The 461373-nt window shown below is 42.2% G+C and carries 431 protein-coding genes, 3 tRNA genes, 1 pseudogene and 1 riboswitch (2 of these 436 cut by a window edge); of the genes and pseudogenes, 235 read left to right on the top strand and 200 right to left on the bottom strand.

Annotated features, from left to right (window positions below):
* Nucleotides 1-1227, top strand: partial view of a TonB-dependent receptor gene (locus CLV57_RS17675; protein WP_100342705.1) — the 3' portion only. It extends 936 nt beyond the left edge of the window; 1227 of the gene's 2163 nt are visible here — the last part of the coding sequence; the start codon falls outside the window, past its left edge; the stop codon is at nucleotides 1225-1227.
* 4 nt (nucleotides 1228-1231) lie between these two features.
* Here CLV57_RS17675 and nth read toward each other — a convergent pair whose 3' ends face one another.
* The 3 genes from nth to CLV57_RS17660 form a co-directional block, all read right to left on the bottom strand.
* The gene (gene nth / locus CLV57_RS17670; protein WP_100342704.1) at nucleotides 1232-1987 is read right to left on the bottom strand and encodes an endonuclease III; all 756 of its coding nucleotides are present in this window, start codon (nucleotides 1985-1987) and stop codon (nucleotides 1232-1234) included.
* An 87-nt stretch (nucleotides 1988-2074) separates the two neighbouring features.
* Nucleotides 2075-2269, bottom strand: a complete 195-nt coding sequence (locus CLV57_RS17665) for a hypothetical protein (protein WP_100342703.1) — start codon at nucleotides 2267-2269, stop codon at nucleotides 2075-2077.
* 242 nt (nucleotides 2270-2511) lie between these two features.
* The gene (locus CLV57_RS17660; RefSeq protein ID WP_100342702.1) at nucleotides 2512-3096 is read right to left on the bottom strand and encodes an RNA polymerase sigma factor; all 585 of its coding nucleotides are present in this window, start codon (nucleotides 3094-3096) and stop codon (nucleotides 2512-2514) included.
* A 302-nt stretch (nucleotides 3097-3398) separates the two neighbouring features.
* On the opposite strand from CLV57_RS17660, the gene uvrA reads away from it, so the two are divergent.
* Nucleotides 3399-6218 carry an excinuclease ABC subunit UvrA gene (gene uvrA, locus CLV57_RS17655; protein ID WP_100342701.1) on the top strand — a complete coding sequence of 940 codons (2820 nt, stop codon included), beginning with the start codon at nucleotides 3399-3401 and terminating at the stop codon, nucleotides 6216-6218.
* 468 nt (nucleotides 6219-6686) lie between these two features.
* Nucleotides 6687-7358 carry a hypothetical protein gene (locus CLV57_RS17650; protein ID WP_100342700.1) on the top strand — a complete coding sequence of 224 codons (672 nt, stop codon included), beginning with the start codon at nucleotides 6687-6689 and terminating at the stop codon, nucleotides 7356-7358.
* Between the two features lie 49 nt (nucleotides 7359-7407).
* Here the strand turns inward: CLV57_RS17650 and CLV57_RS17645 are convergent, their stop codons facing one another.
* Nucleotides 7408-7827, bottom strand: coding sequence for a PH domain-containing protein (locus tag CLV57_RS17645; RefSeq protein WP_100342699.1), 420 nt, complete (start codon nucleotides 7825-7827; stop codon nucleotides 7408-7410).
* 95 nt (nucleotides 7828-7922) lie between these two features.
* On the bottom strand, nucleotides 7923-9167 hold the full coding sequence (locus CLV57_RS17640; protein ID WP_100342698.1) for a sensor histidine kinase: 1245 nt from the start codon (nucleotides 9165-9167) through the stop codon (nucleotides 7923-7925).
* A 273-nt stretch (nucleotides 9168-9440) separates the two neighbouring features.
* Between CLV57_RS17640 and CLV57_RS17635 the strand changes: the two genes are divergently transcribed.
* Nucleotides 9441-11000, top strand: a complete 1560-nt coding sequence (locus CLV57_RS17635; RefSeq protein ID WP_100342697.1) for a carboxylesterase/lipase family protein — start codon at nucleotides 9441-9443, stop codon at nucleotides 10998-11000.
* 132 nt (nucleotides 11001-11132) lie between these two features.
* Nucleotides 11133-12770: an ABC transporter substrate-binding protein gene (locus tag CLV57_RS17630; protein WP_100342696.1), complete on the top strand. Its 1638-nt coding sequence runs from the start codon at nucleotides 11133-11135 to the stop codon at nucleotides 12768-12770.
* 4 nt (nucleotides 12771-12774) lie between these two features.
* On the opposite strand, the gene CLV57_RS17625 is transcribed toward CLV57_RS17630, so the two are convergent.
* On the bottom strand, nucleotides 12775-14130 hold the full coding sequence (locus CLV57_RS17625; RefSeq protein WP_100342695.1) for a HAMP domain-containing sensor histidine kinase: 1356 nt from the start codon (nucleotides 14128-14130) through the stop codon (nucleotides 12775-12777).
* A 149-nt stretch (nucleotides 14131-14279) separates the two neighbouring features.
* Nucleotides 14280-15524 (bottom strand): glycoside hydrolase, encoded by a 1245-nt coding sequence (locus CLV57_RS17620; RefSeq protein ID WP_100342694.1) that lies wholly within the window; start codon nucleotides 15522-15524, stop codon nucleotides 14280-14282.
* 321 nt (nucleotides 15525-15845) lie between these two features.
* On the opposite strand from CLV57_RS17620, the gene CLV57_RS17615 reads away from it, so the two are divergent.
* Nucleotides 15846-17270 carry a Gfo/Idh/MocA family protein gene (locus CLV57_RS17615; protein WP_100342693.1) on the top strand — a complete coding sequence of 475 codons (1425 nt, stop codon included), beginning with the start codon at nucleotides 15846-15848 and terminating at the stop codon, nucleotides 17268-17270.
* Between the two features lie 75 nt (nucleotides 17271-17345).
* Here CLV57_RS17615 and CLV57_RS17610 read toward each other — a convergent pair whose 3' ends face one another.
* The 6 genes from CLV57_RS17610 to uvrB form a co-directional block, all read right to left on the bottom strand.
* Nucleotides 17346-18716 carry a putative oxidoreductase C-terminal domain-containing protein gene (locus tag CLV57_RS17610; protein WP_100342692.1) on the bottom strand — a complete coding sequence of 457 codons (1371 nt, stop codon included), beginning with the start codon at nucleotides 18714-18716 and terminating at the stop codon, nucleotides 17346-17348.
* Nucleotides 18717-18870: 154 nt separating this feature from the next.
* The gene (locus CLV57_RS17605; RefSeq protein WP_100342691.1) at nucleotides 18871-21351 is read right to left on the bottom strand and encodes a YfhO family protein; all 2481 of its coding nucleotides are present in this window, start codon (nucleotides 21349-21351) and stop codon (nucleotides 18871-18873) included.
* Nucleotides 21352-21438: 87 nt separating this feature from the next.
* The gene (locus tag CLV57_RS17600; protein ID WP_100342690.1) at nucleotides 21439-21714 is read right to left on the bottom strand and encodes a hypothetical protein; all 276 of its coding nucleotides are present in this window, start codon (nucleotides 21712-21714) and stop codon (nucleotides 21439-21441) included.
* The gene (locus CLV57_RS17595) at nucleotides 21714-21974 is read right to left on the bottom strand and encodes a DUF4834 family protein (RefSeq protein WP_100342689.1); all 261 of its coding nucleotides are present in this window, start codon (nucleotides 21972-21974) and stop codon (nucleotides 21714-21716) included. The genes CLV57_RS17600 and CLV57_RS17595 overlap by 1 nt, the downstream gene beginning before the upstream one ends.
* A 138-nt stretch (nucleotides 21975-22112) precedes the next feature.
* Nucleotides 22113-22979 carry a hypothetical protein gene (locus tag CLV57_RS17590; protein ID WP_100342688.1) on the bottom strand — a complete coding sequence of 289 codons (867 nt, stop codon included), beginning with the start codon at nucleotides 22977-22979 and terminating at the stop codon, nucleotides 22113-22115.
* Nucleotides 22980-23034: 55 nt separating this feature from the next.
* Entirely contained in the window at nucleotides 23035-25062 is a 2028-nt protein-coding gene (gene uvrB, locus CLV57_RS17585) for an excinuclease ABC subunit UvrB (RefSeq protein WP_100342687.1), read from the bottom strand.
* A gap of 164 nt (nucleotides 25063-25226) precedes the next feature.
* Between uvrB and CLV57_RS17580 the strand changes: the two genes are divergently transcribed.
* Entirely contained in the window at nucleotides 25227-25829 is a 603-nt protein-coding gene (locus CLV57_RS17580; protein WP_100342686.1) for a Crp/Fnr family transcriptional regulator, read from the top strand.
* A 9-nt stretch (nucleotides 25830-25838) separates the two neighbouring features.
* Here the strand turns inward: CLV57_RS17580 and CLV57_RS17575 are convergent, their stop codons facing one another.
* Nucleotides 25839-26117: a hypothetical protein gene (locus CLV57_RS17575; protein ID WP_100342685.1), complete on the bottom strand. Its 279-nt coding sequence runs from the start codon at nucleotides 26115-26117 to the stop codon at nucleotides 25839-25841.
* A gap of 265 nt (nucleotides 26118-26382) precedes the next feature.
* On the opposite strand from CLV57_RS17575, the gene CLV57_RS17570 reads away from it, so the two are divergent.
* Nucleotides 26383-26904, top strand: a complete 522-nt coding sequence (locus CLV57_RS17570) for a hypothetical protein (protein WP_100342684.1) — start codon at nucleotides 26383-26385, stop codon at nucleotides 26902-26904.
* 134 nt (nucleotides 26905-27038) lie between these two features.
* Nucleotides 27039-27440, top strand: a complete 402-nt coding sequence (locus tag CLV57_RS17565) for a hypothetical protein (RefSeq protein WP_100342683.1) — start codon at nucleotides 27039-27041, stop codon at nucleotides 27438-27440.
* 24 nt (nucleotides 27441-27464) lie between these two features.
* Here CLV57_RS17565 and CLV57_RS17560 read toward each other — a convergent pair whose 3' ends face one another.
* The gene (locus CLV57_RS17560) at nucleotides 27465-28370 is read right to left on the bottom strand and encodes an EamA family transporter (RefSeq protein WP_100342682.1); all 906 of its coding nucleotides are present in this window, start codon (nucleotides 28368-28370) and stop codon (nucleotides 27465-27467) included.
* 360 nt (nucleotides 28371-28730) lie between these two features.
* Between CLV57_RS17560 and rplC the strand changes: the two genes are divergently transcribed.
* The 31 genes from rplC (at nucleotide 28731) to CLV57_RS17405 (ending at nucleotide 46457) form a co-directional block, all read left to right on the top strand.
* The gene (gene rplC / locus CLV57_RS17555) at nucleotides 28731-29348 is read left to right on the top strand and encodes a 50S ribosomal protein L3 (protein ID WP_100342880.1); all 618 of its coding nucleotides are present in this window, start codon (nucleotides 28731-28733) and stop codon (nucleotides 29346-29348) included.
* Nucleotide 29349: 1 nt separating this feature from the next.
* Nucleotides 29350-29979: a 50S ribosomal protein L4 gene (gene rplD / locus CLV57_RS17550; protein ID WP_100342681.1), complete on the top strand. Its 630-nt coding sequence runs from the start codon at nucleotides 29350-29352 to the stop codon at nucleotides 29977-29979.
* 1 nt (nucleotide 29980) lies between these two features.
* Nucleotides 29981-30271 carry a 50S ribosomal protein L23 gene (rplW, locus tag CLV57_RS17545; RefSeq protein ID WP_100342680.1) on the top strand — a complete coding sequence of 97 codons (291 nt, stop codon included), beginning with the start codon at nucleotides 29981-29983 and terminating at the stop codon, nucleotides 30269-30271.
* An 8-nt stretch (nucleotides 30272-30279) separates the two neighbouring features.
* A complete protein-coding gene (gene rplB, locus CLV57_RS17540) occupies nucleotides 30280-31107 on the top strand; it encodes a 50S ribosomal protein L2 (RefSeq protein WP_100342679.1) in 828 nt (275 codons plus the stop codon).
* A 2-nt stretch (nucleotides 31108-31109) separates the two neighbouring features.
* Entirely contained in the window at nucleotides 31110-31376 is a 267-nt protein-coding gene (gene rpsS, locus CLV57_RS17535; protein WP_100342678.1) for a 30S ribosomal protein S19, read from the top strand.
* A gap of 6 nt (nucleotides 31377-31382) precedes the next feature.
* The gene (gene rplV / locus CLV57_RS17530; protein WP_100342677.1) at nucleotides 31383-31805 is read left to right on the top strand and encodes a 50S ribosomal protein L22; all 423 of its coding nucleotides are present in this window, start codon (nucleotides 31383-31385) and stop codon (nucleotides 31803-31805) included.
* 7 nt (nucleotides 31806-31812) lie between these two features.
* Complete coding sequence (gene rpsC / locus CLV57_RS17525; protein WP_100342676.1) at nucleotides 31813-32670, top strand: 30S ribosomal protein S3; 858 nt, start codon at nucleotides 31813-31815, stop codon at nucleotides 32668-32670.
* A gap of 47 nt (nucleotides 32671-32717) precedes the next feature.
* A complete protein-coding gene (gene rplP, locus CLV57_RS17520) occupies nucleotides 32718-33140 on the top strand; it encodes a 50S ribosomal protein L16 (protein WP_100342675.1) in 423 nt (140 codons plus the stop codon).
* Nucleotides 33141-33226: 86 nt separating this feature from the next.
* Nucleotides 33227-33436: a 50S ribosomal protein L29 gene (gene rpmC, locus CLV57_RS17515; RefSeq protein WP_100342674.1), complete on the top strand. Its 210-nt coding sequence runs from the start codon at nucleotides 33227-33229 to the stop codon at nucleotides 33434-33436.
* Nucleotides 33437-33455: 19 nt separating this feature from the next.
* Nucleotides 33456-33710, top strand: coding sequence for a 30S ribosomal protein S17 (gene rpsQ / locus CLV57_RS17510; RefSeq protein WP_100342673.1), 255 nt, complete (start codon nucleotides 33456-33458; stop codon nucleotides 33708-33710).
* 1 nt (nucleotide 33711) lies between these two features.
* Entirely contained in the window at nucleotides 33712-34080 is a 369-nt protein-coding gene (gene rplN / locus CLV57_RS17505; RefSeq protein WP_100342672.1) for a 50S ribosomal protein L14, read from the top strand.
* 1 nt (nucleotide 34081) lies between these two features.
* Complete coding sequence (gene rplX, locus CLV57_RS17500) at nucleotides 34082-34411, top strand: 50S ribosomal protein L24 (protein ID WP_100342671.1); 330 nt, start codon at nucleotides 34082-34084, stop codon at nucleotides 34409-34411.
* On the top strand, nucleotides 34411-34980 hold the full coding sequence (rplE, locus tag CLV57_RS17495; RefSeq protein ID WP_100342670.1) for a 50S ribosomal protein L5: 570 nt from the start codon (nucleotides 34411-34413) through the stop codon (nucleotides 34978-34980). The genes rplX and rplE overlap by 1 nt, the downstream gene beginning before the upstream one ends.
* Nucleotides 34973-35242: a 30S ribosomal protein S14 gene (gene rpsN, locus CLV57_RS17490; protein ID WP_100342669.1), complete on the top strand. Its 270-nt coding sequence runs from the start codon at nucleotides 34973-34975 to the stop codon at nucleotides 35240-35242. The genes rplE and rpsN overlap by 8 nt, the downstream gene beginning before the upstream one ends.
* A 146-nt stretch (nucleotides 35243-35388) precedes the next feature.
* Nucleotides 35389-35787, top strand: a complete 399-nt coding sequence (gene rpsH / locus CLV57_RS17485) for a 30S ribosomal protein S8 (RefSeq protein ID WP_100342668.1) — start codon at nucleotides 35389-35391, stop codon at nucleotides 35785-35787.
* Between the two features lie 16 nt (nucleotides 35788-35803).
* Nucleotides 35804-36361: a 50S ribosomal protein L6 gene (rplF, locus tag CLV57_RS17480; protein ID WP_100342667.1), complete on the top strand. Its 558-nt coding sequence runs from the start codon at nucleotides 35804-35806 to the stop codon at nucleotides 36359-36361.
* A gap of 5 nt (nucleotides 36362-36366) precedes the next feature.
* Nucleotides 36367-36723: a 50S ribosomal protein L18 gene (gene rplR / locus CLV57_RS17475; RefSeq protein WP_100342666.1), complete on the top strand. Its 357-nt coding sequence runs from the start codon at nucleotides 36367-36369 to the stop codon at nucleotides 36721-36723.
* Between the two features lie 16 nt (nucleotides 36724-36739).
* Entirely contained in the window at nucleotides 36740-37258 is a 519-nt protein-coding gene (gene rpsE, locus CLV57_RS17470) for a 30S ribosomal protein S5 (RefSeq protein WP_100342665.1), read from the top strand.
* A 7-nt stretch (nucleotides 37259-37265) separates the two neighbouring features.
* The gene (gene rpmD, locus CLV57_RS17465; RefSeq protein WP_100342664.1) at nucleotides 37266-37445 is read left to right on the top strand and encodes a 50S ribosomal protein L30; all 180 of its coding nucleotides are present in this window, start codon (nucleotides 37266-37268) and stop codon (nucleotides 37443-37445) included.
* A gap of 5 nt (nucleotides 37446-37450) precedes the next feature.
* Nucleotides 37451-37897, top strand: coding sequence for a 50S ribosomal protein L15 (gene rplO, locus CLV57_RS17460; protein ID WP_100342663.1), 447 nt, complete (start codon nucleotides 37451-37453; stop codon nucleotides 37895-37897).
* A gap of 7 nt (nucleotides 37898-37904) precedes the next feature.
* Nucleotides 37905-39245 carry a preprotein translocase subunit SecY gene (secY, locus tag CLV57_RS17455; protein WP_100342662.1) on the top strand — a complete coding sequence of 447 codons (1341 nt, stop codon included), beginning with the start codon at nucleotides 37905-37907 and terminating at the stop codon, nucleotides 39243-39245.
* A 6-nt stretch (nucleotides 39246-39251) separates the two neighbouring features.
* Complete coding sequence (gene map, locus CLV57_RS17450; protein ID WP_100342661.1) at nucleotides 39252-40043, top strand: type I methionyl aminopeptidase; 792 nt, start codon at nucleotides 39252-39254, stop codon at nucleotides 40041-40043.
* A 63-nt stretch (nucleotides 40044-40106) separates the two neighbouring features.
* Nucleotides 40107-40325: a translation initiation factor IF-1 gene (gene infA, locus CLV57_RS17445; protein WP_100342660.1), complete on the top strand. Its 219-nt coding sequence runs from the start codon at nucleotides 40107-40109 to the stop codon at nucleotides 40323-40325.
* Between the two features lie 9 nt (nucleotides 40326-40334).
* Nucleotides 40335-40451 (top strand): type B 50S ribosomal protein L36, encoded by a 117-nt coding sequence (ykgO, locus tag CLV57_RS17440; RefSeq protein WP_022833269.1) that lies wholly within the window; start codon nucleotides 40335-40337, stop codon nucleotides 40449-40451.
* Between the two features lie 69 nt (nucleotides 40452-40520).
* A complete protein-coding gene (rpsM, locus tag CLV57_RS17435) occupies nucleotides 40521-40898 on the top strand; it encodes a 30S ribosomal protein S13 (RefSeq protein WP_100342659.1) in 378 nt (125 codons plus the stop codon).
* A gap of 140 nt (nucleotides 40899-41038) precedes the next feature.
* Complete coding sequence (gene rpsK, locus CLV57_RS17430; protein ID WP_100342658.1) at nucleotides 41039-41428, top strand: 30S ribosomal protein S11; 390 nt, start codon at nucleotides 41039-41041, stop codon at nucleotides 41426-41428.
* Nucleotides 41429-41495: 67 nt separating this feature from the next.
* On the top strand, nucleotides 41496-42104 hold the full coding sequence (rpsD, locus tag CLV57_RS17425) for a 30S ribosomal protein S4 (protein ID WP_100342657.1): 609 nt from the start codon (nucleotides 41496-41498) through the stop codon (nucleotides 42102-42104).
* Between the two features lie 168 nt (nucleotides 42105-42272).
* Nucleotides 42273-43265: a DNA-directed RNA polymerase subunit alpha gene (locus tag CLV57_RS17420; protein WP_100342656.1), complete on the top strand. Its 993-nt coding sequence runs from the start codon at nucleotides 42273-42275 to the stop codon at nucleotides 43263-43265.
* Nucleotides 43266-43462: 197 nt separating this feature from the next.
* The gene (rplQ, locus tag CLV57_RS17415; protein ID WP_100342655.1) at nucleotides 43463-44044 is read left to right on the top strand and encodes a 50S ribosomal protein L17; all 582 of its coding nucleotides are present in this window, start codon (nucleotides 43463-43465) and stop codon (nucleotides 44042-44044) included.
* A 103-nt stretch (nucleotides 44045-44147) separates the two neighbouring features.
* Nucleotides 44148-45293: a helix-turn-helix domain-containing protein gene (locus CLV57_RS17410; protein WP_100342654.1), complete on the top strand. Its 1146-nt coding sequence runs from the start codon at nucleotides 44148-44150 to the stop codon at nucleotides 45291-45293.
* A gap of 87 nt (nucleotides 45294-45380) precedes the next feature.
* Nucleotides 45381-46457, top strand: a complete 1077-nt coding sequence (locus CLV57_RS17405) for a hypothetical protein (RefSeq protein WP_100342653.1) — start codon at nucleotides 45381-45383, stop codon at nucleotides 46455-46457.
* A 69-nt stretch (nucleotides 46458-46526) separates the two neighbouring features.
* On the opposite strand, the gene can (CLV57_RS17400) is transcribed toward CLV57_RS17405, so the two are convergent.
* The 3 genes from can (CLV57_RS17400) to CLV57_RS17390 form a co-directional block, all read right to left on the bottom strand.
* On the bottom strand, nucleotides 46527-47219 hold the full coding sequence (gene can, locus CLV57_RS17400; protein ID WP_100342652.1) for a carbonate dehydratase: 693 nt from the start codon (nucleotides 47217-47219) through the stop codon (nucleotides 46527-46529).
* A gap of 9 nt (nucleotides 47220-47228) precedes the next feature.
* A complete protein-coding gene (locus CLV57_RS17395) occupies nucleotides 47229-48830 on the bottom strand; it encodes a SulP family inorganic anion transporter (RefSeq protein ID WP_100342651.1) in 1602 nt (533 codons plus the stop codon).
* A gap of 71 nt (nucleotides 48831-48901) precedes the next feature.
* Nucleotides 48902-49234, bottom strand: coding sequence for a hypothetical protein (locus CLV57_RS17390; RefSeq protein WP_157799211.1), 333 nt, complete (start codon nucleotides 49232-49234; stop codon nucleotides 48902-48904).
* 274 nt (nucleotides 49235-49508) lie between these two features.
* Here CLV57_RS17390 and CLV57_RS17385 point away from each other — a divergent pair, with 274 nt between their 5' ends.
* The 5 genes from CLV57_RS17385 (at nucleotide 49509) to CLV57_RS17365 (ending at nucleotide 54419) form a co-directional block, all read left to right on the top strand.
* Entirely contained in the window at nucleotides 49509-51101 is a 1593-nt protein-coding gene (locus CLV57_RS17385; protein ID WP_100342649.1) for a S8 family serine peptidase, read from the top strand.
* Complete coding sequence (locus CLV57_RS17380) at nucleotides 51101-51517, top strand: GNAT family N-acetyltransferase (RefSeq protein ID WP_100342648.1); 417 nt, start codon at nucleotides 51101-51103, stop codon at nucleotides 51515-51517. The genes CLV57_RS17385 and CLV57_RS17380 overlap by 1 nt, the downstream gene beginning before the upstream one ends.
* Nucleotides 51518-51589: 72 nt before the next feature.
* The gene (locus CLV57_RS17375; RefSeq protein ID WP_100342647.1) at nucleotides 51590-52195 is read left to right on the top strand and encodes a hypothetical protein; all 606 of its coding nucleotides are present in this window, start codon (nucleotides 51590-51592) and stop codon (nucleotides 52193-52195) included.
* Nucleotides 52196-52313: 118 nt separating this feature from the next.
* Nucleotides 52314-53432 (top strand): M42 family metallopeptidase, encoded by a 1119-nt coding sequence (locus CLV57_RS17370; protein ID WP_100342646.1) that lies wholly within the window; start codon nucleotides 52314-52316, stop codon nucleotides 53430-53432.
* A gap of 87 nt (nucleotides 53433-53519) precedes the next feature.
* Nucleotides 53520-54419 carry a nucleotidyltransferase family protein gene (locus CLV57_RS17365; protein ID WP_100342645.1) on the top strand — a complete coding sequence of 300 codons (900 nt, stop codon included), beginning with the start codon at nucleotides 53520-53522 and terminating at the stop codon, nucleotides 54417-54419.
* 72 nt (nucleotides 54420-54491) lie between these two features.
* On the opposite strand, the gene CLV57_RS18450 is transcribed toward CLV57_RS17365, so the two are convergent.
* Nucleotides 54492-54671 carry a hypothetical protein gene (locus CLV57_RS18450; RefSeq protein WP_157799210.1) on the bottom strand — a complete coding sequence of 60 codons (180 nt, stop codon included), beginning with the start codon at nucleotides 54669-54671 and terminating at the stop codon, nucleotides 54492-54494.
* Nucleotides 54672-54726: 55 nt separating this feature from the next.
* Complete coding sequence (locus CLV57_RS17360; protein ID WP_100342644.1) at nucleotides 54727-55062, bottom strand: hypothetical protein; 336 nt, start codon at nucleotides 55060-55062, stop codon at nucleotides 54727-54729.
* An 89-nt stretch (nucleotides 55063-55151) separates the two neighbouring features.
* Here CLV57_RS17360 and CLV57_RS17355 point away from each other — a divergent pair, with 89 nt between their 5' ends.
* Entirely contained in the window at nucleotides 55152-57410 is a 2259-nt protein-coding gene (locus CLV57_RS17355; protein ID WP_100342643.1) for a glycoside hydrolase family 31 protein, read from the top strand.
* 212 nt (nucleotides 57411-57622) lie between these two features.
* Here the strand turns inward: CLV57_RS17355 and dnaK are convergent, their stop codons facing one another.
* Complete coding sequence (dnaK, locus tag CLV57_RS17350) at nucleotides 57623-59536, bottom strand: molecular chaperone DnaK (protein ID WP_100342642.1); 1914 nt, start codon at nucleotides 59534-59536, stop codon at nucleotides 57623-57625.
* A 183-nt stretch (nucleotides 59537-59719) separates the two neighbouring features.
* On the opposite strand from dnaK, the gene CLV57_RS17345 reads away from it, so the two are divergent.
* Both CLV57_RS17345 and can (CLV57_RS17340) read left to right on the top strand, forming a co-directional pair.
* Entirely contained in the window at nucleotides 59720-60214 is a 495-nt protein-coding gene (locus tag CLV57_RS17345; RefSeq protein ID WP_157799209.1) for a hypothetical protein, read from the top strand.
* A 69-nt stretch (nucleotides 60215-60283) separates the two neighbouring features.
* Nucleotides 60284-60940, top strand: a complete 657-nt coding sequence (gene can, locus CLV57_RS17340; RefSeq protein WP_100342640.1) for a carbonate dehydratase — start codon at nucleotides 60284-60286, stop codon at nucleotides 60938-60940.
* A 69-nt stretch (nucleotides 60941-61009) separates the two neighbouring features.
* Here can (CLV57_RS17340) and pruA read toward each other — a convergent pair whose 3' ends face one another.
* From pruA to CLV57_RS17310, 6 genes are all read right to left on the bottom strand, one after another.
* A complete protein-coding gene (pruA, locus tag CLV57_RS17335) occupies nucleotides 61010-62638 on the bottom strand; it encodes an L-glutamate gamma-semialdehyde dehydrogenase (protein WP_100342639.1) in 1629 nt (542 codons plus the stop codon).
* Nucleotides 62639-63454: 816 nt separating this feature from the next.
* Nucleotides 63455-65278 carry a site-specific DNA-methyltransferase gene (locus CLV57_RS17330; protein WP_211290091.1) on the bottom strand — a complete coding sequence of 608 codons (1824 nt, stop codon included), beginning with the start codon at nucleotides 65276-65278 and terminating at the stop codon, nucleotides 63455-63457.
* An 80-nt stretch (nucleotides 65279-65358) separates the two neighbouring features.
* Nucleotides 65359-68262: a restriction endonuclease gene (locus tag CLV57_RS17325; RefSeq protein ID WP_211290090.1), complete on the bottom strand. Its 2904-nt coding sequence runs from the start codon at nucleotides 68260-68262 to the stop codon at nucleotides 65359-65361.
* Between the two features lie 242 nt (nucleotides 68263-68504).
* Nucleotides 68505-69332 carry a formyltetrahydrofolate deformylase gene (gene purU / locus CLV57_RS17320; protein ID WP_211290089.1) on the bottom strand — a complete coding sequence of 276 codons (828 nt, stop codon included), beginning with the start codon at nucleotides 69330-69332 and terminating at the stop codon, nucleotides 68505-68507.
* A gap of 90 nt (nucleotides 69333-69422) precedes the next feature.
* A complete protein-coding gene (locus CLV57_RS17315; protein ID WP_100342635.1) occupies nucleotides 69423-70904 on the bottom strand; it encodes a hypothetical protein in 1482 nt (493 codons plus the stop codon).
* A gap of 88 nt (nucleotides 70905-70992) precedes the next feature.
* Nucleotides 70993-72282 (bottom strand): serine aminopeptidase domain-containing protein, encoded by a 1290-nt coding sequence (locus tag CLV57_RS17310; RefSeq protein WP_100342634.1) that lies wholly within the window; start codon nucleotides 72280-72282, stop codon nucleotides 70993-70995.
* A gap of 166 nt (nucleotides 72283-72448) precedes the next feature.
* On the opposite strand from CLV57_RS17310, the gene CLV57_RS17305 reads away from it, so the two are divergent.
* The 17 genes from CLV57_RS17305 (at nucleotide 72449) to CLV57_RS17225 (ending at nucleotide 95004) form a co-directional block, all read left to right on the top strand.
* On the top strand, nucleotides 72449-74935 hold the full coding sequence (locus CLV57_RS17305) for an outer membrane beta-barrel family protein (protein WP_100342633.1): 2487 nt from the start codon (nucleotides 72449-72451) through the stop codon (nucleotides 74933-74935).
* Nucleotides 74936-75046: 111 nt separating this feature from the next.
* Nucleotides 75047-76885 carry a UbiD family decarboxylase gene (locus CLV57_RS17300; protein WP_100342632.1) on the top strand — a complete coding sequence of 613 codons (1839 nt, stop codon included), beginning with the start codon at nucleotides 75047-75049 and terminating at the stop codon, nucleotides 76883-76885.
* 413 nt (nucleotides 76886-77298) lie between these two features.
* The gene (mraZ, locus tag CLV57_RS17295; protein WP_100342631.1) at nucleotides 77299-77772 is read left to right on the top strand and encodes a division/cell wall cluster transcriptional repressor MraZ; all 474 of its coding nucleotides are present in this window, start codon (nucleotides 77299-77301) and stop codon (nucleotides 77770-77772) included.
* The gene (gene rsmH, locus CLV57_RS17290) at nucleotides 77765-78667 is read left to right on the top strand and encodes a 16S rRNA (cytosine(1402)-N(4))-methyltransferase RsmH (protein WP_100342630.1); all 903 of its coding nucleotides are present in this window, start codon (nucleotides 77765-77767) and stop codon (nucleotides 78665-78667) included. Before mraZ ends, rsmH begins: the two co-directional genes overlap by 8 nt.
* Nucleotides 78664-79062 carry an FtsL-like putative cell division protein gene (locus CLV57_RS17285; RefSeq protein WP_100342629.1) on the top strand — a complete coding sequence of 133 codons (399 nt, stop codon included), beginning with the start codon at nucleotides 78664-78666 and terminating at the stop codon, nucleotides 79060-79062. The genes rsmH and CLV57_RS17285 overlap by 4 nt, the downstream gene beginning before the upstream one ends.
* Nucleotides 79059-81185, top strand: a complete 2127-nt coding sequence (locus CLV57_RS17280) for a penicillin-binding protein (RefSeq protein WP_100342628.1) — start codon at nucleotides 79059-79061, stop codon at nucleotides 81183-81185. The genes CLV57_RS17285 and CLV57_RS17280 overlap by 4 nt, the downstream gene beginning before the upstream one ends.
* Nucleotides 81182-82639, top strand: coding sequence for a UDP-N-acetylmuramoyl-L-alanyl-D-glutamate--2,6-diaminopimelate ligase (locus CLV57_RS17275; protein WP_100342627.1), 1458 nt, complete (start codon nucleotides 81182-81184; stop codon nucleotides 82637-82639). The genes CLV57_RS17280 and CLV57_RS17275 overlap by 4 nt, the downstream gene beginning before the upstream one ends.
* A gap of 71 nt (nucleotides 82640-82710) precedes the next feature.
* Nucleotides 82711-83952 carry a phospho-N-acetylmuramoyl-pentapeptide-transferase gene (mraY, locus tag CLV57_RS17270; RefSeq protein WP_100342626.1) on the top strand — a complete coding sequence of 414 codons (1242 nt, stop codon included), beginning with the start codon at nucleotides 82711-82713 and terminating at the stop codon, nucleotides 83950-83952.
* A gap of 94 nt (nucleotides 83953-84046) precedes the next feature.
* The gene (gene murD / locus CLV57_RS17265; protein WP_100342625.1) at nucleotides 84047-85390 is read left to right on the top strand and encodes a UDP-N-acetylmuramoyl-L-alanine--D-glutamate ligase; all 1344 of its coding nucleotides are present in this window, start codon (nucleotides 84047-84049) and stop codon (nucleotides 85388-85390) included.
* An 88-nt stretch (nucleotides 85391-85478) separates the two neighbouring features.
* On the top strand, nucleotides 85479-86651 hold the full coding sequence (locus tag CLV57_RS17260; protein WP_100342624.1) for an FtsW/RodA/SpoVE family cell cycle protein: 1173 nt from the start codon (nucleotides 85479-85481) through the stop codon (nucleotides 86649-86651).
* A gap of 48 nt (nucleotides 86652-86699) precedes the next feature.
* Entirely contained in the window at nucleotides 86700-87854 is a 1155-nt protein-coding gene (gene murG / locus CLV57_RS17255) for an undecaprenyldiphospho-muramoylpentapeptide beta-N-acetylglucosaminyltransferase (protein ID WP_100342623.1), read from the top strand.
* 43 nt (nucleotides 87855-87897) lie between these two features.
* Nucleotides 87898-89253, top strand: coding sequence for a UDP-N-acetylmuramate--L-alanine ligase (gene murC, locus CLV57_RS17250; RefSeq protein ID WP_100342622.1), 1356 nt, complete (start codon nucleotides 87898-87900; stop codon nucleotides 89251-89253).
* A complete protein-coding gene (locus tag CLV57_RS17245; protein WP_100342621.1) occupies nucleotides 89246-90106 on the top strand; it encodes a cell division protein FtsQ/DivIB in 861 nt (286 codons plus the stop codon). Before murC ends, CLV57_RS17245 begins: the two co-directional genes overlap by 8 nt.
* A gap of 1 nt (nucleotide 90107) precedes the next feature.
* Nucleotides 90108-91451: a cell division protein FtsA gene (gene ftsA / locus CLV57_RS17240; RefSeq protein ID WP_211290088.1), complete on the top strand. Its 1344-nt coding sequence runs from the start codon at nucleotides 90108-90110 to the stop codon at nucleotides 91449-91451.
* 135 nt (nucleotides 91452-91586) lie between these two features.
* Nucleotides 91587-93215: a cell division protein FtsZ gene (gene ftsZ / locus CLV57_RS17235; RefSeq protein ID WP_100342619.1), complete on the top strand. Its 1629-nt coding sequence runs from the start codon at nucleotides 91587-91589 to the stop codon at nucleotides 93213-93215.
* Nucleotides 93216-93359: 144 nt separating this feature from the next.
* A complete protein-coding gene (locus CLV57_RS17230) occupies nucleotides 93360-94604 on the top strand; it encodes an aminotransferase class I/II-fold pyridoxal phosphate-dependent enzyme (protein WP_100342618.1) in 1245 nt (414 codons plus the stop codon).
* A gap of 223 nt (nucleotides 94605-94827) precedes the next feature.
* Nucleotides 94828-95004, top strand: coding sequence for a histone H1 (locus CLV57_RS17225; RefSeq protein ID WP_100342617.1), 177 nt, complete (start codon nucleotides 94828-94830; stop codon nucleotides 95002-95004).
* A 64-nt stretch (nucleotides 95005-95068) separates the two neighbouring features.
* Here the strand turns inward: CLV57_RS17225 and dapA are convergent, their stop codons facing one another.
* The 3 genes from dapA to CLV57_RS17210 form a co-directional block, all read right to left on the bottom strand.
* Complete coding sequence (gene dapA / locus CLV57_RS17220; protein WP_100342616.1) at nucleotides 95069-95950, bottom strand: 4-hydroxy-tetrahydrodipicolinate synthase; 882 nt, start codon at nucleotides 95948-95950, stop codon at nucleotides 95069-95071.
* An 88-nt stretch (nucleotides 95951-96038) separates the two neighbouring features.
* Nucleotides 96039-98489, bottom strand: a complete 2451-nt coding sequence (locus CLV57_RS17215) for a DUF5686 and carboxypeptidase regulatory-like domain-containing protein (protein WP_100342615.1) — start codon at nucleotides 98487-98489, stop codon at nucleotides 96039-96041.
* A 196-nt stretch (nucleotides 98490-98685) separates the two neighbouring features.
* Nucleotides 98686-99177, bottom strand: a complete 492-nt coding sequence (locus tag CLV57_RS17210) for an Lrp/AsnC ligand binding domain-containing protein (protein ID WP_100342614.1) — start codon at nucleotides 99175-99177, stop codon at nucleotides 98686-98688.
* 153 nt (nucleotides 99178-99330) lie between these two features.
* Here CLV57_RS17210 and CLV57_RS18445 point away from each other — a divergent pair.
* Nucleotides 99331-99442 (top strand) — tRNA-Asp (locus CLV57_RS18445).
* 378 nt (nucleotides 99443-99820) lie between these two features.
* On the opposite strand, the gene CLV57_RS17205 is transcribed toward CLV57_RS18445, so the two are convergent.
* Entirely contained in the window at nucleotides 99821-100402 is a 582-nt protein-coding gene (locus CLV57_RS17205) for a porin family protein (protein WP_100342613.1), read from the bottom strand.
* 128 nt (nucleotides 100403-100530) lie between these two features.
* On the opposite strand from CLV57_RS17205, the gene CLV57_RS17200 reads away from it, so the two are divergent.
* The 3 genes from CLV57_RS17200 (at nucleotide 100531) to CLV57_RS17190 (ending at nucleotide 103169) form a co-directional block, all read left to right on the top strand.
* The gene (locus tag CLV57_RS17200) at nucleotides 100531-100746 is read left to right on the top strand and encodes a hypothetical protein (protein ID WP_100342612.1); all 216 of its coding nucleotides are present in this window, start codon (nucleotides 100531-100533) and stop codon (nucleotides 100744-100746) included.
* A 68-nt stretch (nucleotides 100747-100814) separates the two neighbouring features.
* Entirely contained in the window at nucleotides 100815-102557 is a 1743-nt protein-coding gene (locus CLV57_RS17195; protein ID WP_100342611.1) for a S41 family peptidase, read from the top strand.
* A gap of 111 nt (nucleotides 102558-102668) precedes the next feature.
* Nucleotides 102669-103169, top strand: coding sequence for a hypothetical protein (locus CLV57_RS17190; RefSeq protein ID WP_100342610.1), 501 nt, complete (start codon nucleotides 102669-102671; stop codon nucleotides 103167-103169).
* An 80-nt stretch (nucleotides 103170-103249) separates the two neighbouring features.
* On the opposite strand, the gene CLV57_RS17185 is transcribed toward CLV57_RS17190, so the two are convergent.
* The 8 genes from CLV57_RS17185 to CLV57_RS17150 form a co-directional block, all read right to left on the bottom strand.
* Nucleotides 103250-103975 (bottom strand): DUF6515 family protein, encoded by a 726-nt coding sequence (locus CLV57_RS17185; protein ID WP_100342609.1) that lies wholly within the window; start codon nucleotides 103973-103975, stop codon nucleotides 103250-103252.
* 69 nt (nucleotides 103976-104044) lie between these two features.
* Entirely contained in the window at nucleotides 104045-105379 is a 1335-nt protein-coding gene (locus CLV57_RS17180) for a sensor histidine kinase (RefSeq protein WP_100342608.1), read from the bottom strand.
* A gap of 4 nt (nucleotides 105380-105383) precedes the next feature.
* Complete coding sequence (locus CLV57_RS17175; RefSeq protein WP_100342607.1) at nucleotides 105384-106067, bottom strand: response regulator transcription factor; 684 nt, start codon at nucleotides 106065-106067, stop codon at nucleotides 105384-105386.
* Between the two features lie 6 nt (nucleotides 106068-106073).
* Nucleotides 106074-106946 carry a hypothetical protein gene (locus CLV57_RS17170; protein ID WP_100342606.1) on the bottom strand — a complete coding sequence of 291 codons (873 nt, stop codon included), beginning with the start codon at nucleotides 106944-106946 and terminating at the stop codon, nucleotides 106074-106076.
* Between the two features lie 24 nt (nucleotides 106947-106970).
* Entirely contained in the window at nucleotides 106971-107288 is a 318-nt protein-coding gene (locus CLV57_RS17165; protein ID WP_100342605.1) for a hypothetical protein, read from the bottom strand.
* A 126-nt stretch (nucleotides 107289-107414) separates the two neighbouring features.
* On the bottom strand, nucleotides 107415-108332 hold the full coding sequence (locus CLV57_RS17160; protein WP_100342604.1) for an FAD:protein FMN transferase: 918 nt from the start codon (nucleotides 108330-108332) through the stop codon (nucleotides 107415-107417).
* Nucleotides 108333-108576: 244 nt separating this feature from the next.
* Nucleotides 108577-109650 (bottom strand): peptide chain release factor 1, encoded by a 1074-nt coding sequence (gene prfA / locus CLV57_RS17155; RefSeq protein ID WP_100342603.1) that lies wholly within the window; start codon nucleotides 109648-109650, stop codon nucleotides 108577-108579.
* Between the two features lie 109 nt (nucleotides 109651-109759).
* On the bottom strand, nucleotides 109760-110530 hold the full coding sequence (locus CLV57_RS17150) for a UDP-2,3-diacylglucosamine diphosphatase (protein WP_100342602.1): 771 nt from the start codon (nucleotides 110528-110530) through the stop codon (nucleotides 109760-109762).
* 262 nt (nucleotides 110531-110792) lie between these two features.
* Here CLV57_RS17150 and ku point away from each other — a divergent pair, with 262 nt between their 5' ends.
* The 7 genes from ku (at nucleotide 110793) to CLV57_RS17115 (ending at nucleotide 117202) form a co-directional block, all read left to right on the top strand.
* Entirely contained in the window at nucleotides 110793-111560 is a 768-nt protein-coding gene (gene ku / locus CLV57_RS17145; RefSeq protein ID WP_100342601.1) for a non-homologous end joining protein Ku, read from the top strand.
* 3 nt (nucleotides 111561-111563) lie between these two features.
* Entirely contained in the window at nucleotides 111564-112496 is a 933-nt protein-coding gene (locus tag CLV57_RS17140) for a DNA polymerase ligase N-terminal domain-containing protein (RefSeq protein ID WP_100342600.1), read from the top strand.
* A gap of 82 nt (nucleotides 112497-112578) precedes the next feature.
* Nucleotides 112579-113016 carry a cytochrome B gene (locus tag CLV57_RS17135; RefSeq protein ID WP_100342599.1) on the top strand — a complete coding sequence of 146 codons (438 nt, stop codon included), beginning with the start codon at nucleotides 112579-112581 and terminating at the stop codon, nucleotides 113014-113016.
* Nucleotides 113017-113231: 215 nt separating this feature from the next.
* Entirely contained in the window at nucleotides 113232-114641 is a 1410-nt protein-coding gene (locus CLV57_RS17130; RefSeq protein ID WP_100342598.1) for an anthranilate synthase component I family protein, read from the top strand.
* Between the two features lie 54 nt (nucleotides 114642-114695).
* Nucleotides 114696-115337 (top strand): anthranilate synthase component II, encoded by a 642-nt coding sequence (locus tag CLV57_RS17125; protein WP_100342597.1) that lies wholly within the window; start codon nucleotides 114696-114698, stop codon nucleotides 115335-115337.
* A gap of 164 nt (nucleotides 115338-115501) precedes the next feature.
* Nucleotides 115502-116314, top strand: a complete 813-nt coding sequence (gene trpC, locus CLV57_RS17120) for an indole-3-glycerol phosphate synthase TrpC (protein ID WP_100342596.1) — start codon at nucleotides 115502-115504, stop codon at nucleotides 116312-116314.
* A 324-nt stretch (nucleotides 116315-116638) separates the two neighbouring features.
* A complete protein-coding gene (locus CLV57_RS17115) occupies nucleotides 116639-117202 on the top strand; it encodes a DUF922 domain-containing protein (protein ID WP_157799208.1) in 564 nt (187 codons plus the stop codon).
* Between the two features lie 83 nt (nucleotides 117203-117285).
* Here CLV57_RS17115 and CLV57_RS17110 read toward each other — a convergent pair whose 3' ends face one another.
* The gene (locus tag CLV57_RS17110; RefSeq protein WP_100342594.1) at nucleotides 117286-119808 is read right to left on the bottom strand and encodes a ligase-associated DNA damage response DEXH box helicase; all 2523 of its coding nucleotides are present in this window, start codon (nucleotides 119806-119808) and stop codon (nucleotides 117286-117288) included.
* A 42-nt stretch (nucleotides 119809-119850) separates the two neighbouring features.
* Here CLV57_RS17110 and CLV57_RS17105 point away from each other — a divergent pair, with 42 nt between their 5' ends.
* Entirely contained in the window at nucleotides 119851-120432 is a 582-nt protein-coding gene (locus CLV57_RS17105; protein WP_100342593.1) for a hypothetical protein, read from the top strand.
* Nucleotides 120433-120479: 47 nt separating this feature from the next.
* Here CLV57_RS17105 and CLV57_RS17100 read toward each other — a convergent pair whose 3' ends face one another.
* From CLV57_RS17100 to CLV57_RS17090, 3 genes are all read right to left on the bottom strand, one after another.
* Nucleotides 120480-123362 carry a M16 family metallopeptidase gene (locus CLV57_RS17100; RefSeq protein WP_100342592.1) on the bottom strand — a complete coding sequence of 961 codons (2883 nt, stop codon included), beginning with the start codon at nucleotides 123360-123362 and terminating at the stop codon, nucleotides 120480-120482.
* A 92-nt stretch (nucleotides 123363-123454) separates the two neighbouring features.
* A complete protein-coding gene (locus CLV57_RS17095) occupies nucleotides 123455-124558 on the bottom strand; it encodes an acyltransferase family protein (protein WP_100342591.1) in 1104 nt (367 codons plus the stop codon).
* A gap of 114 nt (nucleotides 124559-124672) precedes the next feature.
* Complete coding sequence (locus tag CLV57_RS17090; protein ID WP_100342590.1) at nucleotides 124673-126076, bottom strand: MBL fold metallo-hydrolase RNA specificity domain-containing protein; 1404 nt, start codon at nucleotides 126074-126076, stop codon at nucleotides 124673-124675.
* A 131-nt stretch (nucleotides 126077-126207) separates the two neighbouring features.
* Here CLV57_RS17090 and CLV57_RS17085 point away from each other — a divergent pair, with 131 nt between their 5' ends.
* The 3 genes from CLV57_RS17085 (at nucleotide 126208) to CLV57_RS17075 (ending at nucleotide 128993) form a co-directional block, all read left to right on the top strand.
* Nucleotides 126208-126645 carry an energy transducer TonB gene (locus CLV57_RS17085; protein ID WP_100342589.1) on the top strand — a complete coding sequence of 146 codons (438 nt, stop codon included), beginning with the start codon at nucleotides 126208-126210 and terminating at the stop codon, nucleotides 126643-126645.
* Between the two features lie 138 nt (nucleotides 126646-126783).
* On the top strand, nucleotides 126784-127155 hold the full coding sequence (locus CLV57_RS17080; protein ID WP_100342588.1) for a BlaI/MecI/CopY family transcriptional regulator: 372 nt from the start codon (nucleotides 126784-126786) through the stop codon (nucleotides 127153-127155).
* A 5-nt stretch (nucleotides 127156-127160) separates the two neighbouring features.
* A complete protein-coding gene (locus tag CLV57_RS17075; RefSeq protein ID WP_100342587.1) occupies nucleotides 127161-128993 on the top strand; it encodes a M56 family metallopeptidase in 1833 nt (610 codons plus the stop codon).
* A gap of 86 nt (nucleotides 128994-129079) precedes the next feature.
* Here CLV57_RS17075 and CLV57_RS17070 read toward each other — a convergent pair whose 3' ends face one another.
* Together CLV57_RS17070 and CLV57_RS17065 are read right to left on the bottom strand one after the other, a co-directional pair.
* Nucleotides 129080-129271 (bottom strand): hypothetical protein, encoded by a 192-nt coding sequence (locus CLV57_RS17070; RefSeq protein ID WP_100342586.1) that lies wholly within the window; start codon nucleotides 129269-129271, stop codon nucleotides 129080-129082.
* Nucleotides 129272-129402: 131 nt separating this feature from the next.
* Entirely contained in the window at nucleotides 129403-129774 is a 372-nt protein-coding gene (locus CLV57_RS17065) for a hypothetical protein (RefSeq protein ID WP_100342585.1), read from the bottom strand.
* Nucleotides 129775-129910: 136 nt separating this feature from the next.
* On the opposite strand from CLV57_RS17065, the gene CLV57_RS17060 reads away from it, so the two are divergent.
* The 6 genes from CLV57_RS17060 (at nucleotide 129911) to CLV57_RS17030 (ending at nucleotide 140032) form a co-directional block, all read left to right on the top strand.
* Nucleotides 129911-131671, top strand: coding sequence for a tannase/feruloyl esterase family alpha/beta hydrolase (locus tag CLV57_RS17060; protein ID WP_100342584.1), 1761 nt, complete (start codon nucleotides 129911-129913; stop codon nucleotides 131669-131671).
* Between the two features lie 228 nt (nucleotides 131672-131899).
* Nucleotides 131900-132949 (top strand): acyltransferase family protein, encoded by a 1050-nt coding sequence (locus CLV57_RS17055; RefSeq protein WP_100342583.1) that lies wholly within the window; start codon nucleotides 131900-131902, stop codon nucleotides 132947-132949.
* A gap of 426 nt (nucleotides 132950-133375) precedes the next feature.
* Nucleotides 133376-134932: a sensor histidine kinase gene (locus CLV57_RS17050; protein ID WP_169927096.1), complete on the top strand. Its 1557-nt coding sequence runs from the start codon at nucleotides 133376-133378 to the stop codon at nucleotides 134930-134932.
* Nucleotides 134929-135561, top strand: coding sequence for a response regulator (locus tag CLV57_RS17045; RefSeq protein ID WP_100342581.1), 633 nt, complete (start codon nucleotides 134929-134931; stop codon nucleotides 135559-135561). The genes CLV57_RS17050 and CLV57_RS17045 overlap by 4 nt, the downstream gene beginning before the upstream one ends.
* Nucleotides 135562-135645: 84 nt before the next feature.
* Nucleotides 135646-135993 (top strand): hypothetical protein, encoded by a 348-nt coding sequence (locus tag CLV57_RS17040; protein ID WP_157799206.1) that lies wholly within the window; start codon nucleotides 135646-135648, stop codon nucleotides 135991-135993.
* 1090 nt (nucleotides 135994-137083) lie between these two features.
* A complete protein-coding gene (locus CLV57_RS17030; RefSeq protein ID WP_100342578.1) occupies nucleotides 137084-140032 on the top strand; it encodes an MBG domain-containing protein in 2949 nt (982 codons plus the stop codon).
* Between the two features lie 429 nt (nucleotides 140033-140461).
* On the opposite strand, the gene CLV57_RS18440 is transcribed toward CLV57_RS17030, so the two are convergent.
* The 9 genes from CLV57_RS18440 to CLV57_RS16985 form a co-directional block, all read right to left on the bottom strand.
* Entirely contained in the window at nucleotides 140462-140731 is a 270-nt protein-coding gene (locus CLV57_RS18440) for a hypothetical protein (RefSeq protein WP_157799205.1), read from the bottom strand.
* 173 nt (nucleotides 140732-140904) lie between these two features.
* The gene (locus CLV57_RS17020; protein WP_100342576.1) at nucleotides 140905-142224 is read right to left on the bottom strand and encodes an RHS repeat domain-containing protein; all 1320 of its coding nucleotides are present in this window, start codon (nucleotides 142222-142224) and stop codon (nucleotides 140905-140907) included.
* 102 nt (nucleotides 142225-142326) lie between these two features.
* Nucleotides 142327-142788: a hypothetical protein gene (locus tag CLV57_RS17015; RefSeq protein WP_100342575.1), complete on the bottom strand. Its 462-nt coding sequence runs from the start codon at nucleotides 142786-142788 to the stop codon at nucleotides 142327-142329.
* A 5-nt stretch (nucleotides 142789-142793) separates the two neighbouring features.
* Nucleotides 142794-143282, bottom strand: a complete 489-nt coding sequence (locus CLV57_RS17010; RefSeq protein WP_100342574.1) for an Imm26 family immunity protein — start codon at nucleotides 143280-143282, stop codon at nucleotides 142794-142796.
* A 15-nt stretch (nucleotides 143283-143297) separates the two neighbouring features.
* Entirely contained in the window at nucleotides 143298-149669 is a 6372-nt protein-coding gene (locus CLV57_RS17005; RefSeq protein ID WP_100342573.1) for an RHS repeat-associated core domain-containing protein, read from the bottom strand.
* Between the two features lie 13 nt (nucleotides 149670-149682).
* Nucleotides 149683-150162: a T9SS type A sorting domain-containing protein gene (locus CLV57_RS17000; RefSeq protein ID WP_100342572.1), complete on the bottom strand. Its 480-nt coding sequence runs from the start codon at nucleotides 150160-150162 to the stop codon at nucleotides 149683-149685.
* A 16-nt stretch (nucleotides 150163-150178) separates the two neighbouring features.
* Nucleotides 150179-151321 carry a hypothetical protein gene (locus CLV57_RS16995; protein ID WP_100342571.1) on the bottom strand — a complete coding sequence of 381 codons (1143 nt, stop codon included), beginning with the start codon at nucleotides 151319-151321 and terminating at the stop codon, nucleotides 150179-150181.
* A gap of 261 nt (nucleotides 151322-151582) precedes the next feature.
* Nucleotides 151583-152341 carry an N-6 DNA methylase gene (locus CLV57_RS16990; protein ID WP_100342570.1) on the bottom strand — a complete coding sequence of 253 codons (759 nt, stop codon included), beginning with the start codon at nucleotides 152339-152341 and terminating at the stop codon, nucleotides 151583-151585.
* Nucleotides 152342-152507: 166 nt separating this feature from the next.
* Nucleotides 152508-152584, bottom strand: a tRNA-Met gene (locus CLV57_RS16985).
* A 143-nt stretch (nucleotides 152585-152727) separates the two neighbouring features.
* Between CLV57_RS16985 and era the strand changes: the two genes are divergently transcribed.
* The 3 genes from era (at nucleotide 152728) to CLV57_RS16970 (ending at nucleotide 155309) form a co-directional block, all read left to right on the top strand.
* Nucleotides 152728-153606, top strand: coding sequence for a GTPase Era (gene era / locus CLV57_RS16980; RefSeq protein WP_100342569.1), 879 nt, complete (start codon nucleotides 152728-152730; stop codon nucleotides 153604-153606).
* Between the two features lie 83 nt (nucleotides 153607-153689).
* A complete protein-coding gene (der, locus tag CLV57_RS16975; protein WP_100342568.1) occupies nucleotides 153690-154991 on the top strand; it encodes a ribosome biogenesis GTPase Der in 1302 nt (433 codons plus the stop codon).
* An 84-nt stretch (nucleotides 154992-155075) separates the two neighbouring features.
* The gene (locus CLV57_RS16970) at nucleotides 155076-155309 is read left to right on the top strand and encodes a MafI family immunity protein (RefSeq protein ID WP_157799204.1); all 234 of its coding nucleotides are present in this window, start codon (nucleotides 155076-155078) and stop codon (nucleotides 155307-155309) included.
* A gap of 46 nt (nucleotides 155310-155355) precedes the next feature.
* Here CLV57_RS16970 and CLV57_RS16965 read toward each other — a convergent pair whose 3' ends face one another.
* A complete protein-coding gene (locus CLV57_RS16965; RefSeq protein WP_100342566.1) occupies nucleotides 155356-156951 on the bottom strand; it encodes a S41 family peptidase in 1596 nt (531 codons plus the stop codon).
* Nucleotides 156952-157237: 286 nt separating this feature from the next.
* On the opposite strand from CLV57_RS16965, the gene murQ reads away from it, so the two are divergent.
* The 6 genes from murQ (at nucleotide 157238) to metF (ending at nucleotide 165264) form a co-directional block, all read left to right on the top strand.
* Nucleotides 157238-158059, top strand: coding sequence for an N-acetylmuramic acid 6-phosphate etherase (gene murQ / locus CLV57_RS16960; RefSeq protein WP_100342565.1), 822 nt, complete (start codon nucleotides 157238-157240; stop codon nucleotides 158057-158059).
* Complete coding sequence (locus CLV57_RS16955; RefSeq protein ID WP_100342564.1) at nucleotides 158056-158706, top strand: DUF4240 domain-containing protein; 651 nt, start codon at nucleotides 158056-158058, stop codon at nucleotides 158704-158706. Before murQ ends, CLV57_RS16955 begins: the two co-directional genes overlap by 4 nt.
* An 11-nt stretch (nucleotides 158707-158717) precedes the next feature.
* On the top strand, nucleotides 158718-159284 hold the full coding sequence (locus CLV57_RS16950; protein WP_100342563.1) for a hypothetical protein: 567 nt from the start codon (nucleotides 158718-158720) through the stop codon (nucleotides 159282-159284).
* Nucleotides 159285-159408: 124 nt separating this feature from the next.
* Complete coding sequence (locus CLV57_RS16945) at nucleotides 159409-160134, top strand: Bax inhibitor-1/YccA family protein (RefSeq protein WP_100342562.1); 726 nt, start codon at nucleotides 159409-159411, stop codon at nucleotides 160132-160134.
* 128 nt (nucleotides 160135-160262) lie between these two features.
* Nucleotides 160263-160376, top strand: a riboswitch (SAM riboswitch).
* Between the two features lie 173 nt (nucleotides 160377-160549).
* Nucleotides 160550-164218, top strand: coding sequence for a methionine synthase (metH, locus tag CLV57_RS16940; protein ID WP_100342561.1), 3669 nt, complete (start codon nucleotides 160550-160552; stop codon nucleotides 164216-164218).
* Between the two features lie 92 nt (nucleotides 164219-164310).
* On the top strand, nucleotides 164311-165264 hold the full coding sequence (metF, locus tag CLV57_RS16935) for a methylenetetrahydrofolate reductase [NAD(P)H] (RefSeq protein WP_100342560.1): 954 nt from the start codon (nucleotides 164311-164313) through the stop codon (nucleotides 165262-165264).
* Between the two features lie 23 nt (nucleotides 165265-165287).
* Here metF and CLV57_RS16930 read toward each other — a convergent pair whose 3' ends face one another.
* The 3 genes from CLV57_RS16930 to CLV57_RS16920 are packed head-to-tail and all read right to left on the bottom strand — an operon-like array spanning nucleotide 165288 to nucleotide 167649.
* Nucleotides 165288-165890, bottom strand: coding sequence for a hypothetical protein (locus tag CLV57_RS16930; protein ID WP_100342559.1), 603 nt, complete (start codon nucleotides 165888-165890; stop codon nucleotides 165288-165290).
* Nucleotides 165891-165899: 9 nt separating this feature from the next.
* Nucleotides 165900-166634, bottom strand: a complete 735-nt coding sequence (locus tag CLV57_RS16925) for a LytR/AlgR family response regulator transcription factor (protein ID WP_100342558.1) — start codon at nucleotides 166632-166634, stop codon at nucleotides 165900-165902.
* Nucleotide 166635: 1 nt separating this feature from the next.
* A complete protein-coding gene (locus CLV57_RS16920; RefSeq protein WP_100342557.1) occupies nucleotides 166636-167649 on the bottom strand; it encodes a sensor histidine kinase in 1014 nt (337 codons plus the stop codon).
* 200 nt (nucleotides 167650-167849) lie between these two features.
* Here CLV57_RS16920 and CLV57_RS16915 point away from each other — a divergent pair, with 200 nt between their 5' ends.
* The 3 genes from CLV57_RS16915 to CLV57_RS16905 are packed head-to-tail and all read left to right on the top strand — an operon-like array spanning nucleotide 167850 to nucleotide 169755.
* On the top strand, nucleotides 167850-168059 hold the full coding sequence (locus tag CLV57_RS16915; protein WP_100342556.1) for a hypothetical protein: 210 nt from the start codon (nucleotides 167850-167852) through the stop codon (nucleotides 168057-168059).
* Complete coding sequence (locus CLV57_RS16910) at nucleotides 168053-168958, top strand: ABC transporter ATP-binding protein (RefSeq protein WP_100342555.1); 906 nt, start codon at nucleotides 168053-168055, stop codon at nucleotides 168956-168958. The genes CLV57_RS16915 and CLV57_RS16910 overlap by 7 nt, the downstream gene beginning before the upstream one ends.
* Entirely contained in the window at nucleotides 168955-169755 is an 801-nt protein-coding gene (locus CLV57_RS16905; RefSeq protein ID WP_100342554.1) for an ABC transporter permease, read from the top strand. The genes CLV57_RS16910 and CLV57_RS16905 overlap by 4 nt, the downstream gene beginning before the upstream one ends.
* 169 nt (nucleotides 169756-169924) lie before the next feature.
* Here CLV57_RS16905 and CLV57_RS16900 read toward each other — a convergent pair.
* The 3 genes and pseudogenes from CLV57_RS16900 to CLV57_RS16890 form a co-directional block, all read right to left on the bottom strand.
* Nucleotides 169925-170755, bottom strand: a pseudogene (locus CLV57_RS16900) (DUF5700 domain-containing putative Zn-dependent protease); the annotation flags it as partial.
* Nucleotides 170743-171021 (bottom strand): hypothetical protein, encoded by a 279-nt coding sequence (locus tag CLV57_RS16895; RefSeq protein ID WP_100342552.1) that lies wholly within the window; start codon nucleotides 171019-171021, stop codon nucleotides 170743-170745. The gene CLV57_RS16895 and the pseudogene CLV57_RS16900, both read right to left, overlap by 13 nt.
* Before the next feature lie 101 nt (nucleotides 171022-171122).
* Nucleotides 171123-172466 (bottom strand): M20/M25/M40 family metallo-hydrolase, encoded by a 1344-nt coding sequence (locus CLV57_RS16890; RefSeq protein ID WP_100342551.1) that lies wholly within the window; start codon nucleotides 172464-172466, stop codon nucleotides 171123-171125.
* A gap of 94 nt (nucleotides 172467-172560) precedes the next feature.
* On the opposite strand from CLV57_RS16890, the gene CLV57_RS16885 reads away from it, so the two are divergent.
* Nucleotides 172561-173859 (top strand): MFS transporter, encoded by a 1299-nt coding sequence (locus CLV57_RS16885; RefSeq protein ID WP_100342550.1) that lies wholly within the window; start codon nucleotides 172561-172563, stop codon nucleotides 173857-173859.
* Between the two features lie 45 nt (nucleotides 173860-173904).
* Here the strand turns inward: CLV57_RS16885 and CLV57_RS16880 are convergent, their stop codons facing one another.
* The 9 genes from CLV57_RS16880 to CLV57_RS16840 form a co-directional block, all read right to left on the bottom strand.
* Nucleotides 173905-175668, bottom strand: coding sequence for an ABC transporter ATP-binding protein (locus CLV57_RS16880; protein ID WP_100342549.1), 1764 nt, complete (start codon nucleotides 175666-175668; stop codon nucleotides 173905-173907).
* Between the two features lie 73 nt (nucleotides 175669-175741).
* The gene (gene frr / locus CLV57_RS16875) at nucleotides 175742-176305 is read right to left on the bottom strand and encodes a ribosome recycling factor (RefSeq protein WP_100342548.1); all 564 of its coding nucleotides are present in this window, start codon (nucleotides 176303-176305) and stop codon (nucleotides 175742-175744) included.
* A gap of 114 nt (nucleotides 176306-176419) precedes the next feature.
* A complete protein-coding gene (gene pyrH, locus CLV57_RS16870; RefSeq protein ID WP_100342547.1) occupies nucleotides 176420-177124 on the bottom strand; it encodes a UMP kinase in 705 nt (234 codons plus the stop codon).
* Between the two features lie 204 nt (nucleotides 177125-177328).
* Entirely contained in the window at nucleotides 177329-178180 is an 852-nt protein-coding gene (gene tsf, locus CLV57_RS16865; RefSeq protein ID WP_100342546.1) for a translation elongation factor Ts, read from the bottom strand.
* 94 nt (nucleotides 178181-178274) lie between these two features.
* Entirely contained in the window at nucleotides 178275-179120 is an 846-nt protein-coding gene (gene rpsB / locus CLV57_RS16860; protein WP_100342545.1) for a 30S ribosomal protein S2, read from the bottom strand.
* Between the two features lie 21 nt (nucleotides 179121-179141).
* Complete coding sequence (rpsI, locus tag CLV57_RS16855) at nucleotides 179142-179528, bottom strand: 30S ribosomal protein S9 (RefSeq protein ID WP_100342544.1); 387 nt, start codon at nucleotides 179526-179528, stop codon at nucleotides 179142-179144.
* Nucleotides 179529-179551: 23 nt separating this feature from the next.
* A complete protein-coding gene (rplM, locus tag CLV57_RS16850) occupies nucleotides 179552-179989 on the bottom strand; it encodes a 50S ribosomal protein L13 (RefSeq protein ID WP_100342543.1) in 438 nt (145 codons plus the stop codon).
* A 190-nt stretch (nucleotides 179990-180179) separates the two neighbouring features.
* Nucleotides 180180-181142 carry an AAA family ATPase gene (locus CLV57_RS16845; RefSeq protein ID WP_100342542.1) on the bottom strand — a complete coding sequence of 321 codons (963 nt, stop codon included), beginning with the start codon at nucleotides 181140-181142 and terminating at the stop codon, nucleotides 180180-180182.
* Between the two features lie 17 nt (nucleotides 181143-181159).
* Nucleotides 181160-182536: a peptidylprolyl isomerase gene (locus CLV57_RS16840; protein WP_100342541.1), complete on the bottom strand. Its 1377-nt coding sequence runs from the start codon at nucleotides 182534-182536 to the stop codon at nucleotides 181160-181162.
* A gap of 165 nt (nucleotides 182537-182701) precedes the next feature.
* On the opposite strand from CLV57_RS16840, the gene CLV57_RS16835 reads away from it, so the two are divergent.
* Nucleotides 182702-183196 carry a hypothetical protein gene (locus CLV57_RS16835; protein WP_100342540.1) on the top strand — a complete coding sequence of 165 codons (495 nt, stop codon included), beginning with the start codon at nucleotides 182702-182704 and terminating at the stop codon, nucleotides 183194-183196.
* 2 nt (nucleotides 183197-183198) lie between these two features.
* Nucleotides 183199-183780, top strand: coding sequence for a non-canonical purine NTP diphosphatase (locus tag CLV57_RS16830; RefSeq protein WP_100342539.1), 582 nt, complete (start codon nucleotides 183199-183201; stop codon nucleotides 183778-183780).
* 143 nt (nucleotides 183781-183923) lie between these two features.
* On the opposite strand, the gene CLV57_RS16825 is transcribed toward CLV57_RS16830, so the two are convergent.
* Nucleotides 183924-184256 (bottom strand): hypothetical protein, encoded by a 333-nt coding sequence (locus CLV57_RS16825; RefSeq protein WP_100342538.1) that lies wholly within the window; start codon nucleotides 184254-184256, stop codon nucleotides 183924-183926.
* Nucleotides 184257-184301: 45 nt separating this feature from the next.
* Nucleotides 184302-184595 (bottom strand): winged helix-turn-helix transcriptional regulator, encoded by a 294-nt coding sequence (locus CLV57_RS16820; protein ID WP_245857100.1) that lies wholly within the window; start codon nucleotides 184593-184595, stop codon nucleotides 184302-184304.
* Between the two features lie 224 nt (nucleotides 184596-184819).
* Between CLV57_RS16820 and CLV57_RS16815 the strand changes: the two genes are divergently transcribed.
* From CLV57_RS16815 to CLV57_RS16800, 4 genes are all read left to right on the top strand, one after another.
* The gene (locus CLV57_RS16815; RefSeq protein WP_211290087.1) at nucleotides 184820-185614 is read left to right on the top strand and encodes an SDR family oxidoreductase; all 795 of its coding nucleotides are present in this window, start codon (nucleotides 184820-184822) and stop codon (nucleotides 185612-185614) included.
* A 20-nt stretch (nucleotides 185615-185634) separates the two neighbouring features.
* A complete protein-coding gene (locus CLV57_RS16810; RefSeq protein ID WP_100342537.1) occupies nucleotides 185635-185958 on the top strand; it encodes a nuclear transport factor 2 family protein in 324 nt (107 codons plus the stop codon).
* A gap of 143 nt (nucleotides 185959-186101) precedes the next feature.
* Nucleotides 186102-187745: a sensor histidine kinase gene (locus CLV57_RS16805; RefSeq protein WP_100342536.1), complete on the top strand. Its 1644-nt coding sequence runs from the start codon at nucleotides 186102-186104 to the stop codon at nucleotides 187743-187745.
* Nucleotides 187746-187749: 4 nt separating this feature from the next.
* Complete coding sequence (locus CLV57_RS16800) at nucleotides 187750-188502, top strand: LytR/AlgR family response regulator transcription factor (RefSeq protein WP_100342535.1); 753 nt, start codon at nucleotides 187750-187752, stop codon at nucleotides 188500-188502.
* Between the two features lie 320 nt (nucleotides 188503-188822).
* On the opposite strand, the gene CLV57_RS16795 is transcribed toward CLV57_RS16800, so the two are convergent.
* Nucleotides 188823-191258, bottom strand: coding sequence for an OstA-like protein (locus CLV57_RS16795; RefSeq protein WP_157799203.1), 2436 nt, complete (start codon nucleotides 191256-191258; stop codon nucleotides 188823-188825).
* 52 nt (nucleotides 191259-191310) lie between these two features.
* On the opposite strand from CLV57_RS16795, the gene tilS reads away from it, so the two are divergent.
* Genes tilS through recO form a run of 3 tightly spaced genes read left to right on the top strand, consistent with a single transcriptional unit; the run spans nucleotide 191311 to nucleotide 193931 of the window.
* A complete protein-coding gene (gene tilS / locus CLV57_RS16790; protein WP_100342533.1) occupies nucleotides 191311-192651 on the top strand; it encodes a tRNA lysidine(34) synthetase TilS in 1341 nt (446 codons plus the stop codon).
* A gap of 29 nt (nucleotides 192652-192680) precedes the next feature.
* Nucleotides 192681-193160 (top strand): hypothetical protein, encoded by a 480-nt coding sequence (locus CLV57_RS16785; protein WP_100342532.1) that lies wholly within the window; start codon nucleotides 192681-192683, stop codon nucleotides 193158-193160.
* A 45-nt stretch (nucleotides 193161-193205) separates the two neighbouring features.
* Nucleotides 193206-193931, top strand: coding sequence for a DNA repair protein RecO (gene recO, locus CLV57_RS16780; RefSeq protein ID WP_100342531.1), 726 nt, complete (start codon nucleotides 193206-193208; stop codon nucleotides 193929-193931).
* On the opposite strand, the gene CLV57_RS16775 is transcribed toward recO, so the two are convergent.
* From CLV57_RS16775 to CLV57_RS16750, 6 genes are all read right to left on the bottom strand, one after another.
* Complete coding sequence (locus CLV57_RS16775; protein WP_157799202.1) at nucleotides 193928-194176, bottom strand: hypothetical protein; 249 nt, start codon at nucleotides 194174-194176, stop codon at nucleotides 193928-193930. The two genes, recO and CLV57_RS16775, sit on opposite strands and share 4 nt — an antisense overlap.
* A 267-nt stretch (nucleotides 194177-194443) precedes the next feature.
* Nucleotides 194444-195058: a hypothetical protein gene (locus CLV57_RS16770; RefSeq protein ID WP_100342529.1), complete on the bottom strand. Its 615-nt coding sequence runs from the start codon at nucleotides 195056-195058 to the stop codon at nucleotides 194444-194446.
* Between the two features lie 114 nt (nucleotides 195059-195172).
* Complete coding sequence (locus tag CLV57_RS16765; protein WP_100342528.1) at nucleotides 195173-198925, bottom strand: sensor histidine kinase; 3753 nt, start codon at nucleotides 198923-198925, stop codon at nucleotides 195173-195175.
* 78 nt (nucleotides 198926-199003) lie between these two features.
* Nucleotides 199004-199891 carry an ACP S-malonyltransferase gene (gene fabD, locus CLV57_RS16760; RefSeq protein WP_100342527.1) on the bottom strand — a complete coding sequence of 296 codons (888 nt, stop codon included), beginning with the start codon at nucleotides 199889-199891 and terminating at the stop codon, nucleotides 199004-199006.
* Between the two features lie 96 nt (nucleotides 199892-199987).
* A complete protein-coding gene (gene folE / locus CLV57_RS16755; RefSeq protein WP_100342526.1) occupies nucleotides 199988-200626 on the bottom strand; it encodes a GTP cyclohydrolase I FolE in 639 nt (212 codons plus the stop codon).
* A 9-nt stretch (nucleotides 200627-200635) separates the two neighbouring features.
* Nucleotides 200636-201052: a 6-pyruvoyl trahydropterin synthase family protein gene (locus tag CLV57_RS16750; protein ID WP_100342878.1), complete on the bottom strand. Its 417-nt coding sequence runs from the start codon at nucleotides 201050-201052 to the stop codon at nucleotides 200636-200638.
* A 169-nt stretch (nucleotides 201053-201221) separates the two neighbouring features.
* Between CLV57_RS16750 and mqnB the strand changes: the two genes are divergently transcribed.
* A complete protein-coding gene (mqnB, locus tag CLV57_RS16745) occupies nucleotides 201222-201884 on the top strand; it encodes a futalosine hydrolase (protein ID WP_100342525.1) in 663 nt (220 codons plus the stop codon).
* A 73-nt stretch (nucleotides 201885-201957) separates the two neighbouring features.
* Entirely contained in the window at nucleotides 201958-202860 is a 903-nt protein-coding gene (locus CLV57_RS16740; RefSeq protein WP_100342524.1) for a menaquinone biosynthesis family protein, read from the top strand.
* Between the two features lie 48 nt (nucleotides 202861-202908).
* Here CLV57_RS16740 and hemA read toward each other — a convergent pair whose 3' ends face one another.
* Nucleotides 202909-204135 (bottom strand): glutamyl-tRNA reductase, encoded by a 1227-nt coding sequence (hemA, locus tag CLV57_RS16735; RefSeq protein ID WP_100342523.1) that lies wholly within the window; start codon nucleotides 204133-204135, stop codon nucleotides 202909-202911.
* Between the two features lie 378 nt (nucleotides 204136-204513).
* Between hemA and CLV57_RS16730 the strand changes: the two genes are divergently transcribed.
* The 3 genes from CLV57_RS16730 (at nucleotide 204514) to CLV57_RS16720 (ending at nucleotide 206930) form a co-directional block, all read left to right on the top strand.
* Complete coding sequence (locus CLV57_RS16730) at nucleotides 204514-205347, top strand: alpha/beta hydrolase family protein (protein WP_100342522.1); 834 nt, start codon at nucleotides 204514-204516, stop codon at nucleotides 205345-205347.
* A 45-nt stretch (nucleotides 205348-205392) separates the two neighbouring features.
* A complete protein-coding gene (locus CLV57_RS16725) occupies nucleotides 205393-206388 on the top strand; it encodes an MBL fold metallo-hydrolase (protein ID WP_100342877.1) in 996 nt (331 codons plus the stop codon).
* Nucleotides 206389-206471: 83 nt separating this feature from the next.
* Nucleotides 206472-206930, top strand: a complete 459-nt coding sequence (locus CLV57_RS16720) for a hypothetical protein (protein ID WP_157799201.1) — start codon at nucleotides 206472-206474, stop codon at nucleotides 206928-206930.
* Between the two features lie 69 nt (nucleotides 206931-206999).
* On the opposite strand, the gene CLV57_RS16715 is transcribed toward CLV57_RS16720, so the two are convergent.
* The 5 genes from CLV57_RS16715 to CLV57_RS16695 all read right to left on the bottom strand — a co-directional run bounded on the left by CLV57_RS16715 (nucleotide 207000) and on the right by CLV57_RS16695 (nucleotide 210281).
* On the bottom strand, nucleotides 207000-207524 hold the full coding sequence (locus CLV57_RS16715) for a YceI family protein (RefSeq protein WP_100342520.1): 525 nt from the start codon (nucleotides 207522-207524) through the stop codon (nucleotides 207000-207002).
* A gap of 50 nt (nucleotides 207525-207574) precedes the next feature.
* Complete coding sequence (locus tag CLV57_RS16710) at nucleotides 207575-208228, bottom strand: HD domain-containing protein (RefSeq protein WP_100342519.1); 654 nt, start codon at nucleotides 208226-208228, stop codon at nucleotides 207575-207577.
* Nucleotides 208229-208285: 57 nt separating this feature from the next.
* Complete coding sequence (locus tag CLV57_RS16705; RefSeq protein WP_100342518.1) at nucleotides 208286-208510, bottom strand: helix-turn-helix domain-containing protein; 225 nt, start codon at nucleotides 208508-208510, stop codon at nucleotides 208286-208288.
* 82 nt (nucleotides 208511-208592) lie between these two features.
* The gene (locus tag CLV57_RS16700) at nucleotides 208593-209087 is read right to left on the bottom strand and encodes a hypothetical protein (protein ID WP_100342517.1); all 495 of its coding nucleotides are present in this window, start codon (nucleotides 209085-209087) and stop codon (nucleotides 208593-208595) included.
* A 21-nt stretch (nucleotides 209088-209108) separates the two neighbouring features.
* Complete coding sequence (locus CLV57_RS16695; RefSeq protein WP_100342876.1) at nucleotides 209109-210281, bottom strand: THUMP domain-containing class I SAM-dependent RNA methyltransferase; 1173 nt, start codon at nucleotides 210279-210281, stop codon at nucleotides 209109-209111.
* An 82-nt stretch (nucleotides 210282-210363) separates the two neighbouring features.
* Between CLV57_RS16695 and CLV57_RS16690 the strand changes: the two genes are divergently transcribed.
* The 3 genes from CLV57_RS16690 (at nucleotide 210364) to CLV57_RS16680 (ending at nucleotide 213458) form a co-directional block, all read left to right on the top strand.
* Nucleotides 210364-210726: a DUF3127 domain-containing protein gene (locus tag CLV57_RS16690; RefSeq protein ID WP_100342516.1), complete on the top strand. Its 363-nt coding sequence runs from the start codon at nucleotides 210364-210366 to the stop codon at nucleotides 210724-210726.
* A 182-nt stretch (nucleotides 210727-210908) separates the two neighbouring features.
* Nucleotides 210909-212672 (top strand): sensor histidine kinase, encoded by a 1764-nt coding sequence (locus tag CLV57_RS16685; protein WP_157799200.1) that lies wholly within the window; start codon nucleotides 210909-210911, stop codon nucleotides 212670-212672.
* Between the two features lie 90 nt (nucleotides 212673-212762).
* Complete coding sequence (locus tag CLV57_RS16680) at nucleotides 212763-213458, top strand: response regulator transcription factor (RefSeq protein WP_211290086.1); 696 nt, start codon at nucleotides 212763-212765, stop codon at nucleotides 213456-213458.
* A 6-nt stretch (nucleotides 213459-213464) separates the two neighbouring features.
* Here CLV57_RS16680 and CLV57_RS16675 read toward each other — a convergent pair whose 3' ends face one another.
* Together CLV57_RS16675 and CLV57_RS16670 are read right to left on the bottom strand one after the other, a co-directional pair.
* Nucleotides 213465-214601, bottom strand: a complete 1137-nt coding sequence (locus CLV57_RS16675) for a CapA family protein (protein ID WP_100342513.1) — start codon at nucleotides 214599-214601, stop codon at nucleotides 213465-213467.
* A gap of 59 nt (nucleotides 214602-214660) precedes the next feature.
* Nucleotides 214661-215230: a C40 family peptidase gene (locus CLV57_RS16670; protein WP_100342512.1), complete on the bottom strand. Its 570-nt coding sequence runs from the start codon at nucleotides 215228-215230 to the stop codon at nucleotides 214661-214663.
* Nucleotides 215231-215605: 375 nt separating this feature from the next.
* Here CLV57_RS16670 and pdhA point away from each other — a divergent pair, with 375 nt between their 5' ends.
* The 5 genes from pdhA to CLV57_RS16645 all read left to right on the top strand — a co-directional run bounded on the left by pdhA (nucleotide 215606) and on the right by CLV57_RS16645 (nucleotide 220990).
* Nucleotides 215606-216601, top strand: coding sequence for a pyruvate dehydrogenase (acetyl-transferring) E1 component subunit alpha (gene pdhA / locus CLV57_RS16665; RefSeq protein ID WP_100342511.1), 996 nt, complete (start codon nucleotides 215606-215608; stop codon nucleotides 216599-216601).
* A 136-nt stretch (nucleotides 216602-216737) separates the two neighbouring features.
* Complete coding sequence (locus CLV57_RS16660) at nucleotides 216738-218405, top strand: dihydrolipoamide acetyltransferase family protein (RefSeq protein WP_100342510.1); 1668 nt, start codon at nucleotides 216738-216740, stop codon at nucleotides 218403-218405.
* A 78-nt stretch (nucleotides 218406-218483) separates the two neighbouring features.
* A complete protein-coding gene (locus tag CLV57_RS16655; RefSeq protein WP_100342509.1) occupies nucleotides 218484-219050 on the top strand; it encodes a pentapeptide repeat-containing protein in 567 nt (188 codons plus the stop codon).
* A gap of 139 nt (nucleotides 219051-219189) precedes the next feature.
* Complete coding sequence (locus CLV57_RS16650; RefSeq protein WP_100342508.1) at nucleotides 219190-219762, top strand: RNA polymerase sigma factor; 573 nt, start codon at nucleotides 219190-219192, stop codon at nucleotides 219760-219762.
* Complete coding sequence (locus CLV57_RS16645; RefSeq protein ID WP_100342507.1) at nucleotides 219752-220990, top strand: carboxypeptidase-like regulatory domain-containing protein; 1239 nt, start codon at nucleotides 219752-219754, stop codon at nucleotides 220988-220990. Before CLV57_RS16650 ends, CLV57_RS16645 begins: the two co-directional genes overlap by 11 nt.
* Here CLV57_RS16645 and CLV57_RS16640 read toward each other — a convergent pair.
* From CLV57_RS16640 to CLV57_RS16600, 9 genes are all read right to left on the bottom strand, one after another.
* Nucleotides 220987-221730 carry a DUF4197 domain-containing protein gene (locus CLV57_RS16640; RefSeq protein WP_100342506.1) on the bottom strand — a complete coding sequence of 248 codons (744 nt, stop codon included), beginning with the start codon at nucleotides 221728-221730 and terminating at the stop codon, nucleotides 220987-220989. The genes CLV57_RS16645 and CLV57_RS16640 overlap by 4 nt on opposite strands.
* A gap of 31 nt (nucleotides 221731-221761) precedes the next feature.
* A complete protein-coding gene (locus CLV57_RS16635) occupies nucleotides 221762-222775 on the bottom strand; it encodes an inorganic phosphate transporter (protein ID WP_100342505.1) in 1014 nt (337 codons plus the stop codon).
* A 15-nt stretch (nucleotides 222776-222790) separates the two neighbouring features.
* Nucleotides 222791-223441, bottom strand: a complete 651-nt coding sequence (locus tag CLV57_RS16630) for a DUF47 domain-containing protein (RefSeq protein ID WP_100342504.1) — start codon at nucleotides 223439-223441, stop codon at nucleotides 222791-222793.
* Nucleotides 223442-223488: 47 nt separating this feature from the next.
* Complete coding sequence (locus tag CLV57_RS16625) at nucleotides 223489-224553, bottom strand: sensor histidine kinase (protein WP_100342503.1); 1065 nt, start codon at nucleotides 224551-224553, stop codon at nucleotides 223489-223491.
* Between the two features lie 84 nt (nucleotides 224554-224637).
* Nucleotides 224638-225171, bottom strand: a complete 534-nt coding sequence (locus CLV57_RS16620) for a dihydrofolate reductase family protein (RefSeq protein WP_100342502.1) — start codon at nucleotides 225169-225171, stop codon at nucleotides 224638-224640.
* A gap of 44 nt (nucleotides 225172-225215) precedes the next feature.
* Nucleotides 225216-227252 (bottom strand): (E)-4-hydroxy-3-methylbut-2-enyl-diphosphate synthase, encoded by a 2037-nt coding sequence (gene ispG / locus CLV57_RS16615; protein WP_100342501.1) that lies wholly within the window; start codon nucleotides 227250-227252, stop codon nucleotides 225216-225218.
* An 8-nt stretch (nucleotides 227253-227260) separates the two neighbouring features.
* Nucleotides 227261-227530 (bottom strand): Txe/YoeB family addiction module toxin, encoded by a 270-nt coding sequence (locus CLV57_RS16610; RefSeq protein ID WP_100342500.1) that lies wholly within the window; start codon nucleotides 227528-227530, stop codon nucleotides 227261-227263.
* Nucleotides 227508-227705, bottom strand: coding sequence for a DUF2683 family protein (locus CLV57_RS16605; RefSeq protein ID WP_100342499.1), 198 nt, complete (start codon nucleotides 227703-227705; stop codon nucleotides 227508-227510). Before CLV57_RS16605 ends, CLV57_RS16610 begins: the two co-directional genes overlap by 23 nt.
* 175 nt (nucleotides 227706-227880) lie before the next feature.
* A complete protein-coding gene (locus CLV57_RS16600; protein ID WP_100342498.1) occupies nucleotides 227881-228069 on the bottom strand; it encodes a hypothetical protein in 189 nt (62 codons plus the stop codon).
* 85 nt (nucleotides 228070-228154) lie between these two features.
* Here CLV57_RS16600 and CLV57_RS16595 point away from each other — a divergent pair, with 85 nt between their 5' ends.
* On the top strand, nucleotides 228155-229096 hold the full coding sequence (locus CLV57_RS16595; RefSeq protein ID WP_100342497.1) for an SPFH domain-containing protein: 942 nt from the start codon (nucleotides 228155-228157) through the stop codon (nucleotides 229094-229096).
* A 112-nt stretch (nucleotides 229097-229208) separates the two neighbouring features.
* Here the strand turns inward: CLV57_RS16595 and CLV57_RS16590 are convergent, their stop codons facing one another.
* A complete protein-coding gene (locus CLV57_RS16590; protein WP_100342496.1) occupies nucleotides 229209-229574 on the bottom strand; it encodes a hypothetical protein in 366 nt (121 codons plus the stop codon).
* Nucleotides 229575-229901: 327 nt separating this feature from the next.
* Here CLV57_RS16590 and hflX point away from each other — a divergent pair, with 327 nt between their 5' ends.
* The 12 genes from hflX to CLV57_RS16530 all read left to right on the top strand — a co-directional run bounded on the left by hflX (nucleotide 229902) and on the right by CLV57_RS16530 (nucleotide 241467).
* On the top strand, nucleotides 229902-231086 hold the full coding sequence (hflX, locus tag CLV57_RS16585) for a GTPase HflX (RefSeq protein WP_100342495.1): 1185 nt from the start codon (nucleotides 229902-229904) through the stop codon (nucleotides 231084-231086).
* Between the two features lie 217 nt (nucleotides 231087-231303).
* On the top strand, nucleotides 231304-232905 hold the full coding sequence (hemC, locus tag CLV57_RS16580) for a hydroxymethylbilane synthase (protein ID WP_100342875.1): 1602 nt from the start codon (nucleotides 231304-231306) through the stop codon (nucleotides 232903-232905).
* Between the two features lie 65 nt (nucleotides 232906-232970).
* On the top strand, nucleotides 232971-233942 hold the full coding sequence (gene hemB, locus CLV57_RS16575) for a porphobilinogen synthase (RefSeq protein WP_100342494.1): 972 nt from the start codon (nucleotides 232971-232973) through the stop codon (nucleotides 233940-233942).
* 90 nt (nucleotides 233943-234032) lie between these two features.
* Nucleotides 234033-235400, top strand: a complete 1368-nt coding sequence (gene hemL / locus CLV57_RS16570; protein WP_100342493.1) for a glutamate-1-semialdehyde 2,1-aminomutase — start codon at nucleotides 234033-234035, stop codon at nucleotides 235398-235400.
* A gap of 26 nt (nucleotides 235401-235426) precedes the next feature.
* Entirely contained in the window at nucleotides 235427-236296 is an 870-nt protein-coding gene (locus CLV57_RS16565; RefSeq protein ID WP_100342492.1) for a sensor histidine kinase, read from the top strand.
* 198 nt (nucleotides 236297-236494) lie between these two features.
* Nucleotides 236495-237199: a response regulator transcription factor gene (locus CLV57_RS16560; RefSeq protein ID WP_100342491.1), complete on the top strand. Its 705-nt coding sequence runs from the start codon at nucleotides 236495-236497 to the stop codon at nucleotides 237197-237199.
* The gene (locus CLV57_RS16555; RefSeq protein ID WP_100342490.1) at nucleotides 237199-237720 is read left to right on the top strand and encodes a tetratricopeptide repeat protein; all 522 of its coding nucleotides are present in this window, start codon (nucleotides 237199-237201) and stop codon (nucleotides 237718-237720) included. The genes CLV57_RS16560 and CLV57_RS16555 overlap by 1 nt, the downstream gene beginning before the upstream one ends.
* 140 nt (nucleotides 237721-237860) lie before the next feature.
* A complete protein-coding gene (gene hemE / locus CLV57_RS16550) occupies nucleotides 237861-238886 on the top strand; it encodes a uroporphyrinogen decarboxylase (protein WP_100342489.1) in 1026 nt (341 codons plus the stop codon).
* 107 nt (nucleotides 238887-238993) lie between these two features.
* A complete protein-coding gene (locus CLV57_RS16545) occupies nucleotides 238994-239527 on the top strand; it encodes a CopD family protein (RefSeq protein ID WP_100342488.1) in 534 nt (177 codons plus the stop codon).
* Nucleotides 239528-239586: 59 nt separating this feature from the next.
* Entirely contained in the window at nucleotides 239587-239862 is a 276-nt protein-coding gene (locus CLV57_RS16540; protein ID WP_100342487.1) for a hypothetical protein, read from the top strand.
* Nucleotides 239863-239938: 76 nt separating this feature from the next.
* Nucleotides 239939-240601 (top strand): DUF2461 domain-containing protein, encoded by a 663-nt coding sequence (locus CLV57_RS16535; RefSeq protein ID WP_100342486.1) that lies wholly within the window; start codon nucleotides 239939-239941, stop codon nucleotides 240599-240601.
* Nucleotides 240602-240618: 17 nt separating this feature from the next.
* Nucleotides 240619-241467: an OmpA family protein gene (locus tag CLV57_RS16530; RefSeq protein WP_100342485.1), complete on the top strand. Its 849-nt coding sequence runs from the start codon at nucleotides 240619-240621 to the stop codon at nucleotides 241465-241467.
* A gap of 245 nt (nucleotides 241468-241712) precedes the next feature.
* Here the strand turns inward: CLV57_RS16530 and rfbC are convergent, their stop codons facing one another.
* The 3 genes from rfbC to CLV57_RS16515 are packed head-to-tail and all read right to left on the bottom strand — an operon-like array spanning nucleotide 241713 to nucleotide 244391.
* Entirely contained in the window at nucleotides 241713-242261 is a 549-nt protein-coding gene (gene rfbC / locus CLV57_RS16525) for a dTDP-4-dehydrorhamnose 3,5-epimerase (RefSeq protein WP_100342484.1), read from the bottom strand.
* Between the two features lie 4 nt (nucleotides 242262-242265).
* The gene (locus CLV57_RS16520) at nucleotides 242266-242565 is read right to left on the bottom strand and encodes a DUF4286 family protein (protein ID WP_100342483.1); all 300 of its coding nucleotides are present in this window, start codon (nucleotides 242563-242565) and stop codon (nucleotides 242266-242268) included.
* A gap of 17 nt (nucleotides 242566-242582) precedes the next feature.
* Complete coding sequence (locus CLV57_RS16515) at nucleotides 242583-244391, bottom strand: tetratricopeptide repeat protein (RefSeq protein ID WP_100342482.1); 1809 nt, start codon at nucleotides 244389-244391, stop codon at nucleotides 242583-242585.
* 179 nt (nucleotides 244392-244570) lie between these two features.
* Between CLV57_RS16515 and CLV57_RS16510 the strand changes: the two genes are divergently transcribed.
* The 5 genes from CLV57_RS16510 to CLV57_RS16490 all read left to right on the top strand — a co-directional run bounded on the left by CLV57_RS16510 (nucleotide 244571) and on the right by CLV57_RS16490 (nucleotide 252287).
* Nucleotides 244571-246430 carry a S9 family peptidase gene (locus CLV57_RS16510; RefSeq protein ID WP_157799199.1) on the top strand — a complete coding sequence of 620 codons (1860 nt, stop codon included), beginning with the start codon at nucleotides 244571-244573 and terminating at the stop codon, nucleotides 246428-246430.
* A 9-nt stretch (nucleotides 246431-246439) separates the two neighbouring features.
* Nucleotides 246440-248086: a sensor histidine kinase gene (locus CLV57_RS16505; protein ID WP_100342480.1), complete on the top strand. Its 1647-nt coding sequence runs from the start codon at nucleotides 246440-246442 to the stop codon at nucleotides 248084-248086.
* Nucleotides 248087-248089: 3 nt separating this feature from the next.
* The gene (locus CLV57_RS16500; RefSeq protein WP_100342479.1) at nucleotides 248090-248782 is read left to right on the top strand and encodes a response regulator transcription factor; all 693 of its coding nucleotides are present in this window, start codon (nucleotides 248090-248092) and stop codon (nucleotides 248780-248782) included.
* A gap of 69 nt (nucleotides 248783-248851) precedes the next feature.
* On the top strand, nucleotides 248852-249895 hold the full coding sequence (locus tag CLV57_RS16495; RefSeq protein ID WP_100342478.1) for a hypothetical protein: 1044 nt from the start codon (nucleotides 248852-248854) through the stop codon (nucleotides 249893-249895).
* Nucleotides 249831-252287, top strand: coding sequence for a tetratricopeptide repeat protein (locus tag CLV57_RS16490; protein WP_100342477.1), 2457 nt, complete (start codon nucleotides 249831-249833; stop codon nucleotides 252285-252287). Before CLV57_RS16495 ends, CLV57_RS16490 begins: the two co-directional genes overlap by 65 nt.
* Before the next feature lie 5 nt (nucleotides 252288-252292).
* Here the strand turns inward: CLV57_RS16490 and CLV57_RS16485 are convergent, their stop codons facing one another.
* On the bottom strand, nucleotides 252293-253324 hold the full coding sequence (locus CLV57_RS16485) for a ligand-gated ion channel (protein ID WP_169927095.1): 1032 nt from the start codon (nucleotides 253322-253324) through the stop codon (nucleotides 252293-252295).
* A 128-nt stretch (nucleotides 253325-253452) separates the two neighbouring features.
* Between CLV57_RS16485 and CLV57_RS16480 the strand changes: the two genes are divergently transcribed.
* From CLV57_RS16480 to CLV57_RS16455, 6 genes are all read left to right on the top strand, one after another.
* Entirely contained in the window at nucleotides 253453-254940 is a 1488-nt protein-coding gene (locus tag CLV57_RS16480) for a cryptochrome/photolyase family protein (protein ID WP_100342475.1), read from the top strand.
* An 82-nt stretch (nucleotides 254941-255022) separates the two neighbouring features.
* Nucleotides 255023-255508 carry a molybdopterin-dependent oxidoreductase gene (locus tag CLV57_RS16475; protein ID WP_100342474.1) on the top strand — a complete coding sequence of 162 codons (486 nt, stop codon included), beginning with the start codon at nucleotides 255023-255025 and terminating at the stop codon, nucleotides 255506-255508.
* 18 nt (nucleotides 255509-255526) lie between these two features.
* The gene (locus tag CLV57_RS16470) at nucleotides 255527-256165 is read left to right on the top strand and encodes a DUF6624 domain-containing protein (RefSeq protein WP_100342473.1); all 639 of its coding nucleotides are present in this window, start codon (nucleotides 255527-255529) and stop codon (nucleotides 256163-256165) included.
* Nucleotides 256166-256446: 281 nt separating this feature from the next.
* Nucleotides 256447-257697: a zinc dependent phospholipase C family protein gene (locus CLV57_RS16465; RefSeq protein ID WP_100342472.1), complete on the top strand. Its 1251-nt coding sequence runs from the start codon at nucleotides 256447-256449 to the stop codon at nucleotides 257695-257697.
* A gap of 270 nt (nucleotides 257698-257967) precedes the next feature.
* Nucleotides 257968-258330, top strand: coding sequence for a hypothetical protein (locus tag CLV57_RS16460; RefSeq protein ID WP_100342471.1), 363 nt, complete (start codon nucleotides 257968-257970; stop codon nucleotides 258328-258330).
* 1 nt (nucleotide 258331) lies between these two features.
* A complete protein-coding gene (locus tag CLV57_RS16455; RefSeq protein ID WP_100342470.1) occupies nucleotides 258332-259663 on the top strand; it encodes a hypothetical protein in 1332 nt (443 codons plus the stop codon).
* Nucleotides 259664-260019: 356 nt separating this feature from the next.
* Here the strand turns inward: CLV57_RS16455 and nagB are convergent, their stop codons facing one another.
* Nucleotides 260020-261939 (bottom strand): glucosamine-6-phosphate deaminase, encoded by a 1920-nt coding sequence (gene nagB, locus CLV57_RS16450; RefSeq protein WP_100342469.1) that lies wholly within the window; start codon nucleotides 261937-261939, stop codon nucleotides 260020-260022.
* 145 nt (nucleotides 261940-262084) lie between these two features.
* On the opposite strand from nagB, the gene CLV57_RS16445 reads away from it, so the two are divergent.
* Nucleotides 262085-263275, top strand: coding sequence for an anhydro-N-acetylmuramic acid kinase (locus tag CLV57_RS16445; protein WP_100342468.1), 1191 nt, complete (start codon nucleotides 262085-262087; stop codon nucleotides 263273-263275).
* Between the two features lie 103 nt (nucleotides 263276-263378).
* Nucleotides 263379-263933, top strand: a complete 555-nt coding sequence (locus CLV57_RS16440) for a YciE/YciF ferroxidase family protein (RefSeq protein ID WP_100342467.1) — start codon at nucleotides 263379-263381, stop codon at nucleotides 263931-263933.
* Between the two features lie 208 nt (nucleotides 263934-264141).
* On the opposite strand, the gene radC is transcribed toward CLV57_RS16440, so the two are convergent.
* Nucleotides 264142-264840 (bottom strand): RadC family protein, encoded by a 699-nt coding sequence (gene radC / locus CLV57_RS16435; protein ID WP_100342466.1) that lies wholly within the window; start codon nucleotides 264838-264840, stop codon nucleotides 264142-264144.
* A gap of 200 nt (nucleotides 264841-265040) precedes the next feature.
* On the bottom strand, nucleotides 265041-265295 hold the full coding sequence (rpsT, locus tag CLV57_RS16430; protein ID WP_100342465.1) for a 30S ribosomal protein S20: 255 nt from the start codon (nucleotides 265293-265295) through the stop codon (nucleotides 265041-265043).
* A gap of 471 nt (nucleotides 265296-265766) precedes the next feature.
* On the opposite strand from rpsT, the gene CLV57_RS16425 reads away from it, so the two are divergent.
* Complete coding sequence (locus tag CLV57_RS16425; protein ID WP_100342464.1) at nucleotides 265767-266684, top strand: zinc dependent phospholipase C family protein; 918 nt, start codon at nucleotides 265767-265769, stop codon at nucleotides 266682-266684.
* 3 nt (nucleotides 266685-266687) lie between these two features.
* Here the strand turns inward: CLV57_RS16425 and CLV57_RS16420 are convergent, their stop codons facing one another.
* From CLV57_RS16420 to CLV57_RS16360, 13 genes are all read right to left on the bottom strand, one after another.
* Nucleotides 266688-267338 (bottom strand): DedA family protein, encoded by a 651-nt coding sequence (locus CLV57_RS16420; RefSeq protein WP_100342463.1) that lies wholly within the window; start codon nucleotides 267336-267338, stop codon nucleotides 266688-266690.
* A 45-nt stretch (nucleotides 267339-267383) separates the two neighbouring features.
* Entirely contained in the window at nucleotides 267384-268106 is a 723-nt protein-coding gene (locus CLV57_RS16415) for a DUF4397 domain-containing protein (protein WP_100342462.1), read from the bottom strand.
* Nucleotides 268107-268110: 4 nt separating this feature from the next.
* A complete protein-coding gene (locus tag CLV57_RS16410; RefSeq protein WP_157799195.1) occupies nucleotides 268111-268773 on the bottom strand; it encodes a DUF4397 domain-containing protein in 663 nt (220 codons plus the stop codon).
* 113 nt (nucleotides 268774-268886) lie between these two features.
* Complete coding sequence (gene dnaN, locus CLV57_RS16405) at nucleotides 268887-270011, bottom strand: DNA polymerase III subunit beta (protein WP_100342460.1); 1125 nt, start codon at nucleotides 270009-270011, stop codon at nucleotides 268887-268889.
* A 37-nt stretch (nucleotides 270012-270048) separates the two neighbouring features.
* Complete coding sequence (gene gldG, locus CLV57_RS16400) at nucleotides 270049-272445, bottom strand: gliding motility-associated ABC transporter substrate-binding protein GldG (protein ID WP_100342459.1); 2397 nt, start codon at nucleotides 272443-272445, stop codon at nucleotides 270049-270051.
* Nucleotides 272446-272552: 107 nt separating this feature from the next.
* Complete coding sequence (locus CLV57_RS16395) at nucleotides 272553-273071, bottom strand: outer membrane beta-barrel protein (protein ID WP_100342458.1); 519 nt, start codon at nucleotides 273069-273071, stop codon at nucleotides 272553-272555.
* 292 nt (nucleotides 273072-273363) lie between these two features.
* A complete protein-coding gene (locus CLV57_RS16390; RefSeq protein WP_100342457.1) occupies nucleotides 273364-273861 on the bottom strand; it encodes a hypothetical protein in 498 nt (165 codons plus the stop codon).
* Nucleotides 273862-273884: 23 nt separating this feature from the next.
* Nucleotides 273885-274598: an ATP-binding cassette domain-containing protein gene (locus tag CLV57_RS16385; RefSeq protein WP_100342456.1), complete on the bottom strand. Its 714-nt coding sequence runs from the start codon at nucleotides 274596-274598 to the stop codon at nucleotides 273885-273887.
* Between the two features lie 25 nt (nucleotides 274599-274623).
* The gene (locus CLV57_RS16380; protein ID WP_100342455.1) at nucleotides 274624-275478 is read right to left on the bottom strand and encodes an N-acetylglucosamine kinase; all 855 of its coding nucleotides are present in this window, start codon (nucleotides 275476-275478) and stop codon (nucleotides 274624-274626) included.
* Complete coding sequence (locus CLV57_RS16375; protein WP_100342454.1) at nucleotides 275475-275849, bottom strand: response regulator; 375 nt, start codon at nucleotides 275847-275849, stop codon at nucleotides 275475-275477. The genes CLV57_RS16380 and CLV57_RS16375 overlap by 4 nt, the downstream gene beginning before the upstream one ends.
* A gap of 34 nt (nucleotides 275850-275883) precedes the next feature.
* Nucleotides 275884-277200: a TolC family protein gene (locus tag CLV57_RS16370; protein ID WP_100342453.1), complete on the bottom strand. Its 1317-nt coding sequence runs from the start codon at nucleotides 277198-277200 to the stop codon at nucleotides 275884-275886.
* A 12-nt stretch (nucleotides 277201-277212) separates the two neighbouring features.
* On the bottom strand, nucleotides 277213-280341 hold the full coding sequence (locus tag CLV57_RS16365; RefSeq protein WP_100342452.1) for an efflux RND transporter permease subunit: 3129 nt from the start codon (nucleotides 280339-280341) through the stop codon (nucleotides 277213-277215).
* A gap of 11 nt (nucleotides 280342-280352) precedes the next feature.
* Nucleotides 280353-281519 carry an efflux RND transporter periplasmic adaptor subunit gene (locus CLV57_RS16360; RefSeq protein WP_100342451.1) on the bottom strand — a complete coding sequence of 389 codons (1167 nt, stop codon included), beginning with the start codon at nucleotides 281517-281519 and terminating at the stop codon, nucleotides 280353-280355.
* A 330-nt stretch (nucleotides 281520-281849) separates the two neighbouring features.
* On the opposite strand from CLV57_RS16360, the gene CLV57_RS16355 reads away from it, so the two are divergent.
* From CLV57_RS16355 to CLV57_RS16295, 15 genes are all read left to right on the top strand, one after another.
* A complete protein-coding gene (locus tag CLV57_RS16355; RefSeq protein ID WP_100342450.1) occupies nucleotides 281850-283649 on the top strand; it encodes a M61 family metallopeptidase in 1800 nt (599 codons plus the stop codon).
* A 497-nt stretch (nucleotides 283650-284146) separates the two neighbouring features.
* Nucleotides 284147-284302, top strand: coding sequence for a lmo0937 family membrane protein (locus CLV57_RS18435; RefSeq protein ID WP_157799194.1), 156 nt, complete (start codon nucleotides 284147-284149; stop codon nucleotides 284300-284302).
* 119 nt (nucleotides 284303-284421) lie between these two features.
* Complete coding sequence (locus CLV57_RS16350) at nucleotides 284422-284706, top strand: ArsR/SmtB family transcription factor (protein ID WP_100342449.1); 285 nt, start codon at nucleotides 284422-284424, stop codon at nucleotides 284704-284706.
* Between the two features lie 120 nt (nucleotides 284707-284826).
* Entirely contained in the window at nucleotides 284827-285576 is a 750-nt protein-coding gene (locus CLV57_RS16345; protein WP_100342448.1) for an SDR family oxidoreductase, read from the top strand.
* Between the two features lie 260 nt (nucleotides 285577-285836).
* Nucleotides 285837-286268 carry a hypothetical protein gene (locus CLV57_RS16340; protein WP_100342447.1) on the top strand — a complete coding sequence of 144 codons (432 nt, stop codon included), beginning with the start codon at nucleotides 285837-285839 and terminating at the stop codon, nucleotides 286266-286268.
* A gap of 210 nt (nucleotides 286269-286478) precedes the next feature.
* Nucleotides 286479-287084, top strand: coding sequence for a GNAT family N-acetyltransferase (locus tag CLV57_RS16335; RefSeq protein ID WP_100342446.1), 606 nt, complete (start codon nucleotides 286479-286481; stop codon nucleotides 287082-287084).
* A 48-nt stretch (nucleotides 287085-287132) separates the two neighbouring features.
* The gene (locus tag CLV57_RS16330; protein ID WP_100342445.1) at nucleotides 287133-287537 is read left to right on the top strand and encodes a hypothetical protein; all 405 of its coding nucleotides are present in this window, start codon (nucleotides 287133-287135) and stop codon (nucleotides 287535-287537) included.
* A gap of 405 nt (nucleotides 287538-287942) precedes the next feature.
* Nucleotides 287943-288158, top strand: coding sequence for a hypothetical protein (locus CLV57_RS16325; RefSeq protein ID WP_100342444.1), 216 nt, complete (start codon nucleotides 287943-287945; stop codon nucleotides 288156-288158).
* Between the two features lie 247 nt (nucleotides 288159-288405).
* Entirely contained in the window at nucleotides 288406-290805 is a 2400-nt protein-coding gene (pheT, locus tag CLV57_RS16320; RefSeq protein WP_100342443.1) for a phenylalanine--tRNA ligase subunit beta, read from the top strand.
* A gap of 122 nt (nucleotides 290806-290927) precedes the next feature.
* A complete protein-coding gene (locus CLV57_RS18780) occupies nucleotides 290928-291074 on the top strand; it encodes a four helix bundle protein (protein ID WP_394339446.1) in 147 nt (48 codons plus the stop codon).
* Nucleotides 291043-291189 (top strand): four helix bundle protein, encoded by a 147-nt coding sequence (locus CLV57_RS18425; RefSeq protein ID WP_157799193.1) that lies wholly within the window; start codon nucleotides 291043-291045, stop codon nucleotides 291187-291189. Before CLV57_RS18780 ends, CLV57_RS18425 begins: the two co-directional genes overlap by 32 nt.
* Nucleotides 291190-291265: 76 nt before the next feature.
* The gene (locus CLV57_RS16310) at nucleotides 291266-291553 is read left to right on the top strand and encodes a hypothetical protein (protein ID WP_100342442.1); all 288 of its coding nucleotides are present in this window, start codon (nucleotides 291266-291268) and stop codon (nucleotides 291551-291553) included.
* A gap of 22 nt (nucleotides 291554-291575) precedes the next feature.
* Nucleotides 291576-291869 (top strand): cell division protein ZapA, encoded by a 294-nt coding sequence (locus CLV57_RS16305; protein WP_100342441.1) that lies wholly within the window; start codon nucleotides 291576-291578, stop codon nucleotides 291867-291869.
* A gap of 299 nt (nucleotides 291870-292168) precedes the next feature.
* A complete protein-coding gene (rny, locus tag CLV57_RS16300; RefSeq protein ID WP_100342440.1) occupies nucleotides 292169-293731 on the top strand; it encodes a ribonuclease Y in 1563 nt (520 codons plus the stop codon).
* Nucleotides 293732-293831: 100 nt separating this feature from the next.
* A complete protein-coding gene (locus CLV57_RS16295; RefSeq protein WP_157799192.1) occupies nucleotides 293832-294344 on the top strand; it encodes an Mpo1 family 2-hydroxy fatty acid dioxygenase in 513 nt (170 codons plus the stop codon).
* Between the two features lie 8 nt (nucleotides 294345-294352).
* Here the strand turns inward: CLV57_RS16295 and recG are convergent, their stop codons facing one another.
* From recG to CLV57_RS16280, 4 genes are all read right to left on the bottom strand, one after another.
* Nucleotides 294353-296461 (bottom strand): ATP-dependent DNA helicase RecG, encoded by a 2109-nt coding sequence (gene recG, locus CLV57_RS16290; RefSeq protein WP_100342438.1) that lies wholly within the window; start codon nucleotides 296459-296461, stop codon nucleotides 294353-294355.
* Between the two features lie 15 nt (nucleotides 296462-296476).
* Nucleotides 296477-296857 carry a RidA family protein gene (locus CLV57_RS16285; protein ID WP_100342437.1) on the bottom strand — a complete coding sequence of 127 codons (381 nt, stop codon included), beginning with the start codon at nucleotides 296855-296857 and terminating at the stop codon, nucleotides 296477-296479.
* Nucleotides 296858-296884: 27 nt separating this feature from the next.
* Entirely contained in the window at nucleotides 296885-297028 is a 144-nt protein-coding gene (locus CLV57_RS18730) for a DUF6728 family protein (protein ID WP_317044592.1), read from the bottom strand.
* A gap of 98 nt (nucleotides 297029-297126) precedes the next feature.
* Complete coding sequence (locus CLV57_RS16280; protein ID WP_100342436.1) at nucleotides 297127-298467, bottom strand: OmpA family protein; 1341 nt, start codon at nucleotides 298465-298467, stop codon at nucleotides 297127-297129.
* 152 nt (nucleotides 298468-298619) lie between these two features.
* Here CLV57_RS16280 and CLV57_RS16275 point away from each other — a divergent pair, with 152 nt between their 5' ends.
* Complete coding sequence (locus CLV57_RS16275) at nucleotides 298620-299909, top strand: aminopeptidase P N-terminal domain-containing protein (protein WP_100342435.1); 1290 nt, start codon at nucleotides 298620-298622, stop codon at nucleotides 299907-299909.
* A 92-nt stretch (nucleotides 299910-300001) separates the two neighbouring features.
* Entirely contained in the window at nucleotides 300002-300889 is an 888-nt protein-coding gene (locus CLV57_RS16270; RefSeq protein ID WP_100342434.1) for a glycosyltransferase family protein, read from the top strand.
* 141 nt (nucleotides 300890-301030) lie between these two features.
* On the opposite strand, the gene CLV57_RS16265 is transcribed toward CLV57_RS16270, so the two are convergent.
* Complete coding sequence (locus CLV57_RS16265; RefSeq protein WP_100342433.1) at nucleotides 301031-301744, bottom strand: glycosyltransferase family 2 protein; 714 nt, start codon at nucleotides 301742-301744, stop codon at nucleotides 301031-301033.
* 141 nt (nucleotides 301745-301885) lie between these two features.
* Between CLV57_RS16265 and CLV57_RS16260 the strand changes: the two genes are divergently transcribed.
* Nucleotides 301886-302959, top strand: coding sequence for an acyltransferase family protein (locus tag CLV57_RS16260; protein ID WP_100342432.1), 1074 nt, complete (start codon nucleotides 301886-301888; stop codon nucleotides 302957-302959).
* Here CLV57_RS16260 and CLV57_RS16255 read toward each other — a convergent pair.
* The gene (locus tag CLV57_RS16255) at nucleotides 302956-303870 is read right to left on the bottom strand and encodes a hypothetical protein (RefSeq protein ID WP_100342431.1); all 915 of its coding nucleotides are present in this window, start codon (nucleotides 303868-303870) and stop codon (nucleotides 302956-302958) included. The two genes, CLV57_RS16260 and CLV57_RS16255, sit on opposite strands and share 4 nt — an antisense overlap.
* Nucleotides 303871-303931: 61 nt before the next feature.
* Between CLV57_RS16255 and CLV57_RS16250 the strand changes: the two genes are divergently transcribed.
* Nucleotides 303932-304747: a class I SAM-dependent methyltransferase gene (locus tag CLV57_RS16250; protein ID WP_100342430.1), complete on the top strand. Its 816-nt coding sequence runs from the start codon at nucleotides 303932-303934 to the stop codon at nucleotides 304745-304747.
* Here the strand turns inward: CLV57_RS16250 and CLV57_RS16245 are convergent, their stop codons facing one another.
* On the bottom strand, nucleotides 304748-305209 hold the full coding sequence (locus tag CLV57_RS16245; RefSeq protein ID WP_100342429.1) for a nuclear transport factor 2 family protein: 462 nt from the start codon (nucleotides 305207-305209) through the stop codon (nucleotides 304748-304750).
* Between the two features lie 93 nt (nucleotides 305210-305302).
* Between CLV57_RS16245 and CLV57_RS16240 the strand changes: the two genes are divergently transcribed.
* Nucleotides 305303-305920: an RDD family protein gene (locus CLV57_RS16240; protein WP_100342428.1), complete on the top strand. Its 618-nt coding sequence runs from the start codon at nucleotides 305303-305305 to the stop codon at nucleotides 305918-305920.
* 10 nt (nucleotides 305921-305930) lie between these two features.
* On the opposite strand, the gene CLV57_RS16235 is transcribed toward CLV57_RS16240, so the two are convergent.
* From CLV57_RS16235 to CLV57_RS16225, 3 genes are read right to left on the bottom strand one after another with little or no spacing between them, the layout of a single operon-like run.
* The gene (locus tag CLV57_RS16235; protein WP_100342427.1) at nucleotides 305931-306335 is read right to left on the bottom strand and encodes a hypothetical protein; all 405 of its coding nucleotides are present in this window, start codon (nucleotides 306333-306335) and stop codon (nucleotides 305931-305933) included.
* Nucleotides 306336-306364: 29 nt separating this feature from the next.
* Nucleotides 306365-306823, bottom strand: a complete 459-nt coding sequence (locus tag CLV57_RS16230) for a nuclear transport factor 2 family protein (protein WP_211290084.1) — start codon at nucleotides 306821-306823, stop codon at nucleotides 306365-306367.
* A 44-nt stretch (nucleotides 306824-306867) separates the two neighbouring features.
* Nucleotides 306868-307032 carry a hypothetical protein gene (locus CLV57_RS16225; protein WP_157799191.1) on the bottom strand — a complete coding sequence of 55 codons (165 nt, stop codon included), beginning with the start codon at nucleotides 307030-307032 and terminating at the stop codon, nucleotides 306868-306870.
* Between the two features lie 202 nt (nucleotides 307033-307234).
* Here CLV57_RS16225 and CLV57_RS16220 point away from each other — a divergent pair, with 202 nt between their 5' ends.
* From CLV57_RS16220 to CLV57_RS16205, 4 genes are all read left to right on the top strand, one after another.
* The gene (locus CLV57_RS16220) at nucleotides 307235-309124 is read left to right on the top strand and encodes an SPFH domain-containing protein (RefSeq protein ID WP_100342425.1); all 1890 of its coding nucleotides are present in this window, start codon (nucleotides 307235-307237) and stop codon (nucleotides 309122-309124) included.
* A gap of 243 nt (nucleotides 309125-309367) precedes the next feature.
* Nucleotides 309368-309703, top strand: coding sequence for an ArsR/SmtB family transcription factor (locus CLV57_RS16215; protein ID WP_100342424.1), 336 nt, complete (start codon nucleotides 309368-309370; stop codon nucleotides 309701-309703).
* Nucleotides 309693-310148, top strand: coding sequence for an SRPBCC domain-containing protein (locus CLV57_RS16210; protein ID WP_100342423.1), 456 nt, complete (start codon nucleotides 309693-309695; stop codon nucleotides 310146-310148). Before CLV57_RS16215 ends, CLV57_RS16210 begins: the two co-directional genes overlap by 11 nt.
* A gap of 71 nt (nucleotides 310149-310219) precedes the next feature.
* The gene (locus CLV57_RS16205; protein WP_100342422.1) at nucleotides 310220-311002 is read left to right on the top strand and encodes an alpha/beta fold hydrolase; all 783 of its coding nucleotides are present in this window, start codon (nucleotides 310220-310222) and stop codon (nucleotides 311000-311002) included.
* A 43-nt stretch (nucleotides 311003-311045) separates the two neighbouring features.
* On the opposite strand, the gene CLV57_RS16200 is transcribed toward CLV57_RS16205, so the two are convergent.
* From CLV57_RS16200 to CLV57_RS16180, 5 genes are all read right to left on the bottom strand, one after another.
* Nucleotides 311046-311384 carry a hypothetical protein gene (locus CLV57_RS16200; protein WP_100342421.1) on the bottom strand — a complete coding sequence of 113 codons (339 nt, stop codon included), beginning with the start codon at nucleotides 311382-311384 and terminating at the stop codon, nucleotides 311046-311048.
* A gap of 85 nt (nucleotides 311385-311469) precedes the next feature.
* Nucleotides 311470-312120: a response regulator gene (locus CLV57_RS16195; RefSeq protein WP_100342420.1), complete on the bottom strand. Its 651-nt coding sequence runs from the start codon at nucleotides 312118-312120 to the stop codon at nucleotides 311470-311472.
* On the bottom strand, nucleotides 312117-313883 hold the full coding sequence (locus tag CLV57_RS16190) for an ATP-binding protein (protein ID WP_100342419.1): 1767 nt from the start codon (nucleotides 313881-313883) through the stop codon (nucleotides 312117-312119). The genes CLV57_RS16195 and CLV57_RS16190 overlap by 4 nt, the downstream gene beginning before the upstream one ends.
* 139 nt (nucleotides 313884-314022) lie before the next feature.
* A complete protein-coding gene (locus CLV57_RS16185; RefSeq protein WP_100342418.1) occupies nucleotides 314023-314553 on the bottom strand; it encodes a hypothetical protein in 531 nt (176 codons plus the stop codon).
* A gap of 100 nt (nucleotides 314554-314653) precedes the next feature.
* A complete protein-coding gene (locus CLV57_RS16180; RefSeq protein WP_169927094.1) occupies nucleotides 314654-316243 on the bottom strand; it encodes an IPT/TIG domain-containing protein in 1590 nt (529 codons plus the stop codon).
* 272 nt (nucleotides 316244-316515) lie between these two features.
* On the opposite strand from CLV57_RS16180, the gene CLV57_RS16175 reads away from it, so the two are divergent.
* On the top strand, nucleotides 316516-316719 hold the full coding sequence (locus CLV57_RS16175; RefSeq protein WP_157799190.1) for a hypothetical protein: 204 nt from the start codon (nucleotides 316516-316518) through the stop codon (nucleotides 316717-316719).
* Nucleotides 316720-316776: 57 nt separating this feature from the next.
* Here CLV57_RS16175 and CLV57_RS16170 read toward each other — a convergent pair whose 3' ends face one another.
* The 7 genes from CLV57_RS16170 to CLV57_RS16145 all read right to left on the bottom strand — a co-directional run bounded on the left by CLV57_RS16170 (nucleotide 316777) and on the right by CLV57_RS16145 (nucleotide 320377).
* Complete coding sequence (locus tag CLV57_RS16170; RefSeq protein ID WP_100342415.1) at nucleotides 316777-317277, bottom strand: 2'-5' RNA ligase family protein; 501 nt, start codon at nucleotides 317275-317277, stop codon at nucleotides 316777-316779.
* Nucleotides 317253-317396, bottom strand: coding sequence for a DUF2256 domain-containing protein (locus CLV57_RS16165; RefSeq protein ID WP_100342414.1), 144 nt, complete (start codon nucleotides 317394-317396; stop codon nucleotides 317253-317255). Before CLV57_RS16165 ends, CLV57_RS16170 begins: the two co-directional genes overlap by 25 nt.
* Nucleotides 317383-317868, bottom strand: coding sequence for a DUF4385 domain-containing protein (locus CLV57_RS16160; RefSeq protein ID WP_100342413.1), 486 nt, complete (start codon nucleotides 317866-317868; stop codon nucleotides 317383-317385). Before CLV57_RS16160 ends, CLV57_RS16165 begins: the two co-directional genes overlap by 14 nt.
* Nucleotides 317869-317912: 44 nt before the next feature.
* On the bottom strand, nucleotides 317913-318992 hold the full coding sequence (namA, locus tag CLV57_RS16155; RefSeq protein WP_100342412.1) for an NADPH dehydrogenase NamA: 1080 nt from the start codon (nucleotides 318990-318992) through the stop codon (nucleotides 317913-317915).
* Nucleotides 318993-319346: 354 nt separating this feature from the next.
* Entirely contained in the window at nucleotides 319347-319610 is a 264-nt protein-coding gene (locus tag CLV57_RS18575) for a hypothetical protein (RefSeq protein ID WP_211290108.1), read from the bottom strand.
* Between the two features lie 38 nt (nucleotides 319611-319648).
* A complete protein-coding gene (locus CLV57_RS18570) occupies nucleotides 319649-319867 on the bottom strand; it encodes a hypothetical protein (protein ID WP_211290083.1) in 219 nt (72 codons plus the stop codon).
* A 144-nt stretch (nucleotides 319868-320011) separates the two neighbouring features.
* Complete coding sequence (locus tag CLV57_RS16145) at nucleotides 320012-320377, bottom strand: hypothetical protein (protein ID WP_100342411.1); 366 nt, start codon at nucleotides 320375-320377, stop codon at nucleotides 320012-320014.
* A 142-nt stretch (nucleotides 320378-320519) separates the two neighbouring features.
* Between CLV57_RS16145 and CLV57_RS16140 the strand changes: the two genes are divergently transcribed.
* Entirely contained in the window at nucleotides 320520-320861 is a 342-nt protein-coding gene (locus CLV57_RS16140) for a single-stranded DNA-binding protein (protein ID WP_245857099.1), read from the top strand.
* Between the two features lie 197 nt (nucleotides 320862-321058).
* The gene (locus CLV57_RS16135) at nucleotides 321059-321334 is read left to right on the top strand and encodes a hypothetical protein (RefSeq protein WP_100342410.1); all 276 of its coding nucleotides are present in this window, start codon (nucleotides 321059-321061) and stop codon (nucleotides 321332-321334) included.
* A 288-nt stretch (nucleotides 321335-321622) separates the two neighbouring features.
* On the opposite strand, the gene CLV57_RS16130 is transcribed toward CLV57_RS16135, so the two are convergent.
* Together CLV57_RS16130 and CLV57_RS16125 are read right to left on the bottom strand one after the other, a co-directional pair.
* The gene (locus CLV57_RS16130) at nucleotides 321623-322327 is read right to left on the bottom strand and encodes an SDR family NAD(P)-dependent oxidoreductase (protein ID WP_100342409.1); all 705 of its coding nucleotides are present in this window, start codon (nucleotides 322325-322327) and stop codon (nucleotides 321623-321625) included.
* Between the two features lie 13 nt (nucleotides 322328-322340).
* Nucleotides 322341-323300, bottom strand: coding sequence for a lysylphosphatidylglycerol synthase transmembrane domain-containing protein (locus CLV57_RS16125; protein ID WP_100342408.1), 960 nt, complete (start codon nucleotides 323298-323300; stop codon nucleotides 322341-322343).
* A gap of 193 nt (nucleotides 323301-323493) precedes the next feature.
* Between CLV57_RS16125 and CLV57_RS16120 the strand changes: the two genes are divergently transcribed.
* The 7 genes from CLV57_RS16120 (at nucleotide 323494) to CLV57_RS16090 (ending at nucleotide 332198) form a co-directional block, all read left to right on the top strand.
* Nucleotides 323494-324360, top strand: a complete 867-nt coding sequence (locus tag CLV57_RS16120; protein ID WP_100342407.1) for a carbon-nitrogen hydrolase — start codon at nucleotides 323494-323496, stop codon at nucleotides 324358-324360.
* Nucleotides 324361-324414: 54 nt separating this feature from the next.
* Nucleotides 324415-325500, top strand: a complete 1086-nt coding sequence (locus CLV57_RS16115) for an agmatine deiminase family protein (RefSeq protein ID WP_100342406.1) — start codon at nucleotides 324415-324417, stop codon at nucleotides 325498-325500.
* Between the two features lie 118 nt (nucleotides 325501-325618).
* Entirely contained in the window at nucleotides 325619-326461 is an 843-nt protein-coding gene (locus CLV57_RS16110; RefSeq protein WP_100342405.1) for a LiaF transmembrane domain-containing protein, read from the top strand.
* Nucleotides 326462-326505: 44 nt separating this feature from the next.
* Nucleotides 326506-327546: a sensor histidine kinase gene (locus CLV57_RS16105; protein ID WP_245857098.1), complete on the top strand. Its 1041-nt coding sequence runs from the start codon at nucleotides 326506-326508 to the stop codon at nucleotides 327544-327546.
* Nucleotides 327543-328289 carry a LytR/AlgR family response regulator transcription factor gene (locus CLV57_RS16100; RefSeq protein ID WP_100342404.1) on the top strand — a complete coding sequence of 249 codons (747 nt, stop codon included), beginning with the start codon at nucleotides 327543-327545 and terminating at the stop codon, nucleotides 328287-328289. Before CLV57_RS16105 ends, CLV57_RS16100 begins: the two co-directional genes overlap by 4 nt.
* Nucleotides 328290-328465: 176 nt before the next feature.
* Nucleotides 328466-330613 carry a tetratricopeptide repeat-containing sensor histidine kinase gene (locus tag CLV57_RS16095; RefSeq protein ID WP_100342403.1) on the top strand — a complete coding sequence of 716 codons (2148 nt, stop codon included), beginning with the start codon at nucleotides 328466-328468 and terminating at the stop codon, nucleotides 330611-330613.
* Nucleotides 330614-330713: 100 nt separating this feature from the next.
* Nucleotides 330714-332198, top strand: a complete 1485-nt coding sequence (locus CLV57_RS16090; protein WP_100342402.1) for a tetratricopeptide repeat protein — start codon at nucleotides 330714-330716, stop codon at nucleotides 332196-332198.
* Here the strand turns inward: CLV57_RS16090 and CLV57_RS16085 are convergent.
* The 3 genes from CLV57_RS16085 to CLV57_RS16075 form a co-directional block, all read right to left on the bottom strand.
* Nucleotides 332195-332863, bottom strand: coding sequence for a lysophospholipid acyltransferase family protein (locus tag CLV57_RS16085; RefSeq protein WP_100342401.1), 669 nt, complete (start codon nucleotides 332861-332863; stop codon nucleotides 332195-332197). The genes CLV57_RS16090 and CLV57_RS16085 overlap by 4 nt on opposite strands.
* Nucleotides 332864-332972: 109 nt before the next feature.
* Nucleotides 332973-333362: an OsmC family protein gene (locus CLV57_RS16080; protein ID WP_100342400.1), complete on the bottom strand. Its 390-nt coding sequence runs from the start codon at nucleotides 333360-333362 to the stop codon at nucleotides 332973-332975.
* 1 nt (nucleotide 333363) lies between these two features.
* A complete protein-coding gene (locus tag CLV57_RS16075; protein ID WP_100342399.1) occupies nucleotides 333364-334248 on the bottom strand; it encodes a pirin family protein in 885 nt (294 codons plus the stop codon).
* A gap of 171 nt (nucleotides 334249-334419) precedes the next feature.
* Between CLV57_RS16075 and CLV57_RS16070 the strand changes: the two genes are divergently transcribed.
* Nucleotides 334420-334800 carry a hypothetical protein gene (locus CLV57_RS16070; RefSeq protein ID WP_100342398.1) on the top strand — a complete coding sequence of 127 codons (381 nt, stop codon included), beginning with the start codon at nucleotides 334420-334422 and terminating at the stop codon, nucleotides 334798-334800.
* 7 nt (nucleotides 334801-334807) lie between these two features.
* Here the strand turns inward: CLV57_RS16070 and CLV57_RS16065 are convergent, their stop codons facing one another.
* From CLV57_RS16065 to CLV57_RS16050, 4 genes are all read right to left on the bottom strand, one after another.
* Nucleotides 334808-335962: an MFS transporter gene (locus CLV57_RS16065; protein ID WP_100342397.1), complete on the bottom strand. Its 1155-nt coding sequence runs from the start codon at nucleotides 335960-335962 to the stop codon at nucleotides 334808-334810.
* Nucleotides 335963-335972: 10 nt separating this feature from the next.
* The gene (locus CLV57_RS16060; protein WP_100342396.1) at nucleotides 335973-336644 is read right to left on the bottom strand and encodes an SDR family NAD(P)-dependent oxidoreductase; all 672 of its coding nucleotides are present in this window, start codon (nucleotides 336642-336644) and stop codon (nucleotides 335973-335975) included.
* Nucleotides 336645-336989: 345 nt separating this feature from the next.
* On the bottom strand, nucleotides 336990-337691 hold the full coding sequence (locus CLV57_RS16055) for an SIMPL domain-containing protein (protein WP_100342871.1): 702 nt from the start codon (nucleotides 337689-337691) through the stop codon (nucleotides 336990-336992).
* Nucleotides 337692-337905: 214 nt separating this feature from the next.
* Complete coding sequence (locus CLV57_RS16050) at nucleotides 337906-338610, bottom strand: SIMPL domain-containing protein (protein ID WP_100342870.1); 705 nt, start codon at nucleotides 338608-338610, stop codon at nucleotides 337906-337908.
* A gap of 112 nt (nucleotides 338611-338722) precedes the next feature.
* On the opposite strand from CLV57_RS16050, the gene CLV57_RS16045 reads away from it, so the two are divergent.
* The gene (locus CLV57_RS16045; RefSeq protein ID WP_100342395.1) at nucleotides 338723-339058 is read left to right on the top strand and encodes a tRNA-binding protein; all 336 of its coding nucleotides are present in this window, start codon (nucleotides 338723-338725) and stop codon (nucleotides 339056-339058) included.
* Between the two features lie 47 nt (nucleotides 339059-339105).
* A complete protein-coding gene (locus CLV57_RS16040; RefSeq protein ID WP_100342394.1) occupies nucleotides 339106-339573 on the top strand; it encodes a nucleoside deaminase in 468 nt (155 codons plus the stop codon).
* Nucleotides 339574-339723: 150 nt separating this feature from the next.
* Here CLV57_RS16040 and CLV57_RS16035 read toward each other — a convergent pair whose 3' ends face one another.
* Nucleotides 339724-340449, bottom strand: a complete 726-nt coding sequence (locus tag CLV57_RS16035) for a sulfite exporter TauE/SafE family protein (protein WP_100342393.1) — start codon at nucleotides 340447-340449, stop codon at nucleotides 339724-339726.
* A 254-nt stretch (nucleotides 340450-340703) separates the two neighbouring features.
* Between CLV57_RS16035 and CLV57_RS16030 the strand changes: the two genes are divergently transcribed.
* Complete coding sequence (locus CLV57_RS16030) at nucleotides 340704-342182, top strand: glycine--tRNA ligase (protein WP_100342392.1); 1479 nt, start codon at nucleotides 340704-340706, stop codon at nucleotides 342180-342182.
* Nucleotides 342183-342304: 122 nt separating this feature from the next.
* On the opposite strand, the gene CLV57_RS16025 is transcribed toward CLV57_RS16030, so the two are convergent.
* The gene (locus CLV57_RS16025; protein ID WP_100342391.1) at nucleotides 342305-343012 is read right to left on the bottom strand and encodes a M15 family metallopeptidase; all 708 of its coding nucleotides are present in this window, start codon (nucleotides 343010-343012) and stop codon (nucleotides 342305-342307) included.
* A 161-nt stretch (nucleotides 343013-343173) separates the two neighbouring features.
* On the opposite strand from CLV57_RS16025, the gene CLV57_RS16020 reads away from it, so the two are divergent.
* A complete protein-coding gene (locus CLV57_RS16020) occupies nucleotides 343174-343782 on the top strand; it encodes a sugar O-acetyltransferase (protein ID WP_100342390.1) in 609 nt (202 codons plus the stop codon).
* Between the two features lie 146 nt (nucleotides 343783-343928).
* Here the strand turns inward: CLV57_RS16020 and CLV57_RS16015 are convergent, their stop codons facing one another.
* Complete coding sequence (locus CLV57_RS16015) at nucleotides 343929-344312, bottom strand: hypothetical protein (protein WP_100342389.1); 384 nt, start codon at nucleotides 344310-344312, stop codon at nucleotides 343929-343931.
* Nucleotides 344313-344457: 145 nt separating this feature from the next.
* On the opposite strand from CLV57_RS16015, the gene CLV57_RS16010 reads away from it, so the two are divergent.
* From CLV57_RS16010 to CLV57_RS15965, 10 genes are all read left to right on the top strand, one after another.
* Nucleotides 344458-345450 (top strand): EamA family transporter, encoded by a 993-nt coding sequence (locus tag CLV57_RS16010; protein ID WP_245857096.1) that lies wholly within the window; start codon nucleotides 344458-344460, stop codon nucleotides 345448-345450.
* Between the two features lie 73 nt (nucleotides 345451-345523).
* Nucleotides 345524-346015: a cupin domain-containing protein gene (locus CLV57_RS16005; RefSeq protein WP_100342388.1), complete on the top strand. Its 492-nt coding sequence runs from the start codon at nucleotides 345524-345526 to the stop codon at nucleotides 346013-346015.
* Nucleotides 346016-346123: 108 nt separating this feature from the next.
* The gene (locus CLV57_RS16000) at nucleotides 346124-347233 is read left to right on the top strand and encodes an NHL repeat-containing protein (protein ID WP_100342387.1); all 1110 of its coding nucleotides are present in this window, start codon (nucleotides 346124-346126) and stop codon (nucleotides 347231-347233) included.
* 13 nt (nucleotides 347234-347246) lie between these two features.
* Complete coding sequence (locus tag CLV57_RS15995) at nucleotides 347247-348317, top strand: Ig-like domain-containing protein (protein ID WP_157799189.1); 1071 nt, start codon at nucleotides 347247-347249, stop codon at nucleotides 348315-348317.
* 48 nt (nucleotides 348318-348365) lie between these two features.
* Nucleotides 348366-348746, top strand: coding sequence for a hypothetical protein (locus tag CLV57_RS15990; RefSeq protein WP_100342385.1), 381 nt, complete (start codon nucleotides 348366-348368; stop codon nucleotides 348744-348746).
* A gap of 137 nt (nucleotides 348747-348883) precedes the next feature.
* Nucleotides 348884-349738, top strand: a complete 855-nt coding sequence (locus tag CLV57_RS15985; RefSeq protein WP_100342384.1) for a fumarylacetoacetate hydrolase family protein — start codon at nucleotides 348884-348886, stop codon at nucleotides 349736-349738.
* Between the two features lie 24 nt (nucleotides 349739-349762).
* Nucleotides 349763-350590, top strand: a complete 828-nt coding sequence (locus tag CLV57_RS15980) for an alpha/beta hydrolase (RefSeq protein ID WP_100342383.1) — start codon at nucleotides 349763-349765, stop codon at nucleotides 350588-350590.
* Nucleotides 350591-350605: 15 nt separating this feature from the next.
* On the top strand, nucleotides 350606-352999 hold the full coding sequence (locus tag CLV57_RS15975) for an alpha-L-fucosidase (protein WP_100342382.1): 2394 nt from the start codon (nucleotides 350606-350608) through the stop codon (nucleotides 352997-352999).
* The gene (gene mgrA / locus CLV57_RS15970) at nucleotides 352996-353988 is read left to right on the top strand and encodes an L-glyceraldehyde 3-phosphate reductase (protein ID WP_100342381.1); all 993 of its coding nucleotides are present in this window, start codon (nucleotides 352996-352998) and stop codon (nucleotides 353986-353988) included. The genes CLV57_RS15975 and mgrA overlap by 4 nt, the downstream gene beginning before the upstream one ends.
* A gap of 92 nt (nucleotides 353989-354080) precedes the next feature.
* Nucleotides 354081-356474 carry an ATP-binding protein gene (locus tag CLV57_RS15965; protein ID WP_245857095.1) on the top strand — a complete coding sequence of 798 codons (2394 nt, stop codon included), beginning with the start codon at nucleotides 354081-354083 and terminating at the stop codon, nucleotides 356472-356474.
* Here CLV57_RS15965 and CLV57_RS15960 read toward each other — a convergent pair.
* Both CLV57_RS15960 and CLV57_RS15955 read right to left on the bottom strand, forming a co-directional pair.
* Nucleotides 356459-357127 (bottom strand): Crp/Fnr family transcriptional regulator, encoded by a 669-nt coding sequence (locus tag CLV57_RS15960; RefSeq protein WP_100342380.1) that lies wholly within the window; start codon nucleotides 357125-357127, stop codon nucleotides 356459-356461. The two genes, CLV57_RS15965 and CLV57_RS15960, sit on opposite strands and share 16 nt — an antisense overlap.
* 82 nt (nucleotides 357128-357209) lie before the next feature.
* A complete protein-coding gene (locus CLV57_RS15955) occupies nucleotides 357210-357611 on the bottom strand; it encodes a DUF983 domain-containing protein (protein ID WP_100342379.1) in 402 nt (133 codons plus the stop codon).
* A gap of 149 nt (nucleotides 357612-357760) precedes the next feature.
* Here CLV57_RS15955 and CLV57_RS15950 point away from each other — a divergent pair, with 149 nt between their 5' ends.
* Complete coding sequence (locus tag CLV57_RS15950) at nucleotides 357761-358348, top strand: TlpA family protein disulfide reductase (protein WP_157799188.1); 588 nt, start codon at nucleotides 357761-357763, stop codon at nucleotides 358346-358348.
* 3 nt (nucleotides 358349-358351) lie between these two features.
* On the opposite strand, the gene CLV57_RS15945 is transcribed toward CLV57_RS15950, so the two are convergent.
* The 5 genes from CLV57_RS15945 to CLV57_RS15925 form a co-directional block, all read right to left on the bottom strand.
* Complete coding sequence (locus CLV57_RS15945) at nucleotides 358352-358765, bottom strand: DUF6691 family protein (RefSeq protein WP_100342377.1); 414 nt, start codon at nucleotides 358763-358765, stop codon at nucleotides 358352-358354.
* Nucleotides 358766-358767: 2 nt separating this feature from the next.
* Entirely contained in the window at nucleotides 358768-359322 is a 555-nt protein-coding gene (locus tag CLV57_RS15940; protein WP_100342376.1) for a YeeE/YedE family protein, read from the bottom strand.
* Between the two features lie 7 nt (nucleotides 359323-359329).
* Nucleotides 359330-360751, bottom strand: coding sequence for an MBL fold metallo-hydrolase (locus tag CLV57_RS15935; protein ID WP_100342375.1), 1422 nt, complete (start codon nucleotides 360749-360751; stop codon nucleotides 359330-359332).
* A 60-nt stretch (nucleotides 360752-360811) separates the two neighbouring features.
* Nucleotides 360812-361621, bottom strand: coding sequence for a sulfite exporter TauE/SafE family protein (locus CLV57_RS15930; RefSeq protein ID WP_100342374.1), 810 nt, complete (start codon nucleotides 361619-361621; stop codon nucleotides 360812-360814).
* Between the two features lie 118 nt (nucleotides 361622-361739).
* Nucleotides 361740-363377, bottom strand: a complete 1638-nt coding sequence (locus CLV57_RS15925) for a PAS domain S-box protein (protein ID WP_100342373.1) — start codon at nucleotides 363375-363377, stop codon at nucleotides 361740-361742.
* Nucleotides 363378-363591: 214 nt separating this feature from the next.
* Between CLV57_RS15925 and CLV57_RS15920 the strand changes: the two genes are divergently transcribed.
* The 6 genes from CLV57_RS15920 (at nucleotide 363592) to CLV57_RS15895 (ending at nucleotide 367544) form a co-directional block, all read left to right on the top strand.
* Nucleotides 363592-364122 (top strand): RNA polymerase sigma factor, encoded by a 531-nt coding sequence (locus tag CLV57_RS15920; protein ID WP_100342372.1) that lies wholly within the window; start codon nucleotides 363592-363594, stop codon nucleotides 364120-364122.
* Nucleotides 364103-364375, top strand: a complete 273-nt coding sequence (locus CLV57_RS15915) for a hypothetical protein (RefSeq protein ID WP_100342371.1) — start codon at nucleotides 364103-364105, stop codon at nucleotides 364373-364375. The genes CLV57_RS15920 and CLV57_RS15915 overlap by 20 nt, the downstream gene beginning before the upstream one ends.
* Nucleotides 364376-364377: 2 nt before the next feature.
* The gene (locus CLV57_RS15910) at nucleotides 364378-365064 is read left to right on the top strand and encodes a ClpP family protease (protein ID WP_100342370.1); all 687 of its coding nucleotides are present in this window, start codon (nucleotides 364378-364380) and stop codon (nucleotides 365062-365064) included.
* Nucleotides 365065-365159: 95 nt separating this feature from the next.
* Nucleotides 365160-365747: an SGNH/GDSL hydrolase family protein gene (locus CLV57_RS15905; RefSeq protein ID WP_100342369.1), complete on the top strand. Its 588-nt coding sequence runs from the start codon at nucleotides 365160-365162 to the stop codon at nucleotides 365745-365747.
* A gap of 63 nt (nucleotides 365748-365810) precedes the next feature.
* Nucleotides 365811-366539, top strand: a complete 729-nt coding sequence (locus tag CLV57_RS15900) for an esterase family protein (RefSeq protein WP_100342368.1) — start codon at nucleotides 365811-365813, stop codon at nucleotides 366537-366539.
* An 84-nt stretch (nucleotides 366540-366623) separates the two neighbouring features.
* Nucleotides 366624-367544, top strand: a complete 921-nt coding sequence (locus CLV57_RS15895) for a PfkB family carbohydrate kinase (RefSeq protein WP_100342367.1) — start codon at nucleotides 366624-366626, stop codon at nucleotides 367542-367544.
* Nucleotides 367545-367717: 173 nt separating this feature from the next.
* On the opposite strand, the gene CLV57_RS15890 is transcribed toward CLV57_RS15895, so the two are convergent.
* From CLV57_RS15890 to CLV57_RS15875, 4 genes are all read right to left on the bottom strand, one after another.
* Nucleotides 367718-367957 carry a cytochrome b5 domain-containing protein gene (locus tag CLV57_RS15890; RefSeq protein WP_100342366.1) on the bottom strand — a complete coding sequence of 80 codons (240 nt, stop codon included), beginning with the start codon at nucleotides 367955-367957 and terminating at the stop codon, nucleotides 367718-367720.
* Entirely contained in the window at nucleotides 367954-368520 is a 567-nt protein-coding gene (locus CLV57_RS15885; protein ID WP_100342365.1) for an L-threonylcarbamoyladenylate synthase, read from the bottom strand. Before CLV57_RS15885 ends, CLV57_RS15890 begins: the two co-directional genes overlap by 4 nt.
* Nucleotides 368513-369496, bottom strand: coding sequence for a glycosyltransferase family 9 protein (locus tag CLV57_RS15880; RefSeq protein ID WP_100342364.1), 984 nt, complete (start codon nucleotides 369494-369496; stop codon nucleotides 368513-368515). The genes CLV57_RS15885 and CLV57_RS15880 overlap by 8 nt, the downstream gene beginning before the upstream one ends.
* A gap of 75 nt (nucleotides 369497-369571) precedes the next feature.
* Complete coding sequence (locus tag CLV57_RS15875; protein WP_100342363.1) at nucleotides 369572-370387, bottom strand: 2,3,4,5-tetrahydropyridine-2,6-dicarboxylate N-succinyltransferase; 816 nt, start codon at nucleotides 370385-370387, stop codon at nucleotides 369572-369574.
* 334 nt (nucleotides 370388-370721) lie between these two features.
* Between CLV57_RS15875 and CLV57_RS15870 the strand changes: the two genes are divergently transcribed.
* Entirely contained in the window at nucleotides 370722-371141 is a 420-nt protein-coding gene (locus CLV57_RS15870) for a DoxX family protein (protein WP_100342362.1), read from the top strand.
* A 13-nt stretch (nucleotides 371142-371154) separates the two neighbouring features.
* Here CLV57_RS15870 and CLV57_RS18775 read toward each other — a convergent pair whose 3' ends face one another.
* Nucleotides 371155-371274, bottom strand: a complete 120-nt coding sequence (locus CLV57_RS18775) for a DUF3368 domain-containing protein (protein WP_394339448.1) — start codon at nucleotides 371272-371274, stop codon at nucleotides 371155-371157.
* 122 nt (nucleotides 371275-371396) lie between these two features.
* Nucleotides 371397-371624 (bottom strand): UPF0175 family protein, encoded by a 228-nt coding sequence (locus tag CLV57_RS15860; RefSeq protein ID WP_100342360.1) that lies wholly within the window; start codon nucleotides 371622-371624, stop codon nucleotides 371397-371399.
* A 133-nt stretch (nucleotides 371625-371757) separates the two neighbouring features.
* On the opposite strand from CLV57_RS15860, the gene CLV57_RS15855 reads away from it, so the two are divergent.
* Nucleotides 371758-372171, top strand: coding sequence for an RNA-binding S4 domain-containing protein (locus CLV57_RS15855; RefSeq protein WP_100342359.1), 414 nt, complete (start codon nucleotides 371758-371760; stop codon nucleotides 372169-372171).
* An 87-nt stretch (nucleotides 372172-372258) separates the two neighbouring features.
* Here CLV57_RS15855 and CLV57_RS15850 read toward each other — a convergent pair whose 3' ends face one another.
* Together CLV57_RS15850 and CLV57_RS15845 are read right to left on the bottom strand one after the other, a co-directional pair.
* Nucleotides 372259-372729 (bottom strand): nucleoside deaminase, encoded by a 471-nt coding sequence (locus CLV57_RS15850; RefSeq protein WP_211290082.1) that lies wholly within the window; start codon nucleotides 372727-372729, stop codon nucleotides 372259-372261.
* Nucleotides 372730-372877: 148 nt separating this feature from the next.
* Complete coding sequence (locus CLV57_RS15845; RefSeq protein WP_100342357.1) at nucleotides 372878-373474, bottom strand: OmpH family outer membrane protein; 597 nt, start codon at nucleotides 373472-373474, stop codon at nucleotides 372878-372880.
* Between the two features lie 198 nt (nucleotides 373475-373672).
* Between CLV57_RS15845 and gyrB the strand changes: the two genes are divergently transcribed.
* Entirely contained in the window at nucleotides 373673-375631 is a 1959-nt protein-coding gene (gyrB, locus tag CLV57_RS15840; RefSeq protein ID WP_100342356.1) for a DNA topoisomerase (ATP-hydrolyzing) subunit B, read from the top strand.
* Between the two features lie 65 nt (nucleotides 375632-375696).
* Here gyrB and CLV57_RS15835 read toward each other — a convergent pair whose 3' ends face one another.
* The 12 genes from CLV57_RS15835 to CLV57_RS15780 form a co-directional block, all read right to left on the bottom strand.
* Entirely contained in the window at nucleotides 375697-376380 is a 684-nt protein-coding gene (locus CLV57_RS15835) for a helix-turn-helix transcriptional regulator (protein WP_100342355.1), read from the bottom strand.
* A gap of 125 nt (nucleotides 376381-376505) precedes the next feature.
* Nucleotides 376506-377753: a PQQ-dependent sugar dehydrogenase gene (locus CLV57_RS15830; protein WP_100342354.1), complete on the bottom strand. Its 1248-nt coding sequence runs from the start codon at nucleotides 377751-377753 to the stop codon at nucleotides 376506-376508.
* A gap of 371 nt (nucleotides 377754-378124) precedes the next feature.
* On the bottom strand, nucleotides 378125-378523 hold the full coding sequence (locus CLV57_RS15825; RefSeq protein ID WP_100342353.1) for a holo-ACP synthase: 399 nt from the start codon (nucleotides 378521-378523) through the stop codon (nucleotides 378125-378127).
* On the bottom strand, nucleotides 378504-379325 hold the full coding sequence (locus CLV57_RS15820; protein ID WP_100342352.1) for an enoyl-ACP reductase FabI: 822 nt from the start codon (nucleotides 379323-379325) through the stop codon (nucleotides 378504-378506). Before CLV57_RS15820 ends, CLV57_RS15825 begins: the two co-directional genes overlap by 20 nt.
* 1 nt (nucleotide 379326) lies before the next feature.
* Nucleotides 379327-380676, bottom strand: coding sequence for a beta-ketoacyl-[acyl-carrier-protein] synthase family protein (locus tag CLV57_RS15815; RefSeq protein ID WP_100342351.1), 1350 nt, complete (start codon nucleotides 380674-380676; stop codon nucleotides 379327-379329).
* A gap of 2 nt (nucleotides 380677-380678) precedes the next feature.
* Nucleotides 380679-380957 carry an acyl carrier protein gene (locus CLV57_RS15810; protein WP_100342350.1) on the bottom strand — a complete coding sequence of 93 codons (279 nt, stop codon included), beginning with the start codon at nucleotides 380955-380957 and terminating at the stop codon, nucleotides 380679-380681.
* Between the two features lie 6 nt (nucleotides 380958-380963).
* Nucleotides 380964-381539, bottom strand: coding sequence for a hypothetical protein (locus CLV57_RS15805; protein WP_100342349.1), 576 nt, complete (start codon nucleotides 381537-381539; stop codon nucleotides 380964-380966).
* Between the two features lie 5 nt (nucleotides 381540-381544).
* Nucleotides 381545-382264, bottom strand: a complete 720-nt coding sequence (locus CLV57_RS15800; RefSeq protein WP_100342348.1) for an SDR family oxidoreductase — start codon at nucleotides 382262-382264, stop codon at nucleotides 381545-381547.
* Between the two features lie 214 nt (nucleotides 382265-382478).
* Nucleotides 382479-383669, bottom strand: a complete 1191-nt coding sequence (gene uxuA / locus CLV57_RS15795) for a mannonate dehydratase (RefSeq protein ID WP_100342347.1) — start codon at nucleotides 383667-383669, stop codon at nucleotides 382479-382481.
* A 32-nt stretch (nucleotides 383670-383701) separates the two neighbouring features.
* Entirely contained in the window at nucleotides 383702-384454 is a 753-nt protein-coding gene (locus tag CLV57_RS15790) for an SDR family NAD(P)-dependent oxidoreductase (RefSeq protein ID WP_100342346.1), read from the bottom strand.
* Between the two features lie 316 nt (nucleotides 384455-384770).
* Complete coding sequence (locus CLV57_RS15785; RefSeq protein WP_100342345.1) at nucleotides 384771-385130, bottom strand: GIY-YIG nuclease family protein; 360 nt, start codon at nucleotides 385128-385130, stop codon at nucleotides 384771-384773.
* Nucleotides 385131-385357: 227 nt separating this feature from the next.
* On the bottom strand, nucleotides 385358-386167 hold the full coding sequence (locus tag CLV57_RS15780) for a polysaccharide deacetylase family protein (RefSeq protein WP_100342344.1): 810 nt from the start codon (nucleotides 386165-386167) through the stop codon (nucleotides 385358-385360).
* Between the two features lie 220 nt (nucleotides 386168-386387).
* Here CLV57_RS15780 and CLV57_RS15775 point away from each other — a divergent pair, with 220 nt between their 5' ends.
* Nucleotides 386388-387473 (top strand): glycoside hydrolase family 43 protein, encoded by a 1086-nt coding sequence (locus CLV57_RS15775; protein WP_245857092.1) that lies wholly within the window; start codon nucleotides 386388-386390, stop codon nucleotides 387471-387473.
* Nucleotides 387474-387527: 54 nt separating this feature from the next.
* Here CLV57_RS15775 and CLV57_RS15770 read toward each other — a convergent pair whose 3' ends face one another.
* From CLV57_RS15770 to CLV57_RS15755, 4 genes are all read right to left on the bottom strand, one after another.
* Nucleotides 387528-388607, bottom strand: a complete 1080-nt coding sequence (locus CLV57_RS15770) for a serine hydrolase domain-containing protein (RefSeq protein WP_100342343.1) — start codon at nucleotides 388605-388607, stop codon at nucleotides 387528-387530.
* A 7-nt stretch (nucleotides 388608-388614) separates the two neighbouring features.
* A complete protein-coding gene (locus tag CLV57_RS15765) occupies nucleotides 388615-388992 on the bottom strand; it encodes a hypothetical protein (protein WP_100342342.1) in 378 nt (125 codons plus the stop codon).
* A 140-nt stretch (nucleotides 388993-389132) separates the two neighbouring features.
* Nucleotides 389133-390377 (bottom strand): carboxypeptidase-like regulatory domain-containing protein, encoded by a 1245-nt coding sequence (locus tag CLV57_RS15760; RefSeq protein WP_100342341.1) that lies wholly within the window; start codon nucleotides 390375-390377, stop codon nucleotides 389133-389135.
* 165 nt (nucleotides 390378-390542) lie between these two features.
* The gene (locus CLV57_RS15755; protein ID WP_100342340.1) at nucleotides 390543-391430 is read right to left on the bottom strand and encodes a dienelactone hydrolase family protein; all 888 of its coding nucleotides are present in this window, start codon (nucleotides 391428-391430) and stop codon (nucleotides 390543-390545) included.
* A gap of 135 nt (nucleotides 391431-391565) precedes the next feature.
* Between CLV57_RS15755 and CLV57_RS15750 the strand changes: the two genes are divergently transcribed.
* Nucleotides 391566-392972 carry a tetratricopeptide repeat protein gene (locus CLV57_RS15750; protein ID WP_100342339.1) on the top strand — a complete coding sequence of 469 codons (1407 nt, stop codon included), beginning with the start codon at nucleotides 391566-391568 and terminating at the stop codon, nucleotides 392970-392972.
* Between the two features lie 9 nt (nucleotides 392973-392981).
* Complete coding sequence (locus tag CLV57_RS15745; protein WP_100342338.1) at nucleotides 392982-393650, top strand: DNA alkylation repair protein; 669 nt, start codon at nucleotides 392982-392984, stop codon at nucleotides 393648-393650.
* 22 nt (nucleotides 393651-393672) lie between these two features.
* Here CLV57_RS15745 and CLV57_RS15740 read toward each other — a convergent pair whose 3' ends face one another.
* Nucleotides 393673-393939, bottom strand: a complete 267-nt coding sequence (locus CLV57_RS15740) for a SemiSWEET family sugar transporter (RefSeq protein WP_100342337.1) — start codon at nucleotides 393937-393939, stop codon at nucleotides 393673-393675.
* Nucleotides 393940-394135: 196 nt separating this feature from the next.
* Between CLV57_RS15740 and CLV57_RS15735 the strand changes: the two genes are divergently transcribed.
* Together CLV57_RS15735 and CLV57_RS15730 are read left to right on the top strand one after the other, a co-directional pair.
* Nucleotides 394136-394525 (top strand): hypothetical protein, encoded by a 390-nt coding sequence (locus tag CLV57_RS15735; RefSeq protein ID WP_100342336.1) that lies wholly within the window; start codon nucleotides 394136-394138, stop codon nucleotides 394523-394525.
* A 1-nt stretch (nucleotide 394526) separates the two neighbouring features.
* Nucleotides 394527-397106, top strand: a complete 2580-nt coding sequence (locus CLV57_RS15730; protein ID WP_100342335.1) for a DUF4132 domain-containing protein — start codon at nucleotides 394527-394529, stop codon at nucleotides 397104-397106.
* Between the two features lie 15 nt (nucleotides 397107-397121).
* On the opposite strand, the gene CLV57_RS15725 is transcribed toward CLV57_RS15730, so the two are convergent.
* The 3 genes from CLV57_RS15725 to CLV57_RS15715 all read right to left on the bottom strand — a co-directional run bounded on the left by CLV57_RS15725 (nucleotide 397122) and on the right by CLV57_RS15715 (nucleotide 403021).
* The gene (locus CLV57_RS15725) at nucleotides 397122-399128 is read right to left on the bottom strand and encodes an ATP-binding protein (protein ID WP_157799185.1); all 2007 of its coding nucleotides are present in this window, start codon (nucleotides 399126-399128) and stop codon (nucleotides 397122-397124) included.
* 113 nt (nucleotides 399129-399241) lie between these two features.
* Nucleotides 399242-402598: a PAS domain S-box protein gene (locus CLV57_RS15720; protein ID WP_100342333.1), complete on the bottom strand. Its 3357-nt coding sequence runs from the start codon at nucleotides 402596-402598 to the stop codon at nucleotides 399242-399244.
* Between the two features lie 99 nt (nucleotides 402599-402697).
* Nucleotides 402698-403021, bottom strand: a complete 324-nt coding sequence (locus tag CLV57_RS15715) for a hypothetical protein (RefSeq protein ID WP_100342332.1) — start codon at nucleotides 403019-403021, stop codon at nucleotides 402698-402700.
* Between the two features lie 216 nt (nucleotides 403022-403237).
* On the opposite strand from CLV57_RS15715, the gene CLV57_RS15710 reads away from it, so the two are divergent.
* On the top strand, nucleotides 403238-403522 hold the full coding sequence (locus CLV57_RS15710) for a hypothetical protein (protein WP_100342331.1): 285 nt from the start codon (nucleotides 403238-403240) through the stop codon (nucleotides 403520-403522).
* A gap of 43 nt (nucleotides 403523-403565) precedes the next feature.
* Here the strand turns inward: CLV57_RS15710 and CLV57_RS15705 are convergent, their stop codons facing one another.
* From CLV57_RS15705 to CLV57_RS15695, 3 genes are read right to left on the bottom strand one after another with little or no spacing between them, the layout of a single operon-like run.
* The gene (locus tag CLV57_RS15705) at nucleotides 403566-403907 is read right to left on the bottom strand and encodes a HopJ type III effector protein (RefSeq protein WP_100342330.1); all 342 of its coding nucleotides are present in this window, start codon (nucleotides 403905-403907) and stop codon (nucleotides 403566-403568) included.
* Between the two features lie 25 nt (nucleotides 403908-403932).
* Nucleotides 403933-404907 (bottom strand): SDR family oxidoreductase, encoded by a 975-nt coding sequence (locus CLV57_RS15700; protein ID WP_245857091.1) that lies wholly within the window; start codon nucleotides 404905-404907, stop codon nucleotides 403933-403935.
* Between the two features lie 41 nt (nucleotides 404908-404948).
* The gene (locus CLV57_RS15695; protein WP_100342328.1) at nucleotides 404949-406484 is read right to left on the bottom strand and encodes an FAD-dependent oxidoreductase; all 1536 of its coding nucleotides are present in this window, start codon (nucleotides 406482-406484) and stop codon (nucleotides 404949-404951) included.
* 278 nt (nucleotides 406485-406762) lie between these two features.
* Here CLV57_RS15695 and CLV57_RS15690 point away from each other — a divergent pair.
* Nucleotides 406763-406836 (top strand) — tRNA-Asn (locus tag CLV57_RS15690).
* A gap of 705 nt (nucleotides 406837-407541) precedes the next feature.
* Here the strand turns inward: CLV57_RS15690 and CLV57_RS15685 are convergent.
* Nucleotides 407542-411651: a hybrid sensor histidine kinase/response regulator transcription factor gene (locus tag CLV57_RS15685; RefSeq protein WP_169927093.1), complete on the bottom strand. Its 4110-nt coding sequence runs from the start codon at nucleotides 411649-411651 to the stop codon at nucleotides 407542-407544.
* Between the two features lie 470 nt (nucleotides 411652-412121).
* Here CLV57_RS15685 and CLV57_RS15680 point away from each other — a divergent pair, with 470 nt between their 5' ends.
* The 8 genes from CLV57_RS15680 to CLV57_RS15645 all read left to right on the top strand — a co-directional run bounded on the left by CLV57_RS15680 (nucleotide 412122) and on the right by CLV57_RS15645 (nucleotide 427688).
* Nucleotides 412122-412352: a hypothetical protein gene (locus CLV57_RS15680; protein WP_100342326.1), complete on the top strand. Its 231-nt coding sequence runs from the start codon at nucleotides 412122-412124 to the stop codon at nucleotides 412350-412352.
* 510 nt (nucleotides 412353-412862) lie between these two features.
* On the top strand, nucleotides 412863-416018 hold the full coding sequence (locus CLV57_RS15675) for a SusC/RagA family TonB-linked outer membrane protein (RefSeq protein WP_211290081.1): 3156 nt from the start codon (nucleotides 412863-412865) through the stop codon (nucleotides 416016-416018).
* 11 nt (nucleotides 416019-416029) lie between these two features.
* On the top strand, nucleotides 416030-417964 hold the full coding sequence (locus tag CLV57_RS15670; protein WP_100342324.1) for a RagB/SusD family nutrient uptake outer membrane protein: 1935 nt from the start codon (nucleotides 416030-416032) through the stop codon (nucleotides 417962-417964).
* A gap of 21 nt (nucleotides 417965-417985) precedes the next feature.
* The gene (locus CLV57_RS15665) at nucleotides 417986-420865 is read left to right on the top strand and encodes a SusC/RagA family TonB-linked outer membrane protein (protein WP_100342323.1); all 2880 of its coding nucleotides are present in this window, start codon (nucleotides 417986-417988) and stop codon (nucleotides 420863-420865) included.
* A gap of 18 nt (nucleotides 420866-420883) precedes the next feature.
* Nucleotides 420884-422647, top strand: coding sequence for a RagB/SusD family nutrient uptake outer membrane protein (locus CLV57_RS15660; RefSeq protein WP_100342322.1), 1764 nt, complete (start codon nucleotides 420884-420886; stop codon nucleotides 422645-422647).
* Nucleotides 422648-422674: 27 nt separating this feature from the next.
* Complete coding sequence (locus CLV57_RS15655) at nucleotides 422675-423685, top strand: DUF5627 domain-containing protein (protein WP_100342321.1); 1011 nt, start codon at nucleotides 422675-422677, stop codon at nucleotides 423683-423685.
* A gap of 154 nt (nucleotides 423686-423839) precedes the next feature.
* The gene (locus tag CLV57_RS15650; protein WP_100342320.1) at nucleotides 423840-426845 is read left to right on the top strand and encodes a glycosyl hydrolase 115 family protein; all 3006 of its coding nucleotides are present in this window, start codon (nucleotides 423840-423842) and stop codon (nucleotides 426843-426845) included.
* A gap of 450 nt (nucleotides 426846-427295) precedes the next feature.
* Nucleotides 427296-427688, top strand: a complete 393-nt coding sequence (locus tag CLV57_RS15645) for a TraR/DksA family transcriptional regulator (RefSeq protein ID WP_100342319.1) — start codon at nucleotides 427296-427298, stop codon at nucleotides 427686-427688.
* A 248-nt stretch (nucleotides 427689-427936) separates the two neighbouring features.
* Here the strand turns inward: CLV57_RS15645 and CLV57_RS15640 are convergent, their stop codons facing one another.
* On the bottom strand, nucleotides 427937-429973 hold the full coding sequence (locus CLV57_RS15640; protein ID WP_100342318.1) for a histidine kinase: 2037 nt from the start codon (nucleotides 429971-429973) through the stop codon (nucleotides 427937-427939).
* A gap of 161 nt (nucleotides 429974-430134) precedes the next feature.
* On the opposite strand from CLV57_RS15640, the gene CLV57_RS15635 reads away from it, so the two are divergent.
* Nucleotides 430135-430830 (top strand): LytR/AlgR family response regulator transcription factor, encoded by a 696-nt coding sequence (locus CLV57_RS15635; RefSeq protein WP_100342866.1) that lies wholly within the window; start codon nucleotides 430135-430137, stop codon nucleotides 430828-430830.
* A 55-nt stretch (nucleotides 430831-430885) separates the two neighbouring features.
* On the opposite strand, the gene CLV57_RS15630 is transcribed toward CLV57_RS15635, so the two are convergent.
* Both CLV57_RS15630 and CLV57_RS15625 read right to left on the bottom strand, forming a co-directional pair.
* Nucleotides 430886-431482: a collagen-like triple helix repeat-containing protein gene (locus CLV57_RS15630; RefSeq protein WP_100342317.1), complete on the bottom strand. Its 597-nt coding sequence runs from the start codon at nucleotides 431480-431482 to the stop codon at nucleotides 430886-430888.
* A gap of 94 nt (nucleotides 431483-431576) precedes the next feature.
* Nucleotides 431577-432065, bottom strand: a complete 489-nt coding sequence (locus CLV57_RS15625; RefSeq protein WP_100342316.1) for a hypothetical protein — start codon at nucleotides 432063-432065, stop codon at nucleotides 431577-431579.
* A gap of 193 nt (nucleotides 432066-432258) precedes the next feature.
* Here CLV57_RS15625 and CLV57_RS18565 point away from each other — a divergent pair, with 193 nt between their 5' ends.
* Nucleotides 432259-432480, top strand: coding sequence for a hypothetical protein (locus CLV57_RS18565; RefSeq protein WP_211290080.1), 222 nt, complete (start codon nucleotides 432259-432261; stop codon nucleotides 432478-432480).
* A gap of 300 nt (nucleotides 432481-432780) precedes the next feature.
* On the opposite strand, the gene CLV57_RS15615 is transcribed toward CLV57_RS18565, so the two are convergent.
* Together CLV57_RS15615 and CLV57_RS15610 are read right to left on the bottom strand one after the other, a co-directional pair.
* Nucleotides 432781-433536 carry a hypothetical protein gene (locus CLV57_RS15615; RefSeq protein ID WP_100342315.1) on the bottom strand — a complete coding sequence of 252 codons (756 nt, stop codon included), beginning with the start codon at nucleotides 433534-433536 and terminating at the stop codon, nucleotides 432781-432783.
* Between the two features lie 276 nt (nucleotides 433537-433812).
* Nucleotides 433813-434364, bottom strand: coding sequence for a hypothetical protein (locus tag CLV57_RS15610; protein ID WP_100342314.1), 552 nt, complete (start codon nucleotides 434362-434364; stop codon nucleotides 433813-433815).
* 108 nt (nucleotides 434365-434472) lie between these two features.
* On the opposite strand from CLV57_RS15610, the gene CLV57_RS15605 reads away from it, so the two are divergent.
* From CLV57_RS15605 to CLV57_RS15595, 3 genes are all read left to right on the top strand, one after another.
* Nucleotides 434473-435360 carry a LysR substrate-binding domain-containing protein gene (locus tag CLV57_RS15605; RefSeq protein WP_100342313.1) on the top strand — a complete coding sequence of 296 codons (888 nt, stop codon included), beginning with the start codon at nucleotides 434473-434475 and terminating at the stop codon, nucleotides 435358-435360.
* 528 nt (nucleotides 435361-435888) lie between these two features.
* Complete coding sequence (locus tag CLV57_RS15600) at nucleotides 435889-436122, top strand: hypothetical protein (protein WP_100342312.1); 234 nt, start codon at nucleotides 435889-435891, stop codon at nucleotides 436120-436122.
* Between the two features lie 166 nt (nucleotides 436123-436288).
* Nucleotides 436289-436540 carry a VF530 family protein gene (locus tag CLV57_RS15595; RefSeq protein ID WP_100342311.1) on the top strand — a complete coding sequence of 84 codons (252 nt, stop codon included), beginning with the start codon at nucleotides 436289-436291 and terminating at the stop codon, nucleotides 436538-436540.
* Here CLV57_RS15595 and CLV57_RS15590 read toward each other — a convergent pair.
* On the bottom strand, nucleotides 436512-437813 hold the full coding sequence (locus CLV57_RS15590) for a DEAD/DEAH box helicase (RefSeq protein WP_100342310.1): 1302 nt from the start codon (nucleotides 437811-437813) through the stop codon (nucleotides 436512-436514). The genes CLV57_RS15595 and CLV57_RS15590 overlap by 29 nt on opposite strands.
* Nucleotides 437814-438170: 357 nt before the next feature.
* Between CLV57_RS15590 and CLV57_RS15585 the strand changes: the two genes are divergently transcribed.
* A complete protein-coding gene (locus CLV57_RS15585; RefSeq protein ID WP_157799183.1) occupies nucleotides 438171-440072 on the top strand; it encodes a right-handed parallel beta-helix repeat-containing protein in 1902 nt (633 codons plus the stop codon).
* A 72-nt stretch (nucleotides 440073-440144) separates the two neighbouring features.
* Nucleotides 440145-440648 (top strand): protease, encoded by a 504-nt coding sequence (locus CLV57_RS15580; RefSeq protein WP_100342308.1) that lies wholly within the window; start codon nucleotides 440145-440147, stop codon nucleotides 440646-440648.
* Nucleotides 440649-440726: 78 nt separating this feature from the next.
* On the opposite strand, the gene CLV57_RS15575 is transcribed toward CLV57_RS15580, so the two are convergent.
* From CLV57_RS15575 to CLV57_RS15560, 4 genes are all read right to left on the bottom strand, one after another.
* The gene (locus CLV57_RS15575) at nucleotides 440727-442142 is read right to left on the bottom strand and encodes an efflux transporter outer membrane subunit (protein ID WP_100342307.1); all 1416 of its coding nucleotides are present in this window, start codon (nucleotides 442140-442142) and stop codon (nucleotides 440727-440729) included.
* Nucleotides 442143-442168: 26 nt separating this feature from the next.
* The gene (locus tag CLV57_RS15570) at nucleotides 442169-445375 is read right to left on the bottom strand and encodes an efflux RND transporter permease subunit (protein ID WP_100342306.1); all 3207 of its coding nucleotides are present in this window, start codon (nucleotides 445373-445375) and stop codon (nucleotides 442169-442171) included.
* Nucleotides 445376-445491: 116 nt separating this feature from the next.
* The gene (locus CLV57_RS15565; RefSeq protein ID WP_100342865.1) at nucleotides 445492-446625 is read right to left on the bottom strand and encodes an efflux RND transporter periplasmic adaptor subunit; all 1134 of its coding nucleotides are present in this window, start codon (nucleotides 446623-446625) and stop codon (nucleotides 445492-445494) included.
* A 255-nt stretch (nucleotides 446626-446880) separates the two neighbouring features.
* Entirely contained in the window at nucleotides 446881-447480 is a 600-nt protein-coding gene (locus CLV57_RS15560; protein ID WP_100342305.1) for a TetR/AcrR family transcriptional regulator, read from the bottom strand.
* A 454-nt stretch (nucleotides 447481-447934) separates the two neighbouring features.
* Between CLV57_RS15560 and CLV57_RS15555 the strand changes: the two genes are divergently transcribed.
* The 6 genes from CLV57_RS15555 to CLV57_RS15530 form a co-directional block, all read left to right on the top strand.
* Entirely contained in the window at nucleotides 447935-451066 is a 3132-nt protein-coding gene (locus CLV57_RS15555; protein WP_211290079.1) for a SusC/RagA family TonB-linked outer membrane protein, read from the top strand.
* Between the two features lie 11 nt (nucleotides 451067-451077).
* On the top strand, nucleotides 451078-452934 hold the full coding sequence (locus tag CLV57_RS15550; protein WP_100342303.1) for a RagB/SusD family nutrient uptake outer membrane protein: 1857 nt from the start codon (nucleotides 451078-451080) through the stop codon (nucleotides 452932-452934).
* 19 nt (nucleotides 452935-452953) lie between these two features.
* Complete coding sequence (locus CLV57_RS15545) at nucleotides 452954-453685, top strand: DUF3823 domain-containing protein (RefSeq protein WP_100342302.1); 732 nt, start codon at nucleotides 452954-452956, stop codon at nucleotides 453683-453685.
* 207 nt (nucleotides 453686-453892) lie between these two features.
* On the top strand, nucleotides 453893-457846 hold the full coding sequence (locus CLV57_RS15540) for an ATP-binding protein (protein WP_100342301.1): 3954 nt from the start codon (nucleotides 453893-453895) through the stop codon (nucleotides 457844-457846).
* 135 nt (nucleotides 457847-457981) lie between these two features.
* Nucleotides 457982-460384, top strand: a complete 2403-nt coding sequence (locus CLV57_RS15535) for a glycoside hydrolase family 31 protein (protein ID WP_100342300.1) — start codon at nucleotides 457982-457984, stop codon at nucleotides 460382-460384.
* Nucleotides 460385-460468: 84 nt separating this feature from the next.
* Nucleotides 460469-461373, top strand: partial view of a family 16 glycoside hydrolase gene (locus CLV57_RS15530; RefSeq protein WP_100342299.1) — the 5' portion only. The gene runs 508 nt beyond the window's last position; 905 of the gene's 1413 nt are visible here — the first part of the coding sequence; its start codon is at nucleotides 460469-460471; the stop codon falls past the right edge of the window.

Raw genomic sequence — 461373 nt, 5'->3', positions numbered from 1 at the left:
GGTTATAGCGGCGCTTTTGACGACCGCATAGGCGGCGATATGCAGGTATTAAAAAAGCAGCCGGATGCAACCCATCAATACTTTGAAGGCAACAAAACGCAAAGGCATACCGGCGAATACTTATTTGAACAATTTTTTAGTAGTGATGTCAAGCTTACAATCAAAGGCATTGTAAGTAATTTCACGCGTGATAACACTACCAATAAATATTTTGTCAGCAGCAGCCAGTTAAGTTACTACAACGAGGCATCTGTTTATCTGCCTTTCGGGAAAAACAACCTGGTAGCCGGGATCAATCTTACGGGCCAGGATTATAATACACGGCTGCCGGATAATGCTTCACTCAAAAATCAGGCAGGTCATACTTTAGGCGCATTCGCACAATATGATCAGCGGCTTGGCGACGCTACCACTCTTGAAGGCGGAATGCGCATTGATCACCATAACCAGTACGGATATTTTGCTTTGCCGCGTATAGCGCTTTTCCACCGGTTTAATGAGCATTGGGCAAGCCGCGCTGGTTTCGGCATGGGTTACAAAACACCTAACCCGCTGGTTGAACAGAATATAGATTACAGTGTACTTGATCTGCTTCCGGTAAATGCTAATATAAAAGCCGAGAAATCATACGGGTACAACGCGGAGTTTAATTATAAAAAAGAGTGGGATAAGCACGTTACTTTATTTATCAATCAGGCATTCTTTTATACTACCATTAGCAGCCCTGTAATATTTACAGCTAACGGTAGCGGTAAAATTGAGCTAATGAATGCAGGGTCGTCAACAACAAGTAAAGGGCTTGACACCTATATAAAACTGGATGTGCATGACTGGGAACTTTACGCGGGCTATACTTTAACAGATGCGCGTAACACCTACCTTACCGGAAATAACTTTATCCCGCTAACCCCTAAACACAGGTTTGCATTTGTGGTTGCTAACGATATTTCTGAGGAGCTAACCGCCGGATTGGAGGGTTCATACACCGGCAGCCAGTTCAGGTATGATGGCAGCAGCACGACATCGTACTTTTTTATGGCAGCAATGGTTAAGTATGCTATTGATAAACATGCAACGCTTGTGCTTAATTGCGAAAACCTGCTTGACTACCGGATGAATAAAGTGGAGCGCGTTTACACAGGAACGATAACCGATCCGGTTTTTAAACCGCTTTGGGCGCCAATAGATGGACGCGCGGTTAACCTGTCGGTAAGATGGAAACTATAAAGATTTATTCTTTTACGCTTCGTTTAATGAGTTCCTTCTCCATTATCTTGAGCGCCTTTTTCTTTTTGGCCATTTCGGCTTTCTTAAATTTGGCGGCTTCGGCTTTTAGCAGGGCTTTTTCGGTATGTGTGCGCTCATAGTAGCGGCAAAACCACGTAAGCGGACAAATTTCACACTTAGGGCTGCGTGCCACGCAAATGTATCTGCCATGTAATATCAGCCAATGATGCGCAATAGCCAATGTGTTTTCGGGCAGATGCTTTACCAGTTGTTTTTCAACCGCCAAAGGGGTACGGGCGTTGGTGGTAAGGCCAATACGGTCAGCTACCCTGAATACGTGCGTATCAACAGCTATAGCAGGAGCGTTGTATACTACCGATGCAATAACATTAGCCGTTTTACGGCCCACGCCAGGCATTTTTTGCAGGTTATCAATATCTGAAGGTACTTGTCCGTTAAACTCGTTCACTAAAACGTTAGCCATACCCAGCAGATGCTTGGCCTTATTGTTAGGATAGCTAACACTACGTATGTAGCCGAATATCTCTTCCACACTTGATGCAGCTAAGCTTTCGGGCGTTGGAAAACGCTCAAACAGGGCAGGGGTGATCTGGTTAATGCGCTTATCGGTACATTGCGCCGATAGTATTACCGCTATCAGCAGTTCAAACGGGTTGCCGTAATGCAGCTCTGTTTCGGCGTTGGGCTTATTTTTGGAGAAATATTCAATAAAATGACGGTAACGTTCTGAGCGTAACATGTGTGGTATAACGAGGCGCTAAAATAAAAAAAGTCCGGACATGAATTCAACCACATCTCCGGACCCATGCTATCTTCTTTGATCTGATTACCTAAGGCTTCTTGAATAGTCAAGCAGGTAATGGATGGTTTGCAGTTTGGGCTTTTTAGCTAAAGTTTCCAGGTCTGCACGAAGCGAATGATAAAACAGTACATCATCTGCACTTAAATTTTCTGTTGTTTTCATCTTATCTCCCTCGTTTTGATTATCGACAGCTTTTAAAAAAGTAAAGGTTTCACCCATAAGCATTTTGTTGATTAATTATTATACGATGTATAACGCCGGCGTGTTTTAATTATTTTATAAAAAGATGAAATTTTAATGAAATTTTTTCATGTTTTAAAAAGGCTGTTTAAAACATGAAAACCCCGGTTACGCCGGGGTTTTTGCTGCAGTAGTTTTAATTAAAGGCATGAACTTGTAAACGAGCGGAGCAATCCCGGAAAACGGGATTGCTTATACTCGCAAATCACAACATATTAATCTTAATTCTTAAGGCTCAATTCTTTGGTAAGCATCATTTTGCGCAGGTTATTAAGGGCATAACGCATACGGCCTAAGGCGGTGTTAATGCTTACATCAGTAATGTCGGCTATCTCTTTAAAGCTCATATCGCCAAAGTGGCGCATAATTAAAACTTCTTTCTGCTCTGATGGCAGCAGTTGTATTAATGATTTAAGGTCTTTATGCGTTTGCTGGCGCACCATTCGGTCCTCCATACTTTCATCATAATTACCCAATACTTCAAAAATATCAAAGTCATCGCCATTGCTCACCATAGGCGCACGCTTTTCGCGGCGGAAATGGTCAATAACCAGGTTATGCGCAATACGGGTTACCCAAGGTAAAAACTTACCTTCTTCGTTGTATTTACCCGCTTTAAGCGTATTTATAACTTTGATGAAAGTATCCTGAAAAATATCTTCGGCCAGAAAGTCGTCTTTTACAAGAAGATATATAGAAGTATAAATTTTGGTTTGATAACGGCGGATAAGCTCAACCAATCCTCCCTCTTCGCCGTTTACGTACAGATGGATTAAATCCTGATCACTTTGCAATTGAAAATCCATAGATATCACTACTACTTTAAATTAATTAGCTTAAATTTTTTAGTATAGCTTTATTCTATAGACTTTTCTCCTCTCAGTTTGTTTAATTACTTACTTCAAATAAAATAAATTTAGTTTGAAAAAGCAAATAATTTTTTTTCGTCATAATAAATTTTGACTTATGCTGTTATTTGGTTTCTGCTAAATATTTTAGGATTTTTGCGTTTTGAAATCAGACCATGGTCCATAGACCATAGACCATGGCACAGTAGTTGGTTGAGTGCCATCGACTATGGACAATGGTCTATCGACTGAATAAACACATGACGGAAGCAGATAAAGATCCTAAACAACACATCATAATAAAGGGTACCCGCGTACACAACCTTAAAAACATTGATGTTGCCATCCCTAAAAACAAACTGGTGGTGGTAACAGGCATGTCGGGCTCGGGCAAGTCTTCGCTGGCGTTTGATACGCTTTACGCCGAGGGCCAGCGCCGCTATGTGGAGAGCCTTTCGGCTTATGCACGCCAGTTTATGGGCCGCATGAACAAACCCGATGTTGACTACATCCGCGGTATTGCACCTGCTATAGCCATTGAGCAAAAAGTTATTACATCCAACCCACGCTCAACCGTTGGTACTTCTACCGAGATATATGATTACCTGAAGCTGCTTTTCTCCCGCATTGGCCAAACCTTTTCGCCGGTATCGGGCGGGATAGTGAAAAGAGATACGGTTACCGATGTGATCAACTTTATAATGGCGCTGCCCAATGATACGCAGGTAACTATACTTTGCCCATTGCATCCGCATAACAACCGCAGTATAAAAGAAGAGCTGGCTGTTTTGATGCAGAAAGGCTTTGTACGTGTTGAACTGGATGGTAGTATTCAGCGGATTGAGGCACTTTTAGAAGATACATCTATGGACCATGGACCATTGACCATAGACCATAGCCTGCGTATTGTAATTGACCGTGTTACCAAAGACGAAACCGATGAAACCATAAGTCGTTTAGGCGATTCAATACAAACTGCTTTTTTTGAAGGGAAGGGCGATTGCTATGTTCGTTCGAAACAGGATGAAACACCTGAAACAGAACACTTCTTCTGCGACCGTTTTGAACTGGATGGTATCCGCTTTGAAGAGCCTTCGCCTAACTTTTTCAGCTTTAACAACCCTTATGGTGCCTGCAAACGCTGCGAGGGCTATGGTAAGGTGATAGGCATTGACGAAGACCTGGTTATCCCCGACAAAAGTAAAACGGTTTACGAGGGTGCTATTGCTCCGTGGAGAGGTGAGAAGATGCGCGAGTGGAACGATCAACTGATCAAGCATGCGCTAAAGTTTGATTTCCCTATCCATCGCCAATATAACCAGCTAACCGAGGCGCAGCAACGCCTGTTATGGACAGGTAACAAGTACTTCCGCGGACTGGATGATTTCTTCCGCGAAATGGAGACACAGACCTATAAGATACAGTACCGGGTAATGCTGTCGCGCTATCGTGGCAAAACTACTTGCCCGGATTGTAAGGGTAGCCGTCTGCGCATCGATGCCAGCTATGTAAAAATTGCTGATAAGTCTATCACCGATATTGTGCTGATGCCTTTGGATAAAGCGCATGAGTTTTTTAGCTCGCTTGAACTTAACGAAACGCAGGCCAAAATTGCTAAGCGTCTGCTGGTAGAAATAACCAACCGTTTAGGCTTTTTAAATGATGTGGGATTGAGCTACCTCACCCTTAACCGTTTATCAAATACACTGTCGGGGGGTGAATCGCAGCGTATTAACCTGGCAACCTCGTTAGGTAGTAGTTTGGTAGGTTCGGTTTATGTGCTGGATGAGCCAAGCATTGGCTTGCACCCCCGTGATACCCAGCGACTGATAACTGTTTTGAAATCGCTTCGTGACGTGGGTAACACCGTTTTGGTGGTAGAGCACGAAGAAGAGATAATGAAAGCCGCCGATCATATTATTGATATTGGCCCGGAAGCCGGCAGCCATGGCGGTGAGCTAATCTTTACAGGTACTTACAACCAAATTATAGCCGATGATAAAAGCCTTACCGGAAAATACCTCAGCGGAAAAGAAGAAATAGCCATACCTGCCAAACGCCGTAAATGGAATGATTTTATTGAGATTAAAGGCGCGCGCGAAAATAACCTGCAACATGTAACGGCTAAATTTCCGTTAGGTGTATTTACGGCGGTTACAGGCGTTTCAGGGTCTGGTAAAACCAGTTTGGTTAAGCGCATTTTTGCCCCTGCGCTGCAAAAGGTAATGGGCAATTATACCGGCGAGCAAACCGGAGCGTATGATAGTATAGAAGGCGATTACAACAAAATTGAGCAGGTAGAGCTGGTTGATCAAAACCCTATTGGCCGTTCATCGCGCTCTAATCCGGTTACCTATGTTAAGGCATGGGACGATATCCGTAACCTGTTTGCCGCCCAGCCTGCGGCTAAAGCTGCCGGACTAAAACCTTCGGCTTTTTCCTTTAACGTAGAGGGTGGCCGTTGCGATGTTTGCCAGGGCGAAGGCGAGGTGAAAATAGAGATGCAGTTTATGGCTGATATTTTCCTGACCTGCGAAACCTGCGGCGGCAAACGCTTTAAACAACACATTCTTGACATTACTTACAACGAAAAGAATGTAAGTGATGTGCTGGACATGACCATTGAGGATGCGTTAGAGTTCTTCGCCAAAGAGAATAAGATACTGGCAAAAATACGCCCGCTGTATGATGTTGGTTTAGGCTATGTGCAATTAGGGCAATCATCCAACACGCTATCGGGTGGTGAGGCGCAACGTATCAAGCTGGCTTCGTTTTTGGTGAAGGGCAACAACACGCAAAAAACACTTTTTATTTTTGACGAACCTACCACAGGCTTGCACTTTGCCGATATCAAAAAACTCCTAAAATCATTCGATGCCCTGCTGGAACAAGGTAACACCATTATTGTGATTGAACACAATATGGACGTTATTAAATGCGCCGATTGGGTGATAGACATCGGTCCGGAAGGTGGCGACAGAGGCGGTAAGGTGGTGTTTGAAGGACTGCCAGAAGATCTGATAAAAGTGGAGGGTAGCTATACAGGTCAGTTTTTAAAGGAGAGATTTGGTGTTAGTTGATTAGTGATTGGAGATCGGTGATTAGTTAAGGATGTTCGTTTGTTTCATCTCCGCGACACTTCAACCAACCAACACTTTATAGAGATCGGTTTGGTATAGGTGTTCGTTCGTTTCATTATCCGAACACTTTGAAACAAACGAACACTGAATATTATCTTCAATTAAAGATAATCCTTTGTAAATCAATAATTTTCTGTATATTTGTATTGGGCATAACCCTCATCATAGCTTTACAGCATCATTTTAAGGTGTTCGGTTGTTTCAAACTGTTTCACTTCTCTACCGAACGAACACCCCTACGCAAACATAAAACACACAGTTGCACTTTATCCACGCAATGGCTGCCATTTACCCTGTAGGTGTGCTGGTAGGAGGGGTATTTAAAAAAATTTAATTTTTTTAACTGATATGTATTAGCAGTTATTAAGTATAACTATAAATAAGTATATTGGCATAAACCTATACATTATGCCTAAAAACTGCTTGCATTACATAGTTATACTTTTCGCTTTGATTTTGGTGAATGCATGCCAATTCTCCGAAGATAAAGTTAACTACCTGCCTACAAAGCACATTGATACTAATGTTTATAATAAGTTATATAAGCAATTCAATGTTGGACATATTTTTAAAGCACATAACTATCTTGGTAATTTAAAACCAAATTATCCGGTTGCATTTACTTCCCAACTGCTTTTTGACCCAAAGGGCAAACCGGTAAGCAGAGATACAGATTGGGTACAGGGTGGGTTTTTTCCATCGGCAAGAAAAGTTATAGTTAAAACAGACACCGGATATGTGATGCTTAACAACAGGCAGGAAGTTAAAAAATTCTATGCACCTATATCATCGCAAGAAGAAGCCTTGGCGTATGCCACGCTTTATAACCTGGCATTTGCTGCGTTTGAGGATTTTTTCAATGCGAAAAGCTTCAGGTATGTAGGTGAAAAACCTAAAGCGTCTTACGCAAAAGAAAAGAATGGCGCTTATGAAGTTCATTTGTTTTCCTACAAGGCTTTTGGATGTGATCATCCTTATTTTTCTGAAATATATGAGGTTAGGCAGGATGGATCAGTTAGGTTGGTTAGCAGGCAACGGTCATTCACCAACCCTAAGGATGATGGGTTGTGTGTAGATTAATTGCTGTTCGTTTGTTTCAGGAGCGAAACACTTTGAAACAAACGAACACTTAATTTTTATACTTCACTTCCGCATTAGGATTAATGGCCAAAATATCAGCTATAAAACCGGCTTTATTTTCGGGTGAGATAATAACCGAATCAAATTTGTTGTAGATAATCTCCAGGCGGTCTAACGAGGTAGCAGGCGAGCTGATGACGTTATTGGTCTCTTCAATTTTTCTTATCGCCATAATATCTACGGCCAAATTAACCACAAAACCACTCTTCACCGTTAATATTTCGCCTGCAATGGTATAGTAAGTGTTCAAAAACATATGGATAATGAATGCAGTTAGTGGTACCATGAAGAACATGGTCATCCAGTCGCCGGTAAAGAAAGGAAGAGCCATCAGCGGCAAAAAAATTGCAGCTAATAGCACCACAAGCCAGGTATCAATTTTTGATGGGTAGGTTTTGGTTATGTTCATAATGCAAGATAATGATTTGGGGTGTTCGTTTGTTTCATCCCTGCAACACTTTGAAACAAACGAACACCCTGTTCAGGCATTACAACTGCCATTAGCTAACTAAGGCGTGGTAAAATAAACCAAAAGGTTGAGCCTTTGCCCAGTTCACTTTCTACACCCATTTGGCCGCCGTGTCTTTTAATGATCTCCGAAGAAATAAATAGCCCGAGGCCAAGTCCCGAAAAGTTCTGCGATGTGTGCTCTATTCTGAAAAACCTGTCAAACACGTTTTGTATCTGATCTTCGGGTATGCCAATGCCATAATCAGCTATCGCCAACCTTAAGCCGCCATCAGGCAAGGCTTCAAACCGTATATCTATGCGGTTAGCATCCGGAGAGTATTTAATGGCATTGGTAAGCAGGTTACACAAAACCTGGTCAAGGCGGTTACGGTCGGCAAAAACCGTTAACTGCGCATCGCCGCTTACGGTTATTTCATGTTTGCTTTCGGTAGGTTGGCACTGTTCAATATTCTCGGCAATCAAATCTGCCAGAACAAATTCTGAACGAAACAGTTCAAGTTTGCCTTCCTGTATGCGGGTAACGTCTAACAGGTCTTTAACAATGCCGGTTAGCTTATCAACCTGCCTTGACGCCCTTTTAACCAAAGGCTCAACACTTTGCAATTTTTCTTCGAGGGCCACCATGCGCTCAATGAGCTGTAAAGATGCTTTAACACTGGTAATGGGTGTTTTCAATTCATGGCTGGCTACACTCATAAATTCTTCTTTCCGGAGGGCAAGCTCCTGTGCGCTTTCCTTTTGTATCTGGTGCTGACGTGCCTCCGCTTCGGCTTTTTTACGTTCCTCAATTTCGGCTTCTAATTGTGTAAGCGTTCTCAGGTTATTGATCATGGGCCAGGTTCTGTGAAGAATAAAAACCGTGCTTATAGATACAATGCCTGTTACAAAACGTATTAGCGCACTAAGGCGGTAAGCGGGCCACCAAAATATAATGGCATCTAGCAGATGGGTTGAGCCGCAAAGCAAAATGAAAGCAATAAATAGCCAAAACAGCTTTAAAAATGGGAGGTCCTTGCGTTTTGATACAATGCGATATAATAGAATAGGAATGGCAAAGTAAGCCGCCCATATCATTAGGTCAGACACAATATATAGCCAGCCATGAAAATCTGTCCAGCTGCCGCAATGCCAGCGCGGTGGCCAATTGGCGGTGTCAAACAAGCCGGTAAAAAACTCTTTTACCTGTGTGGTCAATGTTTCGTGTGGCGGTGCAGCTGGTTTATGGCATGCCGTACCGCAGGCTACTGTGTGGTTGTGAGGGGTATTTGGATTCGGCATAAAATATCCATATAAAAGAATATACAGGCAATGTACAAGCAAACTTGTACGGGAACAACGTTAATATGTTTATGTTTTTTATACCCAAAATATAATATGCTTTCCGCGTTAAATACGCTGCTTTTGGCAAGGGGTGTTCGGTTGTTTCAAAGTGTTTGGAAGGGAAAACGAACGAACACCTGCAGTAAAAAGGCCTTATAACTAAATGCGCTAACTTATTAAATAGCTGCTATCAAATTACTACTTTTGGATAAACCAATACATAACCACCACATGAAACGTTTTGCCACTTTATTTACGCTGATATTATCTGCCACGTTCACCTATGCGCAGCTAACCACTGTAAAAGTTGCCGAAGGAACACTGCAAGGCACCGCCGAAGCCGGATTGACCATATTTAAAGGCGTGCCATTTGCTGCACCACCTGTAGGCGACCTGCGTTGGAAAGCCCCGCAACCTGCTGCTAAGTGGACAGGCGTAAAAGTGGCCGACAAGTTTGCTCCCGGCCCCATACAAGGGGGCAACATCCCATCGGGCAAAAGCGAAGATTGCTTATACCTGAACGTATGGACACCTGCCAAAGCGCCTAATGAAAAAGTGCCTGTTTTGGTATGGATATATGGCGGAGGCTTTAATGCAGGTGCCACATCAGAAACGAATTACAATGGTGAGAAGCTGGCTAAAAAAGGAGTGGTGCTGGTAACAATAGCCTACCGTGTAGGCCAATTGGGCTTTTTAGCGCACCCCGAGCTGAGTGCCGAAAGCCCGGATAAGGTATCAGGCAACTACGGTTTGCTGGATATGATTGCCGGCCTGCAATGGGTAAAGAAAAACATAGCGGCCTTTGGCGGCGACCCTAATAAGGTAACCATCTTCGGCGAATCAGCAGGGGGTATAGCGGTTAGTCAGCTGTGCGCCTCACCGTTGGCTAAAGGCTTGTTTCAGGGAGCTATATCAGAGAGTGGCGGTTCTTTCGGGCCGTCAAGGGTAGTAACTTTCCCTGGCGAGAATATGCGCAAACTAAAAGATGCCGAGGCATCAGGCGATGCATACGTTAAGGGAGCCGGCTACAACTCAATAGCCGACTTACGCAAGCTGCCTGCTGATAAACTGCCTGCGGTGCGTGGTTTGGCATGGCCTATTGTTGATGGTAAAGTAATTCCGGATGATCAGCATAAACTGTATGAGGCCGGTAAATACAACGAAACACCTATACTGGTGGGTTATAATTCAGACGAGGGCCTGAGCTTTTCGCCACCAAAAACACCCGAAGACTATATTGCAGGCGTAAAGGGCCGCTACGGTAAGTTTGCCGATGAGCTGATAAAAGCCTATCCGGCAGGTAACGGTAAAGTTGAAAAAACCGCGCGCGATCTGGCCCGCGATGCAGCTTTTGGCTGGCAAACATGGGCATGGGCTAATTTGGTAGCTAACCGGGGCAAATCAAAAGTGTTTTATTATTATTTTGATCAGCACCCTCAATATCCTGCCGGTTCACCACGCGAAGGGCAAGGCTCACCACACGGGCAGGAAGTGGCTTATGTTTTCGGCACGCTCAACCCTAACAGTGCGCAGGCCACGCCTACAGATGCAACCATATCTGATGCTATGGGTACCTATTGGACCAACTTTGCTAAATACGGCGACCCTAACGGTGCCGGTATGCCTAAATGGCCCGTGTATGATCCGAAAGGCGGTAACACCGTAATGTACTTCGCGCAAACACTAAAAGCAGGCCCGGTACCAAGTGCTGATGCATTGAAAGTACTTGACGGTTACTTTAAGTGGAGACGCACACCTGAGGGAGAGACCTGGGCTAATAGCCAGAAGTAACAAGGATATTTTAACAGGTGTTCGGTTGTTTCAAAAGTGTTCGGCAGGAAAACGAACGAACACCTGTTAAGCTATTGTCATTAATTATGCCTTAGCCAGTCGCGGGTAACTATTTTAGCTATATTAGCTTTAATGAACAGGCTTACCGGTTTTCTATGCGCGTTGGTGTTGGTAATGTTGCTATCTGCATGTGGGCCATCGGGTAAAAAGGATAACAAAACGGTATTCAAGCTCAACCTCGACGAGGGTCTAACCTCGCTTGACCCTGCCTTTTGCCGTAACCGTAACACCATCTGGATGGATAACCAGTTGTATAACGGACTGGTGCAGATTGATGATAGCCTGCAAACCATCCCGGCAATAGCTAAAAAATGGGAAATATCCCCCGATGGTAAAACGTATATCTTCCACCTGCGCAATGATGTTTTTTTTCATGACGATGAACACTTCAAAAACGGTATAGGCCGTAAAGTAACCGCTGCCGATTTTGCTTACAGTTTTTCCCGCCTGATAGACCCAAAGGTGGCATCATCCGGCTCATGGATATTTAGTGACAAGGTAACCTGTAAAGAAGCCTTCCAGGCTGTTGATGATACTACTTTTCGTATACAGCTGCGCCAGCCGTTCGCGCCTTTTATAAGCATGCTTACAGCGCAATACTGCTCGGTTGTGCCGCATGAAGTAGTTGATTTTTATGGCAAAGATTTTAGGAGCCATCCGGTAGGTACCGGTCCGTTTAAGTTTAAGTATTGGAAAGAGGGAGAGACCTTGGTGCTGCTCAAAAACGAAAAATATTTTGAGCATGATGCCAAAGGCAATCAACTACCTTATCTGGATGCTGTGCAGGCAGGCTTTATTGATGATAAGCAAACCTCGTTTCTGGAGTTCATGAAAGGCAATCTTGATTTTCTGAATGATATTGACGGTAGCTATCGCGATGATATCCTTACCAAAGCTGGGCATATCACCACAAAATATAAGGGTAAATTCCAATTGAGTACCGGTCCGTTTTTAAATACCGCGTATTTGGGTATGCTGGTTGATACCAATCTGGCTATTGTAAAAAACTCGCCCTTGCGCAAATTGAAGGTGAGGCAGGCCATTAATTATGCTATTGATAAACGTAACCTGATAAAATACCTGCGTAACGGCTTAGCCACCCCCGGCGAGGAGGGGTTTATACCCAAAGGTATGCCCGGTTTTGATGCCGATAAAACTAACGGCTACAGTTATGATCCTGCAAAGTGCCAGAAACTGCTGGCCGAGGCTGGCTATCCTAATGGCAGAAATATGCCGGTTATTCAACTCAATAGCACAGTGGCCTACCATAACCTGATAGAGTTTGTGCAAGGCGAGTTAGAGCGAGCTGGTATAAAAACCAATGTGGAGGTAATGCACGGCGCCAGCTTGCGCGAAATGATAGCCAAAAACGGTATTAACTTTTTCTACGGAAGCTGGATAGCAGATTACCCGGATGGCGAAAATTACCTTTCGGTTTTCTATTCCAAAAACAAAATACCGTTTGGCCCCAATTACACTGGTTTCAACAATAAGGCATTTGATAAATTATATGACGCATCCTATCATGTAAAAGATGATGCGCAGCGCCATGCCATTTACCAGCAAATGGATAATTTGATATTGGAAAAAGCTCCGGTGGTGGTTTTGTATTATGATAAGCGCGTAAACCTGTATCAAAATAAAATATCAGGCTATAGTACCAACGCGCAAAATCAGCTTACGTTAAAAAGGGTTAAAAAAGCGGAGTGATGCGCTAAGCCATCGGCATAAAAACAAAAAAGCGAGAGCCTTTATCGGTGCTGCTCTCAAAACTAATTCGTCCACCTTGCCGTTCAGTAAACTCTTTACAAAGCAACAGGCCCAAACCTGCCCCCCGTTCGTTATTGGTGCCAAAAGTGGGTTGCGCATTAAGCGTAAATATGGAGCTCATCTTATCTGCAGGTATGCCTTTGCCGGTGTCGCTAACCGTTATGCGGCAATCGTTTAATTGTTGTTGGGCCTCAATTGTAATGCTTCCTCCCGCAGGTGTAAACTTAATGGCATTATTGGTCAAGTTACGTACCACTAATTGCAACATATCAGCATCGGCTATTATAGTTATATTGGGTGGAATGTTGTATTGAAATGTTAAGCCTTTAGCTTTAGCCATCATTTTTTCCAGATCAAAGGTGCTTTGCAGGGTTTGACTAAGGTTAATGTTTTTCAGGCTAACAACAGTGCCATCCATTTGCGTTTTTGACCATTGCAATACGTTAGATAGCATATTCATGGTAGTACGCGTTGCACTTAGCAGATCCTTCTCAAACTTGGAACGTTGCAAAGGTTCTATGTCTTCATTATTTAATAGCTCCAGATAGGTTTGTATGTTTACCAGCGGCGCACGCAAATCATGCGATATAATGGACATGAGCTTACTCTTTTCGGCATTAGCCAGCTCCAGTTGTGCGGTTTGCTGTAATATCTGTTGGTTGCGCACTTCAATAGCCGCTGCTTTTTCATTTACCTGATGCCGCTCTTTATCATAACTGCGCCTGATAAATTTTATAGTGATGTAAATAGCAATAGCCGGAATTGGAAAAGCCGTTACCCTGTCAATGAACTGTCCGTTGCCGGGTGCAAAAGGATAGTGTACCCATTGAGGGTAACGGTATTCTAAAACGTGTAAAATAAAAAAGCAAGCTATGTATACCGTAAGCCAAAATGTTTGTTGCCGGTAAGGCGCAACAGCGAAAACCAACAGTAAATACGCGGGCCATATCAGATCTGTTGAGCCGTTGATGCCTGCATTGCTAAAGTAATTAACTGAAAAAATGATGATTCCTGTGAGCGCAAATATTATGCTGCTGTGCTGCCTGCCTTTAATTCTTGAAGCATATAATTGCCACGAAAACACCAGCACAAACACTACGCCTGACAGTGAAGCAATGCGCAGGCCTGCAAAAAAATTATAAGGTACATAAATTGCGGCCAGTATAACTATACCGATAGCTATTGAATGAAATATGCGGCTTTCTAAAGAGAAATGGTCCGGGCTACCTATTAAGTCATGCCAGAGTGCATTTAATTTCTTAAAGGCAAATAAACCGTGCGAAACTTTTGATACTGGCATAAACACACTCCCGGCAAAGGGCCAATAATTTGAACAGGCAAATACAATAAGCTAAATAGCATATTTTACTTAAATTTACAAAATATTGCCTATATAATATTATTGCATGGCCGCTGCTTGTTTATAACAGACAGCCATGTATAAAATCATTACATAGAAACCAAAGTTGTTACACTAAGCGGAGCCAGGTTTATAATGAAATTATTTCCGGGAATAGTAAAATTACTGGCTTTCAAATTATTGTTAGCATCGGTATAATAACGATTAAAGCCTGTTGCCGAAATCCCGGTCAAGCCAATGGGTTGCGCCACCATGCTGCTGTTAAAATTGATAATTACCAGCACCAGTTTTGAGCCGCTTTTGTAGGCGCTCAGAAATACGTTAGACTGTGGTGTGGCCGTTGAAGCAATTTTACGGAACCCCGGACGTATCCATTTGCTGAATTGTGCCATGGCGTATCCCCGTTTGGTTGGCGTGTCGCTTGTTTCGCTCATTAACCCGTAGTAACGGCACATGTACCACCAAACGTACATGCTATAGCCGGCTGTCATACAATCATGAATTTCTTTACCTACGCTTAAAGCACCAACCCAATCATTACCATCGTTGTTATTGGTATAATGCTCTGTCATCCAAATTTCTTTACCCGGTGTAAATGCGGTAGGAGGAGTGCCGTAAATGTGCCCTGCTATATAAGCTGTTTTTGCGTTGGCAGCAGCATTAGCTAAATAAGTACCAATATAAGTTTGGCTCATATTAAAGGGTTCGGGTGCCATAACAGGGGCGCCAACGTTTTCGCCTTGTGCGGCTACAAAATCAGCTACCTCTTCAGCTGTCATCGACATTGATTCGTAATCCACGCCGTAATTGGGCTCATTAGTAGGACTTATTGCTGTTACTCCACCCACAGCAGTAACATAGCTTTTTAAAAAGGCCGCGTAATCTGCATATGAGCTTGTTTTTAGCTTGCCACCAACAATGTTATTGTTGGTTTTCATAGATGCGGGTGCCGACCATGCAGTGGCTATAACATTAGCCCCAAATGATTTTGCAGCATCAATTGTTGGCTTTTCGGCAGCAAAATCAGCGGCGGAATTGGGTATACGTACCCGCAAAGCACTAAAACCTAAACCATCAACGGGTGAAAAAAGCTTTTGCCTTTGCGCAGCTGTAAGATCCCCGCGCCACTGCAATATACTTGCCCCGCCAAAACCACTGATGTTTTGTTGTGATGTATTGGCATCTACATTAGCCATTCCGGTTACACCCGCGGTAGCACTTATTGCACCACCTAAGCTGATTTCGGCTGTAGAAGGAGGCTCAGCAGTTTTTGATTTTTTACATCCAAAAAGAAAGGCAGCGGCAATGAGTACGAAAACAGAAAATTTGTTCATTTATGAGTTGTTTAAAATTGGTTTTGTTTTAGGTGGATGGTTGGTCCAGCAGTAAATATATATACAAAAAAAACTTTGTAAAAAAAAAGATACGAATGCGATTTCGTAAGATTTTTTGCTATGAAAATATGCTTTTCAAAATGTAAATGGATCCTTTAAAAAACTATAATTTATATTAGAGCAACCAATTAGCGCTAAGGCGCAAATTTTAATAACCTGATTTTATAACCAAGGCCGATAATGCGTTAGGTGTATAGATGCCTGACTATTTTTCTAAAGTGCTTTTACCAGAGGTTTACCCAATTTAACTAAATATATAATATGGAAAATGATGAAAATAAGGAGGCGGGAGCGTTTTCGCGCCGCGAATTTTTAGCGTCGACAGGTAAGCTTGCCGCAGGGAGTTTATTGTTGAGTGGTTTCCCAACTATTGTTCCCTCAACGGTATTCGGCAAAACCGCGCCCAGCAACAAAATTAATGTGGCGCAAATTGGTTGCGGCCGTATAGCGAGGGTGCATGATCTCCCATCAACCTTAAAAATAGCCGATGCCCGTATTATGGCTATATGCGATCTGGATACTAAACGGATTGACAGTACCAAAAAGTTTATAGAAGAGGAGTATGCCAAAAGCACCAACAAGGATAACTACATGGACGTTAAAACCTATGTAAATTATCGCGACCTGTTGGCTAATAAAGATATTGATGCCGTGATGATCAGCACGCCCGATCATTGGCACGCGCAGTTGGCGGTTGAGGCGGCTTTAGCCGGTAAACATATTTACTGTCAAAAACCTACTTCGCTTACTATTGAGGAAGGTAGGCAGATGAGCGATTTTATCAGCAAAACAGGTGTGGTGTTTCAATTAGGAAGTCAACAACGTTCCATTGACCCCTGGCCGCAGTTTAAACGGGCGTGTGAGTTAGTGCGTAATGGCTACATAGGAAAGTTGCACACTATTAAAGTGGGCCTGCCCGGTGATCCTGCAGGTGGTATAGCAACTGAAATGCCAATACCCGCCAACTTTAATTATGATATGTGGCTGGGTTCAACGCCTTATGTTTATTATACGCAAGACAGAGCGCATCCGCAAAATTCTGTTACGGCGAGGCCGGGCTGGCTGCGTTGCGAGCAATTCGGTGCAGGCATGATAACCGGGTGGGGGGTGCATCATTTAGATATTGCACATTGGGCAATGGACACCGAATATTCAGGGCCATTGTCTGCAGAGGCTACTGCCGAGTTCCCAACTAAAGGTTTCTGGAATGTACACGGAGATTTTGAAGTAACCATGCAGTACAGAAATGATGTGAAAGTAATTGTGAGCGATAAGTTTCCTAACGGATTGCGTTTTGAAGGTACAGAAGGCTGGGTGTTCGTATCACGCGGAGATTCGCAGGTAAGCGCCTCTGATCCTGCATCGGCAAAAGTGCCTGCCTTTGAGGCCAGTAGCGCGGCCATTGCTAACGCGGTAATAAAACCCAATCAGATCAAATTATATGAGAGTGCTGAGCAGCACAGCAACTGGATAGAAAGCATCCAAACCAAAAAGCCTAATATTAGTCCGGTTGAAGTGGCTCACCGATCGTGCAGCGCCTGTTTGGTTGCACACGCGGCTATGAAGTTGCCTGGGAAATTAGTTTTTGATCCTAAAAAAGAAATGTTTGTTAATAATGCCGAAGCTAACAAGTTACTGTCTCGTCCGCAGCGATATCCGTATGGCACAAGTTACATTAAGGCTTAATATAATTTAGTGAATAACAAAAAAGCGCCGCAATTATAGTTGCGGCGCTTTTTTGTTATCAATTTGCTATGTTGCTTATTTACTCTTCTTCGCCAGTTCTAAAGCGGCGGTAGTAGTGTAATACTTAGCTAACATGTTTGGCACTTCCCATGCAGGCATGTTCTTGTTTTTAAAATACTCCAAAAACTTTTCCATAACACGGGCAAAGTGCGCCTCGTGGCCTTCTTTAAAGTTATCAGGAATGGTAACCCACCAGCCATTTTTAACTTTCTTTAACGCTATGCCCGGGTATTTAGCTTGTAGTTTCTCAATCTGCTGCTGTAATACCTGCTCGTTTAAAGGAGCTTGGCCGGTAGCTTGTTCAATGTAAAGCTCGGGTTTGTATTGCTGTTCAGCTCCCTGTTTTATAGAAAGATTTGCTTTGGTGCCGCGCATAGTAGAGAAATGCGTGTCGCCAGTACCTTCAGGCGCCTTATAATTCCATGTTACAGACACCTTAGCATGTACACCTTTAATGGTGTAATTGATCTCTCCATTTGAGTATATTTTTAAAACGCTGTCCTGTACAATATCCTTTTTAAGAAAATCAGGAAATTGATTAACGCCGGTTATAGTTTTAAACTGACTCAAGGTCATATCTGTTTGCCATCTTTTAGCACTCTGCAGCCTAATATCTTTTTTATAATCTATAGCTTTTTCAGGAAAGCACTCCCATTGTACCAGATCTACCAGGTGGGTTGTTACATCAACAATGCCTTCACCCTGTTGTGCTGCATCCATAAACCAAGTTGGGCGCACCAATACATTTCCCGAAACATATTTGTAAAAATGGTGAACGCTTTCTTTGGTTACTGCCGGATTTTCCGGTGTTCCCTGTTCCAGGGTGCCAAAAACCTCCGGCAACATAGAAAGTTCGCGTTGCAATACTGTAGTAATTTCATACCGCTCAGTCATAATGTCGTACAACAATACATCATTTTTCTTAGCGCTTTCAAATGCACTCTTTAGTGTTTCAAACCCCGTTGCATCAATAGCCATGGGCTTGTCAGAAAGTACATTTAATCCGGCGTCAACAGAGCGCTTTATATAATCGGTTTTCTTTTGATTGTTACCTGCCAACACTACAACATTTCCTTTTTTCTGCTCTAACATCTCATCGAAAAAATGCGTGCCTACGTGTATTTTTTCCTTCCATTCTGTTGGGTTTTCTTCGCGCGTGTTGTAGGCATGTATTCTATCCATGTGTTGTTGCAGGTCGTCTCCTTCCGGTGCGTAAACATGTACAACGGTATCTACTTCAGGATACATGCTTTTTTGAACCAGCGCAGCGTGGAAATGTCCCGGATCAACAGTGATCAGGTGAACAGAAAAAGCCGACTTATCATCTTTTTTAGGCGAGCAGGCCGCAAACAAAGCGGTCATCATTAAAACAGATCTTAACTTCATTATTGTATCAGGTGTAATTGGAATTATTTTTTGGCTAACAAAGTTCGTTGCCAGGGTTTAAGCAAATGTACATTTTTATAGGTATCAACGTAACCCAGCTAAACAAAAAAGCCGCTTCAAAAATTGAAGCGGCTTTTTTTATAAACTTTTTTATTTAAGCTTTTTTAATGCCCTTATTTTTAGTTTCGATATATCCTGCTGCACCAATGGCTAATACTAATAAAACAGAGCCGGCAAGCGAAATACCTTCACCTGTATAGTAAGACGCAGGGTGGAAGATAAACTCAATTTTATGGTTACCCACCGGTATTTGCGCGGCACGCAATAAGTAGTTGGCACGGAAGTATGGTGATTCTTTACCATCAATCAGCATGGTCCAGCCTTTATCATAAAATATCTCAGAGAAAACGGCTATTTGAGGAGCCGTTGTACCACTTTGATAAACCAAATGATCGGGATTATAGCTTGTAAGCTTAATTGTTGACCCATCTGCAAAAGTGGTTTTGTCACCTATTAAAGTTTTGTATTGTTCATCAACAATAGCTTCCAATTTAGGGTCAAAACTGCTGATGGCTTTCATTTCTTCATCAGCATTTTTAGCATATTTAACGCTTTTTACAAACCATGCATTACCACAGGTAGTACTGTTGGCTTGCATGCTTAACGCCTGCGTTTGCTGGTTGCCGGTAATAATGTATTTAACGTTCAGCATGTCTAACACATCCTGATTTACGCTACGGCTAAATTGATTATCTAACAGTTCCTCAAAACGTTTTAAACGCGCGGCAGAATATCCACTGAATGATTTATGAAAGAAAGGATTCATAAAGTCAACCTTAGGATTAACCGTCGCATCAAACACCCTGAAGTTGGGATCAGGGTCACGCGCTATAAACGTGTCAACTTCACGGGGCTCAGGTTTGTTGGATAGTTGCTTTTCTGCAAAATTCTCGTTCTTCAAATAACGTTTATCAACTTGCCATAAATCCACCAATACCAAAGCCAGAACAGCAACAGAAAGTATAGTTACGTTAATTTTTTGTTTGATGTAAGCGAATACAATACCAAACGCCAGTGCCACAAATATCAATGACCTGATAGCGTCGGCACGTGCCAGGCTGATACGATCTTGCACAATTCCGTTTGATACCGCTGAGGCAAGGTTGTTATCACCTTGTAAAGCCTGTGCCAATGCTGTAGTTCCTTCAGCCTGGTCATGAGCGCGGAAATTCAGTATAACATCCGGCAATATTACAAATAGTAAAGCAAGGCCACCAGTAATGTAAAGTGATAATAATGCACTTTTCTGCAGCGCTTTTTTATCTGTATTTTCCGTTAATTCTTTTATTGCCAATATCGACAATATAGGGAAGCACAACATGGTAACAGCCAATATTGACTCAACCGCACGGAATTTATTGTACAGCGGGAAATAGTTAAAGAAAAGGTCGGAAATATAAGGGAAGTTACGACCGAAAGACAAGAACATGGTCAATATTACTGTTGCCAGTATCCACCATTTGAGGCGGTCTTTAACAATGATCAAGCCTAAAACAAACAGGAAGCAAATGGCCGCACCAAAATACCACGGACCGCTGGTAAAGGTTTTATTACCCCAATACGTGCTGAAGCCAGGAAACTGGTTACTGATCTGCGTAGCGTATTTCACGGCTTCCTCTTCGGGAATTTGCTTGGCTGTAAAAGCTTTTGTAATGTTGGAGTTCTGATCAATAGTTTCAGTGCCCGAACCACCGCCATAAGCGTTAGGTATTAGAAATGTAAAGCATTCCGCTACGCCCTGGCTGTATTCATAAGCGTAATCTTTAGCTAAACCATTGTTAGGTTCCTTAGTGGTTGAAGTTAAGTTTGATTTACCACGGATGGTTTCTTTAGCATATTCAGCGTTGCTCCATAACATAGATGCGTTAACTGCAACTGCAATGCACAAGCCAGCTACTAAAAAGCCTGTTGATTTTAGCAGCGCAGGTAAGATTTTGTTTCTTGCCGCGTATACAACCTCAACTATTACCAGTATAAACACGGCCAGCATCAGGTAATAAGTCATTTGCAGGTGATTGGCGCGTATCTCCATCGCCAGAAAGAAAGCTGTTAAGGCCCCGCCTAAAACATGCTTGCCGCGCAGCGTTAAAATTATGCTGGCCAGTATAGGCGCAAAAAATGCTATGGCAAACGTTTGGTTGGAGTGACCGGCTACTATATATATTATATTGTATGACGAGAAGGTAAACGCTACTGCGCCGGCAGCTGCCAGCCATGGGTTAAGGCGTAAAACAATAAACAGGAAGTAAGCGCCTGCCAACAATATCATAACCGTATCAATAGGGTTAGGGAACACCGTTTTAAGCGCAGTTATTACGTGGCTGGTGATGTTGTTGGTGTATGGAACCCATATCTGGAAAACGGGCATGCCGCCAAATATTTGGTTAGTCCATAATATAGTTTCGCCTTTTTCTTTATAGGCATTAATTTCTGTTTGGGTAGATTGCGCGCCGGTTACGTCGCTTTGGCCTAACACTTTACCCTGAAACGCAGGCGTAAAGTAAACAAAGCACATTATAAAAAATATGCCGATAATGGCAAAGTGAATGCCATTGCGCTTGAACCAGTTATTCATTTACTTGCTTAAATTGGAATTAATTGTAACGCCCAAAAATAGAAATTTACAGCATAATTGGAACTGTAACAACAAAAAGGATTTGTTTTACATTTTTCGGGTAAGGAAGAAAAGCAGCACAATACCGGCCCAGCCTACTATATAAGCAATAATATTTACGCGGGTGTACTCTTCTAGATTACGGCGGATAGTGAAATAATTGTATACAGCTAAACCGGCTAAAACCACATAAAAAAACCAGCTGGTAGCATTGATTGAGGTAAAAAGTATAGTAGTAACAATGTAGTTGGTAATGATCAAAACCATAGAAGCCGGCGTGTTATCATGCCTGCGCCTGCGCTTGTATAGTTCTTCAGGTATCATTACTTTTCTTTAATTTCTACGTAATCAACAAAATCGCCTTCAGTATCGGGTACTTTGCTTTTTGTGGCTTCTTCGGGTATATAATCTATTTTGATACGACCGGTCGGGTTATTATTCGCCTGGTTGGGGCGACCATAGTTTTGCTGACCCTGCTGCGCTTTGTTAACCAAACTTTGAAAAAGTATAGGTGCCAAATAGCGGAACAATAGCCTTACAACATATAATAAAAGTATGCAAATTATCAGAAAACGTAAAAACATGCTTTATGCGGTTTAAACAACAAATATAACACTATAACGTGTAAAATGGTTCATTATGATTTTACACAGTTGTTTGATGTTGGGTAAAAGGGGATTGTTACATCAGCGAAATGTAACTTTAAATAATCTGGCATTTCGTTATCTGCTATATCTGTTTATTTTTTTAATTACCCACTTTTCAAACAATTGCACACTTTTCTGTTGAGGATCTGACTTTTCAGTTTTGCGTACATATCTCTTTAAGGCTATCAGTTTAAGCTGAGAACTCGTGCTGTCGCCTTCAATGATAATATCAGCGTGAGTTGTTCTTAATCGAATAGTGTCTTTTTCGTTGATGAGCTTATAATCTAAAATTCGCGCAATGGTGTCTAAATTGTCATTGTATTTTGAGGAGTAATAAAATGTGTTGTTTTTGCTGTTGAAAATTAAACCCTCATTTTGAAAATGGAGGTATTTATCCATATCACGTACATATTCTAACTGAAGCGCGTTTATCCTTGAAACCAATTCGCGTTTTGAAAATGGAAAGGCATACGTTTTATTAATAGCACCCCATTGCGTGTATTTACCCGGCGGCATGCTGGTGGCTCCAAAAGTTAACAAGGCAATACAAGCCAGTAAATTTAACAGCAATGGTTTTAAAAAATGGCTGCCGGCCTTGCTAAAAGTATAGTAGGATAGCGGCAAAACAATCAGTGCCAAATAATCTGTATAATCAACAACCCGGTGCACAGGTAAACCAAGATTATTAAGTACTAATATGAGTGGTTGAACAAAGGGGGTTTTCCAAAACAGAAAACCAACAAGCGTAAGCAGGTAAGCAGTCTTTGTAAATCTTGTAAATAGCGCAGCAAAGAAAAACGGAAAAGCGAACAAACCGGTTACGTCTGACAGTTTTCCAGTTAAGCTATTCCCAAAAGTTTGTTTAAGAAGCCAATCATTAAGCAACAATAAAAATACGGCCAGTATAAAAGCAGGGTGCGCTAACTTCTGTTTATTTACCATGTTGTCTAACTACGGCGTTGTCTAACTACGGCTAATATACTCAAAAGCAGTAAGCTTACCCAAACTTCTCTTCCATCATTTTCTCTAATGCAAACATTTCGTCGCGCAGTTTGGCGGCACGTAAAAAGTCCATGTCTTTGGCGGCGGCCAGCATGTCTTTTTTGGTGTTGTCGATAGATTTTTTCAGATCAGCTTTGCTCATGTACTGAACAATAGGATCCGCAGCAAGCGTAAGCACATCTTCTTCCACGTAAGCTTTCTGCACACCTCCCTGAAAATCAACTACCGATGTTTGCTCAATAATTTCAGATTTTGATTTGCCTACCGTTTTCGGCACAATGCCGTGCTCCTCGTTGTAAGCTATTTGTTTTTCACGGCGACGACTCGTCTCGTCAATAGTGATCTGCATCGAGTCGGTGATCTTATCGGCATACATTATAACCCGGCCACGATCATTACGGGCTGCACGGCCAATGGTTTGTATCAACGAACGCTCCGAACGCAAAAAGCCTTCCTTATCCGCATCTAAAATGGCTACTAATGATACCTCTGGTAAATCCAGACCCTCCCGCAAAAGGTTAATACCTATCAATACATCAAACACACCCAGGCGCAGATCTCGCAGTATCTCCACCCTCTGCAGTGTTTTAACTTCCGAGTGAATGTAGCGGCACTTTATGCCCAAACGATCCATATACTTGGCCAATTCTTCCGCCATTCGTTTGGTTAGAGTGGTAACCAGTACGCGGTCGCCTTGCTTGATGGTTTTATCTACCTCGTCAAGCAAATCATCTACCTGGTTGATAACCGGGCGCACATCAATTAAAGGGTCAAGCAAGCCGGTTGGGCGTATTACCTGCTCAACCACCACACCACCAGATTTTTCCAACTCAAAATCGGCAGGCGTTGCGCTTACATAAATGGTTTGCGGCGCCAAACGCTCAAACTCCTGAAAGTTGAGCGGGCGATTATCCATAGCAGCAGGCAAACGGAAACCATAATCAACCAATGATATTTTACGCGACCTGTCGCCGCCATACATGGCCCGTATCTGTGGTACGGTAACGTGGCTCTCGTCAATCACCATCAGGTAATCATCCGGGAAGTAGTCTAACAAACAGAACGGCCTTGCACCTGGTTCGCGCCCATCAAAAAAGCGGGAGTAGTTCTCAATACCCGAGCAGTAACCCAGCTCACGTATCATCTCGAGATCGTAGTTAACCCGTTCTTCCAGGCGTTTTGCCTCTAAAAACCTGCCATCACCAATAAATTGTTTTTTGCGGGTTTCCAGTTCTTCCTGTATGGCCCAGATAGATTGCTTGAACCTGTCGCGCGGTGCCACGTAAAGGTTAGCCGGATAAACCACCATGTGGGTCATCTTTTCAATGGTTTTGCCCGTGCCAATATCAAATGCGCTTAGCTCTTCAATATCATCTCCAAAAAACGAAATGCGATAGGCGTGATCCATATACGGCGGGAAAATATCTACCGTATCGCCTTTTACCCGGAAAGTTCCGCGCTTAAAATCGGCAGTGGTGCGGGCGTATAGTATCTCAACTAAACGGTGTAAAAAAGCATTCCTGCTTATGCGTGTACCCACCGCAAATTTAAATACCGACGCTGCGAAGTCTTCCGGATTACCCATACCATAAATGCAGGAAATAGACGATACCACAATCACGTCCCTTCTGCCACTCATTAAAGCTGAGGTTGTACGTAAACGCAGCTTTTCAATCTCCTCGTTTATTTGAAGGTCTTTTTCAATATAGGTGTTGGTAGTAGGAATGAACGCCTCGGGCTGGTAATAATCATAGTAGGATACAAAGTAATTCACCGCGTTTTCGGGGAAAAACTGTTTAAACTCGCCATACAACTGCGCGGCCAAAGTTTTGTTATGGCTCAAAATGAGCGTAGGCTTTTGTGTTTGCGCAATAACATTGGCCACGGTAAAAGTTTTACCGGAACCGGTTACCCCTAACAGGGTTTGATAGTTTTCGCCGCTGTTAACGCCTTCTACCAGTTGTTTGATGGCTCCGGGCTGATCTCCGGTGGGTTTATATTGCGAGGTGAGTTTAAAATCCATGCTAATTACAAAAATAGCGATTAGTGATTAGTTAATCATTGACCGCCGATTAGTTACAACACATTTTGACGGTGTAATGTTCAAAGAAACAGTAGGGGAGTGACAAGGGTATGTCAGGAAGGATCTAAACATTTACTATTTTTAGCCCAAATCCATTTTATTTTATGACGGAGGCTAAGTTGTACCAGCCACTTTTTGATTACATCATTAATAGATCAGCTTTGCAATTAAACGATGCAGAGCGCGCGTTAATAACAGACGCTTTTAAACCCCGGTCGTTTAAAAAGAGAGAATACCTATTGCGTGTTAATGAAGTTTGCAAGTATATGTCGTTCATAACAGCGGGCGCAGGGCGAATGTATAGCATCAACGCAGACGGGCAGGAAAATATTGTGAGGTTTGCCATTGAGCAGTGGTGGCTTGGTGATTACGAGAGCTATAACTTACAGCAGCCATCCATTTACAACATAGACGTATTAGAAGATACCGAAGCTTTAACAGTAACGCACGCTGCTATGCAGACACTTATGCAAAAAGTGCCGGCCGTTGAAGCAATGGTTAAAGAAATTGACCGTAAATCGGCAATTGCTACGCAAAAGCGTATTCATAGCGCTATCAGTTTAAATGCGGCCCAACGCTATCAAACGCTTATGGAAACTTACCCTGAGTTTTTACAGCGCTTCCCGCAGGCTATGATCGCTTCTTACCTTGGGCTTTCGCCCGAGACCTTAAGCCGGGTACGCAAACAAGTACTCAGGAATAAATAGTTTGCTGCCTCAATTGGCCGGAGCATCCATTAACAAATACAAACCCTTTATTTTGTTGTCGGCTATCATGGCCACATCCATTCCGGTTGCGACCGCAGGCTGACCGGGCACACCTAAGCGCCATGAAATTTGCTGAATATCATGATTTGATCTGCCGGGTTCCGCCAATTCAAATTTAAAGTCGAGTGGCCATTGAGCCTGTAGTTTGTTGATCAGGTTGTTAATGGCTTCGTGTCCAATGATGGCTTCCCCATCATTCGATTCATAAAAAAGCGATATCTGCTGCATATACGTGGGCTATCTCTTGTAGTCTGATAGCTTCGTCGCGCTCGTTCCATATTTTTAATAAGCTGCCTTCCAGTAATTGTGCTAAGTTTTTCATTGCTTTCTTTTTTATCAAAGGTCGTGGTGTTGGCGTTGGGAAGTGTTGACATTTGTCAAGAAAGTGGGGTGTGGAAAATAAAGATGCCGAATTGTGATGCCCTTAAATAAAAGTCACTGGTTAACTTACACGTGGAAAACTTTTGTTAAATTAGTTGCATAGTACTACACCATGAACCGCGCATTTCTTTTTCCCTTTGTTATTTTATTTTTTGCAATTGATGCGATAGCGCAAAAAAACGATAAGCACGATTTTCGCTTAGATGTCAAAATTCCATCCACATGGATTGAGAAGGTGAGGAGATACAATTATAAACAAAACAATGCTTCCATATTAAAGGAACTTGAGGCCATAATTAAACCTCGGGTAATCTATATTCCAGCCCATGAGGAAAATCTGGACAAGAATAAACCTGGCTTGTTGAACCCAATTTTTACTGATTTAGATGGAGAGCCGGGAGAGGAAATGATTTGCACGCTGGGTTGGGACGAAAACTATCCATCAATGGCGGTTTTCAAAAAAAAGGCTGACAGTTGGCATTTGATCTACATGGAAGATTATTATATGTTTTATAGTCAGCCTGACATGTATATAGTCAACAACTTCTCAAAAAACAAGACATTTTATTTCCGGCGGGTGCATGAACGTGGGTCGGGCATATATATGCTGATGGTTATAGTTTTTTTAAGCTGATAAATGGAAAAGTTTACCATTGCCTGGAACTACTTAATCAAACGCATATATACGGATGGGGACTGTCATTAAATCAGGAGGTCAAAAGCAATATTAAATTCGACGGCTCAGGGCAAGAGAGCGAATCGATATGGGTGAGTTATAGCTATAATTTCTTTCCGGGAGCAATCGAAGATAGTGATTGCCCCTGGTGCGCTAACAACGATAATCCATTAATAAAAGGTGATGATGCCGTAAGCTATAATTGGGATAAAAAAACTAACACATACAAGTTAGATATACCCACTTATAAAGAATATGAGGGGTTGACTGCTGCACAGATAGCCTGTTTTTACGGCTTCGGTAACGACGAAGCTTTTATAGCAGCTTATCGAACTCATATTGATAAAACGCTAAAGAAAGGTACGGAACAGCAAAAGCAGGTTTTAAAAAAGTATCTTGGTGTGGTCAACAGCAATAAAAAGCGCACACCGAACCAGTTGGAGAAAAAGGCGTCTGCTGGCGGTACAACTTTCTACGGGCCTAAAAATCCGTGATAGCAAATACGAAGTTAACGCTTATTATTTAGCGGTCACCTTCTTCTTTGCGCCAGTCCACATCATCCTCACATTAAACACCACCACAGCAATCAAAATCAATGAGTAAGCAACAATTTGCATGGCGCTGATCTGCTCTTTGTAAACTAATGCGGCCAATGTAAAGCCGATGATAGGATTAATATTAAGCAACATGCCCAGGGTTGATGATGGCAAAGCTCTCAACGCATACAGGTTTAAAAACAGCGGCATAATGGTGAAGAATACCGCTATGGTTTCTATGTAGACGTAAAATTTAATTTCGGTAGGGAACGGCCCGCCAAAGGCGGGGTAAAACGGCAATAGCATAATTGCCGATAGCACAATGTGAAAGGTAAGCGTTAAAAATTTATCAAAGCCTACATTTCTACGCTGGCTCACCAGGTAGCCGGCGTAGCTCAGTCCTACTAATATGCTGTAAAACATGTCTGTTATATTAGCGTAGGAAAGAAGCAAGCAACTTAATAAGCTTAGGGCTACAGCACCCCATTGTAATCTGCTTAGTTTTTCATTCAAAAGGAAGAACGCAAGTACGGTTGTCAATACCGGGCAAACCAAATAAGCCAGCGATGCAGCCTTTACACTTACATGGTTCATTACATAAATAAAGCTGAACCAGTTAAAGCTAAGCAATAAGCTGCCGCCAATGTTTAGCATTAATACCTTGCGACGCCTTTTTGGGGATAGTATTTTATAAACGTTAATAGCATCTGTAACCGCCTTGCGTTTAAATAATACAACAATAAGCAACATCAGTAATGCGCAGCTAAAAACGCGATAAAACAGCAGATCTATAGAAGGATAAGCGGCCAGCGGCTTCAGCACCAGACTAAAAAAGCCCCAGGTAGCATAAGCAACAATAGCTGCCAGATAATATTTAGAGTTATTCAAAGCAGATGTATTATGGCGCAAATATGAAAAAATACCTGGGGCGTTTTAACATGTAATTGTTAAAATATTAAGTCGCAAAGCCGTTTTTACGCGCCGAATATGCCGAACAGACTGCCTGGTTGCATTACAGGCGAACATGACGCGCCTTTACTAAATCTCGTTTTAATCAAAGTATCGCTAATCAGTTCAGGAATTTATCATTGCTGAAACCTGAGAAATTCTCAGTCAAATAAATATTTAAAAATAACTCACTAAGTATTTGACATTTAATACAAAATATCTATCTTTGCCGTCCCTTTCGGGGGATAACATGTCTTGAACGAAGCCCTACTGCTTCGATGGACGCAAAAAAAATTTAAAATGTCAGGAATAATTGGTAAAAAGGTAGGTATGACCAGCATATTCGATGGCACAGGGAAAAACATCCCTTGTACCGTTATCGAAGCTGGCCCTTGCGTGGTAACACAAATCAAGTCTGTTGAAACAGACGGGTATTCTTCCGTACAGTTAGCTTACGGCGAGAAAAAAGAAAAAAACACCTCAGCTCCTTTAAAAGGACACTTCCAAAAAGCCGGAACAACCCCAAAACGTAAATTAGTTGAATTCAAATCTTTTGAAGACCAAAAGTCTTTAGGCGACACCGTTACTGTCGAGATTTTTGCTGAAGGCGACTTTGTTGATGTGGTTGGTACCTCAAAAGGTAAAGGTTTTCAGGGTGTGGTAAAGCGTCATGGTTTTGGTGGTGTGGGTATGCAAACTCACGGTCAGCACAATCGTTTACGTGCGCCGGGTTCACTGGGTGCTTCATCATGGCCTTCACGCGTATTTAAAGGTATGCGCATGGCGGGTCAAATGGGTAATGAGCGCGTTAAAGTTCAAAACTTAGAGGTTGTGAAAGTTTACGCAGAGCAAAACCTGTTAGTTGTTAAAGGTTCCATACCAGGAGCTAAAGGTTCAATGGTAATAGTGGATAAATAAGATGGAAGTTAAAGTATTAAATGTATCAGGTCAAGAAACAGGTGCCAAGGTGCAGCTTCCTGAAGCTATTTTCGGTATTGAGCCTAATGATCATGCTATTTACTTAGATGTTAAGCAATTTTTAGCTAACCAGCGTCAAGGTACTCATAAAGCTAAACAGCGTAATGAGATTGCAGGTTCAACCCGTAAATTATACAAACAAAAAGGTACAGGCGGTGCACGTGCCGGTAGCGTAAAATCTCCATTGTTCAATGGTGGTGGTCGCGTATTCGGTCCGCAGCCACGCGATTACAGCTTTAAGCTAAACAAAAAGCTTAAAACGCTTGCTCGCTACTCAGCCTTATCATACAAAGCAAAAGACAGCAATGTTATAGTTTTAGAAGATTTCAACTTTGAATCTATCAAAACTAAAAACTACATCAAGCTGGTTGCAGACTTAAATGCTACTAATGAGAAAACATTATTGGTATTACCGGCTGCAAATAACAATGTTTATTTATCAAGCAGAAACTTGAAGAAAGCTAAAGTAATTACTGCCGACCAGTTAAACACTTATGACGTGTTAAACGCAGGTAAGCTTTTGTTAACTACGGGTACTGTTAAAGTTTTGGAGGAAGCATTAGCTAAGTAATATGGAAATTTTAAGAAAACCCTTACTTACTGAAAAAGTTACTCAGTTAACTGATAAGCTTAACCGTTACGCTTTCCTGGTTAACCCGAAAGCTAACAAAATTCAGATCAAGGCAGCTATTGAAGCCATGTATGGCGTTAATATTACAGCTGTAAACACCATGAGATACGTTGGAAAACTTAAAACCCGCAACACTAAAGCCGGACCGGTATCGGGTCGTGCTGCTACAGTGAAAAAAGCGGTTGTTACGTTGAAAGACGGTGAAGTAATTGATTTTTATAGCAATATATAAATAAGGAGATGGCAGTAAAAAGATTTAAACCGGTTACGCCGGGTACCCGTTTCAGGGTAGGTGCTGATAACTCTGACATTACTACAAACGTTCCTGAAAAATCGTTAGTAGTATCTGTAAACAAGAGATCAGGCGGTCGTAACAACAGCGGTAAAATGACCATGCGCTACATTGGCGGTGGCCACAAAAAGTCATACAGGTTAATTGACTTTAAACGCAACAAATTTGACATCCCTGCAACTGTTGCTACAATTGAATATGATCCAAACCGTACAGCACGTATAGCTCTGCTACACTTTGCTGATGGCGAGAAAAGATACATGATAGCTCCGGAAGGTTTAACAGTTGGTCAAACTGTTATTTCTGGCGAGAACGTAGCTCCTGAGGTTGGTAATACTTTACCATTAAAAACTATCCCTCTGGGTTCAATCATTCACAACATTGAATTGAATCCTGGTCAGGGTGGCTCAATTGCCCGTTCAGCAGGTACCTACGCGCAGCTTGCTGCCCGTGATGGTAAATACGCTGTTATTAAATTACCTTCTGGCGAAACCCGCATGATCCTGGCTACTTGTTTAGCAACTATCGGTACCGTATCAAACGGCGATATGCAAAACGAAGTATTAGGTAAAGCAGGTAGAAAACGTTGGTTAGGTCGCAGACCACGCGTTCGTGGTGTAGCTATGAACCCGGTAGATCACCCTATGGGTGGTGGCGAGGGCCGTGCGTCAGGTGGTCACCCACGTTCACGCAAAGGCTTGTTAGCTAAAGGTTACAAAACCCGCGACAAGAAAAAAGGATCTGATCGTTATATCATTGAAAGAAGGAAGAAATAATAATGGCACGTTCAATTAAAAAAGGACCTTATATTGATCATAACCTGGACAGAAAAGTTCTGACCTTGAATGAATCAAATAAAAAATCAGTAGTAAAGACATGGTCTCGTCGTTCCATGATTTCTCCGGATTTCGTTGGTCATACATTCGCAGTACACAACGGTAATAAATTTATACCGGTGTACGTAACAGAAAACATGGTTGGTCACAAGTTGGGAGAATTTGCACCAACCCGCACATTCCGCGGTCACGCAGAAAAGAAAAAATAACAGGCAATGGAAGCAACAACAAAAATTAAAAAGTCTGTATTGATCAGGCAACAAAAAGAAGCTGCGAAAGCCGAAGTTGGTGGCGCATCTGTTGCAAAATTACAGAACTGCCCAACTTCACCACGCAAAATGCGTTTGGTGGTTGATTTGATCCGTGGCGAAAATGTATTTAAAGCTTTAAGTATATTAAAGTTCACTAATAAAGAAGCAGCTATCCGCGTTGAGAAATTGCTTTTATCAGCAATTAACAACTGGCAAGCTAAAAACGAAGGTAAAAGCGCCGATGATCTTGTTGTGAAACAAGTATCAGTAGGTGGTGGTCGTCAGGCTAAACGTTTACGCCCTGCACCACAAGGTCGCGGTTACCGTATACGCAAGCGTTCAAACCACGTAACGCTTATTGTTGATAGTAAAAATGAAAACAACTAATTAGGAAATGGGACAAAAAGCACATCCAATAGGTAACAGATTAGGAATCATCAGAGGTTGGGATTCTAACTGGTTCGGTGGCAACAACTACTCCGATAAATTAGTTGAGGACGAAAGGATCCGCAAATACTTATCAGCGCGTATTAACAAAGGTGGCGTAGCTAAAGTTGTTATTGAGCGTACATTAAAACGTATCACTGTAACCATTCACACTGCCCGTCCGGGTATTGTAATTGGTAAAGGTGGTGCCGAAGTTGACAAGATTAAAGAAGAGTTGAAAAAACTTACCAAAAAGGAAGTTCAGATCAACATTTTCGAGATAAAACGCCCTGAGCTTGATGCACAATTAGTTGCAGAAGGCGTGGCCAAACAGCTGGAAGCGCGTATCTCTTTCCGTAGAGCAATGAAAACTACTATCGCTGCAACCATGAGAATGGGTGCGGAGGGTATCAAGATCATGACATCTGGCCGTTTAGGCGGAGCGGAAATGGCGCGTAGTGAGCAATATAAAGAGGGAAGGATTCCGTTACATACCTTCCGTGCTGATATTGATTACGCATTAGCCGAGGCTTTAACTACTTATGGTAAAATAGGTGTTAAAGTGTGGATTTGCAAAGGTGAGGTTTACGGCAAGCGCGACCTGTCTCCAAACATTGGTGGCACCAGCAGCGCAAGCGGTAAAGGCGGACGCCCTGAAGGCGGCGGTGATTTCAGAAATGAACGCGGCGGCGACAGAGGCGAAAGAAGAGGCGGTGGTGACCGCAGGGGTGGTAACAACAACGATCGCAGAGGCGGTGGCAATAACCGTGGCGGTGGTCAAAACCGTGGCGGCCAAAACCGTCAGGGCGGCGCACCCAGAAGATAACAATTAATGTAGAATAAATATCGTAACAGATATTAAAGCTTAATAAAATGCTACAGCCAAAAAGAACGAAGTTCAGAAAGATGCAAAAAGGCAGAATGAAAGGTTTAGCCACCCGTGGCGCAGAACTTTCATTCGGATCTTTCGGTGTTAAATCACTGGAAGCGGCCTGGATCACCAGCCGTCAGATAGAATCTGCCCGTATTGCTGTAACACGTTACATGAAACGTGAAGGACAGGTATGGATCAGAATTTTCCCTGACAAACCTGTAACCAAGAAACCAGCAGAGGTACGTATGGGTAAGGGTAAAGGTGCTCCTGAATACTGGGTAGCGGTAGTACGCCCCGGTAGGATCATTTTTGAAGCAGAAGGTGTACCAATGGAAGTTGCTAAAGAGGCTTTACGCCTTGCAGCCCAGAAGTTGCCGGTACAAACAAAATTTGTAGTACGTAAAGATTACGTAGAAGCATAAACAATTAGTTGGCGGTTTTGAGTTTGCAGTTATCAGTTAGGATAAAGTCGGCTTAGAACTAATAACTCAAAAAACTAACAAGAGAAATGAAAAACTCAGAAATTTTAGAGCTCGCAACTGAAGAGTTGGTAGCAAAGATCAGCGAAGAAAGGGCAAACCTTACTAAACTGAAATTTGCGCACGCGGTTTCGGCTATCGAAAATCCAAGCCGTATCACTAAGGTACGTAAGGAGATCGCTCGCTTAAATACTGAATTAACAAAGCGTAAAGCGGCATCAGCTTCTGAACAAAATTAATTTTTACGCGTCGAGAAAAATGGAAAGAAATTTAAGAAAAACACGTACCGGCCTGGTAGTTAGCAATAAGATGGAGAAATCTATTGTTGTGGCTGTTGAGCGTAAGGTGAAACACCCTATTTACGGCAAATTCGTGAAGAAAACTACCAAGTTCATGGCACACGACGAAGCTAATACCTGCGGTATTGGCGATACCGTATTGATTATGGAAACTCGTCCGCTGAGCAAGAACAAAAACTGGAGATTAGTTCAAATTTTAGAAAGGGCTAAATAAGATGGTACAACAGGAATCAAGATTAAATGTAGCTGACAACAGCGGCGCTAAAGAAGTTTTAGTGATCCGTGTGTTAGGCGGTACCGGTAAAAGATATGCCTCAATTGGCGACAAGATAGTAGTTACCGTTAAAAGCGCGCTGCCATCAGGTAACGTAAAAAAAGGTACTGTATCAAAAGCCGTAGTGGTTAGAACCAAAAAAGAGATCCGCAGAAGAGACGGTTCATACATCCGTTTTGACGATAACGCGGCTGTTTTATTGAACAACCAGGATGAGCCGAGAGGCACACGTATATTTGGCCCTGTTGCAAGAGAATTGCGTGAGAAACAATTTATGAAAATCGTTTCATTAGCACCGGAGGTATTGTAACATGGAAAAGAAAACAAAATTAAAGATCAAAAAAGGCGATCTGGTTAAAGTTATAGCCGGCGATTCAAAAGGATCACAAGGTAAAGTGGTTGAGGTATTGGTTGACAAAAACCGTGCTGTTGTTGAAGGTGCCAACATGGTATCAAAACACACTAAACCAAATGCAGCTAACCCTAATGGCGGTATTGTTAAGCAGGAAGCTGCTATACACATTTCAAACCTGGCGTTAATTGATCCTAAAACAGGAGCAACTACCCGTGTTGGCCGCCAAAAAAATGCTGACGGTAAATTAGTTAGAGTAGCAAAAAAATCAGGGGAGGAAATTAAGTAATGGCTGAAGCAACTTATACACCAAGATTAAAATCAAAGTACAAGGAAGAGATACGTACTGCACTGAAAGATAAATTTCAGTACAAAAGCGTAATGCAGGTTCCTAAATTAGAGAAAATTGCTATCAACCAGGGTGTTGGTGGTGCTACTACCGACAAGAAATTGATCGAGAACACTATCACTGAGTTAACTACCATTACCGGTCAGCAGGCAGTATCTTCTAAATCAAAGAAAGATATCTCTAACTTTAAATTGCGTAAAAATATGCCGGTAGGTGTACGTGTTACTTTACGTGACAACACCATGTATGAGTTCCTGGATCGTTTGATCTCTGTAGCTCTGCCACGTATCCGCGATTTTAAAGGTATCAATGATAAAGGTTTTGACGGAAAAGGTAATTATACATTAGGTATTACCGAGCAAATTATCTTCCCTGAAATCAATATTGATAAAATTAATAAAATACAAGGTATGGATATTACCTTTGTAACCTCAGCAACTAATGATGTTGAAGCATTAGAGTTACTGAAACAATTTGGTTTACCATTCAAAAATCAAAATAATGGCTAAAGAAGGCGTAAAAGCACGCGAAATTAAACGTGCTAAATTAGTAGCTAAATATGCTGAAAAACGTGCAGCGTTGAAAGAAGCAGGTGATTGGGTAGCGTTAGACGCATTGCCAAAAGCATCTTCTCCGGTAAAACTGCACAACCGTTGCAAATTAACCGGCCGTCCGCGTGGTTACATGCGTCAGTTTGGTATTTCGCGTGTTACTTTCCGTGAAATGGCTCTTGAGGGCAAGATCCCGGGAGTTAAAAAAGCAAGCTGGTAATATATTAGTTGATTAGTGATTGGAAATTAGTGACTATTTAAGAGTACACTAATCTCCAATCACTAATCTTCTATTTAACTAAGATTAACCGATGAAAGGTCGCCCGGGTGGTCCGGGAAGGAAACCGTCATCACAAACAACAAATAATGAATACAGATCCAATCGCAGATTATCTTACACGAGTAAGGAATGCTATTAAAGCCAACCATAGGGTTGTTGAAATTCCTGCATCGAACCTTAAAAAAGAGATCACTAAAGTTCTTTTTGATAAAGGTTACATTGCAAATTACAAGTTTGAGGATAACGGACCGCAAGGCACAATTAAAGTTGCTTTAAAGTACCATCCAATAACTAAGATCCCGGCTATCCGTTCAATCGAGCGTATCAGCCGTCCGGGTTTACGTAGGTATGCCGGCATGGACACTATGCCACGCGTATTAAATGGTTTAGGTATCGCCATCCTGTCAACTTCAAAAGGTGTTATGACCGATAAAGAAGCTAAACAGTTAAATGTTGGTGGTGAGGTTTTATGCTACGTTTATTAATAGGAGGAATTAAGCAATGTCAAGAGTAGGAAAATCACCAATTGCATTACCTGCAGGCGTTACTGTTACCGTATCAGCTGATAACGTAGTAACTGTAAAAGGCCCTAAAGGTGAATTGCATCAAGCGGTTGACACCGATATTAAAGTGGTACAGGAAGGCGCAGAGCTTTTAGTTCAACGCCCTACAGACCAAAAACGCCACAAAGCTTTACATGGTTTATACCGTGCTTTGTTAAACAACATGGTTGTTGGAGTAACAGAAGGTTACAAAGTTGTGCAAGAGTTAGTAGGTGTGGGTTACCGCGCAACTAACCAAGGTAACACGTTAGACCTTGTATTAGGTTACTCTCACCACTATGTGTTTGAGTTACCTCAGGAAATTAAAGTTTCAACTACTGCTGATAAGGGTAAAAACCCAACCATCATTCTGGAATCAACTGATAAGCAACTGATAGGCCAGGTAGCGGCTAAAATACGTTCGTTACGTGCTCCTGAACCATATAAAGGTAAAGGTATCAAGTTTGCGGGCGAAGTATTAAGAAGAAAAGCAGGTAAATCAGCATCTAAAAAATAATCGTCATGGCAGCTAAAGCGAAATTATCAAGAAGAGACAGAATTAAAATGGGTATACGTAAGCGCCTTTCAGGCTCTACAGCCCGTCCGCGTTTGTCAGTGTACAGAAGTAATAAAGGTATTTATGCCCAGATCATTGACGATGTTAACGGTAAAACCCTTGTATCAGCATCATCTTTATCAAAAGAGTTTTCTGCTGATGGTACCAAGTCAGATCAATCAGTAGCCGTAGGCAAATTAGTAGCTCAAAAAGCTATTGCAGCCGGTATCAAAGATGTGGTTTTTGACAGGAACGGATACCTTTACCATGGCCGTGTTAAATCATTGGCTGAAGGTGCACGTGAAGGTGGTTTAAACTTTTAATCAGTAGGAAAAGAAAATGTCAACAATTAACATAAAAAGAGTAAAAACCAGCGAGATCGAATTAAAGGATCGTTTGGTTAGTATACAACGTGTTGCCAAAGTAACCAAAGGTGGCCGTACATTCAGCTTTTCAGCTATCGTAGTGGTAGGTGATGAGCAAGGTGTTGTAGGTTACGGTTTAGGTAAAGCTAAAGAGGTTACTGAAGCAATTGCAAAAGGTATTGATGATGCTAAAAAGAACTTGGTTAAAGTTCCTATTATCAATGGTACAGTACCTCACGAACAAATTGGAAAATTCTCTGGAGGTTTTGTATTTATAAAACCTGCTGCTAATGGTACCGGTGTAATAGCAGGTGGTGCAATGCGTGCAGTATTAGAGAGCGCCGGTGTACACAACGTATTGGCAAAATCAAAAGGTTCGTCAAACCCGCACAACGTGGTAAAAGCAACCGTATCGGCTTTAGCGCAATTGCGTGATGCAAATACTGTAGCTCAACAACGCGGCATCAGTTTAGGAAAAGTATTTAACGGATAATCAGAACATGGCAAAGATCAAGATAACCCAGATCAAAAGCGTGATCGATAGGACCGAGCGCCAGAAAAAGACAGTGGAAGCACTGGGCTTAAAGAAAATAAACCACAGCGTGGAAGTTGAAGCTACTGCGGCTATTATTGGTATGGTTAAGAAAGTTAACCACCTTGTAGCGGTAGAAAATATTTAATAATCATGAACTTAAGTAATTTAAAACCTGCAGAAGGTTCTACCAAAAATAGAAAAAGAATTGGTCGTGGTACAGGTTCAGGCCGTGGTGGTACATCAACCCGCGGTCATAAAGGTGCCGGTTCACGTTCAGGCACAAGCACTAAAATAGGCTTTGAAGGTGGACAGATGCCATTACAGCGCCGCTTACCTAAGGTTGGCTTTAAAAACCCTAATCGTGTAGAGTACGTTGGTGTTAACCTGGATGTATTACAAGGCTTAACTGAAAAATATTCACTTTCAACAATTGATCTGGAAACTTTGAAGGATCATGGTTTGGCGTCTAAAAACGACAAGGTGAAAATTTTAGGTCGTGGCGAACTTACAGCCAAAGTTGAAGTTACAGCACATGCATTTACCGCTACCGCGCAAAAAGCAATTGAAGCAGCAGGTGGTTCAATAGTTAAGCTATAATATTTGTATGAAGAAATTCTTCACCACATTATCCAATATCTGGAAAATTGAAGACTTAAGAGTGCGTATAATTAACACACTCTTATTTCTTTTAATATACCGCGTAGGTGCATTTGTGCGTTTACCGGGCGTAGATGCCTCACAAACAGATGCTAAGCAAGCCGAGGGCTTGGTTGGTTTATTAAATATGTTTGCTGGTGGCTCTTTTTCGCGTATATCCATTTTCGCATTAGGCGTTATGCCTTACATTTCTGCATCTATTGTGATGCAGTTGTTGGGTATAGCTGTTCCGTATTTTGCTAAAATGCAAAAAGAAGGCGAGAGCGGTCGTAACAAGATCAATCAATGGACCCGCTATCTAACAATCGTTATCACTGCAGTGCAGGCGGTAGCTTACCTTAATTCACAGGTAACTGCTAACGAGATATTGATAGCAAACCCAATGTTTACCATCATGAACACAATGGTGTTAACAGCAGGTACGTTATTTGTAATGTGGTTAGGTGAGAAGATTACAGATAAAGGTATAGGTAACGGTATATCATTGATCATCATGGTGGGTATTATTGCCACCTTGCCAAGCGCTTTCTTAGCAGAGTTCCAAAACCGTACAACCGGTACTGGCGGCTTAATTGCTTTCATTGTTGAGTTAATTGCTCTGATAGGTGTGGTAATGTTTACCATCCTTATAGTACAGGGAACACGCAAGATAGCTGTGCAGTACGCAAAACGTATTGTTGGTAATAAACAGTATGGCGGTGTTCGTCAGTACATTCCGTTAAAAGTGAATGCTGCCGGTGTAATGCCTATCATTTTTGCTCAAGCATTAATGTTCATACCTGCCACTATCGCTTCGTTCTTCCCTAAGGCTGCTACAAATAGCATTATTATAGCTTTAGGAGATTATAACTCATGGTTGCATAACATCCTGTTTGCTTTATTGATCATTGTATTTACGTATTTCTATACTGCAATTACAGTAAATCCGAAGCAAATGTCTGACGACATGAAGAAAAACGGTGGTTTCATTCCGGGTGTTAAACCAGGTTTGCCAACCGAAAGCTTCATTGACGGTGTGATCTCAAAGATAACCTTACCGGGTTCAATATTCCTGGCCATCATTGCTATCATACCTTCGTTAGCTAATTTGGTAGGTGTTAATAACCTGTTTGCACGTTTTTTTGGGGGTACTTCATTGATCATTTTGGTTGGTGTTGTATTAGATACCTTACAACAAATTGAAAGTCACTTGCTGATGCGTCATTACGATGGTTTGATGAAAACCGGAAGAGTAAAAGGACGTTCGGCTGTGCCTGCAGCTGCCGGAACAACACCGACAGCAATATAGTAAAGCATGTCAAAGATCGTTTATAAGTCTGCCGAGGAGGTAGAACTCATAAGATTGAGCGCACAGCTGGTTGCAAGAACACATGGCGAAATAGCCAAAGTTATTGGACCAGGTGTGCGCACTATTGATCTTGATAAACTTGCTGAAACCTACATCCGCGACAATGGCGGTATCCCTGCTTTTTTAAACTACGGAGGTTTTCCTTATTCGCTTTGTATATCCCTGAATAATCAGGTTGTACATGGCTTCCCGGGAAAATACGAACTGAAAGACGGAGATATCGTATCTGTTGATTGCGGCGCAATCCTTAATAAATACTATGGTGACTCTGCCTTTACTTTTGCTATTGGCGAAATAGGTGAGGAAGCCAAAACACTTTTACGCGTTACCCGCGAATGCCTTGACAAAGGAATTGAAAAGGCTGTAGTTGGTATGCGTATAGGCGATATCGCTTACGCAGTGCAGGAGCATGCAGAGAAACATGGCTTTGGTGTTGTAAGAGAGTTAGTGGGCCACGGTGTTGGTACCAAATTGCACGAAAAGCCTGAAGTACCTAACTATGGAAAACGCGGATCTGGTGTGAAGCTGGAGGAGGGAATGGTGATAGCTATTGAACCGATGATCAACGCAGGCCGTGCAGGTGTTAAGTTTTGGGATGATGGCTGGACCGTATCAACAATTGACGGAAAACCATCTGCACATTTTGAGCATACGGTAGCTGTTAAGCGGGGTAAAGCAGACGTATTGTCAACATTTAGTTATGTTGATGATGTTTTAAAAGAAAAAATAAATAATTAAAATATTTTTATTAATTTTGCGTCCCGCTTTTGGGGCGGATAATTAAGTAATAATCAGTAAAATATGGCAAAACAATCATCGATCGAACAAGACGGTACAATTCGGGAGGCGTTATCAAACGCAATGTTCAGAGTTGAGCTGGAGAACGGTCATGAGATTATTGCACACATATCAGGTAAAATGCGTATGCACTACATCAAAATTTTACCTGGTGATAAAGTTAAATTGGAGATGAGTCCTTACGATTTAACTAAAGGACGTATTACATACAGATATAAATAATTAAGCGAGATGAAAGTTAGAGCATCCATTAAAAAGCGTAGCGCTGATTGCAAGATCATTCGTCGTAACGGCAAGCTTTACGTAATTAACAAAAAGAACCCTAAGTTCAAACAACGTCAGGGATAATTAAAAAACTTGCATCAATTCGTACAACGGTAGCCGCCGTTCGGTTGACGCTAAAACAAAACAACAAATATGGCAAGGATTTCAGGTATTGATTTACCAAAGAACAAAAGAGGCGAGATTGGCCTTACTTACATTTACGGCATTGGCCGTTCAACTGCTAAAGAAATTTTGGCTAAAGCAGGTATAGATGTAAACACCAAAGTGCAGGATTGGAATGATGATCAGTTAACAGCTATCCGTACTATCATCAATGACGAGATTAAAGTTGAAGGCGCACTGCGTTCTGAAGTTCAGCTTAACATCAAACGCTTAATGGATATTGGTTGCTACCGTGGTACCCGTCACCGTAAAGGTTTACCTCTGCGTGGTCAGCGTACTAAGAACAACTCACGTACCCGTAAAGGAAAACGTAAAACAGTTGCTAACAAAAAGAAAGCTACTAAATAGTGATTAATGAATGAAGATTATTGATTGGTTTAACTGTCAGTAATCTTCATTCATTAGGAATAAAACAAATTATAAGCGATTAATGGGTCCGAGTTATTTAATAATTCAGTAATTCATTCAATCAATAATTAAACAAGAAAATGGCTAAAGCTAAAAAAGTAACCAAAAAGCGTATTGTTGTTGTTGAGCCAGTTGGCGAAGCACACATCAACGCCACATTCAACAACATTATCATTACCTTAACCAATAAAACCGGTCAGGCTATATCATGGTCTTCTGCAGGTAAAATGGGCTTCAAAGGTTCAAAAAAGAACACACCTTACGCTGCCGGTCAGGCTGCTGCCGATTGCGGGAAAGCTGCTTATGATTTAGGCTTACGTAAAGTTGAAGTATTTGTAAAAGGCCCGGGTTCTGGTCGTGAGTCAGCTATCCGTACTTTACAAACTACAGGTATTGAGGTTACTATCATAAAGGACATCACTCCGCTTCCGCACAACGGTTGCCGTCCATCAAAAAGAAGAAGAGTTTAATTAATCAATTTTTTAAAGCTAAGATTCAGCGGCTGCGGGCCGCATGATACTTTAAAAGCAACAAACAATGGCAAGATATACAGGCCCCAAATCAAAAATTGCACGTCGTTTCCGCGAGCCGATCTTCGGTCCGGATAAAGCGTTAGAAAGAAAAAACTACGGCCCTGGTATGCACGGCGCTTCAAAAAGAAGAGGCAAGCAATCAGAGTACGCTGTACAGTTAATGGAGAAACAAAAAGTTAAATACACTTATGGTGTATTAGAGCGTCAGTTCGAGAACTTGTTTCACCGTGCTTCAGCTAAAGAAGGCATCACCGGCGAAAACTTATTAAAGTTTTTAGAAGCTCGTTTAGATAACGTAGTATTCCGTTTAGGTATTGCTCCAACCCGTTCTGGTGCACGTCAATTGGTTGGCCACAAACATATCACTGTTAACGGTGAGGTAGTGAACATTGCTTCATACCAGGTTAAAGCCGGAGACGTTATAGCGGTTCGCGAAAAATCAAAATCTTTAGAGGCTATCAGTAACTCAGTAGCGGGCAGAAAGATCAATAAATATAGCTGGTTTGAGTGGGATGCTGCCAATTTAACAGGTAAGTTCCTTAACTATCCAAACCGCGATGAGATTCCGGAGAACATCAAAGAGAATCTGATCGTCGAGTTATACTCTAAATAGTAAGATATGAGATTTGAGACATGAGATTTGAGATAAAATTCAAATCTCATTTTTCAGTTTCATAACTAAACATTGACATATTGTGATTTAGGTATAAGGATTGGGTCTCATATCTCACATCTCATATCTCAAATCTATTAGCAAACAAACAATAAATAAAGGATATAAATGGCAATTTTAGCATTTCAAAAACCAGATAAGGTTATCATGCAGAAATCAACTGATTTTGATGGCACGTTTGAGTTTCGTCCATTAGAACCAGGCTTCGGTGTAACCATTGGTAATGCTCTGCGTCGTATCTTACTTTCATCGCTTGAAGGTTATGCTATCACTTCAGTACGTTTCTCAGGTGTTACGCATGAGTTTTCAACCATAAAAGGAGTTGTTGAAGACGTTACCGAGATCATATTAAACTTAAAACAAGTTAGGTTTAAAAAGACAGGTGAGTCTGGCGACACTGAAAAAGTATTCGTGATCATTAACGGTCAGGACGCTTTTAAAGCCGGAGATATTACTAAGTTCTCTAACAACTTTACTGTTTTAAATCCTGAGCTGGTTATCTGCAACATGGATTCATCAGTAACGCTTGAAGTTGAATTCACTATCAACAAAGGTCGTGGTTACGTTCCAAGCGAAGAGAACAAAAACCCTGATGCGAACGTAGGCGTAATTGCTATCGATTCTATCTACACTCCGATAAAGAACGTTAAATATACTATCGAGAACTATCGTGTTGAGCAAAAAACCGACTATGAAAAATTAGTATTGGATATTGCTACAGACGGTTCAATCCATCCCGAGGATGCACTTAAAGAAGCTGCAAAAATTTTGATTCAGCACTTTATGTTGTTCAGCGATGAGAACATGATGTTAGAGGCTCAGGCTAAAGAAGAAACTAAAGAGGTTGACGAGGAAATTTTACACATGCGTAAGATCCTTAAAACTGAGTTAGTTGACCTTGATCTTTCAGTGCGTGCATTAAATTGCTTAAAAGCAGCTGATATCCGCAGCCTGGCTGATCTGGTATCATACGACGTTGCTGATATGTTAAAGTTCAGAAACTTCGGTAAAAAATCATTAACTGAGATTCAGGACCTGGTTAAATCAAAAGGCTTGTCTTTTGGTATGAACCTGGCTAAATTTAAGTTAGACGAAGAATAGTTTAGTGATTGGTGATTAGAGAATAGAGATCAGGTCTCATCTTTAATCACCAATTTCTTTTATAAATCAGATTTGAGATGATGAAGTGACTAATCTCTGATCACTAATTAACCAGTCACTAGTACCGCGTAATTCCGAGGGCTTGACGATAAAACGCCGCCCAACGGTATGCACGTGCCACAAAACAAAAAATAACAATGAGACACGGTAAAAAAGTAAACCACCTGGGCCGTACCAACAGCCACCGCAAAGCAATGTTAGCTAACATGGCAACATCGCTTATCCTGCACAAACGCATCACTACCACTTTAGCAAAAGCAAAGGCATTGCGTGGTTATGCAGAGCCTCTTTTAACAAAAGCAAAAAACGATACTACTCACTCTCGTCGTACTGTGTTTAGCTATTTGCAAGATAAAGACGCTGTATCTATCCTTTTCCGCGACATCGCAGCTAAAATTGCTAACCGTCCGGGAGGTTATACTCGTATCATCAAATTAGAAAACCGTTTAGGTGACAACGCTGAGATGGCGATCATTGAGCTGGTTGATTACAACACAGTTTACACCAAAGGTGATGCTCCGGTTGCTAAAAAATCAACCCGTCGTCGTGGTGGTAAAGGTGGTGCTGTAGCTGCTGCTCCTGCTGCACAAACAGAAGAAGTTGCTGTTGCAGAAGAAGTAACTGAAGCTCCTGTAGCTGAAGAAACTGCAGCTCCGGCTGAAGAAGCTGCTCCAGAAGCACCTGCTGCAAACGAAGAAAATGCAGAAAAAGGCGAATAATAACTCGCTTTTGAAATGATAAAATGCCCTGCTGAATAAGCAGGGCATTTTTTTTTAACTAATATTTTCGGAGTGAATAATTCTATTGTAACTTACAGTTGATATGGCCATGCACCTGATTATATTAAATGCTGCTTGTGTAAGTTTGTTTATGCTGGCATTCATAGCATTTATCAATCCACTTAAGGTAAATGTTATTGCTAACAAGTGGTTTGGTGTGTTTTTGTTCTCGGCGGGGTCGGCCGTGTTAGATGTGCTTATCAACCAAACAGGACATTCAGACAATTACAGGCAACTCATCATATTCAATGAACTATCAAGGTATGCCATTGCGCCGGCATTGTATCTAAGCGTTTTACATTACACAGCCGTGAGTAAGCAAGTTCGGCCGCGCGAATATCTTCATTTTATCCCTGTCCTGATATTTGCTGTGTTTACAGGGTTGTTAGTTTTTGCGCCGGGTATGCCGAATTTAGGTAATTCAGCTTTTGCATCGGGACTTAAAATTGTTTTGCCAATTTTGGTCAAACTATCTATACCTATTCAATTGGTGGTTTATTGGCTGCTATCTTACCGCATGCTGAGAAGGCACCTCAGTAATGTGAATCAAATTGTTTCAGATAACACGCCTGTAAGTCTTCAATGGTTGCGGCAGTTACTGTGGGGTATTCTATTTATGATAGTGCTTTCAGTAACCAATAATATTCCATCGGAGGTGCTGCGAAATTTTATTCCTTTAGGTTATCTGGCAGGTACCGTGTTTATAACTTACTACCTTTTGGTGCAGAAAGAAGTGTATCCATACGAGGAAGTACAACTGCAATCGCTTGAGTTAATATTAAACCCTGTTGAGGAGAAACCTAAGGCTCGGCTGTCAGCTGAATTGATGGATGAGTTAAAAGCAAGGTTGATCTCCCTGATGGAAACCGAGCGGATGTTTCTAAACAGTGAACTAAATTTGCCCGAGCTTTCAGAAAAGATGGGCGTATCGCCACATGATGTATCGTATGTGTTGAACGAAGGCATGCATTCCAACTTCTATCAGTTTATAAACGCCTACAGGGTTGCCGAAGCTAAACAACTTATGCAATCAGGAAAGTATTCCCATCTCAATATATTAGGCATTGCCTACAACGCCGGTTTCAATTCTAAAACAACCTTTAATACAGCATTTAAACGCGAGACCGGCCTGTCGCCGAGCCAGTTTATGAAACAAACTGCTGATAGTCAGCAGACCGTGATCGCTTAAGAGTTTTTGTAATAGATGTTCGTTTGGATGGAAGCGAACGACGCTAATACTAATTGTGCATAAAATTGCGAACTAAACGCAATCATTATGATAACAAAACCTTTTTCTAAAATCGCATTACCTTACTTTCTTACAGGCCTTATCAGCGCCATAATGCTGCAACGCATTGGGCTACGGTATTTTTATCCTTTAATACCGCCACCAATAATGAATAACATAAGCATCGTGTTTTTTATTGGCGTGTTGCTAGATATGCTTTTCTTGCTTCCAAAAAATTTCAAAAATCATCCTGACCCATACTCCATGCTGGCCTTTTGGCAGGACGCTTTGAGATACCTCATTGCACTTGACATGTGCATATTTGGTGTTTGCAAATTCTTTGGCTTACAGTTTAACACACCGCTCGCACTGTTGGATAACCCTTTCAATACCATTTCAGACAGCGAGCTAATGTGGGCTTTTTTCGGACATTCGCGCATTTATACATTATTGATCGGCGGTATTGAGATAGCAGGTGGTTTATTAGTAATATTTAGAAAAACGAGGTTACTTGGCGTATTTGTGTTGTTGCCCGTGACCTTAAATATCTTCTTTTTAGATGTGTTTTATAACGGAATAGTTACTTCGGTATATATTGGTATTGAGATAGCCGGTTTAGTTTATTTATTGTGGATAGAGTATCCTCGCCTTGTTAAAATATTTTTTACAGACGATGATTTAAAACGATACTTTTTTAAAAGCAAAGTTATCCGCAATCTGGTAAAACTTTCTGTGATTGTAATACCGTTCATACTGATGGCAATTGTTGAATACCCACAGTATTATCCTGAAATAAATGGTAAGTACGTGGTAAAGCAATTGAAAGTGAATGGAAAGGATATTGCAGTTCCAAGTGTTGATAGCGTTTTAACCAAAGTTTATATCGACAAAAACGATATTGTATTGGAGTACAACAAGCCATGGAAGCGATTGATCGGCAATTATAAATATAATGAGGATAATAGGCAACTCACAGCAACATGGCGTTTCCCGCAATCTGCGCGAGATACTTTAAAAGCACAAATAACACCTGCGACGGTGGGAGGTAAAGCTACCTTAACAGGTAAAATGGGAAAGGAAAGTTTGAATATAGAGATAGAGCGTATTAACAACGGTACCAGGTAACAGCGCGGCTATTGCGAAAATCCCGACCGTTCAAAACGTGCCGGGATTTTCAATCAATATTTGTACCGACTAAACAGCGGCAGGCGCTACCTCATAAACATATCCAAGTTTGTGTGAGTCATTAGCGCTAACGCCAAGGTCTTTCACCAGGCCCGTCGAAATATCAACTATCCAGCCGTGTACATACAAGTCATCCCGCTCTTTCCATGCATTTTGTATTATGGTGGTTTTGCAAAGGTTATAAGCCTGCTCTATCACGTTCAGTTCCACCAGGCGGTTAACTTTTTGTTCCTGATTGGTAATACGGTCCAGCTCGTGGCTGTGCAAACGGTAAACATCTTTAATGTGACGCAGCCAGTTGTCAATCAAACCAAATTGTTTGTTGGTTAAAGCCGCTGCTACACCGCCACAGCCGTAATGTCCGGTTACAATAACATGTTTTACTTTTAACACATTAACGGCATAGTCTAATACGCTGAGCATGTTCATGTCTGTATGGTTACATACGTTGGCAATGTTACGGTGAACAAACACTTCACCGGGTAAGGTGCCGGTAACTTCGTTGGCAGGTACACGGCTATCAGCGCAGCCAATCCATAACACTTCCGGACTTTGGCCTTTAGCCAAAGTCTTAAAAAACTCCGGATCTTTTTCAAGTGTTTGGTCAACCCAGGCACGGTTACCTGCTATTAGTTTGGTGTAGCTTTCTGTTTGGGCCAACTGCAGTTTCAGCTTTTCGCCATTTTTATTATCGTTTTTCATGTTCTTTTATTATTTAAGTTCTTTACTCAGGTCTTTATTTTTAAGCAGGTCATACCGCTCTTTAATGTTTTCAAGTTTCACTATAATGCCTTTGGTATAGGCGTTGTGTTTGAAATTGTGAATGATCTCCAAAACGTCGGGATCAATATATCGTGATGCGGTGCCATCCAAAATTACCTCTGTTTCTTTAGGCAGATTGGATAATGTTACCTGTATGGCGGCTTTATTTAAAAAGGATACTTCTTCGGCCAGTCGTAAGCGGATAACCTTTTTACGACCGTTGCTTTCTATCTGATAGAAATAGGAATTATTCATGTTGGTACGCAACAGGTAGAATATACCAACCGCCATACCTATGCCTACGCCTATTAGCAGATCTGTAAACACTACTGCCACTATGGTTACAACAAACGGAATAAACTGCGACAGGCCTTTATGCCACATATGCTTGAATAAGGCTATACGCGCCAATTTATAACCGGTCATTAATAATATAGCTGCGAGGCATGACAGGGGAATTAAATTGATAACCGTGGGTATGGTTAACAGTGAGATCAATAGAAAAAAACCGTGTGCTATAGCGCTAACTTTGGTACGTGCCCCCGCGTTCACGTTGGCAGATGAACGCACAATTACAGCCGTCATAGGTAAGCCGCCCAGCAAGCCACTTATCATATTACCGGTGCCTTGTGCTAATAACTCACGATTGGTGGGTGTTACGCGTTTAATAGGATCTATTTTATCAACGGCCTCCACACTAAGCAAAGTTTCCAAACTGGCTACAATAGCAAGAGTGCCGGCGGTTATCCAAACCTGTTTATTGGTGATGGCTGCAAAGTTGGGCGATTTAAACAGTCCGAAAAACTCACTGGTGCTACCAACAATGGGAATGCTCACAAATTGCTTGTCTCTTAACGCCATATCTGTTCCATTAAAAGCCAATCCTAATATTATGCCTGCAACCACAACCAGCAAGGGGGCCGGCACAATAGCCAGCTTTTTTACTTTTGGCCAGTATAATAAAAGTGCTATAGAGATGGCGCTTATAATAACCGCTCCGTAGTTTATTTTAGAGAAGGCTATCATGATCTCAGAAAAGGTATTGTGCTGATCGGTTTGTACAAATCCTTCATCACCTTCAAAATCAGCATCATATCCAACAGCATGCGGAAACTGCTTCATGATCAATATGATACCTATAGCGGCCAACATCCCTTCAATCACAGCGGATGGGAAATAATTGCCAATGGTTCCCGCTTTAATAACCCCCAGAATAATTTGGATGACACCGGCTAAAAACACAGCTAACAAAAAGGTGTCGTATGATCCTAACCCGTTAATGGCATTAAGTACAATTACTGTTAAACCCGCAGCCGGACCGGCCACACTCAATTGCGAGCCGCTGAGCATACCGGTTACAAGGCCACCAATAATGCCGGTTAATAAACCTGCAAATAGTGGTGCTCCTGACGCCAGCGCAATACCCAAACAGAGGGGTAACGCCACAAGGAAAACCACAACACTTGCCGGGAGATCCTTTTTTAAATTCTGAGGACTTAAATACTGTTTAAAATCGAAGAAGCCCGTAGCCCCTCCTTGCTTTGATTGCATAATAATTGGTTCTAATAAATTTTTAATAAATAGGCGCACAAGGCCGGGAGTTTGCCCGGCCTCAAAATGAGTTATGCGTTGGGAGGCGGCGTTGGTACAGCATTATGGTAAGGCTGCACTGGTAACGACAATATAAAGTGATGTAAGTGTTTGGTTTGCACTAACACAGGGGTGTAATCAAAACAAGTATAAGTATGCTCGTCGAAATCCTTTTTTTCTTTGAGCGCGTCTTTATCTGTGGTATCCTTTTCTGCCTTCGTTTCCTGCTCCAATTGCAAAATTACTGATGCTGCAACTTTGGCATCCAACAGATAAAATACAGGCATAACCGATATGATCATCTTAATAGAAAAGACGAGCATAAAAAGCAAACTGGCAAAAGTTCTCTTATTTCGGTTATTCATTCCTAACAAATATATAAATATACTTCATTCAAATTTTTCAGATGCTCTGCATTTATACTTTTTGTTAAAATTAAGTAGTAACACCTGATAACAAAATACAATAAAGCGTTTTCAAGCTGATGTAACACCTAATTAAATATTGTGACGGTCATAATTTAAACGATAGGGTGTAAAACGCGTCGAAAAGCAGTACTCAATTTATGTGCTTTAACATTTGGTTATAAATGAAGCATATTATTAATTTACACACTTAACTGATATACTAATTATAATAATGAACAACTTTAAAAGAACACTACTTGCCATAAGTTTAGCTATACCGCTGTTGGCATCTGCCCAGGATGTGAAAAAAGCGCCATCCGGATGGCAAAACCTCGACCTTAAAACTGATTCGTACTTTGGAATAAGTACTGAAAAAGCATACACTGAGTTATTGAAAGGAAAGAAACACAGCACCGTAGTAGTGGCCGTTATTGACGGCGGTGTTGATACAGCGCATGAAGATTTGCGGGATGTATTGTGGATAAATCCTAAAGAGAAAGCCGGCGATAAAATTGACAACGATAGAAACGGCTATGCAGATGATGTGCATGGCTGGAATTTTATAGGATCGGCTAAAGGCAATGTGCAGTATGATGCATTAGAGGTTACCCGTTTAGTACGCGACTACAAAAGCAAATTTGCCGCTTTAGATACCAATAACCTGAAAGGCGCAGACATTGCAGCCTTTGCCGAGTACAAAAAGATGCGCGCTGAGGTGAGCGAGTCGGCGGCTAAAGCTCAAAAGACCTTTACAGGTGTGAATAATTTCAAGGTGATATTAGACAATATTTTGGCGGCCATAGGTAAAAAAGATCCTAATGCTGAGGAATTGGTAAAATATCAGCCTAAAACAAGTGGCGAAACCTACGTTCAGAAAACGGTATTAGGCGCTTTGCCTCAATATAAAACTGTAAGCGCTTTTGCCGAGGCGGAGATAATGCCGGCCTGGAATCATTACAAAGAACAAGCTGAGTACAATTATAATGTTGACTACGACCCGCGCAGCATAGTAGGCGATGACTATAAAAATGCCAATCAACGCAACTATGGCAATACCGATGTTACCGGCCCCAATGCCGATCATGGCTCGCACGTTGCGGGTATTATTGGCGCGGTTAGAACAAATGGTATTGGCATTCAGGGGGTGGCTGATGATGTACGTATAATGGCGGTGCGGACAGTACCCACCGGCGACGAACGCGACAAAGACGTGGCCAATGCTATTCGTTATGCTGCAGCAAACGGAGCCCGTGTAATTAATATGAGCTTCGGTAAAGCATACTCTTACAACAAAAAAGCGGTAGATGATGCCGTTAAGTTTGCCATAAGTAAAGACGTATTGCTGATACACGCGGCAGGTAACGATAATAAGAATACAGAGAACGAAAATAACTTCCCTAACCGCAAGTATGAAGATGGCAGTGGCATTGCGCAGGCTTGGATAGAGGTTGGTGCATCGGGCCCTGTTGATGATGCATCCTTAAAAGCATCGTTCTCTAACTATGGTAAAACCAGTGTTGATGTTTTTGCGCCGGGTGTTGATATTAACTCAACCACTCCGGGCTCAAAGTACGCCTTGCATAATGGTACCAGTATGGCGGCACCTGCTGTTGCCGGTCTGGCAGCGCTAATACGTTCATACTACCCAAAGTTAACGGCTATGCAGGTTAAGGATATCATTTTGAGATCAGTAGTTAAAATTGAGCATAAAGTAAAAGTACAGGATGGCGAAAATACCAGAGAAGTCAATTTTGATGAGCTTTGCGCAACAGGCGGTATTGTAAACGCGTACAATGCCTTAAAACTGGCGGCTACTTACAAATAATGCTTTATATAGAACAAATACGCCCCGAACTGACCTGGCGCCTGAGGCGCGATGTGTTGTATCCGCAAGAACCATTATTTAAGATGGAAATGGATGAGGATAATAACGGGTATCATTTCGGGGCGTTTCAGGATAATAAGTTGCTGGCGGTCGTTTCTCTCTTTTGGGAGGGAAACGACTTTCAGTTTAGGAAGTTTGCCGTTTCGCCAGAAGCGCAGAGTAAGGGAATAGGTAAGGCGCTGCTCGAACACATTACCAACTTTGCTATTAATGAAAATGGCCACCGTATCTGGTGCAATGCACGTGTAACGGCCACAGGCTTTTATGCTAAGTATGGTTTTAGGCAAACCGGTAAAACTTTCAGCAGAGGCGGGTTTGATTATGAGATAATGGAGAAGATGCTGACAGATAAGTAGTTTTGGTAATTAACTCTTTACTTCAATGTGTTCAAATTAGTTCTAACTTTAAAAGAACAACTGAGCCTCATCATGCCAAAATCCCTTGTATATTTTTTGTTTGTCTTTTCATTGATATTAAGCAGTTCATCAATAGCTGCCACTACTTACCAGCAATCTTTAATTGATACCACTATCAGTTTGATAATTAAAGGCCGTATAGAAATTAACCCTAAACCGGCGTTTATTGAAATACAGGAGAATAACGGACAATTGAACATTGCATATACAGTTGTAAGCAATATTAACTTCGCTGATATGCTGGCCGACTCCGCCTACCAAAATTCGTACAGGAAATATAAGCAGGGTAAAGCTAATATTTGGCCGAGTAAAAGCTTTTATAAGAAATACGGGAATTTCGCGACAGATGTTCTTTCAACAAAGGACAAAGGCTTGACCGATTTGCTGGCTCAGCTTCACGCTTCAAATGTTCAGGAAATTGAGCGCAATAATGAGAACGCGCAAAGGCACTTGCTGGATGGGGCCAACTTTTATCTGATAGAGACGACACCAACAGGGACCAGGCAAATTCAGGCAGAATCTCCAGATGAAAAGAGTCATCCGCTTTTATATAAAATATTGGCGAAGTGCAGGGAGATCTATAGATCGGCACATCCGGATAACACGGGCTTTTGGTAAAGCCAAACCTTCATAAATTTCTAATCAGCGCCTAAAAATTAGAAACATTTTGTGCACCGCTTTGTTATATTTGCTTTCGGCCTGTTAAACAAGGTCCTGCAAAAAAGCCGAACACAATATGTCAAAAAAAAAATCAGAAGATAAGCAGCCTCACGTTGCTGTAGTAACAGATAATTCCCTTTCGTTTCTTGAAAAATATATTAACAACGCTTCGCCTACCGGTTTTGAGTGGAAAGGGCAGGAGTTGTGGTTAGATTATATTAAGCCTTACATTGACGACCATTATGTTGATAACTACGGTACCGCTGTAGGTATTATAAATCCGGAAGCCGAATATAAAGTAGTTATTGAGGCACATGCCGATGAGATATCATGGTTTGTTAACTATATTACTAATGATGGTTTGATATACGTTATCCGCAACGGTGGTTCTGATCATCAGATAGCGCCATCAAAACGCGTAAACATTCACACCGAAAATGGCGTGGTAAAAGCAGTATTTGGCTGGCCGGCTATACACACCCGTTTGGGAGGTGAAAAAGAAGAATCTCCATCACTAAAAAACATATTCCTTGACTGCGGATGTACCTCAAAAGATGAGGTAGAGAAGTTAGGCATACACGTAGGTTGTGTAATTACCTATGAAGACGAGTTTATGGTATTGAACAACCGCTACTATGTTGGTCGTGCGTTAGACAACCGTGTTGGTGGCTTCATGATTGCTGAAGTGGCCCGTTTGTTGAAAGAAAACAATATTCAACTGCCTTTCGGCTTATACATAATTAACGCCGTTCAGGAAGAAATTGGTCTTCGTGGCGCTGAAATGATAGCTCATCGCATAAAGCCTAACGTTGCCATAGTGACAGACGTTACGCATGACACACAAACGCCAATGATCAGCAAAATAACACAGGGCGATCTGGCTTGTGGCCGCGGTCCGGTTGTATCATACGCGCCCGCTGTACAAAACAATGTAAATAAAGTGTTGATAGACACAGCGCAAAAAGCAGGTATTCCGTTCCAGCGTCAGGCATCATCGCGCTCAACCGGTACTGATACAGATGCGTTTGCTTACTCAAATGACGGCGTGCCGTCAGCGTTAATTTCACTTTGTCTGCGTTACATGCACACCACTGTTGAGATGGTACATAAGGAAGACGTAGATAACGTTATTCGTCTTATTTATGAGTCTTTACTGCAAATTAAATCAGGTCAGGACTTCAGGTATATTAAATAATATATCTATATTTACAACAAAATCGAATATTTATTGACGATTTTATAAAATTATTAATTAAATATTACTAAATTATCACCAATAACAATGAAACCTACTCTACTTATTTTAGCTGCAGGCATGGCCAGCCGTTACGGAAGCATGAAACAAACGGATGGCTTTGGCCCAAACGGCGAAACCATAATTGACTATTCAATTTATGATGCCATTAAGGCCGGTTTTGGTAAAGTTAGTTTTATCATCCGTGAGGAATTTGCTGACAAATTCAAGTCTATATTTGAACCTAAGCTAAACGGTAAAGTAGAGACCGATTATATTTTCCAAAGTTTTGATCTGAAACCTTTTGGTATTGATAAAGAGGTGGAGCGTGCTAAGCCATGGGGTACTGCACACGCGGTGCTTGCTGCACGCAACCAGGTAAAAGAGCCTTTCTGCGTTATCAATGCGGATGATTATTACGGTTATGATGCTTTTGAGAAAATGGTTAAGTTTTTAACTACAGAGGCTACTGATTCTCAGTACTCATTGATGGGTTATCAAATTGATAAAACCTTGTCGGAGAATGGATCAGTATCTCGTGGTGTTTGTGAAGTAGATGATAAAGGTAACATGACAGGCGTTAACGAGCGTACCGAAGTTTACTTTAAAGAAGACGGCAGCGTAGCTTATAAAGACGCTACAGGCGAGCATCCGCTACCTAATGATAAACCGGTATCAATGAACTTTTGGGGTTTCACACCGGCTGTATTTGAGCAGAGCCTGCCAATGTTTCAAAAATTTGTTGAAGCTAATGCCGAAAATCCTAAAGCGGAGTTCTTTATACCGTTGGTTGCTGACGAATTGATAAAAAGCGGCACCGCTGCATTTAAAGTTATCCCAACACCATCAAAATGGTTTGGTGTAACTTATAAAGAAGATAAAGAAATTGTACAGGCATCTATCTCGGCCTTGGTTGAGAATGGTACCTACCCTGCTAATTTGTGGTAGAACTATAATATTCTTATACAAGAAAGCCGCCTTCAAATGAGGGCGGCTTTCCTGTTATATAGCTAAGCTATTTTATTTGCAAACACAAGCGGAAGTCGCGTTGCTGCAGGTGGCTTTGCTTGAGCACTTAGCTTTGCTGCAAGCTGTGCAGGTTGCTTTTTTTACAGCTTTTTTTGCCGGAACTTTGCCATCGGCTAATACAGTTGTGAAAGCGAATAGTGCCATAGCAGCACCTAATATTAATTTTTTCATCGTGTTTATTTATTAAAGTTTTTAAATGTTAATTCTTGTGTTTTTTGAATAAACATTAAACTTTTGGCGGTTTCCAATCCGCTGGCAAATAAACGGTGGAGTTGCCGCTTTTATATATAGGGACTGGGTTTTCAATAAAAATAGCTGCGGACGCTTTGACCTCAACCGGCTCCACCGCTAAAAAGCCGCAAATGCTGCAGGTCAATAGCATGTTGCAACCTTGTTTTTCGCAATCTTCGGTTACAGGTTTTTGCTCCTTTTTTTCGCAATGATGTTTATCGCCTTTTGCGCAGCATTCATGCGCAGTTGCAACAATTACAGGCTTTACTCTTCCGCCGAAGGCAGATAGCATAAAGATGCAGTAAATAAGCAGTGAAGCGATGAATTTCATTATTCAAATTTAACGCATAATTAATCGGTAACCTAATGATGGTTATCACTTTTTGCAAACTAAAAGCACAGCTAAGCCGTTGATTTAATATGCAAGTTGAAATACTGGGAAATATAGAAGGCATTGAAATACAAAACGGTGCTTTATTCATAAAAACGGCTGTTGCGGATGCGAGGGTAACTGTTTACAACGACACGATTATCAGGGTTTGCATAACACGACGTGATAAGCAACCCGATCAATCATTGGCTGTTATTCAGGGTCCTTCAGGCGAGTTGAACTACCATGATCTGAGTGATACCATTGAGGTAAACACCTCAGCAATGAAACTGGTGGTCAACAAAAATCCTTTACGCTTTAATTTTTTTACCGCGGATGGAAAGCCGTTAACGGCAGAGGATACCCGCTTTGGTACCACGCTGGACGGCGACAAGGTGATGAATTATCGCCAACTGCATCATGACGAAATGTATTTAGGGCTGGGCGAAAAGACAGGTAACCTTAACAAGCGGGGCATGAGTTATGTAAACTGGAACACCGATGCTGCCGTGCATACCACTAAGGATGACCCGCTTTATAAAACTATCCCGTTTTATATTGGCTTGCACAGCGGCGTTTGCTACGGATTGTTTTTTGATAACCATCACCGCAGCTACTTTGATTTTGGTGCTAGTACCGATGAACAGTTTACCTGGTTTGGCGCTGATGGTGGCGATATGGATTATTATGTGTTTGGCGCGCAAAATGTAGCAGATATTATAAAAGACTACACCTGGTTAACCGGGCGAATGGAAATGCCGCCGCTATGGAGTTTGGGTTACCAGCAATGCCGCTGGAGTTACATGAGTGCTGATGAAGTGCTGGGCATTGCCCGTAAATTCAGGGAACATCAAATACCCGCCGATGCTATTTATTGTGACATCGACTACATGGATGATTTCAAGATATTCACCTGGAATAAGCAAAGTTTCCCTGATCCGAAAGGAATGGTTGATCAACTGAAGGCCATCAATTTTAAATTGGTAACCATTGTTGACCCTGGAATAAAGATAGAAGAAGGTTACAAAGAGTATGATGAAGGAGTAGCTAAAGGTTACTTCGCTACTTACCCCAACGGTGAGTTGTACACCGGCAGCGTTTGGGCTGGCCGCAGCCACTTCCCGGATTTTTTCAGTGAAGACGTCCGCGAATGGTGGGGTAACGCATTTAGAAGCTTGACAGATGTTGGTGTAGAAGGTTTTTGGAACGATATGAACGAGCCTGCTGCATGGGGGCAAAACATCCCGCCAATAGTAAAATTTGGAGAACGCTACATGCCGGAGGTGAGGAACGCTTACGGCATGCAAATGTCTCGTGCTACGCAGGCCGGTACCAAAAAGATATTAGAGAACCAGCGTCCTTTCATACTTACCCGTGCTGCCTATGCCGGTACGCAACGTTACTCAGCCATCTGGACCGGTGACAACTCTGCCAGTGATGAGCACATGTTATTTGGTCAGCGTTTGGTGAATAGCTTGGGCTTAGGCGGTTTTTCTTTCATAGGTGTTGATATTGGAGGCTTTATGGGCAATCCATCGCCTCAATTAATGGTGCGCTGGAACTCACTTGGTGTTTATACCCCGATGTTCCGCAACCATGCCGCGCAGGGTATGAACATGCGGGAGCCGTGGGAGTGGGGAGAAGAGAACGAGAACATCATCCGTAAGGATATAGAACAACGATACAAACTGTTGCCTTACATTTATTCGGGCTTTTACCAATCTACCCAAACCGGCTTGCCGCTTAGCCGTACGCTGGCCATCGACTATACATGGGATGAAAACGTTTATAAAGAGCGCTTTCAAAATCAAACCCTGTTTGGCGACGCGTTATTGGTGGCTCCTGTAATTAGTACTGAACAAGCGGCAGACGTTTATCTGCCCGAAGGTGAGTGGTATCGCTTTAGTACTGATGAGCATTTTGAGGGCAATCAGACTGTCAATGTACCTTCACCTTTAAATGACTTGCCAGTATTTGTTAAAGGCGGAAGCATAATACCGATGCAAAGTTTGGTGCAAAGTACTTCTGATGAATGCGATGGTATATTGCAAATCCACGTTTGGAACGGTGCTGTAGCTAATGAATATGTTTATTATGAAGATGATGGCATCAGCTACAATTATGAGAAAGGGGAATATTATAAGCGTGTTATCTTATTTAGTCCGGAGGAGAGAAGTATATCATTCAGTGCTGTAGAAGGGAGTTATACATCGAGGTTCAATAAATTGCAGATTGTATTGCATGGTTTTGATGGGTTAGAGGTGATTGAGCGCGAGAGTAGTAATGAAGCGCTAACCGTAAACTTTTAAAAGCGTCATTGCGAGGTACGAAGCAATCCCGAGCGACAAGCCGCTGATAGATTGACCGCCATTGCAAAATTGATTATCTGTCGATTCGGATTACACAGTTCGGGATTGCTTCGTGCCTCGCAATGACGCGGTGATGAGTTTGTAGTTAAAAAATAAAGCCCTCCGGATACACTCCGGAGGGCCTTGATATATATTGAGTTAATTATTGTAGCTTATTTCACTTCTTCGAAGTCAACATCAGTTACATCATCAGCTGCGCCTTGTGCGCTACCAGCGTTACCGCCTGCCTGACCTGCATCGGCACCTGGTTGCTGACCGGCCTCTGCTGAAGCTTTGTACATGTCCTCAGAAGCTGCGGTCCATGCAGTGTTCAACTCGTTTTGAGCTACCTCAATGTCAGCTAAGTTTTTAGATGCGTAAGCAGCTTTCAATTTAGTTAAACCTTCCTCAATAGGCGCTTTTTTGTCAGCAGGTATTTTGTCACCGTACTCTTTCAGTTGTTTTTCTGTAGAGAAGATCAAAGCATCGGCACCATTCAGTTTTTCAACTTCTTCTTTTGCCTTTCTGTCAGCATCAGCGTTAGCTTCAGCCTCATCTTTCATCTTTTTGATCTCTGCATCAGTCAAACCTGAAGAAGCTTCAATACGTATTTTTTGCTCTTTACCGGTAGCTTTATCTTTAGCAGATACGTGTAATATACCGTTGGCATCAATATCAAACGTCACTTCAATTTGAGGCACGCCACGAGGTGCTGGTGGAATACCATCCAGGTGGAAACGGCCTATGGTGCGGTTTTGTGCTGCCATTGGGCGTTCACCTTGTAAAATGTGGATCTCAACAGATGGCTGACTGTCTGACGCGGTTGAGAACACTTCCGATTTTTTGGTCGGGATAGTAGTGTTTGATTCGATCAGTTTGGTCATTACACCGCCCATAGTTTCAATACCTAATGAAAGCGGAGTAACGTCTAACAATAACACGTCTTTCACTTCACCGGTTAATACACCACCTTGAATAGCTGCACCAATAGCAACCACCTCATCAGGGTTAACACCTTTTGAAGGCGCTTTTCCAAAGAATTTTTGAACAGCATCCTGAATAGCAGGGATACGGGTTGAACCACCCACTAAAATAACTTCGTCAATATCGCTGGTGCTGTAACCTGCATTTTTTAAAGCGGTTTTGCAAGGCTCAATGGTGCGTTTAATTAGGCTGTCAGCCAGTTGCTCAAATTTAGCACGGGTTAAAGTTTTAACCAGGTGTTTTGGCACGCCATCGCCGGCACTGATGTATGGCAGGTTAATTTCTGTTTGGGTTGAGCTTGATAACTCAATTTTAGCTTTCTCAGCAGCTTCTTTCAAGCGCTGTAAAGCCATTGGGTCTTTGCGCAGGTCAATGCCTTCGTCGCTTTTAAACTCATCAGCCATCCAGTCAATAATCACCTGGTCAAAGTCGTCACCACCTAAGTGTGTATCACCATCAGTTGATTTTACTTCGAAAACGCCATCACCTAACTCCAGTACAGATACGTCATGCGTACCACCACCGCAGTCAAATACAGCAATTTTCATGTCTTTGTGCGCTTTATCCAAGCCATAAGCTAAAGCAGCAGCAGTAGGTTCGTTAATGATACGGCGAACTTTTAAGCCTGCAATTTCGCCGGCCTCTTTAGTAGCCTGACGCTGCGCATCGTTAAAGTAAGCAGGTACGGTAATAACCGCTTCTGTAACTTCGGTACCTAAAAAGTCCTCAGCAGTTTTTTTCATTTTCTGCAAAATCATGGCAGAAATTTCCTGCGGAGTATATTTACGGTCGCCAATTTCAACGCGAGGTGTGTTATTGTCGCCTTTTACAACGCTGTAAGGCACACGCTCAGCTTCTTTAGTAACCTCGTTGTATTGGTTACCCATGAAGCGTTTGATAGATGAAATGGTTTTGGTTGGATTGGTAATAGCCTGACGTTTTGCAGGATCACCTACCTTACGCTCGCCATTGTCGATAAAAGCTACTACTGACGGCGTAGTACGTTTACCCTCGCTGTTAGCAATAACTACGGGCTCGTTACCCTCCATTACGGCCACGCAAGAGTTTGTTGTTCCTAAGTCGATTCCGATTATTTTAGACATATTGATTATATTTCTTGTTTTATGATTATAAACCTAACATGGCAGTATTAACAAGGGCTGTGCCAATCTGGGTTTGTCATAATTTTTGAGGTGAAAGGTGAAAGGTGAAAGGTGAAAGGTATAATTTAGGCAGGATTTGGTTGGAAAATGGTGACAGGTTGGCAGAAATTAATATATTTAGATATGCTCAAGACGGTGTTGTTCTCAATATTATTTACGTTTGTTATCTTAATTGTTAGAGCACAATCGTTGCCAACAAAAAAAGAACAAAACGATTTTTTAAAATGGTATGTTCAAACCAGAAATCTGGTTCCATTAGATTCAATCAAATATAATTCACCCTTCCATGTTGATTTAACAAATATTCCCTTACTTACACAATTTACCAAAAATGAAAGGAGTTTTTTACTCAAGCAAACAATAAATGGCAGGCAACTTTTGGTGGATTCCACTACTTTAAAGACACGACTTTTTGTAGATACCAAAAAGCAACAAGTAGAGAACTATATTAATTTCTTGTCAATGCCTGCATTTACATCCGATAGAAAAATGGTTTTTATAAGTTGGAGCATCTGGTGCGGAGAGGCTTGCGGCGAAGAGAGTATTGACATTTTTATTAAAACGGCTAAAGGTAAATGGCGTAAGTTGAAAACTGTTGTGCCAGTGATTATGTTTTGAAAACAATACCTTTACTCCCAACAAAACCCCATAAAAACTGTTAAAAGCAAACATTAATAAACAACATTTATGTCTGAGCATATACACGACACCAGTCACATTACTTACGAGAGCCTTTTAGCCGGTAACGAAAAGTTTATTGCAAAGGCCCTGGAGCAAGATCCGGAATACTTTGAAAAACTGGCCAACGGACAAAAGCCGCCGGTTTTATGGATAGGTTGCGCTGATAGCCGTGTTCCGGCTAACCAGATCACCAATACCCAGCCGGGTGAGATATTTGTTCACCGTAACATAGCCAACATGGTTATTCATACAGATATGAACATGCTGAGTGTATTAGACTATGCCGTTAACGTATTAAAGGTAAGACACGTAATTGTGACCGGACATTATGGTTGTGGTGGTGTTATAGCAGCAATGACTAACAAGGAGTTCGGCTTGATTGACAACTGGCTGCGCCACATTAAAGATGTTTACCGCCTGCACCATGATCAATTAGAGCGCATTGAAGACGAAACCGACCGCACCAATCGCCTGGTTGAGTTGAACGTTATTGAGAACGTATATAATCTTTGTAAAACAACCATCGTTCAAAACGCATGGGCCTCAGGTCAGGACTTATCTGTACATGGCTGGGTTTACAGCATTGAAACCGGTAAGATTAAAGATATGGGCGTAAGCACCCGCAATAATCAGAATCTGGACGAGGTGTTCCGGTTTCAATAGAGTTCATAGTTGATAGATCATAGTTCATAGTAAATTAATACTATGAACTATGATCCATGAACCATCAATCTATCCCAGGAAAGGATACCTGTAATCCTTTGGCGGATCAAAAGTTTCCTTAATTGTTCTTGGCGATACCCAGCGCAGCAGGTTGATCATGCTGCCTGCTTTGTCATTAGTCCCGGAGCCGCGGGCGCCGCCGAACGGCTGCTGCCCAACAACTGCCCCGGTTGGTTTGTCGTTTATGTAAAAGTTGCCGGCCGCATTGCGTAACGCGTAGGTAGCCTTATCAATAGCATACCTGTCTTGCGAAATAATACTTCCGGTTAGTGCATAAACAGAGGTTTTGTCTACCACCTCTAATGTCTCGTCAAATTTGTCGTCTTCGTAAACGTAAACTGTTAGTACCGGCCCGAATAGTTCGGTACACATGGTTACGTAATATGGGTCGGTTACTTTTAACACGGTTGGCTCAATAAACCAGCCCTTGGTTTTGTCGTAACCGCCACCTGCTACTATTTCTACACCGCTGTCGGCTTTGGCATTGTCAATGTATTTTGCCAGTTTGTCAAATGAAGCTTCGGTGATAACGGCATTCACAAAATTGCCAAAGTCTTCCACCGGACCCATTTTGATGGTAGCCAGATCGCGCTGCATCAATTCTTTAACCTGTGGCCAAAGCGACGCAGGGATATAAGCCCGCGATGCAGCAGAACATTTTTGTCCCTGGTACTCAAACGCGCCACGAACCAAAGCAGTACTCACTACTTCGGCATTGGCGCTGGCGTGGGCCAGTACAAAGTCTTTACCACCGGTTTCGCCTACTATGCGCGGGTAGCTTTTGTATTTGTGGATGTTGTTACCAATGGTTTGCCAGATGGTTTGAAACACAGGGGTAGATCCCGTAAAGTGTATACCTGCAAATTCCGGGTGACTGAATATTACATCACCGGCTACGGGGCCATCTACATAAATGAGGTTAATAACACCCGGCGGCAAGCCTGCTTCCAGAAACACCTGCATCAGTACGTTAGCGGCATAGATCTGCGTGTAAGCCGGTTTCCAAACCACTACGTTTCCCATCATGGCGGCTGATGTTGGCAGGTTACCCGCAATAGCCGTAAAGTTGAATGGCGTAAGCGCGAAAACAAAGCCCTCTAACGGACGCTGTTCCACGCGGTTCCAGATGCCTTTTGGGGATATTGGCGGTTGCTGCTGGTAGATCTCCGTCATGTAATGCACGTTGAAGCGCAAAAAGTCTATGATCTCACAAGCAGAGTCTATCTCGGCCTGGTAAGCGTTTTTTGACTGCCCCAGCATGGTGGCAGCGTTTATTTTCATGCGGTACGGACCGGCCAGCAATTCGGCGGCTTTCAGGAAGATGGCTGCGCGATGCTCCCATGGTAGGCGTTCCCAGTCGGCCTTGGCAGCTAAAGCGGTATCAATGGCAGCGGTAACTGTTGAGGCATCGCCTTCAGAAAAAGTTGCTAAAACGTGTTGATGGTCGTGTGGAGGGCGAATCTCTAATTTAGTACCTGTGCGTACTTGTTGATCGCCAATATACATAGGGATATCGATCAGCGTCGAGCGAGCCTCGGTAAGCGCCGATTGTAGTAAAGCGCGTTCCCTGCTGCCGGCAGCATAGTTCAATACCTCCTCGTTGTGCGGTGTGGGCACATTGAAAAAGCCTTTGAGCATAATATACAGTTAATGGAAATCAAATGTAACAAAAATGTGTTAGATATTCTGCAAGTTGGGAGAGGCAGAAAAGTCGGGGAGATGTAATTTTTGTTGAGGATGGTTGAGCCGTGTTTTGTTACACAGAAATAGATGTAATAGCTGAAACGCCTGTAACAGGTTTAGGTGTTAAGTCGTTGTTTTTTAGTGATTTAATAAATCTGTCTGTAACAATGTGCAACAACTTTTACGTCAGGGTTTTTGAGTTGATATATTGATTAAGTTGCTGATATTTAAGTTATTGAAAAATGGGGTGGTTGAACTTTTTTGTGTAACAAGATTTGATCATTGTCATTGCGAGCGATAGCGTGGCAATCTCTGGTCCGCTGACAGGGTAGGGTACCGGAACACCATTGAAAACGGAAATGTGCAACTCCAAAAGTGGGTAAGGCCTGCCGAAAAACCGGGCCATGCGTAAAGGACTTGTGCGGGGAAGGATTTTTTCGGCTTGATTTTTTGGTTACTTTTTCATCAAGGAAAAAGTGACTAGGCCGCCGCGGCTATGAGCGGTAATGAAGCGACAAATAGTCCGCCCTTGCAACAACGTTATCTTACTTTTCTCTTGATAGAAAAGTAACAAAAGATCAAGTCGGTAGCAAGGCTTCTCTGCCGCACAGTGCCTTTACCCTGCAAACAAATGCGCCACGGCTACGTCCCGCCGCGGCGGACTAAACTTTGCAGCGGCCTAACCTGCAACCGCGACGTTACTGATGCCTTCCTACCGCACTATCCCACCTGCGCATTTGTTTTTCGCCCGAAGCTTTGCTGCTAACTGAGTTAAAAAACAATTTTTACGTCTTCTTTATAGTTCTGTAAAGTGCCGTTGAGGCTGGCTGTCCAGCCGTCAATAAATACCTTGCCGTTTTTAATAGCTGATGCAAAATCATCCGTACTGATTTTTTCGCTGTTGGTAATGTAATAATGGGTGCCAATTTTGTAGATGTGATCTTCTACTACAACTTCGGGCACTTGTGTAGGCTCGTCTAAACCAAGCGTGAAAATCATGTTGTAAATACGGCTTAACGCATCAATACCATTTAAATTGATTGAAATTTGTGCATTATCGTCAATTTTAAGTTGCGGCGCGTCTATACTATCAAACACCTTAAAGCCGATATCGGGTATTTGTTTTTTGTCTTCATCAAATATGCCACTCTTAGTATTTTCAACTTCAATGTCTTGTGCAATCTTCTCACCCGCTCGTTTTAAACGTTCTACGGTAATGCTTGATATTACTGGTGGCAAATTATTTTCGACACAAAACTTGTAAGCTGATTTATCTGCTTTTATGGGTTCATCAATTTGGCAGAGTATGAATTTTCTATTACCACCATCTTTGTTCAAATCCATGACGGCGTGCCCGGTTGTACCGCTACCTGCAAAGAAGTCGAGTATTATTTCTTCGTCTTTCACGAGAAAATTAACTAAATACTTTATTAGTGATATCGGTTTGGAAAAATCAAACACTTTACTGCCGAATAGTTCTTCAAGTTGACTTGATGCAGTTTCATTAGTATCAACGTTCCCATTTTCTTTATCCAATTGTGGACTAGTTATTCTATCTCTTAAGAAGTTAGTAGGTGTTTTATAACTCTCGTCTTCGAATCTTTGAAATCTAATTGAGAATTTTTTGGATTTTACAATGAATGTTGTTCCCTTAACTACCTCATTATTAAGAAAAGTTTGCTGCCACTTGAATCTACCTTGTACCGAAATATCTTTGTTAGGTATCCCTTTTTCAATTTTTATCGGCTCTAATAATTGAATTCTGTGATATGTTCCTGCCTCATAAATACCATCCGCCCAATTGAATTTAATTTTTTCTTTAGGAATAACCAACTTGCCGATACCGTTCCCGTCATTCAATAAAGGTTGATCGCCACCGTCGAGTTCCTCGCCAAAATATTTATAATTGTTTTTGTTTTTTTCATAACATAGTATGTACTCGTTGGTTTTTCTTGATTTATTTGATAGGCCCGGCGGAGTTGCTGTCTTAGTCCATGAAAATATTTCGACAAAATTTTCCTCCCCAAAAACATCGTCACAAAGTAGTTTCAAATTCGCTTGTTCATTGTCATCAATGCTTATAAATATCGCGCCGTCAGGGCTCAATAAGTCTCTTGCTAACAACAGACGTGGATATAGAAATGCTAACCAACCATTATGGCTTTTTTTAGTTTTAAAGCTAAAATCCATCCGGTCAAAATCGTTTTCACTCAAAGTAGTCAAACCCAGTACTTCCGCTTCTTCCTTGTCAAATTTGTCGGGGTAGACAAACTCGTCTTTTGTAGTATTATATGGCGGGTCTATGTAAATGCACTTAATTTGTCCGCTGTAGTAATTCTTTAAAATTTTTAGGCTATCTAAATTGTCGCCTTTAAGCACGAGGTTTTGGGTGGTGTCTATATGCTTGCTTAACGCGGTATTCAGGCGTAGTTCTTTTTCTGTTTTTTTTGCATATTTGGCCCTTGCAAAGTTTCTTCCCACAAAGTTCAAACCGTATCCGTTTACTTTTTCGTCAACGGGCAATCCTAAAACAGCCTTTAGTTCCTCAAGGTTTATTTCGGTATCGCGTATTACATTAGGGTAATTCTCTTTCAAAAAGCTTAATAGTTTGTTCTCGCTGTTTTCTGTTCCAACAACGTTAAAGCCTGCCTGTATAAATTCCTGTGATGCCATTTTTACGCCTTGTTTATCAATGTCGCTAATTGTGTTCTATTGATACGTTCTTTGTATGATATTTTAATATTTTGATCTTTGTAATGCTCACTAAGCGCATCAAAGTATTTTTTAGCAAAATCAATTTTTCCTTTCTCATTAGGAGGTATATCTGTTGATGTTTTGTATCCTTTAGCCTCTACCACTAAAAATACTTTATTACCTTCAGCTCCTTTAATGGCATAGCAGAAGTCGGGATTGTAGTCGCCCAAAGGGGTTTTAATTTTTAGGCGAGGCAGCTTACCGAAAATTTCAATACTGTCCATGTCGGGGTCTTGCTCTACAATTTCTAATTCAAAGTCGCTGTCGTACTCAATCACATCTTCAAAAACCCACTTTGTTTTTAACGAAAAATCGTTTACAATATCCTTTTGAAATTTACCAACGCTTCCGGTATCTAAGTACGTTTTTCCGCTTTCGGTTTTGAATACATTAGGTAATGCTGTCGCGTTAATGCCATCATACCTAATGTTAGCCTTGAGCATTTTGAGTAAGTTGTTATTAATTATTTGAGAAATTTCCCGCTGGGCTTGCTCCGGATTGTTTAGAAGCATTTTGCTTTTAAAATCAGTGCTCAAAGCATTAAACACATTAACTATAAATGACAGCGGTGTTTTAGTATTGTTAGCCAAGGTGCGCACTAATGCCAGATAATCAACTTTATTTTTGTAGGTAGCCGTGTCAATCAGTTTCTCTGTTATAGCACCTTGTTGGCCAATTTTATCTGCGCTTAACTCAGCACGTACCGTTTGTAATAAAATTTCTTCAATATTTAACGCCTCAATATCTGTTTTTATGTTTTTAATGAGTTGTTTTTCACTCTCATCATTTAAACTGTCCAGAATATAAAAAGCATTTTTGTTAATGGTATTCCAAAGGTTTTGAAACTCTTGCAAATGCGTAGCCTTGATAAAAATCTTCTTTTTATCTTTCTTTTTCTCGCCTTTTTGAACGTAGGTATTAGCGTCGGTTGCAAACAGGCCCTCCAGTGGTTTGACTTGTTCAGGGGGTAAGTTTTGTTGTTTAAGTATGGCAGCAAAGTCGGGAGATTTTTCGTAAATCCGTTGTCCGTCAACTATTGCTTTCCTAATAATCATTTTATTTTCTTTCAGTACATCATCAACCAGCATAACCGCTGTGTCATCATCAAAGCCCCATTTTTCCTGTAGCGCTTTAACCAGTTCCTGCTCTGTAAATGTATTGGCAACCAAAAAGGAGTTACTTAAAATCTCATTTTGAATAGCTTCTACAAAGCCCTGCTCTTTACTTGAAACCAGAACATCCAGGTTGTTTATTTTCCAAAACTTTTCCTGATCATCATTCAGGTTTTTTAGTGTGTTACGTTGTAATTGTTGATTTACACTAATGCGTAGGCCGCGGCCTATTTGCTGCAACTTAGAAATTTCGCTGCCTTGATTTGATAACTTGCAAATGGTGAATACATTAGGATTATCCCATCCCTCCTGTAATGCCCATATAGAGAAAATGAAACGGGTAGGACTATCAAATGAAAGCAGTTTCTTTTTATCTTTCAGAATTTCGTCAACACCCTCTTTTATTTTTTCGTCGGCATTTCCTTTGTCACCTGAGAAGTAGCCTTTATGAACCTGCAACTCGTTATCGCTGTTAAAGTCTTTCAGTAGATACCTATAATAATCAGTCGTTTGGTCAAGTTCACTTAAAACCCCATTGTATTGTTTTAAATACTCTTCTTCAAATATTGTTTTTACTTTAGGATTGTCTCCGCGAAACAAACTTGTGTCGCTTTCCATAAAAAACAAAGTGAGGGCTTTTATCCCTTGCTCATACAAGGTTTGTTCTTTTTCAAAGTGTATTTTAATAGTTTCTTTGATCATTGCCCCCAATGATTGGTCAGACAATGAGTAGTCTACTTTTTCAATTGTGTCGTCGGCTAAAACAATGGTATCCTTATTTATTTTTTTTATGCTTTTATTGTTAAATTTTTCGCCAACGCCTAAAATCCGTTTTACTACAATTCCATTTATAAGTGTGCTTACAATTGCTTTTTTATTATCAATAGCTATTAATGTATCTGTACTTTCAACAACATCTTGAGTATATACAACAATTTTCTTTACCAGACTTTGCCTGAAAGAGGAAATGCTGTCCATTACATAGGCTACGTTTGATAAAGGTAAGCTGTCCTTTTTCTTAGGGAAAGTAGCACCGAAACGTAAGTAGTAATTGTTAAATCCATCAAAATAGGTTTTAAAAGCATTACCTTCAAAACGGTGAGGCTCGTCCATTATCACAATCGGGTTTAAGCGCTTTAAGCATTCCAGATAGGATTTTGGTGGGTCCTGATTATTTACATATAGTTCAGGCTGATTTATATCGTTTCCTAACGGGCGATTTAGTATGTTGTCCTTGCTGTTAAACGAGCTGGGCGTCATCACTAAAACCGACAAATGAGCCGTGGAAATAAATTGCTTTATAGCTGAAACGTTTCCTCCTTCATAAACAAAGGTTTCAATTTCCTTTTCTTTCTCGTTGGCGTAGTAACTTTTAAAGTAGCTTTTAGTGTCCTCTAAATTTGTGCGGGTTCCCTCTCGGATAGGAACTGTTGGGATAAGAATGATGAATTTTTTATATCCAAAGGTCTTACTTAGCTCAAAAATGGTTTTTATGAACGTGAACGTTTTGCCCGTTCCGGTCTCCATCATTATATCAATATTATTAGTTTCCTTAACAGGAAAGCTATAATTGTTCTTTTTATGGTGCGCGGTGAATACCTCGGAAAATTTGGCTTTTTGGTGAAGACTTTCAAAAAGGTTAACAATATTATTTACACATTCCTCTTGATAGGCCTGTATCTCATATTGAAACTGCTTTTTTTCTGCTCTCATAATTATTTACACATACCCTATAATGAAGGATTAATGTTAGTGAATTTTACTAGGATATTGAAATCACTTTTTTATTTTGGTGATTCTTAATTCAAAAAAACCGTCTCACCCGTTTCAAAATCGTTTCACTCAAAAAGTGTATGGTAATGAAATTCAGATGATTGCAGAGAAAGTCGTTTCACATCGTCTCGCATCTGCAAATGAGACGGTACGCTAAGCCAACAGTCAACTAATAAAGCTAACTATTCAAACACCACCGTTTTGTTATTATAAACAAACACGCGGTCTTCAAAAACCAGCTTTAGGGCTTTAGCCAGTACGGAGGTTTCAATTTCCTTTCCGGCGTTCACCATATCGGTAACGGTAAAGGAGTGGTTAACCGGGATGATCTGTTGGGCAATGATGGGGCCCTCGTCCAATTCGTTAGATACAAAGTGGGCGGTAGCGCCAATTAGCTTAACACCACGCTCGTAAGCCTTGCGGTAGGGGTTGGCACCAATAAAAGCGGGCAAAAACGAGTGGTGTATGTTGATAACCCGCATAGGGTATTGAGCCACAAAAGCAGGCGAGAGGATGCGCATAAATTTGGCCAGCACCAGGTAGTCGGGGTTATGCGGCTGGATGAGGCCCATTATCTGGCGTTCAAAGTCGTCCTTGCTTTTCTCCTCGTGCGATACATGGTAAAACGGAATGCCGAAGCGTTCGCAAACATCGCGCAGATGGTCGTAATTGCCAATAACGCATTGCACGGTAGCGCCAAGGGTGTTAAAGTAGTTGCGTATCAGTATATCGGCCAGGCAGTGGTACTCTTTGGTAACCAACACCACTATTTTTTTTTGAGGCGTGGGGTTAATGTGTATGGTAACATCTGCAGGTAACACAGCTCTTAATTGCGTTTCAAGCGCTTCGGTATTGCTTATTTCCTCTACCTCCAGCCGCATAAAAAACAAGTTGGCGGCCTGGTCAACATACTCCCGCATAGAAACTATGTTGAGCTGCTGTTTTGAAACTACCGAAGAAATAGCGGCCACCAATCCAACCTGGTCGGCACACTGAATTACAATGATCATGGCAAATGTTATAAATACACAGCGCTAAGGTATAAACTACGCCTGTTATTTTATAAATAAGCTTGGTAAACCTTATTAAGAGGGCTATGGTTAGTCGAGGTAAAAGTTTGATTGCAGGTCAATGTTGTTTTTTACATAACTATATGTTACCAGACTAAAATACGGAACAACAAACCTATCGGCATACCACAATGCCGACGAGCCTCTTGAATAAGCAAAGGCTGGAATTTTTTTCTTTGACAGCTTATACATTTTTACCCACTTACCTGTATTGAGGTCAAGCGCCGCATAGGCACAAGCATTTGATGCCATGCCGTTTTTGGTGTTGGCGAGTACATCTAACTCATTTTTCCTAACATGAAAGGCTACAGTAAGAACGTCTGACACATGAAAACCGGTAGTTGGTAAAACTTGCTGGAATTTGAGATTTAAGTTTTGGTCATAGCTGTTAATTATAACAGAGCTGGTTATATGAACTGTAATACCCCTGCTGCTTGTTTGAAACCAATTAGCAGCAACCGCCGCAACAATATTTCCATTTACCTCTTCTATATGCTGAATAGTCATCGCTTCAGGAAGACCAAAATCAACATTGTCAAGGTCTTTGTTTACAGGCTGAAAGCTTTTCTTAAATGCATTTAAAGTTGCTTTGTCAAAAACTTGCGTAACAAATTTTTTCTGATTGTTAGAGAAGTCCATTCTACCAATACCCAATTGAGGGAAACCTTTTTCATTGTTATAAAGCAACGCCAAATTAATGATGTTTTTATTTTCTGATGGTCTTAAGAATAAGGTGTTAGCTACTATACTATTCTGTCCGGATTTAAAGTCTACGGGTACTGCCATAAAATTAGAAGGTTTGGTTTGGCCGGCATCGTATTTATAAATTTCCATACTTGGCCCGTTAAACCAACCTATAAACACATCCTGATTTTTATTTACGGTAAGCGATAGAAATAGTCCGTTAGTTGTTACGGGCTTTAAAGTGTTTATAGTATCCAGTTTTTCATTATATGAAATGATCCTCAAGTCGGCGGTCTGGTTCCACTCTTTGGCAATTTTACCACCAGACTTGAACATGTCCGCCCACACGCCGGTATTTTCTTTGCGTGTTGTGGTTCGTACGGCAAGCTTAAAAAAATCACCGTTTCCTGTAAATATCTGAGGTTGCTGTACAAATTCATTGGTTGCATGATAAACTACCTTGTTGCCGGCTATCTTACCGGTAGCCGGATCAATCATGTATGCCGTGTAGGTTACGTCACCTACCGCTTTAGACTTGTTGGTTAGCGATGCAAGCACCAATACCTTGCTTTTGAATTTCTTTATCCACAAGGTATTAGCATCTAAAGCTATCTTCCACAAAGATTGCATGTTTTCGTCAACACCAACAACATCATATTTATCATCGTCTGTTTGTAAGCCTATAACATTTAAATGTTCATCAAAGACCATAGCCTCCGAGTTGGTGATTCTTTTAGCGAAATTTTCAACTACGGGTGGATTTTTTTGTTGCGCATTGGCTGAATAAAATACAATTAAAAAGGCTAAAAACAGAAAGGGGAGTTTCATGATAAGGGTTGATTTCTTAATATATCTGCAAAAATAAAAAAAGCCGTAAGAGAACATCTTACAGCTTTAAATTATTTTAATAACAGTGCTACTTCAGCCCCTTGATAAAGCTCACCACGCTGGTTACGAACTCAGGTTTAAGCGGCAGATCGGGTTTGGTGTAGGTGGCCAGGTTTTGTTGCCTGTCTTCGGGCGCTTCTTTTAAAATATGGTTCATGCCGGGTATAACGGCTAAATTAGCTTTTGATGCACCTTTTTTCAATTTCTCAGCATTGCTTACGTTTACCTGCAAATCGGTAGTACCTTGTACGATCAATATGGGGATCTTCAGTTTTTTAATTTCCTTTTGCGGATCAAAACGGCACCAGCTCATCAAAAACATTTGTATGCTTGGACGCGCAATGGCATAAAGTTGCGGGTCAACCTTTTTATCTATCCTTCCGCGACGCAGCGAATCCAGCACTTTGTTAAGCCCTGCTGCCAGGTACGATGGCTGCGATTTCATCTGTTCCTGCAATATTTTTTCCGCAGGTTCACCTGCTCCGGCAGCGGAGATAAAACCGGCTACGCTTTCTTCAACAGCGCCGCTGGCCAATATGCCAACTAACGAGCCCTCGCTATGGCCCAGTACCACCACTTTTGAAAACCGCTGATCGGCTTTTAACAGGTTAATAAAGGCTATGGCATCATCGGTATAATCATCAAGAACCAAGTTCTCCTCTTTTTGCGTGCTAACGCTTTGACCAACCATGCGTTTGTCATAACGTAAAGATGCTATGCCCTGCTTGCTCAGCGCTTCGGCTATTTCCTTATAAGTATTGGTTTGTAAGCCCTGGTTGTTATTGCCGTTCCTGTCTGTAGCACCCGATCCGGCAATGATCAACACAACCGGCACTTTGCCCGCTGCATTAGCAGGAATAGCCAATGTACCGGATAACGTACCGGTAAGTGTTTTCAGCAACACCGGCGATTCGGCTATTGAGGGATCAGTAATTGCCGCGGTGGCTGCCGTTTCCTGATAAGGTCTGAGCAGCAAGCCTATAAATTCATTATTAGCGTTAAGTGATATATTTAACAGGAAAGTGCCGTTTTTGAATGTAGCTTTATACACAGTAAGCGGATCGGCGTATGATACAAAATCAGCCTTTACCAGATCGCCTAACTGAGCTTTTAGCTGCGTTGTGGTCTCTCTGAACTGCGCTGCAGGCAGCTGCGCTTTCATTTGAGCGCTAAAACGGGCCGAAATACTATCAGGCTGATTGCGGTTATAAAATTTTTCAAACAAGCCTAAAGCAGCTTTGTAATTTGCCGGTTCTGGCTGGGCAAACAGCACTGCCGGAAAAAGAATACTTATTATTATAATATTAAATCTTTTCATTAATATGGGGTGGTTTTGATACCGCGGTTTCAATGGGAAAATTAGTAAAAAACAGCTTACTATTTAAATTGGTTGCGCATTTTAACCAAAGCATGCCATGAAAGGTTACTTTATCTATCTTAAATAGTAAACATTTGCTTTAAAAAGTGCGTAATAAAGGCAATTAATGATCGGTAAAATCTACTTACATTATAATTCGTACAAAAAACCAATTACAGCTTTGATCAAATTGGCGGTTATTGGTTTAATATTATTTGCCGCTACAAATGCCAGTGCCCAAGTAAAAACGCAATTCTTACGGGGTAAAGTATTTATTGAAAACAAGGCGCCCGCCGAGTTATCTACAGTTATTCTCTTAGCGGCTGATTCATCCATTTTAAGCTCAACCGCCTGTGATGTCAACGGCCAATTTGCCTTTACAGTTAAACAGGGGGCCTATCTTTTAATTGCGTCGCGCATAGGTTATGATCAATCCTTATCTGGTCCGTATTTTATCGGGAGCGAAGACGTGGTAGCGCCAGATATTACCCTTAATAAATCTGTTCCCGAATTGAAAGAAGTGTCTGTGAGTGCGCGGAGAGCTTACGTTGAGGTAAAACCAGGGCGGGTGGTGCTTAATGTGCAAAGCAGTATTGTTGCCGAGGGCAACTCGGTTTACGAAGTGTTGCGGCAGGCACCAGGAGTACAGATCGGCAGTCACGGGTCTATAAGCATTATTGGCCGGCAAAGTGCCATGATATTAATAGATGGCAAGCCAACCAATTTAACAGGCGAGAATTTAACTGCCATTTTGCAGGGTATGCAGAGTAGCAACGTGCAGCAAATAGAATTGATATCAAATCCATCGGCTAAATATGATGCTGGTGGAGTAGGTGTTATCAATATCATTTTAAAAAAGGGAGCTAATGCCGGCACTAACGGCACCTTTAATTTAGGTGTTGGCTACGGCAAATTTTACAAAGCTACCGGTGGCGTAACCTTCAATAACCGTATGGGCAAGGTTAATATTTTCGGTAACTATAACTACTCAGCAAATAAATCATTCCGCACATTTACTACCGATAGAAATATTACCTATCAATCGCTGGTGAGCGATTATAACTCGCGCTATTACACCACCCGCGAGAGTTTTAATCACACTTTCAGACTGGGTTCTGATTTCTTCTTGTCGCCTAAACACACTTTAGGTGTGTTGGTGAATGGAACCATTAACAACAGTACCTATCAAAAAGATAATTTCCTGAGCATTTCTAACAATGGAAGGTTTGATTCAACAATAGTTACCATGGCTAACCTGAAGCGTAACCTATCTAACTTAAATTACGATGTAAATTATAGTGGAAAGTTAGATACGCTCGGACAAACGCTTTCGGCCGATTTGAGCTTCAATCATTTTGACCGTAAATCTGACGAGTACATAGGCAATTACTTCAATAAGGCATCTGGAGAGGTGTACAGGCCAACGCTATTCCAGCAAAATCTGTCGCCATCCGCAATAAATATCTGGGCCGCAAAAGTCGATTACACTAAACCGCTGTCAAAGAACTCACAACTGGAAACAGGATTAAAATACAGCCATGTAGAGAGTGACAACGACTTGATATTTGGCCCCCAGGTGAATGGCGCATACACGGTTGATCCGCGGTTTAGCAGTAGTTTTGCTTATAGCGAAAACATAAATGCGGCTTATGCACTGTTCAATACATCGGTAACTAAATGGAAGTTTACTGCAGGCTTACGTGTTGAACAAACCATAGCAACGGGTACTTCTGTAAATATCAAAAATAACTTTAAAAAAAATTATACCGATCTGTTTCCGCAGGCATCAATAAAGTACACGCAAAACGAAAAAAACACGTTTACACTTAGTTTCAACAGGAGTATATTCAGACCCTTGTATGAGGATATTAATCCTTTTTTATACTACGTAGATTTGTATGATTACCGTTCGGGCAACCCCCAATTGTTGCCTTCCTATACTAACAAGCTGGAGCTGGCGCATTTGTATAAAAACAGAATCAGCACAAGCTTGTATGCCTCAGTCACCGATAATTTTTACGATTTCAATGCCTACAATCAGGATAATGAAAGTAAGGTGAACGTTACCACGCGCGAAAATTTTGGCCGCTGGGCCGTTTATGGCATCAGGTTTTTTGCCCCGCTTGAATTTACTAAATGGTGGAACGCAACATTTGCAATAGATGCATCCTACCAGCGCATTAAAGCTTATGCTGAAAACGGAAACTTAGATAAGGGAATACAGGATGTGCTTTTCAATTCTATACAGAGTTTTACTATAGGCGCGGGTTTTTCTGCAGAAGTGATCGTGAAATACGAATCGCCAACCTTTTACGGGGTGAGCAGGTTTAAGTCCAACTACAGGTTTGATGCTGGGATAAGTAAGTCGGTATTTAATAAAATGGGCACATTCAGACTGGCCGCTGTTGACCTTTTCAGAACTGAGCGCGACCGTTCGTTCACCAACTACCAGAATTTAAATCTGGCTATAGTTAACCGCGAAGAAGGCCGCGTTGTAAGGTTTGGCTTTAGTTATCGTTTTGGAAACAGGCAGCTTAAAAATGCCGGTTCGCACAGGGTAAGTAACGAAGAGGAACAACGCCGCACGGGTAACGTAGCCGGATCCGGCAATTAATGTTTAGATCAGGTCTGTATTATAATTTGAAGGTCAACGTTAACAACTACCCAATTATATATTTGATAAACGCCTTACCCAATTTGTACTTTTGCCGCACAAATAATTGATATGGGGTATCCAAGTTTACAGGCATGTATAGCCGATCTGGAAAAGAACGGTCATTTAATCCGCATTAAGCAGGAGGTTGATCCGCATTTGCAAATGGCTGCCATACACATGAGGGTATTTGAGGCAAATGGCCCTGCCATATTATTTGAAAAAGTAAAGGGTAGTAAATTCCCGGCAGTGTCTAACTTGTTTGGTACACTGGAACGTTCAAAATTCATCTTCCGCGATTCGTTGGATAAGATAAAGCGATTGGTTGAGCTCAAGAATGACCCCTTGTCAGCTATAAAGAACCCGATACAAAATGCCGGTGTTGCGCTTACTGCATTTTCGGCTTTGCCAAAAAAATTAAGTAAAAGTTACCTCAAAAATTTTGAACGCTGCCAGATAAGCGATATCCCGCAAATAGTTAACTGGCCAAAAGATGGTGGTCCGTTTGTTACCATGCCTCAGGTTTATACCGAAGATACGGACAAGCCAGGCATCATGAACGCCAACCTGGGTATGTACCGCATACAACTGGCCGGTAATGACTATATATTAAATGAGGAAATAGGTTTACATTATCAACTGCATCGTGGTATTGGTGTGCATCAAACCAAAGCCAATGCAAAAGGGCAGCCGCTTAAGGTAAGCATATTTGTGGGTGGTCCGCCATCGCATCCGGTAGCTGCGGTTATGCCGCTGCCCGAGGGGCTATCAGAAATGACATTTGCAGGCGCTCTGGGTAACAGGAGGTTCAGGTATTTGTATGACGATGAAGGTTTTTGTATTTCTGCTGATGCTGATTTTGTAATAACCGGAACTGTAATGCCGCATGAAAATAAACCTGAGGGCCCTTTTGGAGATCACTTGGGTTATTACAGCTTAACGCACCCTTTTCCGTTAATGAAAGTGCACAATGTGTACCATCGTAAGGATGCGGTATGGTCGTTCACGGTAGTTGGCCGACCTCCGCAGGAAGATACCAGTTTTGGCGCTTTGATACATGAGATAGCAGGTTCGGCACTGCCAAAAGAAATTCCCGGCCTGAAAGAGGTTAATGCTGTCGACGCTGCAGGAGTTCACCCGCTTTTGTTTGCAATAGGCAGCGAGCGTTACACGCCTTATTTGAAAGAACGTCGTCCGCAGGAAATATTGACCATAGCTAATCATATTTTAGGTAAGAACCAGTTAAGCCTGGCTAAATACCTATTTATTGCTGCGCATGAGGATTATCCAACGCTCAATATTCATGATCTCAGCGGTTTTCTAACCCACATATTAAAACGTATTGATTTAACCCGTGATTTGCACTTTTATACCAAAACAACCATTGATACACTTGATTATAGTGGCAGCGGACTAAACTCTGGCAGTAAAGTGGCCATAACCGTAGCCGGCGATGTAAAACGCGAGCTTTGGCCTCAAATGCCCGGCGGATTTACCTTGCCGCGCCCATTTGTTAATTGGCAAATGGTAATACCGGGTGTGTTGGCTATTGAGGTGCCTGCCAACATCCGCACCAGCGATATGCCTTTAATGCTGGAAATATTGCAGGAGCATTTGAGCGAGATGGACCTTAGCGGATTACCGCTGATGGTATTATGTGATGATGCTGCGTTTACTGCAGCTAACATCGATAACTTTGTTTGGGTAACCTTTACCCGCAGTAATCCGTCGCATGATATTTATGGCATCAATGAATTTACCGAGCACAAGCATTGGGGTTGCCATGGCCCCTTAATGATTGATGCACGCATAAAGCCGCACCATGCGCCTGTTTTAGAGCGTGTGCGTGAAATTGAGCAACTGGTTGACCTGATGGGGCAGCCGGGAGGTGAGTTGTACGGGGTGATTTAAGAACCTCAAATTATATATCTCTGCTATTGCTTTGCGCCTTTAATATTTATGAGTGCTGATTGCCAATTCCTTTATAAACCTTATGCTGCCTATTAGCCGCTTAGTGTTTTGACTATTGTATTATTTGTTATAACCAATAGTTAAAGCAATAATAGCGTTTGTCGCCATATCTCGCTCAACACACGTTTTTTGCGACTTTAAACGCCGTTTTTCTCCCACCTGAAATTCATTTCCATAATTGCTTGTTAACTAAATAAATAAGCAATCACCATTGTGTTTTAATCACCTTAAATATACTCGAAGTGGGATAAAATGGAGGTAAATGAATGTTGAAAACTTTTTGGTGGTAAAAAGTGTTTAAAAGTGGGAAAAGTGATTTACTTTTACGTTACAATAATTGCCGAAGTGTAACTATGCCAAATTTTTTGGGTGAATTTGATTGTAAACTGGATGCCAAAGGACGCATGATGATCCCTGTTGGCCTCAAAAAACAGCTACCAGAAGCTGTTGCTGAGGGCCTTGTGATCAACCGCGGCTTTGAAAAGCATTTGGTGATCTACACCCGGAAAGAATGGGATACAACTGTGGCTGAGTTGAACGAACTTAATCAATACGAGAAAAAAACACGCGAGTTCATTAGATATTTTATGCGTGGCGCGTCTGAATTGACGTTGGATGCAGCCGGCAGGGTGCTTTTGCCAAAGTCGTTGCTTGAATACGCAGGCATTGATGTAAACGGCGATGTAGTGCTTTCCTGCCAGTTAAATAAAATAGAGGTTTGGGCTAAATCGGCATATGATGCTGAGTTGGATGATGAGCCTGAAAATTTTGCCCGTTTGGCCGAAGAGGTAAAGGGTGGTGCAAAAGTAAGGAGGATAGATGAGTAGTTATCATACCCCCGTTATGCTGCACGAGTGTATTGAGGCGCTCAATATTCGTCCTGATGGAACCTATGTTGATGTAACCTTTGGTGGTGGCGGTCATTCGCGCGAGATCATGAAGCATTTAGGAGAGAACGGTCGCTTGCTGGCCTTTGACCAGGATGCTGACGCGCAGCAAAATGCTATTGCTGACGACCGCTTTGCGCTGGTTGATCAGAATTTTCGTTTTTTGAAGAATTTTTGCCGTTTGCACGGCGCCATGCCGGTTGATGGTATTCTGGCAGATCTGGGTGTTTCATCCTATCAGTTTGACCAGGCCGAACGGGGGTTCTCCATCCGTTTTGATGCGGAACTGGATATGCGTATGAACCAGGCATCTGCATTAAGTGCTAAAGAGGTGGTTAATACTTATGCGGAGGCTGATCTGCATCGCATATTCGGTATTTACGGTGAGATCCAAAATGCCAAATCATTGGCAAAAACAATTGTTACGGCGCGTTTAAATACGCCATTGAATACAGTTGCCGATTTAAAAAATGCCATCGTGGGTTTAATTCCGCGCGGTAAAGAAAATAAATACCTGGCGCAGGTTTTTCAGGCTTTGCGTATTGAGGTTAACAAGGAACTGGAAGCGTTGAAGGATTTTTTAATGCAAAGTGCAGAAGTTTTGGCGCCCGGCGGGAGATTGGTGGTAATGTCATACCATTCGCTGGAAGACAGGTTGGTAAAGAACTTCATCGCTAAAGGAAAATTCAGCGGTGAGGTAGAGAAAGACCTTTATGGTAATGATCAAAAACCATTTGATGCTGTAAGTAGGGGGGCTATAACGGCATCAGAAGAAGAAATAAAAAATAATAACAGGGCACGGAGCGCTAAATTAAGAATAGCGGTAAAGAAATGACCAATCGTTTACGTACCGAGATCGAAGAAGAAAAAGAAGTAACTCCCGTTGCTGAGGCAACAAAAAAGGAGATACCGGATAACTTCTGGATGAAATTTTTCACTAACGGTTTTATTACTACCGAGGAGGCTACCCGTGCCTTGCCTTTTGTATTGTACGTGGCTTTTTTAGGCATGATCTACATAGGCAACAGGCACCTGGCCGAAAAGAACATTCGCAAAATTGATAAACTTAACAAAGAGGTTAAAGAACTTAATTGGGGTTACAAGGTAGCTAAAGCAGATATGGCTTTTAAAAGCACCCTCAATGAGGTTGCCCAGCGTACAGATACCCTTGGTATAAAAGAATCATTAGCGCCACCACAAAAAATTGTAATAAAGGAGGCCGTGCAATGAGTATCAGAACCAACATACTGTTTAGGGTATACATAGCTTTCGGCTTGATCTTGCTGTTGTCGTTGGCTGTAATTATGCAGCTGTACAATTTGCAACATATTCAGGGTGAGAAATGGCGCAACATGGCCAGTAAATCTTCAACCAAATATGAAACCATTGAGGCTGTAAGAGGAAACATTTATTCTGTTGATGGCAGCTTGCTGGCTACGTCAGTGCCGGAGTATGAGCTGCACATGGATATGCTGGCGGGCAAAATTGCTGATGACCAGGTTTTTTTTAGCAAAGTTGATTCATTAGCGGCCGAGCTTTCAAAATTATATCCTGATAAATCTCAGCGCGATTATTCCCGCTTATTGCGTGAAGCACGTAAAGAGAAGCTGCGTTATCAACTCATCCGCAGAAGGGTAACTTTTAACGAGCTGAAAAAGATCCGCAATTTTCCAATTTTCAACCTGGGTAAATATGGCGGTGGTTTAATAGTTGAACAAAAAAACAAACGTATACTTCCATTCAAATCATTAGCTGCACGTACCATTGGTTATAAAAACGAGAACGTTGCTAATGGAGTTGGTTTAGAGGGTGCTTACGCCAAGCATATAAGTGGTGAGGATGGCAAGCGTTTGATGCAGCGTATTGCGGGTGGCGTTTATGTACCTGTTAATGATGAAGACGACGAAGAACAGGCAAAAAATGGTGCTGACATTATATCAACTATTGATGTAAACTACCAGGACCTTGCGCAAAAGGCATTAAAAAAACAACTGGATAGCATTCAGGCTGATTTTGGTACTGTGGTTTTAATGGAGGTGGCAACCGGAGAGATCCGTGCTATTGCCAATTTTACCCGCACGCCGGAAGGTGAGTACAAAGAGCAAATGAACTATGCGATAGCTGCTTCGGCCGAGCCGGGTTCTACCTTCAAGCTGGCATCATACCTGGCTATGCTGGATGATAAAAAAATAGATACCAGTAGTACGGTTGATGCTGCACATGGCACGTTTCAGGTGATTAACCCACGTAACGGCCGCGTGGCTTTAAAGATAAGAGATACCGAAGATCATGGCGGGTTGATATCAGCTAAAAGAGCTTTGGAAGAATCATCTAACATAGCGGTAGCGCGTTTTGTAAACAGGGCATATGCCGATAATCCGCAGGCGTTTATCGACAAGCTGTATAGCTTTCATCTGCATGAACGCAATCAGTTGCAAATACCCGGCGAAGGCAAACCTCGTATAAAAAACACAAAGAGCGAAGACTGGAATAAAATTCAGTCACTTTGGCAAATAGCATACGGGTATGAATCTAAACTAACGCCTTTGCAAATGCTTACGTTTTACAATGCTGTAGCTAATAATGGTAAGATGATATCGCCAATGTTTGTGCGCGAGATACGCCGCATGGGTAACACCGTTGAGCGTTTCCAGGCCAGGGTGATCAATCCTAAAATAGCATCAGACGAAGCATTGGCTAAAGCACGCGGTATGTTAGAAGGTGTGGTGTTAGAAGGGACAGGCAAGCTGATCATCAAAAACAAGCTGTATAGTGTAGCCGGTAAAACGGGTACTGCTCAGATAGCTGATGGCGCACGTGGTTATGGTAGCAAAACCAGCCACCAGGCATCTTTCTGCGGATATTTCCCTGCTGATAAGCCAAAGTACTCTATGATAGTGGTGATCAGTAACCCGCGTGTGGGTTCACACCTGGCAGCATGGGTGGCTGGTCCGGTGTTCCGTAAAATAGCCGATAGGGTTTATGCTAACGATATGGGTATTAACCAACAGCCTGCCCCGGTTCATTTTGTAGGCAACACCACTTTGCCAAAGGTTAAGCATGGAAATGTTAAGGCCTTAAAACTGGTGCACGAAAAGTTAGGCGTTAAGCCATTGTATGCTTCGGCTAATACAGGCATTGATACCAGTGCGGGTATTGCTTTTGAAGATATCAAGTATAAGCAGGGTACTGTGCCGCCTGTTACGGGCATGAGTTTAAGCGATGCATTATTCACGTTAGGTAATGCGGGTTATAAAGCTGTAGCGCGTGGTAGCGGAGCCGTTGCCAGCCAATCGGTACCGGCGGGGAATGCATTACGTAAAGGATCAAAAATAATTATAGAGCTGCGATGAGGTACCTGAGCGACATATTAAAAGGAGTTCCGTTTACCGAACTGCAGGGCAGCGCTGATGTGGAGATCAGCGCTGTAGTGTTTGATTCGCGCAAGGTGGTGCCGGGCTGTTTATTTGTAGCGGTTCAAGGCACGGTAGTTGACGGACACGATTATATTGAACAAGCGGTTAAGCAAGGCGCCGTTGCTATAATATGTGAGGAATTGCCAGCGCATGTTACGGGAGAAATTGACTTTTTAATGGTTGCTAACTCTGCCAAAATATTGGGTAGGGTAGCAGCTAACTTTTATGATAATCCGTCGGATAAATTAAAGCTGGTTGGCGTAACCGGAACTAATGGTAAAACCACCGTTGCTACCTTGCTTTACCAGTTGTTCAGGGAGTTGGGTTATAAATGTGGTTTGCTATCAACCGTGGAAAATCAGATCAACGGAAAAATTATCCCATCAACACATACCACGCCGGATCCGGTAGCGCTAAATAGCTTGCTGAATGATATGGTGGAGCAAGGCTGCGATTACGCTTTTATGGAAGTGAGCTCGCATGCGGTTGCGCAGCACAGGATAGAGGGTTTGAATTTTGCAGGAGGGATTTTTACCAACCTTACCCACGATCACCTCGACTATCATAAAACATTTGATAATTACCGTGACGCCAAAAAGGCTTTTTTTGATGGTTTGCCAAAAAGTGCCTTCGCGTTAACCAATGTTGACGACAGGAACGGCAACGTTATGTTACAAAATACCAAGGCTCATAAAAAAAGCTATGCGTTAAAAAACATGGCCGACTACAAAGCCAAGATATTGGAAAATCAGTTTGGCGGTCTGTTACTGATGATTGATGGCGAGGAGGTATGGTTCAGGATGGTAGGTAGTTTTAACGCTTACAACCTTTTGGCGGTTTACACTGCGGGTATGCTGTTGGAGCAGGACAAGTCAAAAGTGTTAACTGCATTGAGCAAACTAAGTGGTGCCGAAGGCAGGTTTGATTATGTAGTTGGTCCTGACAGAATAATAGGCATAGTTGATTATGCCCACACGCCCGATGCTGTGCAGAATGTATTAAGTACAATTCATGACATACGTAAGGGCAATGAAAAAGTAATTACTGTGATAGGGTGCGGTGGCGATCGCGATAAAACCAAGCGCCCTATTATGGCTAAAGTGGCTTGCGAGTGGAGCGATAAGGTTATATTGACTTCAGACAACCCCCGCACCGAAGACCCAATTGCTATCATAAAAGACATGGAAGAAGGGGTTGACGCGGCGTTTAAACGCTCCACGGTAAGTATAGTTAACAGGCGCGAAGCTATAAAAACTGCCTGTATGCTGGCCCAGCCGGGAGACATTATTCTGTTAGCCGGAAAAGGCCATGAAAAATACCAGGAAATAAACGGAGTGAAAAATCACTTTGATGATAAGGAAGAACTATTAAATCAATTTAAAGTGATGTGATAACATCACAAAAAAGTTAAAAAATATCTGCAAATCTGCACATATGCAAATCTGCAAATCAATAACAGCCGATGCTATACTATTTATTTACATACCTGTATGATAATTACCGCATTCCGGGAGCAGGGGTGTTTCAGTACATCACCTTCCGTATGGCAATGGCTGTTATTACCTCGTTGCTAATCACTACGGTTTTTGGGCGCAGGTTAATTGACTATTTACGCTTTAAGCAAGTAGGTGAAACGGTAAGGAACCTGGGTTTAGAAGGCCAGATGCAAAAACAAGGCACACCTACCATGGGTGGTCTTATCATCATAGCCGGTATATTGATCCCAACGTTGTTGTTTGCCAGGCTAACCAACGTATACGTTATCCTGATGCTGGTTACAACAGTGTGGTTGGGCGCGATTGGCTTCTTGGATGATTACATTAAAGTATTTAAAAAGAACAAAGAGGGTTTAGCCGGAAGATTTAAGATAACCGGTCAGGTTGGTTTGGCGCTTATTGTGGGCTTTACCATGTATACCAACCAGCACATTGTATCAAGGCAGGAAGTTAAGTTACCTGTGAAATATGATGCGCCTGTTGCATTCCATATGAAGAACGGAAAACCGGTTTATACGCAAGACATTAAATCAGTTAAAACTACTTTGCCATTCATCAAGAACAATGAGTTTGACTACGGCAAAGTTGTGGAGTTTTTAGGCGGAGATTATGAGCGTTATACGCTGGTTATTTTCATGCTGGCGGTGATCATCATTATAACTGCCATATCCAACGGGGCTAACATAACTGATGGTATTGACGGTTTAGCGACGGGTACATCGGCTATAATGGGTTTTACATTGGCCATATTGGCCTACGTTTCAGGTAACCAGATCATATCTGATTATCTCAACATTATGTACATACCGTACACCGCCGAGATGGTAATTTTTGCGGGAGCGTTTGTTGGGGCCTGCGTAGGCTTTTTATGGTACAACGCTTACCCGGCGCAGGTATTTATGGGCGATACCGGCAGCTTAACCATTGGTGGTATTATAGCTGTTTTCGCCATACTGATACGTAAGGAATTGATGTTGCCTATCCTGGCAGGCATATTCCTGGTTGAAAATGCATCGGTAATGATACAGGTAGGCTGGTTTAAATACACCAAGAAAAAATACGGCGAAGGCAGAAGGGTTTTCCTGATGTCGCCGCTGCATCACCACTATCAAAAACGGGGGTTCCACGAATCAAAGATTGTTACCCGCTTTTGGATAGTAGGGATATTGCTGGCAATAATAACGGTAATAACATTGAAGCTTCGTTAACGCGAGTCATGGATCATAGATCATGGTTCATGGATAATAAATAGGAAAGTAAAAAGGACCATGATCTATTAACCATGATCCATGAACTAAAAAAATGAACGAGAACAAAAACATAGTCATTCTTGGTGCCGGCGAAAGCGGCGTGGGTGCTGCATACCTTGCGCAACAGCAGGGCTATGATGTTTTTGTATCAGATTTTGGCGCCATTGCCGATAAATATAAACAGCAACTAAAGGATTGGGATATCCGCTTCGAAGAAAAACAACACACCGAAGCTGAGATACTCAAAGCTGTTGAGGTGATAAAAAGCCCGGGTATACCTGAGAAAGCGCCGATAGTTAAAAAGCTTAGAGAAAAAGGCATTCCTGTAATATCAGAGATTGAATTTGCCGGTAGATATACCAATGCCAAAATAATAGGTATTACAGGTTCAAACGGTAAAACCACTACCACCAGCCTTACTTACTTCATCCTGAAAAATGCAGGGTTAAATGTGGGTTTGGCTGGTAATATAGGCAACAGCTTTGCCTACCAGGTTGCTACCGAAAAGTTTGACACCTATGTGCTGGAGCTAAGTAGCTTTATGCTGGATGATATGTACAAGTTTAAGGTTGATATAGCGGTGTTGTTGAACATTACGCCCGACCATTTAGACAGGTACGAATACAAAATGGAGAACTATGCGGCATCAAAGTTCCGCATAACGCGGAATCAAACTGCAAATGATGTTTTTATTTACTGTGCCGATGATGAGGAGTCTCTAAAAGGCATGGAAGGTAAAAGCTTCAACGCGCAACTGCTGCCTTTTTCAATACAAAAAGAAATTACGCCGGGCGCATATCTGCAAGGCGAAAAACTAATTATACAAACCAATCAACAACCTTTTGAGATGAACATCAAAGAACTGGCCCTGCAGGGTAAGCACAACATTTATAACTCAATGGCCTCAGGTATTGTGGCCCGCGTGCTTGATCTGCGCAACGAGACTATACGCGAGAGTATGGCTCAGTTTAAAAACATTGAGCATAGGTTGGAGTTTGTTGCCAAAATATCGGGCATCAGTTTTATAAACGACTCAAAAGCTACTAACGTTAACTCAACCTGGTATGCTCTGGAAAGCATGACATCAGAAGTGGTGTTGATTTTAGGTGGTGTTGATAAAGGGAATGATTACAATATGCTACGCGATCTGGTGAAGCGAAAAGTAAAAGCCATTGTTTGTCTCGGAAAAGACAACAAGCGCATTCATGAAGCATTTGAGGATGATGTGGAAGTTATTGTGAATACTGCATCGGCTCAGGAAGCCGCTACTGTGGCATATCATCTGGCAGCGAAAGGGGATACCGTATTGCTATCACCCGCTTGCGCCAGTTTCGATCTGTTTAAAAATTACGAAGACAGAGGCCGGCAGTTTAAAGACGCGGTGAAGGAATTGTAAGCCCCCTAACCCCCTGAAGGGGGAACATTAGCGGGCAAATAAAATAAAGATTAACAATTAACTCCCCCTTTAGGGGGTTGGGGGGCAAATGAACCAAATAATAAATAACTTAAAAGGAGACCGTTGGATATGGCTGGTAGTCATACTCCTGTCGCTTGTTTCATTGTTATCGGTGTATAGCGCCATTGGTTCATTGGCGTATAAACGCGGTGTTGGCGCCGAGTCAATATTGATGAAGCACCTGGCAATCATTATTGGTGGTTTGCTGTTGATGTACATCTCGCATAAGCTGGATTACCGGTACTATGCAGGCATCAGCAAGCTGTTAATGATCATTACCATACCGTTGCTGTTATATACGTTGGTATTTGGTGCAAGGTTAAATGAGGCCAGCCGTTGGATAGCGATACCGGGAACCGGTTTAAGCTTTCAAACGTCAGATATGGCAAAGCTGGCGTTGATAACCTATCTGGCGCGTATGTTGTCACGCAAGCAGGAAAACATTAAAGATGTAAAAAACTCCTTCATTCCAATAATGGGTTCGGTTTGCCTTGTGTTCATTTTAATTGCGCTGGCTAACCTTTCAACAGCTTTGATGCTGTTTGGGGTAAGTATTCTATTGTTGATCATTGGTCGTATCAGTATAAAGCAGATCGCCATAGTATGTATGGGCGGTGCAGTTTTACTGGCTGGTGTGGTGTTGTTAGGTCCGCGCAGGCATACTTACATGTCGCGTATAAAAACATACATGCATCCTGAACTGGCAGATCCTGACAAATCATTTCAGGCAGATCACGCCAAAATAGCTATCGCCAGCGGCGGATTCTTTGGTAAAGGGCCGGGAAAAAGTACCGAAGTAAACTATCTGCCGGAAGCTTATTCGGATGAGATATACGCCATAATAGTTGAAGAGTATGGCATGTTTGGCGGTATAGTATTGGTGGGTATTTACCTGTTTTTATTATACCGATGTATTAAAATAGTAAACCGGGCGCCCAAGGCCTTTGGGGCTTTGCTGGCAGCCGGCTTAAGCTTTAGCTTAACCATACAGGCCTTTGCCAACATGGCAGTAGCAGTAGGGTTAGGGCCGGTAACAGGTGTGCCATTGCCATTTGTAAGCATGGGCGGTACATCCATGTTGTTTACCAGTATCGCGTTTGGTATCATCCTGTCGGTAAGCAGGGACATTGATGAGCCAAAAGGTGCAGAACAAAAAGAAGTAAGTTCTGGAAATAAGGTAATAGTAGGGGAAATAGCTTAAGCCCCCTAACCCCCCTAAAGGGGGAATAAATATTTAAGTTAATAAAAGATGAACGAGCAAAGCACCATACCCAATCAAAAGTTCCCCCTTCAGGGGGCTGGGGGGCTACGTGTCATCATTAGCGGTGGCGGTACAGGGGGACACATTTTCCCGGCTGTGGCTATTGCCAACGCTTTGAAAAAGCTCGATCCTAAAACCGAAATATTGTTTGTTGGTGCCAGTGGCCGCATGGAAATGGAAAAGGTGCCGGCGGCGGGTTATAAAATTATCGGACTGGAAATACAGGGTATACAGCGAGGTTCAATTATCAAGAACCTGATGTTCCCGGTAAAGCTGATAGGCAGTGTGCGCAAGGCCCTGCAAATTATTAAAGATTTTAAGCCTAATGCCTGCGTTGGTGTAGGTGGTTACGCTTCCGGTCCGTTGCTGTATGCTGCCGGATTGAAAGGCGTGCCGTACCTCATTCAGGAGCAAAACTCTTATGCAGGTATCACCAATAAATGGTTAGGTAAAAAAGCTAAGAAAATATGTGTGGCTTTTGATGGCATGGACAGGTTCTTCCCGGGAGCGGATATTATTAAAACAGGTAACCCCATTAGACGGGAGTCGGTTGATATAGCAGGGAAACAACGGGAGGCTTTGGAGAACTATAGTCTGTCGGCTTCAAAAAAAACCATATTGGTTACAGGTGGCAGCTTAGGCGCGCGTACTTTGAATAACAGTATTAAAACAAGCTTAGCTAAGCTGATTGCTGCCGATGTGCAGGTGATATGGCAAACCGGCAAATTTTATTACAAAGACATTATTGCCGAGTTAGGCGAAAACTATCATCCTAACATCCGCATAATGGAGTTTGTAAACCGGATGGACCTGGCGTATGCCGCGGCAGATATCATCATCTCGCGCGCTGGTGCAGGCACTATTGCCGAATTATGCGTAATTAAAAAGCCGGTTATACTTGTGCCTTCGCCAAACGTGGCCGAAGACCATCAAACCAAGAACGCGCTGGCATTGGTGCAGGAGCGGGCAGCAATTTTTGTAGCCGACAGGGATGCAGAAGCCGGCTTGGTAGATAGAGCAATTGAACTTTTAAATAATAAAAACGAACAGAAAATATTAAGCGATAACATTGGCAAACTGGCTATGCCCAACGCTGATGAAGTTATTGCGAAAGAGGTTATCCAAATAACAAATAACAATTAAATCTAAGCGCTCCTCTGTAACAGGAGGAGTGCTTTTTAAAACTATGGAATTACAAAACATACAAAGGGTGTATCTGGTAGGCATAGGCGGCATCGGCATGAGCGGTCTGGCGCGCTACTTCCATAAGTTAGGTTGTGTTGTTTGCGGATACGATAAAACAGCAACTGATCTTACAGATCAGTTACACAACGAAGGCATACAGGCCACTTTTGATGACAACAGCGAGTGTATCCCAAAAAGCTTTAGAGATTTTGATGAGGGTACGCTAATTATTTATACGCCTGCTATACCAAAGGACTCAGAGATACTTAACTTTTTTAAAGAAAAAGGTTTCGAACTGTATAAACGGTCGCAGGTATTAGGGCTCATCAGCAAAGGTAAATACACCATTGCAGTAGCGGGTACGCATGGCAAAACCACTACGTCAAGCATGGTAGCGCATATCCTGAAAGATTCGGGTACAGATTGCTCTGCGTTTTTGGGTGGCATATCATCCAACTACCAAAGCAATGTGCTGTTTGGCAATAACGATATTGTTGTAGTAGAGGCCGACGAGTACGACAGATCGTTTTTGACCCTGTACCCTGATATAGCTATTGTTACGTCTATGGACGCCGATCATCTGGATATCTATGGTGATCATAGTCAACTTACCCAATCGTTCCAATTATTTGCTTCGCAGATAAAACAAGGTGGTACGCTTATACATTATAAGGGTTTACCATTAAACGGTGGTATAACTTATAGCATAGACGGCGCTGCCGATGCTTTTGCTGAAAACATACGTGTTGAAGGCGGCAACTTTTATTTTGATTTTAACAACAATAACATCAGCATAAAAAATATACAATTAGGTATAGCCGGCTTGCATAACATAGCTAATGCAACTGCTGCAATACAGGCTGCATTGCTGGTTGGTGTGGCTGCTGACGATATTAAAAAAGCGCTTGAAAGTTTCCGCGGTGTTAAACGCAGGTTTGAATACATTTTGAAAGATACTGAACACATTTTTATTGATGATTATGCGCACCATCCCGAAGAGCTGCGGGCGGCCATTTCATCAGTGAAACGTTTGTATCCGGACAAAAAACTCACAACAATTTTTCAACCTCATTTATACACCCGTACGCGTGATTTTGCCGACGGCTTTGCCGAAGCTTTAGACCTGAGCGATGAGTTGCTGATGTTGGATATATATCCTGCGCGTGAGCTACCTATTGAAGGCGTAAACGCCGACATGATTTTACAGCGCATGCAAAGTGCTAACAAGCAAAAATACAGCATGCAGGATGCTATTGAAAAGGTAAGAATGGAACAACCGGGTTTATTGTTGACAGTAGGTGCCGGTGATATTGACACCATAGTACACCCATTAAAACTGGCTTTGCAAAATGGCTGATAAAAAACGCATATGGCGCAATGTATTTATAGGTTTTTCCTGGCTTTTAAGCCTGGGCGGCCTTATTGTGCTGATGAGTTTTATTGGGGTTAAAAGATCGGCCGTGGTTTGTAAGGCTGTAAAAGTGTATATACCGGGTAGCCAGTTTTTTATTGACAAACAAGAGGTTGATCATATTTTACAATTGGGTAATTACTCGCTGGTGGGCCGGCGCATGGATAAAATTAACATGCATGGCTTAGAGAATACATTAAAGGCTAACCCATTTATTGAGTACGCCAAAGTGTATGCAGATATGGACGGCACGTTGATGATAGAGATAAGCCAGCGCACACCTATTTTACGCATGTTGAACCGTTTTGACCAGGATTTTTATATAGATAGGCACGGTTTAAAATTGCCTTTATCGCCCAACTTTACAGCACGTGTTTTGGCTGTGAGCGGTTTTATTGATGAGCCTTTTAGCGGCAGGGTTGATACGTTAAGAACGCAACTGGCCAAAGATGTATTTAAAACAGCTGACTATATACAAAAAGACGAACTGTGGAACGCGCAGATAGCGCAGGTGTATGTTAACGCCGATAGAGAAATTGAATTGGTGCCAAGGGTTGGCAATCAGAAGATACTAATAGGTAACGCCGACTCTTTGGATGTGAAGTTTAATAACCTGCTGGGTTTTTACAAACAAGCCTTGCCTAAAGTTGGATGGGGCGCTTACAAAACAATCAATATTAAATACACTAATCAGGTAATTGGAATAAAAAACACAAAGGCCGATTCGCTCAAAGCGGTTGCACCGCAAAAAACGGATTCGACTACATTAAAGAAAGATACATCTCAAATAATGCATTAATATGGATAAAAGTTCAACTCAGGAAAAAAGTTCGCCCATTGTAGTGGGGTTAGACATCGGGACTACCAAAATATGCGCAATTGTTGGTCGCCGAAGCAAGAACGGGAAAATAGAAGTGTTGGGAGTGGGCAAAGCCGAGTCTGCGGGTGTAACCCGTGGTGTGGTCTCCAACATTGATAAAACAGTTCAGGGCATTGGGCAGGCAGTTGACGTAGCCGGCACCCAATCAAACGTTGAGATACGTGTGGTGAATGTGGGTATAGCCGGGCAGCACATAAAAAGCTTACAACACAGGGGATTGATAACCCGTCGTGATCTGCAATCAGAGATCGGCAGAAAGGATATTGATAAACTAATAGAAGATATGTACAACCTGGTAATGCCGCCGGGAGAAGAGATAATCCATGTATTGCCGCAGGAGTTTACTGTTGACGGGGAAAATGGTATCAAAGATCCTATTGGTATGGCAGGGGTGCGTTTGGAGGCCAACTTCCATATCATTTCGGGCCAGGTCACAGCAATAAAAAACATAGTTAAATGCGTTAACAAAGCACATCTGGAAAGCCAGGAGCTTATTTTGGAGCCTTTAGCTTCATCAGAAGCTGTATTAAGCGATGAAGAAAAAGAAGCTGGTGTGGTATTGGTAGATATTGGTGGTGGTACTACCGATGTGGCTATCTTCCACGAAGGTATTATCCGCCACACTGCTGTTATACCTTTTGGTGGTAACAGTATTACTGAAGATATACGTGAGGGTTGTTCGGTTATGCGCAATATAGCTGAGCAGTTAAAGGTTCGTTTCGGTTCTGCATTAGCCGAAGAGAACCGGGAAAATGAGATCGTATGTGTTCCGGGTTTGCGTGGTCGTGAACCCAAAGAGATCTCAGTAAAAAATTTGGCCTTTGTTATCCAAGCCCGCATGGAAGAGATCATTGAGCATGTATACTATGAGATAAAATCATCAGGTTACGAAAAGAAACTTATAGCGGGTATTGTAATAACTGGTGGTGGCGCGCAATTAAAACATTTGTCGCAATTGGTTGAATTTGTAACCGGTTTAGATTGCCGTGTAGGTTATCCAAATGAGCATCTGGCAAAAAATGAGATGTTGCCTAAAAATGTATACGAGGAAATGCAGAGCCCAACCTTTGCAACAGGTATTGGCTTACTGATAAAAGGTATACAAAAAATGGAGTACGACGGGCTAACGCTGCCACAGGTAGAAACCCGTACCGAAAAGCAAAAATTTGCCGACGATAAGAAATTTGGCCTTTTAGGTAAAATATTTGAGAGCGGAAAGAAGTTTATTAAAGACGATATTAAAGACGAAGACTTTTTGAAATAAAACGATTTTTCAACAGCGATTAAACTTTTCCACATTATATACAATTGTGGAAAACTGTTGTTGAAAAAGTTATAATATTACAATGGTTTAATCTACTTATAGGTCATATATCCATATAGCTGAAAAACAAGGACTATGCAATTTGAGATGTTAAAAGAAAAGTCGTCAATCATCAAAGTAATTGGTGTTGGCGGTGGTGGTGGTAATGCGGTAAACCACATGTACAAGCAAGGAATTACAGGTGTTGACTTCATAATCTGTAATACCGATGCACAGGCGCTTGAATTAAGCCCTATCCCCAACAAGGTACAACTGGGCGCCAGCCTTACCGAAGGAATGGGCGCAGGTTCTATACCCGAAGTTGGAAAGAATTCGGCTATTGAAAATATTGAAGACATTAAACAGATGCTGGGCACCAATACCCGCATGTTGTTTATTACCGCAGGTATGGGCGGTGGTACCGGTACAGGTGCCAGTCCGATAATTGCTAAAGCTGCCCGCGAACTGGATATTTTAACCGTAGGAATTATAACTACACCATTCTCTTTTGAAGGTAAACGCCGCCGCATGCAGGCCGAAGAAGGGATGGAAGAGTTTAAAAAATATGTTGACTCTTACCTGGTGATCTCAAACGATAGGCTTCGCCAGATATTTGGTAATCTTACATTAGGTTCAGCCTTTGCACAGGCCGATAACATTTTGACCACAGCTGCCAAAGGCATTGCAGAGATCATTACCTTACCCGGCTATATAAACGTTGACTTTAAAGACGTACGCACTGTAATGAAAGACAGTGGCGTATCAATAATGGGTAGCTGCTCGGCAGAAGGTGAAAACCGCGCGCTTAAAGCAGTTGAAGGTGCATTAGCATCACCATTATTGAAAGATAACGAAATTGAAGGTGCACGTTACATCTTGTTAAACATCAGCTCAGGCGAGAAAGAGGTGACCATGGATGAGGTGAGCATCATCACTGATTACATTCAGGAAGAAGCAGGCTTATCTGCCGACCTGATATGGGGTAACTGCCGTGATGAGAATTTAGGAGATAAATTATCGGTAACCATTATAGCTACAGGTTTCCAAACTAAAGATGAACGCGAGAAAGAGCATAACAGCAAGAAAATTGTGTCAATGCTTGTACCTGATGCGCCTTTGGTACGCCCTGTTAACGAGTTTATCACTCCGGTGAATGAAGCACCTGCTACAGCAAGCACGCCTTACTTAAAACATCAAAAAGAGGAGCAACAGGCCCAAGCCGGTTTGTTTGACCTTTTTGCTAAGCCGGAAGTTAACCAGAGAGAAGAACCTGTTGTAAGGTACAACTTGCAGGAAGAGGAGCCGGTAGCGCCAGCTTCTGAGCCGGATATGCCTGAGTTTACTTTTAAATTGGCAGAGCCATCTGTGATTACTGATAACACGCCAATTGATGAGTTAGAGGAGATTGAAGAAGAACCGATAAAAGCGGCTGCCCCTGTTGAGGTTAAAGGCGCCGATGATCATAAAACTGACGAGTCAATTGAGGAGCAACTGCGTAAATCTCGTGAGCGTATTATGCGCCTTAAAGATCTGAGTATGAAGCTGCGCAGTGGCAACATTCAGGAGATGGAAAATGTGCCTGCTTACAAGCGTAAAGAAATTGCTTTACAGGAGCCGCCAGCATCAAATGAATCTCAGGTATCAAGGTTTTCATTATTACCTGATGAAGAAGGCAGAACCGGCATCCGCAACAATAACTCGTTTCTGCATGATAATGTAGATTAGGTAATGGTTAATAAATCATAGTTCATAGTATTTTAAGGGAGAGGCTGAAAAGCGTCTCCTTTTTTCTTGGCGCTAAAAGTGCTATGAACCATGAACTATCATCTATGAACAAAAACGTATATTTGCAATTTAATACACAGTACATTGGATTTATTTGATAAGATTACAAAGAGTATGGGCGGCCCAATCGGGCAGCATCAAAAGTGGTCGCATGGATATTTTTCTTATCCAAAGTTAGAGGGCGAAATAGGTCCGCATATGATGTTCAACGGTAAAGAGCATCTGGTTTGGAGTTTAAATAACTACTTAGGTCTCGCTAATCACCCCGAAGTTAGGGAAGCCGACGCACAGGCTGCTGCCGATTATGGCATGGCCTACCCAATGGGGGCCCGAATGATGTCGGGTAACTCTATTCATCACGAAGAACTGGAAACAAACCTGGCTAAGTTTGTAGGTAAGGAAGATGCTTATCTGCTTAATTATGGCTACCAGGGTATGTTATCTATCATTGATACTTTGGTTGACCGTAATGATGTTATTGTATATGATGCTGAATCGCATGCCTGTATAATTGACGGCTTGCGTATGCACATGGGCAAACGCTACGTTTATCAGCATAATGATATTGCCAGTTGCGAAAAGCAGTTACAGCGCGCAACGCGTTTAGCTGAGCAAACCGGCGGGGGTATTTTATTGATCACCGAAGGCGTATTCGGCATGTCGGGAGCACAAGGCAAGCTGAAAGAAATAGCCGACCTGAAAAAGAAATTCAACTTCCGCATGCTGGTTGATGATGCGCACGGCTTCGGTACAATGGGCGCAACAGGTGCAGGTACGCACGAGGCTCAGGATTGTATTGACGAGGTGGATGTTTACTTTGGTACGTTTGCAAAATCAATGGCTGGTATTGGTGGTTTTGTTGCTGCCGATAAACAAATAGTTGATTATTTACGCTATAACATGCGTTCGCAAATATTTGCCAAAGCATTGCCTATGCCAATGGTAATAGGCTTGAAAAAACGTTTTGAGTTGCTGGTATCTCAACCACAGCTACGCGAGAAACTTTGGGAAGTATCAAATGCCTTACAAAAAGGCTTGCGTGAGCGGGGCTTTGACCTGGGTGTTACCAATACCATGGTTACACCTGTATTTTTAAAAGGCGACCTTTACGAAGCGACCGCGCTTACCCGTGATCTGCGTGAACAGTGGGGAATATTCTGTTCTATTGTAGTGTATCCGGTAATTCCAAAAGGGTTGATCATATTGAGATTGATACCGACTGCTGCTCACTCCATGGAAGATGTGCAACTTACACTTGACGCGTATACCGAGATGGGGGAAAAACTTAAAGCGGGATACTATAAAAGTGATAAAGTTGACGCTGTTTAACAACTTTGTTGTTTAACTAAAATAAAAGTGTTGAATTAATAAGAACAGCATTAGCTCATTGTGGCCTAAATTGTTCATAATTATTAAATTAGGGTGAAAAAACGGTAATTTTTTAAAAATCCACCTTACTTAATAGGTAAAATTTTTTTTTTCGATAAAACGTATTAGATTAGCTTAACAAAAACAAAAAACCTCAATAATCTTTTAAAAAGGAGTAACTTAAATGGAAAAATTTACTGAAGTAAAAAACTTAATTGCGTCACTGGAAGCAGATGCAGACAAGTTTTACAACAAAGGCAACAGTGCTGCCGGAACCCGCGTGCGTAAAGGTATGCAAGATTTAAAAAACCTGGCTCAGGCAATTCGTTTGGAAATTCAGGATACTAAAAACCAAGGTTAATTAGCTTTTGCTGATCATAGGGAAAAGAAATAAAAAACCCCCGTTAGTTTTAACGGGGGCTTTTTTATGCGGTTATTTTTTCAATCTCCTGTTTAAACCGGCTCGCGGTTTCACTACTTACCTGTACTAAAGGTAAACGTACGGTATCGTCACAAACGCCTAATATTTTAAGGGCTGTTTTAACACCCGCCGGACTACCTTCTACAAAGCAAAGGCGGGTAAAATCAACTAAGCTAAAGTGTAGTTTTTGCGCAGTTGCATAATTGCCGGCTAAGCAGGCGCGCACCATATCAGATGTTTGGCGTGGTAACGCATTGCCAATAACAGTAATAGCGCCTACGGCACCTAAAGCTATCATGGGTAAAGTAACCGGGTCATCGCCTGATATTAACAGGAAACCCTCAGGTTTATCACGCATGATCTGGTTAAACTGGTCAAAGTTGCCAGATGCTTCTTTGATGCCAATAATGTTTTTAAACTCTTTGGCTAAGCGTATAGTTGTTTCGGCGCTTACATTGCTACCGGTACGGCCCGGTACGTTATATAATATAACAGGCAACGGCGATGCCTCTGCAATAGCTTTATAATGCTGATAAATACCTTCCTGCGTTGGTTTGTTGTAAGCCGGGCTTGCTGATAGTATTGCAGAATAGCCTTTTGTATCAAAAGATTTAATTTGCTCAATCACCTCAGCCGTGTTGTTACTGGCTATTCCGGCTACTAAATCAATACGGCCATTTACCACTTCGGCAGTAAATGCAAACACGGCCTTTCGCTCATCTGCGCTCAACACTACATTCTCACCGGTGGTACCTAATGATACAATGTACTCCACACCACCCTCAATTAAATATTCAATGAGGTTTCTCAGCGCATCAAAATCTATCGCTCCGTTTGCTTGAAAAGGCGTTATAATAGCAACACCCGTTCCGTAAAATTTATTCATTATCCGAATTAAAAGGTCGCTAAGATAATAAATTTCATTGTGGATATAAGGCTCCGCGCAATTAAATCTACTGTTTTTGTAGACAATGTTAAAAGCTTGCTGAAAACCTGAAAGCTGAAGTAGCGTTAATGCCCGAATTATAAGAGCGCCCATACATCACCCTGAAATTAAGGTATTGCAAACCAACGCCAACTTCATAGTAGTTTTTAAGCTCAGGGGTTGACAGATAGTTTATATTGATAATCTCCTCCAGTTTAAGCTTACGTATTAAAGGCAATTTATTAGTTATAAAACCCGAAAAGTTGTGCTGAAGATGTCCTTCTAAATATTGGCTGGCGGTGCTGTACTGGTAATAGTTTAAAAGCAAGTAACTGTTAATAGCAGGTGTATAATACGATACCTGGTTGCCATTAAAATGATGATAATCGGTAAAGTACAAATTACTCTTGCTGATGAACTTGCCGGCAGATAGATAGAAAGAAGTTTTACCGTAAACACCCATGCTGATATTGGATTGCGATACATCAGCAGACAGCTGCGTGTAATTAACATCCGAGCCCAGTACATTATTAAATGCCTTAGTTAAGCTTAAGCCAATAGTAGGATATTTTGATGGCAGATAACGGCGGCCTGCCGGATAGGTTTCGTATTTGTTGCTGAAGTTGTAGGTGGTACGCAAACCAATTTTAAAAGATTGATTATCAGGAAAAAGAGGCACATCTACACCAGGCACAAGCGGGTTGTTAGATGTAAAGGTACGCTCCTTTCTGAAAAAACTGTAATTAGAGTTATTGGCCAGCCAGTGTCTGTTGGCCCATTCGGTAGCTATACTGGCTTGCCATGCCCCTGTTATCCTGCCTGATAGGGAAGCCGACGCGAATGTTTTTTGGTAAAGTTTTTGAAAATTCTGCCGCTCAAATAAGGTGTAATAGGAGTTGATCAGGTTACTCATCGGGCGGTTATTGTTCATGTCTGCAACGTCCGAGCCACCGTTTAACCCCAGCATAAATTTGCCGGCAGGCATTGTAACGCTCGCATTGGCATTGAACAACCTGTTAGCAAAACCATAACGCAGATTGGTGCGCACACTAAAATTGCGGTTGTTCAATGTATCAATCCTCTTAGTAAAGCTTGCCCCGTAATTTATAGCCAGCCCTTCAACCGTATTGAACAGCAACGACGTTGGGATAGGGTCGAAATGATAGTATTCTCTTTTATAACGGTTACGGATATTAATACCACCTGCAATAAAATTGCCCAGCTTTACTTTGTTGTTGGCTTTATCTAATGAATCAAGGTAGGGTTTTGATTCGCGCTTAAGGGCCAATGCTTCTTTTTTCCGGTAATCATTCTTTTCTTCGTCTGTTAACGGGATAGGCCTTTGCTCCAGCCAGTATAAACTATCTTTTTTGTTTACATCGCGGGTTATGCGTAGCAACTCATTAAAATCCTTTTTGCCAAAGGTTGGGTTAACGTCATAGTTGCTGTATACGCATATAAAGTAACCGCCTACTTTAAAGCCAAGTAAGCCGGCTGTAAAATCAAACCGAACAGTTGATGGTAGCCATGCGTTGGCTTTTACCGGCAAAAACTGCTGATTAACCCTTAGGGTATCAACAAAACGTATGTTAGCTTTTTTGGTGATGAACAGGTCTGCAGCGGTTATGCGCCAGCTGTCATCCTGAATGTAAATAAAACCTTCAAAACAAGGATCGTGCTCACGGCGTGGAGTAACTTGTATTTTATTTACTTGCTGCCCATCCTGTGTAGCCTGACCAATGTATTTATACCGGTAATAAAACAGCGCGTTATCTGCAATAGGAGAGATAAGTGGTCGCAGGCTTATTTCGCCCCAATCCTGGTAGTTTTCATAAAAATCAACTTTGAGGTCGGATGCCCGGTTAAAGCTAAACGCCCGGTTGTTGCCGGATACTTTTGAAGAGATCATTTCTTCGTGTACCTGATCGGGGTAACTAAAACTCAGTTTGGATTGAGATTCAGACAAATAAATTATTCCACGGCGATTGGAGTCTAAACCCATACTTTGAGTTGCTGCACTAATGTCACGCCCCATAAAACGTTTAGGCGCATCCAGCATTTTTTGTAAACCTTTTATGTAAACATCGGCAGTGAAGTTTTTAACCTCTTTTAAATGAAACTTGCGTTTTTTAATAGCTTCCCTTATTATAGCATAAGACGGATCTTCGCCTTTTGCACTAATTGATACGGTTTGTAGCTGGTAAACCTCGGTTTTCAGGATTACATCCTTTACTTCGTTTTTTTGCAGGTCTATATTAATAATTTCCTGCTTATAACCAACAGCCCGGTAAACTATGGTACGCTGTCCCTTATTTAAAGTTAAAGTGTATTCACCCTCGTTGTTGGCAGACGTACCGTTGGTGCTATTCTGAATATACACGGTTGCAAACGGGATTGAATGGCCGTTATCATCGCTTATTTTCCCGCGTAAAGTGTATTGCTGCGCAAACATTTGCAACGAAGCTAACGCCATAGCAATTGTTAAAAGTAAAGGTTTCATGTTAAAGTGCCGTAAGTAGCCGCTAAGATGCAGTTATTTGAGTAAAACAATAAAACGTGAGGTTGTTAATTAATGTTAAATAAGCGCATAAAAAAACCTGCTTTGTTAAAAAGCAGGTTTTAGTTTTTAAGAGTTTGCCGGCAGGGGCTTCCGGTTATAATTTTATGTCAGAAAAAAAGCACATTAGCAGGTGGTTTTAATGACCATCATGCTGTTCAAGCGTTATTTGTCTTCTTATGGTCTCTTCCAATGAAATAAATGTCTCGGTACGTTGAATACCTTTTACATTTTGTATGTGCTCATTCAAAACCTCACGCAGGTGGTTAGTATCATGGCAAATTATTTTGGCAAAAATACTGTATAAGCCGGTAGTGTAATGCAGCTCCACAATCTCTTTAATCGCTTTTAATTGTTTAACCGCTTCGGTGTATTGCGACCCTTTTTCAAGGAATATACCCAGGAAGGCAGTAATGTCATAACCCAGCTTTTGGGGGTCAACTTCAAGGCTTGCACCTTTAATTACGCCCATCTCCTCCAGCTTTTTCATACGCACGTGTATGGTACCACCGGACACGATCAATTCCTTGGCGATCTCGGTGTAGGGGGTGGTTGCATTTTTCATCAATATTGACAAAATCTGTATATCCAGATTATCAATTTCTAAATTTTGCGCTTTTCTGTGGGACATAAATTTGAATTTCAATATTTAAATACAAGTTTAATTAAAATTTGTATAAAAATAAAATAAATTTGTTGAAATATTTGCAAGAAAGGTGCAGCTGTATTACTTTTGTATCAAGCAATCGGAAAAACCTAATCGACGCTCTTTAAAATATTATAATGTTGGGTGGTGAAATTTTTGGCAGACACACCTCCTTGTCCCGGTGGCGGAGATCATGGGAAACCCGAAGCGGGCTAACCACTCTGTGGAGGTTCGAATCCTTCCCCAACAGCAATTCACTGGCGTGAATTAAATACTGTGGGATGGTGAAATTTTTGGCAGACACACCTCCTCGTCGCGGTGGCGGAGATAATGGGAAACGCTTAGTAATAAGCATAACCACTCTGTGAAGGTTCGACTCCTTCTCCTACAGCTCTTCTCATAATTTAGGTTTATAATTGGTTAGTAAAGGCCCCTGCCCATCAGGGGCTTTACTTTTTTAAAACCTTTTGTACCAAAAAATAGGCACTCTAAGTATTGAACACCAAGCTTCGAAATGAGTATAAAACTACTTCATAACTCTATATTCTTCATTCAGCGTTCAATATAAAAAAGCCTCCCGACTAAATCAGAAGGCTTTTTATAGGAAATCTTTCAATCACAGGTCAGACTAAAATATTTTAAATCCAATACTCAACGCCCAAAGGTTTTGACGCTGACCATAATTTTCATTCAGTTTAGTTAAGCCGCCCTCATAACGCAAGTCTGCAGTAATTGAGCCAATATCAACACCTGCACCTACCTGAAATCCTAAAGTGCTTTTGTTGTAATTGCCAAAATCTGCATAAGCTCCACCAAAGTTAGCAGAGAAGTTTTTACTCTGATCCATAATGTATGAGTAGATAGGGCCACCCATTATGCGAAAGTTCAGGTCGTCATCTCCAATTGCGGTACCCACTAATAATGGAACGTTCAGCGTAGTGAATTTAACATCGCCACTGTAGTTGGTGCCGTTGTTATTTGAATTGAACTTACCGCCTTTGCTGCTCAAATAAAGCTCCGGTTGAACGTAAACGCCTGTGCCTATACGGCCAAACAAACCTGCCTGATAGCCTGCAACTGTTGATTCGTTTAAATTATCAGTAGTTATCTTTGAAAAATTTACGCCACCTTTTACTCCTAAGCTAAATTGTGCGTGGGCGCTTATGCTCACAGCTATAAGCAGTGCTGCACTTAATAAATACTTTTTCATAACAGAATTATAAGGTTGTTAAAAATAGGGCTAATAAACCCATTAATTTATGATATTAGCAATTGCTGTACCAATTTTTTGGGTAATGCAAATCAGGTTATTTTTATATTTGTGCAAAATAATTAAACATGGCAGAGGTAAGCATCAGTAATAAAGACTGGGAACGCGTAAAAATTAAAATACAAAGAAAGTATAACCATCTTTCTGATGAGCAATTGAATTACACCGAAGGTCAGGAAGAAGCTCTAATAAATAACTTAATGCACCTGGTGAACCGTAAACGTGAGTATGTGGTGTTCACGCTAAAAAAAGCTTTGGTTAATATAGACAATAACAGACTGTAAAAACTCTGTTAAGTGTCTTATTAATACAGATCTATTTTTTGTATTTTTATAATTCTAACTTTTACTAAATGCAGGTGGGTGTGATTAAAAAATACAGAAAGATCGTTTTGTCGGCGGGTTTGCTGGCATTTGCAATAGGCACATGGAGTTTTAAAGACGACCTTTTCCAGATATCTAAAAATTTGGAGGTATTTGCTTCTTTATATAAAGAGGTAAACGTTAACTACGTTGACGACATTAACTCGGCCGAGATGCTCAAAACCGGTGCCGATGCCATGCTCAATGGCCTTGATCCTTACACAGAATTTGTTCCCGAATCAGAAATAGAAGATTACAAATTACACTACGTAAGTACGCAGTACGGTGGTATTGGCGCAAGCATATTTATCAGAGACAATAAAGTTTTTGTATCAAGTGTGTTTGAAGCTTACCCTGCACAAAAAGCAGATGTTAGGGCTGGTGATCAGATCATCTCCATTAATGACGTGCCACTGCAAGGCAAAAATAACGATCAGGTTAGCACCTTGCTTAAAGGTTCAAATGGTACTGCAGTTAAGCTGGTGGTTAAACGTGATGGTGAAGCGAACACTTTAACAAAAAGTGTTGTACGCGATGAGATCAAGCAGCCTAATGTATCTTACTACGGCATGGTTGATGGCAATATGGGGTATATTAAACTGGATAAGTTTTTAGAAAATTCAGGAGATGAGGTAGCAAGCGCGCTTATCGCTTTAAAAAAGAATAACCCTACAGGCATCATACTTGACCTCCGCTCAAATGGTGGTGGTATTTTGCAGGAGGCTGTAAAGATACTTAACTTGTTTATACCGCAAGGCACCGAGGTGGTTGTACAAAAAGGTAAGCTTAAAGAGAAAAGCTTTAATTATAAAACCATGTCGCCGGCAGTAGCGCCTGATATGCCTTTGGTAGTATTGATCAACAACCGCTCAGCTTCAGCATCAGAAATTGTAGCAGGAGCTGTGCAGGATCTGGATAGGGGGGTAGTGATTGGTCAGCGTAGCTACGGTAAGGGATTGGTTCAGCAAACGTTCCCTTTGCCATATAACAGCTTGGTTAAAATTACTATCGCTAAATATTATGTACCATCAGGCCGTTGTATCCAAGAGTTGGATTATGCGCACCGTAAAGACGATGGCAGCGTTTTAAAATTTGCCGATTCGCTTATACATGAGTTCAAAACAAAAGGTGGTCGCTCTGTTTATGATGGTAGTGGAATTTATCCCGACCTGTCTATAAAGCAAGAACGCTATGCCAGCGTTACGCAAGTGCTTATAGGTAAATTGTTTTTATTTGACTATGCTACTAAATACCGCGATTCGCATCCTAAAATAGGCGATCCAAAAGGATTTAGTCTGAGCGATGCTGAGTACAACGACTTTGTTAAGTATCTGGCAGATAAGAATTATACTTATAACACTATCTCTGAGCGAACTTTAGATGCTCTGAAAGCTGATGCAACTAAAGAGAAGCAGTTTGACCAGATCCAGACTGAATATGAATCTCTTAAAGCGAAGTTAATGAACAGTAAAAAGAATGATCTTCAACTTCATAAATCCGAAATTAAACAAGCTTTAGAGGATGAGATCGTGTCTCGTTACTACTACGAAAAAGGCAGATTTGAAGCAGGCTTTAAATATGATAAAGAATTAGCCCAGGCTGTAAAAACTTTGCAGGATAAAAACTTGATAACTTCAATTTTGCGCGGCGATGGTAACTATAAAGTTATTGGCAAACCGGTTTTAGCTATGGCTGATAAGAAAGCAGCTGCGGATAATAAGGATGAAAAATAAGCATTACTCCGTAATGGAATAAGAAAAAGCGGTGCCCTGCAAGCACCGCTTTTTTTGCGAGTAAACTTTTTGCTTTTAAACTTGTCATAAGCTTTATTAAATGCAATAGCTATGAAAAAAATTAGTTTAATTTCCGCTCTGTTGTTAAGTACTTTGCTTTTTAAAACTGCCGACGCGCAGATCAGCTTAAATGTTAACATTGGGGCGCAGCCAGCCTGGGGACCGGTTGGCTATGATTATGTTGAGAATTATTACCTGCCGGATATTGACGTTTACTATGATGTACCCGCTCATCAGTATGTTTATTTAAACAATAACGTTTGGGTACGCTCGCGTGCATTGCCCGCACGATATTCAAATTACAATATTTATAACGGCTATAAAGTGGTTGTAAACGAACCACGACCATGGTTAAGGGCAGACGTAATACGCGCTAAATATGTGGGTTACAAAGGCCGTCATGATCAGGTGATCATTCGTAACAGTAAAGATGTAAAGTATGTTAACCATTGGAAACCCGGCAAAGGACCTAAAGGTCCGGGAAGAGGCCCTGCAGGAGGTCCTCCGGGACATGGTCCGGGTAGAGGACATGGAAAAGGACCCAAACACTAAATTTTATTGATATTAATATAAATTACAATGCCCGCGTAAGCGGGCATTGTTTGTTTTAACGTATTTGAGTTAAATTTTTTCTATTCAGATAGCACACTCGATACCTTGTACAAGGTTTTGCCATCTTTAATAATTGGCTCATAATAAACGCCATCAGGATCAACATAATAATCAACCCCTTTTAAGGTAACTTTCTGGCTATCTTTTGGTAGTTTATTAATTGTGGTTCCGATCTTTGGTAAAACCATGTTGCCATCAGGGGTATTTAAAACGCCATTCTCGCCGGTAACCATATATACTTTTTCGCCTTTTGTGTTAGTTTTAAGGGTATAATAAACACCACGATATTCATAATATTGTGCGCCATTAATTAAAACGGAATGTACATTTTTACCCAAAGTTGGCACCGCTGCACCAACAGGCGGGTTGGTTACGGTATATCCACCGGTATCATTAGCGCGATAATAAGCACCGTTGGTATAGTAATATAAATCAGCGCCAACGTAGAATGGATAAAAGCCAAGCGGCATTGCTCCTAATTGAAAACCTTCATTAGGATACCCCAGATCATTATAACCACGACCTGTGTAAGGTTTTTGATAGGCACCCGGATAAAAACCCATGCCCCAACCCGACCCCCACCATGGCCAGTAACCAAAGCCTCCCCAGCCAAAGCCGTAGCCCATACCCATATAAGGCCCGGTTCCCCAAAAAGCGCCGCGCCACTGTGCCTCGGCGTTTGAAGAACTGAAACAAAGCCAGGCTACCAGTAAAAATCCGGCAACACTTTTTGACAGCTTACTCATCTTAAAATTTGTTTGTATTCCGTTAGACTAATTTAGCTTGAATTGGTTTAAAACGGATAGGATGTAAATTTATTTTTCTAACAGCTCTGCCGGGAAAGTTAATTTAAAAGTGCTACCCTCATTAACCTCAGACTGAACCGATATTTCAATACCATGAAAGTTAGCTATTGATTTAACAATTGGCAGCCCCAGTCCAAAACTATCCTGTTGTAAAGATTGCCTGAATTTTTTAAACCGGTTAAATATAAAGGGCAATGCTTCAGCGCTAATGCCTATACCGGTATCAATAATACTGATCACCAATTTTTCATTTTCCATTGAAGTTACTACCATTATCTCGCCGTTAGGCCGGTTGTATTTAATAGCGTTGTTTATGAGGTTGAAAAATAAATTGAACAACAAAAAACGGTTGATGTTGACCAACGTTTTATCATCGGGAATAATAAGTGTGCAGGTAATATCTTGCTCAACAAATCTTACAGATATTTCATCATGCACTTCCTGCAGTAATTCTCTTATGCTGGCTTTATCCTCTTTCAAAAACTGTTCGTTCTCAATTTGAGATATAAGCAGTAATGTTTTGGTAATACTTTTAAGTCTGTTAAGTATCTTCTGCATTTCCAGCATACGCAGTTTAAGGTCTTCTGCTATATCCTCCCGCTCAAACATGTTCTCAATTTTTGATTGCAGAATGGATATAGGCGTCATTAACTCATGCGACGCATTTGAAATAAACTCCCGTTCTTTTTGAAAAGCAGCCTCAATAGCCTCTATCATTTTATGAATACTTTGATCCAGGTATTGAAAGTCGGTAGTGTTGGTTTTTATTTCTTTATACGACCCGAAGTTGGGGAACTTTCGGTTCAATAGCTTGGTTTTAATGATCAAGCCTAATGGCCTTAGCAGGTAGTTGGTGTACAGCTGATCGGCCAGCACAGTAAGTAGTATCATGCCCACCAACAGCATAAATGCTATGTTTTGCAGCGGTGCACTGGTATCATTAAGCGTAGCAGTACTTTTGCCTATCTCAAGCAGGTATTTTTGGTTATTGAGCTTAAACGCGTGGCTTAATATGCGGTATTCAATAGTATCGCGCCCAACCAAGCGCTTTTCATTTTTAATGGTATCAATAATATCGTTAGCAACGGTATCCACCTCTATGGTAAGATATTCGTCTTTAAGTGGCAGGTAATAACTGCCATAGGTTTCACCGTAGGGTATATAGTCTTCAATGCCTTGTTGTTCAACAATTTGCAAAAATTTGCTCTTTTGCCTTATCAGCTTATTATCAACGTAATTGCGGCTAATATTAGCAATGAGTACCGGCACCAGTAACACAAACAGCACGGCTATTACCAATTTTGAAATGGCATTGAACAGCGTGAGTTTGGTGTTTAGTTTCAATATTTTAGTTGAGTAAAGTAATTTTATAACCCAGTCCCCTTACGGTTTCAAGCCAATCGGGCGGCGCGTAGGCGTTTAACTTTTTGCGTATGTTTTTAATGTGCGCATCTATATAGTTTGAATCATAATCATCATTAATAATGCTGCCCCAAATATGCTCGCTTAGCTGTGTGCGTGTAAGCGTGCGGTTTTTATGCAAAATTAAATAAGCTATTAAATCAAATTCCTTTTTAGTGATGGTGTTAATAACGCTGCCATTATAGGTTATAGTACGGTCGGTTAAGTTAATGGCAAAATCTCCCAGTTGAACAATGCTTTGCTTCAAGCCAAACTTTCGGCGCAGTATGGCCTGCATTCTACTCTGCAACTCTAAAAGCGAGAATGGTTTGGCTAAATAATCATCAGCGCCCTGATCAAGACCCTGCACCCGATCATAAACTTCTGCCCGGGCAGTTAAAATAATACAAACCGCATCGGGGTTATGTTGCTTGGCTTCTGTAAGCAGGTCCATGCCATCGTAATCAGGCAGACCAAGGTCAATCAAAATAAAATCGTATAAATTAATAGCTACCTTTTCCGAGCCTTGTTTACCGGTGTGGCATACTTCGCAAATATAATTATGGTTGGTTAAAAATATTTCAACCTCTTTGGCAAGTGCAACCTCATCCTCTATGATCAAAACATTCATGGCGTATCAATAAAAAAGATAGAAAAAAGTAAGGTTATAGAATGATTCGCGCTTGTTTCTTAATGAGCCCTGAACGTTTACCGGTATGGAGTATTTGTAGGCAAACTCAAATGTGTAATGCGGACGATTATATGCAATAGGAAGTTTAAAACTATAATTCAGCGCATTGAATCGACCGTTATTGTACTGATAGGCAGAGTTATCCAACTTAATTACGTTTGGATTTAATATACCCTCCTGATGATCGAGCGAATAGGTGTGGACAAAATTTTGCGTACCCAATATCATGCTCACAGTAGGGTTAAACGTTAAATAATCGTTATTGCTGAACAAGCGCCAGTCGGGCTCGAAGTATTTAGATTGACTAAGCGTAATAAAAAAGTCGTTTGAGCGGCCAAACAGATAGTCCATCACTACAGTTGATTTAAAAGGCCCCCAGTCATACGCATTCTTAAAATTAATATCATTATTAGTGGCCGATTCAATTATGCGCTGTTCTTTATTGAAAATGAAGCGGGTGTAACTAATAGAACCCGAAAATTTCTTGGATGGGCGATATAAGTAACCACCGCCAATATCTATTTCGTCAATAGAAGTACGGTAGCCAATGAGGCGCAGTACAGAGCCATATGCAAAAAAGCCTTGCTTGGTATTATAGATAACATCTGCCGAGTAAAAAGGATAACGTATAGGGCCCGTGCGACCAAAGAACATGGCATCGCTGCCGAAATTTAAACCTACAGATATTGATCTTTTACGAATGATGGTATCAGTATCGGCATAAAAAGTTGTAGCGCCTTTGGGCAAAAGCAATTTTCCTGCTGATGCTTCAAGGCTGGCGGCTATTATCAATAAGAATAATATGCGTATAAACTTCATTTATAGTTTACTAATTATTCAGGGTTAGTTATTATTTCTTCTTGGTATTTCCGGCGGACGCTCCATACCTTCCGGACGACGCTCGCGCTGACGTTTAGGCGGTTGCGCATCGTCAATCTTTTCCGGCTTAGCCTGGCGTTTAGCTTTCTGTACCTCTTTTATTCTTTTCTCATCCTCCTCCGGAGGCTGTTTTTTTATTATGGTATCTGTAAAGGGTAAGCTGTAGCGATCAGTATAATGGATTTTTGCAAATGGCACCTGCTCAACCACGCGTATGGGTGTTGACCACAACAAGGTTGGTGCAAAAAGCAAAAGTATCACAATATACACAAACCACCTCATCACTAAACGATAGAAAAATGTAAAAAAATGTTAAAATAAGGATAACAATGCCTGCGGTTATTCAATACCGGCAGATTTTTGGAGCTAAATTTACCCTTATAGTTTAACAAAGCAAAGCAGAAAGCTTTAGGCTGTTTTGATGCCTTTTGAAGTATAAACACGGTTTTGATCGTCGGTAATAACGCAGCTAACCTGGTTCAACTTATTCATTAAATATAAACCGGCATTAATGCCCATGGCCATTAACGGCGACGTTAAAGCGCTTGAAAACTCGGCTGAAGGACTTAATACATAAATGTTTTCTATAGCACTAACCATAAAGCCGCCACCGTTATTTACCTTGGCGGGCTTTTGTTTATTTACAGCGGTAGCCAGCGCCATGTTACTAATATCCAAATTTGCCAGTTGCTGATTGTTAAAGCCTGAAAGGGCTGTTGCCGCGGTCCATGGTTCCAGATCAGGCTGTATACCCCAGGTTAATATGTCACCATCAAAAGTAATAACACCCGAACTTACACCTTCCATTTGCAGCAGGTATTTAGCCCTGTCGGCAGCGTAGCCTTTAGCAATAGCAGCCAGACTGATACGCATACCCTTTTCTTTTAAAAATACAGTACATGCATATGGGTCAACAACCACAGCCTGATAATTAGTTTTAGTAACAGAGTAGGGGATGGTTGCTAACGGAGCAGAGTTATTACTGTCAATAAATATTTTATCAGCCGAGTAGTAGGTAATATCAAAAGTGCCGTAGGTAAGTTCGGCTATTTTAAGGGAGCGTTCTATTAACCTAAATATTTCACCGCTAACTTTAACAGGTTGCATCCCGGCGTTACGGTTAATAAGGTTTATTTCACTGTCCTCGCCGAAAGTAGTTAACAGCTTTTCAACGCGATTTATCTCAGCAATAGCACTGTTAATGCGCTGGTTTGCCACGGCATGGTTTTCGCCAACAACACTTATCTCAAAATTGCTACCCATTAAACGGGTTTCATGCCCGAAAACCGTTAAATTATTTGCCGATGTATTTTTTAGAGCCAGCATAATACGCCTGTTAAAAGTTATTAACTAACCGGCGTTCCTGAGAAAATAGACCATGCAGAACACAGGTATAATAAATTAACAGCTAAAGTAAAACGGCTTTATGAAAATAACATGAAAAGGGGATGCGGATGTGCAGATGTGCAAATTTGTAAATGAGCGGATGTGCGAAAATGGAGAGGGGCGAATACAGATGTGAAACGATAATCATCTTGCATATCTGCATATCCACTCATTTGCAAATCTATTAAGCTACCGTTCCCTCTTTCAGTTTCTCTGCATTTTCAGCAAACTGAAGTGCTTCCATTACTTCCAATATATCGCCATTCATTACGCCTGACAGGTTATAAATGGTTAAGCCAATGCGGTGCTCGGTTAAGCGGCCCTGCGGGAAGTTATAGGTACGTACCTTAGCCGACCTGTCGCCGGTAGCCACCATGGTTTTGCGTTTTTTTGATGCTTCTTCCAGGTGTTTTTGTAATTCCAACTCGTATACGCGTGAGCGAAGTACCTGTAAAGCTTTATCAAAGTTTTTTAACTGCGATTTCTGATCCTGGCATTGCGCTACTAAACCGGTAGGTAAGTGAGTTAAACGCACAGCAGAATAAGTAGTGTTAACTGATTGTCCGCCCGGGCCCGATGCGCAGAACAGATCTTTACGTATATCGGCAGGGTTTAATACAATATCAAATTCATCCACCTCAGGCAATACCACAACTGATGCTGCTGATGTGTGCACACGGCCCTGTGTTTCCGTATCAGGTACACGTTGTACACGGTGAACGCCCGATTCATATTTCAGCGTACCATAAGCGTCCTCTGCAATTACGTTGAACACGATCTCTTTGTAACCACCCGCGGTGCCTTCGGTATAGTCAACCAATTCAGTTTTCCAGCCGCGTTTCTCGCAGAAACGCATATACATACGGTAAAGGTCGCCGGCAAAAAGTGCTGCCTCGTCGCCACCTGTACCACCACGAATCTCAACAATAGCGTTTTTAGAATCTTCCGGATCTTTAGGGATCAGCATCAAACGGATCTTTTCTTCCATCTCCTCCTGTTGAGTCAATAGTTCGTCAAGTTCCATTTTCGCCATCTCTCTAAACTCTTCATCCTTCTCGGTAGCCAGAATTTTTTTGTTGGTGTCGATGTTGCTCATAATGTTGCGGTATATATTATACTCATCAACAATTTTGGCCAGATCTTTATATTCTTTATTTAGTTGGGCAAAACGCTTCATATCAGCCATGGCATCAGGGCTGCTCAGTTCAGCTTCTACATCTTTCCAGCGTTGGTTTATCGCCTCTAATTTATCTAACATAATATATTATTGTAAGAGGCAAAGCCTCCTGTAAAAAAAGTGCACAAAGTTACAGAATTTTAAGGGAGTGTAAAAGGTTAAAGCTTAAAGGTGAAAGGTTTTGACATTTTCAAGATACCTGTTGTTGCTCTTGTTGCTCAAACCTTTCCAATTTAAGCTCTACACCATCAAAAACGGCGTAGGAGTTATAGTTGATCCATTCACCCAGATTTATGTAGCGGCTATCCGCGCTCAATTGTATATCCAGCGGGAAGTGACGGTGGCCAAATATCAGGTAATTGTAGGGCGTGGTTTTGATCACATCGTGGCTATACTCTACCAGCCATTTTTGTTCTTCTATTTTACGCTGCTCATTAGCCAACCCGGCTTCACGGCTTTTACCCGACCAATAATTGGCTATACCCACACCTAAATTAGGATGCAGCCGTTCAAACAACCATTGGCAAACCTTGCTGCGGAATATCTTTTTTAGAATTTTATAAGCGCCATCGCCCGGACCAAGCCCATCGCCGTGGTGAAGAAAGAATTTTTTGCCGCCGCGCTCCATTACCATTTCATTGGTGATGATTGTAGCGTTCAGTTCCTTTTCAAAATAACCAAACATCCACATATCGTGGTTGCCTTTAAACAAATAGATCTTTATTCCGGAGTCGGCTAACTCGGCCAGTTTGCCAATAAAGCGTACATAACCCTTAGGTATAACTGTATTGTATTCAAACCAAAAGTCGAATACATCACCCATTAAAAACAGCTCGGCAGCATCGGCCTTAATGCTATCCAGCCAGCGTACTAAACGCGCCTCACGTGTGCGGCTATTCTCGTAACTGCCCGCGCCTAAATGAAAATCAGATGCAAAGTAAAGTTTGTTGCCTGTTGCCATCGGGCCAAAAATACATTTTAAGCGCAATATATTGCTGAAATGATTGGGTTTATGGCAAACTGTTTGTTGTGTTTAATAGTTGTGTAACATGGGCAACCGACACATTTACTCACCCGGTCTGCGCTGCGCTGGACCACCCTCGCTAACCTTCGGTTAAAGAGGGTATAGGTAATAAATTTCCTCCCCTCTTTGAGAAGCAGAGAGGGGTGACAAGCGAAGCAAAGTCGGGGTGAGTTGATAAAGGAGCATTAAAAGAAGCACTATGAGATCTATCTGGAAAGGTTCAATTGGATTTGGACTGGTTAACATACCTGTAAAACTGTTTTCGGCGGTGCAAACCAGTAGTTTGGATTTTGACATGCTGGATAGCCGCGACCACTCACGAATTCGCTTTCAGCGGGTCAATGAGCAAACGCATAAGGAAGTTCCGTATGATAAAATTGTAAAAGGCTATAAGCTGGACGATGATTATGTAATTATGGACGATAGCGATTTTGAAGATGCCGCGCCGGAGAAGAGCCGCATCATCACCATTGAAAGCTTTGTTGACATCGCTGATGTTAACCCCATGTTCTACGAAACATCCTATTATACCGAACCGGATACGAAAAATAACAAGGCGTATGCTTTGCTGCTGCAGGCTTTGGCAAAATCAAAAAAGGCAGGCTTGGCACGTTTTGTACTGCGAAGCACCGAAAGCCTTTGTATAGTGCACCCGGTTGATAACGTATTGGTGGTAACCCGCATAAGATTCGGACAGCAGATTCGCAGCACCGAAGATTTGAAGGTTGGCGATAAGGTAACCATCAGCAAAAAAGAGTTGGATATGGGTTTAACGCTGATTGAACAATACGCCGAAAAGTTTGATGTATCTAAATTTAAAGATGACTATACTGAATCATTACTTAATATAATAAAAGCAAAGGCCAAAGGCAAACGTGCCAAGGTTAAAAAGCTTACGCCTAAGAAAACAGGCAGCGATGACCTGTACGATCAATTAATGGCCAGTTTAACAAAGAAAGGAGCGTAACTTATGGGCCTGGAAACCTATGTAAAAAAGCGCGATTTTAAACAAACCAGCGAACCCAAGGGTGGTAAAAGCGATAGTAAAAATTTAAGTTTTGTGATACAGCGTCACCATGCTTCGCGGCTTCATTATGATTTCAGATTGGAACTGGATGGTACGCTGAAAAGCTGGGCAGTGCCCAAGGGCCCGTCGCTTAACCCTAATGATAAACGTCTTGCCATGATGGTGGAAGACCACCCTATAGACTACCAGCATTTTGAAGGTATTATCCCGAATGGTAATTATGGTGCGGGGGTAGTTATTATATGGGATAAAGGAACGTACACGTCGCTGGCCGACGATAGGAAGGATGATATAACGCAATTACGGGCGGGTTTAAAATCGGGCAATTTAAAGTTCAGGCTGGATGGCGATATTTTAAAAGGCGAGTTCGCTTTAGTGAAGATCAAAAATCCTAAAGATGATAACGCCTGGCTGCTTATTAAGCACCGCGACGAATTTGCCGTTGATGATTTTGACAGTGAGAATTTAGTGCCTGATGCTGTTAAGAAGATGAAGAATAACAAGGAGGGTAAGGCAAAGGCTTTACCCAAACAGCATAAGGTAAAAGAATTTGATAACAGCGAAACCGCTGAAGAAGAGGAAGATCAGTACTTTACTGCATACACCGGTAAAGAAGTTATGCTGGTTAACGGCGATAAAAACGATGCAAGCAAAACCTACAAAAAACTCATATCCGAACTAAAAGCCGTAAAGCGCGAAGCGGTTTTTGAAGGCGAAATAGTGAAAGAGGGTCGCACCAACAAATTTAAAATTACCGACCTGATAAGTTTAGATGAACACGACCTGAGCGGCTTGGAACCGAAAAAACGGAGCAAGTTATTGGAGGCTTTTGTGGAGCAACTGGGAAGTAACCTAATAGTGTTAAGTGACGAATAACTACTACTATCTGCATTTTGTAGCAATATAAATTATTAACAGTTTTAACTACCGCTTCGTATATTGCACAAAATTTTCAGTTATGTACAATTTCTTATTACATCTGCATTCCGGTTTCAGGTATGTAGTAATGGTGATGCTGGTGGCAGCCATATTGGTTGCATTTGCAGGGTGGTTAGGTAAACGCGAATACAGCGAGGGTAACCGTAAGCTAAACTTGTTTGCCATGATATCTGCCCATACTCAGTTTTTGATAGGCTTGATACTGTACTTTGTTAGTCCGTATGTTCAATTTACCAGTGTTACTATGAAAGATACTACCTTGCGCTATTGGACAATGGAACACTTAGTAATGATGCTTTTTGCTATTGTACTGATTACTGTTGGCCATAGCCGCGCTAAAAAAACGGTGTTGCATGATGGTAAATTTCGTGCGATAGCTATTTATTACTCGTTAGCACTTTTAGTGATCGTAGCTGCCATATTGCAAAGTGGCCGTGGTTTGTTTGGTACCAACTAAAAAAAACGAATAAATATTTTGCTATATTAAAATTCTTTATATTTTTGTGACCACAATGATCAAAAACAACAATAGAAACTTCTGGTGGCACTCATTAAATTGGGCAGCCGGAGTCTCGTTTGATCAGCAAGACTAATCAATTGTAAACCTATACAAAAACCCGGCGAGTCCTCCTCTGCCGGGTTTTTTGTTTTACACAATATTGAAAATACTAAATGAAAAAGTTTAAAATTACCACCACTTACAAAAAGCTACTTGCCGATACTACTACGCCTGTTAGCATATACCTCCGCCTGCGCGATGTTTTCCCCAATTCGCTGCTGTTAGAGAGTTCTGATTACCACAGCAGGGAGAACAGCCTGAGCTTTGTTTGCTGCCAGCCCTTTGCAGGTTTGCAATTAAATGATGGCACGCTTAGCAAAAGCTACCCGGATGGCGTTAAAGAAGAACTGAAAGAGGGCAGTTTTGAGTTAATAGACCAGATAAGCAACTTTTTGGGCAGCTTTGAAACAACAACGCTTCCGCTTAAAATAACATCAAATGGTTTGTTTGGTTACTTTACGCATGAGGCCGTTGAGCATTTTGAAACCATTAAACTAAAAAAGAGCGACGATACCACCCGCAAAATACCGGTAATGCAATACCATCTTTACCGTTACATCATTGCGATAGATCACTTTAAAAATGAGTTATATATTTTCCTGAACTCAACGGAAGGCGACACGCAGGATGTTGGTATAAGCCGTATTGAAGATCTCATTAAAAATAAAAACTTCCCTGAATACAGTTTCAGGAGCGATGGCGAAGAAAAATCTAACCTGAGCGACCAGGGCTTTATAGCTATAGTGGAGAAAATGAAGCAGCACATTTATCGCGGCGATGTTTTTCAGATCGTACCGTCGCGTGCTTTTTCCAAGAAATTTATCGGCGATGAGTTCAATGTTTACCGTGCGTTACGTTCTATCAACCCATCGCCTTATTTGTTCTATTTTGACTTTGGCGATTTTAGAATATTCGGCTCATCTCCCGAGGCGCAGATCACCATTAAAGAGCGCCGCGCAACTATTTACCCTATAGCCGGTACATTTAAACGCAGTGGCGACGATATAAAGGATGCCGAAATAGCCATGAATTTGAAGAATGATGCAAAGGAATCAGCAGAACACGTAATGTTGGTTGACCTTGCACGTAACGACCTGAGTCGCCATTGCGACCATGTGGAAGTGAAGGCTTTTAAAGAGGTTCAGTACTACTCGCATTTAATTCACCTGGTATCAATGGTGAGCGGCCAGTTACAGCCTGATGTGCCAACCTTTAAAGTGGTTGCAGATACGTTCCCGGCGGGCACGCTAAGCGGCGCGCCAAAATACCGCGCTATGGAAATTATTGACGAGAACGAGAACATAAAGCGCAGTTTTTATAGCGGCGCTATTGGTTACCTGGGTTTCAACGGAGATTTTAACCATGCCATCATGATCCGCTCTTTTCTAAGTAAAAACAATACGCTGCATTATCAGGCAGGTGCGGGTATAGTAGCAGGATCAGTAGCAGAAAGCGAATTAAACGAAGTAAACAATAAAATAGCGGCCTTGCGCAAAGCAATTGAACTGGCAGAAGAGCTATAACCACTAATCCCTGAAGGGAACAAACAAATTGATTAAAACGTACAAGATATTATTATGAGTGAACAAGGACAGACACAGGCTTCTAACCCTGTTAAGGCATCGGCGGGCAAGATTTTAATTATAGATAATTACGATTCGTTTACCTACAACCTGGTGCATTTGGTTAACGAAATTGGTATGCAGTGCGAGGTATGGAGAAATGATAAATTTAAACTGGAGGATGTTGATGCTTTTGATAAGATCATACTTTCACCAGGTCCGGGCATTCCATCAGAAGCTGGTTTATTGCTGGATGTGATAAAAATATATGCAGCTACCAAAAGCATTTTTGGCGTGTGCTTAGGTCAGCAGGCCATTGCAGAGGCATTTGGAGGTAGTTTGTACAATCTGAAACAGCCTATGCATGGTATTGCTACGCCGATAAAGGTTACTGATGAGCATGAGCAACTTTTCCAAGGTTTGCCACATGAATTTAAGGTAGGCCGTTACCACTCGTGGGTAGTTGATGAAAATAACCTGCCCGATGTACTGACCATTACCGCTGTTGATGAGCGCGATAACTCAGCTATGGCACTGCGCCATAAATTTTATGATGTACGCGGCGTGCAGTTTCACCCTGAGTCAATTCTTACAGAGTATGGTAAAGAGATGATGCAGAATTGGTTAGCATTGCGTGGGGAGTTGGTAACGAAGTAACGCCCCATAGTTTTAAAAGCAACCCCTCCCCCGGGAGGGTAGGGAGGGGTTTGTCCGCCGGGCTAAACCCTTCCCGCCACTTCACTGGCAGCCGCACCCTTCCCCAAGGAAGGATGTTTTGATTGATACTTAATTACAAGGCAAAGCACTATCTTTGATCTCAAATGAGCATTCCAACATACCCTGTTCAAGGGCAAACCATATTAGATAAAATTGTTGTTCGTAAACGCGAGGAAATAGCAGAAGCTAAAGCAAAGATCAGCGTTCAGGAACTGGAGAACTCGCCGTTGTTTGGCAGGGAAACCTATTCTTTTAAGCAGTTTTTGCTTGACCCAACCCGCACAGGTATAATAGCAGAGTTCAAGCGCAGATCTCCATCAAAAGGAATTATAAACGACAGGGTAAGTGTTGAAGAGGTAACAACCGGCTACGCAGCTGCGGGAGCTTCGGCATTGTCGGTGCTGACCGATACCGATTTTTTTATGGGCACGCAGATAGACATTTTGAATGCACGTGCTGTTAATCATATACCGATCCTTCGTAAAGATTTTATGATAGATGAGTATCAGTTATTGGAAGCTAAGGCATGGGGAGCAGATATTGTTTTATTAATTGCCGCCATACTTACACCGGTAGAAATTGATACACTGGCAACCCTGGCAAAAAGTTTAGGCTTAAATGTATTGCTGGAAGTGCATAACATGGAAGAGTTACAACGTAGTATTCATCCTAAATTGGATGCAATAGGTGTGAACAACCGTAACCTGGCCGATTTTACCGTATCAGTTGATACATCATTCCAATTAGCCGACCATATCCCGGCTGAGTTCATGAAAATATCCGAAAGTGCCATCAGCAACACAAAAGTTATCAGAGAACTTAAGCAGGCTGGCTTTAACGGTTTTTTAATTGGCGAAAACTTTATGAAACAGGAAAACCCGGGCGCGGCAATGGCTGAGTTTGTGAAGGGGCTGTAATTAAGGTAAAAGGTTTAAGGCGAAAGTAAAGTGCTTGATTTGTAGAATCGGGCCTTTGCTATTTTGCTTGTTATTGTGTTATTGGGCAATTGTGGAATATGCATAACGGCAAACTATCAACGTGAGATTGCTTCGTTCCTCGCAATGACGCGTAATTTGACAACTTAACTACCCCACCGTCTTTGCGAGGAACGAAGCAATCCCGAACTTGACAGGCCGCGTTGTAAGTGTTAGTGATGAATCATAAAATTAACAACTAATTCCATTAAACCCACACCATCACTTCCAGTCAAAACCACATAGTTTAAAGAATTTTAGTTTTTGATGAGAGGTGGTATAGTGAGGATGGCCCTGGCCATCGCCTTAATGATTATAGTGGGTAACAAGGCGAAGGCCCAGGGGTTCCATCAATTAACTCCTTCAGATTTTCAGGGCGTCCCCCGTCCGCGTATGATGGGCCATGTAGCCTACACCAATTGCACCATTGATTTTAGCTACCGTGCTTATCCAGACAGAGGTGGTTATTATAGTTTATATGCAACGGTAAATCTGTTAATTAACCGCGACCGCTGCTGGCTGGACACCCGAAACATTATATCAAAAGCCATGATGGATGAAGTGTTGAACCATGAGCAGGGGCATTACCTGATTGCCTACCTGGAACAACAGGAGCTACTACGGCAAATTAACCGTACCCGTTTTACAGCTAACTACAAAGCTGAGGCCATGCGTTTGTTTGATACTATTGATGCCAAGTACAAACAACTGAATACAGAATACGAAACCGGAACACAACACATGCAAAACCGCGCGCAGCAACGCAGTTGGGACGACTACTTTAAAAAACGTTTAGACAACCCTCCGCCGCTGGCACAAAATAATTATTGATGAAAGTGCCCAAGGTGGCTCACCCTGGCCAAGGTGGCTCACCTTGGCTCTTGGTGGCTCACCCCGGTTCTGAGCCGCCCTGTTTACAACCCTCGTTTTCTGGTAACACCGGGTTTTCTCGCTCTTTTGGTATCTGCTGATCCAAAACCTTCGGCGCCATATTGCCGGGCCATTTTGGCAATGCGGTCTTCCAGGCTCTCGGTGGTTAGGCGTTCACGACCAAGGCTGTCAACCATTATTGGGAACGCGAAAGGTGTAGGGCGTTCAATGTGTTTTAAAATGATGTTTTGATTGGCAATACGTTGCAACGCCGCCCGCAATCTGAACTCCTCCAACTGAAAAGCCAATGCTTCGTTATAGGCCTGACGTACCAATAAATTATCTGGCTCATATTCACTGAATACTTCAAAAAGTAAGGACGATGAAGCCTGTAAATGCCGGTTACGCACCTGCTGGCCCGGGTAGCCGGTGAATAATAACCCGCCAATGTGGGCTATATCCCTGAAGCGGCGACGCGCCATTTCATTGGCATTTAAACTTTGCAAAATATCGTCTAACAAACCGTCGATAGAAAAAAAGGAAGTGTCTTCCAGTATTTCCTCAATTGGTATATCTTCATCTGTAAGTAATTCAAAACCATAGTCATTCATAGCAATTGAGAAACTGGATGGCCTGATGCGCGATATACGGTAAGCCAGTAGAGAGGCCATGCCTTCATGTACTAATCTTCCTTCAAACGGATAAAATAATAAATGGTGTCCTTCCCGTGATTTAAACGATTCGATCAAAAACTCATGACTTTGCGGCAAATGAGATAACTCCTGTTGTAAAGCAAACAATGGCGTTAAAGCCTTTACCTCTTCGTCCTGTTCTATACCATGCGCTACCTCGTCAAGTTTATCTCTAAAAACTGCCGATAGTTGAGAAGACAGCGGCATACGACCACCATTCCAACTCGGTATCATGCCTTTTTGCGCGGTTGACTTTTTAACATAAGCCGACATATCTTTCAATCGCACAAATTCCAAACTCCTGCCCGCAAACCAAAACGTGTCACCTGGTTTTAACTTTGATACGAAAGACTCTTCAACCGTGCCTAAGCTGCCCCCGCTTAACCATTTTACACGCACGCTCATGTCGCTGGTAATGGTACCAATACTCAGGCGGTGTCGCATGGCAACCCTGCGGCTGTTTACTTTGTATAAACCGTTTTCAAATTCAACCTTTAAAAACTCGTCGTACTGGGCAAGGGTTTTGCCGCCGTTCACAATAAAATCTAAAAGCTGGTTGAACTCGCTCCGTTTAAGGTCGGCAAAGGCGTAGGTGGTTTTAACCTCGTTAAACAGTTCATCGGCCCTGAATCCTTCAGAAACAGCCAGTGTAACCATATACTGTAGCAACACATCCATAGTGAGCAGCATCGGATCGCGGCTTTCAAAAATTTTGCGTTTCAGCGCCTCTTTAATTGCAGCGCCCTCAAGTAGTTCTAAAGAATGTGTAGGCACAAAATAAGCTTTTGATATAGCTCCAGGGTGGTGGCCGCTACGCCCGGCCCTTTGCATAAAACGTGCTACACCTTTGGGGCTGCCAACCTGTATTACCGTATCAACTGGCCTAAAATCAACCCCAAGATCTAAACTTGATGTACATACCACTACCTTAAGCGCTTCCGCATGGAGCGCCTGCTCTACCCAGTTTCGTAATTCATTGTCTAACGAACCATGGTGCATAGCCATTACGCCGGCGTATTCAGGGTAATTGTCCAGTATTGCATGGTACCATATTTCGGCCTGTGAACGGGTATTGGTGAATATCAGCGTGGTTTTGCTTTTGGCTACCAGCTCCATCACCTGCGCAATAAGCTTAACGCCAATATGCCCCGCCCACGAATAGTTCTGTATATTCTCAGGAATGACAGATTTGATCACCAGCTTTTTGTCAACATCCGCCCTTATCATTTTAACGTTCTCACGGGGGAAGTCTGTGCCTAACAACACATCTGCGGCTTGTTCCAAATTCCCTATGGTGGCGCTTATGCCCCAAATTCTTAAAGATGTAGAAAGGTGTTTCAGCTTTGATAACCCCAACTCTACCTGAACACCTCTTTTAGTGCCTAATAACTCATGCCACTCGTCTGTAACTAAAACCTGTAGGCTTTTGAAAATAGTTGGATAATCTTTTTGGGCGAGCATCAAATGCAAACTTTCGGGAGTAGTAAGTAGTACTTCGGGGAGTTTGCGTTTTAGTGCTGCTTTTTCTGCTGCGGAGGTATCGCCTGTGCGGGTTGCAATATTCCATGGCAACTCCAGATCATCGCAAACTTCCTGCATGGCTTTACGGATATCATTGGTAAGCGCGCGTAGTGGGGTTATCCAAAGCATTTGCAATCCGTTATTCTTTCGAGTCTTATAATCCGGATGTTTGTTGATAAAGTCTGCCAGAAAAGGGAGAAACAAGGCAAAAGTTTTTCCGCTGCCTGTAGGCGCGTTCAGCAAACCCGAATAACCTTCAAGGTAGGCTGCTTCCATGTCTTTTTGAAACTGGAATTGTCGCCACTTTTTTTGGCGGTACCATTGTTGAATAACTTTTTGGCCGGGCGTTGTCATTTTGATTGCTAACAAAATAACTAAAGTATTTGTTATGCGTAAATGAAGAAGTATTGTTTAATAATATTGGCATTTGCAGGCTTGGTTGCCTGCTCACCTCCCGATAAGCCGGAAAGTGCAAAAACAGAAGCCGTTGTAAATGAAGTTAATGATAGTTTGATGATAGTACCCGGTAAACGCATAGGTGATATGAAACTGGGTGAAGATATGCAAACCCTAAGTAAGCTCTCAGGAGATCCTGATGAAAGCGATGCTGCCATGGGTGGAGCAGCTTATACATGGTTTGCAAAGCATGATGCTGCCGGCTACCGTACAAGTGTTTACGGACACCGCAATATGGGTATGGCAGATGAAAATATTTTGCACATCAAAAAAGTATTAATAACAGATCCTAATTACAAAACAGCCGACGGCATCAATACCGGATTGCTGGCCGACAGCATTAGAAAAAAGTATTCGCTGGGGGACAGCAGCGTTTATAATGTTGAGCGCAAACCCAGAAGCTTTTATGCTGATTTAGCTAAAGGAATAGCTTTTGAAGTTGACCCGCTTACCAGGCGATGCACAGCCATCAGCATATTTGCGCCAAACGACACAGCTTCTGCACGTATTAATATGTATTAACTAACAAAGCCACCTTTTGGGTGGCCTTGTTGTTAAATTACGTTTACTTATTTCTTTTCGGGCAGCAGCGTTACTTTTATCAAATTAGCCGGATTAAGGAATTTGCTGGCAGCCTCTTTGGTACGGGCTATGGTTAATTGCTGCAGCATTTGCGCACGTAGCAACACCTTGTGCGGATTATCTCCGTTTTGCGCGGTAACGTTCATTGCGCTGCTCCAAAAGGCATTTTGGCGCATTTGCGATTGCGTAGATTTAGCCTCTTCCAGTATGAATGTGTTAAGTTCTTTCTGCAAAGCACCGGTCTGTTTGAACTTGTTTATTTCGTCCATTACAACGTTGGTTACTTTGTCAAGGTCTGCAACCGGGCATTCAATATCAATTGTAACCTTGTATCTGCTACTGGGTATCTTGCTGTAATTTGACCTTACACTTACCTGGCTGTTACCGGTTGTATCATTTAATCGTTGCGCAACTTTAAGATATAATACAGTTTCTATGGCATCCAGGTCAATATTGTTGGCATCATTATAATCATATGTTCCGCTAAATATCAACTGGCTTATGGCTTTATCATTTCTGCCCTTTGTGATAGTTTTGTTAACCACTCCTGATACCGGATGTACACCCAGATCTTTAAATGTCTCCGTTCCCGGTTTGGTTGGAAGCGAACCTAAATAGGTTTCAAGGAATGGCAAAATAGCTTCCACTGTAAACGAGCCGGTAAACGTAAATGTAAAGTTAGCCGCGTTAGAAAATCGGTCTTTATAAAACTGATATGCCCTATCTAAACTTGCTGTGTTAAGCTGTGGTATGATAGTGGTCATGCCGCGCTTGTTGTAGTTGCTTAATAGCGCAGCTACAGTATCCTGAAATATAGATATTTCGTCTGCGCCACGCAAAACCAAACTGCCCTTTGTTTGCGATATCAGCCTGTCCCACGCGGCTGCATCTTTGCGTGGCTGGGTAAAATACAGATGCATTAACTGTATCGCCTCGCCAAAGTCAGCTGCCGAAGAGAACCCGGCAAAGCCATGGGTAACATCGTTAATATATGGAGCAACATTCACGCCCTTATTTCGCAATATTCCTTCTAATTGGGTCTGGCTAAAACCTGCAACTCCGCTCATGCTTATCACCTTAGCAGCCAGATCTGCCGAAACATAATCCTGATCGGATGCAAGAGACGAACCACCAAAGGCAAAACCATTCAGAATGATCTGTCCTTGCTGAAACTGGGTTGGCTTCAGCAATACCTTAACGCCGTTTGATAAAACAACGTTAGTGACCATCAAAGTACTATCTGTAGTTATGCTGGTCACTTTTCCGGGAGTAGGAAGCTTTTCCATGAGCGGATTGCTCGCGTTATCTTCGTAAGCGGAGAGGTTGGCGCCTGCACCGGTAAACCATGAGCGTAAAGCCTGCTCGGTAGGTAATTGGGCTTTTTCAGCTTCAGGTGCCTGTATCAAAATAACCCTGTTCTGGTCAGTCAATAATTTAGCGGCAAGGGCATTCATTGCTGCCAAGTCTATTTTGCCAATGTTATCCAAATAAAAGTTGTACTTGAAGCTTGTGCCGGTTACTGCGTTACCAGATAAAAAATTGCGTTGATAATCAGTAGCAATATTTCCCGGTAAAATACGGTCGCGTTGCTCATACTCATAAGCAATTTGGGCAAGGCCGTTCTGCTTGGCACGTTCAAGTTCGGTTGCAACAAAGCCAAATTTGCGTATACGTTCAATCTCTTCGGCAAGTGTTTTTGTAGCTCGTTCAACACCCCGAGGGTCTGCAACAGCCATGGCAACAAATGCATCCTGTTTGCTGATGAAACTGCTGTAGCCAGCCTGAGCAAACATGAAAGGAGAATTGGATTGCTGTTTCAACTCTTCAAAACGCTGGGTCAGCATCTCGTTAAAAAGGTTGAGTTTTACATTCTCCATGTAGTTGGCTGTGGTTTTAACAACGGCCTGCGGATGTTTGATAATTACTTGTGTAACTACGTATGGAAGATCCTTATCGGTAGCAAATTGAACGGTAGTGCCGGCAACAGGTGCTATAGGGTACGCGATAATCGGCTTAGGGTTTGCCGGAGATTTAAGGTTGCCGAAAATAGTTTTGATCATGCCCTCAATCTTTTTCGCATCCACATCGCCAACTATTACAATGGCTTGAAGGTCTGGACGATACCAATCTGTATAAAAACTTTTTAATGCCGATGCATCAGCGGCGGCAATGGTAGCTTCTTCTCCTTTCGGATTGCGTTGCGCATACCTCGATTTGTTGAGCAAAACAGGTAATGCAGCATTGTCAAGCCGGGTTTTCATTAAAGATGAAGCAGCTTTTAGTTCGGCCAAGGCGGCATTTTTTACATCATTCACATCGGCAGCGTCAAAATTGACATTACCTGCCCAGCCGGCTAACAAATTCAAACTTTTATTTAAAACATCGGCAGTGTCGCCTGGTATGGTTAGGCGGTATACGGTTTCATCATAACCTGTCATTACGTTGGTATCAGGTTTGATGATGATCTTGTAATTTTTTGTAAAGGCAGAAAGGTCACTTTTACTGAAATTGGTTGTGCCCTTTAAAGCTAAATGACTTATCAGGTGAGCGTATCCGCGTTGCGCATCGGTTTCTTGTATGGAACCCGCTTTATTAATCAATAACAGATCTGCAACTTTTGGTACTGCTTTGGTGCTGCGTATGTAGTAGGTGAAACCGTTAGGTAGCGTGCCTTTAACTAATTGAGGATCTACAGGCAGTGTTTGGGCTGCTGACGTTGAAGCTGATGCTTGTGGCGCTATTTGCTGCGCGGGTGATACGGGCTTGCTTTTTGGCGAAGGTGTAGGTTTTTTCTTTACCTGGGCAAACGTTCCACTTGCGGAAACCAACAACACCGCTGCCGATAAAAAAAAGGTATGCTTGAAATTCATATCAAAGTTTAAAATAATTAGGGCTAAAGATGCAAAAACGAAAGGGTTAGGTAAAAATTATTTTTAACAGCGGCTTTTTTACAAATTGGCACTTAAACCTTTATCACAATTTTACGCCTGTACAAAATGTACATTAAACCCCATATAATAAACACCAATAACAGCCCGCTAAGCGCCGAGCCAACATACAACTGAAAGTAAGGTTCAAATAAAACTTTGTACAGGCTTTTACCACCAAAATAAGGCTTGTTAGTAATGTAGTGCGGAATGTAGCTTGACAGTACATAAGCAGTTATGGCATTTACCCCAAGTGGAACAAAAAATGTGGCAATATTTTTATGGCCGTGCACGTCTATCACCCAATAGCACAAAGCCAAAGTAACCGTAGCCCAACCGCCCGTATATAACACAAAGGAACTGGTCCATAAAGCTTTGTTAATAGGAAAGAACAAGCCCCACACTAAACCAACAATTATTGCTACTATACCATAAGTAAACAGCCAGCTTACTTTAACAGCATCGTCGCGGTCTTTGCGTTTTAACCAACTACCTACTCGTATACCAAACAAACAGGTAGCAATGGCAGGTAGCGTACCCAGTAAACCTTCCGGATCCCAGGTTTTTGATTCAGACCACAAGTGGTTGGTAGAGAACACCACCCGGTCAACCCAGGCGCCCATATTGGTTTCGGGGTCGAGGCTGGGTTTGCCGGTATCGGGTACTGGTATCCACACCATTACAATATAATAGCCTGTCAGCAAGACGGCAAAGAGCACATCCCGCGTTCTCTGGCTTGTTTTAATAAAGAGTACAGTGCCGATGAAATACACCACACCAATGCGTTGTAGTACTCCCGGAAAACGCAGATGCGCAAAACCCGGATGAAACAGCAATTGCGTTATCAGGCTTATGGCAATGAGTATCACCATACGCCTCAAGGCGCTCCACAGCATTTTTGAGTGATTGGTTTTTACCTCAGCTTTACTTTCCATGGCGTATACGACGGATACACCTACTATGAATAGGAAGAAAGGAAAGATCAGATCGGTAGGAGTGCAGCCGTTCCAGGCAGAGTGCTCCAACGGCTCATAAATGTGCCCCCAGTCGCCGGGATTGTTTACCAATATCATGGCAGCGACCGTTGCACCCCGAAATACATCGAGCGAGAGCAGGCGGGTTTTTGTAGCTACGGGCATTGTTTATTGGTTTAGGTAAAGCTACAATTTTATTTTAATGCCGATTACTGGTTTTAAGCGTTGTGCAGTGATGCACTTTTTAGCGAATCACTGCACAACGCAACGTTACTGATTTTACTCCAACACTACCTTTTGATGCTGATGTGGTATCTCTACGTGTGCAAAGCCGTTGGCTTTTAGCCTTTCAGCAAAATGCTGCTGTACCTCATATTCGCCATGTACTAAAAACAGTGTACGCACTTTAGTAGGGTCCTGGCATTTTAAAAAATGCAGCAAGTCCTCATAATCGCCATGGGCACTCATAGAGCGTATCTCCGCTACTTCAGCTTTTACATCATATTCATCACCAAAAATATGCACCACCTTTTCGCCACGCAGCAAACGCCCGCCTAACGAGTTGGGTTCGCAATAGCCTACCATTAAAATAGTGTTTTTAGGATTTTCAATAGCATATTTTATATGGTGCTTTATCCGGCCTGCCTCGGCCATGCCCGATGCTGAGATTACAACGCAGGGGCGGTCATCTTTATTTAAGGCGATGGATGCTTCGGTAGATGGCACAAAGCTTAATCCTTTAAAAGCAAACGGATCTGCGTCTATTTTCATCACTTCCTTAACGCCGTTATTATACACCTCCGGGTGACTTTTAATTACTTGCGTAGCTTTTTCTGATAGCGGACTATCCACATAATAAGGCACATCGGGCAATACGCCCTTCAGCTCCAGGCCGTTTAGAGCATATAGAAGCTCCTGCGTGCGGCCCACGCTAAACGCTGGAATAATGAGCTTGCCTTTTTTTACCAAACAGGTTTGCTTAATTATATCCAGCAAGGCATCTTCAATAGGGCCAATATCTTTATGTAATGAATCGCCGTAGGTAGACTCCATTAAAATGTAGTCGGCCTGCGGAAAACGCTGTGGATTTTTCAACAGCAGATCGCCATAACGGCCAACATCGCCACTAAAAGTAATACGCGTTTCCTTGCCATTTTCATTAATTACCAAATGCACAGCCGCGCTGCCTAAAATGTGTCCCGCATCAGTAAGATGAAATTTTATCTCGGGCGTAATGGCATAGTGCTCTCCATATTCAACTATTTTAAATAAACGGAGTGCCTCCATAGCTTGCTCATCCGTATACAAAGGTTCAAGCAGGGGCAGCCCTTTACGCTCGCGATGTTTGTTGCTGTACTCCACATCCTGCATTTGAATGTGTGCCGAATCCATTAATAGTATCCGTGCAAGGTCCATTGTAGCCGGTGTGCAAAATATGGTGCCTTTAAAGCCTTCGGCTACCAGGCGCGGTATCAAACCGCAGTGGTCAATGTGCGCATGCGACAGAATAAGGTAGTCTACCTTTAAAGGGTTAAAACCAAAATGTTCATTCAGGCCATCGGTATCTTCGCCTAATCCCTGAAACATACCGCAATCAAGCAGTATGGATGTGCCGTTATCAAGTTTTATTAAATGTTTGCTGCCGGTAACGTTGCGTGCAGCTCCGTGAAAAATTATCTCCATAAATAGGTATTGGATAGAAAGCGAAACTTAGGGCTAAATGTTTGCATTTTAAAATAACTAAAAAAATAGTTGTAAATTTCATTTCAAACTAATAAATTCGTTATAGATTTAACGAACTAAAAATTAACAATATGAGAAGATTAAAAAAAGCGGTTGCAATTGCGTTGGTATGTGCAACAGGACTCGCATTTAGCGCCAATGCGCAGTCAAAAAAGCCGGATGCACCTAAACCTCCGCAAAAAAAAGGAAATGTTTATACATCTGTAGATACTGCTCCTTCATTTCCGGGCGGGTTAGAGGCATTGGGCAAATACCTTGCGTCAGCAGTAAAATATCCGGCTGCTGATAGGGAGAATAACGTACAGGGAAAAGTATTTGTGTCATTTATCGTTGAAACAAATGGTAAAGTATCAAATGTAAAAGCCTTACGCGGACCCTCTAAAACATTAATTGCAGAAGGAGTTAGGGTGATGAAGGCTTCGCCTAATTGGGTAGCCGGTAAACAAAAAGGCAAGCCGGTAAGAGTAGAGTTTACAGTGCCGATCAACTTTGTAATGAATGAATCTTGAAAAATTAAAACCTAAGCTTTTATCTGTACAAATGCAACTTCAAATAAATTGGAGTTGCATTTGTCAATTTTAACTAATAAATTCGTTAACAGAATATTTAGCTAATACCCCGCTAATAAAAGTTAACTTAAAAAAATCATGGAAATTAAAGAACTGACACGCGCTGAGGAACAATTGATGCAAATTTTATGGCAACTTGAAAAAGGTTTTGTTAAGGATGTAATTGAATTACTGCCTGAGCCTAAACCAGCTTATAATACTGTATCAACCATCATCAGGATACTGGAGACGAAGGGGTTTGTGAGCCATAATGCTTATGGCAAAAGCCATGAGTATTACCCTGTAATAAGTAAAGAGCAGTATCAAAACTTTGCTACTGATAAATTGATGAGTGGTTATTTTGATAACTCGGTACAGCACATGTTCTCGTACTTTGTTAAAAAAGAGAAAATTGACCTTAAAGAGGCCGATGAGATACTCAAACTAATTGAGAAACTTAAAAGCAAATAATTGTTATGAGCTGGTGGCATTATTTATTGTTGGTAAACTTTTACCTGCTACTGTTTTTTGCCTTTTACGCGTTGCTTTTGCGACGTGAAACTTTTTTCCAGCTCAACAGAATATACCTGGTGGCGGCGTCGCTATTGTCTTTCGCCATACCACTTATACAAGCAGAATGGGTTAAGAATCTGTTTATTACTAAACAAGTCCAATCATCACTGTATAGTGCAGGAGCTGAGTTTGTAGTTTACAGCTCAAAATCTGTAGCTCCCTCTGTTACCATAGGGCATATGGTAACTGGTTTATACATAATAGTTACCTTATTTCTAACCTTGCGTTTGTTATGGCAGTTAATTGTGCTTAAAAAGCAAATTGAAAAGCCATCTCCTTCGGCTGCCTACTCTTTCTTCAAAAAAATAAGTTTAGGTAAAGAGGCAGCAGAACATGAGGCCATTGCTAACCACGAACAGGTACACGCCAAACAATGGCACTCGGTTGATGTAATGATCATTGAAACGGTAATGATCATTAACTGGTTTAATCCGGTGGTTTACCTGTACCGTTTTGCCATCAAATACATTCACGAGTACATTGCAGATATGCAGGTGATAAGCAGTGGTACTGACAAGGCCGACTATGCGCTGCTGCTGCTAAGTCAAACTTTTGATGTCCCGGTGCATCGTCTTGCTAATCCGTTTTACAGCCAGAGTATGCTTAAAAAGCGTATCATGATGCTGCAAAAAAGCAGGTCGCACCGAATAATGCTTTTTAAATATTGCCTGTCGGCTCCCTTATTTATATTAATGATGATACTTTCATCGGCAACGGTGAATAATAGTACCGCAGTAACAAGCATTAATAATGGTGTTAAAAAGGTTTTACAGGCTGATGTTGCCGAAGTAGTTGAGGGCATAAGCGACCACGCCGAAATTACCCCCGACGAGTTTAATGACGAGATTCCGCCACCGGTGGTATTGCCTGCAGTAAGCGCTAAAGGCTATTATGGTAATTACAACCTAAAGCAGGAAGCCTACAAGAATATGACGGTTGAAGAACTTGTGGCTGATAACAAAGTGTTTGTTTCGGTGGAGCAGGCGCCGGCATTTCCCGGTGGTTTACCAGCCCTTGGCAAATATCTGTCTGAAAACGTTAAGTACCCGGCTCAAAGCAGAGAGGATGGGGTACAGGGTAAGGTTTTTGTAACTTTTGTTGTAGAAGCCGATGGCTCACTTTCAGATATTCGCGCAGTGCGCGGCCCTTCTGCAGACCTGAATGCTGAAGGCGTGCGTTTGATCAGTAACTCACCAAAATGGGATCCGGGTGTTCAAAACGGAACTAAAGTAAGAACCCAATACACGGTGCCAATTAACTTCGTACTATCAGATGAGGATGCCTTGCCTAATGATAAAGTATTTACAAGCGTTGAAAAATCGCCTGAGTTCCCCGGTGGCATGGCAGCATTTGGACGTTATTTAACCAAAAACCTTAAATTCCCGGCAGAGATGCGCAGCAGGGGCTTACAAGGAAAAGTATTTGTGACTTTTATTGTGGGTGCCGATGGGCAGCTTTCAGAAATTAAGGCTTTAAGGGGGCCAAGTGATGAGTTTAAAGAAGAAGCCATTAGGGTTATTGCCAACTCGCCAAGATGGACACCCGGCTTTCAAAACGGGCGGTCGGTAAGGGTGCAATATACCATCCCTATTGATTTCAGAATAGCGTTTGACGATGCACAAACAAGCAATGCTTTTGGCGAAACTCCCGTTATTGCTTACGCACAAAAGCCGGGCGGCAGCAGCAACGTTAACAGCAAGCCTTTAATGTATGTTGATGGTGTGAAGTATGAATAAGCATCTAAAAATCAACAAAATGATTAAATAACTGGAGTTGATAAAAAAGCGCCCTGCAGGAATTTTTGCAGGGCGCTTTTTTGTGATCACCGTTGCACGGCTACATCAAATATAGATGTGAGGATGTTTTTTCCGTTGTGTTTAACCCAGATGTTTGACCATCCCGGTGAGTCGTATCCTAAAAAAATAACAAACGGTTCATATTCATTAAGCCCGGCAAATGCTTTGCCAATGTATTTAAGCTCAAGTCCTTCTACAAGTTTCTCTACAATACGCATAAAAAAATCATTTTAAAATCCGAACAGCCTAAATATAATCAGGCCAAATTACCGGAGTGTTAAACATTAATTAATAAAGAGGGAGATCCTTTAAAACTGGATAAAGTTGGGTTATGAGTTCCGTAAATTAATCAAATCCTTAAATGGTAGGAGCGTTTTACCGGCAAGTTGTAAACCGGAATGGTGGAGGGTTTTAACTCTGAATTTCCTGTTACAACCGCTGATGCATCGAACAAAAGTTCGGCTACATACAGTTTGTGTAAAGCTTTGGCTATTAAATTAGAGGCATTGCGGTTAACAGTAGTTTTGTAGATCTTTTTAAGGCCTGTAACATCGCTGCCCGGTTTGTCATTATTCTTGGGAGTTATCCTATTAATCTTAAGGCCAAATTTTGCAAAGCTATACTTTTCGGGTTTAACAAAATAGATATGGTTAAGCACAACAAAAAGGTATCCTGCCAGTAGCAGAAGAACCTTCAGTTGTTGTTTCTTGCTTATTGCCATATTTGCAAGTTATGAAATTTAACCTTAAAGATAAAATCTAAGTAATAATTACCCGGATCCTTCGGCTTGTAATAGACATTTAAAGTCTTTATAAAAAGCTATACATTAGTAGCTACAAATCAATTCCATCCTGATCATGATAAAGCCAGTTATACTTAAAGTAATTTTATTTATCCTAATAGCCGGACCGCTATTCGGGCAAATTAATACGTCTAACATTACCATTACTAAAGCTGATCTGGAAAAAGCCGGACGATCAATCCCTGCTTCGGCCATTGGTGAGCCGGTTGGTTCTGTTGTGCTGTATGAGCCGCGTTGGGTTGAAGCAACTGGTACCATGCCAGCGCATGGCATTATTGAGGGTTCAATTATGCCGGTTGATCCTAAAGGATGGCCCATTAATTTTAGGGTGATATTGCCCTCAAATTGGTCGCTTAGAGGAATGCAGCAGGGTGGAGGTGGTATGAATGGCACAATTGGTGTTAGCGCAAGGGGAACTGCGTTGGGCAAAGGCTTTGTACTTTACGGCAGTGACAGCGGTCACCAGGCAGGTGGCATGGGGCCTGCAAACGGACCCAACAAACCTTTAGCTACGGGCCCGGCAGGTGGAGACGAATGGGCGCTGAATGATGAAGCTGTGAAGAATCTGGCATACATGCAAATGAAGAAAACGCATGACGCAGCAATGGTGATCATGGAACGTGTGTATGGTAAAAAACCTGTATATAATTATTATGTAGGTACATCGCAGGGTGGCCGTGAAGCGTTGACGGTTGCGCAACGTTACCCCGCAGATTATGATGGCATAATAGCCAATGTTCCCATCTTGAACAATTCAACCCTGATGTTAGCTCCGGTGTTAGTTCGTATACAGGAAAAACCTTTAGATAATTGGGTAACGCTCGCAAAAGTTAAAGCTATTACAGCCGAATTTTTAAGGCAGTGCGATGCGCTTGATGGTATTGCAGATGGCATGATCAACAATTATATGGCCGCGCGTGCTATATTTAATGTAAAGGACGGCGTTGGGCCTAAAGACCCATGGAAGGCTTTAAGAACCCCAAACGGCTTAGACCCCAACCCGGCAGATACATCGGTAAATGCTAAACTTACCAACGGGCAAATAAAAACTTTAGAGTTTATGTACAGCCCATATACCTGGAAAGCACCACTGGCCAATGGTGTTAGATCATTCGGTATGTGGTTGCCAAATACTTCCCCTGCTGATTTCGGTTTAATTGCCAATACCCGTTTTAAAGGTCAGGAAGGTGCGCCGGATAATGCGCGTTTATTTACCCACCTTGGTATAGCCGGGGTTACCGGATTTTTGATGCAGGATCTGAAAGCAAATTCGCTTGACTATGTTGAAGATGGAAAATGGACGAAGCGCAGGCAGGAAATATCAACCTGGCTGGATGCTACCAACCCTGATCTTGCTGCATTTTATAAGCGCGGCGGAAAAATGATCATTACCAGTGGTTTAATGGACAACCTGGCATCTGATGGCGCTCAACTGGATTACTATCAATCGCTGATAGATAAAATGGGCCGACAAAAAGTTGATGACTTTGCCCGCCTGTTTGTAGTACCGCATGGCGGCCACGGTTTAAGCGGAAAGGGGTATAACGTTAACGGCGAAGGAAAAGGTGTTAAAGCAAAAAACATAGCAGCACCAAATGGTGATGATAACTTGGACCTGTTAGTGTCATGGGTTGAAAAGAAGCAGGCGCCTGCTAAAACGCTTGTTGTTGATGAAAAAGGCAAAATCGGGACAGATAAATATGTAAAAGGATACTTGTTATGCTCTTATCCTAATTATCCCCAATATACTACCGGGGCCGTTGAAGATGCTTCATCCTACGTAAGTGCCTCTCCTGATCTGAAATCACTAAAATAAACCAAAGTATTTTTGAGATGAATGCGCTTGGTTATTCTTCTACATATGACGCTCGTATACAGTAAGCTATAAAAGGGCGAACATGTTGAAAGCTTGGAAAATGCAAAAATGGATGCCTTTTTCAGGCTTTTGCTGTGCGTAGATGGTAATAATTAACCTCGGTTTTATAAAAGTTGTTGTATATTCACGGGCCGACATTTATTATGCTAATATTCAATTAATCTTATCATGAACGGAGAATTTAAGGTAAATAATTTTGATCTTCTAAGGATATTCGCTGCTACTGAGGTTCTATTTATCCATTCTCTATCACATTTTGGTATCAAATTGCCGTTGTGGCTGGATATATTATCAAATTTTAGCGGTGTACCCATGTTTTTTGTGATAAGTGGTTTCCTTATCTCTGCAGCATATGAGCGTAATAGCGATTTGAAGATATATTTTTCTAATCGTGCGTACAGAATTTTTCCGGCTTTATGGGTATGTCTGCTTGTTACCATTGTGGTTATTTCTGTAGCAGCTAAAATTAGTTTCATCAACAGCCAAACTATACCCTGGTTTATTGCGCAGTGTGTTGGGCTGATTTATACGCCGTCATTTTTAGAGAACTTCGGCTTTGGGTCATATAACGGAAGTTTATGGACCATACCTATAGAATTACAGTTTTACCTAGTGTTGCCTGCTGCTTACTGGGCAATTAATAAGGTAACAAGTTCTGAAAAGAAAAAAACGGTGGCTGTTATTGTACTGGCTATTGTATTTACAATAATTGCTTATTTAGTAGCCAGATATTATACCGTAACAGATTTCAGTTTAGAAACCCGAACACAAAAACTGTTACGTTACAGCTTTGTACCTCACGTGTTTTTGTTTTTTGTAGGTAATGTTTTGCAGCGGGCAAAAGTTTATCAATCTAATCTTATCTACAACAAAGGACTGTATTGGGCAGCTATTTATTTAGCCTTTTGCTACATTTTTCCCGGGAGTGTGCTTAAAGATGTATTAAGTAAAATTCTGTTGGGTGTGTGTACCATTTCGTTAGCATACAGCATGCCTAAACTGTCTGCCAAGGTGTTGCGCGGAAATGATATCTCTTACGGCGTTTACATTTATCATGGCTTGATCATTGGCGTTTTAGTTCATTTAAAATTTATGACTATTACTGGTGTTATGATTGTTTTTGCTGGTGCTTATGTGTTAGGATACTTGTCGTGGATAGCTGTTGAACACCCAATTTTAAAGTTCAAGAAACGAAGTATACGGCGCGTGCCCGATTGAGTTTTTGGGCATTAAGGTATCTATCATCTCTATCACTCCGTCTTTCTGACATTGATAGAACAACAATCTATTCTTTCCTTATTATGAAATAAACGCTGTTTGCCTTGTCTGGATATGTAAAACAAAAATGCCGATGTGGGATGTATAAGTGCCTTACGTAGCTTAGAGTAACTAAAATAGTTATCAGCGATAAAAGGGTTATAGATTAGCTATAATTGCTTTAGGACGGTAAAATGTAGCCTTTAATCTAAAATTTATTACTTTGTAAATGATGCTTTGATTGTTAATCAGTCAATTAAGGCTTGGTACATTGTAACGGAAATTTTAATGAGCATAAAAACACTTATACTGCTTATAATCAATAGTTTAATTGTGCTTGTGATAGCGCTCTTATCTTTTTTGTTTTATAAGCAGTTTTCAAATGTTTTGAACGATAGGATCTTGATGCAATTGAATTCCATCGAAACCCTTGAAAGTATTCAAATAGAAAAGCTGATAAAAACGAAATGGAATAGCTTTGCGTCGACTCAAATAGATAACTCGGATATAGACAGCAACGTTTTTCGGCTTCCCGATAGCGTGAAAGCAATTGATGGCATTCACGATCTTACGTCTTATCATAAAGATAAAAAAGCAACAATAGGGTTTATTTTAAATACCGAAAAAGGTAGGAAAATTGAAGTAATAGATTACAGCGATATACAAAACATCCTGTTGGAGCGAACTGGTATGGGCAAGAGCGGAGAGACTTATCTTGTTGGTCAGGATTTTAGAATGCGTTCAGAATCCCGCTTCTTTCCTCATAAAAAACCTTATGATATTACCGTAAAAACGAAGGGCGTTATTAGCGCTCTGAAAGGTGTAAACGGAAGAGGCATTTTAGATGATTACAGAGGCATTCCTGTTTATAGCGTACACAGCCTGATAAAAATTTCAAATTTAAAGCTGGTCATTCTCTCCGAGATTGATGTAAGTGAAGTTACCAAACCCTTAGATGAATTGAAGAGAAGGCTAACTACACTAACTTTTGTTATTTTCTTAGTTGCTGTAACCCTTTCTCTTTTCCTTACACGCATCATTATAGATCCAATAAAAAATATGCGTAATAGCCTGAGAATAATGGCAAAAGGCGACTACCATCAGACTATTGAGTATAAAAGAAGTTCAAGTGAAATAAAGGAAATGTTTGATGCGCTCTCTCAACTGAAAGCTTCTTTACAAGGCGCTGTGAAGTTTTCTGAGGCCATTGGCAATATGGATCTGACCACTAATTATCAACCCAATAGTGCTAATGATGTTCTTGGGAAAAGCCTGCTGACAATGAGAGATAAGCTGATTGATTTTAAACATCAGGAAGATAATAGCAGAACAATATCCAATAGGTTACTGGTAAATGGTTTAGAAAACGAAAGGCGCCGACTGTCAAGAGAACTTCATGACGGGGTTGGCCCATATTTAATTTCTTTGAAGTACTACATTGAAAACAACGTTGAGAATGCGTTGGAGAAAACCGAAATGAAAAGAATAGTAGACGAAACCATTTCTGAGATCAGATCGATGTCAAACGCGTTAATGCCTGCTTCAATAGACGATTTTGGGATTGGCGTAACATTAACCAACTATATTGAAAATTTGAACAGATCAACCAGTATAAGTATTGAATACGAGGATCTTACCAGGCAGGAAAATTCAAATATCACCAACCATCAGGCAATCAATCTTTTTAGAATTTGCCAGGAGTTGCTTAATAACTCAATAAAACATTCCAAAGCGAAAAACATACGTATCACACTTTCAGAATTTGACGAGTTTATTTCACTTTTTTATTTTGATGATGGTATTGGTTTTGATATTAATACAGTAAAACTGGGGTCTGGCATCACTAACATTAAAGAACGTGTAGATATTTGTAATGGTGAAGTAACTATCAACGCTTTACCTGGAAATACCACTTTCGAAATTGAACTACCTATTGAGCTATGAATGAGATAAGATTAATAATTGCTGACGACCACGATCTTTTTAGAAATGGGCTTGTTGAGTTACTCAAAAAGCATGAAGACATTAAAATTGTTAAAAGCGTTGCTGATGGCTTTGAGCTTTTCAATTTAATAAAAGAGGGGTTTGATGCAGATATAGTTTTGCTTGATCTTACTATGCCTAAAATGGACGGTTTTGAGGTTTTGAAAGAATTAAAAAACTTAGAAGCTAAAATAAAACCCATTGTAATATCTATGCATAGCGCTGGTAATTACATTGCAAAATGCGCCAAAATGGGTGCATACGGATATTTATTAAAGAATACTGATGAATCTGAATTGATCTTCGCAATCAGAACTGTGCAAAAGGGGAAGAAATATTTTAGCGCAGAAATTTCTGAGAAAATGATCAATTTTATGTCTGCGCAAAGCGTAAGCGATGGTGTTTTATCAAACAAAGAGACCGAGGTGTTGGGGCTGATATCTAAGGGATTTACTACAAAAGAAATAGCTGCTAAATTATTTGTTAGTACCCGAACAATAGAAACCCACCGCAACAGCATCCTTAAAAAACTTGAGGTAAAAAACACAGCAGAGCTTATTAAAAAAGCTACTGAAATAAATCTGATATAAATTATCATCCTCCTTATCCGTGTAAATACGGATATAAATAGCGTAGATTCCTATAATTCTAAAGCGCTTGCCTCCACTGTAAATTTGTTTAAACAACAAAACGATACAGTTATGAAAGCAGCGATAGTAATATTAGGGTTGTTTATCGTTTCAACAAGTGCGGTGGCACAAGATAAAAGCCCGGTGAAACAAAGTGATCTGAAAGGTCCAGAATATAAAAACTACAAGGTTTGGATGCACAAACTTGAGCCAACAGTAATACAGTCGGCCGCTACAGCAGAAACACTGCAAGGGCCTGAGTATAAAAACCGCCAGCCTGCAAGGCAAGTTTCAAATGTAGAACAAGCGTTGGTGAGCACGGTTGGTAGTGAACAGCAAAAATTAAAAGGCCCTGAATATAAGAATTTTAATCACGCCCGTAGATTAAAGTAGACATTGCTTATTTACTTATTGTTTAAGTATAAAACCGTAGCATTGAATATGATGCTGCGGTTTTTTTGTTTAATAGCATTAGTTGGGATACGCTTTTTTAACAAAAAAAGCCCCTGATTTTCATCAGAGGCTTTACTGGGTAGCGGGAGCAGGACTCCGCCCGAAGAGTCAAAAATCTCTGTTTCAATCATTTTTGATGCTTTCTTATATCTGTGTACCGTACATTGTACCGGCACTCTATTAATAACTTTATTAACGACTAATATACGCCTTTCGGCTTGTAATGGTGACGTGTGTTAAGAAGTATCTATCATAATCTTAAGATTTAAGTAAAACAGTTAATTATTTAGCGAAACCCAGGTTTGAGGCAACAAAGCAAGAAAGGAAACGGAATAAATGAAAGGTTGTGCGTGAGGCTGTGTTTATGCCGTAGTCTTTCATGCGCTTCAGCAGCCGAAGTCTTAACTTTGCTTAAATGATTAATGATTTCTATTCCCAATTAATAGCACCACTTACTATTTTCCAATAAATATTGTTTTTCTCTTCTTATATAGGAAGTTACAAGATTTAATGATTTCCTGGAAGTATGAACTATAAGCACTGTCGCTATATATAGATTGAATAGCCACTTTTAGAGTAGTGCAACTATGTTAATAGCGCTCAATGTTGCAAATGAATGGTTTTAGCGCTTAAATGTGCAAAAAGCGCGTTTTAAGTCTCAATTGCTGCATAAAGACTTATTTGGCGTTTTATACTTTACAAAATCATCATTTAAGTATTAGAAGCGTGAACGTGGTAGTTTGGTGCGGATATTATTGATTTACAATTTCCAGAAAACTTTGTCTTTTCTTCTTTATATAGGAACTTAGAAGAAATATGATTTTTCTGGAAAGTAATTTTATTTCCAATTCATTGATTATGGTATTGAATGTGTCTGCGCCTCAACACAGCAGCCTTATAAGGTAAGAGCAGTAATTAGCGCTATGATTAGACAAAAGCTCTTCATGTAACTTTTCAAAATATTACTACAATTTTTTAGTCTTAGCTTATTTAAGTATTTTCGTCCTGATTAAATAATCCAAACTAAACTTTGTTTCTAATTCCTAATCGGCCTGTTTACATAAGTATTGGTTCGCTGTTAACTGTAATTATTCAGTTTTCGTTCGCCTTAATCTTTCAAGTTAAGGCACAATCAAATCAAGTAGTTTCAAATGGTAGTTTTACTCAACCCATAGTTTACCCGTCAGGATCTTGTGGCTATACCTGGACCAATAGTAACTCTGGGATTGGCCTTCCCGCAAATGGAACAGGTGACATAGCTTCTTTCCGCGCTATCAATACCGGTACGTCATCTGTTACAGCAACTATCACTGCTACGCCTGTATCAGCTCCATTAGCATATGTTGCCAATTCCGGTTCAAATGATGTTTCTGTTTTTAATACGGCTACCAAGACCATAGTCGCTACTATACCCGTTGGCCGGAACCCGTTTGGCGCTGCTGTTAGCCCAAACGGAAGAACAGTATATATCACAAATAAAGATGATGCAAGCGTTACATTTATTGATGTATATACAAATACAGCCGTATCTACTGTCCTTGTAGCTTCAAAACCTCAGGGCATTGCTGCCAGCCCAGATGGTAATTACCTGTATGTAGCATGTGGTAATGCTAATTCAATTTCGGTAATTGATGTCAGCGCAAAAACAGTTATCGCCAACATCAGCGTAGGGCAAGATCCTTATGGCGTAATATTCAACCCAAACGGTACCCGCGCTTATGTAACCAACAATAAAGGAAATTCGGTGTCAGTTATCAACACTGTAACAGGCAACGTAATATCCACGATTAATATCGGCGCTAATCCTGCTGGCCTGGTGACCAGTGCTGACGGTAATACGGTGTACGTAGCCATGACCGGAGCCAATAAATTAACAATTATTAACGCGCTCTCCAACCTGATAACAAAAGAAATAACGGTTAGTAATAATCCGGTGTCAATAGTCATTAACCCTTTAACCAGCCGAATCGCTATGGTTGGAATTTCGGGATTCATGAACATTGTTGACCCCATAACTAACTATGTTATTGGTACACCTTCGCCTGGTGCGCAAGGCATGGCATTCACGCCTGATTATTCAGCTTTTTATTACACCGATAAAATAAATAACCGACTATCATATACTGCTGCCAATTTTGGAAGTGGTGGCATCATATCTCCTTTTGGCAACGGTCCAACTTCGTTTGGCAACTTCATAGCACCAGGACCGCCATGTAATATGCCCACAGTCAAATTTACCATACGTGTAGATCCGTCGCCTAATATACAGTTAAGTGCTGTTACAGGACATATTACTGCTTGTGCTGGCTCTCCGTCGTCCAGTTCGGATATTCAACAGTTCCAGGTGTCAGGTAACGGCTTAAATTCTGACATCAACATAGTGGCCCCAGCCAGTTTCGAAATTTCTCTAAATTCGGGTAGTGGCTTCGGCAATACCCTCATTTTACCTGCCACATCGGGTTCAGTTAGTCCAACCACTGTCTTTGTCAGATCGTCGTCCACCGCAGTTTCAGGAAATTTAACAGGAAACGTGGTTTGTACGTCAACTGGGGCTGTTGCTCAACAGGCAACCGTAAGCGCCGCTATTAACCCACAACCTTCAGTGAACATAGTAAGCAATCAAACCCTATCGGCTGGCGGCAGAACCACTGCTATTAATTTTTCAGGTACAGCAAGTGTTTACAGTTGGGTAAACAACACACCGGGTATTGGTTTGGCCGCGAATGGCAACGGCCCCATCAGCAGCTTCACGGCGGTTAATACAACTCAAGCTCCTCTTACGGCAACCGTTACCGTAACCCCTTCTTCAGGTAACTGTAGTGGTGTAGCAACTACTTTTAATATTACTGTTAACCCCGCGCCGGTTATAACAGCTAACAGTACTTTACCTGTAACTGCCACTATAGAATTTGGCAATACATTATCTTCACGGTCATTTACCGTGTCTGGCTTAAATTTGTTAGACAGAATAACTGTTGCTGCCCCTGCTGGTTTCGAGATTAGTTTGGATGATATTAATTTTACCGAAACCACATTGTTAGGTACCGGAAGCAACATTCCTGTCACCCCTGTGTACTTCAGGTTAAAGCCGGGTGCTGCTACAGGCACCTACTCGGGTAATATTGCGTTAAGTAGCCAGGGTGCGGCAAATGTTAACGTAGCTATGCCCAACATCACTATAACTCCGGCTCCGCTAACCATAGCTGCGGACGACAGAGTTAAACAGTATGGCGAGGTCTTGTCCAACAACACCAGTTCAGCGGCATTCAAAATCACCTCCGGTATTTTGAAGAACGGTAATACGCTCAATACGGTAATGATCAATTATGGCGCCGGGGCTTCCGGAAATTCCGGTATTGGACCTTATCAAATTACTCCGACAACGGTAAATTCCGGGGGTAATGGTTTTGCCGCCGGTAATTATAGTATCAATTGGGTAGATGGCACTTTAACGGTGTTACCTGCTCCGCTAACTATAGCAGCAGATGATAACCAGAAAATTCAAAATGCCCTTAACCCGACATTAACCTTCACTTATAGCGGTTTTGTAAATAACGAAAACGAAACTGTGCTAAATGTTAAACCAACAATAACCACAATGGCGACAACAACATCTCCAGTTGGCAGTTATCCAATAAATGTTACAGGCGCGGTTGCACCAAATTATACCATTACTTATGTAGATGCGTTGCTCACCGTCATTCCTGCTCCGCTTTCTATTGTTCCTCCAAATGCTTTTACTCCAAATGGCGACGGTATAAATGATACCTGGGAAATTCCGGCATTGGTAGCATATCCTAAGTGTACAGTTAAAATTTATTCCCGCTCAGGGCAACTGGTGTTCCAGTCAACGGGTTACGCAAAGCCGTGGGATGGCAGTTATGGTATTACACAACAGCCTGTTGGGGCTTATTACTATATTATTTATCCTGCCGGCGAGCAAAGGCCGTTATCAGGCTCGGTAACAATTGTTAGGTAATACTTTGATAGGGTATAATTTCGCTTAAAATTACATAAGCCGTTCAAACAATTTATAATGGTGCAACAGGAAATATCATCTTTACATCCACAACCACACTAAGGTGGGCCACCTAAATATACGACATAGAAAATAACTTTATACCAATTGGGGCACCTGCTAACTGACTATCAAACCATTAATTTTTATTCATTTTGCAAATGGTACAACTTTTACGTCAGGAAATTCAGCTTTGAATCGCGCGCAAAAAATTAAAGATCAACATGTTGTATTTTAAATTTTTGAACTGTTTTTTGGTACACCAAATGAGAGAGGCTTTAATACACTAAGTAAAAAAGCCTGGCGGTTAAACCAGGCTTTGAGTATTTTTTTCAAATTTGGCTTATAATGGCACACGCGGCACGCGTGCGCCAGCTTAGGGCTTTTTCATTAGTCGATATTATCTATATCATAAGAACTGTTACTATTCCCAAACGGCCTATCGCCAATCCAAATGTTATATTTTTTTGAATACATCGACATTCCTTTCATCAATTTTGCGTCAAGCGATTTGCCAACATCTTTAACATACATAACCATAAAAATATGGTAGTACATTCTATAGTAATCTATGCTAATCAGGTCCGAATTACCAATTGTATTGTAAAGCCTCACCATCTCAACATACTCAATAGGATCAAATTTCCTCCATTCGCTCATTAGGTTAATATAATTAGATATCTTTTTGTCAAACTCTTCCCTCGTTATTGGTATGCCGATTTTTTTTCCATTTTTACCTATCAATCTAATTGAATCCTGAGCATCTACTTTATTAAATGAAAATAAAATGATGTTTATTAAAAGCAGCAGCTTGACGTAGTACATAATCTAAGTTATCTAGAAAATTTATATTTTGGATAATCTTTATTAATAATTTTTAAAGCTTCGGCGGAAATGTTTCTTCTAAAATCAGAGTCACTGAATAAATAGCTAGCTCCTTGCACAAAATTGCCCCCGTTAATTTGTAATCGATATAAATCGTACCCCCAAGTAAATCCCCCTAATAGTCGATCAACGCCAGTTCCGTTATAATTAGTTGCAACAAGTATAACATCAAAAACACTTTTCTCGTTATAAAATGCTCCATTTTGTCTGTCGGTCACACCAAGACTGCCCTCCGTTCCAGACCAACTAACGTCTTCAGAAACTTCCCTTGGATTTAGATAGTAGGGATTGCCTTCTTGAGCAGGTGCTCCATTTTGAGCAGAAGAGGCATATGGAGAGTTAATACCTCCGTCCACGAAAGACATGTTGCCATTTACTCCACCCGTTCCCCTATATACTTGAATAACTTGAAGCCCACCAGCTTTAATACCTTTGACGTCAAATTGAGCAGCTAACCTATTTAATTCTAGTCTCCCTTTTAAATTGATTATCACTTTTTGTATTGCATGCGCCATATGATTCAATCCTGTTATAATAGCCCCATTTCGCACACCATCCCAAAAATTTCCGCCTGCTAATTTAGAACTTAATCCTCCAGATAACATCCCACTACCATACATTCCAGCTGTTCCCCAACCACCTTTTAAATTACTAAGCGGACCTTTAAGTGCAGAACCGACAATAGAACTTGTGAATCCTGATAAAAATCCTGGACCGAAATTACCGCCATTAGCAACAGACATTAGCCCCCCCGCTGTTCCATGCGCCACCGCCTGAAATGCAGCTCCACCTAAACCACTTAGATGCCAGCTCACAGCTGCATTACCAATCAAATTTGCTACACCGCTTTGTGCCGCACTAAGCACCACTGCTTTTAGCCAACCATCAAAAAAACTCTTTCCAGCGGCATGATTACTAAGCGCATTTGTATAAAGGCCCAGTATAATAAATTCCCAGAATTCACCGCTTTTGTCAGTAAACTTTAGCGGATTGTTCATTACATAAGCATAGCGATTAAAATTTTGTGTATTACCAGGGTCCTGAACAAAATTATCTGGCGCTAAGAAACGGTGTAACAAGGGGTCGTATAACCTCGCGTTCATGTTTATTAAGCCTACACCCTGTAAATGCTCGTGCCCGGTATAACCGCGGTCTGTTATTCCCAGTGCATTTAATGTTGTACCTGCACCGTTTTCTAATTTTACAATGTTACCCCACGCATCAAAATGGCGTTTTTCCTGCACCGCGCCATTGGCATCGGTTATCATTATAATGCTGCCTAAATAATCGCGCAGCAAATAGAATAATCCATTGGTGTTAACTATGCCTCCTGTTTGCTCATATTTCCATATGGCGGGAGCGGGGTATCTCTACAATTTATTTCTTGCTGTTTCAAACTCCGATAGTAACTTATTTAATCGCTCTACCTCTTCCAAACTATCAGGGTTTTGGTATATCTGCTCAACCCTGCCTAGAACAAGCCTGAATTGAGCCTCGGTAGTAATTTTTCCTTTTTTTAATATTTGGATAATTTTTTTTGCGATCTTATCATCGTCTTTTAATAAGTCCTTTCCAAAAGTTTTATTTAACAATAAGTTGAGTTCGTTGAGGTCATTTTCAGGTAACTCTTTGGCAAATTCATTAATATCTTTTATAAGATATCTTGAGCCTCGTAAATTCTGCTCATTGTAGGATTTGACTACAACTTCTTCAAACATTTTCAACACTACATCAAGGCCATATTTCTCCAGCAAAAAGTGTATGATAGTGAGGCACCAATCCTTTATAAACGAAAGTTCCTTTTGTTGGATCTCATTGAGTTTTCTTGCCATAAATCTTAATAACTTTTCGTATTAAATTTGTAGTTTCCAAAAACGTCAATTTGCTTTAAACTAATGTTTTCCCTGCCAGCATAATGATCCCTTAAAAACTCTTCAACATGTAATGCATCCCAAATTGCGCCTACTTCTAATCCCGCAGCTTCTTCTTTAGGCCTATTGTAAATCGTATTACCATTAGTTTTTATTTTGCATAAATCAGGATGGCCGATTTCTTCCAAGTAGTATTTACTGTTCTGTAATTCTTTCTCCAATGGTATTATTCCAATTATTGGCCATCTTCCGCGTTCTATGGCGCCAATATTTACTATCATTTTATATATAATGGGGCTCCTTATAATCTCTTCAAGATCATTTATATCTTTATCTGCTTTTTTATCATAAAGTGCCACGTCGCCATAGTTCAATATTCTACCGTATGTGTGAAATAGTGTATCAAACTGAATTTTAACTATACCTCCAGGTATTTCCTTTTGCTTTTTTTTCATTTGTATTATACCTAATTAGTAGCCTGTATAATCCGCGATTTCGCCAAAGATCGAGCTTGATAAATTATGAAAAATTCTCCCTGCGGGATTTATTTTGGAAACACCTCTTATTGAATTTCCAAGCATGGGATTTCCGATACCACCGTAAAAATCGATTAACTGTTGTTCCCGCCCACGTATTGTAGCATATGCAGCAGAGGATGTTGTAAAGCCAAATCCCGGAATTGCACTAATTTTTACACCTGCTGATACGCGATCTTCGACAGCAGGACCATAGCCTTTCATATGATGGGTTGCATCTCTGCGTCTTAAAATATCTTCTACTCTACCTGTTCCACTTGTTCTGCCTACATAAACCTTGCCGTTTGGTCCGCGTTTTATATATGTTATAAATTTTCTGTCGGTCGCTGCTGTTTCAGCCAAATCGATTGCTACAGCCGTGGCTATTGCCAAAGCAACCGGGGGCACTAGTTCTGCCAAACCAGTGCCAATACCAGTGCCGGTGCCAACCCCACCTAATGGTATTACTACCCCCGCCAACGCCGTATTACAACAACTACCTATTTGATTCCCACCCTGATCGCTTATAGCATTGGCCGACGAGTTATTATCAGCGCCACCAAAGTCCCAGCTACTGCCGCCACCACCGCCGCCTCCCCAATCATTTGAAGGCTCGGAGAAAATATTCACCTGATCTAAAATGGCTTGCCCTTCTCGCCTTAATTGATCTAAAAGCTCCGCATCTTCCTTTTCACGTTGTTCTCTCGCCTTTCTTTCTGCTTCCGTCTCTTCTTTGTAATTACCGGTTGGGTCTGTATACTTTAAAGGGTTATTTAGTACATACGCATAACGGTTATAATTTTGCGTATTAAATGGGTCCTGCATCACATCATCGGGTGCTAAAAAGCGATGTAATAAAGGGTCATATAACCTTGCGTTCATGTTTATTAAACCAACACCCTGTAAATGCTCATGCCCGGTATAACCACGGTCTGTTATTTGTAGTGCATTTAGCGGCACACCTGCACCGTTTTCCATTTTTACAATATTGCCCCAGGCATCAAAATGGCGTTTTTCCTGCACCGCGCCATTGGCATCGGTTATCATTATAATGCTGCCTAAATAATCGCGCAGTAAATAGTATAAACCATTGGTGTTAACAGTGCCTCCTGTTTGCTCATATTTCCATATGGCGGGAGCTGTATAGGCATCGCCACCCAAATAAAATACAAAGCCGGTTTTACCTGTTACTTTATCTTCGGTAATTTCCATACTGCCATCCTCGCTGTAATGGCGCACAAAAGGCCTTGCTGTTTTGGTGGTGTTGGTGCTACCATAATACATGTGTGAGCGCTGCCCGGCACCATTGTATTCAAAGTCAATACGTTCTTTACCGTCCTCATTAATAGTTACCGGCGCTTTAAACGCGTTATAAGTAACTTGCTGCAATTGCCGGTTTTGATAATTATTGATGGCAAAATTGCTCAAATTGGTTAATCCGGCTTGCTGATACGAGTTGCCCGTATAGGTATAATTACCCAACTGGCTGTTTATGGTTATGCGCCCACGCGCATCATAGCTTTGGGTGTTGCTAACAGTAGCGCTGTTTTCATTAAAACCGGTCAACCTGTCCTGGTTATCATAGGTAAAACTTTCGGTCCACGGGTTGCCGGGTGTCGGGTTAAAGGCGCTGTTGGTACGGCTGGTTAGGTTAGCCGTTACCGCGTCAAAACTAAAGCCAAGTTTCATCAGCTCTACCGGAATACCGGTTACGTTGTCTGTTCTAAATTCGGTGGGCGATCCAAAACTATCATAAGTATTGGTTTGCTTAAGTGCTGTACCTAACAGCGCGGTAGTTACATGGCCCCGGGCATCCTGAGCGGTTACCTTCCATATGCTGTTACCCGCGTTGGTAATTTCTTTCACTTCGCCATGGCTATAAATGTAAGTTAACGTTTTGCTTACGGTAATGTTGTTGGCCTTGTTTTTTGCCTCGTTGGTCTCATTAGCCACCTGGTCCAGACTGTTATAAGTTAAGGTTTTAGCAAATCTGGCCTGCGGGTTTTCTTCTACCACGCTTATCAGGCGTTTGTTAACATCATAGCCGTAAGTATAGTCAATATCGTTATGATAAATATTGTCGTCTAAATTTATCGTCTCCAATAATTTTGTAGCGCTATTGTAGCCGTATACATAATGCATATTGGTATTATCGCTTACAATATCTCTGGTGTTTAGCCTTCCATCAGGTAAATACGTATAATTGGTAACCCCCTTAGGAGTGGTTTGGCTAAGCGGTTCACCAAACTCATTATAGGTGTATGTGTATACACCTGCTGATGGATCGGTAAGTTTGGTTTTTCGTCCCCAGCCATCCTGCTCAATTGCCTGTGCCGAACCTCCATAATCTGTTGATTTTAAACCGCCGTTACCAAAATAGGCATAATTAATGGTGCCCCCCGGGTCTTGTACGCTTTTTATATTGCCCATAGCATCCCTGGTAGTAACTACGGTTTTGGTACCATCATTAACGGTGGTTTGTAATCCGTTGTAACTAATGCTGGTGGTTTTGCCGGTAAATGAACTCATGCTTATTACACGGCCATAATTATCATATTCAGTGGTGTTTACCTGACCATAGCTACCAATACCTGGTTCGCTACGGCTAATTTGACCACCATAAATATCATACCCATATGCCATAGATACATACTGCCCTAACACATCTGCATTAGCAATAGAAGTAGTTTGCCCTAACGCGTTTATAACGGTAGTATTGGATTGCCCTTCATCATTTGTTTTAAACACAGATATACTTCCGGTATTGACGCCACCATAACCGATATTGGTTTTATTGTTCAGGTAATCCCTGGTTTCCGTCACTCTTCCCCAAACGTCATAATCATAATTGGTAGTTTGTCCATAACTATTGGTTAAACTGCTCATGGTACCGTTACTACTGTTATATGTCATATTGGTTTCCAGTCCGTCTACCCCGGTTAGTTTGACAACAAACCTGCCGCTGGCATCATAATCCGTTTTTATTACGCGCGAACCATCACTTGTAGTAACTGTTTTCTTCTTTACGTTGCCGAAGGCATCAGGTTCATAATCTTCGGTTATAAAGTTGGTGCCGTTGCCTTTGCGCTTTATTTGTGTAACAAAGGCTCCGGTATAACTATATTGTTCTTCGGTACTGAAGCTATCGCCACCAATGGTTGAAGTTTCTTTTTTGTTGTTTACCCGCCCAAAGTACCAGGATGTTGGGTTATTATTGAATACATAATCAACGGTTTTAGTGCCATGGCCCGAAAAATTGCTGGTATAATGGTTAACATTATAATAACTATCATAGCCATAGCTGGTTAAAGTATTAGTTTTATTCAGCAGGTCTTTCACAATTACCGCTGTTGGCTTATTAATAAAAACTTTGCTGGATAGTAGTTGGGTATTGTAGGTGTAGTCGGTGCGTGTAATGTAATCATATATCGCAGCGCCGTCATTCATGCCATTCGCAGGGTCATCCAGTTGGGCAATAAAAATGCCATTGGCGGCATCTACGCTAAAGCCAGGTTGCATGGTAATAGATTGTGCGGCTACTACCGTTTGAGTTGTATTAACTGCTGTAGCTAATACAATATCGGGCGTGGTACCCTGAGCGTTTTTAATATTGTCTGAAATAAAAGGCGACTTTGAAGTAAACGAACGCACAATGGCTCCACGCAGTAACGGATCAGTAACATTAGTTGTAAATATCTTGCGCTGATCATTACTATCATCATTTTTTATCCAGTTGCTTCTAACAGTTTCGGTAAAGCCCAGGTAACCCAAGCCAGCCATATTGCGCACTGCAGATTTATAGTTAAATATCTGCATCACATCCGACGGAGCAGTACCGGTAAAAATACGTCTGAGTTTACTTACTACCTTTATTCCGGGGGCATACTTCATATTTACATAAGGATAAACATGTTTTTCGTCTCCTATGTAAATTGGCACCGGATAACCGTCGTCTGGTACAGCAGCTTTGTATTCAAGCCTATGTATCACACCAGCCTGAGCCACGGTTTTTAACCCTCTTATACTCTTCATGTCCTGAAGATTGCTAAATTGAGTTATCGTGTTATCGCTTAGTAAACCAAATTCAAGCTCATAATTTGGCTGTTCATTATTTAAAAAGAGAGGGATAGGAAAGTTATCCAGGTGCGTGTTCATACTCACTTCTGAACCCAGCCCAAATTCACCCGGGCCTATGTTATTATATACTTTAACATTTGCATTGCCCCAATGCGCATTGTTGGTTGTTGTTGTATAACTTATAATATCAGTTTTGCCATCGTTATTAGCGTCGTTAGGTATAAGTGCGTTAGCGGAGCTAAAAGGATATGTTTTATCTTGTTTAATAAAACCCTTACCTGTAGAAATAAACAACGTAAAAATATTATTATTTGCAGTTGGGAACATTATATCTGTTTTCCCATCGCCGTTAAAATCACCAAACAGAGGTGGAAAAGCTGTTGGTGTAGTTGGACTGGTAAATGCCCACAATAAAACCAGTTCATTAGCTTCGTTTAAATTGTATACATACATTCTTTCGGGAGTGATATGTAATAAATCTGTTTTGTCATCCCCGTTAAAATCTCCAGTATATATTTTATCATTTGAGCCAATTGTCCTTATTAAGGAGCCCGAAGCAGTTACAAAATTTGAAGAGAGTCGCCTGTCCAGATTAATAAAATGAATTCTCGCTGTGGTATCAGACGTACACCCGTTATTTGAATATGGCAGGCTGAACGCAATAACATCAGTAAGGCCATCTCCATTAAAATCACCTGAACAGTATCTTCTTGGAATTTGTAAACTTGGGTTAGTACCAGGAGCACAAGCTTTAACAGGAGCATTCCATATTCGTTGATATTCCTTCTGTACCACGGAATATGCACCCTCTGAATATGTCTTAAAAACGATTACGCCATCAGACGGCTCTTGAACTAATAATAACCCCTGCCCTATAGCTACCTTATTGTCTGCTTTTAAATACGTTGATGCAAATGCAAAGAAAAATGATGTATCAACAGCATCAGTAAATGCGTCGCTCGTAATTTTACCGGGGTCCCACTTTATCCAAAACTTATTTTTACCAGTTGGATACACAACTATATCCATTTTACCATTGCCGTTAAAATCCCCCGTTAACACATTGGATTTTAATCCGCTAATTCCAGATAAATACGGGTCTGTTGATGTTGTTACATTAAAATAAGGGTGGTTATCACCGTAATAAAAATAAATAGGTTCAAAGCTTTTGGTGCCATCCCCACTTATTTCCTGTATGGTTGCTATTTGCTCATAGTTAAACCCGATTATGGTATTATGAGTTAAGGCATATGTGCGGTACCCAACTCCGTTACCCACAACATCTATCTGCTTCAGTATTTTAGTCAAACGAATTTCTGTTCCTCCTATATACAGTTGCCCGGTGCGCTGCCGAACATCGTAGGTGAAATTGATCTGATTGATAGCTGTGCCCGAATTTAGTGCACCATATGCAATTTGGTCAATAACACTAACCTCGTTACTTTTTGTATAGGTATAACTAATACGTACATTTTGCGGGTTATCCATATAGTTTATGGAATAAGTGTTTTTTGTACGCGAATCTGCGTTCTGCCCATACACCGCATGCGAGCCATCTGCATAATAAACGTCAAAATACTGTGGACCCAACCCTGTACCTAACGAGCCATGTGATACAATTTTTGTGTTTGAGTAGTTTTCTGTTTGATACTCTGCACCATCAGCGCCGTATGTGCCACTTTTTAAAAGCAGGCGTTGCCCGTCAAGCGCAAATCTGTCGTCCATATCGCCTTTTACAACACCTATTCTATCATCATGAAAACGGGTTGCCGGTATTCGTGTAATAGTGGATAGACCACTGATGTTCCAGCCGTAGCCTGCCAGCCCGTCGCCACCCTGACTATTATAAACCAAAGCGATTTTGGGCACAACACCGCTAATACCTGGCGGTACAGCTATAGGTACGGTATAAGTTGATGCTCCGCTTGATGAGACATCTATAGCGGTAACTGTACGCCCGGGATCAATGGTTGCCGAGGATAAAGAGGAAGTATTAGATAAGGGCAGATCACTAATATCGGATGAAGCAGCACCCTTTATTGATGAAGCTGTGCTTTTGCCCGATGTTACCGTAACAATGGGTTTTTTACGGTTGTTTGGATCTGGTTTTATATATTTAATAGTATCAGCAAAGTTTACGGTTTTAGTTGTATCCTTTTTTAAGGAATCAGGTATCACTTGCGAATAAGCAACTGAGGTTAAACACAATATGCTAAAAAATATTGTTGTGATAAGTTTTTTCAGGTTCATAAAAATTATCCGCTTACTGTTTTACAACTTTTAAAAGTTCCTGTTTACCGTCTGAAAAGCTAACTTTTACAACATACATCCCGGGTGTCATTTGTGTGAATGGAATCATTTCATGAAACTCTTCTTCTACATATCTGTAGCTTTTCTTAAAAAAGCTAACTCCAACCATTGAGTAAACTTCAATAGAAGTGATGAATCTTTTTAAAGGATCAAATTTGATGTTTAGCGTTTCAGTAAGCGGGTTGGGGTAAGCAATTAGTTTCAGTTCCGGGTCTTTTATAGGGCTGTTTGATTTTGGTTTTTCTGCTACAAAATCCGACTTCGAGGTTACAGCAGTGGCTGTAGTGGTTAACTGAGTGCAATTAATGCAGATCCATTCCCTTTTTGTCTGGTTTCCGGCTGCATCATAATCAAACTTCAACTCTTGCGCATCAACTTGCGTGGAAGCGCAGCAAAACAGAAGCGCTATAAAGAAAGGCTTTATGAATCTCATGTGGTAAGGGTTAGTATTATTTGTTATTGTCTTTTTTAAGCAACAAATCTTCCAACTTCTGTAATCGGTCTTCCTGATTCTTTAATTGTTTATTTTGCATCTCCACTTGTCTGTCTTTATCAATAAGATACAGCGTAAGTTCCTCCACTTTTTTAACTAACAATCTGTTCATTTCACCAAGATCGAGACCATTAGTCTCTATCTCTTCAGCGGATGGCATATCCGGCAAGTGCTGGTTTTTGTCTATGTATTCTTTAACCTCGCTTAGTGTTGGGAGCTTGTAATCTTGCCTGAATACGAAGTCAGGCCAATTAGTCAGCTCAACCTTGATTTTTTTAGCGCGGACAAGTCCATCACGTGTAATATGAAAGGCGATTTTACTCTTAACGGTCATATCTGTTAGCGTTTGCCCCCCTGTTCCTGTGCTTGTTATAGGCGCAAAATACATATCACCAAATACATTACTATAAATTACACCGCCCCCGTTGTTGGATCCGTCATCCCCAACTTGCCAGTTTCCATTACTTCTTGCTGCATTAAAACCGATATAACTGGTTCCATAATCTAAGGCGGTATAAGCGGCACTTCCAATAGAAAGCGAACTAACACCGTTGCCAACCTGAAATGCACTTATCGGGGAAGCGGTTCCTACACCGAAGCGCCCTGTCGTGCTAACGATACCATCCGGAGCAATATTCAGCCTTTTAAAAGCTGAAAGGTCGGCATGTGTAATATCGTACGAAGTGCCGGTTGTCGACCTGGAGTAAAATGCGATATTGCCTGTATTTTCAAAGTTCATAGAACTAAAATCAGAATAAGCTCCACCATCAACTCGCCAATTACCAGCGGTATTGTTCCAGTGAATATTAGTACTTAACGCTGCCCGTGACCAGTTATTCGCCGCCGAGCCCACAGTCTGCAAGTAGGTGTCTACACCTCCCTTTATCAAAAAATAAGGTGTTGAGCTGTATTTTTGTACAATGCCAGAAACATCACCAACTGTGAGTGGCATTATAGGTGTTGTCGTTCCAATATTTATCCCTACGTTTCCGCTGTTGGTATTATTAGTATGAGGTGCAGTAGTTGTAGTAGTCCACTGAGCATAGGAGAATTGTGATGCAGCTAAAAGTGCGAAGATGCTGAGGCAGGTCTTTTTCATTACGAGTATGCTAAATATAATTTATTAATGCAAAACAATACTAAGCAAGTATATACTCACTAAGCGAATGCTGTTTATCAAGATGAGAATTAAGAGCCACGAGGGCTATAATCCCTCGTATCGTGATAACGTTAAGGTTGAATAATAGAGGTGCACTAATATAGACAGGTTATCCGATACTTTGAAATATTTTGAAGTAAATGACAAGCAAGACTTGACTCAGTTACGTGATGCGACTTGGGAGAGGTTAGACTAGACCCACTATAAATGCGAGAAACCTGGTGCAATAGCTAAAAATAAGCTGCCCTGCACACCAGTTATAGCTTGCACTGACCTTATAGGTTCAAATGGTTTATCAAACTTAGGTTTAACCTCCTGAACTTTTAAAGGACGTAACCAAATGTAACTTAATTCAGGTTCCGTAAATTCAGTGTAGTAAGGCATATGAAAGCCATCAACCAGTACATTATCAATTTTGAAACCTCTGTAAAATCTATTGCTCAGCGTGTTCATGTGGGCTATTTCGCCAGTAAGTGAGTTAAGCAGCATGTTGAATAGTGACATCTTACAGCAAGTTATGTCAAGGTCTGCACCGTACAGCAAGCTACTGCGATTTAGTTTAGCTGCCGCAAGTAACATCCTGCCACTACCACAAGCCGGATCGTTAATTCGTCTACCGTCAGAAACATCACCCATCTGCATCATTGCCATCATGTCCGCTATTGGAGTTGGAGTAGAAAACTGGCCATTGTGGCCATTGCTAATAGCTTGCATGAATAGTTCACCGAGTGGGTCACGGAATCCTTCCGACAAGTCACCTATCAGCGTTATAAGTTTAACCAGGTGTTCAACCTTTGGGTGGGATTGGTAGGTTTCGAGTGCCTTACGTTGTTCATCAGCAGCCTCATACCTTTTAAAAGGTAGCAGCATCCAATCAAGCCTGTCAGTGAATGCGGTGTGAAGGGATTGTCCGTAAGCGTAGCGGTTAAACTCTGTAAGTAGTTCTTTGATATCTGTCATAGCAGTAGGTTTTAATTCGAGAGAATTCTCTGTTTTGTGTACCTGACGCTGTACCTCTTATGGTAATTGCTTTAGATCTGCCGCCGATAAAAACAAGCGATTTTGCCTATAACCAACACACACAACCCCACAAAAAAAAGCCCCTGATTTTCATCAGAGGCTTTACTGGGTAGCGGGAGCAGGACTCGAACCTACGACCTTCGGGTTATGAGCCCGACGAGCTACCAACTGCTCCATCCCGCACTATATTTGGCTTTGTTTAACCGGTTCATTACTCCGAAAAGCCTCTTTCAATTATCAAAATGCAATTAACATTCTGTTTGAATTGGTCTGCAAAGATATAATTCGTTTCTTTGCAGTCCAAATAATATTTTAAAATTTTTAATATGGGTCATAAGGCAGGTTTCGTGAGCATAATTGGCAAGCCTAATGCGGGTAAGTCAACTTTAATGAACGCATTGGTGGGCGAAAAGATGTCTATTATTACACCGAAGGCCCAAACTACGCGTCACCGCATCCTCGGTATAGTTAACGCAGACAACTATCAAATTGTTTTTTCTGATACGCCTGGCGTTATAAAACCGCATTACGCTTTACAGGAAAGTATGATGCATCAGGTGGAAGGCTCAATAGTTGACGCCGACCTGATACTGCTCGTTACAGATATACACGAAGAGTATGACGAAAACGACGTACTGAAAAAACTGGAAGGCAGCCTTGCACCTATTGCCGTGCTGGTAAACAAAATAGACCAAAGCGATGAGGGGGCCGTTAAAAAGAAGATTGAGTTTTGGCAGGAAAAGCTGAACCCTAAAGCTGTGTTTGCTATATCTGCGCTGCATGATCATAACATTAAAGCTGTTATGGATTTTGTGGTAGATAATTTGCCGGAGCATGCCGCCTACTATGAAAAAGACGCACTTACTGATCGAAATGACCGTTTTTTTGCATCAGAAATGATAAGGGCGCAGCTTTTGAAACAGTATAAAAAAGAGATTCCGTACAGCTGTGAGGTGGTGGTTACCGCATTTATTGAAGGCGAAAAGCTTTACCGCATAAGCGCTGAGATTATTGTGGAGCGCGAATCGCAAAAAAATATAATAATAGGCGAGGGGGGTAAAATGCTGAAAATAGTAGGCACCTACGCTCGCAAGGATATGGAGGAGTTTTTTCAGCGCAAGGTATTTCTGGAGACGTTTGTAAAAGTTATACCCGACTGGCGCGACACCAAAAACTACCTGAAAAAATTTGGGTACATTAACTAAGATTTGAGATATTAGAATTGAGATGTTAGACTGTATGGTTATATCTCAATTCTCATATCTCATGTCTCAAATCTAAAAGAAAAATGAGTAACATAGTAGCAATAGTTGGCCGCCCAAACGTTGGCAAGTCAACCTTATACAACCGATTGACCGAAAGCCGTAAAGCTATTGTTGATGACTTTAGCGGCGTAACCCGCGACAGGCATTATGGCGTAGCCGAGTGGACCGACCACCCTTTTACCGTAATTGATACCGGTGGTTATGTAGCCAACTCTGATGATGTTTTTGAAGCAGCTATACGCGAGCAGGTTGTAATTGCCATTGAGGAAGCTTCAGTAATTTTGTTTGTGGTGGATGTTACTACCGGCATAACCGATTTGGACGATGAGATTGCCGTATTGCTTCGCCGGAGTAAAAAGCCTGTTTTTGTTGTTGTTAACAAGGTGGATAACAATAGCCAGCAAACCGAAGCTTCTGTATTTTATAGTTTTGGCTTAGGCGAGATCTATAACATATCGTCAATGACCGGCTCAGGCACCGGTGAGCTATTAGACGAAGTGGTTAAACACTTTGAAGATGTTCCGCTGGAAGATAATACGCGCCCTAAATATGCCATTGTTGGGCGTCCTAATGTGGGTAAGTCGTCAATTATCAATTCATTGATTGGTAAGCAACGTAATATAGTTACCCCGGTTGCAGGTACAACCCGCGACAGTATTCACATCCATTACAATCAGTATGGTCATGATTTTATGCTGATTGACACTGCCGGTTTGCGTAAAAAAACCAAGGTGAAGGAAAATATTGAGTTTTACTCGGTAATGCGTACTATCAAAGCTTTAGAGGAAGCCGATGTTGTTATCATAATGATTGACGCTGTAGAAGGTTTTGAGTCGCAGGATATGAACATTTTCCACTTGGCTGAAAAGAACAAAAAAGGCATCGTGATCGTGGTGAACAAGTGGGATTTGATAGAAAAGAACAGCAAAACAGTTAAGGTTTTTGAGGAGATGATACGCGAGAAGATAGCGCCTTTCACTGATGTACCTATCGTATTTACTTCTGTTACCGAGAAACAACGCGTATTAAAGGTGATTGAAGTTGCTAACCAGGTTTACCAGAACCGGGCCCGTAAGATCTCTACCTCAAAACTAAATGATGTAATGTTGCCGATAATTGAAAATTATCCACCGCCATCTATAAAAGGTAAATACGTTAAAATTAAATACGCTACTCAAATTGCAGGTACATCCCCAATGTTTGCGTTCTTCTGTAATTTACCTCAGTACGTCAAAGAACCCTACTATCGCTTTATAGAAAATAAACTACGCGAAAACTTTGAGCTGAGCGGCGCACCGGTGCAGGTTTGGTTCAGGCAGAAGTAGTTTGAACTAAGATTTATAGGATTATATTTATTATAGGATTGAGCAAGCGATCTGAGTATGTCTTTAATAAACCAACTTAATCTTTTGATAGAGAGGTCAAAAGTTTTTGGATCATCAGAAGTTTATGTAAAGCAAGCTTGCGAGTTTTTAGACCACCGTGAACATGGTTTGTGCTTTGATACAGTCGTTATGCAGCTGTATGAGTCTGACCTTGCAATAAGTGATGATTATTACAACTTAATAGGAGAGATTGCTAATAAAATGGATGTGGAAATGCAGTACTATAGTTTTATGGAAAGCTTGATCGCTAAAAATTAAGCAAATCCTATTATCCCAATCATCCAAAAAATCTTAGTTCAGACAATTAATCCAGACTCTCCACCGCTTTCCAAACCGCTACGTCTGTATTGTTAAGCGTTTTGTAGTAAGCTTCGTCGCCCCATTTAAAATGGGCTGCGGTAGCTTTTAATAGTGTTTTGGCGTGTGCTTTGCCGGCTATTATTTCTTCGTTGGTGATGTCTTTTACTGTAAGCGCCGCATATTTAAAAAATCTGTTCAACTCAACATCGCTAACGTTATACTGGCTGATAAAGGCATCGTCAGTGGTGTAAGTTTTTAATACCAGTTGCAGGTAGTCAATTACATAAGCTGTAAAAACATCGTTTTTACTTAGCTGATGTATCAGCCATGTGTTTTTTGTGGTGTCTTCGGGTACAAAAACGTCGGGCATAATACCGCCACCGCTAAATACCTTGCGCCCTGCTGATGTGCGATATTTACTGTTGGTGCGCAACACGCTGTCATTCAAATTGCTTTCCGCAGAAAATAATTCACCTTTGCGCATGCGCTCGGCTAACTCATTGCGATAGCTAACGGCGCCGTCTTTGTATGTTTTTTGTATGGAACGCCCGGATGCTGTATAATACCTGGCAACGGTTAAGTTAACAGCCGAACCGTCATCAAACTGAAACTGCTCCTGCACCAATCCCTTACCAAACGACCTGCGACCAACAATAGTGGCCCGGTCAAGGTCTTGCAAAGAACCAGCTAAAATTTCACTGGCCGAGGCAGAGTATTCATCTATCAACACTGCCAGTTTACCGTTTTGAAATACCCCCGAGTCGGTGGCAAAGTAATCTGTACGTGGTTCGTGCTTGCCTTTGGTGTAAACTATCAGTTGTTTACTATTCAAAAACTCATCGGCTAAACTTGTTGCGGTATTTAAATAGCCGCCGCCATTACCGCGCAGGTCAAGCACCAGTTTTTTTACGCCATCGGCTTTCAGCTTTAATAATGCTTTTCTAAAATCGGCATCGGTAGTGGTGGCAAACTTGCTTATTTTGATGTACCCTGTTTCGCCCGCTATTTTATAAGCAGCATCAATACTGCTTAATGGAACCCGGTCGCGTTTTATAGTTACTGTTTTCAAGCTATTGCTTCCGGCAGGTAAAACAGCCAGGTCAAGCTTGGAGCCTTTTTCGCCGCGTAAGGTTTTACTTACCTGCGTGTTAGTTAACTGTATACCGGCAAATTTCTGATGATTAGCTTCAATTACTTTGTCGCCTGCCTTAATGCCCTGCAAAGCCGCTGGTCCGCCCGGGTATACATAGCTGATCACCATGGTATCGCGCAGCAAATTGTATTCTACACCAATGCCGTTAAAGCCGCCTTCCAGTTTTTCGTTTACGCTTTGGGCTTGTTGCGCAGGTAAGTAAATAGAGTGTGGATCAAGGCGTTGCAGGAGTTCATTAACGGTTTCGCCCTCAACACTATCAACGTTTACAGAGTCTACATAGTTATTACGCACAAGGTCAAGTACTTTGGAAAGTTTGCTTCTGCCCGAAAATGCCAGGTCAACATCCTCACCGCCAAAGCTGCCACCGCCTATGTAAAGGCCAATGGTTACCCCAAGCAAAACGAGGATTGCAGAACGGAATATGATAGCGGCAGTTTGTTTCATTCCTAACACAAAGCTAATAATTTTAGTGCTACAGGCGGCATTTTGTAGAAGCAATTATCTAACCATTATCATTAATTTTACTCAATTTTGTAAAAATAGCATAAATGGCAGGCTGCATTTACTCACCCGGTCAAAGCTGCGCCGGACCACCCTCTCTTTCGCAAGCGAAAAAGAGGGTAGAGAAATAAATTCAAATCCCATTCTTTGCGCAGCAGAGAGGGGTGACGAGCGAAGCAACGTCGGGGTGAGTCAAACAAGCGACATTTATTTAAACTAAAACAACACAATGCAAAGCACTACCGAAAAAGACTCACATTATAATGATCTGGAAAAAATGAGTGTGGCCGAAATACTGCGCCACATCAATCACGAAGATCAAACCGTTGCCGTTTCGGTAAGTAAGGCATTGCCGCAAATTGAAGCGCTGGCAACAGCTGTTGCCGAACGTATGAGCAAAGGCGGACGCTTGTTTTACATAGGCGCGGGTACCAGCGGCAGATTAGGGGTGGTTGATGCCTCAGAGTGCCCGCCAACGTTTGGTGTTCCGTTTGATTGGGTGGTAGGTATTATTGCCGGTGGCGATAGCGCTATACGCAAAGCGGTTGAGTTTGCCGAAGACGATAAGGAGCAGGCCTGGCGCGATCTGCAGGCTTTTAACATCAATGAAAAAGACGTGGTGGTTGGCATAGCGGCATCAGGCACTACCCCTTATGTTATTGGCGGCCTGGAAACAGCAAATGAAAATAATGTGCTTACCGGTTGCGTTGTATGTAACAATGGTAGCCCTGTTGCAGCGGTAGCCCAATTGCCGGTAGAAGTGGTTACCGGTCCGGAGTTTGTTACCGGTTCAACCCGAATGAAAGCCGGCACCGCGCAAAAAATGGTGCTGAACATGCTTAGTACATCGGTAATGATACAACTGGGCAGGGTGAAGGGCAATAAAATGGTGGACATGCAGCTTACTAACAATAAACTGGTTGACCGCGGTACCCGAATGATAGTTGCAGAAACCGGATTGGACGAAGCAACTGCCGCCAAACTGTTGGAAGAGCATGGAAGTGTAAGAAAGGCCGTCGAGTTTCATCAAAATAAGCAATCAGTAAGATGAGGGGTTTTTTAACTATTGCTTTATTCGTCATCTTGAGCGTTAACTTGAGCTGTGTGCCTGTTAATGATGCTGAAAGTTTCAAGCCCGCCGTTGATTTTACGGCTGCTGATAAATTAGACGAGAGAGAATTTTGGAAAATAATTGATTACTCTCATAACGCTGCAAAAGGCAATTTAGACTTGCAAAATGAAATTATAATAAAAAAACTTTCAGCTTATGAGCCGGCTGAGATCATAAATTTTGAAGTAATACTTTGCAAAAAGCTTATTGAGGCGAATAGCTACAAAGTATTAGCGGCCAACACTATAATGGACGGGGGGGCATCTGACGATGGTTTTTTGTATTATAGACTGTGGTTGATAAGTTTGGGTGAAACGACCTTCAAACAGACCTTGAAAAATCCTGAATATTTAGCAGCCCTTATAAAAAAAGGCGTTGTACCTGATTTCGAGGCTCTGCTTTATGTGTCGACCGAAGCTTATAAAAATAAAACGGGTAAACAAAAGGAGGACGATTCTTTTCCGAGAGGTGTAGCATTTGCGCAAGGGTTGAATTATGATTTTGGCGGGCCAAAAATTGTAGGAACAGAGTGGAGAGAAGAAGACTTACCGAAGTTATATCCAAAACTTTGGAAAAAATTTAATTAGAAAGAGGCTAAATGCACGAAATAGAACCATATTACCGATGGCGCGACGACTATATTGCCGCAGAGGATGAGCGTTCGCCGTTTTATGCTACAGAGTATAGTGAGTTTGAATTTGATAAACAGTTATATAACTACCTGTTGCATCCCCAATGGGATTCATTCGGATCAAATACGCTATACATTAAAGTACTATTTGTTGATTACGACCGTTCTTATGCTATCATCGAATTTATAGGTGAGTGGAACGATGCTATCAGCAATGATATAATGCTACTCAAGCGGGAGATTATTGAGCTGATGGAAGATTACGGCATCAATAAGTTCATACTGATAGGGGAGAATGTGCTGAACTTCCACTCGTCAGACGACAGTTATTACGAAGAATGGTTTCAGGATGTGGAAGATGGCTGGATAGCAGGCATTAATTTCCGCGAGCATGTAATAGAGGAGTTTAAACGCAGTAATATTGACTATTACATTAACTTTGGCGGTGAGCTGGATGAAATGATATGGCGCAACCTCAAACCTGTACAGTTCTTTAAAAAAGTGGAAGAACAACTGACGAAGAGACTTTATTAGATGGAGACAAGAATTAAGAGTCAAGAGCTAAGACCTCTAATGTTACATTGTCCTGATTCTTGCATCTTGTCTCCCGTATCTAAATTATCTATCTTAGACACAACAACAATTTAATAAACCGAACATGGAAATTAAAGATTCAAAATACGTTTATGATAACGTAATACAAATCGACGAAGCAGATTCATCACGTAAATACTTAGCTAAAGTTTTTACATGGATGTTTGTAGGCCTTGGTATATCAGCTATTGTAGCTTTTCTGATCGGGCCGAGTATATTAACTGTCATTCAAGATCCTATAACTGGTAAATTAACAGGCTTGGGTTATTTAGCTGTATTTGCTCCCGTGGGCTTGTCTATGGCTTTATCATTTGCCGCTTCGCGCCTTTCTTACCCTGCAGTAGTGGGCTTGTTTGTTGCTTATGCAGTGTCTATCGGCGTTACATTAAGCATACTTGCACTAATTTATACCGCCAGCTCTATATTCACTGTATTTTTGAGTGCTTCGGTGGTTTTTGCTATCATGGCAATTGCCGGTTACACTACTCAGCAAGACTTAACTAAGTTTGGTTCTGTATTGATAATCATATTTATAGGGGCTTTTGTAGTAAGCCTGGTTAACTTCTTTTTAGGAAGCTCGCAACTGGATTACATATTGAGCTTTGTTTTTATGGCTATAATGGTAGGTTTAACCGCTTACTATATTCAAATGCTTAAACGCATTGGCGCCGGTTTAGAATACGGCAATGCCGAGTCTAAAAAGCTGGTTATCATCGGTGCATTTGTTTTGTATACCACCTTTATTAACCTGTTTATGTCTATGCTGCGCATATTTGGCGACAGGCGGTAAGCGAAATTTATCAAGATAGTTAAGGCCGCTTCACACAAGCGGCCTTTTTTGTGTCAAAATTATTTCAATCAAGTCAACCGGAATACTTTAGGCTTTGCACATTACAATCTTATTTCGCAATTTTGCGCTGCTTATAGAGAAAGACGGAGGGATTAGACCCTGCGATGTCTTGGCAACCTGTAACTTACAAGGTGCTACATTCTACTCGGTCCGCCGACTTTATGGATCGAGACAGATAAGCGAAAGTCAAATTTATCCGACTCTTCGAAATAAGCGATTATAGATGTGAGATCTGAGACATGAGAATTGAGATTCTTGTTCGTTCTTTATCAATTATTTCACACTAAATACGGGAATGTGTTAAAAGCTATGGGTTTTCTCATATCTCAAATCTCACTTCTCATATCTAAACGAAATGGACATCAGAGAAGAACTCAAAAAACGAATACTCATTATTGACGGGGCAATGGGTACCATGATACAACGGTACCAATTAACCGAAGCTGATTTTAGAGGCGAAAGGTTTAAAAACCACCCTTGCGATCTGCAGGGTAATAATGACTTGCTTAACCTTACACGCCCCGACGTTATAAAGGCTATACATGCCGAGTATTTAAACGCGGGTGCAGATATAATTGAAACCAACACTTTCAGCACGCAGGTAATTTCGTTGGCCGACTACCAGATGGAAGAACTGGCTTATGAGCTGAGCTACGAAGGCGCCCGTTTAGCGCGTGAGGTTGCTGATGAGTTCACTAAAAAAGACCTCTCAAAACCACGTTTTGTGGCCGGCGCTGTTGGTCCTACCAACCGTACCGCTTCGCTTTCGCCGGACGTGAATGACCCGGGTTACCGTGCTGTTACCTTTGATAACCTGGCTGATGCTTATTATGATCAGATCCGTGGTTTGGTTGATGGTGGTTCTGATGTATTATTAATTGAAACCATTTTTGATACCCTGAATGCCAAAGCAGCTTTGTTTGCTGCTGATAAATACGCGCAGGAAAGCGGCAAGCATTTGCCTATCATGATATCGGGTACCATTACAGATGCTTCCGGCCGTACCCTTTCGGGGCAAACGGTTGAGGCGTTTTGGAACTCGGTGCGACATGCTAACCTGTTATCTGTAGGGCTTAACTGTGCTTTAGGCGCTCGTGAAATGCGTCCGCACTTGCAGGAACTTTCTGAAAAAGCGGATGTGTTCATATCAGCCTACCCTAATGCCGGCTTGCCTAACGAGTTTGGTCAGTACGATGAAACACCGCACGAAACGGCCCACCAGGTGGATGATTTTATAAAAGCAGGCATGGTAAACATTGTGGGCGGCTGCTGCGGTACCACTCCCGACCATATAAAATGTATTGCCGGTAAAGCTGCACAATACCCGCCACGCGAAGTGCCAACACTTGCGCCCAACATGCGCCTGAGCGGTTTAGAGGCGGTTACCATTACACCCGAAAGTATATTTGTTAACGTAGGTGAGCGTACCAACATTACCGGTTCGCCCAAGTTCAGTAAGCTGATATTGGCCGAAAATTACGAGGAAGCTTTATCTGTTGCCGCGCAACAGGTTGAAGGTGGCGCCCAGGTTATCGACATTAACATGGACGAGGGTATGATAGACTCGGAAGCGGTAATGGTTAAATTTCTTAATTTGGTTGCGTCTGAACCTGATATTGCCAAACTGCCTATCATGATTGACTCCTCTAAATGGACGGTTATTGAGGCGGGTTTAAAATGTATACAAGGCAAGGGCATTGTTAACTCTATTTCCCTCAAAGAAGGCGAAGACAAGTTTAAAGAGTACGCCCGTAAAATAATGAGCTATGGCGCTGCCGCGGTAGTAATGGCTTTTGATGAAACCGGCCAGGCAGATAACCTGGAAAGGCGTAAAGAAATCTGCGGTCGCTCTTACGATATATTGGTGAATGAGGTTGGCTTCCCGCCTGAAGACATCATCTTCGACCCAAATATTTTGACCGTTGCAACCGGTTTAGAAGAACACAATAACTACGCGGTTGACTTTATTGAAGCCACCCGTTGGATCAAACAAAACCTGCCGCACGCCAAGGTAAGCGGTGGTGTAAGTAATATATCATTTTCGTTTAGAGGTAACAACGTTGTGCGCGAGGCAATGCACTCGGCATTTTTATACCACGCTATTAAAGCGGGTATGGATATGGGCATTGTTAATGCCGGTATGCTGGAGGTTTACGAAGAGATTCCAAAAGACCTGTTAGAGTTGGTGGAAGACGTGTTGTTGAACCGTCGCCCGGATGCTACTGAGCGCTTGGTAGAATATGCCGACACCATTAAAAGTAAAGGCAAAGAAATAGTACGCGATGAGCAATGGCGTAATGAATCTGTCGAGAGTCGCTTATCGCACGCTTTAGTAAAAGGTATTGTAGAATATTTGGATGCCGATGTGGAAGAAGCCCGCCAGAAATATGCGCGTCCGTTAGAAGTGATTGAAGGTCCGTTAATGGATGGCATGAACATAGTAGGCGATCTGTTTGGTGCCGGTAAAATGTTTTTGCCGCAGGTGGTAAAATCTGCCCGTGTAATGAAAAAAGCCGTGGCCTACCTGTTACCGTTCATTGAAGCAGAAAAAGCCAAAGGCGGCGGTGGGCAGCGCAGCAGCGCGGGTAAAATTTTAATGGCCACCGTAAAAGGCGACGTACACGATATTGGCAAAAATATTGTGGGCGTGGTATTGGCTTGCAATAACTTTGAGATCATCGATCTCGGGGTAATGGTGCCTGCGCAGCGTATTATTGAAGAAGCTAAAAAGCAGGAGGTTGACATTATCGGCCTGAGCGGATTGATCACCCCATCGTTAGATGAGATGGTACATTTTGCCAAAGAGATGGAGCGCAACGGCTTTACTATTCCGTTAATTATTGGCGGCGCTACAACATCTCGCATACATGCCGCGGTAAAGGTTGCGCCAAATTATTCAGGTGCCGCCATACATGTGCTGGATGCATCGCGCAGTGTTACCGTTTGCAGTAACCTGATGAATAAAGACACGCGTGATAGCTACATTCAGGGTATAAAAGATGAATATGCCAAAGCCCGCGAGGCACACGCCAACAAACGTTCTGATAAGCGTTTTGTATCATTAGCTGATGCAAGGGCACAAAAGTTCCAGATAGATGTAACTAAGGTTGCGCCTGCACCTTCGTTTACCGGCACCAAGGTTTTTGAGGCCTATCCGCTGGCGGAGTTGGTGCCTTATATTGACTGGACACCTTTTTTCCATACCTGGGAGTTGCGTGGCAGCTATCCTAAAATATTTGAAGATAAGTTTGTTGGCGACGAAGCCAAAAAACTATTTGACGATGCCCAGGCGATGTTGAAGCAGGTAGTTGATGAAAACCTGTTGCAGGCAAACGGTGTAATAGGTTTCTGGCCTGCCAATGCAGTAGGCGATGATATTGAATTGTATACCGATGAAACCCGCACGCAGGTATTATCTCGCATACATACCCTCCGCCAGCAAGCCGAAAAACCGCAGGGCGAACCTTATTATGCTTTATCAGATTTTATAGCAACAAAGGAAAGTGGCGTGCCCGATTATTTCGGCGGCTTTGCCGTGACAACCGGGTTAGGGTGCGATGAACTGGTGGCCAAATACGAAAAAGATCACGACGATTATAACAGCATTATGGCCAAAGCAATAGCCGACAGGTTAGCCGAAGCTTTTGCCGAAAAAATGCACGAGCTGGTACGTAAAGAGTACTGGGGTTACGCTAAGGACGAAACTTTAAGCAATCAGGACCTGATAAAAGAGGAATATGTAGGTATTCGTCCGGCGCCGGGTTACCCTGCTTGTCCGGAGCATACCGAGAAGATCACCTTGTTTAATTTGCTTAAAGCTGAAGACAACGCACACATGCACCTTACCGAAAGTTTGGCCATGATGCCGGCGGCATCCGTAAGCGGGTTTTATTTCTCACATCCGCAATCGCGCTACTTTGGTTTGAACAAGATCAGCAAAGACCAAATTGAAGACTACGCCAAACGTAAAGTGATGAGCGTAGAAACGGTTGAACGCTGGTTAGGGCCGAACCTGAATTATTAACCCCCGGCCCCCTGAAGGGGTAGGAGAGTTAGAAGAAATTATATTAATATTGAACCATTAAACCAAATTCCCCCTTTAGGGGGTTAGGGGGCATGAAGATAACAGACCACATAGCAAAAGCCAACGGCAAAACCTTATTCTCATTTGAACTATTACCGCCCATGAAAGGGCAGGGCATTCAGGGCATTTTCAATGCTATTGACCCTTTAATGGAATTTAATCCGCCGTTTATTGATGTTACCTCATCGCGCGAGGAATATGTTTATAAGGAGCATGCTAATGGCTTGCTGGAGAAGGTGAGCTACCGCAAGCGCCCCGGCACCGTGGCTGTTTGCGCCGCTATTATGAACAAGTATGGCGTTGATGCTGTGCCGCATTTAATTTGCGGCGGTTTTACCAAAGAAGAAACTGAATACGCTTTGATCGATCTGCAGTTTTTAGGTATAGAAAACGTTTTGGTGCTACGTGGCGATGCCCGTAAAACCGAATCTTCATTTGTGCCTACACAGGGCGGGCATTGCTATGCCAATGAGTTACTGGAGCAGGTAGTGAATATGAATAACGGCAAATATCTGCACGAAGACCATGAAGCGGTTAAATCTGATTTCTGTATAGGTGTGGCCGGTTATCCCGAGAAACATTTTGAAGCCCCCAACCTTAAAACAGACTTTAAATACTTAAAACAAAAAATCGATGCCGGCGCCGACTTCATCGTTACCCAAATGTTTTATGATAACAGTAAGTACATGGAGTTTGTAAAACAATGCCGTGAAAATGGTATCAACGTGCCAATCATTCCAGGGTTAAAGCCAATTACCTCGTCAAAGCAGTTAATTAATTTGCCTAAAATATTCCACATAGATATCCCTGATGAGCTAAGCGATGCAGTGCACGCCTGCAAATCAGAAGCTGACGTGAAAGAGGTAGGCATTGAATGGATGATCAACCAATGTAAAGAGCTGATGAAATTTGGTGCACCGGTTATGCACTTTTACACTATGGGTAACCCTGGCCCTACAAAGCGTATTGCGCAAGCTATTTTTTAGGGGTTAGAGATTGAATTGGCAGCTTAGTTTTTTGTCAATTCGACATATATCCTTATTCTATGAGTTGGGTTTAATGTCGTAAAGGCACTTTGGTTATAAAAATTAGAAATTGTTACGTATGACCGAACTTGGAAACGATTATCAGGCTTCCAGATATCTGTACGCCTAAGCCCTATTCTTGAGTTAATCAATGACAAATCGTTTAAACTACCGTTAGTATCTGCTTCTCCATATTTGGACGATATAAGTTTAGTTAGCAGGTTGTATTGATCTATCAGTTTCTTTTCAAATTCTAATGTTTGTTGATTATTATCTTTTTTATCAAAATTGCTTACATCCCACTCATATAATATTTCAGATACTGTTGAGTCCGTTTTTAAAAAAGTATAATAAACCAAAAGATTCGGAATATCTTGTTGCTTACGCATAAATATTCGAGGCTGAGCTGTATTATTTCCAGAATAATATGTAGAGTTATCTTTGTATTCTTCGCTCCCTAATTTATTTTCAAGCGCTATGTAGTAAGCTGCTTTCTTTCCGTCTAATGCTAATTCCAAGTTAGTTGTTTGAGAATAACTTAGTTTCCAGGAAATAAATAAGGTTATAAGTATGGTAAAATTTTTCATATTATAATTTCACACATTCTTCCCGTCAATTATCTTAAAAAAGTCATCCCGGTAAGTATCGCCGATGGGGATAATTTTGTCTCCTATGCGGATGCGACTGCGCTCAATACTGTCAATTTTATTGAGGGCTACTATGTATGATTTATGCACCCTGATAAAATGCTTTTCGGGCAGGGTGTCTTCCATCTTTTTCATGTTTTGGAGCGTTATGATCCGCTCGCCGTCTGTAAAAATGGAAATATAATCTTTCAGGCCTTCAATAAACAAAATGTCGTGGAGGTATACCTTTTGTATTTTATGTTCGCTTTTAACAAAAATAAAATCGCTCATAAAGTCCTGCTGTTGCTGTTGCACATGCGGGGTTTGCTCGGCAGGTGCGCTAAGCGCCGGTTTGATAATGCCCTGTGCCTTTTGGGCGGCTTTATAAAAACGATCGAACGCTATAGGCTTTAGCAAGTAATCAACCACGTCAAGTTCGTAGCCTTCTAAAGCATATTGCGGATAGGCCGTTGTTAAAATAACCTTGGTTTTGCCGTTGGCTATTTTGAGGAACTGAATGCCCGTTAGCTCCGGCATTTGCACATCTAAAAAAACAAGGTCAATGTTACCATCCTGCACTTTGGTTAAAGCCTCAATAGGATTAGTGGTGGCCTTAACCAGCTCAAGGAAAGGAACTTTGGAGATGTAATCTTCCAGAATGTTCAACGCCAAAGGCTCATCGTCAACTACCAAACATCGTATCATGCTATAAAACTAAGGATAATTCGCAAGTGTAACTATCAATTTCGTCGCGTATCTCTAAATTATATTTACCTGGATAAAGCAGGTCAAGCCGTCGTTTAACATTACCTAAACCAATACCACCGGCTGCATCGCGGTTGTTGGCGTGCTTTTTATTTTTAATGTAGAAGTATAAGCGGCTGTCTTCAATATTAATGAGCAGCTTAATGGCCGAAGCTGCATCATTAGCCACACCATGTTTAAAAGCGTTTTCAATAAAGGCAATAAGCAGCAGGGGCACAATGCGCTGATCCCCCACCTCGCCCTGAATTTTGAAATCAATAAACGCCTTATCGCCAAAACGTATCTTTTGCAGGTCAATATAGTTTTGCAGGTATTGCAGTTCCTTCTCCAGCGCCACTTTATTATCGTTGGATTCATAAAGCATGTAGCGCATAATTTCCGATAGCTTCAATATGGCTCCGGGCGTGTTCTCTGAGTGCTGATAGGCCAGCGAATAGATACTGTTTAAAGAGTTGAACAGGAAATGCGGGTTGATCTGCGATTTTAGAAAAGCCAGCTCGGCAGTAAGGCGCTGATTTTCCAGGTCGCGCTGTATACGTTCATTCAAAAACCAGTCAATGCTGAACTTCAGCACCACACTCAAAAAAATAAAAATAGAGCTGCTTAAAAGGGTGCTTACGAAGTATGAACCAAAGGTAATGGGCTCATGGCTGCTGCGCATCAACACATCATTAGGAAAAATTAAACCCACACCATATTTGGCAAAACCATAACCTATTATGATGACCAATACTGTGGCAGCATAAAGCGCATATTGCTTCTTATTTAAAAAGCGCGGTATAAGTACCAGGTAATTGAGGTAAAATAAACTAATGTTGATAAGGCCGTATAAACCAAAAATAACCAGTATGCCCTGCGTGGTGAACCGGGCGTTATTACGCACCAAAAACAAAAAAAACGAGATAAGGCTAAGCCAGATAAATATGTGCCAGAATATTTGTAAGCCTTTTTTCACATCCCCAAATTAATTATTTTGATTTTACAGGCCGTGGTATTTATATACAGCCATGGTTTTTATCGATGAACTGGCTTTTATTATCGACCAACTCCCACAACTATTATATTAGGCGTTCATCTATAAATAAAAACAGTTGGTCTAAATGATTTCAGCAGGTTGATTTTTTGGTATTTCTTTGTATCATAAAATCAATCGCAATGAAAAAGTTAATCAACAACACCAATCCTTTTGTACTGTTACTGGCACCATTGGTTTTCGCCTTAATAATGGGTGTAAGCTACCAGTTTGAACAAAAAAAGCAAAATGACAGCCTTGCTGCTTCAGCAGTAAAAGCTACCTCATTGTTTGCAAAAGGTGTAGGTTTTATTAAAACTGTTGCATCGGTTAAAAAAGACAACGTATGGTAATTGAAACTACCGGCTTAACATTTAAGTTCGGCAGTCAAACCGTTGTCAACTCCTTATCTCTTCAAGTTCCGCAAGGAAGTATATATGGTTTTCTCGGGCCCAATGGCGCCGGGAAAACCACTACCATTAAAATTCTGCTTAATCTGCTTCAGCATCAGCAAGGAAACATCAAAATATTCGGGTTAGATTTTGCAACTAACCGCAATAAAATACTCTCGCAAATAGGCTCATTAATTGAGCAGCCTGCCATTTACGCGCATTTAACCGGCAGAGAGAACTTAATTAACCGCGCACTGCTTCTACAAGTTAATAAAAGTAAAGTTGACCAGATATTGGAGCTGGTTCAGCTTACCCATGCCGCTAACAAAAAGGCAGGCAATTATTCATTAGGTATGAAGCAACGTTTGGGTATTGGTCTGGCACTGCTGGCCGACCCCAAACTGCTTATTTTAGACGAACCCACCAACGGCTTGGACCCCAACGGTATTATTGAAATACGCGAACTGCTAAAACGTCTTACCAGAGAGCAGGGCACAACAGTTTTTATATCCAGCCACTTATTGGCCGAGGTGGAGCGCATGGCTACCCATGTAGGCATAATTAACAAAGGTGAGATGTTGTTTCAGGGCGAGATAAGATCGCTTGAAACCCTGAGCCAACCCATGCTGCGTATTGAGACCAATAACACGGTTGACGCCGCTAACCTGCTTACCCGCAATGGCTGCCTGGTGCAGGAGGTGAATGATGATCACTTAACCATAGCCTTTACATCCAAAGAAGATGCAGGCGAGGTAAATGCCCTGCTTAACAGCAATAATATTTTGGTTTACAGTATTTACAAGGTGCAAAAAGACCTGGAAAATTTATTTTTAAGCATCACACAAAATCAGGCAGTATGAAAGGATTTATATTATCGCTACGGTCTGAGTTTTACAAAAGCCGCAAAACCTTAGGTTTTTGGGCCGCTATATTATTACCCTTTGCGCTCATCCTTATCACAGCTATTGGTTACTATGTAAAAAGTAACGAGTTAAAGGGCGTGCCGGGCATGATATCGTGGATGCGTTTAGCAGGCGGTACCATTAGCGTGATGGGCATTTTGTTGTTGCCCATGTTTGTGATATTTATTGCGTACTCCGTAAATAATATTGAACATAAAGCCGATACCTGGAAAACCTTGTTCAGTTTACCTATTGGTAAATGGGCAGTATACTCCGCGAAGTTTTTTTATGGCTTAAATCTTGTTTTTATCAGCATGATGCTGTTTGTGGTATTTACCGTCACTTTTGGCAATTTGCTGGGTTTAATAGTGCCCGAGCTTAAATTTACCGAATACCACATGGAATGGGTGCTGTTCCAGATCTACTTTAAATTTTTCCTTTCAGCATTAGGCATACTGTCAGTCCAGTTTTTATTCAGCCTGATATGGAGCGACTTTTTAAAGCCGATGGGCCTTGGCTTTTTATTGTTTGTTACTTCGGTTATAGCTGTACAAAAAAAATGGGACTATGCTTATACGCTGCCTTATGCGCACCCTTTACTGGCGTATGAAAGCATGTTTCCGCGCAGATCTAACCTACCGCCAAATCAAATTGTGGTAGACGTTTTTACGCAGGATGTATACATCAGTTTAGCCATATCTGCCGTGGTTTTTATAGCGGGCTTTTATATTGTGCAGAAACGGAGTGTGAAGTAGGTTGGGCAGTAGTCATTAGTCATTAGTAGATTGGCTAATCGGCCTCATCCTCCCATACGCTTATGTTGTTGGTCATAAGACACAACAACGGCGATGGTCCGAACACCAACAAGGGCGCAGGGATGGTCAATTGTCATTAGGTGGTTTGATTATGTGATAGATATATAATTTAGCTCAACCTTTTTTTACCATTTTTCCAGTATTTCTTTTGTAATTGTTTAATGTAATCTATAGTAGTGTCAGAGAATACAGGTGGGTGCAGTTTATCTCTTTTAGCAGATGCATTATACAGAATTATAAATTGGAACGGGTTCTGAATATGCTTGATAAGTTCTTTTCGATACCCATTCCTTACAATAATATCAGCCATGTAATATCCGGGATTATGACCACTGCTATAATTCATTAAATTTCGAAACTGTTTTACAGTTGGATATTTCTGCCCTTTGGTTCCGGCCATTTCCTGAATTGCAGTATCAATCACCCTGATTATGCTGTCGGGCTTAGTTAGCAGGAGTTCATCAAAATGATATTCATATACAACGTCATCCGCTTTTTCAAAAGAATATTTTTTGTCTATCATATCTGCACTACCCTCATTTAATATTGTTTGGAGCAGATAAAAAATGCCTTCTTCAGATGGTTCAACCTTAAAGTCAATTGGTTTTCTTAGCACGTGGTGCATTTCATGCGCGCCCAGAATACCGTATTTTAATTTATCCTGATTGTATACGCTCCACAGTGTAAATACTATGCGGCCTTGATCTACCAGTGCGTCGTTATCAATTGCTACTATAAATATTTGTGTATTCGGGCTTTTGGTATGAAGTTTCTTTGGCAGCCATTCCCACGCTTTCAAATAAATACTATCCATGTAAGCAGGCTCTTCTAAATGACTAACATATTTCTTTAGCACATCTTCATTTGCCTTATATTGATTGATCTTGTAAGCCATCCAGTTATTTAGCTTATCATCCATCATCTTCTTTAACTTCTCCTTGTTTTTGGGGTTATAAACGTACTGTAGTGTTTTTCTATAATTATCAAGAAAGCTTTCAGAGAAATCTGATTTTTTACATAGATCTTATTTCCTTCAAGATTTAAAAAGGCTTTCCAATCATCTCGGGAAAGTGTGTCTCCTTGTTTTAATCTATCTACAATTTTCCAATAAGCGTTTACAGATTCTATATTGACAGTTTGAGCTTTGATTGCATTTGTGAAAAGGAAACAAATAGCAATTAACAGGGGAGAGGCTAATTTGAACATGTTAATTTTAAGAGATTTTTATCAGCAAAAATATATAAGGCTTTGTGATGTTAAAGATGATTAATAAAGTTTGTTAGTGACCAGTGACCAATGCCCAATGACTACCTAACCGGCTTCGGAAACACCGTCAAACTTTCATGCCCTTCGGCGTCAACTGATTGTACGGCGAAGAAATAATTATCTTTTGAGTAGTTTAATGTAGCCGTCGTACCGGTAACGTAGAGCTTTTTCTCCCAATACGGACTAATGGTTTCGCGCATTAAAATGTAATAGCCTGCCGGAGCTTTTCCTGTATTTGGCGCTTCCCACTTCAGGGTAGTTTTATTGGTAAGTCCGGATGTAGTTACGCCCACATTAACAGGGGCCGCCGGAGCCGTGGCAAGATTAGCCAATACCGACAAATTCATGCGGGCCACCTTTTGCATGTATTCAAAATCAGCAAATTGGATAAGATCGCCATATTGCATGCCTTTCTCCGTGCGCAGGTCCTGGTGCTGATGGGTAAAATCCTCATTCATTTCTGTGAGTCGTACCGCCGTAAATCCCTGCTGCTGAAACGATGTTTGATCACCGCCACGCAAAAACCTGTCGCGACGATAAATTAACTTCACATCCAGTTGGTCAACATAACGTTCAGCCACTTCTTTAACATAGCGGGCCAATTGCCGCGACGGACTATCGTTTTCGCCTCCATTATTGATCAAGCTGTTAACGTTGGCATTTATCGTAGGGATGCCCTCGCTAAAAACCCTTACATGAATATTGTCTTTCAAATCGTTATCCTGTCCGTGTGTATTGCCAACTATATCGTTATTCAGCATAGCATCAATATTAAGATTCTTTTCTTTGGCGAGTTTTGCAAAATTAGCCGAGCCATTTAGTCCCTGCTCTTCGCCTGCTACTGCTAAAAATATGATAGTAGCCGGGAACGAACGTGAAGCCATTACCCGGCAAAGCTCCATTGAAACGGCCGTGCCCGATGCATCATCTACCGCGCCCGGCGCGGCATCTTTAATATTCATTACATCCGTAACACGCGAATCATAATGGCCGGATATAACATAAACACGCGTGTCGGTAGGGTCAGTGCCCTTTAGCGTAGCTACTATGTTTTTTAAAACGGTGGGTTTGTTAAAGCGCCCGCCTACCGGCTGTGTAAACGTATCAAACTCTACTTTCATACGCCCGTTAGCTGCTTTAGCATACTTTTCCATTTCGGCTTTTATCCAGTTTCGGGCCGCTCCAATGCCTTCGGTAGCGCTTGTGGTATCACTTAAGGTATGGCGTGTTTTAAAGCCCACCAGCTTTTTAACAATAGCCTCAATATTTTGTACCGATACCTCATCGAGCATTTGTTTAATGCCGGCATCTTGTTTAATTATGGTTTGGGAGAAGGCAGTCGCTGACAATAACAGCGCGAAGAGTAGCGTTTGCAGGGATTTCATTTGTAGGGATCAGTTAATGTGTTCAATATCGCTAATTATATTTTAATTATTAACAAAATTGGATGCCTGCCATGACGTAGATTTGCATTGTTTTATGGCAGACACCGCTCAACCACTCCCTCAGAAAAAAGACCCATTCGCGGCCTTGCGTTATAAAGATTTTCGCTCGTACCTGGGCATGCGTTTCTTATTTACGTTTGCCTACCAGATGCAGGCCGTTATATTGGGCTTTTACGTTTACCATTTAACCAAAAGTGCTTTTGCTTTAGGTTTGATAGGTTTAAGCGAGGCCATACCCGCCATTGGCTTTGGTTTGTATGGCGGTTACGTGGCCGATAAATCGGAGAAAAAGAAAATGCTGCTATTGATCTTTTTCTTGGTGTTCTTTACCTCAGCCGTAATTTTTTTGGTTACGCTTAAAGATGTTACCGCAGTGTTGCATCAGGATATAGTGGTGCGAATTATTTACGCCATGATATTTTGTAACGGGGTGGCACGGGCATTTTACGGTCCGGCTGCCTTTTCCGTTTTGGCGCACAGTGTGCCCAAGGACTTATATCCCAACTCAAGCACCTGGAACAGTTCGGGTTTTCAGATCGCATCCATCGTTGGTCCGGCAACCGGCGGTTTGGTTTATGGCTTTTATGGGATAACGGTAACGTACATTATTATTCTGGCGTTTTTGCTAACCGCGTTGATCTGTGTATTCCTGCTTAAAAAATATCCGCCTGTTTATGTACCGAAGGAGAGCCTGGGGAAAAGCCTGAAAGAAGGCTTAAGCTTTGTTTTCAATAACAAAATGATGATCAGCGCCATGAGCCTTGACCTGTTTTCTGTTTTCTTTGGCGGGGCAGTGGCGTTGTTGCCGGTGTTTGCTAACGAGATATTAAAAGTAGGGGCAGAGGGGTTAGGTATTATGCGGGCCACTTCATCAACAGGCGCTGTGCTGGTGATGCTGGCCATGGCGCGCATATCTCCAATGGGTAAACCATGGCGCAATTTACTGATTGCGGTTGCAGGCTTTGGCCTCTCAATAGTTGGCTTTGCGCTGTCGCGGAACTTTTATTTGTCGCTGTTTTTCCTCTTTACCGAGGGTGGGTTTGACAGTATCAGTGTTTTAATACGCGGAACCATTATGCAAATGCTCACCCCCGACCATATGCGTGGGCGGGTATCAGCCGTAAATCAAATGTTTATTGGTTCGTCTAACGAGATTGGGGCCTTTGAATCAGGCACCGCAGCCAAGCTCATGGGAACAGTACCTTCAGTTATCTTCGGCGGTAGTATGACGTTGCTGATCGTGACCATCACTTATTTTAAAACCAAGCGATTGGTGCCGTTATCATTAAGCGAGATACACACGCCCAGGCACCACGATCCGCCTTTAGCGTGATTGTCACCAAAAGCAAGCAGTGTCTCACGTAAAATTGTAACACTTTTACTCGTCTGCTGTGATCTTCTCACCTATCTGCTGACGCCACATAGCATAGTAAAGTCCCTTTTGTAGCAACAATTCCGTATGCCCGCCCGATTCAATTATACGGCCTTTTTCCAGCACGTATATCCTGTCGGCATGCATAATGGTTGACAGGCGGTGGGCTATCAATATGGTGATGTGATCTTTCAGTACAGATACATCCTTAATGGTTTCGGTAATTTCTTCTTCAGTCAGCGAGTCCAGCGATGAGGTGGCCTCATCAAACACCAGTAAATCCGGCCTGCGCAGCAAGGCACGTGCAATAGATAAACGCTGCTTCTCACCACCAGATACCTTCACACCGCCTTCACCAATAACGGTATCCAAGCCGTTGGTAGCCCGGGCAAGTAAGCTCTGGCAGGCGGCACGGTGTAAAACGTTCATACACTCCTCATCTGTAGCGCCCGGACGAACAAACTGCAGGTTCTCCCGTATGGTACCCGAGAACAGTTGGGTATCCTGGGTTACAAAGCCAATGCGTTCACGCAGTTGGTCAAGGTCGAGTTCCTTGCTTAAAACACCGTTGTAGAGAATATCACCCTCCAGCGGCTGATACAAACCAACCAGTAACTTAACCAAAGTTGTTTTACCCGAACCTGATGGCCCCACAAAAGCAATGGTTTCGCCGGTATTGGTTTCAAAGCTAATGTGGTTAAGCGCGTTGCGGTTAGCGGTTAAGTGCTTAAAGCTTACGTTGTCAAACGTTAGTTTTTTTACTTTCTCTAACAACACAGGCTTCTCAGGTTTTTTGTCAATAGGCGTATTGATGATACCCTCAAAGTTAGCCAACGATACCTGCGCCTCGCGCCATGATTGTATTACATTACCCAACTCCTGCAATGGGTTGAACAGGAAGAAGGAGTAGAATAAAAACTTCAGGTAATCTCCCGCAGTAAGCTCGTTCTTGAAGATCAATACCAACAAAACCAGCACCATTGCACTCCTTACAAAGTTTACTGTAGTGCCCTGTATAAAGCTCATGCTGCGCACAAACTTTACTTTCTTAAGTTCAAGGTCGAGTATTTTATAGGTGGTTTTGTTGAGGCGCTCAATTTCCTGTTTAGCCAGGCCCAAACTTTTAACCAACTCAATGTTTCTTAATGATTCAGTAGTAGAACCGGCCAGGGAAGTGGTTTCGGCAACAATTTTTTTCTGTATGGCTTTAATGCGCTTGCTTAGGGCCATACTAACCAGCATGATGATAGGGATGGCACAAAAATACACTAACGTTACCTGGTAGTTTACTTTAAGGGAATAAATGATAACAAAGATCATCCCTACCAAACTAACAAACAACACGCTGATAAACGACGTGATGAACTTCTCACTGTCTGTGCGTACCTTTTGTAAGATGCCTAACGTTTCGCCGCTGCGCTGGTCCTCAAAAACCTGGTAAGGTAGCTCAAGCGAATGCTTTAAGCCATCGGCGTACATCTCGGCACCTGTTTTTTGAACAATGATATTGGTAAAGTAGTCTTGAAAGTTTTTTGCAATACGCGATACCATTGCCGCGCCAATAGCCAAACCTATAAGGCCCATTGCACCCCATAAGCGCTCCTCATAAGTAAGTTGAACACCGTTTTTTGGTACAATAATGTATTTGTCCATTATAGTCCCTGTGATCATGGGGTCAATAAGGGAAAAACCAATGTTTAAACCGGCAAGAACAAGTGCCAGTACAACTGTCCATTTATGTTTTTTGAGATAGGATAAGAGTATATTCATAATACGTGTGCAAACATAAAAAAAGGGAATGGCTAAGTAGCTCATTCCCGTTTAATTTGACAATGGGGTTAAATTACACCGTCATTATATCTTTCTCTTTGGCATCAGCCAGTTGGTCAACTTTAACTATGTATGAGTCGGTTAGTTTCTGAACTTCAGCTTCGCCGGTTTTTATCTCATCTTCAGATACACCTTCAGATTTCAATTTCTTAATTTTCTCATTAGCATCTTTACGGATGTTACGCACAGCAACTTTGCCGGTCTCTGCCTCTGCTTTGGCTTTCTTTACCAGATCACGACGGCGCTCTTCAGTAAGCGGCGGTACATTGATGCGGATAATTACACCATCGTTTTGCGGGTTAACGCCCAGATTAGCTTCTTTAATAGCTTTTTCAATTGGGTTTAACAATGATTTTTCCCATGGTTGAATAACAATGGTACGTGCATCAGGCGTGTTAACGCTGCCAACCTGACTTAATGGGGTAGGAGTACCGTAGTATTCTACAACAATGTCGTCCAACATTGACGGACTTGCCTTACCGGCACGTATTTTATTTAATTCGCTATCAGTGTGCGCTATGGCCTTATCCATTGCTGCCTTAGCGTCGCTTATCTGCTTTTTAATGAGTTCGCTCATTGCTTATTTTTTGAAAATTTTGTCAAAAATAGGGATTAGAGACAAGAACTAAGAAATAAGAGTTAAGATTTCCTAACTCGCCTTTGTTCTTGTTTCGTAATTCTTAGATCTTATCTATTTTACCAGCGTTCCAATAGGCTCACCATTAGCTATCTTCATAAAGTTGCCTTCTTTGTTCATATCAAAAACTATAATAGGCAATTTGTTTTCCTGGCAAAGGGTTATGGCGGTCATGTCCATTACGTTAAGCCCCTTGTCATAAACTTCCTGGAATGATATTTCGTCAAAACGGGTAGCGGTTGGATCTTTCTCAGGGTCGGCAGTGTAAATGCCATCAACACGCGTTCCTTTTAACACAACATCTGCTTTTATTTCAATAGCACGTAAAGACGCAGCAGTATCAGTAGTAAAATAAGGGTTACCCGTACCGGCGCCAAATATCACTATCTTGCCTAACTCCAGATGGCGCATAGCACGACGGCGGATATATGGCTCGCAGATCTGCTCCATTTTAATGGCCGATTGCAAACGGGTTTCAACACCTACGGTTTCGAGGGCATTTTGCAGCGCCATACAGTTAATAACGGTGGCCAGCATTCCCATATAATCGGCTTGAGCGCGCTCCATGCCTGATTTTTCAGCACTCAGGCCCCTGAATATATTACCGCCTCCTACTACAACTGCTATTTCTATTCCTTGTTCGTGAACGTTTTTAATGTCTTGAGCGTATTGCAGTACCTGCTTGTTGTCAATACCGTACTGACGGTCGCCCATTAATGATTCTCCGCTTAGTTTTAGTAGGATTCTTTTATATTTCATAAGGATGTTGTGGGTTTACCAAAAATATAGAATAAATATTACTGTTAAAATTTTATGTGGTATTTGTTAACACCATCATAAAAGTAGAGCCGCAATATCGTGCGTCTCAGATGTTGTGAAGTAAAGCGCAGAATGCAGCGTCTCTACATTCAATTTTTTTAGGCAAAAAAAATCCCCCTCGTGTAAACGAGGGGGATAATAGTATTAAGCTCCTAAAGCTACTCGCTTAAAGGCGGTTACCGTTAAACCTTTATCAACACCGCTCAAAAACTGAGCAACATTTTTTGATGAGTCTTTAACAAACTCCTGGTTTAACAAAGTAGAGTCTTTGTAGAATTTATTTAATTTACCGGCAGCAATTTTCTCAACCATTTCTTCTGGTTTGCCTTCTGCACGGATCTGATCTTTAGCAATTTCAAGCTCGCGCTCAATAGTTGAAGCGTCAACACCGTCTTTGTCAATTGCTACAGGGTTCATAGCAGCAATTTGCATAGCTACGTCTTTACCTGCTTCGTCAGCACCGGCTACGTTAGCGCTTAGGCCAACTAATACGCCTAAACGGAAATTACCGTGAATGTAAGCAACAACTTTTTCGCCTTCAACAACTTCGTATTTTGATACGCCAATTTTTTCGCCAATCTTACCTGTTTTTTCAACTGCAGCTTCAGCAATGCTAACGCGTGAGTTCTCAACATCAATTGACAGTTGGTTCAGCTCTTCTAATGATTGTGGGTTTTGCTCAACAGCTTCGTTAGCAATTGCGTTAGCAAAAGCAATAAACTCAGCGTTTTTAGCAACAAAGTCTGTTTCGCAGTTCAGCTCAATAATAACACCGCGTTTACCATCAGCAGAAGAACGTGCAATAACAACACCTTCGTTTGATTCACGGTCCTGACGGCTGGCAGCTACTTTAGCACCTTTTTTTCTTAAATAATCAATGGCTGCTTCAAAGTCGCCGTTAGTTTCGGTCAAAGCTTTTTTGCAATCCATCATACCGGCACCGGTTTGCTGGCGTAATTTATTTACATCAGCGGCAGATATTTGTACTGTAGACATTTTATTATGTGTTTAAACCCCCAAACCCCCTAAAGGGGGCTTGAAAGTGTATGTTTATTAATTTTTATTTACTCCCCCTCCAGGGGACGGGGGCTTATTCTTCAGAACCTTCAGCAGCAGGAGCGTCGTCCTCTACGGCAGCAGCAGCTTCAACCGGAGCTTTGCGGGCTCTTTTGCCTTCAGCTGTTTCAGGAGCGTCAGCTTTCGCTTTAGCCTGAGCAGCTTCTTTCTCTGCTTCGTCATCTTTCTCGCGTTTACGCTCTTCCAGGCCTTCTTCAATAGCTTTGATGATAATGCCGGTGATCAATGAAATTGATTTTGTAGCGTCATCGTTAGCAGGGATAGGGAAGTCAATGTTTGAAGGATCAGAGTTAGTATCAACCATTGCGAAGGTTGGGATATTTAACTTCAATGCTTCAGAAACTGCGATATGTTCTTTTTTAACGTCGATCAGGAATAACGCAGCCGGTAAACGGTTCAGGTCAGCAATACCACCTAATAAAGTTTCCAGTTTAATACGCTCACGCTGAATCATCAGTCTTTCTTTTTTAGAAAGATTGCTGTAAGTACCGTCTTTAGTCAATTTGTCAATGTTTGACATTTTTTTGATTGACTTACGTACGGTAGCAAAGTTAGTTAACATACCACCTAACCAACGTTCGGTAATGAAAGGCATGTTTACGCTTTTTGCGTGTTCGGCAACAATATCCTTAGCTTGCTTTTTTGTAGCTACGAATAATACCTTGCGGCCTGATTTTACAATTTGTTTTATAGCGGCTGCAGCTTCTTCAACTTTAGCCAAAGTTTTATTTAAATCGATAATGTGGATACCGTTGCGCTCCATGAAAATGTACTGAGACATTTTCGGATCCCATTTGCGGGTAAGGTGACCAAAGTGTACACCTGCTTCCAGTAACTCGTCGTATGTTGTTCTTGCCATTGTTTTACTCTCCTTAATAGATTAACGTTTACTGAATTGGAATCTCTTACGTGCTTTGCGGCGACCTGGTTTTTTACGCTCAACCATACGGTTATCACGTGTCATTAAACCTTTAGCGCGCAATGCCGGTTTCTTATCAGCATCAAGTTCAACAATAGCTTTAGCAATAGCTAAACGAACGGCTTCTGCCTGTCCTTTAACACCACCACCTGCAACGTTTACTTTAACATCATACTGACCTGCAACACCTGCAACTTCAGTTGATTGAGTAACTACGTACTGTAATGGTAATGTTGGGAAATACTCTTTGTAATCTTTACCGTTAACGGTAATAGCACCGCTACCTTCGCTAAGGTAGATACGTGCAACGGCTGTTTTTCTTCTGCCAGAAGTGTTTGTTGTTGGCATTTTCTTTTTTCCTTAGTTAATGATTAAATAGCTTTTGGGTTTTGTGCAGCATGAGGATGCTCAGCACCTGCATATACATGCAAATTGCCGAATAATGCTTTGCCCAAACGACTTTTAGGTAACATACCACGTACGGCTTTTTCAATTACGCGTGTTGGATGTTTAGCCATTAACTCCTTAGGAGAAATGAAACGCTGACCGCCCGGATAACCGGTGTATGAAACATATTGCTTGTCGCTAAATTTGTTTCCGGTAAGCTTTACCTTGTCTGCATTGATAACAATAACGTTATCACCGCAGTCTACGTTTGGGGTAAATTCAGGCTTGTTTTTTCCACGAATGATCATTGCGATCTTTGTAGACAAGCGCCCCAAGATCTCGCCCTCAGCGTCAACAACAACCCATTGTTTGTTAACGGTTTTTTTGTTGGCAGAGACAGTTTTGTAACTTAACGTATTCACTTGCTTTAAATTAATTTAATAAAACGTTTATTTAACCCCGCTTTTTCGGGACTGCAAAGATACGCTTAATTGTTTTATTTGCAAGGGGGTAGGGAGGAATAATTTTAATACAGGAGATTACTGAAATAAAAAAGCGTCTAAAGATGTGTTATCAGTTAGACGCCCCGTAAATTTAAATTGTTTTCTATTTTTAAAACAATTGCGCGATGATATCATCTGTGGTCAGCCCTTCAGCCTCAGCATGGTAGCTACGCACAATACGATGACCTAAAATTGGTTTGGCAACTGCCTGTACATCTTCAATATCAGGTGAGTATTTACCGCTGATAACAGCATGGCACTTAGCGCCTAATATTAAATACTGTGAAGCACGCGGGCCAGCACCCCAGTTTAATAAGCGCTGTACGTTCGGTGCCGCAAACTCGCCGCCGGGACGGGTTTTAGCTACCAACTTAACAGCATACTCCAATACATTATCGGCAACCGGGATGTTGCGTACCAGGTTCTGGAAATAGATGATTTGCTCTGCATTGAGATGCTTGGTAACTTCCTGCTTATGCGTACTGGTTGTATTGCGCACCACCTGAACTTCCTCTGCAAACGAAGGGTAGTTAAGCGATACCTTAAACATAAAACGGTCTAACTGAGCCTCCGGTAGGGGGTAGGTGCCTTCCTGTTCAATTGGGTTTTGGGTAGCCAACACAAAGAAAGGCTGCGCCAGTTTATGCGTAACACCTGCTGCTGTTACTGCTTTTTCCTGCATGGCTTCTAACAAAGCAGCCTGCGTTTTAGGCGGTGTACGGTTGATCTCGTCAGCCAGAATAATGTTTGAAAAAACCGGCCCCGGGATGAATTTGAAGTTACGGTCCTCACCCAATATCTCCGCACCGATGATGTCTGATGGCATCAGATCCGGCGTAAACTGTATCCGGTTAAACTCCAGGTCAAGTACCTGCGATACGGTTTGTACCAGCAGCGTTTTAGCCAAACCCGGTACACCAACCAACAAGCAGTGTCCATTACTAAAAACAGAGATAAGGATGAACTTAACCACCTCATCCTGTCCAACTATCACCTTACCAATTTCTGTTCGTATTTGCTGGTACGCTTGTTTTAGGGCATCGGCGGCCTCTACGTCAGATCGGTGTTGCATAGTTGAAGGTTTTAGTTTTATTTGATGGATGCGGTTACAGTTGACCAGCCTTGCAGTTCAGGACATTGCTGGTAATCTTTATCTATTTTAATATAGTTTTCTTTTCTTTTTTTCTCGAACCACTCGCTCATGGCACGGTTCATTTTATTAGCAGTAGTAAGTGACTTTAGCTTAGGAAAGTCCTGCTCCAAATTAGCTTTATGCGCATCCGTAACAGATTTCAGATAATACAAACGGTAAGTTACTTTGCCCGACTGCTGGTCTTTGTATACTTGCGGTTTAGATACCTGTCCAACTTTCATGGTGTCAATAACAACAGCTATCTGCGGATCAAGAACATTGGTAGGAATAAAAGTTGTACGTGTGTCAACGTTAGCTGGATTTAATAACATACCGCCATTGAATTTACTTTCCTTGTCGTCAGAAAATACGCTTGCCGCGCTTGAAAAGAAGTCGCCTTTGCCTTTATTTTCTTGAAGTATGTTGTAGATCGAATCTGCCTTTGCTTCAGCGCGTTTAACGCTTTCGTCGGTAATTTTTGGGGTGATTAAAATATGGCGTGTGTGTACGTTTTCACCACGGCGTTCAATCACCTGTAAAAAGTGAAATCCAAAGTCGCTTTCAAAAACCGGAGATATCTCGCCTGTTTTTAATTTAAATGCCCATGCGGTAAATTCCTTTACATAGCTCTGTCTGTCACCAAAGCCAAGGTCACCACCCTCACGCGCCGAACCCGGATCCATGGAATAAAATCTTGCTAAAACGCCAAAGTCTTCGCCTTTTTTAACCCTGTCAAGTAAGTCCTGCGCTTTTTTACGTGCATCCTCTTTTTCTTCCTTGGTTAACTTAGGTTCAAAAACTATCTGTCCAACTTCTACCTCTTTGTTAAAAGTTGGTAGGCTGTCTTTAGGTATGGCGTCAAAAAATTTCTTAACGTCTTGCGGAGTAGTGTTTAGCTTCTCGGTAATCTTAGCGCGCATACGCTCGGCCAGCATGGCTTCTCTAATGTCGCCACGCATCTCGTCTTTATACTGAACTAATGATTTGTTCAGGAATTTTTCCAGGTTTGCTTCACCGCCGGCCTGCTGAATGCTGCGGCGCATACGGCGATCTATCTCAGAATCAACCTCATCTGATTTTACTTCAATACTATCTATTACCGCTTGATGGTTAAGTAGCTTTTGCGAAATGATCTGTTGTAAAATATTGCATTTTACCGCCTGGTTTGGCGGATTACCCTGTGACAGGTATAGCGAATACTGAAGGTCAAGGTCTGACTTCAATATAATATTGCTTCCCACAACGGCCACTATTTTATCCAACACCTGCTTTTGCGCGTTGGCGGCTGCGGTAAACAAAACCAAACTTATTACTACTAATGCAAACTTTCTCATGTAAAATTATTATGTACTTACTCAACAAACGCCAAATTAAGGCAATTCTTATCCATTATAAATCACCCCATAAGGGAGCGCAAAGATAACGCAGATTTACAATTGTGCGAATATGCCGATAAACCTTCAAACAGTTTAACTATTTTTGGTTAAAATTTGTTAAACGTGAGAGTAGAACATCCGGCTGCGTTTCGGTTCATAATAAACGAAGATATCTATTTGCTGCCCGATGATAAAGAGCAGCAAAGTAAAAAAGTTGTTAAGGTTGCTGAACCTGCGCCGATTAGCTTCAATTACCTCGGCAATAACCAAAAGAAATTTTTGATACTCACCCATTACCCTGATATGGAAGCTATAGATGTTACACATTTAACCGCATTGGAGGCTATATTGGAGCGTAAAGGCTATCAACAGGATGATGTTGCCATACTCAATATTGCACGTAATGCTGCGGGAATGGAAGAGATCATTTCTTATTTTAGTCCCGAGCGATTGCTGATATTAGGACCTAAGGCCATTCCCGCCGGTATGGCGGAACCGCAGTTGAACACACTTATTACAACTACACCCTATCGAACGCTGTATAGCTTCTGCTTTTACGATATGATGGATAATAAAGCCAATAAGCTCACCTTTTGGGAACAAATGAAAAACTTATAGCCATGCAGCAATTAGTATTTGCTACCAACAATGCTCACAAACTTACCGAAGTGCAGGCTGCTGTTGCCGGTAAAATAAAGCTATTGAGCCTGAACGACATTAATTGTAATGACGATATACCCGAAACCGGCACTACCTTTATAGCCAATGCATCTATAAAGAGCCGTTATATATATAACAAATTTGCTTTGAACTGCTTCGGCGATGACAGCGGACTGGAGATTGAGGCTCTGAACGGCGAACCCGGTGTCTACTCTGCACGCTACGCCGGTAAGCACGGCAATCACGCTGCAAACAATGCCAGGGTACTGCAAAATTTGCAGGGAGTTGCCAACCGCAAAGCCTGGTTTATAACCGTTATTTCATTAATATGGAACGGTGAGGAACACTTTTTTGAAGGCACTGTTGAAGGCACCATTCGTGAGGAACTTTCGGGGAGTGAAGGGTTTGGGTACGACCCTATTTTTCAGCCGGACGGTTATGATATTACCTTTGCCGAAATGACGCTGGAACAAAAGAATGTCATAAGTCACCGGGGGAGGGCGGTGGCTAAACTCGTTGATTTCCTGATGGCTAACGCGTAGGGCGGTTTACGTGCCGGTTCATCGTCTCACTGAATATATGAGACGATGTGAAACGATATTTTTATCAATATATTGATTATTAATGCTTTGCGTGTTTTGAGTGAAACGAAAATGAAACGGGTGAACCGATTTTTTTGCAAAAATCAATTATTTTTTCTTTCCGCTATTGATCGCAAAACGCTGTAAACTGCTATCAATACAACAAAGCCTAATGCCAGGTAACTTAAGCCGTTGGCAAAATTCAATGTCCAGCCTAATCCATCCTGTCGTGTAATAAAAACGTGCTCGTCCAAGGGGTTGTAATAAATGAAACCTGCTATGTAGTGGTTTTCGGCAGGGCTTAAATATCCGGTGTTGTACAACGCTTTTATTGAGCAGGCTACTGTTGCAATAATGGCAATTGCTATAATGTACCACCTAAGTTTTTTTAGCCCCAAAGGTTTTGTTGGCGTGCTTATTTCGTTATTATTTTTCATGGCGCGAAAAAAGAAATTTTATCAGCACGGCGCATTTTTTGAACTTTACCTTATAGCAGCTATCTTAAGTACCCGCTCTTCAGGCTTATCTGGCAGCCCGTTCTGCTTTAAAATAACCCTGCGCAGCCGCTCCTGATGCTCATCGCCCCAAAGACCGATAGATTGGATCAAAGGGATCAATGTTTTTCCAAAATCAGTAAGATTGTATTCAACCTTTGGTGGCATAACCGGATAGATAGTCCTGCTGATCAGTTCATGATCTTCCAACTCCTTTAGCTGAACATTAAGCACGCGCCTGGTGGCATCAGGTATCTTGCGTTGTAATTCGCTCGGCCGCAAGTGGCCTTGATGAATGAACCACAGAATGCGGATCTTCCATTTGCCATACCTACCAGGTCAAGTCCGCAATTAAGAGATGGGGCAATCTTTTTTACATACATCAATACAAATATACAGTGAATTGATCTGGTGAGCAATACGGATAAATTTGTCCCTATTTGAATCGTAAGTCCGTAATTGTATGGATGCGGAGTACTGCGGAGATTTGCACAAAACAAAAAGATATGACACAGCAAATCAATTACAGTAACGAGTTAAATGGTAAAATAGCCTTAGTAACAGGTGGTACCAAAGGCGCAGGCCAAGCTATTGCAGAACGCCTGTTGGCGGCTGGTGCAACCGTTATAATTACGGCAAGAAACGCACCCGAAAACGAAAACAGCGGAATGCATTTTATTGCTGCCGATCTGAGCAAGGCAGAAGATACCCAAAAAGCGATCAGCGAGGTGCTGTCAACTTATGACAGGCTTGATATTTTGGTCAACAATTTGGGCGCTTCATCAACACCGGCCGGTGGTTTTGCAGCATTAAACGATCAAGACTGGATCTCGACCCTGCAAGCTAATTTACTGGCCCCTGTAAGACTTGACAGAGGTTTTTTACCTCAAATGATCGATCGAAAAAGTGGCGTTATCATTCACATTGCTTCCATCCAGGGCAAATTGCCGCTATATGATTCTACGTTGCCGTACGCAGCTTCAAAGGCAGCATTGATCAATTACAGTAAAAGTTTATCTAATGAAGTTACGCCTAAAGGTGTGCGCGTACTCACTGTTTCGCCGGGATGGATAAATACATCCGCATCAATAGCCTGGCTGGGCGAGATAGCAAGAAATGCGAATAGCACTGTAGAAGAAGCGCAGCAAAGCGTGATGGATGCATTGGGCGGAATACCCTATGGCAGGCCAGCCGAGCCGGAAGAAGTAGCCGAACTGGTTGGCTTTTTGGTATCACCAAGAGCCAATTACTTAACGGGAACAAATTTCGTTATTGACGGAGGAACAGTGCCAACAGTTTAAAAATCAAACAAGCAAATATTATGGAATTACCACAATTAGTTGCGCGTTTTTTAGAGACGCAGAATACTTACAACAGCGAGGCATACACAGCCTGCTTCACCGGGAACGCCATCGTTCATGACGAAGGCAAGACCCATACCGGCAGAGAAGAGATCCGCCAATGGATAGAAGATGCCAATGAAAAATATAAATCTGTAATGAAGCCGCTTGCGTATGAAGAGTCCGGCTCAAAGGGAGTATTAACAGCAGAGGTATCGGGTACATTTCCGGGCAGCCCGATAGTGCTGAAGTTTCATATGGGATTAAAGGATGGCCTTATCGACTCGTTAAGGGTGACAGGATAAGCTTTTTCATAATGTTGTTTTCTCAAAATTTGCAATTCAAGCCCAATCTGCACTTTTGTTGGCCGGTTGTTGCTACATTCAACTTCTGTATTTTTAGCTTAAGTTATTTGCCGCAAGTTTGATGAAAATTAAACAAATAGAAAATGAAAAAACTACTAAACCTTATCACATTTTTATTATTGACATGCGCAGGCTTCGCTCAGGAAAAACGACCATTGAAAGATCCGGACGGCAATTTAAATAACTACAAAGTAAGCTCCTTAAGCTCTAAGATACCTGTTTTTCTAAAACCCGATGAACAAACCAGATCAATAAGTCCGTTTAATTATATCCCCAATGATCCGCTGGGAAACGCAGTTATTCTGGAAGGAGCCAAAACAGCTACGGTTACTGCCTTAATTCATGAAGACAGTTTAACATATTACCGTTACGCTATACTGGAAGACGACAGCATTGCAATTGTTTCAAACCGCCCTTTAACAAAAATTGATTTTGTTTGGAACGAGAGAAGTGCCCATCCGGGTTACTTTACCATGAATTTAGGCATTGGCAATATCTCAAATAAAAAAATAACCCTCAAAATATACAGTTTGCTAAACGAGGCTATGGTAACTACGGTTATTATTTACAATAAGCCCTTAAAGCCTGCGCAATTAAGCGGTATAAGTCTGGTTACACTTAATCAGGATAAAAAAGTAACTTATAATGGTTTGGTATACAATAAGTTTAAGAGTAGTTTAATTAAAAATGGAGCGGAGGTAACAGAGAGCGATCAAAATACAGGACTTGCAATAGCTAAGAAAAAAACAGATCTGGATTTTATATATCATCTTTACGTGGTTCATAGTGACGAAACCGGACAGCGCATAATGTTACAGACCAATAACTGGGCATACAACAACGATTATGAAGGAACTCCTGGATATTATATAGACTACAATTATTTTAAACAGCCAGGAAATTACGAGGTAGTGATAGCGCCGGGTAAATTGTCGGCCGCTCAATTGAAGGATAGTAAGCTTGCTGCCGGTAGGTTTTCATTTAAAGTTTTACCTGCACCCAAAACCTATTCGGGCAGAGAAGTGGCGATGTTTGTATTTGCAGTAATAACAGTAAGTATTTTAATAATAATAGCAAGTATTTTATTTATACGCAGAAAAAACCAAGCGCGTTTGCAAGTGGCAGCTTTGCAAACCGAAGTGGCAAAAAGCGAATTGAATATGGTGCGTTCAAACTTAAATCCGCATTTTGTTTTTAATGCTTTAAGCGGTATTCAAACGCTTATTAATAAAAACGATGTTGAACGTGCCAATAACTACCTTAGTAAGTTTGCCGGCCTTTCCAGGCATATGTTAAATGATAATGCTTTGATAAGTATAAGGGAGGAGATGAACTTGTTAAATGATTATCTGGCCATGGAGCAGTTGCGGTTTCCGTTTCAATATAGTATTGATGCCGACGATGACGTGAACGATAATATTGAGATACCCGTAATGCTGATACAGCCTTTTGTTGAAAATGCCGTAAAACATGGAGTGATGCCAATAGGTAGCAAAGGCGATATTAAAATATATTTTAGCAGGCATGGAAAAGACCTAAAGATAATAGTTACCGATAACGGAAAGGGATTTGATGTAAATAGCAATTACGACGGCTTAGGTTTGAAACTGAGCCGGAAAAGGATAGATCTGTTGAATAAAACTTATACAGAATGCCCTATTAAGCTCAACATAAGTTCTACAGGAAATCAAACATCGGTTGTAATACTTTTAACGCAATGGTTGTAACGCTATGAAAGCTTTGATTATTGATGACGAAGTGCATAATATTGACAATCTGCAAATATTGTTATCCCAATATTGTCCGGATGTGGAAATTGCAGGCACGGCAACAGCTATTGAAAAGGCTGTTGCCCTTGTTGATGCCTGTACACCCGATATAGTTTTTTTAGATATACAGTTGGGCGGGTCAACAGGCTTTGACTTTTTGAAGTTGCTGCCAAAAAAAGAGTTTGAGGTGATCTTTATTACCGCGTATGATAAATACGGACTTGATGCCATAAAATTTGCGGCTATTGATTATTTGCTGAAACCGGTTGCAATTGCTGATCTGATAATTGCGGTTAATAAGGCAAGAGAGAAGCTTAAGCTTAAAGAGAAAAGCAAGCAGCTTGATTTTTTGCTGAGCCATGTACGTAATTCGGGGCAGGAACTGCCACGCATAGCACTCCCGCAACTGCACGAGATACGTTATGTGCTGGTGAATGAGATTGTTAGGTGCGAAGCTGACAACTCGTACACTTTTTTTTATCTTACTAACCGTGAACGCATATTAGTTTCAAGGTCAATAAAAGAATATACCGATCTGTTAAGGTCTTCTGGCTTTATCCGTACGCATCAGAGCCACCTCATCAATTCTATACACATTAAAAGCTGGGTGAAGGAGGATGGCGGTTTACTGGTTTTAACTAATGGCGATAAAATTCCGGTTTCGAAACCTAACCGAGATGCGGTTAAATCTAGTTTGAACAGATCTTTAAGGTAGTTCAATAACTTGTTGATGATAACACCAGTCGGGGCGAGACATATTATCAATTAGCTGATTAACCTCAAATAGTAGTTGTGATTATATGAGAACAAATCAGGGAAATCGCTTTAAAAATACGGTCGCTTTAAATTTGGCTGAAGCCGTTATTTACTGGTATATATACCGTTGGCTAAAGCCAAACGGCAATGAATGTTGCCTTTTTTTGTTCATTGCACTTGATGGGACGGTTTATTGTTGAAACTGCGAAGGCTTTAGCCAAACTTTAGAGCATGCTTTAAAAGCGACTTCCCTGTCTTAGCAATTACATGCGGCGTAAGTTAGTTACTTATTATCACCTCATAAGTAACCGGCTTAGGCGGAACAGCCTTTTTGGTTGCTGAATCAGCAGCCGCGGTTTGCGGTGATGTCCCCGTAACTTTTTTGCCATCATCTTTTTTGCCACCTGTTGCGCCTGTTGTTCCGGGCTTTTTGCCTGCGGGTGGTTTGACCGAGGTGGCAGCTTTACTTGGCTTATTAGCAACACCTGTTATAGCTTCTTTAGATGCCGGGCGCTCCTTGGGTTTCCATATAAAGCCTTTCAGTATCTTATCGTCGTCTTTTAACTTAACAGGCGGGTTTACCTTGTTTTCAGTATTGCCATAAGTGTTTCCCCGGCTTAGTTTTCCATTTTTAAAATTGGCTTTAACCAGGTTGCCTATGGTGTGTACCATTTCGGTAACCCGGTTTTTAACGGTATCGCGGTTATAATAAATGGTCTCCGCATTGCCGTCAATGGTCAGGGTATTTAAGCGGTTGTCTTTAAAAGTGCCATGTATTTTACGTCCTGCCGCCTGATTAAAGTGTAACGAATCGTTCTTTTCAATATTTACAATAAAGCCATTGGGGAACATATCTACATTGTCCAGCTTGCGGTTCTTCATTTGCAGCGCAATGGTGTCGCCGGTTAGCTGTGACCCCTGTGTCCAGATGATTGGATTAACATACATGCGAATGGTCGAGTCGCTGCTACTATAAAATAGTGAGTCGGCCTTGGCCTGCAGATCTGATTTGAATATTTTGGCAGCATGATAACCTACAATGATCCTGATCCTTGAGGTATCCGTCAGTTTATTAGGGTTTAAAGCCAATGTATCTTTAGCCGGAACGGACTTCTTTGCAACAACTTTAGCTGTACTATCCCCCTTAGGTGGTGCCGGCTTAGCAACAACCTTGGGCGCAGGCTTCGGCTTAGGCGAAAAGAAATCGCGCTTAATAAAACTGGTATCAATTGATACGCTTGGTACCTTTACCGTTAGCACCTTTGGTAAATTGGCCTTTGTGTACACGATCGACGGCACTTTTTTTGCCGCCGTGTCGGGGTGTTCCAACAGGTAGCGCGCCAACTTCATCGCTTTCAGCTCCTTAAAGGTAATAACACGTGTGTCAATGGTATCGGCCCCCATATACATGGAGTCAACACCAGCTGTACGTTTAGCTATCGAGTCCTTTGATAGGGTTTTTATGCTGTCGCGTTTGGGTGCAGCAATAACTTTTTCAATGGCTTGTTTCCTTGCCTCGGTTATTTGGTTGTTAATAGCTGTGTTTATTCTGGCCGACTGGTTCTGTACCTGCTGAGGAGTAGTCACAGGTGATTTAATAGCTTTTTGCGCGGCTTTCATTACCGAGTCTGTCACGGCTTTTAATGTTGCCTGTGCTGGTAAAGCGGTTTGTGCAGGTAATGCATTTGCGGGCAGGCTTTGCCTTATTACAGCAGCAGCATTTGTCGCTTTATTTATGGCCGGGGCATTTTTAGCCAAAATTAAAGCTGTAGAATCTTTTTTGATAACGGAATCCTTTTTTGCCGATGAATTGTTTTTGCTGCTGTCTTGCGTTACGAATATCACATAGGGGTTTTGCGTAATAATGGCCCGCTCGGCAGCTTTGTAGTATTCACCTAAGTGGCCTTTAACTACTATATGCTGTTCTTTGTCATCAAACACCACATTTTTAACCGCGCGGCCGTATCCTTTCAGTCTGTCATAAAATAAGCTATCACCTTTTAATGATTTTGTGCCTTGCGTATAAAGGTTCTTTTTGCCAAAGAAAGCCTGTTCCGGTATAGTTTCATAGCGGCCATCTTCGGTGTAAAGCACATCTTTGTCTTTTGTGCCGGTTATAGTGGTTGGCCCATAAAACCATGATATCCTGGTTCCGGAATTGTATCTTAACGTGTCGGTTTTTATAATAGCATCCGGCGTAGTAAGCACCACATTGTACCTAAAGTAAGCATCGCGACTGCCAGCAAAGTAATAACCATTTTGACTCACCAACGTATTTTCTTTGTTGAACAGCTTGCCTCCGCCGGTATAAGTACCATATTTTGTAGCAGTGTTGTAAGTAAAATAATCGGTAAGCAAGGTGGCGTCTTTATCAACCATTTTAACGTTTCCGGTAAGGGTTGCTATCTTGGTGTTGCCGTCGTAATGCAGCTTGTCTGAGTAAATATGCAGCGTGTCGCCCTGGTTAATAATAACATGACCAAAGGCATCAACCAGGTTGTCGTCAAAGTAGGCCAGCGAGCTATCAGCGGTAAGGGTAGAAAAATCTTGTTTAAATACGCCCTCCTTGAACTTATACACAACTTTACCCGAAGGCAGCTTGGCACGGCTTGATACTTTTGACGATATCAACTCTATGCGTGATCTGCCCGGTTTTTGCGCAATTGCAGCGCCGGTAATAAACAGTAAAAGGAACCCTAAAATATATTTACTCACTACGGCAAAATTAGTTTTTTGCAGGGGCTTATTAAATTAATAATTTTGATGAATGCTGCCGCTTAAACGTTTTATCGCTTTTATAGAACAAAATTGCCTTTTTAAAAGCGATAGCCGTTTGCTGATTGCTTTAAGCGGAGGCATTGATTCGGTTGCGCTGGTTCATCTTTTAAAAGCAGCAGGCTACAATTTTGCCATAGCACACTGTAATTTTCAGCTACGTGCAGAAGCCAATACTGATGAAGACTTTTGCCGCCAAATTGCACTCAATAATCAGACAGATTTTCATACCATAAGGTTTAATACCCAGCATTACGCTGCCACAAACAAAGTATCTATACAAATGGCTGCCCGCGAGTTGCGTTATCAATGGTTTGAACAACTGCGTCAGCAGCACCACTATGATGCTATTGTGTTAGCGCATCACCAAAACGATACAGTTGAAACAATATTGTTGAACCTTGTGCGGGGTACAGGTATTGCCGGTATGCACGGTATTCTACCCCAAAATGGCTACCTGGTAAGGCCTATGCTTTGTTTTACACGTAACGAAATAGAGCAGATAGTTATAGAAAATGATTTGGCTTATGTTGAAGATAGCTCCAACGCATCTGTTAAATATGCGCGTAATAAAATACGCCATTTGGTGGTGCCGCAGCTTAAGGAGCTCAACCCATCGTTAGAACAAACTTTTGAAAACAACCTGAAGCATTTCAAAGAGCTGGAGCAATTACTGGAGTTGAGAGTAGAAGAGGCACGGAAGCAAATTCTTACCTACCACAATGAGGAAATACATCTATCGGTTGAAGCGGTAAAAAAATTGGTTCCGCAGCGCTTGTTGCTCTTTAAGCTCCTACAGCCTTACGGTTTTAGCGAACAGGTTATTGATGATGTGATTACCAGCCTTTACAAACATGCAGGTAGGCAATTTGAAGCAACGTTGACTGGAAATATGTTGCTGCTTGACAGAGGTAAACTAATACTCACGCAGGCTCCCCGGATAGTTCCTGATTTATTGATATCCGCAGGCGATGAGGTTGCAATGGCTGAAACCTTTAAGCTAACCATCACCAGAAAAAGCGAGCCCATTATTATTACAGACAATGTAATGATGGTTGCCGTTGACACCGACAAATTACAGTACCCCTTGCAGGTTCGCCACTGGCAGCAAAGCGATCAATTTTTTCCGTTGGGCATGAGGGGGCGCAAAAAAATGAGCGATTTTTTTATCAGTCTGAAGGTTCCGCTGCATAAAAAAAATGCTGTGCCCTTGCTGGTAAATGGTAACGGCGATATTATCTGGGTAGGAGGGTACAGGTTAGACGATAGATATAAAGTAACCCGCAACACTAAAAAAGTAACTATATTAGAGTTGGTGCCTGTTGCCCAATAATAACTATACTTTGATATATTTGAACAATAATGGGCGAGAAAGCGGTATTTACAGAAAAGCAATATTTAGGGCGGGAGTTTATTCCTATAACCATACGGTTGGTATTGGCCATGTTTTGCTTTGCCGCTTATGTTTTTACTGATGAGCGCGAAAATACCGGCAACTTACTGGCAGTGGTAGGTTTTGCTATTATTATCATTTCTATTATAATGGGCTTTTTGCTGCACTTTCGCACGCGCGTTCAAAACAAAAGTGTACTGATAGATGGCCTGTGGACAACCCGTTTGGTAAAAATTGATTTGAATAGCATTGTAAAAGTTGAAAAAGCAGCATATAGCCGGTATCTGTTTAATAACCCTGTTTATAACCTCCATTCAAAAGGGGTGATCAGATTTTATGCTGCCGGTAATGATGCCATTTATCTTACCGACCGTGATGGGCTGGTTTATATTGTGGGTTCACAGCATCCTAATGAACTTTTGCGCGCCATCCAGGCAGAAATGAAGTAATATGTTTCTAAGCCATTGTTTTCAATAGCATATTAATTTACCGTTATGCTGCACAAAACCCGGGGCATTGTAATAAAAACTACTGATTACGCCGAAAGCAGCGTTATTGTGCAAGTGTTTACCGAAAAGTTCGGTCTGCAATCATACATCATTAACGGAGTTAAAAAGCCCAAGGCAAAGATCAGCCGGAATATGTTGCAGCCGCTGCATTTGTTAGATATGGTGGTGTATCACAAAAATACAGGTGGTATACAGCGTATCTCTGAGTTGAAAAACGCGCCTTTACTGCAAACCATCCCTTATGATATTGTTAAGAGCAGTATTGTGCTGTTTTTAAATGAAGTGGTCTACAAAACAGTAAAACAGCAAACTGCCGACGAAAATCTGTTTGATTTTTTGTTCAGTTCGGTAGAATTTCTGGATCATCAAACTGAGGGGCTTGCCAATTTTCACCTGCTGTTTTTATTGAACCTCACCCGTTATCTGGGCTTTTATCCCGACAGATACCTCTCAGGTGAGGCTGATTATTTTGACCTTAAGAATGGTACCTTTCAACGCTACAAGCCGGATGGCCTGCAGTATTTATCACCGCCTTACACGCAGCTTTTCAGTGCTTTATTGCAAAGCGGCTTTAGCAGTGCGGTGGCCCTCAAAATTAGCAATGAAGACCGCCGCCACCTGATATCAAAACTGTTAGATTATTACGCCTTACATACCGAAAACTTCGGCAACGTACGTTCGCACGAAGTATTGGAAGAGGTGCTTTCTTAGCTGTGGCCTAAAACCTGTTTTTTAATATAATTAATGCACGAATCAGGAATAGGCGAACCTTCTACCTGAACCAGTGAACCATCGGCGTTTATTTTTAAGTCGGCCTTTAGGTTCTCATCAATAATTACATGTAATATATTTTGTTCTTTCTCTACCTGGCAGGATACTTCCCGCTCTGCATAGCTAATGGTGAATTTATATTTACCATCTCTTTCGGCAGGTATGGTGTCTGGAGTGGTTGTCATAGTTATAATTTTTAATGGTTTGTAATTATATAACACCACAAGCCCAGGTATGTTTACGCGTAAAATACTTAAAAACAAAAAGAGAAAGCTGTTGGGCCCTCTCTTCTGTATTAACTGATCTGTAAAATGCTACACGAACGTTACGCTATGGTTCTATATAACAATTAAACAAATATAGTATTAAGTAAACAGCTGCTTAGTATTACCGCTGCAATACTTTTGCACATTTATGCAAAGTGTTAACATTGTGTGCAATTATTTTCAAGCTTAGTTAAGCAGTGTCTTTTTTTGTCTGGCTGCTGCTTCTACCGCTTCAGAGTATCGAAGTTCGGGTTTTACGGTAACTGCTTTTTGGTTATTAAGTAAAAGCAAGCGCTTATCAATCTCGGCAACATCAGCCTTTAAGCCGCTGTTAGCAGCAAGGGCGCGTGCTTGCTGAAGATCGGTTTTTGCTAAAGCTACTTCTCCCAGATCTGTTTTTATACCGGCCAGTACCAGCAGGTTACCCAGCAAAAGTTTTGTATCATGTGTTAGTGCATTGCTTTGCAGCAGGTACCATTTAGCTTCTGAATACCTGTTATGTAGTAAATAAAGCTTGGCCAGATCGCTAAAATTATATCCGGCCTCCTGGTATACTCTGAAACGCATGTTGTGCTTAGCCTGCTTCATTACGGCCTGCTCAACTTTGTCAAAATCAAAAACTACAGGCAGTTTAAAGTTGAGTAATGGGAGCGATTTTACATTGGTGTGTGCCAAATTAAAAGCCGGTGCCACAAAAGCTGGCACTTGCGCAATGGCAGGGTAACGTACCTTTTTTTTCCAGAACTGGGCTGATGTGTTAAGGCTTATTGCGCAACACGCAATGAGTAAATAAAATCTCATTAAAATAATTTATGTAGCTTTTAAATCAAATTGCTTATAACGCAAATATACTACTTAATGTTATACAAAGGTTGTTGTAAAACAATGGTTTATATATAAGAGCCGGCGCAAATATTAACCAGCTTTTGGAAAGTTAAGGTAAAATGAGGTTCCTTCGCCTGTTTTTGTTTCAAACCAAACTTTGCCGCCCGCGTTTTCAATCGAATTTTTTACAAAGGCGAGGCCTAAACCCGTACCCGAACTTTTGGTGGTGAAGTTAGGTTCAAATATTTTTTCGCGCATATTTTCGGGTATACCGTTACCATTATCTTTTATGGTGAAGAGTATATTTTTTTCGCTGGTTTCATAGCTTATGTCAATAACGCCGGCTCTTTCCGGAGGGGTTGCTTCAATAGCATTTTTCAGCAGGTTATTGAAACAACGCAGCAACTGGTCGCGGTCGGCATTAATAATAAATGGCCGTTCGGATGCATTGTATTTTATGGTGAAGTTATCCATTTGTTTAAAAATGATAACCGCCTGGTTGATCACGTCAAAAACATTGAACTTATCCAAACGCGTATCAGGCATTTTGGCAAAGGCCGAAAACTCAGATGCAATGGAGGATAAACTCTCAATCTGCTCAACGAATGATTTACTGAAACGCTCAAACTTCTGGTCAAAGCGCGGATCTTTCTCCCGCCATGATTTTTCAAGCAACTGTAAGCCTAATTTAAGTGGCGTTAACGGATTTTTGATCTCGTGCGCAACCTGCTTTGCCATTTCCCGCCACGCGCTCTCTCGCTCAGATTGTGCCAGTTTTAATGCGCTTTGCTCAAGCGCGGCTATCATTTTGTTGTATTCAGTTATTAATGCGCCAATCTCATCATCCCGGTGCCATTGAATAGGCTCAATTTTCTGGCCGTAAATGGTTTTACTTAAACTCTGCTGAATAAAGTTCAGCGGATATGTTATCTGCCTTGCAATAATAACTGCGAACAAGCCTATCGCTATAAAAATTAACGCGTAAATATTGATCATTACGTTGAGTAATGTACCTATGCGTTCACGATAGTCGGCTTCATTTGAAAAATAGGGTAACTGTAAATAAGCTATCGTTTCGTTCTTGTTGGTATTTCTTATGGAAGCATAAACCGCTTTATATCGCAGCTCACCTATCCTTTCCTCATTAATATATTCAGAGCGTTGCAACTTACTAAGGTGTATAAATGAGCGCGCATCCATTTTACCAGCAACCAAGCCGGCTTCGTAAATTCGGGGTTGCGTGGTTACCTTAACATTTCCTTTCGCGTCAAAAATGGTAAGGTCGGCAGCGTACGATTCTGCCAGCTCATCAAGCGCTATTTGTGCTGTCTCGTTGTTATCGCTAATGTATTCGCCGCGGGCGTTCTCTATGGTATTGGCAATACGCACAATTTTATCCCTGATAGTTTTTTCCTGCTGGCTTTGATACTGTGTGCTGATAGAAGCGTAGGTAACCGCGCCAACCAATATCAATGTTACAACAACGGCCGATACCATTGAAACCTGGATGCGGGTTTTATAAAGTACCTTATCAAAATTGAGGCGCACCCCCCATTTTATGCGGTTATTGGTAATGGTTAATATTTTGATACGTGTCCATGCCCATACAAATGCCATTACCAATGCTCCAAACACCAATAAAATGATGAAAAAGAAAGTAAGCGAGGTTATAATATTGAATATAGGGCGTTCAATTTTGCTGGCTACAATCAGGCTTCTGTCGTTAGGCTTAAATATTAGATGGCTGTAACTTTCAACCGGATCATACCATATATTATTAAACACATTTGATTGTTTAAAGATAGCATCCCCGGTAATGCCGTTAAAGCCCGCTTCAGAAGTAGGATCGTTGATGAGATTATATACATAATTTCCGGCCTGCGAGGTTAACTTATTATCTGAATAAAAAGCGTATGAGTAGTCTTTAAAATTATTTTCAGTGGTTATTGGCCCGTCAGCTAACAAAGCAGGGAAGTAATCTGTATTATGCAAGGTATTTGAACCGAGTTCCACAACAATTTTGCCCACTGTTTCGCCATCTTTTTTAACTGGCAGAATGGCAAAATAACTGAGCAACCCAAAGGTGGTTTGCCTGTAAAAGAAATCAGAAACCTTAAATGATCCGTATTCAACCATCAGCGCAAAAATATTAAACGAGTAATTTTCATTACCGCTTAATGGCTTATCAAGATGGTCAAACGTGTGTATCTTCAGATCAAATTTTGACAGGTATCCATCAAAATAACGCTTTTGTAAATAATTTTTGATGTGCTCATCCCCGGGTTTATCAGTCGTAAAGTAGTCGGTTATGATCCTGTCTGTAATAATTTTATTTTCAATTTTTTTAAAATAGCTATCGGCTATAGCATCATCTGGCGTTCTTAAATTTTTAATAAGCAGTTGCCTGGTTGCCCGTTCTTTTACCTTTTGAAATGAGGTTAGAGAAATTGCCGAAATGAATGAGCATATAAATACAAGTGCAGCCAGTGAGCGGTAACTCAATACGCCATGCTCGCAGAAATATGCATAACCACGCACAATAACTATAGCTGCCCAAAGCACATAAAATACACTTACTTGCCTGTACTCTATGTACCAGCCGAGTGTGCACAAGGCAATGCCAGCTATAAATAAAATAAGCTGTTGCTTTGTAGGTATAGGCAACTGCACACAAACAACTAAAAGAACTTCAACCAACAGGCAGAATGTTAAAAAGCTGAAGCACAACATGAGCAGGCCATAACCACTATAAACGGATAGGTTAAGTACGTTGCTTACATCAAAACTTATGTTTGATTGAATAACCAGATCAGCAAAGAGGTTGTACAATACCGTTGAAATGATTACCAGAACAGCAAAGCAACTTACAAAAATAGCGTATGATGAAAATGCGCCAGGGATAAACTGAAGCAGTTTTTGCCTTATATGATACAGGAATATGACGAACCAGCACAGCGCCAGTATGTTTATACAAAGGTCGCCTAAAGAGGGTACAATAATGCCATCGGTAAAAAGCTTAATATCAAACAGCTTTAAATTGCTTGTTATATCCGGCCAGTGATAAATGAGATTGATTGACCTGATCCCTATAATAAATGTAGCCAGTATGGTAAGCGATAAAAAGGGCAGGCCCTTTCGTGCTATGTAGTTGCAGGAGTTTTGGACAAAAATGCCGGCCACCATAAATGCCAAAAACCAAAGTGTTAGTTCGGTATAATAAAAACGCGAATTGATCTTGCCCGATACTGCCTTAACTGAAAAAAGGTAATGATTATTAACATCATGTACCTCATAAATGTCTTTATTGTCGGTAAAGTCGGCAATGGTAATATTATTGTCCTGAGTAAGCTCGCTGTTAAACGTGTTTTGCAGATACGGGTTTTCAAAAACATAGGTGTTTTTTATGGGAATAAAAAACACAAGCGCGAAAGTTCCTTCGCTTTTTTTTATGGCTTCGTAATAACCATTTTGGCCGTGTATAAATGAAACGCCCTCTTTTAAGTTATTTATATTATGCGGAATAACTTCAATACCGCTCCAAAAGGTAACGGTATTATTTTTAGCGATAATAAAATTGATGCCATTTGTCGCGGTAACTTCATTGATCAACCTAAGCCCGCCTTTTTCTTTTCCGCCTATGCTTTTAAACTGGTTTAAAGCCGCTTTGTCTTGAATAAGACTGTAAATGTAACTTTCTTTTTTATGAAGATTTCTTTCCAGTTCTTTGGCGCTTTCGCGCATGCCCGCCTCTGCGGTGTAAGTTTTGTGAACAATTAAAGCTGTGAGCAGCAAGCTGCCCGCCAACAGGAATAGCATCAAACGTATTTTACCGGAATAGCTCAAGTGATAGAAAAGTGATTTTATGTAAACTTACACACTTAAATAAAAAAAAGCCGCTTTAGTTTGCGGCTTCTTTATTTTTTATTGTTGTATCTGGGCGCTTTCGGTAGCAATTTGCCGGTTTACTTTTTTAACCAGTCCCTGCAAAACGTTGCCTGGTCCAACCTCGGTAAAATGGGTAGCACCATTTTCAAGCATGTGCATTACAGTTTGCGTCCAGCGCACAGCGCCGGTTAATTGCGCAATAAGGTTATGTTTTATCTGCTCCGGATGTGTGTACGGTTTGGCATCAATGTTTTGATAAACCGGGCATACCGGCTCATTAATGGTGGTATTTACAATGGCATGCTCCAACTCAACACGAGCTGATTCCATTAACGGCGAGTGGAAAGCGCCACCCACATTTAATTTGATGGCACGTTTGGCGCCTGCTTCGGTCATCAATTCGCAAGCTTTGTCAACACCGGCGATGGTACCAGATATAACCAGTTGACCCGGACAATTATAGTTAGCCGGAACAACTACATCGCTTACACGCTGGCAAATATCTTCAACGGTAAAATCGTCCAGGCCTAATATAGCGGCCATAGTTGATGGCTGTAATTCGCAGGCTTTTTGCATGGCGTTAGCGCGCGAAGCAACCAAACGCAGTCCATCTTCAAATGACAATGCGTTGGCAGCTACTAAAGCTGAAAACTCGCCCAATGAGTGACCTGCAACCATTTCGGGTTTAAAGTCGTCGCCAAGTACTTTGGCCAATATAACAGAGTGTAAAAATATAGCAGGCTGTGTTACGTTGGTTTGCTTAAGGTCTTCGTCAGTACCGTTAAACATAACATCAGTAATGCGGAAACCTAATATGTTATTAGCCTGCTCAAATAATTCGCGTGCTTTTTCTGATGTGTCGTACAGGTCCTTGCCCATACCTACAAACTGGGCGCCCTGGCCCGGAAAAATGTATGCTTTCATGCCCCCTAACCCCCTAAAGGGGGAATTTAGTTTTAAAGTTATTAATCAGTTTATAATTATTGCCCGGTAACTCCCCATTCAGGGGGGCGGGGGGGCTTAACTCAGTTTCTGTGAAATTAAGTTAAGAAACTCCGCTCTTGTTTTTTCCTGTAAAAAGCCGCCGGTAAATGCCGATGTGGTGGTAACCGAGTTTTGTTTTTGCACACCGCGCATGCACATGCACAGGTGACGGCACTCAATTACTACGCCCACGCCAATTGGCTTCAGGGTTTCCTGTATGCAATCACGTATCTCGTTGGTGAGGCGTTCCTGCACCTGCAAACGCCGCGAGTAAACATCAACCACGCGAGGGATCTTGCTTAGCCCTACTACATAACCGTTTGGTATATAAGCAATGTGTGCCTTGCCGAAGAATGGCAGCATGTGGTGTTCGCACATAGAATAAACTTCAATGTCTTTTACCACCACCATCTGGCTATACTCTTCTTTAAATAAAGCCGAGTTAAGGATTTGCCTTGCATCAAGGTCGTAGCCCTGGGTAAGGTAGAGCATAGCTTTAGCCACACGCTCGGGCGTTTTTAACAAGCCTTCACGCTCCGGATGCTCACCTAATTGTTTCAGGATCTCTTTATAATGACCTGATAAACTGGCTATCAGTTCGGGGTTGTAACGGTCTATTTTTTCGTAGCCGTAAATGTCATCATCCCTGTCGGGGATATTGTTTATATCGCTCATTTTGCGGAATTAGTCGCCAAAATATTCAGCCGAATTGTTTTCGGTCTCAAATAACCTAACCGAGTGCAAAAACACACCTTCATAAGCTTCAATAGGCCCTTTAAGCTGATTGAATATCTCTATGCAAAGCAACTCTGTTGATGCCATTTTACCTTTCATAAAATCAACATCCATGTTAAGGTTTTTATGATCAAGTTTTTCAATAACATGTTCGTTAATGATCTCTTTGAGCTCTTTCAGGTCAATTAAATAGCCGGTGGCATGGGTAATTTCTCCTTTAACGGTAACAAATAAGTTGTAGTTATGTCCGTGCCAGTTGGGGTTAGCGCATTTGCCAAAAACTTCGGCATTTTTTTCTGCGCTCCACTCCTCACGGTACATGCGGTGTGCGGCATTAAAATGTTCTCTGCGCGTTACGTGTATCATCATAATTTTAATGGGTGCAAATATACAACTTTTGCCTTGGCGTTTTTGTTTTAGTAGCAGTTGCAGTGCTAAGTTGCAGTCATTTTTTGAGTGTAATTTAATTGCTCCTGCTACTGCAACAATAACAAACTAACACAGTAAACACTTATATTAGCATAAAAACAAGCGTATGCGCATTTTAATAGTAGCTGCAACACAACCGGAAGTGGAGCCTTTAATTGAAGCGCTGGGTTTGCAGCGCAAAGATGAGCCTGATCTGTTTTTACCGCGTCATGCATCGGTAGCTAACTGCTCAGTATTGATAACCGGCGCGGGCATGGTGCCAACTGCTTTTGCGTTGGGTCGGCATTTACCGCACAACGTATACAACCTGGTAATTAACCTGGGTATTGCAGGCAGCTTTGACCGTAACATTCCTTTAGGCAGCGTTGCCGAGATAACCAAAGATACCTTTGCTGAATTAGGTGCTGAAGACGACACCCGCTTCATCAGCATTGAGCAATTGGGTTTGGGCGCAGGTATATTTACGCCAACCAGCAGTATTGATCAATTCATTCTTAAAATGGATACTTTAAAAGCTACGGCTATTACGGTAAATAGAGTGCATGGTAACGAAGATTCAATTGCAGCTGTAGCCGTGCGACTCAATCCGCAGCTGGAAAGTATGGAAGGCGCGGCATTTTTTTATGCCTGTCATCAACTCAAGGTGCCGGGTGTGCAGATCAGGGCTGTGTCAAATTATGTTGAAAAACGTAACCGCGATAACTGGCAGATAGGGCTTGCTGTAAAAAATCTGAATACATTTGCGCTGGATTTGATCAGACAACTATAATGAGTGAATTAGCGGGTGAGTGAATTAGCGAATATTACTAATCACTGGTCACTAATCACTAATCTCTACCATCATGAAATTAACACTCGGTTTTTCGCCTTGCCCTAATGATACGTTTATTTTCGATGCCCTCATTCACCATAAAATAGACACCGAAGGCCTGGAGTTTGAAGTATTTTATGATGATGTGGAAACGCTTAATCAAAAAGCTTTCCGCGGAGAACTGGATATTACCAAATTAAGCTATCACGCTTTTGCCTATGTGGCAGATCAATATGTGCTGTTAGATGCCGGCAGCGCATTGGGCTTTGGTGTAGGGCCATTGCTAATATTTAAACCACCTATTGACAGATTTATTGATAATTCTCCTAAAGAGATCATAAAGGGAGAAGATGGAGAGGGATTTACCGTTGATCTAACGGAAGTGATATCTAAATTAAGAATAGGAATACCCGGTAAGTATACCACCGCTAATTTCTTATTAAGTTTATTGTTGCCTGATGCTCAGCATAAAATTGAAATGGTTTTCTCAGGTATTGAGGATGCATTATTGAAAGATGAGATAGACTTCGGCCTCATTATTCACGAGAACAGGTTTACCTATCAAAACAGAGGTTTAAAGAAATTTATTGATCTGGGCGATTTTTGGGAGAAAAAAACCGGCTGCGCCATACCTCTTGGCGGCATAGTTGCCAACCGGAATTTACCGGCTGAAGTTCAGCATAAAATAAACCGGGTGCTGCGTAAATCGGTTGAATTTGCTTTTGCTAATCCAAAATCGGGCTTAGACTTTATCAAACAACACGCGCAGGAGATGAGCGAAGAAGTAATGTATAAGCATATAGAGCTTTACGTTAACAAATATTCAATTGATCTTGGCGAAGAAGGCCGCAAAGCCATTAATATATTATTTGATACAGCGTTGGAAAAAGGAATAATACCGGAAATTAAAAAGGGATTGTTTTTAACGGAATAAAAGTCCGGTAGTTTTCGCTATCGGACCTCTATAACCTTGTATTGCTAATTAATTACTGTTGATCAATATATCTTTAGCCATTACCATTGGTACACTGATATATTTTTTCTCCATATAGTTAATAACACGCTCCAGTACCTCACGAGATTGCTTGTCCATTCCTTGCACTTCATCAGCAAAAACACTGTTAATGGCAGTGTTGCGTATTTCTTTTATTTTCTCGGGTACACAACGCATAGCCAGTTCAATACGGCGTTGTTTCAACTGTTGCAAAAATTCGCAGATGTTATTCTCTATAATTGCTTCCGCATGTACTAATTCCTGGTAGCGTTCCTGCAAATTACGTTTTGCAACCTCGGTAAGCGAGTGTACCTCAATAAAATTAATGGGGAACTGCTCTAATACTTCCGGAGCAGTATCATTAGGTATGGCAAGGTCAACAATGGTTTTGCGCGTAGTTTCACCCGCTAACAATGAAGCGTAGATCTCAGGTGTAATGATAGGCTCAACTGCTGACGTACAAGTAATGATCACATCAAAACCTTTGTTGTATATTTTTAACGCTTCCAGATCATAAGCTTCGCCGTTCAAGTCGGCAGCCAGTTTTTCGGCTTTAGCTAACGTACGGTTAAACACCGAGAAGTTAGAGAACTTGTGTTTTTGAAGGTATTTAGAAATGTTTTGGTTGGTTTCGCCTGCACCGATGATGAGGATGCGGGCGTTGGTGCAAAGTTTAAGGCTATTTAATTTGCGGTAAGCTAATGAAACAACCGAGATGGGGTTTTTAGAGATGTTGGTATGTGTGTAAACCTCTTTAGCAGTTTTAACCACACAACTCATAAACATTCGCATACCATCGCCGGTTAAACCTGCCTCGCGGCAATGCTCATAGGCCCGGCGCAGCTGGGCCAGTATCTCTTTTTCACCAACAACCAAACTCTCTAAAGAGCATGATGTTCTTAACAGGTGGTTAAGGGCATCCTTGTCTTCGTAAATTAAGGCAGCGTCAATAAAGGTATCCATGTGGTTAGGACATAACCCTATATCCATGCGCTCAATAAAGCGTGTAGCAAATGCTTTATCAACCAACGTAGGCGTGAGCATTACAAACTCAACACGGTTGCAGGTAGCCAGGTAAAATATTTCGGCAATACCGAATTCAGCCTTTACCGCGGCCAGTTTATCAGTCAGGCTCTCCTGACAGATAACCAGCTTACCCAACTCCTTCAGCTCAATCTGTTTGTGCGTAAATGCTATTACCTTTAAATACTTCAAAGCAAGTTTAAATTTAACCCAACAAAAATAATATCCTGCCGTTGAACCTCTGTCAAAAGTTTGTCATTACCCTTTATTTATAACGGGTATAAATAGCATAGAAATAGCTATATAATAATTTGATTATCAATATAATAAATTGTTTTGATTACTGCTTCGTATTAAAAAAGTGACTACGATCATGAAATTTTTTTTCAAATATTTTCAAAGATGAATCGTCTTGAGATGTTTAACGACTTCACTTTATCATTTTGTGTTTATGTAAATACGCATAATTAATAGGTAGGTAGGAGTTGTGAAGAAAAATTTTATTTGGAGTAAGAAAAAGATAAAGTTTGCGCGGTGTTAATTAGCTAAATGCTATATTGAACGATCAATATGATCAAAAAAGAAACATTTACACTACCCGGAGCCCGCGGACGCGGCATGCTGGCCGATCTGACCTATGATGATCAGAATCGCACAGCGCCTGTAGTCATATTCGCGCATGGGTTTAAGGGTTTTAAAGATTGGGGCACCCACAACCTGTTGGCGAGTTACTTTGCAGAGAACGGCTTCCGGTTTTTAAAGTTCAATTTTTCGCACAATGGCACCACGCCCGAAAGTCCGGTTGATTTTGTTGACCTGATAGCTTTTGGCGATAATACATTCACCACCGAACTGGATGATCTGGCAACCGTAATTGATTTCGCCTGCAACGGCACATCCATGCCGCGTGCCAACGGCGTTTACTTAATTGGCCACAGCATGGGTGGCGGCATCAGTATAATTAAAGCGGCCGAGGATGTAAGAGTTAAAAAACTTATCACTTTAGGTTCGGTGGCTAATTTCCGCAACCTCTGGCCAAGACAAGCCGAAGAACAATGGCGCTTGCAAGGGGTAATGTATTTTTATAACAGCCGCACGCAACAGCAAATGCCCATAAAGAGTACGCTGTTGGATGATCTGGAGCGCAACCCTACCCGCTTAGATATTATTGCCCGTGCCGCCACGGTAAAATGCCCGTGGCTCATTATGCACGGCGATGCCGATGCTACAGTAAATATCAGCCATGCTCATGACCTAAAAGCCGCTCAACCCAATGCAGAATTAGTTATAGTACCAAATGGCGACCATACCTTTGGCGGTACACATCCGTATGTTAAAGACGAATTGCCGCTCGATCTGGCTATGTTTGCTGAAGCGGGTGTAAGTTTTTTTAAGGAAAATTAAAATGTTTTGGCCGGTGGTTCGTCTGCCTTAATGATTATACATAACATGAGTTTAGAAAGACCTGCCAAAAAAGGCAATAAATATATGAACACCGTGCACACAGATGATGCCGGGTTCGACAAAATGCTACCTATTATGCGCGAATACATGCGCAACAAAGCCGTAGTTGTTCCGGCTAAAACAATGGGGCCTTTTAAAACCGATGTTTCCATTTATAACACGCCACCTGCAAGCGGCTTACGTGTAACCTGGGTGGGGCATTCCAGTTTATTGATAGAGATAGATGGTTGCACCATTCTCACCGATCCCGTGTGGAGCGATCGCGTATCGTTTACGCAACTGATGGGTCCTAAACGCTTTTTCAGGCCACCTATAGCATTAAGCGATCTGCCAAAAATTGATGCCATTATCTGTTCACATGATCATTATGACCATCTGGATAAAGCAACTATTCAGTTTTTCGCAGGCAGCCAAGTTCCTTTTTATTGCTCATTAGGCGTTGGGCAGTACCTGCAAAGCTGGGGTATTGGCAAGGAATTTATTACCGAAATGGATTGGGGCGATAGCGCAACTGTTGGCGCAGATTGTATAATAACCGCTGCCCCGGCAAGGCATTTCTCCGGTCGCGGCATTACCAACCGGAACGAGACGTTATGGTCATCATTTGTAATCAAGGGCAGCAAGCACAATATCTATTTTGGAGCTGATTCAGGCTGGCATCCGCAGTTTGCCGAAATAGGAGAAGCGTACGGTCCGTTTGATCTGACCATGTTAGAGGTAGGCGCTTACGGCAAATATTGGCCGGATATTCACATGGGTCCCGATCATGCATCCAACGCGCACATCGCCTTAAAAGGAAACCTGATGATGCCTATTCATTGGGGTACCTTCAACCTGGCCCTGCACGATTGGTATGAACCTATTGAACTATTACTGACCTATGCCCGAAATAAGAAAATAGACCTCTTTGTACCCGAGCCAGGTGTGCCCAGCGAGGTGAAAGGTGCGTTTAATTCGGAGTGGTGGAGGCGGTATATGTGATATTTGTTAGTCTTACATGAGATGTGGGTTTATAAATAGTTCAATGAAAATATCTATTTTAGCATAACCTAACACTGCAACAATTGAAACGTATCACATGCCTTATATTGGTGGCAATTTTTACTTCGGCTTGTAAGAGAAATCTTTCGCCTACACAAAAATTGATTGAGAAATACAAGCCTATGATACAAGGCGTTTGGGACAATAAGGAAGAAATGGACGAAATAGCTCGTTCTAAACGTATACCACAAAAAGATACAACCCGACGCTACGTGAGTGTTTTAAGTATCGAAACTGAAAAGATCTATAGCGACAAGATTCCCATTTACGTAGGGTATAATAACGGTGAAGGAGGTGACCTGATTTTTAAGTTTCAGTTGAAGCCACGGCCAGCACTTGTTTGCGGAGATCGATACGAGTTGCGATACAATATAAGTAGCAGAGATACAATAGTATACTTATACACCAAAGAAAAAGATAGCGTTAAGGTGACAGAATTTGTAAAAGTACTTCAAAAGTTACCCAGTTTAGAACGGCTCTAATTGAGGGTATTATTCGCTTATTAATGTCAAACAATAGCGTTAAAAACTGAGCAATTGAGTATAGCCCACTTACTTAGCCAACTCCAAAACCACAGTAACCGTTACCTCATTCCCTAACACCAAACTTGAGCCACCAACACCAAAATCCAGACGGTTCAGTTTGAACGTTCCGTTCAAAGTGGCTGTATTACCTGTTTCTGTATAGGTAAAAGGAATATCGAATTGCTTGGTTTTGTCTTTAATGGTTACGTTGAACTTACCGCTGTATTTGTTGCCGCTTTTATGGTTTATTGCAGCAGACTTCATAGTAATGTGCGGGAAACGTTGTACATCAAAAAAGTCGGCGCTTTTAAGGTGTGTATCGCGCTCTTCGTTATCTGTATTTATTGTAGCAACATTGGCAGTAGCCTCAATACTGTTTACCACCTGGGCCTGGTCTACGTGAACCGTTGCCTTAACACCACCTATTGTGCCGCCGGTATTAATACCGAGGTTTTTTATTTTGAAGGAAACGTTTGATTTGCTTACCGTTTGAGCAAACGTTACCGAAACAGTAAACAGGGCTAATAAAATAATCAGGGATATTCTTTTCATACAGCTAAATAACAGTGTTTTAAATTTTGTATTTCAATGTGTTACTAATTTTACAATGAGCTATTCATTTCCTTGTAAAATTGATCCAGGTAAACCAGCATAAAATTATGGCGCTGCTGCGCCAGGCGCATACCGGTCTCGGTATTCATTTTATCTTTAAGCAGTAATAACTTTTCGTAAAAATGATTAATGGTTGGGGCAGTCGAATTTTTGTAGGCAGCCTTATCAGTATACGTTTGAGCCGGCACGGCAGGATCGTATATTGCCCTTCCTTTGTGGCCACCATAATTAAACGCTCGTGCAATACCTATGGCACCCATTGCATCCAGCCGGTCAGCATCCTGCACTATCTGCATTTCTATCGATGTAAAAACCGGGGCATCAAATGATGATTTGAAAGACATGTATCTGATGATGTTTTGTACATGTGTTATAACCGCCTCATCCACCCCAATATCTTGCAGAAAAGCAGCAGCCATGGCAGGACCTTTTTCTTCATCGCCGTTGTTAAACTTGGGCTCGGCAATATCATGTAATAAAGCAGCCAGTTCAACAACCAGTTGGTTAGCATCTTCTGTTTCGGCTATATTTTTCGCGTTATTATAAACACGTTCAATATGCTGCCAGTCATGCCCACCTTCGGCATCTTTTAGCGTTTCTTTAACAAATGCTACGGTTTTTTCAACAATAAAATTCTGCTCCATACCTGCAATATTACAGTTATAGACGGTAAAAGGGGGGCAATAGTTTAAAATAGATCTTTAATCAGAATTGATAAGTGAAACAGCATCAACCTCAAGTATTTCGGCTATTTGAAAAAGGCGCTCAAGGGTTATTTTAGTATAACCCAGCTCTATTTTGCTGTAAGCGTTTTGCGAGATGCTTAGTTTATAAGCTAAATATTCTTGTGTGTAATTTTTCTTTTCCCGTTTGTTTCTAATGTTCGCGGCGATAGCCTTAATCTTCAATCCCGTGGCGTTCGTCATATATTATTGATCAGTCTCAGTTATAAAAACAACTGATTTACGAAACTCAAGATTTGTCGGATTTTAAGAAATGTTAAAAAACTTAATTGATTTGATAATTAATTACAACCGTAGGGAGTAAGCTAACCATGTCTAAAGGTATTTGATCTGCCGGTAAAACAGGTTGGCTATTGCGTTGAAAATCATAAACCGCCTTTTGTAAAGCCGCGTTTGCAGTGGTTGGATGCGTAAAAACGATGTGAAAAGGAATTATAAAATCGTGCGTTTTGGTGCGGAAAGGGATTACCCATTTGCCATCTGATTTTTGCAACGCATCAATAATAGGCTTAATAAGCGATACATCATCAGCATAATAAACTATTATTTTTTTGATGGTGCCGGTAGTGTCGGATGTAAATTTAAAAATAGCGTTACCTGTAGCTTTTTTCTTGGCCAGGTCTGTTGATATGTCAACATTCTCTTTAAAAAAGGTATTCATTACTTCCTTGCCACCCTGAAAAGGGAAAGCCAGTTCCTGTTGCGCAAAGCAGCTAAGGGTAAAAAGTATTGTTGTAAATAGTAATAATGCCTTTTTCATATTAACCTCCGGGGTATTTTATTATTCAGTTTCGGGCAGCCTTCTGGTGCCGTCATATAATTCGTATTCTAATAAGCGGCAATCCAATTTGCCATTGTAAAATTCAATTCTGCGGGCTGCTTTTAAGCCAATTTTTTTTGCCAGATCAGGGTTGCCAGTAAAAATGTAACCGCGGTAACCTTTGCATTTCTGCTTCATAAAATCGCCCACGCGTTTGTAAGTAGCTTCCAGTTTGGTATGTACACCTAAACGCTCCCCATACTCCGGGTTAAAAACTACTACGCCTTGTTCGGCAGGTACCTCTGTATCGGCAAAGTCACAAACAGCAAACTCAATTAAATGTTCTACGCCGGCTGTTCTGGCATTTTTTTGGGCCACATCAACGGCATCAGCAGAAAGGTCGGTAGCTATAATTTTAAAGCCAAGTTCTTTTTTGGCTTTGTCTTTCAGCTTACGGCGTTCAACAAAAAACACCTGCTCATCATAACCCAAAATATGCATAAAGCCATAGTTCATTCTGAACAGGCCCGGACTTTTATCGGTAGCCATTAAAGCCGCTTCAATAGCCAAAGTGCCTGAACCACACATGGGATTAATGAAGGTGCTGTTCCTGTCCCAGTTGGTAGCCGTAATTACAGATGTAGCTAAAGCCTCCAGCATAGGGGCCTTGCCCGGTATTTTACGGTAGCCGTGTTTAGCTAAAGTTTCGCCCGATGTATCTAAGAATATTTCGGCCTTGTCATCCTGCCAGTACAGGTGCACCACGGTTTTGTTAACATCGGCGCCCGAGTTCGGCCTTACGCCTTTAACAGATTTTATGCGGTCAACAATGGCATCTTTAACCTTTACGTTGGCAAAAAGCGGGGTAAGTATATGCTCGTTGTTAACATTAGAGGTTACAGAAAAGTAGCCGCTAAAGTCAATTAGTTCTTCCCATTCTATTTTAACCAGATTATCATAAAGCTCTTGCGGGTTTGCCGCTGTAAAGCTCTTTAACAAGTATAGGATCTGGCTTCCGCAGCGAAGATTCAGGTTAAGCGGGATAGTGTCGGTAACGGTGCCTTGCAGTTCAACGCCGGTTTGAAAAACGCGTGTTGGAGTAAAGCCCAGTTGCTCAACTTCTTGCTGCAGGTAAGGCGACAGCCGTTTATTGCAGGTAATAACGATCTTACTTTCGGTGTGGAAAACTTGCATCATAATTTTGGCGAATTTATGAATTATTAACCCCTATTTTTACCTTACATCTATTAACTTTACATTTTAATTTTTTATCAGGATGGATATTAAAGGCAAAGTACACGAAATTGGGGCAACCACACAGGTTACAGATTCCCTAAAAAAAAGAGAATTGATTGTTGAGTATGTTGAAAACCCTCAATATCCGGAATACTTAAAGTTTGAAACAATGCAGGACAAATGTGCCCTGCTGGATAATATTAAGGTTGGCGATGATGTAGAGGTTTTCTTTAACCTGCGCGGCCGCCCATGGACAGACAAAACCGGCAAAAAAAGCTACTTTAACTCAATGCAGCTTTGGCGCATTAATGTTATAAATGGCGCGGGTGCCAGCACTACGCCAGAGTATGCTCCACCGGCCGATATCAGCTCTGCTGCTGATGATGACGATCTGCCATTTTAATTGCGAGCTTTAAGCTTAAACATAAACAATTTTTTGCCCCGCCCAACAGCGGGGTTTTTTGTTAAATATTGTTAAATAAAACCTATCAATATTTATTTGAAATATTTTTGTTTAACAATATTGCAACAGGCAAACGTTAATAGTAAGTGAGCAAACAAAGTATACGTATAATTATAGGGTTAATGAGTGTTGCACTGTTAGGTGTGATAGCTATACAGCTTTATTTTTTAACCGAGAGCTATGATCTGCAATCAAAATTGTTTGACCGATCAGTGCATGAGGCGCTGAACAATGTGGTTGATAAGCTAAGTAAACACGATGCCGATAAGTTTTTAACACAACAGGTAACAGACAATTCGGCCATAGCGCCAAGTCAGCGGCAAAGTAAGTCGGCCGTTTACTCGCCCAAAGTTGATCAGCCACATGTGCAGTTAGTTACTGATGACGATACACTTCTTACAGACAAGTTTAGCCTTACGCGTAAAAAGCAAGTTGATCTGTTAACGGATAGCTTGCAAAAACTCATCCTAAGTCAGAAAATTGACGAAGCCTTTGCCGCCGGTGTAGATGTTGAATTTAATGTAGATCCTTTTGGGAATTTTGAAACACGCTTAGTGCCTTTGGCTGCTGGAAGGCAGTATACGCATAAAGGCAAAATTAAAAAATACGATACATTGTTTGTGCGTTTCCCTGATCCTCAATACGGTATTGTAACGTTGCCACAGGTAAGGATCAATCCGCAATGGGAAAAGGATCAGATAAGAAGATCAAAAGACAGGCAGATACGCCAGGTAAAGAAACTTATAACAGAGGCGTCTTACCAGGAAGTTGCGCAAATTACCTCCACTAATACTTCCATGAAGAACCTGATGGCCGACTACCAGCGTGCAGGAGAGCCACTTAAAAACAGGATAGACCGGACGTGGATAGACTCATTACTGCGTTTGGAGTTGGAAAGCCGTAATATTGATGTGCCGTTTAATTATGATGTTACCAACGCCAATGGTGATTCGTTGATATACACCAGCATAGCTGATGGTAAAAAGCCATTTTTTACCGGCGACAACATTTACAAAACCGCTATTTTTAATAAGGATGTAGTGAATGACCCTGGTATGTTAAAGGTATCATTCCCTGATAAAAACTCGTTGATATTGGGCCGCATGAAGGCCTCAATGGCAACCACCGCGGGACTAATATTTGTGTTAATATTTTGTTTCGGTTACACCGTTACATCCATCATCCGGCAGAAAAAAATATCCGAGATGAAAACGGATTTCATTAACAACATGACGCATGAGTTTAAAACGCCGGTGTCAACCATCATGATAGCCAGCGAATCATTACGCGACCCAGAGATCAACTCAGATAAAAGCCGTGTTAACCGTTTGGCCAATATTATTTATGAGGAAAATGCCCGCCTGGGTAATCACATAGAGCGTGTACTTAATGTAGCGCGCATTGATAAAAACGATTTTAAGCTGGAAAATAAACCGGTAAATATAAATGACCTCATCAGTGTGGTGTTAGATAGCATGGAGCTTAAACTGCAAAAGTGCGATGCTGAATTGACGCTGGAACTGGAGGCTGAGCATCCGGTAATTATTGCTGATGAATTGCATTTCTCTAATGTGCTGTATAACCTGGTTGATAACGCTATAAAATATAGCGAAGGTAAACCCAAGATCACCATAAACAGCTTTAATAAAAACGGACAAGTAGTTATTAAAGTGGCCGACGAAGGTATTGGCATGAGCCGCGATCAGCAAACTAAAATATTTGAGCAGTTTTACCGCATACCAACCGGTAATGTACATAATGTAAAGGGCTTTGGCTTAGGACTTAGCTATGTTAACACCATTGTTAAGCGCCTTAATGGCTCAATAAGTGTGCGGTCTGAAAAAGATAAAGGCTCAGAATTTGAACTGAAGTTTGCAACAGCTTAACACCATTTTAATCAACAACGCTAAACTTACTAAACCATAACCTTTCGGACTCTCGGACTTACCGGACTTCCGGACTAAACTATCATCCCAATGAAAAAAATATTACTGGTTGAAGATGACCCCAACCTTGGTTTGCTTATTCAGGATTACCTGCAGCTAAAGGGCAAGTTTGATGTTGTTTTATGTACCGATGGGGAAGAAGGCCTGCGTGCTTTTACAAAACAGGGTTATGACCTGCTTATTCTGGATGTGATGATGCCTAAAAAAGATGGGTTTACCTTGGGTAAAGACATTCGCAAGTTGAATGAGCATGTTCCTATTATTTTTGCTACTGCCAAAGGCATGATAGAGGATAAAACACAGGCGTATAGTTTGGGAGGAGATGATTATATAACCAAGCCTTTTCGCATTGAAGAGTTACTGTTGCGCGTGAATGCTTTATTAAAACGTGCTGAAAACTCAGATAAGAAAGATGAAAAGCAGCAATCAACCTTTAAGATAGGGACATACGAATTTGATTACGCTGCACAACTGATCACCATAAATGGGCAGCAGCAAAAGCTATCAACCAAAGAGGCGGAACTGCTGCGCCTGCTTTGCCTTAAACAAAATGAGGTGCTCACCCGCGAAGAGGCCCTGCTCAACATTTGGCATGATGATAACTACTTTAACGGCCGCAGCATGGATGTGTTTTTAAGCAAGATACGTAAATACCTGAAGGATGATCCATCGGTCGAGATCATCAATGTACACGGTAGAGGGTATAAGTTACTGGTAAATCAGTAACCCTGCCTAATTTTGGTCAGCCTTGCTTAACACACCTGTTGGAGAAATATCGAGCGAATTATCAGGGAAATCAGTTGCAGAGAGCATCTTTATACGTTTCGCTGCCCTATGTGCAGTATCCGGTTCTACTCGTTTTTCGCGGCTTTGTTTAACCGAGATAATGTTGCCGCTTAAAAATTCTCCTTTGCGGTTTATGTTTACTTTTAGCAGCGGCGCTATGCCGGTAACCCCTGCAATACTCACCGAGCGGTAGGTGCAGAAATTTCCCAGACTATAAGCTATTAACCGGTTTTTGTAGATCTCCATAGCGCGGCTGACATGCGGTCCGTGACCTAAAATAACATCTGCACCACTATCAATGGCATTATGTGCAAAGGCACGAAGATCACCGCGGCGTTCGCCAAAATAAGATTCAGACGCCTTTGCTACGTGTTCAAATTGCACACCCTCTGCTCCTCCGTGAAACGATACAATCACCACATCGCAGCGTTGCTTTAAATTGGCAATGATCTGTCCTGCGCCTTTTATATCAAGCAGTGGAACAGTGTTGCTGTTTGGCGCGAAAGCGCAGAAACCATATTTAACGCCTTTTATAGTAAACTCGGTAGTTGGATATTCCAGTAACCCGGCGTAGCGTATTCCTGAATTGTCTAACGTTTTTACCGTGCTCTCGCGGCCTTTCTCGCCAAAATCACCTATGTGATTATTGGCAATGCTTATTATATCAAAGCCTGCGTCTTTCAAAACACTTCCGTAACTGGTAGGCATCCTGAACAGGTAAGCCTTACTTTTTAAGTGCAGTTTGTAAGCTGCCGGCTGTCCGCCATCTAATAGTGTACCTTCCAGATTGCCAAATGTCAGGTCGGCATTTTGCAAATGCTTCCTTACATATTGAAAGCTGTTTACAGCGCCATCTGGAGGCAAAGTGCTGTTATTAGGATAGGAGGTACCCAACATTATATCACCAACGGCCGCAATTGTTATTACATCAGATATTATTGGCTTTTTAGTTGCAGGCGTAGGTTGTGTGGGTTGCGTAATCTTTTTATCAGATTTCCGCTCCTGCTGTTGATCTGAATCGCAACCGAACAGACAACATAAGAGTGAGATGAAAGCAACAAAGGTTTTAGGGGAACGTATCATAAGGGCAAAAAAAATCCTTCCACTTTAAGGTGAAAGGATCTTATTTTAATTTCTAAGCTTTATTGGGCCTGGTCTTCCGTTATTTCCAATTCTTTTTTAAAGGAAGCTAATAATCTGCCACCTTTGTAAAAATAGCGGCTGTAATAGTTGTCGTCCAAACTGCTAACAGCAACACCCCTTGACGAAGCGTGTGCAAAGCGGTTATTACCTAAATAAATACCAACGTGCGAAATACTGCGGCTGTGTATTTTAAAGAAAACCAGATCGCCTTCTTTTAGGTCTGTTTTTTTCACCGGGCTAACCATGCTGAAAATATCGCGTGAATTACGTTTTATATCCAGGTTGAAAACTTTCTCGTACAATTGTTTGGTGAAGCCAGAGCAATCAATTCCTTTTTTGGTACCGCCACCAAAACGATAGGGGGTACCTATCCAGTCATAAACAAAACTAAAAAGTTTCATATTAGATGTGGCGTTTAACGCTACACCCATAATTTGCGACAGATAATCTTTTGCTAAACTCTCCTGCTCTTCAGGAGCTTCAGTTGCCTGAGCTGGAACGGTTTTTGTTTGCGCCTGAGCGGCTAAAACGCTGAAAAATAGGGCTATTGCCAGTATTGTTTTCTTCATTTAGTCCTTTGTTTCTTTACTTTTTTAATGAATATTGTTCATTAAATCCTACACTCCGGATCAGGTTGCCCACAAAACTATTCATATTTTCCAAAAAACCAAGCACTTTATTGCCTTATTAACAAAAAAATAACTTTCCACACTTGTTAAAATACCAAAATGTTAAAGTGGCCCATTTGTTTTTTGCCGCAAGTGTTTTTAATCAGTTTCTAACAATAGGTCACATTTTCAATGTTATTTTAATTGTCATTATAATGCAACTGTAAACTAAAACGTTTAAGCAATCAAAAGCCAATCTTTTTACACGCCATTTTCGGTTTTTTGGGATATATAATTAGATTTGCGCATTAATCTGCAAACTGAGGATTTTATTAAATGAGTTCAATCGAAATAACTAAAGACACCTATCTGATGTGGTACGAAGCTATGCTGTTAATGCGTAGGTTCGAAGAGAAAGCAGGACAACTTTATGGTCAGCAAAAAATCAGAGGCTTTTGCCATTTATATATAGGTCAGGAAGCTGTATTAGCAGGCGCCATGTCTGTATTGAAAAAAGGCGATAGTATGATCACTGCATACCGCGATCACGCGCATGCACTTGCTCAGGGCATAAGCTCAAACGCTATAATGGCCGAACTTTATGGTAAAGCAACCGGATGCTCAAAAGGCAAAGGCGGCTCTATGCACATGTTCAGTAAAGAGCACCATTTTTACGGCGGTCATGGTATAGTAGGCGGTCAAATTCCGTTGGGTGCAGGTATTGCATTTGCAGAAAAGTTTAAAGGAACTGATTTTGTAAACGTTTGCTACATGGGCGATGGTGCAGTGCGTCAGGGTGCTTTGAACGAAACATTTAACATGGCGGCTCTTTGGAAACTGCCTGTTATATTTATTTGCGAGAACAATGGTTATGCTATGGGTACTTCGGTACAGCGTACTACCATACAAACCGATATTTATAAATTAGGTTTACCTTATGGTATCCCATCGTCAGCGGTTGACGGTATGGACCCGGTAGCTGTTCATAACGCTATGGACGAAGCCGCTCAGCGCGCACGCTCAGGCGAAGGCCCAACCTTCCTTGAAATGCGTACTTACCGTTACAAAGGTCACTCCATGTCTGATCCTCAGAAATATCGCACTAAAGAAGAGTTGGAAAGCTACAAAGCTAAAGACCCTATAGAGGCGGTAAGAGCAGCCATTGAAAAAAATGGTTATGCCGACGAGAAATGGTTTGAAGAAATGGATGCTAAAATAAAAGCTGAGGTAGATGAGTCTGTTAAGTTTGCAGAAGAATCACCATGGCCTGAAGCATCAGAGCTTTATACAGATGTTTACGTACAAAAAGACTATCCATACATCAGAGACTAACTTTAGTTAATTATTGAATTAATGAGTTATTGATTTATTGACTTAATCAAGTTATTAAAATCAAACATCATTGTTCAATACTTTTGCTAATAGAAACCAGGAATTCAATAATTCAACAAATCAATAATTAAATATAATGGCCGAAGTAGTTAAAATGCCGAAAATGAGCGACACCATGACAGAAGGTGTTTTAGCAAAATGGCATAAAAAAGTTGGCGATAAGGTAAAATCGGGCGATGTGTTGGCCGAGATAGAAACTGACAAAGCCACTATGGATTTTGAATCATACCAGGATGGTACCCTTTTATACATTGGTATGGAAGAGGGGCAAGCCGCACCTGTTGATGCTGTTATTGCCGTAATTGGTAAAGAAGGCGAAGATTATAAAGCTTTACTTTCTGAAGGTGGCAATAGCGCTCCGGCAGAAACTAAAGAAGAAAAACCTGCTGCACAAGCAGACAAAGCTCCGGCTGCCACTCCTGCACCGGCCGCCAAGGTTGATCTTTCAACCATACCTGCCACTGTTATACGTATGCCCGCTTTGAGCGATACCATGACAGAGGGCGTTATTAATAAATGGAACTTTAAAGTTGGAGATAAGGTGAAATCTGACGACTCTTTAGCTGACGTTGAAACCGATAAGGCTACAATGGAGGTTGTTGGTTACGAAGCTGGTACCTTATTATATATTGGCCCTAAAGAAGGTGAAGCTGCCCCTGTTAACGGCATTATTGCTATTGTAGGTAAAGAAGGTACTGATATTACCCCTCTGTTACAAGATACAGGCGACGCTCCTGCCGCTGAAGCCAAACCTGTTGAAGGTGGCGAAGCTAAAGAGGCTGCTACAGCCGGTCAATCCGAAGAAACTTCTGCAGATGACAGCGACGACAGCCGCGTAAAAGCTTCTCCATTGGCCCGCAAAATGGCTAAAGACAAAGGTATCAACCTGAACGAGGTTAAAGGATCTGCAGAAGGTGGCCGTATTGTTAAAAAGGATATAGAAGATTACAAACCGGGTGCAGCCCCTGCTAAAGCAGCATCTGCAGAAGGTAAACCAGCTGCGGAAGGCGCACCGGCTAAAGAAGCGAAAGCGCCGATCACCCTGCCAACCTTTACCGGCGAAGAGAAATTTACCGAGCGCCCTGTTACACAAATGCGTAAGGCTATTAGCCGCCGCTTAAGCGAAAGCTTGTTTACCGCGCCGCATTTCTATGTAACCATGGCTATTGACATGGATCAGGCTATTGAAGCGCGTAACAAAATCAACGCTGTTGCTCCTGTTAAAATATCATTTAATGATTTTGTGGTTAAAGCTTGCGCTGTTGCCTTAAAACAACACCCTGCTATTAACTCATCATTCCAGGGCGATAAGATCCGTACTAACGAGCACGTAAACATTGGCGTTGCTGTAGCTGTTGACGAAGGCTTACTGGTTCCGGTTATTAAATTTGCTGATGGAAAATCATTAACCCATATTTCATTAGAGGTTAAGGATCTGGCCGGTAAATCAAAAAATAAAAAATTGCAGCCTGCCGAAATGGAAGGTTCAACTTTTACCATATCTAACTTAGGTATGTTTGGCGTTGACGAGTTTACTGCTATCATTAATACACCAAATGCTTGTATCTTAGCTGTTAGCGGTATCCAGGCTGTTCCGGTTGTTAAAAATGGCGCGGTTGTTCCGGGTAACGTAATGAAGGTTACTTTAAGCAGTGACCACCGTGTTGTTGACGGCGCATTGGCTGCCGCATTCCTTCAAACACTGAAATCATTGTTAGAAGAGCCGGTGAGACTGCTTATATAAGAAGCAAGAATTAAGATTCAAGAAATAAGAAATTATAGCGATGGTTTAAAACCCATCGCTATTTTTGTTTAGCGCATTATGGAAATTCACGACGATAAAATATTTACCAGCCAAAGTTTTGCTGCACAATTAAACCGCAGCGTTGAGTTCAATAACTGCACGTTTAAAAAGTGCGATTTAAAGGATAGCCAATTTATTCAATGCAAGTTTATTGATTGTGTTTTTGAAGACTGCGATCTCTCCATGATGAAGTGGGACCGATCTGCTATAAACAGTGCGTTATTTAAGCATTGCAAAATAATGGGTGTAAATTTTAGTCATTGCGATGATTTTCTATTCAGCGTTCAATTTGGGTCGTGCATTTTAGATTACTCATCTTTTATGGGGAAGAAGATGCCTAAAACTAATTTTATTAAAACATCCCTTAAAGAAACCACCTTTACCCAAGCCGACCTTAGCGGCTCCGTCTTTGACGAATGCGACCTGTTGGAAACGGTGTTCAGGCAAAGCAATTTGACATCTGTTAACTTCAGCACCTCTTATAATTTTATTATTGATCCGGAACTGAATACCCTGAACAAAGCCATTTTCGCTACACATAGCTTGCCGGGTTTGTTGTACAAGTATAATTTGAAGATTGTATAATTGTCTGAACTAAGATTTATAGGATTTAATGATCGCCATGATTATTAAAGCATTCCTATAATCCAATTAATCTTACAAATCATAGTCGGACGAAAAAAATTCTTTTAATCATGAAAATCATGGTTAGATTTGTCAATCCGTGAAGTTTTTTACCAAGCCAGTTAGACCCGATGACGCAGATGATGATGAACTGCTACAACGATATCGTAAAAGCGATGATCTGACCGTATTGGGTACGCTTTACCAAAAGTACATGCAATTGGTGTATGGTGTTTGTTTAAAATATTTAAAAGACGAAGAACTCTCGAAGGATGCTGTTATGGGCATTTTTGAAGAGTTGATAACCAAGGTAAAGCAGCACGACATAAAACAGTTCAGGAGTTGGTTGTATGTGCTGGCCCGCAATTATTGTTTAATGCAATTACGCAGCGGCAAAAAAATGGAAACAATTGGTCTGGACGACTTTATGGAATTTAACCCCGTTTTGCATCCTGATGATGAGAACAGGGAACAGGCGCTTACCGCTTTGGAAAAATGCATGGATAAATTAATACCCGCCCAACAACGAAGTGTTGATCTGTTTTATTTGAAACAGAAGTGCTACAAAGAAATTGCTGAGCTAACAGGCTTTACTCTTAACGAAGTGAAAAGCTATATACAAAACGGTAAACGTAACCTGAAGATTTGTTTAGAAAAGAAGAGTGGATACTAACAAGGCCGACATATTGCAAATCAAAAAGTATCTGGAAGGGAAGCTGGATGCCCGTGCCATGCATGAGCTGGAACGGCGTGCTCTTGGCGATCCTTTTTTGATGGATGCCTTGGAGGGTTTTGAAACAGCCGGTAATCAGGACAAGGCTGCTGCACAGCTTAACGTTACCTTACAAAAGCGTATTGAACGGCCGGAAGCCAAAGTTTTTACGCTAGGTCGTCTGGCGGTTGCGGCATCTGTTATTGCGGTATTAGGTGTAGGTGTTTGGCTGTTTAATTCGCGCCAGCCGGTAATACAACCCCAGGTTGCCGGCAATGCACCTGATAAAACTACGGTTGCGCCCTCACCTCAGGTTATTGAACCGCAGATCAGCATTAATAAAGACTCGCTATTAGCTGTAAATATTCCTAAAGCTGTTATACGCTCACCGCGAAGCTTTAAGAAAGCATACAGACACGCGGATGTACAAAGTGATGTTGGTGCATCTTCGGACGAAACAGCCGAAATTGCTTCGGCCTCCGGTATACCCGGTACAGGGACGTTAGAGGAAATGGCAATGAGATCACGCTCTAAAACAGATTCCGTGCCCCTGAACGAGCTTATTGTGGTTTCTATGGGTAGGCAACGCAGGGCAGATAAGGCTGGGGCTGTGAGTGCGCCAGTTGCCGCATCTGCTAAGATAATACAGGGAAAGGTTGTAAGCGCCTCAGATGGCGCGCCTTTAGCCGGTGTGACCGTTAGAGCAGGAGCTACAGGAACAGTTGCAGTAACCGGTGCAGATGGCGCTTATACGTTAAAGGCCGACAGTAATAATACTAACCTGACTTATAATTTTATAGGTTACCAAACTAAGAAGTTAGATGTTGACGGAAACGCTAAACCAAACATTGTAGCACTTGAACCTGAAAATGCTTCATTGAGTGAAGTGGTAGTTGTTAAAACGGTTGACAAAACGGGTGGTGCGCATCCAAAAAACGGATGGGAGAACTATCGAAAATACCTTAATGCCAACGCTGTTTCTCCCGATGGTAATAAAGGAACCTATAGGGTTAGTTTCACTGTTGAAAAAGACGGAACGTTGAGCAACTTTCAGATCAATAAGGCCGGAGACGATGCTGCGGGACAGAAAGCTATTCAGTTGATAAAAAATGGTCCCGAATGGATAGGTAACGGCAAGAAAGACGAAAAGAAAGTAATTACCCTTAAGTTTAAAGAGGCAGGCAATTAATGTCTGCCGCCATTTTTATTTTTTTCGGCGTACGCAAAAACCTTTTGCATTAACGGCGTAGTGCGGGCGCTAATATTCTGACGAATTTTTAATTCCTCCTGCGCAATTTCATAAAACACACCTTCAATTGCTTTTTGCGTAGCATAGTCTGCAATATCAGGGTTAAGCTTGGTTACCAACGGTATTTTATTGTAAGCATTAACAGCATCTGTATAGTAACGTGTTGCGCCTACTTTGTTTAAACTAACCTGTATAACAGGTTTAAATTTGCTTAACAGATCGGGCGTGGTGGTGCGTTTAAAATACTGTGTTGCTGCATCCTGGCTACCAAACAAAATGTTGGTAACGTCTTGCAAGGTCATTTGCTTCACCGCATTCACAAATATAGGTTTAGCCTGTTTGGCTGCATCTTCGGCAGCACGGTTAAGAGATAGTATCACATCATCAGCCAGTTTACCTAAACCAATGCTGCGTAGTGTACTTTCAGCTTTTCGGGCTTCGGGTGGGAATAATATTTTTACGGCTGCATTAGCAAAAAAACCGTCAACAGCCGAAAGCTCTGCAGTACTGTTGGTTGAGCCCTGCTCTAATGCTTGTTTTAAAGCGGTAGTGATCTCCAGCGTAGAGGGTTGTCCCTGTGAATTGATAACAGCGGTAGCGGCTTGTTGTGCAACATCGCATCCGCTAAACGGTAATGCAATCAACAATAATGGAAGCAACAGGTAAAAGTTTTTTTTCATACCCTTAAAACGCTTTTTGAAGCAAAGAGTTTTATACGCCGAAAACTCGCAATAACATAAATACCGTACCTGCTATTATTGCTGAAATAGGTATGGTAATAACCCAGGCCCACATTAACGGTATGGTTACACCCCAACGTACTGCTGATATACGTTTGGTTAAGCCAACACCAATAATTGAACCTGTAATGGTATGCGTGGTTGATACCGGGATACCAAAATGCTCAGTAATTTTAAGGGTAACGGCCGCAGCTGTTTCAGCGCTCACCCCTTCCAATGAGGTGATCTTGGTAATTTTGCTGCCCATGGTTTTAACAATTTTCCAGCCGCCGCTCATAGTGCCCAAAGCAATGGCAGAATAACAAGCTAACGGAATCCATTCAGGCATGGGTGCATCTTTAGCAATAACACCCTGGCTTACTACAGCAACAAATAAAATACCCATTACCTTTTGTGCATCATTTGTACCGTGAGCAAAGCTTAGTAATGCGGATGTGGCTAACTGTAAAACCTTGAACCAACGCTCGGCAGTAGCCGGCTTGGCATTTTTACATATCCACATAATTATTACCGTAATAATATAACCTATGGTTAAACCTATTACAGGCGCTAATACGATGTAAGAAATTATTGTGGTGATGTACTTCATGTTTACAGCATCAAGCGGAGCTGCACCCATATATAATGCATTCGTTATACCTGCACCTGCAAAGCCGCCAATTAACGTATGCGACGAACTTGAAGGAATACCAAACCACCAGGTTATTAAATTCCAGGTAATGGCTGCCAGTAAGCCGGCAAGTAGTACCTGAATGTTTACGTAATCCATTACTACAATTTTGGCAACTGTATTGGCCACTTTATGATCGGTAACAACAAAATATGCAAGAAAGTTAAACGCTGCAGCCCAAAGTACCGCCTGGAAAGGGGTTAACACTTTGGTTGATACTACTGTGGCTATTGAGTTGGCCGCATCATGGAAACCATTGGTATAATCAAATATTAACGCAAGGGCAACTACAATAACTAAAAGGGTGGTAACCATTTAATTTATAAAAAATTAGGCGTTTTTAACTAAAATGGATTCCATAACGTCGGCAGCGTCTTCGCACATATCGGTAGCTGTTTCTAAGGCCGCGTATATCTCTTTATATTTTATTAAGCGGATGGCATCTTTTTCGTAAAGGAACAAGTCTGCAACTGCACGGTCAAAAACATAGTCAGCCTGATTTTCAACGCTATTAATGCGGATGCAGGAATCAGCAATAGCACGTACATTGCGTAGGTCTTTTAATTCGCGTACTGCTTTTTCCAGTTCAGTACTGCCTTGCAATACCAATTCGCAAAGCTTACGTATATGGTCGTTATAATCGTCAATACGATAAAGGTTCATGCGGTTAGCGGCACCCTGTATATAATCGGCTACGTCGTCAATTGCGCTGGTAAGTGCGTGTATATCTTCGCGGTCAAAAGGAGTAATAAAGTTTTTGCCCAGCTCTAAAAATACCTGATGCGTAATTTCGTCGCCTTTATTTTCCAGCTTGTCAATTTGTTTGAATAGATCCTCTCGGGTTGCCGGGTTATTTGAGTTAACTGCCTCAACCAAAATGGTTGACATTACCACTGCATTGTTAGCGGCCTGTTCAAACAACGGAAAAAATACTTTTTTGTCTTTGGGTACAAAGTACTGGAATATACTGTTTAACGACATTTTAAATTAATTTGTGTCAAAGGTACATTTGCAATGTTAAGTTAATGTTAACTTTTTAATATTGGTAATGCGGGAAATGGTAACACTTGCTTAACTTTTTCTAAGGTAAAACCAAATGTTGAACCCAGGCCCTCAGTACTGCGCACATTAATGGTTTGCTGATGCGCCTCAATAATGTGCTTAACAATGGCTAACCCTAATCCTGATCCACCTATTTGCCTTGAACGGCTGGCGTCTGTACGGAAAAAACGTTCAAACAGGCGCGGCAAATATTTTTCTTCTATGCCAATGCCATCATCGGTAACTTCCACCAGAACCTGTTCATCCAGATCAAATAGGGTGACTGATGTTGTGCCGCCTTGCTTGCCATATTTAAACGAGTTATCTAACAGGTTAACCAATACCTGCGTTATTTTTTGCCTGTCGGCGTTAACCGTAGTTGGCTCGTCATACTTCTGCTTAAAGCTTATTTTTATGTGATGTTGTTTGGCTTTAATTTCCAGTGTTTCAATCACTTCTTTAATAAGATCGTTAATTTTAAACCTACTGTAGTTAATGGGCAATTCGCCCGATTCCAGTTTAGATATCTCATCCAGATCCTTAATTAAGTAACTCAGGCGGTCAACGTTCCGGGATGCCTTATCCAAAAACTGGCGCACCATTTCTTTATCTTCCAGGTCATCATCCTGAATGGCCTCAATGTAGCCTTGTATGGCAAAAAGGGGCGTCTTAAACTCGTGAGATATATTAGATAAAAAATCGCGGCGGAATTTCTCCTGCACTTTCAGCGCATCTATCTCGGTTTTTTTCAGGCGCGCCCATTCTTTCACTTCTTTCTCTACGTCATTAATAGGGTCGGCGCTGGTGTGTTCTCCAAGTGCATCGCGCAGGTCGCGCCCCAATTTAAGGTTATGAATGAGTTTATAGATCAGCTTTATTTTTGAGTAGATGTATTTCTCAATTAAGTAATAGAATACAATAAAGCTGGTAACAAAGGTGGCCAGGAAGGCTACCGACATGGCATAAAGGTCTTTTTGAAAATAGTAGTTAATGGCCGAAACCGTAACCGCTACAGCTGCTGCGTTAATGAGTATAAGTACCCTGAATTTCATACAATAAAAGTATGAAATTACTAACGGAATAATTTAAAGCTGTATTAAGCTAATGTTAAGTTTAAGAAGAGGTGTGTAGTGTAGTTACCGTTTGCGTAAATAATGGCTTTTTACCAAGCCGCCATGGTAGGTTTCGGTAGCAATGTGCTCAAACCTGAGTTCTGGCAGATCAGGCGTAAATAAAGGTATACCGGCTCCTAAAACTATAGGCACCCGGGTGATGATCATTTCGTCTATTTTATCGGCAGCCAGAAAAGTTTGTATGGTTTTACCGCCATCAACGTAAATGGTATTAATGCCCTTGGCATACAAGGTTTCTAATAGTTCATCGGTTGTATGACGTTTTATTAACTCAGCCTTACTGGCCCACTTGCCGGGTAGTTCTTTCCATGTATTACTCAGCACAAATACAGGTTTAGAGTAAAACCACTGCTCAAAGTCCATCACAATTTCGTAGGTGCTGCGGCCCATTAATATGCCATCAATGCGTTTCATAAACTCGCCAAAGCCGTAATCGTTACCATCCGGGTTGGGAATCTCGTTGAGCCAATCAATACCGCCGTCGGGTTTGGCAATGTAGCCGTCAATACTGGTTGCTATGTAAACGATGTTGGGCATATGGTCAATAATTAAAAACTAATCTCTAATTACTAATCAACTAATTAATCCACCACAGGCTCTATCCAATTGCCATCATCTTTAATGATGCCTATCAACTCATCCAACGCGTTCGCCGAGCTGATGTTCTTTTTAACGGCTTCCTTACCTCTATATAAAGTTATCTTGTCTACACCAGCACCCACATAGCCATAATCGGCATCGGCCATTTCGCCCGGGCCGTTTACTATACAGCCCATAATGCCAATTTTTAAGCCTTTAAGATGACTGGTACGGCTGCGGATCATTTGTGTGGTAATCATCAGATCAAACAGCGTTCGCCCACAGCTTGGGCAAGAGATGTATTCCGTTTTTGAGATGCGCGAACGCGTTGCCTGTAATATGCCAAATGCTGTGGATGTAATTGTTTTTACATCAACTTCAGGCGCATCTATCCAGATACCGTCGCCAAAACCGTCAACTAATAAAGCGCCTAAGTCAGTAGCTGAATAAAGCTGTAATAATGTGGCAGAACCAACTCTTTCGGACTTTCCGACTTCCGGACTTTCCGACTCAAGCGCATAGCTACGCTTAATGATCACCGGTACTTCTAAACCCAGCTCTTCCATTTTAAAGAAAAACGCGCGTTGATCGGCCATGCCGTGCAGTGCATCCGTCTCTAAAACAAAAACCAGTGAGTTATTAAATGGTAATGAGCCAAACGCTTCCGATTCAATATCAGCAGGCTTTATCCTAACCAGGTTTAATGCAGATGAACGGTTAACGTCGCCTAAAAATTCTTGCAAGGTAAACACCGGGTGGCAAAGCGTTTTAGTAGTTAGCTTTTGCCAGGTGGCATAATTATAAAGTTGCTTTAAGTTGCCCGGTAAATTGAACGACGGCAACTCATCAGCAAAATAAACAAAATCAACAGACTGCTCACCCATGTTGTATTTATCCAGTAAAGGCGAATAAATGTAACCCGCGTCATTCAAAATGGCAGGATCTTTCAAATTAGCTTTTGACAGATCAACCACTACACGCGGCACCATGTGTCCGCCAATAAATGCATTAGCTTCGTAAGTTTGGCGTTTTTTGTATTCGTAAGGACTATGAGCCCCCTCTAAATCTCCCCCTGTAGGGGAGACTTTTATACTTTCGGACTTTCCGTCTTTCGGACTTTCACCTTTTAGCCTTTGACTGTATCGTTCTACCAAAGCTCTTGCTACCGGTGCTTCAGCTTCAGGTTCTTCTGTTAGCGATACACGTACGGTATCGCCAAGGCCGTCTTCCAGTAAAGTACCTATCCCAACTGCCGATTTTATGCGCCCATCTTCGCCATCTCCGGCTTCGGTAACACCCAGGTGTAATGGGTAGTTCATACCTTCCGCAACCATGGTTTCCACCAATAAGCGGTAAGCCTGCACCATTACCTGCGGATTGCTTGACTTCATGGAGATAACCAGGTTATGGTAATTCAATGCCTCGCACATGCGCATAAATTCCATAGCCGACTCTACCATACCATGCGGTGTATCGCCATAGCGACTCATTATCCTGTCGCTTAACGAACCATGGTTAGTGCCTATACGCATTGCAGTGCCATACTCTTTGCAGATTTTAACCAAGGGCGCAAATTTTTGATAAATGCGCTCTAATTCAGCTTTGTACTCAAGGTCGGTGTAATCTATCTGATCAAATTTCTTTTTGTCGGCATAATTGCCAGGGTTAACCCGAACTTTCTCCACAATGCGCGCTGCAACTTCGGCAGCGTTTGGGGTAAAGTGTATATCAGCAACTAAGGGTGTGTTATAGCCGCGGTTACGCAGTTCTTTTTTTATTTCGGCGAGGTTTTGGGCTTCTTTTATGCTGGGCGCGGTGATACGCACCAACTCGCAACCGGCCTCTATCATCCTGATGGACTGTTCTACCGTACCGATGGTGTCCATGGTATCAGTAGTTGTCATGCTTTGTATTCGGATGGGATTATTGCCGCCCATGGCCAAATCGCCAATAAAAACCTCGCGCGTAACAAAGCGCGAGTATTCGGTTAACGAATTACAATAACGGCCGGGAAGTATGTTTGTGGTGGTTGTGCTCATGAAGTAACTTAATAGTGGCCTTTTAGGGAATATACGTAGATAGTAACGTCAATTACACCATAAATTATCCTATGCTCCTTATTTATCCTTCTTGACCATTTACCGGATAAATTATGTTTCAGTGCTTCGGATTTGCCTACTCCTGAAAAAGGTGTTGCAATGATTGACTGAAGTAGTTCTTTGATCTTGTTTTGTATTTTAATATTCCCGCTCCTTTGCCAATCGTTAAGATCAGCCAAAGCTTTCGGGTAAATATTATTTCCATAAATTTTCAACATCAACTTTAACACCTTTCCCGGCTTTAAGGTCTTCATCGCCCTGTTTGATCATTGCCACAAATTCCGGATCATACCCCTGCTTTTCTTCAGTGAATGATATTTTAAAAGCTTTCATAAAAGCCTTAAGGGCGGTAAGTTGCTCTTTGTTTTCAGGATGAACTATCAATGTTTCCATATTACAAAATTAACGCATTTTGAATAAAGATAGTTCTATTAGAATAATAATTAAAAGAGGGGGCGTTTGAAAGTTGCTATAGTAAATTCTTGGATGAGAAATAAGTTTAAACAGCAAACCGGTAATGCAGACTATTAAATCAACAATACCGGTTTGCAATTCCAAAAATGCTTGTTTAAGCAGCTTCGTCTTTGGTGTTGCGCACCAGGCCAATACCTGTTAAAAAGAATATAAGGCCGATGATGCCTATTACAGCCAGATTAAGCGCGTTGCCGCTGCGTTGTATAATCACTACTCCGGTATAAATAAGGCCAATAATGCCTAATAGCGTGAGTACTGTTCCAAAGGTCCGTTTAACGTTCATAACTTAAAAAATTAATCAGTACTTTTATAAACAAATTGCACTCCAATTCAATCCAATACTCCTAAACACATTAAAAAATTAATAAATGCAAAGTCAAATTGTATCCTTTATTTTAGTCTTTATCGTCTTGGCCGTGGTGTTTTCGTCATTTGTGACTGTAAAACAGGGCACCATTGCAGTAATTACTGTATTCGGGAAGTATCGGCGGATATTAACTCCAGGGCTTAATTTTAAGATACCCGTTATAGAGGCTATTCACTCCAAAATATCTATACAGAACCGCTCGGTAGAGTTGGAGTTTCAAGCCGTTACTTTTGACCAGGCTAATGTGTATTTCAAAGCCATGCTGCTCTTCTCGGTGTTGGATCAAAACGAGGAAACCATAAAAAACGTGGCCTTTAAGTTTGTTGATGAGCGCAATTTAATGCAGGCTTTGATCCGTACGGTAGAAGGTTCTATTCGTGCCTTTGTTGCAACTAAACGCCAATCAGAAGTATTGATATTGCGCCGCGAAATTGTAGAACATGTTAAAGAACAATTAGATAATATTTTAGAAACATGGGGTTACCATTTACAGGACCTTCAGTTAAATGACATTACATTTGATGATGTGATCATGAAGTCTATGAGCCAGGTGGTGGCATCAAACAACCTTAAGGCCGCTGCTGAAAATGAAGGCCAGGCATTGTTGATCACCAAGACAAAAGCCGCAGAGGCCGAAGGTAACGCCATTAAAATATCTGCCGAGGCGGAGCGCCAGGCATCACAACTGCGCGGACAAGGTGTGGCACTGTTCCGTCAGGAAGTGGCCAAGGGTATGAGCGCTGCTGCTAAGGAAATGGAGCAGGCCCACATGGATACCTCTGTAATACTATTCACCATGTGGACGGAATCGATCAAGCACTTTGCTGAAAATTCTGATGGCAACGTAATATTTCTGGATGGCTCAACAGACTCCATGCAACAAACCATGAAGCAATTGATGAGTTTGAATGTTATGCAGCAGGTGGATAAGGGAAAGAAATAATAGTCTTAGGTTGATATTCGACCGTTATCAATATAAAACAACCATTGTATGAATAACGCGGGTTAGCGTTGTTTCAACAATGGTTGTTTTTTTAAAAGTCATAGTGTTCCCGTTAGTGGGTAGGCTTCACTTTAGCATCGGCTTCCGACGGAGCCCTTTCATGTTCGCCGGGTGTACTGGGTGTAGTTGAAGGGTGAGCTTCATGATTTTCGCTGCTATGCGCACCCGGTTTAGATGGTAACAGCCCTCTATCTTCTAACTGCTGACTGTATGTTCTCTTATCTTGATTGGCTAAACCGTCGCCGGTTCCATTCAGTATATTTTGCTTTACGCCATCTCCGGTACCATTTGAACCTGATTGGCCAATTTGTTGGGTACTTGGGCGTTGGGTGCTGCTTGACTTGCCGGTTGTACTTTGAGCAGCGGCTGTAACCACAAATGCGCTTATCGCTATAACGGATAATGTTATCTTTTTCATAATAGTTTTAAATATGGTAACCAATTTAAATGCAATATGGTTTAATTAATTGGGAATTTTAAACCGCGCTAAATTATCCATAAATACGGCAACGTTCGTATTTAATAAAATGTGTACATTTGCACCATCATGAATATTACTGCAATACAATAATACTTCGGCCCCAAGGCAAGGCATCTCCCAGATAGCCGGATCGGAGTATTCCGTTTAATTAACTAAAATTATTTATCGAATGTCATGTCAGCTTTTTGCTGTGTGCTTGTGTAAGTTTGTCACGCCGTTAAGCTTTTGTTAACTTGGCATTCCCATTGATAGAATCATTACTGAATGAGAAAGAAATTTTTTGATACTGCTGTAAAGCAGGAGCGCGCTGTGTTAGTTGGTGTTATTACCGCCAATGAAACTGAGGAACGTGCTAAAGAATATTTAGAAGAACTGGCATTTTTAGTTGAAACTGCCGGTGCAAAAACCGAAAAGGTTTTTACCCAAAAGTTGCAGAAACCAGATAGGGCCACATTTGTAGGCTCCGGTAGGTTAGAAGATATTAAAGCTTATGTAAAAGCAGAAGAGATAGATATGGTGGTGTTTGATGATGAGTTAACACCATCTCAACTGCGCAATATTGAGAACGAACTACAGGTAAAGATACTTGACCGAAACAACCTGATATTAGACATTTTTGCAAACCGCGCGCAAACCGCGCAGGCTAAAACCCAGGTTGAACTGGCTCAGTTACAATACTTGTTGCCACGCCTTACCCGGTTATGGACGCACTTAGAGCGCCAGAAAGGTGGTATTGGTATGCGTGGCCCGGGTGAGAGCCAGATAGAGACTGACCGTAGGTTGATCTTAAACAAAATTACTTTGCTTAAAGATAAATTAAAGCAGATTGACAAGCAGAACGAAACGCAGCGCAAAAACCGTCATCAACTAATACGCGTGGCATTGGTTGGGTATACCAACGTTGGTAAGTCAACCATTATGAACATGCTGTCAAAATCTGATGTGTTTGCCGAGAACAAGCTTTTTGCAACATTGGATACAACGGTTAGAAAAGTGGTGATAGAAAACGTGCCTTTTCTATTGTCAGATACGGTTGGTTTCATCCGGAAGTTACCGCATGATCTGGTAGAGTGTTTCAAATCAACGTTAGATGAAGTGCGCGAGGCAGATATTTTAATTCATGTGGTTGATGTATCCCATCCAAGTTTTGAAGATCATATACGGGCCGTTAATGATACATTACGGGAGTTGGGCGCATTGGATAAGCAAACCATTATGGTGTTTAATAAAATTGATGCTTACCAACCCGTGCAAATTCACAGCGAAGATGAGGTTCATGAAATGAAGCTTGACGACTTTAAACACAGCTGGATGGCCAAAAACAATAGTCCGGCTATATTTATTTCAGCTACCGAACGCGAGAATATTGATGAGTTCAGGAGTTTGATATACGACATGGTGAAGGATATTCATACCAAAAGGTATCCGTATGACCATTTGCTTTATTAAGGTAGAAGCAAGAGTTGAGAAGCAAGAATTAAGAGCGATGGAATTTTTCTATCGCTCTTTTTATTTAAGTTAGTGTGTCTGTCTATAAATGCACTTATAATCTGCCCATCCGCACATCTGCAATTTGCACATCCGCTCATCCGCAAGTCATATCGTCAATTAATATTCAATCATCTGCATTAAAAAATTAAATTTGCGGTTGCAAATAAACAGCCAATTGGAAAGAACATTAATTATAGGAACACGCGGCAGCGAACTTGCGCTGTGGCAGGCAAACTTTGTGAAAGATAGCTTGGCAAACATCAACGTTAAAGCTGAACTTAAAATTATTAAAACGCAGGGCGACCGGATCCTAAATTTGAGTTTTGATAAACTGGAAGGTAAGGGCTTCTTCACCAAAGAATTAGAAGAAGAGTTATTGGCAGGTACTATTGACCTTGCCGTACACTCACATAAGGATCTTCCAACCGAAAATCCACCGGGGTTGACTATTGCTGCAGTTTCTGAGCGTGAAGACCCTTCTGAGTTGTTGCTTATTTTAAAAGATTGTGTTGACGTTAAGCAAAAGCTTTCTGTAAAGTTTGGTGGCATAGTAGGTACCTCGTCTAACAGGCGTAAGGCGCAGTTGCTGGCTTATCGTCCTGATCTGGAGATTGAAGAATTGCGTGGTAACGTGCCTACCCGCATCCAAAAACTCCGAGACGAAAGCTATGATGCCATTATGCTGGCCAAAGCAGGGGTGCACCGCTTAGGAATTGACCTGAGCGAGTTCCATGTTGAAGAGTTAACACCTAACGAATTGATACCGGCTCCTGCACAAGGTGCCTTGGCAATACAAATACGCGAGAACGACACCGAACTTTACCAAACGCTGCAGGCGCTGCACCATCCTGATGTTGCCGAAGAGCTGGCTGTTGAGCGCACCGTATTAAAAATGTTTGGAGGTGGTTGTCATTTGCCTTTAGGCGTTTATTGCCGCAAGGAAGACGGACAATTCCAGGTGTTTGCATCAAAAGCTGATGAGGCGGATGAATTTCCGGACAGATTGTTCATAGAAGCTGCCACTACCAATGGTTTGGCTCAAAAGGTAATCAGCTATTTTGCAAAAGACAGGAAAATGCCTTCAACCGTGTTTATCTCCCGCGAGGTTTCTGAACAAAGCTACTTCCGCAGGGCATTGGCTAAACATAATATAGTTATTGAGGGGCGTTCGCTTATACGCACGGTGCCTATCATCACCAAAATAGATTCATACATATTTAAGCATGTAGACTGGCTGTTTTTTAGCAGTAAGAATGCAATTGAGTATTTTTTTCAGTTGGAGCCGCAATTACCTAAGGATGTTAAATTTGGTGTAGTAGGAGCCGGATCTGAAGAGATGTTGCGTAGAAAAGGTTATTTTACCAATTATGCAGGTGTAGGCAATGATACTACTGATATAGCAGAAGAATTTGCCAAGTTGGTGAAAGCAGGCGATACGGTGATGTTCCCGGGCGCTAAAGAATCTTTAAGAACAATACAAAAAGGTCTTTCTGCCGATGTGAAGGTGATTGATCTCCCAATTTATGAAACTGTATTGGAAGACGAAGTAGAGCCAACAGGAGCTGAAGTGTTAGTATTTACCAGTCCGTCAAACGTTGACGCTTATTTTGTTGACAACCTGCTTGATCCTTATCAAAAAGTAATAGCCATAGGCAAATCAACCGGACAAAAATTTGATGAGATGGGCGTGAAATATAAACTCCCTTTCTCGCCGGACGAAGTTGGTTTAGCTGAGGCAGTGTTTGGAATGCCCCCCGGCCCCCTAAAGGGGGAGTAGTTTTTGGGGGTAATAGATATAAAATTAGAAAAATTAAACTCCCCCTTTAGGGGGTTGGGGGGCTAATGTTACAACGACCAAGAAGAAATAGAAAAAGTGAGGTGATACGCCAAATGGTGCAGGAAACGCACATTAGCGCGGCTAACCTTATATTTCCGCTGTTTATAGTGGAGGGTAATAACCAGAAGGTGGAGGTTGCCTCCATGCCGGGCATGTACCGTTATTCTATAGATAACCTGCTGCGCGAGATTGAAAGCTGCCTTAAGCTGGGTTTGTATTCTTTTGATCTGTTCCCAAATGTTGGTGAAGAATTAAAAGATAAATATGCTACCGAAAGCTACCGCGACGAAACCTTATACCTACGTGCCATACGTGAGGTAAGAAAAAACTTCCCGGAGGCCTGCATAGTTACCGATGTAGCAATGGACCCATACAGTATTGACGGGCACGACGGTATTGTTGAGGACGGTGTAATATTGAACGATGAAACGCTGGAAGTTTTAGGCAAAATGGCTTTGGCTCATGCGCAAAGTGGCGCTGATATAATAGCGCCAAGCGATATGATGGATGGCCGTGTGGGGTATATCCGTAATGTGCTGGATGATAATGGCTTCAAAAATGTTTCCATCATGTCATACACTGCCAAATACGCCAGCGCGTTTTATGGTCCGTTTAGAGATGCTTTGAATTCGGCGCCAAAGTTTGGCGATAAGAAAACCTATCAAATGAATCCAGCTAATCAGCAGGAAGCCTTGATCGAATCGAGACTAGATGAGACTGAAGGTGCGGATTTCCTGATGGTAAAACCGGCATTGGCTTATCTGGATGTAATTAAATTATTGAAAGACAATACGCAATTGCCGGTTGCAGCGTATAATGTAAGCGGCGAATACGCTATGCTTAAAGCCGCCGTACGCAATGGCTGGTTAAACGAGCAACGCGCCGTAACCGAAGTTCTGATGGGCATACGCAGAGCAGGAGCCACTGCTATATTGACCTATCACGCTAAAGAAGTGTTGGAGAATAAATGGTTATAGGCCCCCTAACCCCCTGAAGGGGGAACAATGGTGGGTAAGTTTAAAATATTTGTAAAAATCAAACTCCCCCTTTAGGGGGTTGGGGGGCTAATGTTAGACAGTATAAAAAAGATGTTCTCGGGAGAGGAAGATGCGCCGGTTAATACCACAGGTAAACCGGATATCAGCAGGGAGAAATCGGCAGAGCTATATGCAAAGGCCAAAACCTTTTTTCCGGGTGGAGTTAACTCGCCGGTAAGGGCATTTAAATCTGTTCACGGAACGCCGTTGTTTATCAAAAAAGGTGACGGTTGCCGTTTATGGGATGCCGACGATAACGAGTTTATTGACTATTGCTGCTCATGGGGACCGCTTATTTTGGGTCATAACCATCCGAAGGTTAAAGACAAAGTGATTGAGGTAATGCAGAACGGCATGTCATTCGGCGCGCCTACTGCATTGGAAAATGAACTGGCCGAACTCATCCTTAAAAACAACAAATACATACAAAAACTGCGTTTTGTAAGCTCGGGTACAGAAGCGGTTATGTCGGCCATCAGGCTGGCGCGCGGTTATACTAAACGCGATAAGATATTAAAGTTTGAGGGCTGCTACCATGGCCACTCAGATTCATTACTGGTTAAAGCGGGCTCGGGGTTGGTTACCTTTGGCGAAACCTCATCAGCTGGTGTACCAAAAGCGTTTGCTGATGAAACTATTGTTATCGGCTTAAATGATGTTGATGCATTAAACAAAGCCTTTTCTGATTTTAAAGACCAGATTGCGGCTGTAATTATTGAACCTGTACCGGCTAACAACGGCCTGCTGCTGCAAACTAAAGAATACCTGCAAACTCTTAGGGATGTTTGTACTGCAAATGGTACCTTGTTAATATTTGATGAAGTGATATCGGGCTTCCGCGTAGGCTTTGAAGGTGCTGCTGGCTATTACCAGATACAACCGGATATTATTACCTATGGTAAAATTATAGGTGGCGGTTTGCCTGTAGGTATGTACGGAGCGTCGGCAGAGATCATGAGTCATGTATCGCCTGATGGTGGCGTATACCAGGCGGGCACGCTTTCGGGCAATCCGGTTGCCATGGCTGCGGGTATTGCTCAACTTACTGAGTTATTGCGCTCAGGCTTTTATAAAGACCTGAATAATAAAACACAGGAGTTTGTTGATGCCATACAGCGTTTTGCAACTGCGCGTAGCTATAAGTTCAAAGTATTTAGCATTGGTTCCATTTTCTGGTTCGCGTTTACTGATAAGGCTGCCATTACTAAAGCTGAGGAAATTGATCCGGCCAGCATGGAGAAATTCAAAGTAATGCACCGTGAATTAATTAACCGTGGCATATACCTGGGCCCGTCTGGATATGAGGTTGGTTTTATATCAGCAGCTCATAATAAGATTGATCTGGAAAAAACAAAAAGAGCTATATTTGATAGTTTAGATCTGGTATTTAAAAAATAAATTCCCCCTTCAGGGGGTTAGGGGGTATGAAGAGACCATTAGTGATATTTTACGCTGTTATAATTTACGCCGCGGCAGAGGTGCTGTGGTGGGGTTATATGCTGGTTAAGATGCAGCCCGAGCGTTTAGGGATGATTTTGTGCGAAGGAATGATGTTTGGTCTGGTGCTTTTAGCCGGAGCGTTTTACCTGCATAAATCGCTTAACAGGGAGCGTACATTGGCAGAGCAGAAAAAGAACTTCCTGCTTTCGGTAACACACGAGTTAAAATCGCCGTTGGCTTCAATTAAGTTGCTGCTGCAAACCATCCAAAAGCGCGACCTCAGTAAAGCCCAGATATTGGATTTTATAGATAAATCGCTACTGGATATTGAGCGTTTGGATGATATGGTGGAGAATATGCTGTTAGCTGCCAAAATTGAGAACAGCTCATATACCTTCCCTAAGGCCAATTTTAACTTATCTGTATTGGTAGATAGCATTGTTAACCGTTTACAGATAACCAAATGCGACGGCAATCAGCAAATTATTGACGCCGAAATAGAACCAAAGATTGAAATTACAGGCGATAAGTTTGCGCTAACATCAGTAGTTACTAACCTGATAGAGAATGCAATTAAATACTCTAAACCTTGCGAAACGGTTGTGGTAAAACTGTTTGCTAAGGATGGTAGAATACATTTCCAGGTGGCAGATCATGGCATTGGCATAGCCGATCCGGAAAAAAGCAGAATTTTTGACAGGTTTTATCGCGTGGGAAGTGAAGATACGCGCAATACAAAAGGTACGGGTTTAGGCTTGTATATAGTAAAACAGGTACTTGACCGGCATGAGGCCAGTATAAAGGTGAAGGATAATCGCCCTGTAGGAAGTATTTTTGAGGTTACATTCGGGTAGATATGACAATGGGATTGCAGGGATAAATGCTATTTTTGGTAACTCTGCACGATTATTGATGAGGAGGGTTTGAATATTGAATGTCATGCTGAACATATTTCAGCACCTCACCGGAAAGGTAGAAGCGATTAGTGTATGAGATGCCGAAAAAGGCTCGGCATGACGTTAAGAAAATTTTACTGCATAAATACACTCACAATGCAAACCAAAAAAAGAATTCTGTTAGCCGAAGATGAAGAACATCTTTTAGAGGCTATAAAACTTAACCTTGAGCTGGAAGGCTACAAGGTATCAACTGCCAACAACGGTAAAAAAGCATTACAAATATTTAAAGAGGAACGTTTCAACCTGGTTATTCTGGATGTTATGATGCCTGAGATAGATGGCTTTGTGGTGGCCGAAACCATCCGCCTGGAAAACTCTGAGGTGCCTATCATGTTTCTTACTGCCAAGAATACCAATGAAGATAAAATTTCAGGTCTGAAAAAAGGTGCTGATGATTACCTGACCAAGCCTTTCAATCTGGAAGAGTTAATTCTGCGTGTAAATAACCTGGTGAAACGCAGCTTAAAAGGCGACGACCTAAAAGAGTTCAATAGCTATAAAATTGGCGATAAAACAATTCATTTCAACTCTTTCGAACTGGTTAACGAGGATGGTTCTATAACAGCCTTAACCAAAAAAGAAACTATGCTGTTAAAGTTGCTGATAGAGCGTCGTAACGAAGCTGTATCGCGCGAGCAGATATTGGAAACCGTTTGGAACTATGACGTTTATCCGTCGACCCGCACAATAGATAATTTTATCCTGACCTTCCGTAAGTATTTTGAACCCGATCCTAAAAACCCGGTTTACTTCCACTCTATACGTGGTGTAGGCTATAAATTCACAGATCAGCATTAATGTTCACCGGTAGGGCACGTGTACTTGTAATAGGAGCATTTGTAATTTTATTGGGCTTTGCGCTGCAATGGCGCGTTTACGAGTTGGTAGCCATTATTGTAATGTTTATCGGCTTGTTAATTTGGGGCTACTTTAAAGAAGGCACCGTTATAATGGCGGCAAAAGCTTTTCATAAAAAAGATTATGATAAAGCCGAGCGCCTGTTAAATGATATCCACCGGCCGGATTGGCTAAGCAAACAGCGTCGCGGCTTTTACGAGTTTATAATGGGGGGCATCAACTTGCAGCGTCAGGATTATCAAACTGCTGAGCACCATTATGAACTGGCAGCGCAGTTTCCGCTGCGGTCGGCTAATGACCACGTAGCCGCTTTGGTGCATGTGGCTAACATTAACATAAGGTTTGGTAATTTTGAAAAAGCAAAAGCTTACCTCAAATTAGCAGATCAGCACGAAGAAAAAACAACCGCCAAGATGAAGGAAGTGATTAACAAGCTTCATCAGGAGTTGGACGGACGGTAAGAGATAGAAGTAAGAGTTAAGAGGCAAGAATTAAGAGGCAACTAAGACAAACGGATTATAAATTAAAGCAGAGAATCAATTGCAATTAAAGCGATAAGACATCTTAACTCTTATCTCTTAATTCTTGGTTCTAAAAAAATATGAGAGATTCACTACTAATAAAAGCAGCATTTTCTGAGGCCACCGAGCGCCCACCTGTATGGATGATGCGCCAGGCCGGCCGTTTCATGAAAGAATATTGGGATATTAAAAACAAATATTCTTTCCTTGAGATGTGCAAAACCCCGGAGATTGCTGCCGATGTTACCATGCTCCCGGTTGACCTGTTGGGTATTGATGGCGCTATTTTATTTTCGGACATATTGGTGACCGGCGAGGCCATGGGTGGCGACTTGAGCTTTGAGGCCAATATTGGTCCAAGGTTTGCCAACCCGGTACGTACTAAAGCAGACGTTGATAATCTGAATGTTGATTGCATTGACAAGCTGCAATATGTTGCTGATGCCATCAAAGTAATTAAGCAACGTTTAAATGGTAGTATACCGCTGATAGGGTTTGCCGGAGCCCCGTTCACTGTAATGAGCTATTTGGTTGAGGGTGGATCATCAAAAGATTTTAAACGCACCAAACTGATGTTACATAATGAGCCCGAGCTGGCGCATCAGTTATTATCAAAAATTGCTGCAGTCACGGCCGATTACCTGAACATGCAGATAGCAGCAGGTGTAAACGCTGTGCAAATATTTGATAGCTGGGCACAAGCTTTGGCATGGGATGACTACAAAGAATTCTCTCATCGCTACATTGCCGAAATTATCAGCAAACTGAACAGAAAAGATATTCCGGTTATATCCTTCTGCAAAGGTAGTTCGGTATTTGCACCGCTAATGGCTGAGGCAAAGCCTGATGTGGTGTCAATAGACTGGAACGTTGACCTGTTAGACATTAAAAAACGTTTACCGCAGGGCGTTGCCGTACAAGGCAACCTTGATCCGCATATTTTGTATGCTGATAAAAAGGTAATTAAAGAACGCATTTATCGCTTGTTCGACAGAATGAAAGGCGAGAACGGCTTCATCTTCAACCTGGGCCACGGCATTATGCCTGATATCCCGTTTGATAATGTGAAGTATGCGGTAGAGATAATAAAAGAATATCGTAATTAATAAAACTCGTCATTGCGAGGTACGAAGCAATCTCAAACTATGCACTGCCGTTTTGCATATATGAGGTTGCTTCATTTTCATTATAACAGAAGTAAAGGCACCGGGCAATGTACCAATACATCCTTTCCATACACATCATTTTTGTAGTCTGCTGGATGGCGGGGCTGTTTTATATGGTGCGCCTATTTATCTACCACACCGAGGCTCAAGCCAAACCAGAACCCGACCGCACCATCCTTTCCAAACAGTTTGAAATAATGGAGAGCAAACTATGGTGGATCATCACCACGCCATCCATGTACATTGTGATATTGGCCGGCGCTACCATGCTACATTTGGTGCCTGCGTGGTTTCAGCAGGGGTGGATGCACATTAAACTGGCATTCGTTATTGGCTTGATCATCTACCATTTTATCTGCCAGAAAAAAATGATGCAGATGCGCAAAGGTATTTACACCTGGACCTCCACTCAATTGCGTTTATGGAATGAGTTAGCTACGCTGTTTTTATTTGCCATTGTTTTTTTGGTGGTTTTAAAAAGCGCGCTTAACTGGGTGTTTGGTGTAGTGGGAATATTTGCAATCGGAATTGTTTTAATGATGGCGGTTAAAATATATAAGCGTTTCCGCGAAAAGAAATAACCATGTAATAAGGTGAGGCAAAGCATCGTTTACAATTTTTAATACCTATTTTTGCATCAATGAAAGGCTCAAAATTTTTATTAGGATTACTGGCATTAGGATTATTGGTATTTTTTGCTGCCGATGCTAACGCGCAATGCGCCATGTGTACTGCAACCGTTGAAACCAACAAAGCCAGTGGCAGCGGCGCTACCAATGGTTTAAACAACGGCATAATGTACCTTTTAGCAGCTCCTTACCTGGCTGTTGCTATTGTGGGTTACATCTGGTATAAAAAATACCGCAAAAAAGATGTAACGCTTGAAATGCGTAACGAGAAGCTGCATTTAAATTAAGCTGTAGATAAGCTACGCGCAAGCATAAACGTTTGCTTTGCTATGAGCACATCCGTCAATATCCTATTTAATACCTATGATAAAACAGGATACGTTTGATTTTTTAGCCGAACTGGCTGATAACAATAACCGCGAGTGGTTTATGGACAACAAAGTTCGCCATGATGCCGCTCGCCAGAATGTTATTGATTTCGCTGCCGAACTGATACAACAACTGCATAAGGTAGACTCGGCTATCTCTCCCGATCTTGATCCTAAAAAGTGTGTATTGCGTATTTATCGCGATATCCGCTTCAGTAAAAATAAAACACCTTACAAAAATAATTTTGGCATAAGTTTGCCTACAACTGGCGTTAAAGCCGGTGGCGCTGAGTATTACTTCCAGGTGCAGCCGGGCAAATCATTTATAGCCGGTGGGTACTGGATGCCCGAGGCGCCGCATTTAAAAGCCATCCGTCAGGAAATTGATTACAACGGCAAAGACCTTACAGCTATAATTGACCACCCGGAGTTTATAAAACTATTCGGCAACTTCCGGGATCAGGAGAAACTTAAAACCCTGCCCAAGGGTTACACAGAGGATAATGAACATATTGATTTGTTAAAACTGAAAAGTTTTATAGTTTGGCATGAGCTAAAAGATAAAGAGCTGACCAAACCGGGTATTATCAATAAAATTTCCGGCGTGTGCGAAAAAATCCAACCGCTTAACGTGTTTCTGCGGAATGCAATTGTTTAACAGATAATTATAAAACTATGAAGATAAAGTATTTTGTTTTGGCTGCCGTTTTAGGTACAACGTTACACTCGTGCGTGGTGCTGTCGCCAAAAAAATACAAGGGTTTGCTGGCCCAACGCGACTCGCTGACCGCACGTACCGGTACTTTGGAAGACCAGGTTGGTGGTTTGGAAGGCGACACTGCCAAGCTGCACCGTGATATTGCAACCCTCCGCCGTGATTTGGCGGCATTGCAAGGCAGCTATAATTCGTTAAATGACAAATATGGTGCTTTGAGTACCAACTACAATACTTCTACCTCAAAGGTCAGTCAGCTATCTGCCGATCTGCAAAAACGTGAGCAGCGACTAAAAGAGGTGGAAGATATTCTGAAAAAGCGCGATGAGGCCACCAATGCTTTAAAAGAAAAACTACAAAAAGCACTGCTTGGCTTTCAGCAAAATGGCTTAACGGTTGATATCCGTAACGGTAAAGTTTATGTATCATTAACTGATAAATTGTTGTTCCCATCAGGCAGTATTATAATTGACGAAAAAGGCAAGGCGGCTCTGAAACAATTGGCTGCTGTATTACAAAAAGAACCTGATATCAACATGTCTGTTGAAGGGCACACTGATAACAAGAAGATCATTAACCTTGGCCAGATCAAGGATAACTGGGACCTGAGCGTATTGCGCGCTACGTCGGTAACCCGCTATTTAATTGATGTAGAAAAGATAGCGCCGCAACGTTTAACAGCCACGGGTAGAGGGGAGTTTCAGCCTATTGATAACGCTAATACACCCGAAGCGCTATCAAGAAACAGACGGATAGAAATTGTACTGAGTCCGAAACTGGATGAGTTGTATAATTTGATAACGAAGTAAAAGCAAAGGCCCCGATAGGGGCCTTTTACGTTTGTTGTCATTTCGATTGTGTGTAATGGCATGCCGAAAAACCGGGCCATGCGTAAAGGCCTTGAGCGGGGAAGTTTTTTTTCGGCTTGATTTTTTGGTTATTTTTTTATCAAGAAAAAAGTAACAGCATCCGCGGCGATTGAGCGGTAATGAAGCGACAAGCTGAGTGCTAAGTCAACATGGTTATCCCGTTTTATTCTGTGAAATTAGCTCTCCTAAAACGGACTTTTAAAATCCTTAAATTCAGGTAGTATGTCATCCTTTGGAGATATTAATGCATCGGCAGCAGTTACACCCCAATCAATGTTCAAAGCAGGGTCATTCCATTTAACGCCTATCTCGCATTCTTTGCTGTAATAATCATCAACCTTGTAGGCAAATATGGTATCGTCTTCTAAAGCGATAAAGCCATGTAAAAAGCCATGTGGTATAAGCAGTTGCAATTGGTTTTCGCTGCTCAGCTCAAAAGTTTCATATTGTCCGTAAGTAGGTGAGCCGGTACGAATATCAACTGCTACGTCCATCACCCGGCCTTTTATTACACGTACCAGTTTTGCCTGTGCATGCGGGTTGGATTGCCCGTGCAAGCCTCTCACGCTGTTTTTGCATGATACGGATTGGTTGTCCTGTACAAAATCAATGTCAATACCTGCATCAGCAAATTTGGTTTTGCTGTAACTCTCAAAAAAATAACCACGACTATCTGTAAATATTTGCGGTTCTATCAGCAACAGGCCTTCTATAGCGGTTTTGGTTATCTTCATCAAATTATACGGTTTGCATTAATGTATTAAATAATACAAATTGGTTTTCAAATTGTTGGTAATGAATGGCCTGTAGTGCCTGCAAATGTTGTTCGGCAAAACGCTTGTAATGCTCACGGCTATCTGCAAAATATTGCACGCAGTAGGTAACGCCCTCATTAGGCGAATCTAAAACGTTGAGTATGGTATAGCGGTTAAAATGGCCGGTAGCCATCACTTTCGGGATGTATTGCTCCTGCATCCAGTTGAGCCATTGCCTGTGAACGGCCTCATCAACAATAATAGTTTCGTTGTAAACGATCATGCCGCAAAAGTACGCATTTACAGGTTCTCGGCATTATCGCCGCGCAATATCCTGAAACGTTTTCTGGCATCGTTTATCCACAAACTACCGGCATAGTCGGTAATTATTTTTTGATACAACGCTTTGGCCTGTTCTTTATCGTTTAGCTGATTGTCATAAATATCGGCAACCATATATACGGCGTCATCGGCCCAAAGGTCGGTTGGGTGTTCGGTATATATTTTTTTAAGATGCGTTATCGCCTCGTTATAGTTTTTCTGCTGGATATAAATGCGGGCCTTCGCCATGGAGATATCATCAGCCAAAATATTGTCAGGATAAAGCACATTAATGCTGTCTAAAACCACCATGGCCTTTTCGGGTTGTTCTGCAAATATCAGCTTATCAGCCCTGGCATAAACCTTTAATGCATTACCCGCGCTATCAGCAGCAAGGTTATCAGTAACCAATAACGAAAGGTTCAATGCGTCATTAGCTATCAGTTGTGATGTGGCCGACTTCAATACCGTAAGCTGGCCTTTGGCAAATTCAAAATCGCCGGTGTAATAGGAGAATTTTGCATTTCTGAACTTAGCATCCTGCCCGGCATTGGTGTTTTGGTTATCCTTTTCAACCTGGCTGTATAATAATGTTGCTTCCCAGGGCTGGTTGTTAAGCAGGTAAACATCACCCAGATCCAGTTTGCACGATGCCAGTAATTCTTTCCTCAAGTTAGGTATGGCAGTAGCTTCTTCCAATATTTTCTGCGCATCGTCTAACTTATGTAGTTTGAAGGCCTGTAGCCTGGCAAGGCGCTGCATGGCATAGGTTGTTGATTGAGTACGCCCCAACTCATTTAGCAGATCGAGGTAGTCTTTTTCCAATCCTATCAAATCATCATAAACATATTTTCCGGTGGTAACCTTCAGGTTTTTAGCGTCTATCAGCTCAATTTTGGCCGATGTATACCATGGAGAGCTTTTACCCTTGCTGATGATAAATTCATAACCACGTATAGCGGTATCATAAGCCTCATCAATAACTAACGTACGGCAAAGGTCGTAAACATCGCTGCCATCGCTATTGGTACGGCGGCTAAGCGCCAGTGCCTGGTTCAGCGCCTGGTCATACTCCTTTTGCTGCATGTACATCCATGTAAGCATATTGATGAAAACCGTTTGGTCCGGAGCTTTTTGTATCCGTTTTAATAAGGCGGTACGCAAAAGGTCGTAATCTGCATCATCTTCATATACGGTTGATAAGGTGTATTGTGCCTGCGCTAAGTAGCCAGGGTTGGCAGGCAGAAAGTTCAAAAACTCTTCGGTAATATTTTCTTTATCGCGTTTGTAGCGGTAAAGGGTAATTAGCTCATTAGCAAAAAGATCCTCTTTGCCTAACTTCTTCCGTCCCTGTAAAAAGGTTTTAATGGCATAATCTGTGTTGCCTCCCTGATAAAACAGCGATGCCAGGTTGCTTATTTCGGGCGCGCTGGCAGGCAGGTTTTTTAACAGATCTTCGTATACTGCTTTGGCCTTTTCTGCGTCGCCTTTTTTGGCGTAAACGCTGCCTAAGGCAATATAGTATTTAATGTTTTTAGGATATTGCTTCACCATTTTTTTGGCGGCAGCTTCGGCAGCGTCAAACTTTTTTACCTCAAAAAGTGAGTTAAGGTAAAAGGAATAATACGCCTCCGGATCCTGTTTAAAAAGCTTGTCGTACAGCTCAAGCGCCTTGTCATGTTCGCCGTTGGCAGCATACTGGCGGGCCAGCGCAAACTCGTTACCCTGAGCTAACAACCTGGCCGATAATAGCAATACAACAAGTACAGTTCCTAAAAAACGTTTCATAACCTAAAATTAAATATTATATAATTGATGTTGTACTTATTACTAAGTTAGTACAATGGTTTACGGGTAAAATTGTTATGACAAAGAAAGCGGCCCATACTAATTTTGCTAATTTAAGCTGTTATAATCCGAAGCAAAGACTAATGATAAGGAGTTGGAGAGTTTTATTTTTTTGTTGTTTGGCGGCAGCTTTCTTTGCATGTAATGATAAGAAAGCCGATGATATACCGGCAAGCGACTTTTTTACTTCGTCTGAAAAAACAAATTTTAAAATATCGCCTAACGGCAAATATGTATCTTATTTAAAGCTGCATAACGGAAAACGGAATGTGTTTATTAAGAAGCTGGATGATGGCAGCGAGGTAAGGGCAACATCATTTACCGACTTTGATGTGAACGACTATTTCTGGACGTTTGATAACCAGGTTTTATTTGGTAAAGACAATTTTGGCAAGCAGGCACCGCACCAGCTTTTTGCCCTTGATGTGCAAACGCTGAAAACGCGTGTGCTGCTAACTTCAGAACCTAAGATAAGAACGCGTATACTCAGCACTAACCGCCTCAGCCCTGATGTTATTTCCATCACCATGAACAAGCGCGACTCGGCCCAGGCAGATGTTTATAAGCTTAACGTTCGTACCGGCAAAACTGATCTGTACCTGGTTAACCCGGGCAATGTAACAGAATGGTTTGTTGATGCCGATGGTAGCATTAAACTGGTTAAAGCCACAGAAGGAGCAGAGGAAACTATTTTATTCCGGTCTACGGAGCTATCGGCGTTTAAGCCCATCATCAAAAATAACTTTCGTAATTCTGTAAGGCCAATAGGATTTACGGGGATTAAAAACTATTTCTACGCGCTTTCAAACGTGGGGCGCGATAAAACTGCCGTTGTAGAAATTGACGCCGCTGACGGCAAGGAAGAACGTGTGCTTTACGCAAGTAATACTGCCGATATGCAACGTGTGGAATATATTAAGAGCCGCCGCCGCCTTGAATTGACCGCCTGGGACGAAGCGAAGCCGAAAAAGCACTTTTTTGACAAAGGCATTGAAACTATATACGCTGAACTTGACAAGCAACTGGCAGGTTATGAAATAAGTATTACAGGCCGTGACACATCCGAACAACGTTTTATTGTTAGCGCAGTTACAGACAGGAGCAGGGGTGGCATTTATTTGTATGAGCGTGATGGCAACAAACTCACACGTTTAAATGATAATGCGGGACCTAACCCCGACGATATGAGCCCTATGGAACCGATTAGTTACCACGCTACAGATGGCTTGTTTATTAATGGCTACATTACCTATCCGCAGGGAGATAAACGCACCAACTTGCCGGTAGTTGTTTTTGCACACGATGGGCCATTTGGTCAGCGTGATAGCTGGGGCTACCGTGCCGAAACACAATTTTTAGCAAGCAGGGGGTACGCTGTGTTGCAGATCAACTACCGTGGTTCATCGGGTTATGGAAAACTATTTTATAACGCGGGCTTTAAAGAGCAGGGCGGTAAAATTCAGCAGGATATTTTAGATGGCGTGAACTGGCTGGTACAAAACAAAATAGCTAACCCTAACAAAGTAGCCATTATGGGCAGAGGCTTTGGCGGATATTCTGCTTTGTATGGCGTATCGTTCTTCCCTAATAAGTACAACTGCGCAATAGCTTTAGATGCGCCGATAAACGCGTTTACTTACATAAAGGAGTTGCCGTCTTTCTTTAAAACAACATTGCAGAAACGTTATGAAATGTTTGGTGATCCCGACAAAGACGCGGATATGCTAAAGTCCATATCCCCGGTGTTCAATGTAGGTAAAGTTAAATCGCCGTTGCTGATGTTTCAGGGCGAACTGGATATGCGCTTGAACAAGGGCGAACTGGAGCATTATGTGCGTGGTTTGCAACGCCGCAATGTGCCCATTACTTACGTGCCACAGAAAAACGAAAGATGGTCTGGCCAGACCGATAGCAGCAAGACCAAGATCTATCAGCAAATTGAGAAGTTTCTGCATGATAATATGCTGGCTAAACCTTAATCTTGTATAATGCGGCCACCCAATACGTCTTACCGGAAGAATTTTTCGTTAATAGTAGCCTTTTTGGTGCTGGTATCGGTAACACTTTTTGTTGCCCTGTATGTGGTGTACCGCATAACCGCCAATAACGTTGATAACGATTTTTCATTCAGGAAAAACACTGTTAACGAAAAAACTTTTATAGACCCCTACAACGATCTGTACAAGAACAGCATCCCCATGATCACCTCGTACATGGGTTTGTTAGATTCGGCATCGGCGCGCGAGTATTCTGATTCTATTTTCCATCGCTTTAACTTTGTTAGAAAAGTAGTTTTTTTCCAGATATCTGCAGGTAATCCGGTCGGTACCAAAACAAGGGCAAGTAAACTGGGGCTTACAGTGCGGTCAATTAACCAATACTATCCTAAGGGCGAAAAACCCAAACTACAGAGAAACGAAGGCGCCATCAACGAAAATGATTTCCGCCAGATGGTGGATAAGGTGAATGAGTACATCACGGCTTATGATACGTCGCGAGGGGCAAGTACGGAGGACCAGGCCAAGTTCTACATTACCCGTCTGGGTAAGATCAGCTTTTTGAACATGCCCAATAATGAGGACCTGAAAGTGTATTATGATCTGCAAAAAAGCGGCTACTCGCCGGCTTTGTATAAGCAGAACATGTTTACATTTTACCTTGATCCGCAGTACCTCAAGATTGTAAATACCAATCCGGAGCTTTACGAGAACATCTCCATCAAACCGTTTTTTTATGACCCGCCAGATATTGACAGAACGCGGTTCAGAACTGATGAGGTAGCGTTGAGCGGCGCGCTGTCAGACTATAAGCTTTACTTTGTATCGTCTATTAGTCACCTTACTGATGAAACCAACCGCCGTTTTGCACCGGCGGGTATTATTATATTGGTGGTATACAGTGTTTTTGTGTTAATAGGCTGGCTCATTTACCGCAACCTTAACGTTAACTTGAAGCTGTTTAAGCTGCAGTACGATTTTATTAACAACTTTACGCACGAGTTTAAAACGCCGGTAAGCGTAATAAAAATTGCCGGTTCCAACCTGCGTAGCGATAATGAATTGACCGAACGGCAGCGCAAGCACTACGGTAAAATATTGGACGAAGAAGCCGATAAGCTGAATGAGCTGATGAACAAGCTGTTATCATTCACGCAACTGGAAAATAAATCCATCAAAATAAAGACAGACAAGATCAACATGACCGAGTTTGTGAAGGGTTATATTGACACCTTCACCATAAAATATCCTGATTTTAAACTTGATTTCAAGATAAGTAACGCCCAGTATTTTGAGACCGACGCTGTGCTTTTAGGCAGTATTTTTCAAAACCTGATGGAGAACGCCTACAAGTACTCGCACCCCGAGCAAAAAAGTCTTTTTATAAATGTGGTTGGCGACAAACGTAATATCATTTTTTCGTTCATTGATAACGGTATTGGCATCCCCAAAAGCGAATTAAATAATATATTTAAAAAATTTTATAGATTAGAAAACCAATATAACAAAAACGGGAGCGTTGGCCTTGGTTTGGCGTTTTGCAAAGAGCTGGTGAATTTTATGAACGGCACCATAACGGTTCGGAGCAAGGTAAACGAAGGTTCAGAGTTTGTAATAACGTTTCCTTATGAGAATTAGACCATGAATAAAGAGATAAAGATTGCGCTGGTTGAGGACGACGAGAACTTGCGTTTTTTAGTGGCCGAGCGCCTGGAGAGTGAAGGTTATAAAGTATTGGAAGCCAGCAATGGAGACGATGCCGAAAATATTATTTTAAGTCAGCAGCCTGATATAGTGTTGTTAGACTGGATGCTGCCAGGCAAACAAGGCTCAGAAGTTTGTACCAACGTGCGCGCCAAAGGTTTTGATAAGCTTATTATCATGACCACCGCCAAACAGCAGGATATTGATAAGATAGATGCTTATGGCTTCGGCGTGTCTGACTATATAACCAAGCCATTTAACATGGATGTATTGGTGGCGCTGATAGATAACAAGATCAAGTTTCAGTTAAACAGTGAAAAATCTGAAACTTACAGCTTTGCCAATATGGAGCATCATCCTAACACGCACCTGCTGATAAAGGATGGCCGTAAAATTGAGCTCACCATTTTAGAGAACCGTATATTGCTTTACTTTTTAAAGAACAAAAACAAAGTAATTAACCGTGAGGAACTGATGATGGAGGTTTGGGGCTACAACGCCGATGTAAACACCCGCACGCTGGATATGCACATTGTACGCCTTCGTAAAAAAATAGAAACCAATCCTGATTATCCGCAGTATCTGCAAACCGTGAGGGGCATTGGATATAAGTTTGCTTATGTGGCATAATGCACATTGTAAAATATGATTTTTAAAGTATGCGCTCGTTTGTAACGGGCGCTTTTTGTTTGTTGGGCAATGCGTAAAATCTTTTTCCTTTTAGTGAAATATCTACCGGTTTACTGCCTGATGCTAGCCTTTGGATGCAGGTCTGACCGTAAAGTGAACACCTCCTTTTACTATTGGAAAACCAGGTTTACTAACAACGCTACCCAAGCCAACTATTTATCGGCCCTTAAAACCCGGACATTATATGTCCGGATAATGGATATTGATATAGATGAAGAAAGTGGTAAGCCTGTGCCGGTTTCGCCCATTGTTTTCAATGAGCCCGTGCCCGATACTTTGCAAGCAATACCTGTTGTTTTTATTGTTAACCGTGTGTTTTACAATATTACCCAACCGCAATTGAATGAACTTGCCGTTAAAATAACCGCGTTTGTTAAGGCCAAGCTTAAGCAGGCCGGTAAAAGTTCTTTTGATCAAATTCAAATTGATTGCGATTGGACCATCAACACCCGCGACAATTACTTTTACCTGTTAAACCAACTTAACGCGCAGCCCGCACTGAAAAACAAGTTGATATCGGCAACATTAAGGCTGCACCAACTAAAAAATAGACAGCGCAACGGTGTGCCGCCTGTACAGCGTGTTATGCTGATGTGCTATAACATGGGGAATTTGCGCAAATACGGCAACCAAAATTCCATTTTAGATGTTAATGAATTGAAGAAATATGCAGCAAGTAATTTGGCCGATTACCCGCTGCCTTTGGATGTTGGGTTCCCGTTATTTAATTGGGCTGTTGTTTTTAGGAATAAACAATATGCCGGGCTGTCAAAAAAGCTTGTGTTGAATGATCTTAAAGATGGAAACCATTTTATCTTTATAGAAAAAAATCAATACCGGGCCAGGATGGACATTCCGCAATACGGTATATTAAAAAACGACGAGGTGAGGTGGGAAGACACAGAGCTTGGCGAGTTGGAGAAGCTTGCATTGCATCTTTCGCCTTTGATAAAAAATGATACCTTAAATCTGATTTATTTTCATCTGGATGAAAATGTTATTAAATCATATAAACCACAGCAGCTACAGGAAACCGCTGATCTACTGCGTTAGTTTTCTGTTAGTATTCCTTACCGATATTGCCATTATAGCTTGCGGGCCGGAGGCCGACCCTTACGACTATTATGTTTCTTTTTTTCATAACAACCTGGCTGAAAATAACGCTTATCAGCCATTTTCCTTTACCGGATACACGTTTGTATACGACGATAATGAACCTCAAAGTGAACCATTGATCAATAGCAGTGAATGGGCCGGTTATTTTAAAGGTGATGTTAAGGTAAGCGATGTAGCAAAAGTAATGTATGGATTGAATGCCCCTACAGATTCTGTAGTTAATGCCGCATATTTCAGCCAGAAGAGCAAATTGCCGGATAGCTTGACACAAAATTCTTTTTTGAAGGCATTGCAGCAAAAGAAATATGCCGGCGCTCTGGCTTATTATGAACTTGCGAAAAAAATTGAGCCCGAAGCCACCGTTGAAAATCAATGGGACCCTCAGCCAAGAGATACTGCTAAAATGATAAGCCTGGCTAACGAGGCTTCAAAGCTTGGCAGCAAGGAAACTGACAGCTTTTTAAAACTGCGTTATTTTTATCAGGCGCAACGTATGTTTCGTTATGCCGGTAACCGTGATAAAGCACGTAATGTTTACACCACATACATAGAAAAGCAACCTTCAGCAAGCCATGTAAAGGGTTGGTCATTGTCGTTACAGGCGGGTGTTGAGCCTGATAGTGTACGTTCGGCTTACCTTTTTTCCAGGGTTTTTGAAAATTATCCGGAGCGCAGGATACAGGCATACCGTAATTACTATTACAACCACGCTAACGCAAGTGATGTACTAAAGCTTGCGAAAAACGACAGCGAGAAGGCTGTTATTTATGCGATAGAAGGCTTAGGCGACCCTGAATATAACATCAATTATTTAAAGGAAATCTACGGTTGTCAGCCCAATTCCCCGGTAATAGGCATATTGCTGGCGCGTGAGGTGAATAAATTGGAGGAGCAGTTTTTAGATAATAAGATCGACAAACGCTCATCACCAATTTTAAATCCGGTCAAAGCCTATTATTATGCTTACGGTTTTAATTATGTAGACCCGGAACAAGCTAAGTCAGATAAGATAGCCAGGGCGCATATGGCAGATTTAAGTAAATTTTGCGAACAGGTTTTTACTGAGCGTAAGTTTAAAGATTACGGTTTAGCAAAGATAGTGCAGGCATATCTCAGCTGGATGTTAGATGATACAAAGGCGGGTACAGTTTATCTAAGTCAGTTAGACAAAGTAAGTTTAAGGAACAAGCTTAATGACCAAAAGCAGATCGTAAAGCTTTTGCTTACGGCTCAAAGTATCCAAAAACTGGATAGTCTAAATGAGGTTACGCTGTTACCTCTGTTGCAATGGTTGGATAAAAAAGTTGAAAGCGAAGCCAATGCTCCTAAAGAGGTTGACAACTACATGGCTTACAGCACTTATAGCTACAGACGGTTTACAGGTACAGCGCGCAATTTTTACCAAACCGTACTTGCCCCTGCTTATTACAAACAGGGCTATATAAGCAAAGCCGCGGCTGCAGTAGTTAAAGGCGAGAGTTTAGTGGCTCATAAAGAGTGGAGAGATGAAGTAACTACAAACTTTTGGCAAAACTACCTGCGCCCGGGTTCGGTATTAAAGTTAATTGAGTGGAAAAACCGCTCACCTAATGATCCGTATCTTAAACTTTTAACTTCAAACCTGGCATTTTATTCAAACAGCAATCTGTATGAACTGCTTGGCACTACTTATTTGCGCGAACACCAGTATCAAAAGGCCATTACTGCATTGAACAGGGTGGGTGAAGCTTATTCTGATAGTCTGGCAAAGAATAGCTTTTCATCAACAGAAGAAAGCGATCCTTTTATCAATCAAATGGCAGACTACCCAAAGGTATGGACCAAAGCGGGCTCAAAAGGATATAACAAGCTTGATTTTGCTAAAGCCATGTACGCTTTGCAGCGAAAAATGAAGACTGAACCCAATAATGCAGATCATTATTTTAAATATGCTACGGCTTTGTACAACACAGGTATGCACGGCAACTCCTGGCAGTTTATAAGCTACACCTGGGCAGCCGCCGATGCCGGGCGCAAAAAAGTGCATTACTATGATGACGACTATATACAAAGCATAAATGCGGAACAATATTTTCTGAAGGCCAGAGCGGTCAGTAATAATACTGAGTTTAAAGCGAAATGCACTTTTATGGCCGCGAAATGCAGGCAGAAGCAAATAATAAAACCTGAATATTATGGCAATGATTACGACAAGCGGATAAAGAAATATGCCGCCGAAGTAAGGCATAATCCGTTTTTTGAACAGCTAACGGTCTACAGTAAAACCCGGTTTTACAAACAGGCCGTTAACGATTGTAGCTACTTGCGCGACTTTTTAAAATCCAGATAAAGACCTTACAAAGCCACCCTGCTTGCCGAATAAATGAGCCAGGCGTTTATCAGCACATAACATGCCAGCAATACCTGCGCTGCAACCAGATCAAATTTTTTGGCTTGCTCATCTTTGTTTCGTTTGATGAGGATCAAAGAATAGGAGGTAGACATAATTACCGTTAGTATAAAAAGCAGGGTAATGCCATGCAGCATGTCAACAAGTGTGAACGTGGTTGAATCGGGCAGGGCTGAGTCAACAATGTATTTATTACCTACCACCGCGAACAAGGCGCCCACGCTTAAACCAAACCGCGAGTCAATGCTGTCTTTATGGATGTAAAAGCATATGTAAGCAATAAGGAATGCTATGTACATGCCTAAAAACATTTTCCAGAACAGGCCCATGGCATTGCGATTAATAATAAGCAGTACCTTAAAGTTGCTGTATTCGGTATGCGGCTTGGCTAAGGTTTCATCGCCAAAGCCGGTCTCGTAGAGTTTGGTGCCGGTGGTTACACTTATGCTGTCAATGTTCCATCCGCGCAGCGTAAAGCGAGGGTCAAAGTGTTTACCCAAAGTATCAGCAACAAACACCAGCGATTTGGAATCAAACTGTGAGTTTTCAATCGAAAAACGCAGCTTCTGATAATCAAACGGAAAATTATCAATGGCCCATGAATCCTTCATCACACATTGCAGTTTCATTAGCAGGTAAACGCGCCCGCCGGTACTGTCAACAGTTGAAAACGATTTGGTGAATGATTTTGCCTGCGGAATTTCCAGGTTCTCCTCAAAGTTGAAATCTTTGTTTTTGTATTTCAGCCAAAGCCAAAGGTTTACGGTATACTCCTTGTCTTTAAAGTTAATGTCGTGTATGCTGGTAATGTAAACGCCTGTTTTAACGGTGTCGGGTTTGGTTCCTTCCGCATTTACATGAGGGGCCAGCAATGCCAATGCGATGATAAACATTACCCTTTTTAAAGAGACTTTGTAGTAATTTAACAGGCTGTTTAATTGGTGCAGTGTCATGGTATGGGCAAATATCGGTATCATAACAACAAACGGTTCAATTGGTTGTGAACAGATATTATTTAAATATAGCATTTTGTGCTACGTTATTTTATGAGCGGGTGAACACTCTGCGAACTGGCGGGTTGTATATATCTCTACAATTATAAAGCATGGATACAGCAGTCACCCTTATATTTCCGCATCAGTTATTTAAAGATCATCCGGCGTTAAAGCAGGGACGTGAGGTTTACCTGGTAGAAGAGTGGCTGTTTTTCCGTCAATATAATTTCCATAAAAAGAAATTGGTGCTGCATCGGGCCAGCATGAAGTTTTATGCCGCTTGGTTGCAGCAACAAGGTTATGCAGTCAACTATATTGAAAGCCAAGATAAAGAGAACGATTGCCGCGAGCTTATAGCGACCCTCGCGAAGCGAAAAATAACTGAAGTACATATAGCCGCCCCTGCCGACGATTGGCTGATTAAACGCTTAACCAAAGCATGCAATGACAATGGCCTATCGCTGAACCTGTATGACACCCCCAACTTTTTAAATACACCGAAAAGCGTTGATCCCTTTTTTGAAAAGCGGAAAACCTACTTCCAGACAGATTTTTATAAATGGCAGCGAAAGGGGCGCGGCATTTTGCTGGATGGCGCTGGCGATCCGGTAGGTGGGCACTGGTCGTTTGATGCGGACAACCGGAAGAAGTTTCCGAAAAAGGAAAAGGCGCCGGCTTTAAAGCTGCCGCCCGAAAACGAATATGTAAAAGAAGCTGTCGGCTACGTAGAGAAGCACTTTGCCAATAATTACGGCAGTATAGGCGGACCTAACCTGTTTGTTGTAACATTTGATGATGCTGAACGGTGGCTCCACGATTTTTTAACCAATCGCTTTGAAAAGTTCGGCATTTATGAGGATGCCATAGTTGCGGAAGAGCATGTATTGCATCATTCGGTTTTAACGCCCATGTTCAATATTGGTTTGTTAACACCTTTACAGATCATTGAAGCGGCATTGGCGGCAGCCCGTAAGCATAATACCCCGCTTAACTCGGTAGAAGGTTTTTTGCGGCAGATCATGGGCTGGCGGGAGTTTATCCATATAGTTTACGAGCGCGAAGGCGTGCGGCAGCGTACCACCAATTATTGGCGCTTTAAACGCAAAATACCCAAAAGCTTTTGGACAGGCGAAACAGGTATAGTTCCAATTGACATCACCATAAAAAAGCTTTTAAAAGTAGGCTACTGTCACCACATTGAACGCTTGATGGTGCTAGGCAGCTTTATGCAGTTGTGCGAGTTTGACCCCGACGAGGTATACCGCTGGTTTATGGAAATGTTTATTGATGCTTATGATTGGGTAATGGTGCCCAACGTTTACGGCATGACCCAATTTGCCGACGGCGGCCTCATGACCACCAAGCCCTACATTAGCGGCAGCAATTACTTAATGAAAATGAGCGATTACCCTAAAGGCGACTGGCAGGCAACCTGGGATGGCTTATTTTGGCGCTTTATGCATGTGCACCGCGGGTTCTTTTTAACCAACCCGCGTTTAGGTATGCTCATTAACACTTATGATAAAATGGAGCCTAAGAAACAGCGTCAACATTTAAATAATGCCGAACGGTTTTTGGATGAGCTGGATGAAAATTAATCACTCATAAACTTATGCTATCTAATGGGCAGTACTTATTTTAGCGTTGACTAAAGTTTGTCAAAATAGTCTGTCTCAAACCATGCAAAAGCTTTACACCATCCTGATTGCTGCTCTGTTTTTTGTTGTTCCCGGAATAGCTATTGCTCAAACCATAAAGATTACGGGAGAAGTGACCACCCCGCTGGATGTTGATAAAGCTACCTTTCAAAAGTTTACGCAAGTATCAGTAAAATATAAAGACAAAAACGGCAAAGAACATACCTACACAGGCGTATCGCTTTATGATATACTTCAAAAAGCAGGCGTTACTTTAGGCCCAACGTTGCGCGGGCAAAATTTAACCAAGTATGTTTTGGCAGAAGCTATAGATGGGTATCATGTTGTTTTTGCTTTGGTGGAACTGGACAAAGAGTTTACCGATAAGCAAATTATTCTGGCTGATAAAGTTGACGGAGCAGCCTTGCCCACAACTGAGGGTTCTTACAGAATTATAGTGCCCGATGATAAGAAAGCTGCCCGAAGCATAAGGCAGGTAACCGGGCTGAAAGTTGCATTTGCTAAATAGATATAGAATTTAACCCATATGAAACGATTCCTGTTTACATTGTTATTGCTTTTTATTTTAACGGCTATCGGTTACGCGCAAACACCGCCTAACAATAACGTTCACAGCAATACTAATGTAACTGAACGTTTAAAGGCAGTTCTTGATTCTGTATACAACGTTGACCAGGAAATACGTGAGCGTATAAATAGCGCGGGTGAAAAGTACGGACTGCAATCAAAGGAACGAAATGACCTGTTTGCTGTAATGGCTAAAAGTGACTCATCAAACTTGATTATTGTACTTGATATATTGAGGAAATATGGTTGGTTGGGTACAGATAAAGTTGGAGAAAAAGGTAATAAGGCAATTTGGTTAGTAGTTCAGCATTCCGATCTAAAAACGCAGAAAAAATATCTCCCTTTCTTGAAAAAGTCGGTAGAAAAAGGCTTGTCAAAACCTTATTATTTGGCATTAACGCTGGATAGGATTGCAATGGGTGAGGGAAAGAAGCAAATTTATGGCAGCCAGTTTACACGCGATATGACCACAGGTAAATACGTAGTTTATCCAATAAAAGACGAAGCTCATTTGGACGAGCGCCGCAAAGCAATGGGCATGGAGCCTATGGTGGAGTACGCAAAGAGCATGGATGCTGAGTACACATATCCGAGATAGTTTCCTGTTTCGTTATGGAGCCTCTTAATGGCGTTTACACTCCATAGGTGTACCTTAAATGGTTCCCGAAAAGATACTGAGGTTATATCCATTCCGCTTTAATCCATTGTTAATCAATTGTTATTCCTGGCAGTAGTATTTGTTGGCCTGTTGTTAATTCATCTCAAAAAACAATTTTTTATTTAACGCACTTTTAACCCAATGCAAAGCCCCGCTTAATTTGAGCAGGTGATATTTGCAATAGTGATTTGGGTACGAACATATATAACGGTGCGATTAAAATGAAAAAGACTTACCTATGCAGACAAGCCCTTCTCATGTTGTGCTGCATGGTCGTCTTCACTCCTGTCCGCGCTTTTTCCATTCTGGCGCATGAGGCCATTATTGACGCAGCCTGGGCCGGGCAACTCAAGCCCTTACTTCACAAAAAATATCCATTGGCTACCGTTGCTGATCTGCAAGGCGCTTATGCCTACGCTTACGGAGGGAGCATGGTGGCCGATATGGGTTACATGCCCGGTGGAAGTAAATATTTTACTGATCTGCTGCATTATGTACGCAGCGGCGATTTTGTTACCATATTAATTGCCGAAGCAGATAACGTAAATGAATACGCTTTCGCGTTAGGTGCATTGTCGCATTACATGGCCGATAAATATGGCCACGCGCTGGCCACTAACCTGTCTGTAGCCATTGACTATCCTGAACTGCAGAAGAAGTTTGGCGATGTGGTTACTTATCATGACGACCATACATCGCACAGCCGTATTGAGTTTGCTTTTGATGTTATACAAACCGTTAAAGGCAATTATGCCAATGCCGCCTATCATAAATTTGTCGGCTTTGAAGTAGCTACGCCGGTACTGCAAAGGGCTTTTCGCAAAACTTATGGGCAAGACTTGAGCACGGTATTCCCTAATATTGAATCGTCTATAACACGTTTCCGCTGGGGTGTGCAGGATCTTTTTCCTGAATTGGCGAGGGTGGCGTGGCAGTCGGATAAAGCAGGTGTAGCAACATCACGCAGGGAAGTGGCTTATAAAGGTTACAGTAACCGTATACCAACCAACAAATTTGATAACGATAATACCAAAAAACTCCGCACAGGTTTTGTAGCACAAGGTATAGCCAGGCTGATACAAAGGTTGCCAAAAATCGGCCCCTTAAAAAAGATGGGCTTTAAATACCCGGGTGTAACCTGCGAGGAACTGTTTCTGCAAAGTATGGACAGCATAATGGTAAACTATGATGCCGCCCTTGCCAAAGTCAGCGCAGACGAGCTAATGCTGGTTAACATAGATTATGATACGGGTAACCTTACTGCTCTAAATGAGTACGCCTTAGCCGATGAAACCTATAACGCATGGGTGGCAAGGTTGCAAGCCGATAAAAACGCTGTTATTACGCCAACGGTACTACAAAACATACTCGCTTTTTATAACAAAGAGAAGATGGAGAATTTGGCAGTGAATAATGAGGAGGAGAAAAAACAGGATACACAACCATTATTTGTATCAAGCATAGCACATTAATAATATTTAATGCCCTGTACTGGTATTATTGTTTGTAATAAGGCACAATTTATACAGCAGATGTTGAATGCAAGTCAATCAAAAGTCTGTTAGTTTTCTTTGCGTTCTGCTATTACTCATCTGGCAGATAAATACTACGAATATACCGTTAAAACACCCCCTCTCCTAACAAAGTTGTTTTTGAATTTTGATGTGCTGACAGATAGGTAACACTTTGCCAAGATTAAAAACCCAGCATAAATAGTTTGATCACTAATAACCTTAACCACAATGAAAGCTTTCAAAATTCACGAGACCGCCCTGGGAGTAACCGGAACAGGCGTAAAAATCACCTACAAACTTGTAAAAACAGGAGATGTATCCATGGCAGATCTCAGTATCGGGCATACACCCATCGATCTAAAAAAAGATCAGGATAAGACTGACAATAACGTATTCCAGTCAAAAAACGATAGCCAATATCTGGGGCTTTGGGAAGGTAATGGCATCCTCGTTACCGCCCACGCAAATGGTAAAGCGGGCGGCAACTGGAAACTTACTATAAGCGTAAATGGTACTCCTCTCAATGATGATCCTATTAAAGAAAGCACTGATGGAAACGGACATTTAGATCATAACGCCAAACATAATTAAGATGAAAAAGATGAGATATTTAATAGGTTTGGCAATCTGTACCTTCTTTGCAATGCCGGCATGGGCTCAGATGTCTGCAGACGATGCTAAGGGACAGACCACCATTGTCAATAATTCATCGAGTGTGGCTTTTAATATTTCTGATGCCGTGGCAACGGTGAGCTGGAACAATCTCCGCAAACTTGATATTCTGCAGTCCAGGTATACCCTCTGGGGCATTTCGGCATCCGCAAAAAATAAAGATGGCCTTGCCGACTTGCTCAAAACCGGCAACTTAACACCGGAATCAAAAATCGGCGGATTTCTCGCTTTTCGGTGGTCATTTGAAAAAAAGTTCCTTAGCCTAAGCGACAAAATGCAAAATATCCAAAATGACTCTGTGTACCTTAAATACAAAGAACTCACCTACTATAAGGATGATGTTGAAAAAGCCATCGCTAACAGCCAGTTAACCACTTCTGAAAGGAAACTGTTCAATGAGGAGTTTCTGCCGATGACGGATAATTTCAGGGCTGATATGAAAATACTGATTGATAAAGTTGCACACCACCGTTTCAACCCGGCTGCTACTGACATTCAAAAGAACATCATTGCTATTTTAACGGCAAGGCAGTTGCAGGTACACTCGTTGCAAATGAAAGTTGATGCCCTGCGAAAGCAGGAAGATTCATTGCAAATTTTGATCGATGCGGAAAGGAAAAAAAGCAAAACACACGCGCTCACGGCCTTTATTAAAACAGGACTTACCGGCAATTCTCTCAGTTTGTATAATGCCACAACTACCGGCAGCCTTAGCGGACGATTCGACGCGGTAGAATTCAGGGGTACCTTCGTCGATCTTGGGTTAAACCTTGACATGGGAAAACATTGGGTAACGGGCATATCTGTAGGGTATGAACACATCAACAATCTTGATTCCCTTTCCCAGACCAGCTTTACCATCAAAACATCCGAAAAAGTGGGAAGCGATGAGTTGTCTTCTTCCAGGTCATATACGGCCTATAAAGGAAGCTACGTTATCTATGACCGTGTAAACCTCAGAACCGATGCCCTGTATTACGGAAAGATCAATGATGATTACCGGCTGGTTTGGAACTGCTTGTATACACGGTTTATGCTCCCGGTTGAAGAAAGCCGTATAAGGCCCGTCATTAACGCAGGTACCGCGGTTAATTTTTATAAAGCGGCGGGCAAACTGGTGGGGGGTGTGTACCTGCAGTCGAACGACGTATTTAACCGCCTGGACAGTGATAACAATTTTGGGGCGCGGCTTTCATTTGGTGTAGTGGTGAAATACAGTTTTGAAAGCATTTTCGACAGACTGGCCGATTGATATAGGTGAGGAGAGAAGCTGTTTATTGTTATACTGACAGTCTGTATCTACTGTTGATCATTTAGACGTACCGATTGACTTGTATAGATTCACCCTAAGGGTCTCTCATAGAGGACCCTTAGGGTAATATGTCTTCAGAAATCACAATGCAATTTTGCGAATGGCGTGTTTGTATTTACATTGTGTTCATCAGAATCTTATGAGCTTGAAAATTCCTATGGGAGGGAAAATTTTTGAAAATTGCCGTTTCACTCGTCTCATTTTCGTTTCACTGAAAGCAAGCGAAATGTTAATGGTCAATGTGTTGGGAAAAATATCGTCTCACATCGTTTCATATATCAAGTGAGACGGTACAGTTAAAAATAATAGCGTTTAAACGCTTCCATGGCGGCGTATTCTGCAAAGCCAAGTCGGTCGTAACGCTCAGCGGTGTCGCGGTTGCGGTCTTCTGCCCGCTGCCAGAACTCGCGCTGGTCCTCACCCGGAAACACTGCAGGGTCCTTTTGGCTCTGGTGCTTGAAAATAGCATAACGCTTCCTTAGCACCTCATCCGGCGATAAGGGCACCGCCATCTCGATCTCGTGGGTTTCAAACTCAAACCAGGCGCCGCGGTACATCCACAGCCAGCAGTCCTTAACCCATTCTTCAGTTTGTCTCAGGCGACGCAGCGCCTCTACTATAATGTTAAAGCAAACAATGTGGGTGCCGTGTGGGTCGGCAAAGTCGCCTGCCGCAAACACCTGTTGGGGTTTAACCTGTTGCAATAATTGCATGGTGAGTTTAATGTCCTCATCACTTACCGGATTCTTCTTCACCTTGCCGGTCTCATAAAAAGGCAAGGCCATAAAGTGAATATGGTGGTCTGCTAAGCCTGCGAACCTTGCCCCTGCCAAAGCCTCCGTTTTTCGTATAAAACCCTTCACATCGCGTATCTCGGGCGTATCCGGCTGGTTAGGTAGTTTCTGCGGAATGAAAGCGCGCATATCCGCATATATACTTTTCAGGCGGGTGGCATCGCCGCCCATCTTTTGTTCAAAGTCAATAGCGAACTCTACATAGCGCAACACGTCATCATCCCAAACAGCAGTATTGCCAGATGTTTGGTAGGCCACATGCACATCATGCCCCTGATCAACCAAGCGCATAAACGTGCCACCCATTGATATAACATCATCATCAGGGTGTGGCGAGAAAATGATACTCCGCTTCTTCTCAGGCGAGGCGCGCTCGGGGCGTTGAGTATCATCTGCACCTGGCTTTCCGCCCGGCCATCCTGTAATGGTATGCTGTATCTGGTTAAATATATCGATATTAATATTGTACACCAAGCCCTGATCAACGGCCAGTTGCGCCATACCATGGTTATTGTAATCATCGGCTACCAGCTTTAAAATGGGTGTACCTACATGTTCGGCCAGCCATATCACTGCCTTTTTCTTCAGCTCATTGTCCCAAACGCAATCCTTCACCAGCCAGGGTGTTTTGAAGCGGGTGAGTTGAGATGCGGCAGGCTCATCCAGAATAAACTCCACGTTATCGGAGAGCTGCAAATAAGTAGCAGGCACCTCGGCTGACAATTCGCCCTCAACCGCCTTTTTAACAATCGGTGCCTTCTTGCTATTCCAGGCCATGAGGATGATCTCGCGGGCCTTAAATATGGTGCCTATGCCCATGGTAATGGCTTTGGCAGGTACATTCTGCTTACCACCAAAATCACGTGCAGCATCAGCACGGGTCATGTCATCAAGAGTAACCAGTCGCGTACCCGAGTTAGGTGCCGAGCCCGGCTCATTAAACCCGATATGCCCTGTACGGCCAATACCCAATATCTGCAAGTCGAGGCCACCAAGTTCTTCTATCCGTTTTTCGTAAGAAACGCAAAAGGCAACAATATCCTCCTGTGTCAGTGTGCCGTCGGGTATGTGAATGTTAGCGCGGTCAATATCAATATGGTCAAACAACTGCTCATTCATAAAGCGCACATAGCTTTGCGCAGCAGCGGGTTGCATGGGGTAGTATTCGTCAAGGTTAAAGGTGATAACGTTTTTAAAACTCAAAGCTTCCTCGCGGTGCAACCTCACCAATTCGGCATAAACACTTATGGGGGTTACGCCTGTCGCTAAACCGAGCACTGCGTTTTGGCCTTTGGCTTGCTTATCGCGTATCAGCTTTGCTATCCGCGCAGCTACCGCTATTGATGCCTCTATCGGGTTAGGATATACGGTAACAGGCAGTTTTTCGTAACGGGTTTCCTCCAATAAATTTAAACGGGCCATGCTTGCAGGTTATATTGGTGCTATAACAAATATCAATAATTATCTACTTAACTTTTGCGGTTTAGGCGTCAATTTGCTATTTTTAAGCAATTACCCGCCTGCTATCTGATAGGCAAAAATTGTTCCTCTGTTAAACTTTATGTCTATGCCGGTATTCAACAGAAACTTACAATCGCTTTTTGATATTGCCCAAAAACCATCGCGTTTAGGTATCGGACTCATGTCGGGTACGTCATTGGATGGGCTGGATATTGCCCTGTGCAGCTTTACCGGCAACGGATTGGAAACTCAATTTGAGCTGCTCAATTTTACTACCATACCATACCAGGACCATTTTAAAGATGAGGTAAGATCGGTATTTTCCAAAAAGCAGGTGGAACTGGAAAAGGTATGCTTGCTAAATGCTTACATCGGTAGTTATCATGCTGATCTGGTACTTGAGGCATTAAAAATATGGGAAATTGACCCTGCTGATGTAGATTTTATAGCCAGTCACGGTCAAACCATTTATCACGCGCCGCAGCGGTTGCACAAACATCCCGAATATCCTAACGCTACTTTACAAATTGGAGATGGCGACCACCTCGCTGTTAAAACAAGTATATTGACCATATCCGACCTCCGTCAAAAACATGTTGCAGCAGGAGGAGAGGGCGCGCCTCTGGCATTATATGGCGATGTGATATTAGGCAGCAAAGCCGGTGAAGATCGCATCTTGGTAAACATTGGCGGTATATCCAACCTTACGTACTTACCTGCCGACGGTGATACCGAACGCATACTGTGCTCAGATATTGGTCCGGGTAATACGCTGATAGATACCTTTACCCGCAAGTTCTTCAACAAGCCGTTTGATGAAGACTCGGCCATTGCTGATTCAGGAACGGTAAACGAGGGATTGTTGAACTCTTTACTAAAACATCCTTTCTTTCAGGAAGCTCCGCCTAAAACCACTGGTCCAGAGTTGTTTAATGAAGAATATGTACGCGCCGCTCAGGAGCGCTCCGGCACCAGCCATATTCCGGCAGAGGATGTAATTAGTACGCTCAGTGCCTTTACCGCCAAGGCCATTGCAGATTTTACCCGTGCCTACATGCCAAAGGGCGCAAAAATGTTTGTGAGCGGCGGTGGCGCTAAAAATCCGTTTGTAATGGACTATCTCAGAAAACGCTTGTATCGTACCGAAATTAATGACACCGGTAGTTTAGGCATCAATCCCGATGCTAAAGAGGCCATACTGTTTGCTTTACTGGGCAACGAGGCTTTGGCCGGCGAACCGCTATCTGTAGGCGGTAATCCATCAGTGCTGTTGGGTAAGTTTAGTTTCGCTGGATAAAATCAATTTAAAAGAAAGTATTTATACGTGTTTTTCTTATAACGATAGGTTGTGGCACTGGCTTTGCGTTTAGGTAACTGAAAAACATAAAACATCATTTACCATGGCAACCACAAAAACAGCTAAAAAAGCACAAGAGACAGAAAATGTTGAAGTTCAGGAATCAGCATTAAACGAATTATTTATTGACGAGTTAAAAGACATTTACTGGGCTGAGAAACACCTGGTAAAAGCGCTTCCAAAAATGGCTAAAGCAGCAACTTCTGATGAGTTACGCGCAGCTATTGAAAAACACATTGGCGAAACCGAAAATCAAATTACCCGTTTGGAGCAGGTTTTCCAATCAATAGGCGAGAAAGCTGCCGCCATTAAATGCGAAGCAATGGAAGGCCTGATCAAAGAAGGCGAAGAAATTGTGAAAGAGACTGAAAAAGGCAGCATTACACGTGATGCAGGTATTATCTCGGCTTCACAAAAAATTGAGCATTATGAAATTGCTTCTTACGGTACCTTGCGCACTTTAGCAGGCGTATTAGGTTATGACGAAGCTGTTGAGTTGTTAGAAGCAACTTTAGCCGAAGAAAAACAATGCGATGAGGACCTAACCATTTTAGCCGTTAACGGTATTAACAAAATGGCCAGCACCGAAGCTGAGTAATATTTGCCAATAATAGGATAAGATTAAACAGGGAGCCATTCTTTAAAAGGAGTGGCTTTCTTGTTGTATTGATTTGGAAAATGATAAGATAGCGGGCTAACCCCTCCCTGCCCTCCCCAAGGAGGGATCGCTTACTAAATTTGTTTGATATTGAAATTCCGAAATCGAACATCCGAAATCCGATATTAAGCTACATCTGATATCGAAATCAAATTATTCCTTCATCCGCAAAGCTAAAGTAGCCTCCGTTGGTAAAGATCAAGTGGTCAAGCACGCGTATGTCTAACAGGCGGCCTGCCGTGGCTAATTTTTTAGTAAGGTCAATGTCCAGCTGACTCGGCTTTAACGTTCCTGAGGGATGGTTATGGCTTAATATAATAGATACGGCCTGGTGTTGCAAGGCTATGCTAAAAACAATTTTTGGGTCGGCTACCGTTCCGGTCAAACCGCCTTTGCTGATCAGTTCGGTTGAAATAACCTTGCCGCCTTGGTTAAGCAGTATGATCCAAAACTCTTCGTGCCCCAGATCCATCAGGTGGCGGCGCATCAGGTTATAAATGTCGCGCGAACTGCCTATGCGCTCCGGCGGTTTTGATTCGGTTTCATTCCGGCGGCGACCGATTTCTAAAGCAGCTATAATGGATATTGCTTTGGCTTCGCCAATACCCTTAAATTTACACAGGTCGGCTATTGATGCCTTGCCCAGCTTATTAAGGTCGTTGCTGTAGTGGTGTAAAATGCGTTTGCTTAGTTCAACAGCTGTTTCGGTAGTGCTGCCCGAGCCTATTAAAATAGCTATCAGTTCAGCATCAGTTAAGGCGCGGCGGCCTTGGGTGCTTAGCTTTTCGCGCGGGCGGTCTTCTTCGGCCCAGGCTTTAATACTTATCTTGTCTTGGTAAGGTTCCACAAGGTTGTCTGAACTATGATGTGTAGTATTATTTGTCTAAAATAACATTATAGGATTGTCTGAATCAATATTTTTCGAATTTATTTAATTATAAGTAGCTAATCCTAAATCTTAAAAATCCCGGTTCAGATAAAATCAGACCAATAAAAAAGGCGATGAGTATACTCATCGCCTTTCTAAACATTAAAGTTTAAATATGATTAGCTTAATCCGTTAACGAATTTAGTAAGCTTTGATTTATTGTTTGAAGCTTTATTCTTGTGAATAACGTTCTTTTTAGCTAAACGGTCAAGCATAGAGATCACTTTTGATAAAAGAGCAGTAGCATCAGCTTTAGTTGTGCTGCTTCTCAATTTTTTGATAGCGTTTCTTGTGGTCTTTGCCTGATAACGGTTACGCAGACGCTTCGCAGCATTTGCTCTGATCCTTTTTAATGATGATTTATGATTTGCCATTGTAGCTCTATTCTTTGCTGTTCTTATTTAAGGACTGCAAATATATGACCTTTTATTTTAAAAACAAATGTCTTTTTTAAATTAGTTATCAGGTAGTTCAATATGGCGTTTTGATATTGCTTTCTATTTGCTTACAGGCCTCCGCCATTGGTATACGCCTGCCTTTGTCGGAACTTTTTGCTTTATCATAAAGCTGCACATCTTCTGCATTCTCTAATTCTTCAATAAGTTTATTAAATTAAGCAATGGTAAGCACCACGAAATTTCTATTTCCTTTAGCATCATTAATATATTGTGTATGTATTTTAAGCATGTCTATTTTGTTTAACCTTCAAAAATAATCATAATTATATTTTTGATATACGGGCGCCATCCTTCAATATCGCTAATTGTGCTTATTTTCATGCCGTGGAATTGCCTCGCCTTACAAAAACCATCAATTGTTGTGCTTTACTCTTTACAGGCATAGCAATGCTCGTAGCTCTTTCCTCATGGGGCTATTACGCCCATCACCGCATCAACAGGCTGGCAGTTTTTATTCTACCTAAAGCTATGTCGGGTTTTTACAAGGCCAACATAGGCTTTATTACCGAGCATGCCATCAGTCCTGATAAACGCCGCTACGTTGACTCAACCGAAGCGCCAAAACATTTTTTAAACGCCGACCATTATGGCAAAAAGCCATTTACAAATATTCCGCGCAGGTGGCGAGACGCGGCTAAAAAGTATTCCGCAGATACTTTAAATAAATATGGTACGGTGCCCTGGGCCATACAATCGCAATACTATAGATTAGTTGATGCCTTTAAAAAGCATGATACTACCGCCATTTTAACTGCATCTTCTTATCTGGGCCATTACGTGGCCGATGCGCATGTTCCGCTGCATTTGCACAGCAATCATGACGGGCAACTAACCAATCAGCAAGGCATACATGCTTTATGGGAAAGCCGTATACCGGAGCTTTTTGCTGCTAACTATAACTGCTATACAGGTAAAGCGCGGTATATTGAAAATCCGCTGGATGAGGCTTTCAAAATATGTCGGACCTCATTCAGTAAAGCCGACTCGGTATTGCGATTGGAACGGCAGCTCAACCGTACCTTTCCGCCACTGAAAAAGTATGAGGTGGTAGTTAGAGGTAGCCGAAAGGTAAAAGATTATTCGATTGCTTATTCTGCCGCCTATCAAAGGCTGTTGCAGGGCATGGTGCAGCGACGTATGCGGTCGGCTGTGTTATCAGTTAGCAGTTTCTGGCTTTCGGCCTGGGTAGATGCAGGGCAGCCCAATCTTGACAAATTGATCACTCAGCCCTTGTTATCATCAGAAAAACTTAAACTTCAAAAGGAGGAAGCGGTATTCAAGAATGGTAAAATAGCGGCTTACTGATTGTTAGTTAGCCGGTTTCTTTACCCTGCTTTTTATGGCCGCAAAAATTGGCGGGATAACAGATACCACTATAATGCCAATACCGATCAGCGAGAAGTGCTCTTTAAAGAATTGTATGTTACCTAACAGAAAGCCAGCGAATAAAAAGACGATGATCCACGTTACACCACCCACAACATTATACAAAGTATAACGGCCAAAAGGCATTTTACCTACACCTGCTACAAACGGGGCAATGGTGCGTATTATGGGCATAAACCTGCTAAAAATAACCGCCTTGCCACCATGCTTCTCAAAAAAAGCCTGCGTTTGGTGGTAATATTCTAATTTGAGTATTTTGTTGGTGGGCTTAAATACCTGCGAACCAAGTACCTTACCCAAAGTATAGTTAACCGTGTTACCGCTTATGGCTGCAACAATCAAAATAAGCGAAAGCAAATAAATGTTTAATCCTGTATTTCCACCTGCTATTAAAGCACCGGCTGCAAACAGCAACGAGTCGCCGGGTAGAAAAGGGGTAACTACAAAGCCTGTTTCGGCAAATATGATCACAAAAAGAATGAGGTACGTCCAGCCCTGGTACTGGCTGATAATGGTTGACAGATGTACATCAATGTGAAGGATAAAGTCGATGATTTGCTTTAAGAATTCCAAGGTGCGTATGTTTTGGGCAAAAATAACAATATAAACGGTAAAGCCTTACCTGTTGATCAAAACACCAGCGTTAAAAGCAGCTGAGTCTCTGCGGCCTGCAATACCATGGGCATAAATGGTGTACAACTTACCATCCTGTATACTAACCTTTTGCAGGGTTCTTAAAATGTTGGCAGGTGCTCCGGTTGGGGTGATCACGAAATCATAACTGCCCGGAGCCATCTCTATAAATTTAGACACTTTTTTATACTCCTGGTTAGCAAAGGCAGCTGTACCATTGGCTTTTACATCTAATCCGACAGCGCCGGGTGACGCATTCACAAATCTAACTTTGCCTCGCCCGGGTGTATTGCTTCCGGTATCAACAGTAAAAATTCCGGTAATGCTGCTATCTGCGCGCAGGCCGGTAACAAAAAGGGTATATTTGGTGTTGGCCTTTAATATGGTATCGATAGATATGAGGTTGGCGGTTGATACACTGGCTAAAGCCGAGCGTATTTGCAACGGTGTATCAATAGATGTCATACCGAAATATCCGGATGGAGTTGGGTAGCTGTAAGCCACATTACGTTTAACAAAACGTACGTAGAGATTTATAGGGCGCAGATCAGGGCTAAGGTTAACAATCTGGAACTGCGTATTTGCACCTACAGGCAATACATTATTGGTGTTACTGCATGATAATGTGCCTGCAGTGATTAAAAAGCCTGCAAAAGCAATAAATACCCATGTTAAGCCTCTTTTTTGTATAAGTTTAATCAGGGCCATCTTTTTACCTGTTTAGTATTAGTTTAACGCCAAAAGCGGCATCGCCTGTGCCGGTTGCTGTACCTTTTGTAAATAAAGTATAAACGCGGTTAGCGGTCAGATTAAGCTCGCCTGTAGCTATCGGGACGGAGCCACCCGCCTCATATAATTGATAGGTGCTTTTACCGGCAGTCATGGCTACAAAAGGGGTTACAGATTTAAATGCCCGGTTAGCATAATTAAAATTACTTCCAATTTTAATATCAAAACTTCTGTTTGGCGATGTATTTACAAAGCGTATCTCTGTATCATTGTTAGCCAAAAATACATCGTTTGTTAAAAATACCCTATCTATTGCGTAACCTGTTATAAATAAGGAATAAGCCTGGGCTGTATCAACTTTTAAAGGCAAAGCCAACAAAACGTCAGGGCTTCCTGCTTTTTTTATCTGATAGGGGTATTCTCCTGCTATAACAGATAGATAACCTAATGAACCACCCGGATAGAAACTTGATGTATAATTAAAGCGTGTACCGTTCTGGAATGTGTTGAGTGTATCGGCAGTTGCATTAACAACATTCATTAAAGTTGTTTTAGGTTTGTCTGGTGGCAGGTCAACCATTTTCTTGCACGCTGCACAACATGCAAAAAACGCTGTCAGTAACAATAAGCCGGGTAGTCTCTTCATAGTATACAACTGCCTATTTAACTTACAATTGCGGCATTTGGTATCCGGGTTTAACAAAAAAGTCCGGTTTTTACACCGGACTCAGATTTGGATCTATAATTTAAGTCTATAACTTAAGCATAACTATTAAGCATCACCGGCATAACCAGCATCAGCACGTCTTCGTTCTCATCACCTCCCTGCGGCAGTAATAAACCTGCCCTGTTTGGCGAAGACATTTCCAAAGATACTTCTTCTCCACTTAAATTCTTTAACATTTCTATTAAAAATCTTGCGTTAAAGCCAATTTCCATGTCGGTGCCTTCGTACTGACAGTTAAGGCGCTCGTGCGCTTCGTTGGCAAAATCAATATCTTCTGATGAAATGTGTAATTCGCTGCCGTTAATTTTTAACCTTACCTGGTGGGTGGTTTTGTTAGCGTATATAGCCACACGGCTTAATGATCCTAAAAACGCCAGGCGATCAATGCTCAACTTGTTAGGATTATTTTGCGGTATAACAGCTTCGTAATCAGGATAGCGCTCGTCAATTAAGCGGCAAACCAGGTTTATGTTGTTAAATTTAAAGAAAGCGCTTGTGCTGTTGTATTCAACAGATACATTTACATCGTCTGACGGCAAAGCTGACTTTAACAAGGTCAAAGCCTTCTTAGGCAGAATGAACGAGGTTGTGCTCTCGGCCTTGGCATCTAAACGGCGGTAACGTACCAGTTTGTGCGCGTCAGTAGCTACAAAGGTTAAATATTGTGAAGACAACTGGCAGTAAACACCCGTCATGGCAGGGCGCAGCTCATCATTACTTACTGCAAAAATTGTTTTGTTAATAGCCTCTGATAATACCGAAGCAGGTAAGTTTACAGATGAAGCGTTTTCAACAACCGGAATTTTAGGGAAGTCCTCGCCGTTCTCGCCGCTTAATTTGTATTTACCGTCGCCGGCGTTAATTTCAATAGCAAAGGTGTTATCATCAACAGAGAAAGCCACAGGCTGTTCAGGTAATGACTTTAACGTATCGAGCAATATGCGCGATGGAATAGCTATTCTGCCGTTCTCTTTGGCCTCTACGCTTAAGGTAGTGGTCATGCTGGTTTGCAGGTCGGTAGCTGATATGGTTAAGTTTCCATCTTTTATCTCGAACAAAAAGTTTTCCAATATGGGAAGAACTGTACTGCTGCTCAATGCCCCACTTACCGCCTGTAATTGTTTAAGTAAAGTTGTTGTGGAAACTATAAATCTCATAGACGTAATTAATATTAATTAATCAAAAGTATAAAATTTAGCGAGCATACTTACGCCTGCGTATATAATGTTGAAAAATAGCAAATATTAACACCATAAGCAAGGGAACAACTGTATTTATCACTAGCCAGAACATTTTTTCGCTTTTAACACGGGCGCGGTCCAGCAGGCGCAATTGTACCTCTTTGGTACGCAGTTCAATCAGGCCCGAATCATCGGTCAGGTAGTCGGCAATGTTCAGTAACAGGTTTTTATTGCCGTAGGTTTGCTGGCTGTAACGGTCAAACCCTAACGGGAACGGTGAGCCATCTGCCGATACCTGGTTCTTAAAAATATCGCCATCGCTTATCACCACCATTTTGGTAGGTACGCTTTGCGGAGTGGTGGTTATGTTTGAACCAATACCTTCAGGCTGCGGCCTGTTTTTAAAGTTAGAGGCAAATTTTCCTTCCAGTAAAACACCTGTTATTTTCTGCGGACTTTGAAACGCTTTTGGGTCAGGTTCTTCCTCAATGGCCTGCAACGACAGCAGGTGCGGAGCTTTCAATGCCTTATTAAACGGCGATGATGACAGCAACACCATTTTCTGCACGTTTTTAACATCCAGCACATCAATAGTTGATGGGAACTCGCTGTAAATGCCATCCAGATTTTTTACTATAGGATGTTTGGTTTGCGGGATGAACACCGTGTAGAACAACCACGGCACCATTTGTATCTGCGCCTGCCCGGCCATGCTGCCGGTGTTAACCGGTATTTGGGCGCAATTAAGATCAGCTATCAGGTCATAATTAATGCGGATGCCGTAAACAAACAACTGATCATCCAGATTTAATTGTTTCGGGAAAGCCATTTGCTCGCCGCCTTTACCACGCATACTGTCCAGTTCGGCGCTTACCTGGTCAATGGCCCACAGCACGCGGCCACCACGCATAATGTACTGGTCCAGCTTATATTTTTCTGCTTCGTTAAATGGTTTGTCGGGCTTGGCTATCACCAGCATTTTAATATTCCGCAGGCTGTCAAACGGAATGCTTTTCAAATCAACACGGCCCACTACAAAGCCATCCGACAGGCTGGCCATGGCATCATTCAGTTGCGCATCGTTCAGTTCATTGTGGCCGGTAGTAAAGCCAATAGCCGCACGGCCACCGCTTACCGCCTTTTTAATGCCCGAAACAAAAGCGTATTCCAGGTTTTCAATAGAGTTGTTAATTACTTCGTCGGCTGACGATCCTTTTTGCTGTTGCTGATACAGCAGCTTAACGGGTATATTTTTGCCATTATAAGTAACCATAGCTGCCGGAACAATGATCTGCTGATTAATGCCCGTTTCGGTTTTAACGCCCAGGTTGGTAGGCTCCAATCCCCACGATTGCAGCTTGGATATGGTTTGTTGCTGTTGCTCGGCAGATTGCCCCGTTAGCGGGTCAATAAACTCAAAATGCAGGTTGTTATGACTGTAAGCCTGCAGATTGCTTAGCATGTCGCGCGTTTCGTTTTGCAGACGTTTCATACCACCGGTGAGGTTGCCCTCCAGGTATACGGTTACTTTGGTTTCACCGGGTAGGGTAGCCAAAATATCCCGGCTTACTTGCGATAATGTGAATCGTTTCTCTTTAGTAAAATCAAAACGGGTGAAGCCTAAGCCAGCAATAACACTTATCAAATATATTAACAGAGCTCCCCATATAACCTTTTGTACGGGCTTTCCCTGGTTTTGCTTTGATAAGGAAATGATTGTTAGCCATATGAATAATACAGAAAGCAGAATAAAGTAACTCAGATCGCGGGTATCCAAAACACCACGACTTATAGAAACGTAATGTTGAGTGATGCCCAACCGTTGCAGACCGTAGCTTTGCAGCGATAGCAATCCGCTTAAAGAGTCAAAGCCACTGTAAAAAAAGAAACAGATAAAAACTGCGATGATGAAGGCTACTATCTGATTACGTGAAATGGCTGAAGCGAAAATGCCAATGGCTGCGAAAGCCGAACCCAATAAAAATAACCCGATGTAGGAGCCTATTACCGCTCCGGTGTCTAAGTTACCCGGCGTAACGCCTAATGAGTAAACCGAATAATAATAAACTAAGGTTGGCAGCAATGCAAACAGCACTATTAACACGGCAGCAAAGTACTTGCCTAACACTATCTGTAGGTGCGTTAGCGGGCGGGTGGCCAACAATTCAAAAGTACCTTCGCGGCGCTCTTCGGCTATGGAGCGCATAGTAATGGCCGGTACCAGTAACATGAACAGGTAGGGGGCTGTATTGAACAAACTGTCCAGTCCGGCGTAGCCGTAATCCAGTATGCTTGATTCGGGGAACACCCATAAAAACAGCCCAAGCACCAGTAAAAAAGCACCAATGGTTACGTAGGCTACCAATGAGCTTAAATAAGACGTTATTTCTTTTTTGAGGATACTATACACAGCGATACTTGACGGCCGAAATTACAACAATATTTGTTGAAACAGAAAAGGCCATCGGTATACCGATGGCCTTTTCAAATATGCGTATCGCTACGCAAAAAATCAGATTAGAAGCTGAAACCTAAACGGGCAGCGATCTGGCTGGTGGTACCACCGCTAACAGACCAACCTTCGTAACGTACGCCTAAATCTAAAACATCGCTAAATTTGTAACCAATGCCAGGAGCATAAGCGAAAGCAACTTTTTTATCAGCACCACTGGTAGTGATAAAAGTAGCACCCAATTGACCTTCAGCATATAGAGCGTCAGCAAGATCATATTTGATACCTAATTTTACAGGAATAAAACCCTGACCTTTATCATTTACGCCTAATGCTTTAAGCGCATTTTTAATATCGCTTTTGTAAGAGAAGAAAGTGTAACCTGCAGAAGCAGTGAACGCGGTTTTCTCAGCGATAGGAAGTGCATATTTCAATGAACCGCCAATTGCGAATGATGATACATCGCTTGCGCTACCAACAGGTAAACCCGCTTCAACACCAATGCTGAATTTGCCACCGTCTTGCGCAAAGCTTGTTGCTGCTACACCTAAAAATAATAAGGTTGCTAATAGAACTTTTTTCATAAATTGTTTTTTTAAGGTTAAAAAATGTGAGTTATTAAAATGTTAATGCAAAGATAAAAATATTGTATAAATCATATTAATGGCCTGTTAATATTGTCAAAATTTCTAAATAGGATTAAATTTATTACCGCATAAGACGAAGCATATTGTAGTTTTGTTACAACGATCTTGAATTTTTTTTGATAAAAACTGGAATGTAAGCCTGGGTTATGTGGCTATTTACCGAGTGTTCAAAGAGTTAAGGTCGCAAAATTTTTTGCAGGAGAATGGATCAACATGAGCTGTAGATTGGTTAAAAACTGTACCCCAACCTTAATGCAACCTGGCTAATGGTGCTGCCGCTACCGGCCCAGCCCTCATAGCGTAAACCCAGGTCAAAGCTGTTGATATTGTAAACCAGTCCAGGCGCGTAAATAAAGCGCACGGTGCGCCTTCCCCTTATTTCAAAAGCTGCGCCTGTTTGCGCCTCGGCATAGAGCTCTGCCACTAAACGGTATTTAATACCAACTTTTAATGGTGTATAAGTGGCTGCGGGTGGCTTAATGTTAGCGCCTATCAGCGTTTGTTTGGCAGGTAATGATGTGTAACCGAAGGATAAAGAAAGAAGCGTGTTCTCGTTGAGTATATTTTCTGTTTTTATAGCGCCGCCTATAGCTATAGAATAAGCATCAGCCGCTGCGCCTACGGGTATGCCCGCATCAATACCAATACTGGTACGGCCTTCGGTTTGGGCTACTACAGGGAGTGTTGCTACTATAAAAAGCAACAACATTAAAAAAAGCTTTTTCATAATAAGTTATTAGGTAAAGGTATTTAGGCCGCGTTATTGGTCAATTTAACAAAAATTGTCTCTAACGAGTTGGTCCCATGCGCTTCAAGCAAACCGGTTAAGGTGTCATCGGCCGCTATTTTTCCTTTATTGATAATGATCACCCTATCGCAAATGGCTTCTACCTCCTGCATAATGTGGGTAGAAAGAATAACGGTTTTGGTTTTGCCCAGATCACGTATCAATTGCCTGATGCCTATCAATTGGTTAGGGTCAAGTCCGGATGTGGGTTCATCCAGTATCAACACCTGCGGATCATGCAAAATAGCCTGTGCCAAACCAACCCGTTGTTTATAACCTTTTGATAGCTGGCCTACTTTTTTGTGTTGTTCGGCTGTTAAACCTGTAAGCTCAATCACCTCCGCAATGCGTGTTGCAGGATCAGCAATTTTATGAATGCCTGCAACAAAAGCCAAAGCCTCTTTAATGTACATATCCAGGTAAAGTGGATTGTTTTCCGGTAAATAACCTATCTGGCCGCGCGCCTGTAACGATTGCTTTTCCACATCAAAGCCGCATACGCTGGCGGTTCCGCTTGTTGCGGGTAAAAAACAGGTAAGCATTTTCATGGTGGTTGATTTACCGGCACCATTGGGCCCTAAAAAACCCAACACCCCCGTACCAGCGCTGAACGAGATCTGATCAACGGCTTTTTGCTGTCCGTAAACTTTGGTAAGCTCTTTTACCTCAACATTCATGTATACAAATTTAAGGTTTTAGCACTTACTGTTCCTCTCTGCTTAAAATAAACCGCAGCAGATCAAATATAGGCTGTTTAATTATTTTGCCTACATGTATGCCATTGGCTTTGCAAAGGGCTGTAAGTTCGGGAGTAAAAGTGTGGGCTATAGACCCCACAAAATGGCATTTATGATCGTGATATTGCGGGTACGATTTAATGTTGGTCTCAATAAATTCGGTAAGCCCTTTTTTGAGGAGTTCCTGCCCGTAATCTGTACGGCGCACTACATTTAAAAAACGTGCGAAAGAAGCGAGGTAGGCATTGGCGGCCGGCTTTTGATAAACGTTCTGCATCACAATTTCTTTGCTTAACTCATACGTGTTCTCAAACAGCGTTTGTACCTCGGGCGGCATGTGTCCGTATAAAAAATCGGTGATCAGCATTTTGCCAAACCAGTTGCCCGATCCTTCATCGCCTAAAATAAAACCTAAGCCGTGCTTGCCCGAGTGGGTGTCTTCACCATCAAAAAAAGAAATGTTGGAGCCGGTACCTAAAACGCAAACCAACCCTCTTTCATGCCCGCACGTTGCATAGGCAGATCCAAGCAGATCGCTGTCAACACTTATGTAAGCCTTAGTAAATAACTGACTTAAAGCGTTAGAGACGATCTCGTGCCTGTCTGGCCCCGAGCAACCGGCGCCAAAAAAGTAGATCTCGGTAACCTTTGCGGCATAAGCCAGCATGTCGGCACCGCGGTCCTGTAAAATTTTAACTATTTCTTTTTCTGTAAGAAAATAGGGATTGAGTCCCGGTGTACGAAATTCGATGGGGTCTCCGTCGGGTTGGGTAAGCAACCAATCTGTTTTTGATGATCCGCTATCGGCAACTAAGATCATGAAAGTTCCTCAAGTACCTGTCTGGTTATGGGTTTATGAACAAATTGAGTGATGTATTTATTAGCGTGCGAGCGGCGAAGATCTGTAGGGTCAAGAGATGAAGATAACATAAACACCTTTATGGCTTCTTTATTGATCTCCAGCTTATCAAACTCCTGCAAAAATTCAAACCCATCCATACCGGGCATGCGCAGGTCTAAAAAAATAACATCGGGGGTTAATGAACCATCGCGTAACGCTTCAATAGCTTCCGCAGAAGATTGACGAACTACAATGTTATCGGCAAACTTACAGCTTTCCAAAAGCCTGCTCGTGACAAAATTATCTATGTAATTGTCATCAATCAGCAAGCATGTTTTGTATAAAGCCATGGTTATTAAACATCAAAAATAAACTTTTATTTCATTATTGAATATTAATGTTGTTAGTAATTTGCTTTAATGAAATTTCGGCGCTTTTAGCCTGATATTCTGCGGAATAATAATTAACCTGCGCGTTTACAAAGTTCTCTTCGGCCTGGCGAACTTCAAGCGGGGTAATGTTGCCCAGTTTATATTTATCTAAGGTGATCTCTAAATTGCGTTTTGCAATGGCTACGTTAGCCTGCCCCAATTTAATAAGTTCAAGTCCTGAAAGGTAATTTGTATACAGGGAGTTAACCTGCGCGTCAATACCTAACTTAATATTTTTAGCCTGTATAGCAGAATTTTCTACCTGTATCTTCGCGTTGTTTTCGCGCCTGCGCTGATTAAATCCATCAAAAATATTAATGCTGGCAGTTAATCCGTAAGTTAAACCACGTGCATCATTGGCTAATAACGCGCCGCTTGGCGAGCGGCTGTTGGTAAAGTTATAGCCTGTTGTTAAACCCACAACCGGATAGCGCACCGCCCTAACCTGCCTCAGGTTGATCTCGGCCAGTTGTTTGGCTATCTGTGCCGACAAGATGCGCGGGTTTTGCGCTGCAGCTGCTGCTAAAACGTCGCCAAGCGCCAGTTTTTCATCAACAACTATGGTATCGGTTACGGCAAAATCAGTTTGCAGGTTGCGTACCAGTAACTGGTTCAATTGTATCTTGGTGGTTTTAAACAGTTGTAGTTGCGCAAGGTAGTTAGCCGTATCTGTGTTTACATTTACCTCAGCATTGTACACATCCAAACGGGCAACCGCGCCTACGGCAAACTTGTCTTTGGCAAACTGTAACTGTGCTTTTGATATGCCAATAGCGCCTTTAAGCGATTTTAATATCTGGTTTTGGTTAATCAGGCTGTAATAGGTGTTAATTACGTTGGTAAGCGTTTGTAAAACCGTATCGCGCGATGTTATGCCGCTCAGGCGTTCGCGGGTTTTAAGCGCGTCGTAGTTAGCAAACATGGCAAAACCGTCAAAAATGGTCCAGTCCATAGCCACACCATAATTGTTGTTTCGGCTACGCACGTTGGTAAAGCTTTGCGTTCCCGTGGTACGGGTTACAGTACTGTTTTGTACACTGTTATTGTTGGTAAAGCTACCTGTTAAGGAAGGTAAGAAGCCGGCATTACCCAGGGAAACATTGTTTTGTGCTATAGTGGCATTGTTCTGTGCCAGTTTTATATTGTAGTTATTTTGCAATGCTGTATCAATGGCATCTTTTAAGGTAAGCAAAGGCACGCGTTGCGCCTTTACTGCAAAAGCCGATAACATACAGCAGAGAATTAAATAGCCTGTTAGTTTAAGTTTCATTAAAGGGATATCTTAGTGTTGTTCAACCAACTTTACTTCTTCATTAGGGGTTGATGCTGCAAATTCGTCTTCAGCATCGGGGTCTCGGCGTACTTTTGATGCTATTAAAACATACATGGTTGGTATTACATAAAGCGTTAACACCAGTGAGAACAGCATACCGCCTATAATTACAATACCTAATGATACACGGCTTTTTGCACCTGCACCCAAAGCCAGGGCAATAGGTACTGAGCCTAATACTACCGCTAAGCTGGTCATTAAAATAGGGCGCAAACGAGCCGTAGCTGCTTCAACCACCGCCTCATATTTCTCAATGCCGTGTTCCATGCGCTGGTTGGCAAATTCAACTATCAAAATACCATTTTTGGTAACCAAACCAACAAGGGTAATTATACCTATCTGGCCAAAGATGTTTAACGTTTGATCAAATAACCAAAGCGATAAATAAGCGCCGGCAACCGCTAACGGCACCGTTAACATTACAATTACAGGATCTTTAAAGCTTTCAAACTGTGCAGCCAGAACCAGGTAAATGAGTAACAGCGCGAAGATGAACGCGAACAAAATGTTAGAACCACTCTCTGCAAAGTCGCGGGATGAACCGCTTAACGCAGTACTGAAGGTCTCATCTAAAGTAGCTTTGGCAATACGGTCCATTTCTTTAATACCGTCGCCAATGGTATAGCCCGGTGCTAAACCGGCTTGTATGGTAGCTGCCTTAAAACGGTTAAAGTGCAGTATGGATGGAGGAGTAGCGTCTTCTTCTACTTTCACCACGTTATCCAGTTGTATCAATTCACCGCGTGAGTTACGCACATACAACGTTTTAAGGTCAAGCGGTTCATCGCGGTTGGCGCGGTCGGCCTGCGCAATTACCTGGTACTGCTTACCGTTCATCAGGAAGTAGCTTAAACGGCTGTTACTATAATATAACTGCAAGGCCTGTGCAATATCAGCTACCGATACACCCAGGTCACGGGCGCGTTCACGGTCGGTAGTAATTTTAAGCTCAGGCTTGGTAAATTTCAGATTGACATCCGGTGTCACAAAAACCGGACTTTGCATTACCTCAGCCATAAATTCAGGCAGAACGTTACGTATCTTATCAAAGTTTTGGTTCTGCAAAACGTATTGTATAGGCTGCGAGCTACGCGCGCCGCCACCGCCTGCGCTAATGGTTTGCTCCTGTGTTACAATGGCACGTGCATCAGGGAATTTTTGCAGCGCTTTGGTCAGCATGTCGGCAATTTCCTGCTGACTGCGTTTACGCTTGTCGGGATCTGTCAAACCAATCATACCCATACCTGTATTTACAGCACCGGCACCACCACCGCCAAAAGCCACTATCTCAACATTCATGTTAGCTTCGGGAACTGAGTCGGCCACCATGTTAGATACCTTGTCCATGTAGTCGGCCATAAACTCGTAGGATGAACCTTCCGGACCGGTAACCGAGTAACGAAGGAAGCTGCGGTCGTCAAGTGGAGCCAGCTCAGAAGGTATCTGGCTGTTCAATCCCCATATAATGCCAATTGATGCCAAAAGTATAACTACTGCTATCCAGCGACGCTTCATAAATCCTACCAGTGTTTCGGTATAGGCATTGGTCATGCGGGTAAAGAATGGCTCGGTACGCTCGTAAAATTTAGATTTTTTGTGATTTTTACGAACGAATTTAACGCTCAGCATTGGTGTTAAGGATAGTGATACAAATGCCGATATCAATACCGAACCTGCAACCACCACCGCAAACTCCCGGAACAACCTGCCCGTAAAGCCTTGCAGGAACATTACCGGAAGGAACACTGCCGCTAACGTTACCGAAGTTGAAATTACCGCAAAGAATATCTCGCGAGAGCCTTCAAAAGCGGCCTTGCGTACATCCATGCCTTCCTCAATTTTCTTGTAGATGTTCTCCGTGACCACTATACCGTCATCAACCACAAGGCCTGTTGCCAGTACTATACCTAATAAGGTTAATATATTGATGGAGAACCCGCAGGCGTACATAATAAAGAATGTACCTACCAATGATACCGGTATATCAATTAACGGACGGAAAGCAATGAGCCAGTCGCGGAAAAAGAGGTAAATAATGATCACCACCAGCGCGAATGAAATAGCCAGGGTTTCTTCCACCTCTTCAATAGATTGTTTAATGAACTTGGTTTTATCAACCAAAACCTTAACCTGAATATCATCAGGCAGGTCTTTTTTCAGTTGATCAAAACGTTTGTAAAACTCTTTGGCAATGTCAACATAGTTAGCGCCCGGCTGTGGTACAATAGCTAATGAAACCTGCAATGTACCCGATTCCTTAAACGCCGTTTGCTCGTTAGCAGAACCTAACACAGCATAACCCACATCGCTTAAGCGGATAACGCGGTTGCTATCTGCACGGATAATAAGGTCGTTAAACTCTTTTTCGGTAGTCATTCTACCCACCGCGCGTATACTCAATTCGGTTTTGTTACCCTCAATTTTACCGGCAGGCAACTCCACGTTCTCGCGGTTAAGCGCTGTTGAAATATCATTGGCAGCCAGGCCTAATGCAGTAAGCTTAGCAGGATCTATCCATAAACGCATAGCGTACTGGCGCGTGCCCTGTAAGTTAATGGCGCTCACACCCGGAATGGTTTGTAAACCCTCCATCAACACGTTTTCGGCGTAATCATTAACCTGCGTAATGTCTCGCTTGTTACTTTTTACAGATACGGTGATGATGTTATCGGCATTCGCATCAGCTTTTGATACTACCGGCGGAGCGGTTATATCCTGCGGAAGCTGGCGCTGCGCTTGGCTCACCTTGTCGCGCACGTCGTTAGCGGCGGTTTCAAGGTCGGCATCCAGGTCAAACTCAACGGTAATGTTACTGCTACCTACTGAGCTGGTTGAAGTAATGTTACGGATGCCCGGCACACCGTTAATAGCTTTCTCTAACGGTTCGGTTATCTGCGATTCAATTACATCAGAGTTGGCACCGGTATAAGTGGTACGCACGTTAATGATGGGCGGGTCAACCGAAGGGAAATCTCGTATACCTAAAAAATTGTAGCCTATAATACCGAATACCACAATAACAACAGACATAACTGTTGCCAGCACCGGTCGCTTTATACTAACTGAGGATAAACTCATAGCTACTTAAATTAATTAATTGTTCGGATTAATTTTAACTGTGCCTTAGGGCGCATTTGCATAATTGCCGACACCACCACACTATCGCCCGGCTTTAAGCCATCGGTAATTTGAATTTTGGTAGCGGTACGCAAATCGGTGCTCACCGAACGCGGTACGGCTACGCCATTCTCATAAATAAATACCTTGCTGCCTTTAATATCAGGTGTAACAGCTTCGGTAGGCAGCATAATTGTTTTTGGGATCTGATCAAGCGAAAGGTTGATCTTGGCAAAGCTGCCCGCTTTTAACAAACCTTTTGAATTTGGCGCTTTGGCACGCACCGTAATGGTACGTGAACTTACGTTGATAGAGGGTTCAATGGCGTAAACAGATGCTTTAAAATCTTCGCGAGAGCTGGCTACTTCAAAGCTGATTTTGCTGCCGGTTTTTATATAACCCAGATATTTTTCAGGCACAGAGAAAGTAATTTTAGCCGGGTCCATATTTACCAAAGTGGCAATAGGGGTGTTGGGCGATAAATAACCACCAGGGCTAACACTGCGCAAACCAATTGTGCCGGAGAACGGCGCGCGCAACTCAGTTTTGGCTATCTGCGCCTTGATCATATCGGCCTGAGCATTCAATGTATTCAGGCTGGTTAATGAGGTTTCATATTCTACCTGACTGATAGCCTCTTTTTGCAACAGCTGCTTGTTGCGGCTTTCGTTTTGTTTGGCTAATTGTATCTGGTATTGGCTTTGTTTAAGCGATGCCACCAGGTCCTGGTCATTCACTTTAACCAAAAGTTGTCCTTTGTTTACGTGGCTACCCTCGTTAAAGTAGATGCCGGTAATACGGCCGGATACTTCGCTTATCAGGTTCACGCTTTCATTGGCATCAATGGTACCGGTAACATCTATATTGTTGCTGATGGTAGTGTCTTTAACGATCATTACCGTTACTGCTACAGGGCCGCCTCTTCTGCCACCACCGGGGCCGCCCGGGCCACCTCCTTTACCACCGCGACCACCTGCGCCACCAGGTCCGCCTGCTCCGGGACCACCTGCACCCGGTCCGCCCGGACCCTTAGCGCTCATGGCAGCACGTTTCTTTGCAGACTCGCTGAAAAATTTGTTGTAAACTAAAAAGCCGATAACTGCGGCAATAATGATGTAAACAATATATCTGGTTTTCATATTTTATTTTTGGACATCCAGGCTCAACCAAGCCTTATTCCTGAAGTAAAGATCAAAATGCATCTGCTAATACATTTAGGGCAGCAAAGGGTGCTAAATGCGTTGTAATATCAATATTTTTTGTTTAAAATACTTGATATCAGCGGCCTTTTTTGTCCAATTATTTAGAAGTTTCGCAACTTTTTTAAACCTCAATTGTATTTGCAGATTCAAACGGCAAAAGTAAATGGTAGCGTACCCACATAAGGGCGTGTATCAAGCATGTTACAACAGCTATTAGCTAATTATTTGATAAGCGGATAGAAATAAAAAAATTTATACATTGCAGTTATGAAGAAAATTTTTGCAACCCTTTTTTTTACAACCATATTTTTAATGAACAGTAATACCGGAAGCGCGGCAGGTACCGAGAAAATAAACTATACCATTACCTTTCCAGAAGCACAGGCCCATTATGCCGAAGTGGAGATGACCATAAGCGGTCTTAATCAAAAAACATTAGACCTTAAAATGCCGGTTTGGGCGCCGGGCTCTTACCTGGTACGCGAGTTTACCCGCAACCTGGAGGGATTTACCGTAAGCGCAGGCGGCAAAGAGTTGCCTGTTACTAAAACCCGCAAAAACATATGGCATGTCAGCACCGATGGTTTAGCTGCCATTACCGTTAAATATAAAGTATACGCGTTTGAGGTATCGGTACGTACCAGCTTTATTGATGCCGACCATGCATTCATTTCTTCGCCTGATTTTTTTATCTATCCGGAAGGCATGCTGAAAAATGCATCAACAGTTAAAATTGTACCGTATAAAGGCTGGACGACCGTATCAACCAGTCTGGAAAAAGTGAATGGCGATACCTTTACACGCACCGCGCCTGAATATGATATCCTGTTTGATTCTCCTATTGAAGTAGGTACGCAGGATGTTTTCAGCTTTAAAGTTGGATCAACAGATTATGAAGTTGCTATGAGCGGTGGCGGCAACTATGATAAAGAACGCGTTAAAAAAGACTTTACCCGACTGATAGAGGAGGAGGTTGCCGTATTTGGCGAGAACCCTAACAAGCATTATACCTTTATTATTCATAATTATTTAAAAGGTGGTGGCGGTTTGGAGCATTTAAGCTCAACCACCTTGGGCGCTACGCGCGATGGTTATACGCACGAAGGTACTTACCAGAGTTTTTTGTCGTTGGCTGCGCATGAGCACTTTCACCTGTGGAACGTTAAACGTTTACGGCCGATAGTATTAGGTCCGTTTGATTATGATAATGAGAACTACACCACCAACCTTTGGATAGCAGAAGGCTTTACCGCCTACTATCAGGATATTATAGTGCGCCGTACACAATTGTACGCCCCGCAAAATTATCTTGACCTGATGGCAAGACAAATTAACCAGTTAGAGAACCAGCCAGGCGTAAAAGTACAAAGCGTGGCTATGGCCAGTTTTGATGCCTGGATAAAAGCTTACCGCCCTAACGAGAACTCAAACAATACCACCATATCATACTATACCAAAGGTGCCATCATTGCCATGATGCTTGACCTGGAGATCATTAACAACAGCAAAGGCAAAAACTCACTGGATGACGTAATGCGCTATATGTATAATGAATACTACAAAGGCAAAAAGCGCGGATATACCGACGCGGAGTTTAAACTGGCGCTGGAAAAATTTGCCGGTAAAAGCCTGGATAATTTTTACGCCAGGTATATTAACGGTGTAACCGATATTGACTATAACAGCTACCTGGCTTTTGCGGGTTGCAAAATGACCGATGAGTTGGCCGGCAGCAATTCGCCTGCTTTAGGTATTACCATGGTGGCTAATACCCGCAGGGTGATTGTAGCCTCTGTGTTACGCGGCACCTCTGCCTGGGATGATGGTATTAACGTGAACGACGAGATCATCACTATTGACGATAAACCGGTTGACAGCAAAGAACCCTTGTTTGGCGACAAAAAGGTGGGTGATAAAATAATGGTTAAACTCATACGCGACGGCCTGGAAAAAACCATTCCTGTTACACTTAAAAAATCGGCCACGGTTAAATATAAAATTGAGCAGTTGCCAAACGCTACCGCACAGCAAATGGCGGTACGTAAAAAGTGGTTAACGTTGCAGTAAAAGAGAATGGATGATGAAGCGATAGAAAAACGGACTAACAATCGCTTCATTACCGCTCATAGCCGCGGGGGCTTAGTCACTTTTTCCTTGATGAAAAAGTAACCAAAAAATCAAGCCGAAAAAAACCTTCCCCGCTCAAGGCCTTTACGCATGGCCCGGTTTTTCGGCAGGCATTTACCCGCTTTCTCTTCACATTGAGAGGAACGAAGCAATCTCGCTGAGATAGGTTGCCCGTTTACAAGTAATTGTGGGTTACCTGACGCCGTTCATGTCGCACGGGGATTGCTTCGTACCTCGCAATGACGTCGACTTGTTTTGGTGTCATTATTAAACGAAATAAACGCTGCGTCTCTACAAAAAAACACAAACGCCCTTTTTTCAGGGCGTTTTTTTTATTTTATAAGCACAATAATTAACTTATTATACGTTTGGCATCGTTTTGGTATTGGTGTATATAACTTATGAAATTCATTTACTAAAACTAAAACACTATTACCATGAACTCATTATTGTATATCATCGCAGTTATTTTAATTATAGGTTGGGCATTAGGCTTCTTTATGTATTCAGCAGGTGGTATTATCCACGTATTGTTGGTTATTGCTATCATTTCATTATTGTTAGGCGTTATAAGAAGGCCAACCGCGCTTTAATTTAAGCGAATAGAAAATTTATAAAGTCCGTACTGCATCTGCAGACGGACTTTTTTGTTGGGTGCTACAGTAGGTACGGCATGTTTCCCAAAATCGAAAATAATCGATAAATTTGCACTATGGAATTAGATGCTAAGAAAGTAGAGAAGATATCAAAAGCGCTGGGAGATTCTTATCGTTTACAAATTATGGCTATGGCCAAAAGCCAGGATGACGCTTGCCTTAAATGCGCGTGCATTATTGATAATATAGGGTTGGCTCAATCTACCATATCTCACCATTTAAGTCAGTTGGTTGATGCCGACCTGCTTATTGCTACTAAGGATGGACGTAATGTGAACTACAGAGTAAATAAAGAAACAATGGATAGTTACCTGAAATTTTTAAGCGCTTTTAAAAGCTAAAAAAAAATTAAAATAATTAATCGAAATATTTCGATATATCAATTTAATGTGTTTATATTTGCTGCGCGATTCAGGAAGAGTTTCGCAATAATACATCGAAAAATTTAAATATATAAATAAATGAAAAAGTTAGAAAATAAAGTTGCCGTAGTTACAGGTGGCAACAGCGGTATAGGTTTGGCAGCAGCAAAATTATATGCGCAACACGGCGCTAAAGTGGGTATAACAGGCCGTAACAAAACCACAATTGATACAGCGGTTGCCGAAATTGGTGAAGGTGCGGTAGGTGTTGTAGCCGATGTGGCCAACATTAACAGCATTGCACCTGCTTATGAGCAGATAACAGCTCAGTTAGGTAAAATAGATGTGTTGGTGGTTAACGCCGGCGTTTATGCAGGTTTACCACTGGCAGATTTTACGGAGGAACTTTTTGACCAGTTAAGTGATATTAACTTTAAAGGCGCTTTCTTCTCTGTACAAAAGGCTTTGCCTTATTTAAATGATGGGGCATCCGTTATCATCACCTCATCGGCAGTGAGCAACAAGGCCTTTGCAGATGCATCTGTATACGCGGCTACCAAAGCAGCCACAACATCGCTGGCCAGAGGTTTATCGTCTTCTTTGTTAGACAGGAACATCCGCGTTAACGTATTGTCTCCCGGTCCTATTGAAACGCCTATCTTCGGTCGCGGTGGCGCAAGCGCTGCCGAAGTTGACGGGATGAAAGATTACATGGCTTCTATTGTACCCGCAAAACGTTTAGGTAATGTGGAAGAAATAGCCGAAGGCTACCTGTACCTCGCATCAGACGATTCAAAATACATGGTGGGCGGCGATTTGGTGCTGGATGGTGGCTTTAGCAGGTTTTAATTGGAGGTAAAAGGTTAAAGGCGAAAGCTAAAAGGTTTTGCTTTTGAAGGGCAGTCCGGGTGCGGGCTGCCTTTTTGTTGGATTACTTTTTCGCCGTTGTTGTGTCTTATGACCAACAACTGAAGCGAGGGGTAGATGAGTGATTAATTAAATTCCGGCATTGTTTATTTGTTGGTGATAACACCAACAAAGGCGGAAAAGGTGGGGTCTCACAAAAACTATGTAAAATCCAATATCTTTGTTCACTAAACCGAATAATTATGGAAAATATTGAAATTTACAGCAAGCTAATAGAATATTCCTCTATTGCAGAAGAAGTATGGGTTTTTCTTTTGACTCAAGAATCACTAAATCGTGTCCCCGAAAACCTAACTTTGCGAGACGGTCTTATACTAAACTATTTCGTTGATTATGACATGTATATGTCTAAATCTCTCACTTTATTAAATATTGACGCCAACCAATTTAAACTATTATTCGGTATAAGGGGATATGAAACATGGATGTTTTTAGATTCTGTTTCAATTAAAGATTACTTAATCAAAAACGAACAATATGTTGTTAATGAAATAGGCAATGCTAAGAGGTTGGTGAATATTCATAACGGATCAACATTTGAAGATTTAGTAAATCGATTGGGTTCTTCAGTGATGCTACTAAATAAAAATAGAATGGGCCTCATTTATAAATAACCCAGCGTCACGAGAATGTCGTACCGCCGTTGGGCAAACGCTTCTTATGATCGCCCCGTTGTCCGAAGTCTGTGACTTCGGACAACGGGGGCCTTGCAGGTGTTCCCGCCCGCCGTTGTTGTGTCTTATGACCAACAACCGAAGCGATAGGTAGAAGAATGATTATTGAAATTTTGATTGTAAATTGCGTTTGCTTACTACCTGAACATCATGTCCCTAAATTTCAAAACTACCCAAAACATCATACTGGAGAACGAACGCGTTTTGCTGCGACCGTTGCAGGCGGAAGATTTTGACCATCTTTTACCTTTCGCGTTGAATGAACCCGAGATCTGGAGATATTCTGCCCGGACCGCCGAGAGTGCAGCACTATTAAAGGAGTACATTGATGGAGCAATAAAGGCACGTGAAGCAGGTGCAGAATACCCGTTTATTGTGTTCGACAAAAAAGCAAATGCTTACGCAGGAAGCACACGTTTTTACGAGATACAACCTGAGAATGGCGCATTGGAAATAGGCTACACCTGGTATGGTAAAGATTTTAGAGGTAGCGGATTAAACAAGCATTGTAAGTTTTTACTACTGCAATTTGCTTTTGAAACTATGCAGACCCACCGGGTAGGCTTCCGTGCCGATGCCCGCAATGAGGTAAGCATTGCCGCCATGAAAAGTATTGGCTGTACGGTTGAGGGTGTTATTCGCAGTCACGGCGTTTTACGTGATGGCGGAAGGCGCGATTCCGTATTATTGAGTATTTTGAAAGACGAATGGTTTGGCGGAGTTAAGGAGCGGCTGAAGGGGAAGACGACTTGTTAACTTATTTTTTAATTACTTGAGAAGTAGCGCGGCACGAAGTTAAGTACTATGGATATAAAATATATAATTGAAACTTTTAGGAAGGCGCATGAAAGTATAGAAGAAACTATTGAGAATATAAAACCTTTATATTCAGACGAGCAACAGCTCTGGCCGCAACTTGAAAAGCTAAGTGTGCCAGTGCTTATACATGAAAAGCTAATTAATTTTTTAGCAGACAGCATGCAAATGGTTAACGATGAAGAGCGATTTAAATCTTTTGATTTAGAGGATATAAAAACTATTTACCAATTACTTGTGGAATATTATCCTAATAATATACAGTATAGACTGGACCTTATTGGTTTTGTTTATAACGTATTAGATAACGAGAAAGAAGCGTCGGCACTTGCAAATGAAGCTGTGAAGATGATGGATACTAAACGAACTGAATTTGTCCGCTTTTTAAAATAGATAATTAGTTAAGCCTGTAACTTTTTACTCCTTTTTCACCCCTCTGCCACACTGGTCGAAATTTATAAATTCGTTTTATAATAAGACACCATTCTGTTTGCACATAAACCAATTGTGATCTGAGTTAAGTTAGTGTACCCAACCCTGTCCCAAATGGTGGACCAAAAATCTGAAGCTGATGGAAATTTGTCCCGAATTGAATAATGATAAAAATATAATATTCTGATTTTTAACTAAATAAATAAATTTTATGCTCTAAAAACTGCATCGTTCGCATATGCGCATGGGACAGGTTAGTGTACTAATTGTGTGCAATGTTAACCACTCCACATTTGTTTAAACAAGTTACATTATAGCCTAAACAAAGTTTAACTTTAAGCGGTTAAACAATAAACAAACAACACTATGATAACTCCAGACGACGACCTATTACCCGACGATTCAGAAACAGAAGATTTTGAACAGACCAGTCAGCAAGACATCCACTCCAACGGTTTTGACGATGATGATTTGATTACCGACGATACCGAAGATGAATCGGACGCATTGAGTAGAGCCTATGATGCTGCCGAACCATCATACACTCTTAATCTGGACGATGAGCCGCAAGATGATGAGTAGTTTTAAAGATTTTGAAATTAAAGTTACCATCAACGGCGGACAGATCATTACTATCCGCACAACATAGTCGGAATGTACGGAAGTGCGAAAGTCGGGAAGATAAAGCAGGTTACCCTAATGCTTCTACTCGTCTTTCGGACTTTTCGGACTTTCCGATTAAAATCGTAAATCAAATCCCACCTTTTAGCTTTCGCCTTTAACCTTTCGCCTCCAAAAGCTATCTTTGCCGATTATCGTTCAGCAATAAATGAAAATATCATATAACTGGCTTAAAGAATTTATCCAAACCGACAAAACTCCGCAGGAAATATCTGTGATATTAACCGGTACCGGTTTGGAAGTAGAGAGCCTTGAAAAAGTACAGGCCGTTCCCGGCGGTTTAGAGGGTTTGGTTATTGGCTACGTTAAAGAGCGTACCCAACACCCCAATGCCGACAGGCTCAGCATCACCAAAGTTGATGTAGGCACCGGCACCGACCTGCAAATTGTTTGCGGAGCGGCCAACGTGGCCGCCGGTCAGAAAGTAGTGGTAGCTACCGTTGGTACCACTGTACACCCAACAAGCGGCGAACCGTTTGCCATCAACAAATCAAAAATACGTGGCGAAGTATCTGAAGGTATGATCTGTGCCGAAGATGAAATTGGCTTAGGCACAAGTCATGAAGGTATTATGGTGTTGCCTGAAGATGCCGTTGTAGGTACCCCGGCAAAGGAATACTTTAACCTGAACGACGACTACATGTACGAGATAGGCCTTACGCCTAACCGTGCCGATGCTACATCGCACCTGGGTACCGCCCGCGATATTGCAGCCTTCCTGAAAACCACCGTTGTAAAACCGGATGTGTCTGCTTTTGCTGTAGATAACAACAGCCGTGTTATTGATGTGGTAGTGGAGAATGAGCAGGCGAGTCCGCGGTATGCAGGCTTGACCATATCGGGCATAGAAGTGAAACAGTCGCCGCAATGGTTAAAAGAGCGTTTGGCGGTGATCGGAGTAAGATCTATTAACAATATTGTTGACGTTACCAACTACGTGCTGCACGAGTTGGGTCAGCCGCTGCATGCTTTTGATGCCGATGCTATTACTGGTGGTAAGGTAATCGTTAAAAACTGCCCTGAGGGCACCCTGTTCAAAACATTAGATGATACAGAGCGCAAACTCTCTGCCGATGATCTGATGATTTGCAACACCGAAGCGCCTATGTGCATAGCTGGTGTTTTCGGTGGTAAAGATTCCGGTGTTAGTGAAAAAACCACCAGCATATTTTTAGAGAGCGCTTATTTTAATTCTGTATCAGTACGTAAAACGGCTAAGCGCCACGGATTAAAAACGGATGCTTCCTTCCGCTTTGAGCGTGGCACAGATCCTGATATGCCTGTGTTTGCTTTAAAGCGCGCCGCTATGCTGATAAAGGAAGTAGCCGGGGGAAGTATATCCTCGGATATTATTGACCTGTATCCAAATCCTGTTCAGGCACCGGTAGTTGAGCTGCCTTATGCTAAAGTGGATAGATTGATCGGTCAGCAAATACCACATGAAGAGATCAAGGCCATTGTTACTGGCCTTGAAATGCAGATAGTAAATGAAACCGCCGAAGGTTTAACACTAAGCATCCCGCCATACCGCGTGGATGTAACCCGCGATGTAGACGTTGTTGAGGATATACTGCGCATATACGGCTATAACAATATTCATATACCAACGCAAATACGGGCTTCACTAAATACTTCACAGCGTCCGGAGAAAGACACTGTTCAGAACCTGTTGAGCGATCTGCTTACTGCCAATGGTTTTAACGAGATATTGTCTAACTCGCTAACTAAATCAGCCTATTCTGAGGATCTGGATTCGGCGGTGAAGATATTGAACCCATTAAGCTCTGATCTGGACATTATGCGTCAAACCATGCTGTTCTCTGGTTTGGAGGCTATCGCCTACAACCAAAACCGCCAGGCTGCCGATCTGAAGTTTTATGAGTTCGGTAAGGTGTACAGCATTAAGGAAGATAAATACATAGAAAGTCAGCGCTTTGCTATTTTTATTACCGGCGATGCAAGTCCGGCGCAATGGAACCAAAAGGCTAAGGCTTCAACTTTTTACAACATCAAATCTTTGGTGGACGGCATTCTTAAAAAATTGAATGTTACCGATGCTATATTGACCGACAGCGATACTAAGGAGCTGGCTTACGGATTGAACTACACCCGCAACAACAAAACGCTGGTAACAGTTGGTAAAGTTGCTGCACCGGCACTTAAAAAAGCCGGGGTAGACAAGGAGGTGTTTTATGCCGACATCAACTTTGATCAGTTGATGACCATCGCTAAAAAGAACAAGATAGTTTACCAGGAGATCTCAAAATTCCCTGCCGTAAAACGCGATCTGTCAATGTTAGTAGACAAAGCAGTTACGTTTGACCAGCTGAAACGCATAGCCCAACGCACAGAGAAAAAACTGTTGCAGCAGGTAGATATTTTTGATGTATATGAGGGCGACAAACTTCCGGCAGGCAAAAAATCATATGCTCTGAGCTTTGTATTGCAGGACGCTGAGAAAACTTTGACGGACAAAGCCATTGACAGTGTTATGCAAAAAATTATGTATAACTTAGAAAAAGAAGCAGGAGCGGAGATTCGTAAGTAGTCAAATAGAGATTAGTTGATCAGAGATTAGGATTATCATGAGTACATTTTCTGATTTGGAAGTTTGAAAAAAATCGAGAATCCTGAGAAACGCTATTTTTGAGTTGACAAATTCTTTTCCTGTTGAAGAGAAGTAGATTGACTGACCAAATTATCAGATCTTCCAGATCAATAGGAAATAATATTGCAGAGGGTTATGGCAGATTTCATTATGCAGATGAAGCAAAGTTTCTATTGAATGCACGCGGTTCCAGTAACGGAAACGATTGATCATTTAATTATTGCATTAGATAACGGTTATATATCAGAAGCAACGTTTGATAAGTTTAAAGCTGATTGCGACGAATGTGCCAAAATGATCAATGGATATAAACTATTTACGTAGTCAGTCAACACAAAAACCTGCAACAAAATAAAAATACAAAACTAGTCTATAATCAACCCAATCAACTGGTCAACTAATGAGCACCACAGCAACTTTAGATAACGTAATTGAAAAAACCGAGCGCCTTATACAGCTTTGCTCTGTTTTGCAGGAAGAGAATGACCTGTTGAAATTGGAGAATGATACGTTGCAGGTGGCGCTAAATGCCAGTAAAAATAAAACCAAAGAGCTTGAAGAAAAGCTGAGGGCACTGAAATTAGCTAAGTCATTTTCAGAAACAAACGAAAAAAGTGTTGACATTAAACAAAAAATTAGCGAATTTGTGCAGGAAATAGATAAGTGTATTGTATTGCTGAAAAAGTAGTACAGAAAGTGAACAAGCTCAAATGGGAGAAATCTCAATAAAAATAAATATTGCTGACAGAGTTTACCCTTTAAAGGTAAACATGGAAGAGGAAGAAATTATACGTAGGGCAGCTAAATTAATAAACGACCGCATAAAGGAATATCAGGAGAATTATGCAGTTAGAGATAAGCAGGATCTGTTGGCTATGAGTGTGTTGCATTATGCCACATCATCATTAAAAGCAGAGAAGAAGGTCAGCTTTGAAGATACAGAGGTGGCCGAAAAAACTTATCAGTTAGACAAAATGCTGAACGACTTTTTTTCAAAGCAATAACGTTCTTTACATAAGCTAAAAGGCGAAACAATAAGCTTAGAGCCAACAGGTTAAGGTGGCTTTTAGCTTTGGTATTTCTGCCATTGGCTAATTAATGAGTAATTAAGATTTAACCGCGGTTAAATTTTGAGTTCACTATTGAAAACTTAACACTTCAATATTAAGGGATCAAAGAGGGCATGCGTTAAACGTTGTATTAACGGTAACCTATGGCCCCAAAGTATCTGTACGAAGTTTTTAGAATACATGAGCTTGAAGTTTAATCGCGGTTTTTTTATTTATATAACCTAAAACAAAGAATGAACATATTATATGTTATTATCGGGTTGCTGGTAGGTATCCCGACGGGTGTCGTTATAGGACGATTCCTGCTGCGCAAGCTGTTCAAAGACCAGGAAGCAGCTGCTCAGCTAAAAGTTAAAAAAATACTGAAGGATGCTGAGAACGATGCCGAGATATTGAGGAAAAACAAGTTGCTGGAAGCTAAAGAACGCTTTCTGCAAATGAAGGCTGAGCACGAAAAAGAGGTAAATCAGCGTAATAATGAGGTTGCTCAGCGCGAAAACGGCGTTAAACAAAAAGAACAGTCTTACAACTCCAAACTGGAGAATTTAAGCCGTAAAGAGAACGAACTGGATAATGCACGTAAAAAACTTGAGGCCCAAACCGAAGTTCTGGCAAAAAGACAGGAAGAGGTAGAAGCTTTGAAAAACCAACACGTTCGCGAGTTAGAAACCATTGCAGGTTTATCTGCCGAAGAAGCAAAAGATCAGTTAGTAGAAAACCTGCGCGAAGATGCACGCAGCAAGGCCATGGCTCAGATTAAAGACATTGTTGACGAGGCTAAGTTAACTGCTACCAAAGAGGCTAAAAAGATAGTTATCCAAACCATACAGCGTACGGCTACCGAGGCTGCTATTGAGAACACCGTATCCATCTTTAACATTGAAAACGATGAGATAAAAGGCCGTATTATTGGTCGTGAGGGTCGTAACATACGTGCGTTGGAAGCTGCTACCGGTATTGAAATTATTGTTGACGATACACCTGAGGCTATCATCTTATCGGGCTTCGACCCTGTTCGCCGCGAGATTGCCCGTTTGGCAATGCACCGTTTGGTAACTGATGGTCGTATTCACCCCGCACGTATAGAAGAGGTGGTTGCTAAAACTAAAAAGCAGATAGAGGAAGAGATTGTAGAAATAGGCGAGCGTACAGTTATTGACCTGGGTATAACCGGTTTACACCCTGAATTGATACGTATGGTTGGCCGTATGCGCTACCGTTCATCGTACGGGCAAAACCTGTTACAGCACTCACGTGAGGTAGCTAACTTTTGTGCCACTATGGCTGCCGAGTTAGGCCTGAACGTTAAATTAGCTAAACGTGCCGGCTTACTGCATGATATTGGTAAAGTGCCTGATGATAATCCTGAACTGCCACACGCTATTTTGGGTATGCAACTGGCCGAGAAATATAAAGAACATCCGGAAGTATGCAACGCTATCGGCGCTCACCACGACGAAATAGAGATGACTTCTATGTTATCACCTATCATACAGGTTTGTGATGCTATTTCAGGTGCACGTCCGGGCGCGCGCCGTGAGGTGGTGGAGAGCTACATTAAGCGTTTGAAAGAACTGGAAGAACTGGCTATGTCATATCCGGGAGTAGAAAAAACTTTCGCTATACAAGCTGGTAGAGAGTTGCGTGTAGTGGTAGAAAGCGAAAAAATTAGTGATGCACAGTCTGAAGTACTGGCAGCCGATATATCTAACCGTATACAAACTGAAATGACCTATCCAGGGCAGATCAAAGTTACAGTAATACGGGAGACACGCTCAGTAGCATTCGCTAAGTAAAAAACAATACATTATTGTCATTGCGAGGTACGAAGCAATCGCTTGCTGCAAAGTCCGCGATTGCCACGCTACGCTCGCAATGACAATTTTTTTCAGTTATATGAAAAATCAACTCAAAGCCAAGCCTCAGCCTAACATTGAAAAGCGCCCTGTTGATGTTGTTTTAGATGAGTACAATTCATTTCATACCAACCCAACAAACCGTTTGATCAGTTATCTCTCCATTCCATTGGTGAGCTTCGGTATATTGGCGTTTATCTGGTCTATTCCGTTTCCGCATTTTGATTTTTTAGGCAAGTACAACGGCTTTATTAACTGGGCATCATTTCTAATAGCCGGAATGATTTATTACTACCTGCGTTTATCGCCGCTAATGTCCTACGCCGTACTGTTCGTATTAGCTGCCTTTAGTTACCTGATTGTTTCATTAGAGAAAACTGTTGTATTGGCTCAAATCGGATTGTTTTTTGGTATACTGGGTAGCGTGGCCCAGTTAATTGGCTATAACAAAGAAGGAAGAAGACCATTATTTGCCCAGGATTTAAAATTTATGGCGATAGGCCCTATGTGGCTGTTTAGCCTGTTGTTTAAAAAGTTGAATCTGCGTTACTAAGGTATTTATCAGGATATCTTATCCCAACTCAATCCATTAGTTTTTGATTGGAATGCCACACGTAAAAGCTCGTTCTCTGGTGCGGCCAATTGCGGATCTTTAGAAAATACAACCTCTACAAAATTTCGTATCTGCGTTAATAATTCCTGATCTGTAACCAGATCAGCTACCTTCAAATCCATTATACCGCTTTGTTGGGTGCCTTCAATATTGCCGGGTCCGCGTAGTTTAAGGTCAGTTTCTGATATTTCGAAGCCATTGTTAGTTTTAACCATGGTATTAAGCCTTACGCGGCCATCAGGACTCAATTTGTCCTTGCTCATGAGCAAACAATAGCTTTGCTCAGCACCTCGGCCCACACGCCCCCGTAACTGGTGTAATTGGGATAAGCCAAAGCGTTCAGCATTCTCAATGATCATTACCGAAGCGTTTGGCACATTAACACCCACTTCAATAACGGTTGTAGCTACCATTATTTGGGTGTCGCCTTTTACAAAGCGTTGCATTTCGGCTTCCTTTTCGGCCGCCTTTAATTTGCCATGCACAATACTGATGTGGTATTGTGGTAGCGGAAACTCGCGGCGCATTATTTCTATGCCATCTTCCAGATTTTTAAGGTCAAGTTTCTCGCTTTCTTTGATCAGCGGGTAAACTACATAGATCTGTCTTCCCTTGGCTATCTCCTGTTTCATAAAACCAAACATGCGCAGACGTTGGCTCTCGTAAAAATGCAGCGTTTCAATTGGCTTACGTCCGGCAGGCAGCTCGTCAATCACCGAAACGTCCAGATCGCCATACAGCGTCATGGCCAATGTGCGGGGAATAGGCGTGGCTGTCATCACCAAAACGTGTGGCGGTATTGTGTTTTTGCGCCAAAGCTTAGCGCGTTGTTCCACACCAAACCTGTGCTGCTCATCAATCACCACCATGCCCAGGTTTTGGTATTGCACTTTGTCTTCAATTAGCGCATGGGTGCCAATCAATATTTTTAGCTCGCCGTTTTCCAGCTTTTCGTGAATAAGCCTTCGCTGGCGTTGCGGTGTTGACCCTGTTAGTAGTGCAACCTCTAAAAAGTCATCGCCAATAACACCCTTTATAGTTTGATAATGCTGACTGGCCAGTATCTCGGTAGGCGCCATTATACAGGTTTGAAAGCCATTATCAATAGCTATCAGCATGCTCATTAAGGCCACAATTGTTTTACCACTGCCCACGTCGCCTTGCAGCAGGCGGTTCATTTGTACGCCACGCTGGGTGTCCTGGCGTATCTCCTTTAGTACCCGCTTTTGCGCTCCCGTTAATTCAAACGGCAGTTTATACTCATAAAACTCATTGAAGTAATGTCCTATCTTGTCAAATACATTCCCTTTAAATTTTTGCACTCTGAGTAATTTGGTGCGCAAAAGTTTAAGTTGCAAAAAGAATAGTTCTTCAAATTTAAGGCGATGCTGTGCTTCCGCTAACTTTATAGCATCATCCGGAAAATGAATTTGACGATACGCTTCCGCGCGGCTCATCAGCTTGAAGCGGTTCAAAATGTAAAGCGGCAGGTTTTCTGTTATGCTGTTACCATATTGCTCTAATAAAGCAGCAACCAATTTTTGCAGACCTTTGCTGTCTAACTGAAATTGCTTTAATTTTTCGGTTGAGCTGTATACCGGTTGAAGTGTTAAGTTCCCTTTACGTTTGGCCGCTTCCGGTGTATAGAGGTCCATTTCGGGGTGAGACATTTGTGCCCTGCCGTTAAATGAACCGGGTTTGCCAAACAGCACATAAGCTTTACCGGGCACCAGCGTTTTTTCTATCCACTTTATGCCCTGAAACCATACCAGTTCCATTAAGCCGGTGTCATCTCTCACGTTCGCAACAAGCCGTTTGGTATGTTTTTCGCCTAAAATTTCTTTATTAATAAGGCGCGCTATTACCTGTACGTAAGGTAACTCGTCATTAACTTCCCTTATTTTATAAAAGCGGGTACGATCAATATGCCGGAATGGATAGTGCCTGAGCAGATCGTCAAAAAAATGAATGCCGAGTTCCTTTTTTAGAACCTCGGCACGTGCGGCACCAACACCTTTCAGGTACTCAATAGGAGTTTGTAATGTGTGGCCGTTCAATACGCTAAGTAAATATTATGGTTTTACCGCAATAACAGATATTTCAACGCTAACGCCTTTTGGCAATGCAGCTGCCTGCACAGTTTCACGGGCAGGGAAATCGCCTTCAAAGTAGGTACCATATACTTCATTCACTTCGGCAAAATCGCCCATGTTTTTTAAAAAGATGGTAGTTTTTAATATGTGCTCAAAGCCTGCACCTGCCCCTTCTAAAATGGCACCTATGTTTTCCATTACCAGGTGTGTTGCTGATGAAATATTATCAGTAACGAGTTCGTTGGTAAAAGGGTGAAGCGGGATCTGCCCTGAAACAAATATTAGGTTGCCTGCAATAATTGCCTGGCTATACGGGCCAATTGGAGGTGGGGCATCATTAGTTGTAACTACGGTTTTCATAGGGAATAAAGATATATAAAGTGCAAGTTATTTTTTAAGCACGAACCACTGAAATAGTTTCCATAAAATGCCGGCTGTGAACATTATTATAGCTGTAGCATTAATAATGTGCATTACTTTGAGATTAAAGCTTTGCGGCCTGTTTGGATCTTTCTTTCTGAAGAAGTACATAAAACAAATTTACAATAAATTTTAAGCAGTGTTTAATACAAAAAAAAGAAGGCCTTCCGGTAAGGAAGGCCTTCTTAATATTTCAAACTGAATCAAAATTATTTTTTGAATTGAACACGACGGTTTAATACACGTCCTTCTTCAGTTGAGTTGTCAGCAATTGGCTGAGTTTCGCCAAAACCTTTTACAGTGATTTTGCTTGCAGCAACACCAGAGTTAACTAAGTAAGTTTTTACTGAGTTAGCACGGTCACGAGATAATTTCAAGTTGTGAGCAGCAGTACCTTCAGATGAAGCGAAACCTTGTACTTCAACAGCAGAACCAGAAGTTCTTAAGTCAGCAGAAGTTGCGTCAAGAGCTGGGTAAGAAGAAGTTCTTAATACTGAGCTATCAAATTCAAACTGGATGTTGCTGTAAGCTGCACCAGCTGGGCTTGCAGCAACAGTGTCTTGTTTAGGGAACACAATTGGGCAGCCACCACCGTCAACAACAGTACCAGCAGGAGTACCTGGGCATTTGTCAAATTGATCAGCAACACCGTCACCGTCAGAATCTTTTTTCAGGTCGTTAACAGCGTTTTCTACGTTGGTAACACGGCCTTTTAAAGCTTCAACTTCACGACGTAAAGCTGCATCGTATAATTCATCATACATTAAAGCTACAGGGTTGGTAAACTCTAAAGCTGGTTTGTCTTTTGAACCAAGAGTGAACTCTAAACCTGCGTAACCATATGCATAACGGTCTTTAGTAGGGTAGCTTCTGCGAACAGCGTCAAAGTTATCACCATCAATGAAGTTTTGAGTATAACCAACATTTAAGGCAACAACATCGCTTAATCTGAATTTAGTACCAACACCAATAGGTAATACTAACTCAGTAACGCGGTTAGGATATTCCTGGTTTAAAGGAGTACCTGCAGGCGGGTTGTAAGCAACCATTGTAGGTTTGTAGTTGATCAAGTTCCAACCGGCTTTACCGTAGAATATGATACCTCTTTCGCGTTTAAGGAAATTGATGTTAGCAATGTTGATAACACCGTTGATACCGTACTGGAAGAAATCAGTAGAGAAGCTTACAAAGCGGTTGCCGGTTACACCGTCACCAACAAATGGAGCGCTTCCGCTGTTGCCTTGTACTTTACCACCTGTTACAGATGCTTCAAGAGAGAAAGCATAGCTAAGTTGTTTTCTAACAGAGATACCATAACCAAGGCTGATTTTGTTACCGTTAAAGTCACTTGAACCGCCGGTGAACAACATTGGAGAAGTTACACCTCCGTTGATACCGATGCTCCAGGTTCTGAATTGGCCTGTTCCGCCAAACATTTTGGCGTTTGAGGTTGTCGATCCGGTTGCGGTGGTTTGGGCGTTAACTGCACCCGCTACCAGCAAAGACGCAAACGAGAACGCGACTGTCTTTTTTAATGTAGAATAGTTCATAAGTTTTAAGATTAAACAATTTTTAATTGTGATTTTTTTCAAAAATAGTAATTATGTTTGAAACGATTACCAAATACTGTTCCAAAAATTACAAATAATAACACAAATAAATAAAAATTGTTGTATAAAATGTACACAATATATTTAGTGCTATGAAATATACTCCAGTCGATAATAATTTATTTACAAATAATAGAAAAAGTTTCGTTTCACGAATAAAGCCGGCCTCTTTAGCTTTGTTTTATGCTAACGATGAATTCCCGCGCAGCGGCGATCAGGCCTTTCTATTCAAGCAAAATCCTGATTTTTTTTACCTGAGCGGCATAGATCAGGAGCAAAGTATCCTGTTGCTTTTTCCGGATTGTCCTAATCCACTATACAGAGAAGTACTTTTTTTAAGACAGACCAGTGAACACATTGCGGTGTGGGAGGGACACAAGTATACTAAAGAGGAAGCAAGGCAGGCTTCGGGCATACAACAGGTATATTGGCTAACTGATTTTGATAATATATTACATAGTATTATTAATTACGCAGATAATATTTATATCAATACAAACGAGAACGACCGTTACGCCCACACCGTACCTTACCGCGATATAAGAATGCTGGAAGAGCTGCGCCGCAAGTATCCGTTACACCACTATAAGCGCTCAGCACCCATCATGCGCGATCTGCGGGTGATCAAGTCTGATGTAGAAGTTGAACTGACCAAAAAAGCATGCGCTATAACACGCGATGCATTTATAAGAGTACTCAAATTTGTTAAGCCCGGGGTAACCGAGTATGAAATTGAGGCTGAAGTTATACATGAGTTCATTCGCCAGCGCGCAACGGGGCATGCTTACAACCCTATAATTGCATCCGGAAAAAATGCCATTGTACTACATTATGTAGACAATAACCAGGTATGTAATGACGGCGACGTAATATTATTTGACTTCGGTGCCGAATATGGTAATTATAATGCTGATATGAGCCGTTCAATACCGGTTAATGGCAGGTTTACACCGCGCCAGCGCGAGGTGTATAACGCTGTTTTGCGGGTGATGCGGGCCGCTACGCAAATGATAGTAGAAGGCGCTGTGTGGAACGAATATCATGATGAAGTGGGTAAAATAATGACAAGCGAGCTGATTGGTTTAGGCTTATTAACCAAGCATGACGTAGAGAAGCAGGACACCAAAATGCCTGCTTATAAAAAATACTTTATGCACGGCACATCGCACCACTTAGGTTTAGATGTGCATGATTTTGCCAGTCGTTATAAACCTTTTGAGGTGGGTAACCTGCTTACCTGCGAGCCTGGTATATACATCCCTGCCGAGGGTTTGGGTATACGCCTTGAAAATAATATCCTGATAACCAAGGGCGGTAATATTGACCTAATGGCTGATATCCCTGTTGAGGCCGATGAGATTGAAACGATAATGAATAGCTAACCATAGCTGAACTCTCCTTATATATATATAGATATGCAGCGGCTATTCACCATTGCATATCTATATATTTGTACCGTATCTAAAACAGGTTAATGAAAGTAGCCGGCTTTACCTTTATACGCAACGCTGTAAAAAACGATTATCCTATAGTTGAGGCTATTACTTCAATATTGCCTTTGTGCGATGAATTTGTGGTGGCCTTAGGGAATAGCGACGATGAAACCGAACAGTTGGTCAAAGGCATCAATTCGCCTAAGATAAAGATCATTAACACGGTTTGGGATGATTCCATCCGCGATGGAGGGGCGGTTTTTGCTGCTGAAACAGACAAAGCTTTTGCTGTCATATCTTCCGATGCCGATTGGGCATTTTATATTCAGGGCGATGAGTGTGTGCATGAAAAATACCATGCGCTTATAAAGAAAGAAATGGAGCAAAATTTAAATGATAGGGCTGTTGATGGCTTATTGTTTAAGTATCTGCACTTTTATGGATCATATGATTACTATGGGCACTCGCGCCGCTGGTACCGCCGCGAAATAAGAATTGTGCGGAACGATAAAGATGTTCGTTCCTACCGGGATGCCCAAGGTTTCAGGTGGGCCGATAATTCCAAGCTTAATGTTAAACTTATCGACGCTTACATTTATCATTATGGCTGGGTTAAACCACCATCAGGCTTAGCTGCTAAGCTGCGCAACTTTAACAAGTTTTATCATGATGATGAATGGATGAAAGAAAATCTGCCCGAAACATTCACGTTTGATTACAGCCACAAAAATCCTGACAGGTTAGTACATTTCACCGGAACACATCCGGCAGTAATGCACAAACGCCTGGAAGCAACCAACTGGAACTTGGAGATAGATTTGAAAGCGTTACGTAAGCAAATGCCTTTCAGGCGTAAGGTATTACAAAAAATTGAGGACCTTACCGGTTGGCGTATAAGCGAGTATCGTAACTATAAATTGATAAAATAAAGATATTATTTAGCCTCCCGGGAAGTAACACATAAAGTATAAATTCCCGGAAGGGCCAAACGCGCACGATTTCTTTTCCAGGAACATTTTGAATCTTTAGTAGAAGAACTGATGAGATAACTGTATCGTGCTAAGCTTAACTTATGCTCGTGGGTTATCGCGGTGTTTAAATTTATGCACCCGGTACCTGAACCAGGTCTTTAAGCCAAAGTTTTTATAAATGAGGGATGCTTTTTCTTTTTGAAAAGGCTCATCTATAATTGTTCCGGATAGGCCGGTATGGTTAAAATTACAGATGGTGTAATCTTTATATACAAAGTGATAATTGCTATCGCCGCAAAGATCAAGGGTTAGTGCAAAGTCAGCAGATATTTTGTAACGCGTATTGTAACGGTGCTTATCAAAAACAGACCGTGGATAGATCATTGCCTGATGATAAGGGCCGCATTTGGCTATCTGGTACCGGGTTAATTCGCCAAGTCGTTTTGATCCTTCGGCAAATACATTAGCATAGTAAATGGCGTTCTCATCAGTAAGTTCCAAAGCGAAGTTGGAAAACTCAGGCAGCATTTCATCATCAGCTCCAATAAAGTACACCCAATCTCCGGCCAGATGTGTTACGCCCTTATTCATCGCGTCATAAACACCTTTATCAGGCTCGCTCATCCAAAAATGTATATTGGCCGCGTTTGCTTTGATAATATCAACAGTACCATCCGTGCTGTTGCCATCAATAATAATGATCTTGAGCTGCGGATACGTTTGTTTGTAAATACTATCCAGGCAAGCCTGCAAGGTGTTGGCAGCATTGTACGTAACTATTATAATTGAAATTGCCGCAGGTGTTGAATTCACTGTCCTTATTATTGCTTGCTAAATAACGCTGCAAAGTAAATACTTATTCCATCAAAAAACGTAATTAAAATCTTACAACAGCATTGTACAATACGCAGATAATAACTCAGTTTATAATATTCATATATTTGCTATATATCTATGCAAAATCTGATCAACGAGGCGCCGGCGAAGAAAAAAAACTACGATTTTATTGATGCCATACGCTGCATTGCCATGATATCCATTGTTGCAGAGCATAGTGTGGCTGCCGGTGGATACGAGTTTCCCGACGGCTCGCCAAAATACTGGACCTATATTTTACTGGTGCAGCTGGCAAAGTTTGGCACTATCTCATTCTTTCTGTTAGCAGGCTTTTTAATAGGGGAGAAGTTTGCTGATTACTCGCCGGCCGAGTATCTGAAACGCCGTGTATCAACCACCTTTGGCCCCTGGCTTTTCTGGACAATTATATACGTTATTGCAATTATCATCAACCTGCGTGTAAAGGAACGCATTTATCATGACGGACAGTTCAATCTGGATAACATATTGTATAACATTAAACTGATCTACTTTTATACTAACTATTGGTTCATTATAAATTTTCTGATAAGTATTACTATTCTACTCATTTTCAGGAAGTATTTGTATTCGTGGATATTAGGGGCTGTACTTGGATTGTTCACAGTATTTTATGCCGTTAATATTCATTACGAATGGATAGAGCCCAAACACACTACCGCGGTTTTGGGGTTTGTATTCTTTTTATGGCTTGGCGCGCAAATGCGCAAACATATTGATGCCATGGATAAAGTGATCAGCCGTATATCCTACCCGTTGTTATTACTGATAACCCTGGTTACTTACGGACTTGCCATCTTCGAAATAGATATGTTGAATGGAAGGAGTGCAGATATGGTGAACACCTTGCGTTTCAGTAATATATTGTTCTCGCTGGCTTTTTTTATGTTGCTGTTTAAAATAAAAACGTTTGGTTTGGTGAACAAGCTAAAGCCGCGACAAACCACATATGGCATCTACCTGATACACTACCTGGTAATTATTTTTTTACTGCCCGAAATATTTATCCACTTCAATATAGATGTTATGGCCTTGTCGGTACCGCAGTACATTTTGTATAAGCTCATAACTTTTGTATTGACCTACGGTATTACGTTTGGATTGGTAATGGCCATTAGCCATTCGCGCTTAAAAAAGCTGGTAGGGAATTAAGCTGGCTTTTGCTTTTTGAATATGCTTTTTATGGCCCGTCGGAATTTTTTGAACCGTGCTTTTACCTGCCATGATTCCCACATGCGGTGCATTTCATAGCCTCCTCCTTTGTAGTGTTCACGCATCAGGTTTTTGGCGTTGCCCTGGTAATGCAGACTTACAAAGCGCACCAGTTTACCTGTACTTGTGTTTTTGCAAGATGGTAATCCGTTTTGCCAGTATACCTTTTTTACGCCGTTCTCCATCTCGTAGCCATCTTCCCGGTTAATAGATATATCAACAGCCAAATCATCGGTAAGTAAATCTATTTTCATGGTCTCTGCCGGGTGCTCCAAAAAATACATATGGAACAGTACCATGTCTGATATTCCGCCTAAACTTATCGGGTCAACCAGTAAGGTGTCATACCAGGCATCCAGCTTTTTTATTGCCGCAGCATCTGTGTAGCAGTACATTAAAAAGTTGCAAAAGCTATCAATTGCCTCATAGTTTTTAAAGTAGGTAACAGCAGGCATACCTGTCCAGTCGCAGGTGTTGGCAATGTTGCTATCGCCAAAAAACGGCTTTAGCTCCGTGAAGTTCTGAAATGCCAGCACATCCGAATCAAGATAAATAAAGCCTTCAATGCCATGTTGTTTACAAAAGCCCTTTACATAAAACCATCGTAAAAAACAGTTTAGCTCATAGGTCTCATCATTGGGTGAGCGGTGTTTGTAAACGCGTGAGAAAGCGGCGGCGTCGCTTTCAATATCGCTTACGTTTACATGCCTTACAAAACTGTATCTGTTGTTTTTTTTATCGCCTAATAAGTAAACAGTGCTATCCGGATTAAAATGTTTAGCTTGTTTAAGGCTGTATTTTAGGTAGTCGGCATTACCGCTATGGAAGAGAATAATAGGTAGGGATGTCATTTTTTTATACTGCAACGGGATAAAAGTAAAACTTATACCTGAAAGTTTGCATATTTAACCCATGCAAAGCAAAATTACCGGCGGGGAAACCGAGCTGATGTTTACAGCACGGGTGTTGAATAAATACGACGTAAAGTTTTACCGTTGTAAAGATACCGGCTTTATTCAAACGGAAGAACCCTACTGGCTGGCGGATGCTTATTCATCAGCTATAACCAAGTTAGATGTTGGCATGGGTTATCGTAACCAGCAACTTGCCGACAGAACAGCTAAGCTATTGGTGTCGGGCTTTAATAAGAACGGTAAGTTTTTAGACTATGCCGGCGGTTATGGTTTATTTACCCGTTTAATGCGCGACAACGGCTTTAACTTTTACCATACCGACCCTTATTGCCAGAATATATTTGCCGAGTATTTTGATCTGAACACTTTGCCAAATGCAGAGCGTTTTGAAATGGTTACAGCATTCGAGGTGTTTGAGCATCTGGCTAATCCGCTTCAGGATATAAAAACTATGCTGGGTTATTCATATAACCTGCTTTTCAGTACCGAGCTCCAACCGGAAGGCATTAGTTCTGTTGAAGACTGGTCGTATTTTTCTACGGAGACAGGTCAGCATGTTGCCTTTTATACCGAAGCAGCATTAAAAGCAATAGCCGATAAGTTGGGCTATAACTTTTATACCGATGGAAGGTTTCTGCACCTGTTTACTCAAACCCAATTTGATAAAAACCCATTGGCGCCGGTGCGCGATAGCTTTTTATTGCGTAAGGCAAAAAAATACATTGCCAAAGCCGAGCGTAGAGCGGGCCAGCCCGAGAGTTTGTTAATGCGCGACTGGCAATTTATTAAAGACAAGCTGAACGGAAAAGGTTAGCTACATTACAGAGCAGCCATCTTTACGGCGGGTATCAACAATGTAAATTATTTTCCATCCTGCGGCGGTCTTCATCAGTTGAAAAACATCAACGCCGCAATGGCTGAATTTATCGTCTAAGTAAAATTTGTAAGGTGCCCAAACGCTGGCCAGTTCGCCGTCAATTTTAATATCCTTAAAGGTGATGCGTTCATCGTAAATGCCCTTATGGGGCATGCCTATGCTTTTTACAAAATCATCGGCGCTGTCATTAATTAATACTGTTGTGCCATCTTTGGTCTTGCCAATGCTGTGCAGTATAATTCCTTTAGCAAAGGTAGAGCGCAGCAAGGTGCTATCGGTTTTGCGCATGGCATCAAACATATTGTTGATGGTTTGTTTAATGGCAGCTACATCTGCCTGTTGTGCAAAGCCAGTATGGCAAAGCGTGAAGAGCAGGAGTGTTAAGGCGAGTTTTTTCATAATACCAAGATAATGAAATACAAATGGTTAGTGTCAATGCCGTTACGTGTTTTTTGTGACAACTATTGAAGATTAACGCTATTTTAGCACTTAATGTCAGCCACCTCAAATACCTACATCCTCGTTATCAACGGCAAGCCCGAAGGCCCATTTTCCATTGATGAATTAAAGGCGCACAACATAAAACCAACAGACTTTATTAAAACTGAAGACATGGTTGATTACAAAGAAGCGCACGAGATAGCAGAGCTTAGGCAACTGTTTGGCTTTAGTAAAGCAGCGCTATTGATACAATACTACGGCAGTTTTGACCAGCGCCTTACTGCCGCGGCAATTGATCTTTTCTTCGTATCAACCGTATGTGCCGTATTGATGTTTGCAGGTGCTATGCTGATCAACAGCCAATTGATCGTACTAATAATGACGTTGGGTTTGGCCATCATTATTCCAATAGTTAATCTGGTATATCATGTCATTATGGAAAGCTCCGCCAGGCAAGGTACACATGGCAAGCAACTCCTGCAAATTCGTGTTTGCGATATGGAGGGTAACCGCATTAGCTTCGGAAATGCCGCAGGTCGAAATCTTGCTAAAATATTTTCGCTACTTCCTTTATTTATGGGCTATCTGTATATCTTTTTTAACAAAAAGCAGCAGGGCTTTCATGATGTTATTGCCGGTACTTTGGTGATCAAAGACAGGCTGGATTAATGACCAATGTCTATTCCTTAACAACCGTTACCCTTGATGCATCCTCTCCAAGTGTTTCGAAGATCATCGTATTATCTTTGAAACTTGATATATAAAACGGAAAACTGCGGGTGCTCCCGTCGGCTAATATCTCCTTATAATTGATGTTGGTGCCATCAACCGTAAAAGTACCATGCGACAGTAGTTGCCCGCCCCACACCATACGCAGACTGTCGCCTTTGGTAAATTCAATATACGGCGTCTGCTCACGCAAGTCGCCGGTTGGCATAACCCCCGGCGGGCTCTGTTTAGGATGTTCCAAACGGGTGTAGTTCCACTTGCCATACAGGTCTGTTGCAGTTACCGCGTGTTTACAGCCGGCTACAATTGTAAATCCTATTAAAAGCAGTAAAATATATTTTTTTATGAAGATCATTTGTCAGGGTTAAATATAGTAGTAAGTGGTTAATTATTTACGTGGAGGCTAATTACCCGTTTTATGCGCCATTGTTTATTTTGATATTGCCATATCAACACAAACTTATCCGGCTTGGATATGCTGTTGTTTTCAGCATGATTGATAAACTGATGAAGGGCAATTTCTACCGCGCCAAAGTTTGGTAAAGGGTAGACCTCAATGCTTCCCGGTACCAGCACACGCGTTACCTTGCCACAAATATTTTGTTTAATAGCCGCCAGTACTTTAGCTTTCGATGTTTCCAATCCGCTGCCATCATGGTAAAACTCCAGGCTGTCTGAATAAATAGCAGCCTGTTTATCCATATCGCAACGGTTGTAAGCATCAAAATAAATGCTGTCCATACGCACTATATCCCGGTAAAGTTGTTTATCAGTAGTTTGGGCTAAAGTTGTTAACGAAGAAAGTAGCATCACCCCAAATAGTATCAACCATGATTTTTTCATTTTGAGCGTTTTAACTCAAAAATAACTATTCAAAGCATTAACTTTTATTTATCTTTTTGCTTTTGGTTGGTGTTTTGCTCGGCCTTTTTTACCTCATCTTTTTCACTCATCGGAAAATCGGTTTTTAATTCACCTGGTTTTTCTTTTTGAGGTTGCTCAACCCCTTCCTCCCGCATAAGCTGGTCTGTTTTTTTTTCGTCGGCTTTCATAACACTATAATTAGGTAATACAAGTGGTTTATACATACTTAACATTGAGAAATTGGATATGTTCAAAAAAAATTATAGAAAGTTTGTAACAAGCAAAATGGTTAAGTGTCAAATAAACACTTATAACTAAGGTCTCAATAAAAGCTATAAGTTATTGTGAGGGCCCGCACCTTAAGGGTTCCGGTAAAAAATCAAAAAAATAATGAATCATTTAATTGTCCAGTTATGGTGGGTAGTACCCGTCATAGTACTGTTGGTGATGTACAAATTTGTACTTCGTGTTTTCTTTGGTATGATCATCGTTCCTGATGATCGCATTGGCCTTGTAGTTAAAAAGTTCACCCTCGCCGGGAGCAAGACGCTGCCAGACGGGCGCATTCTGGCCACTAATGGCGAAGCAGGTATGCAGGCAAAACCCCTTGCACCGGGTTTGTATTGGCGCATGTGGCCGTGGCAGTATGTTATCACTATGGCACCCTTTACCATTATTGAGCAAAACAAACTCGGCTTGGTAAAGGCTAAAGATGGCGCTCCGCTTGATGTTGGCCGCGTGCTGGGCAAGCCTGTTGATTGCGACAAGTTTCAGGATGCTATTGCCTTTTTGAATAATAACGGGCAAAAAGGTCCACAGGCTGCCTTTTTAACGCCGGGTAGCTACCGCATCAATACCTTTTTGTTTGATGTGCAAACAGTACCGGTTACCCAGATACACGACAATAAAGTAGGTATAGTAACCACTTTAGATGGCGAACCATTAGGCAAAGGCGAAATTGCCGGTATGCCGGTTACAGGGCATAAAAATTACCAGGATCCCATTGCCTTTATCAATGCCGGTGGTATGAAGGGTTTACAGGAAGATGTTATACTCGCAGGTACTTACTACCTCAACCCTTGGTTCGCTACTGTAGAGCAGGTAGATATGGTATACATTCCTATTGGTTATGTTGGTGTAGTAAACTCCTTTGTTGGGCCGGAAGGAACTGATACCAGCGGCGATAGCTTTAAACATGGCAACATTGTTAAAAAACTCGAAAAAGGCGTTTGGGATGAACCGCTTGATCCGGGTAAGCACCCTATTAATATTTATACCCATGCTGTTGAAGTGGTACCCACTACCAACATTGTGTTGAACTGGGCCAACAGTCGTACCGAAGCACACGAACTGGATAAGAATTTATGTACCATAAAAGTGCGCTCACATGATGGTTTTACCTTTAATCTTGACGTATCGCAGATCATACATATACCTCGCAATGAAGCACCGAAGGTAATAGCAAGGTTTGGTAACACGCTTAACCTGGTATCGCAGGTGCTGGAGCCTACCATAGCTAACTACTTCCGTAACTCGGCACAGCGTAGTGATGTAATAGAGTTTTTGGCCAACCGTATACAAAGGCAGGATGAGGCCAAGGTTCACATCAGTAAGGTACTGGCTACTTATAACGTAGTGGGGGTTGACACCTTGATAGGCGATATAGTGCCGCCGGAAGCGCTGATGAAAACCCTTACCGACCGTAAACTGGCCGAACAGGAAAAGATCACCTATGAGATACAACGTAACGCCCAGCTGGAACGTCAGGAATTTGAGAGCGCTAAAGCCGGTGCCGATATGCAGCCCGAAGTAGTGAAATCAACCCGGCAGGTAGAGATCAATACGCAACTGGCCGCGTCAAAGGTTGCCGCTTCACGTGGTGAGGCCGAAGCTAAGACCATTAACGCCAAGGCAGATGCCGAGGTGAAAACCATCAACGCCAAAGCCGATGCCGAGGTGAAAACGGTTAATGCCACCGCCGATGCCAACTCTACAAGTTTGAATGGTGCTGCCGAGGCCGGTAAAATTAAAGCCGTTGGTTTGGCCGAAGCCGAAGTAACCAAACAAAAAACAGAAGCCATGGGCTCTGAACAGTATGCTATTGTGCGTGTTGCAGAAACCTTGGCAGCCAACCATATCAAATTAGTGCCTGAAATTTTGGTAAGTGGAACTAACGGACAAGGCAACGGATTGATTGACGCTTTGATTGGCAGCGAGATGCTGAAGAAGATCCAACAGGAAACCGCTTCGCTACCAACCGAAAACAAAGATATTAAATAAGGCTCTAACCTAAGCCATCACATGGGCGCCCTTTACGGGCGCTTTTTTTGTTTAGTGTGCTTATAATGCGTACCGTCTCATTTGAATAGATGAGACGATGTGAAACGATATTTTTCGCAAATACTTATTATACAATGCTTTACTGGTTTTTAGTGAAACGAAAATGAAACGGGTGAACCGATTTTAAAAATAATTTGCGCAAGCAAATACTTGCTTATATATTTGCAAGTATATACTTGCATAATGATCCAAAGGAGAGACGTATTTCAGGCTATTGCCGATCCTACACGCCGGCAAATTATCAGCATGGTAGCAGAGCAGCCGTTAAACGTTAATGCTATTGCCGATAGCTTTGACGTAAGCAGGCAGGCAATATCATTACATATTAAAATTTTGGTGGAATGCGAACTGCTTAAAATTAAAAAGCAGGGTAGGGAGCGCTATTGTGAGGTGCAGTTAGACCAATTACGTGAGGTAGATAAGTGGCTGGCGCAATACCGCAAACTCTTTGAAAAGAAATTAGATAATCTTGAAAACTACTTAGAAAAACTTAAACAAGAAAGACAGCATGGAAAATAATGATACGCGCGAGTTATTGATAACCCGCACCCTCAACGCGCCTATTGAACTGGTTTGGGAAGTTTGGAGCAACCCTGAGCATATTGCCAAATGGTGGGGCCCAACCGGCTTTACCAACACCATAACTAAAATGGATATGGTTGCAGGTGGTGAGTGGGTATTAACCATGCACGGGCCAGACGGTACTAACTATCCCGGTAAGCATTTTTTTAAAGAGGTAATTGAGTTTAAGCGGATCTGCTACGAGCACTTTCATCCGCATTTTGTAGCTACTATTGACTTTGAAGCTGATGGCGACCAAACACATCTTACCTGGCACATGGTGTTTGATACGACCGAGATATTACAAGCGGTAATTAAAGCGCATAATGCTGCCGAAGGATTGAAACAAAACATTGAAAAGTTAAGCGCTTATTTAGCCAACAAAATGAACAACCATGCATAAACCGGGCGGGTTGCTTGCACTATTATTAATAACTAAAGTATACAGGAATCGGCGCAAAAAACTTTAACAAGATGACTACTTTAAAAACTTCCGGCCATGCCCCCGTAAATGGCATCAGTATGTATTATGAGATACATGGCGAAGGTAAAATGCCTTTGGTTTTAATACACGGCGGCGGTTCAACTATTGAAACTTCTTTTGGTGTGCTGCTGCCGCTCTTAGCTGCCAACCATAAGGTAATTGCGGTTGAATTACAGGCGCACGGCCGTACTACCGACCGTAACTCACCTGAAACTTTTGAGCAGGATGCCGACGATGTAGCAGGTTTGCTGCAATATCTGAAAGTTGAAAAGGTAGACATTTTAGGCTTTAGCAACGGCGGAACAACTACGTTACAGGTTGCCATACGGCATCCGCAAGTAGTAAACAAAATTGTGGTGATGGCTGGTGCTTACAAGCGTGATGGCTTTATGAATGGCTTTTTTGATTTTATGCAGACAGCTACTTTTGAAAGTATGCCCCAACCCTTAAAAGATGCTTATTTGAAAGTTACATCCAATAAGGATGGTTTGCTAAATATGTTCAATAAAGATAAACAGCGCATGATAGACTTTAAAGACATACCTGACGAAGCCATTAGCAGCATAAAGGCGCTGGCTTTGTTCATGGTTAGCGATAAGGATGTTATCACTGCAGAGCACACGCTTGCTATGTCCCGGTTAGTAGCCAATTCGCAATTAATTGTTTTACCGGGTACACACGGGCAGTTTTTTGGAGAAATGGGATCACCAGATGGTGATAACGCAATGCCGAGGGCTACAGCTATATTGATAGGCGAGTTTTTGAAGCGATAATATTGCGTTATACAAGTATCAATACTTGTATAACGCACTTGTATTATGAATTTAAACGCGATACGCCTCTAAAAAACTGTATCCCTCCAAATAGAATAGCGCCCCAGAAAATAAAGCCTGTATCTGCCAGGGTCAATATCAGGCCGCCAACACACCACAATGCGCCATACAGCATGTCTTTCTTGGCAAGCGACTTTTTAGCGTCAGCAATTTGTTGCTCAAACTGTTCAACTATCAATACAGATTCTTGTTCGGGTAAACCTCTTTCCATCAGCGCTTGCGTTACTTCGTAACTGTTTTTGCCGCCAACAAACAAATTGGCTGCGTATTGCTGCATCTCATTTAATGAAAGTTGGGCTGTTGCTGTTTGAATTTCAGACATGACGTGATAAAGTTTTGGTTTTACTGTTAAAATATAGCTAAATATAGTACTAAAAAGTAATGGTAGGTGCTTAAAAAAGATAATTTTATTCTAACCCATTCTTTATAGCAAACTTTACCAACCCAACCGTGCTTTTGCATTGTGTTTTTTCAAGAATATTCTGCCGGTGATTATCAACCGTTTTTTTGCTGATGAATAATTTTTCGGCTATTTCCTCGCTGGTTAATTCTTTTACTATTAAGGCCAATACTTCTTTCTCGCGGGCCGATAACTGGCTTAACTGCTCATCCTGAATTTTTTGCTTGTGGTACTGGTTGTAAATAAGCGGCACAATATCCTGCGAGAAATAAGTGCCTCCGGCGGTTATCCTGTACATGGCTTGCAACAATTCTGCCCGGCCCGCATTTTTTAAAATGTAGCCATCGGCTTCGGCCATTACGGCTTCTTTAACCGCAGGGGCATTGTTGTACATGCTTAAAATAAGTACCTGTATGTGCGGGTACTTGTCTTTTATCATGCGGCACAATTGGGTGCCGGTTAGTAAAGGCATGCTAATATCGGTAAGTAAAAAATTAAACTTTTCCGGTTCGGCAGCAACCAACTCATAAGCCATTTGTCCGTTGTTAGCCTCAGCAACAATTTGGTATGCAGGCTCATTGCCAAGCAAGCTTTTTAAGCCATCAATTACCATTTGGTGGTCATCCGCTATTAAAATATTTATGGGGTCGCCTGTCATGCCGGGATGCTAATTTCTATTTGAGTACCTTTTAATTTTTCTGAATGTACCTGCAGGTTGCCATTAAGCAGGTTTACGCGGGCGGCAATGTTTTTCCACCCAATGCCTGTTGAGTTTTTGATCTGCCCGGTATCAAAGCCCCGGCCATCATCTTTTACAGATATAAGCATTGCATTGCCGGTAAGATCAACATTTAGCTCAATAACTTTGGCACCTGCATGCTTTACTATGTTGCTCAGCGCCTCCTGCACTATGCGGTAAACCGATAGCTCGTTTGATTTTTCAAACCTATGTGCCCGGGCATCTTCGTTAATGTTTACCTGTACCTGGGTCTTACCGGTGGCGCTTATTTTATCAGCCATATCTTCAAGCGCCGCAAATAAACCAAAGTTAAGTTCTTCGGGTATAAGGTTGTGCGATATGTGCCTAACCTCGGTAATGGTTTGGTCAACCAGTTTAACCGTGTTGTTTAAATTTTCGTTTGGTGTGCTCAGGTTTGATAAGTTCATTTTCACTACCGAAAGTAACTGACCAATGCTATCGTGCAGATCGCGCGCTATCCTGATGCGTTCTTTTTGCTCACCGTCAAATAAGGCACGGTTCTCTATTTCCTGTTGTTTATGTATTTCTGCCTGTAAGCGTTTTTGCTGTTTATAGCTATTGTTACGCACAATGAGGTAAGCCACCAAAGCCATTAAAATCAATAGTATTATTGCGCCATAAAGCCAGTAGTTGCGTTTGCTAATTTCAAATTGCTGCTGTTGTATTAGTTTCTGTTTACGCTCAGTCTCGTATTTTACATTCAACTCTGATAACCTGTTGGCGCTTTCAATATTGATGAAATTACGGTTGGCATCCGAAAAATCTCTGTGATATTGATAGGCGTTCTTATAGTCGCCGGCTTTTGCAGCAGCCTCAGCCATGCTATCGTAGGTTGATTCAATAATTTCTATGGCATCAATTTCACGGGCCAGTTGTAAAGCTTTCTCGCAATAAGCGATCGCGTTTTTATAATTGCCCATTTCGCCATATAAATTGCCAATGTTGTTATAGGTTGCGCTCATCATCCATTTATCGCCGGTTTTTGATGACAGCGCGAGTGCCTTTTGATTGTAGTTAAGCGATTCGGTATAGTTTTTTTGAAACTTATAAACTATAGCCAGGTTGCTCAGCGACATTGATATTTTAGGAGTGATGTTTTTAGCGGTGTAAACGGCTAACGCGCTTTTATAAGCGCTAATGGCTTTGTCGTAATTGTTTATTTGTTCGTAAACCGTGCCTTTATTGTTTTGGCAGTCGGCAACTAAAACCTCATCATTAACTTCTTTAGCCAGTAGCTCAGCTTTCTCATAGTAGGTAAGCGCCTCTGTAAATTTTTTCCAGCTAATGTAAACCGCGCCAATATTCTTATAAATGTGAGCAATTTGCTGTTTGTTGTGTAAGCGCTCAGCTTCGTTTAGCGCATCCTGATAAAGCTTAAGCGCCTTAACGTTTTCGCCCTTGTCGGCCATTAACCTGCCCAGTTGCATTTGAGCTAACACATAATGCTCATTATCGCTCCTTCTTAATGCCTGGGTGGTGATGCTTTTAAATAATGTTTCTGCGGTATCAGCATGTCCTTTTTTTAACTGGGCCATTCCCAACTCATATTTTAGCTTTAGGTTTTCCGGCTGCTGTTGCAAAAGTACCTTTAGGCTATCAATTTGCGCGTAACTACAGCAGGAGCAGATCAGCAGAAACAGGGTTGTGAAAAAGCGTATCATTAATTTAGGTATCCGGATATTAGGCGCGGCAAGCAAACATAAATAACAATCTACTTAAAACATACAACGGTTACATCTAAAACAAAATAAACCATTTACCCTGTTTAGTTAGGTAAATGGTTTATAGAGTCGAAGTAGATTACTTAATGGTGCCTTTAAAGCTGCCTTGTTCAACAAAAGCCTCTTTTTTAGCATTGTTGTAAGCCACAGCGTAAAAGGTGCCCTCAACATTATTGCCATCAACCTTGGTAAAGTTGACCTCGCCACCACCGCTCATGGTGGTACCGTTATTATCGGTTGAATAATTTAAAGCGCCATCGCCCGCCTTGGTGTAATCTTTACTGATGATGATACCGCCGTTTGCCAGCTGTGAACCAAACTGTATCTTACCAACAGCGGCTTTTTTAAGCAGAACGAGCGTGATAGATTCGTTACCGCCATCGCGTATGGCAGTAACGTTAAAGGTGGTTACCCCGTTTATGCTAACCTGCGTTATGCCCGCCTTGGTTGACGAAAATTTACCCAGACTTGCAGAGCCATCAAAGCCGTAGTTACTCGCGGTAACTGTAGCTGCTCCGCCCGTGGCAATTTCATTATTGTTATTGTCTTTTTTACAGGCAGTCGTTAAAAGTAATGCAACAGCCAATGTGTTTAAAATAAGCTTTTTCATGAGTTTAGTTTTATTGTGATCGATCTATTTAACCCCTCCGCCAGCCCCTCCCGCAGATATGAGAGAGGTGGCTATAAGAGATGTTGGAGGGATATTTTTACTATTGACTGATCCTGATGATATCTTTTTGATTGGCTTTGATATACAGGTTGCCGCGAGCATCTGATACAAATATTACTGCACCCAGGTAATCTGTAAGGTCAAGACTTGGGAACTTGATAGCAAAGGTTCCTAACAGTGTTGATGCAGAGCTTCCGGCTTTGGCCTTGCGTATCATCCATGTTTTGGTAATTTGGCCGCTTATATAGGAGTGATCCATTAGCGCGTATAAATTGTCACTGTCGTCAGCTGTTATTTTAAGCTTAGAGATGTTATTGTTGGTGCTGAACTGGTTGGCATCATCAGCATTAAATAAATCTTTCAACGTAAAACCGGCATCGGCCACGGTGCCATCAGCGAGGTTCCATTTAATAAATGTTGCTTTGTTAGCTATTGATGTATTGTTAGGATCTTGAACCAAATAAGCGGTTGAACTGTTGTAATACGCCCCACCTGCAAACTGCTGCAAGCCAAACAATGCATTTGCCTTGGTGCTGATTATTTCACCCGATTGGGTAATCTTAAAATCAGGACGGATACATATTTCATTAGCAGCATTTACAAAAAAGAAGTACCTGCTTGAGCTATTAGCTGATATATCAAAATTCTTTTTAATTTCAGTTACAGTACTGCCATCTGCAGATATTTTGTAGACATCGTAATTGCTTGGGGTACTATCAATATATTGTAATGTGTAAACATTGCCTTGTGCGTCGGTTGCAATTTTTACCACTTTGGTAATACGTGCATCGGCAGTAAAAACAACAGCCGGATTGTTACCGGTAGGGTCTTGCTTGTATAGTTTATTGTTGGTTTGGTTAAGTAGGCTGTAGTCGCTGTAGTAGATATAGTTTTTTACTTTATCATAATACATTTCGGCAATCTCATTGGTGCTGGTAGCAATTTTGCTGAAGTTCAGCTTGCCCGAAATACTGTTGATGTAGGCAACATTATTAGTGCCCGAACCGGTGGTAGTAGTAACTGTAAAAGTAGTGCTGAAGCCGGCAGCAGGTACGGCATTGGTACCCTTAACATCTATCAAAATTCCCCCGGTGATAGCGCTTGCGGGTACCTCAACCGTAATTTGTGTGGCGGTAACTGTTTTAATAGTGCCTAATACAACTGTGCCGCCTGTGTTGGTGGCAAAAAATACTTTATTGTCACTGGCCAGTGTGCTGAAGTTGGTACCTGTTAGTGTGATCACGTCGCCGGTTTTGCCGCTGGTGGGCGACATTGCTGTAAAGGTTGGCGTAGTAACAGGTTTAGGCGTAACGGTTATTGCCATGCCTTGCGGATCTTTAATGGCGGCTTTAACATCTTTAATAGCCACCGCCAGATCTCCCGACGTTAGATCAGCCGGTACAGTAAATTTAATTTCGGTAGCCGTTACGCTCGAAATAGTTACAGTTTTGCTGCCGATGGTAACTTTAACATCAGTAGCGGTGGTGCCAAAACCGGTTCCGGTTACGGTAACTACATCACCGGGCTGCGGGTTTTTAGGCTGAATGTTGGTAACCTGCGGCGTTTCTGTAGCGACAGGTGTGTTGTCCACTTTCTCTTTTTTGCAGGCGAACAACACGGATGCTGCCATTAACAGGAGAAGGATAGGTTTGAAGACTTTTAATAAAGGTGTTGTCATTGGTGATTGGTTTTTTCTCCAAAATTCAGGCTTAAACGCGTGGCAATCAATGAGGAGTGTTGAGGGTTTTGATGGGTATAAATACCTATTAATTAAATTTTTTCAGTGAAAATGGTGCATCGCTGCAAAAACTGTAATTCTGATGTACGCGAGGGCTAAATACAAACCATTATGGTTTACGTATGTTATTCATAACCAAATAATTCTACATTATGAATAATAACATGAGAAACAGTGAGGAGCAAAACCAGCGTTTGAACTCACAAGAACAGAACAGCAAGAAACAGCATATTAACCACGGCAACCACCAGGAACAACAGGAAGGCGCCACAAGGAGGAACAGCAGTCAGCAAGAGCAGGATGGCAGTCGTTACAATAGCCACGGCTACCTTGATGACAAAGAGCGCTACGACGACGCCGAATTGTAAAATTATAGTTTAAAACAATGAAAGCCACCGTTTGGGTGGCTTTCGCTGTTTATGGAGTTATTTAAAAGCGTAATAAGCATCATGCCGCCACGGGCCGCCTAAATAGGCCCATAAGTTTAAACCGAGGGCTTCTGCTTTAAAGGGCTGAAACTGCTCTTGCAAGTTATTTAATAACTCTTTAGCCTGCTCGGGTAACACTTTGTTTTGTACAGTAATATGCGGACGAAAACCTTGCCTGTCTTGCGGTATCAATACCTCTATAAAATGATCCGCCAAAGTTTTGCGAAGACCAAGCAATGCAGCACTTTCAATCTTATACGCCACACCTCCGCCTAAGCTCATTAGCCCGGTAACCTGCAATTTAAATGGCGCTTGGGTTATACTTTCAAAGTATTCCCTTGTTTCATCTGTGTTTGGCAGCTGGTGGAATAAAGTGAGGTGCGCATTCAAAAAATTACGCTCCGGCGGAAAGTAGCGTTGGCGCTGTTCATTAAAAAACGCTTCGCTTTGGGCATCTAGTTGCAGGGTAAGTATTAAAGGTTCTTGCTGCGTTTGCATTTTTCTGAACAGTATTTTACTTCATCCCAAACCTTCTCCCATTTTTTGCGCCAGCTAAATGGCCTACCGCAAACCGCACAGATCTTTTGCGGCAGATCCTGCTTTTTAACCCCTTTCATGCTTCCAATGCTTTTTCATTGCGGCGTATTGTTGGTTGGCTTCGGCAGTTTTGTATTTCTCGTAAAATATGGCTGCTGCTTTCGCCTTTTCGGGGTCGCCGGTGCCGCGTTCTAACTGTGCGTAATTGTGTTCGGCATCATACTTTTTGCCGCCTTTGTAGTTGGCGTACCTGCGGGCACGTGTATAGCCCATCTGCAAAAATTTGCGGGCCATATCAGCGCCAACAAAATCGTTAGCTGCCAGATAGTCTTCAAACATCTTGAGTATTACCGTGCTGCTCTTCTCAGCGATTTCAACTGTTTTAAAACGCCAGTGCTGACCTATCTCACTTTTGTAAGGTTCGCAGATCAGCACACCTTGTTCGCCTTTGCCAACACGGTAAAGATCAGGATGCTTGCGGTAGTCAACATCCGGTTGCCAGGCGTAAGTGGCATGGTTAAAGTTAAGATAGGATGGTAATCGCGTAGTCATTACCATCCTAACCCATAATACGCCTTAATGTTTAAAGCGCGCTGTTAGCTACCGTGCACAACACGCGGCTTAGCACGCTCGTATTGGCTTGGCCATTTCACATCATCGCCAAGGGCGTGTGCGGCATGTAATGGGAAATAAGGATCGCGCAGAAACTCGCGGGCCATAAATATCATATCGGCTTTACCTTCCTGCAAAATTTCTTCGGCTTGCTGAGGCGTGGTTATCAAGCCAACAGCGCCTGTAAGGATGCCTGTTTTGCGTACCGCATCGGCATACTCCACCTGGTAACCGGGGGTAAGTGGAATGCGCGCCAAAATGTTGCCGCCTGTAGAAGTATCTATCAGGTCAACGCCTTTATTTTTTAGTATTTCTGCCAGTTTAATTGAGTCGTTAACGTCCCATCCACCCTCGGTCCAGTCGGTTGCAGAAAGTCGCACAAACAGCGGATTTTCTGCAGGCCAGACTTCCTGCACAACATCAATAACCTCCAGCAATAAACGGATGCGGTTTTCAAAGCTACCACCATACTCATCGGTACGTTGGTTGCTGATAGGCGAATAAAATTGATGCAGCAGGTAACCGTGCGCGCCATGTAGCTCTATCACTTTAAAACCAGCTTCCAAAGCGCGTTTGGCTGCTGCTTTAAAATCTGACTTTACTTTTTCAATGCCGGCTTTATCCAGCTCAATGGGCGGTTCTTGTCCCTCGCTGAAAGGTATTGCGCTTGGTCCGTAAGTTTGCCAGCCGTGCGGATCGTCCGGAAGCAGTTGCGCGTTGCCTTTCCATGGCACTTCGTGACTTGCCTTTCTGCCCGCGTGCGCCAGTTGTATACCCGCTACAGAGCCATGCTCATGTATAAAATCGGTTATCTCTTTTAGTAATGGGATGTGCTCATCCATATAGATGCCCAGATCGGCGTAGCTGATGCGGCCCTCGGGGGATACGGCAGTGGCTTCGGTAATGATCAATCCTGCGCCGCCAACTGCCCTGCTGCCTAAATGCACCAGATGCCAGTTATTGGCAAAACCATCTTCTGCGCTGTACTCGCACATGGGCGATACCACCAAACGGTTTTTAAACTCAACGTTTTTAATTTTTATAGGTGAGAAAAGGTGTGACATGTTGTGTTTTTTAAGTAAAGATGAGGAATTAACCTTTAAGCATGTTCACGCGAGTGTAAAAGGAGAGGGGGTAGGGATTTTAAATTGGAGTTAATTTTTGTGTTTTTAAGCGGGACGCTTAAAACTTTGTGCGTTCGAGCGGGACGCTTGAACGGGCGGGGGTGGATTATATTAGAATAATAACCAAGGAATATTATGAGAAAAAAAAAGAAGCAGAAAAAAGACTGAAGAATGGAGAAGAATATATAAACTAATCTATACAATGTTGTGCCTTTGTTAGTGTTCGGCGCACCCCGCCCGTCCAAGCGTGCCGCTTGGATGCGAAATACTTTAAGCGTCCCGCTTAAATAAAAATCAATAAATTATTTTTAGCGGGCTTTCCGGATTAGCGCTACTGTACCAATACTCGTGCGCTGAGCCAACAAAACCTGCCCTCACCGGATTATCGTGAATATAATTTATTTTTTGATCTATAACAGCAGGCGAAAACAGCGAAACCGGATAATTGCCATTTTGCCAAAATTGGTGTCCTTCATTTAGCGGGTTATATTTTCCCGCGTGTTCAAACGCTTTGAGCATCCATTGCCGCCGGCTTTCCTGTGCGTTATTGGCAATCATATCAAAAATCTTTTTGGATGTGTAGCTTTTAAATCTGCCTAAAACATTGCCGAGACTACCCGCAGAACGTCGGCAACTAAATGCAGGTGGTTAGTCATTATTACATAGGCGTAGATGTTCAGACCCAGATGCTTCTGACAATACTCTAAATTTTCGATTATGAAATCGCAGTAGTATCGTCGGGTAAAAACGTCAATCCAGTCAACCACGGTTAAGGTCACAAAATAAAGGTCGGGTGCCGATGCGTTGCGCGACATGTTCAGGTTGTATTTTTGCTGAATTTAGTCATATTTAATTTACTTTAAGCGGAACGCTTAAAGTATTTCGCGTCCAAGCGGCACGCTTGGACCGGCGACGGCGCACCGCCCCAATTAAGCGACCCGCTTAAATAAAAAAACACCCTACTCCACCCTCTCCTCCCGCTTAACCAACAACACCTCATCGCCTTCCAAAGGCAAATACCCATATTCATAGCAAAAGTGGTATGTTTTACCGTTGGCGGTATCATACTTATTGGTGAGGTATTTAAAGTTAAAACCCTTAGCAGCCATTTTGGTCATTGTGGTTTTGGTTTTGCCGCCGGGGTTCAGCTCTTCCATAATACGTCGGTTGCGTTTTAGCACATTGTTAATGTTGCGTATCATGTTATAGCTGTTGCTGTTGAGCTGATTATTATAGTTATTGCGGCAAAGGTCATTGCAAAACTTTTTATCGGCACGGCCGTGAATGGGTGCGCCGCAATCCAGGCATGTTTTTTCGGTGGTCATACAACTAAGTTAGTCAATATAATAATTGTTTGCAAACGTTTGCAAACGGTTATTGTCGGTTGTAAACGTTTATTAACCGACTAATATTTTTAGCACGCTGCATCTTTGCTTCATCAAATAAAACGAGTTAGAAATTACAGATATGATGAACGTATTAAAAAACAGCGTACGCCTGGTAGGAAACCTGGGTACAGATCCGGAAGTTAGAAACTTCGATAACGACAAAAAGCTTACCCGACTATCATTAGCCACCAACGAGAACTATAAAAACGACAAAGGCGAGCGCGTAACCGAAACGCAATGGCATAACCTTATACTATGGGGCGCTCAGGCTAAACTGGCCGAAAGCCTGCTAAAAAAAGGCGACGAGATAGCCATTGAAGGTAAGCTGAGCAACCGCAGCTATATAGATAAAGATGGCAACAAACGCTACGCCACCGAAGTGGTAGTGAACGAATTTTTAAAATTGGGAGCGAGGCAGTAGGCGGTTACCAGTTTACAGTGGGCAGTTCTAAATTAGCAGTAAGTACTTCACTATAGTTGACAGGCCTAATTAATTGTCTTGCACACTGCAAACTGCCCACCGGCAACTGCAAACTAAAGCCTTTCGCCTTTTACCTTACTAACACCTAACCCTACATCACCAACCTAACCTTATCACATTAATTAATTATATTTGTTATGTACTTAGAAGCAAAAGAAACCGCCCGGTTGTATCAATTGTTGTCAGAAAAATTGGGAAACGATACTACCGAAGCCATGTTTAAATACATTGATAACAAAACAGAAAGAGCCGTGGAAGCAAGCATTAAAACTTTGACTACAAAAGACGACCTCGCTAAGGTGAAGTATGATCTGAGCAAAGAAATTGGCAATTCTGTAAAGTGGATGTTTGTTTTTTGGATAGGGCAGTTCAGCGCAACAGTAGCTGTTATTATGCTTATTCTTAAGAAATAATGAACAATATAGAAAATGCTGCTACCAAAGATGATGTTCGCAGTGTGTAGTAAAACTGTTGTTAAATGATATCTGCTTATATAAGCGCGATGTTATAAGATGGATGTTCATTTTATGGCTCGGCCAAATAGGAACAACTTTAGCTATGGTAATCCTGCTTTCAGGAAGCTGGCGAGATAGAAATAATGCTTAAGCACCAAAGCCCGAACGCAAGTCCGGGCTTTGGTGCTATATTAAATTTAAGGGTTACGTTAACGCCAACTGCAAACTCAGAACTGCCTACTACAATTACGGTGTAGTTAGCGCCACCGGCAGTATCTTGCCATTAAAAAACTTATGGCCGGTTAAAGCAAAGTCAGCAATGTATTTACCCATTTCAAAGGCCATTACGGGTGATTGATAGCCAGGGAATGCCTTTTCCAGCATTTCAGTCTGTGCCGAACCTAAGGCAAGGCAGTTAACGGCTATGCCTTTTTCGGCAAACTCCTGCGCCAAACATTCGGTTAAGGTATGCAATGCGGCTTTACTGGCAGAGTATGCGGCAAGGCCCGGAAACTTAGCGCTTCCCTGAAAACCACCCATGCTTCCTATGTTTACTATGTGTGAGCCCGATGGCATAAACCGATGCAGGCTTTGAATAATGCGCACATGCCCCAGGTAATTGCTTTGCAGCATTTCTACCACGTCTGATTCTGACAGGTCTACAAAAGGTTTGTTAATTAATGCACCAGCATTGTTAATGAGCACATCAACCTTACCATCAAAATGAGTGCTGATGAATTGTTGCAGATCGGCATAATCATCATGCACAATATCAAAAACAATAGGGTAAATAACCGCTTCAGGGTTAAGACCTAAGGATATTTCGGCCAGTTTTTCCAATTTTTGCTGTGTACGGGCCAGCGCAATAACTTTGTGCTTGCCGGTGGCCTGCAACTCAATAACCGCTTCAAAACCTACGCCACTGCTGGCGCCTGTTACAATAATATTCATTTAAGCAGATTTTTTATTCGTTAGGATCTACAGGTTCTTCGGTAATTACTTCTTGTTTAGGTAAACCTTGCTCCAAGCGACTCGGGCGGAAAACATAGTAGACACCTAACAACGCCACGATGATCGATATCAGGTAAAATCCAAAACTCAAATATACCGCCATATCTTCCGGAAGGGAAAAATTTCTGGCCAGCGTAAGCAATAATGCATCGCGTATGCCGCCGCCTCCCAAGCTGAAAGGTATTACAGCCGCTAAGGATGAAAACAGAAAAGATAGCAGGTAAGGCGCAAACTTCCCGTCAAAATCCTGAGCCATTAAGAGGCAAACAATACAAAGCAATTGCATGCTTTGCACACCAATAGCTTTAGCATGTGCCTGGAAAAACTTGTGCGTATAATCCCGGAAAAACTTACGTGCCACAAAATAATATATAACCGAACCGATTGATACGATAGTTAGAGGATAGGCTAAATGAAAAGGAAAATTCGGGATCAATATAATTAGCCCCACCACTATAGCGCCAATGGCCCAGAAGCCGCTCAACCTGTCAAACAATATGGCCCAGAAAACTTTTTTGGTAGGTAAATTATAGCGCTTATGCAGCAGGTATATCTTATAGCCATCGCCACCTATGCCGCCCGGCAGCAGTACGTTATAACACAGGCCCAAAAAGTATAAGCGCAGGTTAAAGCGCCAGTCTAATTTTAAGCCGATGGATTTAAAAAAACTTAATAACCGCCACGAAGAAAACAGCATTGACGTTACATAGCTCAAAATGGCAGCAGCCATCCAAAGTTTGTCGCCGTTTACCAGTCTGGATTTTATTTTGGCAAAAGGCACCTTACTGAATACGTAATACAGTAAACCGCCGGTTACCACAATTATCAAAATAACTTTAACAACGCTCCAGAGCTTACCTTTCCAGGTTTTGTGCTCGGTGCCTTCGTCAACTACTTCTTCAATTTCTGTCATTGGGCGCAAAGGTAGTGATTTAGTGAATAGTTGATTGGTGAATAGATATTAGTGATTGGTTAATAAATGTTAAATAACGTATTAAACTTCCATTTATGATAAACTCCTGACCAAATACGAGGGCTTAACTCATCACAAATCAACTAATCTCTGATCACTAATTACTACCTTTGCAAAAAATTTGGAACCACAAATGAGTAAAGTAAAAGTTGGTATTGTGCAAATGAGTTGTACTGCTAATAAGCAGGAAAATTTGCAGAAAGCTATTGTGAAAGTGCGTGAGGCTGCCCAAAAAGGCGCGCAGATTGTTTGCTTACAGGAGCTGTTTACTTCGCTTTATTTTTGCGATGTAGAAGATCATGATAACTTTTTGTTAGCTGAGGCAATCCCTGGTCCGTCAACTGATGAATTGTCAAAAGTTGCTGCAGAGTTGGGTGTTGTAATCATTGCATCTTTGTTTGAAAAACGCGCGCAGGGTTTGTATCATAACACCACTGCGATTTTAGATGCTGATGGCGCTTACCTTGGCAAATACCGCAAAATGCACATTCCGGATGATCCGGGTTTTTACGAGAAGTTTTACTTTACGCCCGGCGATCTGGGTTACAAGGTTTTCAAAACCAAATTTGCAACCATCGGTGTATTGATCTGCTGGGATCAATGGTATCCTGAAGCAGCCCGTATCACTGCTTTAATGGGTGCCGAAATATTATTTTACCCAACTGCTATAGGTTGGGCCACCACGCAGGATGAAGCCACCAATGTTGAACAATACAATGCATGGCAAACTATACAACGCAGTCACGCTGTTGCCAATGGCGTGCATGTGGTGAGCGTAAACAGGGTAGGAGAAGAAGCCGGTGTTGAGTTCTGGGGCGGCTCATTTTTTGCCAATCCGTTTGGTACCATTATCCACCAAACATCACACAACCAGGAAGAAGTTATTGTACAGGAGTTAGACCTGAACAAAACTGATTACTACCGTACCCACTGGCCGTTTTTACGCGACAGAAGAATTGATTCATATCAGCCAATAACAAAACGCCTTTTAGACGAGTAGTCCGAAAGTCGGAAAAGACGGAAAGTCCGAAAGTGCCTTAATAACGTTAAAAAAATGCTAATCTCTAATAATAATCTTACCGACTTCCGGACTTCCGGACTTCCGGACTTTCCCGCCCAAGCAGGCTATCATTTCCCTGCAGAATGGACCAAACACGAGGCTACCTGGCTAAGCTGGCCGCATAAGGAAGAATCATGGCCGGGTAAGATTGTTACCATATACCCTAAGTACTGTGAGTTTATAAAAGCGCTTACGGAAGGCGAGGTGGTGCGCATCAATGTTAAGGATGAGTACATGGCCGCTTTTGCCAAACAGCAATTGCAATTGGTAGATGCCGACCTCAGCAAAATAGAATTTTTTGAGTTTGAAAGTAACGATGCGTGGTGTCGTGATCATGGTCCGGCTTTTTTGATCAATCCGGTTACCAAACAGAAAGCTATTGTAGATTGGGGTTACAATGCGTGGGGTGGCAAATATCCGCCGTTTGATCTGGATGATGTTATTCCTACCAAAATAGCTAACCATTACGGTTTGCCGGTTTATCATCCGGGTATTGTTATGGAAGGTGGTTCTGTTGATTTTAATGGTAAAAGCACAATTTTAACCACTACCGCCTGTTTGTTAAATCCTAACAGAAATCCGCATTTAAACCAGGGCCAGATAGAAGAATACCTGCGCAACTACTATGGCGCGGAGCAGATACTTTGGCTGGGTGATGGTATAGTTGGCGATGACACCGATGGTCACATTGATGATATTACCCGTTTTGTAAACGAGGATACCGTTGTTACGGTAGTTGAAGAGAACAAGAACGACGATAACTATCACCTGCTGCAAGAGAACCTTCAAACCCTTAAAACCATGCGTTTGCTCAATGGTAAGCAGTTGAACATAATTGAGCTACCAATGCCTGATGCGGTGGTTTATGATGACATGCGTTTGCCTGCATCATACGCAAATTTTTACATTGGCAACGCGGCTGTTGTAGTACCAACTTACCGTTGTGCTAATGACGATAAAGCGCTGGATATACTAACCAAATGCTTCCCTGACCGGAAGGTGATCGGCATTGATTCAACCGATATTATTTGGGGTTTGGGTAGCTTCCATTGCTTGAGTCAGCAGGAGCCTGCGTTGTAGGAATTTTTTCACCGACATATTCACCCTTTTTACCGAGTTCTTGCCGCTTAATGGCCTTTTTTAGTTTTGGCTGCCTATATTAGAGCGTTACTTTTGAGTAACAATAATAATTTAAGTCATGGATACCAACACTAACATACATAGCCAAAACGGTCCCGGTAAAGGGAAAGTGGTAGGCGGCGTAATACTGCTGGCTTTAGGCGCAATTCTACTTTTAAAACAACTTGACCTTTTCTTTTTTCCTCATTGGATATTTAGCGGCCCCATGTGGATCATAGGCGCGGGTTTATATTTTGGCGCAAACAGCAACTTTAAAAAACCCATTTGGTTATTAGTTATCTCATTTGGTTGCATTACGCTGCTTGGCGAAATTTTTCCGGGTTTTGACTCCAGCGATATTGTTTGGCCGGCTATACTAATAATTGTTGGCGTTTGGATGATACTGCGTCGTAATAAGAAAGCTGCCACTTGGGATAAGCATGCCTGGAAAAGTAAATGGGAAAACAGTAAATACGATTTTAATGTTGATCAGCCTTCAGCGGCAAAAGAACCGATAGCAGACTTTAATGCCGACGCCGAACCGGGTTTCGTAAATCCTCAGGGCCAGCCTTTTTATGCCGGCGATGAACATTTAGATGCTGTAGCCATATTCGGCAGCGTTAAAAAAACCATTTATTCAAAGAATTTTCAAGGTGGCGAGATTGTAAACGTTTTTGGCGGTGCCGAAATTGATTTTACACAAGCAGATATAAGCGGACGCGTATATATTGATGTGACACAAGTATTTGGTGGCGTAAAAATGATAGTGCCCGCACATTGGACAGTAGTATCAGACGTAGCCGCTGTGTTTGCCGGGTTTGATGATAAACGTGTACGCAATACCATCCCTCAGGACGCTAATAAAATTTTAGTAGTTAAAGGAACATCTATATTTGCAGGCGTAGATATCCGCAGCTATTAATTACCCCATATCTCAATCATATTAAATAATATAATAGTATTGTTTTGGCGGCACCATCAAATATATCTACCTTTTCAAAACTGAGCAGTGCCTTTGCCATTTGCGGCTTAGCCTGGGCAGGTTTACAAAGCTACATCATCCATAGTTTTGGCTTTCCCTGGTTTATAGCCCTGGCAGATGGTTTGGTAAGTACCACGTTATTAGCAGCGGCCTGTTGGTTAATTAACAACAACCTGAGGTACTACCAGCCCGGTAAAGGCAGCTATATTAATATACTGATATGGTGTATAGCTTTAGCAGTTGCATGTACAGCCGGAAGCCGCTACATACTGCCGTTTTTAGATAGCACCGAGGCTTATGCCACACTGATGAGCCAATCAGTAGTGATCAGGTTTTTTACTGATTTTTTAGCTATAGGCTGGATGGCCATGATCAGTATGATATGGTATACCCAACAAGATCAGAAAGAGAATGAAAGGCGTAAAACCGAGGCCGAGAGATTAGCCCGCGAAGCTGAACTTTACAATTTGAGACAGCAGTTGCAACCGCACTTTTTGTTCAATAGTTTAAACTCAATTAACGCGCTCATTGGCTTTAAGCCGGAACAGGCCCGTAAAATGATACATCAGTTATCAGACTTTTTGAGGGGAACTTTACGCAAAGACGATCAGCAGCAGGTTACACTGAATGAAGAGTTGCAGCACCTTAACCTCTACCTTGAAATTGAAAAGGTGAGGTTTGGGCACAGGTTAAAAACCGAGATAAGCTGCGATGTAAATTGCAACGATTGCATAATGCCGGCCATGCTGTTGCAGCCATTGGTTGAAAACGCCATAAAGTTTGGTTTGTACGATACCACTGATGAAGTAGTGGTAAGCATACGTGCTGAGCTTGACGGCAATTATCTGGAACTTATTGTACAAAATCCTTTCGATCCTAAAACATCCAGACCGCGGCAGGGCACAGGTTTTGGCTTAAGTGGGGTACAGCGGCGTTTATATTTATTATTTGCACGTAATGATTTGATGGAAACACACGCAAATGATAATATATTTACAACCATTATAAAAATACCGCAGTTATGACCCGAGCTTTACTTATAGACGATGAACCATTGGCCCGCATGGTGGTGCAGGAATATTTGCTGGACTTTCCGCAAATTGAGGTTTTGCAGGAGTGTGGCGACGGTTTTGAAGGGTTAAAGGCTATACAGCAACACAAGCCAGATCTGGTTTTTCTTGACGTACAGATGCCAAAAATAAACGGCTTTGAAATGTTAGAGCTGGTTGACGATGCCCCGGCTGTAATATTTACTACTGCTTTTGATGAATATGCCATAAAAGCGTTTGAAGCGCACGCGGTTGACTACCTGCTAAAACCTTTCAGCAAGGAACGATTTACCAAAGCGGTTGAAAAATACCTGTCGCAGGCCGCAATTGCACCGGCGGCCCCCAAACCAACCGAAAACCTGCTCGAAACCGCATCTCACTCTCCGCAGCAACATGAGCGTATTGTAGTTAAAACAGGTACCAAGGTAAAGATCATTCCGGTGGCCGATGTTTTATACCTGCAGGCCGATGATGATTATGTAAGCGTTTTTACGCATGAAGGCTCGTTCCTGAAAAATAAAACCATGAGCTTTTTTGAGCAAACGCTTGACCCTCGTCACTTTGTAAGGGTACATCGCTCTTATATATTAAGTGTTCAGGAAATAACCCGAATAGACCCTTATGAGAAGGACAGCCACCTGGCCATACTAAAATCTGGCGCTAAAATACCGGTAAGCAAAACCGGCTATGCCAAATTAAAACAGGTATTGGGCATTTAGTCTTAAAAAACATACTTAAATTTATTAGTGTACCTGTTATAGAAACCGCTTTAAAAGCGGTTTTTTTCTTAACAACTTAATGTGTAAAGTGACGTATAACGTTTATATTAGTTTGACAATAATTATTGACTGATAGCAGGTTGAAACCCCTTTATACCCTATTTGCTTTTTTAAGCATGCTATGTTCTGTTGCTTCAGCCAATTCGCTGAACCCTGCAACAGATAGTTTAAAAAAACTGGTATCGCCTGCCGTAAAGAATTCCCTAAAAATAGCTGATACCATAACCATACGTCGTATTACTGACTTGGCGCATGAGTACTTTGAATCAAATCCCGACAGTACAAAGTATTACGGAGAGTTGGGCGTAAAATTAGCCACAAAAATAAAAGACCCTAAAGGTATTGCCGATGGCAGCGTACAGGTAGCCTCTGTTGAGGCTTTTGTTGGCAATTACATCAACGCAAAAAAGTTATACCAGCACGCGTTAAAGATCTACAACAAAATTGGGTTTGCCCATGGTGTGTTTAACTGTTACACCGGCATGGGGAGTGTTGAAGATTATTTGGGGAATTACGATGAGGCCATAGGTTTTTACAACAAAGCTTTAAAAATTGCGCTTCAATCTCGCAATCAAACCGACGCAGCCGAATGCTACAATTACATAGGAATAACTTATGATAACAGGGGCGACTACTCCAAAGCGCTTGATAATTATTTTAAGGCGCTCATCATCAATATCAAAATTAAAGATGAGTTAGGCGCGGCCGACCAGTATTGCAACATTGGCATCATTATGCACGAATTGGAACTCTACTCAAAAGCCTTAAACTACTACAAAAAGTCTCTTGATATATGGACCCGAATGGAAGATACACAAGGTGTTGGCGTAATACATGAGAATATTGGCGAAGTGTTGCTTGATCAGGGTAAATACAAGGAAGCCTTACCACACCTCAACTACGCCAGATTGAATTTTAATGAAATGAATGACCCCGACGGTATAAGTTTAATAGCTTATGATTTTGGATTGTACAAGTTACGCACCGGCGATATAGATTCGGCTATTACTTACTTCAACAGGTCGTTACAATCGGCCGCGCGTAGTAAAATTGAGTATAATAAAGCAAAGGCCTATTGGGGTTTAGCGCAGGCTTTCAATAAAAAAAAGGATTTTAGAGCAGCATACAATTACGCGCTTCAGGCCGAAAATACGGCACGTTCCATTGGTAGTTTAAACATAAAGTCAAGTGCTATGCAGCAAACAAGCATAGCTTTGGCCGGCCTTAAACGTTTTGAAGAGGCTTATAACAAAATGTTAGCTTATTCTGAGTTACGTGGTAGGTTAAAACATAGCGAAAGTGTTCAGAAAATAGCCTTTTATAACCTGGAAATTGAGTTTGCAAAACAACAAAAAGAGATTGCTGCCCGCGAGTATAAAAAAGAAGTGGCTTACAACAAGAAGCTTGCCCGGCAGCGGCAAATAAATGTGGTTGGCGCCGCAACTACCATAGTTGTGGCTGTAATGGCCGGCATTTATTATCGGGGCCGCCGTAAACAGAAGGCTATTAATGTTGTGCTTCAGCAAAAAAATGACGAGATTTTATTGCAACAGGCAGATATCAATCGTCAGTCAGAAAAATTGAATGAATTGAACCTGCTAAAAGACAGATTAATAGGCGTGCTTGCGCATGATCTGAGAGCGCCTATAAGCACATTGAGAGGGTTATTTAATTTGTTGATAGATAAAAGCATTAGTAACGAAGAGTTTATTACCATGACGCCCACAGTTTTTGGCAAACTGGAACAAACATCCGACTTTTTGGATACCCTTTTATCATGGATAAATAGCCAGGTTGATAGCAGGCAGGGTGCTGTGAAGGTTTTTAAATTAGCCGAACTTGTTGAAAAAGAACTGTTGCACCTAAGCGATAAAATACAACAGAAGGATGTAAAGGTGGTAGTTAAAGTTGAGGCTGAAGTGCAAGCTTTTGCAGAGCCCAATTCTATACGGATAGTGATCCATAACTTCTTGACCAATGCTATTAAGTTCTCCAATCGTGGTGGAACAATAGAAATTTCTGCAGGTACAAAAGGTGCCAGAACTTATTTCTGCATAAAAGATAATGGCGTAGGCATTAGCGAGCAACATCTGGTCAGTTTATTTAAAAGTCGTGTTAATAGCTTGCCGGGGACAGAGAATGAGACCGGCACAGGCATGGGTTTGCTATTCTGTAAGGACCTTATAGAAAAGTATAATGGTAATATATGGGCAGAAAGCAAACTCGATCAGGGTACCAGTTTGTGCTTTGAGCTACCGGGTTAAGCTCAATGACATTTACTAAACGTATTTAATGAACTTTTGCCAAACTCCCCGGGCAATAAATGGTTTACTTATTTTGTTTAAATAAAAATACCTTTGACGGATGGTTTATAAATACGTGTTGCTTTTTTTTCTTGTTTTAGGACTTTACCAACCCGCCAAGGCCGATTTTACTTTAGATCAAAACTCATCTGCCGCGTTTAAAGCCATATTTGAATTGCGCTTTCCAGAAGCTAAAAGATTGATAGCCGAAGAGAAACGCACCAATCCGGATAATGGAATAACCGTACTGCTTGAAAATTATATGGATTATTTCCAACTGTTAATGTCAAGCAACAAAGCCGATTACCAAAAGTTTAAAGACCGCCGCTCGGCGCGTTTGGATGCTTTGGAGGATAACGATTCCAACTCGCCTTTTTACCTGTTTGCCCAGGCCGACGTTTATATACAATGGGGCGTATTAAAGGCCAAGTTCGGCGATTATTCCTCATCCGTAATGGATGTAAACAAGGGGCGCAAGCTGCTGGCCAAAAACAACGAGAAATACCCCAATTTTTTGCCCAACCAAAAAAGCATAGCCTGGGTTAACTTGCTGTTTGGTGCAATTCCACCTAATTATAAAAGTCTGATAGGATTTTTTGGCATGAAGGGAGATCTGCAGGCCGGGTTAAAACAACTCAGGAGATTGCGAGGTCAACTGGACGGTACGCCTTACAGCATTTATAAAGATGAGGTGACATTCCTGATCGCGTTAACTGATATTGACATCTTAAAAAGAAAGGATAACTACACCGAGTTGATGGGCATGGCTGCTGATATGAGCGACAGAAGCTTGTTGAAGAATTATTTGCAAGGGTATATTTCTTTCAAAACTGCGCATGTCGATGCTGCTGTAAAGTATTTTTCGGATGCGCCCCAAACCAGTGAGTATTTGGATATGCCGGTTGTAACTTACTGGCTGGCCAACGCCAAACTGTGCCGCATGGACCGTGATGCCGATAAGTACTTTTTGAAATTCATTAGTGAGAACAGGGGAGACCAATTTATAAAAGAGGCGTACCTGAAGGTGGCGTACTGCGCTTTATTTAAAAAAGATATGGACGACTACAAATCCTATCTTAACATGGTGCGAACTAAAGGCAGTACTGCCGATGAAAAAGATAAAGAGGCGTTGAAGGAAGCTAATGATGCCATGCCTGATGAAGATATGCTACGTGCCCGCTTTTATTTTGATGGCGGATATTATGATAAAGCGCTTGCCATGCTGAAGGGTAAATCATTCAACGAACTTAAAATTGTACGCGATAAAACCGAATATTATTATCGCTTTGGTCGTACGTATGATGCTTTGGAGAATGATACAGCAGCTTTAGCTAATTACCTGCGTGCTATTAATATGGGTAAAACTACGTCGTATTATTATGCTGCCAACGCGGCGTTGTTAAGCGGGTTGATCTATGAGCAAAAACGCGATTTAAAGAAGGCGGAAGAGTTTTTCAGATTGGCGTTGTCAATGAAGAATCATGAGTATCAAAACAGCATTGACAACCAGGCCAAAGATGGCCTTACACGTATAAAAGCGGACTAAGCGTTGCTCGTTACCGCTCGTTTACAGGTGAACCTGATTTGGCTTTGAAGCGCTTGTTTGTGGTGGGTGTTTACCTTTTCAACCAGTTGCTTAAAGTTGTATTCTTCAACAGTACCGCAATCCAGCATATCAAAATATACAGATGGTTTGGAGCTTTCAAAATACTCTACCACCGTACTACACCATAGCAACTGGCATTTTCCTTTTACCCGTTGCACCACCTCGTTAATGCCATCCTGAAACTCAATATCAGGGATGTGCATGCTTTCTAAATTTCCTTGGGGGAAGTAAAGGAACAAATTACCCGGCTCAGATAGTTTCTCGCCTATAAAGTCAAAACTCTCTAACATAGAAAACTTGCCCGGCTCAACCGAAAAACTTCCACAATAACGCAGCCATGGGTTTTTCTCCATTTGTTTTTTAACCGACATGATGTAGAGTCTACGCATAAGTCCTGGTTTCCATAAAACCTTGCCGCACAGGTAAAACGCCAGAAACCCATCCAGAAAGCTAAAGTGGTTGCACATTAAAATGTACGAGTGCCCCGGCTTAATATCAACCGGACGGATAACGAGCTTGTTAAACCGGCGCTTAAGCAGCGCGCCAATTAAAAACTGTCCGCAGTTAAAAAAAAACGGTTTTAACGGCTTTGATTTGATGATCATATACAACATGCACAACACACCCTAAGGCATGCTGGTTTTAACTCGTTGCTAAAATAGGAAAAAGCGGTTACACTAAAGCCTTGGCGCCTGAATGGGCATAGTATTAGTATTACACTACCGTAGTTTCAATAACAATGCTATGCGTAAGTATTTTGTGCAGCGGGCATGCATTGGCAACCACTAACAACCTTGCACGTTGCTCCTCATCCAGATCACCGGTAAATTGTATCTTTCTGATAAATTTGGTCTGCCCATCTTCCTCAAGCAACTCAACATCAGCATAAACATTTTCAAGCGGCCACGCTTTGCGGTCGGCATACATGCGTACTGTAGCACAGGTGCAGGCAGCTAATGAGGCTGCCAGCAATTCTTTAGGGTTAAAACCTTTATCCTGTCCGCCTTTGTCTATAGGCTCGTCGGCGATAACAATATTGCCTGTAGGCGATTTAAGTTCTATTCGGTAAAGTTCGGTGCGTATGCTGGCTTTAATGCTCGTCATGTTATTTTTTGTTGATGGTTGGGTAGGGTACAAATTCGTTTTCTTCGCCGGGTATTTTGTCAAACTCTTGGGCTATCCATTTTTGTTTGGCAATGTTGATGAGCTCTTTATCGGTAGCAACAAAATTCCAGTCTATAAAGCGCTGCTCTGCAAAAGGTTCGCCGCCGAAAATGTAGACTGTACTTTGTGGTGCCATAGTGAAATGGCATAATGAACTATCCTTAGCTATTAGCAATTGTTTGGGCTGATAAGTGTGTCCTTCATTTTCAACGCTCCCATCTAAAATATAAAGCGCCACTTCGCCATAAAGTTCATTGCTGATGTTAATGGTTTGTTCGGGTTCGCTTTTGATCTCGATCATGAACAGCTTACTGTAAACAGGTACAGGAGATTTACGGCCGAATGCTTCCCCGGCAATCAGTTTAAACTGAAGGCCATCGGAAGTCCATGCCGGCAACTGAGCCGCTTCAATATGGAAAAACTCCGGGTCCATTTGTTCGAGTTCCTTTGGCAGGGCAACCCAAATTTGCAGGCCGTGAAGTATCTGCTCTGCGTGGTGTTTTTCTTCAGGAATACGTTCAGAGTGTACAATGCCTTTGCCGGCGGTCATCCAGTTTACGGCGCCGGGGGTTATCTCGGCAACAGTACCTAAGGTATCGCGGTGCATGATGCTGCCTTCGAACAAGTAGGTGAGGGTTGAAAGCCCTATATGCGGATGGGGAAGTACATCAAAACTCTGGCGCTCGTTGAGCTTTACCGGCCCCATATGGTCAATAAATATAAACGGACCAACCATGCGTTTTTCGCGAAATGGTAGTAGGCGGCCAACCAAAAAGTTGCCAATACTGGCGGCCCGCTCTTCAATTATAAGGCTTATGTTTGACATAGATAAATTGTAAAAGGTGGTACCAGCTTTTTACTGATGTGATGTGAAGATAGGAGTTATTTTCAACAATTAAGCCCCAGTTTGAATGTGTAGATTATCAAGCATTTCAGAAGCATCACAGTTAAAAGTATAGTTCATTTTAGTATATTAGCAAGACTAAATTTTATCATAATGAAAAAAATTCTACAAATTCTGCTGTTATTAATTGTTACATGTTCCAGCTGTAAAAAGACGGATGAAAAAAAAGAAAATCTGCTGCTTGGCAAGTGGTACGCAAAAAAAATAGTTTTATTAGAACCCGTTGAGCAAACTATAGTACCAACTGCTGCGGATGGCTGGATAGAATTTAAAGAAAACGGTGAGTTTATTGAAGCCGACTCTCCTACCAGAACCAAGTATTGGACTTATAATGCTGTAGACCTTTATTTAATGGTTAACGATATCAAAATAATGGTTAATAAGTTGACTAAAGACGAATTATACTTGCTGCATACAGAAATCAATACCAACACAGGTGCCAAATCAAAGTTCGAAATACAATATGGCAGGTAGGCTTACATTAAACAGCAACCTTCGTGCTACGCCTTATCAACACCCATGTAAATCCAACCCCTAATATCGCCATTAACATCCCCACTAATGATGGCCAGTTAAAACCCAGCCCCATGCTTATAGGTATGCCACCAATAAACGCGCCCCAGGCATTGCCCGTGTTAAATGCGGCCTGCGTTATACCAGCGCCTAACATTTCGGCGCCTTTGGAGGTATTGATCATGAGTATTTGTATGGGGGCGGCAAGGGCAATGGATAATGCCCCGGCAACAAACGTTAGCAGCAGCGACAAAATTTGATTACCCGAAAACAGGAAGATGCATAATAGCGTTACAGCCATCGCCGCAAGCAGCCAGGCGGTAGCTATAACCGGTCGGAATTTGTCTGCCAGTCTGCCGCCAATAATGTTGCCCACCACCATGCCAAAACCGGCCAGTACCAAAATGTACGATACGTTAGCGCTTTTAAAGCCGGAAACTTCCGTCATGAGCGGAGCTATGTAGCTTATCCAGCAAAACAGACCGCTGGTACCAATGGCAGTTATGAGTATAATGAGCCAGGTTTCGGTGCTTTTAAATATTTGCAGTTCTGAGCGGGCGTTGCCTGTGCGGTTGGCAGGCAGGGCAGGCATCCACAGGTATAAAAATAACAGGGTGATGATGCCTATCAACGCTACTATGCCAAAAGTGTATCGCCATAAATAATTATGCCCCACCCAGGTAGCAACGGGTACCATAGCCAAATTGGCAATGGTCAAGCCCGCAAACATTACCGATATGGCCTGCGCCTGCTTGCCCGGTTCAGCCAATCTGCTGGCTACTACCGCGCCTACGCCAAAGAAAGCACCATGCGGCAAGCCTGCAAAAAAGCGGGCAATAAGCAGCATAAGATTGTTAGGCGCAAAAGCCGATGCCGTATTGAACACCGTGAACATTACCATCAGGCCCAGCAATATTTTTTTTGGCGGATAACTGCCGCCTATCATAACCAGCAAGGGCGCTCCTACTACCACACCCAAAGCGTATGATGATATGAGGTGCCCTGCAACGGGTATGCTGATGTTAAGGTTAGCGGCAATGTCGGGCAGGAGGCCCATCATTACAAATTCTGTTGTGCCAATGGCCAAACCGCCCAACAGCAGCGGGAATAAACTTTTCTTCAATGCGCTCTCCTTAGTAATTTTCTATCCCTGCCGAATCAACATTCCAGAATTTACCTGTTTCGGTATTTTCGGTAATAGCCTTATAAATACCGTTTACAGATTGCTCAATGGTGGTTGGCGCTTTATCGCCGCCCATGCGGGTTTGTACCCAGCCGGGGTGCAGGGCCGTTACACGAATGCCGCGTTTGCTCAACCGCTGACTCAACATTACCACGTACATATTTAAAGCCGCTTTTGACATGCGGTAAGCAGGACTATCAGCCGAGGCCGCGCGCAATAACGACATAATGGTTGACAGAAACAGTATCTGTCCGCCATCGGCAATATTAGGCAACAAAGCCTCGGTAAACAAGGCGGTACCTGTGGTATTGGTGGCAAAGCTGGCGTTAAGCGCGGCAGCAGTTGGCACTTCGGTATCAAAATCAACCCCAACACCGGCGTTGTTGATCAGGCAATCAATGGTAATGCCCATTTGGCTTACCTGTTGCGCTACACTTTTAATGCTTTCCTCGTTGCTGATGTCACCTTTTAAAACGGTCAGTTCGAGATGCGAATAATCCAAGATCTCGCCCGAGCGGGTTACCGCGATAACGGTTATACCTTCGGCTAACAGTTTTTTGGTCAAATCAAGGCCTATGCCTGCACTTGCGCCGGTTATTAAAGCAGATTTTATGTTGTTCATGGTTGTATGCTTAGTGTTATAAATACACCACAAAGGTAGGATTATAGTTTGCAGATTGTGGAGATAGAGTTACTCATTTTTGGTGAGGTGTGGGAATATTACATTGTAATGCTGATAGCGCCGGTTCATCGTCTCATTGAATATGTGAAACGGTTTGAAACGATTTTTTATTAAAGATTCTGATTTGTAATGCTTTAAAGATTTTGTGTGAACCGAAAATGAAACGAGTGAACCGATTTTGTGTAAACCTATTCAGTAATAATCAAGTTGAAACGGTAAGGCCGTTAAACAAAAGCGGCGATGACCCTAACAGTCACCACCGCCAATAAAAGAGAATTTGTTGCTTTATTTTCCGGCTATTTCAAAAACAGCATTCATACGGAAAGTAAGTTTCATTTTTTGCACAGCAATATCAGATTCCGGCACGTCAGCACTTTCGGCCATAGCCACATTTGAAAATGTTTTAAAACGTGCCTGAGGAACATCATTACTCATATCCAGTTCAGAAATGCTGATAACGCCGCCCAGTTTTTCATTCAGACTCGAAACTAAAGCGTTCGCTTTATCGCGTGCAGCTAACAGGGCCTGTATTTGTAATTCCCTCTTTAATTCAGTAATTTTTGAATAGTCGTAGCTGGCTACGTTGGTATACTGTATGCCTTTAGGGTCAACCTTGCTCAATACCTGGTTAAACTTGTTCAGATCGCGGAAACGTATGCTATATTGTTTGGATGCTAAAAACTCGGGCGTTTTCTTTTTAGGGTCAATATAGTTGTAAGACGATAGGTTGTTTATGGTAAAATCATCTTTTGCAATACCTGCAGCCTGAATAGCCTTCTCCAACTGCTGTTCTAACTGGCTAATGGTTATTTTGGTTTTACCATCAAAATACTCCTTCAATGATATAGACACATTGATGATATCCGGTGTTACTTCTTTTTCTACTGTGCCACTCACTTCAATTTTGCGGCGCAGGTCAACACTCTGTGCAAATCCTGATAATACACTTACTACAAGGGCTATTACTAATATACTTAACTTTTTCATATGCTTTGTTTTTATAAGTAGGATGCAAGGTAGTTCCGGTTTCCATAACTGCATCTTAAAAATTTTACTTTTTGTCGGGTTGATCTGTTTTGACAAGCCGCCTCTTCACCTATTCAATGAACGATAGTAAACATTGCTATGCTACAGTTGTTCACAAAAAAGCGGCGCTGACCGTTACTTCAGCGCCGCCAATAAAAGAGAGCGTTACGTTGGTTTATCTTCCTGAAATTCCAAAAACTGCGTTTACGCGGTAGGTTAACTTAATGGTTTTAATATCAATGTCTGACTCCGGTACGTCAGCTGCACCATTTGCAGCCTGATCTCTGGCCATGTACATCACATTGCGTGGCTGAGGGAAATTGTTATCTTCAACCTCGGTGATGCTTAACGGCCAGCCCAATTTTTCGCCAATACCGTTCAGCATAAAGGTGGCTTTGGTTTTGGCAGCAACCAGCGCCTGTAATTTTAATTCGTTACGCAGGTACTCAATTTTTGAATAGTCGTAGCTGTCAATATTTGTGTACTGTATGCCTTTAGCATCAACTTTGCTTATTACCTGGTTAAATTTATTCAGGTCGCGGAAGCGTATGCCATATTGTTTAGAGGCTAAAAATTCAGGTGTTTTCTTTTTAGGGTCAATAAAGTTGTAGGAAGACAGGTTGTTGATCCTGAAATCCTCTTTAGCAATACCCGCTGCCTGCACCGCTTTTTCCAGTTGCTGCTCCAACTCGCTGATGGTGATCTTCTTTTTGCCATCCATGTACTCTTTTAAAGAGATAGATACATTGATGATGTCGGGCGTAACTTCGCGCTCGGCTACGCCGCTAACTTCAATTTTAGCACGCAGGTCAACATTCTGCGCAAATCCTGATAATACACTTACTGTAAGGGCAATTACTAATATACTTAACTTTTTCATATGCTTTGTTTTTATAGATAGGATGCGAGGAAGCACCGGTTTCCATAAGCGCTTAACAAAAAAATATACTTTTTGTTGAATGCGGTTGTATGGCATTTATCTTTGCCCCACTATGGAAACCATCAACTGGAATGATTTTGAACGTGTGGAACTGAGGGCAGGCACTATATTGCAGGTACTTGATTTTCCCGAAGTCAGAAAGCCAGCTTATAAATTGCAGGTTGACTTTGGCGAGTTCGGCATCAAATGGTCGAGCGCGCAAATAACCAAACATTATACAAAAGAACAATTGCCCGGCAGGCAGATAATGGGTGTTATAAACTTCCCTAAAAAGCAGATAGCCAACTTTATGTCGGAGTTTTTGGTAACCGGCTTTGCCGATGAGAATGGTGATATTGTATTGGCAGCTATTGATAAGCAGGTGCCTAATGGAAGTAAGTTAGTTTAATAACCAATACATAGCGATGGGTTTTAAACCCATCGCTAACAGATAATATGAGATACGTAAGCTTCGGCGATGAGCCAGCGGTAAAGCCCGACGATTTTTTTATGAACGAGGCCCTCAAAGAGGCCAAACTCGCCTTAGCCGAAGATGAGATACCCATTGGCGCGGTTGTGGTATGCAAAGGGCAGATCATCGGTAGAGGGCATAACCTTACCGAACGCCTTAATGATGTATCGGCCCATGCCGAAATGCAGGCGCTTACCGCAGCAGCCAACTTTATGGGTGGCAAGTATCTAAAAGAATGCACCTTGTACGTTACCATGGAACCTTGCGTAATGTGCGCCGGCGCCTCTTACTGGTTCCAGGTGGGCAGAATAGTATTTGGCGCCTATGACCCGCGCATGGGTTTTGGCAGGCTTAACCAAAAAATTACGCACCCAAAAACCATTATTGAAGGTGGCATCCGCGAAAATGAATGCGCGGAGCTGGTGAGGAGTTTTTTTAAGAGTAAAAGGTAGCTGTCTGAACCTTGATTTTCATGATTTGAGGATTTGTCTGAACTATGATTTTTAAGATTAATTGGATGATAGGAAACAAATCTTTTAATCCCCAAATCCTATTAACCAAGGTTCAGAGAACTGGAATCGCTTAAATCCTAATCCAGACAATCAAATAAGTGCTCTCACCGCTTCAACTGTCGATATACCAATAATTACCACCAGCACAATGTATTTAAATACCTTTTCGGAGGTGCGGGCCAGTATGAGTTTACCTATGTAACTACCTGCAATGCTGATGCCTATGAGGAAAGGTATCAAAAACAGGTATTCGGTTTTGAAATAGCCATTACTTACATATACTGCCGCGCGGCTGCTGTCAACCCCCAGATCAATCAATGCCGAGGTAGCTATAAACACAGCCTTTGGCAGGCCAAATGCTGCCAATGTTATACCACGCACCGCGCCGCCTGTACCTGTTAGTCCGGCTAAAAAACCCGAAGCGGCTCCACCTATGTATAAATTGCCATTGCTTTGCTTAATGGTTTTATTGAAGTTAATAGCAAGGTAAACAGACAATATCACCAGGCCAACATTCATCATTAATTGTAGTGGACGAGTAGGCAAAAAAGTGGTAAGCCAGGCACCCAACAACACAAATGCAACTGCCGGAACGCCCAATTTTAAAGCTATTTCTTTATTAATACCTTGCCTGAACAGCGTAATTTTTGACAGGTTACTGAATACATGAAAAACGGCCGTAATGCCTAGCACCGTTTTAAAATCAAAAAACAAAGAAGCTACCGGAACAAACAGGATGGACGACCCAAAACCCGAAACAGTGCCGATGATCTCAGACAGGAACGCCAGCAATACAAATAGCGAATATTTTTCCATACTAAGAAATAAAGATAGGTACGCTACTTGATTTGAAATATGATGATTGTCAATTGTCTGAACTATGATTTTTAAGATTAATAAGATGTTAGGAAACGAATCTTTTAATCCCCAAATCCTATTAATCTTAGTTTAGACAATTACATCTGCTTAAATCCTATCATCCTGCTTATCCAATTAATCTTAGTTCAGATTAATCCTATAAATCATAGTTCAGACAAACTAACCCCCAAAAAATATATATTTGCGCCATTATGAGTAAAAATACCGACGAAGTTTTTAAAAACGTTATAGCACACGCCAAAGAGTATGGCTTTGTTTTTCCTTCAAGCGAGATATACGATGGCCTGAGCGCTGTTTATGACTATGGGCAAAATGGTGCCGAGTTGAAGAACAACATTAAAACCTACTGGTGGAAAGCCATGGTGCAGCTTAACGAGAACATTGTTGGTATTGACTCGGCCATATTTATGCACCCTAAAATATGGAAGGCCAGCGGTCACGTTGATGGTTTTAGCGACCCAATGATCGACAACAAAGATTCAAAAAAACGCTACCGTGCCGACCAGTTATTAGAGGACCGCATTGCCAAATATGATGAGGAAGGCAAAACCGACCTTGCTGAAGAACTGCAAAAAGAAATGGATGAGGCCCTTAAAGCCGAGAACCTGCCACGCCTGCGCGAACTGGTGATTGGACACGATATTAAATGCCCTATAAGCGGTACCGCCAACTGGACCGAAGTGCGCCAGTTTAACCTGATGTTCAGTACGCAAATGGGCGCCGTTGCCGATGAGGCTGATGTGGTTTACCTGCGTCCCGAAACAGCACAGGGCATATTTGTGAACTATTTGAACGTGCAAAAATCGGGCAGGATGAAAATTCCGTTTGGTATTGCGCAAATTGGTAAGGCTTTCCGTAACGAGGTAATTGCCCGCCAGTTCATCATCCGTATGCGTGAGTTTGAGCAGATGGAGATGCAGTTCTTTGTTCGCCCCGGTACGCAGAAAGATTGGTTTAACAAATGGAAAGAAACCCGTTTACAATGGCACCTGGCCTTAGGTACAGATGCTGCCAAATACCGTTACCACGAGCACACCAAGCTGGCACACTATGCTGATGCCGCTTATGATATTGAATTTGAGTTCCCGTTCGGCTTTAAAGAGGTGGAAGGTATACATAGCCGTACAGATTTTGACCTGAGTCAGCATCAACAATTCTCAGGCAAAAAAATGCAGTACTTTGATCCGGAGTTAGACGAGAATGGCAAACCTTACGGCAACTATGTACCTTATGTAATTGAAACCTCAATAGGTTTGGATCGTATGTTCTTGTTAACTATGATTAATGCTTACGAGGAAGAGGACCTGAGCACACCTGAGAAACAAGATAGCCGCACCGTATTACGCCTGCACCCTTGCTTAGCGCCGGTTAAAGCCGCTATTTTCCCGCTGACCAAAAAAGATGGTCTGCCTGAAAAAGCCCGCGAGATAATGGATAAGTTGAAGTTGGATTTTAACCTGCAATACGAGGAAAAAGATGCCATAGGCAAACGTTACCGCCGTCAGGATGCTATTGGTACACCATTTTGTATCACAGTTGACCACCAAACGTTGGAAGATAACACGGTAACCATCCGTCACCGCGATACCATGCAGCAGGAACGTGTTCCGGCTGACCAACTGGAAAAGATCATTGGTGACCTGGTAAGCTGGAAGAATTTGTTGGGATAAGAATGTATATCCCGCTGTCATGCTGAACGCAGTGAAGCATCTTATCCACCATGCTGACTAAGTGGTTAGCAAAATTTACAAGATGCTTCATTGCATTCAGCATGACAAATCAAAGTACAATTTTACTTACAAGCCAGGTTTATAGCCAAAACCTGGCTTTTTATTACATCTAACTCTTTAGCCGCCTCGCTTCCGGGGAAACCGTTAATGTCCGCATAAGTAATTTGCCGGGTGTACTCCTGTAAATATATCTTAGCTAAAGGCAAATAGCTCCAGTGCCATTTTTCCTCTTTATACCCGGTAGGCCGACCTGCATTAAAGGGCTGATAGAAGCCGAACTTATTGGCATTATTTACCAGCCAGTTATAGATTTTTTTGCCCGCCGGAGTAGTGTAGAATGCCGGACTAAGATTTACCAGATCCATGTCTGTACCCCAGTGGTGCCGTGATGTGCCGGGCATTGACCACCAGCTAAGCAGTTTTTGGGCTTTCTGCTTTTTGTCTTTAATGCCTGCAAATTCAGGGTCAGACCATTTGGAGTACCATTTGTAATGCTGATCATAAAACGAGCGCGTGCCCGATATCACGCTCAACACAACGCCATCCTTTAATGCGGCGGTATACATTTTTTGATAAGCCGCATAGGTTGCTTTTTGCAGGTACACCTTCCTATCGGTGTATTTATGACTGATCTTGATGAAAGAGGTATCGCGGGTATAGTTAATATGCCCGGTTAAAAAAGCTTTGGTTATAATGCGGCTTTGCGGATAAGCCAGCTGCACCGAGGCCATAACAAGCACCAGCGCGGCTAAAATGCGCTTTACATTCATTGTAATTGTGATAAGGTTTAAATTTAAATATTTTAAAGCAAAAATCGCTTTGCAATAGCTAATATAAGTATTTAACTAATTGGTTAGTTAAATTAATTGTATTTTTTTTACGCCTGGTTTCTTAATTGTTTTAAGTTTATTGCACATTAATACGCACACCTATGAATCATAAAGAGAGAATGTTGGCAGGCTTACCTTACAAAGCTTGGTTAGATGGATTGCCTGAAGAACAACTGGCTAACCGTAAGCGTGTATATAAATTTAACCATTGCCCGCCCGACGAGTTGGAGAAGGTAGAAGAGTACACCCGCGATATTTTAGGCAAAGCCGGTAAAAATGTAAAAATAATGGCACCCTTTAGCTGCGATTATGGCCGCCACATTGAGGTAGGCGATAATTTTTTTGCCAACTTTAACTGCGTTATACTGGATGTTGCCAAGGTAACCATAGGCAATAACGCCATGTTTGGCCCTAATGTAACCGTATCTACAGCAGGCCATCCCATACATCCCGATTCGCGCAATACCGGTTACGAATACGGTATTGAGATACACATTGGCGATAGCGTTTGGCTGGGTGCCAACGTTGTGGTGAATCCCGGTGTTCGCATTGGCAACAATGTGGTGGTAGGCTCCAATAGCGTGGTGACTAAAGATCTACCTGATAATGTAATAGCCGCAGGTAACCCTGCACGGGTTCTGCGGGAAATTACTGAAGAGGACAGGCACTATTATTTCAAAAACTACAGGTTTGATGTGGATGATTATTAAGTTTACTCACCCCGACATCGCTATGCTTGTCACCCCTCTCTGCTGCGCAAAAGAGGGAATGGATTTGTATTTATCAGCCCTCTTTACGCCGCAGGCGAAGAGAGGGCGGTCCGGCGCAGCGTAGACCGGGTGAGTAATTTGACCCCTTACTCCACCCCCAACTCCCTGTAATACCTCACCATCACCACAGCGGTAATTAGAAAAGGCAGGGTAGAGATAATGATCTTGAAATGAACTGTGGTTACGCCAATGATAAACATAAAGCCCAGCAATATGCCAAGGCAGGCGGTACCAATGTAAGTAAAAGCTTTATGTGGTTGTTTACGTAGTAAGTTAACCAACAGCAAAACCTGCCCGGCAAAAGGAATCAATATAAATGGATGTAGCGCCGAAGTTGGGTTACTAAACAAATTTTTAAAGGCCTCCACTTCCGCCTGCGCTAAAAAAATATGATTGTTGCCGCCCCATTCCATATATCCCATCAACGACGTAATAAGCAGTAACAGAATGAGCTTTTTTTCTTTTGTCATTATGTATTAATTATGGCACCAATATAGCATGTAATTACTGATTATTTACCCCGGCTCACAGGGGCTCACAGGGGCTCACAGGGGCTCACGGAGGCTCACAGGGCTCTGAGCCATCTATCTGGAACAGTTTTACTTTTACCTGCACATGAAGTTAGCAATTGTTATTGCCATCTATTATCGTCATATTGCAGTATCGATCATTAACTGCACAATGTCCTCCGCAACCAAACACGCATCTCCATTATGGGTAATTATTGCCTTCGCGATAGTTTATGTGGTTTGGGGTTCAACTTACTTTTTTATACAGATGGCCATTAACGGTTTCCCACCGTTTTTAATGGGAGCTGTGCGGTTTATAATTGCAGGCAGTATAATGCTATCCATCTGTGCATTAAAAGGCGATAAGCTTTGGATACAAAAGGATGTGGGCGTAGCGGCTTACAGCGGTTGCCTCATGCTGGTAGTTAGTATGGGTATTGTAATTTGGGCGGAGCGTACATTGCCCAGTGCTATGGTGGCTATTGTGATAGCTATTAGTCCGCTTTGGTTTGTTATACTGGATAAACCCAACTGGAAAACAAATTTCACTACCCGCAGCACCATCTGGGGATTGATAATTGGTTTTGCAGGCGTATTGCTTTTATTCGGCGAAGCCATTGCAGCCTCGTTAGAAGGCGATTTCAGTAACGAACAGTTGATAAGTCTGGTACTGCTCATATTTGGTCCGGCGGCGTGGGCCTGGGGCGGTTTGTATGCTAAAAGAAGACCCGGTACAGGCCCGGCACGGGTAACAACGGCCTGGCAAATGATGGCAGCCGGTATTGCTTATGTCCCTGTAAGTGCCATTCACAATGAGTTTGCTGGTTTTAACCCTGCTACGGTGCCGGCACACGCATGGTTAGCCATAGCTTATTTAATAGTATTCGGTTCCATTATTGCATTTACGGCTTACGTTTGGTTGCTTTCGGTAAGGCCTGCAACACAGGTAAGTACCCACGCCTATGTTAATCCGGTTATAGCGGTAGTTTTAGGTGTTTTTATAGGCAACGAAGTGATATCGTGGTTAAAAATATTGGGCCTGGCGGTAATTTTATTGAGCGTGTTGCTCATCAATTACAGGCAATACGCAAAAAAGTAGTGCGTTTATTTCTTTAGGCACTTGATGTTATGTGTTAAATGTCACTACATTAGTTGTCCAATTTTAACTGATTATGGTAATAGAAGACGCGCACTACTGGGTGAAGCATCTCCACTTGCATCCCCATCCCGAAGGTGGCTTTTATAAAGAAGTATATCGCTCTGCCAAACAGGTAACGCGCAATCCCGCGGGCGGACTAAAGCAGGCGCTTACATCCATTTATTATTTAATAAGCGGAAAGGATTTTTCCGGCTTTCACAAAATTGAGTCAGACGAGATCTGGTATTTCCATAAAGGGATACCTTTTCACATACATGTAATTGATAGCAACGGGGTATTAACTACGCATGAACTATCTGATGAGCCAAGCGGTAATATGCAGGTAATAGTTGAGGCCGGCCAATGGTTTGCCGCCGAACTTACAGATCAAAGCGGTTATGGTTTAGCCAGTTGCGCTGTTGCGCCGGGCTTTGAATTTACTGAGTTTAAAATGGCTAAAAAAGCCGAGGTGATTGAGCAGTACCCGCATCATGCTGAGATTTTTGAGCGCCTGTGCCGTTTGTAATATTCTTGTTATCAGTATTTTGGTGAAACAATAGCAGGTGGCCATCTATTATATTTGTTATAAACCTGTTTGAAAATCTAAAAAGAAACCTATTAATCATTTAATACGATGAAAAAGATCTATTTAATGAGTACTGCTGCCTTAGCTGGTGTGCTGCTCTTTGCAGGCGTTAATCGCAAACCTGCCCTGCCTTACGGCTTTGTAACAGGATCGCCGCAGGTTAAATCAATTGCCGCGCTTACTTTTGGACCCAATGGCGTATTGTTTATAGGTGATGCCGAAAATGCAAGCGTTATTGCTTTTGATACCAAAGACACCAAAAAGCCGTCAACCGTTAAAGCTTTTGATCTGCCAAAAATTGATGAGAAAATTGCAGCGGCTTTAGGTACAACCAAAGAGAATATCACCATAACAGATATGGCCGTTAACCCGGTATCAAAAAACCTGTATGTGGCTGTAAAGAGCGCTGATGGTACACCGGTATTGCTTTCAATGGGTGCAGATAACCAGATCAAAGCGGTGTCATTAAAAGATATAAACTTCTCAACAGTTACCCTCAACAACGTAGCCGGCCCTGATGAAAAAGACCGTCGCGGTGCATCTTTGCGTGTTACCTCTATCTCTGACATGGGTTTTGCAGATGGCAAGTTAATGCTAAGCGGTTTGAGCAATAAAGAGTTCAGCTCGTCATTCCGCACCATAAGCTTTCCGTTCACCTCAAAGCAGGAAGATCAGGCCAGTTTAGAAATGTACCATACCTCTCATGGCCGTTATGAAACCACTTCGCCTATACGTACTTTCAATACAACTACCATTGATGGTAAAAACTACATAGTAGCCAGTTATACCTGCACGCCACTGGTGCTTTTCCCTATGGATGAGCTAAAAGCAGGCGCACATGTTAAAGGCCGTACCATTGCCGAAATGGGTAACATGAATACCCCGTCAGATATGATATGGTTAACAGAAGGCGGTCAGAAATACCTGGTGATGGCTAACAGCAACCGCCCTGCTGCAAAAGTTAGTTACAACGATATTAAACAATTTAAGGAGTCGTTAACCGCGCCAATACCCGGCACAGGCGGCACCGCTTTTACTAAGTTACCTTTCGAGAAAGTTTTACAGTTAGATAAACTGGATGACGGCCGAGCTGTTGTTATACAGAAAAAAGCCAACGGCGATGTTGACCTTTGGACCTCAGATGGCAAAAACATATAAGTTACTTTTTATAATGCGCACCAGGTTATATCAATATAGCCTGGTGTTTTTTTTGCTATTAGTTGCGGCTTGCCAAAGTAAAACTGCTGATAATGTTAGCATTGAGTGGGAGAACGGCCGGGCTAAAAGCATATTTATCCCAAAATATCTTGTACAGGATGTTGACAGGTTTCCGCTTACCGTTTCACTGAACGGTAGCGACCGCGAAGTGTTGGGCGCGTTCATACAAACTCATACAGGTATGTTGTTTCATCCGCTTATTCCGCTATCGCCGGGGATGGAGTATGGCGTTTTGCAGCAAAACAGGGTAGTGGGAAAAGTAAAAGTTCCTGATAATACCGGTAAAAAACAACCCGAAGTAGTAGCCGTTTATCCCTTGGCAGATACTGTTCCCGAAAATTTGCTGAAGTTGTACATTCAGTTTTCTGAACCTATGCAAACCGGTAACGCGCTTGAGCACGTTTACTTACTGGATAAAAACCGCGATACCCTCGACAGGATATTCCTTAACCTGCAGCCTGAGCTCTGGGGAGATAACGACAGGGTATTAACTTTATGGATAGATCCGGGACGGATAAAACGCGACTTAGTGCTGAATAAACAATTAGGTAATCCGCTGCAAAAAAATCAGCACTATGAGCTGGTGATAACCGGTGAATGGAAAGACCACCGGGGACTTAAACTCAAACAGAGTTTTTCAAAAAAGTTTATCGCTACCAGTCGTACCGACCAGCGTTTAGATATTGAAAAATGGCATATTCAAACACCTGAAGCCGGTACTAAACAGCCGCTGTATGTATCTTTTGAGCAGGCTTTGGACCATTACCTTTTACAGGAGTCTATCAGCATCATGTCTTCAGAAGGTGGGAGTATAAAAGGTAATGTTGAGCTGTTGGCAAGAGATAAAGCATGGAAATTTACGCCTGCCGAAAATTGGAAAGCAGGAAGTTATAAATTACATGTCAACTCGCGTTTGGAAGACCTTGCCGGCAATAACCTCAACAAGATCTTCGACAGGGACATCCACAAACAGCAAAAAGCGGATAACGCTTTTTATGAGCGCGGATTTTTGATAAAGCCTTAGTATTCTTGGTACTAAAATTGTGTTAGCACTTGCCTAACACACAACACTATGCCCGTATTATCTGTCCAGGTTGCCTGGCTTTTTCTGTTAGCAATACCAACAGCGTGTATTGCATGGACGGTAACTCACGAAGAGGTTTTTCGCGAGCCCCGCGAGTATTGTGTGCAACAGAGTACAAATTGTAAAAGCATAGCGGCCCGCAAGTTTTTTTACCTGTTTACCTGCGAATATTGTTTTAGCCATTATGTAACCATTTTCATGCTGATACTAACCGGCTTCAAATTCCTGCTGCCCGATTGGCGCGGGTATTTGCTGGCTGGCTTCTCTGTAGTGTGGATAGCCAATATGTATATGAGCATTTACGCTATAATAAAGATAGACATTAAGAAGGAGCGTGTGGCTTTGAAAAAAGAAGAGCAGGCAGAGTAAACGTCACAAATTACAGTCAAATTTCACTTATTTTAAAATTTGTAATAGCTTTATCGGCATACACAAAGCATTGGCAATAACATGTGTGTGTTATATTGCTGCCATTGCCAATAATCACCAGATAAACTATACAAATAATGAAATTAATAAGATGGGGTGCTGCCGGTAAAGAGAAAACAGGCGTAATTTTAAATGATAAAAGATATGATACCTCTGCTTTTGGCGAGGATTATAACGAGGCCTTTTTTGATAACGACGGCTTAACCCGCTTAGCAAAGTTTGTGAGTGATAACGAAGGCAGCCTTACTGAAATTGCTGATGGTGAGCGTTGGGGTAGTCCGTTGGGCAGACCTTCAAAGTTGATCTGTATTGGTCTGAACTACGCCGACCATGCCAAAGAAACAGGCGCTACGCCGCCTGCCGAGCCGGTAATATTTATGAAAGCTACCAGCGCTATTATTGGTCCGTTTGATGACGTGATTATACCGCGTGATGCTAAAAAGGTAGACTGGGAAGTTGAACTTGCTGTTGTTATTGGAAAAAAAGCAAGTTATGTGGAAGAAGCAGAAGCTTTAGAGTATGTAGCAGGTTATACGCTGCATAACGATATTTCTGAACGTGAGTTTCAGTTGGAGCGTGGCGGTACCTGGGATAAGGGCAAAGGTTGCGATACCTTCGCGCCAATTGGTCCGTTTATGGCAACTGCCGATGAGATACCCGATTCAGGCAACCTGAAATTGTGGTTATCTGTTAACGGCAAAATGATGCAGAACGGCACCACTGCCAACTTTATATTTAATGTGCCTTTTGTAATTGCTTACGTAAGTAAGTTCATGACCCTGTTGCCCGGCGATGTGATCACCACCGGTACACCGGCGGGCGTGGCTATGGGCATGACCCCGCAAGCCTACTTACAAGCAGGTGATGTGATGGAATTGGGAATTGAGGGCTTAGGCGTATCAAAACAAACTGTAAAAGCGTACTCAAAATAACCACCCGATAAACTAAACCTAAAAATGAAGAAAAACCTGCTCCTGTTTTTTTGCCTCGGCATTTTTGCAATAAATGTTAAGGCCGCTAAGGTTGATTCTGTAGAAACCTACAGCGACGCGATGAAGAAAAAAATCAACGCCCTGGTTATCACGCCGGATAGTTACTCCGCGGGAAAAGAATACCCGGTGGTTTATTTGTTGCACGGAGCAGGCGGTAGCTACAAAGATTGGGCACGCAGCGCTCCCGCTGTAAAGGAAAGCGTTGATGCTTATAACATGATAGTTGTTTGTGCCGATGGCGGCGTTACCAGCTGGTATTGGGATAGTCCTGTTGACCCTACTTACAAATACGATACCTATGTTTCTAAAGAGTTGGTGGCCTATGTTGACAAAAACTATAAAACCATTAAAAGCCGCACAGGCAGGGCCATTACCGGCTTAAGTATGGGAGGGCACGGCGGCTTATACTTAGGTATCAGGCACCAGGATATTTATGGCGCGGCAGGCAGCACCAGCGGTGGCGTTGATATCAGACCGTTCCCTAAAAACTGGGATATGGCAAAACGTTTAGGCAACTATGCAGAAAATCCGGATGTGTGGGAGAAATACACCGTTACCAATCTACTACACCTGATAACTCCTAAATCACTCGCCATTATTTTTGACTGCGGTACTGAGGATTTCTTTTACAAGGTAAACACCGAACTGCACGATAAAATGGTTGAACGCAATATAGAGCACGATTTTATTGTTCGGCCGGGTGCGCATAATTGGCAGTATTGGTCAAACTCCATAAGCTATCAGTTGTTGTATTTCAACCTGTATTTCAAAAAGAATAATCCCGGACGGTAAGTAAAAATAACAGCCATGAAAAAAAGGCAATTTGCTTTAGGCTTAAGCATAGTAATGTTTTCGGCTACCATAACGCTGGCGCAACCGCTTCCCAAACGTTTTGTTGAGAGTAAGTCAAGTACGCTTTATGATGTCAATGCGTTGAAAACCGTGTCTGCAGCGGTTAAGGCAGAGGACGCTATTGTCTCAGGTGGAAAAGTTGTGGTTCTACAAAAAGCGGGCGACGGCGTTAGTTTTAAAGCGGTAAGGACTGCTCAAACGTTAGCAATTCGCTATGCCTCAACTGGAGTTGGTATTGCTGATGTTTATATCAACGGAAAAATTATTAATAAGATAAATTTCCACTCGTCAGGCAATAGTAGCCAATTTCTTAATTCGGTAGTTAAAGTTAAGATGCCGATTGCGGCGGATGTTGTAATTAAGTTAGCAACATCTGATGTCGCTTTGCGGATAAATCAAGTAGCGGTGGGGGATAATCTAAACTTACCGCCCGACATTTGGAACCTTCCCGAATTACCTGTAGCTGACGGCCCTTTTAAGCCTGATTGGAAAGCCATTGGAAATACATACATGGCACCTGATTGGTGGCGGGAAGCCAAATTTGGAGCGTGGTCGCATTGGGACCCACAATCAGAACCAGAACAAGGGGACTGGTATGCCCGAAAAATGTATCAGGAGAACTCTCCGGTATATAAGTTTCACGTTAAAACCTATGGGCATCCGTCTAAGTTCGGTTATAAAGACATCACTAACATATGGGTTATTGATAAATGGAATCCCGAGGAGTTAATGGCTCTTTATGTACAAATGGGCGCCCGCTATTTTATGGCGATGGGTGTACATCATGACAATTTTGATTTGTGGAACTCAAAATACCAACCCTGGAATTCAGTTAATATCGGTCCAAAAAAAGATATTGTTGGCATTTACGAAAAAATTGCGCGTAAGCATGGTTTACGGTTCGGCATTGGTTTTCATAACACCCCACCACGCACATGGGGACAATTTATGCCAGTTAAATATTTAAGCGATAAAAACGGCGAATTAAAGGGTGTGCCCTATGATGGGTTAAATACTGTAGCTGATGGAAAAGGGAAATGGTGGGATGGTTTTGACCCGGTTGACCTTTATGGCCCGGTGCATAGCGCTAAAGATGCCCCATTGCGTTCGCCCTTTGCCAATCAGTTTATGTGGCGTGTTGATGATGCTATAACCAAATACCATCCTGACGTAATTTACTTTGATGAACATGCAGGAGACTCACAGGTTGATCTTGGTGTGCACATGGGCTTAGGTTTTTTAGCGCCGCAACTTATAGCCAATTATTATAACAAATCCCTTAAATGGAATAAAGGGAAAATGGATGTTGTAGTGAACTTGAAGGGTGTTGGCGGCCGGTACAATAGTTTCCAAAACAGCAACGAATTATTGCCTTATGTAGAACATTCGCTGGTTAAAAGTTCAGAGAAGATAATAGAACGTGAAATAATGGCTTATCCTTTTCAAACAGAGGAGTCTATATCTGAATGGCATTATGAAACAGGTCAGAAATATTTAACAGCAGCAGAAATTGTTAAGATATTGATGGAAAATGTTTGTCGCAATGGTACGCTGCTGCTTAATCTTACCCAACATAACCGCGGCGACCTTGATGCAGTAGTTGTTACAACGGCTAAAGACATTGGTGCATGGTTGAAACTAAACGGCGAGGCAATATATGGTTCGCGACCATTTGAAGTGCATGGCGATGCCAACGTTTATTACACACGTAATAAAGGTAAACTCTACGCTACATGTAACAACTGGCAAAGCGGTACTGTTAAGTTAACTGCATTAGCTACAGATGGTGCCACGCTTGGTAAAGTTACCAAGGTTGAATTACTGGGTGATGGTGCCACAACCGAACTATCATTTGTGCAAAATGAGCAAGGTTTAACTGTTAATGTGCCGACAATGTCAGCAATTGCTATAAACGGCATTGCGGATGCAACTTTGGCAGCGGGATATCGCGTTTTGCGTATTACGCATAGCAAGACCTGGATAAATGACGATGATCCCGGTGTGATGATAGCTCAAGGTTGGTTCAGACAAAGTAATTTAAACAACGGAGATTTCAATAACGATTTAACAACCAGTAATGTGGCAGGTGCTAAATGGAGTTTTTCCTTTGCTGGTACAAATGTTTCGGTAGTGGCACCAAAACAAGCAGGAGCGGGCAAAGTAAATGTGCTTTTAGATGGTAAACTGGTTAAAATTGTAGATCTGTCAGCCAGTGGTGATAGCAAAAGGCAACAAACAGTTTTTACTGCAAAAGGGTTAAAGCAAGCTGCGCATACACTAACGATTATTAATGCAGGTAATAAACCGGTTGCTATTGATGCTTTAATTGTAAACGATTCTAAACCATGACGTATATCCCCTCGCCCCAGCGTTACAGCCAAATGCCTTACAAGCGTTGTGGTACAAGCGGTTTAAAATTGCCGCGGGTATCATTAGGCTTATGGCAAAACTTTGGTGAGTATGATAATCTGACGAACTGCAAGGAAATTTTACGTACCGCGTTTGATGCGGGTATAACGCATTTTGACCTCGCCAACAATTACGGTCCACCGCCGGGTTCGGCTGAAGAGAACTTCGGGAAAATATTGCATACCGATTTCAGAGATCATCGAGATGAGCTGATCATATCTACAAAAGCAGGGTACACCATGTGGGATGGTCCTTATGGCGATTGGGGTTCCAAGAAATATTTGGTCTCCAGTCTGGATCAAAGCCTTAAGCGCATGCAGCTGGACTATGTGGATATCTTCTATCATCACCGTCCCGATCCTGAAACGCCGTTGGAGGAAACCATGGCGGCGTTAGATCTGATAGTGCGTCAAGGTAAAGCGCTTTATGTGGGCATCTCCAATTACCGTGTACCACAGGCGCGCGAGGCAATTGCGCTACTCAAGCAAATGGGCACCCCTGTAATTATCCATCAACCCAAATACTCTATGTTTGAAAGATGGGTTGAAGGTGGACTGCTTGATCTGTTAGAAGAGGAAGGTATTGGCTGCATTCCGTTTTCGCCATTGGCGCAGGGCTTGCTTACGGATAAATATCTAAAAGGCATACCCGATGATTCAAGGGCGCTCAAAGTGGGCGATTTCCTGACGCCTAAAAATATAACTCCCGACGTTTTAGCCAAGGTTACTCAACTGAATGAGATGGCGCAACAGCGCGGGCAAAAGCTGGCGCAAATGGCTTTATCCTGGATATTAAAAGATGAACGTGTAACATCTGTATTGATAGGAGCAAGCAAGCCATGGCAAATTGCAGACTCCATTGCAAGTTTGGATAATACCCAATTTGATGAAAAGGAACTGGCAGCTATCAACAACATTCTGAGCGCTTAAAAACCAAAGTGCTGATTTCGTCGCAGCATTTAGCCCATCTAAAAATATTATATTTGAGGCAGATACGTTTTTTTTAAATTGTATCTGCCCCTATGTTGCCAATTAAGTTACACGCTGCAAACCACAGATATGTAAAAATAGCTTTGCTGCTTTTTGTTGTATTGCTTTTAATGAGCAATACAGGCATGAGCATGAAGCTGCCTGCCTATCCAACGGCAAAAAAAGGCGTGCTTGATCTGCGTTCGGCAGCAATGAACGAAAAGATACCGCTCAACGGTGAATGGCTTTTTTACTGGCAGCAACTGTTAGCGGAAGGCGACAAAGCATCCCATCCGAATATTGTTGAATTCCCGTCGCTGTGGAATTCAGGTCATAAAATAAATGGCAGAGAGTTGCCGGCATTTGGCTACGCGAGTTACAGGCTTACTGTGCTGTTGCCCAAAAAACATGGCGATCTGCGCTTAACTGTTCCTGATGTTTATAGTGCTTATGCCTTGTACGTAAACGGAAAACAGGTTGCCACAAACGGAAAGGTAAGCAGGAGCGACGAGGGTTTTGAACCTTATTGGCAATATAAAACAATAGATTTTGGCCAGAATGCCGATACCCTAAATCTGGTATTGGAGATAGCCAATTTTGTGCATAGCAAGGGTGGTATAACCAAACCTTTATATATTGGCGACAGGGAAGTTGTACGGCTTGACCGGCAGCAGGATGAGGCTATTGACCTGTTGCTAACCGGCTGTTTGATAATGGGCGGTTTGTTTTTTTTCGGTCTTTACCTTTTTGGTAACCGAGACAGGGCCATTTTACTGTTTTCATTGTATGTACTGGTTTACAGTTACCGCATTATTGGTATTGATAACTATGTATTGCATACCATCATTCCTAATATGGATTGGTACATAGCCGTAAGATTAGAGTATCTGACCCTGTTTGTTGGTATTGGCCTGTTTGGGCTGTACAGCCGCTACCTTTATCCACTGGACATTAACGGACCCACACTTAACGTTATAGCGGTTGTCTGCTTTGCTTTTGCGTTGGCATCGTTAGTATTGTCGCCCTATTATTTTACACAGCTTATCAATCCATTTTTGGTGTTGATGATGTTTTGCCTTATCTACATTCCATCGGTTTATCTCATAGCATTCAGGCGCAAACGGCCGGGCTCAATATACGCCTTGTCAAGCTCCATCGCTTTAATGTTTGTATTTGCCATATCGCTGTTTCATTATTGGGGTTTCCTGCCGCAACTGCAGGTGCTTACTTTTATTGGGTATGTAAGTTTTTTCTTTTTACAGTCGCTGGTGTTGTCGCACAGGGTATCATTCGTTTTAAAGAATGCACAGCAGCAAGCCGAGCAGGGCCTGAAAGCAAAGACGGAATTTTTAAGTACCATGAGTCATGAGATCCGCACACCGCTCAATTCGGTGATCGGTATGAGTCATTTAATGCTTAAAAATGATCCTCGACCAGATCAACGCGAACACCTTGATGTAATTATTTTCTCTGCCAATAATTTACTGGGCATTGTAAATGATATTCTTGATTATAACAAGATAGAAGCAGGCAAAATTACCTTTGAGCGTATTGAGATGGATCTGCTTGCTATAGCGCGTAACGTGGTGAATAGTTTACAAACCTCAGCTAATGATAAAGGCATCACACTCAAATTGGTGGGGGATGAGCAACTTAAAAGCAAGCTGATAGGCGATCCCATCCGTATATCGCAGGTTATTACTAACCTGGTGCATAATGCTATTAAATTTACACCATCAGGGTTTGTAGAGGTAAGCATAACTGTGCAGCGTCAAACGGATACCAACATTACGGTAAAAGTGGCGGTAAAGGATACAGGTATTGGTATATCGGCAGATAAGCAGGACCTGATATTTGAACGCTTCACTCAAGCCGATTCTTCAACATCACGAGGTTTTGGTGGTACAGGCCTGGGGCTCGCCATAAGCAAGCGCATTCTCGAATTACAAAATTCTTCGCTTGAACTGATCAGTGCCGAAGGCAAGGGGTCTGTATTTTATTTTGTGCAGACATTTCAAAAGGTCGTCAATACCTTACCTGAGATAACCGAAAAAAATAAACTTCCTCAGCAAGGTATGCCGTTTGCCGGTATTGATCTGTTACTGGTTGAAGATAATCCGTTAAATGTAATGGTGGCCCAAACCTTTTTAAAGAAGTGGGGAGCCGGCATTGATGTGGCAGTAAACGGTGAAGAGGCTTTGCAAAAGTTGGATGTAAACAAACACAAGCTTGTTTTAATGGACCTGCACATGCCTGTTATGGATGGTTACCAGGCTGCAAAAGCTATGCGCAACAAGGGTGTAACCTTACCCATAATTGCGCTTACTGCCAACCTGCCCGATGAGGTAAAGCAAGAAATAGCAGATGCCGGTATTGATGGTATTGTGGTAAAACCGTTTTTACCCGACGAGCTATACGGCAAAGTATGGCATCATTTATTTAAATAAGTTATTTTTTCAAGCCACTCAATGTAATTGCGGTTTAGCGTTACAAGGCCGCGTTGCTCCATTTTTTTCAGTAAGCGGGATATTACCTCGCGAGAGGAATTGAGATCTGTGGCTATTTCGCTGTGTGATAGCCTTATCTCGCGGTTATTGGTTTGGCGCGAGTGTTTGCGCAGGTAAACCAACAGGCGTTCATCCATTGAGCGGAAAGCAACATCGTCAATTACGGTAAGCAGTTCTTCAAAACGCGAACGGTAAGTTTCCAATACAAAGTAATACCATGTTTTGTATAGCTTCATCATATCATCCATCAATTCAACCGGAATGGTGATAAGCACAGCATCGTCAACAGCTTTGGCTGAGATCTGACTGGTTTGTTGTTTGGTGGCACATACCATTGAAAGTGCGCAGGCGTTGCCCGGTTCCAGGTAATACATAAAAAACTCTTCGCCCTCGCGGCCCTCACGATAAAGCTTGATGCGGCCTTGAGCAATCAGTACAGTCGCTTTCATATATTGCCCGGTTTTCATTACCTGCTCGTCGGCTTTAATGTGGCGTATACCTGCGTTTTCAATTAGGAAGTGCCGTAAAGCAGGTTCAAACTGCGGGAATAAATCGTTAATTAATTCGCTTACAGGCTGCGTTGTGCTTTCCATTAATGAAACTAATGTTTATACAAGGTAAATAAAAAACGCCTCATAAAAAGGCGTTAAATTTATAAGACAGTTGAGTTCCTTTCTAACTCAGCTCCTGACGATAACGTATGCCCGGCGTTAAAAAGTATAAAAGCAACATGCGTGAGTACCTGTAGTTAAACGGAGATAAAAGGGTCACCAAACTCAGCATCACTATCACGTAAAGCCATGGGTTTTGGCTGCCGGTTAAAACGCCTATAGCTACGCCGCTTGTAACCAGTTCGGCAACCACAAATGCATATCCAACATACATGGCCGCATAAAAATATCCGGGCTCTTTTTCATAAACAAAACCGCAGTGTTTGCACTGTAGAAGCATTTTATTATCAAATAAATGATAAGCGCCATGTTCATAAACCTTGCCAACGCGGCATCTTGGGCATTTGCAGCTGATGAGTGCAGGCCATACCGGTATGTGTTTATGCGATGTTGTTTGAGCTTCCATATTGTTTGCTTTGTACAAAGGTACTAAGGCTTGCTGTATTGATTAGTGACATTGGTCACTTATTGGAAAATTAACCCATGCTAATTTGGATTTTTACTCATGATCTACGATACCGGTTTAAATGTTTGTACTTTGCATCTCAACTACAAATGGAAAAACTGAAAGCGCTACTCACACGGAAGAACATTATTAATGTAGTATTCATCCTGTTGATGTTGGTGCTCATAATTAACCCTGCGGCTAAGGCTTTATTGATACGAGGCTTTATAGCGGTAGGTATAATGCGACCGCCAACCCAAAGCGAAAAAGTTGCTACTTCTACTCCATCTGTAAATATTACTTTGCGCCAGCCCAATGGCGAAGTTTTGCAAAGCGAAAAATTAAAAGGCAAGGTGTTGATAATGAATTTTTGGGCAACCTGGTGCCCGCCTTGCATAGCCGAAATGCCCTCTATCAATAAAATGTATCTGCAGTATAAAAACAATAGCAACCTGGTGGTTATCCCAATTGATGCAGATAATGATGTTTCAAAATCTACAGCTTTTATGCAGAATAAGGGTTACAGTTTGCCGGTTTATACGCTTGCCGGTCCGTTGCCAACGGGCTTGGTTTCTAACGCCATACCTACCACGATCATTATAGACAAAAAAGGCAGAGTAGTAGCGCGGCACGAAGGCGCTGCTGATTATTCAAGTGAAGCCTTCTATGAGTATTTAGATGGTTTGTTAAAAGAGTAGAATTTAATGAGGCAACTTGTGCCTGATCAAGCCATACAGATAAGTGCCGAGTAAAGCGCCTGCAACTACTATAACCATAGCAACATAGCCGTAACCAATGTTGACAAACATAGGGCCCGGGCAAGCGCCTGTAAGCGCCCAGCCTAATCCGAAAATAAGGCCGCCCATAGCATATTTAGTCCATTGCTTGTCTTTAGCAGGAAGGTTGATGGGCATGCCCTGGATATCGCGCAACTGAAACCTTTTAATGAGGAAAACAGCCAGTGCGCCTAATACCACAGCCGTACCGATAATGCCATACATGTGGAACGATTGAAAGCGGAACATTTCCTGTATCCGGTACCAGCTCACCGCTTCAGATTTTGCCATCACAATGCCGAATAGGATGCCGGCCAAAATAAATCTAAGTCCTTTCATAATTAAAATATCAGCGGGAAAAGAAGGTGCGTCATAATAAGACCGCCTGCAAAAAAGCCAATTACTGCAACAAGCGACGGCAATTGTAAATTAGATAACCCGCTAATGGCATGGCCCGATGTACAACCACCCGCATAACGCGAACCAAAGCCTATCATAAGCCCACCCGTTAGCATTAACAAAACATTTTTAGCCGAGATGGATTGCAGATCAAACAGTTGGCCGGGTTCTAACTGCCCGTCAAAGGTGATGCCCAATGCTTTCAGGTCGGCAATGGTAGCGGCGGCCAGTTTAAATGGCTCGTCATTTTTCAACAAGGTGCTGCTGATGAAACCGCCTGCTATTGCGCCCAATAAAAAAAGCAGGTTCCATTTTTGCGTTTTCCAGTCGAAATCAAAAAAAGCTACCTTTTTACCAGCACCCGCCATTGTACAAATGGTGCGCAGGTTAGATGAAAACCCGAATGATTTTCCGAAGAATAATAGCGTGATCATTATGCCTGCAATAACAATGCCCGATGTATACCAGGGCCAGGGCTGCTTTAGTAATTCAATCATATTCAGGTCAGTCTGTTAAAGTTGAGGGGCAAACATAATCGGTCGTTGTAAACAAGCCGGACGCTTTAATGGCTGCAAAGCCGCCTTTTACGTCAATCAGATTATCAAAACCGCGGGCGCGCATCATAGAGGTAAATATCATGGAGCGGTAACCACCGGCGCAGTGCACGTAGTAAGTTTTATTCCTATCCAGCGTTGTTATATTCTCGTTAATATTATCTAAAGGCAACAGTTGCGCGTTAACAACATGTTCTGATAAATACTCCGGGTTTTTCCTTACGTCCAGAATATTCAATTCCGCGCTCTTTTTTTCAATTTCTGCAAGTTCAACCGGATCAATAGATGTTATCTGATCTGTTTCTTTACCGGTCGCTATCCAGGCAGCCATACCGCCGTTTAAATAACCAATGGTGTTGTCAAAACCAACGCGAGCCAAACGGGTAACCACTTCTTCTTCTCTGCCTGCTTCGGTAACCAGCAAAATAGGTTGTGCTACATCAGGTATCAAAGCGCCTACCCACGGCGCAAAGCTGCCGTCAATGCCAATATTTACCGAATTAGGGATAAACTGCGCTGCAAAAGTTTGGGCATTGCGGGTATCCAGTACTAAAGCGCCTAACTCATTTGCTGCCGCTTCAAAAGCATCGGGCGATAGTGGTGTTAATCCGCTGCTTATTACACTGTCAATACTTTCATAACCTTCCTTGTTCATGCGCACATTCTGCGGAAAGTAAGCAGGCGGAGCGTCCAGTCCGCGGGTAACTTCAGTGATGAATTCTTCTCGCGTCATGTTGGCCCGCAGGGCATAATTATATTTTTTCTGATTGCCCAAGGTATCAGTAGTTTCCTTGCTCATGTTTTTGCCGCATGCCGAGCCTGCGCCATGTGCAGGGTAAACAATAATATCATCAGCCAAGGGCATTATTTTATTGCGCAACGAGTCGAACAATGTACCTGCTAATTGCTCCATGGTCATGTCAGCAGCTTTTTGTGCCAGATCCGGGCGGCCCACATCGCCTATAAATAGCGTATCGCCCGAGAATAAAGCGGTTTCTTTACCTGCTTCGTCAATCAATAAAAAACAGGTTGATTCCATGGTGTGCCCTGGTGTGTGTATAACCCTGATCTTCACTTTGCCAACTTTCAATTCCTCACCGTCAGTAGCTTGATAAGCCTCGAATGATGGATTGGCCAACGGACCAAAAACTATATTGGCACCGGTTTTTTGAGCCAGATCAATGTGTCCTGAAACAAAGTCTGCATGAAAGTGTGTTTCCAATACATATTTGATGGTCGCACCCCCGCGTTCTGCTCGATCAATGTATGGAGCTACCTCGCGCAACGGGTCAATTATCGCAGCCTCTTTTCCCGATTGAATGTAGTAAGCCCCTTGTGCCAAACATCCGGTGTAAATTTGTTCAATTATCATGAGTAAGGATTTTAATCCAAATTTGAGTTAATATTAAACTTGCTGGCAACCTGCCATACGTTATTTTTTATTGATCAGTATCTCTTTAATTATTATATATATAGCCATTACCAATACAAACCAGCCAAACCCTTTTTTAAGCTGGCTGCTATCAATTTTATCTTCCAGATAATCTCCAACAAATATTCCTGCAATGGCTATAGCGGTTACTTTAGTCAGAAACCACCAATCAATACTGAAACGACCAAGATCCCCCGTAAAACCTATTAATGAGTTAAGCGCGATTATGAGCAACGAGGTGCCAACGGCTTCTTTCATGGGCAGGCCAACCAGTATAACCAGTGTAGGGATGAGCAAAAAGCCGCCGCCCGCGCCCAAAATGCCGGTGGCTAAACCAATGGCAATTCCGTAAGCCAATAGTTTTATTGTATTACTATTGGCAGATGCATCTTTATCATCAACATTATCTTCATGATTTCTATTTCTGATCATGGCCATGGCGGCCAAAACCATCAAAATAGCAAAAAGCACCATGGTGATCTTACCCTCTGTTACTTCAAAATTACCTATGTAAGTAATGTGTGAGGGTATATGCGGAATGATGAATTTGCGGGTGATGAATACGGTAGTTATTGAGCTTAGTCCGAAAAGTAAGGCGGTTTTAATGTTGACAAAACCGCGGTAATAATTATTTACTGCGCCTACCAGGCTGGTTGAACCAACAATAAATAATGAATAAGAAGTAGCCAGCAGCGGATTGGTACCAAAAAGATAGACCAAAACCGGCACGGTCATAATAGAACCGCCACCACCTATTAATCCAAGCGATATTCCTATTAAGGCCGAAGCGATGTATGCCAGTACTTCCATGTGTGTTTAAATAACAACACAAATATCAGCACTTGTTGCGCCTGGTTACGGTGACTTATGTCACTCAAGCGTTTAATTATGAAATTTTGCATGGAATTAAATTTAGCTAAGCATCGACTTAATTTAAATTCCGGTTTTTTGGCGCATTTTGCGGGTCTTTATCTGTAATTGCGGTTGACCTGTCAGTTATAATGTTAACAACGTCGTCTAACTCGTTGGCAGAGATGTTGAGGTATTCAATTACTTTTTTTCGGTCTTCATCACTGATCTCAGTGCTTAACATAGGCAATAAACCAAGCATACGGGCCAGCGGGGCCCGCACCATGTGCGATTGCATCCACGATATCTCCCGGAATGTTTTGTTCTGTTCCTCTAATGATTGCAGATAGAATTTTCTTTCGGTTATATCCCGGCCCATTATACAGGCTCCAACTATTTTGTTGTTTTCCAATACAGGGTTAATCGTGTAGCGTATCCAAACAACATTATCATCAAAGCTGAACATGCGCTCATAGTCAACGGTTTCACCCCGGTACACTTTTTCCATTATCCGTTTAAAATAAGCCAGGCGCGCTGCTTCTACGTAATCAAAAATACTGCGACCTATCTCAAACGACATTTGGTCTTTGTTGAACTCCATAGATGCCGAAGCTTTAGGGTTAAAGAGCTTGATTATGCCATCTGCATCCACTAAAACAAACCCGTCTACAGCGCTGTCAAATATTGCCCGCAAATTAGCTTCCGACTCCTCAATTTTTTTGTGATAGTTGAACACCTCCAACTGATGTTCTATCTGGGTGGTTATGTCGGTTGCCTGTACAAATCTTACCTGCCGATTGTCAAGGCTTAACAGGTTGCTCTCAATTTTTACAAATATTAACTCACCGTTCTTCTTTTTATGCTGCCAGGAACCTTCGTAGAACTTTCCGGTGTTGCGGTTAGTTTGAACCAGTCGCGCTGTTTGATCAATGTTTTCGGCTGGCCTTATGTCCATTATGGTCATGCTTAGAAATTCATCCCTGCTATAGCCATATTGTCTTATGGCGGCTTCGTTAACGTCTATAAAACTGAAGTTTTCGGTATCGAACAACCACATGGCCGACGGACTTTTTTGAAAGATGTGCTGATAACGTTCCTGCAGCTGTGTTTTGTTAGCGATGGTAAGCTGCAGGCCCTCAAAAATTTTATCAATAAGCATTACAATGATCACGCTTACAAACATCAGATTAGCGCTTGAGGCTACCCATTTTACAACGCTGTACTTTGCAATTAAGGGCGAATCAAAAAGTTTTAAACCAATAACTAATGCGAATGCAATTAGTATTAAAGCGTTTGTTAATACAGCGCCGTAGGCAATCCTTATAGGAAATATAAGCCCTGACAGAACTGTTATAAAAAACAGATAGAAAATACCCGGCCACAAAAATCCGGAAGTGCCTACTAAAAAGGTGGCTACTATGTAAAAGGCGAACAGCGTTATTATTTTACGCTGTCGCAAAGTGATGTTTGGAATAAAGGTTACTGTGGCCAGCAAACCAAAGCCGGTTAGTACAATGCCGGTTATAAGTGGAAACCCGTCTTTAACAACAATAAAAATTGTTGGCAACAAAGCTATTAGGCTTACCGGGAGGCAGTAAACCAAAAACTTACAAAACAACAAATTTTGCCAATAACGCAGATCCTGTTCATTGGAATCCAACGAAACGATCAGTTTTTTTTGCGTAAAGTTTATATACCGTTGTAAAAATTGTTTCATAAGGGGTATTAGGCATATCAAAAAAAAGCAAAACGGAATCGGCTGATAAGGGCAATACGGATCAGTATGGCTAACATAAGTAAATCAATTGGGTAAATAGTGTAATAATTTTATTTTAAAACGCTTATTAATAAGTAATTGCATTTTTTTTAAATGTAATGGGTGATAATTTGTAGTTATATTACACATTGTAGTAAACAACACATTGGCAATAATGAATAATAGTTTATTAACCACACAAAGCCGGGAGGTATTTTTTGTTGCGCTTTACAAAAAAACGTTCCCTGCAGTAGCGCGCTATGTAGCACGCAGGGGCGGCAGCCTGGATGAGGCCCGGGATATTTTTCAGGATGCGCTGGTTTTGTATTACGAGAAAGTTATGGCATCATCCGGCGATGCGATCTTGAATGAAAAAGGTTTTCTGATGGGCGTATCAAAAAAACTTTGGCTGCAACGCTACCAAGCTAACGGTAAAAACGAAGCTTTATACAATGTTGACATCGAAACGGAAGACAGCGAAGCTTTATCAACTTATAAAATATTAAACTACCTCAAAACAGCGGGCGAAAAATGTATGCAACTGCTGAAAGCCTGTTACTATGATGGTTTAAAGCCGGATAATGTTGCCGCTGAATTTGGCTATTCAAGCACGCATTCTGCAACCGTGGCCAAGTATAAATGCCTTGAAAAAGTTAGGGAAACTGTTAAACAAAACTCACTCAGCTATGCGGACTTCACTGAATAAACTTAAACTGATTGACGATTACCTGCTGGGCAACCTGCACGTTCCCGATGCACTGTTGTTTGAAGCTAACATTATATTGAATACGGAATTGGCAGATAGCGTTGCTTTACAAAAACAGACACACCAGCTTGTAAAAAATTACGGCAGGCAAAGTTTAAAGGCAGAACTCACCGCCGTACAGCATCAATTAAGTACCGCGCCCGAACACAGGGGCTTTATGCAATCTATCGCCAACATTTTTAAAAAGCATTGATCATGAACATTAACCATACCGAATTCAGAAAATACGCGGTTAAGCACCACCGCATAGGCAGCCAGCATGTTGACAGATATATTGACCGCACTGTTAGCATACCGCAAAGCATGACACCCTACATCACCGAAGAACGCCAGCTGAATGTTGCGCAGATGGATGTGTTTTCGCGCCTGATGATGGATAGGATCATATTTTTAGGTGAGCCCGTGGCCGACCGTATGGCTAATGTTATACAGGCGCAAATGCTTTTTCTGCAATCTGCTGATGCAAAAAAGGATATACAATTATACATCAACTCGCCGGGTGGCGATGTTTATTCGGGCATGGGTATTTATGATACCATGCAACTGATAACGCCCGATGTAGGTACCGTTTGTATTGGCATGGCCTGCTCCATGAGCGCCATATTGCTTTGTGCCGGCAAAAAAGGTAAGCGCTCGGCATTGCCGCATTCGCGTATCATGATCCACCAGCCATCGGGCGGTGTGCAGGGGGTATCAGCAGATATTGAGATTACTGCGCAGCAAATTATTAAGGTAAGGCAAGATCTTTATAAAATTGTAGCCAAACACAGCGGGCAAAGTTACGAGTGGGTACACAAAGCATCAGACCGCGACTATTGGATGACCGGGCCGGAAGCCAAAGAACACGGTATAGTTGATGAGGTGCTGGGCGATATTGACTAAGCGGGACATCTTTAATTCCGCTGAATAATATTGCCTATACATCCATGGTTTGGCAAATCATTTGTTAGGTTTGAGTTTACTTAACTACAACTGCAATGTTTTGGTACCACGATGAAATTGAGGCCCTGGAAAAACAGCGAACAGCGTCAGAACATAACCCGGATACTATTTTTTACGGAAGCTCTACCATAAGGCTATGGCCCGATCTGCAAACCGACTTTAAAGATCTTAACGCGGTTAACCTGGGTTTTGGTGGTTCAACACTGGCCGCTTGCACCTGGTTTTTTGACCGGGTGATGCTTGGCTATCAACCTAAAAGACTTGTGCTTTATGCTGGCGATAATGATCTGGGTGATGGGCGGCATCCGGAAGAGGTTTTTCTTTTTTTTCAGCAATTTGCAGCGAGGGTAAACCATGAGTTTGGTGATATACCATGCTACTATATAACCTTAAAACCCAGTATTGCCCGCTGGGGTATTGTTGATAGGTTTAAATTTACCAACCACATTATAGGCGAAGAGATAAAAAATAACCTACCTAATTGGCATTTGATAGACATTTTTAGCGCCATGCTAAATGCTGACGGCTATCCAAATGCTGAATATTTTCTGGACGATGGCCTGCATCTCAGCGAAAAAGGCTATGATGTTTGGCGGGATAGCATAAAAAATGCTTTAAGTTGATAATTAACTGTTTATTGATCCGCAATTAATATTAACTGGCAATATTTCCGCAATTGTTTTGCTATGAACAGAGAATACCACAAGTGGTATAGTAGTGGCCTTGGTAAGGATATGGAACTGCTGATTTTCGGTCACGCCGGGAGAAGCGTGTTGTTCTTTCCTACACGTATGGGTCGCTTTTACGAATACGAGAACTGGGGTATTATTGAAGCGCTGGCAGATAGAATAAATAGTGGCGAGTTGCAGCTGTTTTGCGTTGACAGCATTGATGCTGAAAGTTTGTATAACCATGGCGCACATCCCCAGTATCGTATTTACCGGCATTTACAGTATGAGCAATACCTGTTGCAGGAAGTGTTACCGCTCATGCGTTCCAAATCAGGCACTAATGATTTTGAAGCTGCCGGATGCAGTTTAGGTGCGTATCACGCTGCCAACATTGCGTTCAAACACCCGCAGCTGTTTAATAAACTGGTTTGTATGAGCGGCAGGTATGATCTAACCAGACCGCTGCAATATTTTAGGGATCTGTTTGACGGCTATCATAACCAGGATGTTTACTTTAATATGCCGCGCCAGTTTATGGCTAATCTTGATGATGAAAACTTGCTGGAGCAAGTGCGCCGCTTAGAGATTATTTTAACCATTGGAGAAACTGACCCTTTCAAACCCGACAATTATGAATTTAGCCGGGTGCTGAACAGTAAAGGAGTGCATCACCAGCTCTATGCCTGGAACGGTTACGCGCACGCCCCCCGAAGCTGGAAAAAAATGGCGCAGCTGTATTTGTAGAAAGCTAACCAGCCTTTAATAGAAACACATACCGTTTATTGGCAAAAAACAGGCATATTTGCAGCAAACAGATAAAATTACTGCATGAGCTTATTAGTTATTGGTACTGTAGCGTTTGACGCACTTGAAACTCCCTTTGGTAAAACCGATAAAATTGTTGGCGGCGCGGCTACCTATGCCGGTCTGGCCGCATCTTATTTTTATGATAAGGTTAAAATTGTAGCCGTTGTTGGCGATGATTTTCCGCAGGAAAACATTAAGGAGTTTAATGAGCATGGTATTGATACTGAGGGGCTACAGATAAAAAAAGGCGAGAAATCTTTCTTTTGGAGCGGTAAGTATCATAATGATATGAATACCCGCGACACCTTGGTTACGGAGTTGAATGTATTGGCTGATTTTGACCCGATCATCCCCGATAGCTACCAGGATTGCGAATACCTGATGTTGGGTAACCTAACGCCTAAGGTGCAGCAAACGGTAATTAACCGCATGAAAAATCGGCCGAAGCTAATCGTAATGGACACCATGAACTTTTGGATGGACATTGCCATGAATGACCTGTTAGATACCATAAAAATGGTTGATGTATTGACCATTAATGATGCAGAAGCTCGCCAGCTGTCAGGAGAATATTCATTGGTTAAAGCAGCTCGTAAAATATTGACCATGGGTCCTAAATACCTCATTATTAAAAAAGGTGAACATGGCGCGTTGTTGTTTGGCGAGGATAAAATATTTGCAGCGCCTGCATTGCCGTTAGCCGAAGTGTTTGACCCAACCGGTGCCGGTGATACATTTGCCGGAGGCTTTATTGGTTACATGGCCAAAGTGGGTACCGTTAACTTCAACAACATGAAGAACGCTATTATATTCGGTTCGGCCCTGGCTTCATTCTGCGTAGAAAAATTTGGCACTGAGCGCTTGATCAACTTATCTCAGGAAGAGGTAGCCTCCCGTGTGCAGGAGTTTGTGAGCCTTTCTTCTTTTCAAATAGAGGGATAGGCACCTTAAGAATTTAGTTAAATTATCATCCTGAACGGAGTGAAGGATCTTATAAAACCGTGCTGACAGAGCAACGGGTTAGCAAAGCGTATAAGATCCTTCGCTATCGCTCAGTATGACAGGCATTTTGAATATAATAAGTTAACTGCAAACTAAGAACTGCGCACTGCTAACTACTTCAACTTCCCCACCACATCCAGGTTCTGAAAAACCCATTCATCGTGTGGGGCATCGGCCAGTTCGGGAGTGAGGTCTTGGCCCGCCCAATGCTCATAGTGTTTACCGTTCTTCCATAAGCGGCTTCGGCTTACATCGTATATCAAACCTTTATAAGCTATCCAAACTTCGGGTTTGTCTTGTCCGTTTCGTAAGGCTAATTGAGAGCGGGTATATTCTGGCAACGTTCCGTTCATCGCCTTAAAAACTCAAATTTGCCACTCGGTTCTAACCGCATAATGGTTGATGGCTTTTTAATTTCGGTGCTGTGTTGTTCCAGGTCAACAACATAATCAACCCCATTGATGATGGCATCATCAATCTGCCCAAAGTATTGTGGCGATGGTTGTCCGCTAATGTTAGCGGAAGTTGATACCAAAGGTTTACGCATGCGTTGTATTAACTGCTGGCAAAACTGATGCTGGCAAACGCGTATACCCACGCTGCCATCCGCAGCTATCAGTGCCGGCGATATATTCTTTGCACCCGGCATCACCAAAGTAAGCGGACTCTCAGCATACTCAATTAGGTTATAGGCCAGTTCAGGCACTTCCTGTATATAGCTTTGCAGTTTGTTATCGGTATCTAACAGAATGATCATGCTTTTGGCCTCATCACGCTGTTTCAACGCGAAAATGCGTTTAATAGCATCCGTGTTGGTGGCATCGCAGCCTATACCCCAAATGGTATCGGTAGGGTAAAGGATAATTCCTCCTTCCTGCACAACTTTAAAAGCTTTGGCAACTTCGTCTCTAAGCATGGTTCAAATATACGCTCATGGCGTTAATAATCCGCGTTTCATCCAACAACTGCATGCATTTGGGTATGCCATACAGTTTACAAACGTTTCGCACGCAAGGCTCGCAAGCAAGTTGCCCCGCGCGTATCACAGTTAAATTATCTGCATTATATGGTGCGGTGTTATGTTCATTTCCCGCACCAAAAAGCGCTACAACAGGCAAACCAACACCGTTAGCCAAATGCGCCGGACCAGAATCTGTACTTAGCAAAACCTTTGCGCTTACCATTAAGTTGGCCAGCGTAACAAGCGTAGTTTTACCACAAAAGTTACTGATGCGGTCGGTGTTTTCTGCACCTTCCAACAAGTCCTCCACATAAACAGCATCTTTAGGCGAACCTATCAACCCAAAGCGCTTATTAGGAAAAGTTTGGGTAATTAGATTCAGCAGGGCTTTTCCCTTATCCAAAGGCATACGCCGCGACTCAGCTTCCGAATTGAAATTGAGTAGAATAAGGTCGTTTTTGGTTTGCGGTTCGGGTTGTAGTCCAACTATTTTATCGGTAATAGTTTTTCCGGTAAACTGCTCTAATAAGGCCAGGTATTCATCAACCCTGTGCACATTTTTGGGCCTGCGGCAAACTTTGGTGAGCAGAAAAAAGCCGCCTTCTTTACTAAACCCAATGCGCTTTTTAGCGCCGGTAGCTTTGCCCATCAATGCGGCTGAGAGCGAATCGGGCAGGGTAAAAAATATATCGTAGTTCTCTGCCCGTAAAGATTTACCAAAACGGTAAACACCGCCTAAGCCGGGATATTGTTGCTTGGAAAAAGAATGGATGTTGTTAATGCCCGGAATAAGGGCGGCTACAGAACTGAGCTCTTTTTTGATGATAACATCAATCACAGCGTCAGGATAAAGCTGCCTAACTGCGTTCAGGAACCCGGTGCTCATCACCACATCGCCCAACCAGTTTGGCAGCCTTATGAGTAGTTTCATCTTGATCAGATATGAGATTTGAGATTTGAGATGTGAGACAGATTAAAATCTCACATCTCATGTCTCAAATCTAATTTAAACCGCTACATTATTTTCCCTCAAAGCATCGTTCAATGAGGTTTTTTTGTCGGTTGATTCTTTACGTTTACCTATAATTAAAGCGCATGGTACCTGGAAATCACCTGCAGGGAATTTTTTGGTGTATGAACCCGGAATTACTACCGAACGTGCAGGAACACGGCCTTTATACTCAACCGGTTCAGCACCTGTAACGTCAATAATTTTGGTTGATGCGGTTAATACCACATTGGCGCCTAAAACAGCTTCACTTTCAACATGTACACCCTCAACAACAATTGCGCGTGAACCAAGGAAGCAGTTATCCTCAATAATAACCGGAGAAGCTTGTACAGGCTCTAATACACCACCAATACCCACACCACCACTCAAGTGAACATGCTTGCCAATTTGCGCGCATGAACCTACTGTTGCCCAGGTATCAACCATAGTGCCTTCGTCAACAAAAGCGCCAATATTTACATAGCTCGGCATCATAATAACACCTTTAGCCAAATGCGCGCCGTAACGGGCAATAGCATGAGGCACAACACGCACGCCGGTTGCTTTGTAATCTTTTTTAAGTTTCATTTTATCATGAAACACAAACGGACCAACTTCAATTTCTTCCATAGCGCGGATAGGGAAGTATAATATAACCGCTTTCTTGATCCAGTCGTTAGTGTGCCAGATGCTACCCATTGGTTCAGCCACGCGTATTTCGCCTTTGTCAAGGCGTTCAATTACGGTTTCAATAGCGCTTATGTATTCGTTGTAACCAAGCAGGGTACGGTCTTCCCAGGCTTGCTCTACCAGTTTCTTTAATTCTTGCATTGGATATGTTAAAAGTTTGCGGCAAATTAACGGATTTTTGAGCAGATTTGTTTGATAGGTTAAGTCAATAGATGTAATTAAGGCGTTGCCTGCGGCCCGCGCTATCCGCTCATACTGCGCAGGCCTTAGCCACTGGCCGGTATCCGCTACTATCGCTAACGCATTGTCTGAACCATGATTTGTTGGATTAATAAGATTTTAGGATTTTTAAAATGTTCTTGTAATTTACAACAAATTGTAAAATCATAGTTAAGGCAGTTTTAGAAAATAGCTACCCTCCGTTATAAAGCTTATGATGAATTGAAATTTGTAACTTTCGCCAAACTAATCTATCGTGAACCTGCTCAAATTAATAACTACAGATAATGCGCCAACCACACTGCTAATCCGTTTGGTTGTAGGTGGCGTTTTCTTGTCAGAAGGAATACAGAAGTTTTTATTCGCTAAAGCACAGGGAGTGGGCCGTTTTGAGAAGATAGGTTTACCCAATGCGGAGGTTTTAGGTCCTTTTGTTGGCACAACAGAAATAATTTGTGGATTGTTGATATTGATAGGCTTACTAACTCGCTTTGCCGCAATACCGCTCATCATTATCATGCTGGTGGCCATTACTACCACTAAAATACCTATGCTTGAGGACGGAGGCATATGTAAAATGCTGCACGAAAGCCGTACAGATTGGGCTATGCTGCTTTGCAGTATTTTTTTATTGATGAGAGGGGGTGGGGCGTTTTCTTTGGATAGGAGGGTATGAACAACCATTTGCATCATTCACCGGCTTCCCGTAAAACACGTTCCAATATCGATGACGATATACGGAAATTAATTTGTTGAATACGGTCGAAATACGGCCGCAATAAAGTTATAACTTCGTTGTTTTTTGCTATATTAATAGACCAATAGTGCCAATGACCCTTAATCCTAAATTTTCATCAAAGCGTAATGTAGAAGTTCAAGTGCTCCGAGTTTTCTTAGCAGACAAAAGCAACTGGTATCTGTTATAATAATTTTAGAACTTTTGTGCATCATTGATTGCGAGGTTGGCGCTATCATCAAAAAAATTTACGCCATATTTTGATAGCAATTCGGCAAAGTCCCACTTGTCCATACCAACCATATCAGCTGCTTGGCCTAAAGTAACTTTTCTTCCTTCATATAGTTTTGCGGCCAGAAAGCGCACTGTTTCTTCATGCTCATTTTCCAATCTTTCCGGAACGTTCAAAGTTAAAGTAGTCATGAGTTAACATTTTTTATAAAAATACCAGAAATCATTTAAATAACATAGCGTTTATATATACAACGAAGTGTTGACTATTTATGTATAACAACTTTGCTGTTCTGAAAAATCAAAAGGTTAATTTTGCAACATCATGCCCGAAAAAGAAAAACTACGAATAGATAAATACCTGTGGGCCATACGCCTGTTTAAAACCCGAACGCTGGCATCTGATGCTGTAAAGGCTGGGCGCGTAAAGCTGGATGGCAACAATATAAAACCATCTCACGAGGTGCGCCTGGGCGAAGTGTATCAGGTGGCTAAAGGTCCGGACCGTAAGGTAATACGGGTGGTAGGTTTGTTAGAGAACAGGGTTGATGCTAAAACTGCCGTTGGCTTTTATGAAGATATTACGCCTGTTGAACAAACGCATGCCTTCAGGTCTATGTTCCATGCGCCTGTGTTGAGCCGGGACAGAGGCACCGGTCGCCCCACCAAACGCGACCGCAGAGAAATAGATGATCTGAAAGATGACTATTTTGATAAGGAGGAGAACACAGAAGAATAAACCGGTCGTGCCGAATTATTTCGGCATCCCACAGATAGGCGAACGTTGGTAAGTTAGGTGAGGTACTGAAACAAGTTCAGCATGACCTCAGTAACTTTGTTTGTTGCCGTCTTTATCCCACAACTTAAACACAGCCAACGCTTCATCCCGCATCAATTGCTCATGGTCAATTTTGCGGTCGTCCATTTTTAGGGCTAACTCCTGATAAATAAATTCGTCGTCAAAGCCAATATTGGCAGCATCATGCTTGGTGTTGGCGTAAAATAGTTTATCAATCCTGGCCCAGTAAATAGCGCCCAGGCACATAGGGCAAGGTTCGCAGCTGGCGTAAATGTAGCAACCACTCAAATCAAATGTGTTAAGTTCTTTACAAGCCAGCCTGATGGCAGCAACCTCAGCATGGGCAGTGGGGTCATTATCAGGTACTACGCGGTTGGCGCTTTGAGCCACAATCTCGCCATCTTTAACTACAACGGCTCCAAATGGTCCGCCAAGTCCTTTTTCTACATTGTGTTGTGATAGCGCAATAGCTATCCGCATAAATTTTTCGTGATCCATTTTCGTCAGATGCAGGATTTAAGATGCAAGAATTAAGATAGCTAATTAACTCAAGTATTAATTAGATGTTTTACCGGAAAAAAGAAACCCCGGCCAACAGCCGGGGTTTGTATCTAAACATCATCTGCACATCCACAGATCAGAATAATTATTTTTTGTCTTTAGCGTAAGCGTCATTCAGTTTTTTCAAAACATCGGCAGTTACGTCTAAAGTTGTATCGCCATATAAAACGGTAGGGTTAGCTCTTGAGTAAGTAAGAACCATTTTATAGCCATTTTGCTTAGCATAACCTTTGGTGAACTCAGCAATTTTTTCGTACAATTTGTTGGCTTCAGTGCCTTGCTCATTCTGTAATTCGGCAGCAGCATTTTGTTGGTATTGCTGTAATTCCTGTTGCTTACGTTGCAAACGCTGCTCGGTACTTGCACGTTGATCGGCACTCATGGTATTGGCATTTCTTTGGTATTCTGCAACCTCACGCTGAAAAGCCTGACCGCGTGAATTTAGGTCGCTATCTGCATTTTTGCCTTTGCCTTGCAATTTTGTATTTACGTCTTTCGCGTATTCATATTTAGCCAAAAGCGTATCCTGGTTAACAAATACAATGGTTTCTTTAGCTGTACTACCTGCTGATGCAGCAGTAGCCGGGGCATCGCTTTTTTTCTCGTTGTTACAAGCAGCAACGCTAACTGCAACTAATACGCCTAAAGTGATCTTGTTGAAAATAGAACCTGTGGTTTTCATTTATATTTTACTGTTATTGATAATGTTAAAAGCACGCTGATATGCCTGTTTTTGTAAAAAAAATTTCACAAATATAATCTTTCGCTCCAAGTATCCTAATACTAAAACACCATACACACCACACGGTCATTTTTATCAACATTAGTAAATGTTAGGGTACTATTTTGTACCTTTGAAGGTTATTGTTTTAACCAATTTATGAGCGAAGAAAATCAGGACAAATCGAATTACTCGGCAGATAATATACAGGTTTTAGAAGGTTTAGATGCGGTGCGCAAGCGCCCATCCATGTACATTGGCGATACAGGCGTTAAGGGTTTGCATCACCTGGTGTATGAGGTAGTTGATAACTCTATTGACGAGGCCCTTGCCGGTTACTGCGATACTATAAATGTTACTATACACGAAGGAAATTCTATTACCGTAGTTGATAACGGCCGTGGTATCCCAACTGGCATCAACAAAAAAGAGAATAAATCAGCCCTTGAAATTGTAATGACAGTGCTGCACGCAGGCGGTAAATTTGATAAGGATACCTACAAGGTATCTGGCGGTTTACACGGTGTGGGTGTAAGTTGCGTTAACGCGCTGTCAACCCACGTAAAAACTGTGGTTTACCGCGAGGGCAAGATTTTCACACAGGAGTATGAGCGCGGTAAGCCGTTGTTTGATGTGAAAGTAATAGGTGAATCTGATAAAACAGGTACTACCCAAACTTTCCAACCCGACCCGGAAATATTCCAGTTAACAACCGAATACAAGTTTGATACGCTTGCCGCCCGTTTACGCGAATTGGCTTACCTGAATAAAGGTATACGCCTTACCCTTACAGATGAGCGCGTACCTAACGAGGATGGTACTTTCCTGAGTGAAGAGTACTATTCAGAAGGAGGATTAAGCGAATTTGTTAAGTTTTTAGATGGTACACGTACCTCTATAATCCCTGAACCGATTTATGTGGATGGCATAAAACAAGGTATACCTGTTGAACTTGCGCTACAATATAATGATACCTACTCAGAGAACGTATTCTCTTACGTAAACAACATCAATACCATTGAAGGCGGTACACACGTTGCAGGTTTCCGCCGTGGTTTAACCCGTACTTTAAAAAGCTATGCTGATAAAGAAGGTTTATTGAAAAATCTCAAGGTAGAAATATCAGGTGATGACTTTCGCGAAGGTTTAACTGCCGTTGTTTCTGTTAAAGTTCAGGAGCCTCAGTTTGAAGGCCAGACAAAAGGTAAACTGGGTAACAACGAGGTGATGGGTGCTGTTGATCAGGCTGTAGGAGAGATTTTAGGTAACTACCTGGAAGAGCATCCGCGTGAAGCTAAAATGATAGTTCAGAAGGTTGTTTTGGCGGCTACTGCACGTGCTGCGGCACGTAAAGCACGTGAGTTGGTACAACGTAAAAGCGTAATGAGCGGTTCGGGTCTGCCGGGTAAACTGGCCGATTGCGCTAACAGTGATCCAGCGCTTTGCGAAATCTACCTTGTCGAAGGTGACTCGGCGGGTGGTACTGCCAAGCAGGGTCGCAACCGCGAGTACCAGGCTATATTACCGTTGAGAGGTAAAATTCTGAACGTGGAGAAAGCCATGGAGCACAAGATTTACGAGAACGAAGAGATCAAGAACATGTTTACCGGTTTGGGTGTTAGCCGTGGTACACCCGAAGATGATAAAGCATTGAACCTTACTAAACTCCGTTATCATAAAATTGTGATCATGACGGATGCGGACGTTGACGGCTCGCACATTACAACGCTGATTCTAACTTTCTTCTTCCGCTACATGAAAGAGCTGATAGAAGCCGGTTACGTTTACATTGCATCGCCGCCACTTTACCAGGTTAAAAAAGGTAAGGAAATGGAATATTGCTGGAACGATGAGCAACGCGATGCGGCTATTCAGCGCTTAAAAGGTGCTGGTAGAGAAGACAGCGTGCACGTACAACGCTACAAAGGTTTGGGTGAGATGAACGCAGAGCAGTTGTGGGAAACCACCATGGACCCGGCCCGCCGTACCCTCAAAAAGGCGACTATTGAAAATGCGGCTGAGTGCGACCACACCTTCTCTATGTTAATGGGCGATGAGGTTGCCCCTCGCCGCGCATTTATTGAGAAGAACGCGCGTTATGCGAGAATAGATACGTAAGCGACCTACATATTATAATTCAGCCCCTGGTCCGGAAAGATTGGGGGCTGTTTGTTTTGAGGAGCTTAGATCAGATCAAATGCTCGGGCATACTGGCTCAGCTCAAAAAATGAGGACGTACCCAATTTTTTGCGGATATTTTTACGGTGCGTTTCAACCGTTCCTATTGATATGAACATGGCTTCCGCCGTTTCCAGAGCGCTCTTGCCTAAAGCTAAATGTTGTAATACTTCGCGTTCACGTTTGCCCAACTTGTCGAATAAGTGAAAGTTCCGGCGCAAAAAGTTGTTTTCTTCTAACAGCCTTTCAGCTTTGGCTGTCATGTGGTGCATCGGATCAATGGGGAAGGCCAGTGTTATTCCCAGCAATGGTTTGTCGTACTCATCACGCAGTAAAACCATGGTGCTGGCCATGTGCCATTTCCAGTCGGTATGTTCATGGAAGCGTACCTGCTGAAAAAGCGTACATATCTCATCGGCTATATTCCGGTCAAGCAACCCAAAAATTTTCGGGGCATAATCTGCAGAATCCTCTGGATTGAAGTACCTTTTGTAATACTCTCCGGGCGGCAAACTGGTTATTTCCTCAAGCGTCACGCCCAGGTTTTTTAATCCCCTGTTTGACATCCATGCCACGGTCCAGTCGCGCAGGTCGTGTATAATGGTAACACCTGGTAATTTGTCGGCAAAGGCAGCTATTTCGGCTATACTTTTATTGATTTTGTGGGTTACGGCTTTCGGGGTATTCATTTAAAATTGCAGTGCTTAAATATATTTAAACACTGCAATTTTACCTAAAACCAGGGGGTGTATACAGGGTGATTTCACCTGAACGCATAGGTAATTTAACCAATGCGGCGTTTACCACTATAAACTCATCTTGCAGAATAGCTGATCTTGAAAATTGTACCCTTAATGTCATCAGCAACGTATAGCGCCCCGTCAGGGCCTTGTGCCAATCCGGTTGGGCGGTATTGTATGCTTACGCTGCCGGTTTCGGTACCCGAAAAGTTGTCGGCAAATATTTCCCAATTGCCTGATGGTTTACCATTTTTAAACGGTACAAATGCCACCAGGTAGCCCTTTTTCATTTCGGGCGATTGTGCGTGAAAGGCCATGAACGCCCCGTTGCGGTATTTTGCCGGGAACATTTTGCCGGTATAGAACAGCAGATCATTAGGGGCAAAGTGAGCGGGGATGATCACCTGTGGTTCAAGGTATTTCACATCCGGCGACTTTTTACCGTCGCCGCCATACTCCGGCGACTGCACATATTTGTTTTGAAAGTTATCATAATAGGCAAAGGGCCAGCCGGCATCAACACCTTGCTTTAGTTCGTACAGCGCTTCGGCGGGTAGCTGCGCTACCTGTTGAGATGTATAATATTGCGGATATTTATTGTCTAAACTTCGGCCATGCTGTGTAACAAACACCGTTTTAGTAACGGGGTTAATATCTATCCCTACTGAATTTTTAACGCCTGTGGCAAACCGCATACCATCACCAAAAGTTTGGTTGGGCTTGTCGGCTTTGAATTTCCATATGCCACCAACCGAGTCGCGCAGCGGGCAACCCGGAATGCCAACAATGCTGCCCGGCGCGCGGCAAGCATCAGAGTAGGAGCCAATAGCCACATACATATTGTTGCTATCATCAATCACAAACGATTTCGCATTGTCGGCGCGTTTATCTACCAATCCGCTAACCAGTAACTCCGGTTTTTCAGTATCAATTACCTCGTTTTTATCATTCAGTTTATAACGGTATACCCCGCTGTTTGACGAGGAGTACAGGTAGCCATTCTTAATTTTAATACCTGTGCCGGGATAATCGCCAAAGCCGGTTTTGGTTTCAAATATGCCGTCTTTGTTATTATCCGTAAGGTAATACAAGCCTTTGCGGTTGCGTACGTTGTTCATCTTTACATACAGGTTGCCGTTAGCCGTTACCACCAGGTGCCTAACCGGCCCAAGCGAATCAGCAACAATGTTAGCCTGAAAGCCCTGCGGTAATTTAATGGTTGGGGCAGGCGGAAGTTGCTGCTGTAGTTGCGTAATTGTTGAGCTGGTTAAACATGCCAAAGCAGCTATGCCAACCGCTATGGGTAAAATATTTTTCTTCATTATAAATTAGTTATTGGGTTAGCTAAATATAGCTAATGAAAAGTATGCAGCAAGTGCATAACATTTGTTTTACATGGGTTGGGGGTGGTTAATCCGCGTGCTAACCCCTCCCTGCCTTTGCACACAATTCAGCCGCACCCCTCCCCGAGGAGGGATATGTGTCAGACGTAATTGTAATAAATGAAAAAATATAGTTAAGCGATTCCCTCCTTGGGGAGGGTAGGGAGGGGTTGATCCGCATGCTAACCCCTCCCTGCCTTTGCACACAATTCAGCCGCATCCCTCCCCGAGGAGGGAAACGTAGTAGGTTAAGAAGGAACTTGTATAAGCGTTCCCTCCTTGGGGAGGGTAGGGAGGGGTTGATCCGCGTGCTAACTCAAAGCAGCTATCGCCACCGCCCACGCATAATCCCCATCATGCGTAATACTCAAACTCACATTGATGTGTGCCAAGGCAGGTTGGTGCAAAACCACATGGGGCCTGCCGCCAATTTTTTCACGGATGATCTCGATGTTTTTCCAGCCGGCGGTGCTTTTGTCTAATTGTTTTACGGCTTTGTAAACGGCTTCTTTGGCGGCCCAGGTAGAGGCATAACGTAATAGCGAATCGGCAAACTGGTCGCAGTAAGCTATTTCCTGTTCGGTGTATACTTTGTTTTTAAAGCCGGGGGTAAGGGAAGGTTCAAAACCGGGTACAAATACCAGATCATTACCCACGGCAAATTGTTGTTGGGCTAAGTTTTCAAGGGTTTCAGCGAGCTTTTTCTCCATCTACGCCAATCCCCATAATGTTAAAGCCGCCATCAACAAAATGTATGTTGCCGGTAACCCGTTTTGATAGGTCAGAGAAATAGTAAAGCGCGGCATCGCCCACATCGCCGGCGGTAACATTACCCAGCGGTGCTGTAAACTTGCCAATTTTACGCAGGGTACGTACACCGTTTATGCCTCCGGCAGAGGTAGTCATTACCAATCCAGCAGAAATAGCGTTAACCCGTATACTGCGCTCGCGGAAATAACTGGCAAGGTAAAGCATAATATTTTCCAGCGCAGCCTTGCAAATAGCCATACCTGCATAGGGCGGAAATACGCGTTGTGAAGCGTTGTAAGTTAAGGTAAGTATAGAGCAATCATCAGTACAAAATTTTTGCACCACGCGGGCAACACGCAGCAGCGAGTAGGCGCTAATGTTAAAGGCATCCATAAACTCCTCAAACGGAATGTCAATGTACTCCGGTGCGGGTTCGTCAACGCCGGGAATGGTGTAGCACATTACTTTCTGACTGCCAAAAGCCACACCATGCAGTACATAGTTTATCGGCCCAAGGGCGTTGTGTGTAGCTTTAACAAAAGCGGTGATTTGTTCTTCGTCGCGCACATCAACTTCGGCAGCATATTGCGGGTCCATGCCGTTTTGTTCCATCAGGTGCAGCACCTCGTTTTTGGTATCGGCCATGTAGCTTAGCGCCACTTTGCAGCCGGAACGGTGCAGCTTTAAAGCCACATCCCAGGCAATAGAACCTTCGTTACGTACACCAAAAACTACAGCTACTTTCCCGGTATTGTTGATCATGTTAAATGTCTCTTGAAATGGCAATGGCGCTGTTGGTGCCGCCAAAGCCGTAGTTGAGGCAAACTATCTGGTTTATTTCTTTATTAACCGACTGTTGCGGTATCAAATCTCTGTATTCCGACACAGGCTTCATTGGTCCGGCCCAACCTTCTTTTAACTGGAAGTGTTCCAACTCCGGGTTTAAGGTGTCAGAATTCACACAAGGCGATACCTTTTGCTTATCAAGCATTTGCAATGCCGCGATAAACTCTACCGAACCCGCCGCGCCCAGCATATGCCCAAACTGCGATTTTGGCGCCGATATATGATAACCCGATTCACCCAATACAGCTGCAACGCTTAACAACTCTATAATGTCTCCGGTAGGGGTAGAGGTGCCGTGCATTTTTACTACATCCGGTTTTATTTGCGTATTGGCCGAAAGCCCCGCCCAAAGGCGCTGCTGACCTCTAAATGATGGCGCGAACATATCGCCGTCGCCGTCAGAGTTATTAAAGTATTCGTCAATTACCGCGTAAATTTTAGCGCCGCGTGCTTTGGCCATTTCATATTCTTCCAAAGCAACAATACCGCTGCCGAAAGAGCATACAAAACCATTGCGGTTGAGATCAAACGGACGGGAGCTTTGCTCGGGACTAAAGCCTTTGCTCAGCACCTGCATGGCATCAAAACCAATAAAGGTTTCTAAAGCGGTGCCTTCAACGCCGCCGGTTATGGCCCTGTCCTGCAGTCCGAATTTTATTAAACGATACGCGTAACCAATGTTACCCAAGCCTGTAGCACAGGCAGAAACAATAGCCTCGCAAACGCCGCGGTTTTTTATAAAGCACGATACATTGGCCGCCTCACGGTAGCCCATGGCACGGTCAACCGTGTGCGAACCTGCCGCACGGGTTTTTTTGCCCTCTTTAAAAAAGCCATGCCATGCTATGCGTGATATTTCAGTACCACCACCACCTGAACCAATAACAACCCCGGTTCCTTCAGAACGCACTTCGGCTTCGGTCCAGCCGGCCATGTCAATGCACTCTTTAGCGCCTATCATGGCCCAAATGCTGCCCAGATCGGCGGTAGAGAGGTTAATATCAGGTATGCGTCCCTGGCGGTCAATAAAAGTTTCGGGGTACTCTTCAGATATGGTACCATATATCGGTTCAATATCCATTTCCTCGGGAGTGATGTAACCGGCCACGTTTGAGCGTACCTGTTTACCATAAGCCGCTGCCTTGTCCCATAAACGTATCATGCTTTCGCCGGCAAACAGCTTGTTGCTAAAATCATCAAGCCCTTTGCAGGTAGGCACAGCAGCGCTCATGCCCACAACTGCTACTTTTCTCCCTTGTACAGGCATTGTTAACCTCTTTCTTTTGCTAAAATGATCAGATCTATAACATCTTTTACTTTTGAGCCTAACTTGTCAATGTCTTCGTCTTCAAACTCCACATCAAATTTTTGCTCAACTTTAACAGCTATGTTGATCAGTTCGGTACTTGGAGCGTTCATATCTGCCAGAAAATCGGTTTCTTCGGTAACGCCTTCCAGTTTAGCCGGATCAATGGTTCTTACCGTTTTTAATACTTCTATCAAATCGGTAAGTATTTGTTGTCTATCTTCCTGAGTATAGTTTTCCATGCTGTTTTATAGAGAGTTAAAAATTTCCTTTTTAATAGCCACGCCTGTAATGTCAAACAGTTCGGCTATCAGTTTAAAATCATTAGGCAGATCGTACGCTAACAAACGCTCGTCGGTAAAGTTTTTAAAGTAAGCATCAATATCAAACCCGGCAGGTACACGGTATATCCTTCCGTCGCAGATCATCTGCCTGAACTTATAAAACTTGATGATACCAATGTTAACAAATGTTTGTCCCTTTTCCAAATAGTTATGGAAGGTAACGTTGCCAACGTGAGTAAAAACCGGTGTGAAATCTTTCTCCAGATCTTTGGGTTTAAGGTTTTGTTTTTTGCATTGCGAGAAAGTTCCGCAGGAAGCTATACTGGCCTGCGCGAATGATTCGATCTGATCTACTCCCCTGAAAATACCGAAATGGTCTTTTACATCCCGCTCTTTAGGGGTATAACTTGCAACCACGCCAACCTTTGGCGAATGATAATGGTAGCGGTCAATTAAACGTTTTGTTGGTCCGTGAAGCAACCAGTCTTTTGGCTGCTCACCTACTAAAGTATCTGCTAAAACAATATTGGTATTGGGCATTGAAATTAAAATAAACCTCCGTTAATATGTATGTTGGTTCCGTTGATGTAAGAAGCTTTTTCTGATAGCAGAAAGCAAACCGTTTCAGCTACATCTGCAGGTTTTCCCAAACGTTTGGCCGGGATCATGTTGAGGTATTTTTCTTTTATTTCATGCGGAATATTGGCCGTCATATCAGTTTCGATATACCCCGGCGAAACACACAGCACCCGGATGTTATGGTCTTCGCCTAAAGCAGCGGCTTCCTGGGCTAATGATTTCGAGAAAGCAACCAAACCGGCTTTGGTAGCGGCATAAACCGCCTGAAAAGCATTGCCGCTTTCGCCCACTATTGAGCTCATGTTGATGATAACCCCACCGCCATTGGCACTAAAAAGCTTCATCACCGTTTTGCAGATCATGATGGGCGCTTTAAGGTTAACCTGCATCATGGCGTCAATGTGTTTTTCTGATTGATAAATGATGGAATTATCAAACGTTAAACCGGCATTGTTGATCACCCCATACAATTCGCTGCCGTGTTGTTTTTTAAGCTGCTTACAAAAATCCGCTACCTGCTCAGCATCGGAAAGATCGGCACAAAGAATGTCGGCACCCGGGATGGTTTCCGTAAAGCTTGACGGAGATGAAGCGTGCAAAATAAGCTGATAATCAGCAGCTAAAAGTTTTGCTATAGCCAGCCCAAGTCCTCTGCTTGCCCCTGTGATAAGTACCTTTTTCTTCAATGTTGTTGTGGTTGAAAATGTTCAGCCAAGCTGATTTAAAAAAGCCTCGCTAATATGGTTTTAAAGATAAATACTTTTTGAGCGAATATTTTAATACTTGCAATTTGTTTTACATAATGACGGCATACTAACAAACTATTGATTAAAAAGTTGCCAAAAACGAAAAAAGCTCCCCATTATTGGAGAGCCTTTCAGTTTTCATAGGGTTATGCTTTTATAAAATTGTGCGTTTAATACCCATTTCCAGTCCGCGTAATTCGGCTAAGCCTTTCATACGACCGGTTACTGAATAACCCGGATAAGTATTATAACGGTAATCATCTAAAATTTTATGGCCATGGTCAGGGCGCATCGGGATGGCAATGTCGGTACGGCCGCTGTCTGAACGTTTTTTCTGTTCTAAAATGATGGCTTTCATTACGGCGTACATATCTGTAGTGCCTTCCAGGTGGTTATCTTCATAAAAACTGCCGTCGGCCTCGCGTTTAACATTACGCAGGTGGATGAAGTGGAAATGCTGACCCAAACGCTCAACAATACCCGGCAGATCATTATCAGCACGGGCGCCTAATGAGCCTGTACAGAAAGTTAAACCATTGCTTGGCGATGGTGCAGCTTCAACCAAAAACTTCAGATCGGCTTCGGTTGATACGATACGTGGTAAACCTAAAATAGCAAATGGTGGATCGTCCGGGTGGATGCACATCTTAATGCCCAACTTCTCTGCATCAGGGATAATAGCCTGCAGGAAGTAAGCCAGGTTAGCTTTTAATACATCAGCGGTAATCCCTTCATATTTTTTAAGGTGACCTTTGAATTCTTCAATAGTGAACACATCAGTAGTTCCCGGCAAACCGGCCATAATGGTGTTAGTGAGTAATTTTACTTCGTCAGTGGTAAGCGTATCTAAATACTCCTTAGCAGCTTTTTGCTGTTCAGATGTAAACTCATTGAATGCTTCGGGGCGTTCAAGGATGTACAGATCAAAAGCATGCAGGGCACGTGCCTCATAGCGCAGCGCAGACGCATCATTAGCTAAGCGGAAATCTAAATTAGTACGTGTCCAATCCAGTACCGGCATAAAGTTGTAGCAAACGGTATAAATACCTTGTTCCGCTAAGTTTTTAAGGGTTTGGATGTAGTTTTTTATAGCTTCATCGCGGCCCGGACCAGCAGTTTTTATGCTTTCATGAATATTAACGCTCTCTACAACAGACCATGTTAAGCCTGCCGCCTCAATAATATCTTGGCGTTTCTTAATTTCTTCAGGGCTCCATACTTCGCCCGGTTGAATATGGTGTAGCGCGTTTACAATGCCGGTAGCGCCGGTTTGCCTTATGGCCGCCAGCGTTACATCATCATTAGGACCGAACCAGCGGAATGTTTGTTCTAAATTTGCTATCATTTTGTTATGATATATTTTCTTCTCAATAAAAATTAAAAACCTATAGAGTTACCACCGTCAACAGGTAAAACTACACCGGTGATGTATTTGGCAGCATCAGATGCAAGGAAATAAACAGCCTCGCCAATATCCTCAGGAACACCTAAATAACCCATTGGCGTACGGCCCAGTACTTTAGCTTTGCGCTCCGGATCATTATCTAACGCTTTTGACGACATGGCTGTTTTAATAAAGCCCGGTGCAACAGCGTTAACCCTGATACCTTTTGGCGATAACTCAACTGCCATTGCTTTGGTCATGCCATCAATAGCTGTTTTAGATGCGGTGTAAGCAATAACGTAAGGTATGCCATATTGAGCAGCCATTGAGCTGATGTTAACAATGGTGCCTTTACCTTTTGGCAGCATGGTTTTAACCACCTCGCGGCTCACGGTAAATACCGAGTTTACGTTAGTTTGTACTATGCGTTGAAACTCTTCGTCGGTTACTTCCTCAAATTTCTTTTTCAGGTTGATGCCCGCGTTGTTCACCAAAATATCAATGGTGCCAAACTCAGCTTCAATTTCCTGAACAAGGGCCGGTATAGCATTCAGGTCGCTTAGGTCGCAAACTTTGTAGCTGCAAAGTTCGCCTAATTCTTCGGCGGTTTGTTTCAGGTTAGCCTCGTTACGGCCAACTATTATGGTTTTAATATTCTGGGCAACAAACTTTTTTGTGGTTGCCAATCCTAAACCCGATGCACCACCTGTAATAACAGCTACCTGGCCATTTGTTGATAAAGACATTGTTTATATTGTTTTAGATGACGAATAGCTATTCGTCCAGTGTAAAATCGGCACCAATATAGGCACGTTTTAACGCATAACTAAAACAATCGTGCTACTTTTTATACTAATACGATTTAGTTAACAGACAATGGGTTGTAAAATGAGACCGCGTAATTATTTGCTTAAAACCTTCGGTATAAAAAAGCGTTTGATAAAATGGTTGATTTTTAACAATGTACTGCGCCGAATAAAAAAGCGATGGGGGAGCCCATCGCTTTTTTGTTCGGGTTATCATTTTGAGTAACTGAGTTGTCATTCTTCGCTAAGCGATGGGTTAGCAGGGCGTATAAGATTCTTCACTGCGTTCAGAATGACAAATTTTTTTTGGAGGCCATTCCATGATATCGCTATTCATAAAACGCCACTGCGGATTTTCTTCATTTATAAGTTTTTCTTTTTTTGCACGGAGCCATCCCTTGATTTCCTTTTCTCTTTCGATAGCATGATTAACGTATTGGTGACGTTCATACCAAACCAAATAATAGCATTTATACTTATTCGTAAAGCTATCTTTATTACCTACCCCATAATAGTGTTCATACAATCTTCTCTCCAAATTATTTGTGACACCAACATATAAAACTTTCTTGCTGGCTGTGGTTAAAATGTAAGTGTAAAAGTTGTACTGCCGCATTATCAAGAGATTATATTGTCATTCTGAACGCAGTGAAGAATCTTATAAAACATGCTTTACAAAGCTACGTTTAGCAAAGCGAATAAGATTCCTCGATATTGCTCAGTATGGCAGTAAGATAACTAGAAATAGATTGTCATTCTGAACGCAGTGAAGAATGTTATAAAACATGCTTTACAAAGTTACGTTTAGCAAAGCGCATAAGATTCTTCGCAATGATAGAAAAATCATTTCTTCCCCTTTTGATACGCCGCCACTTGTTCAGCCACATCAACCATGGGTGCCACCCAAATGTCTTTTTCATTATTTTTTAAGTAATGAAGCAACTTGCTGTGAGCAGCCAGGCTCACATTAATGCTGTGACCACCTCCAACTCCGTGAAACAGAAATACAATAAGCGTGTGCGATTGCTGTGCTTTTTTAACCAGTTCTATTAGTTCATCGCCGGTTTGGTTGCTGATCATGTAACTGTTAATGTCGCTCAGGTTTACATCACCTGCTGCTTTCATACCACCGGTAACACCACGCGCGCCTGCAAAATCTTTTTCCAGTTCTTTATAAAAGAATACACCGTTAACGGTCAAATCGCCGCAAGGGTAGGCAAAGGTTCTGCTGTCTTTTCCATCAATAGCTTTGAGTAAAGTGTTGTTAATGCGCACTTCATCAACCGTACGGGCCACGCTGTACTTAGCCAGGTCATGCTCAGGGTTTACAAAGCTGCGGCCGGGTTTACTGCCATCGCATGGGTGAAACAGCGCGTGGTTGCCTAACTCGTGGCCGTTAGCTGCAATTTTCTTCCATTCGGCCATACGCTTGTCAATAACCGGCGATGAGCCTATCAAATAAAAAGTCCCTTTTAAATTAAGCGAATCCAACGCAGGGGCTACGTTATCAATGTCTATATCAATGGCATCATCATAGGTGAGTACCACCGCGCATTGCTTATTGTTCCATACTTTGGTGTCTTGTGCAACGGCACATACAGTTGTGCCCATCAGCATTAAAAATGCAGCGGTTGTAAACTTTATACTTCTCATGTTGGTTTATTGGCTTTAGGGCTACAAATTACAATGTTCTGAAATTATTTAATGCAAGACGTGTATGAAAATATCGAAAACGAATGCGGAGTTTATTCTGTAGCTTAATTGTAAATTTCTGTTTTAAAATAAAAAAAAACTAATATTGCATAACGTGCCGCCGCCTATGGCTGCGCTTATTATTGTTGAATTAAGTAATCAATAACCAATTAAACTAAAAATGAATAAAGCATTCACATTGTCGGCATTTGCGTTAATGCTGGCTATTGCTGCCTGTCAGGGTAACAACAAGAAAGAAGTGTCAGATTCTTCAACCACCGCTGTTCAGGACACCGGCAAAAAGTATTTGGCTCAACCCCTTATCAGCAACATTTATACTGCCGATCCGTCAGCGCATGTATTTAACGGTAAAATTTACATTTACCCATCGCATGATATTGAAGCAGGAATAGCACAGAATGATAACGGCGACCATTTTGCCATGAATGATTATCATATTTTATCAATGGATGATATAAACGGCAAAGTAACCGATCATGGTGTAGGCTTAGCTGTTAAAGATATTCCATGGGCGGGCCGCCAGCTTTGGGCTCCCGATGCTGCATATAAAGAGGGTACTTACTTTTTGTACTTCCCTGTTAAAGATAAAAAAGATATTTTCAAAATAGGCGTTGCTACATCTAACAAACCAGAAGGTCCGTTCAAAGCCGAGCCGCAACCAATTGCAGGCAGCTACAGTATTGACCCTGCCGTGTTTACCGATACTGACGGAACCAGCTACATGTACTTTGGTGGTATATGGGGTGGCCAGTTACAACAATGGAAAGATGGTAAACGCGTAAACGAATCAAAAACCGATCTGGAGAAACCTGATGAGGCTGCTATCAGCTGCCGCGTGGTTAAAATGAGCAAAGACATGAAAGGCTTTGATGGTAAAGTTCAGGATGCTGTTATATTGGATGAAAACGGCAAGCCACTGTTGGCTAAAGACCATGACCGCCGTTTCTTTGAGGGTTCATGGATGCATAAATACAACGGTAAATATTACTTTACTTATTCAACCGGCGATACACACTTTTTATGTTACGCAATAGGCGATAGCCCAATGGGACCGTTCAAATATGGTGGTAAATTTATGGAGCCTGTTGAAGGCTGGACCACTCACCACTCCATTATTGAGTGGAAAGGTAAATGGTACATTTTCTACCACGATACTCAACTATCCGGCAAAACACACTTGCGCAATATCAAGGTTACTGAGTTAACCCACAATGCTGATGGTAGCATTGCGTTGATCAAACCGTAATTGATATTTAAATAAGACTAAAGCCCGGTGATTAAATTCACCGGGCTTTTTTTATTAACCTTTCTCAACAATTTCGCGCACCATCTGCCTTATTTTAAGGCTCACCGGTTGGCTTCGTTTGGGCAGCGTTTGAGTAAATATTATGCCGGCCAGGTGTTGTTTTGGGTTTTGCCAGGGATGGGTGCCAAACAAACCCGGACTACTGCTTTCCGCAACTGATCCGTCAGCATTTAAAACATCCAGCCAGTTGCCTAAGCCATACCTTACAGAACGCACAGGCGGTGTAGCATAAGGATTGGCCGGAAACGGCGTTCCTTTAATGAGCGCGCCGCGGGTTTGGTCGGTCATCATCAATTTAACAGTCGTTTCGCTTAACACCTGCTTCCCTTCAAACACGCCTCCATTAGCCAGCATATTTAAAAAGTTAATATAGTCTGCTGCCGATGTGGTTACCCCGCCTGCCAGTAACGGGTTTTTTGTGCTGAGCTGTTTGTACACCGCCTGCATCTGGCAGGGGCGACCAATTTTTTCGTCAAAGATGGCTTGCCAGTTTTTACCGGTAACAACCTCGGCAATGCGCCCTGCTATTTGCATGGAAGTACTGCCATAGTTAAAAACGGAACCCGGTTTGTTAGCCAAGGGCGTTTTTATGGCGATGGAGTCGGCGGCCTGAGCCAGCGTCAGGCCGGGGCGATATTCAAATTTTTGCCTTAAAGGTTGCACCGCGCCTTCATCTCCGGCAAAACCTGCCGTGTGCGAGAACAATTGCCTGATGGTGATATTGCCCTTGCCGTATTTGGAGTAGAGTGGCAGAAATTTGCCAACCGTATCATCAAGGGCTATCTTTTTTTCGTCAATAAGCGCTGCAATAACCGCAGCGGATAACCACTTAGATGCCGAGGCAATACCGTAATTGGTTTTAATGGTCATGTTCACCTCTTTCCGGTAGATTACCTTGTTATTCTGCATGATCAAAACGGCTACATGGTTATTGTAGGCGCCCATGTTTTGCTCAATGTATTTGTCAACTGCCGAAAAATCATAACCGCTGCCTGCTTGTGGTTGCGGGTTGATGCTACCACACAACAGCAGCAAGATGAACGGCACAACAGCCACTATAATACTCCTGCGCATACCCTTATCAGTTTTTATTGGCTTGCCTTAATTCTTTCAGTTCATCGCGCATCTCATCCTTAAAAGTAGCGTAGGTTTTAAACTGATCGGCAGTTAATACCTTTTTCATTTCGGTATCGCGGGTTGCAGTTAGCTGTTTCATCTTTTGAAATTTGGCTAAACGGCGGTCAGAACTTTGTTTTAAAGCTACAAGGCCCGTAAGGTATACCGAATCAATGCTGCGTACCTGCGGGGCCTGCTGCTCGCTCAGGTTCAGTTTTTCGCGATACGTTTTAAAGCGGTTAAGTAACTCAGTGCGTTGCTCGGCGGTAAGTTTTGACTGTGCCTTAGCTTGCGATAAGCCGAAGAATGCGGTAACAAGGCAGATCAAGAGGGTCTTTTTCATAATGAACTTAATTTTTCAGTTAATGTGTTTCAAAATTCAATATAATGACGATGGCAGTGCCGCATAGGTGTCACCTTAAAACAAAAAAAGCGCGACGGTCAGGTCGCGCTTTTTTTGTTTTATATGAAAGGTTTAGGTAGTTATTTTCCTTTGTTAATTGCCTGTATTTTTTTTAAAACCTCATCGGCGTTAAAATCTGATAACAGGATGTTATAATCTTTCCAGAATTTTTCACCGCCGCTGCTTTTGTAATTATTGATGCTTTCGTTACGGCCAATATTACTCTCAATAGGCTCTTCGTTGGTGTCAATCTTGGTTATCTGGTAGTTGAATTTTATTTGCGCGTTGTAGTTGTCTTTTGGCGATGGGCCGCTAACCGTAATAGCATCGCTGCCCTCAACCGAAGCCAGCACCCATTTGTTGTTTACCTGCTGATAATTTACCCGCATATGGTCAGCGGTCATTTTTAGGCCCACACCACCAATGGTTACCAATGATTTTAATACGAAGTTGTTTTTAGCAGGCGTTGCCAGCCCCGCAGGACTCAGCCCATAATCAAAATACAAAAAAGCGTAAGTTTTAGTATCAATAAACATTTGTCCGCGATAGGTGTCTTTGGTTTGTCCGGGCTTTTCTTTAAAGTCAACCTGGTAAGCATCTCTGCCATTAATATCAACAATGCCGTTCACTTCAAACTCATGGCGTTCAATGCCTTCCTCATTTAAAAAACCGCAGGCCGGCAGGTGGTTCACAATGTCCTGCTCAAAAATAGTATTGGGGCGCTGGCCAAACTCAATTGAGCTGAAGTCTTTAGTGTTTTTTTCATTTCGGGCCTTAGCCAGTTTAAACAGGTCGGCACGTTTATCGCCGTAGCCAAAGTTAAACACATCAAAAACAGCTTCTGATAATTGTAGCGGTACATCTTTTTTATAGGTATACATGCGGTAAAAACCACGCAGCAGGTGTTGCTGATTAATGTTATTTTGAGGGATGCGCGAAATAGCTTTTTGAATGATCTTTACCGCATCATAATGCGTGATAGTAACCTCCAATAATTCAGTATTGCTTACGGCCAACTTTATTTCAAGCGACTGTCCGTCTTTTAGATTGGCGATAGGAATGTGGTCTGTTTGATAACCAATGCACGATATATTTAGTGTATCCTGAACGTTGGCGGTTGGGATATGAAGAATGAATAAGCCATCCTGGTTGGTAGATGTGCCAATGCCTTTATTGTTGATGCTTACAGTTGCCTGCCTTATAGGCGTGCCACCTTGTTCAGTAACCTTACCATTAATAATAAACTCGCCTTTTTGCGCAAATGCCGAGTAGCTAAGCACGATAGCGGTGAGTATAAAAAGCAGGTAAAAAATAAATTTATTCATGGCTTTGGTTTAAAACATAAGCAAGGTGAACAAAATATATTTTCAAAAAAATTAATATAGACCATGCAGTACTTTTAATCGACCACACACAACTATTCTACGATGAGTCATAAACTCATGGTGCAAACAAAAGCCCCGTTCATTGTTGAGCGGGGCTTTTAGTCACTATTTCAGGTTCTGTTTAAAAAAGTCGATGGTGCGGGTCCAGGCCAGTTCGGCGGCGGCTTTATCATACCGTGGCGTGGTATCGTTATGAAAACCGTGATTGGCGTTCTCATAAATAAAAGCCTGGTACTTTTTACCGTTCTCTTTTAAAGCGGCTTCATAAGCCGGCCACCCGGCGTTGATACGGGTATCTAAAGCGGCGTAGTGCAACATTAGCGGCGCTTTTATTTTGGGTACATCAGCAGCTGCAGGTTGACCGCCATAAAATGGTACGGCGGCGGCTAAGTCGGGTTCTCTAACAGCCAGCATGTTGGCTATGCCACCGCCGTAGCAAAAGCCCACCACACCAACTTTGCCGTTGCAATCCTTATGGTTTTTAAGATACTCGAAGCCTGCAATAAAGTCTTCTTCCATTTCTTTGGGGTTGCGTTTGGCCTGCATAGTGCGGCCCTCATCATCATTGCCCGGGTAACCGCCTAAAGGCGACAGCGCATCGGGAGCCAGGGTAATAAAACCCGCCAAAGCGGCCCTGCGGGCCACATCTTCAATGTAGGGGTTAAGGCCGCGGTTTTCATGAACAACCAGTATGCCGCCTAACTTGCCTTTGGCATCAGCGGGTTTTGATAACAAGGCCTTTATGGTCCCCCCGCCTTTTGGCGATGGGTAATTAATAAATTCTGATTTTAAGCGGGCATCATCGGCCTTGATCTGGATGTTGCCTTTATAATCGGGCATTAAAAAACTCATCAGCGAGCTAACTGTCAGTCCGCCAACTGCATAAAGCGATAATCTTTGCATAAAATCGCGGCGGTCAACACGGCTGTGGGCATAATCGTCGTACAGATCAAATACTTCCTGTTTAATGTCTTCTTTGTTTATCTGGCTCATAATAAAAGGCTTTGCTCAAATCTAATAAATACATATTGTTAACCGCTTAAATAGGCTTACTAATTTTAAGGTTATAGCTTACTATTGAACAGTGTGGTATTGTGTATAATCATTATTTTAGCATTTTAACTGTTTATGAGGTTTTGGGCAACACTTTCTGTTTGTTTTATGCTTTTGCTGAACCATGCTGTAGCGCAGGAGCAACACCAGATTGATATACTTAAAAAACTGGTTGAGAAACCCGGCGCCGATACTTCAAAGGCGCTGCATTACATTGAACTTAGCAAGCTTTATTACCTTCAAAAACCCGACACTGGTGCCATATACGCCAATAAGGCGCTTTTAATTAGCGACAAGCTTGAATTTAAGCGTGGCCGCATGAAGGCGCTTACACAGGTAGGCTTTTCTTTATGGTTATTAGGTGACCCGGCTTCAGCCTTGGAGGCTTTTTTTGAATCTAATGACATTGCCGATGATCTGAACGACCGATGGACCACTGCACGGAATTATGATGGTATGGCATGCGCCAATTTAGAGCAGGGCGAAATAAATGATGGTATTGACTACGCCAATAAATCGGTTGCGTTATTTGCTGAACTGAAAGACTATTCTAATATGGTGAACGTGCTTAATGATGTTAGTTTCGGTTATCAGTCAATAGGTAAATTGAATTTAGCGTTGCAATATGCCAAACATGCTTATCAGTTGGCGCTAAAAACTAATAACAGGCAGTGGCTTCCGCTATCATTAGGTAATATTGGTCGCATTTACAGCCGTTTAAATAAGGATAGTTTGGCGTTGAAATATCTGCGTAAAGCAGTGCAATTGGATAAGCATCCAAAAGCATGGATACAAAGCAACACTTACAATACTTTGGCTGATGTTTACCGTAAGATGGGGCAGCGCGACTCAAGCATTTACTATTACCGGCAAGGGTTTAAGGTAGCTACAGACGCGGCAATTATTCAGAATGCCTTAATAAGCAGCACCATGCTGGCACGCCTATACGAAGGCTATAACGATGCCGAAGCTGTAAAGTATTATCGTAAAGCTATTGCGCTTAAAGACAGTTTGAGCAGTGCCGAGAAAACAAAGAAGTTTGTACTGGTAGCCATTACCGATCAAAGGCATAAGGAAGAACTTGCCGAAGAGCGCAAGCGAGCTCGTGAAGTGCACGAACAGAATTTGCAGCTGTTGGCTATTGCTGTTTTCATACCTTTTTTTCTGATAGTAGTGCTGTTGCTTAGCCGCACCAAAACGCACCGCCGCATTATTGAATTTATGAGTGTGCTGGCGCTGCTTTTTGTGTTTGAGTTTATTACCCTGCTTATCCATCCGCTTATTGGTAAAATCACCGACCATACGCCGGTATTGGAGCTTTTGATATTGGTAGCATTGGCCGCTGTATTGGTGCCGCTGCACCATAATTTAACGCACTGGCTCAAGCATAAACTGGTAGATGCCCATGTTGCTGCTGCGCCCAAAAAGCATCATGATGAAAACCATCCTATAGAAGTTGAGGTTAAACAAGATACTAACTAAAAACATCCAATGACCGCTACAGAAGTACTCGGCAAATTAGAAGCCCTTGGCGATGAAAAAGTTCGTGTGCAAAACGCTAAGCGCGGCGCCAGCCCTAATCAGTTTGGTGTTAAAATGGGCGATATACGTGCCGTAGCCAAGGCTTTAAAAACCAACCATAAGCTGGCACTTGAACTTTGGGCCACCGGAAATGTGGAGGCGCGGCTGGTAGCTATCCTCGTCATGGTGCCGAAAGAACTTTCTGTTGATGAGTTGGACACCATGGTGCGTTCAGAGCGGTTCCCGTGGGCGGCAGACTGGCTGAGCAGCTATGTTATTAAGGAGCATCCTGAGAAGGAACAGTTGCGTATACGCTGGATGCAAAGCGACGATCCTATGACCGCCCGGGCCGGATGGAGCCTTACTGCAAGTAAGATTGCACGGGATGCAGCAGGTTTGGATCTGCCCGCATTGCTTGATCGTATTGAAACAGAAATGCCCACCGCCGCGCCCGAAGTACAGTGGACCATGAACACGGCCCTGGCTTACATAGGCATTCATCACCCTCCGTTGCGTGAGCGGGCTTTGGCAATAGGAGAACGCTTAGGCATTTTCCGTGATTACCCGGTATCAAAAGGGTGTACCTCGCCGTTCGCACCGATATGGATCAATGAGATGGTGAAACGCGGCAGCAAATGATCTGCATGAATGCGTTCAATTTCTACTCATCTTTCTTGTGGTACTTAAACTTGAGATAAAGCATAACCCCCGATAAAATTATAGATACGATATTGGTGGCAATGATGGGGAAGTCTGATTTAATGAATCCATACCATACCCATAGGGAGTTGCCGGTGAGTAACACAATAAACATAAACGGCGATACATCAGCCGCTTTTTTGGTTTTGATGGTGGTAATAATTTGAGGTAAACTGGCTGCTGATGTGCATACGCCGGCCACCAATCCTAATATCTGGGTGCTTTCCATTCTAAATTTTTAAATGATTAACCGCTGTTGCGGCCGTTTGAACGGAAAGAATATGGATGTTGAACGGCGAGTAGTAATTTATAAACATGGCGTTTACAGTATTGTTAGGTTACGCGCAATTTTTTATTTGTAGTTTGAAAATTACCTGGAAGGATGTTTTTTAGCAGTATATTTACATTACTAATCTGAGCCCTTTATGATTATCACCATAAAAGATGAAACCTTTGGCGGCAAAATACTGCGGGAACTGAACGTTGAGTTCAAAACTGAAATAGTTACTATCCGTGACATTATCTCGGCAAGGGTACTTCAGGAAGTTGAATTCTACAACAACCGCATGCCCGATTATTTTACGGGGCTTGTTGAGCCAACCGAAGCCGAACAAACCCTAAATGGCTACAAGGTAAAGTATAAAAAAATTATTGATGCTGAAAAGCAGGTTTATGTTGCTTTGGCCGCTTTTCAAAGCAATGGCTTTTTTGTTTTGGTAGATAATATGCAGTCTGAAGGCCTGGAACAGAAGGTTGAGCTTACAGATAGTACCCTTATAAGCTTTATTAAACTTACACCCTTAGTTGGAGGTTGATATGGGCTTGCTTGATAAAATTAAACAGGCATTTTCAAATACCGTATCCTCCGTTACAAGCCTGTCTGAAAGTGAATTTGATAAGGTTCTTGCCCAAACACATGCCGAACAAAAAAGGCTCGGTGGATACTTTTGGGGTATGAAGCTTAATTCGATCAATGAATACGCAAATAATGTTGTCAATTGGGACGATAAGAAGAAAATTGACTTTATCATCTACTGTATAGTTGAGATAGCAAAGTTCTATAGAGAAATAAAGTCTTATTCTTCCTCAGACGAAAACTGGCAAAAAATTGCTGTAGCGGAAGCTTATTTAGCGCAACTGTTTAAAACAAAGCTGACAATTAACGAGGATGACCTGAAAAGATTGATTGAGGCTTTTTTGCAGAACAAGAAATGGGATTGGGCGGCACTTAACAGATGGCCGGTATTGGCAATGATCAATCAGCTATCCAGGCAATACAAAAATGGTGTTCCTGAAGGAATGTTGGAGCCCTTGACTGACATTAAGAATGTGTTTGAAAAAATTACAGACCATTACCTCCAAAAGGAAAAGCTAAAGATTATTGAAAAGATTAACGCACTGTTATTTACCTCAATAGCTCAACCGGAAGAAATTAAGCCTACACTTTTTTTGGGCGAGGACAGATTTGCAATGTATGCCAACAACGTTATTAACAACCTTCCACTTAATGAACGTGAAATATGGTACCAGTTAATAGCACGGGCTATAAAAGCAAGCGGTGCCAAGCCTTCGGCCAAGTACTTGAATGAAACCAAAGTGTTGTTTAAGCAACTTGGGGTTGATAAATTTAAAAGCATTGTTAATGATTGGTTTGCGTTTGTTATTGGCTTAAAAGAGATTACCACAGTTCACAACTCATCCGGTTACAGTTATTCAACATCTGTTTTTCTGAACGGAGTTAGCGTTGATGCCATTAAAGGCTTTGTTTGGATGTGTGCGCACTTTCATGACAGTAATACGCTCAATAATTTGGCAAAACTGGCTGAGCGATGCTATAAAAAAATGCCGGGTGTAGGGCCTGTGGCAGCGGCTATAGGTAACGCTTGCCTATTCGCGCTCTTTACTTCAAAAGGCCTTGATGGTATTGGTCATTTGTCGCGTTTGAAATTGCGGGTAAAACAAGCATCGGCCCAGCAAACTATTGAACGTTATATTGAACAGGCTGCTGATGACAAAGGTGTTACTATACACGAAATTGAAGATATGGCTGTTGACGGCTTGGGTTTAATAGCTGGTAAACGCATTTTTGAATTTGAAAACTATACGTGCGAATTACACGTAACGGGTATAGGTAAATCAGAACTTAGCTGGATAAAGGCAGACGGCACACCACAAAAATCTGTTCCGGTATCGTTGAAAGACCAGCAAAGCACACGCATAAAGAAAATTAAAGAAGTGCAAAAGCAGGTTGATGTTGCAACATCGGCACAACGCGACAGGATAGACCGGATGCTAAGAAGCAGCAGAAAAATGAGCATGGATTACTTTAACGAGTATTATCTTAACCATGGACTTATATCGTTCATCGCAAAGAAAATCATCTGGAATATTACAATTAGCGGCAACACAGTATCGGTTATAAAAAAAGATGATGAATGGGTTGATAGTACCGGAACAGTAGTTTTACCGGAAGTTGGTGCGCTCATATCATTGTGGCACCCGGCAACAGCATCGGTGCAAGAAGTTAAACAATGGCGAAATTATCTGATCAGTAATCAAATTCAACAACCGCTAAAGCAAGGCTTTAGAGAGGTTTACTTGTTAACCGAAGCCGAACTGAATACACGCGTATACAGTAACCGTATGGCGGCACACGTGCTAAAGCAACATCAGTTTAATATGCTGGCTAAAACCCGTGGCTGGAAGTATGCACTAATGGGCGCTTTCGATAATGGAATTAATAATGGTAGCGCGCAATTACAACTGCCTGAATACGGACTTAAAGCCGAGTTTTGGATAAACGAGGTTGCTGCCGACGATGCTTTTAACGAAACAGGAATATGGAATTATGTGGCTACTGACCAAATAAGGTTTACACGTATTGCCGACGGAGAAGTTGTTAATTTGATTGATGTACCTGCTTTGCCTTTTACGGAAGTGTTGCGCGATGTTGACCTTTTTGTAGGAGTAGCAAGCATAGGTAATGACCCTAACTGGCAGGATTCGGGTGGTGTTGTGGCTCTTAATACTTATTGGAGGGCTTACTCTTTCGGAGACCTTTCTGAACTGGCCAAAAATCGTAAAGAAATACTTGAGGGACTGTTGCCTCGCTTAAAAATAAACAAAGTTGCCGCTATTAAGGATAAGTTTTTGGTTGTTGAAGGAAAGCTACGAACTTATAAGATTCACATTGGCAGCACCAATATTTTAATGGAGCCTAATGATCAGTATTTGTGCATAGTGCCAGATAGAACAAAAACAAACGTATCAGACAATCTCTTTATCCCTTTTGAGGGCGATGCCGGTCTTTCGGTCATCCTGTCAAAGGCACTCATGTTGGCTGATGATGATAAAATAACAGATAAAACCATTACATCACAAATAAAAACGCGATAGATAAACAAAGCTAAATTACTCACCCAACGGCAATGTAAACCAAAATGTACTGCCGTTTCCCGGCTCGCTGTCAACACCTATTTCACCGCCATGTTTGTGGATGATCTCTGCGCTGATGTACAAGCCTAAGCCCAGCCCTGAGAATTGCCGGTTATCGCTGTCGGCCTGGTAATAACGTTCAAAAATGTGTTTCACCTTATCGGCCGGTATCCCCGGCCCTGAGTCTGTAACCGATACCTTCACCTGGTTCGGAAGTTCCTCAACACTTATTTTGATCTCTCTTGATTTTGGGGCGTATTTAACAGCATTGTTAACCAGGTTGACAATAACCTGATCCAGTAATTGTTCATCAGCAGTTATTTGCAGGTTCAGGTCGCCGGTAAATATAATGTCATGCTCGCCCACAGTGCGCACATGCTGGCAACATTCGTTAATTAGTTCGGCAATAGAGAATTTAGTTTTATGAATAGGGAAGCGGCCCTGACTAATGCGGTTGCTGTTAAGCAAGCTGTTGATCAGGTCACTTAGCTTATTCAGGCTTTTATTTGCCTGGGATAACAGCTTCTCAAACTTGTTCGGGTTAACATCCTTCTTCATGCGCTCTAATAGCTGTAAGGCTGCTTTAAGCGCGGTAACAGGTGTTTTAAGTTCATGACTGGCCACACTGATGAAATCGTCTTTTTGTATCATCATTTTACGGCGATTGGTAACATCCATAAACGTGCCTATGCCGCCGGTGAGTGTGCCTCGCTCATCAAAAATAGGGGCCGAGTTGATAGATATGTACATGCGTTCGCCAACTGGTGGCTGTACAGCAATTTCCTGGTCATAACTGGCAAGCCCGGTACGCATCATTATAGCCATTGGGTGTTCCTCATCAGGCAAAGGTGAACCATCTAAACGCAGGTTTTGCCAGCGAGCATCGCCGTAAGTGCGTTTTTTTATTTCGTCTTCCGAGAGCCCTAAAATACGTTGCGCCATTGGGTTAGCATAAACCATTTGTCCGTTAGCATCAATAATACCTACGCCTTCGGCCATGGTATCTAAAATACCTTGCAGTCTTGTTTCGCTGGAACGGAGTGTTTTAGCCAGTTCGGTTTTTTCAGCTATTATATCTTCCAGGTTTTTGCGTGCTAATACCTGTTCGGTTACGTCAACTGCAATATCCATTACGCCAACAACTCCGGTCTCATCTCTAAGCGGCCTGTAGCTGAAATTAAAGTAGCGGGTTTCTAATACACCATCGCGCATCATGGGCACAGGTGCTTCGTTCCCATCTAATGCCTTGCCTGTGTTAAATACCTCAAATAACATATCAACAGCCGTTGCTCCCTCAATTTCGGGCAGGCCCTGTAGTAAAGGCTTCCCAATAATGCTTGTGTCTTTATTTAAAATTTCAAGCATGGCATGGTTAGCAATATCAATAACCATATCTGCCCCTCTAAACACCAGAATAGCAACAGGGGCCTGTTGAACCAAACGTTTAAAGTCGGTTTCAGACTCTTGCAGCAGAATGTTAAGCCTGCTGATGCTATCGTTGTAGGTTTGGAGCTCGCGGTTGGCCGTTGATAGATTTTTATTGGCCACCGTCATTTTTAAATGAAGCAGCTCTTCATGCTCCTGCTTTTCCTGAACCTGTTTAAAGGCTTCAACCCGTTGTGTAACATCAGCTGAAGTGTGGAGTATTGCGTAGGTTTGGCCCTCTTCATTTAAAATGGCGCGATATTCAAAATCAAAAAATGATGTTTTTAACTCACCGTCAATCATTAATGATGCGGGTGTATTGGTAGCCGAATAGGTTTCGCCGGTTTGCCAAATCTTTTTAAGAATGTCAAAAAATGGTTGGTCATGCAGTTCGGGCAAAGCATCTTCTATTGTTTTTCCTTTAACAGAGAAGTTTTTACCCCATAGTGCAAGCATAGATTGGTTAACAAACCTTATATGCAGGTCTGCACTGTCATAAACCGCGGTAGCGTCTTTTGACTTTGACAATATATCCAATAACATTTGGTCTGTTAACATGACGTAGCCCTTTGCAATTATAATACCAACTACCAACCTGTGTTGCTAATAATTGTTTACAAAATGCTTCACTCTAATTGGGTGTAAGTTTGAAGGCAGCATATCCATAGGTGTTAAAGCGATGATGACCGGCTATCAATTCGTTCATTGGCGTTTTTGGTTATTGCCTTAATAACGTCATCCAGTTCATTAGCAGATAGCTTTACGTATGCTAAAATTTCTGCAACCTCTTTTTCGTTACATTGGGTATTGTTGAACAACTCTACAAGGCCCATTATTCTTGACAACGGAGCACGTATAACGTGCGATTGCATCCATGATATTTCCCTCAGCTTTTTATTTTGAGTTTCAATAGCATCAAGGTGATTTAGCTGTTCAGTTACATCCATTGCCAGCGCTATGCGCGCCGACCGTCCATTATAGTCAAGTCCGCTACTCGTAATGTCAACTTTTATCAACTCGCCGTTTTTCTTTCTGTGGGTAAAGATACCTGGTTTATAGAGGAAAGAGCTGCTCATCGGGCTTTTTTGTGAGTCTTCCAGCTTTGATATTTCAGATGCCGGACGGATATCGCGTAGTGTCATTTTTAAAAACTCTTCGCGAGTATAACCATAATGAATTACTGCGGCGCGGTTAACATCTAAAAAAGCTAAAGTTTCGCTATCGAATACAAATTTGGGTAATGGGCTTAATTGGAAAAGGTCCGCATAGCGTTTTTGCGATACCGACAATGCTTCAGCTTGTTCTTTAAGTTCCTGCTCTGCCTTTTTCCTTGGTGTAATATCTTTAAAGAATATTGACAAGCCGTTGGAAGATGGATAAACGTTAATATCATACCATTTTCCAAGTGGTGGATAATAATCTTCAAACCGCAAAGCCTTTCCTGAAGACATAGCTTTGTGATATTTGATGTATGATAAAGATTTAACTGTATCCGGATAGACCTGCCATATATTCTGCCCTAAAATTTTTTCTTTTGGTGTTTTTAATTCTTTTTCAGCAACATGGTTCCAATATTGAACCATCCAATTCGTATCTAAAGAAAAGAAAGCGTCACCGATACTTTCTAATATAGTATTTCGCTCATTTAAAAGCCTGATCGCTTCTTCTTCTGCTTTTTTCTTATCGGTAATGTTTTTACCTATTGAGAACATTACATCTTCCTCATTACCGCGCGCGGCTGTCCAAGCCAGGTTAATAACAGCGCCTGAACGCGTAATGTAGCGGTTTTCAAAATACACTGAACGAAAACTTTCATTTTTAAAGAGTTCCATCCGTTTCTTACTTTCGGGTCGGTCATCAGGATGAACAAAGTCATCAACTGTCATGTTTAATAATTCTGCTTCGGTGTAACCCAACATTCGGCACATGGCCGGGTTAACTTTTTTAAACTGACGGTCCATTCCTACTATGCAAATAATATCTGATGCCGCCTCAAAAATATCACGTACTTCATTTTCTAATTGTCTGCGGGTGATAGTGGTACCAAGGTAATCGCCCAACCTGTTAAGGGTGCCATCATCCATATAACCGGGTCTTTCGTTACCGGTAAGGCCGATCAATAATACGCCGATCACATTGCCGTTATACCGTAAAGGAACGCCAAGGGCGGAAATGAGTTGGGCTTTGGTAGCCGCTTCACGCCGCAAAAAGTCCTTCCTGTTTGCCAGATCAGGCCAAAATTCTACATTCCCATTCATCCATGTAATTCCCGGCAGACCGTTGCCTTTGTCAAGTTGGCGCATATGGGGGTGATCTTCAAAAAAAAGATTATAGCGTTCGTCAGCAGCTGCTTGTGAGGCTAATTTAATATGTTTTAAATCTCTGTTAACCAACCAGGTCTCAGCCAAACAAAAGCAGCTGCTCAATGCTAATACTTTTTTCATTACCTGTTGCAGCAGTAGCGGCGGCGGCTCCATTTGATTAAATATCTGGCTAATGTCTGCCAATAAAGCTTTTTGCTGTTCTTCCCGCTTGCGCCATCCTATATCACTAATAAAAATTGACAAGCCATTGGCTGTGGGGTAAATGCGGTTTTCCTGCCAAAGATCAAACGGAGCGTAATAATCTTCATTAGTTACCGGTTGGCCTGTTATACGTGCTTCTTCTATAGCATGCCATGTAGGCGTGCCAACAACATCCGGAAATAGCTCCCACATTGTTTTGCCGATCATTTCTTCAGGGAGTAAACCAACTATCTCGCAAGTACGCTTGTTAACATAGTTATAACGAAGGTCGTGATCAACTCCAATAAATCCATCGTTAATACTTTCCAACAAACTGCTTATCTGCTCATTTTTTTCAATGAGCTCCTTTTTTATCATTTTGCCTTCAGTACGATCAAAACGAATAGCTACGTATCGGTATGGCTTGCCTTTATCATTTAAGAAAGGCACAATGGTAGTTGCCACCCAGTAAATGTCGCCGTCTTTACGGCGGTTGCATATATCACCTTTCCAAACATTGCCCGCTGCTATAGTGCGCCATAAGTTCTTCATAAAGGCCTTGTCGTGAAAGGTGGAATTCACTATACGATGATCCTGACCAATAAGCTCATCCTTGCTGTAGCCGGATATTTTGCAGAAATTATCGTTTACGTGTTTTATAACTCCTCTTTGATCGGTTATTGCCACTATTGCGCTGGCATCAAGCGCCTGCTTATAATCAGATAACTCAGTAAAAGCCTGCTTAAGCGTTTCTTCTTTTTTATGTTTTTCGGTAACATCGTGAAAGTTGAGAACTATAGCACGGATCTCGGGCTCCTGTAACCAGTTGGTGAATACGCCCTCTAACTCAATAAAATGCCCTTCAAAGTGCCTTGACCTCAAATTGCATGGTAAGGAGCATCCGGGTGTTTGCAGTAATATGTCAAGTGTATTTTTTACTCTTACTCTGTCGGCAGGATGAACAATTTCAGCAAAGCTGGTATCTGCTCTTGCGTTATCGTTAAAGCCTGTTATGCGTGCAGCTGCCGGGTTCCTGTAAATAAAGTTAAAATCAGCATCAAATAAAGTTATGCCCGAATAGCTGTGTTCTATCAATTGTTGAAATAAGCCCTTCGTTTCTGAATTTTGTACAGGATGGTTAAACCTATATTCCATTTTGCGGGTATAAGTAAGGCTATCTACAATAAGCGCATAACCCTGCAAAGTGCTATTCTGGTAAAGTGGTTTGAACGTGGCAAAGCCCGGAAACTGCCAGCCATCTTTACGGCAAACTGTTATTTCAACGTTGCTGCTACCGTTTGAGAATGCCTGTTCTAAATTTTGCTTAATTGAAAGTCCCTTCAGCAACAAGGCAACAGGTTGTCCCACAATCTCGCCGGCCAGGTATTTGTAAAAATTCGCGGCACCCTCGTTCCAAAATGAAATAATGCCATCGCAATCAAGCATACAAATAGCGTGCTCGGAAATGCTTGAACTAAAAAGGTCAAACAATTGTTGGCCTGTTGTATGTGAAGCTGCACTCATTAATAAGGTATTGCGAAAGGTGTCTTTATAAATGTAAATACTATTTTGCTGTTTAAATTTAATTAACTGTAAAATAGGTATTTATTGTAATAGATAAAACTAGTTGGCTTTTATTGATATTTTGCGCCAGATAGAATATAAACCCAACACAAATACCGCAGCTATTATTACGTACACCCACACCGGGATGTTACGGCCTGCAATAATTAGATAAGTATACGGAATGCAAAATGCAACACCGGCCAGCGTGAGCGGTAGTATAAAAGGTCTTTTACGTCGGATATTGTTAATGCCCCACCCCAGAAAACTAAACAAACCTACTTTACTGAAGAGGTATAGAAAGAAGATCAATGCAGGATCAACCCCGTGCTTATCGCCCAGGTCAACCACCCAATCTTTGAAGGTATCGATGAAATCTTTCACTCCTGCAATATACTATTAAAGCAATTTTTCCAAAACAATCAGTTTTGAATTACGTATAATGGCTGAACGTTTTGAGGATTGTAAAAATTGCAAACAAGTGGCTGTTTGAAGCAATAACCTGTTAAACGAACCGTTACATTTTTATAATTATTTTTTGAACCTGCCAATACAACCTATAGGTTTACGTGGTAATTTAGTATAAAATTTGCTGCCAATATGAATCCATTTGAATTATCACAAGTTGCCGATCTGGGTGCCGAAGTTGCCAAACTTCTGCAACACGAATTGGGTAGCCACGGACATGTGCATGCAATAGCCAGCCGCGTGGTTATTTCTATCAACAAGTTTGAAGGTGAATTTAAATTAGGCAATATGCTGCAGCATATTTACCGAACGGTTGATCAGCATTTCCCGGTGAGAAAAGAACACATATCATTAGTGGTGAAAGAGCTGGAGGGGGGCGCTGAAAATGTGTTCAAAATATGGAAATCAACCACCTGAAATAAATAAGGCCCGTTTCCGGGCCTGTATCAATTGTACTTTTTTATTTAACTTTTAGAGCTTCACCTTCAAAGGTTATTCCTGCACAACCATTTGCCATAAACTGACGGATGTTTTGGTGATCGGTACCGTCAGGTGTATCAAGTACGGCTTTATAATGCTCAGCAAACAGGTGAAGTGTATCTTCAGCATTCAGGTTGTTTAACTTTGCGAAAGCAAACACGCGCGCGCTTCCCTGATTTTGGGTAGATTCATTATAAGCATCGCCGTTTTTAAAAGCGGTGGGCTGATGCTGGTAATTAGCATCAATAAATTCAAGCACTTTAGCAAACGGAGTCTCGCCCTTTTTTAAAGATGCCAGTAAAGTTTCAAGTTGTTGTTCCATGCGGTAAAAATAGCAGAAAACAATTTTACTTGTTCACCATCCACAAACCTGTAGCCAATCCCACTAATGCCGCAGCTGCAATGTACTTACGATGAGCACGCGGCTTGCCCGGCCAGCCAAAACCACCATACGGAGACATGCCATAGTTAACAGTGCTATAAACATTGCCATCAGTTTTGCTTATCTCATCTGCCTGCTTCAAATAGGTACGTACCATACCCGCGGTTGCATTGGCCATAGTTTGCGGAAAAATTGCATGGGCAAGCTTTAGTAATACCGATACACTGCCTACATACCTTGTAGCTTGTGGCCTCACGGCTACATCAACCATAGCTTTCCCTACACGTCGCGGATCGTAAACCGGAGGGGCAGGTTTAAGTACTTTGCCGGTGTAATTGCCTGCGTGTTGTATGCCGGGTGTATCTAAAAATGCAGGAAAAAGGTCGCATACGTAAATATAGGGCCAAGGTGTAAGCTCAGCTTTTAGGGCTTCGTTAAAGCCTCGTAAAGCGAACTTACTGGCTGTATAGCCAGCGCCATAAGGCATAGGTATAAAGCCGCCTATGGATATGTTGTTAATGATGATGCCACGTTTTTGTGCTTTAAAAATAGGCAGTACCGCGTGTGCACCGTTCATATAACCCAACAAATTAGTACGGATAACCTGCTCATGCATGGCCATGGGCATTTCATCAAATGGCCCTGCTGCCAGTACGCCGGCATTATTAACCCAAACATCAATTCGCCCAAAAAAGTAGTTGGCCGCATTAGCCAGACTTATCATGGCTTTTGCGTCTGTAACATCTGTTGCTACTACCAATACTTCTGCGCCTAACCTACGGCACTCTGCAGCAACTTCATCTAACACCTCCTCATTGCGTGCGGCAAGGGTTAGCTTGGCACCGCATAAAGCAAACTCAATTGCTGCGGCCCGGCCGGCACCGCTTGATGCACCTGTTATTACTACGCTTTTATTTAACAATTTTTTTAGCATTCTCATGATGTGTAGCGGCTTTAAAATGGCCGGTGTAGCTGTGCTTGTTACAAAATTTGTTCCAACCCTTTAGTAGGAGGGCCGGTTAACACCGAACCGTCAATAGCGAACCTTCCGCCATGGCAAGGGCAATCCCAGGTACACTCGGCAGCGTTGAAGTTAACAATACAGCCTGCATGTGTACAAACCGGATCAAGCGCGTGGATAGTACCATCTTTGTCCCGGTATACGGCCATTTTTTTATCGTTAGATTCCACTACTTGACCGGTGCCAGGCTGCAGTTGTTGTAATGATTGTTTTTCTTCCACGCCAAAGCGGTCGGCTACAAAACGGTAGGCTACATCAGCGTTCTCTTTCATAAACTCCGTAAATCCATCAATAGGTTTTATTCGCGACGAAGAGAAGATTTTATCATACTTACTCTCCACGCCCAACGCCATCTCAGCCAATATTTTGCCTGAGATACTTCCAAGCATCATCCCGTTACCGTTAAAGCCGGTTGCAGTATAAATACCATCGGCCATAAAAGGAATTTGCCCCACATAAGGCAAACCATCGGCAGGGATGTAGTATTGAGACGACCAGCGGTATTTTATTTCGGCTACATTATAATATTGACGGGTGTATGCTTCCAGATCGGCAAAGGCTTGTTCAGGGTCATCATGGCCTGTTTTATGTTCATTGCCGCCTATTAATAACAGTTTTTGTCCGTTTATCTGGTGGGTACGTACGTAGTGGTATGGCTCCTGCGAATCATAGATCAAAGCATCGGGGTAATCATCATCCTGTAATGTAACCGCCAACACATAACTTCGGTAAGGCGCACATTTAAAGCTGAACACCGTTATACCCGGCGGCAGGTGTGTTGCATAAACTATTTTTTTTGCGCTGATGCTTTTTTCGGCTGATAGCGCCGTGTGTATATTATCTTCATGCTCCAGCTTATCAATCAGCGTGTTTTCAAACAGATGCCCCCCGGCTTTTAAAAAGGCATCTTTAAGTGCCATCAAATATTCAATAGGGTGGAACTGCGCCTGATTGGGGATCTCTAAAGCTTTGATATAAGCTACCGGCGTAGGTGCGTTTTCGGTATAGCTTGCTGCTACACCCACCTTCATAAAGCCATTATAAATATCGTCCAATTGTTTGGCTTCGTCTTCCGTTTCGGCGTAGAGATAGCCGGTTTTGGTTTCATGTTGACAATCAATATTAAAGTCGGTCACCATTTGTTTAATAATGCCTGCGCCGTCGTTTATTGCATCGGCAAAAAGTATCGCTCCGTCTTCTCCAAAAGCACTTTCAGCCTCTGGGTAGGTTGTATCTGCAAAGGTGTTAATATGGGCGCTGGTACCGCCTGTGGTACCGAAGCCAACGTTGTGCGCATCGGCTAAAGCCACTTGTTTGCCTTGCTGCTGCAATAAAACAGCGGCTGTTAAGCCGGTTATGCCTGCGCCTATTATCAGGCAATCGTATATTTTGCCGGTTGGGGTTTGGTGGTTTACCAAAGCCCCGGTGGGTAACTGCCAGGGGCTATTCAATGCGCCGTCGCGTGTGTGCGTTGTGTTTTCTATATGCTGTGCCATAATAAAACAACCTGCGCAAACACCGCTTGTTTTATAAGCGGGCGTTTTACGTATAAACCACGGGTTGCGGTTTAACGTAGCATTTAACGCTCTGCTATTGCCTATACGTTAACATGATTGTTAACATTGCTACGGTTTAAGAGGTAATGGCGAAAAATTAATTTCACTATGTATCAACGCTTTCTAAATATATTCAGCGTTTGGGTGAAAAAAAAAGAAATTTCTTTTGCAGAATTCAGTATAAATCCTACTTTTGCACACTCCAAACCGGAAAACACTCCTGAGTAGCTCAGCCGGTTAGAGCATCTGACTGTTAATCAGAGGGTCGCTGGTTCGAGCCCAGCCTCAGGAGCAACAAAAAGCCTTTCAGTGTATGCTGAGAGGCTTTTTTGTGTTTAGTGGGTTTTGAAGAAGCTCGAAAACAGTCTTTTGATAGTACATTGTTAGTACACGGATAGTACATAGTTAGTGCAACCGTCAGCCATAGCCAACACAGTTATTGTTTATTTATAAATCATCTTAAACGAAAAAAGAAAAACAGAGGATAATATTTATCCGGTAATTGCGAGGGTCACTTTTAACAGAAATAACACTACTGTAACCACCGGCCAAACAATACGGGAATCAACTTGTCAATGAGCTGCTGGAAGTAAAGCGCACCGGCAACGCCATTGTGTGTAAAACTGCGATTAATAGATTGGTTGGCTATTGCGGAAACTCTAAATTGCAATTTAAGGTAAATAATGCATTTGTGACATTTAAATCTTCAAAAATGTTCGACATTTGGCGCGCTCCCGCTAGCTTCCAAACTGGAATCGAAACTCTTCATCATCTTCTACTATGAGCAAGCTTGCTACTGCATTTTTACTGTTTGAAGCAGAGAGACCGGCTGAGTGTGACATTTGTTTTTTGGAGTTATCAATTTTCACGGGGCTTTATATTCTGATAGGTTTTTAGGTGATTGACGTTTTATCTCTATTGTAATAGATGCAACTATTCGGATCAAGGAAATTTTGTGTAGGGTTAAGTGGTTTCAAAAATCTCCTTGCATGCTATGTCAAGAGATGTTTTTTTTGGCTTGTGCAATAAATTCCTTCGGAGACATTTGATATTTAGCTTTGAAAACTTTCGCGAAGTAATTTGGATTGGCAAACCCGGTCATGTAGGCTATCTGCGAAACATTTAGATTGCTCTGTGCCAGCAACTCTGCTGCATTTTCTAACTTAATAGATCTTATATACTCCACTGGCGAAAGTTCTGTAAGTTCCATAAGCTTTCTGTAAAGCGTGCCACGGCTCATACCTACATAGGCGCTTATATCTTCAACAGACAAGTTTGTGTTACTCATATTTTCCTTGATATAGTGATTGATTTTCTTTAAAAGTTTGATGTTTGCCGACTCAATCTCCTCTTTGGGCTCGATGATTTGTACCTTTTTTAAAAAGGTGTTTTTCAAGGTTTGATTTACAAACAACAAATTGCGGATTTTTACATGTAAAATTTCAAAGTTGAACGGCTTTGTTAAATAGTCGTTAGCCCCAGCCTCCAATCCTTCAACTTGCTGTTTCTCTCCACTTATCCCGGTTAAAAGAATTACGGGTATATGGCAGGTGCGTTTATCAGCTTTAATTTTTTTGCTAAGCTCAATCCCGCTCATCTCAGGCATTGATACGTCACTTACTACCAGTTGAGGGTGTTGTGATAGCACTTTTTTCCATCCCTCGCGGCCATTGCTTGCTTCCACTATATTGTAATGCCCTTTAAGATTATCTTTTAAATAAAATCTGATATCTTCATCATCATCTACAATTAATATTACCGGAATGTCAACGCGCTTTTGTGAAGTAGGGAGATCCTCCGGGGTAAATTCCAAATAAGTACGCTCCTGATCATCCACGGCGGTTTGGGCAACTGCTAACGGAATGATCGGCATTGTAATTTTAAATGAGCTACCTTCATCTACCTGACTGTTAAGACTGAGCGTTCCGCCGTGCATTCTTACAAATTCGCTAACAATAGACAAGCCTATACCGCTTCCCTGTCCGGTTGTTAATCCTTTGGTACTATGTTGAAAAAACGGTTCAAATATTTTTTCCTGAAGATTTTCCGGGATCCCAATGCCGGTATCATTAATTTCCAGGCACATGGTATTTTTCCCGTCGCCGTTGTTTTCTATAACATAAAAATGGACGGCAACTTCACCTTGGATTAATGTAAATTTAAATGCATTAGAAAGTAAGTTAAAAACAATCCTTTCAATTTTATCATGATCAAAAAGGCAAGGAAGTTCATCAATTTCGCTGCTAAAATTGAAATATATATTTTTTCGTTCTGCTATATCGTTAAAAGCTTCGCTGGCTTCCTTCAAACATTTCACCAAATCTCCTGGAGCCAGGTTAAGATTGAGCTGCTGCACTTCCATTTTCCGGAAATCCAATAATTGATTAACCAGATTAAGCAGCCGCTTCGCGTTGCGCTGAATAACGACAGATTCTGCAACGACAGTTTTATCCTGGCAGTGAATAAGCTTTTCAACCGGGCCTGTTATGAGCGATAAGGGTGTACTAAAATCGTGGCTTAAATTGGTTAGAAACTTAATTTTAAGCGAATCAATAGCATGCATTCTCTCTGCCTCCAATCGCTGCCTGTCAATCAAATCTTTTGCCCTTGACCTTTCTTGTTGTAAATCAAACTCCCTTTTTATTTTGTCAATAGTGCGTTTTCTATGAAAATAGAGAATAGAAAAAATTATTAAGCCATAAGCACAATAAGCATAGATAGTTCGCCACCATGGGGGAAGCACAATAATTTGGATGTTTTTTTCTTGCGAACTCCAATTTCGGCCATCGTAGCTCGCCTTTACGTGAAAAATATATTTTCCGGGATCAAGATTAGTGTATGAGGCACTTTTAACGCTTCCAACTCTATTCCAACTATGGTCTAAGCCATCTAATCTGTATTCAAATTGATTATCATTGGGATTTGTGAAATCCAGTGCCGCATACTCAATCGAAAAATTTTCGCCGTATTTAAGAATAATTTCTTTGGCAAAGTTAATTTGTTCTTTGATAGGTGAGTTTTTTCCAGGCACTACTACATTATTTGACACCTTAAGTTTAGTTAGCAAAACGTTGTGTTTTTGAATAATAGATGGTACTTTGGAAGATTCAAAAAAGTTGAATCCGGATTCTCCACCGAAATAAACTGTACCATTTTCGGCCGCAATTCCTGATCCCTCGTAAAAAGGGGCGTTAGCTACACCATTATTAGTAGTGAAAGATTTAACGGTGTTATTTAATGGATTAAATGAGCTTAACCCTTTGTTAGTACTCATCCAGATCAAACCAGCCTTATCTTCTACAATTTGATAAATGGTTGTGTGGTTAAAAAATCCGCCGGCCTCAGTTAGTCCCCTAAAAGATTTTCTTTTTTCATCAAATACACATAGGCCGCTATTTGTGCCTACCCAGGTGCGTTGGTTTCGATCGTGTAAGATGCATAGTATATAATTATTGATCAATTGTCCCTTAGCTTTGGAATAAAGGGCAAATTTTTGAGTTTTTGGATTGAAAACCGCCATGCCAGAACCATATGACCCTATCCACACTTCGCCATTTTTCTTAGTTGCTATTGCCCTTATATATCCATTTGTAGGCAGTGACGGGCCATTTACTTTCAGGTCTACTGAAGGATATACCTCCCATTGACGTTTTGATGGATCAAATACCTTTACACCCTGACCATTTATCCCAATCCATACCTTGCCGGTATTATCTTCATCAAGGCAGCGGATGGCATTTTCATTTTTTAGCTTGCCATCAACCTCTTTATATAATAACTCGCTTTTTCTTTTCTTTGGGTCATACTGAAAAATGTCTCCCTCACGGGTTGCAATCCATAGCTGGCCGCTTTTTAAAATCTTAATAGCTAAAACGTTTGGCTGTAATGAGGATGCGCTTAATGGAACCAAATTTGTAGTACGGGTGTTTTTATTGAACACTTGCAAACCAGCCCCAATTGTTCCAACAAAAACATCGCTGTTATTTTTCAAAGTGGCTAAAGAAGTTACGATGGGTGACGGAAGATATTTTGGTTGAAATGTTACGCTTGGTTGAAAGCCAAATAGCGCTAAATTTTTGTCATACTTGTTAATCCCTCCTCTTATAAGACCTATCCAAAAAATTTTGTCGTCCGCTATATATAGCGTCTTTAGTTGATTATTTCTCAACCCGTAAACATTTCGGGGATTCGAAGTGATTACATTAAATCTCATACTGTTGAGATCGAAAATCCGTAATCCCTCTTCTGTCGTTAGCCAAAGTTCGCTAAGACCAGGCGCGATAGCTAAGTCGTGAATAATATTGGCTCCTATGTGATCACGATCTGAATCCTTAAACACACGAAATGCTCCATCCTGAAGCAATGTGTTAAGACCATCGGAGGTTGAAAACCACATTCGGTTAGAATTATCTTGCACAATTCTGGTGACGTTGTTATTGCTTAAAGATTTGGGGTTAAATTGATCATGAATATAGTGGTCAACTTTATTTCGCCGAGGATCGAATCTATATAGACCATTGCGCGACCCAATCCACATCCTGCGCTGGTTGTCTTCGAATAAAGAAATAACACGCCATACTTTCTCAGTACGTCGCGCTTCCGCCGGAGTTTCAAAAAGTATAATTTTATTGGTTCCGTTCTCTATGATCCGAAGATCTGAATATGAGCCTATCCAAAGATTACCCTTGTAATCACGGCAAAGCACACGCACAGATAGTCCATAGGTCTCTTTAATTGGAATGAAAACATCTTTCAGCGGATCATAGTAACACAATCCGTTGGAAGTACCCACCCACAACCGGCCAAATTTATCTTTGTACAATGCCTGAATCACATTGCTTGGCAGACTCAAGGAGTCTTTTGGTATATTACGGTAAATTACAATATTGGTACCATCAAAACGATTTAATCCGTTCATCGTTCCAAACCATACAAACCCACTTGTATCTTTGGTAATTGCGTTAATGGCATTAGATGAAAGCCCCTCAGAAGTGGTAATGTGCGTAAAATCATATCCCCCTTGCCCGTAGGCTGCACTACTAAATAAAATAAGAAGTGCAGTTAAAAGTCTTATAAAGCCGTAAGTTGGAAAAACTGATTTGGTCATACAATTAGATATCATCAGGTGCGATCAACTAGAACAAATGTTTTACTAGCGATACATTCATTGGTTTATAGGTGCTTATCCGCTATTTAATTGGTAAGAATAACGTTTTTACAAATATAGATAACCTCTCAACTCTAAGTACTTCGCGTTTTACTTTGCCAGACTTCCATGACTTATTGTTTAAAAAATAAACAGCTGATAGTCAATGAATTGAACAACTACTATCGTTTGCGTTTACCTTTTGGTTTGATACAATAGTTTCCAAAATTGAAACGTGAACGATGTGTCATGAGATGCTTTAGAAGCGAATTTTGGACTGTACTGTAGTTGTGCATACAAAGAACATTGTCTTTCACAGCGTCGGTACTAAAGGCATGTCTTCTGTGACTTGCTTTTCATAGAAACCAATTAGATACTATTTTTTATTGTTAATCAAGACATTTATGTCCTCGACCATGTGTGCGTACTCAATGGAGAACTTAAAGGCATTTCTGCGTAAGCAGGCGTGTACTGTAGAAGACTATAAATGGCTCCAGCATTATTTTAATCATGCAGACGACCGCGAACTGAAACTTTTAATGCATGACGAGTACATGCAGCAATCACCGGCTCTTTACAATGAAGAGCTACCGTTCTCAACCGAGATACTTGAAAAAATACACAGCAAGTTAAACAAAACGACGTTCAAGGGAAACATTTGAAATAGCATAAACCAGTATAGCGTGTTTCGTCTCGGCAAATTTCACAACGATCTAATACCTAAACTATTCATATAACATTATTTAACTAAAACCAATATATAAGAGAAGAAAAAATTAAAAAGCTTGCTAGATATCAAGGATATAAGGCAATGGTAATTCATAAAAATCTAAAATTTAAACTTATTTAATGAATAAACTTCAACTCATAATTAATTAGCTCAGGTAGTTTAACAAACGCTTGCTGCTGAAACAGGAAACTTGAACCGGAATGTCGTTGATAAATCAATACATCAAAACTTATATCGGGCCGGTTCCCGATACCAAAGCCTAAATTTCTTAACCAATTACATAAACCAATCATTAGGACTTTTTTGCATTTGGGGTTTTCAACGAAAATTTCTTGAACTCTTCGGAAACAAATTCTTCTCCCATTGATGAGATATGAGGTCTCAAAATTGGCGGAGAGGTATATGTTACCGGTTCGTATTATAAACCTTTATAACCTAATTAATGATGAAATATAAAAGAAAGCGATTTCTTAAAATTCCATGTTTGCTTGTGCTACTGGTCTTCAGCGTTTTTACCGCTTATTCGCAAGGTAGAATAACGCTTACAGGCACTGTTTTCGATGCTACCGGACAGCCCCTTATGGGAGCAAATGTGGCTGTAAAGGCAGATAACCAAACAAAGACGGTTACTGACAAAGACGGCAAATTCACCCTATCTGTTACCAATCCTGGCGTTACACTTGTGGTGAGCTACCTCAGCATGGTTACCCAGGAGATAAAAGCCAATGGCGCTGTACCACTTAAGATAACACTGCAGGACGATAATAAGATGTTGAGCGATGTAATTATTGTAGGCTACGGTCAGCAAAGGAAAGAAACCCTTATAGGCGCTGTTACGCAAACCAACGCGAAGGCGTTGGAACGTACCGGCGGCGTAACCAATTTAGGTATGGCATTAGCGGGTAATTTACCCGGCGTAACAGTATCGTCATCATCAGGTATGCCCGGTGCGGAAGACCCTCAAATACTCATCCGCGCACAAACCACATGGAACTACAGCGCTCCTTTGGTAATGGTAGATGGAGTTGAGCGCCCGCTAAGCGCTATCGATATAGGTTCAGTGGAGACTGTTTCCGTTCTTAAAGACGCAGCCGCAACGGCAGTTTATGGAGTAAAGGGCGCAAATGGCGTTATCTTGATAACAACCAAAACCGGCTCTGTGGGAAAAGCTCAAATAAGGGCCCGCGCAAATACAACCGTCAAAACGGTGTCGAAATTGCCTGCGAAATACGACTCATATGATGCTTTATCACTTAAAAATAGAGTAAGCGAACGGGAACTGTCTACAGATTATACACTGTGGCCTTCTAATTTCACTCCCGGAGCTATTCTTTATAAATATCGCTATCCAGCTAATGCAGATGAGTGGGACCGTTATCCTAATACAGATTGGGAAAAGGAACTATTTAGAGATTATGCGATGGCTTACGGCGCTAATGTAAGCATATCTGGGGGGGCCAAAGGGGTAACCTATTTTGCCTCTGCAGATTATGTGAGCGAAGGGGATTTGTTAAAGACGTTTAATAATAACAAAGGGTATAATTCTGGTTATAATTATGACAGGCTCAACTTTCGCAGTAACCTTGATTTTGACCTTACCAAGACTACGAAACTTTCAACTAAGTTATTCGGATCGAATGGCGTGCGAAGATTCCCATGGGGAAAACCGAATGGAAACAACAACTCGGCCACTTTTGCCTGGACAGCGGCTTACAGGTCTGCTCCTGATGCTATGCGTCCGATATACTCCGATGGAACATATGGCTTCTTCCCGAATGCCACCTTTGATGTACCTAACTCGATTGCCGACCTGGCAAATGCAGGCCAGGAAACGAATACAAGTACCCAGATCACAACCGATTTTATTTTGAATCAGGATCTGAGGATGATCACGAAGGGCTTGAAATTACGGTTAAGCTACTCCTATGACAATACTTTTTCAGAGAGCGGTCGTGGTATTAACGACACGAATAATCCGTTTCAAGCAAAATGGATCAATCCTATCACCGGAGCCGTTCAGTACAGTCAGACCACGGATCCCAATACGCAGCTGGATTTTTATGAACGGGTTAACTGGAGCGCTGCAGCAGGTTCAGTTGATGTAGGCTCAACCTATCGTAGACTTAATTACTCCGCTCAATTGGATTACAATCGCTCTTTCGGCAAGCATGACGTAGGGCTAACAGGAGTCTTCATGCGCGAAAGGATAGCCCAGGGAAGCGTATTTCCGAGATTTAGAGAGGATTGGGTTTTCCGTACTACTTACAAATTTGCCTCCAAATATATAGTTGAAGCTAATGGAGCATATAATGGTTCTGAACAATTTGGTCCTAATTACCGTTTCGCGTTTTTCCCGTCAATTTCTGCAGGTTGGGTAATTAGCAATGAGAAGTTTATGAAAAAATTAGACTTTATTCAGACGTTGAAACTGCGCGGATCTTATGGTAAGATAGGTAACGACCGGCAGGGTGGGGACCAATTCTCCGGACGCTATCTTTACAGAGATCAATGGACTTTTTCAGGCAACGCTCCTATGGGCCCACTGGCCCAGAATTCGCCCTACACTTTTTATAGTATAACGCAGCTGGGTAACCCTAACATAGCTTGGGAAACAGTAGAGAAAACTAATGTTGGCTTAGACTTCGGATTTTTAAATGGATTGGTTGAAGGAAACTTGGACGTATTCAGAGACATACGGAGTAATATCATCATAGCCGGCGCGGATAGGGCCATTCCAAAATACTTCGGTCAGAGTGCGCCAAATGCCAATCTCGGTAAAGTTCAGGGAACCGGCTTCGAGCTTGAGTTACGTTTTAATTTTAGATTGAACAACGGATTGCGTTTATGGGCCAATCCATCTATCACTCATGCAGTCAATAAAGTATTGTTTCGCGATGATCCCGAGTTACTACCAAGTAATCTAAAAAATGCAGGATATCAGTTAGGACAGGTGAAATCGTATCTATCGTCTGGATATTTGAGGTCATGGGATGATGTTTACGGAAGCGCGCCACGAAATGCGAATGATCAATTTAAACTGCCTGGCGATTATAATATTATAGACTACAATGGTGACGGCATAGTAGACCGTTTTGACGTTGCACCTTATCAATACTCAGGTTCTCCTCAAAATACTTATAATCTCTCCCTCGGGATCGAATGGAAAGGGTTTAGCGCTTTCGCTCAGTTTTATGGCGTAAACAATGTCACCCGTACTATTAACTTCCCAACCTTTGATACATACTCCGCCTCAAATACGGCTTATGTAGAGGGAACATACTGGACAAAAGAATCCGGAGGTAATGTACCGTTGCCTCGATGGGGAGCATTGCCAGAGGGAGTATACGCCACACGATATCAGTATGACGGCTCCTATATCCGTTTGCGAAATGCAGAACTGGCTTACACATTCAGTGGGCCATCAATGAAGAAGATTGGGGTGAAGTCATTCAGAGTATTTGTAAACGGGAATAACCTGGCATTATGGACCAAAATGCCGGATGATAGGGAGTCTAACTTCAGTTCTGGCGGTGGTTCCCTTCAGGGTGCCTACCCCACTTCAAAACGTTATAATCTGGGTATTGATGTAAGCTTTTAAAAAAATTGACGATGAAAAAGTACCATAAAATAGTATTAATTCCCCTAACGGTGGCATTAATATGCGTGAGCTTCGGGTCATGCAAAAAATATCTTGATGCAGCTCCGGCTACAGCCGTAAGTGATACGGAGGCGTTTAAGAATTATAGGAACTTCCAGGGATTTGTAGAGGAATTGTACAATGCGGTACCGGTAGCTACCGGATCGACGTCGCACAACAACTGGAATTTCGGCGAAGAGGAGTTATGGCAAACCAATGATAACAGGATATTATCGTATAATATAGATCAGGGAGATTACAGGGCATGGGAAAATGCAACATTCGGTTCTTGGTTCAAATACGATAATTACAGTGCAAGTAGTACCTCCAGAGGCAATAAAGGTCAGTTATATGGACTTGCATGGTATTCTATAAGAAAAGCAAATGTTGGGCTGGCTAATTTAGATAAGCTTACTGATGCGACTCCTCAAGAGAAAAAATTGATCGAAGGGCAGTTGTATTTTTTTCGCGGCTGGTATCACTTTATGTTGATGCAGTACTGGGGCGGGTTGCCTTACGTTGATGTGGTGCTGCCTGCTGACCAGACTCCCCGGATTCCGCGCTTAAATTATCAGAAGACCGCAGAAAAGGTATCTGCAGATTTACAGAAAGCAGCAGATTTATTGCCTGTAGACTGGGACCTGTTGCCTGATGCGGACGTGCCTACTGCCAAATCAACCAAGGGAAACAATGACCGTCGTATAAATAAAATTATGGCGCTCGGCTTTTTAGGAAAAAATCTCCTTCTGGCGGGTAGTCCGTTAATGAACCAGGAATCTACAGGCGTTGAGGCTTATAATACCGAGTTATGTAAAAAGGCCGCTGATGTATTTGCGGAAGCCTTAAAAATTTGCGAGGCTACTAACCGATATGAGTTAGTGCCCTTTTCAAATTACAGCGAAATTTTTTACACGTATGCCCAGGCAAATCGTACGCCTGGTTCGGCCATTATCGGCGGAAAAAGATACCTGGAAGCCATCTTTCAGGAAGGTATAGTTGAACCTGGCCGCTGGCAATCCAATATGATCAATGACTATCGCCCGGCTACCATTCGTACTACTGGTTTAAAGTGTTATCCTACAGCGAATTATATTGATTATTACGGAATGAAAAACGGCCTTCCCATACCAGACCCTACCAAACCTGATGCCGAGTCTGGCTGGGATCCGCAATTTCCATGGAGAAACAGAGATCCCCGTTTCTACAATGATATTATGTTTGACGGCGAGAAGGCCGTTACTAACGGAGCGAACGTGGGTAATAACGAATTCAGGCAATACGCCAGCTTATACACCAACGGCTGGTATAGGACAACGGACGGTGCTGCAGCTGTGTATACAGGTTATATGCTTTCCAAATTCACCAACAAATTGTTAAATAGTTATGGAGATCCTTATGGAGGTAACAACTGTATGGTATTGAGTTTCCTTCGATTGTCTGATATGTACCTGATGTACGCGGAGGCTGTGTCTGAGGGCAATAACAATCCACTGGCGAGCGCATCAGGCTATACCAAAACAGCTGTGGATGCAGTGAACTTTGTAAGAGACAGGCCTGGGCTGGGAGTAGGCCACGTGGCACCGAAATTTTTAGTCTCACAAGATATGTTCCGACAAGAATACAGGAGGGAGCGGGCGGTAGAACTGGCGTATGAGGGACACAGGTTTGTGGATTTGCGTCGCTGGAAACTGCTTGACAAATTGCCATACACACTTAAGAAAGCAGTAGAGTTTGACAGGGCAACCCCGAACGCGCAGGTATATGCTGATCCGAAAAACGCCCGCGTTCAAAACTTCAGAGAAACCGTATTGATTGAAAGGAAATTTACAAGCAAGCATTATTGGTTCCCTTTCCCAATAGCCGATGTTAATCTGTACGCTGATTTTAAGCAGAATCCGGGTTGGTAGTCTTTTAATTATGAACAAAATATGAGAAATATATATATAAAAACCTGTTGTGTGTTTTTGGGCACTTATTTCAGTATCTTGAGAGCAGAAGCTCAGCAAGCCAGAGATTCTGTTCAAACTGTCACGACGGACAGCCTTATTAACGTCGCGTTTCGAAAAGTGCCCAATCGTGATGTACTTGGTGCAGTATCCTCCGTTAACGTGGCCGAATTGATCAATAAAAGTTATGGTGCAAATGGCTTAAACAATCTTCAAAGTTTTGTTGGAGGATATGCCGGTGGCGGTGCCGATGGTGCTCTAAATATCTGGGGACAAGCACCTTTGGTACTGATTGACGGAATTCCCCGCCGGGCCGCGGACGTGCGTATGACGGAGGTAGAATCAGTAACCGTATTAAAAGATGCAAGCAGCGTAGCCCTGTACGGAAGCCGTGCCGCTAAAGGTGTGGTACTGATTACCACAAAGCGGGGAGCTGAAAAACCGCTTACGGTAGATTTACGCGTCAATGGTGGATTTCTTGTACCTAAATCCTACCCAAATTATCTGAATGCCGCGGATTATATGACGTTCTATAATGAAGCTTTGCGTAACGACGGATTGACGAATAAGTTTACAGATGCTGAAATAAGTAATACCAGAGCAGGTATCAACCCTTGGCGTTATCCCGACCTGAATTTGTACTCATCGGATTTTTTGAGAAAAATGACGTATCGGACAGACTTGACCGGCGAGATTTCTGGCGGCAATAAGGACGCTAAGTATTATTCCAATATCGGCTTGGGTTATAATAACAACCTGTTAAAACTGGGCCAGTCAAAAAAAGCTAATGCTTTGGATGTTAACGTCAGAGCCAATGTTGATATGAGGATTAACAGCTGGCTTAAAGCTTCTGTAGATGCCGTAGTTATTATGAATAATGAATACACAGCCAGGGGAGACTTTTATGGAGCGGCGGCTACTTTACGCCCTAACGACGATTATTTTTCTTATCTGGTACCCATAGACAGGCTCGATCCTGCTAATGCGCAACTTCAAGCCATCGCTAAAAACAGTAATTTCGTAATTGATGGTAAATACTTGCTGGGCGGTCTGTCTACCAGGCAAACCAGTGATCTGTCTCAGATTCTGGCATCGGGTTATATCAAAACCAAGCGGAACACTTTAATGTTTAATGCCGGTGCGGAAGCGGATCTGGGCAATTTGACACCTGGATTAACTTTCGGCATGCGGTTTAGCATGGATTATACTTCGAGATATTCTGAGGCTTTCACGGTAGCCTACGCAACTTACCAACCAACATGGGCAACGGTTAATGGTACTGACGTGATAACGAATTTGACACAATTCGGAAACGACGGCATAGCTACCGCCGAAAATGTGGGCTCATCGCTGTATAATCAAACTATTTCCTTTAATCCCCGACTTATGTACCAACGCACATTCGGACAGAAACACAACGTTACCGGCGCGCTGATTGGATGGGGATATATGACACAGGTATCAAGCGATCCTAATAATGATGGGGGCAGTGATTACCAGAATATCCGTAACACCAACCTGGGCATACAGGCCGGATATAATTTTAATCATAAATATTATGTTGATTTCACGGGCGCTGTAATTCATTCGGGAAAACTGCCTAACAGTAACCGTAACAGCTTATCTCCTACAGCTACCCTGGGATGGCGAATCAGCGAAGAAGATTTTTTCAAAAACCACGTATCTTTTGTAGACGATCTGAAGCTTACGGCGACCTATTCTTCACTTAAACAGGATCTGGATATTACTTCTAATGGTGCGGATTACTATTTATATCAGGGAAATATAACCACTCCAGGTACATATGGCTGGCGCGATGGAACTTCATCAGGATCTTATGTGCTGTATGGTCGTGGTGCCAATCCTAACTTCACGTTCGTGGAGCGCAAAGAGTTCAGGGCAGGTTTGGATGCGTTTCTTTTTAAGCACGCCCTTAATCTGAACGCAAACTATTTCCATCAGGAGACAAAAGGCTTGTTGGCGAACGGATTGGCAACTGTTTACCCGTCTTATTATAACGGAAACGGCTCTTTCCAACCTTGGCTCAATTTTAATAATGACATGCGTAAGGGCGTGGATTTTTCGGCGAACTATACCAGTAAAATTGGCAAGCTTAAATTTTCTTTAGGTTTTGTAGGGATGATTTATAAATCAGAAGCCACCAAAAGGGATGAGGTATATGAGAACAGTTACCAGAACCGGGTGGGGAAACCTTTAGACGCAAGCTTTGGGTATATTGCTGAAGGGTTGTTCCAGAGTCAGGCAGAAATTGACGCACACGCGCGGCAAACGTTCGGCGGCACATTGAAGCCTGGCGATATTAAATACAAAGACATCAATGGCGATAATGTTATTGATACCCGGGACCAGGTATACCTGGGTCGTAACGGAGGGGGAGCATCGCCCTTTACTTATGGAGTTAATTTAACATTAAAATGGAAGAACCTGACTATGCTTGTTTTAGGTTCTGGACAAAGCGGCGCCATCGGATATAAAAACAGCTCCTATTATTGGGTAACCGGTTTAGGCAAATACTCAGATGTGGTTTTGAACCGCTGGACACCTGAAACAGCCAGCACAGCTACTTATCCGCGTTTAAGTACCAATAGTACTACCAATAATTTCCAGAACTCCACTTATTGGATGTATGATAACAATCGCTTTGATTTGAGAAGGGTTCAATTTACGTATGACTTTAATAAAACGGCCTTCGGCAAAACCTCATTCATTCATGGGATGAGCGTTTATGTAAACGGCGACAATCTGCTTGTTATATCAAAAGAACGCAAGTTGATGGAAACCAATATCGGATCAGCTCCCCAGACCCGTTTTTACAATATTGGAATTAAAGCCACTTTTTAACATATAATAAAAGATATCATGAAGATAAGATTAATAATAATCGCGCTGATTGTGTTATCCTTTACGGGTTGCAAAAAGATTCTGGATCCCGAATTGGAAAATTTCAGGTCGGTAGATAATATGTACAAAGACCCCCAGTTTGCAGAGGGGTTTGTTTTAGAGGCTTATCGCACCTTGCCCGGATATTATAACAGCAGCGATCTGGCAACCGATGATGCAGTAGCAAATGATCGAACTAACGTATTTAGCCAGCTGGCAACCGGTTCCTGGACCGCAGCTAACGGTAACCTCAGTGTATGGAATCCTTCGTATGCGGGTATATTATACGTTAACCAGTTTTTAGCAAATTCTAACAAGGTTAAATTCGCAAATGATCCGGCTTCAAACAGGCTTTTAAATTATAGGATGAGAGGAGAAGCATTTGGCTTGCGCGCCCTTCATATGTATTTTTTATTACGCAATCATGCAGGACTAACCGCTAACGGACAACTGATGGGGGTACCTATTATTACCGAATTTCAGGAACCTACTACAGCGGACTTTAACCAGCCGAGAGCTACGTTTGATGCTTGCGTTAAGCAGATTTACCGCGATCTTGACAGTGCAGAATACTATCTGCCTGTAGAATATGTAGATATCACATCAGCCAGTCAGATACCGGCACAATTTGCATCTATCACGCAAACTCCTGCTATTTATAACAGGGGGATGGGGGCAACTTTCAAGCAGTTGTTCAATGGCCTTATCGCTAAATCAGTCAGAGCGAGAACTGCTCTGCTTGCTGCCAGCCCGGCCTTTCAAAATCCGGCAAATCCGGCTACCTGGGATCAGGCTGCAAATGCAGCAGCTGCGATCATCCGTTACAAAGGTGGGCCCAATTCATTGCCTGCCAACGGTTATACCTTTTATGACAACCGGACGGAGATAGATGGGCTATCACTGGGAAATAATCCCTCAGAGATTATCTGGAGAGAGAATCGTCAGACCTCCAATAGTGACAGAGAAACGCAAAATTTTCCACCGAGCCTTTTCGGCAATGGTTTGATTAATCCTACCGATAATCTGGTGAAAGCGTTTCCTATGGCAAATGGTTACCCTATTGGCAATAGCAGCAGCTTGTATAATCCGGCCAATCCATATACAAGCCGCGATCCAAGACTGAGAGCCTACATTATGTATAATGCACACCCAGATTTAACTTCATTGAGAACGGGAAGCCAGTCTACTACCCCCGATGGAATATTAGTAAGGGCAACGTCTACACGTACAGGTTACTACCTGAGAAAGACACTTCGTTGGGATGTGAGCTTAACGCCAGGAGCTGTGACAGGCAGAAATCGCTATACTCCCCGTATCAGGTATACAGAAATGTATCTGAATTATGCAGAGGCGGCCAATGAAGCCTGGGGCCCTAAAGGCACCGGACCTAACGCTTTTTCGGCATACGACGTGATCAAAGCCATCCGCACAAGAGCCGGAGTGGGGACGGGCAATAGCCATGCTTATTTAGAAGAATGCGCGCTTGATCAAGCCAAAATGCGCGAATTGATTAGAAATGAACGCCGCCTGGAGCTGTGTTTCGAAGGCTTCCGTTTCTGGGATCTTCGCAGATGGAAAGCAGATCTGAATGAATCAGCTCAGGGTATGGATGTTAACGGCACGGTTTACACACCCTTTACGGCTGAAGCCAGAGCATTTCAAAGCTACATGGTTTATGGCCCTGTTCCGTATTCAGAAGTACTGAAGTATAACAAATTGATACAGAATGCTGGCTGGCAGTAATTCAGCATTCATTAAAGTAATTTTAAAATGAAAAGATATAAACTATTTATGGGGCTGGCAGTTGCGTTGGGCACTGCAACGGGTTGCTTGAAAAACAATGATATCCAACATCCGGATTATGATACGCAGTCGGTATACTTCTCTTATCAGTATCCGGTGCGAACCATTGTATTAGGCGAAGATTTATTTATAGATAATACCCTGGATAATGCACACAAGGTGGAGGTTAAAGCTACTTTAGGCGGCACAACTGACAATAAGAAAGACGTTGTAATTAATTTCAATGTAGATGCGACGCTGGCAAACAACCTTAAATTTCTAAGCAGTGGCGATGCGATCAAAGTGTTGCCCTCCAATTATTATTCTTTGGCATCCAATCAAATCAGTATTCCCAAAGGCAGCATAATGGGCGGTGTACAGGTGCAATTAACAGATGCTTTTTTTGCCGATCCGCTTGCAATAAAAAACACATATGTACTCCCCTTGAAAATGACAGGTGTACAAAATGCCGACAAAATTCTGCCTGAAAAGAACTTCGTGCTTTATGCACTAAAGTTCATTAATCCATGGCATGGTTTTTACCTCCGAAGAGGTGTTGACGTAATGACCAGCGCCACTGATAGCAGAACAGTGACCCGGCATGCTGTATATGTAGAAAATGACGAAGTAAACAAGTTAAATACAAAATCGCTTACACAAACGGAGTTTCCCGTGGTGTTTAAGGACAGTCAGGGAGCCAACTTTTCCTGTACCTTGTTACTTACATTTGACAATACCGGAAAATGTACCATTTCTACTAATACAAACCTTTTTACGGCATCAGGAACAGGGCAGTTCGTGAAGAGGGGCGATAAAAAAAGCTGGGGCAATACAGACCGCGACGCGCTTTACCTGAACTATCAGGTAGCCTATAACGGCGTTACTGTTGGTACTGCTCCAAGCACCAGAATCATCAGCGGCACTATAACCTCTAAAGACACGCTGGTAATGCGCGACAGAGCAGTTAGCTACGAGCTATTTACCCCGGCGCAATTATAAAACTTAAGTTAACGCTTGTCGCTGTGGCGCATTGGTCATAAGGCCCCGGTAAGCCGTTTATTGGAGAGATGATTGATTGAGGTCAGTCATCTCTCCTTGTTATTTGTGAACAGCCGCATTGGCCATAAATAATTAACAAAATAACTATACTAAAATGATATATAATTTGAAAATTTTTTCTAAGAATCCTGTACGCGCTTTTAGGCAAGCTGCTTTCATACTGGTTTTGATTTGTGCTACAATTGGCGCAATACCTACCGCAGCATGGGCATTGAACGGTAAAAACTACATTTCCGAAAGCTATGTCAAAAACGCGTTCAAGCTTTCCGCAGGTGGGAGATCGGCAACAATTGTTGCCAGCTCGACAGATCACAAAGGTGTATTAAGAGCGTTACTTGACCTTCAGGGAGACATCGGCAAAGTAACCGATCATCAACCAGCCGTTTTATACGATAAAGTTCCATCGCAAAAAGAATTAATCATTGTAGGTACAATTGGTAAAAGCGCACTAATTGACAGGCTGGTTAAAAGCGGAAAACTTAATGTAAGCGCAATCAAAGGAAAATGGGAAAACTTTCTTCTACAAGTAATTGATGATCCATTTCCGGGGGTAACAAAGGCTTTTGTTATTGCAGGGAGTGATAAGCGGGGAACGATTTATGGATTGTACGATGTTTCCTCAAGTATTGGTGTATCGCCATGGCATTACTGGGCCGATGTGCCGCCAAAAAAACATACTAACTTGTATATAAAAAGCGGACGTTATTCTGAAGGCCCCAGTGTTAAATACCGCGGAATTTTCATCAATGATGAAGATCCCGATCTGACGCGGTGGGTTAGAGAAAACTTTGGAACGGTTAAACCCAGTACCAATCCGCCTGTTCGCGCCGGCGTTGCTAATTATGGTCATGAGTTCTACGCAAAGGTATTTGAACTTTTGCTGCGGATTAAGGCCAATTATTTATGGCCAGCCATGTGGTCCAATGCTTTTAACGAGGATGATGCTGAAAACCCTAAACTTGCGGATGAGTTTGGTATTGTAATGGGTACTTCGCATCAGGAGCCTATGCTGCGTTCACAACAGGAATGGGATAGAAGGTACATACGCACCCTGGGCAACTGGGACTACACCAAGCACGCCGATACATTGGCAAAATTCTGGCGCGAAGGTATTAGTAGGAATAAGGGTTACGAAAGCGTGATCACCATGGGATTGCGCGGCGCTAATGATACCGAAATGAAAGGCTCTTTAACTGATAATATTGCAATGGTAGAAGGTATTGCCAGCACCCAGCAAAATATCATTAAAGACGAATATGGCGCGGCAGCCAGCAACGTTCCGCAGGTTTGGTGCTTGTACAAGGAGATCATGGAATATTATAATAATGGCATGCGTGTTCCGGATAACATCACCCTGCTTTGGGCCGATGATAACTGGGGCAATATACGCAGATTGCCTGATGCTAAAGAACGCTTGAGAGCAGGCGGAGCCGGTGTGTATTATCACTTTGATTATCACGGTGACCCCAGAAGCTATGAATGGATCAATACCAATCCTATTGCAAAAATCTGGGACCAAATGTCGCTGGCTAAGCAATACGGTGCGGATAAAATATGGATAGTTAACGTAGGGCACTTTAAAGGATATGAACTACCAATGCAATATTTTATGGATCTGGCCTGGGATACCAATTACTGGACCAGTGATAAGATACATGCCTACACAACACAATGGGCAGCCAATCAGTTCGGCAGCCAGTATGCAGGTGATATTGCTGACATCCTGAATAAGTACACCAAATATAATGGTCGTCGTAAACCGGAGTCTCTAACTTCGTCTACATATAGTCTCATCAACTATAACGAAGCGGAAAATGTGGTTTCAGATTATGTTCAATTGCAAAAAAAGGCAGAGCAACTTTACGTCAAAATGCCCGAAAATTTACGCGACGCTTATTATCAGATTGTGCTATTTCCGGTAAAAGCATGCGCGCAACTTTATGAAATGTATCTGGCAGCCGCAAAAAATGAACTTTATGCAAAGCAACAGCGGGCAAGCGCCAATGAGATGGCAGCAAGGACGCGTTTGTTTTTCCAAAAAGACTCTTTGCTAATGAATGAGTACAACCATGTTTACGCGGGAGGCAGGTGGAACCACTTTATGGATGAAACGCATATTGGATACACCACATGGTCGCCACCAAGAAAAAACAGCCTTGATGCCATCAAGCTTAAAGAACTGCAAGTACCCCAAGCCGCCACGATGGGTGTTGCTTTAGAGGGTAATGAAAACAGCTGGGCTGAGCATACAGAACAGACTGTTCTTCCCGCCTTTGATAACTATAACAATACAAATCATTATCTGGAACTGTTTAATAAGGGAAGGCTACCTTTCAATTATACAATTAGTAGCAATGTTAACTGGTTGAACATAAGTAATATATCTGGTTCGGTTGATAGTCTCGACAAGCGCATCTTATTTAGCTTAAACAAATTTGCACTACCTAAAGCAAATGCCGAAGGTATTGTAACAATTAGTGGTACCGGACAGCCTGTTAATGTAAAAGTTAACTACGTTGCATTACAGACAAGTATGGCGAAGCCCGGCAGCTTTGTGGAAAGCGGTGGTGTGATCGCCATTGAGGCAGCCCATTTTGCTAAGAATGTACCCAGTGGTGCCCGTGAATGGAAAGAGATCGAGGACTATGGTTTAACGCTTTCGGGCATGCGCGCTACTGCACCGGCCAATGCGCCCGCAGCAGTTCCCGGAAAAAACGCGCCTTGCCTCGAGTATCCCCTGTACCTAACTTCAACTGATACCGCGGAAATTACGTTGATAACATCCCCATTACTAAATGTGATGCCGGACAGGGATATCAGGATTGCTGTTTCTTTTGACGACGAGGCACCTATTTATATGGTAAATGTGCCTGATAAATTTAAAGTGCATTGGTCAAACCCAGCGTGGGCGCAAACAGTGGTTAAGCAGGCGAGACAAGTTAAGACCACCCTCAAAATCAAATCGCGCGGTAATCATACGCTAAAAGTTTGGTTAATTGATCCCGGAGTTGTTCTCGAAAAAATAATTGTTAACACCGGAGGGTTAAAGCCTTCGTATTTGGGGCCGCCCGAAAGTGTTAGTGTTCCACGTAAATTATAAATGAGTAAACAAATTTATGAGCGAATGGGGAGGCGCTTATAAGCTGTAGTAGGGTTCTCTTGCCTACATCAAGATCATCCATCGCTAAAACAAAGGGCTGACTCAATAATGAAGATCAGCCCTTTAATTACTAAATACATAACCAATTATAAATCCTTAATTAATTTGATGAGTGATTTTTGCTAATCAAATAGATAACTACATATTTACAAATGGCGATATGAAACGAGCAAGTTTGGTAAGTTTTGACACCTTTTTTAGCGGAATAAACGGGCCTGTCAATGACCACCAACTTTCAGTATACCCGTCACTTGATCCAAATAATAATCCGGTTTCCGGGTTACCCAGTACGCTATATACCCCTCTCCCGAAGTTTAGGTTTCGGAAATCCAATAATAATCATATTCAAAATTTTAAAAACTCGATCCGGGTCAGCCTGTTAAGCAAACCATGGAAAACACGCTAACTACACAAAAAAATGCAAATCGCTACTCGGACGAAGAGCTCAACGAGTTCAAGACCCTGATCTTATCGAAACTTGATATCGCCCGCGAAGAGTACAAAGATTTATTGGATACCCTGAGTGGTACCAGCAGTAACGAGGACAACGGCGGAGCCTATGCGACCCTGGAAGACGGCGCGGCGACACTCGAAAAGGAAACGATTCACCAAATGGCTGCCCGTCAAAAAAAATTCATAGAACAATTGGAAGCTGCGTTGGTACGCATCGGCAACAAAACCTATGGCATTTGCCGCTCTACCGGCAAGCTAATCCAAAAAGAAAGACTGATGGCTGTGCCGCATACCACCCAAAGCATGGAAGCCAAGCTGCGTCAGAATTAATAATAGCCGTTGAAACGTATACTTTTCTTTGAGATTAGTCTTATAGTAGTATATGATTAACTGATAAATATAGGGTTACAACTTTATCAATGCAGCGTGCTGAGCCTGGTAGAACAGGCCCATCGTGCTGCATTCATTCCGGATTACCAGGAGCTGGATAATAGTCTCCTTTCAAGTTGTTGCGCTGATGTTGTCGGATTGTTTTCAGCAAACTTAGGTTATACTCCTCTTTTGTTTAGAACGATATATCAACGCAACCCGCTAAACTTTGGCAGCAATAATTCCGCAATCGTACCGGCACCTTCCTCCGGAGTTTTTTTACGTATCATAAAAGAAGCAGGCTGATCGCCGTACATCATATTGAAGATTTCAATCCGCTCCCTAATGGCGGACAAACCAATTGATTTGCTTTTAATCGCCGTAAAACTCCCCGAACTCTTGCTTTCGTCTATGCCTACACCATTATCGCTCACGGTGAAACGTATTTGAGTCCGGGCTTGCTCGAGCGTGATGATCAGCTCACTATTATCGGCAGCCCCGTGCCGGAGACCGTGATGTATGGCATTCTCGATGAGCGGTTGAACCAACATAGGTGGCAAAAGAATTTTGCCGAGGTCTATTTGTGCATCCACCTCAAATCGGTAAGTGAACTGACCACTAAAACGCATTGCTTCCAGCTCAGTGTATAAATTCAATGCCTTCCATTCCCGGTCAGCACTTACCAGGCTTTGGGTAGAATTCTCCAGAATCAGCCTGCTTAAGGAAGCGAATTTTTGCACCAGTCTACTGGCCGTTCTGGCATCATTGTCAACGATATACGATTCAATCGAATTCAGCACGTTAAAAATAAAGTGTGGGTTCATCTGCGCGCGGATGGCCTTCAATTCACTTTCTGATAGTTTATTACGGTAAAGCAACTCCCTGGTTTGTTCCTCGGCTTGTTGTTTGATCAATTCATTCTTCAGGCGAAGACGGCTGATCCTTGAACGGTTAAAAACATACGCAGCCAGCACCACCACTACCAATAGCGCAGTCACTACATAGGTCCAAATCCTTTCCATTTGCAGTTGCGCGCGCTGTAGCTTACGGTCACGTAAAACAATTTCCTTCTCCGCTTCCAGCTTCGCGATCTTGTTTTTGATAGTTTGCGATGCGATAGAATCCTGTATGCTGTAATGTAGCTTGAAGTTAATCAACGCGTCCTTATAATCTCCTTTATACTCGCATAATTCCGCGTAAACGCTTGTTAATTGAGAAACCAGATCGGGCACCCCCGCCTGCTGGCTTAGCCGGATACCCTCTTTCAGATAATGATCAGCATCCAGTAACAACTGCGCTTTAGTTAAACCCAGGCTATCCTGCACCAGTTTAAGCATAGTCGGATTTTTCAGGATATCAAAATAGCTGTACCCAAAATTGCCGGTATTTGCAATCGCGTTCAGATTAAGTGGGGCCAGCTTATCCCACAGTCGTTTCGCCTGCCGCAAATATTCAATGCGTTTCAGTGGATCATTGCTATAACAATCCACCATTTGAGTGTAAACGGTAGCCAGGCCCAACTGGTCTCCAACCTGTTGGTATAACTTTAAGGAGCGTAAATAAACCGGTATAGCCTGCTTGTACCGGCCATCAAATGCAAAAGCATCGCCTAAAATTTCCAGGTTCTTGGCTCTATAACCGGGTTCCTGTAAGCGTTGGTATCGCGCTTCTGCCTTCCCTGCATGCAGCTTAGCTTTTTCAAAATCGCGTTGCTGTATGAATAGCGAAGCGATGTTGCTTTCGCTTTTGGCTATGAGCGTTTCATTCTGATGCTGTTCAGCAACGCGAAGCCCTTTAAAAAAATAGTCAGCAGCCTCCGCATATTTGCTTGACCGTTGGTAAACAGCACCTATGTTAATCAGGCTTTTGGCCATGTCGGCGGGGTTCCCAATTTTTAAGCTGAGCTGATACAATTGCTGGTAACTTGCCAATGCCTGCTCATTTTTACCCATATCCATCTGCAGGCTGCCAATATAGGTTAAGCTATTCAATTGTCCCTTTTTCCAGCCCAGCTTTTTGGCCAGCATATAAGATTGCTGCGCGTAAGCCAAGGCTTTATTTTGGTCTGAACCATCATAAGCCAGCGTTAGGCGGTAGAGCAAATTCACCTTGTTGGTGTCGGCTTTGGCCACTGATAAGAGCCTGACCATCGAATCGACGGCTATGCTGCCCTTCTCCTGTGCATAAATCCAACTGCCGGAAAACAGTAACCACAACAAAAGGAAAAATTTATAGAGACCTCTCATACCCAAATTAACACATAATTGTCCTGATCTGCCATTTTGTATGCTCAACAACGATAGCTTATTCGCTCATTTAAAACTATTGGTTACTCGTTTATATTAAGATTCTGATCAAAGATGTTGCTATAATGCATCAAAAAATCGAATTTAGAAAAACATACAGTATGTTAAAAGCGGTAATATTAGATGATGAGATAAGGGGAAGTACCCTCCTGGCACGGAAACTGGAAACGTTTAGCGATGAGCTGCAGGTAATAGCTATTTTTAACGACCCTCTCAAAGCTTTGACAAAGATTGACGAGCTTGCGCCTGATGTGCTTTTTCTGGATGTGGAAATGCCCGCCTTCAATGGCTTTCAGTTTCTTGAAAAGCTGGGCAGTTTTAATTTCCAGGTTATTTTTACCACAGCCTATGATACCTACACTTTGGAAGCATTGCGTTTAAGCGCGGTGGATTACTTGGTTAAACCCATTGACGAAGACGAGCTACACACGGCTGTTTTTCGATTAAAAAAACGGCTCGCTGCCAAATTATCCCCAAACCGGCTCGCCTTAGCCACAGCCGAAGGTATGTATTTTGTTCAAAAAGCAGATATTATACGGGTAGAGGCCATGAGTAATTATAGCACTTTTTATCTGCAGGACAAATCAAAAATTGTCGTTTCAAAAACCTTGAAAGAATACGAATCGGTGTTAGCCGATGGGCATTTTTTACGCATCAGCCGCTCTGTGATAGTCAACCTTGACCATGTTTGTAAATATAAAAAAGGTAACGGTGGTACGCTGGAAATGAGAGATGGGTCGGAGATAGAAGTATCTCCTTCCAGAAAAGCTGACCTACTGCACCTGATCGGTGCTTAAATCAAAAGCCTTACCCTGGGGATAAGGCTTTTGGCAGAACCGATAGGCATAATACTTAGTTAACGCCATAATATTTCAGCACCGCTTCATAACTATTCACATTGATCTTACTGGCTTCGGTTGCCTTGATGCCGCCGGGAATAATGATATAGCGGTATTGTAAAAGAGTAGATAAATTGACAGAGTTCGTATTATCCGCCGTAAATCGGGAAATAACTATCCGGCCTGCGCGTGGAGCGAAATTGATAGTATTAAGTTTGCTGCCTGCGTAACTTGTATAGGGTAGAACATAAACACCACCGCCAAAAGTAAAATAAACCATAATTGTGGCGTTGTTAAGCAGCGCGCTGGTAAGTTTCGGGGCCGCTATATCTGCCGCATGTACATTACTGTTATCCATTACAGTGTCGCGAAAATTTTTGGCATATGCCCAGTCGGAATAAATAACATTAGCGGTACCTGCCGGGCCAGTTGCACCGGTATCACCTTTAGGGCCGGCAGGGCCCTGTGCCCCGTCCTTTCCGTTAACGCCCGCAGCGCCGTCTTTTCCATTATTACCGGCCGGGCCTTTTGGGCCTTCATCCCCTTTTTTACATGCTGAGGCCAGTGCCAGGATTACCATGGCCACATAAAAGTAGTTTTTCTGTTTCATAAGTCTTTTTGTTATTTGTATGAGATCAATTCAAAGTGAGGAAACCGAAGGATCAACGCTGTAGATCATTGAATTTTTCCTATCGCGTTTTTTGTTATCGGCTGGTTAGCTTTCCGGTATACGATCCTTTCAATCTGCCCAGATTGGCTCCTATGGTACAACTAAATTTTATAGTGTAAGAATCGCCACTCTTGCTGATGGTGATCTCACCAGCAGTGATCGCTAAAGATCCCGGATTAAAAACCGTGGTTATTGAACCACCTGAAAAATGGTACTTCGGATTATAATTAGCGTTTGAGGATGATAAATAATTAAAGGTACCTTCGGGGACACCGGCAACCCTATCAAATCTGAGTTGCATAATGTCGGTAGCAGCCTCGCCATATATATAAACGTACGCATTACCATCGGCCAGCAAATAATCGGCTCTGGTAGCGTTAACGGTTATATCGCCAAAAGTATACCTACCGGTGCCACCGGCTTTCAAGTCAACGCTATCACCATCATTTTTTTTGCAGGCATTTATTCCTGTCAGCAATACCGCTACTAAACTTAGTCTTAAGATATGAGTTAATGTTTTCATAGAACTTTATTTAAACTAATTGTATTTAACCATTGATTAAATATAGATGGGCGTTTCCAGAAAATAGTTCATAATGAGCAGCGCTCGTTTTTTAATGAGCGAATGGATAGTACCGGATGAGTAAAGAGCAAAGGCTAATCTTTGTAGATGCTGTAGCGGCTACTTTTTTACCCAACTTGTCATCATCGGCGAATTGTGTAAACGTGGTGCGGCCACGCGTACCAAACAAGGTGTGGTTGATGCTTTAACCAACGGGCGGGTGTCTGTAAGCGCCAATCCTTACACCCCGCGTGTGGAGTTTTATGCCGATGTTGATCAGGATGGTAAACCGGATATGATGATGGGAGATAATATTAAATCAACAGGCAATGCCGTTAAGTTTAGCGTGGTGCTAAGCGAAAAAAACTTATGCTGATACCACTTACACGGTTAATGTTATTAAGAACGGTGGCTCATTCAATACTTACAAACTTGACCCTAAAAACCCGAAGGTTGAGTTTACAGACACGCCCGCACTTACAGGCCGCACTTACTACCGCGTAGTAGTGGAGGGCAAGCCTGCAGATTATCCGCAGGTACCCATGTCAATGAAACTTACCGGGAATATGGTGGCCCTTTCCAATCCTATTTATTTCAATTTTGATCCGAATTTTTGAGGCGCATTGTGGGGTTATAATATATAAGGCTTTAAGGACGAACATGTGACACTAAGTTGTTAATAGACTTTTAAAGCCTGATAGAAATTGTAACCCGACAAATCAATTTTTAAAGCTTGGAGGAGTAACTGGTCTTTTGCGGCATTCAAACCATAGAAAGATGGCTTATAAAATATTCCTCCATTTTTTGCATCTATTTTAAGATCGCCCTGGCACGTGTAGGCAATCTGTATCGAAAAATTCCCAAATTTGAGGATATTGGCATTAGCGGAGCCGCCTGCACTGTTTTTTATCCTGAATTCGAACTTATCAGCATAGACTATGCCGGTAACAAACATGCACACCGTATTTTTATTGTTTACCAATGCAGATTTAATTGCAGGCATGTTGCCTGGTTTGTTGATCTCGTTAAAAGGATTTGATATATTTTTTCGGACGCTATTTGCTAAAAAGAAGGTCGTGTTACGAGAGATCGTTGACTTTACATTGGCTTGTACGCTTGCACTTGCTTTTGATACATCACCGCTTAAGTTAATATCGAAGCCGGTTTCTGTTAAAATCACTGTGGAATCTATAGGTGCCGAAGCAGAAATATCGGCATCAGCAATCTCGGAATTTAAGATGAAGGTACCTACCTTTTTAACTGTATCAAGTAGAATAGCATCTCCTACTTTAAACTGCGGGATGTTGATTATCCCGGCATCCGACTGAAATTTTTCCACCTTTTTGCAGGTTACCGTGGCATTGCTGCTGCCGCAGCCAGTAATGACAATAGCGGCAAATAACAGTAAGAAAAGATTTTTGACACGTTCCATAATAAGAGCTTTAATTTATTGATTTGAATAAAGTTATTTCGCGTAGCCTTGATTTTAGTACGTGCTTTAACGGTTTTTTAAAGGTGTTTTCATGGTATTTATTGAAAGGTTGATAAAATGATTGCATCTTGAAACAGCCCGTAGAGGAATCGGACTCCGTTTAAGCCACCTTTAATTTGTTTAAAAGCTTCAGCTGATTTATCAGGAGGTTCGAAATATACCCGGCCTCTGTAGCAAAGCCCCGCACGCCCGCGGGGCTTTTGTTAACAGCAAATTTTAAATACCGTATTTACCTGTCAGCGCTTTTCTTTCAATGCTTTTTGCAAAAAGTGGCGTTTCTTCATGATTATGGGCATCTGATGCCTGTTGGCGGTCATGTGCAGCTTGCTCAAGCGTAATGTTGTGCGCTTTTATAAACGACAGGAATTCTGGTGTAGCCGTTGCGTGTATCTCATTGGTATATTCACAGGTATTTTCATCTAACTTGGTAGCTTTTAATTCCCATAGTACCTGAACTTTACTGCGGCCGTTGGCTGTTATCGTGTCAGAAACTGATAGCATCCTGCAATAATCAGCTCTATACTCGGTAGCAACGTAGTGCTGAACTATTAATGCGCCGCCTATGGTCTCAACATTGATAGACATTGGCTCTCCGTTCAAAGTTCGGGTAAAGCCGGCAGCTATGTGAGCTGTTGAACAATTTTGATATTCCTGATCAGGAAGGTTAAATAGCCAATCGGCTATGTTTACTTTTTCAATTGGAGCGTTGATAATTGCTTTAACAATAGAGTGAGAAAGCGCGTTTTCAGAGTTTTGTTGAATTTCCATGATGTGTTAATTTTTATACATCAAAGGTTGCACATAAGTATTAATCGTCTAAACTCTTATTTTCGATATAATTGATCGGTAAAACCGATTACATCCTTATCTTTAATAATGGAACTGCGCCAACTCAAATATTTTATTAAAGCAGCCGAACTGGAAAACTTCACCGAAGCTTCGGCTGCATCGTTTATTACTCAGAGTACCTTATCGCAACAAATAAAACAACTTGAAGATGAATTAGGCATTCCATTGTTTCACAGGATCGCAAAAAGAGTGCGCTTGACGGAAGCCGGAAAAATGTTTTTGCCATATGCTATTAAAACTCTGAAAGATGCAAATGATGGCAAAGATATCCTGAAAGACCTGATGGACCTTAATACCGGGACGTTGACGATTGGAGTTACATATGGCTTAACTAATTTGCTAACCCAGGCTATTGCAAAATTTTCTGAAGATCATCCCAACATCAAATTTGATATTGTTTTTGGTACCACGCAAGATCTATTGGAGAAACTTGACCGCAACAGTATTGAAATGATGCTTTCTTTTTCTCAGGAAGAAAAAAATGGCAGCTACAAAACCGAAAAACTGTTTTCTTCCTCCCTCGCGCTGATCGTACATCAAAACCATGCTTTATCCCCAAAAAAGGAGCTTAGTTTAAAACATTTGGAAAATGTATCATTGATATTGCCGTCGGTTGGCTTTAGTATCAGAAATTACCTTGACGAGTTACTTTCACGTCAAAACATCAAACCGGATATGCTGATGGAGATAAATGATATAAATATGATTTTACAGCTTGTAGGTGCCGGCAAATTGGCCACCGTACTTATGGCCTCGTCCATTTTTAACTACCCTCAACTAAAGGCGATAAAAATAACAGGGAATGGTATGACTCGGCAAGCAACTATTAAGTGGCCCGCAGAAGCCTACCGTAAGAAATCAGCCCGGCTGTTAGCGCAGTTGTTAACCGATTTTTCAAAGGATTATCAGTCATAAGTTTAATGCTTCTTTAGAAACAGGTAATTAAACTCATTCAACGAGTAGTATCTCTGAGTATATATCGTTGTCCTGGTATCCTTTAATTAATTTGATATCAGCACCAGATAATAATTAGTGTATTGAAAGCTGTCCCATTTGGTGGACCAGAAATGTATATTGGTTTTAAAATATACAACATGCTGATATTTAATTTATTAAGAATATTTTAAAGTCAAAATTCCTGACTTAAAAGTTGTCCCGTTGCGCAATAAGTGAAAGTCAACAGTTTGATAATCAATTGTTAGTTGTACCGGTCGGGTTAAATTTGATATACTAAGTCGCATATGTATGCGGGACAACTTAGTGTAATGGTGTGTTGGCGCATGGCTGCTGTTGCACACGTGTGCTATATCAGGATTTAAACGGTTAATATTCTTGACAATATGGCTGTGAAAATTTAATATTTAAAATTATCATTTATTTATTAAAACAATTGATCTATTATTTATCTTTATAGCATAATTGGTAATAATTATAAATATCGCAATGTTAGAGATAAAACTTTTACAAAATCCGAAATTGGTGTCAGACGTTCCAGAAACAGGCCAGTTTGAATATGATGCTATCCCGGGCGCGGAAGCTGGAGTAATTGCTCAACTTAGTTATGTTGGTAAACATGGCTACCCTTACTCTTTCAGAACTGTTAGAATACAGCAGGCAAATGAGCAAAGTAACAGTCGTGGTGTATTTAACTTTAAATGTACTTCATTATCCAATTAATAGGATAAAGCACGCTTATAAATAGCTTACAGGAAATTATCTGAGCCCCCCGTTTAAAAGCCCTCAAACACGAGGGCTTTTGTTGTTATAAACTTTTTGATACGCTGTTGTTGCGTTTTGTAATTTACAACAACATGCGTTTAGCTATTATATTAACTTTGCACCAATGCAACAGCAACCCAATAATCCGCTTCATGGAAAAACGTTAGAGACCATATTAAATGAACTGGTGGCTTACTATGGCTGGCCGGAACTGGGGTCGCGCATTCGTATTAATTGCTTTAATGATAATCCGAGCGTTAAATCAAGCCTAAAATTTCTCCGTAAAACCGATTGGGCAAGAAAAGGTGGAAGACCTTTACGTTTCCACCTCGTTTTGATAGTAGCAATTAGTGCTTTTTCTGTTTATTCATTTTAGCTTTTACACTTGCCTTTAAATTGTAAGTTTTGGCGTTGCTGGCTTTCTTTTCGTGAAAAGCGGCTCCGGGCGCATTATCCTCTCCTTTTATTTTAGCTGCCTTTTTTTCCGCAGTTTCGGCTGGTGCGCGCTCTTTTTCAATGATTAGATCTTCCGGTAGATCGCCTACCTGTATTTTTTGACCAATGGCCTGTTCAATTTTTTTAACCGATGCCAGTTCCAGGTCTGTGGCAAATGTAATTGCCATGGTTTCATTGTCATCGCCCGGCGATCTATTGATCATCCGGTTGATATAAATGTCCTTTTCAACCGGCAATTCAAAGTGGATAAGAAACGGAATATCGTTCAACTCTGGTTTTTGCTCTGCGTCATTGACCACAATGAGCACGCGGGTAGCAGCATCTCTAAATTCTTGTACAGATGTAAACCCATCCATCTCAAAAAACCATGGGTTCAATAAAGCAACGCTATTTTTGCGGTTGTTAAGGCTGGCGTATAATTTCTCGGCAGTTGGGCGGGTGTTTACAAATAATGCTACTTTGGTAAACACTTCTTCATCCTGCATAAACAGGTTCAGCAAATTCACTTTAGTGCCAAAGTTGGGCAGTACATATAACAGCTGCGGAAGCGTGTCAAACTGCGGCTCACCTAATTCTTCCACTTCAACAATGGCAGGTTGTTTCATAAATGGCGCTATCAGTTTGTTCAAACGCTCATGCAGTACTTCGGTAAAAACAAGGCACTGGCATTTAGGTATGCTATTGGCCAATTCGGTAACCGGCAATTGAAAGCCTTGTTTAACAATCAGTTCGGCATCGTCAATAACCAGCAATTCAATTTTATTTACATCCAAACCAAGTTTAAGGTAAATGGCACGCGCCCTGTCGGGTGTTGCAACTACAATATCGGCACCATCGGCCATGGCATTCATTTGTGCCTCAGTGCCGGGAGCGGGGAATAACTGAACTATAGAGATGGTTTTGTTTCTATTGAGTTGGTCAATCTTTTCTGCTACCTCTTCAACTTTTTCTTTGGTAGGTACCAGTATCAAAACTTTAGGTACACCATCCGGCGTATATGTAAATTTGTTAAGTGCGGCTAATATATAAGTAGTGGTTTTGCCGCACCCTTCCGGCCCCACACCTATTACATCCTGCCCTCCGCTGATACGTGCCAGCGTTTTTTGCTGAATTTGTGTAGGAGTGGTAAAACCTATTTCATTTAAAGCCTGTATAAGGCCTTTTTTTAGCCTGAATTTATCTAACCACGTCATATATTGTATTTTAAATCCCCAAGCGGGCCAGCAAAGTTATCTTTTTTAAGGCGCATTATTTGATACGTGTTTTAATGATGCTATTATTTAATAACTGAGGATTGGTGTAAACCAGGTTATTTGATCATAGTGGCCAAAATTCGGATTAGAAGATAGGTTTTTAACTCATTGTATTTCAATGTCAAAAATATCTTATAGTAAAATCTAAACCGTTTAACTAAACAAAACCGTAAAGTGGCAGTCTGTTAATTATAATTTGCGGCTAAGCTTAAAACGCCGGTGGGTATATTTGAACAATGTAATTTAGCGTTACATAAAAGCCGGCAAATAAGTTGCGACGCATTAAAGCAGATACCAATGAAAAGATTACTTATATACACACTGGTTTTACTACCTTTTTGGGCTTCGGCTACAAAATATTATGTAAGCAGCGCGGGGAGCGATAGCAATAACGGCACATCTGCATCAACACCATGGCAAAGTATTTCAAAAGTGAATGCAGGTAGTTTTGCAGCAACAGACAGTGTGCTGTTTAAAAGGGGCAACGTGTTCTCAGGATCGCTTGTGGCTACCTGTAACATTGGTTCGTATGGCACAGGGGCGCTGCCGGTAATTTCGGGTTTTAACACTGTATCATCGTGGACGGCATTGGGCGGCAACCTGTATCAGTCTGGCCCGCTAAAAGTGGGTGCAAGTAACACCATAAACATGGTGTTGATAAATGGTGTGCAACAGGCTGTAGGCCGGTATCCTAAAACAAGTTACGATGCTATTCTGTCGGCTAACGGCAATAGTATTACAGGTAGTTTGGTCGGTAAAAAGTTTACTGGTGGAACTGTAGTAATTAAAACGGATAACTACATGCTGGAGAAGCGCATCATTACCGCACAAAATGGTTCTACTATAACGTATAACGAAGCAACTTCCGTATCGCCTAAAAAAGGATATGGTTATTTTATACAAAATGCTGTGGCTGCCTGTACCCAGCAAGGAGATTGGTATTACGATGCCCGCACACAGAGAATTGTTATATACTCCACCAAGTCGCCAACTTTTACTGCTCAGTATTCCGCTGTTGAAACACCGGTTACCTTAAAAGCCGCTAATATTAAAATATCAGGCGTTAGGGTTACAGGTGGTAATAGTCAGAATATAGATGTTCAGGCGCCGAACTGTAGTGCAGTTAACGTATTGTCTGATTACGCACATGTAGGCATACGCAGTGCTTCTGCCGGGTTTAATTGCATTAATTGTACTGTTAACAACGTTAACTCTACAGGTATAATGATCAACGCTAATAACAATGTTATAAAAAGCTCGCTAATTACAAATGTTAACATGATACCCGGCACTGCTGCCACCGGGGCTAACGGTAACGGTGTACTTATGCGTGGCAATAACAACCAGTTTGTTGGCGATACCATCAGAAACACTGGTTATAACGGTATTTATGCTGCCAACGCTAATATTATTATAAAAGATTTTGCCATATCTAACTTCTGTAACGTGCTTACCGATGGTGGCGGCGTATATGTAGACGGGGCTGTAAAAGGAACATCAGGATACGTAGGCGATGGTATTTGTTTGGATGGCAGCAAAAATGGAATAGCCGGCAGTGCAGCTGCTAAAATAGAGGTAAGCGGAGTGTATCTGGATAATAATGCGTCGGATATAGAGATAGCCAACGTTTCTGTATTCAATATGCCTTTAAACGGCATTTACCTGCACGACGGGCATTCACTTAAAATACATCATAACACTATTTACAACTGCGCAGTGGGTTTTGCCTTGCAGGAAGATAACTACTCTAATACTATTGATTTTTATAATAACTCAATAACTGCACTAAAAGGACAAAGGGCGATGGCTTTTGTTTACTTTACTGATGCTGTTCATACCCGCACTATAGGCAGGTTTAACAATAACATCTACTCACGCCCATCTGATGATAACAACACCATACAGGTTTATCACTTCGGCAGCAACAAGAATACGTTTTACAATCTTACTACTTTTAAAACAGCCTTTGCCTTAGATTCAAACAGTAGTACTACACCGCCCAACTACGTACCTGGTTCAACTGTGTATCCGGTTTATAGTACGGCAAAAAAAACAGTTACGCAAGCTGCCGCAGCAACTTACCAAACACTTACGGGCAACCGCGTTAGTAAAGGCGCGGTAGTAAAAGCCCCCATGAACTCAGGAATGGTAATTTATAAAGTTGGTACAAGCGCAAGCAAACCTATTGTTAACAATTAAGACCTCTGTATAAACTAATTTAAAAAATTACAAACATTGGTTGTGTTACACCGTCTATTGCTAAAAACTACTATGAAAAAAATATTTTATTTGCCGATCGCGCTATCGTTATTAACCGCTGCATGTAGCACACAAAACAAAACTACTGATGAAAGTGCAGCTAATACAGCAGATTCTGTAGCTGTGAGAAACGGTACCTACGCTGTAATGAGTGTTGCAGATACCGTGCGCATGGGCGATTCTGTAATGTTGAAATTCGCGGTTTATAACCGTACAGACACCGCTGCCAAATTTTTGAAATGGCAAACACCGTTTGAACCTTTGTTGAGCAAGTACCTTGATGTTAAAAACGCTGATGGCGAAGAAGCACCATATGTTGGCGCTATGGCTAAACGTGTAATGCCACCACCTGCCGATGCCTACATTACCATTGCGCCAGGTGATAGCCTGGTTACCAAATTTAACTTGTTGCAAGGTTATGCGCTTAGCAAAGCCGGCGCTTACACTATTCGTTACAACAGCGAGAGCATGAACGGATTGAAGGTAGATAAGGATGTATCATTTATATACAAGTAATAAGTTTTATCATTAAAACGCGAAAGCCTTCCCCGTTACTTAGAGGAAGGCTTTCGCGTTGTTATCGGTTGCTTAGGCTTATTGCCAGCCACCTCCTAAAGAGCGGTACAACGATGATACAGCTGATAGCTGATCGCGTTTGATAGAAGCCAGTTCCAGTTCGCTTTGCAGAACGTTGGCTTGCGCGGTTATTACTTCCAGGTAAGTTGCCATGCCGTTTTTAAACAGCAGATTGGCATTACCTGTAGCCTGACGCAATGTGTTTACCCTGGTGGCTACTATGGCTTGCTCTTGTTTTAGCTTTTGCAGGCTGGCTAACGAGTTGGACACCTCGCCAACAGCATTTAACACTGTTTGCCTGAACTGCAATACCGTTTTCTCACGCTCAACCTCGGCCACTTTATAGCGGGTGCTTAGCTGTTTGTGGTTAATAAGCGGCTGTACTACACTGCCGGCAACTATACCAAACAATGATGCAGGTATATTGAACCAGTTACTGGCTTTGAATGAGTTTACGCCACCATCGGCTGTAATGCGCAGGGCAGGGTACATATTGGCTTTATTGATGCCTACGTTAGCATTAGCTATGTTAAGTGACAATTCTGCGCTACGCACATCGGGCCGTCTGCTAATTACTTCTGACGGTACACCGGTTGCAACAGTTTCGGGTACATTGAATTGAGCAAGGCTTGCGGTACGGGTAACTTGATCAGGCAATGCGCCTGTTAAAATGCGCAGAGCGTTTTCCTGTATGGCTATGTTCTTTTCAAACTCGGGCACCAGTTGTGCGGCAGCCAGGCGTTGTGCCTCTGCCTGTTGTATGGCTAATGACGTAGCCTGTCCGGAGTTATATTGCAATCTGATAATTTGCAGGGTGCTATCGGTTAAAGCCACATTCTTTTTAGCCACATCTAACTGGGCATCCAACATCAACAGTGTATAATATCCTTGCGAAACACTGGCAACAATATTGGTTTGCAACAGCTTGCGTGCCTCCTGTGTTTGCAGGTAAGCAGCCAAAGCGCTTTTGTTTTGGTTACGTATCTTCCCCCAAACATCTGCCTCCCATGATATGGATACATCGGCCTGGTAATTCTCTATATGATTAGTACCCAAAAACTGACTTAAACTTATGCCGTTCAAACTGTTGTTTGAAGGTCGACTTGAACTTGCACCAACATTCAGGTTAACCTCAGGTACGTAGTTCCATTTAACCTGTTTTAACAGCAATTGCGATGCTTCTATGTTTTTAAGCGCCAGCTGCATATCGTAATTGTTGGCTATGGCACTGTCAATTAGCTTTTGCAAAGTAGCATCAGTAAAAAACTGTTTCCACTGTATGTTGGCAATGCTGCTGCTATCGCCCGTGGTTTGAACATCCGCCATCCTGAATGCCGCAGGAGCTTCGGGTTGTGGTGTTTTTATATCTTTTGATACGGAGCAGGCACTTATTATAAGTGTGATAAGCGCCAATCCGGTTATATATTTTTTCATTGTTTTATTATTTATGATATCAACAATTAAGCATTCAGCGCAGGTAGGGGTTCATGAATGGAATGACCGTTCAATCCGTGCTGATCTTCATGTTTAGCTTTATCTTCAGGCTTTCCGGTTATTCTTTCCTGTAAACCCTGGAAGATGACAAATAGCACCGGAATGATAAACAGACCCAGTACAACGCCGGATACCATGCCGCCTGCTGCGCCAATGCTAATAGAGTGATTACCCTGTGCTGAAGGCCCGGTTGCAATACTCATCGGGAACAAACCGAATATGAATGCCAGCGAGGTCATGATAATAGGGCGCAGACGTAATTTAGCTGCTTCTATAGCAGCCTCAACCAACGGTAACCCCGCCTTTCGTCGCTGAACGGCAAACTCTACTATTAGGATGGCATTTTTTGCCAGTAAGCCGATGAGCATGATGAGGGCCACCTGTACATAAATGTTGTTTTCAATGCCGGTTAATCCTAACACTACAAACGTTCCTAAAATACCGGTTGGGATAGACAGGATAACGGCCAACGGCAATATATAACTCTCATATTGAGCGGCCAGCAGAAAGTAAACGAACACCAGACACAAACCGAATATTACGGATGACTGCCCTAATGAGGAGATCTCCTCGCGGGTTTGGCCCGAGAACTCAAAGGTGAAACCAGATGGCAACTCCTCTTTAGCTGTTTCCCGTATGGCTGCAATAGCATCTCCGGAGCTGAAGCCCGGTTTTGGTATAGCGTTCACTTCAATAGAATTGAACAGGTTAAAACGTGAGGCAGTTTCGGAACCGTAAACGCGAGACAACTTAACCAATGTGTTAATAGGCACCATCTGTCCTGTTTTGTTTTTTACGAAAACGCGGTCAATAGACGCTGGGTCGGCACGGTCTTCAATATCAGCCTGAACTACCACGCGATAATATTTACCAAAGCGGTTAAAGTCTGATGCCTGCGCACTACCAAAGTAAGCCTGCATGGTTTGCAAAATGTCTCTAACGCTAACACCTAACTGGTTAGCCTTATCATCATCAACTTCTAATTGCAGTTGCGGATAGTCTGCTTTGAAAGAGGTGAACGCCTGTGCAATGGCCGGTTTGGCCATCAGCTTGGCAATAAAGTTATTAGCCACCCCGCTAAACTTATCCAGCTTGCCGCCGGTTTTATCCTGTAATACCACGTTCAATGCCTCTACGTTACTAAAGCCGGGTACGGTAGGGAAGCTGAACACAAAGAAATCGCCTCCGTTTACTTTGGCTAACTCTCCGCGTAACATGTTTTGTACCTCATCAATGTTCTTTACCTCTCCGCGTTCATCATGCGGTTTAAGCAATACAAAGAATACGCCTGATGAAGGACTGGTAGAGTTGGTCAATAAGTTAAAGCCCGATATAGCCGTAACAAATCGTGCCGCTGGCAGGCTGTTGGCTGCTTCTTCGGCTTTTTTTATCACCTCGTTGGTTCTGCTTAATGATGCTCCTGATGGGGTGGTAACTGATACCGCTATAAAGCCCTGATCTTCGGTAGGGATAAAGCCTGATTTTGTTGTACTTACCAGGTAAATTGTGGCGGCAACTACAACCGCTAAACCACCCATTGCCAGCCTTTTATTTTTAATGAGGAAATTAACACCACCCAGATATCTGTCTGTCATGGTGCTGAAGCTGCGGTTAAAGCCTGCGTAGAATTTCTCTTTAAAGGTTTTAGGCGCTTTAGGGTCCGCCGGGTTATGATTGCTTTTTAAGAATAGCGCCGCTAAAGCCGGGCTTAAGGTTAAGGCATTCACAGCTGATATCACAATAGCAATTGACATAGTGAACGCGAACTGCCTGTAGAATACCCCTGTAGAACCCGTCATGAAGCCTACAGGTAAGAATACCGCAGCCATTACCAACGTGATGGAGATAATAGCGCCTGTAATTTCATGCATGGCCTGCGTGGTGGCTACTTTTGGGGAGAGGTGTTCGCTTTCCATTTTTGAATGGACGGCCTCCACCACCACAATGGCATCATCTACCACAATACCAATGGCTAAAACCAAGGCAAACAGTGTGAGCAGGTTAATGGAGAAACCAAACAGGTTCATAAAGAAGAAGGTACCCAATATGGCTACCGGTACAGCAATTGCCGGGATGAGCGTTGACCTAAAATCCTGCAGGAAAATAAATACTACGATAAATACCAGTATGAAGGCTTCAATCAACGTATGTTCTACTTGTGATATAGACTCATCAAGCGCGGTTTTAGTGCGGTAAAAGTTATTGTAAGCTATGCCTTTTGGAAAATCTTTAGAAGCTTTTTCCATAAACTCATCAACAGCTATCTGTATCTCGTTAGCGTTTGATCCGGCTAATTGAATGATACCTATACCTACGCCGTCTTTACCGTTAAGATGTGTAACGCTGGTGTAAGAGTACGCGCCCAGTTCAACCCGTGCAACATCCTTTAAATGGAGTACAGAACCATCCGAATTTGCGCGGATGGCTATGTTCTGATACTCCTCAGGTTTAGTTAGTTTACCTTTATACTTAATTACGTATTCAAAAACTTCATCGCTGCGCTCGCCCAGCTTTCCGGGAGCAGCCTCCAGGTTTTTATCCTGAATAGCGTTCATTACCTCGGCAGGAGTAACATTATAAGCGGCCATTTGTGCAGGGTTGAGCCATACACGCATAGAGTAATCTTTAATACCACCGAAAATGGTAGCTGAACCCACGCCCGGAATACGTTTCAATTCGGGAATGATGTTGATCTGCGCGTAGTTAGCCACAAAAGCCTGATCGTATTTTTTAGGGTCTTCGGTAAACATACCAACGGCGCCTATCAAACTGTTTTGTTGTTTGGTGGTAACAATGCCTTGTTGTACAACTTCTGATGGTAGCTGACTTGTAGCCTGTGCCACACGGTTTTGTACGTTAACCGCCGCCTGGTCAGGGTCGGTACCCTGTTTAAAGTAAACGGTTATGGCCAGCGTACCGTCATTACTGGCGGTTGAGCTCATGTAGCTCATGTTCTCAACACCGTTAATGGCTTCTTCTAATGAGGGCGCTACCGAGCGTAACACGGTTTCGGCATTGGCGCCTGGATATACCGCCGCTACCAACACTGCAGGAGGGGCGATATCCGGAAATTGCTGCAAAGGCAATCTGGTAAGGCCAAGCACACCCACTATCACCAGCAAAATGGAGATAACGGTTGATAGTACAGGCCTCTCTATGAATCTTTTAAGCATGACTTATTATTTTTATTGTGGTGATTTTTCGGAGCAAACGCTCCCTTGTTCGCTTAAAAAAGCGAGGTAATTGTTTAGCAGGGGCGCCGTTTAAGGCGCCTTATCTGGATACTTTATTAGCGATTTACGTTAGCTGCAACTTTCTCTGCCTTTTGCTGAGGCTGAATAACCGAGCCTTCCTGTAAGTGGTCAACTCCGGTTAGCACGATGCGTTCGCCGGGTTTAATACCATCATTAACCAGGTAGTTGGTACCGCTTTTGCCAATTATGTTGATGGGCCGTTTTTCTACTTTATTGCTATCGGCTACAGCAAATACAAATACTTTATCCTGCATTTCTATGGTAGCCGACTCAGGTACAGCCAGTGCATCAGTATGTTGTAAGCCTAAACGCACTTTACCTGTATTACCTGCGCGTAGTAAACCTTCGGGATTGGCAAAGCTTGCGCGAATAGTAATTGCCGCTGTAGTTTTATCAAACTGCCCGTCAATCATATCAATTTTACCTTTTTTAGTGTAGGCAGAATTGTCAGAAAGTAAAAGTGTAACCGCAGGCAAATGCTGAATTTTCTCTTTCAACGTAGCGCCCGGATATTGGTCTTTAAAGTTTACAAAGTCTTTTTCGCTTAGTGAGAAATAAACGTGTACATCGTGCACATCAGATAGTTGAGTGAGCTCTTGTACATCAGTCGGGCTAACCAGACTACCTTGTTTTTTCAACAGCCTACCAATATATCCGTTAACCGGTGCTTTAATGAGCGTGTAACCCAGGTTGATCTGCGCAGTTGAAACGTTGGCTTTAGCTTGTTCAATATTGGCCTTGGCTACATCAAAAGCAGCTTTAGCAGCTTTAAGCTGGTAATCGGAAATTACTTTGTTTTGTACCAGCGGGGTAAGCTTTTCAATTTCTAAACGGGAATTGGTTAACGCAGCTTCTGCAGCGTGTTGGGTAGCCAACGCGTTATTCAATGCAGCACGGAATGGCTGATCATTGATCTTGAACAGGGGCTGACCTACAGTTACATAGGCACCTTCGTCTACATATACTTTTTCTAAAGCTCCGTTTACCTGCGGGCGAACCTCTACATTAACAACACCCTCTATAGCGGCTGGGTAGTCATGGTAAGTAGTATCAGTAGTTGTGTTAATAGTGGCTACCGGTAGTGCGGGTGGGGGAGGCGTGGTTGCCTGTGGTTTTGGTGAGCAACTTGCCAATGCCATGGCGATCATGGCTAAAAATGCAATTTTCATGAGGGTAATTTGTGTTTTGGGATTAATGTTTCGGGCAGCATTCCTAATGCTGTCTAAATAGATAGTGCTCGGTTCGTCCGAACTGTTAACGTTGTAATATTTATTAACAGCGTTAACCTGGCATGGTGAGTTGAAGTTATTTGAGGTCATGTAGTTAGCGAATAATTATATTGATAGTGTTATTACTTAGTTAGATAATTTAACAGTGTTAAATATTTATTATGAGTTAGTTAATTTTTTTAGTATAGAAATTAACTACGGCTTTATTGAACGTATAATAGCGCCAATAGCATCTTTTAAAACCTCGTCGTTAATACCTGCAGGCACGCCCTGCCTTACCAGATTGATAGAGATCAAACCATGCACTACCGACCAAAATGTGTAGTAACGTTTGCAGATCAGATCTTCCGGCGGGTTTTCCATACCGGTTAATTTGCCTATCACATCCCAAATCATGTTGGCCGGAATCTCTGCTTCGGGTACAGAATTATCCCAAATACAACAGTTTATTTCAATACCGAACATTAACTGATAAAGTTCCTTATGCGCAAAAGCGAAGTTCCAATACGCCAGCCACATATCTTCAAGTTGCTTTTCGGGCAAAGTGTGCCTGTCCATAGCAGCCTGTGTGTCTTTAGCCAGCATCAGGTAGCCCTTTTTTGTGAGCTCTAACATTAAAGCTTCCTTACTGGCAAAATATTCATAAATAACCGGTGGGGTATATTCAATAATATCGGCAATTTTACGCATACTTAAGGCCTGCCACCCCTCATCCTTCCCAATACGCATAGCGGCGTCCAGAATACTTTTCCGGGTGTCGTCTTTTAAGCGTTGTTTCCTGTCCTTGCTGGCCATTTTGTTTTACTGTATTAATTTTTCTAACAGTGTTAGGCAAATGTAGTGCTGTTATTTAAAATCCGTTTCATTTAATTGTCATTTGTAAAATCTTCCCACTTGCGAAAGATCTATTCAACAAGCTATCCATAGCAAATCACGCCTAAAAATCAACCATAGTATAAATCATTTCAACAATTACGAAAACGTTGTAAATTCCTTACATCTAATTTTAGCATTACCAATTATGGCCTGATAATCAAACCCATCCGGATTATTTAGCCTTCATTTTATTGAATTAAAATTAATGCTATGAAAGACACATCGTGATCATTCTGCCATGCGCAGCGTGCCTGTCGCTAATGCGATAAACACAATTATTTAACCCTTAATAAACCTTTTTATGACTTTTTTTACACACGAGAAGATTCGATGCGCTTTAAAAATGCATCGGAGAAATTTTTCTTTTAAAGCCGTGTTGTTAATAATAGCAATCACCATTATTAACTATACAGGGGCTTACTCGCAAAATGCTTCCGCTACTTTGAGAGTAAGCGGATTGGTAACTGATCTTTCAACAGGAGAGACCCTGATAGGGGCAACTGTAAAGGTAAAGGGCACATCAACCGCAGTAGCTGTTGATGCCGCAGGTAAGTTTACCATTGAAGTACCAAGCGCCCAATCTGTATTGGTAGCCAATTTTATAGGGTACACGGATCTGGAAGTACCGGTGCAGGGCAAAACGGTATTGGATATTAAACTTTCAAAAGTTACAACCAACCTTGATGAGGTTGTTGTAACGGGTTTTGGTTTAACAACCAAAAAGGCCACGCTGGCCGGTGCAATTTCTACCGTAACAGCCGACGAACTTTCGCACTCCCGAGCAGCCACAGCCTCTGGTGCGTTGGTTGGCAGGGTGCCCGGTGTTAACTTCAGACAAGACAACGGAAGACCCGGTAGCGCGCCAACCATACAGATACGTAACTATGGTACTCCTTTAATAGTTATTGATGGTGTTACCCGAGATTACACCAGTTTTTCTAATATGGACTTTAACGATATTGAGTCTATATCTGTATTAAAAGACGGTTCGGCTGCTATCTATGGTATGTTGGCCTCTAATGGTGTTGTTGTAATCACTACAAAAAAAGGTAAGCGTAATCAAAAACCAACGGTAGGTTTCCAAAGCTATTATGGTATACAAAAAGTAGCCAACTATAATAAACCAGCCGACGCTAAGACTTTTATAAGGGCTTTGGTACAGGATGAAACCTATAACAACCGTACCCGTACCATAACAAGGGCGGAGTATGATAAATGGATGGCAGGTACCGAACCTGGTTATCAGGGATTTGATTGGTATGATTTTATTTGGGGAAAGGCCGCGCCGCAGATCTATAATAGTTTCAACTTCTCCGGTGGTTCTGAAAATACCGATTATTATGTAAGTATTGGTAACCTTCAGCAAAAGCCCATTATGCGTAACCTTGGCGACGGCTTTAAGCGTACCAACTTTCAAACAAATGTAAATGCCAACATTAGTAAACGCATAAAGGTTGGCGTTGGCATTATTGGCCGTGTAGAAGAAACAGCACAGGCCGGTTTGCCGGGTGATGATTACGGATTTGCAGAACAAACCGCTTTCCGCAATTTGCCTACACTTCGTCCTTATGCTAATGATAATCCGAAGTATCCGGGTATCTCAGCAGTTGATCCGCAATACAGTTATGGTTGGGTAGGCTACGAAACTTCAGGCAAGTACTCACAAATAAGAAATGCTATAACAGTTAATGGTAATTTGGAAGTACAAATTTTACCGGGCTTAAAAGCACGTGCATTGGGCAGCTACACGTTTACCAATACACAGCAGGATCTGCACGAGAAATCGCCTTTGCTCTATATTTATGACAAGAATACGCAGGCCTATAATTTAGCACCCAATTTACCTGCTGCGCGATATGTTGAGCGTACTTTTAGTAATAGCAAAGAGATCACTACCAACTTCCAGTTAGATTATAGAAATTCTTTTGGTGACCATAATTTGCAGGCGGTTGCAGGCGTAGAAGCCAGAAGTACTATTTCTCCAAGTTTGTACGCGTTAGGTAGCCCTGCAGCAAATGGTATTGCATTTATACCTAATACGCCTTCGGCCATTACTACACTTACAGATAACCTGAGCTTTTTAACAAAAAGGCAGAATTACTCAACCAAAATAAACTACGATTACAAAGGCAAATACATTGCAGAGTTTGTAGGTAGGTATGACGGCTCGCCAAGTTATATTGACGGAAAAAGATGGGGGTTTTTCCCTGGGGGAAGTGTTGCTTACCGTATTTCTGAAGAAGATTTTTGGAGAAAGAGTAAGCTGTTAAGCAACATTAACGATTTTAAATTAAGAGCATCATATGGTGTAATGGGGCAGGAGCTTGGCGGTGTTTTAGACTACCTGGCCGGCTATAACTATGGTAACCAAGGCGTTGCTATTGTAAACGGACAAGAAATAATAACCTCAAGAATAGCGGGCTTACCTTCAGTAAATTTAACCTGGGGCCGTGTTAAAGCATTAAATATTGGTGTTGACGTAACGCTGTTAAATAACCGCCTGAGCGGTGGCTTTGAGTGGTTTGAGCGCACGCAGACAGGGTTGGCTGCCGGTAGGGTAGACGTTTTATTGCCAGACCTGGTTGGTTTCTCGCGTCCAAATGAGAATCTGAATTCAGATATCGTTCGGGGTATTGAAGGTTCGATAAACTGGAGAGATAAAGTTGGCGAGTTTAACTATTTCTTCGGTGGTAACTTCACCTTTTCGCGCTGGATAACCGGATATAGATACAAACAGGATGAGCGCTGGACCAGCGAATGGGCAAGATACAGAGGCGGACCTGGTAATGACGAAGGGCGATATCGCGATGGTACCATGCAACTAATAGGCATCGGACAGTTTCAAAGCTGGGAAGAGATCAGAAACTATCCTATTGATCAGGACCACGAAGGTAACAGAACCATTCGTCCGGGCGACTTCAAATTTGAGGATATCAACGGCGACGGATTTATCAATGACCTGGATATGAAAATTGTTACTTACCGGGTAAACAGCGGTACACCATGGATAAACTTTGGCTTTAATTTGGGCGGAAGCTATAAAGGCTTTGATATAAGAGCTGACTTTGTAGGCGCTACAGGTACTACCTATGAGCAACAGGGCTATATGCGGTATTTTGATTCTAACCAAAATGTATCTCAGTATCTGGCAGACAACTCAACTTGGTACAAAGACATTTGGGACAGAAACAGCGGCTTCAATATTGGTAAATACCCGCTGCTTACACGTGGTGCAAACAACTGGATGACTACCCACTGGCCTAATAGCTTATGGCAAACTAACTTAACTTATGTTAAGCTGCGTAATCTGGAGATAGGCTACACCATACCTTATAATGTGTTAAAGCGTGTAGGTGTTTCAAATTTCCGGGTTTATGTAGCCGGTCAAAATGTGGCGCAAATATCAAATATGCCAGGCGGGCTTGATCCGGAAATTACCAGCAACGGTGGTAATTCCTATCCAAATCCACGAGTTTATACCATGGGCGTTCAAGTTAAATTTTAATAACTACCAAAATGAAAACCAAATTATATAGTCTTTTTGCGCTCCTCATTATAAACACTGTGTTTATGGGGTGTAAGAAAAACCTGGACACGGTTTCAGTAAACAAACTACAGGAAGAAATTATCTATTCTGACAGAAGCCTGGTATTGGCCACCTTAGCTAACTTTTATACTTCTGTTGGCTTTGGGCAGAATAACGGGGCTGTTGGCAATTACCATCTTTTAGATGAGGCTAACACACAGTACGGCTCTCCAACAACTACTGACGACGAGAAATTAGTTAGCCGTAACTTTAACAGAACCATTGACTATGCACTTGTACGCAGGTTAAACCAGTTTTTAGAGGGCGTGCGGTCCAGTGCTGCTAAGTCGGCTATACCCGAAAGTGAGCGTGTTGATATGGAAGGACAGGCCATTTTTTTACGTGCGTGGTATTATTTCTGCATGACCCGCTCTTTTGGTGGCATGCCACTGGTGGGCGATAAAGTTTTTACCTACGAGTCGGGCATGGATGTTACGCCTTTTCAAATTCCACGCTCAACAGAAGCAGACGCGTATCAATATGTCATTGATCAGTGCGACCTGGCCATGACAAAATTAAGCGGCGTTGCATCTGTCGGAGCTTCTGTTCCTAATAAATGGGCCGCGTTGTTGCTTAAAGCGCGTGCAGCAGTTTATGCCGCATCTATTGCTAATTACGGCAATAAGCTAACCCCCTCTGTAAAGACGGCAGGATGGGAAGCCGGTATTCCGGCAGACAAGGCTGCAGGTTTTTACAAGGTTGCTTTTGATGCGGCGAAGCTATTGATCACCAGTGCCACTCCTTATAAAATTCAGACCGATCCTGCTAACCCCGGTCTGGGCTTTTACAATGCTATCAACGTAAAAACTGGAAATACCGAAGTTATTTGGGCGCTTGACAGGAAAAGCCCTAATCAGGTTACTCAGTTTACCAGCCAGGCAATGCCTTACTCTCATCGTGACTATTCGGAAGGCAATAACTTAGGTGCTTTGCTAAACCTGGTTGAGGCGTTTGAGAACAAAGACGGATCCAGTCCAACTATTAAAACAAACAACTCTGACGGATCTTATGTGTTTTACGATGACGTTGAAGATCCATTTAAAGCCAAAGATGCACGTTTGTGGGGCACCGTTATCTGGCCCAATGCACCATATCGTAACATACCTGTAATATTACAGGCCGGACAGTTAAATAAAAATGGCTCAGGTGCCTGGGTAATTAAAACCGCAAATCCAGGAACATCAGATGCGAGCGGACTGATTACTTCGTTAAATGGCCCGGCTTCTATATCCAACAATTATGTAAACAAAACAGGCTTTTTGGTGCGCAAGTTTTTAGACGAAACCGCGGGTGCCGGCCTTAACCCTCGCTACAGCGAAATGTGGATGCCACGTTTACGAATAGCAGAAGCTTATTTAATTGCAGCAGAAGCAGCTTTTGAAATGGGAGACAAACCATCTGCAGTGCAATACATTAATGTTGTGCGTAGCCGGGGTGGTATACAACCACTTACTGATGCTACCTTAACATTCGACAAGATCGTAAATGAATACCGGGTTGAGTTTGCTTTTGAAGACCACCGTTTCTGGGATTTAAGAAGATGGAGAATAGCGCATACTTTATGGACAGGTACAACCAATGACCCTATCGCTCACCCTTACTCTCTATATCCTTATAAAGTGGTGGCGGCTGGTGATCCTAACAATGGTAAGTGGGTATTTACCAGGCAGGTATCATACAAACGTCAATCAACGCCATTGTTGTTTTTACCTAATGCCTACTATGCAAGCATTGATAACGGCTGGGTTGTAAATAATCCGAAGATGGTACTTAACCCGCTTCAATAAAATTTAAAAGATTATTATCATGAAAAAGAAAAATAAAATAATAGCCTTTTCAGTAATTGGACTTGCGTTGTTCTCTTTTCTGCTTATATCATCCTGCAGTAAGGAATTGGATAACAAAACCTATCCTACGTCGAGAATCTCCGGAAGATTTCTGTATAACGGTCAGCCCATTCAAGTTATGGCCACGTCATCGGATGCCGGTGGATCTAACCCTTTACAACTGATCCAGACCGGACCCGGAAAGTATGTGTATGGTGTTATTAAAATGTTTACCAAAGCCGATGGAACTTACACCATCCAAACATTTGACGGTAATTATTCATTGGTTAACAGCCCCGGCAAAGGGCCCTGGCTACAGCCGGATACGATAAAGTTAACGCTGAAGGGTGAGGCAAAGGACGTTAATTTTAACGTCACCCCTTATCACTGGATCTCTGACTATAAAAGTACTTTTGTGGATTCAGTTTTTACCGCTACGTTCAAGTTGGAAAAAGTGGTACAAACATCAAATCTGGAGCGGGTTGTGATCTATCTGGGTACAAGCCATCTTGTAGATATTACTTCAAAACAGGGAGAAAAGGTATTCACGGGTATCACCCCGGGCAACGTAACCGTAAGCTTTAACTTAAAAACCTTAAGCACTGCTGATAAAGTAACCCTGCGTAACACGGGAGTAACGTTTGCAAGGGTAGGTATTAAAACGCAAGGCGTTGGAGATTTACTGTATTCGCCCGTTATGGAGCTAAAATAATAACAGCAAATATCCCTTGTTTTATGGAAACCTTCCCCGGACTTAATTGAGGTTCGGGAGAGGTTTCCATTTGTAGTTTAAATAGATCATGCCCAAAAATTGATTGAGATATCCGATGAAAAATATAATTTGCCATTTCTTACAAGAACCAATTACCTGTTTTAGCTCACAAACGTTATCTACCATACTGAAGTGAGGAATGACTATATGAGGACGGTTATAAAATTCATCTTTAAATACTTCTTTGCACTGCTCTTGTTGCAAGGTAGGGGTGAAACTTTTGCGCAGGTGCGTTATGCTTTTAGCCAGATCAATGCAACAAATGGTTTAGCCAACAACGAAGTAAGGAACATTACCCAATTGCCTGATGGTCGGATGATGATGGTTACCAACGGCATCATCAATATTTACAATGGCACAACCTTCCAGTATATCCATATTAACGAGCAGTACCCTTATCTGCTTAAGGGATATTTGGGCTACTTGCGAACATACGTGGAGAACAAAGAGCGTGTTTGGCTGAAAAATCAAGGCAAGTTAATGCTGATCAACTTGATTTCAGAGCACTTTGAGAACAAGGCAGACAGCGTACTTGCCGAAATGGGTGTACATGAAGCGTTAGCCGACTTTTTTATGGATGATAGCCATAACCTGTGGCTCCTTACCAACACAGATAAATTGCTGTTCCGTGATAAGGTTTCCGGAAAGGTGTGTGCATTTTTTTCAAATATTTCTAAGGTGAATGGCCGCAAAGACATGTTGTATGATATAGCTGTATCAGGTAACCAGATCTACCTTTTTTATCGTTCGGGCGCATTTCTTTGTTATAATATCAAAACCCGCCAGATCATTTCAAAGGGTAACACATTGAGTCTGGCAGATCAGCAAAAGTATAGCGGCACATTATTTCCGGTTCAGCATGGCCGAGACCTGTACCAATTGCGTACGGGTCCGGGAGGGGGCGTTCTGCTTCATTACAATAATGAAACCGGGATATGGGAAAAACTATTGGAAAAAGATTACGCGCTCAATTACCTTTCGGTTAGCAAAACCGGTGATTTGCTGGTAAGTTGTACGCAGGGGCTTTGGTTTTTTGACCGAAAAAAGAATTTTGAAAAGCAACAGATAGCACAACTACAATTGGTTGATGGATCTTCATTCAATACCGAGGTCAGCACACTTTATTTTGATGACCAGGACGGGCTTTGGATAGGTACATTGAATAAGGGGCTGCTTTATTATCATCCGGACAGGTTCAAGTTCAGAAACTTTGGTCGCTCATTCTTCCCGGATAATACCACAGCCGACCTGACTGTTAGTTGTTTTGCTGAAAAAGCCAACGGAGATATGTTGGTTGGTACCCATAACGGATTGTTTGATTACATGCGTGGTAAAGACAAATTGCAGTTGTTACCTGCAACGGGCCATGTAAACTGCAATGCTATGGTAAAAGGTATTGGCGCAGATATTTGGCTTTGCACTAATAACGGCTTGCAAAAAATGGGAAACGGACCACTTAGGCATTACCCCCTTGGAAATATATCAAATGTTGTTTTTGATCCACAACGCCGCATGTATCTGCAAACCGAGCATGATGGTTTTGGAGCATTTAATCCCCTAACCGGAAAATATGTGCGGTACGCAGCAAAAGAAAAAAGCATAAGCAAAGTGAACCAAATGGTTTATTGGAAAGGGCTGCTGATAGGAATGAACAACAATGGCATATTCTCTTACAACATAAAGAAGAGAAGTGTTTATATTCCGGAAAGAGAGGGCGATAAAGTTCCTCCAATGTTCAAACACCGTAACCATAACTACAAAGCGCTTTTTGTTGACAGCAGGGGCTGGCTTTGGTTTGGCACGCAAGACGGTTTATACGTTTGGGACGATAAACGTAAAAAACTAACTGAATTAACAGACAATGATGGTTTGATCAACAACAGCATAAAGGGCATAGTTGAAGATGCCGGGCATTCTTTATGGATATCTACATCGGGAGGTGTTTCAAGGCTTAAAATTTCTATTGAAAAAAATCAACCGCATTTTTCATTCGCCAACTTCAATAGTTACGATGGCATAATTAAGGACGAGTTTGTTCACCGGTCTATTTATTTGAGTAAAGATAACCGCCTTTTTGTTGGCGGCATAAATGGTTTCAATGAGATTGATCTGGACAGATTTTCTATAAGGCAGAGGCAATTGCACCCGCTTTTTACCGGTTTCAGAATATTTGGTCAGGATGTAAAAGAAAATGTGTCATACAGCGGCAACCGTATTTTAACCCGCAGTATAAGTTCAACAAAAAGTATTACCTTAAAGCATAATCAAAACTTTTTTACCATCAGCTTTACCGGGCTTAACTATGTTAACCCAACGCAAACCTATTACCGTTATAAATTGGATGATTTGGATGCAGATTGGCACGAAGTTTCAACCACTGATGGAATAGGCCGCATAACGTACACAGATGTTGCGCCTGGTGATTATACCTTTTATGTAAAAGCCACAGACAACAGCGGTGACTGGACCGGGCCTGTTACACGGCTCAACATCACAGTTAAAGCCCCTTTTTGGAAAACACCTTATGCCATTGCCATTTACATTTTGATTGGTACCATTCTTATTTACAGTTCGCTTACCTTTTACTTAAAGCAAAGTAAACTGGCCATTATCCGCAGGCAAAAGCAAAAAATGGATGTAATGAAAATGAATTTTTTCAGCAATATGGGACATGAGCTTCGTACACCACTCACACTCATTTTAACGCCGCTTGAAACTGTACTCAAAAAAGTAGATGACCTAAGTGTAAAAAGCCAGTTAGAAATTATCCGGCAAAATGCGGCCAACATGCTCAATACGGTTAATAACCTGGTTGATTTCAAAGCGGATGATTTTCATGGCGAAACGCTCAATTTAAGCTTTGTCAATGCCTGGGATGCAGTTGAACCCATTGTAACGCCTTTTGCTCAGGCATGTGAAAACAAGGGAATAAAATTTGAAAAGGAGATAAAAGAAACTGAAATGTTTCTATATCTCGACGTTGATAAAATAACCAAAGTGCTTAGCAACCTTTTATCAAACGCGTTAAAGTTTACACAGCCCGGAGGTAAAATTGCTTTAAAGATTTACCGCGACGAGGAAAGTAACCTTGTAATGCGGGTGGCCGATAACGGCATAGGCATTCCACAGGCAGACCTACCTAAAGTGTTTGAAAGATATTTTCAGGCTAATAACCAAATTGATGGCGTTAAGGGTAGCGGTATTGGGTTGAATTTGGTGAAAGACTATGTTGACCTGCACCATGGGCGCATTTCAGTTTCAAGCGAAGATCATAAAGGAACAGATTTTATCATTCATATCCCGATGGACCTTAAACCTGCTATAACTGATTTACAAGTACCTTCGGGCGACAAAAAACATAAAGTGCTGATTGTAGAAGATAACGATGTTTTCCGCGACTTCATGGCAACGCAGTTGAGTGCCTACTATCAGGTGGAGACTGCGGCTAATGGTGCGGCCGGTTTAGCACGCATATACCACTTTTTACCCGATCTGGTAATTACGGATATAACTATGCCCGAAATGGATGGCATTGAACTTTGCAGTAAGATCAAGGCAGATGTGCGCGTTTCTCACATTTCGGTTGTGCTACTAACGGCACGCTATACGGATGAGGTACAATTAAACGCGTATGCTTCCGGTGCCGACGCCTATATAACCAAGCCTTTCAACCTTGACATTTTATTGTTAAGGGTAAGCAAGCTGTTAGAGCAACAGGAGCAACGTAAAAAAGCCTTTAAAAGCGCCATTATTGTAGAACCTGATAAGATCACTACAACATCAGTCGATCAGGAGATGCTTGAGAAAGTGATAAGACTTATAGAGAAGAATATCCAAAGTTCGTCCTACTCGGTAGAACAACTTAGCAGCGATATGAACATGGACAGAACCGGATTATACAGAAAGCTGATGGCGATTACCGGACAGGCTCCAACAGAGTTTATACGATCAATAAAATTGAAGAAGGCTGCATTGTTATTAACGGAGAAACGATTCAGTCAGCAGGAGATCGCGCAAAAGGTAGGCTTTAGCACGGCGGCATACTTCAGTAAGTGCTTTAAAGACGAATACGGCGTTAGTCCATCACAATACAAAGGTTGATTGCCAGGTATTTATAAAATTGTGCATATTTATAAATCAACAAATGTGCTAACTTTTTCAACAAATTAATAAGCTTTTTGATTGGTTTTAAGAGTAGTTTTGTGTTACAAACCGATTATTCCACCTTTACTGAAAATGACTAAATTATTTTTTAAAGCGGCAGTTTTATTTATTGCTGTTTACCCTGCCATTAGCTTTGCGCAGTCTTACCAGTTTACCGCGTCAGGCGCCAAAGGGGTTGCTAACAACCAGGCGTTTGAAATACAGTTTTACAGCCCCAATATTGTAAGGGTGATCAAAACACCCGTGGGGCATGCATTTGTAACAGAAAACCTTTCGGTAATTAAAAAGCCGGTTGCCACAGCTTTAAAAACAGCTAAGAACGGCGATCAGATCAATTTGTCAAGCAGCCAGATCAAAATAACACTTAACCTAAAATCGGGAGCTATAGCTTACCTTGACAAAAATGGTATGCCACTGCTAAGGGAGAAGGCCGACGGTGCTTCTTTCAAACCATTTGATGATGCAGGTAATAAGACCCTGACTGTATCTCAATCATTTATTTTAGATAAAGACGAAGCCATTTATGGTTTGGGCCAGCACCAGCGCGGTAACCTGTCGCAGCGTAATCAAACCTACAAAAATATGATGCAGGGGAACACAGAAGATGTGGTGCCTTTTTTTCAATCTGTTAAAGGTTATGGTATTTTTTGGGACAACTATTCGCCCACTACCTTTAGCGACAAGCCAGAAGAAACCCTGCTAAGCTCAGATGTTGGCGAAGGGATAGATTACTATTTTATGTATGGCAGCAATGCTGATGGTGTAATTGCGCAAATGCGTGACCTTACCGGACAAGCACCTATGTTCCCTTTGTGGACGTATGGCTTTTGGCAAAGTAAAGAGCGTTATAAAACGCAGGATGAAACGGTTGGCGTACTGAAAAAATACCGCGAATTAGGTGTGCCGATAGACGGTATTGTTCAAGACTGGCAATATTGGGGTAACAACTACCTGTGGAACTCAATGGAGTTTTTGAATGTAGACTTCTCCAATCCGCAGAAAATGATGAGCGATATACACAAAATGAATGGCCATTTAATGATCTCTATCTGGTCTTCGTTTGGCCCGCAAACCAAGCCGTATCGCGATATGAAACCTAAAAACATGTTGCTTGACTTTAACACCTGGCCGGAGTCGGGGTCAGAGTTATGGCCACCAAAAATGGATTATCCTTCAGGTGTACGCCCCTATGACGTTTACAACCCTGAGGCAAGGGAGATCTATTGGGATTATCTCAATAAAGGCTTATTTAAGTTCGGTATTGATGGCTGGTGGATGGATTCAACCGAGCCGGATCACCTGAGCTTTAAACCAACAGACCTTGACCTGAAAACACATTTAGGTTCATTTCGTAAAGTGCGTAACGCTTACCCATTAATGGGTGTAGGCGGTGTTTATGATCATCAGCGTAAAGTTACATCCGATAAGCGTGTGTTTATTTTAACGCGTTCGGCATTTGCCGGTCAGCAGCGTTATGGCGCTAATACATGGTCGGGCGATATTACGTCATCATGGGAAACCTTACAAAAACAAATACCAACCGGACTCAACTTTTCATTGAGTGCTATACCTTACTGGAATGCAGACATTGGAGGCTTCTTCCTGTCAAAGTATCCGCGTAAACTGGAAGATCCTGAATACCGTGAACTGTATGCCCGCTGGATGGAATTTGGCACATTTACACCATTAATGCGCTCGCATGGCGCTGATGCTCCAAGAGAGATCTACCAGTTTGGTAAAAAAGGCGATAAGGTTTATGATGCCGCTGAGAAATATATCAATCTGCGTTACAGATTATTACCCTACATCTACTCTACATCATGGGACGTTACCGCGCACCAGTCAAGCATGATGCGTGCTTTGTTTATGGATTTCTCTGCCGACAAAAATGTATGGGATATCCCGGGCGAATACATGTTTGGCAAATCACTTTTGGTAAATCCTGTTACATCGTCTATGTATACAAAGGTGGCAGGACGTGATAAGGCAGAGGATTTTGGCGCTGTGAAATCTCAGGAAACCTATTTGCCTGCAGGTCGCGTGTGGTATGATTTCTGGTCGGGACAAAAAGTTGCCGGTGGTAAAAAAGTATCACGCGAAACGCCGCTTGATATTATACCGCTGTACGTAAAAGGCGGATCAATTATGCCTATCGGCCCTAAAGTGCAGTACTCATCAGAAAAGAATTGGGATAACATGGAGATCAGGGTATACCCGGGTGCTGATGCAGATTTTACTTTGTATGAAGACGAGAACGACAACTACAATTACGAAAAAGGCCAATACAGTGAGATAGTATTCCATTGGGACGATAAAAAAGGCACCTTGACAATAGCCGACAGAAAAGGCGCATTTAAAGGCATGTTAACTAACCGCACGTTCAACTTAACCGTTGCCCCTGCCGGTATAGTTACTGATGCCGGTAAGTTAAAAAGCGTAAGCTATAGCGGGAAAAAAGTATCAATAAAACTTTAGGTGAACAGGCAGCCCTGTTGTTTTCAACGGGGCTACTTTATGTTCACTTTGTAATAATACAAAACCAATTATTTATAACTTTTCATGAAGTTCAATTCTTTATTATTAGCACTCGTGTTAGCAGGAAGTGTTTCGGTGCGTTGCGCCTTTGCGCAATCAACTGGCTCGCTAACTTTAAGTGATTTCGCAACCGGTGCATCTTCAAAAGGCTGGGAAGAAGCCGCTGATGTTTCGTTAAATATTGCAGCATCAGCCAAGCCTAAAATTACAGCCGGCACCGGTGTAATTGTTTTCAAAGGAGAGGGAACAGAGACAGCTCTTACCACTAAGAACAGTTATGATGATACGGAGGTGGAATTTGATTTTTTAGTAAGCAGTAAAGCCACTTTAGGCGTATTGCTGCAAGGGCTTTATCGCGTAAATTTGTCTGATAGCTGGGGTTCAACCAGCAGTGTTACAGCAGATATGGGCGGCGTTGGTCCGCTTAAGCAGGGAGGTGGAGCTTTTACAGGTTTACCGCCACTTATAAACGTAGCAAAAGCGCCTGGTTTATGGCAGCATGCGTTGATCAAATTCCGCTCGCCAAAGCTTTCTGGCGGTGCTAAAACCGGCAATGGTTTGTTTGAAGAGGTTTACATCAATGGCGTATTGGTTCAGGAAAATGCCGAAGTGCAAGGGCCATCTGCAGGTAGTGTTAAAGATACAGAAACAGGCTCCGGGCCGGTGGTATTTGTTGCTGCCAACGGTGTTGCGGCAATTAAAAATTTAAAGATCAATAAACTGGCTCCTGTTATTACTGCCACAACTACGCCGCCCCGCAGAATGCGCAGGGTGCCTAATCCAATTTTGCTTGATCCTTCAGGGAAAAACTACCTGCTGCGCAGCTTTGTAAATTTCAATGGAAAAAAACGCACGCATGTGGTATCATTGGGTAGCCCGCAGCAAGTAAATTACTCTTATGACGTTAAGCAGGGCGCCTTGTTCCAGGT

This window comes from Mucilaginibacter auburnensis, assembly GCF_002797815.1.
Classification (GTDB): domain Bacteria; phylum Bacteroidota; class Bacteroidia; order Sphingobacteriales; family Sphingobacteriaceae; genus Mucilaginibacter; species Mucilaginibacter auburnensis.
The sequence above is the reverse complement of the archived record's forward strand: the minus strand, read 5'-3'. Positions and strand labels throughout refer to the sequence as shown.

Bases quoted from the DNA above. Each gene is read 5' to 3' on its own strand.
- nth (WP_100342704.1), bottom strand. From the start codon at position 1,987: ATGTTACGCTCAGAACGTTACCGTCATTTTATTGAATATTTCTCCAAA.
- CLV57_RS17665 (WP_100342703.1), bottom strand. From the start codon at position 2,269: ATGGGTGAAACCTTTACTTTTTTAAAAGCTGTCGATAATCAAAACGAG.
- CLV57_RS17660 (WP_100342702.1), bottom strand. From the start codon at position 3,096: ATGGATTTTCAATTGCAAAGTGATCAGGATTTAATCCATCTGTACGTA.
- uvrA (WP_100342701.1), top strand. From the start codon at position 3,399: ATGACGGAAGCAGATAAAGATCCTAAACAACACATCATAATAAAGGGT.
- CLV57_RS17650 (WP_100342700.1), top strand. From the start codon at position 6,687: ATGCCTAAAAACTGCTTGCATTACATAGTTATACTTTTCGCTTTGATT.
- CLV57_RS17645 (WP_100342699.1), bottom strand. From the start codon at position 7,827: ATGAACATAACCAAAACCTACCCATCAAAAATTGATACCTGGCTTGTG.
- CLV57_RS17640 (WP_100342698.1), bottom strand. From the start codon at position 9,167: ATGCCGAATCCAAATACCCCTCACAACCACACAGTAGCCTGCGGTACG.
- CLV57_RS17635 (WP_100342697.1), top strand. From the start codon at position 9,441: ATGAAACGTTTTGCCACTTTATTTACGCTGATATTATCTGCCACGTTC.
- CLV57_RS17630 (WP_100342696.1), top strand. From the start codon at position 11,133: ATGAACAGGCTTACCGGTTTTCTATGCGCGTTGGTGTTGGTAATGTTG.
- CLV57_RS17625 (WP_100342695.1), bottom strand. From the start codon at position 14,130: ATGCCAGTATCAAAAGTTTCGCACGGTTTATTTGCCTTTAAGAAATTA.
- CLV57_RS17620 (WP_100342694.1), bottom strand. From the start codon at position 15,524: ATGAACAAATTTTCTGTTTTCGTACTCATTGCCGCTGCCTTTCTTTTT.
- CLV57_RS17615 (WP_100342693.1), top strand. From the start codon at position 15,846: ATGGAAAATGATGAAAATAAGGAGGCGGGAGCGTTTTCGCGCCGCGAA.
- CLV57_RS17610 (WP_100342692.1), bottom strand. From the start codon at position 18,716: ATGAAGTTAAGATCTGTTTTAATGATGACCGCTTTGTTTGCGGCCTGC.
- CLV57_RS17605 (WP_100342691.1), bottom strand. From the start codon at position 21,351: ATGAATAACTGGTTCAAGCGCAATGGCATTCACTTTGCCATTATCGGC.
- CLV57_RS17600 (WP_100342690.1), bottom strand. From the start codon at position 21,714: ATGATACCTGAAGAACTATACAAGCGCAGGCGCAGGCATGATAACACG.
- CLV57_RS17595 (WP_100342689.1), bottom strand. From the start codon at position 21,974: ATGTTTTTACGTTTTCTGATAATTTGCATACTTTTATTATATGTTGTA.
- CLV57_RS17590 (WP_100342688.1), bottom strand. From the start codon at position 22,979: ATGGTAAATAAACAGAAGTTAGCGCACCCTGCTTTTATACTGGCCGTA.
- uvrB (WP_100342687.1), bottom strand. From the start codon at position 25,062: ATGGATTTTAAACTCACCTCGCAATATAAACCCACCGGAGATCAGCCC.
- CLV57_RS17580 (WP_100342686.1), top strand. From the start codon at position 25,227: ATGACGGAGGCTAAGTTGTACCAGCCACTTTTTGATTACATCATTAAT.
- CLV57_RS17575 (WP_100342685.1), bottom strand. From the start codon at position 26,117: ATGCAGCAGATATCGCTTTTTTATGAATCGAATGATGGGGAAGCCATC.
- CLV57_RS17570 (WP_100342684.1), top strand. From the start codon at position 26,383: ATGAACCGCGCATTTCTTTTTCCCTTTGTTATTTTATTTTTTGCAATT.
- rplC (WP_100342880.1), top strand. From the start codon at position 28,731: ATGTCAGGAATAATTGGTAAAAAGGTAGGTATGACCAGCATATTCGAT.
- rplD (WP_100342681.1), top strand. From the start codon at position 29,350: ATGGAAGTTAAAGTATTAAATGTATCAGGTCAAGAAACAGGTGCCAAG.
- rplW (WP_100342680.1), top strand. From the start codon at position 29,981: ATGGAAATTTTAAGAAAACCCTTACTTACTGAAAAAGTTACTCAGTTA.
- rplB (WP_100342679.1), top strand. From the start codon at position 30,280: ATGGCAGTAAAAAGATTTAAACCGGTTACGCCGGGTACCCGTTTCAGG.
- rpsS (WP_100342678.1), top strand. From the start codon at position 31,110: ATGGCACGTTCAATTAAAAAAGGACCTTATATTGATCATAACCTGGAC.
- rplV (WP_100342677.1), top strand. From the start codon at position 31,383: ATGGAAGCAACAACAAAAATTAAAAAGTCTGTATTGATCAGGCAACAA.
- rpsC (WP_100342676.1), top strand. From the start codon at position 31,813: ATGGGACAAAAAGCACATCCAATAGGTAACAGATTAGGAATCATCAGA.
- rplP (WP_100342675.1), top strand. From the start codon at position 32,718: ATGCTACAGCCAAAAAGAACGAAGTTCAGAAAGATGCAAAAAGGCAGA.
- rpmC (WP_100342674.1), top strand. From the start codon at position 33,227: ATGAAAAACTCAGAAATTTTAGAGCTCGCAACTGAAGAGTTGGTAGCA.
- rpsQ (WP_100342673.1), top strand. From the start codon at position 33,456: ATGGAAAGAAATTTAAGAAAAACACGTACCGGCCTGGTAGTTAGCAAT.
- rplN (WP_100342672.1), top strand. From the start codon at position 33,712: ATGGTACAACAGGAATCAAGATTAAATGTAGCTGACAACAGCGGCGCT.
- rplX (WP_100342671.1), top strand. From the start codon at position 34,082: ATGGAAAAGAAAACAAAATTAAAGATCAAAAAAGGCGATCTGGTTAAA.
- rplE (WP_100342670.1), top strand. From the start codon at position 34,411: ATGGCTGAAGCAACTTATACACCAAGATTAAAATCAAAGTACAAGGAA.
- rpsN (WP_100342669.1), top strand. From the start codon at position 34,973: ATGGCTAAAGAAGGCGTAAAAGCACGCGAAATTAAACGTGCTAAATTA.
- rpsH (WP_100342668.1), top strand. From the start codon at position 35,389: ATGAATACAGATCCAATCGCAGATTATCTTACACGAGTAAGGAATGCT.
- rplF (WP_100342667.1), top strand. From the start codon at position 35,804: ATGTCAAGAGTAGGAAAATCACCAATTGCATTACCTGCAGGCGTTACT.
- rplR (WP_100342666.1), top strand. From the start codon at position 36,367: ATGGCAGCTAAAGCGAAATTATCAAGAAGAGACAGAATTAAAATGGGT.
- rpsE (WP_100342665.1), top strand. From the start codon at position 36,740: ATGTCAACAATTAACATAAAAAGAGTAAAAACCAGCGAGATCGAATTA.
- rpmD (WP_100342664.1), top strand. From the start codon at position 37,266: ATGGCAAAGATCAAGATAACCCAGATCAAAAGCGTGATCGATAGGACC.
- rplO (WP_100342663.1), top strand. From the start codon at position 37,451: ATGAACTTAAGTAATTTAAAACCTGCAGAAGGTTCTACCAAAAATAGA.
- secY (WP_100342662.1), top strand. From the start codon at position 37,905: ATGAAGAAATTCTTCACCACATTATCCAATATCTGGAAAATTGAAGAC.
- map (WP_100342661.1), top strand. From the start codon at position 39,252: ATGTCAAAGATCGTTTATAAGTCTGCCGAGGAGGTAGAACTCATAAGA.
- infA (WP_100342660.1), top strand. From the start codon at position 40,107: ATGGCAAAACAATCATCGATCGAACAAGACGGTACAATTCGGGAGGCG.
- ykgO (WP_022833269.1), top strand. From the start codon at position 40,335: ATGAAAGTTAGAGCATCCATTAAAAAGCGTAGCGCTGATTGCAAGATC.
- rpsM (WP_100342659.1), top strand. From the start codon at position 40,521: ATGGCAAGGATTTCAGGTATTGATTTACCAAAGAACAAAAGAGGCGAG.
- rpsK (WP_100342658.1), top strand. From the start codon at position 41,039: ATGGCTAAAGCTAAAAAAGTAACCAAAAAGCGTATTGTTGTTGTTGAG.
- rpsD (WP_100342657.1), top strand. From the start codon at position 41,496: ATGGCAAGATATACAGGCCCCAAATCAAAAATTGCACGTCGTTTCCGC.
- CLV57_RS17420 (WP_100342656.1), top strand. From the start codon at position 42,273: ATGGCAATTTTAGCATTTCAAAAACCAGATAAGGTTATCATGCAGAAA.
- rplQ (WP_100342655.1), top strand. From the start codon at position 43,463: ATGAGACACGGTAAAAAAGTAAACCACCTGGGCCGTACCAACAGCCAC.
- CLV57_RS17410 (WP_100342654.1), top strand. From the start codon at position 44,148: ATGGCCATGCACCTGATTATATTAAATGCTGCTTGTGTAAGTTTGTTT.
- CLV57_RS17405 (WP_100342653.1), top strand. From the start codon at position 45,381: ATGATAACAAAACCTTTTTCTAAAATCGCATTACCTTACTTTCTTACA.
- can (WP_100342652.1), bottom strand. From the start codon at position 47,219: ATGAAAAACGATAATAAAAATGGCGAAAAGCTGAAACTGCAGTTGGCC.
- CLV57_RS17395 (WP_100342651.1), bottom strand. From the start codon at position 48,830: ATGCAATCAAAGCAAGGAGGGGCTACGGGCTTCTTCGATTTTAAACAG.
- CLV57_RS17390 (WP_157799211.1), bottom strand. From the start codon at position 49,234: ATGAATAACCGAAATAAGAGAACTTTTGCCAGTTTGCTTTTTATGCTC.
- CLV57_RS17385 (WP_100342649.1), top strand. From the start codon at position 49,509: ATGAACAACTTTAAAAGAACACTACTTGCCATAAGTTTAGCTATACCG.
- CLV57_RS17380 (WP_100342648.1), top strand. From the start codon at position 51,101: ATGCTTTATATAGAACAAATACGCCCCGAACTGACCTGGCGCCTGAGG.
- CLV57_RS17375 (WP_100342647.1), top strand. From the start codon at position 51,590: ATGCCAAAATCCCTTGTATATTTTTTGTTTGTCTTTTCATTGATATTA.
- CLV57_RS17370 (WP_100342646.1), top strand. From the start codon at position 52,314: ATGTCAAAAAAAAAATCAGAAGATAAGCAGCCTCACGTTGCTGTAGTA.
- CLV57_RS17365 (WP_100342645.1), top strand. From the start codon at position 53,520: ATGAAACCTACTCTACTTATTTTAGCTGCAGGCATGGCCAGCCGTTAC.
- CLV57_RS18450 (WP_157799210.1), bottom strand. From the start codon at position 54,671: ATGAAAAAATTAATATTAGGTGCTGCTATGGCACTATTCGCTTTCACA.
- CLV57_RS17360 (WP_100342644.1), bottom strand. From the start codon at position 55,062: ATGAAATTCATCGCTTCACTGCTTATTTACTGCATCTTTATGCTATCT.
- CLV57_RS17355 (WP_100342643.1), top strand. From the start codon at position 55,152: ATGCAAGTTGAAATACTGGGAAATATAGAAGGCATTGAAATACAAAAC.
- dnaK (WP_100342642.1), bottom strand. From the start codon at position 59,536: ATGTCTAAAATAATCGGAATCGACTTAGGAACAACAAACTCTTGCGTG.
- CLV57_RS17345 (WP_157799209.1), top strand. From the start codon at position 59,720: ATGCTCAAGACGGTGTTGTTCTCAATATTATTTACGTTTGTTATCTTA.
- can (WP_100342640.1), top strand. From the start codon at position 60,284: ATGTCTGAGCATATACACGACACCAGTCACATTACTTACGAGAGCCTT.
- pruA (WP_100342639.1), bottom strand. From the start codon at position 62,638: ATGCTCAAAGGCTTTTTCAATGTGCCCACACCGCACAACGAGGAGGTA.
- CLV57_RS17325 (WP_211290090.1), bottom strand. From the start codon at position 68,262: ATGAGAGCAGAAAAAAAGCAGTTTCAATATGAGATACAGGCCTATCAA.
- purU (WP_211290089.1), bottom strand. From the start codon at position 69,332: ATGATCATTGTAATTCAGTGTGCCGACCAGGTTGGATTGGTGGCCGCT.
- CLV57_RS17315 (WP_100342635.1), bottom strand. From the start codon at position 70,904: ATGAAACTCCCCTTTCTGTTTTTAGCCTTTTTAATTGTATTTTATTCA.
- CLV57_RS17310 (WP_100342634.1), bottom strand. From the start codon at position 72,282: ATGAAAAGATTTAATATTATAATAATAAGTATTCTTTTTCCGGCAGTG.
- CLV57_RS17305 (WP_100342633.1), top strand. From the start codon at position 72,449: ATGATCGGTAAAATCTACTTACATTATAATTCGTACAAAAAACCAATT.
- CLV57_RS17300 (WP_100342632.1), top strand. From the start codon at position 75,047: ATGGGGTATCCAAGTTTACAGGCATGTATAGCCGATCTGGAAAAGAAC.
- mraZ (WP_100342631.1), top strand. From the start codon at position 77,299: ATGCCAAATTTTTTGGGTGAATTTGATTGTAAACTGGATGCCAAAGGA.
- rsmH (WP_100342630.1), top strand. From the start codon at position 77,765: ATGAGTAGTTATCATACCCCCGTTATGCTGCACGAGTGTATTGAGGCG.
- CLV57_RS17285 (WP_100342629.1), top strand. From the start codon at position 78,664: ATGACCAATCGTTTACGTACCGAGATCGAAGAAGAAAAAGAAGTAACT.
- CLV57_RS17280 (WP_100342628.1), top strand. From the start codon at position 79,059: ATGAGTATCAGAACCAACATACTGTTTAGGGTATACATAGCTTTCGGC.
- CLV57_RS17275 (WP_100342627.1), top strand. From the start codon at position 81,182: ATGAGGTACCTGAGCGACATATTAAAAGGAGTTCCGTTTACCGAACTG.
- mraY (WP_100342626.1), top strand. From the start codon at position 82,711: ATGCTATACTATTTATTTACATACCTGTATGATAATTACCGCATTCCG.
- murD (WP_100342625.1), top strand. From the start codon at position 84,047: ATGAACGAGAACAAAAACATAGTCATTCTTGGTGCCGGCGAAAGCGGC.
- CLV57_RS17260 (WP_100342624.1), top strand. From the start codon at position 85,479: ATGAACCAAATAATAAATAACTTAAAAGGAGACCGTTGGATATGGCTG.
- murG (WP_100342623.1), top strand. From the start codon at position 86,700: ATGAACGAGCAAAGCACCATACCCAATCAAAAGTTCCCCCTTCAGGGG.
- murC (WP_100342622.1), top strand. From the start codon at position 87,898: ATGGAATTACAAAACATACAAAGGGTGTATCTGGTAGGCATAGGCGGC.
- CLV57_RS17245 (WP_100342621.1), top strand. From the start codon at position 89,246: ATGGCTGATAAAAAACGCATATGGCGCAATGTATTTATAGGTTTTTCC.
- ftsA (WP_211290088.1), top strand. From the start codon at position 90,108: ATGGATAAAAGTTCAACTCAGGAAAAAAGTTCGCCCATTGTAGTGGGG.
- ftsZ (WP_100342619.1), top strand. From the start codon at position 91,587: ATGCAATTTGAGATGTTAAAAGAAAAGTCGTCAATCATCAAAGTAATT.
- CLV57_RS17225 (WP_100342617.1), top strand. From the start codon at position 94,828: ATGGAAAAATTTACTGAAGTAAAAAACTTAATTGCGTCACTGGAAGCA.
- dapA (WP_100342616.1), bottom strand. From the start codon at position 95,950: ATGAATAAATTTTACGGAACGGGTGTTGCTATTATAACGCCTTTTCAA.
- CLV57_RS17215 (WP_100342615.1), bottom strand. From the start codon at position 98,489: ATGAAACCTTTACTTTTAACAATTGCTATGGCGTTAGCTTCGTTGCAA.
- CLV57_RS17210 (WP_100342614.1), bottom strand. From the start codon at position 99,177: ATGTCCCACAGAAAAGCGCAAAATTTAGAAATTGATAATCTGGATATA.
- CLV57_RS17205 (WP_100342613.1), bottom strand. From the start codon at position 100,402: ATGAAAAAGTATTTATTAAGTGCAGCACTGCTTATAGCTGTGAGCATA.
- CLV57_RS17200 (WP_100342612.1), top strand. From the start codon at position 100,531: ATGGCAGAGGTAAGCATCAGTAATAAAGACTGGGAACGCGTAAAAATT.
- CLV57_RS17195 (WP_100342611.1), top strand. From the start codon at position 100,815: ATGCAGGTGGGTGTGATTAAAAAATACAGAAAGATCGTTTTGTCGGCG.
- CLV57_RS17190 (WP_100342610.1), top strand. From the start codon at position 102,669: ATGAAAAAAATTAGTTTAATTTCCGCTCTGTTGTTAAGTACTTTGCTT.
- CLV57_RS17185 (WP_100342609.1), bottom strand. From the start codon at position 103,975: ATGAGTAAGCTGTCAAAAAGTGTTGCCGGATTTTTACTGGTAGCCTGG.
- CLV57_RS17175 (WP_100342607.1), bottom strand. From the start codon at position 106,067: ATGAATGTTTTGATCATAGAGGATGAGGTTGCACTTGCCAAAGAGGTT.
- CLV57_RS17170 (WP_100342606.1), bottom strand. From the start codon at position 106,946: ATGAAGTTTATACGCATATTATTCTTATTGATAATAGCCGCCAGCCTT.
- CLV57_RS17165 (WP_100342605.1), bottom strand. From the start codon at position 107,288: ATGAGGTGGTTTGTGTATATTGTGATACTTTTGCTTTTTGCACCAACC.
- CLV57_RS17160 (WP_100342604.1), bottom strand. From the start codon at position 108,332: ATGCTGGCTCTAAAAAATACATCGGCAAATAATTTAACGGTTTTCGGG.
- prfA (WP_100342603.1), bottom strand. From the start codon at position 109,650: ATGTTAGATAAATTAGAGGCGATAAACCAACGCTGGAAAGATGTAGAA.
- CLV57_RS17150 (WP_100342602.1), bottom strand. From the start codon at position 110,530: ATGGCAACAGGCAACAAACTTTACTTTGCATCTGATTTTCATTTAGGC.
- ku (WP_100342601.1), top strand. From the start codon at position 110,793: ATGAGATCTATCTGGAAAGGTTCAATTGGATTTGGACTGGTTAACATA.
- CLV57_RS17140 (WP_100342600.1), top strand. From the start codon at position 111,564: ATGGGCCTGGAAACCTATGTAAAAAAGCGCGATTTTAAACAAACCAGC.
- CLV57_RS17135 (WP_100342599.1), top strand. From the start codon at position 112,579: ATGTACAATTTCTTATTACATCTGCATTCCGGTTTCAGGTATGTAGTA.
- CLV57_RS17130 (WP_100342598.1), top strand. From the start codon at position 113,232: ATGAAAAAGTTTAAAATTACCACCACTTACAAAAAGCTACTTGCCGAT.
- CLV57_RS17125 (WP_100342597.1), top strand. From the start codon at position 114,696: ATGAGTGAACAAGGACAGACACAGGCTTCTAACCCTGTTAAGGCATCG.
- trpC (WP_100342596.1), top strand. From the start codon at position 115,502: ATGAGCATTCCAACATACCCTGTTCAAGGGCAAACCATATTAGATAAA.
- CLV57_RS17115 (WP_157799208.1), top strand. From the start codon at position 116,639: ATGAGAGGTGGTATAGTGAGGATGGCCCTGGCCATCGCCTTAATGATT.
- CLV57_RS17110 (WP_100342594.1), bottom strand. From the start codon at position 119,808: ATGACAACGCCCGGCCAAAAAGTTATTCAACAATGGTACCGCCAAAAA.
- CLV57_RS17105 (WP_100342593.1), top strand. From the start codon at position 119,851: ATGAAGAAGTATTGTTTAATAATATTGGCATTTGCAGGCTTGGTTGCC.
- CLV57_RS17100 (WP_100342592.1), bottom strand. From the start codon at position 123,362: ATGAATTTCAAGCATACCTTTTTTTTATCGGCAGCGGTGTTGTTGGTT.
- CLV57_RS17095 (WP_100342591.1), bottom strand. From the start codon at position 124,558: ATGCCCGTAGCTACAAAAACCCGCCTGCTCTCGCTCGATGTATTTCGG.
- CLV57_RS17090 (WP_100342590.1), bottom strand. From the start codon at position 126,076: ATGGAGATAATTTTTCACGGAGCTGCACGCAACGTTACCGGCAGCAAA.
- CLV57_RS17085 (WP_100342589.1), top strand. From the start codon at position 126,208: ATGAGAAGATTAAAAAAAGCGGTTGCAATTGCGTTGGTATGTGCAACA.
- CLV57_RS17080 (WP_100342588.1), top strand. From the start codon at position 126,784: ATGGAAATTAAAGAACTGACACGCGCTGAGGAACAATTGATGCAAATT.
- CLV57_RS17075 (WP_100342587.1), top strand. From the start codon at position 127,161: ATGAGCTGGTGGCATTATTTATTGTTGGTAAACTTTTACCTGCTACTG.
- CLV57_RS17070 (WP_100342586.1), bottom strand. From the start codon at position 129,271: ATGCGTATTGTAGAGAAACTTGTAGAAGGACTTGAGCTTAAATACATT.
- CLV57_RS17065 (WP_100342585.1), bottom strand. From the start codon at position 129,774: ATGGCAATAAGCAAGAAACAACAACTGAAGGTTCTTCTGCTACTGGCA.
- CLV57_RS17060 (WP_100342584.1), top strand. From the start codon at position 129,911: ATGATAAAGCCAGTTATACTTAAAGTAATTTTATTTATCCTAATAGCC.
- CLV57_RS17055 (WP_100342583.1), top strand. From the start codon at position 131,900: ATGAACGGAGAATTTAAGGTAAATAATTTTGATCTTCTAAGGATATTC.
- CLV57_RS17045 (WP_100342581.1), top strand. From the start codon at position 134,929: ATGAATGAGATAAGATTAATAATTGCTGACGACCACGATCTTTTTAGA.
- CLV57_RS18440 (WP_157799205.1), bottom strand. From the start codon at position 140,731: ATGAGCGAATGGAGGAAATTTGATCCTATTGAGTATGTTGAGATGGTG.
- CLV57_RS17020 (WP_100342576.1), bottom strand. From the start codon at position 142,224: ATGATAACCGATGCCAATGGCGCGGTGCAGGAAAAACGCCATTTTGAT.
- CLV57_RS17015 (WP_100342575.1), bottom strand. From the start codon at position 142,788: ATGGCAAGAAAACTCAATGAGATCCAACAAAAGGAACTTTCGTTTATA.
- CLV57_RS17010 (WP_100342574.1), bottom strand. From the start codon at position 143,282: ATGAAAAAAAAGCAAAAGGAAATACCTGGAGGTATAGTTAAAATTCAG.
- CLV57_RS17005 (WP_100342573.1), bottom strand. From the start codon at position 149,669: ATGAACCTGAAAAAACTTATCACAACAATATTTTTTAGCATATTGTGT.
- CLV57_RS17000 (WP_100342572.1), bottom strand. From the start codon at position 150,162: ATGAGATTCATAAAGCCTTTCTTTATAGCGCTTCTGTTTTGCTGCGCT.
- CLV57_RS16995 (WP_100342571.1), bottom strand. From the start codon at position 151,321: ATGAAAAAGACCTGCCTCAGCATCTTCGCACTTTTAGCTGCATCACAA.
- CLV57_RS16990 (WP_100342570.1), bottom strand. From the start codon at position 152,341: ATGACAGATATCAAAGAACTACTTACAGAGTTTAACCGCTACGCTTAC.
- era (WP_100342569.1), top strand. From the start codon at position 152,728: ATGGGTCATAAGGCAGGTTTCGTGAGCATAATTGGCAAGCCTAATGCG.
- der (WP_100342568.1), top strand. From the start codon at position 153,690: ATGAGTAACATAGTAGCAATAGTTGGCCGCCCAAACGTTGGCAAGTCA.
- CLV57_RS16965 (WP_100342566.1), bottom strand. From the start codon at position 156,951: ATGAAACAAACTGCCGCTATCATATTCCGTTCTGCAATCCTCGTTTTG.
- murQ (WP_100342565.1), top strand. From the start codon at position 157,238: ATGCAAAGCACTACCGAAAAAGACTCACATTATAATGATCTGGAAAAA.
- CLV57_RS16955 (WP_100342564.1), top strand. From the start codon at position 158,056: ATGAGGGGTTTTTTAACTATTGCTTTATTCGTCATCTTGAGCGTTAAC.
- CLV57_RS16950 (WP_100342563.1), top strand. From the start codon at position 158,718: ATGCACGAAATAGAACCATATTACCGATGGCGCGACGACTATATTGCC.
- CLV57_RS16945 (WP_100342562.1), top strand. From the start codon at position 159,409: ATGGAAATTAAAGATTCAAAATACGTTTATGATAACGTAATACAAATC.
- metH (WP_100342561.1), top strand. From the start codon at position 160,550: ATGGACATCAGAGAAGAACTCAAAAAACGAATACTCATTATTGACGGG.
- metF (WP_100342560.1), top strand. From the start codon at position 164,311: ATGAAGATAACAGACCACATAGCAAAAGCCAACGGCAAAACCTTATTC.
- CLV57_RS16930 (WP_100342559.1), bottom strand. From the start codon at position 165,890: ATGAAAAATTTTACCATACTTATAACCTTATTTATTTCCTGGAAACTA.
- CLV57_RS16925 (WP_100342558.1), bottom strand. From the start codon at position 166,634: ATGATACGATGTTTGGTAGTTGACGATGAGCCTTTGGCGTTGAACATT.
- CLV57_RS16915 (WP_100342556.1), top strand. From the start codon at position 167,850: ATGAAAAAGTTAATCAACAACACCAATCCTTTTGTACTGTTACTGGCA.
- CLV57_RS16910 (WP_100342555.1), top strand. From the start codon at position 168,053: ATGGTAATTGAAACTACCGGCTTAACATTTAAGTTCGGCAGTCAAACC.
- CLV57_RS16905 (WP_100342554.1), top strand. From the start codon at position 168,955: ATGAAAGGATTTATATTATCGCTACGGTCTGAGTTTTACAAAAGCCGC.
- CLV57_RS16895 (WP_100342552.1), bottom strand. From the start codon at position 171,021: ATGTTCAAATTAGCCTCTCCCCTGTTAATTGCTATTTGTTTCCTTTTC.
- CLV57_RS16890 (WP_100342551.1), bottom strand. From the start codon at position 172,466: ATGAAATCCCTGCAAACGCTACTCTTCGCGCTGTTATTGTCAGCGACT.
- CLV57_RS16885 (WP_100342550.1), top strand. From the start codon at position 172,561: ATGGCAGACACCGCTCAACCACTCCCTCAGAAAAAAGACCCATTCGCG.
- CLV57_RS16880 (WP_100342549.1), bottom strand. From the start codon at position 175,668: ATGAATATACTCTTATCCTATCTCAAAAAACATAAATGGACAGTTGTA.
- frr (WP_100342548.1), bottom strand. From the start codon at position 176,305: ATGAGCGAACTCATTAAAAAGCAGATAAGCGACGCTAAGGCAGCAATG.
- pyrH (WP_100342547.1), bottom strand. From the start codon at position 177,124: ATGAAATATAAAAGAATCCTACTAAAACTAAGCGGAGAATCATTAATG.
- tsf (WP_100342546.1), bottom strand. From the start codon at position 178,180: ATGTCTACAGTACAAATATCTGCCGCTGATGTAAATAAATTACGCCAG.
- rpsB (WP_100342545.1), bottom strand. From the start codon at position 179,120: ATGGCAAGAACAACATACGACGAGTTACTGGAAGCAGGTGTACACTTT.
- rpsI (WP_100342544.1), bottom strand. From the start codon at position 179,528: ATGCCAACAACAAACACTTCTGGCAGAAGAAAAACAGCCGTTGCACGT.
- CLV57_RS16845 (WP_100342542.1), bottom strand. From the start codon at position 181,142: ATGCAACACCGATCTGACGTAGAGGCCGCCGATGCCCTAAAACAAGCG.
- CLV57_RS16840 (WP_100342541.1), bottom strand. From the start codon at position 182,536: ATGAGAAAGTTTGCATTAGTAGTAATAAGTTTGGTTTTGTTTACCGCA.
- CLV57_RS16830 (WP_100342539.1), top strand. From the start codon at position 183,199: ATGCAGCAATTAGTATTTGCTACCAACAATGCTCACAAACTTACCGAA.
- CLV57_RS16825 (WP_100342538.1), bottom strand. From the start codon at position 184,256: ATGAAAAATAATAACGAAATAAGCACGCCAACAAAACCTTTGGGGCTA.
- CLV57_RS16815 (WP_211290087.1), top strand. From the start codon at position 184,820: ATGACACAGCAAATCAATTACAGTAACGAGTTAAATGGTAAAATAGCC.
- CLV57_RS16810 (WP_100342537.1), top strand. From the start codon at position 185,635: ATGGAATTACCACAATTAGTTGCGCGTTTTTTAGAGACGCAGAATACT.
- CLV57_RS16805 (WP_100342536.1), top strand. From the start codon at position 186,102: ATGAAAAAACTACTAAACCTTATCACATTTTTATTATTGACATGCGCA.
- CLV57_RS16800 (WP_100342535.1), top strand. From the start codon at position 187,750: ATGAAAGCTTTGATTATTGATGACGAAGTGCATAATATTGACAATCTG.
- tilS (WP_100342533.1), top strand. From the start codon at position 191,311: ATGCTGCCGCTTAAACGTTTTATCGCTTTTATAGAACAAAATTGCCTT.
- CLV57_RS16785 (WP_100342532.1), top strand. From the start codon at position 192,681: ATGGGCGAGAAAGCGGTATTTACAGAAAAGCAATATTTAGGGCGGGAG.
- recO (WP_100342531.1), top strand. From the start codon at position 193,206: ATGCTGCACAAAACCCGGGGCATTGTAATAAAAACTACTGATTACGCC.
- CLV57_RS16775 (WP_157799202.1), bottom strand. From the start codon at position 194,176: ATGACAACCACTCCAGACACCATACCTGCCGAAAGAGATGGTAAATAT.
- CLV57_RS16770 (WP_100342529.1), bottom strand. From the start codon at position 195,058: ATGAGATTTTATTTACTCATTGCGTGTTGCGCAATAAGCCTTAACACA.
- fabD (WP_100342527.1), bottom strand. From the start codon at position 199,891: ATGAAAGCATACATTTTTCCGGGCCAGGGCGCCCAGTTTGTAGGTATG.
- folE (WP_100342526.1), bottom strand. From the start codon at position 200,626: ATGAGCGATATAAACAATATCCCCGACAGGGATGATGACATTTACGGC.
- CLV57_RS16750 (WP_100342878.1), bottom strand. From the start codon at position 201,052: ATGATACACGTAACGCGCAGAGAACATTTTAATGCCGCACACCGCATG.
- mqnB (WP_100342525.1), top strand. From the start codon at position 201,222: ATGCGCATTTTAATAGTAGCTGCAACACAACCGGAAGTGGAGCCTTTA.
- CLV57_RS16740 (WP_100342524.1), top strand. From the start codon at position 201,958: ATGAAATTAACACTCGGTTTTTCGCCTTGCCCTAATGATACGTTTATT.
- CLV57_RS16730 (WP_100342522.1), top strand. From the start codon at position 204,514: ATGATCAAAAAAGAAACATTTACACTACCCGGAGCCCGCGGACGCGGC.
- CLV57_RS16725 (WP_100342877.1), top strand. From the start codon at position 205,393: ATGAGTTTAGAAAGACCTGCCAAAAAAGGCAATAAATATATGAACACC.
- CLV57_RS16715 (WP_100342520.1), bottom strand. From the start codon at position 207,524: ATGAAAAGAATATCCCTGATTATTTTATTAGCCCTGTTTACTGTTTCG.
- CLV57_RS16710 (WP_100342519.1), bottom strand. From the start codon at position 208,228: ATGGAGCAGAATTTTATTGTTGAAAAAACCGTAGCATTTGTTAAAGAA.
- CLV57_RS16705 (WP_100342518.1), bottom strand. From the start codon at position 208,510: ATGACGAACGCCACGGGATTGAAGATTAAGGCTATCGCCGCGAACATT.
- CLV57_RS16700 (WP_100342517.1), bottom strand. From the start codon at position 209,087: ATGAAAAAGGCATTATTACTATTTACAACAATACTTTTTACCCTTAGC.
- CLV57_RS16695 (WP_100342876.1), bottom strand. From the start codon at position 210,281: ATGCAAGTTTTCCACACCGAAAGTAAGATCGTTATTACCTGCAATAAA.
- CLV57_RS16690 (WP_100342516.1), top strand. From the start codon at position 210,364: ATGGATATTAAAGGCAAAGTACACGAAATTGGGGCAACCACACAGGTT.
- CLV57_RS16685 (WP_157799200.1), top strand. From the start codon at position 210,909: ATGAGTGTTGCACTGTTAGGTGTGATAGCTATACAGCTTTATTTTTTA.
- CLV57_RS16680 (WP_211290086.1), top strand. From the start codon at position 212,763: ATGAAAAAAATATTACTGGTTGAAGATGACCCCAACCTTGGTTTGCTT.
- CLV57_RS16675 (WP_100342513.1), bottom strand. From the start codon at position 214,601: ATGATACGTTCCCCTAAAACCTTTGTTGCTTTCATCTCACTCTTATGT.
- CLV57_RS16670 (WP_100342512.1), bottom strand. From the start codon at position 215,230: ATGAAGAAAACAATACTGGCAATAGCCCTATTTTTCAGCGTTTTAGCC.
- pdhA (WP_100342511.1), top strand. From the start codon at position 215,606: ATGAGTTCAATCGAAATAACTAAAGACACCTATCTGATGTGGTACGAA.
- CLV57_RS16660 (WP_100342510.1), top strand. From the start codon at position 216,738: ATGGCCGAAGTAGTTAAAATGCCGAAAATGAGCGACACCATGACAGAA.
- CLV57_RS16655 (WP_100342509.1), top strand. From the start codon at position 218,484: ATGGAAATTCACGACGATAAAATATTTACCAGCCAAAGTTTTGCTGCA.
- CLV57_RS16640 (WP_100342506.1), bottom strand. From the start codon at position 221,730: ATGAAAAAAAACTTTTACCTGTTGCTTCCATTATTGTTGATTGCATTA.
- CLV57_RS16635 (WP_100342505.1), bottom strand. From the start codon at position 222,775: ATGGTTACCACCCTTTTAGTTATTGTAGTTGCCCTTGCGTTAATATTT.
- CLV57_RS16630 (WP_100342504.1), bottom strand. From the start codon at position 223,441: ATGTCGTTAAACAGTATATTCCAGTACTTTGTACCCAAAGACAAAAAA.
- CLV57_RS16625 (WP_100342503.1), bottom strand. From the start codon at position 224,553: ATGAAATTCAGGGTACTTATACTCATTAACGCAGCAGCTGTAGCGGTT.
- CLV57_RS16620 (WP_100342502.1), bottom strand. From the start codon at position 225,171: ATGCCCAACATCGTTTACATAGCAACCAGTATTGACGGCTACATTGCC.
- ispG (WP_100342501.1), bottom strand. From the start codon at position 227,252: ATGAGCACAACCACCACAAACATACTTCCCGGCCGTTATTGTAATTCG.
- CLV57_RS16610 (WP_100342500.1), bottom strand. From the start codon at position 227,530: ATGTTGAAAATTTATGGAAATAATATTTACCCGAAAGCTTTGGCTGAT.
- CLV57_RS16605 (WP_100342499.1), bottom strand. From the start codon at position 227,705: ATGGAAACATTGATAGTTCATCCTGAAAACAAAGAGCAACTTACCGCC.
- CLV57_RS16600 (WP_100342498.1), bottom strand. From the start codon at position 228,069: ATGAACGTTAAACGGACCTTTGGAACAGTACTCACGCTATTAGGCATT.
- CLV57_RS16595 (WP_100342497.1), top strand. From the start codon at position 228,155: ATGCAAAGTCAAATTGTATCCTTTATTTTAGTCTTTATCGTCTTGGCC.
- CLV57_RS16590 (WP_100342496.1), bottom strand. From the start codon at position 229,574: ATGAAAAAGATAACATTATCCGTTATAGCGATAAGCGCATTTGTGGTT.
- hflX (WP_100342495.1), top strand. From the start codon at position 229,902: ATGAGAAAGAAATTTTTTGATACTGCTGTAAAGCAGGAGCGCGCTGTG.
- hemB (WP_100342494.1), top strand. From the start codon at position 232,971: ATGTTACAACGACCAAGAAGAAATAGAAAAAGTGAGGTGATACGCCAA.
- hemL (WP_100342493.1), top strand. From the start codon at position 234,033: ATGTTAGACAGTATAAAAAAGATGTTCTCGGGAGAGGAAGATGCGCCG.
- CLV57_RS16565 (WP_100342492.1), top strand. From the start codon at position 235,427: ATGAAGAGACCATTAGTGATATTTTACGCTGTTATAATTTACGCCGCG.
- CLV57_RS16560 (WP_100342491.1), top strand. From the start codon at position 236,495: ATGCAAACCAAAAAAAGAATTCTGTTAGCCGAAGATGAAGAACATCTT.
- CLV57_RS16555 (WP_100342490.1), top strand. From the start codon at position 237,199: ATGTTCACCGGTAGGGCACGTGTACTTGTAATAGGAGCATTTGTAATT.
- hemE (WP_100342489.1), top strand. From the start codon at position 237,861: ATGAGAGATTCACTACTAATAAAAGCAGCATTTTCTGAGGCCACCGAG.
- CLV57_RS16545 (WP_100342488.1), top strand. From the start codon at position 238,994: ATGTACCAATACATCCTTTCCATACACATCATTTTTGTAGTCTGCTGG.
- CLV57_RS16540 (WP_100342487.1), top strand. From the start codon at position 239,587: ATGAAAGGCTCAAAATTTTTATTAGGATTACTGGCATTAGGATTATTG.
- CLV57_RS16535 (WP_100342486.1), top strand. From the start codon at position 239,939: ATGATAAAACAGGATACGTTTGATTTTTTAGCCGAACTGGCTGATAAC.
- CLV57_RS16530 (WP_100342485.1), top strand. From the start codon at position 240,619: ATGAAGATAAAGTATTTTGTTTTGGCTGCCGTTTTAGGTACAACGTTA.
- rfbC (WP_100342484.1), bottom strand. From the start codon at position 242,261: ATGAAGATAACCAAAACCGCTATAGAAGGCCTGTTGCTGATAGAACCG.
- CLV57_RS16520 (WP_100342483.1), bottom strand. From the start codon at position 242,565: ATGATCGTTTACAACGAAACTATTATTGTTGATGAGGCCGTTCACAGG.
- CLV57_RS16515 (WP_100342482.1), bottom strand. From the start codon at position 244,391: ATGAAACGTTTTTTAGGAACTGTACTTGTTGTATTGCTATTATCGGCC.
- CLV57_RS16505 (WP_100342480.1), top strand. From the start codon at position 246,440: ATGCGGCCACCCAATACGTCTTACCGGAAGAATTTTTCGTTAATAGTA.
- CLV57_RS16500 (WP_100342479.1), top strand. From the start codon at position 248,090: ATGAATAAAGAGATAAAGATTGCGCTGGTTGAGGACGACGAGAACTTG.
- CLV57_RS16495 (WP_100342478.1), top strand. From the start codon at position 248,852: ATGCGTAAAATCTTTTTCCTTTTAGTGAAATATCTACCGGTTTACTGC.
- CLV57_RS16490 (WP_100342477.1), top strand. From the start codon at position 249,831: ATGAAAATGTTATTAAATCATATAAACCACAGCAGCTACAGGAAACCG.
- CLV57_RS16485 (WP_169927095.1), bottom strand. From the start codon at position 253,324: ATGATACCGATATTTGCCCATACCATGACACTGCACCAATTAAACAGC.
- CLV57_RS16480 (WP_100342475.1), top strand. From the start codon at position 253,453: ATGGATACAGCAGTCACCCTTATATTTCCGCATCAGTTATTTAAAGAT.
- CLV57_RS16475 (WP_100342474.1), top strand. From the start codon at position 255,023: ATGCAAAAGCTTTACACCATCCTGATTGCTGCTCTGTTTTTTGTTGTT.
- CLV57_RS16470 (WP_100342473.1), top strand. From the start codon at position 255,527: ATGAAACGATTCCTGTTTACATTGTTATTGCTTTTTATTTTAACGGCT.
- CLV57_RS16465 (WP_100342472.1), top strand. From the start codon at position 256,447: ATGAAAAAGACTTACCTATGCAGACAAGCCCTTCTCATGTTGTGCTGC.
- CLV57_RS16460 (WP_100342471.1), top strand. From the start codon at position 257,968: ATGAAAGCTTTCAAAATTCACGAGACCGCCCTGGGAGTAACCGGAACA.
- CLV57_RS16455 (WP_100342470.1), top strand. From the start codon at position 258,332: ATGAAAAAGATGAGATATTTAATAGGTTTGGCAATCTGTACCTTCTTT.
- nagB (WP_100342469.1), bottom strand. From the start codon at position 261,939: ATGGCCCGTTTAAATTTATTGGAGGAAACCCGTTACGAAAAACTGCCT.
- CLV57_RS16445 (WP_100342468.1), top strand. From the start codon at position 262,085: ATGCCGGTATTCAACAGAAACTTACAATCGCTTTTTGATATTGCCCAA.
- CLV57_RS16440 (WP_100342467.1), top strand. From the start codon at position 263,379: ATGGCAACCACAAAAACAGCTAAAAAAGCACAAGAGACAGAAAATGTT.
- rpsT (WP_100342465.1), bottom strand. From the start codon at position 265,295: ATGGCAAATCATAAATCATCATTAAAAAGGATCAGAGCAAATGCTGCG.
- CLV57_RS16425 (WP_100342464.1), top strand. From the start codon at position 265,767: ATGCTCGTAGCTCTTTCCTCATGGGGCTATTACGCCCATCACCGCATC.
- CLV57_RS16415 (WP_100342462.1), bottom strand. From the start codon at position 268,106: ATGGCCCTGATTAAACTTATACAAAAAAGAGGCTTAACATGGGTATTT.
- CLV57_RS16410 (WP_157799195.1), bottom strand. From the start codon at position 268,773: ATGAAGAGACTACCCGGCTTATTGTTACTGACAGCGTTTTTTGCATGT.
- dnaN (WP_100342460.1), bottom strand. From the start codon at position 270,011: ATGAGATTTATAGTTTCCACAACAACTTTACTTAAACAATTACAGGCG.
- CLV57_RS16395 (WP_100342458.1), bottom strand. From the start codon at position 273,071: ATGAAAAAAGTTCTATTAGCAACCTTATTATTTTTAGGTGTAGCAGCA.
- CLV57_RS16390 (WP_100342457.1), bottom strand. From the start codon at position 273,861: ATGAAAAAGCTTTTTTTAATGTTGTTGCTTTTTATAGTAGCAACACTC.
- CLV57_RS16385 (WP_100342456.1), bottom strand. From the start codon at position 274,598: ATGAATGTTGAGGTAAAAGAGCTTACCAAAGTTTACGGACAGCAAAAA.
- CLV57_RS16380 (WP_100342455.1), bottom strand. From the start codon at position 275,478: ATGATCTTAGTTGCCGATAGCGGATCATCAAAAACAGATTGGTTGCTT.
- CLV57_RS16375 (WP_100342454.1), bottom strand. From the start codon at position 275,849: ATGGCTTTATACAAAACATGCTTGCTGATTGATGACAATTACATAGAT.
- CLV57_RS16370 (WP_100342453.1), bottom strand. From the start codon at position 277,200: ATGAAACTTAAACTAACAGGCTATTTAATTCTCTGCTGTATGTTATCG.
- CLV57_RS16365 (WP_100342452.1), bottom strand. From the start codon at position 280,341: ATGAGTTTATCCTCAGTTAGTATAAAGCGACCGGTGCTGGCAACAGTT.
- CLV57_RS16360 (WP_100342451.1), bottom strand. From the start codon at position 281,519: ATGAAAACCAGATATATTGTTTACATCATTATTGCCGCAGTTATCGGC.
- CLV57_RS16355 (WP_100342450.1), top strand. From the start codon at position 281,850: ATGAAGAAAATTTTTGCAACCCTTTTTTTTACAACCATATTTTTAATG.
- CLV57_RS18435 (WP_157799194.1), top strand. From the start codon at position 284,147: ATGAACTCATTATTGTATATCATCGCAGTTATTTTAATTATAGGTTGG.
- CLV57_RS16350 (WP_100342449.1), top strand. From the start codon at position 284,422: ATGGAATTAGATGCTAAGAAAGTAGAGAAGATATCAAAAGCGCTGGGA.
- CLV57_RS16345 (WP_100342448.1), top strand. From the start codon at position 284,827: ATGAAAAAGTTAGAAAATAAAGTTGCCGTAGTTACAGGTGGCAACAGC.
- CLV57_RS16340 (WP_100342447.1), top strand. From the start codon at position 285,837: ATGGAAAATATTGAAATTTACAGCAAGCTAATAGAATATTCCTCTATT.
- CLV57_RS16335 (WP_100342446.1), top strand. From the start codon at position 286,479: ATGTCCCTAAATTTCAAAACTACCCAAAACATCATACTGGAGAACGAA.
- CLV57_RS16330 (WP_100342445.1), top strand. From the start codon at position 287,133: ATGGATATAAAATATATAATTGAAACTTTTAGGAAGGCGCATGAAAGT.
- CLV57_RS16325 (WP_100342444.1), top strand. From the start codon at position 287,943: ATGATAACTCCAGACGACGACCTATTACCCGACGATTCAGAAACAGAA.
- pheT (WP_100342443.1), top strand. From the start codon at position 288,406: ATGAAAATATCATATAACTGGCTTAAAGAATTTATCCAAACCGACAAA.
- CLV57_RS18425 (WP_157799193.1), top strand. From the start codon at position 291,043: ATGCACGCGGTTCCAGTAACGGAAACGATTGATCATTTAATTATTGCA.
- CLV57_RS16310 (WP_100342442.1), top strand. From the start codon at position 291,266: ATGAGCACCACAGCAACTTTAGATAACGTAATTGAAAAAACCGAGCGC.
- CLV57_RS16305 (WP_100342441.1), top strand. From the start codon at position 291,576: ATGGGAGAAATCTCAATAAAAATAAATATTGCTGACAGAGTTTACCCT.
- rny (WP_100342440.1), top strand. From the start codon at position 292,169: ATGAACATATTATATGTTATTATCGGGTTGCTGGTAGGTATCCCGACG.
- CLV57_RS16295 (WP_157799192.1), top strand. From the start codon at position 293,832: ATGAAAAATCAACTCAAAGCCAAGCCTCAGCCTAACATTGAAAAGCGC.
- CLV57_RS16285 (WP_100342437.1), bottom strand. From the start codon at position 296,857: ATGAAAACCGTAGTTACAACTAATGATGCCCCACCTCCAATTGGCCCG.
- CLV57_RS18730 (WP_317044592.1), bottom strand. From the start codon at position 297,028: ATGTACTTCTTCAGAAAGAAAGATCCAAACAGGCCGCAAAGCTTTAAT.
- CLV57_RS16280 (WP_100342436.1), bottom strand. From the start codon at position 298,467: ATGAACTATTCTACATTAAAAAAGACAGTCGCGTTCTCGTTTGCGTCT.
- CLV57_RS16275 (WP_100342435.1), top strand. From the start codon at position 298,620: ATGAAATATACTCCAGTCGATAATAATTTATTTACAAATAATAGAAAA.
- CLV57_RS16270 (WP_100342434.1), top strand. From the start codon at position 300,002: ATGAAAGTAGCCGGCTTTACCTTTATACGCAACGCTGTAAAAAACGAT.
- CLV57_RS16260 (WP_100342432.1), top strand. From the start codon at position 301,886: ATGCAAAATCTGATCAACGAGGCGCCGGCGAAGAAAAAAAACTACGAT.
- CLV57_RS16255 (WP_100342431.1), bottom strand. From the start codon at position 303,870: ATGACATCCCTACCTATTATTCTCTTCCATAGCGGTAATGCCGACTAC.
- CLV57_RS16250 (WP_100342430.1), top strand. From the start codon at position 303,932: ATGCAAAGCAAAATTACCGGCGGGGAAACCGAGCTGATGTTTACAGCA.
- CLV57_RS16245 (WP_100342429.1), bottom strand. From the start codon at position 305,209: ATGAAAAAACTCGCCTTAACACTCCTGCTCTTCACGCTTTGCCATACT.
- CLV57_RS16240 (WP_100342428.1), top strand. From the start codon at position 305,303: ATGTCAGCCACCTCAAATACCTACATCCTCGTTATCAACGGCAAGCCC.
- CLV57_RS16235 (WP_100342427.1), bottom strand. From the start codon at position 306,335: ATGATCTTCATAAAAAAATATATTTTACTGCTTTTAATAGGATTTACA.
- CLV57_RS16230 (WP_211290084.1), bottom strand. From the start codon at position 306,823: ATGAAAAAATCATGGTTGATACTATTTGGGGTGATGCTACTTTCTTCG.
- CLV57_RS16225 (WP_157799191.1), bottom strand. From the start codon at position 307,032: ATGAAAGCCGACGAAAAAAAAACAGACCAGCTTATGCGGGAGGAAGGG.
- CLV57_RS16220 (WP_100342425.1), top strand. From the start codon at position 307,235: ATGAATCATTTAATTGTCCAGTTATGGTGGGTAGTACCCGTCATAGTA.
- CLV57_RS16215 (WP_100342424.1), top strand. From the start codon at position 309,368: ATGATCCAAAGGAGAGACGTATTTCAGGCTATTGCCGATCCTACACGC.
- CLV57_RS16210 (WP_100342423.1), top strand. From the start codon at position 309,693: ATGGAAAATAATGATACGCGCGAGTTATTGATAACCCGCACCCTCAAC.
- CLV57_RS16205 (WP_100342422.1), top strand. From the start codon at position 310,220: ATGACTACTTTAAAAACTTCCGGCCATGCCCCCGTAAATGGCATCAGT.
- CLV57_RS16200 (WP_100342421.1), bottom strand. From the start codon at position 311,384: ATGTCTGAAATTCAAACAGCAACAGCCCAACTTTCATTAAATGAGATG.
- CLV57_RS16195 (WP_100342420.1), bottom strand. From the start codon at position 312,120: ATGACAGGCGACCCCATAAATATTTTAATAGCGGATGACCACCAAATG.
- CLV57_RS16190 (WP_100342419.1), bottom strand. From the start codon at position 313,883: ATGATACGCTTTTTCACAACCCTGTTTCTGCTGATCTGCTCCTGCTGT.
- CLV57_RS16185 (WP_100342418.1), bottom strand. From the start codon at position 314,553: ATGAAAAAGCTTATTTTAAACACATTGGCTGTTGCATTACTTTTAACG.
- CLV57_RS16180 (WP_169927094.1), bottom strand. From the start codon at position 316,243: ATGGCAGCATCCGTGTTGTTCGCCTGCAAAAAAGAGAAAGTGGACAAC.
- CLV57_RS16175 (WP_157799190.1), top strand. From the start codon at position 316,516: ATGAGAAACAGTGAGGAGCAAAACCAGCGTTTGAACTCACAAGAACAG.
- CLV57_RS16170 (WP_100342415.1), bottom strand. From the start codon at position 317,277: ATGCAAACGCAGCAAGAACCTTTAATACTTACCCTGCAACTAGATGCC.
- CLV57_RS16165 (WP_100342414.1), bottom strand. From the start codon at position 317,396: ATGAAAGGGGTTAAAAAGCAGGATCTGCCGCAAAAGATCTGTGCGGTT.
- CLV57_RS16160 (WP_100342413.1), bottom strand. From the start codon at position 317,868: ATGACTACGCGATTACCATCCTATCTTAACTTTAACCATGCCACTTAC.
- namA (WP_100342412.1), bottom strand. From the start codon at position 318,992: ATGTCACACCTTTTCTCACCTATAAAAATTAAAAACGTTGAGTTTAAA.
- CLV57_RS18575 (WP_211290108.1), bottom strand. From the start codon at position 319,610: ATGATTGCCAATAACGCACAGGAAAGCCGGCGGCAATGGATGCTCAAA.
- CLV57_RS18570 (WP_211290083.1), bottom strand. From the start codon at position 319,867: ATGTCGCGCAACGCATCGGCACCCGACCTTTATTTTGTGACCTTAACC.
- CLV57_RS16145 (WP_100342411.1), bottom strand. From the start codon at position 320,377: ATGACCACCGAAAAAACATGCCTGGATTGCGGCGCACCCATTCACGGC.
- CLV57_RS16140 (WP_245857099.1), top strand. From the start codon at position 320,520: ATGATGAACGTATTAAAAAACAGCGTACGCCTGGTAGGAAACCTGGGT.
- CLV57_RS16135 (WP_100342410.1), top strand. From the start codon at position 321,059: ATGTACTTAGAAGCAAAAGAAACCGCCCGGTTGTATCAATTGTTGTCA.
- CLV57_RS16130 (WP_100342409.1), bottom strand. From the start codon at position 322,327: ATGAATATTATTGTAACAGGCGCCAGCAGTGGCGTAGGTTTTGAAGCG.
- CLV57_RS16125 (WP_100342408.1), bottom strand. From the start codon at position 323,300: ATGACAGAAATTGAAGAAGTAGTTGACGAAGGCACCGAGCACAAAACC.
- CLV57_RS16120 (WP_100342407.1), top strand. From the start codon at position 323,494: ATGAGTAAAGTAAAAGTTGGTATTGTGCAAATGAGTTGTACTGCTAAT.
- CLV57_RS16115 (WP_100342406.1), top strand. From the start codon at position 324,415: ATGCTAATCTCTAATAATAATCTTACCGACTTCCGGACTTCCGGACTT.
- CLV57_RS16110 (WP_100342405.1), top strand. From the start codon at position 325,619: ATGGATACCAACACTAACATACATAGCCAAAACGGTCCCGGTAAAGGG.
- CLV57_RS16100 (WP_100342404.1), top strand. From the start codon at position 327,543: ATGACCCGAGCTTTACTTATAGACGATGAACCATTGGCCCGCATGGTG.
- CLV57_RS16095 (WP_100342403.1), top strand. From the start codon at position 328,466: ATGCTATGTTCTGTTGCTTCAGCCAATTCGCTGAACCCTGCAACAGAT.
- CLV57_RS16090 (WP_100342402.1), top strand. From the start codon at position 330,714: ATGGTTTATAAATACGTGTTGCTTTTTTTTCTTGTTTTAGGACTTTAC.
- CLV57_RS16085 (WP_100342401.1), bottom strand. From the start codon at position 332,863: ATGATCATCAAATCAAAGCCGTTAAAACCGTTTTTTTTTAACTGCGGA.
- CLV57_RS16080 (WP_100342400.1), bottom strand. From the start codon at position 333,362: ATGACGAGCATTAAAGCCAGCATACGCACCGAACTTTACCGAATAGAA.
- CLV57_RS16075 (WP_100342399.1), bottom strand. From the start codon at position 334,248: ATGTCAAACATAAGCCTTATAATTGAAGAGCGGGCCGCCAGTATTGGC.
- CLV57_RS16070 (WP_100342398.1), top strand. From the start codon at position 334,420: ATGAAAAAAATTCTACAAATTCTGCTGTTATTAATTGTTACATGTTCC.
- CLV57_RS16060 (WP_100342396.1), bottom strand. From the start codon at position 336,644: ATGAACAACATAAAATCTGCTTTAATAACCGGCGCAAGTGCAGGCATA.
- CLV57_RS16055 (WP_100342871.1), bottom strand. From the start codon at position 337,691: ATGAAAAAGTTAAGTATATTAGTAATAGCCCTTGTAGTAAGTGTATTA.
- CLV57_RS16050 (WP_100342870.1), bottom strand. From the start codon at position 338,610: ATGAAAAAGTTAAGTATATTAGTAATTGCCCTTACAGTAAGTGTATTA.
- CLV57_RS16045 (WP_100342395.1), top strand. From the start codon at position 338,723: ATGGAAACCATCAACTGGAATGATTTTGAACGTGTGGAACTGAGGGCA.
- CLV57_RS16040 (WP_100342394.1), top strand. From the start codon at position 339,106: ATGAGATACGTAAGCTTCGGCGATGAGCCAGCGGTAAAGCCCGACGAT.
- CLV57_RS16035 (WP_100342393.1), bottom strand. From the start codon at position 340,449: ATGGAAAAATATTCGCTATTTGTATTGCTGGCGTTCCTGTCTGAGATC.
- CLV57_RS16030 (WP_100342392.1), top strand. From the start codon at position 340,704: ATGAGTAAAAATACCGACGAAGTTTTTAAAAACGTTATAGCACACGCC.
- CLV57_RS16025 (WP_100342391.1), bottom strand. From the start codon at position 343,012: ATGAATGTAAAGCGCATTTTAGCCGCGCTGGTGCTTGTTATGGCCTCG.
- CLV57_RS16020 (WP_100342390.1), top strand. From the start codon at position 343,174: ATGAATCATAAAGAGAGAATGTTGGCAGGCTTACCTTACAAAGCTTGG.
- CLV57_RS16015 (WP_100342389.1), bottom strand. From the start codon at position 344,312: ATGACAAAAGAAAAAAAGCTCATTCTGTTACTGCTTATTACGTCGTTG.
- CLV57_RS16010 (WP_245857096.1), top strand. From the start codon at position 344,458: ATGAAGTTAGCAATTGTTATTGCCATCTATTATCGTCATATTGCAGTA.
- CLV57_RS16005 (WP_100342388.1), top strand. From the start codon at position 345,524: ATGGTAATAGAAGACGCGCACTACTGGGTGAAGCATCTCCACTTGCAT.
- CLV57_RS16000 (WP_100342387.1), top strand. From the start codon at position 346,124: ATGAAAAAGATCTATTTAATGAGTACTGCTGCCTTAGCTGGTGTGCTG.
- CLV57_RS15995 (WP_157799189.1), top strand. From the start codon at position 347,247: ATGCGCACCAGGTTATATCAATATAGCCTGGTGTTTTTTTTGCTATTA.
- CLV57_RS15990 (WP_100342385.1), top strand. From the start codon at position 348,366: ATGCCCGTATTATCTGTCCAGGTTGCCTGGCTTTTTCTGTTAGCAATA.
- CLV57_RS15985 (WP_100342384.1), top strand. From the start codon at position 348,884: ATGAAATTAATAAGATGGGGTGCTGCCGGTAAAGAGAAAACAGGCGTA.
- CLV57_RS15980 (WP_100342383.1), top strand. From the start codon at position 349,763: ATGAAGAAAAACCTGCTCCTGTTTTTTTGCCTCGGCATTTTTGCAATA.
- CLV57_RS15975 (WP_100342382.1), top strand. From the start codon at position 350,606: ATGAAAAAAAGGCAATTTGCTTTAGGCTTAAGCATAGTAATGTTTTCG.
- mgrA (WP_100342381.1), top strand. From the start codon at position 352,996: ATGACGTATATCCCCTCGCCCCAGCGTTACAGCCAAATGCCTTACAAG.
- CLV57_RS15965 (WP_245857095.1), top strand. From the start codon at position 354,081: ATGTTGCCAATTAAGTTACACGCTGCAAACCACAGATATGTAAAAATA.
- CLV57_RS15960 (WP_100342380.1), bottom strand. From the start codon at position 357,127: ATGGAAAGCACAACGCAGCCTGTAAGCGAATTAATTAACGATTTATTC.
- CLV57_RS15955 (WP_100342379.1), bottom strand. From the start codon at position 357,611: ATGGAAGCTCAAACAACATCGCATAAACACATACCGGTATGGCCTGCA.
- CLV57_RS15950 (WP_157799188.1), top strand. From the start codon at position 357,761: ATGGAAAAACTGAAAGCGCTACTCACACGGAAGAACATTATTAATGTA.
- CLV57_RS15945 (WP_100342377.1), bottom strand. From the start codon at position 358,765: ATGAAAGGACTTAGATTTATTTTGGCCGGCATCCTATTCGGCATTGTG.
- CLV57_RS15940 (WP_100342376.1), bottom strand. From the start codon at position 359,322: ATGATTGAATTACTAAAGCAGCCCTGGCCCTGGTATACATCGGGCATT.
- CLV57_RS15935 (WP_100342375.1), bottom strand. From the start codon at position 360,751: ATGATAATTGAACAAATTTACACCGGATGTTTGGCACAAGGGGCTTAC.
- CLV57_RS15930 (WP_100342374.1), bottom strand. From the start codon at position 361,621: ATGGAAGTACTGGCATACATCGCTTCGGCCTTAATAGGAATATCGCTT.
- CLV57_RS15925 (WP_100342373.1), bottom strand. From the start codon at position 363,377: ATGAAACAATTTTTACAACGGTATATAAACTTTACGCAAAAAAAACTG.
- CLV57_RS15920 (WP_100342372.1), top strand. From the start codon at position 363,592: ATGAATAATAGTTTATTAACCACACAAAGCCGGGAGGTATTTTTTGTT.
- CLV57_RS15915 (WP_100342371.1), top strand. From the start codon at position 364,103: ATGCGGACTTCACTGAATAAACTTAAACTGATTGACGATTACCTGCTG.
- CLV57_RS15910 (WP_100342370.1), top strand. From the start codon at position 364,378: ATGAACATTAACCATACCGAATTCAGAAAATACGCGGTTAAGCACCAC.
- CLV57_RS15905 (WP_100342369.1), top strand. From the start codon at position 365,160: ATGTTTTGGTACCACGATGAAATTGAGGCCCTGGAAAAACAGCGAACA.
- CLV57_RS15900 (WP_100342368.1), top strand. From the start codon at position 365,811: ATGAACAGAGAATACCACAAGTGGTATAGTAGTGGCCTTGGTAAGGAT.
- CLV57_RS15895 (WP_100342367.1), top strand. From the start codon at position 366,624: ATGAGCTTATTAGTTATTGGTACTGTAGCGTTTGACGCACTTGAAACT.
- CLV57_RS15890 (WP_100342366.1), bottom strand. From the start codon at position 367,957: ATGAACGGAACGTTGCCAGAATATACCCGCTCTCAATTAGCCTTACGA.
- CLV57_RS15885 (WP_100342365.1), bottom strand. From the start codon at position 368,520: ATGCTTAGAGACGAAGTTGCCAAAGCTTTTAAAGTTGTGCAGGAAGGA.
- CLV57_RS15880 (WP_100342364.1), bottom strand. From the start codon at position 369,496: ATGAAACTACTCATAAGGCTGCCAAACTGGTTGGGCGATGTGGTGATG.
- CLV57_RS15875 (WP_100342363.1), bottom strand. From the start codon at position 370,387: ATGCAAGAATTAAAGAAACTGGTAGAGCAAGCCTGGGAAGACCGTACC.
- CLV57_RS15860 (WP_100342360.1), bottom strand. From the start codon at position 371,624: ATGACTACTTTAACTTTGAACGTTCCGGAAAGATTGGAAAATGAGCAT.
- CLV57_RS15855 (WP_100342359.1), top strand. From the start codon at position 371,758: ATGCCCGAAAAAGAAAAACTACGAATAGATAAATACCTGTGGGCCATA.
- CLV57_RS15850 (WP_211290082.1), bottom strand. From the start codon at position 372,729: ATGGATCACGAAAAATTTATGCGGATAGCTATTGCGCTATCACAACAC.
- CLV57_RS15845 (WP_100342357.1), bottom strand. From the start codon at position 373,474: ATGAAAACCACAGGTTCTATTTTCAACAAGATCACTTTAGGCGTATTA.
- gyrB (WP_100342356.1), top strand. From the start codon at position 373,673: ATGAGCGAAGAAAATCAGGACAAATCGAATTACTCGGCAGATAATATA.
- CLV57_RS15835 (WP_100342355.1), bottom strand. From the start codon at position 376,380: ATGAATACCCCGAAAGCCGTAACCCACAAAATCAATAAAAGTATAGCC.
- CLV57_RS15830 (WP_100342354.1), bottom strand. From the start codon at position 377,753: ATGAAGAAAAATATTTTACCCATAGCGGTTGGCATAGCTGCTTTGGCA.
- CLV57_RS15825 (WP_100342353.1), bottom strand. From the start codon at position 378,523: ATGGAGAAAAAGCTCGCTGAAACCCTTGAAAACTTAGCCCAACAACAA.
- CLV57_RS15820 (WP_100342352.1), bottom strand. From the start codon at position 379,325: ATGATCAACAATACCGGGAAAGTAGCTGTAGTTTTTGGTGTACGTAAC.
- CLV57_RS15815 (WP_100342351.1), bottom strand. From the start codon at position 380,676: ATGCCTGTACAAGGGAGAAAAGTAGCAGTTGTGGGCATGAGCGCTGCT.
- CLV57_RS15810 (WP_100342350.1), bottom strand. From the start codon at position 380,957: ATGGAAAACTATACTCAGGAAGATAGACAACAAATACTTACCGATTTG.
- CLV57_RS15805 (WP_100342349.1), bottom strand. From the start codon at position 381,539: ATGCCCAATACCAATATTGTTTTAGCAGATACTTTAGTAGGTGAGCAG.
- uxuA (WP_100342347.1), bottom strand. From the start codon at position 383,669: ATGATAGCAAATTTAGAACAAACATTCCGCTGGTTCGGTCCTAATGAT.
- CLV57_RS15790 (WP_100342346.1), bottom strand. From the start codon at position 384,454: ATGTCTTTATCAACAAATGGCCAGGTAGCTGTTATTACAGGTGGTGCA.
- CLV57_RS15785 (WP_100342345.1), bottom strand. From the start codon at position 385,130: ATGCGGCAGTACAACTTTTACACTTACATTTTAACCACAGCCAGCAAG.
- CLV57_RS15780 (WP_100342344.1), bottom strand. From the start codon at position 386,167: ATGAGAAGTATAAAGTTTACAACCGCTGCATTTTTAATGCTGATGGGC.
- CLV57_RS15775 (WP_245857092.1), top strand. From the start codon at position 386,388: ATGAATAAAGCATTCACATTGTCGGCATTTGCGTTAATGCTGGCTATT.
- CLV57_RS15770 (WP_100342343.1), bottom strand. From the start codon at position 388,607: ATGCGCAGGAGTATTATAGTGGCTGTTGTGCCGTTCATCTTGCTGCTG.
- CLV57_RS15765 (WP_100342342.1), bottom strand. From the start codon at position 388,992: ATGAAAAAGACCCTCTTGATCTGCCTTGTTACCGCATTCTTCGGCTTA.
- CLV57_RS15760 (WP_100342341.1), bottom strand. From the start codon at position 390,377: ATGAATAAATTTATTTTTTACCTGCTTTTTATACTCACCGCTATCGTG.
- CLV57_RS15755 (WP_100342340.1), bottom strand. From the start codon at position 391,430: ATGAGCCAGATAAACAAAGAAGACATTAAACAGGAAGTATTTGATCTG.
- CLV57_RS15750 (WP_100342339.1), top strand. From the start codon at position 391,566: ATGAGGTTTTGGGCAACACTTTCTGTTTGTTTTATGCTTTTGCTGAAC.
- CLV57_RS15745 (WP_100342338.1), top strand. From the start codon at position 392,982: ATGACCGCTACAGAAGTACTCGGCAAATTAGAAGCCCTTGGCGATGAA.
- CLV57_RS15740 (WP_100342337.1), bottom strand. From the start codon at position 393,939: ATGGAAAGCACCCAGATATTAGGATTGGTGGCCGGCGTATGCACATCA.
- CLV57_RS15735 (WP_100342336.1), top strand. From the start codon at position 394,136: ATGATTATCACCATAAAAGATGAAACCTTTGGCGGCAAAATACTGCGG.
- CLV57_RS15730 (WP_100342335.1), top strand. From the start codon at position 394,527: ATGGGCTTGCTTGATAAAATTAAACAGGCATTTTCAAATACCGTATCC.
- CLV57_RS15725 (WP_157799185.1), bottom strand. From the start codon at position 399,128: ATGTTAACAGACCAAATGTTATTGGATATATTGTCAAAGTCAAAAGAC.
- CLV57_RS15720 (WP_100342333.1), bottom strand. From the start codon at position 402,598: ATGAGTGCAGCTTCACATACAACAGGCCAACAATTGTTTGACCTTTTT.
- CLV57_RS15710 (WP_100342331.1), top strand. From the start codon at position 403,238: ATGAATCCATTTGAATTATCACAAGTTGCCGATCTGGGTGCCGAAGTT.
- CLV57_RS15705 (WP_100342330.1), bottom strand. From the start codon at position 403,907: ATGGAACAACAACTTGAAACTTTACTGGCATCTTTAAAAAAGGGCGAG.
- CLV57_RS15700 (WP_245857091.1), bottom strand. From the start codon at position 404,907: ATGAGAATGCTAAAAAAATTGTTAAATAAAAGCGTAGTAATAACAGGT.
- CLV57_RS15695 (WP_100342328.1), bottom strand. From the start codon at position 406,484: ATGGCACAGCATATAGAAAACACAACGCACACACGCGACGGCGCATTG.
- CLV57_RS15685 (WP_169927093.1), bottom strand. From the start codon at position 411,651: ATGACCAAATCAGTTTTTCCAACTTACGGCTTTATAAGACTTTTAACT.
- CLV57_RS15680 (WP_100342326.1), top strand. From the start codon at position 412,122: ATGGAGAACTTAAAGGCATTTCTGCGTAAGCAGGCGTGTACTGTAGAA.
- CLV57_RS15675 (WP_211290081.1), top strand. From the start codon at position 412,863: ATGATGAAATATAAAAGAAAGCGATTTCTTAAAATTCCATGTTTGCTT.
- CLV57_RS15670 (WP_100342324.1), top strand. From the start codon at position 416,030: ATGAAAAAGTACCATAAAATAGTATTAATTCCCCTAACGGTGGCATTA.
- CLV57_RS15665 (WP_100342323.1), top strand. From the start codon at position 417,986: ATGAGAAATATATATATAAAAACCTGTTGTGTGTTTTTGGGCACTTAT.
- CLV57_RS15660 (WP_100342322.1), top strand. From the start codon at position 420,884: ATGAAGATAAGATTAATAATAATCGCGCTGATTGTGTTATCCTTTACG.
- CLV57_RS15655 (WP_100342321.1), top strand. From the start codon at position 422,675: ATGAAAAGATATAAACTATTTATGGGGCTGGCAGTTGCGTTGGGCACT.
- CLV57_RS15650 (WP_100342320.1), top strand. From the start codon at position 423,840: ATGATATATAATTTGAAAATTTTTTCTAAGAATCCTGTACGCGCTTTT.
- CLV57_RS15645 (WP_100342319.1), top strand. From the start codon at position 427,296: ATGGAAAACACGCTAACTACACAAAAAAATGCAAATCGCTACTCGGAC.
- CLV57_RS15640 (WP_100342318.1), bottom strand. From the start codon at position 429,973: ATGAGAGGTCTCTATAAATTTTTCCTTTTGTTGTGGTTACTGTTTTCC.
- CLV57_RS15635 (WP_100342866.1), top strand. From the start codon at position 430,135: ATGTTAAAAGCGGTAATATTAGATGATGAGATAAGGGGAAGTACCCTC.
- CLV57_RS15630 (WP_100342317.1), bottom strand. From the start codon at position 431,482: ATGAAACAGAAAAACTACTTTTATGTGGCCATGGTAATCCTGGCACTG.
- CLV57_RS15625 (WP_100342316.1), bottom strand. From the start codon at position 432,065: ATGAAAACATTAACTCATATCTTAAGACTAAGTTTAGTAGCGGTATTG.
- CLV57_RS15615 (WP_100342315.1), bottom strand. From the start codon at position 433,536: ATGGAACGTGTCAAAAATCTTTTCTTACTGTTATTTGCCGCTATTGTC.
- CLV57_RS15610 (WP_100342314.1), bottom strand. From the start codon at position 434,364: ATGGAAATTCAACAAAACTCTGAAAACGCGCTTTCTCACTCTATTGTT.
- CLV57_RS15605 (WP_100342313.1), top strand. From the start codon at position 434,473: ATGGAACTGCGCCAACTCAAATATTTTATTAAAGCAGCCGAACTGGAA.
- CLV57_RS15600 (WP_100342312.1), top strand. From the start codon at position 435,889: ATGTTAGAGATAAAACTTTTACAAAATCCGAAATTGGTGTCAGACGTT.
- CLV57_RS15595 (WP_100342311.1), top strand. From the start codon at position 436,289: ATGCAACAGCAACCCAATAATCCGCTTCATGGAAAAACGTTAGAGACC.
- CLV57_RS15590 (WP_100342310.1), bottom strand. From the start codon at position 437,813: ATGACGTGGTTAGATAAATTCAGGCTAAAAAAAGGCCTTATACAGGCT.
- CLV57_RS15585 (WP_157799183.1), top strand. From the start codon at position 438,171: ATGAAAAGATTACTTATATACACACTGGTTTTACTACCTTTTTGGGCT.
- CLV57_RS15580 (WP_100342308.1), top strand. From the start codon at position 440,145: ATGAAAAAAATATTTTATTTGCCGATCGCGCTATCGTTATTAACCGCT.
- CLV57_RS15575 (WP_100342307.1), bottom strand. From the start codon at position 442,142: ATGAAAAAATATATAACCGGATTGGCGCTTATCACACTTATAATAAGT.
- CLV57_RS15570 (WP_100342306.1), bottom strand. From the start codon at position 445,375: ATGCTTAAAAGATTCATAGAGAGGCCTGTACTATCAACCGTTATCTCC.
- CLV57_RS15565 (WP_100342865.1), bottom strand. From the start codon at position 446,625: ATGAAAATTGCATTTTTAGCCATGATCGCCATGGCATTGGCAAGTTGC.
- CLV57_RS15560 (WP_100342305.1), bottom strand. From the start codon at position 447,480: ATGGCCAGCAAGGACAGGAAACAACGCTTAAAAGACGACACCCGGAAA.
- CLV57_RS15550 (WP_100342303.1), top strand. From the start codon at position 451,078: ATGAAAACCAAATTATATAGTCTTTTTGCGCTCCTCATTATAAACACT.
- CLV57_RS15545 (WP_100342302.1), top strand. From the start codon at position 452,954: ATGAAAAAGAAAAATAAAATAATAGCCTTTTCAGTAATTGGACTTGCG.
- CLV57_RS15540 (WP_100342301.1), top strand. From the start codon at position 453,893: ATGAGGACGGTTATAAAATTCATCTTTAAATACTTCTTTGCACTGCTC.
- CLV57_RS15535 (WP_100342300.1), top strand. From the start codon at position 457,982: ATGACTAAATTATTTTTTAAAGCGGCAGTTTTATTTATTGCTGTTTAC.